Genomic DNA, 455,073 nt, shown 5'->3' with positions numbered 1-455,073 from the left:
GTTTTCAGGAACGGTGGTCTATCTTTGCGATCACAGCGAGCGCGGCGCGCTCGGCCTCGTCATCAATCGCCCGACCGACATTGATCTCGAGTCGCTGTTCAACCGCATCGATCTGAAGCTCGAGATCGAGCCGCTCCTGCACATCCCCGTTTACTTCGGCGGCCCGGTGCAGACCGAGCGCGGCTTCGTGTTGCACGAGCCCGTCGAGGGCAGTTCGTACAACTCGTCGATGACGGTCGAAGGCGGGCTCGAGATGACGACGTCGAAGGACGTGCTCGAGGCGGTCGCGACGGGCGCGGGCCCGAAGCGTTTCCTGCTGACGCTCGGCCATGCCGGCTGGGGCGCGGGGCAGCTCGAGGAAGAGATTTCGAAGAACGGCTGGCTCACGGTTGCCGCCGATCCGCGGATCGTGTTCGACACGCCCGCCGAAGAGCGCTTCGAAGCGGCGCTCGGGCTGCTCGGCGTGAGCTCGTCGATGCTATCGGGCGAGGCAGGGCACGCATGAGCGCAGCGCTTTCGCGCGACGCGACGCTCCTGGCGTTCGACTACGGCGAGAAGCGCATCGGCGTGGCCGTCGGCAATCTGCTGACCCGCACGGCCCGCGCGCTCGTCATCGTTCCCAATCTGAATCGCGAGCACCGCTTCAAGGCAGTCGGCGAGCTGATCGCCGAATGGAAGCCGGATGCGCTCGTCGTCGGCCTGCCGCTTCATCCGGACGGCGCGCCGCACGAAATGACGCAGCAGGCGAAGCGCTTCGGCAATCAGCTGAACGGCCGCTTCAACCTGCCGGTGAGCTGGGTCGACGAACGCTACTCGTCGGTCGAAGCACGCGCGGATCTGCGCGCGCACGGCAGCGGCGCGGATCGTGTCGATGCCGAAGCCGCCCGCATCATCCTTCAACAATACCTCGACGAACTGCCCGATCATCATGAGTTCAATTGACGCCGAGGCGCTTTACCGCGTCCTGCTCGACCAGATTCGCGGCGCCTATGGCGAAACCGCGTTCGCCGAATCCGGCGGCCCCGTGCTGGCCGGCATCCGCAGCGGCGGCGCATGGCTCGCCGAGCGCCTCGCGCGCGACCTGAACGCGCCGGACTTCGGCGTCGTCAACGTTGCGCTGCATCGCGACGATTACGCGAAGAAGGGGCTGCACAGCCAGGCGAGCCCGACGTCGCTGCCGTTCGAAGTCGAAGGGCGGCACATCGTCCTCGTCGACGACGTGCTGTACACCGGACGCACGGTGCGCGCAGCACTCAACGAGCTGTACGACTACGGGCGGCCCGCCGCCGTCGAGCTCGCGGTGCTCGCCGATCGAGGCGGGCGCGAGCTGCCAATCGCGGCGCGCTTCGTCGGCGGCGCGCTCGACGTCGACGCCGACGCGACGCTCGTGCTCGAGCGCACCGACGCGGGACAATTCACGCTTCGCACCGAGGCGCGCGCCGGCTGACGCGCGCGACGCATTCCGGCCGCCCGCGCGCATCGCGCTCCGGGCGCCGTTTGGCAACACGTTGGAATCACGCACATCATGACGACCGACACCTCCGGCCGCACCGGCAATCCCGCCGCGGCCGCGCCCGCCGAGCGCTTTCGCTACGGCTTCCTGAAGGGCAATCCGCAGCTCACGAAGAACGGCGAGCTCAAGCATCTGCTGTCGATCGAGGGCTTGCCCCGCGCGATCGTCAACCAGATTCTCGACACCGCCGAGCAGTTCGTCAGCGTGACCGACCGCGAAGTGAAGAAGGTGCCGCTTCTGCGCGGCAAGTCGGTGTTCAATCTGTTCTTCGAGAACTCGACGCGCACGCGCACGACGTTCGAGATCGCCGCGAAGCGGCTGTCCGCCGACGTGATCAACTTGAACATCAACGCATCGTCGACGAGCAAGGGCGAGTCGCTGCTCGACACGATCAACAACCTGTCGGCGATGCATGCCGACCTCTTCGTCGTGCGTCACGCGTCGAGCGGCGCGCCGTACCTGATCGCCGAGCACTGCGCGCCGCACGTGCACGTGATCAACGCGGGCGACGGCCGTCATGCGCACCCGACGCAGGGCCTCCTCGACATGTACACGATCCGCCACTACAAGCGCGACTTCACGAAGCTGCGCGTCGCGATCGTCGGCGACATCCTGCATTCGCGCGTCGCGCGTTCGGACATCCATGCGCTGACGACGCTCGGCGTGCCGGAAGTGCGCGCGATCGGCCCGCGCACGCTGCTGCCGGGCGGTCTCGAGCAGATGGGCGTGCGCGTGTTCCACAACCTCGACGAGGGCCTCAAGGACGTCGACGTGATCATCATGCTGCGTTTGCAGAACGAGCGGATGAGCGGCGCGCTCCTGCCGTCCGCGCAGGAATACTTCAAGAGCTGGGGCTTGACGCCCGAGCGCCTCGCGCTCGCCGCGCCCGACGCGATCGTGATGCATCCGGGGCCGATGAACCGCGGCGTCGAGATCGACTCGCAGGTGGCCGACGGCCCGCAATCGGTGATCCTGAACCAGGTGACGTTCGGCATCGCGGTGCGGATGGCCGTGATGGGGATCGTCGCCGGCACGAACGACTGACGTGCGCGGCGCCGCGGGACACCCGCGCGCGCATCGAACTCGACGAAATCAACGCATTCAACGCATCAACAGACAGCGCATGAAGATTCATATCAAAGGCGGCACGCTCATCGATCCGGCGGCCGGCACGGAACGGCAGGCCGACGTGTTTGTCGCCGCCGGCAAGGTGGCCGCGATCGGCGCGATGCCGGCCGATTTCAACGCGGCGAAGACGATCGACGCGACCGGAATGATCGTCGCACCGGGCTTCGTCGACTTGTCGGCGCGGCTGCGCGAGCCGGGCTACGAGCACAAGGCGACGCTCGAATCGGAAATGGCCGCGGCGGTCGCGGGCGGCGTGACGAGCCTCGTCTGCCCGCCCGACACCGATCCCGTGCTCGATGAGCCGGGCCTCGTCGAGATGCTGAAGTTCCGCGCGCACAATCTGCATCAGGCGCACGTGTATCCGCTCGGCGCGTTGACGGTCGGGCTGAAAGGGCAGATCATCACCGAGATGGTCGAGCTGACCGAGGCGGGCTGCATCGGCTTCACGCAGGCGGACGTACCTGTCTCCGACACGCAGGTGCTGCTGCGCGCGCTGCAGTACGCGAGCACCTACGGCTACACCGTGTGGCTTCGGCCCGTCGACGCGTTTCTCGCGAAGGGCGGCGTCGCGGCGAGCGGGCCCGTTGCGTCGCGGCTCGGCCTGTCGGGCGTGCCGGTCGCGGCCGAGACGATCGCGCTGCACACGCTCTTCGAGCTGATGCGCGTGACGGGCTCGCGCGTGCACATCGCGCGGCTGTCATCGGCGGCGGGCGTCGCGCTCGTGCGCGCGGCGAAGGCCGAGGGCCTGCCCGTGACCTGCGACGTCGGCGCGAACCACCTGCATCTGATCGACGTCGACATCGGCTACTTCGACGCGCAGTTCCGCCTCGATCCGCCGCTGCGCACCGAGCGCGACCGCGAAGCGATCCGCGCCGCGCTCGCCGACGGCACGATCGACGCGATCTGTTCGGATCACACGCCCGTCGACGACGACGAGAAGCTGCTGCCGTTCGCCGAGGCGACGCCGGGCTCGACGGGGCTCGAGCTGTTGCTGTCGCTGACCGTGAAGTGGGCGCAGGAGGCGGGCGTGCCGCTTGTGCGCGCACTCGCGAAAATCAGCTCGGCACCCGCAGGCGTGCTGAAGCTGCCCGCCGGCCGCGTCGACGAAGGCGCGCCGGCCGACCTGTGCGTGTTCGATCCGAATGCGCACTGGCGCGTCGAGCCGCGTGCGCTGAAAAGCCAGGGCCACAATACGCCGTTCCTCGGCTACGAGCTGCCCGCACAGGTAGGCGCGACGCTCGTCGCGGGCCAGGTCGCGTTCGAGCGCCGCTGACGCGAGCCACATCATGAGACCCCTACGCAAGGCGCGCCTCGTCCTGCATCTGCTGCGCGGGATGGCGATCATCGCGCTGCGATTCAAGCGCGCGACCCCGGAGCGCCGCCAGGAGATCACGCGGCGCTGGACCGTGAAGATGCTGCAGCTTTGCGGGATGCGGCTCGTCGTGCACAACGACGCGGCGCGACTCGATGCGAGCGTGCTTGTCGTCGGCAACCACGTGTCGTGGCTCGACATCTACGTGATCAACGCATGGCGTCCGACGCCGTTCGTGTCGAAGGCCGAGGTGCGTGCATGGCCCGTTGTCGGCTGGCTCGCCGAGCGCCTGGGAACCGTGTTCATCCAGCGCGAGAAGCGCAGCGAGGCGAAGCGGATCATGCACGAGCTGTCCGATCGCCTCGGCCAGGGCGAGCTGATGTGCGTGTTTCCGGAAGGCACGACATCGGATGGTCTCGGGCTGCTGCCGTTCCATTCGAACATGTTCCAGGCGGTGGTGTCGGCGGGCTGCGCGGTGCAGCCGATCTGCCTGATGTACGAGGACGCGCGCGGCCGCCAGTCGGTCGCGCCTGCGTACGTCGGCGATCTGTCGCTCGGCCAGTCGCTCGATAGGGTGTTGAACAGCGGGCCGCTCACCGCGCATCTATTTGTATGCGCGCCGATCGTTGCGACGGGCGACCGGCGCGAGATGGCCGCACTCGCGCGCGCCGCGGTCGCGGACGCGCTCGCGCAGATGCAGCGCGCCGTCGAGCGGCCGTTCGACGCGGATCTCGCGCGGCTCGCGGCGGCCGCGTACCCGGCGCCCGCCGAGCCGGCCGGCGAATCCGAAGGCATGGCCGACCCGGAGATCGGCGTCGACGCGGTGCCGCGCCGCGAAGGGTAAGCGCGGCGACCGCGGTCGCGCGGCGGCGCTGCCAGTCCGGCTATTCGTCCGCTGCGCCGCAGCGCTCGCACGCGACTTGCGTGACTTGGCGCGCGGCCGGGTCGTCGGCGAGCCGCACGGCCGACAGCCGATTGCCCCATACGCATCCCGAATCCAGCGCGACCAGGTTGTCGCGCAGCATCAGTCCCAATGCGGCCCAGTGGCCGAATACGATCGTGACGTCGGCGGTTTTTCGTCCCGGCACGTCGAACCACGGCAGATAGCCGGCGGGCGCGGACGCGGGACCGCCGTTCGCCCGAAACTCCATCGCGCCGTCGGGCGTGCAGAAGCGGATGCGCGTGAACGCATTGAAGGCGACCCGCAGCCGGTCCGCCTTCTTCAGATTCGGACTCCAGCAATTGGGGTCGTTGCCGTATAGATTGCGCAGCGTGTCGTGCCAGTTCGGCGCGCGCAGCGCGCGCTGCAGCTCGTCGGCGAGCTCGAGCGCGAGCGTCGCGTCCCATTGCGGCAGCACGCCTGCATGCACCATCAGCATGCCGCGCTCGAAGTGCGCGAACGGCCGGTGGCGCATCCATTCGACCAGGTCGTCGGCGTCGGGCGCGTCGAGGATCTCGCCGATCGTGTCGCTCGGCTTCAGCGTGCGGATGCCGGCCGCGACCGAAAGCAGGTGCAGATCGTGATTGCCGAGCACGGTGATCGCGCGTTCGCCGAGCGCGGCTACCTCGCGCAGCGTCGCGAGCGACGCTGGGCCTCGGTTGACGAGGTCGCCTGCAAACCAGAGTGGGGTGTCGGCCGCTGGAGAGAGCTTGTCGAAGAGCTGCCGGTAGGCGGCGTGGCAGCCTTGGAGGTCGCCGAAGGCGAGGGGCGGGCTGCTGGATAAATTTGTCATTCCTTTGCATTCGTGACGAAATCGGGTCCACGGTATCACAAGAAACCACATCGATCCGAGTCGATTGGCGACGGAGAAAATTCAAGCCGCCGGCGATCGCTGCGGTAGAAACGTTCTCGAAAATATTGCGTTGCGAGTAAACTTCCCGAGCTGTTTCAAGATGTTAGAGGGATGTTTTTTCACTTCCTTGCCCGTATAATTGCCGCCTTGTGGGGCAGCAGCTGTGCGCTGCCGACTTGGGCGCATGGTTCGATCGAGCCACGCGGCCACAACCGGCGGCGAGACTCGAGCGACCAACGGCATTCTCCCGAACATGCCGGCCATGCTGACATCACGCCGGTTGTTTGACCGACTCCCAATTTCAGCAAAGGAATCCCATGATTTTGGTAACGGGCGGCGCCGGTTTCATCGGCGCCAACTTCGTGCTTGACTGGCTGGCGCAATCCGGCGAGGCGGTGCTGAACGTCGACAAACTGACGTACGCGGGCAACCTCGGCACGCTGAAGTCGTTGCAGGGGAATCCGAAGCACGTGTTCGCGCGCGTCGACATCTGCGATCGCGCCGCAATCGACGCGCTGTTGGCGCAGCACAAGCCGCGCGCGATCCTGCACTTCGCAGCCGAAAGCCACGTCGATCGCTCGATTCACGGTCCGGCCGATTTCGTGCAGACGAACGTGGTCGGCACCTTCACGCTGCTCGAGGCCGCGCGCCAGTACTGGAGCGGGCTCGATGCCGACGCGAAGGCCGCGTTCCGCTTCCTGCACGTATCGACGGACGAAGTGTTCGGCTCGCTGTCGGCGACCGATCCGCAGTTCTCCGAGACGACGCCGTACGCGCCGAATAGCCCGTACTCGGCGACGAAGGCGGGCTCCGATCATCTCGTGCGCGCGTATCACCATACGTACGGCTTGCCGACGCTGACGACGAACTGTTCGAACAACTACGGTCCGTATCAATTTCCCGAGAAGCTGATTCCGCTGATGATCGCGAACGCGCTCGCCGGCAAGCCGCTGCCCGTCTACGGCGACGGCCAGAACGTACGCGACTGGTTGTATGTCGGCGATCACTGCAGCGCGATTCGCGAGGTGCTCGCGCGCGGCGCGCCGGGCGAGACGTACAACGTCGGCGGCTGGAACGAGAAGAAGAACCTGGACGTCGTGCATACGCTGTGCGATCTGCTCGACGAAGCGCGGCCGAAGGCGGCTGGCTCATATCGCGACCAGATCACCTATGTGAAGGATCGTCCCGGTCACGACCGCCGTTATGCGATCGACGCGCGCAAGCTCGAGCGCGAACTGGGCTGGAAGCCGGCGGAGACATTCGAAACGGGCCTTGCAAAGACGGTCAATTGGTATCTCGACAATCAGGTTTGGGCCGACGAAGTGGCGTCGGGCGAGTACCGCAATTGGGTCGAGACCAACTACACGCAGCGCGCTTGAGGATTGACGCGATGGCACGTAAAGGCATCATTCTCGCCGGTGGTTCCGGCACGCGGTTGTACCCGATCACGCACGTCGTGTCGAAGCAGCTTTTGCCCGTGTACGACAAGCCGATGATCTACTATCCGCTGTCGACGCTGATGGTGGCAGGTATCCGCGACGTCCTGATCATCTCAACCCCGCAGGACACGCCGCGCTTCGAAACGATGCTCGGTGACGGCAGCCAGTGGGGGATGAACATCCAGTATGCGGTGCAGCCGTCTCCAGACGGCCTCGCGCAGGCGTTCATCATCGGGAAGGAGTTCGTCGGCAACGATTCGTCGGCGCTGATTCTCGGCGACAACATCTTCTACGGCCATGATCTCGCCAAGCAGCTCGAACGGGCGCATGCGCAGGAGGCCGGTGCAACGGTGTTCGCTTATCACGTGCACGACCCGGAGCGTTACGGCGTCGTCGAGTTCGACAAGGGATTCCGCGCACTGTCGATCGAGGAGAAGCCTGCGAAGCCGCGTTCGAACTACGCAGTGACGGGCCTGTATTTCTACGACAACCGTGTGTGCGACATCGCGGCGGACATCAAGCCGTCGCCGCGCGGCGAGCTGGAAATTACCGACGTCAATTCGCGCTATCTCGACGAAGGTGCGCTCAACGTCGAAATCATGGGCCGCGGCTATGCATGGCTCGACACTGGCACGCACGATTCGCTTATCGAAGCCGCGAGTTTCATCGCGACGCTGCAGAAGCGGCAGGGGCTTGTGGTTGCCTGTCCCGAGGAAATTGCGTACCGCAAACACTGGATCGATGCCGAGCAAGTCCTCAAGCTGGCACAGCCGCTCGCGAAGAACGCCTACGGACAATACCTCAAGAACATTCTCACGGATCAAGTCGCATGGCCATCCAAGTAACGGCAACGGCGTTGCCCGAAGTCAAGCTCATCGAGCCGAAAGTATTCGGTGATGCACGCGGATTCTTCTACGAGAGCTTCAATGCGTGTGAATTCGCCGAGCAGGTGGAACCCGGTATCGAGTTCGTTCAGGACAACCATTCGCGCTCCTCGAAGGGTGTGCTGCGCGGGCTGCATTACCAAATTCAACATGCGCAGGGCAAGCTGGTTCGCGTCGTGGAAGGGGAGGTCTTCGACGTCGCGGTTGATATTCGCAAGAGTTCGCCGAATTTCGGCAAATGGGTCGGTGTCGTGCTTTCGAACGACAATCATCGTCAGCTGTGGGTGCCGCCGGGCTTCGCGCATGGATTCGTCGTGTTGTCGGATGCCGCGCAATTCCTCTACAAGACGACCGACTACTGGTTCCCGGAGCACGAGCGCAGCATCGTCTGGAACGATCCGGAAGTCGGGATCGAATGGCCGATCGACTTCGAGCCGCTGCTGGCCGCGAAGGATGCGGCGGGCAAGCGTCTCACCGAAGCGGAAGTCTTCGCATGAGCGGAGCACGCAACATGGGCGCTGGCCGCATTCCGCAACGCATCATGGTGACCGGCGTCAACGGCCAGGTCGGATTTGAACTCGTGCGTACACTTCAGGGGCTAGGTACGGTTTTCGCCGTCGATCGCAGCGCACTCGATCTTTCACTGCCTGATTCGATACGCGCTGTGATCCGTGAGATACGGCCGACCCTGATTGTCAATCCGGCTGCGTACACAGCCGTGGACAAGGCGGAGCAAGAACGCGATCTTGCGATGGCAATCAATGGCGTGGCGCCGGGTGTAATGGCCGAGGAAGCACGCAAATTGGGCGCGGCCTTGATTCACTACTCCACCGACTACGTATTCGACGGTACCAAGAACGGCGAGTACGTCGAGACTGATCCGGCTTGTCCGGCGAATGTCTACGGCGAGTCGAAACTCGCGGGCGAAGCGGCAATCGCTGCGTCCGGCGCGGCGCATCTGATTTTCCGCACGAGTTGGGTCTATGGCGCGCGCGGACGCAATTTCATGCTGACAATGCTTCGTCTCGGCACGGAGCGAAGCGAGCTGAAGGTGGTGTCCGACCAGATTGGCGCCCCGACCTGGAGCAACACGATCGCGACATTGACTTCGCACGTTGTCGCTCAGGCGAACTCGGCGCAAGACGTGACGCAATGGTGGAGCGAGCGATCCGGCGTTTATCACCTGAGTGCGAGCGGGGCAACGTCTTGGCACGGTTTTGCGTCGGCAATATTCGAACTGGCGGGCGGAGAAACGCGGCCGATCGTGCTGCCGATTTCGACGGCAGAGTATCCGGTGCCGGCGACGCGTCCGGCAAATTCGCGAATGTCCGGGGACAAGCTTCAAGAAGCGTTCGGCTTGCGTGCTCCCGATTGGAAAGAAGCGCTCGGTCTCTGCTTGGCAGGGCGCTGATTAGCGGCTGTCAGCGGGCGTTTGCGCGGCGGCGGTTATCGTATTTGCCGCCACGGCCGCGCAGTCCGTCGAGCATTCCCTTGATCATCATCCCGACATCGGCAGCTCGATGTCGGGAGAACAGGGCGAAGATCCAGAACTTGACGGAAAGCCGGGCAATCTCGTGAATCTTCCAGGCGATCGGGATGTACCGGCGGCGGCATAGCAACAGCGCGTTGCGATAATAGTAGTACCGACGAATCGGCTTGTGCATCGCAAGTCGAAGCGAGGCGAGCTTCAGGGCTTTTTCTCCGATTGCATGATGCATGCGAACGTCATACACGCCGTAGCTCTGGAAGCCGGCCGCCTTCGCGCGCAATCCCCATTCGATATCGACGTAGTCGATGAAGAGCGATTCGTCGAGCATGCCGACCTGATCAAAGGCCGGGAGCGGAACAAGCGCGCCGGACGTGATCAGATAATCGGCAGTGGTCCAGCGCACATCGTCATGCGCATGTTTGCGCCGCGGAATGCCATACACAAATTCGATAAATGGCAGGTAATGACCGCGGTTCTGTTCGAAAAAGTACGGACCTATCTGCGCAACCGGCCGATGTTGCCGTGCGAGCTCGTCATGGTGTTGCTCGAGCTGGTCAACCATTGTGTTGGATGGCGAGCTATCCTGATCGAATAGCACCGCGAATTCGGCCGTGCCGAACTCGCGTACCGTCCGGAACCCGGTGTTCAGGGCTGCGGCAATACCGGTGTTGACGCCTTGGTCGAGCACATGGATGTTGGTGGCCGGCAGAATGTGATGCCAGTCGTTCAGATTGGTCGAGCCGTTATCGACGATCACTATCCTGTTGACCTGCGGCGAGAGGGTCGAGATGAGGCTCGATAGCGCAGTGACATCGGGTTCGTAAGTAACGACGATTGCGTCGGAGCGAAGCGACAAGATCGAGTTGCCTGAGTGAGTGTGTTAGCGACGCGCGGAAATTCCGGAATGCGGCGTTTCCGCAGGTTGGCGATGTCGATTGATTATACAGCCGGGCTTTTCCGGCCAGACCGGTCGGGAACCGGGTCCGCTTGCACCCAGGCTACCTGGCGTTCGTATGTATCCGTATCGGCCTGCAGACGGCCCGAACGTTTTTGTGATCCTCCGGCAGGAGTCGTTCGGGGCACCGCGTTGCCGCTAAGGGCGCATCCTGCTCGATTTTCGCAACCGAGAGTGGATGGGGAATGCCGAGACGCAAGCGTGAAACGGCGAGCGCCGCGCCTGCCCTTCAGTCCAGCATACCGATTCGAGGCGGATCGGCGAAAGCGAACGGCGCATCGTGTCCGCTTAACGTCAGATTGGGGTTGTAGGCTGGATCAAGCTCGAGGTGAGCGCCCCAGCGTTTCTCCATCCATCTCACCTCGCCGACGAAACGCTGATACTTGTCCGGATCCATGTCGGAGCCACGTGTGGCCGACTCGTGATGATACAGCTCGGCATAGGGTGTCCAGACATTCCTATAGCCGGCTTCACGAACGCGCAAGCAAAAGTCGACATCGTTGAATGCGACCGAGAGTTCCTCGTCCAGTCCACCGACTTCCATATAGATGGATTTTCGAATGACCAGACATGCAGCGGTCACCGCTGACAGATTCTGGGTGGCGGCAGCGCGGCAGAAATAGCCGAAGCTGCCGCGCGGAAGCTTCGTGTGCATGTGGCCCGCCACGCCACCCAGTCCAATGACTACGCCACCGTGCTGTAGCGTGTCGTTCGGGTACCAAAGCGCGGCCCCAACGGCGCCGTTTCCAGGTTGAGACGCAATACCGACAAGCTCATTCAGCCACTCGGCCGATATGATCTCGATGTCGTTATTCAAGAGACAGAGATAGTCGCCTATCGTGATGGCCGCGGCTCTATTGTTCAGTGCCGAGTAATTGAATGGCGAGTCGTCGCGCATAACGCGGATGCGCGGTTCGGACTTCAGCGACTCAAAATACACCAGTGTTTCTGTTTTTACGCTGCCGTTATCGATGACGATGATTTCGTAATCGGGATAGATTGTTTTGGCGAGAATGCTGTCGATGCATTGCTTGATCAGCGATAGCCCGTCCCGGGTCGGAATGATGATTGAAATTTTCGGCGCGGGTTGAGGCAGTGCGTACCGAACCCGGAGTGTCGAATGCTGATCGCACGGGTGCTCGACAGTTGCTCGGGTATGGGTTCGCGCCAAGTGCTCCTCAAGCGCGCGAATTGCGGCGAGCAGCGCATAAGGCTTCTCGCTTCCGCTGTTCGCGGTACTGCCGGGGGCGACTCGCCAGTGGTAAAGCACGTGCGGAATGTGAACGACTCTGTCGTGCCCGGCCAATTCAACGCAGCGAAGTGCGAGATCGTAGTCCTGACTGCCTTCGAGGCCCTTTCTGAATCCGCCCGCCTCACGTACCAGCGCGGTTTCATATATGCCGAAATGAGAGAACATGTTCTGAGCGAGAAACAACTGCGGATTCCAGTCGCTCTTGAAGTACGGCGAGGAGCGCTTGCCGTCGACGGAGAGCTTGTCCTCGTCGCTATAGAACATCCGGGCTCGCGGGTATCTGTTCATGTATTTCACCGCCATGAACAAAGCGTGGGCCGGCAGGATGTCGTCGTGATCGAGCAGGGCGACAAACTCCCCGTTCGCGATTGCAAGGGCGCTATTGCTTGCTGCGGAAATGTGTCCGTTTTCGGTTCGATACACGACCTTGATTCGTTCGTCCTGGTCGCTCGCCGCCTCAAGGATCTGTTTCACCGATTCTGACGTGGAAGCGTCGTCGGCGATGCACAGTTCCCAGTGTGGATATAGCTGACATCGAACCGACTCGATCATCTCTTGCAGGAAACGCGCGTCGCTGTTGTAAGTCGGTACGACGATCGAGATCAGGGGAGCTCTTTGAAAGTGCTCCATTTCGGCGAGGGCCTGATTCCGTGTCTGCTCGGTAAGCGTATCGTATCGGTCAATCCATGCGTGATAGAGCTCGTCCAATGATGAGCTGTCCGCAAAACCGCTAATGCTGCTCAGTCGCGACAGGCGTGCGCGCAGGCCGTGGACGCCTTCGCGCCGAAAGGTCGCGAGACCGTGGCGGAAGACGTTCAGATAGCCGCCGCGCAACGCAACCTGACGGGAGGCGATCTGAAAGACGAGCTTGATCGAAAGCGCGATCCGGCCGATGCGTCGGAGGGGCGCGGTGACGCGCCACGACGTCGAGTTGCGTATCTTGTCGATATCGGTTCTTAATCTTGCGGCCTCTGCTCGTACGAGGGCGCCGTCCTTGACTTGAGCGTGCAACTGTTTCATCTGCTCGTTCAGAAGTTCGTTTCGCTTGACGGCGTCGGCAAGTTGACGTTCGAGGTCGCTGTCGGGAGTGTTCCCGGTGCCGGATTGCGTCGGCGGTTGGGGAGTGTCAATCATGGCAGGGGGTGTTAGGTCCGCGGCGTAGCAGCAACGTCGACAGACATCGAAATCTGCATCGGAATCCCGACCAGCCCGGTCGACGAGGACGGGGCTTCGGACTTGAAAATGTACGCATCGTGCCGATGCAGCAGAACCTGGTTGCCCGATAACGTCGCGTCTGCGACGATGATGTCGATAGCATATTCGCCGGGCGTCAGGATCGGCATGACGAACGTGAATTGCGCCCTGATCTGCTCATTCGTCAAGAGGTCGAGCGGTTGATCGAACGATGCCCAGTACGTATGATCGCCGAACAACTGGCGCCCAAGCTTGTCTTTGACGGTGAATCCGATGACTGCGGCGGATATGTGACACGCTGCGGATGCTTCGACGCACAGCGTCGCGATCTCTCCGCCGGTGGTCCACAACATCCGGCTGCCGTCTTCCCTGAGAAGCTCTACGGTGTGCAGGGTTGCCGCGCCATCGGGGGGCGAATCGGCTCCCGAAGGATCAAAGGTGAAATTGCGCACGGCAAGATCACGGAACGGGAACCGCGCGCGCTGGTCCAGCCGTGTTTCGGCATCGCTGTCGGGGCGTGCGATCAATGGTGCGGCGGCGATCCTGCTCCTGCCTTGCTGTGATTCGTAGAAGGCTTGAAGGTAGCGGTTGCTTACGTCTTTCGGGTCACCTTCGTCGACAATGGCTCCGCGATCGATCCAGACGGCGCGTGTGCACAGGCTTCGTATGGCCGACGTGTCGTGACTGACGAACAGGATCGTCCCGGTCTGCATGAACTTACGCAGGAAGCGCATGCATTTTTGCGTGAAGAATGCGTCTCCGACGGCAAGTGCCTCGTCGACCACGAGGATATCGGCGTCGACGTGCGCGATGACGGCGAAGGCCAGTCGCACAAACATCCCGCTCGAATAGGTCTTGACAGGCTGATCGATGAAATGACCGATATCCGCGAACGCTTCGATGGCCGCAAACCGCTCGTCAATCTGTTCCTTCGAAAGGCCATGCAGTTGTCCGTTCATGTAGACGTTTTCGCGCCCAGTGTATTCGGGATCGAAGCCAGATCCCAACTCGAGCAGCGCAGCGATTCGCCCCGTTGCATGAACAGCGCCGCCGGTCGGCGACAGTGTTCCGCAAATGATTTGCAGCAGCGTGCTCTTGCCGGACCCGTTTCTGCCGATGATGCCGACCGTTTCGCCGCGAGAGATGGTCAGGTCAATGTCGCGGAGGGCCCAAAAGGTCCGTCCGGCAGAATCGGCGCGGTGGCGTAACCATGTCCTGAGCGAGCGGACCGGCGACAGGCGGGCGGCGAAACCGTACAGCGACTGGCGCAGGCGATCCGAAGGCCGACTATACGTTTTGAAGCCTTTGCTCAGCGACGTAACCTGAATGACGTGTTCAGATGACATCCGCAAATCCTTTGCGCGTTTTCTGGAACCAGGCAAAACCGATCCACGACACGATCAGGCCGATCGCCAGATAGATGGCCCACATCGACCAATCGATGGGTTTCCCCCAGATCAGGACGTTCCGGCTTTGTTCAATCGGAAAGGTCAACGGATTCCAGTAAATGAACCGCTGAAAGTTCGCGGGGAGTGACGATGCAGGGAAAAATATCGGGGACAGGAACATCAACGCCGTGACGAAAATGCCGATCGTCTGCCCGATGTCGCGCAGATACACGCCAGTCGCGGACAGCAGCCAGGAGATTCCCAGTATCAGCAGGCAGAGCGGCACCAGCACCACGGGCAACAGTAGCGCCGTCGCAGGGATGTGCCCCTGTATCAGGAATTCTGCAACCAGGAGAATCGTCACGCTCACGAACGCATGAAAGAGTGCCGACAGCAGGGTGACGCAAGGCAGGATCTCGAGCGGGAAGATGATCTTTTTCACGAAGTTGGTATTCGCCAGCACGATGGACGGCGCACGATTCACGCATTCGGAAAATATATTGAACGTCAGCATGCCGGCGAACAGCACGATCGCGAACTCGCCGTGCGATCCCGGGGTCGACTGGTTGCCCCACCTCGACTTGAACACGCCGCTGAACACGAACGTGTAGACGCTCAACATCAGTAGTGGCGTCAGCAACGACCAGAAAATCCCGAGCGCCGATCCCTTGTATCGACCGACCGCGTCTCGTCGCGCGAGGTCAAACATGAGTCGGCGATTCTTTACCAGCGATGTCAGGAGGTACATCGGAGAGGTACTGGAGCTTTGCATGGTCTGCGAGCGGAAGCGGCGTAACACGGGGTAGGGACGAACTCCCGTTCGGGCAGGCGATGCGCGACAACGGTGGTTCGTTCTGCCTTCGGGAGGAAAACGAACGATTATCTCATAGCGTTTGGGGATGCATTTGCCGCATTCGGGACTCGAATGCGGCAAATGCATCACATGTAACCAAATGTTCGCATTGCTTCTCGTGCACTGTATTCGCAATGCTCGATCGTCTCGGGCGGGAGTTGGTTGCGCCACGCGCTGATGCGTTCGGGCAGGAACGGTCGCGCGAGGTTAAGGTGACTTGGGTTGGTGCGGAGTTCAGGGCCGCGCCTACTCGACTCCAGCATGGACGCGCGAAATGGAACGCCGAGAAGTCGCGTGATGTGCTCGACCGTTGTCGAGGGGGTCGTGATGAGATCCTCGTAGCGGACGAGCAGGTAATTGGGTCGATCCTTGAGTACGTGATACAGATGCAAGTTTGTGTAATTCCAGATGCGTGGAAAGTACTCTTCGATGCCTGTCGGCGCCCAGTCGACGTTCAACAGCGAGGCGACCGATCCCCGAACGTCGCGAACGATGTGGATGAATTTCATCTGGGAATTGAGCAGCCCCACCTCTTCGAGCTTTCGAATCGAAAGCAGGTCGTCCGGCGACTTGTCGCCGCACTCCCGCTTGCCCAGCTGCTTGGCCAATTCACCATAGAGGGACTGAAGCACGCCGGCGAGCGAGGGTTCCGCTGATCTGACGATGTCGTATATGTCGTTCTCGTTGAAGTATGGCCCGAAGACGACCGGGAAGTCGTCGGATGCGATCAGGGCTCGGGCAATGACGTCAGCCGCCTTGCTCCAGTTCGAGATGCTGCCCGCGAGGTGGGCGCTGGTGCTGATCAGGGTCGTCTGCATCGGGATGAACAGATCCGGGTGCAGGTTGAGCGTTTCCTTGAGCAGTGTGGTACCTGAGCGGGGTGAACCGAAGACGATGAACATATGTGTGACCTTTACTGATGCTTGATGTGCGGTGGACAGCCGTCAGGCTGGCGCCAATTATTGCAGAGTGGCAAGGGACTTCATGTTACGTATGGTTACGGTTTGCGCCAATGCCTGACGCCGTTTCGGGGTGCAATGGATACGCGGTGCCCGCGTCTGTCACGAGCGGGCGGGTTTGCTAAAATGATCAGTTACGTCCGGACCGAGCAGGCCGGTTACTTTTGCGGTCGCGCATGGATCGCGCTTTCCATGGAATGGCTTCAATGTCCAAGCAAATTGTCATTCGAGCATCCGGAGTGGCAAAAGGGTTTCGTTCGTATGACCATCCGGCAAACCATCTCAAGCAAGCCGCGTTCGGGCTCGCGAGCCGGGCGCTGACGAGCCGGAGATGGCGCGAATTCGCGCGGAAGAAATCGGAGTCGTACGCAGACGCGTTCTGGGCGTTGACCGACGTCAGCTTCGAGGTCGCAAAGGGTGAAACCATCGGCATCATCGGACGGAACGGTTCCGGAAAGAGCACGCTGCTGCAGATCGTCTGTCAGACGCTAAGCCCGACCCGAGGCACGGTGGAAACGGTAGGCAGGGTCGCCGCGCTGCTCGAACTGGGTTCCGGATTTGATCTCGAATACACCGGCCGCGAGAACATCTACCTGAACGCGCAACTGCACGGTCTTTCGCGCAGCCAGATCGACGAACGTCTCGACCGGATTGTCGAGTTTGCCGATATCTGCGAATTCATTGACCAGCCGGTCAAGTCGTACTCGAGCGGGATGTTCGTGCGGCTCGCGTTCGCGGTCATCGCTCACGTCGACGCCGACATATTGGTGGTGGACGAAGCGCTGGCGGTCGGTGACGCCTTCTTCAATCAGAAGTGCCTGCGGTTTATGGACCAGTTCAGGGAGAACGGCACGATTCTGTTCGTCAGCCACGATACGTCGACCGTGAAGAAGCTGTGCTCGCGCGTCATCTGGATCGATAAAGGCGAAGTCATGCGTGTCGGTGATCCCGAAGAAGTATGTGAAGCCTATCTCGAGGCGTACTTTGACTCCACGGCGAGTACCGTTGGCATAGATGAACGCCAGTCTCCCAAACCCAAGCGGATATCGGCGAGCGAGGCCGATACGCGGTTGTCGATCATCAATGCGACGCCTTATCGCAACGACATTGAGATAATGCAGTTTGATCCCCATGCGGCGTCGTTTGGCAGCGGGGCCGCGCGCATCTTGAATGTGGAATTTGTCGACGACTCGAATGTGCCGTTGGGATGGATCGTCGGAGGAGAGCGGGTGACGCTTCGCGTGACCGCATCCATTCATGACGATGTCCGCGCGCCCATCATCGGCTTTTTCTTTAACGACCATCTCGGTCAGCACCTGTTCGGAGAGAACACGTATCTGACGTGCAAAGGTCAGGATGCGACTTGTGGCGCCAGTGACACGCTGGCCGCCCATTTTTCGTTTGCGATGCCGCTACTGCCGGTGGGCGAGTACATGATCAACGTGGCGATTGCCGACGGCACCCAGCAAAACCATGTCCAGTTGCACTGGATTCACGATGCGTTGCCGGTTCGAGTGCATTCGTCAAGCGTCGCGAATCACCTTCTTGCCGTGCCGATGCTGCGTGTAGGGGTGACGGCATCGTCGGCCGCGTAGTAACAGAGCTTTTATGTCTAACGAATATTTGAAGATTACCGAGAGTACCTTGACCTCGTCCGAAGAGAATACTGCGACGACAAGCGATCAGGCCGACGATCTGGTTTGGGATGGTGAGCGCTACATTCCCGGGATGTCCGCCCAGATCGAGGTCGAGCACATGCACCGGTATCTCGTTGCACGCAAGCTGGCGAAGGGGCTGCGTGTGCTTGATATTGCCTGTGGTGAAGGCTACGGATCGTTCGCGCTTGCTCGCGAGGCTGCGACAGTTGTCGGCGTAGACATCAGCGAGGACGCGATTCGTCACGCACAAGCGGAGTACGGACAGCGTGCGGCCAATCTCGAGTACGTCGTCGGGTCCGCTGCGAATATTCCGCTTGGCGACGCGAGCGTCGATCTCGTCGTGAGTTTCGAAACGATCGAGCACCACGATCAGCACGAGGCGATGATACGGGAGATCAGGCGCGTGCTTCGCCCGGGCGGGCTCGTCATCATTTCCAGCCCGAACAAATACGAGTACTCGGATGTGACGGGCTATGCCAATCCGTGGCACGTCAAGGAGCTGTATCTCGACGAGTTCGAGGCGCTGTTGCGCATGCAATTTTCGCGCGTCGTGCTTTACGGCCAGCGCGTCATGACGGGGTCGGTGCTTGCGGCGCTTGACGCGAGAGATGCGCAGATGCGTACCTTGCTGCCGGAAAACGCCCAGAGCGACGATGAGCAAGTCAGCATTGCACGTCCGCTCTACTTTGTCGCACTGGCGTCGGACGGCGAACTGCCGAGTCTCGATGTGACGGTATACGAAGTATCCGCTGTTGCCGGAGAGGCGATCTCCAAGACGCAGGGTGGTCGGATCGAATGCAAGGTGTATTGGCAGACCGATGTGGACGACGCGTGGTCCGAGCGTCATGCGATGGGCTGTTACGTGCCGGGCGACGGGAGTGAACGTGTTGCGCGGCTTGAATTGCGCGAGCCTGCTACGGAACTCAAGGTGCGGAGGCTACGTGTCGATGTGATCGACCGTCCGGGCATTGTCGAATTGATCGACGTCGACCTTGTTGATGCTGATGGAAAGGTATTCTGGTCGTGGCGCACCGATTTCGTGGCGAAGCCGGAGGTGTTCGGCGCGTATGTGCTGGACGACGGCTGGCCGATCAAACTTGTTGTTCCCGGGGATGACCCATGGTTCGAGTTGCCGGTCCCCGGCCATATATTGGGCAAAATTACCAACGGTTGTGAGCTGTTGCTCCGCTTGTCCGCGCGTGCGGATGTCGGAGCGATCGCGGAATTTGCGATGCAGTTGGAAGGACAGCTCAAGCAACGGAAAGTGCAAGCGCTCGAGGCGGAGCGCAGGAGCGAGCCGGCTGACCATGCCGCGGTACGGGAACACGTTGAAGGCGTCGAGGTCCACGACGAACCTGCACTGCAGACGCCGATGAGTTTGAGGGAAATCGTCGAGCTCCAGCGGGCATTCCGGGAGCATCTTTCGAGGACGCTCGACGAGAAGAGCGATCGTCTGGCCGAGGTCAGCGAGCAGTTGGCGGAGGCGAACGTGCGCCTGGCGTTTCTGGACCGGCATTTCGCAGAGCAGACGCGGAGTCTTTCGGACGAGAACAAGTCTCTCATCGAGAAGGCGCAGGGCCTCGAGCGCGAACGTGAACGGATTGCGAACGACTACCATCGAACGGTCGCCGAGTTGGCCCGGCGAGACGGGCGCCATGCGGCGGAGATCGACCGGATGGCGTCGAGCGTCCAACGGCGCGACGAGCAGATCGGCACACTGTTGGCAAGTACATCATGGCGCATCACAAGACCATTGCGTTTTGCGAAACGGCTGATTCAAGGTGGCGAGACGCGAACCGTGGCGATTCATTCGGCGGGCAAGTTGCTGTACCGACGATTGCCGGTTCCCGGGCCGCTCAAGCGCAAGGTGAAGGGGCTTTTCTTCAGGCTTTTCCCAGGTTTGTTCGCGCATACGCGAGCCTACCAGGAGTGGATGATGTTCCGACGTCGCTTACATGCGGAAGCGCTAGGCGAACATGCTGCGAAGCGCCCGGTCGCCGAGCTTGTGCAAACCACTTCTGTCGATACACCCGAACCGAAGGCTGACGAGGTCAATCTCGCGTCGCAGCGCTTGCCGGTGTCGGCGGTTAACCCGTCGCTCGATTATCAATCGTTCCCGCCTGCGCCGCCGCGCGAAGTGCCGGTCAAGACCATTGCGTTCTATTTGCCGCAATTCCATCCGTTCCCGGAAAACGACGAATGGTGGGGCCGCGGGTTTACCGAATGGACGAATGTGACGCGCGCCGTGCCTCAGTTCGCGGGTCACTATCAACCGCATTTGCCTGGTGAACTGGGCTTCTATGACTTGCGGATCCCCGACGTGCAGCGCCGTCAGGTGGAACTTGCGAAGGCGGCGGGTCTCGGCGGATTCTGCTTCTACTTCTATTGGTTCGGCGGCAAGCGGCTGATGGAAACGCCGATCCGCCAGTATCTCGAGCACCGTGAGTTCGATTTGCCCTTCTGCCTGTGCTGGGCGAATGAAAACTGGACCCGACGCTGGGATGGCCTGGATCAGGAACTGCTGATTTCGCAACATCATTCGCCCGACGACGATCTGGCGTTCATCACCCATGTCGCTCAGTACATGCGGGATGAGCGCTATATTCGTATCGACGGCCGCCCGCTGCTGCTGGTCTATCGCCCGAATCTCCTTCCGGATGCGCGCGTGACCGCCGCGCGATGGCGTAAATGGGCTCGCGCCAACGGTCTCGGCGAGTTGTATCTTGCCTATACACAGTCGTTCGAAAAGGTGGATCCGCGCGAATACGGGTTCGATGCAGCCATTGAATTTCCGCCGAACAACAGCCATCCGCCGTCGAAAGCCGATAGCGTAACGCTGCTCAACACCGGATATTCCGGCCATATCCTTGATTGGACGCACTATCTGGAGCGCAGCCGTTCATATCAGGATGCCGAGTACCGTCTGTTCCGCGGTGTGACGCCCTCGTGGGACAACGAGGCGCGCAAGCCTGGGCGCGGTACCGTCTTCGTGGGGTCGACGCCGAAGCTGTATGAAGAGTGGCTGTTCAATGCCTCGGTCGATACTGTCCGCCGGATCGAGAATCCGGACGAACGTCTCGTCTTCATCAACGCGTGGAACGAATGGGCGGAAGGTGCGCATCTCGAGCCCGACCGTCGCTACGGATACGCATGGCTGCAAGCCACTAACGATGCGCTTTCGCGCGCCGCTGCGGCGGGTAGCGCGCGTCGAATTCTGGTCGTTTCGCATGATGCGTATGCGCATGGCGCGCAGTTCCTTGCACTCAACCTCGTCAAGACCCTGGCTACGGATTTCGGCATCGACGTCGCGACCGTATTGCTGGGCGAAGGGCCGCTCAAGGCAGAGTTCGAGCGCTGGGGCGCCGTCCACGATCTGTCAGGCTTCGATCACGTGGGTGAAGAAGCTCAGACACTCGTCAACAAGCTCGTTCAACAGGGCTTCGGCGCCGCGATTTGCAACACGACGGTGTCGGGCCTGTTTACCGGCACCTTGGCTCGGGCTGGCGTCAAATGCATCGCGCTGGTTCACGAACTGCAGGGCATGCTGACCAAATATGGCCTCGAGCGCCATGCGTCCGAGATTTCGGCTCACGCGAAGTCGGTCGTTTTCCCGGCTGAAATGGTGAGAAGCTCGTTCACGCAGTTCGCCGGGCTGAACGAGCAGCAGGTTCGCGTACGGCCCCAAGGGTTGTACAAGCGCAACCATATGCGTGGTGACGTCGAGCGTGCGCGTTCCGCGTTGCGCGAACGCCTGCATTTTCCGAGAGATGCGAAGATCGTGCTGGGCGTGGGCTACGCCGACTTTCGCAAGGGCGTCGATATGTTCGCGCAAGCCGCTGCCGAACTTGCCGATCGAGATGACGTGTATTTCGTCTGGGTAGGCCATTGGGAGAGCGAGGCCAAGGCGAAGGTCGACGCAATCGTCGCGCAACACGGCCTGCAGCGCAAAGTCTTGTTCACGGGTCTCGATGCCGATACGGATCTCTACTATGCAGGCGCCGATGTTCTTGCGTTGACGTCCCGAGAAGACCCGTTCCCGTCCGTCGTACTCGAGGCGCTGGAAGTCGGTGTGCCGGTCGTCGCTTTTGATGGCGCGACCGGCAGTTGCGAACTGCTGAAGCGGGGCGGTGGCATCGTGGTTCCTTTCGAGGACGTTGCGGCTTTCGCCGGCGCGTTGCGCGAAGTCGTCGAGCATTTCGGGCATGCGCAGGATCTGGGTGCCAAGGGTGCCCGGATCGTGGCCGAGGAATTTTCGTTCCGCCACTATGTATTCGATCTGCTCGACATGCTGGATTGCGGCTTCAAGCGCGTCTCCGTCGTGGTTCCCAACTACAACTACGAGCGCTTCGTCGAAGAGCGGCTGGGTTCGATTCTCAAGCAAACCTATCCGATCTACGAATTGATCGTGCTGGACGACAACTCGACGGATGGGAGCGTTCACGCCATTCGCGAACGGCTGGCGAATCAGGGAGTCGACAATCGTCTCGTCGTCAATAGCGCGAATTCAGGTTCGGTTTTCGCACAGTGGAAGCGCGGCGTCGAGCTGGCAAAGGGCGAATACGTCTGGATAGCTGAAGCGGACGATCTGTCGGATCCGGAATTCCTTGATGCCGTCATGCAGGGATTCGACGACGAAAGGACAGTCTTGAGCTACTGCGAATCGAAGCAGATGGCCGAAACAGGCGAGCTCATCTGCGAGCATTATCGCGACTACGTGGCCGATATCTCGGTCGACAAGTGGACGCAGTCCTATATCGCCGACGGCAAGCAGGAAATATCCGGCGCGCTTGCGGTCAAGAACACGATACCGAACGTCAGCGCGGTCGTGTTCAAGCGAGCGATTCTCGAGGATGTCCTGAAGCGTCACTTCGACGATATCCGGCAGTTTCGGGTCGCGGGCGACTGGATGGTCTACCTGCGGGTGGCCGATCGAGGCATGATCGCATTCGTTCCGAAGTCGCTCAATCGGCATCGCAGGCACGCAGCCAGCGTAACCATCGGCGGTGATGCCGAGGCATTGCTCAAGGAGATTCGCAGTGTTCAGCTATGGGTGCGTCGACATCATTCAGTCGACGCTTCCGTCATCGAGATTGCCGACCGATATGCGCGGCAGCTTTGCGTGCAGTTTGAGGTCGACTCGCGCGTGGTCGAGGCGGTGACGCAGTGATGCGCTGATACAAGGGGCGCTAGATTTCTCGCACCCCTTGTCCCGATTCCGGGGGGGGCGGACGATGCAATGTCACGACGCGGCGTCTGACATCGCCGGATCGAGAATTTCGCCGCGGAGCGGCGAATGGTCAGCGAAGCAGGGCGTTTAGGATCAAGTCACCAGGTTGCCGGCGCGCCGGCGCTGGATTGCTCTGATAGCAGCTTTGCCGAGGTTGTTGCCCGGCGTCTCGACGAATCGGTACGTGAGCCACGAGAGGAACGTGATTACCACCAACCCTGTCGAGACCGACAGGAAATAGGCGACCGTCACGTAGGCAGAACGTGAATAGATGACGGCGAACAGCTTCGACATCAGGAAGATGGTCGTCGCATGGCACAAATAGACGGAATAGCTGATCTTGCCGTAGAAGCGCGTCACGCGATTGACGAGGACGGCCGGCGCTTTGATCGCGAGACCGATCAACAGCGTTCCATAAATGGCTGCCTGGATCGTCAGCCCTTCGAACACATCGATCTGGACGAGCCCGTATGCCACTGCGAGCAGCGACGCGACTGCGGCGGTCGTCAGCAACTCACCAACGCCGTATCGCCTGGCTTGTTCAACATCGAGCAGTTTGTATGCGCGATAGGCGACGATGCCCAGGGCGAACGTGGGCAAATGATGCAAGAGGCTGAAGTTGTAATAGGTTGCCGCGACGGCCTGATCCGAAATCAGGTAAGTCACTGCGGCGTGCCACAGGGCCCGTATCATCAGTGTGATGAAGAAAAAGGCCAGGGCGCGACCGATATTGCTGGCACGCCGAAAAATCGCCGGAAAGAAAATATAAAACAGCATTTCGACCCCAAGCGTCCAGCTCGCCCACACAAAGCCCTGCTCATGGCCCGGAGATACATTCAATACGAAAAACACGCTTCGCGCGATTTCCGAAATGGAGTGGGTAGCGTCGAATACTGCTTTGTCTCGAATGCAGTACAGCACGATCCAGACGTAGAACAGCGGGGCAATACGGAAAAAACGGCGCAAGTAATAATTGAGAAGCGGCGTTGCCTCATCTTGCCTGCGCGCATCCATCGACAGGCAGAGCGTGAAAGCGCTGACCACGAAGAACAGGGTGACTCCTGAACCGCCGAGCCCGGTGAAAGGCGCCAACCAGCGAGGTGCGGCTGCCTGCGGTGTCGTGATCGGCGTGAAGTGATACAACAGGACGTACAGCGCGGCAAGGCCGCGTAAGGCGTCGATAAAGCCAAGCTTCGAGGGAGGCATTTTTCGGTTCAGTGTGCGGAGCAACGGAGGATCATAGCATCGCCGTTCCGTGGTCTCCAGCGCTGTCGTCAGTGGGGCGCTGCCGTGAAGAATGCGATGATGTAATGCTAGAATGCAGCTCGCAGGGTTTCGGGCGAGCAGGGGTTTCGCTCGTTCTGTATCGAATCTGTCCCTTGCATCAGAAACCGGCGTCGCCATAGGCGCCGATTGTATTTGTGCGAAAAATAAAGCGATCTTACGGGCGTATGAATTCTAAAGGTAAGGCAAACCTGCCATTCGCGATACATTATCTGATAATCGCAATATTTGTCGTGCTGTATGTTCGGCACAATTGGGGATACGCAGTTGACGATTCGTATATCACGTTCAGGTATGCGGATAACCTTCGTCAAGGGTATGGGTTGCGATTCAATATCGGCGAGCGGTTCTATGGAACGACGGCTGCCGGTTATGCACTGCTGGTGTATCTCGTTTCCTTTCTGGTTGAGCCGGTTCTCCGTTTCTTCGGAATGCCTCTGTTCATCGGTGTCGGACATGCCGGCATTCCAGTTTCCGGGACGGTGCTGTCGGCACTGTCGATCGGCGGGATAGCAGTCTTTCTCGTGAGAATTGTTCAACTGCGCGCTGCGAATGTCGTCGGATGGTTCTTCGCTTTTCTGTCCGTCGTCGCTCTTTTCACGTGCAGTGCGGCGAATGCGGTGTCGTCCCATGAGACCTACACATTCCTGTTTCTCGCGCTCGCATCCACCTATACGTATCTGATCGCGCGGCGGCCGATATTGGGTGCTGTCGTGATGGCGCTTGCGTGCACCGTTCGCCCCGATACGGTATTGCTGGCCGGCATGCTGCCTTTGGCAGGTGCCTATATCGCTAACTCGGATCGGACGCAGTCGCCGCTGAAGCGTATGGGCGATCCGCTGCGTTACGCGATTTGCCTGGGTGGTCTGCTGGTCTGCTGGCTGATTTTTGTGCGGTGGAATTTCGGTGCTTTTTTACCCGAAACTCTAATCGCAAAGAAAGCCCAGATGCTGTTGCGTGACTTCCCGGGTTTCAATCTCGTTAATTTGAAAACCCAAATGCTTGCGTATGGCGCGCAATACATATTGGGTGTGGGTTTGCTGGCCGGTGTCGCGGCAATCGTCGTGCTCGTGAAGAAGCGGTCGTTGGCATCGTTCTTGAAGAATAAGGACCTTCTTCTGCTGGCCTTGATATGGGTGGGCTATTCGGTAGGTGATACGGCGGCGTATCTCACATTTAATGTGAGTATTTGGGCGTGGTATGTGATCGCGATTTTGTTTGCCGGTGCATTTGCAATTTTTGCATTTGCGGTGGTGGTTATCGGCAACGGATGGGAACAGGAAGCGTTCGGTAAGAGAGCAGTGTTGGTAGTCGGCGCATGTGGCGCCGCCGTGATCTTGTTCAAGTCGCAACTGGGTATCGCTTCCGTGACGCAATGGCTCGCCGTGCGAAATGTCAACGAGCATATCGTTAGCTATGTTCCGGCTGCCGAGTTCATTCGCAAGGCGAATCCGAACGGTACGGTGATCATTACGTGCGAGCCGGGTGCTTTTGCTTTCCGACTGGGGCCGAAATACGAAGTGGTGGACGAACTCGGACTTGTCTCTCCGGGTGTCGCGCGCAAAATCGTCGAAGGCGACATGGACTATCCGTTCCGTCACTGGAACCCGAAGTACATCATTATTTCTTGGCACGGTTTGTACACGCCTGAAGATCGCCCTTGGCTGAATCGCGATTTCAAGCAAGTGCTGTCGTTCGGTGGCCCGTATTGGGACACTTTCAAAATAACCGTACGCGTGTTTGAGAACCTGAAGCCCACCGCGCAATGAGATCGAACTGCTGAATCGGGCTGTCGTTATATCGGTGTTGCTCGCATTGTGTTCACCGAGCCGCCTGATGGCTCGATGAATGTGGGACGCCAAGACGGTTGGGGCGAACATGGCTTCGCGCGGCGGCGCACACACGAAGGCCGTCGGGGTATCGATGCATCGCGGTTAGAAACTCAAACGCGACGCCGAATTGCGTTGCCCTCGATCCGAAACCGCGGCTTTCCTGATCGTCGGTATGCAATGACGCTTATCCGGTCTGGCCACACGCGGTCGCTCGTTCCTTGGCACCGGGTGCGGCTGACTTGACGAGGAGGTGATAGCCGGGGAAGTTAAAACGCGGTTCGGGAGCGTAGGCTCCGGCACTTGTCAGGCAAGTCGCGGTCGCCTCGAATGGCCACAGCGGATCATGTACCAGAATGTAATCGGGTGAATACTTGGTAAGCCAGGAGTGGACGTCCTTATTGGCGATGAAGTCGGCGTTGTACGGATTCGTCAGGCCAAGAATATCGATGATGTAGCGATTTCCATACCACCCGATCGTACCGATTTCGACTGCCGCGACGACGGCACTTTTCGGCGTGTTGTCGTTGATCCAGTTACCGATGCTCCTGTAAGGATCGAATGAGCCGCGCACTATGTCTGCGAGCTTCAGGTTGTGTGCACCGAACACGGCAGTGACGATCGTGACGGGGACGGCGGCGAGCAGATACGCCTTCCGTTTCTTGGCCAGCCCGATCGCCATGCTGATCAACTGGTAGGCGCCGATTGCGGAAAAGAGCACCAAGAAGTAGAAGAACGGCGCGTAATACCAGTGGTAATTGGGAATGTGCAGGAATACGTAGAACCCGCCCAGCAGCGCCAGGTACGCCACAGTCAGATACGCAGTGGCCGACGAGCGCCGGGCAAACAGACCAATCACCGCCGACGGGAACAGGAACCAGAGTAGGCGATAGTCACCGCCGAAGAACCAGTCCTTCATGTACATGACGTTCAGGAACGGATAGCGGGTTCCCCAGAAGCCGGAGCGGCCCTGACCTATCTTCGCGTTGCCCGTCGCTGGCAGCGGCGCGCCGTAATACAGGTAGTTGAACAGCAGATTGGCCAGAATGATCGCAGCCGCCACGACGAGGTACTTGAGCGGCGGGATGCGTTTTCTCGTGAAGATGTAGTGGCCGAAGATGACGGCGCCAAGAAAGACGCCTTCCGTGCGCGTGAGGATGAGAAAACCGATCGTGGCCCCGACCAGATACAAGCGGTCATTCCGGTAAAAATGAAGTGTCAGCGCTGTCAGGAACAGGAACAGCGTCGTCTCCATGCCGAACGTCGTGTAGAAATAGTTGAACGACACGACGAAGAAGCCGCAAAGCGCTTGCTCGAAGCGATTTTCCGACAGCGCGGCAGCACCGTAAATCGCAGCGGCACAAAGAAAGACGAACGACAGGAAGATCGTCGTGTATTGCAGGCTGTGCGTGACGCTGTTGGCTGCAATAAGCAGGTACGAGTAGAGCGGCGAGGTGAGGCCGTTGAAATGGTCGCCGGCGTTGTACGTCAGCCCGAGGCCGTCGAACAGGTTGCGAACATAGCGCAGGTAGATCAGCGAATCGTCCAACTGATAGTCCCGATTTTTCCAGGACAGCCAGGCAGCGACCGGTATGGTGGCGAGCAACAGCGCGATATTGCGGAATGGACGCGATTTCGCTTGAGTCATGACGTATTGCAATCAATTGAGCCGGCGGTGGCGTGGCGTGTGAGTTGGGCGGTTACGCGAACACGAATTGCTTGTCGAGGCGATACTTCACCACGTATCCGATGACCAGCCCGATCGCACCGCCGGTCAGCCGTGCGGCCTCGGTGCCGAAGATACGGTCCGCGCCGAATTCGAATCCCCAGAAGATCGCGGTTGTCGCGATGCCCATCGCCGAATACAGCAGGAAACTCTGGAGTCCGTGCGCGAGGTCTCGATGCTGGTATTTGAAGATCCAGACCTTGTCCAGCAAGAATTTGACAGCGAGGCCGGCGGCCGTGCCGGCGAGCACCGACAGTGCGATCCCAAATGGCGTTGGTCCGACAAGCAGGTAGATTTTCTGCGTGCCGATGTTCGTCGCGATCGAGATGGCGGCAAAGAGCGAATAGAGTGAGACGATTTTCGTGCGGCTCATGGGCATTCCGGGTACGACGCAATCAATTGCGTCAAAGCGACGTGCGCTTAAACAGGAAACGCGGAACCGACCGGATGATCTGCATGATCAGTGTCCAGAACCACGGCGTGTACAGCACGTTCTTGTGCCGCTCGATCGCCTTGACGATATCGTTCGCGACTTTGTCCGCCGTCGCGACGAGCGGCCCGGGCAACGGCAGCCCGGCGGTCATCGGAGTGGCGACGAACCCCGGCTTGATGGTCAGCACGTGGACACCGACCTTGAACAGGCGCGCGTTCAGGCCTTCGCAGAACGTGGTGAGGGCAGCTTTCGCGCTGCCGTACAGATAATTCGACGGCCGGCCGCGATCTCCGGCGACCGACGAAATGACCGCCAGCGTACCGTGCTTTTGCGATTCGAACTGGTTGGCGAGCGGCGTCAGCAGTGCGATCACCGAGACGGCATTCGTATTGAATTCCCGCACGGCAACCGCGGCATCCGTTTCGCATGCGCGCTGGTCGGGCAGGGTGCCGGGTGCCACGAGCGCAATATCGATCGATCCGAGGGTATCCGCGCAATGCCGCACCATGTCGGCATGGTTCTCGAGCTTGTCGACATCGAGTTGGTGGCAGGTGACGCGTTGTGCGCCGCGCGCTGTCAGATCTTGCGCGACTTGTTCGAGGCGCTCTCCGTTGCGCGCGACCAAAAAGAAGCGTGCGCCCTGTGTGGCCCATTTGCGCGCGCACGCGATGGCGATCGCCGAAGTCGCGCCGACGACGAGAATATTGTTCATGTACGAGTAGTCCGTTCCCAGAAGCGCGAGAGCAGCGCGGGGTCGCGCAGCGCCTCGACTTGTTGCCATTGAGGATAGGCCGCGCGGAAGTCGTCCCCCGACATGTGCGCGTCCTTCGCGGGATAGATGCGGCCGCCCGCTTCCCGCACGATCGCATCGAGCCGGGCGAACAGCCTTGAGTTCGACGGCTCGCGTTGCGGAAAGTCGAGCGCGAGGGATGTTCCCTCGAGCGGGAAAGACAAGAGGCCTGGAGAGCGCAGGTTGCCGCAGCGCTTCAACACGGCGAGGAACGATCCCGTTCCGCTCTGTGCGATTGCGGACAGAATGGCGGCGGTTGCGTTGCGCGCCGTATCGGGCGGGATGACGCACTGGTACTGCTGGAATCCGGCTCGCCCGTAAATGCGGTTCCATTCGAGCAGGCTGTCGAGCGGATAGAAGTAAGCGTCGTAGCTCACCGTCGAACGCACTTTCGTGCGTTGCTGGCGCTGATAGTACAGCTCGTTGAAGACGCGAAGCGTGAACCGGTTGAATACCGGTATCGGCAGCGTGAACGACACCGTACGCTTCTTGCGTGACGCGACTTCCAGCCGCCCGCTCGCCGTGTGACCGCCGACCATGAAGATACCACGGCCCAGCGACGATCCCCGGCTCTGACAGTCGACCCACGCGACACTGTATTCGTGCACGGGATCGAGCTGCTCCGAAAGCGCAAAGAACTCGTCGAGATTCGAGAAGCGGATGCTCGTCGTATCGATCATGCTCGAACGGATTGGCATCAGCTGGATTTCCGCCCAGAGGATGATGCCGGTGAGGCCCAGCCCGCCGATGGTCGCGGCGAAATAGTCTTCGTGGGCGTCGGGCGCACATTCCAGCAGAGCGCCGTCGCTGCGAGCCAACGCGAAGCGGCGTACATGGCGGCCGAACGTTCCGCGGACATGATGATTCTTGCCGTGAACGTCATTGGCGATCGCGCCTCCCAACGTGGCGTACTTGGTGCCGGGCGTGACGGGCAACATCCATCCGCGTGGAATCGCGACTTCGAGGATCTGTTCGAGCGTGACGCCGGATTCCGCGCGCAGGACGCCCGCTGTCCAGTCGGCCGCGATCAGCCGGTCGAGCGGTAGTGTCCTGACGACATGATCCGACGCCGCGAGGCAACTGTCCCCATAGCTCCTGCCATTGCCGAACGGTAGCGTCGTGCCGTGTTGCCGGGTCGTGTCGTCCCACACCCGTTGCACGGCATCGCGCCATGCGACGTGGTGGATCTCTTGCGGGGCAAGGGGATAGCGTCCCCACGACAGGATGGTGCTCATCGGTTAGATGGCCACCCAAAAAACCAGGCCGCACAATGCGACGGTGGCGAGGCTGACGCGGTCTCGTACGGCAAAGACAATCGGGTCGTCATGCATGAGGCCCCGATGCGCGATGATCCAGGTCCGGCTGATCCAGTACAGTAGCAACGGGCATGCGAGCCAGATCACTTGCGGATGACGGTACAGGATGGTCGTTCTCGCATCCTGAATATAGAGCGCGAGCACCAGCACGGCGAGATAGCCGGACACAGTGCCCAACGACGAGATTAACGACAGGTCGCTCGCCACGTAGCCGCGTCCACGCGTCTTCATGAGGCCGCGTGCCTTCATTGAGTGCAGTTCCGCATAGCGCTTGACGAGCGCCAGGCTGAGGAAGATGAACATCGAGAAGGCAAGCAGCCAGAATGTCAGGTGCGAGCCGATGGCGGTGCTGCCTGCGATGATGCGCGTCGTGTAGAGCATTGCCAGGACCACGACGTCGACCATGACCTGGCGCTTGAGGAAGATCGAATAGGCGAGCGTCAGCGCGTAGTAGCCGATCAGGACGGCACCGAAGCGCCAAGGTAACGAAGGCAAGGCGATCGCAAACGCACCGACCAGCAGCACCGGGAATAGGGCCAGCCCGACGGTGAGCGGCAACGCGCCGGAGGCAAGCGGCCGCTTGCGCTTGACGGGATGGTGACGATCGTCTTCCAGGTCGAGCAGGTCGTTCAGGAGATACACGCTCGATGCGCACAGGCCGAACGCGACGAATGCAAGCACGGCTGTCACGATCAATCCGGGCGAAGACAGTTGATGGCCCGCGAGCAGCGGCAGGAAGATCAGCAGGTTCTTCAACCACTGATGTAGCCGTAGCGCCTTCGAAAAAGTTTTCAGCAATGGCGAGCGCGACTCGATCACGCGCTCGACGTTGCCGAGCTTTCGCGCCGCCTTTTCCACACCGCTGGATGGATTGACCACATAGGCGCGATCGGCCGCCTCCCACACGGCAATGTCGTCGTGCGAGTTGCCGGCGTAGTCGAATCCCTTCTCCCCGAATTCCGCGACCAACGCCGCGCGCTTGTTGTGCGACGACAGATTGACGTCGCGGTCGGTCGCGAACGTGCGGTCGAACAGTCCGAGATGGTCGGAAATCGCCTGTGCGTATCGCAAGTGGCTTGCGGTTGCCAACACCAGCGATCGTCCGCCTTCGCGTTCCGACTCGAGCCATTTGACGACCGAGCCGTCGTAGGGCAGAACGGAAACATCCACGTCCGTCAAGTCCGCGAGCTTGGCTTTCAGTTCGGGCTTGCCGCCGCGCGCGAACCAAAGCAGCGGCCGATAAAAACGATGGGGCGCGGCCTTCAGATACGCAAACCCGGACTCGATCAGGATGTCCGAGCGAATGAGGGTGCCATCCAGATCGACGACGAGTGGTCTGCTTCGCATTGAATCGGCCCTGCGGGCGGTAGTTGTGTAGTGAACGCTGGGTACCACTTCCCCGATTCCTGCAAGCACGACGTTCGTGCCGACTGTCCTGCCGGTGCTCCGAATCGGGCGGCGCTACTTTACTATCGCTTGGTTTGTTACACAACCTTACGTCGGGATTGATGGCGATATGCCATAGTTTTTATTAGTAGATCGCGGATTTTGCAGTTGTGGTTCCTGTATTGATGCGCGGTTAACAATTGCAAAGCATGCTTGCCCGATCGGGCAAAACTGAGCAAACTTGCTGTTCTTCACGACAGGCAAATTACCGAATAACCGCGCCGCCGAGCACGCGCGCAGTCAAATCACGCATGAATGTCACCACCGCGTCTCCCGAGCAACTCAACAGCCTGTCGATATCTGTCGTCGTCTATCGTCCCGATCACGCAGCACTGGCGCAGACGCTGAGTAGCCTCGGCGCGGCGTGCGAGCGTTTGCGGACGGTCTGGCCCGGCATGTCGGCCGAATTGTTGATGGTTGACAATGGCGGCCTCGGAGACGTGCGTGCGGCGACGACCGAGCTCGAATCGTTTGGTATCACGTGCCGGGTGTTGACGGGTTACGGCAACGTCGGCTACGGCCGCGGTCATAATCTCGCGATCGGTCAGGCCACGAGCCGCTTTCATTTGATACTGAATCCCGATATCGATCTCGATTCCGCTGCGCTTGTCGGCGCGCGAGATTTCTTCGAAGCGAATCCGGAAGCCGGCTTGCTGACGCCGTGGATTGGCGACGATGCAGGCTGGCAGCAGTATCTGTGCCGGCGCTATCCGTCGGTGCTCGACCTGTTCGCACGAGGTTTCCTGTCCCCACGCTTGCGTCGATTTCTGGCGGAGCGCCTCGCCCGCTACGAAATGCGCGACGTCATCAATGACCGCGACATCGTCTGGAGCCCCCCCATCGTCAGCGGCTGCTTCATGCTGTTCCGCACCGACGTCCTGAAGAAGCTCGGCGGCTTCGATCCGCGCTATTTCCTCTATTTCGAGGACTACGATCTGAGCTTGCGCACGCATGAAATCGCTCGCATCGCCTACGTCCCGACGGTGCGCGTTATCCACCACGGCGGCGGCGCCTCCCGCAAGGGCTTGGCGCATATCTGCATGTTCGCCGCATCGGCATTCAAGTTTTTCAACCGCTTCGGCTGGAGGCTGTGGTGAGCTGCATTGTCGTCACCGGCGCGAACGGCTTCGTCGGCCGCGCGGTTTGTCGGCTCGCGCTCGCGGCGGGGCATACCGTCACCGCACTGGTGCGCCGGCCGGGCGGATGCATCCTCGGTGTGTGCGAATGGGTGCACGACGCCCCCGATTTCGATGGCCTCGAGGCGGCATGGCCCGCCGACCTCGCAGCGGATTGTGTCGTCCACCTGGCCGCGCGCGTGCACGTGACGCACGACGAGTCGCCCGATCCGGACGCCGAGTTCGACGCGACCAACGTCGCCGGCACGCTGCGCATCGCCGCGGCGGCGCGTGCGCACGGCGTGCGCCGTATTGTGTTCGCGAGCAGCATCAAGGCAGCCGGGGAGAGCGATACAGGCACGCCGCTCGCTGAGGATGTCGTGCCCGATCCGCAGGACGCCTACGGACGCTCGAAGCTGCGCGCCGAGTGGCAGCTCGCGCAATTCGGCAAGACGGCCGGCCTCGACGTCGTCATCGTCCGCCCCCCGCTTGTTTACGGCCCAGACGTTCGCGCAAACTTCCTGCGAATGATGGATGCCGTCTGGCGTGGGGTGCCATTGCCGCTCGGCGCTATTTCTGCGCGCCGCAGTCTCGTCTACACCGACAACCTCGCGGATGCGCTACTGCACTGCGCGACCGATCCGCGCGCCGCACGCGGCTGCTTCCACGTCGCAGACGACGACGCACCGTCCGTGACGGAATTGCTCCGCATGATCGGCACTGCGCTCGGCAAACCGGCACGCCTGTTTCCGGTTCCCCCAGGCGTGCTGCGCGCGATCGGCAATCTGTCCGGCCGCAGCGCGGCAATCGACCGTCTGACCGGCAGCCTGCAGCTCGATACTGGGCACATCAAGCGCGTTCTCGACTGGCGTCCTCCCTATACGACGCAACAAGGCCTTGTTGCGACGGCCGCGTGGTATCGTTCGCGCGATACCCAAAAATAGGCAATATGCATTTCACGATAACCACGTGGCTCGCCGCCGCCGCGATGGCCCTGGCCGCCGCCGTCGGCTCGACGGCGATCCTGCGGACGCTGCTTGCCACCGGATTGGCCTGGCGTCTCGCAACCGATATTCCGAACGATCGTTCGCTGCACACGCGTCCGACGCCGCGAGTTGGCGGCTGGGGCATCGTGCCGGTCTGCGTCGTCGCGATATTGTGGCTCGCACCTCGGATGTGGCTGACTGCCATCGCTGCCGCGGCGCTGGCGGCCTTGTCGCAACTCGACGACCGGCGTGGGCTGCCCGCTCGTGTCCGGTTCGCTGCGCACCTTGCGGCAGTCGTTGCGCTGATCGTGGCCTATCCGGCTGCGGCTCCGTGGTGGCTCCTCGCCGGTATGGGTTTCGTGATGGTCTGGTTGACCAATCTCTACAATTTCATGGACGGTGCGGACGGGCTCGCTGGCGGCATGGCGCTGTTCGGATTCGGCGCTTATGCGGTCGCCGGGCTTGCGGGCGCTCATCCGTCCCCGGATCTCGTCGCCAGCGGCGCTGCGATCGCGGGTGCCGCGCTCGGCTTTCTGCTGCTGAACTTCCACCCGGCGAAACTGTTTCTCGGCGACGCAGGCTCAATTCCACTCGGATTCATGGCGGGTGCGCTCGGCTACTGGGGCTGGCGCGATGCGATCTGGCCGATCTGGTTCCCGGCGATGGTGTTCTCGCCCTTTATTGCGGACGCATCTGTAACACTCCTGAGACGTTTGTTACGCGGAGAAAAGTTCTGGCAAGCGCACCGCGAGCACTATTATCAACGGATGGTGCGTTCCGGCATGAGTCACGGGCGCACCGCCATTTATTGGTACCTCATCATGCTCGCAGGCATAATTGTTGCGAGGTGGGCACTGGGCCGTCCCGCGCTGCAGCAATGGTTGACGTTTTTTGCGTGGCATGGCGTGCTGACGTGCATCGGCGTCGTGATCGACATGCGCTGGCGCCGGCTGCAGACGGCCATTGATAACAATTCGTGAGGTCTCCCGCCGATGTTGCGATCCAAAGCATCATGGCTGTCATTCAGTGCTTTTTTGTTCGACCTGCTGGCGGTAGTCGCCGCATGGTTGTTCGCCTATCTCGTCCGGTTCAACGGCAGCATTCCGCCTGATTTTCTGAACGGCGCGCTTGCCGCGCTCGCCTGGGTGCTCCCCGTCTACGCGCTGATGTTCCACGTATTCGGCCTGTATCGCGGCCTGTGGGTGTTCGCGAGCTTGCCCGACCTGATGCGAATCTCGAAGGCGCTCGCCTGCGGCGGCGTGATCGTGATGATCGGCGCGGTCATGTTCCAGCCGTCGCCGATCATTCCGCGATCCGTACTGCTGGTCTCCCCGTTAATGTTGTTCCTGATTATGGGCGGCGCACGCGCGCTGTACCGCGCGACGAAGGAGTTCTACCTGTACGGCGGTCTTGTAGGACAGGGCAAGCCGATGCTGGTGCTTGGTGCCGGTACGGCCGGCGCCAGTCTCGCGCGTGAACTGTCCCGCTCGGGCGAGTGGCGCCTCGTCGGCCTGCTCGACGACGATGTCACGAAGCAGGGCCGCGAGATCTACGGTTACAAGGTGCTGGGCTCGTTCAATGACCTCAAGCACTGGACCGAGATGCTGAAGGTCGAATACGCGATCATCGCGATTCCGTCCGCATCGGTGGAAACGCAGCGTCGCGTCGCCACGCTTTGCGTGCGCGCCGGCGTGAAAGCGATGGTGCTGCCGTCGCTGACCGCACTGATGCCGGGGCAAGGCTTCCTGTCTCAGGTGCGGAGCATCGACCTCGAAGACCTGCTCGGCCGCGACGCCGTAACCATCGACACTCCGCACGTCGAAGCCTTGCTGCGCGGCCGCGTCGTGATGGTGACGGGCGCGGGCGGCTCGATCGGTTCGGAGCTGTGCCGGCAGATCCTGCGCTTTGCGCCGGCGCAACTGGTCGCCTTCGACCTTTCCGAATACGCGATGTACCGCCTGACCGAGGAACTGCGCGAGCGCTTCCCCGACCAGCCGGTCGTGCCGATCATCGGCGATGCGAAGGATTCGCTGCTGCTCGACCAGGTGATGTCGCGCCACGTGCCACACATCGTGTTCCATGCGGCGGCCTACAAGCACGTGCCGCTGATGGAGGAGCTCAACGCGTGGCAGGCGCTGCGCAACAACGTGCTCGGCACCTACCGTGTCGCGCGGGCGGCGATCCGCCATGACGTCCGCCACTTCGTGCTGATCTCGACCGACAAGGCCGTCAACCCGACCAACGTGATGGGCGCGAGCAAGCGTCTCGCGGAGATGGCGTGCCAAGCGCTGCAGCAGACGAGCGAGCACACGCAATTCGAGACGGTGCGTTTCGGCAACGTGCTCGGCAGCGCGGGCAGCGTGATTCCGAAGTTCCAGCAGCAGATCGCGAAGGGCGGTCCGGTGACGGTCACGCACCCGGAGATCACGCGCTTCTTCATGACGATCCCGGAAGCGTCGCAGCTCGTGCTGCAGGCATCGAGCATGGGGCGCGGCGGCGAGATCTTCATTCTCGACATGGGCGAGCCGGTCAAGATCGTCGATCTCGCGCGCGACCTGATACGCCTGTACGGCTTCTCGGAAGGGCAGATCCGCATCGAATTCACCGGGCTGCGGCCGGGCGAGAAGCTCTACGAGGAACTGCTCGCCGACGACGAGACGACGACCCGCACGCCGCATCCGAAACTCCGGATCGCGCGGGCCCGCGAGGTGCCGGACAACCTGCTCGACGAGCTGCTGCCGTGGCTGATGCAGCATCGCGTGCTCAGCGACGACGAGGTGCGGCGCGACCTGCGGCGCTGGGTGCCCGAGTATCAGACAGTGGTGGCGCCGCTCCTGCAGAGTATGCCGATCAGGGCGTCGTCGAATCGGTGAACGACGGCTCGCCGCATGGCGAGCTAAAAAAGCTGCGCGAAGGCGGCAGATATAATTCAGCGCTCGAAATCCGACCGCTACGTCAAAGCCAATGCTTGCGCGAAAAATCCTTCCGTTTGGTCTACCCCTATTGGCGTTCCTCGCGCTCGCCTTCGCATTCTTTCCCGAGAGCATTGATGACGCGTATATCACTCTGCGCTACTCGCTCAACCTTGCCCTCGGACACGGTCCGATTTTCAACATCGGCGAGCGTGTAGAGGGGTACTCCAATCCGGTCTGGATGGCATTGCTCGCGCTTACTGGCAAGATCGGACTGTCGATGCCGTTGATGATGAAGGTCTACAGCGTCATCGCTGGCGCGGTAGCCATCCTTATTGTCGGGCAATACGCCGACCGGGTATTTGGCCGGATTGCCGCGCTGTCTGCAATGGCGCTTCTGGCGTGCTCGACGTTCTTCGCCCTGTGGGCTACTGACGGCCTGGAAACGATGTTTTATACGGCTCTCGTCACTGGCCTCTACATTCTTCTTTTATCGTCGGCAAACCCGGTTACGATCGGCATCGTGGCCTCCCTCGTCGCACTGACGCGCCCGGAAGGAGCGATCTTCGGACTAGTCGCATGCAGCTACCTGGCGTGGCGACGCGGGTACAAGCAGTCCCTCGCCGTGCTCGCGCTGCTCGCGATATTCGGCGGTGCTTACGAGCTGTTCCGGATTGAGTACTTCGGCGCGCTGGTGCCCAACACGGCACTCGCGAAAGTCCACACCACGGCGCAAACCGTTCTCCGCGGGGGCCAGTATCTATGGCGCTTCAATGCCGAAAGCGGGTATCTCGTGCTTCCGGCCGTCGTCGTGTCGATCTGGATCCACCGAAAGAATGACACTGTGCTACTGGGTGCCGCATTCATGGGCGCCCAGCTCGTATTCCTCGCTGTGTCCGGGGGGGACTTCATGTACGGCTACCGCTTCGTTGTGCCGGTCCTTCCGATAATCGCACTGCTTGCGTCGGGTTGCCTGAGCGGTGACCTATTAACTGACAGCAATGTCCGAGGCTGGATGGCGGTGCTTGGCGTCGCAGTTGTCGTGGCGTTCCAGTATGCGTCGCTGCCGCCAATGCGCGTGCGCGTGGACAACTTGGTTGCGCGACGGTCTACGCACTTCGATGTCGCGCGCTATCTCGTGAGCAGAACGACAGTCGCCGACACCGTTGTCCTGTCTGAGGCAGGAATTGTCCCATTCGGGATACGCGCGCGCGTGTACGACTATCTGGGGCTGACGTCACCATACCATTCGGTGTTCACAGCGGACGGGCACGTGAGCGCCGAAAATGCGCTTTTGGATCAACCGAAATTCGTGCTGCTTACGATGAAGGAAGGCCATGCCGGAGCGCTGGTGCCGCGGACGAACGTAGACGCTGATCTCTTCGACACTTTGCCGCTCTCGTCGCGATACAAAGCGGTGCGGCAGTTCTATATCGACCCGAACCTCAGCTATCTCGACAAGATTTACTACAAGTACGCTCCCGACGCGGTCCGCATTTACTTCGTCGTCTACGAACGGATTTGATTCGCGAACGACAGCGGCGGTGGCTCGAATGTTGACCCGTTCCACGTCCAAGCTGCCCCGACTGCTATGTCCGACCCAAGCGGTTCAGTAAAGCACCCCAAAGGTCGGATCGGTGTCCAACTTTAGGGGCGCAGGTCAATGCTGCGTCTCTTTGTTGCACGCGAATCCTGTGGCTCAGTGATTATGCCGCCGCGCCTTCCGCACCACCATCCACCTCGGCGCCCGAAACCGCACGATGCTCACATACAGCCACACATAGGTGAGCGCGAACAGCACGACGAACGTGAACAGGTGCACCGTATGCCGCCAGAACAGTGTCGCCGGAATCACCGCGACTAAGCACAGCAGCCACAGATAAGGCGACGTCAGCGAATTGCGCCGCGTCAGGTCGTGCGCGGTCTTCGTGCCGACCGCCCAGCGCATCAGGCGCTTGTAGACGAGCATGTGCAGGTGCACGCCGTCCGGGATCCCCGGCGACATCCCGCGCACGAACTTCTTCCGGTAGATCGAGAAGCAGGTCTCGAAGATCGGATACATGAAGAGCAGCACCGGATACCACGCGGACACTTCGCGATGCCGCATCACGAGCGAAATCGCGAGTTCGGCGAGCATGAAGCCGATGAAGTACGCGCCGCCGTCGCCGAGGAAGATGAGGCCCGCCGGGAAGTTCCAGATGAAGAAGCCCATGATCGCGCCCATCATCACGATCGAGCCGGACATCACGACGGGATCGCCGACCTGGAACGCGACGTACGCGAGCGACGCAAACATCATGAACGCGACCATCGACGCGAGGCCGTTGAAGCCGTCGATGATGTTGACCGCGTTCGCGAGCGCGGCGACGGCGAGCACCGTGACCGCGGCCGAGATCGCCGCGTAGCCGAGCAGGAAATCGAGGGGCGGCACGCTGATGCGCGTGATCGCGATGCCCATCAGCACGAACGCGAGCGCCGCCGCCGCCATCGTGCAGGCGAGCCGCACGGCGGGCGTGACCTTCTTCGTCAGGTCTTCGATCAGGCCGGATGCGAATGCAGGCAGCCCGCATGCGGCGAGTCCGAGGATGCCGCCCGCGATGGCGGGATATCTGCGCGACAGCAGCGCCGTCGCGGCCACGAGCCCGATCAGGATGCCGACGCCGCCCACACGGGGCACCGGCCGCGCATGGAATTTCTGCACGCCGGCAAGATCGTTGTCGATCGAGAATTTCTCGTGCAGGTGCGCATAGCGGACGATGAGCAGCGTGACGAGAAGCGAGACGATGAAGCCGACGGCGAAGCTGAGCATGGGATTGCCCGGAAATTGGACAGCGGATTATACAAAACCGCGCGGGTTGTTTTCCTGCCAGCGCCAGTGGTCCGCGCACATCCGATCAAGGTCGTATTCGGCTTTCCAGCCGATGATCTCGGCTGCGGCGGCGGGGTTTGCGTAGCACTCGGCGACGTCGCCCGGGCGCCGCGCGACGAGCTCGTACGGCACCGGCCGCCCGGACGCCTTCTCGAACGCGTGCACGACTTCGAGGACGCTGTAGCCGCGGCCCGTGCCGAGGTTGACGGTGAGGCTCGCGTCGCGCTGCTCGAGCGCGTCGAGGGCCGCGATGTGGCCGCGCGCGAGGTCGACGACGTGAATGTAGTCGCGCACGCCGGTGCCGTCGGGCGTCGGGTAGTCGCTGCCGAACACGCGCAGCTTCTCGAGCTTGCCGACCGCGACCTGCGCGACATACGGCATCAGGTTGTTCGGGATGCCGGCCGGATCCTCGCCGATGAGGCCGCTCTCGTGCGCGCCGACCGGGTTGAAGTAGCGTAGCGTCGCGATGCGCCAGGCCGGATCGGCGAGCTCGACGTCGCGCAGGATCTGCTCGGCCATGAGCTTCGTCTGGCCATACGGGTTGGTCGCCGACAGCGGGAACGTCTCGTCGATCGGCGAGCGCTCGGGCACGCCATACACGGTCGCCGACGAGCTGAACACGATCCGCTTCACGTTTCGGTCGCGCATCACGCGCAGCAGCGACAGCAGGCTGTCGAGGTTGTTGCGGTAATACTCGACGGGCTTCGCGACCGATTCGCCGACCGCCTTCAGCGCCGCGAAATGGATCGCGGCCGTGATCGGATGGGCGTCGAAGATCGGCGCGAGCGCGCGCGCGTCGCAGACGTCGACTTCATGGAACGCCGGCGTCTTGCCGGTGATCTTCTCGATCCGCGCGATTGCCTCGCGCTTGCTGTTGACGAGGTTGTCGGCGATCACGACGTCGTAGCCGTGCTCGAGCAGCTCGACGGCGGTGTGCGAACCGATATAGCCTGCGCCGCCGGTGACGAGGATCGTGCCCTTCGTGCTCATTGCTGATTGCTCCGTCAAAGTGTGACGCCCGTCAGGGCGGAAATGGTCTGATGATACCGTTCGACGACCTTCGCTTCGTCGAATTCCTCGGCGACCTTCTGCCTGCCGCGCTCGCCCATCGCGCGGCGCTCGGCCGCGCTCATGTCGAGCATCCGCGCGAGCCGCGCGGCGAGGCTCGCGCTGTCGCGCGCCGCGCACAGCAGGCCCGTGACGCCGTCGGCGACGACGTCGCGGCAGCCCGGCACGTCGGTCGCGACGATCGGGCGGCCCATCGCGGACGCCTCCATCAGCGTGCGCGGCACGCCTTCGCGATACGACGGCAGCACGACGCAGTCGGCGGCGGCGATGTGCGGCCGCACGTCGTGCGCTTCGCCGAGGTATTCGACGACGCCTTCGCGCACCCACGCGTCGACATCGTCGCGGCCGATCGCGCTCGGGTTGTCGACGCCGAGCGGGCCGAGCAGCTGGAAGCGCGCGCGCGGATGCTGCGCACGCACGACGCGCGCGGCCTCGACGTACTCGCGCACGCCCTTGTCCCACAGCAGGCGGCCGATCAGCACGAACGTGAACGTGTCGCGCTCGGGCAGCGGCGCGAGCGCGAACTGCTCGAGGTCGACGCCCTCGCCGTGCAGCAGGCGCGCGCGCTCCGGATGCGCGAGGAGCTGCTCGTGCGTGAACGTGTCGAGGTCGTCGCGGTTCAGGAACCAGACTTCGCGCGGGAAGCGGAACGCGAAGCGGTACAGCGTCTTCGCGACCTGCGCGGCGCGGCTCTTCTGGATGAACACGTAGCCGAGGCCCGTCGTCACCGCGATCGACGGCGCGCGCGCGAGCCACGCGGCGATCGAGCCGTAGATGTTCGGCTTGATCGTGTAATGGAACACGAGGTCGGGCTTGATCGCCCGATAGTGCCGATAGAGCGCGGCGAGCGTGCGCAGGTCTTCGCGCGGGCTCGTGCCCTTCGATGCGATGGGCAGCGCCGCGTAGCGGCAGCCCATCCGCACGAGCGGCTCGACCGTGCGGTCGCGCGGCGCGAGCACCGTCACCTGCGCGCCGCGCGCGATCAGCATGCGGATCAGGCCTTGCCGGTACGTATAGATCGCCCACGCAGTATTGCAGACGAGAACGATGCGCGGGGCGGAAGCGGAACTCATGTCGGGCTGAAAAAAATAATCGGACGCTCGGGCAAAAATGATGGGAAGCGGTGCGTCACGCCGCGCCGCGCGGCGCGAACAGCAGGCGCTTCGCGCGCTGCAGCGTCGAATAGGGCGTTACAAAATGAAGCAGATTTTTCGCGACGCCGAGCCAATCGTAAGGATTGAGCGGATTGAAGTAATGCAGCGCCAGCGCGAGCGTCGACGCGATCTGCCGGCGCCGCTTCGTCGCGCTGATGCCGCCCTCGTTCAATTCGTAATACAAACCGAGCTCCGGCAAATTCGCGCAATCGTAGCGTTCCATTAACCGTAAAAAAAGATCGAGGTCTTCCGCCGCGCGATATTTGATCCGGTAATTGCCGACCGCCTTGACCGCCGCGACGTCGAGCATCATCGACGGATGCACGAACGGCGAGCGCAAGAAGCGCGTGCGGCGCAGCGTCGCCGGATCGGCGGCGGGCGTCAGCATGAAGAGCGGGCGGCCGTCGCGCGACACGACCTGCGTCCACGTGCCGAGGCCCGCGACGCCCGGATGCGCATCGAAATACGCGCGCTGCTTCGCGAGCCGGCCGGGCGCGGCGAGGTCGCCCGCGTCGATGCGCGCCGCGTAGCGGAAGCCGCGCGCGGCGAGCGCGTCGATCCCGGCCGCGAGCGCGCGCTCGATTCCGCCGTTTCGCGGCATCCGCAGCACGTCGATCGCGAGGCCCGGCAGTTCGGGCGCGGCGATCGGCGGCGTGCTGCCGTCGTCGACGACGAGCACGCGCACGGGCGCGTCTTCGCGAAACGACTTCAGCGTGCGCAGCAGATCGTCGTGCGCGTTGTACGCGGGAATCAGCACCGCGACATCGACGAGCGAGCGGGCGGCGCCGGGCGTGGCGAAAGAGGGCGTCATGGGCGCAGCTTCAGGCGGATGTAATGGAAATTGACCGACGCGGCGGCGAGATAGCCGGCGGCGAGGCCCGCGAGCGCACCGTAGAGGCCGAGCGCGGGAATGGCGATCAGGTTGACGAGTGCGGCGAGCGCGAGCGCCACCGACCATTTCGCGAGCAGCACGAACTTCGCCTGATACTTGAGCACGACGAGATTGCCGATCGCCTCGATGCCGGCCGGCACCGACAGCCACACCGCCCAGCGGAACACGTCGACCGACGTCTCGAAGCCGGGGCCGAACACCTTGCGGATGATGAAGCCCGCGAGCAGGTCGAGCACGAGCGCGCCCGCGATCATCAGCGCGGCCGTCATGCCGATGAGGCGCCACACGTTGCGGCGCAACCGCGCGATGTCCTGCACGCGATAGACGAACGCGGGCGCGATCGTCTGCGCGAGCATCAGCGCGAGCGTGATCCAGTTTTCGTTCAACTGCTGCGCGGCCGCGTAGCGGCCGAGCTCGGCGAACGACACGTAGCGCTCGAGCATCAGCCGGTCGAGCTTCAGGAACAGGTACATGCAGACGAGGCCGAGCCAGAATACGGTGCCCATCGTCGCGAATTCGCGCACGAGCGGCCGCTCGACGTACCAGCCGAGCGCACCGCCGTTGCGGCTGCGGTAATACCAGACCAGCGCGGCCGCGATCGCTGCGGCTTCGAGCGCCCACAGCCAGCCGAAGCGCGCGGGCGCGGTGCCCGCGCGTACGAGCAGCCACACGAGCGCCATCTTCGCGAGCGCGGCCACGAGGCTCGCGAGCAACTGCGGCTTGCTGTACGTCATGCTCTGCAGCCACGCGTTGACGACGCCGACGAACGGCTCGCGCAGCGCGAGCGTGACCGCGAGCCCCGCCAGCATCGCGCCGACGAGCGGATCGAACGCGCCCAGGGCGATCGCCGCCCAGGTGAGCGCGAGCGCCGCGACCGACACGGCGAAGCGCAGCGCGAATGCGCTGCCGAGCACGGCGCCCAGTTGCGCGCCCGCGCGCTGGACGATCGTCGGCACGAGGATCTCCGCGCCGCAGACCCACGTGAGCGGCGCGAGGACGAGGAGGAGCGTGTTCGCGTATTGCCATTTGCCGAACGCTTCAGGGCCGAAGTAGCGGGCGAGGAGGCCGCTCACGACGATCGCGACGCCGATCTGCGTGACGCGTTCGACGCCGAGCCACGCGAGGTTCGCGACGGCCTTGGCGACGTCGGGATTCGAAAGCCTGGATTTCAGCATGGCGCGCAGCAGGAAAACGTGCGCGAGATGACCGGGCCGGCCGTCCGCGGGAGCGGTTTTGCTGCAATGAAGCAATCAGGCATTAAAATGGGCGCGATCGGCGTAGCTGAAACCAGCGATTATAAGTTGGATCGGATTCGCTTCAGGCATCGGCGTGCCATGCATTGCCCCGCGTCGGTCGGTTCGGGCGACAATTTTTTACGCATTCGCGTTGAGGCGGCCAAAATTTTTATGGACGACACAGAGAGTGAATCGATGATCTCCCAATCCATCTTCAAGGCATACGATATCCGGGGCGTGATCGGCAAGACGCTCGACGCCGACGTCGCGCGTGCGATCGGCCGCGCGTTCGGCAGCGAAGTGCGCGCGCAGGGCGGCGATGCGGTCGTCGTCGCGCGCGACGGTCGCCTGTCGGGCCCCGAGCTCGTCGGCGCGCTCGCAGAAGGGCTGCGCGCGTCGGGTGTCGATGTCGTCGACGTCGGCATGGTGCCGACGCCCGTCGGCTATTTCGCGGCGAGCGTGCCGCTCGCGCTCGCGAACGGCGAGCGCCGCGTCGACTCGTGCATCGTGGTCACGGGCAGCCACAATCCGCCGGATTACAACGGCTTCAAGATGGTGCTGCGCGGCGCCGCGATCTACGGCGACCAGATCCAGGCCCTCTACCAGCGCATCGTCGACGCGCGTTTCGAAACCGGCAGCGGTTCGTATGAGCAATACGACGTCGCCGATCAATACGTCGATCGCATCGTCGGCGACATCGAGCCCGCGCGGCCGCTGAAGCTCGTCGTCGACGCGGGCAACGGCGTTGCGGGCCCGCTCGCCGCGCGCCTGTTCAAGGCGCTCGGCTGCGAGCTCGTCGAGCTCTTCACCGACATCGACGGCAACTTCCCGAACCACCATCCGGACCCGGCGCACCCGGAGAACCTGCAGGACGTGATCGCGAAGCTGAAGGAAACCGATGCCGAGATCGGTTTCGCGTTCGACGGCGACGGCGATCGTCTCGGCGTCGTCACGAAGGACGGCCAGATCATCTATCCGGATCGCCAACTGATGCTGTTCGCCGAGGAAGTGCTGTCGCGCAACCCGGGCGCGCAGATCATCTACGACGTGAAGTGCACGCGCAATCTCGCGCACTGGGTGCGCGAGAAGGGCGGCGAGCCGCTGATGTGGAAGACGGGCCATTCGCTCGTGAAGGCGAAGCTGCGCGAAACGGGCGCGCCGCTCGCGGGCGAGATGAGCGGCCACGTGTTCTTCAAGGATCGCTGGTACGGCTTCGACGACGGTCTCTACACCGGCGCGCGCCTGCTCGAGATCCTCGCGCGCGTCGCGGATCCGAGCGCGCTGCTGAACGGCCTGCCGAACGCGGTGTCGACGCCCGAGCTGCAGCTGAAGCTCGAGGAAGGCGAGAACGTGAAGCTGATCGACAAGCTGCGCGCCGACGCGAAGTTCGACGGCGCCGATGAGGTCGTGACGATCGACGGCCTGCGCGTCGAGTATCCGGACGGCTTCGGCCTCGCGCGCTCGTCGAACACGACGCCCGTCGTCGTGCTGCGCTTCGAGGCGACGACCGAGGCGGCGCTCGCGCGGATCCAGGACGATTTCCGGCGCGCGCTGAAGGCGGCGAAGCCGGACGCGAACCTGCCGTTCTGAGCTTGACTTCGGCGCGTCGCGCCGCGCGGGCGGCATGGCCGGCCTTGCGCTGACGCAAGCCTTGTCGAAAAAGCGGCGAAGCATTCGTGCGTTCGCCGCTTTTTGTCTGTGTCGGCCGCCCGGCGCGATAAAATCCGTCCTTTCGGCCTGTGCCGGCGGCTGCCGGTCCTCTCTTTCAGCGTGCAAAAAATTCTGATCGTGCGCGTGTCGTCGCTCGGCGACGTCGTGCACAACATGCCGGTGATCGCCGACATCCGCCGGCGCCATCCCGATGCGCAGATCGACTGGCTCGTCGAGGAAGGCTTCGCCGACCTCGTGCGGCTCGTCGACGGCGTGCGCAACGTGCTGCCGTTCTCGCTGCGGCGCTGGCGCAAGCATCCCGGCTCGTCCGCGACGTGGCGCGAGATCCGCGCGTTCCGGCGGCGCCTCGCGGAAGAGCGTTACGACCTCGTGATCGACTGCCAGGGGCTCATCAAGACCGCGTGGGTCGCGAGCTGGGCGCGCGGGCCGCTCGTCGGCCTCGGCAACCGCACCGACGGCGCCGGCTACGAGTGGCCGGTGCGCTTCTTCTATGACAAGCGCGTGCCGATCGCGCCGCGCACGCACGTCGTCGAGCGTTCGCGGCAGCTCGTCGCGGCCGCGTTCGGCGATCCCGCGCCGACGCCGGACGATTCGATCGATTTCGGCCTCGACACGCGCGGCGCGTCGCGCGCGCTCGCGCCGCTCGATCTGAACCTGCCGGTGCCGTATGTCGTGTTCGTCCATGCGACGTCGCGCGCCGACAAGCAATGGCCCGACGAAGCCTGGATCGCCCTCGGCGAAGCGCTCGTGCGGCGCGGCGCGTCGCTCGTGCTGCCATGGGGCAGCGACGCCGAGCGCGCGACGAGCGAGCGCCTCGCGAAGGCGTTCGGCGCGGCGGCGATCGTGCCGCCGAAGCTGTCGCTGCCCGCGGTCGTCGGCCTCATTGACGGCGCGGCGGCGACGGTCGGCGTCGACACGGGACTCGTCCACATCGCGGCGGCGCTGAAGCGTCCGACGGTCGAACTGTACAATTTCGCGACGGCCTGGCGCACGGGCGGCTACTGGTCGCCCGACGTCGTCAACCTCGGCACCGCCGGCGCGCCGCCGTCCCTTTCGCAGGTGAAGGACGCACTCGCGTCGTTCGGCCTCTTGTAATCCCGATAGGCGATCATGAGCGAATCCCAGATCATCGAAATTGCGTCCGCCGACTGGAGCGGGCAACAACTGTCCGTGCCGCGCGAGCAACTGCTCGGCGGCCTCGAGGACGGCAAGGTGCTGTTCTTTCCGCATCTGCGCTTCGCGATCGAAGGCGGCGAGGAAGCGCTCCTCGATCCCGCGCTCGCCGATCCGAAACGTAAGAACATCAGTCTCGCGCCGAACGGCGGCGCGCTCGCCGGCGTGGTCGGCGATGCCGTCACCCAATCGGCCGTGCGCGCGCTGATCGCGCGCTTCCAGAAGCAGGCGGGCACGCTCGTCGACGGGCTCTTTCCCGAGTATCGCGGCAAGCTGCGCGTCGCGCCGACGAGCCTGCGCCTGATGCAGGTCGAGACGCGCCAGACGTCGTGGCGCAAGGACGACAGCCGCCTGCACGTCGACGCGTTTCCGTCGCGGCCGAACTACGGCGAGCGGATCCTGCGCGTGTTCACGAACGTGAATCCGGCGGGCGTGCCGCGCGTGTGGCGCGTCGGCGAGCCGTTCGAGGACGTCGCGAAGCGCTTCCTGCCGCACATCAAGCCGCAGTTGCCGGGTTCCGCGTGGCTGCTCGGATTGCTGCACGTGACGAAGACGCGTCGCAGTGCATACGATCACCTGATGCTGAACCTGCACGACGGCATGAAGGCCGATCTCGACTATCAGAAGAACAGCCCGCAGCAGACGATGCCGTTCCCGTCGGGCAGCGTGTGGGTCTGTTTCTCCGATCAGGCGTCGCACGCGGTGATGTCCGGCCAGTTCATGCTCGAGCAGACCTTCTTCCTGCCGGTCGGCGCGATGGTCCAACCGGCGCGCGCGCCGCTCGGCATTCTCGAACGCCTGCAGGGCAGGGCCCTCGTTTGAGCGCGCGCGACGTTTTCATCGCCGGAGCTGCCGCGCGATGCTGAGAGCGATCTATCGTGCGCTGTGGTGGCTGATCGCGCCGCTCGCGGTGCTGCGTCTCCTGTGGCGCTCGCGCAAGGAGCGCGGTTATCGCGAGCACATCGGCGAGCGCTTCGGCTTCGGACCGGGCCGCGCGGGCGCGCGCGGCGTCGACGAGCCGACGCCGATCGTCTGGGTGCATGCGGTGTCGGTCGGCGAGACGCGCGCCGCGCAGCCGCTCATCGACGCGTTGATGCGCGCGCGACCCGACGTGCACGTCCTGCTCACGCACATGACGCCGAGCGGCCGCGCGACGGGCGAGCAGATCTTCGGCGAGCGTGTGTCGCGCTGCTATCTGCCGTACGATCTGCCGCACGTCGTGCGGCGCTTCCTGCATGCATGGCGGCCGTCGCTCGGACTCGTGATGGAGACCGAAGTCTGGCCGACGCTCATCGACGAATGCCGTCGCGCCGACGTGCCGCTCGTGCTGACGAACGCGCGAATGTCGGCGCGCTCGTTCAGGCGCGCGGCGAAGTTCGGCTCGGCCGCGCGCGAAGTGTTCGGCGGTCTTTCGCGGGTGCTCGCGCAAAGTCCGGCCGACGCGGAGCGGTTGACGTCGCTCGGTGCACGCAACGTCGCGGTGCTCGGCAATCTGAAGTTCGACATGTCGACGCCGCCCGAGCTCGCCGCGCGAGCACGCGCGTGGCGCGCGGCGATCGGCGATCGGCCGGTGTGGGTCGCGGCGAGCACGCGCGACGGTGAAGAGGCGCTCGTGCTCGATGCGTTCGCCGCGCTGAAGACGCAGGACGCACTGCTGATTCTCGTGCCGCGCCATCCGCAGCGCTTTGCGGAAGTCGCGGCGCTCGTCGAGCGGCGCGGGCTGCGCCACGTGCGCCGCACCGAATGGGCGGCCGACGCGGCAGCGGCCGCGGCCGGCCGGCCGGCCGCTTCGGCGCTGCCGGCGGACGTCGCGGTGCTGCTCGGCGATTCGATGGGCGAACTGGGCGCGTACTACGCGGCCGCCGACGTCGCGTTCATCGGCGGCAGCCTGCTGCCGCTCGGCGGGCAGAACCTGATCGAGGCGTGCGCGGTCGGCGTGCCGGTGCTGATCGGGCCGCACGTGTTCAACTTCACGCAGGCCACGGCCGACGCGGTCGCGGCGGGTGCATGCGCGCAGGTGCGGGATCCGTTCGATCTCGCGCGCACACTCGACGCGCTGTTCGCCGATCACGCGCGCCGCATCGCGATGGGCGCGGCGGGCGCCGCGTTCGCCGCGCGGCATCGCGGTGCGACCGCGCGCACGGTCGACGTGCTGAATGCGCTGCTGCCGCCGCCGCGCGTCGTGTCGGCGGCAAGCGACGACGGCGCCGCGGGCGGGCTCGACGCGGGCGCGGCGATCGACTGAGCGCCGGGCGGGGCAGTGCGGGGCCGTGCGACGGCGGCGTTGCCGCTGTCGCGGCCATCGCATCGCGTCGCATCGCGCGACAGCGGCGTCTCGCGGCCTTGCGATCGCGCGACGCGGAACGCTCAGACCGTCAGCAATCCTTTCTTCTCGATGAACGCGATCACGTCGGCGACGCCGTCGAGCGCCTTCAGGTTGCACATCACGTACGGGCGCTCGCCGCGCATCTTCTTCGTGTCGGACGCCATCACGTCGAGGTTCGCGCCGACGAGCGGCGCGAGGTCCGTCTTGTTGATCACGAGCAGGTCCGATTTCGTGATCCCCGGGCCGCCCTTGCGCGGAATCTTCTCGCCGCCCGCGACGTCGATCACGTAGATCGTCAGGTCCGACAGCTCGGGACTGAACGTCGCGGCGAGATTGTCGCCGCCCGATTCGATGAAGACGATGTCCGCATCCGGGAAGCGCGAGAGCATCCGGTCGACCGCCTCGAGATTGATCGACGCGTCTTCGCGGATCGCCGTGTGCGGGCAGCCGCCTGTCTCGACGCCCATGATCCGTTCCTCGGGCAGCGCGCCCGCGATCGTCAGGAGGCGCTGGTCTTCCTTCGTATAGATGTCGTTCGTGATCGCGACGAGGTCGTAACGGTCGCGCATGCCCTTGCAGAGCATTTCGAGGAGCGTCGTCTTGCCGGAGCCGACGGGGCCGCCGATGCCGACGCGCAGCGGCGGGAGCTTCTTCGTGCGGCGGGCCGCCGCGGTGAGAGGTGCGTTCATTGCGATGTCCAGGAATGCTTGGGGATGCTTACGAGCGGAACAGACGCGAATACTGCGACTCGTGCCGCGCGGACAGGATGCCGAGCTGCGGTGCGAACGTGTTGATCGCGTCGGGCGGCGTCGCGAGCGCGCGGCGCACCGCCGCGCGAATCGGCTCGCGCAGCGCGACGATGATCTTCTGGCCGGCCAGCTGACCGAGCGGCACCGCCTTGATCGCGGCGGCCGTCTGGTTTTCGACCCAGCCGAACGCGTACGCGGCGAGCGTCGCGTCGGGCGTCGCGCCGTGTGCGGCGGCGGCGAACGCGAACGCGGTCGGCAGCGCGATCGGCGAGATCGATGCGAGCGTCGCGCGGCGCGCGGCGTCGCCCCATTCGAGCGACGCGCACAACTGCGCGAGCGACCAGCCCATCTGCTCGGTTTCGCGGCGCAGCTCGGACGATTCGCGGCTCGCGACGAATTCTTCGTTCGCGTCGGCGAGCGCGACCGCGTCGTGCGCATGCCAGCGCGCGAGCTGATGCGCGAGGAACGGCAGCTCGCCGTGTGCGAGCACGTCGGTCAGGCCGCTCGTGATCCAGTCGCGGGCGCCGTCGGCGTCGCGGATCAGCGGCGCGTCGAGCGCGGCTTCGAGTCCCTGCGAATAGCTGAACGCGCCGATCGGCAGCGCCGGCGACGCGAGGTGCAGCAGCGCGACGAGCTCAGCGGTGTCCATGGCGATGACCGTGCGAGCAGGACGGACCATGCTGATGATCGTGATCGTGATCGTGATCGTGATCGTGCGAGTGCGAGTGCGAGTGCGAGTGCGAGTGCGAGTGGCCGTGGTGCTCGTCGAACACTTGCTGCGCGAGTGCATAATCCTCGGCGAACGTCGCGTCGTGGCCGTGCCGATGTCCGCCGCCGTACGCGCCGGCCTCCGGATGGAACGGCGCGTTCGCGCGCTCGATCGCCGCGCCGAGCCGTGCCAGCATGTCGGCGAGCACGGGGTCGTATTCGAGCTTCAGGTAGTCCGAGCCGATCTCGACCGGCGTATGCCGGTTGCCGAGGTGATACGCGGCGCGCGTGAGCGTGAGCGCGTCGGGCGCGCGCACGAGCAGCACGGCTTCGGCAGCCGCGGCGACGCGAACGAGCGCGCCGTCGTCTGCGACGAGCACGTCGCCGTCGGCGAGCACCGTGCCGCGCGGCAGCACGAGCGCGACTTCCTCGCCCGTGTCGAGCGTCGCGGCGAGCCGGCTCTTGCAGCGTGCGTCGTAGGCGAGCGTGAGCGTCGGCGCGCGCGCGACGAGCGTCGCGGCGAGCTTTACGTGCGGGGCGATGCGTTTATCGATCGTGCGCATGATGATTCTTCAGGACTTCAGAACAGGAAATAGCGTTGCGCCATCGGCAGCACGGCCGCGGGCTCGCAAGTGAGCAGCGTGCCGTCGGCGACGACATCGTAGGTCTCGGGATCGACGCTGATTGCGGGACGCCATGCGTTGTGAACCATGTCGTGCTTCGTCACCGTGCGGCAGCCGCGCACCGGCACGAGCCGCTTCGCGAGCCCATAGCGTTCGCCGATGCCTGCGTCGAGCGCGCGTTGCGATACGAACGTGAGCGACGTGCGCGCGAGCGCGCCGCCGCGCGTCGCGAACATCTCACGGTAATGGACGGGCTGCGGCGTCGGAATCGACGCGTTCGGATCGCCCATCTGCGCGACCGCGATCATGCCGCCCTTGATGATCATCGCGGGTTTGATCCCGAAGAACGCGGGTTCCCACAGCACGAGGTCCGCCCACTTGCCCGGCTCGATCGACCCGACTTCGCGTGCGATGCCGTGCGTGAGCGCCGGGTTGATCGTGTATTTCGCGACGTAACGCTTCGCACGGAAGTTGTCGTTGCGCGCGCTGTCCTCGGCGAGCGCGCCGCGCTGCACCTTCATCTTGTGCGCGGTCTGCCACGTGCGGATGATCACTTCGCCGACGCGGCCCATCGCCTGCGAATCGGACGACAGCATCGACAGCGCGCCGAGATCGTGCAGGATGTCCTCGGCCGCGATCGTCTCGCGGCGGATCCGCGATTCGGCGAACGCAAGATCCTCGGCGATCGACGGATCGAGGTGATGGCACACCATCAGCATGTCGAGATGTTCGTCGAGCGTGTTGATCGTGTAAGGGCGCGTCGGATTCGTCGACGACGGCAGCACGTTCGGCTCGCCGCACACCTTCAGGATGTCGGGTGCGTGGCCGCCGCCCGCGCCTTCGGTGTGGTACGTATGGATCGTGCGGCCCTTGAACGCGGCCACCGTCGCTTCGACGAAACCGCCTTCGTTCAGCGTATCGGTGTGGATCGCGACCTGCGTGTCGGTGTCGTCCGCGACCGCGAGGCAGTTGTCGATCGCGGCGGGCGTCGTGCCCCAGTCTTCGTGCAGCTTGAGGCCGATCGCGCCGGCCTCGATCTGCTCGACGAGCGGCTGCGGCCGGCTCGCGTTGCCTTTGCCGAGAAAGCCGAGATTGATCGGCCAGCCGTCGGCCGCCTGCAGCATCCGCTCCATGTGCCACGGCCCCGGCGTGCAGGTCGTCGCGTTGGTGCCGGTCGCGGGGCCCGTGCCGCCGCCGAGCATCGTCGTCACGCCGGACGCGAGCGCCTCGTCGATCTGCTGCGGGCTGATGAAATGGATGTGCGTGTCGATGCCGCCCGCCGTCACGATCAAGCCTTCGCCCGCGATGATCTCGGTCGCCGCACCGATCGCGATCGTGACGCCCGGCTGGATGTCCGGATTGCCCGCCTTGCCGATCGCCGCGATGCGGCCGTGCTTGATCGCGATGTCCGCCTTCACGATCCCCCAGTGATCGAGGATCACCGCGTTCGTGATCACGGTGTCGGCGACGTCGGCCGCGGGCAGTTGCGACTGGCCCATGCCGTCGCGGATTACCTTGCCGCCGCCGAACTTCACTTCTTCTCCGTAGACCGTGCAGTCGCGCTCGACTTCGATCAGCAGCTCGGTATCCGCGAGCCGAATGCGGTCGCCCGTCGTCGGCCCGTACATTTCCGCGTACGCGCGGCGGCTCAAACGTAATGTCATATCGTCGAATCCTTCGAATGCCCGTGCGGGGGGGCGTATCAGCGAGTCGCGTCGGGGCGGGCGCTCAGAGCGGTCCCATCACCTTGCCCTGGAAGCCATAGACGACGCGCGCGCCTTCGAGCTCGACGAGCTCGACCGTGCGCGCCTGGCCCGGCTCGAAGCGCACCGCGGTGCCGGCCGCGACGTTCAGCCGAAAGCCGCGCGCGGCTGCGCGATCGAACGACAGCGCATCGTTGACTTCGTGGAAGTGATAGTGCGAGCCGACCTGCACCGGGCGATCGCCCGTGTTCGCGACGATGAGCTCGATCGTCTTGCGGCCGACGTTCAACGCGTGCTCGCCGTCGTCGGTCAGGAGTTCGCCGGGGATCATGCGCCCTCCCGGCAAAGCGTGCGAAGGGCGCGGCTTCCGTCGGCGGAATGCGGGAGGGAATGAACCAAGCAGTGAATCATGACGCGCCTTCATGGAATCGGGTGATGGACGGTGACGAGCTTCGTGCCGTCGGGAAACGTCGCTTCGACCTGGATGTCGGGAATCATCTCGGGTACGCCTTCCATCACGTCGTCGCGTGTCAGAAGCGTCGTGCCGTAGTGCATCACTTCGGCGACCGTCTTGCCGTCGCGCGCCGCTTCCATCAGCGCGGCCGTGATGAACGCCACCGTTTCTGGATAGTTGAGCTTGAGCCCGCGGGCTCGGCGGCGTTCGGCGAGTAGCGCCGCCGTGAAGATCAACAGTTTGTCTTTTTCTCGGGGAGTCAGTTTCATGAAAGAAACATTTTGGAAAACGTAATATTCGGGCGGCGCGCGTCGCGGCGGTCGCGAAGTCATCGTAGCACTGCGAACGTGCGCGCGCGGTGAAGCCTTCGGGAATGAGCCAGCAAGGCACGTGCCATGCGTTTTCTGCGCGCGTTCGTGCTGCGCGACGGTGCGTCGCGCACCGTGATGGCGCGTTTTTCTGAAAGGCGTGCGTCAGGAACGTGCGGTGTTCAGGTCTGCCAAAGGCGCAGCGGCATCGCATCGACGCCGTGGACGATCGGGCGCAGCGCGAGCCATTGCGAGATGAAGAGCCGCTGCAGCGCCTCCATCGAATGTGCAAGGGCGCGAATCAGCATCACGCCGGGCGCGACGCAGGTGACGCCTGCGCGCAGCGCATCGTCGAACGGCAGGGCGGGCGCGATCGATTCGGTGAGCGCGTCGGTGCATGCGGCGCCGAGCGCCCAGAGCGTGCCGTAGACGGGAAAGCCGCCGAGCCCCTGCGGCGCGGCGCGCAGCGTATCGGCCGCATCGAGGCGCGCGCGCTCGACCCACAGCGGCCGCCCCGACGGACCGACGATCTTCGAGAACGACGCGATGCTGCCCGTCGACCACGCTTCGCCCGCCGCCTGGCGGCCGAGCTGCGTCGCGTCCCAGCCAAGCACGCTCGCGCCGTCGCCGAGCTTCAGCACGAATTCGAGCGATGCCTGCGCGGCGTCGAAGAACAGATTGTTCTGCGGCAGCCAATCGAGCTTCGCGTGCGCGCCGACGCCGATGTCGATTCGCTGCCGCGCGTCGAGCCCGTTCGATTTGTACCACTTCGTCGCGCCAGGCGTCGTCAGCACCGCGTGCGTATCGGCGGCGAGCTTCACGTCGATCTCGAGCCGGTCGCCGCCCGCGACGCCGCCCGGCGGATGGACGATCACCGCGTGGCAGATCGCGTCGCCTTCCGGATAGAGCGCGCGCTGCACGCGCAGCGGCCCGACGTGCCGGCGATGGACGAGCGCGGTGCGTCCCGTCCGCTGCCGCTCGAAGCCGAGTTCGAGGCGGGCGTGCCACGCCTTGGCGGCGGGGCGGACGAGCGAAGCGTGGGGTTCGTGGGCGGACATCGGTCGAATCGGAAAAGCGGGCGCGCTAATGCTACAGGATACCGGCTCGCTTCTGCGAGCGGGGGACGGCGCGGGGGACGGCGCGCGAGTGGCCGGCTTCGACGCGCGCCGGCCGCTCGCGGAAATCGTTCGGCGCGTGCGGAATGTTCAGTACGTTTAGGGCATTCAGTACGTCGTCCGATACGAATCGTCTTGTTCAGACCGCGATCCGCTCGCGCACGCCATCCGCATCCATCTCGCTGCCCGCGCCGCCCGCGACGATCTCGCCGCGGCTCATCACCCAGTAGCGATCGGCGATCGAGCGCGCGAAATCGTAATACTGTTCGACGAGCAGCACCGTCATTCTCGTTTCGTCGACGAGCTGCCGCAGCGTGCGGCCGATGTCCTGGATGATCGACGGCTGGATGCCTTCCGTCGGCTCGTCGAGGATCAGAAGCTGCGGCTCGCTCATCAGCGCGCGGCCGATCGCGAGCTGCTGTTGCTGGCCGCCCGACAAGTCGCCGCCGCGTCGCGCGCGCATGTCCTTGAGCACCGGGAAGAGCGCGTAGATCCGGTCGGGCACTTTCGACGGCGCCTTGCGGCTCGCCGCCCCGATGAGCAGGTTCTCTTCGACCGTGAGTCGCGGAAAGACGTCGCGGCCCTGCGGCACGTACGCGAGGCCCGCGGCGACGCGCGCGTAGGGCGGCAGCGCGCCGAGCGGCTTGCCGCGCCAAGCGACGTTGCCGCTCTTCGTGGGCACGACGCCCATCAGGCAGCGCAACAGCGTTGTCTTGCCGACGCCGTTGCGTCCGAGCAGCACGGTCAGCTCGCCGTCGTCGGCGGCGAGGCTCACGTCGCGCAGGATGTGGCTGCCGCCGTAGTACTGGTTCAGCGATTCGATCGTCAGCATCGCATCATCGTCCGAGATAAGACTCGATCACCGCTTCGTCGCGCTTCACGTGATCGAGCGTGCCTTGCGCGAGCACCGCGCCTTCCGCCATCACGGTCACGCGGCCCGTGTCGCCCGCGAGCGCCGCGACGAACTCCATGTCGTGCTCGACGACCATCATCGAGCACGTGCCGCGCAGCGTGTTCAGCAGCGCCGCGAGCGCCATCGTCTCGTGGTCGGTCATGCCGGCCGCGGGCTCGTCGAGCAGCAGGAGCGCGGGGCGCTGCATCAGCAGCATGCCGATCTCGAGCCGCTGCTTCTGTCCGTGCGACAGCTCGCCCGCGAGCCGGTACGCGCTGTCTTCGAGCCGGATCAGCGCGAGCGTCTCTTCGATCCGCGCTTGCGCCGCGCGATCGAGCCGCGCGCGCAGCGACGCGAACCAGCGCTTGTCGGTCGCCATCGCGAGCTCGAGGTTCTCCCATACCGGATGCTGCTCGAACACGGTCGGCTTCTGGAACTTGCGGCCGATGCCCGTGCGTGCGATCTCGGGCTCGCTCATTCGCGAAAGGTCGAGCGTTTGCCCGAGGAACACCTTGCCCGAGTCGGGACGCGTCTTGCCGGTGATCACGTCCATCATCGTCGTCTTGCCGGCGCCGTTCGGACCGATCACGCAGCGCAGCTCGCCTGCGTCGATCGCGAGCGACAGCTTCTTCAGCGCACGAAAGCCGTCGAAGCTTACTTCGACATCCTCGAGATAGAGGATCGTGCCGTGCGAGGTATCGATCGCGCCGGGCGCGACGACGTGCGACATCTGAGCCGTGCCGCTGACCGCGCGCAGATCGACGCCGTCCGGCTGCGCGAGATCGGGAATCATCGCGTTCTCGTTCATCGTGGCGTTCCCTTGCGTATGACGGTTTCGACGAGGCCCATGATGCCGCGCGGCAGCACGAGCGGCACGAGCACGAAGATGAGGCCGAGGAAGAACAGCCAGTATTCGGCGAAGTACGCGGTGAACACGCTCTTCGCGCCGTTGACGGCGAATGCGCCGACGATCGGGCCGATCAGCGTGCCGCGGCCGCCCACCGCGACCCAGATCGCCATCTCGATCGAGTTGCCGGGCGACATCTCGCTCGGGTTGATGATGCCGACCTGCGGCACGTACAGCGCGCCCGCGATCCCGCACAGCACGGCCGACACGACCCACACGAACAGCTTGTACGCGAGCGGGCTGTAGCCGAGGAACATGATGCGCGTCTCGCCGTCGCGGATCGCGGTGACGACGCGGCCGAGCTTGCTCGTGACGATCGCGCGCGCGGCGACGAACGACGCGACGAGCGTCGCGAAGGTCATCAGGAACAGCACCGTGCGCGTGCCGGGCGACGTGATCGCGAAGCCGGCGATGCGCTTGAAGTCGGTGAAGCCGTTGTTGCCGCCGAAGCCCGTCTCGTTGCGATAGAAGAGCAGCATCGCGGCGAACGTCGCCGCCTGCGTGATGATCGACAGATACACGCCTTTCACGCGCGAGCGGAACGTGAAGAAGCCGAACACCCACGCGACGACAGCGGGCACGAGCACGACGAGCGCGAGCGCGTACGCGAGATGCCCGGTGCCGCTCCAGTACCACGGCAGCTGGTGCCAGTCGAGGAACACCATGAAGTCGGGCAGGTCGCTGCCGTACTTGCCGTCGCGGCCGATCGCGCGCATCAGGTACATGCCGATCGCATAGCCGCCGAGCGCGAAGAAGAGGCCGTGCCCGAGGCTCAGAATGCCGCAGTAGCCCCAGACGAGATCGAGCGCGAGCGCCGCGATCGCGTAGCACATCAGCTTGCCCGCGAGCGTCATTGCATAGGATGACAGATGAAATGCGCTCGATTCGGGGGCGACGAGCGCGGCGAGCGGCACGCCGACACCGACCGCGATGCACAGCGCGACGAGCGCGAGCCACGCGCGCCGCGACAGCAGCGCGGGGCGCGGCGGCATGCCGAGCGCGAAGCGCGACGCGGCGGGCGTTGCCGGCGCAGCCGAGGCGGCGACCTGTGCGACGGGAAGAGAGTGGATCGTCGAAGTCATGTCACGCCTCCGCGCTGCGGCCCTTCAGGGCGAACATCCCTTGTGGGCGTTTCTGGATGAACAGCACGATCATCACGAGCACCGCGATCTTCGCGAGCACGGCGCCCCAGAACGGCTCGATCGCCTTGCTGACGAGCCCGAGGCCGAAGCCGCCGAGCACCGTGCCCGCGATCTGCCCGACGCCGCCGAGCACGACCGCCATGAACGAATCGATGATGTAGCTCTGGCCGAGATCCGGGCCGACGTTGCCGATCTGCGACAGCGCGCAGCCGCCGAGCCCTGCAATGCCCGCGCCGAACGCGAACGCATACGAATCGACGCGCGCCGTTTTCACGCCGACGCACGCGGCCATCCGGCGGTTCTGCGTGACCGCGCGCACGAAGAGGCCGAGGCGCGTCTTCGTCAGCACCGCCCATGCGACGCCGACCACGGCGAGCGCGAACGCGAGAATCGCGAGGCGGTTGTACGGCAGGATCAGGTTCTGCATCACGGTCACGCCGCCGCTCATCCACGAAGGATTCACGACCTGCACGTTCTGCGCGCCGAAGATCATCCGCGTCGCCTGGATCAGGATGAGGCTCACGCCGAAGGTTGCGAGCAGCGTCTCGAGCGGACGGCCGTACAAGTGCTTGAGCACCGTGCGCTCGAGCACGATGCCGACTGCGGCCGCCGCGAGAAACGACGCGGGAATCGCGGCGAGCGGATACCAGTCGAACGCGCCCGGCGCGTAGCGCTGCACGAGCGTCTGCACGACGTAGGTCGCGTATGCGCCGATCATCAGGAATTCGCCGTGCGCCATGTTGATGACGCCGATGAGACCGTAGGTGATCGCGAGGCCGAGCGCGGCGAGCAACAGCACGCTGCCGAGCGACAGCCCCGCGAACAGCGTGCCCACGATCTCGCCGCGGCGCTGGATCGCGTGCAGCGCGTCGAGCCCTTGCAGCGCGGCGTCGCGCACGCGCGCATCGGGCTCCGCGTAGCTGCCGTCGGCGTTTTTCGCGACGAGCGGACGCAACTGCTCGATCATGTCGAGATCGTTGCGCGCGGCGACGAGCTGCACCGCTTCGAGGCGCTTCGCCGGATCGGCGTCGTGCAGCGCGGCGATCGCCCACAGCGCATCGAGGCGGCGCTTGAGCGTCGGGTCGGTTTCCTTCGCGCGCGCCGCGTCGATCATCGGCTTCAGCGATGCATCGGTGCGCTTCAGCAGCGCGTCGATCGCGTTGCGCCGCGTCGCGAGATCGGACGACGCGAGGTCGAGCCCGGACAGCGCGTTCGCGATCTTCGTGCGCAGCAGGTTGTTGAGCATCACGGGCTGCGCGTCGCCCGCCTGCGCCGGCGCGTTCGTCAGCGCGTCGTGCGCGGTGTCGCCGCTCTGGATCAGGATGCGTCCCGCGTCGGTCGCGAGCGCGTTGCCGTTTGCGAGCGCGTTCAAGAGCGCGGCGGCGGCGGCGTCGCGTTCGGCGGCGAGACGGTCGATCGCGGCGGTCTTCGCGTCGAAATCGTCGCCGGCGAGCGCGGCGGCGTCGGCGGCCGTGACCGCGAAGGCCGCGCGGGGCGCGCCGAGCGCGAATGCCGCGCAGACGGCGAGCGCCGCGAACGCACGGGCGGCGCGGCTCAAAGGCGTGGGCATCGGTATGTCCTCGCGAATGGAGAGAAAACGCGCGGCGCGGCCGCGCGCGACAGGGGCGCCGCGCGTTTGCGCGGCGCTTGCGGAGGCGTCAGGCGAGCGCCGCGCGGCGGCGGCGCAGGAACTCGGGAATCGAGCCGACCACATCGGGCTTGCCCTGGTTGCCCGCGATGAACGGACTCCACGGTTGCGCGCGGATCGCCGTCTTCGTCTTCCAGACGACGTTGAACTGGCCGTCGCCGCGGATCTCGCCGATCATTACCGGCTTGTGCAGGTGGTGGTTGCCGTCCATCGTCAGCGTGAAGCCCGACGGCGCCGCGACGCTCTGGCCGATCATCGCGACGCGCACCTTGTCGACGTCGGTGCTCTTCGCCTTCTCGACTGCCTGTTTCCACATGTGGATGCCGACGAAGGTCGCTTCCATCGGATCGTTGGTCACGCGCTTCGCGCCGCCTGGCAGGTTCTGCGACTTCACCCACGTGGCGAACTGCTCCTTGAACTTCGTGTTCGCCGGCCCCTTCACCGACATGAAGTAATTCCACGCGGCCAGATGCCCGACGAGCGGCTTCGTGTCGATCCCGCGTAGCTCTTCCTCGCCGACCGAGAACGCGACGACGGGCACGTCGGTCGCCTTGAGCCCCTGGTTGCCGAGCTCCTTGTAGAACGGCACGTTCGAATCGCCGTTGATCGTCGAAATCACCGCCGTCTTGCCGCCCTGCGCAAAGGTCTTGATATTCGCGACGATCGTTTGATAATCGCTGTGTCCGAACGGTGTGTAGACTTCCTGAATATCGGAGTCCTTCACGCCCTTCGATTTCAGGAACGCACGCAGGATCTTGTTCGTCGTGCGCGGATAGACGTAATCGGTGCCGAGCAGGAAGAAGCGCTTCGCGCCGCCGCCTTCCGCGCTCATCATGTATTCGACGGCCGGAATCGCCTGCTGGTTTGGCGCGGCGCCCGTGTAGAACACGTTGCGCGACATCTCTTCGCCTTCGTACTGCACCGGGTAGTAGAGGAGGCCGTTCAGCTCCTCGAACACGGGCAGCACCGATTTGCGCGACACCGACGTCCAGCAGCCGAACACGCACGCGACCTTGTCCTGCGTGAGCAGCTGGCGCGCCTTCTCGGCGAAGAGCGGCCAGTTCGATGCGGGGTCGACGACGACGGGCTGGATCTGCCGCCCGAGCACGCCGCCGCTCTTGTTGATGTCGGCGATCGTCATCAGCGCGGTGTCCTTGAGCGAAGTTTCGGAGATCGCCATCGTGCCCGACAGCGAATGCAGGATGCCGACCTTGATCGGGCCTTTGCCCGAATCCGCCGCGCGCGAGAGGGGGCTTTGCCCCGCGAGCGCCATGACGCCTGCCATCGATCCGAACTTCAAAAGACTGCGACGTTTCATCGAGTTCCCCTTGCCTGTTGGAGTGTGGGCGCGCACCGGAGCGGACACGCGGCGAACCCGAATACGCAAGGCATGTGCCAGATGCTGCGCCTTTCGGGTTCGCGCGCCCATCGGCGGGGCTTTCGACGATGCGGCGCGGTGCCTGCGACGCGCGCGATCGCGCATCGCGTGGTCCGTCGCGGTGCAGCACCGCGCACGCGCATGCTGCATGGTTGTGCATCGCGAGTCGCGTGCTTACACTCTCAATGCGATTTCCCTTCGATGCGGCGGCCGAGCGACGCGCTCGTCATCGCGCGTCGCGACGTATTCCAAACTTCGTTCGATCGATCTCCGAGGAGTTCTCCATGGCCGAGCACGTTTCGCAGACCCCCGACCTTTCCGCGTTCTGGATGCCGTTCACCGCGAACCGGCAATTCAAGGAGGCGCCGCGTCTTCTTGTTGCAGCGAAGGGGATGTACTACACGTCGCACGATGGCCGCCGCATCCTCGACGGTACGGCGGGCCTCTGGTGTGTGAACGCGGGACACGGGCGCGACGAGATCGTCGCGGCGGTGAAGGCGCAGGTGGAGGAGATGGATTTCGCGCCGACGTTCCAGATGGGCCACCCGAAGGCGTTCGAAGCGGCGACGCGCATCGCGCGCCATACGCCCGGCGATCTGAAGCACGTCTTCTTCACGAACTCCGGGTCGGAGGCGGTCGATACCGCGCTCAAGATCGCGCTCGCGTATCACCGCGCGCGCGGCGAAGGGCAGCGCACGCGCTTCATCGGACGCGAGCGCGGCTACCACGGCGTCGGCTTCGGCGGCATCTCGGTGGGCGGCATCGCACCGAACCGCAAGGCGTATTCGGGCGCGCTGCTGCCGTCCGTCGATCACCTGCCGCATACGCTCAACCTGAAGGAAGCGGCGTTCTCGAAGGGGCAGCCCGCATGGGGCGCGCATCTGGCCGACGAATTGGAGCGGCTCGTCGCGTTGCACGATGCGTCGACGATCGCCGCCGTGATCGTCGAGCCGGTCGCGGGCTCGACGGGCGTGCTGATTCCGCCGCAAGGTTATCTCGAACGGCTGCGCGAGTTGTGCGACAAGCACGGCATCCTGTTGATCTTCGACGAAGTGATCACCGGCTGGGGGCGGCTCGGCGCGGCGTTCGCGTCGCAGTTCTTCGGCGTGACGCCCGACCTGCTGACGATGGCGAAGGGCACGAACAACGCGGCCGTGCCGATGGGGGCGGTGGCCGCGAGCGGCGCGATCCACGACGCGATCGTGAACGGCGCGCCGGCCGGCATCGAGCTGTTCCACGGCTATACGTATTCGGGGCATCCGCTCGCGGCCGCGGCGGCGGTCGCGACGATCGATCTCTACGAGCGCGAAGGGCTCCTCACGCGCGCCACGCGGATCGGGCCGATCTTCGAGCGCGAGATCCACAAGCTGAAGGACGCGCGCCACGTGATCGACGTGCGCAATCTCGGCCTCGTCGGCGGCGTCGAGCTGAGGCCGCGCGACGGCCAGCCCGGCGCGCGCGCGTACGAGGTCTTCGTCAAGTGCTTCGAGAAAGGCGCGATGATCCGCTATACGGGCGACATCCTCGCGTTCTCGCCGCCCCTTATCGTCGAGGAGGCGCAGATCGTCGAGTTGTTCTCGATCGTTGCGGAAGCGCTGAAGGAAACGGAGTAGGCGGAGAGGGCGAAATGAGCGGGAAGATCACGCGAAGCGGCGCGCGCTGCGCGCGCCGCCGCGATGCGCGGTCAGTAGCGCGGCACCGACGGATCGACGTCGCGCGACCACGCGTCGATCCCGCCTTGCAGATTGTAGAGCTTCGTGAAGCCGCGCGATTCGAGGAACATCGCGACTTGCGCGCTGCGCATCCCGTGGTGGCACACGCAGACGATCTCCGCTTCGTCGTCGAGCTCCTCGCTGCGCGCGGGAATCTGCTGCATGGGGATCGACACGCTGCCGTCGATCTTCGCGGTCGCGATTTCCCAGGGCTCGCGCACATCGAGCACGACGGGCGCCGGGCGCGCCGGGTCGCGCAGCCATTCGGCGAGGGCGGACGCGGTCAGGATCTGCATCGGCATGTATCGACTCAGAACTTGAAGCGCGACGGCTCGATCGCGTTGACGAGGTGGTCGACGTAGGTTTCGAACACGTCGGCGACGCGGTATTGCTTCTCGTCGATGCGCGTGATGATCTGCGCCTTCATCACCGGCCGGCCGCCGACGAACCCGGCGAGGCGGCCGCCCACCTTCAGTTGCTCGAGCAGCTCTTGCGGAACGACGGGCAGGCCGCCCGACACGCAGATCACGTCGTACGGCGCCTTCGCAGGCCAGCCGCGCGAACCGTCGCCGAGCGCGACTTCGACGTTCGTCACGCCGTTCTTCTTCAGATTCTCTTCGGCGAACTTCGCGAGCGCCGGATCGATCTCGACCGTCGTCACGCGCTGGCCGCGCGCGGCAAGGAGCGCCGCCATGTAGCCGGAGCCTGCGCCGATCTCGAGCACGTTCTCGTGCTTCTTCACCGCGAGTTCCTGCAGGATGCGGGCCTCGACGCGCGGAAACAGCATCTTCTGGCCGCTCGGCAGCGGCAGCTCGATGTCGGCGAAGGCCAGGTCGCGGTACGCGGCCGGCACGAAGTTCTCACGCTTGACGACCGACAGCAGGCCCAGGACGTCCAGATCCAGTACATCCCAAGGACGGATCTGCTGTTCGATCATGTTGAAACGTGCTTTTTCGATATTCATGGTGTCATGCTGCCTGGACGGCAATCGGGCGGGGGACGAAAAACTCCCGAATTGTACCAAACGGGGCCGCGGTCTTGCCTTTGGAGCGACTGCAGCGCGAAACCGGCTAGCGCTTGCTGTTCTTGATCTGCTGCTCGAGTGCGGCGTCGAACTTGCTGACCTTGCGCGGCTTCTTCGGGCCGAGCTCGTCGACGAACGCGACGAACTCCTCGAGCGGCAGCGGCTTGGAGCGCTTTTCGGCCGCGCCGCTCGAGCGGTCGACGAGGTAGAAGAGGCCGCCCGGCATGCCGACCGCCGCATATTGCGCATTGCCGGTGCGGGTTTTCAGGCGTTCGACCGCGCGGGTCGCTTGCGTGGTGCGCATCGTGCGTGGAAACGGAGTGCGGTGAAACCGTCACTGTATCAACAACGCGGGCTGAGCGCGCGGTCAGACGGTCTTCGAATAGCGAGTTTCGGGCGCGTCCGACAGGTATGCGTCGAACACCATCGCGATGTTGCGCACATACAGGCGCCCCGCCGGGTGAAGCGTCAGACGATCGCGGCCGATCGACAGCAGGCCGTCGCGCTCGAAGCCGCGCAGCATGTCGAGCTCGCGCGCGAACTTGTTCGCGAAGCGGATGCCGTACGCCGCCTCGAAATGCGAGAACGGCAGTACGAGATTGCACATCAGGTGCGTGATTACGTCGCGCCGCAGCCGGTCGTCGGCGCGCAGCTTCACGCCTCGCACGATCGGCAGGCGCTGCTCGGCGAGCGCCGCACCGTAGCGCGGCAGCTCCTTTGCGTTTTGCGCGTAGACGTCGCCGACCTTGCCGATCGACGACGCGCCGATGCCGATCAGGTCGGCGTCCGCGCGCGTGCTGTAGCCCTGGAAGTTGCGCTGCAGCGTGCCGTTGCGCTGCGCGCGCACGAGTTCGTCGCCCGGCCGCGCAAAGTGGTCCATTCCGATGTACACGTAGCCCGCGCGGGTGAGCCGCTCGATCGCGAGACCGAGGAGCGCGATCCGTGTCGCGGGCGGCGGCAGCGCGGTGTCGTCGATCTGGCGCTGCATCTTGAACAGATGCGGCATATGCGCGTAGCCGAACACCGACAGCCGGTCGGGCTCGAGCTCGGCGATCGCGTCGAGCGTGCGCGCGAAGCTCGACACGGTCTGGTGCGGCAGTCCGTAGATGAGGTCGATGCTGATCGAGTGGTAGCCGGTCGCGCGGGCCGCGCGGACGAGGTCGGACGTCATCTTGAGCGGCTGCACGCGGTTGATCGCGCGCTGCACGTCGAGATCGAAATCCTGCACGCCAAGGCTCACGCGGTTGAAGCCGATCGTGCGCAGATGGACGAGCGTCGCGGGCGACGCAGTGCGCGGGTCGATCTCGATCGAGAACTCGCCAGCACGGTCTGACGCGAGCGTGAAGTATTCGCGAGTCGCCGCCATCAGCTCGGTGGTTTCGGCGTCCGACAGGAAGGTCGGCGTGCCGCCGCCCCAGTGGAGTTGCGTGACGGTGCGCTCGGGATCGAAGAGCGCCGCCTGCAGCGCGATCTCGTGCTTCAACTGGTCGAGATAGGGGCGCGCGCGCTTGCGGTTGCGGGTCGCGATCTTGTTGCAGCCGCAGTAGAAGCACGTGGTCGCGCAAAACGGGATATGAAAATAGAGCGACAGGTCGCTCGCCGACGCGCCCGGATCGGCGGCCGCGCGGATGTAGTCGGCGGGATCGAAATCTACGCTGAACTGCGGAGCGGTGGGGTAGGACGTATAACGAGGGCCGTTCGCCGTGTACTTGGCAAGCAGGTCAGGGCGAAACAGCGCTTCGGACGGGATCGGCTGCGTCATGCTGGAAGCTCGAATCGTGCTCTGTGATGCCGTTCAGTATATAAATCGGCGGTTTCATTGAATTGTGTAATAACGTCGCAGCGGCCGATGGCACAATACGGATTTCGCGCGTCGCCGGCCGGCTTGCCGTTCGGCGTTTGCGGCGGTTGTCGTGGCTTTTGGGGTATTTGATGTGATGATTGGCGAAGTTGTCGTGAGTTCGCGGAAGACGTCCGCGCACGCGTGTCGCGAAGGCTGCGGCGCGTGCTGCATCGCGCCGTCGATCTCGAGCCCGATTCCCGGCATGCCGAACGGCAAGCCGGCCGGCGTGCGCTGCGCGCAGCTCGTCGACGGCGAGCGCTGCGCGATTTTCGGCCGCCCGGGGCGGCCCGCGTGCTGCTCGGGCCTGCGGCCGAGCGACGAGATGTGCGGCGCGACGCGCGCCGACGCGCTCGCCTGGCTTGCACGGCTCGAAGCCGAGACGCGGCCTGCGGCGCCGCTCGCCCCAGCAGGAGAACAAGATGGCACGGACGATCTGGGCGGTGCTCGCCCATGACAGGCCGTACCGGAAGGACTACGTAAGCGTGAAGCCGGCTTGAACGGCTCACGCGAGGTAGAAGTTCAACGCTTAACACAGGGTGAACGTCGAAAGGTTGCGCAGTAATCGAGTGTGATGACAAGCCAGGTAGGACCGGGACTCGCTAAACCTGCATGCCGTGTAGAGCTTCGAGCTCGCCAGGAGAATGAGGTGCGAGTCAGCGTATTTCATAGGGGCCCGCAGCGGGCAGTATCGGCTGCAACAAGGCCGGGTATAGAGCTGCAGCCCATCCTGTCAAGTCTGACCACACGAAAACTGTTGCAAACGGGACGCGTTCATATAGATTCAGCATGACCCAGACGAGCGCGCCGGGCCGGCGCCGCTTCCTGATCGCCGTGTGTGCGGCCGCGGGCGTCACCGTGTCGCTTGCCGCGTGCGCGTCGACGTTCCCGTTCATCCCTGATCACTACACGTTCTCGCAAGGTGACGTGCAACGCGCGGTCGCTCGCAAGTTCCCGTATCGGAAGACGGTCGCGCAGGTAGTCGACGTCGCGCTCGCGAATCCGGCGGTCGGACTGCTGCCCGACCAGAACCGGGTCGCAGTGCGCCTCGACGCGCGCTTCGAGAGCCCGTTCCTGCGCGAGCCGGTCAACGGCAAGTTCACAGTGTCGGGCCAGCTCGCGTACGACGCGCCGAGCCGCTCGGTCGTGCTGAAGGCGCCCGCCGTCGACAGCGTGAACGTCGACGGCGACGCGCAGACGTATACGCAGCAGATCGGTGCGGCGGCGGGCCTCCTCGCGACTCAATTGCTGACCAATTATCCGATCTATACGTTCAAGCCGGAACAGCTGCAATTTGCCGGCGTGAATTACGAACCCGGTACAATCACAATTCTTACAAACGGCATACGCGTGGCGATCGTCGAAAAGTGACGTCGCGCCGCGCGCGGCCGGAGCGGCCGCGGCGGTTCCGTGGCCTCGGTTGACTCACTTCGGAAGCGGGCCACGGATGGATTGGATACTGATTTGCAAAGCGCTGGCGCTCGGCATCATTGAGGGGCTGACTGAATTCCTGCCGGTGTCGAGCACCGGCCATTTGATCGTCGCGGGCAGCTTCCTGCGTTTTCATTCCGAACAGGCGAAGACGTTCGACGTCGTGATCCAGTTCGGCGCGATTCTCGCCGTGTGCTGGGAATACCGCCGCAGGATCGTGGACGTCGTGACCGGCCTGCCCGCCCAGCGCGAAGCGCGGCGCTTCGTGATGAACGTCGTGATCGCGACGCTTCCGGCGATCTCGCTCGCGCTGCTGTTCGAGAAGACCATCAAATCGGTGCTGTTCGCGCCGGTGCCCGTCGCGGTTGCGCTTGTCGTCGGCGGCGTGGTGATCCTGTGGGTCGAGGGGCGGCGGCGCGAGCGGGGTGCGCCGGCGCGCGTGCAGTCGATCGATGCGCTGACGCCGCTCGACGCACTGAAGGTCGGCCTCGCGCAGTGCTTCGCATTGATTCCGGGGATGTCACGGTCCGGCTCGACGATCATCGGCGGGATACTGTTCGGCCTCGATCGGCGCGTCGCGACCGAATTCTCGTTCTTTCTCGCGATCCCGGTGATCTTCGGCGCGACGCTGTACGAGACAGCAAAGGATTGGCGCGCATTCGACGCCGATTCGATCGGCCTCTTCTCGATCGGCCTCGCCGCCGCCTTCGTCAGCGCGTTCGCGTGCGTGCGCTGGCTGCTGCGCTACGTCGCGTCGCACGATTTCACCGTGTTCGCGTGGTATCGGATCGCGTTCGGGCTGTTCGTGCTGCTCGTCGGCTATAGCGGCTGGATCGAGTGGACGTGAGGCCGCAGCCGCGGTTCTCGCACTGAACAAGCCGATATGCGGCGGCGGTGCGCTCGCCGCTGCAGACCTTCGTTCGACCGGATTCGCCGGTCGGTGCCGCGCGTCAGTCCGCGCGCTTCTTGAATACGAGATCCCACACGCCGTGCCCGAGCCGCAACCCGCGGCGCTCGAACTTCGTCACCGGACGATAGTCGGGGCGGGGCGCATAGCCTTTCGCGGTGTTCTCGAGCGTCGGATCGGCGCCGAGCACCTCGAGCATCTGTTCCGCATAGTTCTGCCAGTCGGTCGCGCAATGCAGGTACGCGCCCGGCTTGAGCCGCGTCGCGAGCTGCGCGACGAACGGCGGCTGGATCAGCCGGCGCTTGTGGTGGCGCGCCTTGTGCCACGGGTCCGGGAAGAAGATGTGGACGCCGTCGAGACCGTCCGGCGCGATCATGTGCTCGAGCACCTCGACCGCGTCGTGCTGGATGATCCGGATGTTCGTCAACTGCCGCTCGCCGATCAGCTTCAGCAGCGCGCCGACGCCTGGCTCGTGCACCTCGACGCCGATGAAGTCGTCGCCCGGGCGAAGCGCGGCGATTTCGGCCGTCGATGCGCCCATCCCGAAGCCGATCTCGAGCACGCGCGGCGCGCGGCGACCGAAGATCGCGTCCCAGTCCGGCCGTGCACGCTCGTACGGGACGACGAAGCGCGGGCCGAATTCGTCGAGCGCGCGGCGCTGGCCGGTCGACACGCGGCCGGCGCGCGTCACGAAGCTGCGGATACGGCGAAGATGGAGCGGGTTCGATTCGTCGTCGCCGGCTGCCGGAGTGGCGTCGGTCGCCGGTGCGGAGGCGGCGTCGTTGGCGTCGTCGTGCGGCACGCCGGGAGCGTTCGGATCGTCGTGAGTCATCGTGGCAATGAAAGGCGAGTGGCGGGCCGGGTGCCGCGGCGCGCAGGGCGGCGTCGCGATCGACGGGCCGCCCGGTACTGCGTACGAAATACGAAAAAGCCGCCTTCGACGAGGCGGCTTCGCGTGCTTCGGCTGCGGATGGCATCCACGGTCGGGAAAGTGGAGCGGGCGATGGGAATCGAACCCACGTCATCAGCTTGGGAAGCTGAGGTAATGGCCATTATACGACGCCCGCAGAATATGTAATTTTACAGGGGTTTGGGTGGGGAAGGCAAGCGGGGGAGTTTGGCTGGTGGCATCGAAACTGGCATGGCTGCATGGCGAAGCGGTGGCTTCGCTGGCATCGTCCGTTCGACGGGTGGCATCTGCCCGCGCAATGGTGTACTGTATAAATGTACAGTGCTTGTGCCGGTAGCTTTCCTCGGCCGGCAGGAATGTGTCACACTCGGCGCGCTCGTAATAACTACACGCTGAGGGACCATGCTGACGTTGGACTTGCTCGTCATAGAGCGACTGGTTGTTCATCACATCAATCAACGGGATGTGGACAGAAACGTCGTCGAGCCAAATTACGCTGACGACTTGCTGCACTTGCCGCCGGGAGCGATGGATATGTTTACGCGACGGATTGTGCAGGCACTCGGGCATCGGTCGCACGGCATCGAGGTCGATATAAGGGACGCGGGTCCGGGCAGCTTTTTTCAGAATGCTGCCGATGCTATGCACACCGACGATGGTCAATTCATGGAGATGAGTCGTCAGATGGCGCATGACTTGGCTGCTGCGCAAGTCATGCGGGATTTGCCGCCGAGCAAGCTGATTGTTGTTTCGGGTGTCGTGGGAAGAGTGCAACGCCGATTTATGGCGGTCATCAAAGCAGAAATGCAGGATGGACTAGGGGAGACGAGGCACGGGCAGCAGACACAGATTGACTACCTGACCAATATCTTTCTAACGGATAGTCAGCGCCTGTATAAGATAGGGTACGTGCAACAGATCGATGGGAATGCAGGGCGTGCTCAGCCATACCAGCGAGAGCATTTCGTGATGCATCTTTTCGACCACTTGATGACAGGCACGGAGACAAGAAGTGCTGCGCTGTATTTCTACAGCGGGTTCATGGGCGCTGACATCGCTGCTTCAGACAAGCGTCTGACACAGGACTTCTACGAACGTACTATCGAGTTCATCAACTCGCGCGGCTTCGAGCCAGAGGACCGTATGGATCTTGTCGATGCGTTGCGTTCAGAACTCCGGAGCAACAAACAGACCCTCAGCGTCGCTGACTTTGCGGACGAACACTTTGAGCGGGCTACACGTGACGAGTATTGCGATTTCATGGAGCGTGCCAACTTTCCGGTGCATGCGGTATCTAAGAACACGGAGTACATCAAAGCGAAGCTTAAACGGCGACAGCGAATGGTTTTTTCGGGGGACGTAGTGATTTCTACGCCACCTGACAAACTGAAGGAGCTTGTTTCTATCGATACGTCTGTTGATGGGGTAACTACGGTTACCATCAACGGCACACTTCAGTCACAGGAATGACCCGAGACGAAGTCGATCAGTGGCTTGGCAACCTATCTCCCGCACTTGAGGAGTGGGGGAAGTTTGTCGTCCAGCGAGTCACTGATCGAGTGCGAGGCGAGGTCGGAGAGCGTAGGTTTGAATCCTTCTTCAAGGTGGAGCCGACCTATCGGGTGAAGAGCGCCAAGTCCGCTTTCGAGAAAATCGACAGGAAAGGTTACACGGATCCAGGCAGGCAGATCACGGATCTAGTGGGGGCACGCTTCATCGTTTTAGTGCGCACGGACATCGACATACTAGAGGAGGCTTTGGCTCACTGCACTGACTGGACGCTTAGCAGGGAGCGTGACCCGTCATTCGAAATCAGCCAGGAGCCAATGGTCTTCGATTATCAGTCGGTCCACTATCTCGCAAGAAATAAGAGCAAGCTGGTACTCAACGATGTTGAAGTGCCAGCGGATCTTGCATGCGAAGTCCAAGTGCGAACGTTGTTGCAGCATGCATATGCGGAACTCGTGCATGACAACATTTACAAGCCAGCGGGCGTAGTACCTTCGTCCACGAGGCGACTGGTTGCTCGATGCATGGCGCTGATGGAAACCACGGACAGCATGTTCTGTGAGGCGCTTGAAGAGTTAAATCAGGTGAATACGGAGCGCGAAGAATGGCTTCGGTTCTTGCCTGATGTCTATGCCCAAGTCACGGGACATCGCGATGTGTCAACCAATGACGACGATACCATGACAGTGTTGAGCAAATATCGCGACTGGCTAACGCAAACGAATCGCGAAAAATTGCGCGAGCTCGTTACTCTGCCTGCTCTGGCGAAGAAGATCGCCGCCCGTGTTGGTAGCAACTCGTTGTTCGACCGACCGATGTGCCTGCTCGCATACTCGTTGATTGACGAACATGGCTCGGCTGCGTTTGAGTCATGGCCTATTGAGAGATATGCCAACGATGTACGAACAATCATGGCTGATCTGGGAAAGGCGAGCAAGGTGCTTTAAGTGTCGCGAGCATCGCAGAGGCGCGAGACCTGATGTTGTCGCGACTATTCGCCAGATACTCGCTGAACAACCTCGTTCATGGAGTAGTGCACAAACTGCTTACCAAGCTCCGTCAGCACGTATTGTTTGCTGCCCTCAAACGCCGATTCCATCGTAGCACTTGCTGGTAGAGATGGCTTTCGTGTTGGTTGTTTTCGCAGAAACTGCCCATCGGCGTTTGTGTCTCGCGTCTGGCGTATGACTCCGCCGCTACTGAGGTCACGGATCAATAGTTTGTACAGGTCGGCTTCTGCCGAATCCTCGCGGACGAGATTACCGTAGATCGACGTCCAGATGTCAAATCGCGTCGAGCCGGGGTTCTTGAAAATCTCGCGAATGACGGCGAGGTGCGATTCGTGGTAGTTGTCCAGCCAGTCGATGAAGAGCCGAATCACGTCGTCTGAGCAGAGTCTCGTCCCTGCGGCGTTCGTAACGAGATTCGCCACGTAGCGGCGCTTTTCTTCGGTGTCTGCTTTGTCCCACGCACGGAAAGCCTTGCGAACGATGTCGAGATATTCTTCGCTCGACAGACGTTCGTCGATTTCCTCGCCAATCGCCTCGAACCGACGGCCGATTTCCTGCATGGTTGCGCTCAATGTTTCCATCTTGGACTGATGTTGCTCCAGCCATTGAGTCTGAAGTGACGATGTTCGCAAACCGGATTCTTCGGTCTTGACGCTCGCCAGTGCGCTGATGAATCCGCCCACCCAAGGAATACTGCCGAGTGCTGCCAGAGCGAATTTCTCGAGGATTCGCCGCTTCGTGCTCGGATTCAGTTTTTCGAGTTCGGTTCGAATCCGCTCAACGGCCGAATCAGTTGGGCTTACGGCATTACCGGGATTGCCATCCGCATTCATCGCCGCCCCCGCGTGTTATTGACGTGGACCGATTGTACATCGGGAAGGGGCCTTGAATGATTTCGCCCAGTTGCCGCCGACCGCGAATAAGGAGATGGTCGCGGCATGAACGACATCCAACACCACAACGATTTCCCGCCGCTGACCACCGACCAGATTCAGGGGTTGGTGGAGTCTATTCAAGATGCGTTCGGCGGCAATTTCTCGCGCGCCGAGTTCACGAACCATCTGCTGACTCTGCTCGAAGACGTACCGGGATTCGAGGTCGGCGATGTCCCTGCGGCATTGATCGAATCGGCATGGGCCATCTACTCGGGCGGTCGCTCATGAGCCGACCACTATTCCAACTCGGCCAGGTCGTTGCGACGCGTGCCGTGGCTGCGCATCTTGAGCAACACCGCATTGCTGCGGCGTTCTATCTAGATCGGCATGTCCACGGCGATTGGGGGAGTGTACCTGCCGAGGACGCACGGGCCAATCACAGTGCTGTCGCGCATGGCGCACGCATCCTGTCGAGCTATGACGTTGCGGGCAAACGTGTCTGGATCATCACCGAAGCAGATCGGCGCATGACAACGCTGTTGTTTCCGAGCGAATATTGAGCATGAGAGGCAAGCATCCCATCGCGCCGGAGATGGCTAAGCCGAACTTGATCCGTCGTCCACTACGCGACTTGATCGCCGGGCTGGTGCAGCTTCCCACAACACTATCCGGCGACCCGGACTACGATGAGGCCGATCCAGACGTGCTGGTTGATCTCGCGGAATCGGCTGAACTGGTGCTTCAGCTCGTGCATGAGGGATTGGCCGCAATCGGGCTGATGTACGCGCACACGGCGAACCAGATCGCAGAAGGGCACATCAAGGCTGCTCATGCTGCCGCGGTTGGTCGGTTGCAGGTCGAGCTCGGAGAAGTGCATCCCTATATTCACCGGCTATCGTCGGAATGCCGACGCTATACGGCGGACTACGTGGGCGACTAGATCACTTGCGCCGCGTAGCCTTCACTGACTCGACCTCGAACGCCAGCATTTCGCCCGGTGCGACGCCCAAGGTTTCGGCCAACACGCAGATGTTGTAGAGCGCGATGTTCCTTTGCCCACGCTCGATCCCGCCAACATATGACCTCGCCAAGCCCGATTCGAGCGCGAGCTTCTCCTGCGACCAGCCTTTCGCCTTGCGCAGCTCCACCAGTCGTTTTCCGAACAGCTCTAGCGGGTCGTAATCCATCGTTGGGCGTCCACGAACACCCGACGAGGGTATGGATTTGACCTTTATGAAGCCACTCACTATAGTGACACGCACTATGAGTGACAATCGACGAGGGTGGCTGTCGTCGGCCCCTCGGTTGCCACGGGAAAATTTCAGAAGGCCAAACGGGGTGACGGGAATGATCAAGCTGGAGACCCGAGCAAGACCAGTCGTCGCAAGGAGAGTTTCAGGAATGTTGGTTGATTGCCCTCATTGCTATAAACCGATGCACGAAGAGGCAGATGTCTGCCCGCACTGCACCAGAGATGTCCCGAATGCGTCCGAACTTTCAAGTTCTGGCGTCGATTCTGGCGAAAATATAATCAGATTCTTGTCATTCGTAGTGGTGTTTTTCTTCGGAATGGGGATAGGGTTGGATTACCTCGGGTGGTGGCATGACTGGGAATTATTCCCATGCGCACTTGTATCGGTTGTATTGGCGTTAGTGCTCACGGCTCTAATTTCATAGCTCATAAAAAAATAATCATGGCCTTGATAAATTGGGCAAATATGGACGATGAGCTAAAGAAGATTTTCGTGGGTGCGGTGCGGCCTGAGACGACGGAGCGGATCGGAGTTATGTCAGTCGATTCGTTCCACAGGCAATGGGTGCCAGTTGTTGCTGAAGACGGCTATCTGGTTGCGAAAGCGAGGAACGGCAAAACTGCATTGCTCGGTCGAGTGTGTAAGCGCGACGACGGAAAGTTCTGCCTCGAAGTCATGGTGCGTGCCGAAATCGAAAACAACAAGCTTCGTCACTACGAGTTCTGGTATGTCGATCCAGCCGACGAACAACGTCATTCCCGGCGGCTTGATATGGTAATGCGCGACCACATCAGTATGTGAATTAATCGATTGTTTTGTGTGGATTGGTTGTAAATTTCTAGAGTGGTCGTTGAGAATTAAATCTCGGGGTATGCGTGTAATATGAAACAAAAAATTGTCAGATCTGGTATTTTTGTTTGTCTCGCTATTCTGGCCGTCTCAATCAGCGGTTGTCAGAAGAAGGTCGATTTCAATGAGGTGACCAACAAGCAGTTCGATTGCACGGCGATCCGAAATGGCGACAGCGATCCCACGCCCGGAACGATGATGGTCTGGGCAACAAACGGTCGGGCGAACCTCCGCTTCTACAACATGGATAGCGGATGGTTCGCTGGCGTCTATCGTGTGAACGGCACGCATTTCAGAATCGACTTCCGTGCCGAGGCATTCGAGAACGGCGCGATGATGCCCATTCCGGGCGGCATGCACTTCGAAGGCGATTTCATCGAGGCGACCAGCAACAAGATGAAGATCAAAGGGATCATGGGCGGCAATACTGATTCCCCGACAACCGTCGAGCTGGACTGCCGCGCACATGCCGGAAGTTAGTGCATCCTCTCCGGGGTTCGCGATGCAGTGAATCCCGGTTTTGTACGCCTTCAATAAGACATGGATAGTGCCCCGAATTCAGATGCGTGGGGGACGACAAACCCCACGATTCACGCAGGATTGAGCAGCAGGGAGTCGATGACTTTTACGGCCTTCCGGCTCGCGTCGTTCGGGCTGAGGTGCGCGTAGCGCTGCGTCATCTTCGGATCACTGTGGCCGAGCAAGACCGACACCTCATACAGACTGACGCCCGCCTTGACGAGCTTGCTCGCGAACGTGTGCCGGAGCGTGTGCAGGGTGGCGCGCCCACCGCGTTCCTTGACGAGAACGGGATCATTGAGTCCGGCCCGCTCGATTGCCTTCTTGATCGACTTCGTGCTGTAGCCGCGCTCGTTGCCGGAGCGATCCTCAAACACGTATCGCTGCCCCTGTCGGCGTTCCTCCCACCGACGACGAAGGATCGCTTCGAGTCGGGAGGTCATGTGCAGTACATCTTCATTCCGCACCTTGCTCCGATAGAGGCTGATCGTGCAGGCATCGATGTTGATCGCCGACCACGGAATGTTCGCGACCTCCGAGTAGCGACACCCCGTATCGAGCAGGAAAACTGTGATATCGTAGTTATCCTGCATATTTCGCGTCATCTCGGGTGTCTGCGGTTTAGACGCGTTTATACGCGCTCTAAGCCGTTCCGGATCAAGTTCGAGCAATAACGCCGACTCGTCGTTAGAATCCAGATATCGAAGCCTATACGAAGTCCTAAGCTCTGGAAAAACGATATCTCGACTGACTTTGAATCCAAGCTTCGCCATCTCGTTGATCGTCGCGCGAAGCAGTCCGATCTCATGCTTGATCGTCGCGGGCTTGTCACCCTCGGCCTTGCGCTTTGCGACGAGAAGATCGAAATCGCGCGTTGTCAGTTCATGCAGCAGCGTATCAGGCGACATGCCATAGCAGGGAAGCTTGGCTTTCGTTCTCGGATGAAGCTTATAGCCGAGCGATTTCCGAACGATCGAGCACATGTTCCGGTGATAGGACGTTTCGCTTCGCGCCTCGACATATTGTTCCAGGGCATCCTTGAGCGTGATGGGCTGTGCATCCCCGAGATACTGCTCGGCGTGCGCTCGATTGCGCATCTCGCGTTCGACCTGAGCGGCCTTCGTCTTGTTCGGCGTCCCGGTGGAACCGAAGAACTTCTTGCCCTGAATTTGGAATTGGTAATACCAGTTCTTGCTATTGTTTCGACGGATGAGTGTCATGGCGTTGCTCCTTGCAAAACGTAATCAATGAGCAACACCATCCGGGCTGATGAGAGGTATGACAACAGCTTTCGCCCATGCCAGTAGTAATATTTGCGACCGGCATCCACAGTGAATCGGTAACTTAAAGAATGAGATCTGATTTGCTCAGATCAATGCCAGTTGATTCGCTGGAATAATCGCATTGGCAACAAATTCCGTACAGACCAAGCGAGCCATGGCTGACTGGAACTCCACATTCCCTGCATGGAATTTCATGTTTGGATAGCGACCAATAACTAATGTCGCATTCCTTGCAATAGAATCCAAGCGAACTGGAATATTCGATATATGGGCGGCAGAAAATATTCTCGCCACCATGATTCGGGCATGTGAGCAGGATATGTTCGCTATAAAAGAACGCCATATCGTGCTCATTTCCATGTTCGTCTTTGAAAAACGCGTCGTCGGCGAAGTAGACTGAGCCAGGCATATCGATAGGCGCGTAAAGTTCCTTATCGATGCAGGCAAAAAGTTTGCGGTTAAGTGGAATCCGCTTTCCGCGGATATCGGGGTTGGTAGTCATCGAGATTTGTGAGAGATTGATTGTTGCAGGCGACAGTCCCGTCGCCGATCAAAAAAATAATAACGATCGTTTAATGGAAGATCAAGAAAAATGTGAGTGCATAGTAAACCGCGATCGCATGGATCTCGATGGGCAGATATGAGGAAATAACAAAGCCGACAAGTGACCGTATATTTCTTTTTGAAGTTGAAAAGATGCGCACTTGTCGGCTCAAGGTCAGTTCGGTACTGCGCGGGCAGTCGATTCGCGTCCCGCGCTGTCCGTCATCGGTCCCGTACCTTTATTCCTCGAAGGTGGGCTCGGTCAAATACACTTTCTCGCCGTCCGGGTTCAGCAGGTAGGGTGTCCCGATGTATGAATAAACGGAGGGGCGTGTCCGCGTCTTAAGCCGATATTTCGCGAAGCTGATCGTCCGTTCGAGCAGGTCCGAGTTGAGCCGGTAGAAGTGTGTGCGTTTGCCCCCAGCATCGCTTTTTCCGTCCGTCATGGTGTCGAGACCGATGAGGTCGAGGAATTCCTTGAACTGAGCCAACGGCTTTTCTTCGATGTCCCTGCGCAAAGCCATGTCGAACAAGTGGGCGATTTGCGCCCTGTAGCTCAGGCAGCAATCCACGAAGCTCCGCATGTTGTCCTTATGCATCCGGTGGGAGGTGTCGAACGACCGCTTTCCGTCGTAGATGCAGGACGCCATCAGCACCTCTTTCAAGGTCGCTTGCCGCCGAGCCGCCATATCTTTATCGAGCGCGTGGGCCTTTGCATTCGCATAGGTCCGGGCAAGCGCAACCGTCTCGGATTCCAGCAATTCGCACATGGCGGTGATCTGAGTGCGGTAGCGTCCGTGGTTGTCCATCAGCACCAGTTCTGGCGTGATCTCCTGCCCGTAGAATTTTTCGATGGCGTAACGGTCGCGGCGAAGCTACTCGTCGGAAGTCAGCATCATCGCGTCGTTCAGGGCCTGGTATTCTTCCTCAGTGAGCGGTTCAGCGTCACACACATCGGTCGCGCGCATTTCTTCGAGCCGTTCCGGTCGGCGTGGTGCGGGCAATGCACGGGGGTTCCGCTCGCGAGAATGGAGAGCGGAGCGTGTTTCCCGTCCCGGGTGCGCAACAATTGATCGTCAGCGACGTGCAGGGACGAGCGGACGAAGTTGTTCGCGTTCCGATTGCCGCCATCTTGCTCGTCATCATCTCCTTGGGTTGCACCGAGTTCCTTGAGGTATTCGATCTGCTCGACGGTCAATGTCTTGTCGATGAGATACGGATCGCACCCTTCGTTACCGTAATACATGCGGCAAGGATCGACACATGACTCATCCGCGCCAAACATGCGTACGAGGCCGCGGACGACCTTCCGCATTTCGTCGGCGTCGATGATCGTGTACGGACTGCGGAACATAGCCCGAAGACGAGGACGTTCGAGCGTGGAACTGTGGGTTTCGTAGATCAGGAGCCCGTGGTCTGCCACAAGTTCATGGGCCAGCAGCGAATCGAAGGTCCAGCCTTCATCGAGATCGACGCCGAGAACGTCGGTGCAGACGAAGTTCGCGGCCTTACGACGGTCAACGTGTTGTGCGCACCAGCTAAAGCCAGCAGCGATTGCGGCCGCGATTTCAGTCAGCGTGAGGGTGACGTTCTCGAATTCCGTCGCGAGAAGTTTGAAATCGTCCGTGCCGGGGCGAGCCTTGTTTTTGACCAGACGGTTGATGGCGATTTTCATGCCCACCTGACCGGCTGAGGCGGCAGTGATCGTATCGATTGTGGAGCTGTGCGTACGAGTATCCATGTCGTGCGGTTCCGATAAAGTCGGACCTGCGTACATGGGTTCGTTGCGTGCGTTGCAAGTCCGGCAGAGCGAAGCCCTGGTTCACCGGAGTTGCACGGGGTGGGTGCAGTAGATCAGTCAATCGACTCGCTCCGGCATGATCGAACCTCAGCGAGACGCTGATATTCGGCCATGTCCGGGCTATACAGTTGAGCGGATGTAGTACGTCTTGCGGACGCTCACTCAACCATATCACTCGCGTGTGCTGCTGCGAGCTTCTCTATCTCGGGGCCACACACGAGGTAGAGGTCGTTGCCTGTCTCCCACAAATGGACGGGGCGGATGATGACGTTTTCCACGCGGAGCGTCAAGGGAGGGGCAACCATTCCTGACGCGCAGGAACAACAACACAACATGTTCGTGTTCGACTTTTCGCCAGCCTGTTCTTGGCGACAAGCGGCAACTGTTTAGATTGTTTTTTGAAGTTGAAAAAGAGCGGACTTGTCGGATCGAACCATCAGTTGGGCCTACGGCAGAATCCTAGAAAGCTGATGATCTGATTCGGAAATCCCCGGCAGATCAAGGGGATAGGAGAGATGCGGACGAGGGTGACGTGAAAACTGTCACTGTTCCTCATCGGATTTCATGCTGGTAGCTGTCGTGTCGGCCGTGATTGCTCGTCGCCGTTGCCCCGAAGGTGGATCAGTCGGACCCTGGGCGCACTTTCAACGAACGGAGTGCGATCATGGTCGATCAGAAGCAAGGTACGACGGGCAAGGACGAGAAAGCTGGCAAGCCGGTTGTTGTTGATCAGAAGCAGGACGCGGCCTCGAACTCAACGGGGAACGATACCGCAGCGAGGGCGGCACGGGCGACGGCGGCCGCGCCGACGAAGATGGAACTGGCGACCGAAATCTACAAGCGGATGCGGACGGTCAAGGATGTGACCCGGAAGGACATCATCGAAAAGTTCGTCGCCGAGGTGAAACTGACGAAGGCCGGCGCGAGCACCTACTATCAAATGATCAAGGACAAGCACGAGCCGCAGGGTAAGAAGTGATGCCCTTCCGGCAGCGAAAAGAAGCGGGCTCCCGTGGGAGCCCGAATCGTTTCGTCGTTGATCAGTCGAAGTTGAAACTCAACTGACCGGGTGCGGACCGCCAGTGCGAGCACACATGTTCCAGATGGCCGAAGCGAATCCGGGTGTAGTTACGCACGAAGACGGTCTTTGCCTGCTCGCGAGCGAGGTTGGGCATAAACCCCTCAATGTAAGGAGGTTGAAAGCGATTCTTGCCCTCAGCTCCCTTGTCGCGTAGACTACAAGAGTTATCTGGACGATAACTGTGGGTGACAGGGGCACGCCTTAACGCGCTGTCTTCTGCTCGCCGGCGCCCCCAACGTTTCGATCTCCTGGCCGAGATCAAGGTGTTGGGGGCGTTGTTTTTTCCGGCCCGGCTACTGCGAGCTATGTAACCGGGGCCGAGTCATCTTCTTTTCATTCGCTCCCTTCAGGCGTGAAGCCCTTCCACCGCTTGATATATGCTGCGAGCATCGTTTGCAGCATCACCCAGTCGTCTGCATCGAGCCCTTTCGGAACAATGATCTTTGCGCCTTGCTGCTTTCCGGGAAGAGGGATTTCAAATCGCTCGACGTCTGGACCGTCGTCTTCCTGAGGCACTCTTCCCCCAGTGTCAATCGGTCGTTGTTCGTCTTCAGTGGTTTTAGGCGATTTCCTGCTGCCGTTGCTTTTGGGGGCTGCCGGCGCTTTGACGTGCGGCGATACCTCGATTCCACATTCTTTCGCGGCGGGGATGAAGAACGCGATGGTTTTCGTCAGCGTACTGCCGCTAATCCCCAATTCGCGAAACTTCTCGGTCATTTGGCCGGTACTTGCGTGGCTCAGGTCAAATTCAGAGTCGTTGAAGAGGAAGGCGTATGACTCGCGCAGGATGGGGCCGAGCGTAGATTTCCGGGCATCGTCATCAGAGAGGACAAACGGCTTGAAGTGATCCTTGGGCTTGCCGGTGTCATCGATGAAGCCCAGAAAGCGGAGCGCAGCGATGATTCCCGATTGCTGTGATCCCGAAGCTTTTGGCATCACCGTTTTGTCGATGCGTGCCGGCACCGTGCCTGCATCTCGAAGCTTGTTCAAGAACGCGATGAATGAACCGTAGGAGATGACGGGCGGTGTTGCGAGCTTCTCTTTGCTGCTAGCCATGTGATCTACCAAACCGGAGTGATCGATGGCGCTAAATCTACCATTGGTTTTTGGCGTTTGCAAACAAATTTCATCGCGGCGCGCCGCGATCTGTCCCGGGTGGTTTCCATCAAAGCATCCGTGATCAGACATATCATTTGGATGCATCAGATTTCATTCGTACGCAAGCCATTGATTATTAATGGATATTTGTATTTTTACGTTTTTGTGGGGACTTCAATGTGATCTTTCCTGTGGTTGTGAGACGCCGTGATGCGCTGTGAGGTGCCGTGAGATGTCGTGAGGTGTCGTGAGGTGTAGTGAGGTGTAATGAGGTGTTGCGGAAAGTACCAATACGCACCGACGTGTGCCGGTGCGCTCCGAGATGCGATGGGGGCGGGGACTCCTGGATGAGTGGGCGGGAAACTTCGAATGCTCGTGGACTAGTGCGCAAAGTAGCTTTGGCCGGCCGGCTTTAACTGGCTTTCGATGGCGTTTCGATCGACGCGCGCTACCCCGCGTGTACCAAGCTGGTGCAATCGGTCGCTGTCATGCTGGCGTCCGTGCCACCTATATCGTCAGCTTCTTGATGCCGGTGCTGGCGTGAAAACTGGCATCGCAGTGAATCCCGCATGAACAGCGGTTCTTCGTGGAGCCGGGAGAAATCGTGACGTGAGAACGCGCGTGAATAGCGGTTTGATTAACGCGCTGGGGCTTGGGAAGCTGAGGTAATGGCCATTATACGACGCCCGCGGAATGCGCGATTCTACTGGGGTTTGGGTGGGGAAGGCAAGCGGGGGATTCTGGGCGGCGGCATCGAAACTGGCATCGCTCGATGGGGGGGCGGTGGCATCGCTGATGGTGAACGAGTAGGAGGGCGGGATCGACCGCGAGCGCTGGCTTGCTGTCCGAGCTGCGATGCAGCTCGGGTTCACTGGGGGTGTCAGGATTTTCGTGTTCAAGGCGGGTGTACTCACACCTCGCGCCTTCAAAGAAGATGCAAGTCCTGAAAACGGACCATGCCTTGCTTATCTATCGAGTAAGTCACCAAGCGAAAATTAAGCTCATCCGCGGTGACATCAGTAATATGTTCCATCGGATGCTCAGACACAACGATAATCTGAGTTACTTGCTTTCCTGTAAATTGCCTCGTCGGAGAAACGTGAACCGAAAGCTGGCCAATGGCAGTATAGGTACTGTGAGTGTCAGTGCAGGTCTTTACCTCAAAAAGCAATGCGTGCTTCTTTTTCTCAGCTACCAAGTCGATCTCACGGGACTTGTAAATTTTGTCTTCGCCGATAAATTCTTTGCGCAGAGCTTCAACGATCTTGCCATGATTTGATTTGGCGTAGGCGCGCTTGGGTTTGGATGATTTCCGTCCTCCGGTGAATTCTCTGAAGTATTCCTCGAGCTTGTCAAAGCCAGTTTTATTGGACTGCCTTCCTTCGTCGGTGGACGATGAGTTGGAATCAGTGCTGGGTTCCCCGTTTGCCTCTCCACCACGCACCGAATCACGTAGCTCAATAGCAAATTCACCTATGTCTCGAAGCAGGCTCGTCGAATGAAGGTCGGTAATTAATAATAATTCAATCGACTTGCAGCCGGATTGCGCATCTGTAACGTATGATGTCATAGCCTCAAAAGCGATATCTTTGTAAATTCGGTTGATGACGGTGATAATGCCGCGGTGTGCAAGGGAAATTTACCAGTTTAAACATCTTCCAGAAATGCACCACCGAGACTCTTCTTAATCTTATCTAGGGCATAGTTAATTTGAGGATCAATGAAAAGCGTGTGCTTGGCGCTGTATTCGCCACGATCAAATTCAATAAGATGGAGTAGTCTGTTTGAATTCTACGGACTAGCGGAAAATTTATGAATAAGAGATTGGCGCGGCGAGAGAATTCACCGAGCCCATTTCGATCGCCGGAAAATGGGAATTATTGTCCATCGGGAAACGATGGGATGGTTTGACGGGTAGGGCCGGCCGATTGCCGGGCAGCCGGAAATCCGCATAAAGTTGAGCGTGCGCAGCCGGTTCGGGCGCGTCCGGCGTCCCGTTGCGCCGCGCCGGCACGTTGCGCCGCGCCGGCACGTTGCGCCGCCGCACGTCCGGGGCGGGTCCCGCGCCTGCCGCGCGGCGAGGACGTCGCACGGATCTTCTCTTCGTCAATCGTGAGGTGCGGCCTTGTTCTATTCGATCGTCGCGATCTTCGTCGGCGCCGGGCTCGGCGCGCTGCTGCGCTGGTTCCTGAGCCTCGGCCTCAATGCGCTCTTCCCCGAAGTGCCGCTCGGCACCCTCGCGTCGAACCTCATCGGCGGCTATCTGATCGGGATCGCGGTCGTCGCGTTTACCACGAGGGCGGGGCTGCCGCCTGAATGGCGACTCTTCGTGATCACGGGCTTCATGGGCGGGCTCACGACGTTCTCCACCTATTCGGTCGAAGTGATGACGCACGCGACTCAGGGCGAGTTCGGCTGGGCGCTCGCCGTGGCTGCCCTACACTTGATGGGTTCGTTCACATTGACGGGGCTCGGCATGTGGACCGCGCGGGCGTGGCTCGCGCCGGTCTGATCCGGCCTGGGCGGAGGCGGCTATGGACGGGGTCTTCCTGCGTTTTTACGTACACGAGAATCACCGGCTGCACTGGAAGCCGCTCTGGGAATGGCTGCTCGAGGAAGCGAACCGGATGGGCGTCTCGGGCGGTTCCGCATTTCGCGCGATGGCGGGGTTCGGCCAGCATCGGGTGCTGCACGAGGATCGCTTCTTCGAGTTGCAGGGCTCGCTTGCGATCGAGGTCGAATTCATCGTCACGGAAGACGAGGCGCGGCGGCTCATCGCGCGCGTGTCGCGCGAGAAAGTGCGCGCGTGCTACGCGACGATCCCCGCGCACTTCGGCGTGATCGACAATCTCGGCGACGGCGCGCCGGCCGCCGCCGCGCCGCCGAACGAATAGCGCGTCAGATCCCGAACAGCGTGAGCGACACCGCCGCGCGCGTCACGATCATGATCAGCACCTGGACGATCACGAACAGCAGGATCGGCGACAGGTCGATGCCGCCCAGGTGCGGGATCAGCCGGCGCAGCGGGTTCAGGAACGGCGCCGTGAGCTGATACAGGATCGCCATCGCGGGCGAGCGCGGGTTCAGCCACGACAGCAGCGCCATCAGGATCGTCAGCCACAGCACGAGGTTGAGCGCCCATTTCACGACGGTCAGCAGCGCGACGATGAGAATCGTCGGGATGATCGACAGCGCGTCGACGCCTGCCATCGTCACCATCAGCGCGACATAGACGAGCGACGTGACGAGTGCCGCGACGACGCTCGCCCAATCGACGCCGCGCACGCCCGGGACGATATGCCGCAGCGGCAGCACGAGCCAGTTGGTCGCCTGCAGCACGGCCTGCGTGACGGGATTGTAGGGCGGCACGCGCACGGCCTGCAGCCAGACGCGCAGGATCAGCGCTGCGCCGAACAGTGTGAAAACGGTATTGAGCAGAAAACGGGCGATCTCGCCGAACATCGTTTGAATCCTTTTCTTTATCCAGTCCAGTCGGTAGCGTGCCGTCGCCGCCTGCAGGCGGCGCGCATCGGGCGTCACCTTATCACGGCTCGTCGCGGGCGGGGCGTGCGAGGCCGAGCGAACGGGCGAGCGACGCGTCGACCGCGTGCTCGAGCGCGTCGAGAGACGGGGGCGGCGACGCGCGCTTGCGCGCGAGCGCGACCGCGCGGCGGGTATGGAGCGCGTAGAGCGCCGCGTGGTCGCCGCCGAGCGACTCGAGGAGCGCGAGCTGTCGCTCGACGATGCCGACGTCGCCGCGCGACACGGGCCCCGCGAGTGCGTTCGCGAGCCCCTTGTCGCGCGCGGTCTCGATCGTGCCGGCGAGCATCGGCAGAAGCGCGCGCAGCGCGTCGTCCTCGGCGAAGCCGAGCGAGTGCCACAGCTCGACGCATTCGGCGAGGTTGCCAAGCGCGAAGCTCGCCGCGTAGTTGGCGGCCGCGTGATAGAGCATCCGGCCGCCCGCCGGGATCGACAGCGGATGGCAGCCGAGCGCGGCGGCGAGCGCGACGAGCAGATCCTTCAGCGCGCCGTCGGCCTCGATCGTCACCGAGCAGCCGTCGATCCGCGCGAGATCGGCGTCGCCGCCGCCGAACAGGTAGAGCGGATGGAAGCCGCCCGTCGCCGCGCCTTGCGCACGCGCGGGGGCGAGCAGATCGACGCTCGATGCGCCGCTGCAATGCACGAGCGCCTGCTCGCCCGCGCGCGCCGGCGCAAAGCGCAACTCGGCGGCGATCCGGCCGAGTGCGTCGTCGGGCACGGTGACGAAGATCAGGTCGGCGGCGTCGACGACCGCCTGCGGCGAATCGACCGCTGGGCAGCGCGCGCCGTGCGCCGCGCTGCCGCTGTCGCGGTCGGAGCGTGCGGGGTCAGCGGCGTCGCGCGCGGCTCGGTCGGCGTCGATCTGCGCGGCAAGTGCGGCGGCCGATGCGGGCGAGCGGCTCGCGATCGCGGTGACGGCATAGCCGGCGCGCGCGAAGCGGCGGGCGACGCAGCCGGCAAGGCGGCCCGCGCCGATGAAGCCGATGCGGGGCGTGGCGGACAAGGCCATGGATGCGATCCTGGATCTGCGGCAAACCGTCAGTATCGCGTATTCGGCGGCAGCAGCGTTCGATCCAGCCCCGGAAGACCGCCGGATTTTGGGGGACGGAATGCGCGGCGAGATGCGTCCGTGTCGCGCGGGCCACATGCTGTCTCTAATTTGTAATCGTTCATTACCGGTCTCCGAACGGGCGGCGTGGCGCGGCGCACGGCGTCTCCCGCGATTCTTCGCAATCCGCCGAATTGCAGCCGGACCGCGTTCGCGCGTCCGTGTCCGGTCCTGCGCGCCGCCTTGCCACGGGGCTTTGCGCTATTGCAATTTGCAACAAATGGGCGTGGCTCGCGATGCCGGATTTCGCTACATTCGTCTCATACGGCAAACAAGCCGTCGCTGTCGATGCGGCGGGCGCTGACGCCCGCTGCCAGGAGAACCAAAGTGAAAAAGCTCATTCCGTTGATCGCCGTTGCCGCACTGGGCCTGGGCGCTGCGAGCGCTGCCCGGGCGCACGTGTCGATCGGTGTCGGCATCGGGGTGCCGATCGCGCCGGCGTATCCCGTTTATGCCGCGCCGCCGCCCGTTTATTACGCACCGCCTCCGCCGCCCGTCGTCTACGCGCCGGCGCCCGCGTACTACGCGCCGCCGGTCGTCGTCGGCGGCTACTACGGCTACGGACGCCCGTACTGGCGCCATCACGGCTACTACGGCCGTCCGCACTGGCGTTATTGATTGCTGACGTCGACGCGCCGCCTGGCCGGCGGCGCATCTGATGCTGCGGCGCAGCACGGCAATGGTTCGTGCCGCGCCGTTTTTCTTTTCGGGGCTGCTGCGCGAATCGAGCGAAGCTGGGACAATGGTCGTTCCCTTGTCCAACACGTTTTCCTGCTCGCCGCCATGCCTGTTCAATCCGCTTCCGGCCTCGCCATCCCGACCTTCGACGACGTGACCGACGCGGTCGCCCGGCTCGCCGGCGTCGCGCATCGCACGCCCGTCCTCACGTCCAGCACTGCCGACGCGCGCACCGGCGCGACGATCTTCTTCAAATGCGAGAACTTCCAGCGGATGGGCGCGTTCAAGTTTCGCGGCGCGTACAACGCGATCTCGCACTTCGACGCCGAGCAGCGTCGCGCGGGCGTGCTCACGTATTCGTCCGGCAACCATGCGCAGGCGATCGCGCTCGCCGCGCGCCTCGCGGGCATTCATGCGACGATCGTGATGCCGCACGACGCGCCCGCCGCAAAGGTCGCCGCGACGAAAGGCTACGGCGGCGAAGTCATCACCTACGATCGCTACACGGAAAGCCGTGAGGAAATCGGCGCGCGGCTCGCGCACGAGCGCGGGATGACGCTCGTGCCGCCGTACGACCATCCGCACGTGATCGCCGGGCAGGGGACGGCCGCGAAGGAAATGATCGACGAAGTCGGCGAACTCGACATGCTCGTCGTGCCGCTCGGCGGCGGCGGGCTGATTTCGGGCAGCGCGCTGTCGGCGGCGGCGCTCGCGGCCGGCTGCGCCGTGATCGGCGTCGAGCCGGAAGCGGGCAACGACGCGCAGCAGTCGCTTGCGCGCGGCGAGGTCGTGCATATCCCGGTGCCGCGGACGATCGCGGACGGCGCGGCGTCGACGCACGTCGGCGCGTACAATTTTCCGATCATCCAGAAGCTCGTCAAGCGGATCGTCACGGTTAGCGACGCGCAGTTGATCGAGACGATGCGCTTTTTCGCGGAGCGGATGAAGATAGTCGTCGAGCCGACCGGCTGCCTCGGCGCAGCGGCGGTGCTCGATGGCGTGCTGCCCGTCGCGGGCAAGCGCATCGGCGTGATCCTGAGCGGCGGCAACGTCGATCTCGCGCGCTACGGCGAGTTCCTGCGCGGATGAGTGAGGGCGGGCGGCTTGCGGCGTGTCGCGTCGGCAGGCCGGACGCGCGAGCGGCGGGGCGGTCGGTCCATCGAGGCGACCGGCCGGCCGGATGAGTCGGGCTGCGCATGCGGTTGCACGAGCGGCTCGAGCTCCTGACTCCGGCCGCGTCGTCTGAGCCGAGCCAGCGTCAAGCCGCCACGTTCAGAATCAGGTCGCGATAGCCGCCGACGATCACGCTGTACGAGAAATACGCAAAGAGCAGCGCCGACACGACGTGACACGCGCGCATCAGTCTCGCGCCCGCGTGCTTGCGGCCCTGGCTCGCGAGTGTGCAGAGAAAGAGCGTCCACGCGAGCCCGCCGAGGAAGAATCCCGACAAGAACACGGATGCCGTCGCGGGCGTCGTCGCGCCGGCCTTCGCGATCAGCGCGCCGCCGACCGCCGCGAACCACAGGATCGCCGACGGCGACGACATCGCGAGCAGCATTCCGCGCGCGAAATTGCGCCACGTGCTCGGCTGCACGAAAGCGGCGCACGTGTCGTCGTCCACGGCGTCGCGCGCCGGTTCGGGAAAGAGCGCCTCGCTCGCCATCTTCCACGTGAGGAACAGCAGCACCGCGCCGCCGCCGAGCCATACGACCCAGCGCACCGCTTCGAACTGCAGCAGCACGGCCATCCCGGCGAGCGCGAGCGCCGCATAGACGAGATCGCCGACGCACGAGCCGACGCCGAGCCAGAAGCCCGGCCGGAATCCGTGCGACAGTGTGAGCGACAGCATCGCGACATTCACGAGGCCGATGTCGAGACAAAGCGAAAGCGACAGGAAAAAGCCGTCGGACAGCATCGACGTAGGGGCGAAGCTCATGGTGCGTCGTCGTTATCGAAGATTGGAGAAGCGGAAGCTCACGACAAGCCGATGTCGGTCCATAGACGATCGACACGCGCCTTCACGGCGGCGTCCATCTCGATCGGCCGGCCCCATTCGCGCTGGGTTTCGCCTGGCCACTTGTTGGTCGCGTCGAGTCCCATCTTCGAGCCGAGGCCCGCGACGGGCGACGCGAAGTCGAGATAGTCGATCGGCGTGTTCTCGACGAGCACGGTGTCGCGCGCCGGATCGACGCGCGTCGTGATCGCCCAGATCACTTCCTTCCAGTCGCGCACGTTCACGTCCTCGTCGACGACGACGATGAACTTCGTATACATGAACTGCCGCAGGAAGCTCCAGACGCCGAACATCACGCGTTTCGCGTGGCCCGCGTAGCTCTTCTTCATCTGGACGATGGCCATCCGGTAGCTGCAGCCCTCAGGCGGCAGATAGAAGTCGGTGATCTCGGGGAACTGCTTTTGCAGGAGCGGCACGAACACCTCGTTCAGTGCGACGCCGAGCACGGCCGGCTCGTCGGGCGGCTTGCCGGTGTAGGTCGAGTGGTAGATCGCGTCGCGGCGCATCGTGATCCGCTCGACGGTGAAGACCGGAAACCATTCCTGCTCGTTGTAATAGCCCGTGTGATCGCCGTACGGGCCTTCGAGCGCGTGCTCGTAGCCGGCCGTGGCGCCCGCAGCCGGCCGCGGCGGTGCGCCTTCGGGGGCGGGCGCCGGCGTGCCTTGCTGCGGATGAATGAAGCCTTCGAGGACGATCTCCGCGCGCGCGGGCACCTGCAGCGTGTCGACGCCGGGCGTCAGGCATTTCGCGAGCTCGGTGCGCGCGCCGCGCAAGAGGCCGGCGAACTGGTATTCGGACAGCGTGTCGGGCACGGGCGTGACGGCGCCGAGCGTCGTTGCCGGATCGGCGCCGAGCACGACGGCGACCGGATACGGCTGGCCCGGGTTCTTCAGCGCGAATTCGCGGAAATCGAGCGCGCCGCCGCGATGCGCGAGCCAGCGCATGATCAGTTTGTTGCGTCCGATCAGTTGCTGCCGATAGATGCCGAGATTCTGGCGGGTCTTGTTTGGCCCGCGCGTGACCGTCAGGCCCCAGGTAATGAGCGGACCCGCGTCGCCCGGCCAGCAGGTCTGGATCGGCAGCTTGTGCAGATCGACATCGGCGCCTTCCCAGACGATTTCCTGGCACGGCGGCGCGGGCACCGTCTTCGGGCCCATGTCCCACACGGCCTTCGCGAGCGACAGCAGCTTGCCTGCGTCCTTCAGGCTCTTCGGCGGATCGGGCTCCTTGAGCGCGGACAGCAGCCGGCCGATGTCGCGCAGCGACGCGAGCGCCGCGTCGTCGTCGGCATCGACGCCCATTCCGAGCGCGACGCGCCGCGGCGTGCCGAACAGGTTGCCGAGCACCGGAAACCGGTAGCCGGTCGGCGCGTCGAACAGGAGCGCGGGCCCGCCCGCGCGCAGCACGCGGTCGCAGAGTTCGGTCATTTCGAGGACGGGCGACACGGGCTGCATGATGCGCCGCAACTCGCCGAGCTGTTCGAGGCTGCTGATGAAATCGCGTAAGTCTTTGTATTTCATGAAGGATATCCAGGCCGCGCGCGACAGGCGGCGGCGGTGGGGGCGGGCACGGCGTCCGCCCGGAAACGAGCGCCGATTTTACCCGGCCGGACGGCCAGGCGATGGAAACGTAAAAAAATGGCGGCGGATCCGAACGCCAGACGGCGCGCGGCTTCCGATTCCGACCCGTAACAAATCATTACTTTTTGTTATGAAAACGTATTTCTATAGTGTTGACGATCTATAAAACCCTGCTAGAATCCGCTCACATTGGTTGCAGGTCCCAGTGTTGAACCATCAATCCCCGGTCCTATAGACGCAACGCGTCGCCGTCCGCCGATACCTGCACGGCCTTCTGACGGTCTGTTTGTTGTCCTAGCCAGCGCCCAGTCGACGCTGGTTTTTTGCGTAGGAGCCTCGCGCGTCCGCCTGCCGCAAGTGCAGGCCCTGTTTCGACGTGGCTCCGAACGGTACTTATACCGTTTCTCCGATACCGATGCGGTCTGACCAAGACGCTCGGTGTCTTGATTCCGCGGCAGCGCGCCATGTCTCGCCTCGAGAACCGAGCGAGCCGCACGAATCATGCCCGTGGAGGATCTGAATGAACGCTTGGTTATCGTGGCGTCCCAGTGAGCGGCATGCGCAGATATTTCGCGCAGCGCTGCGTCGCGGGACGCGTGTCAGTCACCATCTATTGAGCGTGGTCGGTTGCTGTGCGGTTGCGATCGCGCTCGTGCTGTGGCTGCTGCCCAACGTGCGCGGCACGCTCGCAGCAAAAATGATGCCGTTCGTGTCGGCTGCGGTTCAGGCCGGTCCAGCGCGGCTCCTCAGCGGCCATCCGTTGCCGACCTTCGGCCCGGCGAACGCCGACGAAGGCGAATCGATCAATGCGGATGCGGCGCCTGCGGCAACGGCCACGCCCGCCGACGTCGGCGCGGCGCTCGACGCTGTGCGCAACGGCCCGTCGCCCGTGTCGCTCGCAAAACTCATCCCGACGCAGCGGGTCGCCGCCGACGCGCGCGACGACCGCGTGCTCGCGTCGAACCGCGAACAGGCGCTCGTCGCCACTTACCTCGCGCGCCGCTACCGCGTTGCGCAGGAGCCCGTCGGCCAGCTCGTGAAGACGGCGTTCCAGACGGGCCGCGACGTCGGGCTCGATCCGCTGCTGATCCTCGCCGTGATGGCGATCGAATCCGGCTTCAATCCCTACGCCGAAAGCGGCGTCGGCGCGCAGGGCCTGATGCAGGTGATGTCGAAGGTTCATTCGGACAAGTTCGAATATTTTGGCGGCACCGATGCGGCGCTGCAGCCGCTCGTCAACATCCAGGTGGGCGCGCTCGTGCTGAAGGACTGCATCGCGCGCGGCGGCTCGCTCTCGGGCGGGCTGCGTCTGTACGTCGGCGCGACGACGCCCGACGACGGCGGTTACGGCACGAAGGTGATCGGCGAGCGCGACCGGCTGCGCGATGTCGCGCGCGGTCGCAAGGTGTCGATCTATGCGTCGCAGCAGCCCGCGCAGGGTGCAGTGACGGTCACGACGGTGTCGACGTCGGGCGCGACGCAAAAGCGTGTGCATGTGACGCTCGACGGCACGCGCCCGCTGACGATCAAGGCTGCCGCCGCGCCGAAGGCGCCGCAGCAGGACGATGCGAGCGTCGACACGGCGGCGAAGCACGATACCGCGGCTTCGGAGCTCGGCACCTGACGGGTGGCGATTGCATGCGCCGGAGCGGCGCGCCGCGCCGATCGCGCGAAGATTGTGGAAGACAGGGAATCATCGAAAGGGCCGAGTCCGGTGTCAGACGGGACTCGGCCTTTTTCGTTTTGGCGGGCCGGAGCGGCGACGTGTCTCGGGCGCAACTAACTGCAGGCGGGGCGATCGCGTGTGATGGCCCCGCCGATTTGTTGCAAATCGTTGCGGTTGCGACAGGCCCGGCCCAAGACCTAGGCTGAAGTCCGAAGCGCAAATCGCCAAGCTCAGGTTCAAGGCGAGCGGCGTGGCGAAAAGCGCGAAACAGAAAGTGGAAGGCGAAAGAGGCGAGGAGCAGGATGGCGACGCGCGCGAAACTTGCCACGCGCGACCGTCGTGATCGGCAGCAACGACAGGTGTCGGTACGTGCATGCAGGGCCGCGCCCGTGCCGAGCCTCCTGCCGCCCTACCGCCCGAACAGCTTGCCGAGACGCTCGACCGCTTCTTCGAGCCGCGAGTACGCGGTCGCGTAGGACAGCCGGATATAGTCGTGCGGCGCATGAACGCCGAAATCCATCCCCGGCACGAGCACGACGCCCGCATCGTGCAGCATCGCGTTCACGAGCGCGGCGCTGTCACCTGCCGCAGGATGCGCGACGCCGCCGCATTGCGCGTATACATAGAACGCGCCGTCCGGCATTACCGGCACCTCGAAACCGAGCGATTCGATCGCCGGCACGATGAAATCGCGGCGGCGCTTGAATTCCGCGCGGCGCGCCTCGTAGATCGCGAGCGTGTCCGGTTCGAAGCATGCGAGCGCCGCGTGCTGCGCGAGCGCCGACGGGCAGATGAACAAGTTTTGCGCGAGCTTCTCGAACGTGCCGACGAGCGCCGGCGGCACGACGAGCCAGCCGAGCCGCCAGCCCGTCATGTTGAAGTACTTCGAGAAGCTGTTGACGGTGACGACGTCGTCGCCGAACGACAGCGCCGAGACGGGCGCGCCGTCGTAGCTCAGGCCCTGGTAGATTTCGTCGACGATCGTGAAGCCGCCGCGCGCACGCACGGCATCGATGATCCGGCCGAGCTCGGCGGGCTCGAGCGACGTGCCCGTCGGGTTCGACGGCGACGCGAGCAGCACGCCGCGCGTGCGCTCGCTCCAGCGCGCTTTCACGTCGTTCGCGGTCAGTTGGAAGCGGGCTTCGGGGCCGCTCGGCACGAGCACCGCGCGACCTTCGGCTGTCGCGACGAAGTGGCGGTTGCACGGATACGAAGGATCGGGCATCAGCACTTCGTCGTCACGGCCGACGAGCGCGAGACACGCGAGCAACAGCGCGGCCGACGCCCCCGCCGTCACGATGATCCGCTCCGGCGCGATCGGGAGACCGTACGCGCGCGCATAGTGCGCGGCGATCGCCTCGCGCAGCGGCGCGATGCCGAGCGCGCTCGTGTATTGCGTGACGCCGCGCCGCAGCGCCGCGGCCGCCGCCTCGATGACGGGTTCCGGCGCGGTGAAGTCCGGCTCGCCGATGCTCATGTGGATGATGTCGCGGCCGGCGCGCTCGAGCACGGCGGCTTCCTTGACGATCTCCATCACGTAGAACGGCTCGATCGCGTCGACGCGCGACGCGAGCCTCAGGAGCGAATCGGCAGCGGTGTTCATCGTCGAATCAAAACGTTGGAGAAAGCGGAAAGCGGGCGCGCGCCGCGCGCCCGCGAAGGGGTTACGCGTCGCGTCGCGCCTGCGTTTCGGCCGGGCGCAGCTTGACGGAAAGCTTGTCGAGCACGCCGTTCACGTACTTGTAGCCGTCCGAGCCGCCGAACGTCTTCGCGAGCTCGACGGCTTCGTTGATGATCACGCGATACGGCGTGTCGATCTGATGCGTGAGCTCGTACGTCGCGATCAGCAGCACCGCGCGCTCGACGGGCGACAACTGGTCGATCGGACGGTCGAGACTCGGCGAGATCGCTTCGGCAAGCGCCGCGTGCTCGCGGATCACGCCGTGCAGGACCGTGTCGAGCAGCGTCTTGTCGGCCTTGTCGTAACCCAGCGCGCCGCGCAATTGCGCGTCGATCTCGCCCGGCGCCGCGTTCGACAGCAGCCATTGATACAGGCCCTGCGTCGCCAGCTCACGCGATTGTCGGCGGGCGCTCTTCTTCATGCGCGCTCCTCTTCGTCTGCGTCGTCCTCGTCTTCGTCTTCGTCCTCTTCGTCGTCGCTCAATTGATCGAGCGTCATCGTGAGGTTCGCCATCTCGACGGCGACGCGTGCGGCATCACGACCCTTCTCGGTCATCCGGGCGATCGCCTGCTCGTCGGTTTCGGTCGTGAGTACGGCGTTCGCGATCGGCGTGTTGAAGTCGAGCGCGATGCGTGTGATGCCCGCGCCGCTCTCGTTCGACACGAGCTCGAAGTGATAGGTCTCGCCGCGGATCACCGCGCCGAGCGCGATCAGCGCGTCGAACTGATTGCTTTCCGCGAGCTTTTGCAGCGCGAGCGGGATTTCGAGCGCGCCCGGGACGGTCACGAGCAGCACGTCTTCGCCAGCGACGCCCAGGCGCTCCAGCTCTTCGACGCACGCGTCCGCGAGGCCGTTGCAGACGGGCTCGTTGAAGCGCGATTGAACGATGCCGATACGCAGGCCATCGCCTTCGAGGTTCGGTTGATATTGTCCGATTTCCATGTTCTTTCCGTGGTGTGGATGAGCGGTGATAGGGGCTGCAGCACAGGCTGACAACATTACGACACTACGACACGAGACCGTTATGCGGCGTCGGGCGTCGACGTCGCGCCGCCCGGCATCGGCGCGAAGCCGGTGACTTCGAGGCCGTAGCCGGACATGCTGCCGAGCTTGCGCGGATTCGACAGCACCTGCATCTTGCCGACGCCGACGTCGCGCAGGATCTGCGCGCCGATGCCGAACGTCTTGAAATCGACCGGCCGGCGCTTGAGCGCGGCCGCCTTCTCTTTTTCGTCGAACGCGAGGAACACGTCGACGAGATGCTCGTTCGTGTCGCCGCAGTTCAGGAGCACGATCACGCCGAGCTCGCGCGCGGCGATTTCCTTCATCGCGGCGTCGAGCGTCCACGAGTGGGTCGAAATGCCGGTCTCGAGCAGGTCGAGCACCGACAGCGGCTCGTGCACGCGCACAGGCGTTTCTTCGTGCGGCGCGGGCGTGCCGCGCACGAGCGCGATGTGCGGCGAGCCCGTCGGATGATCGCGGTACAGCACGGCTTTGAACGGGCCGTGCGCCGTCTGCATCGTGCGCTCGGCGACGCGCTCGACGATCGATTCGGTGCGGCTGCGATAGTGGATCAGGTCGGCGATCGTGCCGATCTTCAGGCCGTGCTCCTTGCCGAATTCGATCAGGTCCGGCAGGCGCGCCATCGTGCCGTCGTCCTTGATGATCTCGCAGATCACGGCGGCGGGCGTGAGACCCGCGAGCGCCGTCAGGTCGCAGCCCGCCTCGGTGTGGCCCGCGCGCACGAGCACGCCGCCCGGCTGCGCCATGATCGGGAACACGTGGCCCGGCTGCACGATGTGCTCGGCGCGCGCGTCGTGCGCGACCGCGGTCGCGATCGTGCGCGCGCGGTCCGCGGCCGAGATGCCCGTCGTCACGCCTTCGGCCGCCTCGATGCTGACCGTGAACGCGGTGCCGTACTGGGTGCCGTTGCGATACGTCATCAGTGGCAGGTGGAGCTGCTTGCAGCGCTCCTGCGTGAGCGTGAGGCAAATCAGCCCGCGGCCGTAGCGAGCCATGAAGTTGATCGCTTCCGGCGTGACGAACTCGGCGGCGAGCACGAGGTCGCCCTCGTTTTCGCGGTCTTCTTCGTCGACCAGGATCACCATCCGGCCGGCTTTGAGCTCGGCAATGATGTCGGGCGTGGAGGCGAGCGTCATAAAAGGATCGGGGAAGGGAAAGCGCATATTTTACGCCACGCGCGTCGGGTTTTAGCCGAACGCGGCGCGACAGCCGGCCGCGTCGGCCGAACGGCCGATGGCGGCGCGCGCGACGATGCGGCCGGAGCACCGCGCAGTGGACGTTCGGCGGGCGTCGGCGCGCGATATCCGGCGGGCGGCGCAGATGCGAAAAGGGCGCGATGGGTGCGTCGATCGTCCGATCGCGCGCACGCATCGCGCCCCGGGCGCGCCCGGCGGAACGCCGCGCGCCGCGCCGGTTCACGCTTACTTCGGCGCGTTCATCATCCGCTCGACATACCGCGCATCATGTTGAGTTCAGCCGGAGATGCTTGTCCCGCAAAGCGTACGATTCAGAGGTGCTTGCGTATACCGTCAGAAATATCGTCGTGACGCGATGTCTTCAGCAAGACGTAGATTGACGCGAATTCTGACACCTCACCGTTCGCCAAACAATCGGTCGAGCGCCGAAATGATTTCATCCTGTCGATGTACGGGCGAGCTAACCGGCTGGGTCAGCGCGCTGCGTGGAATTGCGGCGAGCGTTGGGGTATCGAGCATGCACTCAATACCCTCAATGATGACCACGGGGATCAGATCAGGCGGAAGCGGCACCGTGGCGATCCGGTCCAACCGGCGTAGCGGGATGACCACGCGAGTTGCCAGTCCGGACAGATGATTTCCTTGGACCTCGACGACATATGGCGCACCAGGGTGTCCACCGGGGTTGGAGAATACGTCGAAACGGGCCATCAGAACGTCCGGTACTGAGCAAGCGGCAGGCCGTCGCGCTCGACCATGTCGTTGTAAGCCTGGATAAAGTCCGTATATTTGATCGCCCACTGACGATCCTTCTCCACCTGTACTGCCTGCCGGATTGCCCGCTCGCACGTCTGCGAAAAGTTGATCCCGAGTTCCTTCGCGTCCTTGTAGACGTCCTCGGGCAGGCTGATGTTGGTAGCCCGGCGCGGGATGGTGTCGGTTGCCGTATGCTCGTTCCTTTGATGTTGGAATTTATGCGCACTATAGTCCACATAAATGTGCTCATCCGTGATGCTCATGTTTGTGGTCCCAAAAGTCGGCATCTGACGCCTATCGCCAGCCCTGACGATGATCTCCCGAGCGGCAACAAGCGATCCCTTCTCGAGTGGCCGACCATCTGCTAGGGTCTGTTCACATTCTCACCAGCGGCCCAAAGGCGCGGGCAAGCGAGGCGAAGGCGAAATTTCAGGGGAAGCTCAGTTCCTCGCTTTCATCAGCTTCGCGCTTATTGTCGATGGACTTGGATAGTGTGAACACGCCCTAATAGCGGAGGTGCGTCATCTATTTCGTGCAGCTACTTGCAAGAGGTGCGCAACGAATCGTGTCAGCAGTGGAGTTTCTGCCTGAAATTTTGGCAAGTAAACGCACGTTCGAAGCGTGATCCGCGGACGAAACGGTACGGTACGCAGGGAGGGAAAGATCTGCTCCGAAAGCGTTTCCGGGTTAATCAGCGCGACGCCGAGGCCCTGCTCGGCAAGGCAGCAGGCCGTCAAGCTGTTTCCGGCCGCCACAGCGATCCGCATTGGTACGTGAGCCTGATGGAACGTTGCTTCAACGAGTTGCGTGGTGGGGGACTGAGCACTGAGCGTGACGAGAGGTACGCCATTGAGATCGGCAGGGCGTATCAATCGGCGGGTGGCCAACTCATGATCTTTGTGCACCACTGCCACAAGTGCGACCTTTGAGATGTCCCGGGTCTCGCACAGCTGCAGGATTCGCGCGTCGACGTCGCGTACGGGTGGCGTCGTCACGCCCACGTCGATCTCGTGATTCGCCACCATGCTGAGGATGGTGGCAGTGCGGTTGGAATTGACCTCTGCCTGAATATCGGGGAATTCGCGGAGCGTGCGTCGCAACGCTTCAGGGACCAGATGCGCCAGGGCCGCTCCCCCCGAAGCGATCACGATACGCTGCGGACTCTGAATGGAAGGGCGGCGAAGCTCGTTGCGAGCGTATTCTAACTGGTTCAGCGCGCGTTGAATCGCAGGGAACACACGTTCAGCTTCCGCCGTCGGCTGCAGTCGCCCCCCCACCTTCGCGAAAAGTTTTACACCCGCTTCTCGCTCGATGACCGCTATTGCCTTGCTCACCGCCGCCATCGATATGGCAAGGCGCGCGGCTGCCTCTGCCATGCCGTTGCTCGTCATCATGGCTGCAAAAATTTCCATGTGTCTGGCACTAATTGAGGCGAGTTGCATGATCGAGGTGACGTTCGGCGTATCGAAGATGACTTGACCGTAGGTTAAGTGATTTTCCATTGTTTTCAAAAATGACCGTCCATAGAATTTTTCGCAACACAGCGCGGTGTGGGCAGCGAACTGCCCAGGGTTGCTCAGACAGGCCACCCCATCCCTCACGACACCACAGCGAACGGGACGAGACGAACATGGAATTCCAGAACGCGCAAGCAGAGATGCGGTCCTTCATTGGGAAGCACCATCACAAGACGTTCGACTGGGGCGCGTGTACATTCAATGAGGGGTATCCGCAGCTGGCTCGTGCGCAGATGCGCTATGTTGGCGCGGGCGGGTCGCCGAAGTCCGACGACCCAGATACGCTCAAAGCAAAGCATTTCACGGTGAGCCTCGTGAGCCAACCGGTCGGCAAATATGCGTCAAGCCATTCGCACGAAGTCGAAGAGTCGTTTCTCGTTTTGGGCGGTGTGCTCACGGCCGTATGGCTCTGGGGCGACGAGGCGATAGAGGCGCGGCTTGGCCGAAAGGACCTGTGTCTAAATCTGCGTAACCGTGTTCACGGCTTCAAGAACGAAGGTTTCGAGCCGGTGCTCGCTTCGATCAGCGTCGGCAGCGGCAAGCCGTTGCCGACGGCATTTGCGATACATCCGCGCGATGGCGATCCCGAACTTGCTGCCCGCTTCGGCGCCGCACTCGGAAAGACCTACGATTTTGATCCGGAGAGCGACGATCCGCGTCACCGTGAACTATCCAGGCATCTGGTGCGCCATAGCCAGCAGCCGGTGATTCGCATGCCAGGCTTTTCAAAGAAAGTACATGTGGGCGAGGGCGGCGCGCCGGCCGGCACCTATCGCATGGATCTCGTCCATCTTGCTCCCGGGGAAGGCATTCAATTTGATGAGCGGAATGTCGAGGATGCTTATCTCGTCATCGACGGTGTGGTGACGGTGGGCTGGGAGCTGGGGAGCCAAGTCGTCGAGCAGAGATTGGGTGTGCATGATCTGATCTTCAATCCGGCCGGACGGCCGCATTATTTCCGTAACGACGGTTGTGAGAACGCGCAGTTCATGATGACCATCGGCAGCGGAGCACTGGAAAGTGTCGACTTCCGTGCAGCGTGAGGCAGGCATGAGCGGGACCGTTCCGTTGTCGTTGAATACCGGACGAGTGCACCGAGAGTGGGAAGTATGCGCTGCGCAGAGCTCCCTGCAACCCGGAGCGTGTTGCTGGGCGATTTCTTTTGCGTGACGCAACGCGAGCGGCCGGAAGCTGTCGTGTCGTGTGTGTCGAACGGAGCGTCGAAATGATCGAACGTGTTGCTGTCCAGAGTCTGCGTGGTATTGCCGTTTGTGCGCCCAGCGCAACGATTTCCGCACCGTTTTTTCGTGATCAGTGGGGGCTTGCCAAAGTACCGGCGGCGCAACCGGAAACTGTCTATTTTCGCGGAACACTGGGCGAGCAGTGGATATATGCGCTGCGCGATGCTGCTTACCACGGCATCGACTATCTCCATTTCGCGCTGGTGGACGCGATGGCCGTCGACCGCTTCTACGAGCAATTGCAGGCCGATGGCGTTGTGGTTGGCACGCCTCCCGCACGACTTGCGACACCCGGCGGCGGCTATGGATTCGATGCGATCGATCCTGAGGGGCGCCGTCTGCGATTCTCTTCCGATGTTGCGTGTCATCCGGAGACGGAAGACCGTGTGGCCCAGCCGAGCAAGATCAGTCATGTCGTGCTCAATTCGCCCGATCTTGCCAGGATGGAGCGCTTCTATTGCGACGTGCTGGGTTTTCGCACGAGCGACTATTCGGGCGAAATGATGGTGTTCCTGCGTTGCACGTCTGAACATCATTCGATTGCCTTCAACAAGGGGCCGTATCCAAGCCTCAATCACGTCGCCTTCGGAATGCCGAGCCTCGACAGCTTCATGCGCGGTATTGGACGCATGAGAGCGCAGGGCCAGACACCTGCGTGGGGGCCGGGCCGTCACGGGCCAGGCGACAACACGTTTGCGTACTTTGTGTCTCCTTCGGGCTTCGTAATCGAGTACACGTCGGAAGTACAGCAGATCGACGAAGCCACCCATGTGCCGAAGATCTGGCCGCGTGACAAACCGGATGCCATGGACCAATGGATGACGGCCGGGCCGCCCCCGGCCGCCTTGCGCGCGGTTATGCAGGGTCGTGCCGAGGCGGCCTGGACACGGCAGCAACTCGCTCGAGGCGGGAAAGACTAGGGTCTGTTCACATTCTCACCAGCGGCCCAAAGGCACAGGCAAGCGAGGCGAAGGCGAAATAGTTGCCTGAAAGCTTGTCGTAGCGAGTGGCGACACGATGAAAATGTTTGATGCGATTGAAAAAGCGTTCGACGATGTTCCGGGTCCGATACAGCACGCGGCTATAGCGACGCTTGGTCTTTCGGTTCGAACGCGGCGGGATGACGGCCTTCGCACGTGTAGCGCGGATGCTCTCTACAAAGGCGTTCGAGTCGTAGCCCTTGTCGGCGATGACCGCCCCGGTGCGCAGAGGCTCAACCAGTTCATTCGCACACGAAATATCGGTGACTTGCCCCTCGGTGGCAATCAACCGCAGCGGGCGTCCGGCGTCATCGACGGCCAGGTGCAACTGGGTGGTCAGTCCGCCCCGCGAGCGGCCGAGCGTTGCGGACCGTTTTTTTCGAGCTCCGGACGAATGCTGGTGCGCACGCACGATGGTCGAATCGATCAACACATGCTTGATCTCGGTTTCGTCGGCCACGGCGTGGATCACGCGTTCCCACACACCCTTGCGACGCCATCTGGAGAAGCGCATGTACACCGTATGCCATCGTCCGAACGCCTTTGGCAAATCGCGCCACGGGCAGCCGGTTCGGCCAATCCAGAGAACCGCTTCGACAAACCAGCGATTGTCGGCCGCCGTTCTTCCTGGGTCGCCTTCCTTGCCCGGCAACACAGATTCGATTCGTGCCCATACCTCGTCGCTCAGTAACTTTCGAATCATCTTGGCCCGCTTGTGCAAAAAACAAGATGTAAACACATTTCATCGAATGTAAACAGACCCTACGCAATCCCTGCGTCATCGTCGCTCCGCATATTGCAGGCCGCTCGCCCGCGGCGCATCGGCAACTATGCGACATCCTGCTGGAGAACCTGCTCGCACACGCACACTCACAAAGTCGGGTGCTGCGCTATGTGGTTGCCCCACGATGAATATGTGTTGGAGACAATGTAAAGATCACGAACACGTTCGCAAGAATGGTGTGCGTCTCGACTTCTGCGATCGTTGAAGTTCTCGATTCACTATCTTTTCGAATTCTGAAGGTATTCCATGTTTATGTTTTCCGGAGTTGAGAAAGAAGCGCAAGCATTCGCGAATGGCGGCGAACGAGAGCAGGTCACGTATGCGATTGAGTTCCGGCACGTGACAAGGCGATTTCCGGCCAAGCACGGCAACACGTTGATGACGGCCGTGGACAATGTATCGATTGCCATGCGCCGTGGGGAAGTGGTCTCCCTCATCGGTCCGAGCGGTTGCGGCAAGAGCACCTTGCTGAATATGGGAGCCGGCCTGTACGCGCCGAGCGAGGGCGAGGTGTATGTGAACGGGCGGCGGGTGACCGGGCCATCGCTGGAGGTTGCCTTCATGTTGCAAAAAGATCTTCTCATGGCATGGCGCACCATCGAACAAAACGTACAGTTAGGCATGCAGATTCGCGGCGTGCCTGTTGCTCAACGGCGATCGCGCGCTATGGAGTTGCTTGAGCGCTGCCATCTCAAGGGTTTCGAGTCTCATTACCCGCATCAGTTGTCCGGCGGCATGCGCCAGCGCGCGGCGCTTGCTCGAACGCTTGCGGTGGAGCCGGGCGTGTTGCTCATGGATGAGCCGTTTTCCGCGCTCGATGCGCAGACCAAGATGGTCTTGCAACAAGACCTCGCACAGATGCTTGCGTCCGAACAGAAGACCGCATTACTGATTACCCACGATCTGGCTGAAGCGATTGCGTTATCCGATCGTGTGTATGTGATGAGCGAGCGCCCGGGAACGATTATCGAAGAGATCGTCATCGACCTTCCTCTTCGCGAAAATCCGCTTGAGCGCCGCAAGCTGCTCCACATGAATGACTACGTGGCGCGATTGATGGAGCTGCTCAAGGTAGGAAGGGAAGAGCACCTTGGCTAGTTTGCGGTAACGGATTCGCATCACAGTTCAATTTGCACGGGTATCGACTATGGCTATCAAATTGAAAATGACACTGGGCAGTCTGCTACTGCTCGTTTTCTTCCTTGCCGCCTGGCAATGGGGGCCTTCGGCTTTGGGTATTCCCGAGTTCGTTCTGCCGAAGCTGAGCGCAACCGTTGATGAGGCACTGCGCATGTTCGGTTCGGAAAATCTCATACAGCACACTGGGATCACGGCTCTCGAGGTAATTGCAGGTTTCGTACTGGGGTCCGCGCTTGGTGTCGCGATTGGCGTGACACTCGGCCTTTCTCCTACGACTGAAACCGTCCTTTCACCTTATATCCTCGCACTTCAGATTGCGCCCAAGGTGGCTTTCGCGCCTCTTTTCGTAATGTGGATGGGCTACACGGTATATCCGAAGATCGTCGTAGCGGTCTTGATCGTATTCTTCCCGGTGATGGTCAACGTGCTGCGTGCCGTGCGCACCGTGGATCCAGACATGGTGAACCTCGTGCGTGCGATGTGCGGCTCGCGCTGGCAGGTGTTTCAGTTCGTGGAGTTCCCATCTGCGATGCAGGCGTTGTTTTCCGGCCTGCGCATCGCGTCGACGCTCGCGGTGATCGGCGTCACCGTAGGTGAACTCGTTGGCGGCGACAAGGGGCTGGGCTATTTGCTGGTGTATGGCGAAGGACAAGGAAATACCGCGATGGTATTCGTCTCCATTGTGGGGCTGACCATCATCGGCGTGCTGGCCTATGCCGCTGTGGTGTGGCTTGAAAGAAGGGTGCTGCATTACCTGCCCCGTGCCAGCATGAAAACCGTGTGAACGCGGCTCATCCGCGGTCGATTCGTAGTCGGGAGAGTTGGAAATGAGTATGAAGAGTGAAAGCACGGGGTTTGCGGCGTCGCTGCCTTCGCTGCGTCGGCACATCGTGGTCGGCATGGGCGTGGCACTGATGTGCGCTTGGGGATGCGCGGTGCAGGCCGCGCCGAGTGCGATGCAGCAGGTGACCTATCTGCTGCCCGCGCCCCAAAGCGAGATTGCATTTGCGCCGCTGATGATCGCGCAGAAGAAGAACTACTACGCCGACGAGGGATTGTCGGTGCGCTTCGTATCGGTGCAGGGCGGCGCAGAAGTGGGAAAGCAACTCGCGGCGGGGAATGGTGATCTGGGCGGAGCGCTCGGCGACACGCCGATCGTACTTCGCCAGAACGGCATTCCCGTGAAGGCCGTCGCGCTGTTCGGCGGTCGCGCACTACATCAGTTTGTCACGCGCTCCGACGAAAACATAGCAATTCCCGCAGTGCTGAAGGGCAAGACCCTCACTGTTATGTCGTATCAGGACACGTCCTTTTATGCTGCGCTCGCCGTGCTCGCGAAGGGTGGGCTTACGCGATCAGACGTGTCGATCCAGGCGGCGGGACCGTCGGGCATCTGGCAACTCCTTGCCCAAGGACGCGCCGATGCAATGGTAGGCACGCCCGACTGGGCGGCAAGCGCCGAGGAAGCCGGAGCGAAGCTGGTATGGCAGTCGACCGATGCCTACTTTCCGGGGATGGCGCAAGCCACTCTTGCGTCGGACCGTATGATCGCCGCGCGCCCCGACATGGTGCACAAGTTCGTGCGTGCATCGATGAAGGCGCTAGCGGAAATCGAAAGAAATCCTGCCGCCGCGGCGAAAGACTATGTCGCTGCCGTGCCGTCATGGAAGGGGCGCGAGGCATTCGTGAGCAAAGTGCTGACGTATTACGCACAGCATGTCTATCCGGGACAGACGACGATTGGCGCGTTCGATCCAGCGCGCGTGGAACGGCTGCAGGACTTCTATTTTGCGCAGAAGATCATTCGAACCAGAGTCGACTTGAAAGATTTATTTACCAACCAATTCGTGGAGTGATATGAGCGATAAACCAGCGGGTGCGGCCGAAGGCGGCACCGACATGATGCTGCTGACGATTTTCCTGCGGCATGACCAGTCGAACAATCTCGATGCGTTCCAGTCTCGGCTGAAAGAGGCCGATTGGTGGGAGCGCTTCCCGCCGAAAGGCACGACGATCGTGTCGTGGACCGTGGCGATGGGGTTCGGCCAGATCGTCACACTCGCGTTGCCGCCGGCATTGCTGCCAGTGGTTAACGTTGAACTCGAGCGCTCGGCGTGGGGTGTTTTCCGCACTGAGTGCTATCCGACTTACGACTTTGTGCCCGTGCGCGAACGGATTCGCGAGCGGGTGCACCAGGGAGGACAATGATGGATCGTTATCTTGAACCGCATCAGGCACGCCGCCGCGAGCCGACCCAATACGAAAATCTGCTTGGAGACGCGATTGAGCGTGCGTTTGCGCAGGGCTTTCACGATCTGGCGTCGATCGTGCGCTATCTGAACGAGACTGGGCTGGGGCCGCAGGACGGTACGCTGTGGACGAAAGAAGGCTTCGTAAGCGAAATGGCACGGCTCGCGGCCGATTGAGTGGCGCGCGGTGTTGAACGGAAAGCAATCATCATGAGTATCCAACAGCAAAAGACGGTCGCGACCATTCTGCGTGATGGCTTGCACAATCTGTGGTTCCCGATTTGCCCGTCGGGCTTTGTCGATAGGAATCCGGTATCGCTGCGCAGGCTCGGCAAGAAGCTGGTGCTTTGGCGCGATGCCGATGGCAGTGCGCACGCCCTCGAGGATCATTGCCCACATCGTGGCGCGCCGCTTTCGAAGGGCATTGTGTTGGGCGACCGCATCGCGTGCGGCTATCACGGCGTACAGATTCGTGCGGACGGAGTGGTGACGAGCGTGCCTGGCAGTCCGGGTTGTAAGCTGGAAGGCATGCGCGCCGTGCAGTCGTTTCATCTGACCGAAGCAAATGGCGTGATCTGGCTATATAACGCGGACGGCACCGTCGATGAGGCACCGCCGCTACGCCTGCCTGAAGAGCTTGTATCGGACGAGTATTCGTCATTCCTCTGCTATACCGAATGGAAGGGCGATTATTGCTATGTGCTGGACAACGTGATGGACCCGATGCACGGCACGTACCTACATAAGCAGTCTCATTCGATGGCCGTTGGCGACCAGGCGGCCAGTTTCCGTGTGCGCGATACCGCGACCGGCTTCGTGTTCGAAAAGGAAGGCCAGCGCGACGTGAATTTCGACTGGACCGAATGGTCCGACACGGGCTTGCACTGGCTGCGCCTCGAAATTCCCTATCCTAAGACCGGCGGCCCTGGCGGAAATTTCGTCATCGTCGGCAGCTTCACTCCGATCACGCCCGAACTAGCGGCCGTGTTTCACTGGCGCTGCCGCAAGCTGCAGGGCTGGCAACGCGACGCGTGGCGCTTCCTCTATGAGAACCGGTTGGAGGCGCGTCACTGGGCCGTGCTCGAGCAGGATCGGGAGATGCTGGAAGCCATGGAGCCGGACGCCAATCAGCGTGAGCATCTGTATCAGCACGACATGGGTGTGGTCAAGCTGCGCCGGCACCTGAAGAACCTTGCGCAGGCCGAGATCGACAGGGGGGGGCAATGAGCGATACGTCCATTCAGGCGACGCGTATCGTGTCGCCCGCAGTACCGGATCTGCCGCACGCTAGCTGGACCAACGGCATCCGGATCGGCAATGAGCTGGTGCTGTCCGGTATGACCGCGCATCCGACACTGGACGATACCGGAGGGCCGCTCTCGACCCGCGAGCAGACCCTCGTGGTACTAGGTAAGATCCGGGCGTTGGTTGAGGAAGCGGGCGGGTCGATCGCGAACATCGTGAAGCTCACGGTCTACGTTACGGATATCGCTGACAAGGACGAGGTGGGGCGAGCCCGGCGCGAGTTCTTCGCGGGGCTGGGCGCGTACCCCGCGTCGACTCTTGTCGCAGTATCGGGGCTCGTATTTCCTGCGCTGAAGATTGAGATTGACGCGACCGTTCGGCTCGATTTCGATCTGACGCAGATTCAGGCGGCAAGGTAAGGCCAGACGGTTTTACAACCTGACGACGCGAGGCATGTCGAGTGCCTCGCGCATTTAATCATGAGCAATCCCGAACTCCTGAATGCCCGCATCCGGACGCTTCGCTACGAAGCGGAAGGTGTGGTTAGTGTCGAACTGGTGCCGGTCAGCGGCTCGAGCTTTCCTGCGTTCAGCGCGGGCGCGCACGTCGACCTGCATTTGCCGAATGGCCTCACGCGCAGCTATTCGCTGCTCAATTCACCGACCGAGTCGAATCGTTACGTGCTGGGCATTCTTTCGGATCGCCAGAGCCGGGGCGGTTCGCGATATGTGCACGAGAACTTTCGCTGCGGGATGACTCTGCCGGTCGGCAAACCACGCAACAATTTCGCGCTCGATGAGACGGCCGAATCGTCGGTGTTGGTCGCGGGGGGCATCGGCATTACGCCGATCCTATGTATGTACCGGCACCTGCGCGGCGAAGGCAAGATCGTGCGGCTCGTCTATTGTGCACGCAGTCGTGCGCAGGCCGCGTTTCTTGACGAGCTTGCTGCACTCGGAGGCAGTGTCGATCTTTATTTTGACGACGAGCACGGTGGAAAGCCATTCGATCTCGTGGCATTCCTTTTGACCCAACCGAAGCATGTGCACGCCTATTGTTGTGGCCCTTCGGTGATGCTGACGGCGTTCGAGGCAGCATGCGAAGGCGCTGGTATCGTGAATGTCCATATCGAGCGGTTTGCCGCAGAGACGAACGTAATCCAGGCGCCGAGCGCAAGCTATACCGTCGAGCTTGCGAAGAGCAGTAGGGCGTTGGAGGTGCCGGTCGACAAGAGCTTACTTGATACTTTGTTGGAGGCCGGCATCGACGTCGATTACAGTTGCCGGGAGGGCATTTGCGGTGCGTGCGAGACGCGCGTGCTGGAAGGATGCCCTGATCACCGCGACTCGGTACTGAGTACGGCTGAGAAGACGGGTAACAAGACGATGATGGTCTGTGTTTCTGGCGCGAAGTGCGGCAAGCTTATTCTCGACCTCTGAGTGCTCCACTGCGGATCGAATATTTGACACGGATTCTTTTCGTTCTTGCTCAATGTCGGAGCGCTTTCTTCCCGGACGGCCGGACAGAAGGCGCAGCTTTGGTAGGCTGGTTATTTTGATATTCTGCACGCCACTGAAAATGTCTACCTCTGACTCTTGCCTGTCCCGATTTTATCGTTCTCGCAATAGACGAGATCGGCTGCGGTGACAAAGAGCGAAGCCGGCATCGGACCCGGCAGTGTGTCTTGTTGGCCTTTACGCACTTTCCACGGTTCCGCCTGGTCCTCCTCGGTAATGAAGATAACGTCGAGAGGATGCGTACCGCCCGTAGCATCCGTGATGGCCTGCTAGACAGAGTCAGTCGCCATCGATTGGATCGAAGCCAGGTAAGCCCACTGGTCCGTGTAGGGTTGGAAAACCTCGTCGACGAAAACACTGCAATCTTGCTCGCGCGGCGTCTTTTGCAGAGGAAGTGCAATCAGATTGCCGAAGCCACCTTTCGGCATCGTGTCCTGGTTAGGGAAGGGGCGGTCGTAGGATGCCAACTTCAGTTGCCGAGTTCGCGCGCATGTATGGCTGATGATCGCGGTGCCCAGGCGTCGCGCATCCCGAGCAGGTACAGCCGACCGGAAGAAAATCCAGATGTGCGCGCCATTGCCGGATCGCGAGATTTCCAGCGCAGCCGGTACGCCTAATTCGGTGCATGACGACCTGAAAGCCTGAGCATCTTCCCGCCAGTCGGCATCATCGAAATCGACGGCAAGAAAATGACAGGTATCGTCAGCCAGCAAGGGGTAGACGCCAATCGTGTGCCTACCAGCAAGGTGGTCATAGATGATCTGGTCGGACAACGGTATCAGGAGGCGGGAGGCGGTGGCCGCAGTCGGAGCATTTGATTCGGGATTTCTCACACAAATACCGGGTCTCCACTCGTTGGCACAAGCGGGTGAGTAGCCTGATTTGCCAGCCTTGCTTTGCCATCTGACCGGATAAACATCGGTACGACCCTGAAACAGCCGGCGAAACAAAGCGACTTTCTCGTCCGTACTAAGCCGGCACACCTCGGACTGCTGCGGGGCTGCTGGCTCGGCCAACGACCGTTGGAAGTCGATGCCGTGCGCATCGAGCACGGCACGGAGCCGTGCATTTTCGGCGCGCAAACGCGCCAGTTCGCTAATCTCTGGCGTTGTGTCGGCGTCGTGAACGGGGTGGCCACCTTTCTGTCCCTGAACACGAACTGTTGGAGAGTCGTTCAATCCTTGTCCTTTGGGTAGGCAATTGCTATATAATGGTGATTATATAGCGAGGAGGGCGCCATGCTTACTTTCAAGGTCACAACTGTCGGGGCTTCTGCCGGTTTCATTCTTACCAAGGAGGCGATGGCACGGCTCAAGGTGCAGAAGGGCGATATCGTTTATCTGACCGAGGCCCCCGAAGGTGGTTATCGGATTACGCCGTACAACCCGGATTTTGAACGCCAGATGAAGTTGGCGGAAGAGATCATGCACGATGACCGCGATATTTTGCGGGCGCTAGCCAAATGACAGCATGGCGCTGGGTGCGTGCGGACCTGGCTTACGCAATCCATGATCGCCAGCTCGCAGAGCATGGCGGGCTCGATGGTGTGCGCGACAAGGGAGCGGTGGAGTCGGCACTGGCACGACCGCAGAATCTCGATGTTTATGCGAGTGCGGACGCGGCGGCGCTCGCCGCCGCATATGCCTATGGGTTAGCGCGGAATCATGGCTTTGCGGACGGCAACAAGAGAACCGCTTGGGTGGTTGCGCGCCTTTTCCTGGCAGACAACGGCTATCGGCTGAAGTTTGATCCGGCCGATGCCGTTAGGACCATGGAAATGGTTGCTGCTGGCGCGCTCGACGAAGCTGCGCTGGCGGAGTGGTTCCGGCAGCGGATCGCCGAGTAAGTCGGTGGACGATAAAACTCGAAACTCGCGCTGGTTTAACCAGTTACGGGCGTCCCTTGGGGGACGCCGATGACAGCATCCTTTCGGTGTACCGCGCGATCATGTCGATCTCCAGATTGACCTTCGCGCCGGCCTTCAGATGCCGCAGCGTCGTCACTTCGACCGTATGAGGAATCAGGTTGATCGAGAATGCACAGCCGTCGTCGCGGTCTTCGACCGAATTGACGGTGAGGCTCACGCCGTTGACGGTGATCGAGCCCTTGTACGCGAGATAGCGGCCGAGCTCGCGCGGCGCGAGTACGCGCAGTTCGTGCGATTCGCCGACGGGCGCAAAGTGCGTGACGGTGCCGAGGCCGTCGACGTGCCCGGACACGATGTGGCCGCCGAGGCGATCGTTCGCGCGCAGCGCTTTTTCGAGATTCACGTCGCCCGGCTCGGCGAGGCCGACCGTCTTGTTCAGGCTTTCGCGTGACACCTCGACGTCGAACGTGTCGGCCGTCTTCGCGACGACCGTCATGCACGCGCCCTGTATCGCAATGCTGTCGCCCAGTGCGACGTCGGTGAGGTCGAGCCCGCCCGCGCGCAACGCGAGACGTACGCCCGCGTCGGGCGAGGAGGCGATCGGCTCGATCGTTTCGATGCGGCCGACTGCCGCGACGATTCCGGTAAACATCGTGTCGGGTTCCGTTATGGGTGAGTAGGGGACGCGCTCGCGTGTGCGTTCGCGAAGCGCGCGAGGATGCGCAGGTCGTCGCCGACGCGCTCGACGCTATGAAACGCAAGCCGCGTGCGGTCGGCGAGCGACGCGGGCGCGGCGACTTCGAACATCGCGGCCGCGTCGGCGCCGAGCAGGCTCGGCGCGAGATAGACGAGCAACTCGTCGACGCAGCGCTCGCGCAGCAGCGAGCCGTTCAGCTTGTGACCCGCTTCGACGTGCAGTTCGTTGATTCCGCGTTCGCCGAGCACGGCGAGCATGGCGGGCAGATCGACCTTGCCGCGCGCGTTCGCGAGCGGCACGATTTCCGCGCCGCGCGCGCGCAGCGCTTCCGCGCGCGCTTCGCTCTGCGAGTCGAGTGCGCCACAGAAGATGAGGAGCGAGCCGCCTTCGAGCAGGCGCGCGGAGAGCGGAATGTCGAGGCGGCTGTCGATCAGCACGCGGCGCGGCTGACGCGGCGTGTCGACGCCGCGCACGTTGAGCTGCGGATCGTCTTCGCGCACGGTGCCGATGCCCGTCAGGATCGCGCAGGCGCGCGCCCGCCATTTGTGGCCGTCGTCGCGTGCGGCGTCGCCCGTGATCCATTTGCTTTCGCCGGACGCGAGCGCCGTGCGCCCGTCGAGCGATGCGGCCGTCTTCATCCGCACCCAAGGCCGGCCGCGCGTCATCCGCGACACGAAGCCGATGTTCAGTTCGTGCGCCTCGTGCGCGAGCAGGCCGCAGCGCACGTCGATGCCCGCGTCGCGCAGCATCGCGAGGCCGCGCCCGGACACCTGCGGGTTCGGGTCCTCCATCGCCGCGACGACTTTGCCGACGCGCGCGTCGATCAGCGCGTGCGCGCACGGCGGCGTGCGGCCGAAGTGGCTGCACGGCTCGAGCGTCACGTAGACGGTTGCGTCGCGCAGGTCGCTGCCGTGCGCACGCGCGTCCTTCAGCGCCTGCACTTCCGCGTGATCCTGGCCTGCCGGCTGCGTGAAGCCCTCGCCGATCACGGCGTCGTCCTTGACGATCACGCAGCCGACGCGCGGATTCGGCGTCGTCGTATACATCCCGCGCGCGGCGAGCGCGAGCGCGCGCTGCATGTGGGTGAAGTCGTTTTCCGAGAACATCGGTGGGTCCTGTCTGTCGTCCAGCCGTTCAGGGGCGCAGCGCCGCGAACGCGCGGCGCGCGGCGTCGAGCGTCGCGTCGAGCGTGTCGTCGTCGTGCGCGCTCGACACGAAACCCGCTTCGTACGCGGACGGCGCGAAGTACACGCCTTCGTCGAGCATCAGATGGAAGAAGCGGTTGAAGCGCTCGACATCGCTCTTCGTCACGTCGGCGAAGCTCGCCGGCACGCGCTCGGTGAAGTAGAGGCCGAACATCCCGCCGATCGCGTCGGCCGAGAACGGCACGCCGGCTGCGCGCGCTTCGGCCGCGAGGCCGTCGGCGAGCTGGCGCGTCTTCTGCGCGAGCGCGTCGTGGAAGCCGGGCGCCTGGATCAGCTTGAGCGTCGCCAGGCCCGCCGCGACCGCGATCGGATTGCCCGACAGCGTGCCCGCCTGATAGACGCCGCCGAGCGGCGCGAGGTGCGACATGATGTCGCTGCGACCGCCGAACGCGGCGGCCGGCATCCCGCCGCCGATCACCTTGCCGAGGCACGTGAGGTCCGGCTTGATCCCGTAGTGTTGCTGCGCGCCGCCGAGCGCGACGCGGAAGCCGCACATCACTTCGTCGAAGATCAGCACGGCGCCGTGCTTCGTGCAGAGCGCGCGCAGCGCGTTCAGGAATTCGGGCGTGCCGCGCACGAGGTTCATGTTGCCTGCGACGGGCTCGACGATCACCGCGGCGATCTCGTCGCCGAATGCGGCGAACGCTGCTTCGAGCGCGGCGGCGTTATTGTATTCGAGGACGGTCGTGTGTTTCGCGACGTCGGCCGGCACGCCCGCCGACGTCGGGTTGCCGAACGTGAGGAGCCCCGAGCCCGCCTTCACGAGCAGGCTGTCCGCGTGGCCGTGGTAGCAGCCTTCGAACTTGACGATCCGGCTGCGGCCGGTGAAGCCGCGCGCGAGGCGAAGCGCGCTCATCGTCGCCTCGGTGCCGCTCGACACCATCCGCACCTGCTCGATCGACGGCACGAGCTTGCAGATTTCCTCGGCGATTTCGATCTCGGCTTCGGTCGGCGCGCCGAACGAGAAGCCGTCGGCGAGCACGCGCTGCACGGCCGCCAGCACGTCCGGGTGCACGTGGCCGACGATCATCGGGCCCCACGAGCCGATGTAGTCGATGTAGCGCTTGTCGTCCGCGTCCCAGAAGTATGCGCCTTGCGCGCGCGCGACGAAGCGCGGCGTGCCGCCGACCGAGCGGAATGCCCGCACCGGCGAATTGACGCCGCCCGGGATGGTTCGCTGGGCGCGTTCGAAGAGAGTTTGATTGTTCGACATGAATTGGACCTGCGAGAGAGTGCGCGCGAGCGGCGAAGCGCCGCGGCTCGCGTCGGGCGTATCGATTCGACTGATTGTACCGGAGACGCGCGGCGCGGATCCGGCCGGGGCTGCGGCGGTTGGGCGCGCGAGCAGCGCTGGGGGCGGCGCTGCTCGCGCGATGGGCGGTGCGGTCCGAGTTTGCCGGGCGGGGGGCGGGCCGGATTCGTCCGATTCTTTTCGTGCCGGCTCGCTTCGCCGCATTTGCCGGATCGACGGCGAGCCGCCGCGACGAAGGGCGGCTGGCTCGCCGGCTACGCGCGCCGCAGCGGCTTGCGCTTGCCGGTGAGCTCGGCCCAGCGCTTCTCGAGCGCGCCTTCGGCGATGGGCTTGATCGAGATGCCGGACGTCTGCGCATCCCACGTTTGCACCGAGAACGGATGCGCGCGCAGCGCGTCGCGCGGGATCACGACTTCGCCATGGCCGTCGACGAGCCAGTCGTAGACGAAATCGATGCAAAGCCGGTAGCCGCGCTTCATCTCCGGATCGGGCACTTCGTACGGTCCGCGCGTCACGTAGCCGGAGCCGAACACGCCTTTCGGCTCCTTCGCGACGCGGTGCAGGAACACGCGATCGCCCGGCAGGATGCTGCGCGAGAAGCCGCAGCCCCAGACGTCCGCGACCGCTTCGCCCGACTTCACGCGCTCGGCCATCTCGGGCAGCTCGGGCCACGGCCATTTCTTGGGGCTCCAGATCAGCAGGAAGGCGGTCATGTCGGCGGCTCGGCGCGGAATCGTCCAATGGAAACGGCGAGCTTACCCGATGCGCGGGCGTCGCGCGACGGCGGTGCGGGGCGAAAGGACGGCCGGATCAAGAAAATTGCCGTGGCCGGTGGCGGGCGAGCGCTGGTGCGTCGGGGCGGCGAGACGCTCGCGCGGGGGCGGCCTTGAATGGAAGGCGATGCGGAAACAGCGAAGCTTGGTAATTCGAGGCGCTGAAGCATTGAAGTAGCGAGCGCCGAGCACCAAACCGCCGAAGCACCGGAGCGCCAAACTGCCGACGCACCGACCGCCGGCGCCCCGAAAGCGCAAACCGACGCCCAATCCGGGCCGCGTCAAGAGCGCCGACGATGGGTCGCGTACAATCGAAACCTCGCGTCGGCCCGACCGGCCGCCGTCCCCCCTGCCCGACCGTGCAGCGCGCTCATCGGCGCACGCCGGCCGCTTCCGTGGAATTCCAATGTCTCACGTCGCAAGACGCCGGCCTGACGGCCGGCTGATCCTGTTGCTCGGCGCGCTTGCCGCGTGCGGGCCGATCGCCACCGACATGTATCTGCCGAGCCTCCCCGCGATCGCGGACGGCTTCGGCGTGAGCGCCGCCGCCGCGCAGCGCACGCTGACGAGCTTCATGGCCGGCTTCTCGATCGGCATGCTGCTCTACGGCCCGCTGTCCGACACGTACGGCCGCCGTCCCGTGCTGCTCGGCGGCATCGCGCTCTTCACGCTCGCGAGCGTCGGCTGCTTCGTCGCCGCGTCGATCGACATGCTGATCGTCGTCCGCTTCCTGCAGGCGTTCGGCGCGGGCGCCGCGTCGGTGCTCGCGCGTGCGATCGCGCGCGACGCGCACGAGCCCGCCGACGCCGCGAAGGTGCTGTCGATGGTCGCGATCGTCACCGCGGTCGGGCCGCTTCTCGCCCCGCTCATCGGTGGGCAGGTGCTGCGCTTCTCCGGCTGGCGCGGCGTGTTCGTCGTCCTCACGCTGTTCGGCGCGGTATGCGCGGCGGCCGCGTTCCTGCGCGTGCCCGAGACCTGGCCGCGCGAGAAGCGCGCGAGCGCGGCCGTGCTGCACTCGTTCGCCGCGTACGGACGCATCGTCGCCGATCCGGTCGCATGGGGCCACATGCTGTGCGGCGGGATGGCGTTCGCGTCGATGTTCGCGTACATCACCGCGACGCCGTTCGTCTACATCGACTATTTCCACGTATCGCCGCAGCATTACGGGCTGCTGTTCGGGCTGAACGTCGTCGGCATCATGATCGGCAACTTCCTGAACACGCGTCTCGTCGGCCGCGTCGGCTCGCTGAAGATCATTGCCGCCGCGTCGCTGCTGAGCTGCGCGGCGTCGGTTGCGGTCGCGTTCTTCGCGCTCACGGGGCTGGGCGGCCTGTGGTCGATCGTCGCGAGCCTCTTTTTCGTCGTCGGCGTCGTCGGCATCCTGTCGGCGAACTGCACGACCGACCTGATGCACCGCTATCCGCACAACGCGGGCGCCGCGGCCGCCGTGTTCGGCGCGATGCAGCTCGCGCTCGGCGCGCTCGCGAGCGTCGCGATCGGCGCGCTCGCCAACGGCACGCCGTTCGCGATGGGCGTGACGATCGGCGTCACGGGCCTGTTGTGCTTCGGCGGGCGCATGCTCGTGCTGCGCTGGCACGGCAGGCCGGTGAAGGGCCGACTGCGCAACGTCGACGTCGCGTAAAAGAAGGCCGGCGGCTCGCAAGCGAACCGCCGGCCCCGTGGCTCGTCGCCGCGCGACGCGAAGGGCCGCGTCGCGCGCGCGATCACGACGCGTGCGCGACGCCGTACTGCGACGACAGATATCGCCGGATATCGTCGGGCGCGTTGATGAAGCGCGTGCCGTCGCGCTCCTGAACGGCGACCGACGCGTCGTTCGGCATCCGGCCGTTGCCGAGTACGATCACCGGCGCGGACTGATTGGTTTCGCCGATCAGCGCCACGATCGCGTTGCGCGGGCGCGGCGCATCGATGTACTCGACGTCGACCGCGTCGCGCAGTTGCGGGAAGAAGCTCAGCAAGCCTTCGACCGCCACCGAATCGCCGCAGTAGAACGGGCCTTCCGCGCCGCTGTAGAAGCCCGGACGAAGAATGAACAGTTTGTCTTTCATGGTTGTCTCGCAAAGGTTGGACTACGTGGGTTGGGGCAGGCGCCGGCGATACGCGTGGACACCGCGTGAGAGCGTCCCGCTGCCCGCGCGGCATCGCGGCGGGTCAGGCTTCGATCTGCGTCGGCGCGGCGGCGCGCAGCCGTGAGAATCCGGCTTCGAGGTCGGCGATCATGTCGTCCGGGTGTTCGAGGCCCGCGTGAATCCGCAGCAGCGGGCCTTCCCGCTTCCATTGCGTCGCCGTGCGACAGCATGCCGGGTTCGACCGGAGGATCAGGCTTTCGAAGCCACCCCAGCTGTAGCCCATGCCGAAGCACGTCATCCCGTCGAGCATCGCGCGCAGCGCTTCGTCCGATTGCGGGCGCAGCACGACGCCGAACAATCCGCTCGCGCCCGTGAAGTCGCGCCGCCAGAGCGCGTGTCCGGGCGAACCGGGCCGCGCCGGATACAGGATCTCGGCGACTTCGGGCTGCCCGGCGAGCCATTCCGTCAGCGCGTGTGCATTGCGCTGGTGCCGCTCGAGCCGCACCGACAGCGTGCGCAGCCCACGCAGCGCGAGATACGCGTCGTCGCCGCTCACGGTCATGCCGAGTTGCCGGTAGAAGCGGTTGATCTTCGGATAGAGCGCGTCGGTCGTCAGGATCGCGCCCATCAGCACGTCGGAGTGGCCCGAGATGTACTTCGTCGCCGCATGAATCGACACGTCGACGCCGTGCTCGAACGAACGGAAATAGAGCGGCGTCGCCCACGTGTTGTCCATCAGCACGATCGCGTCGTGCCGATGCGCGATCCGGCTGATCGCCGGAATGTCCTGCACTTCGAACGTCAGCGAGCCGGGCGACTCGACGAACACGGCGCGCGTATTCGGACGCATCAGCGCGGCGATGTCCGCGCCGATCGACGGATCGAAGTACGTCGTCTCGATGCCGAGGCGCGCGAGCGTTTCCGCGCAGAACGCTCGCGTCGGGTCGTAGACGGAGTCCGTCATCAGCAGATGGTCGCCAGGACCGAGCGTCGCGAGCAGCGACATCGTGATCGCGCTCAGCCCGCTCGGCGTGAGCATCGCGCGATGCGCGCCTTCGAGACGAGCGAGCGCGGCCTCGAGCGCGCGCGTGGTCGGGCTGCCGCCGCGCCCGTAGGCGCTCGGCGTGCCGCTCGCGTGCTTCAGCGCGTCGACGTTGTCGAAGAGCAGCGTCGATTGCCGGTAGACGGGCGGGTTTACGGGCGCGCCGAGCTGGCTGTGCGTGCGGCCCTCGTGGGCGAGGACGGTATCGGTCGAATGCGTGGCGTTCAAGGCGTGATCCTTTGGTCGTCTGTTCAATCGAGGTGAATCGAGCGGCGTCGCGTGTCGCGGCGTGGCAGTTCGTGAAGTCATGTTAATTGCGCGAGATCGGAAATTGTTTTTAAAGATTCGCGCACATCCGGATAAGATTGGAAAAATTTTCTAATCCGGAGGAGATATGGACAAACGCGATACTCAGATGCTCACGTTGCTGCAACAGGACGCGACGATCGGCCTGAACGACCTCGCGAAGGCGGTGAACCTGTCGCCGACGCCGTGCTGGCGCCGGCTGCAGAAACTGCGTGAAGACGGCGTGATCTGCCGGCAGGTCGTGCTCTGCGATCCGGCGAAGCTGAATCTCGGGCTCACCGCGTTCGTGACGGTGCGCTCGAACCAGCACGGCGACGCGTGGACGATGCGCTTCATCGAGGCCGTCCGCGCGATTCCGGAGATCATCGAAATCTATCGGATGAGCGGCGACGTCGATTACCTGTTGAAGGTCGTCGTGCCCGACATCGCCGGCTACGACAGCGTCTACAAGCGGCTCATCAAGAGCGTCGAGCTGATGGACGTGAGCTCCGCGTTCGCGATGGAGGTCATCAAGCGCACGACCGCGCTGCCGCTCGATTACGTCGCGACCGAGTGACGCGGGCGCGCGGCCTGCCGACGACGATCGCCGGCGGGCCGCGCAAGATTCGCGATCGCGACGTGCGCGCGAGTTTGCGAATCAATCCGTGCCGCACGCGTCGCGATACGCGAACAGCGCGGGCGCGCCGCCCGTGTGCAGGAACAGCACCGGGCCGTTTCGTTCGAAGCGGCCGCGCGCGATGCCGTCGAGCAGGCCCGCCATCGCCTTGCCCGTGTACACGGGATCGAGCAGCAGCCCCTCGGTCCGCGCGAGCAGCCGGACTGCTTCGATGCCCGCGCGATTGGGCTCGCCGTAGCGCGGCGCGAAGTAGTCGTCCCACAGATCGATGCGCGTGTCGGCCGGCGTCGAGATGCCGAGCAGCTCGCTCGTCCGGTCGAGCAGTTGCTGCACCTTCGGACGCTGCGCCGCATCGGTGCGCGACACGGTGACTCCGATCACGGGCAGCGACGGCAATGCGTGCGAGAGCGCGAACGCGAGGCCCGCATGCGTGCCCGCGCTGCCGGACGCGAGCACGACGGCCGAGAAGTCGAGTCCCCCCGCGCGGATCTGCTGCGTGAGCTCGAGACCCGCGCGCACGTAGCCGAGTGCGCCGAGCGCATTCGATCCTCCGATCGGAATCACGTACGGACGGCGTCCTTCGTCGCGCAGCTGCTGCGCGGCCGCTTCGAGCTGCCGGTCCGCGTCGTCGAGGCTGCCGACTTCGTGCGCGCGCACGCGGAACAGATCGAGCAGCAGCCGGTTGCCGCTCCGCAGATAATCGTCGCGTGCGGTGCCGATCGGGTTCTCGAGCAGCGCGACGCAATCGAGGCCGAGCTGTGCGGCGAGCGCCGCGGTCTGCCGGACGTGATTCGACTGGATCGCGCCCGCGGTCACGAGCACGTCCGCCTTCTCACGGATCGCGTCCGCGGCGAGAAACTCGAGCTTGCGCAGCTTGTTGCCGCCCATCGCGAGCGGCGTGAAATCGTCGCGCTTCACGTAGACGTCGCGGCCGACGTGCGCCGACAGGCGCGGCAGCCGTTGCAGCGGCGTCGCCGCGTCGATCAGGTTCAGGCGCGCAAAGGCGCTCAGTCGGGTTGAAAGAGGCGTCGTCGTGTTCATGCCGGGTCGAGGTGTCGGGTGGAGGATATCGAGTCGAAGTGTCGGGTCGACGTGTCGCGGCCGGCGGCGGCATGCGGCGCGGGTCAGTGCAGGATCTTGTCGAGGAAGTCGCGTGCGCGCTCGGAGCGCGGCGCATCGAAGAACGCGTCGCTCGCCGCGTCTTCGACGATCACGCCGCGATCCATGAACAGCACGCGATGCGCGACCTTGCGCGCAAAGCCCATCTCGTGCGTGACGCAGACCATCGTCATCCCTTCGCGAGCGAGCTCGACCATCACGTCGAGCACTTCGTTGATCATCTCCGGATCGAGCGCGGATGTCGGTTCGTCGAACAGCATCGCGACGGGATTCATCGACAGCGCACGCGCGATCGCGACGCGCTGCTGCTGGCCGCCCGACAATTGGCCGGGGAATTTCCGCGCATGCGCTTTCAGCCCGACGCGGTCGAGCAGGCGCAGCCCGGTGTCGTGCGCGTCGTCCCTCGCGCGGCGCAGAACCTTGATCTGCGCGAGCGTGAGGTTGTCGAGAACGGACAGGTGCGGGAACAGTTCGAAATGCTGGAACACCATGCCGACGCGCGCACGCAGTTGCGCGAGCTTGACCGACGGATCGTCGAGCCGCGCGCCGTCGACGGTGATGCTGCCTTTCTGGAACGGCTCGAGGCCGTTGATCGTCTTGATGAGTGTCGACTTGCCGGAGCCGGACGGGCCGCAGACGACGACCACTTCGCCTTTCGAGACCGCCGCGCTGCAATCGGTGAGGACCTGATGCTTGTCGTACCACTTCGATACGTTGTCGAGAGTAATCATGTCGGGGTGCTTCGTGAGTAGCGGGACGCGCGGCCGTCCGGGAGCCGGACGGCCGGCGCGCGGGGATCAGTGCGTCGACGGCAGCGCGCAGCGCGTTTCGATGCGGCCCTGCAGTCGCGCGAGCAGCGTGCTCAGCACCCAGTAGATCGCAGCGGCGGAGAGATACAGCGGCAGCGGCTGGAACGTTGACGCGATCACTTCCTGCGTCGAGCGCAGCAGCTCCGTGACGGTGATGACGGAGACGAGCGACGTGTCCTTGATGAGGCTGATCAGCGTGTTGCCGAGGCTCGGCACTGCGAGACGCAGCGCCTGCGGGCAGATCACATGGCGCAGTGTTTGCACGTGCGTGAAGCCGAGACTGTGCGATGCGGCCCACTGGCCGCGGCCGATGCCGAGGATCGCGCCGCGCATGCTTTCCGACAGGTACGCGCCCGCGTTGAGCGTGAGTGTGAGGATGCCAGCGGAGGTCGGATCGAGCGAGATGCCGATGCTGGGCAGTCCGTAGTAGACGACGAACATCTGCACGAGGAGCGGCGTGCCGCGCATCACGCTGACGTAACCCTGAGCGATCGCGGACAGGGGCTTGTTGTTGCCGATGCGCACGATCGCGACGAGAAGGCCGACGATCAAGCCCAGCATCATCGACGCGACCGCGAATTTGATCGTGAGCACCGCGCCTATCGCCAGGATGGGAAGGCTGTGAACGATCAGATTGAACGCTTCCATGAACTTGTCTCCAGATCGTTGCCGGGCGCCGGCGGCGCAATGCGGGCCGACGCGCGCACGGGCAGTTGCGGTCAACGTACGTTGGGGGTTGTCGTGTCGGAGCCGAACCACTGCATCGAGATCTTTTTCAGCGTGCCGTCCTGGCGCATCGCCGCGAGCGCGTCGTCGATCGCCTTCGCGAACTTCGGATTACCCTTGCGGAACGGAATGCCCATTTGCGTGTCGGCGCCGGGAATCATGTTGCCCGTGCGCAGCGGCAGGTGCGAGCGCTTGATCAGGTACGAAAGCATCAGGTGGTCATTCACGGCCGCGTCGATCCGGCCCGTTGCGAGATCGCTCAGCATCTCCGCATCGCCGGGATAGGTTCGCAGGCCGACCTCGGGCACCGTCTTCACGAGATCCGCATAGTTGCTGCCCAGCACGACACCCGCCTTGAGGCCCTTCAGGTCGTTCAGCGACTTGAACGCGCGCGAATCGTTTTCACGCTGCAGCAGCTGCACGCTCGAGTACACGTACGGCTGGCTGAAGTCGAGCGCCTGCTTGCGCGCCGGCGTGATCCCAACCTGGTTGACGATCACGTCGAACTTTCCCGCTTGCAGGCCGGCGAGGATCCCGCTCCATTCGGTCGTGATGAATTGAGGCTTCACGCCGAGCCGCGCGGCGACGGCCTTCGCCACGTCGACGTCGAATCCTTCGAGCTGGCCGTCGCTATTGCGGTAATCGAACGGCGGGTACGTGCCTTCGAGCGCGATCTTGAGCACGCCGGCTTGCTTGACGCTGTCGAGCAGGTCGGCCGCGTGCGCGGAGGCGGTCGCGATGCCCACGAGCGCGGCGGCGACTGCTGACGTGAACATCGGTTTGAATGCCTTCATCTTGATCTCCGTTGATAAAAACTGATCGGGTGATTTCGCGGCTGCGTCGTCGCTTCGGCGGCGATCCCGGCACCGCGCGGATTCATGCGGGATGTGCGGGGCGGGGCGTCGTCCGGCGGCTACGAAAGCAAGTCGATTGAAGGCAAGCTTAATTTTGTCAAAATGGAAAATGTTTCCAAAGAAGTGCGGACTTTGGCCGCCGCGTGGAAAGTTTTTCTAGTGCTTTGGAAGGTTGCGCAAACAATCTGCTGTGGGTGCAACCAGGTGCGACGGGTCGAAGGATTCGCCCGCGTGCCGGTCCCACGCAATGCGGCCGCACAAAAAAACCGGAGCCCCCAGGCTCCGGTTCACTGCGATTCGCGATTCGCGGCTCGCGGCTCGCGGCTCGCGTCAGTCTTTTGCCGCAGGCGCCGCGCCGTGGCTCAGCCAGTCGAGCACGTCGGCGGCTTCGTCGTCCGCACTCGTGCCCGCGCGCACCTTCGCGCGCGCCATCGCCTCCGCGAGTTCCGCGTTCGGCGCGGCGCGGCGGATCGCGACGCCGACCGCGAGGATGTCGATCATCACGAGATGCAGGATTCGCGAGATCATCGACAACTGCGACTCGCGCATCTCGATGTGATCGGTCTCGAGCGCGACCGTCGCGCGCTTCGCGAGCGGCGTGTTGCTCGACGTGATCGCGATCACCTTCGCGCCCGCCTGCATCGCGACGTCGAGTACGCGCAACAGCTCCGGCGCGCGGCCCGACTTCGACACCGCGACGATCACGTCGCCCTTGCCGAGGAGCGCCGCGGACGCCGCCTGCATGTACAGGTCACCGTACGCGATCGTCGGGATTCCGAAGCGGAAGAACTTGTAGTGCGCGTCCTGCGCGACGATGTTCGAATTGCCGAGCCCGTAGAACTCGATGCGCCGCGCGTTGTTGAGGATGTCGATCGCCTGCTCGACGTGCTCGAAGTTCAGATGCTCGCGCAACTGGAGAATCGCCGATACCGTGTTGTCGAGCACCTTCGCGCCGAAGTCGGTGGCGGTGTCGCCGAGATGCACCTGGCTGTGGCTCATCGGAATCGTGCCCGTCAGGCCTGTCGCGAGCTTCAGCTTGAAATCCGACAGCCCCTGGCAGCCGAGCGAGCGGCAGAAGCGGATGACGGTCGGCTGGCTCACGTCGGCCTTGCGCGCGATGTCGACGATCGGATCGTTGATGATCGAGCGCGGATGGTTGAGCGCGAGATCGGCGACGCGGCGCTCGGCGGGCGTCAGCGCATCGCGCATCTGCCGGATCCGCTCGAACACGGCCGACGACGCGCCGCCCGTGCGGTTCGACAACTGCTCGGCGAGGATCGCCGACACGCCGAGGAACGCCGGATACTCGGCGGTGATGAGGTAGGTCGGGATGTTCGCGAGATAGGTCTCGAAGCGGCCCTTCGCCTCGAAGCGCGCGCGAAACGGCGAGCGCATGAACAGCTCGCCCAGCTTCGGCACGACGCCGCCGCCGATGTAGATGCCGCCCAGCGCGCCGAGCGTCACCGCGAGGTTGCCCGCGAACGTGCCGAGAATTCCGCAGAAGCACTTGACCGCCTCGAGCGCGAGCGCATCGCCCGCGTGCGCGCGCTCGACGATGTCGGCCGTGTCGACGTTCGCGGCGGCCCGCTTCTTGTCGCGCGCGGCGAGCGCGCGATAGATGATCTCCATGCCCGGGCCCGCGCACACGCGCTCGAACGACACGTGCGGATACTTGCGGCGCGCGTACTGCAACACGAGATCCTCGCGTTCGTCCATCGGCGCGAACGTCGCGTGGCCGCCTTCGCTGCCGAGCGCGATCCAGCGGTCGTCGGCCGGGATGAGCCCCGACACGCCGAGCCCCGTGCCCGGTCCCATCAGGCCGATCACGCTGTTTTGCCGGCGCGCGCCGCCGCCGATCTGCACGCGCTGCGCGTCGGTGAGGCCCGGCAGCGCCATCGCGAGCGCGGTGAAATCGTTGACGACGAGGAGCGTGTCGAAGCCGAGCGCGCGGCGCGTCGCTTCGATCGAGAAGCTCCAGTTGTGATTCGTCATCCGGACCTGATCGCCGTCGACGGGATTCGCGATCGCGATCGCCGCGTGGTTCACGCGGCCGATCTTCACGTCCTTCAGATACTTGCGGATCGCGTCGGTGAGCGTCGGATAGTCGGCGCCCGGGTACACGCGGATCTGCGTGATCTCGCCCGGGCCCGTCTCGAGCGCGAAGCGCGCGTTCGTGCCGCCGACGTCGGCCAATAGGCGCGGCCCGTCGGCGTGCTGGCTCGCCGCGGCGACGTTAGTTTGCGCACCAGTAGACATCGAGCTTCGTCCCCTTGTCGTTGGCGAGTTGCGAAATCGCGTTCTTCTGCGGCGCGGCGGCGGCCGCCTCGAGCACCTCGCGCTTGCGGCTTCCCGCAATCAGCAGGAACAGGCGGTCGATGCGCTTCAGCGCGTCGAGCGACAGGCTCACGCGCGCATGCGGCGCGGCGCCCGGATGGACGGCGACGAAGCGCTCGGTCGTCGCGATCGCGTGATCCCATTCGGGCGCGTCCGCGAAGATCGATGCGGTGTGGCCGTCCTCGCCCATGCCGAGCACGGCGACGTCGGGCAGCGGATGCGCGGGGCTCTGATTGAGCGCGGCGACCTGCGTGTCGGGCGACTCGCGCAGGTCGACGAGCGGCGCGAAGCGCGCGTGCGCGGCCGCGTTTCGCAGCAGCGTTTCGTGTACGAGCTTCGCGTTGCTTGCGTTGTCGGTATCGGGGACCCAGCGGTCGTCGACGAGCGTCACGTCGATCCGCGGCCAGTCGAGCGCGGCGCTCGACAGCGTTTGCAGGAACGGCCGCGGGCTCGTGCCGCCCGACACTGCGAGCGTTGCGCGCGCGCGCTGCGCGAGCGCTGCCGCGAGCGCTTCGCCGACCGCTTGCGCGAGCGCTTCGGATTGCGCGCGCGGGCTTTCGAAAGCGTGAACCTCGATCACTTCTCCTCCAGACTGCCTTTATTGAATTGAATGAATTCAGTGGGAACCATCGAGCGGCGCGCATGCGAAACCGCACGCGCGCCGCTTTGCATCAGTTTTCTTCTTCGAGCCAGCAGGTGCCGTGCTGCGCGAGCATCGCGCTCGCGGCGGCGGGGCCCCAGGTGCCGGCCGCGTACGGCTTCGGCGGCTTCGCCGAGCGCGCCCATTCGTTCAGGATCGGCTCGACCCAGCGCCATGCGGCTTCCTGTTCGTCACGACGGACGAAGAGCGCGAGGCGGCCGTTGATCACGTCGAGCAGCAGGCGCTGATACGCCTCCATCTGGCCTTCCTTGAAGAACTGGTCGAACGCGAGGTCGAGGTGCACGCTCGCGAGATTCATCCCTTCGCCCGGCTGCTTCGCGAGGCAGTACAGACGAATCGACTCGTTCGGCTGCAGCCGGATCACGAGGCGGTTCGCGCCCGCGCGCAGCGCAGTGGGCCCGAGCGCCGAGTGCGGCACCGGACGGAAGTTGACGACGATCTCCGCGACGCGGTCGGCGAGCCGCTTGCCGGTGCGCAGGAAGAACGGCACGCCGGCCCAGCGCCAGTTCTCGATCTCGACCTTCAGCGCGACGAACGTCTCGGTCTGGCTGTCGGACTTCACGCCGGACTCGGTCGCGTAGGCGGGCACCTGCGCGCCCTTGATCACGCCCGCGTGGTACTGGCCGCGCACGGCGACCTTGCCGATGTCGCGCGGATCGACGGGCTTCAGCGCGCGCAACACGCGCAGCTTCTCGTCGCGGACCGAATCGGAATCCATCGAGTGCGGCGGCTCCATCGCGACGATCGACAGAAGCTGCAGCAAGTGGTTTTGCACCATGTCGCGCAGCGCGCCGGTATTGTCGTAGAAATCGCCGCGGGCTTCGACGCCGAGCTCCTCGGCGATCGTGATCTGGATGCTCTCGACCCATTCGCGGCGCCACAGCGGCTCGAAGAGCGCATTGCCGAAGCGCAGCGCGAGCAGGTTCTGCACCGGCTCCTTCCCGAGGTAGTGGTCGATCCGATAGATCTGATCTTCGGCGAAGATCTCGCCGACTGCGTCGTTGATCGCGTTCGACGAGCGCAGGTCGTAGCCAAGCGGCTTCTCGAGCACGATCCGCGCGCCTTCGTTGAGGCCCGCGGCGGCGAGCGCCTTGCAGATCGGCACGAAGAGCGACGGGCCCGTCGCCAGATAGAACACGCGGATGCCCGACAGCCGGCCGACCGCATCGCGCAGCAACGCGTAGTCCTCCGCGCGGCCGAGGTCGAGCTTCACGTACACGATGCGCTCGAGGAAGCCCTGCCAGACGGATTCGTCGAACGCGCCGCCCACCGCCTTCGCCGCGTGCGGCTTCACGTGCTCGTCGACCCATTGCAGGTAGCCGTCGCGGTCCGCCGCATGGCGGGCCACGGCGACGATCCTGCCGGCTTCCGACAGCATGTTCGCGCGGTGCGCCTCGAAGAGCGCGGGGAGAATCTTGCGCATCGACAGATCGCCGGTGCCGCCGAAGAGAACGAAGGTGAAGCTCGAATCGGTATGCATGTGTCTCCGCCGTTTGGGGATGCCCGCGACGCGGGCCGTAGTGCGATAAAAATATTTTTGACACTGAATTGTAGTTTAACTACAATCCGCCGCAAGGGGTAGCACCCGAACGAAGAAAAGAAGCGCACGGCATGAAGAGGCGCGATCTTCGGACGGGCCGTGCGGCGCGAGCGCCGCACGTGGAAATGTTATCGGACATTGATGAAGCGCATGTTCGCGCGCGTCGCTGCCCCGGGTTCGAGCCGCGCGGCGGCGGAACCGGATAGCCCAAAGAGGAGACAGTCGTTGAATCTCGAGTCACTCAGTTTCTAAGAGCCCGCGGCCGGCATCGGCCCGCACGCATCATGCGTCGTTCGCGGCTCGATTTCCCGTGTCGTTCCGTAGCAAAGCCGGCTTTCACGCATCCGCGCAGTCGAAAGCCTGACGAATCGATCCAAATCTGGAGGAGATAACTGATGAAAATTCGCGCGATCATGGGCGCGCTCGGCGCCGCAGGCCTGTTGTTCGGCGCCGCAGCGGCGCAAGCAGCCGAGAACGTCACGGTGCTGCACTGGTGGACGTCGGGCGGTGAATCGAAGGCGGTCGGCGCACTGAAGGACGACCTGCAGAAGCAGGGCTACGTCTGGAAGGACTACGCGGTCGCAGGCGGCGCGGGCGCTGCGGCGATGACCGCGCTGAAGACGAAGGTCATCAGCGGCGACGCGCCGTCGGCCGCGCAGATCAAGGGGCCGCTGATCCAGGAATGGGCGGACCAAGGCGTGCTCGTGAACATCGATTCCGCCGCGGGCGACTGGAAGCAGAACCTGCCGCCCGAGATCGACAAGATCATCAAATACAAGGGCAACACCGTCGCGGCGCCGTTCTCGGTGCACCGCGTCAACTGGCTCTACATCAACAAGGCCGCGCTCGACAAGATCGGCGCAAAGCCGCCCGCGACGTGGCCCGAATTCTTCCAGATCGCCGACAAGCTGAAGGCGGCGGGCATCCAGCCGGTCGCGATGGGCGGTCAGCCGTGGCAGGACCTGACGCTGTGGGAAGACGTCGTGCTGTCGCAAGGCGCCGACTTCTACAAGAAGGCGCTCGTCGATCTCGACCAGAAGACGCTCACGTCGGACAAGATGCTGGAAGTGTTCAACACGGTCCGCAAGATCCAGGGCTACTTCGACACCGGCCGCAACGGCCGCGACTGGAACCTTGCGACCGCGATGGTCATCAACGGCCGCGCCGGCATGCAGTTCATGGGCGACTGGGCGAAGGGCGAGTTCGAGGCGGCGGGCAAGAAGCCGGGCAAGGACTACATCTGCGCGGCGGTGCCGGGCACGGCGAATGCGTACACGTTCAACGTCGATTCGTTCGTGTTCTTCCAGCAGAAGGGCCAGAAGGCGGCGACGCCCGGCCAGATCGCGCTCGCGAAGACGATCATGACGCCCGCATTCCAGGAGCAGTTCAGCTTGCTGAAGGGCTCGATCCCAGTGCGTCTCGGCGTGAAGATGGACAAGTTCGACGATTGCGCGAAGAAGTCCTACGCTGATGAACAGACGGCGATCAAGTCGGGCGGCTACGTGCCGTCGCTCGCGCATGGGATGGCGCAGGGCGACGCGACGGCGGGCGCGATCACCGACGTCGTGACGAAGTTCATGAACTCGCAGCAGGACTCGAAGAGCGCGGTTGCCGCGCTCGCACGAGCCGCGAAGGTGAAGTAACGCACGGCGCGGGCGCCCGGTTTCACGCATCGTCGCGCCGGGTGCTTCGTGCTGCAACCGCAGCAAACGGGCCGCGTGCCGGCCCGCGCCGTACCCGCCGCCCGCGCCGGCTTCTTGCCGACGCGCAGGCGACCTCGTTCCAGGAGTCGAAACACGTGGCTGCCCCTCTTAGCGGAAACGGAACCAGCGCGGCTGCCGCGCACCGCACGTCGCCGCTGTCGGCGTTCGCCGACCGCTGGATTCCGAAACTGGTGCTCGCGCCCAGCATCGCGATCGCCTTGGTTTTCATCTATGGCTTCATCGCCGTCACCGGCTATCTGTCGCTGACGAATTCCCGGCTGTTGCCAAACTACGGCTTCGACGGCTTCGGCCGCTATTCGGATCTGTTCCAGAACGACGTCTGGTGGACGTCGGCCGCGAACCTCGGCTGGTTCGGCGTTCCGTTCATCGCGATCTGCGTCGTGCTCGGTCTCTTTCTCGCGATCCTGCTCGACCAGAAGATCCGCAACGAAGGCGCGCTGCGCGCGGTGTTCCTGTATCCGATGGCGCTGTCGTTCATCGTCACGGGCACCGCGTGGCAGTGGGTCCTGAACCCGGGCCTCGGCCTCGAGAAGGTGATGCACGACTGGGGCTGGACGAGTTTCTCGTTCGGCTGGCTCGACGATCCGGACAAGGCGATCTTCTGCGTCGTGATCGCGGCCGTCTGGCAGTCGACGGGCTTCGTGATGGCGCTCTTCCTCGCCGGCCTGCGCGGCGTCGACAGCGAGATCTTCAAGGCGGCGCAGGTCGACGGCGCGACGCTGCCCACGATCTACCGCAAGATCGTGATTCCGAGCATGCGCCCCGTGTTTTTCTCGGTGCTCCTGATCCTCTGCCACATCACGATCAAGACCTTCGACCTCGTCGTCGCGCTGACGGCGGGCGGGCCGGGCACGTCGTCGTCGCTGCCCGCGATGTTCATGTACACGTATTCGTTCAATCGGGGGCAACTCGGCGTCGGCGCGTCGTCGTCGGTGATGATGCTCGCGACGGTCGTCGCGGTGCTCGTGCCGCTGATGTATCTGGAATCGAGGAGCACCCGCAATGCAGCCTAAGATGACCATCAGCCGGGCAGTCATTTACGCGGCGCTGATCCTGTTCGCGTTGTACTTCCTGTTTCCGATCTACGTGATGCTGTCGACGTCGTTCAAGGACCTCGACCAGCTGCGCACCGGCAACCTGCTGACGCCGCCGTCGAACTGGACTTTCTCGCCGTGGGTGAAGGCGTGGAGCGAGGCGTGCACCGGCGTGCGCTGCGACGGGATGAAGCCGTTCTTCTTCAATTCGATCAAGATGGTGATTCCGGCCGTGCTGATCTCGTCGCTGATCGGCGCGTTCAACGGCTATGTGCTCACGCACTGGCGCTTCCGCGGCGCGGACGCGCTCTTCACGATGCTGCTCGTCGGCTGCTTCATCCCGTTCCAGGTGATCCTGCTGCCGATGGCGCGGCTGCAGGGCTTCTTCGGAATGGCCAACACGATTCCCGGCCTCGTGTTCGTGCACGTCGTGTACGGAATCGCGTTCACGACGATGTTCTTCCGCAACTTCTACGTGAGCGTGCCGGCCGAGCTCGTGAAGGCGGCGCGCATCGACGGCGCGGGCTTCTTCACGATCTTCACGAAGATCCTGCTGCCCGTGTCGCTGCCGATCTTCATGGTGTGCCTGATCTGGCAGTTCACGCAGATCTGGAACGACTTCCTGTTCGGGATCGTGTTCTCGGGCGTCGATTCGATGCCGATCACGGTCGCGCTGAACAACCTCGTCAACACGTCGACGGGCGTGAAGGAATACAACGTCGACATGGCGGGCGCGATCATCGCCGCGCTGCCGACGCTCCTCGTCTACGTGATCGCCGGCCGCTACTTCGTGCGCGGCCTGACGGCGGGCGCGGTCAAGGGGTGACGTCGGGACGCTCGACGCGAACATGCAGGCGCCGCGCGCGGCGCAACGATACGAGACACGACGCGGCGCACGCGCGCCGCACTGAGACAGAGGATTCACAGCATGGCAAGCCTTTCCATCCGTGACGTGTACAAGACCTACCCGAACGGGGTGCCCGTCCTCAAGGGCGTCGACATCGACATCGAGGACGGCCAGTTCCTGATTCTCGTCGGCGGTTCGGGCTGCGGGAAGTCGACGCTCCTCAACATGATCGCGGGCCTCGAGACCGTGACGAAGGGCGAGATCCGGATCGGCGACAAGGTCGTCAACGACCTGTCGCCGAAGGATCGCGACATCGCGATGGTGTTCCAGTCGTACGCGCTGTATCCGTCGATGACGGTGCGCGAGAACATCTCGTTCGGCCTCAACATCCGCAAGGTGGCGAAGAGCGAGCAGAAGCAGATCGTCGACCGCGTCGCCGCGATGCTGCAAATCGAGCACCTGCTCGACCGCAAGCCGGGCCAGCTGTCGGGCGGCCAGCGGCAGCGCGTCGCGATGGGCCGCGCGCTCGCGCGCGATCCGTCGCTGTTCCTGTTCGACGAGCCGCTGTCGAACCTCGACGCGAAGCTGCGCATCGAGATGCGCGCCGAGATCAAGCTGCTGCACCAGCGCCTCGGCACGACGATCGTCTACGTGACGCACGACCAGATCGAGGCGATGACGCTCGGTGACCGGATCGCCGTGATGAAGGACGGCGTGGTCCAGCAGTTCGGCGCGCCGCAGGAAATCTACGATTCGCCGTCGAACCTGTTCGTCGCGGGCTTCATCGGCGCGCCGCCGATGAACTTCATCAGCGGCAAGCTCGTCGAGCAGGGGAGCGGCGTCGGCATCGAGCTCGATACGGGCGCGATGCGTGGCGTGCTGAACCTGCCGTTCGACGTGAAGCGGATGAACGGCCACGTCGGCCGCGACGTGATCCTCGGGCTGCGGCCGGAGCGGATCACCGATGCGAGGAGCGCGCACAACGGCGAGACGTCGCGGCTGCAGCCGGTCGACGTGACGGTCGACGTGACCGAGCCGACCGGCCCGGACACGCACGTGTTCGCGCAGGTCAACGGCAAGCGGATCGTGAGCCGCGTGCACCCGGCCGCCGATCCGAAGCCGCAGCAGAAGCTGTCGCTGTTGTTCGACGTGTCGAAGGCGGTGCTGTTCGATCCGTCGACGGAAGCGCGGATCGCGTGATCCGGCGCGGGCGGCGCTCGGCGACGCGGCGCGGCTTGCGCGCAGCGTTCGTCGTGTGCCGTGCGTCGTGCGTCGTGCGTCGCTACGTCGATCGCAGGTGATTCGGGGGATCGCGGGGCGAAGTCAGGGAAGAGAAGGGCGGCCGTGCGTGCACGGGCCGCCCTTTTTGTTCCGTGCATCGTGCGCGGCTAGCGCCTGTTCGTGCTCCCGCCGAACGCGGTCGCGAGCGCGACGACGAACGTGCCGACCGAATCGAGCCAGTTCTTGCGCGCCTCGACGAAGCCCGAGATCGCGAACGGGAGGGGCGCGATCGCCTCCAGGGCCGCGATCGCGAGCGTGGGCCTGGGCGGCACGCGGCCTCCGGTCGCCGCTCTACGCCGGCTGCAGCAGCACGAGCACCGCGCCCGCGCCGCCGTCGTGGCCGCGCGCCTGGCAGAACGCGATCACCTCGTCCTTCTGCACGAGCCACGCGCGCACCTTGCCTTTCAGCACCGGCTCCTTGCCGGCTGAGCCGAGCCCCTTGCCATGGATCACGCGCAGGCAGCGCAGGCCTTTCTTGCCCGCTTCGCGGATGAATTCGGCGAGCGCATCGCGCGCCTCGTCGCGCCGCATTCCGTGCAGGTCGAGTTGCGCCTGGACGATCCACGCGCCGCTTCTCAGCTTGCGCACGACATCGCGGCTCACGCCGGGGCGGTGGTAGTAAAGCGTCTCGTCGGTGTCGAGCAGCGTCTCGGGATCGAATTCGTCGGACAAGGTCTCGGACAGCACCGCTTCCTCGTCTTGCTGCGTGTGCTTCGGCACGGGCGCGGGCGGCGGGCGGCCGCTCTCGGCGCGCGACGGCGCGGTGAGCGGCGTGATCTCGCCGATCTCGCGGCGGAACAGGTCGGCATCCGCGGCGTTCCGGCGGGCGGCCTGCTTCGCCTGCGCCGCTTCGCGCGTGCGGCGCTCGGATTCGCCCGCGAGCGTCCCACGCAGCGCGCCGAGCCCGGCCAGGCCCTGGCCGCGCAGCGCGGCGGGCGGCGGAGGCGGGCTCGCGGGCGCGGGAGTCGGTTCGACGGCCCGTGCGGCGGCTTGCCGCTTCGCGGGGTCGCTCGGATGAGGCTGGTTTTTCGCCATGATGAATCGGATGCGGATGGGCGGGCGCGCCGACGCTGCGGTTTCGCCCGACGGACATGAAAAAGCCGCTGCGCGATGCACAGCGGCTGCGGTGTTCCAGACCCGGCAGGCGGCGCGCGGCGATGCCATTGTAGCGCCGCGCGGCGCGCTTACTTGCGGTCGTGCAGGCTTTCGAGATAGCGCTGCGCGTCGAGCGCCGCCATGCAGCCCGTGCCCGCGCTCGTGATCGCCTGACGGTAGATGTGGTCCTGCACGTCGCCCGCCGCGAACACGCCCGGCACGCTCGTGCCCGTCGCGTTGCCCGACAGGCCGCTGTTCGTGATGATGTAGCCGTCCTTCATCTCGAGCTGGCCCTTGAAGATGTCGGTGTTCGGCTTGTGGCCGATCGCGATGAAGAGGCCCTGCACCGCGACGTCCTCGGTCGCGCCCGTCTTCGCGTGCTTGACGCGCACGCCCGTCACGCCGGAAGCGTCGCCCGTCACTTCGTCGAGCACGTGGTCCCATTTGATCTCGACGACGCCTTCCTTCTCCTTCTCGAGCAGACGGTCGACGAGGATCGGCTCCGCACGGAACTTGTCGCGGCGGTGGATCACCGTGACCTTCTTCGCGATGCCCGTCAGGTAGAGGGCTTCCTCGACGGCCGTATTGCCGCCGCCGACGACGGCGACGTTCTGGCCGCGGTAGAAGAAGCCGTCGCAGGTCGCGCAGGCCGATACGCCCTTGCCCATGAACGCTTCTTCCGACGACAGGCCGAGGTACTGCGCGGACGCGCCCGTCGCGATGACGAGCGCGTCGCACGTGTATTCGCCCGCGTCGCCGATGAGGCGGATCGGCTTTTCATGCAGCTTCGCGGTGTGGATGTGGTCGAACACGATTTCGGTGTTGAAGCGCTCCGCGTGCGCGAGGAAGCGCTGCATCAGCTCCGGGCCCTGCACGCCGTCCGGATCGGCCGGCCAGTTTTCGACGTCGGTCGTCGTCATCAGCTGGCCGCCTTGCGCGATGCCCGTGATCAGGAGGGGCGACAGGTTCGCGCGGGCCGCGTAGACGGCCGCCGTGTAGCCGGCGGGGCCGGAACCGAGAATCAGGACTTTCGCGTGTTTGGGCGTGGGCATGTGCAGGATCCGTAAAAATGCGGCCGGCCGGGCGGATGACGCTGCCGGGCGGCACGTTGCGAGCGGGATACCGTCGCAGATGGGTGCAAAGCTCGCATTATAAAGGCCTGCTTGCTGCGCCGCCGAATGGACTTTTTCAATCGGCGCGATAGCGTCGCGCCGCGACCGCCTGTGGTAGCGCGTGCACATTCCCGGCGGGAACCGGCCGGGCGTTACCGTCATTTACACTTGGCGCGGCGGCGCAGCGTTTACAATAGATCGGATCGAACGATCGGCGGCCCTGCCGCGCAGGCCGCCTCATCGCCCCTCTTGACGGATTCATGGCAAAAGCACCTTACACCGCTCAGGCCCAAGCGCTGCCGCATCGCATGTCGCGCCTACTGACCGAGATCCGCTGGATCCTCCAGGTCGCGCTGCTCGCGTTCCTGCTGATGGCGCTCCTGAGCTACAGCCGGCGCGACCCGAGCTGGACGCACGCCGCACAGGTCGACCACATCGCAAACTGGGCAGGGCGGGTCGGCGCGTGGACGGCCGACATCATGCTGCTGCTCTTCGGCCTCTCCACCTATTGGCTCATCGTGCTGCTCGGGCGGCGCGTCGCCGCGAGCTACCGCCGGATCACCCGGCACGACGCGCTGCCCGACGAGCCGGCGAAACCGGCGGGCTGGCTCGCCGAAGGCTTCGCGTTCGTCCTCGTGCTGCTCGCGAGCGACGGCATCGAGGCGCTCAGGATGTGGTCGCTGAAAGTGCAGCTGCCGCGCGCGCCGGGCGGCGTCGTCGGCGAGACGGTCGCGCGCGGCGTGTCGCACGCGTTCGGCTTCACGGGCGGCACGCTTGCGCTTCTGATCGTGCTCGCGATCGGGTTGTCGCTGTATTTCCGCTTTTCGTGGCTGTCGGTCGCCGAGCGCGTCGGCGACGCGATCATCAACGCGTTCACGCTCGCGAAGCTGCGCCGCGAGGCCGAGCGCGACCGCAAGCTCGGCGAGGCCGCGGCCGTCAAGCGCGAAGGCAAGGTCGAGGAGGAGCGCGTGCGGATCGAGGAGCACGAGCCCGTCACGATCGTGCCGCCCGTCGTCACGCCGGCGAAGTCCGAGCGCGCCGAGAAGGAGCGCCAGCAGCCGCTCTTCACCGATCTGCCGGGCGATTCGACGCTGCCCGCGATTTCGCTGCTCGATCCCGCGCCCGCGTCGCAGGAGTCGATCTCCGCCGATACGCTCGAGTTCACGTCGCGCCTCATCGAGAAGAAGCTGAAGGACTTCGGCGTCGAGGTGAGCGTCGTCGCCGCGTACCCGGGGCCCGTCGTCACCCGCTACGAGATCGAGCCCGCGACGGGCGTCAAGGGCAGCCAGATCGTCAATCTGTCGAAGGATCTCGCGCGCTCGCTGTCGCTCGTGTCGATCCGCGTCGTCGAGACGATCCCCGGCAAGAACTACATGGCGCTCGAACTGCCGAACCAGCGCCGCCAGACCGTGCGCCTGTCCGAGATCCTCGGCTCCGAGGTCTACGCGGACGCGCCGTCGATGCTCACGATCGGCCTCGGCAAGGACATCGGCGGCAAGCCCGTGTGCGCGGATCTCGCGAAGATGCCGCACCTGCTCGTCGCCGGCACGACGGGCTCGGGCAAGTCGGTCGGGATCAACGCGATGATCCTGTCGCTCCTCTACAAGGCGAGCGCCGAGCAGGTGCGCCTGATCCTGATCGATCCGAAGATGCTCGAAATGAGCGTCTACGAAGGGATTCCGCATCTGCTGTGTCCGGTCGTCACCGACATGCGCCAGGCGGGCCATGCGCTCAACTGGACGGTCGCCGAGATGGAGCGCCGCTACAAGCTGATGAGCAAGCTCGGCGTGCGCAACCTCGCCGGCTACAACAACAAAATCGAAGACGCGAAGAAGCGGGAAGAGAAGATCCCGAATCCGTTCAGCCTGACGCCGGACGATCCGGAGCCGCTCGGCCGCCTGCCGCACATCGTCGTCGTGATCGACGAGCTCGCGGACCTGATGATGGTCGTCGGCAAGAAGGTCGAAGAGCTGATCGCGCGGATCGCGCAGAAGGCGCGCGCGGCGGGCATCCATCTGATCCTCGCGACGCAGCGGCCGTCCGTCGACGTGATCACGGGCCTCATCAAGGCGAACGTGCCGACGCGGATCGCGTTCCAGGTGTCGTCGAAGATCGACTCGCGCACGATTCTCGACCAGATGGGCGCCGAATCGCTGCTCGGCCAGGGCGACATGCTGTACCTGCCGCCCGGCAGCGGGCTGCCCGTGCGCGTGCACGGCGCGTTCGTGTCGGACGACGAGGTGCACCGCGTCGTCGAGAAGCTGAAGGAGCACGGCGAGCCGAACTACGTCGAGGGCCTCCTCGAAGGCGGCACGGCCGACGGCGACGAAGGCTCGGGCGCGGGAACGGGCGACGCGAACGGCGAGTCTGATCCGCTGTACGACCAGGCGGTCGAGATCGTCGTCAAGAACCGGCGCGCGTCGATCTCGCTCGTGCAGCGCCATTTGCGGATCGGCTACAACCGCGCGGCGCGGCTGCTCGAGCAGATGGAGCAGTCCGGGCTCGTGTCGGCGATGTCGTCGAGCGGGAATCGTGAAATCCTCGTGCCCGCGCGCGACGCCGAATGAATTCGCGCCGGCGCCGTTGGTCTACGACGCGCCGGCCGTCCACGGAGAAAACCTCACATGCAGCATCAGTCGTTGGCAGTTCACACCGGTTCGGGTCTTGCACCGAAGCGCACGTTCGCGCGCACGTTGTGCGCCGCGCTCGCCGGCGCGGCGCTCGCGCTCGTCGCGTCGCACGCGTTCGCGAGCGGCACCGAGCAGTTGAAGGCGTTCGTGTCGAAGGTTCATGCGGCGAAGGGCGACTTCACGCAGCAGATCGTCAAGGCGCCGTCGAAGGCGGCGAGCGGCGCGGTGCCGACCGTCAAGCCGACCGACAACTCGAGCGGCAGCTTCGTGTTCTCGCGGCCCGGCAAATTCATCTGGACGTATCAGAAGCCGTACCAGCAGGTATTGCAGGCGGATGGCGACAAGCTCTACGTGTACGACAAGGACCTGAACCAGGTCACCGAGCGCAAGCTCGCGGGCGCGCTCGGCGCGAGCCCGGCCGCGATTCTGTTCGGCAGCAACGATCTGGAGAAGAACTACACGCTGCGCGACGCCGGCGAGAAGGGCGGGATCGATTGGCTCGAGATGGTGCCGAAGGCGCAGGACACGCAGTTCCAGCGGATCGGCATCGGCTTCAGGAACGGCGTGCTTGCCGCGATGGAACTACACGACGTGTTCGGCAACGTGACGCTCCTCACGTTCACCCATATCCAGACGAATCCGCCGCTCAAGGCCGACCAGTTCAAGTTCGTTGTGCCGAAGGGCGCGGACGTCGTGACCGGCTGAGCGCGGCCGGCCTCGCGCGTCATCGACCGACGACCGACGACCGGGCCCGCCAGCGATGGCGGGCCCGGTTCGCTTTGGGGCCGCCGCCGGGGGGGCGTGGCGTCGGGCCGCGCGGCTGTCATAATGTCCGGTCCGGCGGCGAATGCGTGCCGTCATCGTTTTTCGTGGGAGCCAAGGTCCATGTCCGACCTGTTTGCAGTCGAACCGCGCCGGCCGCTCGCCGAGGCGCTGCGCCCGAAGACGCTCGCCGACGTGATCGGCCAGACGCATCTTCTCGGCGAAGGCAAGCCGCTTCGGCTCGCGTTCGAATCGGGCAAGCCGCATTCGATGATCCTCTGGGGGCCGCCCGGCGTCGGCAAGACGACGCTCGCGCGCCTGACCGCGCTCGCGTTCGATTGCGAGTTCATCGCGCTGTCCGCGGTGCTGGGCGGCGTGAAGGACATCCGCGAGTCGATGGATCAGGCGCGCGACACGCTGAACCGCACCGGCCGCCACACGATCCTGTTCGTCGACGAAATCCACCGCTTCAACAAGGCGCAGCAGGACGCGCTGTTGCCGTTCGTCGAATCGGGGCTCGTCACGTTCATCGGCGCGACGACCGAGAATCCGAGCTTCGAGGTGAACTCGGCGCTCCTGTCGCGCGCGCAGGTGTACGTGCTGAAGTCGCTGACGGAAGACGAGCTGCGCCGGCTGCTCGCGCGCGCGCAGGACACGGCGCTCGCCGGGCTGGCCTTCGAAGACAAGGCGGTCGACGCGCTCGTCGGCTACGCGGACGGCGATGCGCGGCGCTTCCTGAACCTGCTCGAGCAGGCGCAGACGGCGGCGACGTCCGCGGGCGTGACGACGATCGACGCGGCGTTCGTCGAGAGCGCGATGACGATGAACGCGCGCCGTTTCGACAAGGGCGGCGACAACTTCTACGATCAGATCTCCGCGCTGCACAAGTCGGTGCGCGGCTCGAATCCGGACGGCGCGCTGTACTGGTTCTGCCGGATGCTCGACGGCGGCGCCGATCCGAAGTACCTCGCGCGGCGCGTCGTGCGGATGGCGTGGGAAGACATCGGCCTCGCCGACCCGCGCGCGATGCAGATCGCGAACGACGCGGCCGAGACGTACGAGCGGCTCGGTTCGCCGGAGGGCGAGCTCGCGCTCGCGCAGGCGGTGCTCTACTTGGCGTGCGCGGCGAAGAGCAACGCCGGCTACAACGCGTACAACGAGGCGATGGCGTTCGTGCGGCAGGACAAGTCGCGCGAGGTGCCGGTGCACCTGCGCAACGCGCCGACGAAGCTGATGAAGGAGCTTGGCTACGGCCACGCGTACCGCTACGCGCACGACGAGCCGAACGCGTACGCGGCGGGCGAGACTTATCTGCCGGACGGGATGCGCGAGCCGCGCTGGTACAAGCCGGCGCCGCGCGGGCTCGAGACGAAGATCGCCGACAAGCTCGCCTGGCTGCGCGAGCTCGACAAGGACGCCGGCAAGAAGGACTAGGGCGTCGGCCGGCGGGCGTCAGCGCTTGCGGCCCGGCTGCTTCTTCCAGTATTCGAACGGCGGTTCGTGACATTCGATGTCGAGCTCGGCGACGCGCGCTTGCAGGCGCTCCTGCGCATCGGCGATCGCGAGGTTGTAGATCGCGGGCGCGATCTCCTCGACGAAGAAATGAAGCAGCGCGCCGGCCTGGATGTTGCCGATCGGCTCGTCCATGTTCTCGGCGAAATAGCGTTGCAGCGATGCGACTGCTCGGTCGCGCACGTCCTTGTCCAGTTCAATGGCCATCGATTCTCCGGTGTCGACCAGAGTTGGCGCTTTAGCGCTTACTCTGGTCCCATGCATCGCGGTCGACCAGAGTTGGCGCTTTAGCGCTTACTCTGGTCCCATGCAACGCGGTCGACCAGAGTTGGCGCTCTGGCGCTGACTCTGGTCCCATGCAAAACGGTTTCCCGGCATGCGATGCGCAAGCCGGCAGCGCGATATTGCCACGGGCGGCGTCGTGTTTGCGCCGCCGCCCGTCGAGCGTGCGCCGTGGCGGGCGCGCGGTGCGTTAGAATTCGCGTCTTACACAACGATTTTCCTGTCCTCCCATGCTCGACATCCAGTTGCTGCGCAAAGACCTCGACGGCGTTGCGAAACGCCTCGCCGATCGCGGCTACACCCTCGACGTCGCTGCGTTCTCCTCGCTCGAAGCGGAACGCCGTGAGATCCAGACCCGCACCGAAGAACTGCAGGCGCGTCGCAACAGCCTCTCGAAGCAGATCGGCGCGATGAAGGGGCGCGGCGAGGACACGTCGGCGGTGATGGCCGAAGTGGGGGGGATCGGCGACGAGATGAAGGCGTCGGCGGTGAAGCTCGACGAGATCCAGGCGCGCCTGTCCGACCTGATGCTGCAGATGCCGAACCTGCCGCACGAGAGCGTGCCTGTCGGCAAGGACGAGACGGAGAACGTCGAGGTGCGCCGCTGGGGCACGCCGCGACAGTTCGATTTCGACGTGAAGGATCATGTCGATGTCGGCACGCCGCTCGGCCTCGATTTCGAAACGGGCGCGAAGCTGTCGGGCGCGCGCTTCACCGTGCTGCGCGGACCCGTCGCGCGCCTGCATCGCGCGCTCGCGCAGTTCATGCTCGACACGCACACGCAGCAGCACGGCTACAGCGAGACGTACACGCCGTACATCGTCAATCCGGACGTGCTGTACGGCACGGGCCAGTTGCCGAAGTTCGCGGACGACATGTTCCGAGTCGAGAAGGGCGGGGCGGAGAACACCGTCACGCAGTACCTGATCTCGACGTCCGAAATCTCGCTGACGAACACCGTGCGCGACACGATCGTCGACGCGGCCGCGCTGCCGATCAAGCTGACCGCGCATTCGCCGTGCTTCCGGTCGGAGGCGGGCTCGTACGGCCGCGACACGCGCGGAATGATCCGCCAGCACCAGTTCGACAAGGTCGAGATGGTGCAGATCGTCGCGCCGGAGGCGTCGTATGCGGCGCTCGACGAGATGGTCGGCCATGCGGAGACGATCCTGCAGAAGCTCGAGCTGCCGTACCGCGTGATCACGCTGTGCACGGGCGACATGAGCTTCGCCGCGACGAAGACGTTCGACCTCGAAGTGTGGCTGCCCGCGCAGAACACGTATCGCGAGATCTCGAGCTGCTCGAACACGGAATCGTTCCAGGCGCGCCGGATGCAGGCGCGGTTCCGCAACGCGCAGGGCAAGCCGGAACTCGTGCACACGCTGAACGGCTCGGGCCTCGCGGTCGGCCGCACGCTCGTGGCGGTACTGGAGAACTACCAGAACGCCGACGGCTCGGTGACGGTGCCTGTCGCGCTGCGGCCGTACATGAGCGGTATCGAGCGGATCGACGCGCCGTCGAGCGCGGCCTGAGTGGGCGTCCGGGTGGCCTCGAAAAATATTTGAAGAAAAACTTGGAAGTCTGCGAAGAGTTGTTCTATAATCTTCGCTTCGCCGAGATGACCTGACGGTGAACCAAAAAAGGAAAGGTGGCAGAGAGGTCGAATGCGCCGGACTCGAAATCCGGTATACGGTTATACCGTATCGTGGGTTCGAATCCCACCCTTTCCGCCAGGAAAGAGAACATCTCGAAATTGTTCGTAAGGAAACGCCGGATTCTGTGAAAGAGTCCGGCGTTTTTTTGCGCCATACGAGAATCGGTTACGCCAGAGTTTCCACACAAGAACAGGAAGCGCGTGCGCAGATCGACGCATTGCCGAAGTCCGGCGTCGACGCAATCCACGAAGAAAAACGGCAGTGGCAAACTTGCACCGATCAGTCCCAGACAAACTCCTCAGAAACCTTAAACGCGGCGATACGCTGGTCGTCTCCGCGTCGCTCAATCACTCGAGCACCTGCTCAGCAGCATCGATCGGCTGCAGGAGCGCGGGGCTGGTTTCGAAAGCCTTACAGAGCGTGTCGGCACAGAACTTCTCCCGCTGGCCGCCTGATGCTCCAAATGCTTGGGGCATTCGCTGGATTCGAACGAGAAATGATCCGCGAGCGGACGAAGAGCGGCGTGCAGACCGTCAAGAGGCGCGGTATCTGCCTAGGCCGGCCGCGAAGCCTCGAACGCGAGGGCGAGCGCCGCGTTGCGCGTCAATGACGCGCCGGGCGCTACACGCCACCGAGCTCGCCCATGAATACGGTGTTCATCTATCGGGCATCAAGCGCGCGGTTCGCCGCGCCGAACAACACGCGTAGCCGCCACTCATTCAGTAAAAGGCGGCTTTGCAGAGGGGGAGGGACGCATACGACACTGCCTACGCTCCTCCTCCCCGGAGATACCCGCTACTCGGTCCGGCGGGCTGCGCTGAGCCGCGCCAACAGTTGCAACTCCGTGTCCGAGTCGTCGCTCTATGTCACTACGGCAAGAGCCGGACACTCCTAACGCTGACGCTGATTTCAATCCACCTGTCAGTAGCACGAGTGGGGGCAAAGAAGTTCGATGCAGTGCGATGAAACAACTCCGAAGAGCATGCTACGCATGTGCGAAATTCGCTTACTCGGGTACGACGCAATAAAGCAACATCAGAAACGACACCGGTCCACTGATTCAAATGGAACGATATGGCATCACGCCTTTTCGGCAGCGGCAGAATGGGGGTAGCGATTGCTTGCAGGCCGGATGGGAATGCCGTGATCGGTGACCACGCCGTTGTCCCTGACATTGATGTCGCTGTCGAAAAGGACATAGAAGTTCTGCTCGCCGTCCTGTCGTTTCACCGCCAGCACGAAGCCGCGCTTGTCCGTGCGATCGAAAGAGGTGGACTTGTTGATGGCCAGCGAGACGTAGCTGTTGTCGGAAGCCCCCCACGAGTTGACCGCGACTTGCAGGCTTTCGGACGAGCTGTTGAGTACGTTAATCATGATTTGCCCTCTTTGTATTGAGGTGATTGATTTGATGGGAAACAATATTTAATTTCACGGCTGCTATCCCTGTGGTCATTGGGTCGGAGGGATGGCATTAATAATATGCCGATTAATTGATTTTTAAACTACTATTTGTGGTGGCCGATTGTTCGTATTTGTTGCGTGGTTTATATAAAAAATTCAGGTTAGAGCAGTGTGTGTCAAGAAAGTGATTTAATCTAATTTAAAAAATATGGTTATGAAACGGCGTTTGGGTGCGTTCCGTATCTTAAAAATAAGCGAATGTCTATTAACTTCTGTGCGCATGAAATCGATCTATCGGTATAACAACAAATAGCCTGTCAAAAATAAAGGTATGGCCCAAACTGGCGTTTGGGGGAGGGTGAGGCGAGCCAACCCGAGAGAACCAGCCATGCCAACCATCTGCACGTTCACCCTAAACGGGGCGTCACTATCTACCCTGCAATGTCCCGGCATTGGCGCCTTCGCCGCATTCTCTGGCATGCCGCAGGATCAAAATAGGCATGACGCGGTGTCTCACGTCGACGCCCGGCCGGTACTACGTCATTGACCGACAGTCGGGCGCAGCATGGGATGGTTCTACGATTTCGCGCGCGAATACGGCTATGGAACTAACCGCAGCCAATGGTTCGCGCTTTACCGTGACGACGGCAAGGTCGATGATGAAACGATCATCAACGCCGTACGTCGCAGCGCGTTTCGCTTGCATCCGATCGGCCCGCACGGACGTAGCGACGGCAGCATTACACTGGCGAGCATCGACAGGATTACCATGCGCCTGCCCTCACTCGAGTGTCCTTTCATCCAAGAGGGCAGAAACGACAGGCCCGAATCAATCCAGGTAGCCTTGTCCTGAGTCGGTCCACCGATGAGCAACGCGTCGCCATCCTTCACGCTGAACGGCGATTCGAATTTGCGCGTGTTCTTCGTCGGTGAATTGTTGACGCCGGTCGTCGCGTCGTGCGCACGAAATCGCTTGTCTCCTCAGTGACAGTCAAGTCGATCACGCTCGCCTTAACGGTCGGCTGAACTTGAAAGATCGCGCCTTCATCCCGATACTGCACACTCTGTACCGGTGCGTGCCGTCGCACTGGGATACGACACGGACCCCACGACCGGCACCGATTGCCCGACGTTCAAACGTGCTACCTGCCCCGGTCGCACGCGCAGATTCGGCGACGCCACAACCTTGAATCGCGAATCGCTATTCAATGCCGCAATCGCGGCCTCGAATCCACCTGCATGCAGCCGTATCACGTTCGAATCATCGCCAATGCTGTTCGCACCGACGAGGCCCAAGGCCCCGACGCGTTCGCCCAAGAGACTCGGCGCGAACTGGAGCGCGGAGTTGTTATCCGCCTGCTCGGTAACCTCGTACACTCGCGGCTTCCCGTCGTCGTAACCTCGCTCCTCGTCTCGGGCCTGTTCGCGCGGGCCGTGAGCCACCTCGTCGCGCGTCGACGCAGCGGCCAAGCTTTGCGCTGCGCGAGCGCTGCGAGATTTCGATGCAACCAACGGACGATGCAGGGGCGCCTTTCGATCTCCCTATCATTTTTGGTAGTTGCACCGCCAATTCAATTGCGAGCCCAATGAAAAGCGAGGGTGATGCGTCGGCGATGCGGCTGCCCGGCGTTTGTTACCCTTGCCAGAGATTCTAAATGTACGTGTACTCGGTAAAAGGAGAATCACATGAACATCAATGGAACTTATAAATCCCAGGACGGCGCTTTCACGTTGACGATCGCCAGCGCAAACGAAGGGAACGGGACATTCGGCGGAAGCTACGTTTCGAAATACACGCCGCAGGGGCAGCAGACCTTCAGCGTGCTCGCCGGAATCTGGAACTACGTAGGCAACGTGACCACGCCCAACAGCATCGCGTTCATCGCGAATATCCGGCCTGCCAACTGGCCCTATTGCATCCAGGATACATGGAGCGGCGTCATGACTCAGCAAGGGCAGATTTTGCTGAACGGCGTTCGCTCATATCTGAACGCAGACGGTACGTACGTGCTGTCTTCGTTGGGAACGATGCCCTTTAGCGCCCAATAGGACAAGAGCCGGACGCAACGCGAGGTGGAACTCGGCCCGAGCGTCGCAACCGATGGTTCCCGGCGGAAACTGGCTCGCCGCAAGTCGACTGCGCGCGCGGCCTCCCGGCGTTGCAAGTGGAAAGCCCGCGACATTGCGGGCTTTTTCATGTGCGCCCAGCATGGGCGCACTTATATGGACGCCTCCCGGTTTGCCAGGTGATATTCATGTTCGGCGGACAGGATCAGGCTGCAGACTTATATCCGGCCTACGGTGCGGATGTCGGTCCGCTGACCCTGATGGAATTTGCTGGGGAAGGCCTCAACTCCGGGAAGTCCTCGAAGGACCTACGCCCATTCAGGCTTGCTTGCCCACGGTCCGACCTGTTTTGCCATCACACGTACATCAACCTGCGCAACCTATTGGCGACCCATTCCCTATAGTGAGTTGAACAATTACGCAGCTCGCGCCGCGTCGCCGGGTTCGTACGTGCGATCGTGAGCAAGAAGCGCCCAGATCGTGCGCGCGATTTTGTTCGCCAGAGCGACGACCACCACGTTGAACGGTCGTCGCGCGAGCAGTCGTTGCAGCGCTTCGCTCAAATGCTTAGCGCGTGCGAGCACGGCGCGCGCACCGTGAATCAGCAAAGTACGCATGTAGATGTCGCCGCGCTGATGCCAAGCAGTTTTACTCGGCCACCCGTGCCGCTTTGTCGCGGCACCAGACCCAGGAATGCCGCAAATTCGCGCCCAGAGCGAAACATGCAGGCATCGCCGATTGTGGCCACGGCGGCGGTGGCGCTAAGCAGGGCGACGCCGGGGATGGCTGTGAGGCGCGTGGCCGCTTCGTTTTGTCGCTGCCAAACAGTCAATCTGCGTTCGATCTCGGCGATGTCCTTCGTGAGCATGCCGATGCGATGCAATTGCTCGCGCAGGGTATCGATCACCATCGCCGGCAGCGTGTCGGCCAGTTGCGTGAGCGCCTGTTCAGCTTCTCGGAGGCTATGTCGACCGGCCGACACGGCAACGCCGAATTCGTAGAGCAACCCATGGATTTGATTGACCTGCATGGTGCGCACTTTGACGAGCTGTTCGCGGACGCGATGCAGGGTCAACACGCTTTGCTGCGCTTCGCTTTTGACTGCCACGAATCGCATCTCGGGCCGCTGGGCGGCTTCCCAGATCGCGTGGGCATCAGCCACGTCAGTCTTGTTGCGCTTGACGAAAGGTCTGACGAAGTGCGCGGAGATCAGCCGCACCTCATGCCCCAGGCTGGCGAGTTGCCGGGCCCAGTAATGCGCGCTGCCGCAGGCTTCCATGGCAATGACCGCTGGCGCGCGATCGGTAGCGGCCCTCAGCCGTCGCTCGTGGCACAACAGCATGACCGGGCTGCATCACGTCCTGACGATTGCCTACTTTGATCGCCTGGGCAGGCCTCGCCTCACCTGACCTCAACTACTCGAACCGCCCGGTGCGGACCCGCATGCCGGGTGGTGTGGGCGGCGATCGGCTAGGTCACTGGCCGCCCCTATCCCGATACGCCACGGCTTTACGCCTTCCGGAACCACAGGATTTCCATGCCGCCGCCGCTCGATGTCCCTGCATCCCTGAAGGCAGGGCGCCCCAGGCCCGAAACCGATGCGCGTTGTCTCGTTCTGCGTCGGCCCGCCGATGAGCGCCGCGTCGCCCTCACTGATGTGGCCCGACGGTTCGGGCATTCGGCGCGGATGTGCGCGCGCGCATTTATCGTCCTCGTGTCGGCCGACCGGTTAAGCGATGTCCCGCCCGGGCGACGCGACATCTGACAAATCGTTTGTCGCATATTGCTGCGTCGCCGCATAAGCGCGAAACTGCGCATGATATCGCGCTTATCGACGACATTTCACAGTCATTCGAAAATTACGATTTGACTCATGCCCCGCTTTCGGTTGAAGCTAACGGCTTGCTGTCCGAAGGGGGCTGTGCCTGCATGAGTTCGACCTTGACTGTTCGTCGTATTGCCGCGGATCAGGGCGGCGTGTATCGCGAACTCCGCGCCGCCTCGCTGCGCGAGCCCTATGCGAGCGGCGAGACGCCGGAAGCCGAGCTGGCCGTCGACGCGGCGAGAGCGGCGGCGATCGCGCAGCAGCGCGCGACGTCCGACGAATCGACCACGTTCGTGCTGTACACCGAAGGCCATCCGGCCGGCATGATCGGCGCGTATTTCGACAGCACGCCCGCGCGGCGCGCGTTCGTCAGCGAGCTGTGGGTCGCGCACGCGGTCCGTCATCTGCGCGGCGGCGTGCTGCTCGTCGACACGGCGCGCGGGTGGCTTGCCGCGCGCGGCGCCGTCAAGATCTACGCGTGGATCGCCGATCAGAACCGCAGCGCGATCCGTTTCTACGAACATGTCGGCTTTGCCGATACCGGCGAACGCGCGCCGATTGCCCGCGTGCCGGGCGCAATGAAGTCGCTGTTCGTTTCGCGCGAGCACGCGTAAGCCGCGATGCGCGCCGATCCCGGACCCACCCTGCCGCGCCCGGATGGAGCGTTGCAGGCGGGCGGCCCGCGACGCGCGCTTCGGGCGCGCCCAAAAATGATGGCCCCGGGCGTGGACGCCTGTAAAATACGCAAAAATTTTTTGCAGAACGTCCATGTCGCTTAAAAAATCGCCATTCTTCGAACTGCGCAGCGGTTCGGTCGACACGTTGCTGTTCATCGTGAAAACCGCCGACCTCGATGCGTTGCGCGCCGAGTTGGTCAAGCGTTTCGAAGCGACTCCCGAGTTCTTTGCGGACGACGTCGTCGCGATCGACGTGCGTCGGCTCGCGGACGACGAGCGCGTCCCGCTCGACGACCTCCGTCGGATGCTGAACGACGTGCGGATGCGCGCGATCGGCGTCGTCGCGCAGCCGGGGCAACACACGTGGGCGGCGGGCGCCGGCCTGCCGCTTCTCGAGGCGCGGGATCGGCGCGCGCCGGCACCGAAGGCAGCGGGCGACGCACCCACGCAGCCGGAGGAGCAGGACACGCCGGCGGCCGGGCAGGCCGCGCTTTTTGCCGAAGCCGGTTCGTCCGGCGTCGATGCGGGCGCGCAGGCTTCGCCCGTCGCGCCCGTCGTCGCGCCACAATCGGCGACGCTCGTCATCGACAAGCCGCTGCGTTCAGGACAACAGATTTACGCGAAGGGAGATCTCGTGGTGCTCGGCCCGGTCAGCTACGGCGCCGAAGTCATCGCGGAAGGCAACATCCACATCTACGCGCCGTTGCGCGGCCGCGCTCTCGCGGGCGTGCACGGCAATCACGACGCGCGCATCTTCTGCACGTGTCTCGAACCGGAGCTGATCTCGATCGCGGGTATCTATCGGACCACCGAGAACCCGCTGCCGGCCGACGTGCTCGGCAAATCGGTGCAGATCCGGTTGGAACAGGAAAAACTGATGATCGAACCGCTGCGTCTCACCTGACACGCGTGGCGCACCAATCGGGTCGGTCGGTCCTCATTGACGAACACAGGGTAGGTAAATGGCAAAAATCATCGTGGTGACTTCGGGCAAGGGCGGCGTGGGCAAGACGACGACGAGCGCGAGCTTCGCTTCCGGTCTCGCGCTGCGCGGTCACAAGACGGCCGTGATCGACTTCGACGTCGGCCTGCGCAACCTCGACCTCATCATGGGCTGCGAGCGCCGCGTCGTGTACGACCTCGTCAACGTGATCCAGGGCGAAGCGAACCTGAACCAGGCGCTCATCAAGGACAAGAAGTGCGAGAACCTGCACATCCTGCCGGCGTCGCAGACGCGCGACAAGGATGCGCTCACGCGCGAGGGCGTCGAGAAGGTCATCAACGACCTGGTCGCGATGGACTTCGAGTTCATCGTCTGCGATTCGCCCGCCGGCATCGAGTCGGGCGCGCTGCACGCGATGTATTTCGCCGACGAGGCGCTCATCGTGACGAACCCGGAAGTGTCGTCGGTGCGCGACTCGGACCGCATCCTCGGCATCCTGTCGTCGAAGACGAAGCGCGCGACGGAAGGCAAGGAGCCGATCAAGGAACACCTGCTCATCACCCGCTACAACCCGAAGCGCGTGAACGAAGGCGAGATGCTGTCGCTCGACGATATCACCGAGATCCTGCGCATCAAGCTGATCGGCGTCGTGCCGGAGTCCGAAGCCGTGCTGCACGCGTCGAACCAGGGCCTGCCCGCCGTCCATATCGACGGTACGGACGTCGCGGAAGCCTATAAGGACATCGTTGCGCGCTTCCTCGGCGAGGACAAGCCGCTGCGGTTCACCGACTATCAGAAGCCGGGCCTGCTGCAACGCCTCTTCGGCACCAAGTAACGGAGGCGCGTCATGTCGATTCTGTCGTTTCTGCTCGGCGAGAAAAAGAAGTCCGCGGCTGTCGCGAAAGAGCGCTTGCAGCTCATCATCGCGCACGAGCGCGTGGGCGGCCGTCCGCCCGCCGATTACCTGCCCGCATTGCAAAAGGAGCTCGTCGCGGTCATTTCGAAATACGTGAAGATTTCGAACGATGACATCCGCGTGAGCCTCGAGCGCCAGGATGATCTGGAAGTGCTCGAAGTGAAGATCGAGATCCCGCAAGCCTGACGCGTTTTCTTCCGCATCGCGCGCGGCGCGTGGCCGCCGCGCGCGCTCTTACTTTTCGTTGCACTTTCGGGCCCGCGGTAACGCGGCGCCTGTCCGCCGTTACGCCCTCCTGAGCATTGAACGGATACGCTCTCGTCGCGTGTTCAACCGTTCTTGGAGGTCGTGATGTCTTTCTCTTTTCGTCGTGTCGTGCTGCCGTTCGTCGTCGCGGGGGCGGGCGTTGTCGCGGTCGCCGCGCCGCTTGCCGCGAGCGCGGACGAAATCCTCGTCGCGCAGGCGGCGCCCGGCGTCGTCGTCGAGCCGGCCGTGCGCGAGGTTGTCGTCGTTGCACCGACCGCGCCGCCGCCCGTGCGCTACGAGGTCGTGCCCGAACCGCGCGTCGGCTATGTATGGGATCGCGGTCACTGGCGCTGGGATCATGGCCGCTACGAGTGGATCACCGGGCATTGGGAAGTCGAGCGCGTCGGTATGCACTGGGAGCCGGGGCACTGGACGCAGCGCGGACCGAACTGGGTCTGGGTTCGCGGTCATTGGGCTTGAGGAGAACGAGCGATGAAACGAACCTTGTTCGCCCTCGTGCTCGTCGCGCTGACGCTGGCCGGCTGCGTCGTCGTGCCGGCGCGGCCGGTGTATTACCGGCCGGCGCCCGTCGTGATCTACTGAGCCGGGCGATGTGGCGGCTCGTGAGGCTGCGTGTCGTTCGGCTGCGGCGCGGCGCCGTCGGCGCGGGCCGCCGTCTCGCCGTCGGCGTCGCGCGTCGATGCGGCGCCCGCGTGCGCTGGCGGTTGCGCGGTCGTGCGTCCGGCGTCGGCCGCGTTTGCCGCATCGGCAGAGTGAGTCGCCGTGTCCGCGCCCGCGCGGCCCGCATTGGCCTCCCTATCGTTCGCGTTCGTCTCGGCTGCATTCGCGTCGTCGCGCAGTGTGTCGAGCGGATCAGCGGGCGCCGACTCGGCATCTTCGGGCATCTTGACTGCCGTGATGCCGGCATGCGCGGAAGCGGGGGCGGGGGCAGGGGCCGCCGTCGCGAGCTTCGGTTGTGGCGGCTTCAGATAGCGCTCGGCAAGCGTCTCGTACAGCGGCGGCACGAAGAAGCGCGACACGCGGCTCGCGATCAGCGCGGTCGCCATCAACGAGATCACGAGCGCGTGGCCGTTGATCATCTCCATCACGATCACGAACGACGTGATCGGCGACTGCGTGACGGCAGCGAGGTAGCCGACCATCGCGAGCGCGATCAGCATCGGCAGATGCATGCCGCTGAACACGAAGTGCAGCAGATTGCCGAAGCCCGCGCCGATCGACAGCGACGGCGCGAAGATCCCGCCCGGAATTCCCGGCAGATACGACGCGACCATCGAGATCATCTTCAGGAACGGATACAGGACCGACAACTGTTCGCGGCCGTCGAGGAGCCCGCGCGCCTCCGCGTAGCCGCTGCCGAACGTCGTGCCGCCCGATACGACGCCGACGGCTGCGATCGCGAAACCGCATGCCGCCGCAAACACGATCGGCCGTTCGCGGTAGAGCGTCAGCAGCCGCGCCGGCAGCCAGCGGCCGGTGTTCAGCAACAGCCAGCCGAACAGGCCGCCCGCGACGCCCGTGACGAGCGCCGTCAACAGCACGGCGGCGGCGAGCATCTTCGGAAAATGCTGGCCGATCTCGATCGTGCCGAAGTATGTGTAGTTGCCGTTCATGCCGAGCGCAATCACGCCGGCGATGATGATCGCGGTGATGAGCACGCCGCTCGCGCGCGCCGAGAAGCTGCGACTCAATTCCTCGATCGCGAACACGACGCCCGCGAGCGGCGTGTTGAACGCCGCGGACAGGCCCGCCGCCGCGCCCGCGAGCACGAGCTGCCGCTCGATCAGCGCGTTCGAGCGTGGATAGAAGCGGCGCAGGTTGAACATCAGCGACGCGCCGATCTGCACGGTCGGCCCTTCGCGGCCGATCGTGAAGCCGCCGACGATGCCGAACAACGAGATCAGGATCTTGCCGAACAGGATGCGCAGCGTCAGCAGTCGCGAGCCGAATGCACTCGGCTGCGCGTGCAGCGTCGCAATCACCTGCGGAATCCCGCTGCCTTCCGCGCCGCGAAAGAAGCGGCGCGTGAGCCACACGGACAGCGCGGCGACCGCCGGCGTCAGCAGGAACGGCAGCCATGGGCGGCCGTGCTGAAGCGTCCGGAACACATCGTAGCCCCAGTCGATGAGCCGCGCGTACATCACTGCTATCAGGCCCACCGCGATCGCACCGAGCCAGAACACGCCGTATTGGCGCCAGATCCGCTGGGTGCGGCGCGTGAGAGAGGGAAGCAGACGAGGGCGTTGCATGGGACGTGACGCAGGTAAAGCGGCGATTATAAGTAGCTATGAGGGCGGTCGTGCGGCCGTCGAGCTATTTGTAATATGGTTGTAAATTTTGTCTTCCGCGTTTCTATGTAATTAGAATGCCAAACTAACAAGCTGGAGACATCCACATACAAATGAAACGTATTCTCATTGTGAAGGTGACATCGCTCGGCGACGTCGTGCAGACACTGCCCGTCGTGGCGGACATCCATCGCGCATTTCCGGGCGTGCAGGTGGATTGGGCCGTCGACGAGTCCTGCGCGGACATCGTGCGCTGGAGCACCGGCGTGAGCCGCGTGGTGTGCGCGCCGCTGCGTCGCTTCAAGAAGGCGCGCAACTGGGGCGATCTGAAGGCGATAGCGACGTCGATCGGCGAGTTGCGCGCGCACCGCTACGATGCGGTGATCGATCTTCACGGAGTCTACAAAAGCGCGATCATTTCGTTTCTCGCGCGGGCGCAGCGGCGCTATGGCTATCGGAACCAGGATCTCGGCGAGTTCGGCGCGATGTTCGCGTATAACGGCCGCTTCGGCCCGCGCCCTCTTTGCGACGCCTGGCACGGCATGCGCGTGAGCGCCGGCGAAGCGCTCGGCTACGAGCCGCAGGGCCGCGCCGATTACCTGCTGGAGGTGCCGCCGGAGCCGTGGGAGCCGCATGCGGCGCCGCTCGCGGCGCACGCGGAACCGGACGGGCCGTATGTATTGTTCTTTCACGCGACGTCGAACGACGACAAGCGCTGGCCGACCGATCATTGGGGGGCGCTTGCTCGCGAGATGCTCGCCCGCGGACTGCACGTGCTGCTGCCGTGGGGTGGCGAGCATGAGCGCGAAGAGGCGCAGCGGATCGCGGCGCGCGCGCCGGGCGCAGTCGTGCTGCCCAAGCTGACGCTCACGGATCTCGCGCGCAAGATCTATCGCGCGACACTCGTGATCGGCGTCGATACCGGCTTCGTCCACATGTCACATGCGCTCGAGAAGCCGACCGTGATGATCTTTCGCGCGACGTCGCGCCAGCATCTGGGCGTGAACGGCGCGCCGCAGTCGGTGTCGATCGGCGACGACGGCTCGACGCCGAGCGTCGACGACGTGCTCGGCGCGATCGAGCACGTCTCTCCGGAACATGCGGTAGAGGAGCCGCGACGCGTCGCCGCGATGTAGGCGGGCACGGCGGGTGGCGGTCGCCTGCCGCGCGCCGGCTCGCTCAAGACAGCAGTAATTCGAACGCGATCACGGCCGCGATGGCCGCGAGGTTCGCGGCAAGCGCTTCGAGCGCGATGCCGAGCCAGCTCTTCGGCCTGAAGCGCGCCGCGAGCAGCAGCGCGCCGCCGAGCGACAGCGCGACGAACAAGACGAGGTCGGCGTTCTGCAGGTGGATGACGTCCATCGCGACGGCTCCTGTCGGCTGATACGGGAAGCGGCGCGCCCGTCGCCGCGCGGCAGGCGCCCGTTCATCGAGTATAGACAGGACAATTCGCGACGAAAGCGCGCACGGCGGCCGCCATCCGAGGCGACCGGGGGCTTGATCCGGCGCGCGCTGCCCGCTCGCCCCGCTCTCGTTCAGGTCAGCTTCGCATCGCGCGTTTCGCGCATCGACAGCACGCCGACGAGACTGATCGCCGCCGCGACCGACACGTATCCGCCGACCCACGTGAGTCCGCCGCGCGCCGCGAGCAACTGCGCGATGTACGGCGCGATCGACGCGCCGAGAATGCCCCCCAGGTTGTACGCGACGCCCGCGCCCGTGTAGCGCACGTGGGTCGGGAACAGCTCGGGCAGCAGCGCGCCCATCGGCGCGAACGTCACGCCCATCAGGAACAGCTCGATCGTCAGGAACAGCGCGACGAGCGGCGTCGAGCCGCTGCCGAGGAGGGGCGCCATCGTGAAGCCCGACAGCAGCGCGACGACCGAGCCCGCGATCAGCACCGGCTTGCGGCCGAAGCGGTCGGCGGCCGCAGCCGACAGCGGCGTCGCGAGCGCCATGAACAGCACGGCGAAGCACAGCAGGCCGAGGAAGCTCTGGCGCGAGAAATGCAGTGTCGACACGCCATACGACAGCGAGAACACCGTCGAGATGTAAAAGAGCGTGTAGCAGACGACCATCGCGAGCGCGCCGAGCAGCGTCGGCCGCCAGTGGTGCGAGACGAGCGTCGCGATCGGCACGCGCACGCGCTCGTGCCGGTCGAGCGTGGCCTGGAACGCGGGCGTCTCGGCGATCTTCAGGCGCACGTACAGGCCGACCGCGACGAGCGCCGCGCTCACGAGAAACGGAATGCGCCAGCCCCACGCGCGGAACTGCTCGTCGGACAGCGTGAGCGCGAGCGCGAAGAAGAGGCCGTTCGACGCGAGAAAGCCGATCGACGGACCGAGCTGCGGGAACATCCCGAACCAGCCGCGCTTGCCGGCGGGCGCGTGCTCGGTCGCGAGGAGCGCGGCGCCGCCCCATTCGCCGCCGAGGCCGATGCCCTGGCCGAAACGCAGTACGCAGAGCAGCGCCGGCGCGAGCGCACCGATCATGTCGTAGCCGGGCACGAGGCCGATCGCCGTCGTCGAGACGCCCATCACGAGCAGCGAAGCGACGAGCGTCGATTTACGGCCGATCCGGTCGCCGAAGTGGCCGAACAGGAACGAGCCGATCGGACGGGCGATGAACGCGATGCCGAACGTGACGAATGCGGACAGCGCCTGGGCGGCCGCCGAGCCGTGCGGGAAGAACACGGGGCCGATCACGAGCGCGGCGGCCGTCGCGTACACGTAGAAGTCATAGAACTCGATCGCCGTGCCGATGAAGCTCGCGAATACGATGCGCCGATGGCTCGTCGTGTCGGTAGCGCGCGGCGCGGCGGCGGAAGCGGAAAGACGGGTATCCGACATGTGGGTCTCCGGTTGTGGCGGCTTAACGTTCGGCCGAGCGCGTATCGCGCGCGATCGGCGGCTGTTGCACCTTTGTTCGAATCGAGAGTGGGCGCGACGTGCGGCGGGCGACGCATGCCGGCGGTTCGCGCGCGGCCGTGCGAGAGCGTACGCAATGCCTGTGCGGGCCGTCGCGCGCCCGCGAGCCGGCCGCGCGCATGACGCGGCCGCGTGCCGTCGATGCGTTGCGCGGCTGACCGGATAGGCGCCCCGCGCAAGCTGGCCTTGCGGCCGAATGTGGATGCGGGAAATTATAGCGGCGTGGCTGCGAGCCGTCGCGCGCCGCGTGCAGCGGCGTGGCGGTTCGCGGACGCGGACGCGTTCAGTTGAGCGTCTGCGCCTGCGGCGCGGCTTTCGTGCGCAGCTGGAACTGACCGTTATCGTTGAAGAGCCAGCTTTCCATCAGCTCGACTTGACCGCGCCCGTCGAGCATTTTCGTGGGGGGCGGCGGCAATGGCGCGGCACGGCGCAGCGACGCGAGTGCGATCCCTTCCGCTTCGTCGTCGCCGTTGCTGCGATAGACGGCCGATTTCACGAGCTGCCCGTTGCGATCGACGGTGAACGCGACGACGACGAGCGAGCGCAGCATCGCCTGCGGCGTGCCGTGCAGGATGCGGTCCGAATTGCGATCGGCGATGCATTGCGCGACGGCCGCGCGATATTCGGTGGCGCTCATCGAGGGCACGCTCGGCACGACGATCGCGCCGTGCGGCGGCGGCAGCGTGATCGTGCATGCGGCGAGCGCGGCCACGCACGCGGACGTGACGGCACCGCGCAATGCGGCTCGGGTTCGAATGAAGTCGGAGCGAGTCGTCGTCATGATCGCCTCCCGGACGAACGGAGAAGTGCCGATTTCATGATAGGAGCGCTCGGGCCGACGTGCATTGGGACAAACGATCGCCATGATCCGAAGAATCGGTTTGCCACCTCGGGCGACCGTTCTGTATCCGTTCGAGGTGCGCAACGATGAGCGGTGTGGCGATGGCGATTGTTTCGGCGATGTCACGGAAACGGCGATGATGCGTCGCGTCGTTGCCGCTCGAGCGGCTTCTTGCTCGCGTGCGTTCGCCCCGACCAAAAAATCCCGCCAGGCGGTATTCGGCGCGGGCGGGATGTTTGTCCTGGCGGAAGCAATGTCTGGCAATTCAATGCCCTTATGGGTGGAGGCAGCCGCGCCTGCAATCTGGCCGCTATCCATACGCTGCAAATCGACCGGTTGCTCGTCGTTCCAGGCAAACCGCTGACGGCGCCGCACACGGTATTCATGATCGAACTGGAAGGGGCGGTGCTGGACGTGGGTGACGGATTGGAAAACACCGGACGCTCGCTTGCCGATCCGATGGTCCTGCGGATCGATGCGATTACCGACACGCTCTGGTCAAGCGGCGACGACAACCTCGACAGCGATTCCGCGGCGCTGTTTGCGTAAGGGGCGCGCGAGAAGACGAAGTGCCGGCCCAAGCGCGGCATGACGATAGCGCAATCTTCGTGCCGGGAACGATTCCGTGCCTGGGCGTTGACAAGAGCATCGCAGGAAGGTCGCCGCTTGACCCGCCAACCGAGAGTCCGACGGCGGCCCGACGTCGAACTCCCATCTGCGCCGCCTTCGTCCACGCCTATTCACAACGTTTCATCTTTAGGACGCGCGAAACCTGACCAATCGTGAACCCGCTGTTACGAACATATGGCGTGTAATCGAGCGGTGCGGTCAAGGATTCGTTAACGGCAAACAGGCCGACAAAACGAAACACGTCCGTCTCCATCTTGATGAACACGGGGATCGCACCGCCCTGACCGGCAAGCATCCTGCCGGCTGCTCTCGCTGAAGCGCTGCCATTGCATATGATGATGTTCGGCGCTTGCGGGTTGAGATCCGTCCGCAGGCAAGCGGCAACGACTTTCCCGTTCTTCGTAGGTAGAAAGGCTTGCTTGCTGCCGCCACAGGCCGTGTGGATGAATTCACGCGTGTAATTCTTGTTGATTTCAAACATGTCGAAACTCCAGGATCGTTAATGCAATGCATGCATGCAGGCGGGTATGCCAGTAAACCAAGTTGTTCGAGCCGTCCGAAGCGCATTGCGGTTATGCGCGATGGAGCACCTCGCGTGTTCGGCGAGGTGCTGTCGAAGTCAGGCTCGATAGGTAGGCGAAACGGCGTCTTCCCGTGTGATCAGCTCGCTCAGGATCCGCAACATGACCTTCCCCTTTCGCGTGATGGAGAATTTGGGCTTACCCTTCTCTCGATCAATGAGTTCCGCAAGTCCCGCGTCGCGAAGCATGGTCATGTCGAGCGTTCCCCGCTCGACTTCGACCGGCGCGTGTTCGAGTAGCATCAGTGCCGCCATTTCGTGCGCGCTCAGTCGCGGCATGTCCGATGGAGCCGAGGTTCTATGGAGCTCATTCATAAATAGTCCTTTTTTCACCAGGCACGCGGCGTGTGCCGATCGTGTCTTTCGCTACACGCGAAGGATGCGAGGTCTGAAAGGGTGGGCGAAAAGCAAGTGACCGCAATGTGCCGGCGATTGGCAAATCTCGGCTTGCCGGTTTCGGCTATAGACTTCGGTGTCGGGCGGACGCCAGAGCCCGATATCCGTTCAACGATGCCATGTTGGTCACGCATCGGGATGCGTAAACAGCACAAGCTCCGTAGTGCACGAACAAATTCAGTCCGCCTGGCACACTGCTGCCTGAACTGCTGCAGCCTGGGCATCGATGCGTGTAAAGGGAGTTCGGGAAAACCGGCTACCGGTGCGCACCACTCGCCTTTCGGCAAGACGATGGCTCAAGGAAGAGAGCAGGCGTCCCGCCTGTCAGGTAGCGAAGCGACTTGGGGGACGAGGACATCGGATGGTCATGTCACCAACTCTCGATTGGATTACAGTTGATATTTTATTGAGCGGCAATCGAGTTACAAGTAAAAAGGTCGTAAAGGAGAGTTGGTTGAAGCGCGCTATTCAGCCCGTGCCCCAAGCGCAGCGCAGGGGGCGGTCGGTTGTTTTTGGGCTCGATACTTGGGCGCGTTCGCTCCGCAGGCACTCCGACACCATCCTGAGAACGCATCCGGTACGGTTGCATCGACGCGCGGAGCCGATTCCGGAACACGTCGCATCGCAACCGAATCGCGGCCTGCATGCGGCCGCAACGTTGCCAGTGGTTTCCGCTCACGCTTGAGGAGTGGTCACAGTACGTTCACACGAGTCCGCTCCACGAACCCGGCGGGCGGGCATCTTCCCATTGCCCGTGAACAGACGCGAGAGATTCCGCATGATCATGTTCACCATGTGCGCGCGAGAGCCTCTGCACCGGGGGGTGTAGGTGGCGAGGATCGCGAGCCCGCGCATTCACTCAATGGTCGAATCTCGAACCAAGAACGGCGGTGCACTGTGAGAGCCGTGAATTTTCAATATTGAGCGATACTGAACTTTGAGGCGGCTTCATTAGTACATCTGCAAAAGTTCCTGATTTCGAGAAAAAGCGGAATGAAGTCAAGCGGCATTTAACGTGTCGATCTGCAAATTCGAAGCCGATTGGCGAGTTGATCCACGTCAATTTTCTGGATAAACGCGACACTAAGCCGTGCCAGTGCGTCGGTGGCCAACGCAGGAGTGCTGCGCCGCAGTGATTAGATGTTCTTTTCATCATGTCTTGTACCGCCTGGAGCGCACGCGTGCCAACGCGCCGTGGCTTTCGCGTAACAGCCGTGCCGGCCGTTTCTGTTTACGCAATTTTTATATTCCTACGCTCCGGTTTGTCGGGAAGTTTACTGTGGCTCTCATACGCTGGGTTTAGCGGAAATCCGCTTGGAGGCGCGACCATGGATCTCCTTTATCTCATCGCCATCGGCGTGTTCACCGGCTTGATCGCCGCGATGATATTCGGCTGCGACAAACTGCGCCGCACATCGGGGGGGCGGTCATGAGCGCCTGGATGATGTGGCTTGCGGGTGCCGCGACGGCCATCTTGTTCGCCTATCTCCTCTATGCGCTTTTGCGCGCGGAGGAACTCGAATGAACCTGAACAATTCGATCCAGACCGTCCTTTATATCGTCTTACTGATCGCGCTGGCGATTCCGCTCGGTCAGTATATGGCGAACGTGCTCGACGGCACGTCGGCGATCGTGCGTCGCGTAGGGCGACCGATCGAAACTGTGTTGTACAAACTAGCCGGCGTCGACCCCACTGTGGAGATGTCGTGGCGGCAGTACGCGTTGGCCGTGGTTGCGTTCAATGCGCTCGGGATCGTCGTCGTGTACGGCGTGCTTCGCATCCAGCAATGGCTGCCGGGCAATCCGCAGGCTTTCGGCCCGATGACGCCGGACGCTGCATTCAACACCGCGGTGAGCTTCGTCACGAACACCAATTGGCAGGACTACACGCCTGAGCAGACGGTCAGCTATTTGACCCAGATGGCCGCACTGACCGTGCAGAACTTCTTCTCGGCCGCAACAGGCATTGCAGTCGTAATCGCACTGATTCGCGGTTTCGCACGCCATACGTCGAAGACGATCGGCAACTTCTGGGTCGACTTCACGCGCATTACGTTGTACATCCTGACGCCTGCCGCGCTTGTCGTCGCCCTGGTGCTCGTGAGTCAGGGCGCAATCCAGAACTTTTCGTCGTATGTCGATGTTCCGACCTTGCAGGTCACGCACTACCAGGCGCCCAAGACGGATGCGCAAGGCAACCCGGTCAAGGACGCGAAAGGCAATCCGGTGATGGCGGACTTCAAGGCCGAAAAGCAGACGATTGCGATGGGGCCGGTCGCATCGCAGGAAGCGATCAAGATGCTCGGCACGAATGGCGGCGGATTCTTCAATGCAAACTCCGCGCATCCTTATGAGAACCCGACGCCGTTCGCCAACTTCACGCAGATGATCGCGATACTGGTCATTCCCGCCGCGCTGTGCGTCGTCTTCGGCCGCATGGTCGGCGACCGTCGGCAGGGCCATGCGATTCTCGCAACGATGACGATTGCATTCGCACTTGCATGTTGGGGCGAAATATCCGCCGAGCAGGCCGGCAATCCCGTGTTCACGATGCTGAACGTCGATCAGCGCGCGTCGCCCGTTCAGGACGGCGGCAACATGGAAGGCAAGGAAACCCGTTTCGGCATCGCGCAGTCGGGCATCTTCACCGTCGCCACCACGGCGGCGTCGTGTGGCGCGACGAACAACACGCACGATTCGTTGACGCCGTTGGGCGGATTCGTTCCGCTGATGCTGATCCAACTCGGCGAAGTGATCTTTGGCGGCGTGGGCTCTGGCCTTTACGGCATGCTCGTTTTCGCATTGCTGGCGGTGTTCGTCGCCGGGCTGATGATCGGACGAACGCCGGAATACGTCGGCAAGAAGATCGAATCGTATGAAATGAAGATGGTGTCGATTGCCGTCTTGCTGACGCCGCTCCTCGTGCTGGTCGGCGCATCGGTTGCCGTGCTGTCGGCGGCCGGCGTGGCGGGCGTCGACAATCCGGGGCCGCACGGCTTCTCGGAGATTCTATACGCGTACAGCTCGGCCGCGAACAACAACGGCAGCGCGTTCGCGGGCCTGTCGGTCAATACGCCGTTCTACAACGTGACGCTCGCGATTGCGATGTGGTTCGGCCGCCTTGGCTCGATTGTCCCGGTGCTGGCGATTGCAGGCTCGCTCGCGGACAAGAAGCGCATTGCGGTCACGGCCGGCACGCTTCCGACGCATGGCCCGCTTTTCGTGGTGCTGCTCCTCGGCACCGTCGTGTTGGTCGGCGCGTTGACCTACGTGCCGGCGCTCGCGCTCGGCCCGGTCGTCGAGCATCTGATGATGATTGCCGGTCATTGACGTCGCTCATGACGAGGTACGTATGACTTCCGATACCCAACAATCGCAGCATCGCCCCGACAACCTCGGGCACGCGCGTCTTGCGGCGCGCTCGATGTTCGATCTGGCCATCGTCCGGCCGGCGTTGGTCGATTCGTTCAAGAAACTCAAGCCGCGTACGCAGTTGCGCAACCCGGTGATGTTCTGCGCGTACATCGGCAGCATTCTGACGACGATCCTGTGGATCGCCGCACTGCGTGGCGAGGCCGAGGCGCCCGCAGGTTTCATTCTCGCGGTCACGCTGTGGCTGTGGTTCACCGTGCTGTTCGCGAACTTCGCCGAGGCGCTCGCCGAAGGGCGCTCGAAAGCGCAGGCGGCATCGTTGCGCGCCGCCCGGCACGACGTGATGGCGAAAAAGCTCGAGACGCCGCATCCGAAATCGCCGATCCGCATCATGACCGCAAGCGATTTGCGCCGCGGCGACGTCGTGCTCGTCGAGGCGGGCGACACGATTCCCGCCGACGGCGAGGTGATCGAAGGCGTCGCGTCGGTCGACGAATCGGCGATCACCGGCGAATCGGCGCCCGTGATCCGCGAATCGGGCGGCGACTTCTCGTCGGTGACGGGCGGCACGCGCGTCTTGTCCGACTGGATCGTCGTCCAGGTGACGGCGAACCCGGGCGAGGCGTTTCTCGACCGGATGATCGCGATGGTCGAAGGCGCGAAGCGCAAGAAGACGCCGAACGAGATTGCGCTCACGATCCTGCTCGTCGCGCTGACGATCGTGCTGCTGCTTGCCACGGCGACGCTGCTGCCGTTCTCGATCTTCTCGGTTGCGGCCGTCAAGGCGGGACATCCTGTCACCATTACCGCGCTCGTCGCGCTGCTCGTGTGCCTGATCCCGACGACGATCGGCGGCTTGCTGTCGGCGATCGGCGTCGCGGGAATGAGCAGGATGATGCAGGCGAACGTGATCGCGACGTCGGGCCGTGCAGTGGAGGCAGCGGGCGACGTCGACGTGCTGCTGCTCGACAAGACGGGCACGATCACGCTCGGCAACCGCCAGGCTTCGGCGTTCTATCCGGTATCGACCGTGACCGAGGAAGCATTCGCCGATGCCGCGCAGTTGGCTTCGCTGTCGGACGAGACGCCGGAAGGCCGCAGCATCGTCGTCCTGGCAAAGCAGCGCTTCAACATTCGCCAGCGCGACATGGCCGCGCTGCATGCGGTGTTCCTGTCGTTCTCCGCGCAGACGCGGATGAGCGGCGTCGATCTGCCGGGCCGCGAAATCCGCAAGGGCGCAGCCGACGCGATCAAGCGCTATATGGAGGCGCGCAATGGCAGCGTGCCCGCTGAAGTCGACAGCATCGTCAACGAAATCGCACGCCGTGGCAGCACGCCGCTCGTCGTCGCCGAGTTGCGCGACGGCATCTCGCGCGTGCTCGGCACGATCGAGCTGAAAGACATCGTGAAGGGCGCCATTAAGGAGCGTTTCGCCGAGCTGCGCAAGATGGGCATCAAGACCATCATGGTGACGGGCGACAACCGGCTGACGGCTGCGGCGATCGCTGCGGAAGCCGGTGTCGACGATTTCCTGTCCGAAGCGACGCCGGAAACGAAGCTGACGACGATCCGTGCGCATCAGGCGGAAGGGCGGCTCGTCGCGATGACGGGCGACGGTACGAACGACGCGCCGGCGCTCGCGCAGGCCGACGTCGCGGTCGCGATGAACACGGGCACACAGGCCGCGAAGGAAGCCGGCAATATGGTCGATCTCGATTCGAATCCGACGAAGCTCATTGAAGTCGTCGAGATCGGCAAGCAGATGCTGATGACGCGCGGGTCGCTGACGACGTTCTCGATCGCGAACGACGTCGCGAAATACTTCGCGATCATCCCAGCCGCGTTCGCGACCACGTATCCGCAACTGAGGGTGCTCGACGTCATGCGCTTGACGTCGCCGTCGTCGGCGATTCTGTCTGCAGTGATCTTCAATGCGCTCATCATCGTCGCGCTGATACCGCTCGCGCTCAAGGGGGTGAAGTATCGTCCGCTTGGCGCATCGGCACTGCTGCGTCGCAATCTGCTGATTTACGGACTCGGAGGCATTCTCCTGCCGTTTCCGTTCATCAAGCTGATCGACGTCATCCTGAGCGCGCTCGGTTGGGCATAACGGGAGACCGATATCGTGAGGACGCTGATTCGACAGGTGCTCGTACTATTCGCCGCTCTGACGGTGATCACGGGTGGTTTGTATCCGCTCGTCGTGACCGGAATCGGGCAAGTCGTGTTTCCGTGGCAGGCGAACGGGAGTCTGCTAAAGCGAGACGGAAAGGCGGTCGGCTCCGCCGTCATCGGTCAGCAATTCGACGCGCCGCAGTATTTCTGGGGACGTCTGTCGGCGACCACGCCGAATCCGTACAACGCGCAGAGCTCGAGCGGTTCGAACCTGGGGCCGACGAATCCGGCGCTTGCCGACGAGGTGAAAGGTCGGATCGATGCGCTCAAGGCCGCAGGAACGGACGTGTCGAAGCCTATACCCGTGGATCTCGTCACGTCGTCGGGCAGCGGGCTCGATCCGGACATCACGCCAGCCGCAGCGGCCTATCAGGCGGAGCGGGTGGCGAAGGCGCGAGGCTTGTCGGTCGATCACGTCAGTCGCCTGATTGCCGACAACACGAGCGGACGCCAACTTGGCGTACTGGGCGAGCCACGCGTCAACGTGCTGAGGCTGAACCTGGCACTCGACGCAGTGAAGCCGATGCGCTGACGACCGATTGGGGCCGCCGAGAACGATTCGGCGGATGCCAATGGAGAGGTACCGCGATTGCGTGATTGTCCTGTGATCTGTCTCCCGGTGAGCGGCGCGTTTCGGAATCCGGTTCATTGTAGGTCGGCGGCGGCTATGTGAGCCGAAGTCGGCGGTGGCTGGCTCGACAAAACGGCGTTTGCCGAGCGTGAGCCGAGGGAGGAGGCAACGAGATGGCATTTTCGTCTGCTGCAAGGCACGGACGATCGATTCGAACCCATCGGCAAGGTCGGCCATGATCGAACCGGCCGTTACTGTCGTGCTGATCGATGACGAGACGTGCATTCGACATTTTGTAAGCACGGCGCTCGCGCGAGAGGGCTTGGCTGTCTTCGATGCCGGCACGGACGCGCGGGGATTGGATGAGATTGCGCGGCGACATCCGGATCTCCTCATCGTCGACATCAATTTGCCGGACATCGATGGCGTGGATCTGATCAGGGAGATCCGCCGCTCGTCGAGTGTACCGTTGATCGTTTTGTCGTCGCGGGATCGGGAATCCGACAAGGTCGCCGCGCTGAATGCAGGAGCGGACGATTATCTGACGAAACCGTTCGGGTTACCAGAATTGGTCGCACGAATCCAGGCGCGCCTGAGGCGGCTGGCTAGCAATCCGCGCCATTGGGAGGGTATCGTGCGTTTCGGATGCGTCACGATCGATCTCGGCGAGCGGAGAGTGATGCGCGAGGGCGGAACTGTCCATTTGAGCCGTACGGAATATCGACTGATCGCATTGCTCGCGCAACATGCCGGACGACTGTTGACGTATGACCAGTTGCTGACGGAGATATGGGGACCGTCGCATACGCAAGGCCAGCATTATCTGCGCGTTTATGTCGGGCATTTACGTCAGAAGCTGGAGCGTGACCCAGGGCAACCGGAGCACATCTTGACGGAAGCTGGCGAGGGATACCGGTTGGTCGGGGTGCAGTAGCTGCGCGTTGTGGATGATGGGCGGCTTCTGGGGGGCGGTGCATCCCGATCGTTTCTTGTCGTGCAGGCTCTTGAGGGTGGCTTCTCGCCGTCGCGCAGGCCACGCATTTTGCCCAATCCAGTACGTTCTCGATTCGGCTGCGCAGGCGCGATGCGGTCTCGTTTTTCGTTAGCCAGATCGGCCTCAAGCACTCGACGCACGAGGTCCGTGTGGATGTCGGCCGGGCGCAATGCGCCGATGATGGAATAGGCGTAGGTCGCGAGGGTGTTCCGTCCACTGTTGCATGTGCTTCGGATTCACCCATCCGCACTGCGTGCCTCGATAAACGCCGTGGCGTACTGCTTGAAGCGCGCGGGCTGCGTCGATCTTGCGGCGGGCCTTCTCCTGCTTGCGCAGCATCGCAGGATCGTTGCCGCCCTGCACGGCCGCGCGATGCTCGTTCCGTGCCGCTCCGCTCTTGCGGCCTCTAGCGTGACGCGTGGGTACGGGCCGATCTGTATCAAGCCTTCGCGGCCGTCCGGCTTCATGTACCGGAACTGCCAGTACTTCAATCCGTTGGGCTTGACGAGCAATGCGAGACCGCCGCCATCGCTAAGGCGATAGACGCGTTCGCGCGGCTTGGCCGCGCGGCATTGCAGATGACGTAAGAGGCTCTCAGGCATTGTCGTTATAGGTCCAAAAAGTACCCGGAAAAGTACCCGGCAAAATTTGGAATTTTACGACTTTTCTTGGACGCTCACGAAAGCTTGGATGGCCAGCAAACCCTTGTCCGGCTTGGCTTTGCGGCATTTCTTGAGAGGCGGGGAAAGCGTGTCCTGGCGGAAGCGGTGAGATTCGAACTCACGGACGGTTGCCCGTCGCTGGTTTTCAAGACCAGTGCCTTAAACCACTCGGCCACGCTTCCAAGGCCGTGCATTGTAACCGAAATGACGCGCGAATCGATCGCGGCAACCCGGCCGATTCGCGCCGCCGCTCGCTCGTCGGTTATCCGCCGATCATTCGTCGCGCAAGAAGAGCGCCTGGAGATCGTTGAGGAAGCGTTGGCCGAGCGGCGTCGGCGCGATGCGCGTGTGATCGTGCACGATGAGGCCGCGCCGCTCGGCTTCCGCGAGCGCGGGTCCGATCGCGGCGAGCGACAGGCCGGTGCGCTCCGCGAAGCTGTGCGTGGGCACGCCTTCGACGAGCCGCAGCGCGTTCAGCATGAACTCGAACGGCAGATCGCGCGGCCCGACCTCGCGCTCCTCCTGCACGGCCGTGCCCGCTTTTGCCTGCTCGATGAACGTCGCAGGATGCTTGTGGCGCGCCTGGCGGAGGATCCGGTTCGGAAACGACAGTTTCGTGTGCGCGCCCGCGCCGATCCCGAGATAGTCGCCGAAGCGCCAGTAGTTCAGGTTGTGCTTGCACTGCCGATGCGGCTTCGCATAGGCGGACACCTCATAGCGCTCGTAGCCCGCCTGCGCGGTGCGCTCGTGCAGCCAGTCCTGCATGTCGGCCGATGCATCGTCGTCCGGCACGACGGGCGGGAATTTCGCGAAGTACGTGTTCGGCTCGAGCGTCAGGTGATAGAGCGACAGATGCGGCGGCGCGAACGACAGCGCGGTCTCGAGATCCGTGCGGCATTCGTCGAGCGTCTGGTTCGGCAGCGCGAACATCAGGTCGAGATTGAAGTTGTCGAACGTGCGTGCGGCGATTTCGACCGCGGCGCGCGCCTGCGCGGCGTCGTGGATCCGGCCGAGCGCCTTCAGATGAGCCTCGTTGAAGCTCTGGATGCCGATCGACAGGCGGTTTACGCCGCTCGCGCGGAATTGCGCGAACTTCGCCGCCTCGAACGTGCCGGGATTCGCTTCGAGCGTGATCTCGGCGTCCGCATCGAGCGGCAGGAGCGCGCGCACGTCGGACAGCAGCCGGTCGAGGCCCGCCGCCGACAGCAGGCTCGGCGTACCGCCGCCGATGAACACCGTATGCACCTGGCGCCCCCAGACGAGCGGCAGCGCCTGCTCGAGGTCGGCGCGCAGCGCGTCGAGATAGCCGTGCTCGGGCAGCGCGCCGCCGTCCTTCCATTCGTGCGAGTTGAAGTCGCAATACGGGCACTTGCGCACGCACCACGGGAAGTGCACATACAGCGCGAGCGGCGGCAGCGACGCGAGCCGGATCTTGCCGGGCGCGGCGAACGTCGCGACGACGCGCGCGCCGTTGGCGGCGTCGCTCATCGAATCTCTCCCAGCCGCGCGACGAGCGACTTCAGCGCGAGCGCGCGATGGCTCACCGCGTTCTTCGCGGCCGGATCGAGCTCGGCTGCGGTCGCGCCGAGCGCCGACACGAGGAAGTGCGGATCGTAGCCGAAGCCGTGCGCACCGCGCGGCGCGTCGACGATCTCGCCCGCCCAGCGGCCTTCGGCGATGATCGGCTCCGGATCGTCCGCGTGGCGCACGAGCGCGAGCACGCAGCAGTAGTACGCGCGCCGGTCTGCGACGTCGCGCAATTGTTCGACGAGATACGCATTGTTCGCCGCGTCGCTCTTTTCGCGGCCGGCGCGCTGCGCGTAGCGCGCCGAATAGACGCCCGGCGCGCCGCGCAGCGCGGCCACGCACAGGCCCGAATCGTCGGCGACGGCGGGCAGACCCGTCGCGCGCGACGCATGGCGCGCCTTCGCGAGCGCGTTCTCGACGAACGTCACGTGCGGCTCGTCCGCTTCGGGCACGCCGAGTTCGCCCTGCGGCACGACGTCGATGCCGGCCGTCGAGAAGAGGGCGGCGAACTCGCGCAGCTTGCCCGGATTGTTCGAGGCGAGGACGATACGCGAGCGCGCGGCGTCGGTCGATGCATGCGACATCTCAGGCCTCCAGCGCCGCGCGCTGCAGACGCACGAGCTCGCCGATGCCGGCTTGCGCGAGGTCGAGGAGCGCGTTCATCTCGGCGCGCGAGAACGGCACGCCTTCCGCGGTGCCCTGTACCTCGACGAAACCGCCCGAGCCCGTCATCACGACGTTCATGTCGGTGTCGCAAGCGGAGTCTTCGTCGTAGTCGAGATCGAGCACCGGCGCTCCGCCGAACACGCCGACCGAGATCGCCGCGACGTAGTCGGTGATCGGCGAGCGCGCGATCTTGCCTGCCGCGACGAGCTTCGTCACGGCATCGTGCGCGGCGACGAACGCGCCCGTGATGCTCGCCGTGCGCGTGCCGCCGTCGGCCTGGATCACGTCGCAGTCGAGGTGCAGCGTGCGCGGGCCGAGCGCGTCGAGATCGAATACCGCACGCAGCGCGCGGCCGATCAGTCGCTGAATTTCCTGCGTGCGGCCCGTCTGCTTGCCGCGCGCCGCCTCGCGGTCGCTGCGCGTGTGCGTTGCGCGCGGCAGCATCCCGTATTCGGCGGTGAGCCAGCCCTGGCCGCGGTCGCGCAGGAACTCGGGCACGCGCTCGGCGACGCTCGCCGTGCAGATCACCTTCGTGTCGCCGAATTCGACGAGCACCGAGCCTTCGGCATGCTTCGTGTAGCGGCGCGTGATGCGCACGTCGCGCAGTTGGTCGGCGCGCCGACCGCTCGGGCGTGGGGAGGAATTCGTCATCGGGAGCAATGTGCTTGAGGGGAAATCAGGATTTTACCGCGCGCACGGCGCGTCGGTCCGGCGGGTCCGGCCCGCAAAAATGGGATAATGACCGTTTCGCGCCCCGCGCCTCGTAAGCGCCGGGCGTCTCGAATCCTCCTGGCCCGCTGGGCCATCAAACGACGGGACGAACGATGATCTACAGCATGACGGGCTATGCGAGCGCGACGCGCGATCTCGCGACGGCCTCCGGCAACGGCGGCACGAGCGTATCGGTCGAATTGCGGACCGTGAATTCGCGGTTCCTGGACCTGAATTTCCGGATGCCGGACGACGTGCGCGCGTGCGAGCCGGCGCTGCGCGAGATGCTGATGAACAAGCTGTCGCGCGGCAAGGTCGACGTGCGCATCAACCTGCAGCGCGGCGACCAGAACGTGAACGCGGGCGCGCTGAACCAGGCGGCGCTCAGCCAGCTTGCCGAGCTCGAGCGCGCCGTGCTCGACGCGTTTCCAGGCGTCGGCCGCATGCGTGCGGGCGAGATCCTCCGCTGGCCCGGCGTGCTCGCCGAGAGCGGCGTGTCGGCCGACGCGCTGCGCGACGCGGTGCTCGCGTGCGGCAAGGAAGCGATCGGCGAGCTCGTCGTCGTGCGCTCGCGCGAGGGCGCGCAGCTCGCGACGATGCTGCTCGCGAACGTCGCCGAGATGGAGGCGATCGTCGCGCGCATCATGCCGCTCGTGCCGGAGCTGATCGAGAAACATCAGCAGAAGATCGTCGAGCGGCTGCAGGAAGCGCTCGGCATCGCCGCGCCGGAAGGCAGCGCGCCCATCGCATCGCGCGAGGAGGCGGCCGAGCGAATCCGTCAGGAAGTGACGATGTACGGCATCCGCATCGACATCGCCGAGGAGCTGTCGCGCCTTACCGCGCATCTGAACGAGACGCGCCACGTGATCGAGAAGGGCGGCCGCGTCGGCAAGCGTCTCGACTTCATGATGCAGGAGCTGAACCGTGAGGCGAACACGCTCGGCTCGAAGGCGGCGGCGAAGGAGCTCGCCGACGCGTCGATGGCGCTCAAGCTGCTGATCGAGCAGATGCGCGAGCAAGTGCAAAATCTGGAGTAGCGCAACATGACTGATTCGAACCGCGACGGCGCGGCAGCGCACACGCTGCACGCCGGCGTCTATCCGGGCAATCTCTTCATGGTCGTCGCGCCGTCGGGGGCGGGCAAGTCGACGCTCGTCAACGCGCTCTTGTCGAAAGATTCGGAGATCTGCTTATCCATTTCGTACACGACGCGCAAGCCGCGTCCGGGCGAGCAGGACGGCGAGCACTATCACTTCACGACGGTCGACGATTTCCGCGAGCGTCACGCGCGTCACGAGTTTCTCGAGAGCGCCGAAGTGCACGGCAACTACTACGGCACGTCCCGCGTCTGGATCGAAGAGCAGATGAAGAACGGCCACGACGTGCTGCTCGAAATCGACTGGCAGGGCGCGCAGCAGGTGAAAAAGCAGTTCCGCAACGCGGTCGGCATCTTTATCCTGCCGCCGTCGCTCGTCGCGCTCGAGGAGCGCCTGAAGAAGCGCGGAAAGGACGAGCCGAACGTGATCACGCGGCGCCTGCTCGCCGCGGGCAGCGAGATCGCGCATGCGGCGGAAGCGGAGTACGTCGTCATCAACGAAACCTTCGAGCATGCGCTCGCCGAGCTCGAATGCATCGTCGCCGCAACGCGCCTGCGCTTCACGTCGCAATATGCGCGGCACGCCGAACTTTTCATCGAGCTCGGCATTCATCTGCCGCATGCCGAGTGACGGCGGCGCACGAAGCACATAAGGTAGAATAAGCAACATATTCAGAAGGAACGACCCAACATGGCTCGCATTACCGTTGAAGACTGCCTGAAGCAGATTCCGAACCGCTTCGAACTGGCGCTCGCCGCCACTTATCGCGCGCGGCAGCTCGCGCAAGGCCATACGCCGAAGATCGAAAGCCGCGACAAGCCGACGGTCGTCGCGCTGCGCGAGATCGCGGCCGGCCAGGTCGGTGTCGAAATGCTGAAGAAAGTGCCGGTTTAAGGCACACTCGGATTTCTTCAGCCATGTAGTCCCCGCGCAACCGACGTGCGAACCAAGGAGGCGAAAATGAGCACCACACCATCGTCCGCCTCCTCGGAGGCCGGCCACGCCGAGGCCACCGCACCGTCGCCCGCGCGTCAATACATCGACGCGGTCCTCGAACAGTCGTTTCGCCATCTGTTCGGGCCGACCGCAACGCCGGAACAGCCGCGCAAGCACGGCGTCGTCTCCATCGCGAAACTGACCGCCGCGCTTGCCGACTACCTCAGTCCCGAGGAAATCAAGGAGGTCAAGGCGGCGTTCCACTTCGGCGACGAAGCTCACCTCGGTCAATATCGCCAGAGCGGCGAACCTTACATCACCCATCCCGTCGCCGTCGCGGAAATCTGCGCCGGTTGGAAGCTCGACGCCCAGGCGATCATGGCGGCGCTTTTGCACGACGTGATGGAAGACCAGGGCGTGACGAAGAGCGAGCTCGCCGAGCGCTTCGGCCCGAAGGTCGCCGAGCTCGTCGACGGTCTGTCGAAGCTCGACAAGATGGAGTTCAGGAGCCGCGAGGAAGCGCAGGCGGAGAACTTCCGCAAGATGCTGCTCGCGATGGCGCGCGACGTGCGCGTGATCCTCGTGAAGCTTGCCGACCGCCTGCACAACATGCGCACGCTAGGCGCGGTGCCGGTGGAAAAGCGCCGCCGCGTCGCGCGCGAGACGCTCGACATCTATGCGCCGATCGCGCACCGCCTCGGGCTGAACAATACGTATCGCGAGCTGCAGGACATGAGTTTCGCGAACTTCAATCCGAATCGTTACGCGACGCTCGAGAAGGCGGTGAAGGCCGCGCGCGGCAACCGTCGGGAAGTGATCGGCAAGATCCTCGAGTCGGTGCAGCGCGCGATGGCGGATGCGAAGATCGGCGCCGAGATCACCGGCCGCGAGAAGACGATCTACAGCATCTACAAGAAGATGCGCGACAAGCAGTTGTCGTTCTCTCAGGTGCTCGACGTGTACGGTTTCCGGATCGTCGTCGAGCATCCGCTCGACTGCTACACGTGCATCGGCGTGCTGCACGCGCTCTACAAGCCCGTGCCGGGCAAATTCAAGGATTACATCGCGATCCCGAAGGTCAACGGCTATCAGTCGCTGCACACGACGCTCGTCGGCCCGTTCGGCGCGCCGATCGAGTTCCAGGTGCGCACGCGCAAGATGCACGAGATCGCGGAAGCCGGCGTCGCCGCGCACTGGCTCTACAAGAACGGCGGCGCGGATCTGAATGATGTGCAGAAGCGCGCGCACCAGTGGCTGAAGTCGCTGCTCGACATCCAGAGCGAGGCGGGCGATTCGAGCGAATTCCTCGAGCACGTGAAGATCGATCTGTTTCCGGATGCGGTCTACGTGTTCACGCCGAAGTCGAAGATCATGGCGCTGCCGCGCGGCGCCACCGCGCTCGACTTCGCGTATTCGATCCACAGCGATCTCGGCAACCAGTGCGTTGCCGTGAAGATCAACAACGAGCTGCTGCCGCTGCGCACCGAGCTGAAGAGCGGCGACATCGTCGAGGTGATCACTGCGCCGTACTCGAAGCCGAATCCCGCGTGGCTCGGTTTCGTGCGCACCGGCAAGGCGCGCTCGGCGATCCGGCATTACCTGAAGACGATGCGCCTGAACGAATCGGTGCAACTGGGCGAGCGGCTCGTCGACCAGAGCCTCAAGGGCTACGGGCTCGCGCTTGCCGACGTCACGCCCGAGGCATGGGAAAAGCTCGTCCAGTGGACGGGCAACAAGAGCCGTCAGGAAATCTTCGCGGACATCGGCCTCGGTCGCCGCGTGGCCGCCGTGATGGCGAAGCGCATCGAAGTGCTGATGAGCGGGCGCGACGCCGACGACGATCTGCCGCGCGCCGAACGTCATGCGGCGAACCATGCGCCGCCCGTCGTCATCACCGGCACGGAAGGAATGTCGGTGCAGCTGTCGGCGTGCTGCCGGCCGATTCCGGGCGACGACATCATGGGCTACATCGGCATCGGGCTCGGGATGGCGATCCATACGACCGCGTGCCGTGTCGCGCAGCGGATCCACCGGCGCGATCCGGGCCGCTGGATCGACGTCGCGTGGGCGCCGCAGCCGGGACGTCTGTTCGACGTCGCGGTGAAGGCGCTCGTGAAGAACGCGAAGGGGATCTTCGCGCGCGTCGCGGCCGACATCACGTCGGCCGACGCGAACATCGTCCATATCGCGATGGACGAGGATCTGACGCACGAATCGACGGTGCTGCGCTTCGTGATCCAGGTGAGCGACCGCGTGCACCTCGCGAACGTGATGCGCCGCGTGCGCACGAATCCGGACGTGATGCGGATCATGCGTGAGCGTTCGAACGACGACGTCGTGCATGCGCGGCACGACGGCGGAATGCGGATCGATCGCGAACGGCAGGACTACTAGCGCGAACCGTGCCCGAGAGGCGAGTGCGGCGTGTCGTCGACGGCGGCCTTGGGCCGCCATTTTCATTGTGCGCCCAGCATGGGCGCAATCTTGTGGGTGCAAGTCCCACCATGAGTTGACCACAGCGAATGAAGCGAAGCGCAACTGCGTGCGGGTGACCAAGCGTGGAGCGAAACCGCGAGCCGATGGACAAGAACCGGATAGAAGGCGGTGCCGATCAGGGCGAGCAGGCAATGAACTGTAAAGCGCTCGTGGTCAAGGGTCGGCGGCGTAAATCCGGCGGTTGTGAGGAGATCCGACGTTCACAGCTACGGCTTCCGCCCGGGACGCCGGGCGCGTGACGCGGTGCTGATGGCACAGCGGCACGTGCGGCGGCTAGCGGGTGGTGGTTGATGTGGATCTGGAGAAGTTCTTTGATCGGGTCAATCACGACATTCTGATGGAAAGGCTGTCGAGTCGGATCGACGACAAGGCCGTGTTACGGCTTGTTCGTCACTACCTTGTAGCCAGGATCATGGATGGCGGGGTGGTCATGGAGCGTCACGAAGGTACGCCGCAAGGCGGGCCACTGTCGCCGCTGCTGGCCAATGTGCTGTTGGACGAGGTGGACCGGGAACTGGAGAAGCGAGGCCGCCGCTTCGTGCGCTACGCCGACGACTGCAATGTGTATGTGCGTAGTCGCAGCGCGGGCGAACGGGTGCTGGACGGTTTGCGCAGGCTCTACGACCGACTCCACCTGCGGGTCAATGAGGCCAAGACGGCGGTTGCTCAGGCGACCGGTCGTAAGTTCCTGGGCTACGAACTGTGGCGCAGTGCGGACGACCGGATCAAGTGCGCGGTTGGGGGGGGGTGAGCGGGCGGCATATGCCGGCTCCGTAGCGGGCTGGTGACGCGGCAGCGCACCGCGCGCGTACAAAAACAAAAGGCCTTCCCGGAGGAAGGCCCTTCATAAATGGTGCGGCTGGCAGGATTTGAACCCACGACCCCTTGGTTCGTAGCCAAGTACTCTATCCAACTGAGCTACAGCCGCACGCAAAGCGGTACAACTTTGAACTGCAAAAGACTCTCTCGGGAGAAAGCCCTCGAAAAAGTGGCGCGGCTGGCAGGATTTGAACCCACGACCCCTTGGTTCGTAGCCAAGTACTCTATCCAACTGAGCTACAGCCGCACGCAGAAGAAAGATTATAGCAAACAAATTTAAAAAGGGAAGTCTTTCGCGGCGATTTATCGGATGAAGCTGTTCGTGTAACCTTACAGCATCCGATAGCCGTTGAAATTGCATCATGAACAAAGCGTTTGTGAAGGAGTCGGACGGAGACGACGACCTCGAACACGCGCAGGCAGCCATCCCGCCTGGCGCGAAGAACTACATCACGCCGGCGGGCCACAAGCGCCTGCGCGACGAGCTGCTGCACCTGATCGACGAGGAGCGCCCGGAGGTGGTGAAGCTCGTGTCGTGGGCGGCGTCGAACGGCGACCGCTCGGAGAACGGCGATTACATCTACGGCAAGCGGCGTCTGCGCGAAATCGACCGCCGCATTCGCTTTCTGACGAAGCGGCTCGATCTTGCCGAAGTTGTCGATGCGAGCCGCCAGGAGAACGCGGACCAGGTGTTCTTCGGCGCGACCGTCGATTACGCGACGCAGGATGGCGCTGAGCATACGGTGACGATTGTCGGCGTCGACGAGGTCGATCTGGATCGCGGACACGTAAGCTGGATCTCGCCCGTTGCGCGCGCGCTGCTGAAGGCGCGCGTCGGCGATACGGTCACGCTGCTGACGCCGGTCGGTCCGGAGCCGATCGACGTGCTCGACGTCCGCTATCCGGCGCCGGGCGCGGCATAAGCGTAGTCGAGGGAGGGCGCTTCGCTTCTCGTGCGTCTGCGGCGAATGCGGATCGGCCGATGCGCTGTTCGCGAGCGGGGGCGGCGGAGGTTGTGCCGACAGCGTGACCGCGGCTGCGTAGCGCGTCTGCTCTACGCGACAGAGCATGAAAAAAGCGCCCCATTCGAGGCGCTTTTGATTGGTGCTGAACCGCGATCGATTAGAAGCGGTGACGCAGGCCGGCCGTGACAGCGACCTGCTTTTCGCTCGACGACATGCCGCCGATGCCGTTGATGTAAGCACCGAGGCCCGTGCCGTCGCTGTTGACCTTCTGATACACGCCTTGCAGGTACACGTCCGTGCGCTTCGACAGCGCGTAGGCCGTTTGCAGGTTGAACTGGTTCCAACCCGGGTGTTGGTTCTCGATGAAGCCCGCAGTGTACGTGTACGAGCCCGAGACCGTCCAGGCCGGCGTGATCGCGTAGCGTCCGTTCACTTCATAGTTGTTGAAGCGCATGAACGTGCCGTCGAGCGCGATGCCATCCGCAACGCCCGATGCGCCCGCGCTGATCGCCGTCGCGCGGTTGACTCGCGATTGCGTGAACACGAAGCCGGCCGTCGCCGGGCCGTACGTGTAGTTCAGGCCGCCGCCGAACACGCGCTGGCGCTTGCCGACGAACGTGTTGTCGAGTGCGACGGCGCCCGACGCGTTGGAAACCGCCGGACCGAAGTTGTTGTTCAGTTGCAGGTAGCCGGCGCCGATGTTGAAGCCGGCGTAGCTGTACGACACGCCGGCGCTATACGCCCGGTTGTTCGTAAACTGGTCGCTGTTCGAGAAGCCGTACAACGCGCCGAACTTCAGGCCGGCCCAGTTCACACTTGTATATTTGACCGCGTTGTTGATCCGGAACGAATTGTTCAGGTTGTCGTTGTCGAACGGATGGGCGAACTGCGTACCGCCGAATTGCGTGCCTGTCAGCGACAGCGGCCCGATGTAGTCGACGACGCTGTCGTATTGACGGCCGAGCGTCAGCGTGCCGTATTGGTCGTGCGACAGGCCGACGAACGCCTGGCGGCCGAATTCGCGACCATTCTGCTTCAGCGTGCCGTTATTGATGCCGAAGCCGTTTTCCAAGACGAAGATCGCCTTCAGGCCGCCGCCGAGATCTTCGGCGCCGCGCAGGCCCCAGCGGCTGCCGTTGACCGAGCCGGTGGATTGCGACCACGCGCTGTGGCCGCCTTGGTTGTTCGTGTAGGTGATGCCGGCGTCGATCAGGCCGTACAGCGTCACGCTGCTTTGCGCGTGGGCGGCCGTCGCGAAGACGCCAGAGAGAGCGGCAACGATGAGGGTCTTTTTCATTGGGTTTATCTCCGTCCGAAACAGGGTGGATGACGATATCTGACCTGTTCTTCGATGTTCCCGGCCGCTGCTGCGAGAAATGGAGCCGGGGCATGTGTTGGGCGCGCACCGACGCCCGTCATCAAGCTATCCGCAGTGTAAAAGAGCGTTGCCGAAAGTCGAGGAATTCAGTTTAAGAAATAATGTATTTTCTTTTCGGAAATAATAGGGGCATCGGCGAAAACCCTTATGAGGCAAGGCTTCGAGCCTCATCGGGGGAATATTTTTCCGCCCCCGAACCTGCGATAGCGTTGCGCGACAGCGACAATGTGTGGGGAGACGACCGGGTGTGCGTCGCGTAAGAATGTGATTGTTGACGCTTCGACAATAGAGGTTTGTGGGGAGTACGACTAATGAAAGGGAGTCAACTCGTTATACTGCAGCTTCTGCTTACCTAAGCAGACTTTTTCGTTGACGGAAAAGATCTCCAAACCTTTGTCGGCGCGACTTTCCGGTCGCGCTTTTTTTTCGCCTGTCTATTGTTCGTACCAACGCCTGCGGCGCTTGGGCGACTGCGTGTCGGCTTGTTCCTCTCGCACCGGCATGGTGGGTTGCGCCCAGTCTTCCATTACATAGTGACGCGCATCGAGCGGTGACGCGAGCAGGTTTTGCCAGTGATCGCCGTGCCATGTCGCATCGAATTCGCTGGCGAATGTTGTGGACGCCGCTGGTGTGCGGCCCGCCGAATTGCTGCGGCGCGCAATGCCGAGCCGATGTGCGAAACGTTTGATGCCGTTCAGCATGACAGTCTCCCGCGCCCTTAGAGGCGACGGTCAGCATTGCAAAGGTTTTTGCTCGCCGCAACCCGGACAAATACCGAGCCAAGGCCGATTCGCTTGATCGCGGTAGATTTTTCTTTTGCGGAATTAAATGGCGAACTGCCCCGGTAATAATGACAGGTGTTGTTGCGGTTAATTAATTTCTCGCTTCGAGTGTACCGATTCCAGTTGTATTTGTATCAAATCGCATAAGAGGTCATCAAAAATTTTCTTGACTGAATTGGATTCCCCCATTTATAAAAGCACCACCAAGCTTGCGATGCTTCCCGTACGTCGAATGAGGGGGTTGAGGAAGTGCCGGGGCTTTGTGTGACGATATAAGGGCGTAGCCCGTGTTTATTTTTATTTAGTGGGGAACTAGGAATATGGATACCGGTATCGTGAAATGGTTTAACGATGCTAAGGGCTTCGGCTTTATTACGTCGGACAATGGCGGCGAGGATTTGTTTGCCCATTTCTCCGAAATCAAGATGGACGGCTTCAAGACCCTTAAAGAGAATCAGCGTGTTTCGTTCGAAGTGAAAACCGGTCCGAAAGGCAAGCAAGCCGCGAATATTCAGGCGCTTTGAACGCCTGAAACGCACCGAGGGCCGTGCAAACCCCCGCCTATGCGGGGGTTTTGGTTTTTCGGGTGGGTAGAATAGGGATTGCTAGCGCCGCGGGCTGTCCCCCCGCGTCCATCCGACAAAACACGAAGCACCGTCTGCCCGCCATCCATGTCCGCCTCGCCGCTGCTCCACCCTGCAATCGACGCGCCGCTCGCGTTCGTCGATCTTGAAACCACCGGCGGCTCGGCCGTCGAGCATCGCATCACCGAAATCGGTGTCGTCGTCGTGAGCGCGGATCACGTGTCGACCTGGGCGACGCTTGTCAATCCACTGCAGGCAATCCCGCCGTTCATCCAGCAACTGACGGGCATCACGGACGACATGGTGCGCGACGCGCCGACGTTTGCCGACATCGCGTCCGCATTATTCGAGCGACTCGACGGCAAGCTCTTCGTGGCGCACAACGCGAGCTTCGACCGCGGTTTTCTGCGCGCGGAATTCGAGCGGGCGGGCTTTGCGTTCAATCCCGACGTGCTCTGCACGGTGCGGCTGTCGCGTGTGCTCTTTCCGCGCGAGTCGCGCCACGGGCTCGACGCGCTGATCGAGCGCCACGCGCTCACGCCATCGGCGCGCCACCGGGCGCTCGCCGACGCGGATCTCATCTGGCAGTTCTGGCAGAAATTGCACGACGCGATACCGGGCGAGCGGCTGCGCGAGCAAATCGAGCGCACGACGCGCCGTTTCAGGCTTGCGGGCGAGTTGACGGAAGCGCACCTGGAGCGCGCGCCCGCCGGTTGCGGCGTCTACGCACTGTTTGGCGACGACGATGTGCCGCTCTACGTGGGCCGCAGCGTCCGGGTCCGGCAGCGGCTGCGCGCGCTGCTGACGGGCGAGCGGCGCTCGTCGAAGGAAATGCGGCTGGCGCAGCTGGTTCGGCGAGTCGAGTGGCGCGAGACGGGCGGCGAGCTCGGCGCGTTGCTGGTCGAGGCGGATTGGATCGCCTCGCTCACGCCGTCGTTCAACCGGCGGCCCGACCGAAGCGCGGCGCGCCCGGTTCGCGACGCGAACTGGCCGTTCGACGGGCCGGTCGCGTTCGAGGAGCGCGGTGCATCGAGCATCTTCCACGTGGTCGACCGCTGGCGCTATGTCGGCGCCGCTTTTTCCATCGAGCAGGCTGCGGCGGTCGCGGCTCAAGCGCGCGAAGCGAGCGAACGCGGAGCGGACGCCACACCGGCAGTGCGCCGCATTCTGCAAACGCATCTCGCGCGCGGGCTGCAGCTGATTCTGCTTGCGGGCACGGCGCCCGCCGACGCTCAGCCGACGGCGCTTGCGCCGCCCGCCGTGCAGACCTGCGACAGCGCGGTGCCGAGCGCGTCCTTCTGGCCGGAATCGTAGCGCGTCAGTGTTTTCCAGTTCGCGACGCTGCGTGCGAGACGCGACGGACAATCCGGCGCGTCGCGCAGCGGCGCGACGCGAACGAGCGCGGCGATCAGCGATTGCGTCAGCCGATCGAGCTGTGGCCGCGTGCTCGTCGCGAGATCGGGCGTGGGGCGTTCAGGACCGTGCGTCGCGCGCCAGGTCGCAAAGAGCGCGTTCTGCACCTGCTTGCTCGCCGTGATTTGGTCGTCGAAAAAGGCGCGGGCGTAGGCGGGATCCACGCCGTTCGCCGCCGCGCGTCGCTCGACGTCGGCAAGGAGCGCCGCTTCGCGTGGTGGATCCGAGATCGGCTTCTTGTTGATCCACTTCCAGTGAGCGACGGGCTCGGCGAGCGCGAGGCGCTGCGACGCGAGTGCGACGAGGTTCGTGAGCGCGGTGTCGTCGCCGTCGGCGGCGGCGATGCGAGGTCCGGTCAGCACGGCGAGGCCGAGCGCGGCGGCGGCCAAGCTTGCGCGAAGCGACAGTTTCATGGCGAAAAATGACAATGCCGGCTTGCAGGAGCCGGGCGATGAAAAAACAGAAGAATAAGCGAAGACGTTGCGCGGCGACGCGGCGCAAGCAGGAGATCAGCCGACGCAACAACTCCGACCCGGCTGGCCGATGCGGCCCGGGTTCAGCGCGGCTTGCCGAGACGAGGAAGCGGTGGAGCGCACGGAAGCGTTCGCGAGCACGCGACGGTTCACCGGCCCGAGCGCGCCGTCAGCGAACGCACGGTCACTTCGGCGTGCACAGCTTGTGCTGTTCGTCGAAGAACGCGCGCACATGCTCGGGCAGCTCGGCGAGAAACTCGACGGCCACGGGCTCTGGGTCCGGGCTCATCACTTTCTCGGGCGGCGGGATGCGGGTTGGCCTTTCGTCCATAATCTCTCTCCTTGGGTAGGATGATTATCGATCGCAAGCTTTGCTTTGTGCCAGCGTTCAATCGTTAGATTTTGTCTATGTTGCTTAAACGGCACATGCGTTTGCGTTGATCGGCAGCAATGCGCGATCCCGCACGGATGCGCATCCTACGCAGCGCAATCGCGAACTGCCTTGTTATACTGCGCGCCTCTTTTTATCGAGCTGCGATGAAACGTTCGACGCGATGGATGAGCCTCGTATGGCTGGCGCTGGTACTCAACGTACTGTCGCCCGTCATCGGCTACGCGCGCGCCGCCGCGAACGCGTCCGACGCGCCGTTCGCGCTCGATTTGTGCAGCGCAGCGGGCGCAAAGCGCATCGTCGTCGACGGCGGGACGCGCCAGGACAACGGCTCGCTCGCGCACGGCGCGCATTGCGTCTACTGTCCCGGCTTCGCTGCCAACGTCGCGCTCAGCTCGAGCGCGCCCGCGTTGCCGGGCTTCGTCCGCGCATTCGCGTATGCGAGCCGCGTCGAGCGGCCCGCCGTCTTCTTCCGCCGCGGCGTGCGCATCGCGCAGCCGCGCGCCCCGCCTGAAACCGTCCCGGTCTGATCCCTGCAATTCGCTCGCGCGTCACCACGCGTGAGCGCCGTCGCGCGCGCGGTACCCCCGCGCCATGTCCGCACTTCTTCTTCGCGAAGACCGGCATGGCGCGCGTTCGCGTTCGCGGCGATTCGTCGACCCCGTTTTCAGGATTTGCTTGTCCATGTCCAATGCTCTTGCCGCGTACGTCGCGCGCCGGCGGCTTGCGGCCGCCTGCCTCGCGTCATTCGCCTGGCCCGTCGCCCATGCGGCGCCGACGGGCACCGCGCCTACCGATTCAACGTCCGACGCCGCCGCGGCGACGACGACATCCGGGAAAACCTTGGATGTCGTCACCGTCACCGCGCAGCGTTCCGCATTCGCGCCCGACACGCCTGGCGTCGTCGAGGCGCTCACACGCGAGCAGATCGACTCGCACGTCAACGTGACGACCGAAGACGCGCTCAAGTACGCGCCGAACCTGATGGTGCGCCGGCGCTACATCGGCGATCGCAACTCCGTGTTCGCAGGCCGCGACTTCAACGAGTTGCAGAGCGCGCGCGGGCTCGTCTACGCGGACGGCCTGCTGCTATCCAATCTGCTCGGCTCGAGCTATTCGTACCCGCCGCGCTGGTCGCTGATCCAGCCAGACGACATTGCACGCGTCGACGTGCTGTACGGCCCGTTCTCCGCGCTCTACCCGGGCAACGCGATCGGCTCGACCGTGCAGATCACGACGCGCAAGCCGGAGCGGCTCGAGGCGTCGGTGTCGACGCAGTTCTTCACGCAGCGCTACCGCGACGGCTACGGCTTCGCCGACAGCTTCGGCGGCAACCACCAGACCGCGCGGATCGCCGACCGGATCGGGCGCTTCTGGTACGCGCTGTCGCTCGACCGGCTCGAAAACGACGGTCAGCCGATGCAGTACGCGAGCCCGAACGGCGCGTACGACTCGAGGCTCGGCGCGCCGGTGCCGGTGACGGGCGCGGTTTCCGACGTTGGCCCGAACGGCCGGCCGCGGACGATCGTCGGTGCGCAGACGATCGAGCGCACCGAGCAGCTCAACGAGACGCTGCGCTTCGGCTATGCGTTCACCGATCATATCGACGCGACGGTCACGCTGGGACATTGGGAGAATCACTACAGCCAGCACGGCGACACGTTCTTGCGCGACGCGGCGGGCAACCCCGTATATGGCGGAAACGTGTCGTTCGGCGGGCGCAATTACACGGTGTCGCCGACCGCGTTCGCGCCGCAGAACGGTGACCAGGAGAACTGGCTGTACGGACTCGGGCTCGACGCGCGGCTCGCGTCGGGCTGGAAGCTGTCGGCGAGCGCGTCCGCGTACGATGTGTCGCGAGACGTGCTGCGCGCGGCGTCGAGTGCGCCCCCCGCCGCGTGGGACGGCGGCGCGGGCACGGTGTTCCGCGGCGACGGCACCGGCTGGCGCACCGTCGATCTGCGCGCGGAATCGCCCGACGTGCGCGGGCATCGCTTCTCGTTCGGCTATCACTTCGACACTTATTTCCTGCGCAACGCGACCTACAATACGGCGAACTGGTTGAACGCGGTGCCGACGACGCTCGCGAGCAGCTATGGCGGCAACACACGCACGCAGGCGCTGTACGCGCAGGACGCGTGGCGCTTCGCGCCCGGCTGGCTCGCGACGCTCGGCCTGCGCTATGAGCGCTGGGACGCATACGGCGGCGAGCTCGGCAACGCGAACGCGACGCTCGGCTATGCGGATCGCGGCGCGACTGCGCTGTCGCCGAAGCTCGCGCTCGAATGGCAGCCCGCGCACGCGTGGCGCTTCCGGTTGTCGTTCGCGACGGGCACGCGCTTTCCGACCGTCTCCGAGCTGTTTCAGGGAACGATCTCGAACAACGCGATCGTCAACAACAACCCGAACCTGCAGCCGGAAAAGGCGATCGACTGGGACTTCACGGCCGAGCGCGACGTCGGTTTCGGCGTCGTGCGCGCGAGCGTGTTCCAGAGCGATCTGCGCAACTCGATCTACAGCCAGACGACGGTCGTCGGCGCATCGACGTACACGAACATCTCGAACGTCGACCGCGTGCGCGTGCGAGGCGTCGAGCTCGCGTTTTCGGGGCAGGACGTCGGGATCAAGGGACTCGACGTCGACGCGAACGTGTCCGCGACAAATGCGCAGACGCTTGCCGACACGGCGAATCCGAACTATGTCGGCGCGCGCTGGCCGCGAATCCCGCGAATGCGCGCGAACCTGCTCGCGTCGTACCGCTTCGACGAGCACTGGATGACGAGCGTCGGTGTTCGCTATTCGGGGCGCCAGTACAACACGCTCGATAACAGCGACGTGAACCCGAACGTGTACGGCGGCACCAGCTCGTTTACGGTCGTCGACCTGAAGGCGCGCTATCGGTTCGATCGCCACTGGCTCGCGTCGTTCGGCATCGACAACGTCACCGACCGCCGCTACTACGTGTTCCACCCGTATCCGGGCCGGACGTTCTATGGAGAGTTGAAATGGTCGCTGTGAAGCATTTTCTCTCGGGCGGCGCGCTGTTCGCGTTCGCATGCGGTGCGCTCGCGCACGATGTGCAGCCGGCGGCGGGCGCGTCCGTGCCGCATGCCGCGCACATGGCGATGGACTCCATGACAGCGGGCTCGACGCAAAAGGCGCCGCTCGCGACCGGGGCCGCATTCGATGCGCGTCATCGGCTGTGGATCACATGGGTCGAAGGGCAGCACGTCGTCGCCGCGCATTCGGACGACGCCGGGCGCACGCTGTCCGCGCCCGTGACGGTCAACGCGCTGCCCGAACCGGTCTACACGAGCGCCGAGAATCGGCCGAAGGTCGCCGCGAGCCCGGACGGACGCGCGATCTACGTCACGTGGTCGATGCCGCTCGACGCGCCGTATACCGGAATGGTGCGCTTCTCGCGCTCACTCGACGGCGGCGCGACGTGGTCGGTGCCGATCACCGTGCATCGCGACCGGCAGGCGATCACGCATCGCTTCGACATGCTGACGGTCGATCCGCAAGGCCGAATCTTCGTTGCGTGGATCGACAAGCGCGATCTCGTCGCCGCGCAGCGGGCAGGGCGCTCTTACGACGGCGCGGCGATCTACTACGCGGTGTCGACCGACGGCGGCGCGACGTTCGAGCCGGAGCGCAAGGTGACGGATCACACGTGCGAATGCTGCCGGATCGCGATGGCGATCGATCCCGGCGGCCGCGTGCAGGCCGCGTGGCGCAACGTGTTTCCGGGGCAGATCCGCGACCATGCGCTCGCGATGCTGCCCGCATCGGCGGATCGCGCGATCGAGCCCGTGCGCGCGACGTTCTCGAACTGGCACGTCGAAGCGTGTCCCGATCACGGGCCCGCGCTTGCGATCACGACGGACGGCGTGCGCCATCTCGCGTGGTTCGGCGTGGTCGACGGCAAGGCCGACGTGTTCTATTCGAGGCTCAACGCGAACGGTGTGCCGCTCGGCACGCCGTTCGCGTTCGGCGACGATCCGGCGACGCCGAACGAGCAGGCGTCGCACGCGGCGCTCGTCGCGCAACGCGACACGCTGTGGCTCGCGTGGAAGGCGTTCGACGGCGACGCGATGCGCATCAGGCTGCGCCGCTCCGACGACGGCGGCGCGCATTGGGGCGCGCCGCGCACGCTCGCGGAAACGTCGGGCGCGAGCGACAACCCGCAATTGCTACTCGACCGCGGACGCGTCTATCTGTCGTGGCGCACGCGCAACGACGGCTATCGTTTGATCGATGTGGAGGAAAAGCGATGATGCGCATCGTCTTCTTGTTCGCGGCGCTCGTCGTCACGGCGTCGAGCGCCGCAGCCGAGCCGCAGCCGCTGCGCGCGGCGGACGTCGCGCCGCTTTATGCGAGCGGGCGCGGCGCGCCGCTCGTCGTCGAAGTCTGGTCGCTCGACTGCGGCTATTGCCGCGAGAACGTCGCGCATCTCGTCGAATGGCAGCGGCGACATCCGCAGGTGCGAATCGCGCTCGTCTCGCTCGATTCGCTCGACGAGCATGCACGGCAGCTCGTCGACGCGCTCGCGCAGATGAAGTTGCCCGAGAGCGTCGCGCAATACGCGAACGCCGAGCCGATGCCGGAGCGGTTGCGTGCGGCGCTCGATCCAGGCTGGCGCGGCGAGCTGCCGCGTACGCTATGGATCGGTGCGGACGGCGCGCGGCGTGCGAAGAGCGGGCTGCTCGCGCCGGGCGTGCTCGATGCGTGGCTGCAACGTCGGGATAACTGAAGATCGGCGTGCTGAAAGCGCTGTCGTCGGCATGCCGGAATCATTTCGGCTTGCCGACAGTTTACACGGCGGCGCGTGGCGTCTTGCGCGTGAATGCGCGATCGCGTACGAAGGCTTTTCGAGCAAGGGGGCGATCGAAAGATCGGTGCGCGTGGAGGAAGAAGACGCGGCGCGGCCGCGGAGATGGAGGGAAGGCGGGGAAAGCGCCCGGCGGCCATGCGGCGCGCCGGGCGACGTACACGTCAGGCTCGCTTGAATAGCCGGATCACGAACAGCAGGATGACGGCGCCGATGACGGCGACGATGATCGAGCTGATGAACCCGCCGCCGATGTGAATGCCGAGAATGCCGGCGAGCCAGCCGCCGATGACTGCGCCGACGATGCCGACGATGATGTCCACGAGCAGCCCGAAGCCGCCGCCCTTCACGAGCAAACCGGCAAGCCAGCCGGCAATTGCGCCGATGATGAGCCACATAATCAAGCCATGAGCCATGGTGGTCCTCTCCTTTGTTAACTTCCACGAATTAACCGACGTCGGGCGCTGCCTGTGACGTGACGCGGATCACACGCCGATCCCGGAGCGTCGCACACGCAATTTACTGCAATAGACGGGTCAGGATCGTTAAGTAATGTTACGCACCTCGTCCGGATTGACCAACTATTTTTTTGCGAGCCGGATTTTGGTGAGCGGATTGAAATAAAAACGTAAGGAAAACTTGCGATCGATTCTCTTGCAGACATTCGATCGCATCAGCGAACGATACGCATGCGGCATCGCAGCGAGCTGCCGAATCGTTCGCGCTGCAAAGCGTTCCAACGGTAGCGGGTGCGGGACGGGCGCACCGTGCGGTGCGTCACTGTTCATGGGGCGAACGAATCGCGGGCGCGATCCTTTAGATCGAGACGCTTTGATGCGGAGCCGTTTGATGCTGTGCTGAACGTGCCGCTTTCAAACGGATGGGATCGCGGCGAAGGGCGGCATATCCGGGACGGCGCTGAAGATGCGGGAAGGGGACGGACGAGCGACTTCGCCGACGATCTTCGGCCGTCTCGGACGAATACGTTTTGTCGATTCATGAAGATCCTCGCTCGCGTTGAGTTGTGCTCGAGCGCCCGACAAGAAAAAGCGAAGTTGTGGAACTCCGTCTTTCCTTGTCCTTTGGCGATCTTCGCGTATTGGCCGGATGTCGGGGGGCGCAGATCTATCGTCGTCGCGGAGATATTGGTCTTGGGATCGCTCGTCCGAGGATGCGCGCGACCGGCGCGTCGCTTCTTCGTGACGCGATGCCGTAGGTGCAAGGCGTATCCGGAAGCCGGCATCGAAGTCGTTCGCTCATCTTCGCCGGAGGTCGTCGTGCTCGAAACCCGTCGCTCGCCGGATGTCGTATCGATCGCGGTCACGCTGGTTCTATGCCTTTGCTGGGGCTCGCAGCAGGTCGTCATCAAGATGACCGCACTGTGCGGCGATCCGTTGATGCAACTGTCGATCCGCCATGCCACTGCTGCGCTTGTGCTTGGCGGCTTTTCTATGCTGACGTGACGGGTGTCGAGCGTGGCGAGACGGTGCGATCGGCGCGGGCGTCAAGGTCGGCTTGCTCGTCGCGATCGAATCGATTGTGATTGCACTGGGGCTTCGATACACGTCGTCGAGCCATGCGGCCGTGTTGCTCTATTCGGGGCTATTGTTCGCAAGCTTCGGCATGCACTTCGCGAACGAAGACGAGTGAATGTCCACATCGCAGTGGCTGTTGATGTTCGTCGCATTCTCCGGGATCGCCGTCGGTTTTCTCGGCGACAACGGTGCTTTCCACGGTGACTCGCTGCTCGGCGATTCATTCGGACTGCTGCCCGGAATGGTTTGGGGCGCGACGACCGTTGTCGCGAGGAGAACGCGGCTGTCGAATGCGCCTCCACGAAGACGCTGTTCTATCAGGTTACGCTGTCGACCGTCGTCGTCTTGCCGCTGACGCTTCTGACGGGACGTGCAACGATTGCGATGGATGCTGCGATCGCGGTGAATCTTGCCTTCCGGACATTCGTGCTCGTGCTCGGTACCTTTCTCGCTTGGTATCGGCTGCTGACGAAGTGTCTCGGGCCGCGACTGCCGATCACCCAGTTCGTCACGCCGATCGTCGGCGTTGCGCTGGGTCAGCTTTTACTCGATGACGAATTGAGTGTCGGGTTCATGTGCGGCGCTGCGATGGTCGTGCCGGGCGTCGTCGGGATAGGCGTTGTCGAGGTGCTCGGGAAAGGCAAACGCGCGCGGCGCACAGTCGGAGCGGGCGATGCGGCGCATCGGTCGCAGCGGTGCGTTGCCGTGTGCGGCGCCGCGCTGCGACGGAATGGGACAGGACTGATGTTGCTCCACGCAATTCGCTCGGCCGCATCGACAGTGCGAGAGCGGCAACATCGGAACGCGGCCGCGCCTGCGATCTCGAGCGAAGTCGACGGCTGTACATGGACGGCGCGGACTGCTCCTGAATGAGGTTGTTCGATGGCGCGTTGCGCGGGAAGTGCGTGGGCGAGTCATGATCACCGTGTCGAGCAGGCATCGCAAACGAACGTCGCGTGTGATTTGCTGGCCGCGCGGCTCAGTGCTCGAACTCGAGCGCGTGGCCGGCGAACGCGAGGATCGCGTCGATCAATTGCCTGACTTCGGGTGAGTTCGTCGCGGACGGCGCCCAGACGAGCCGGTACTCGTACGGCGACACGATTCGATATCGGTCGTCGAACACGGTCACGAGCCGGCCGTCGGCGAGATCGTCGGCGATGATCGCCGAGCTGCCGATGATGACGCCGCCGTTCGCGAGGATCTCGTCGACCGGGTAGCCGACGCCCGTAACCGACAGTACGGGCCAAGCCTTCGACTCGCGCCGCCGGCGATCGCGAACCAGTCGTCCCAGCTCGAGTTCTCGTGATGGTTGTTGAGGAACCACAGCGCATGGATGAGGCGCGCGCGCAGCAGGTCGTCGGCCGTCGAGACGTCGCCGAGCTCCCGCAGGTACTGCGGCGGGCACACGGGCAGGAAATGCTCGGCAAACAGTGGGCGCGCGTTCAGGCGCGGTAGCGACGTCAGGCAGTAGCGGATCGCGAAATCGGCTTCGCCCGCTTCGAGATCGCGGACGTCCGCCGACGGATCGATCGACGGCGCGATCCCGTTGTCGGCGTCGGCGGTGAGCTTGGCGATGCGCTGTTGAGGCAGTGGCTGGTGATTGACGGCGTGCAGGTCAGCCGGATCCCGGTCTTGTACTGGTGGCGCGCGCGGTTCGTCGCGGCGAGGATCATCGCGAACGCGCGCGACAGGTCGCGTACGAGCTGCCGGTCGGTTTCGTTCAGGCTCAGGCTGTTCGCCTTGCGGTCGAACAGCTTCACGCCGAGTTCGTCCTCCAGCATCTTGATCTGGCGGCTCACGGCGCCGACCGTGGCGTGCGGGTGATGCGCGGCTTCGGTCAGGCTGTAGCCGCGCGCGGACACTTCGAATGTACGCAGCGCCGACAGGGAAGGGAGCGTCGACGCGTCTGGCGGATCGGGTCGCATGGGCAGGCTCAATCTGATGGGCGCGGAAACGGGGCGGGCGCGCGCCGCAATGCGTGGGAATTCACTTTATCACGGTCGTGCGCGCGGTCCGGCGACGGGTGATGGGCGATGTGCACGCGCGCTCGACCGGGGCGTGCGTCGGGCGGGATGCGCGCTTGTCAATGGCGTCGCTGCGGCGAACGCGATGCACGCACGGCTACGGGAAAGCGGACGCACAAATCGAAAAGGGCCGCGACGCTTTCGCGTCGCGGCCCTTGAATCTGTTGGTGCCGGAGATAGGAGTCGAACCTACGACCTTCGCATTACGAATGCGCTGCTCTACCAACTGAGCTACACCGGCAACAAAGAAGTGAAATTATAGGGAGCTAGCGGCGGGCTGGCAAGAGGGTTTGGCAAAAAAATCGGTATTTTTTGTCGATGCCGGTAACTGCCTGATTCGACGGGCATGCGGGCGATCGATTCAGGCCGGTTTGCCGGCATTCGACTGGCTCGCATCGATCAAAACGCGTGCTCCCGCTGCGAAGGGCATCGTGCGAGCGACGCCTTGTTCACGCGTCACCCGGCCGAGCGGGCCCCGCATGCCGCACAGATCGCATGCGAAAGAGCGGGGCGGCGCCCGACCGGCGCGATTCCGCGTTACGGCTGGGCGTCTTCGTGGTAGCGCGTGACGCGCTCGACTTCGTTCTTCGAGCCGAGGATCACCGGCACGCGCTGGTGCAGGCCCGTCGGCTGCACGTCGAGGATGCGCTGCAGGCCCGTCGTCGCCGCGCCGCCCGCCTGCTCGACGATGAACGACATCGGGTTCGCTTCGTACATCAGGCGCAGCTTGCCCGGGCGGTCCGGCGTGCGCTTGTCGGCCGGATACATGAAGATGCCGCCGCGGTTCAGGATCCGGTGCACGTCGGCGACCATCGACGCGATCCAGCGCATGTTGAAGTTCTCGCCGCGCGGGCCGTCGGCGCCTGCGTTCAGCTCGTCGACGTAGCGTTTCACCGGGTCGTACCAGTGGCGCGCGTTCGACGCGTTGATCGCGTATTCGCGCGTGTCTTCCGGAATGCGCAGGTTGCTCTGCGTGAGCACCCACGAGCCGACTTCGCGGTCGAGCGTGAAGCAGTTCACGCCGTTGCCCGTCGTCAGCACGAACACGGTCTGCGGGCCGTACACCGCGTAGCCCGCGGCGACCTGCTCGGTGCCCGGCTGAAGGAACGATTGCTCGGTCGCCTGATGGCCGTCCGGACAGCGCAGCACCGAGAAGATCGTGCCGATCGACACGTTCACGTCGATGTTCGACGAGCCGTCGAGCGGATCGAACACGAGCAGGTATTCGCCGCGCGGGTAGTTCGACGGGATCGGGAAGAACGTCTCCATTTCCTCCGACGCCATCGCGGCGAGGTTGCCGCCCCATTCGTTCGCGTCGAGCAGGATTTCGTTCGACAGGATGTCGAGCTTCTTCTGCACTTCGCCCTGGACGTTCTCGCTGCCGGCCGTGCCGAGCGCTTCGCCCAGCGCGCCCTTGCTCACGTTGTAGCTGATCGCCTTGCACGCGCGCGCGACCACTTCGATCAGAAGGCGTAGGTCGGCGGGGAGGTTGTTGGTCTCACGCTGCTGCTCGATCAGATACTTGGACAGCGTGGTGCGTCGGGTAATGGACATGGGGACTCCGAGAGGCTGACGAATGCGTTCGATGTTGGGATAGGAATAGGCTCGATTTTACCCGCCGTGCGCGGCGGCCGACGGTTTTTCGGCGAAAGCGGGTCGGAACGGCGCGCCGCGCGCCGCCTACAGCAGCTCGATCTCGGGCAGCGACGCCGCGCTCGTCTCGCGCATCGTCGCGACGAAATCGGCCGCGTACGGGCGCGGCGAGAACGCGGGCAGCGTCGCCGCGTAGAGCTCGCCCGACAGCGTCGAGCCGTTTGCGCGCAGCACCGGGCGCGCGCTCACGTAGCGCTTGTCCAGGTAGGTCGCGACCGCCCACAGCGGCAGCGCCGCGACGCCTCGCCGGCTCGCGACGAGCTGCAGGATCGCGACCGTCAGCTCCGACGTGCGCCGCTTCGGCTCGATGCCGGCGGGCTTCAGCACCTGCCTTACGATGTCGAGCATCTCGTCGGGCACCGGATACGTGATGAGCGTCTCGTCGCGGAAGTCGTCCGCGGCGAGCGACGCGCGCTGCGCGAGCGCGTGGTCGTTGGCGACGAGCCCGACGATCTGGAAGCGAAAGAGCGGGTGATAGTCGACCGCCTCGCCGGCGTCGGCCTCGGCGACGATCGCGAGATCCGCGCGGTCCTGATGCAGGAGGCCGATCGGGTCCGCGTGAAAGCCCGACACGATGTCGAGCTCGACTTCCGGCCAGCGCTGCCGGAACGCGTCCATCGCGGGCATCAGCCAGTCGAAGCACGTGTGGCATTCGACCGCGATCCGCAGCGCGCCACCGGTGCCGAGCGCGAGACGCGCGATGTCTCGCTCGGCCTCCTCGATCGCGGGCACGACCTGCTCGGCGAGTGCGAGGAGGCGCTTGCCCGCCGCGGTGAACGTGAGCGGCGCGGACTTGCGAACGAAGAGCGGCAGCCCGAAGTGCGTTTCGAGCGCCTTCAACTGATGCGACAGCGCCGACTGCGTCAAGCACAGATACTGGGCGGCGCGCGACAGGTTGCCGGTGTCGCGCAGCGCGACGAGCGTCTGCAGATGCCGGAATTCGAGCGGGGAACGGATCATTGCGGAAAACTTGGCCGGTGACGGTGTTGAAAAATATTCATGTTGTTCGGCAAAAACTTTCGTTTGAGTAATGATAGGGCAAATCCGATACTGCCGGTCACTTCTGGAGGATCGAGATGAGCACTGCACACATCCTGGGTTTTCCGCGCATCGGCGCGCAACGCGAATTGAAGTTCGCCCTCGAGCGCTATTGGCGCGACGGCGCCTCGGCCGACGCCGAACGCGCGCTTGCCGACACCGGCCGAGCGTTGCGCGCCGCGCACTGGCGGGCGCAGCGCGACGCCGGGCTCGATTGCGTGACGGTCGGCGACTTCGCCTGGTACGACCACGTGCTGACGACGCTCGCGCACGTCGGCGGCCTGCCGCCGCGGTTCGGCTTCGACGCCCGCGCGCTCACGCTTGCCGACTACTTCGCGGCCGCGCGCGGCAACGCCGCGCAGCCGGCGATGGAAATGACGAAGTGGTTCGATACGAATTACCACTACCTCGTGCCCGAGTATTCGCCGGCGACGTCGTTCGGGCCGGGCGTCGAGTGGCTGTTCGACGAGGTGCGGGAGGCACGCGCGCTCGGCCATTCGGCGAAAGCGGCGCTCGTCGGCCCACTCACGCTGCTGTGGCTCGGCAAGGCGCGCGACGGGCTCGCCGATCGCCTCGAGCTGCTGCCGCGCCTGCTGCCCGCGTACCGTTCGCTGCTCGCGCGGCTGAAGGAAGAGGGCGTCGACTGGGTGCAGATCGACGAGCCGATTTTCGCGCTCGATCTACCCGCCGCGTGGCGCGACGCGGCGCAGCCGACCTACGAAGCGCTCGTGCCGGACGCGCCGAAGCTGCTCGTCGCGACGTACTTCGACGATGCGAGCGAGCATGCGGCGCGCTTGAAGGCGCTGCCCGTCGCGGGCCTGCACATCGACCTCGTGCGCGGCGACGCGCAGCTCGACGCGTTCGTCGCCGATTATCCGGCCGACAAGGTGCTGTCGTGCGGGATCGTCGACGGCCGCAACGTGTGGCGCACCGACCTCGACCGTTCGCTCGCGCGGCTCGCGCCGGTGCGCGACGTGCTCGGCGAGCGGCTGTGGGTCGCGACGAGCTGCTCGCTGCTGCACGTGCCCGTCGATCTCGCACACGAGCCGAAGCTCGACGATGAGCTGAAGTCGTGGCTCGCGTTCGCGGTGCAGAAGACGCGCGAGGTCGCGGCGCTGCGCGACGCGCTTGTGAAGGGGCGCGCGGCGGTCGCGGCGGAATTCGACGACGCGGCGGCGGCCGCCGCCGCGCGGCGCACGTCGGCGCGCATCCACAACCCGCTCGTGAAGCGCCGCGTCGAGGCATTGACCGGCGCCGACGCGCGCCGCGCGAGCGCGTATCCGGCGCGCGCGGCCGCGCAGCGAGCGCGCTTCGACCTGCCGCCGTTGCCGACGACGACGATCGGCTCGTTCCCGCAGACGCAGGAGATTCGCCGTGCGCGCGCGGCGTTCAAGCAGGGCGTGCTCGATCATCTCGGCTATCTGGAAGCGATGCGCGAGCAGGTGCGCATCGCGATCGACAAGCAGCTCGCGTACGGACTCGACGTGCTCGTGCACGGCGAGGCGGAGCGCAACGACATGGTCGAGTACTTCGGCGAGCTGCTGTGGGGCTTCGCGATCACGAGCAACGGCTGGGTCCAGAGCTACGGCTCGCGCTGCGTGAAGCCGCCGCTCGTCTACGGCGATGTCTATTTGCCGGAGTCGATGACGGTCGGCTGGGCGACCTATGCGCAGAACCTGACGACGAAGCCGGTGAAGGGGATGCTGACGGGGCCCGTGACGATGCTGCAATGGTCGTTCGTGCGCGACGACCAGCCGCGCGCGACGACCGCGCTGCAGATCGCGCTCGCGCTGCGGCAGGAGACGCTCGATCTCGAGAAGGCCGGCATCGGGATGATCCAGATCGACGAGCCGGCGCTGCGCGAGGGGCTGCCGCTGAAGCTGCGCGAGCGCGCCGCGTATCTCGACTGGGCGGTGCGCGCGTTCAAGGTCGCGTCGTCGGGCGTCGCCGACGCGACGCAGGTCCACACGCACATGTGCTATTCGGAGTTCGGCGACATCCTGCCGTCGATCGCCGCACTCGACGCCGACGTGATCTCGATCGAGACGACCCGCTCGAACATGGAACTGCTCGACGCGTTCGAGACGTTCGAGTATCCGAACGAGATCGGGCCGGGCGTCTACGACATCCATTCGCCGCGCGTGCCCGGCGCGGACGAGATCGAGCGGCTCATCCTGCTCGCGCTCGAGCGGATTCCGGCGGAGCGCTTGTGGGTGAATCCGGACTGCGGATTGAAGACGCGCGAATGGCAGCAGGTCGACGCGGCGCTCGCCGCGATGGTCGAAGCGGCGAAGCGCGTGCGCGAGACGGTCGCGCAAACGGCGCTCGTGTGATTCGACGCGGCAGCGCGTAGCGATGGGCGCGCGGCGCATGTGCGCGCCGCGCGTCGACGCGTTCATGCCGCGTGGACGTTGCGCGATTCGTATCGATTCGAATCGATTCGCCGGTTCGACGAAAAGGCCGGCATCGCATGACGCGATACCGGCCTTTTCGTTTTCGTCTACCGCTGGAAAATACGGCGCGCCGTCAGGCGAGCGCCTTCTCGACGATCTCCCGCACGTCGCGCGACTGCGCGTTCGCGGCGACGCGTTCGAGCGCGTCGCGCATCTTGTCGCGCAGCGCCGGCGTGAAGCGCCGCCACATCTCGAGCGCGCGCGCGAGCCGCGCGGCGACCTGCGGATTGAGCGCGTCGAGCGCGAGCACCTGGTCGGCCCAGAACGCGTAGCCCGAGCCGTCGGCCGCATGGAACTGCGCGGGGTTCGCCGAGCAGAAGCCGAAGATCAGCGAGCGCGCGCGGTTCGGATTCTTCAGGTTGAATGCCGGATGCGCAAGGAGCCTGCGCACGACGTCGAGCGTCGGATGCTCGGGCGTTCCGCGCCGCGTCGCCTGCATCGAGAACCACTTGTCGATCACGAGCGCTTCCTTCTCGAAGCGGCGATAGAAGTCGTCGAGCGCGCGATCCGCCGACTGCGCGGCGTCGGCCGAGCCCGCGGCCGACGACAGCAGCGCGACGAGCGCGGACGCGCGGTCGGTCATGTTGTTCGCGGCATCGTATTGGGCGTTCGCGAGACGGATCGCATCGGCCGGCTCGTCGAGTTCGGCGAGGTACGCGAGCGCGAGGTTCTTCAGCGCGCGGTGGCCCGCGTCGTCGGGCGTCGGCGCATACGCGCCCGGCGTCTGGTGGCGTTCGTGGACCGCGAGCCAGTCGCCGCGCAGCGCCGTGGCGAGCCGGCGGCGCACGAACTGGCGTGCGCGATGGACGGCGGCCGGATCGGCTTCGGTCATCTGATCGGCGAGGTAAGCCTCCGACGGCAGCGTGAGCGCGAGCTCGCGGAACGCGGGCGACAGCGTGTCGTCGGTCAGCACGCGCCTGAACGCGGTGATGAACGCATCGTCGAGTGTGAGCGGCTGTTGCGCGGCCGCGCGCGCGGCGAGCGTCAGCAGCGTGCGCGTCGCGAGGCGCTGGCCGGCTTCCCAGCGGTTGAACGGATCGCTGTCGTGCGCGAGCAGGAACGCCAGTTCTTCGTCGCGGTAGTCGTACTCGACGATCACGGGCGCGGAGAAGTTGCGCAGCAGGGACGGCAGCGGCGCCTCGTCGACGTCGACGAACGTGAACGTCGTCTCGGATTCGGTCAGCTCGAGCACGCGCGTCGTGCCGGACGCGGCCGCCTCGCCTTCGACGCGCAGCGGCAGATCGCGGCCGTCGGCGCCGATCAGACCGATCGCGAACGGGATCAGGAGCGGCCCGTTCTGCGTTTCGCGCGCCGCGGGCGCGGCGTCGCCGTAGCCTTGCCGCAGCGTCACCGAGTAGCGCTTCGCGGCGGCGTCGTACGCAGTCCGGACCGTCACGCGCGGCGTGCCCGCCTGGCTGTACCAGCGCTCGAACTGCGCGAGGTCGCGGCCGTTCGCGTCGGCCATCGCGTGACGGAAGTCGTCGCACGTGACCGCCTGCCCGTCGTGACGCCGGAAGTACAGATCCATCCCCTTGCGGAAGCCATCGCGGCCGAACAGCGTCTGGTACATCCGCACGACTTCCGAACCCTTCTCGTAGACAGTCATCGTGTAGAAGTTGTTGATCTCGACGTAGCTCTCTGGCCGCACCGGGTGCGCCATCGGGCCCGCGTCCTCGGCGAACTGAAGCTGGCGCAGCACGCGCACGTCCTCGATCCGCTTGACCGCGCGCGCGGCCGCGTTCTCGCCGCCGCCCGCCGACATGTCGGCCGAGAATTCCTGATCGCGAAACACGGTCAGGCCTTCCTTCAGGCTCAACTGGAACCAGTCGCGGCAGGTCACGCGGTTGCCGGTCCAGTTGTGGAAATACTCGTGGCCGACGACCGATTCGATGTTCGCGAAGTCGACGTCGGTCGCCGTCTCCGGATTCGCGAGCACGTACTTCGTGTTGAAGATGTTGAGCCCCTTGTTCTCCATCGCGCCCATGTTGAAATCGCCGACGGCGACGATCATGAAGCGGTCGAGATCGAGCTCGAGGCCGAAGCGCTTCTCGTCCCAGCGGATCGAGTGGATCAGCGAATCCATCGCGTGGCGGGTCTTGTCGAGATCCTGCGGCTCGACCCATACCTGCAGCAGTTTTTCCTTGCCGCTGCCCGACGTGATCTTTTCCTCGAGCCTGACGAGCTTGCCCGCGACGAGCGCGAACAGGTAGCTCGGCTTCTTGAACGGGTCTTCCCATTTCGCGAAGTGGCGGCCGCCCGGCAGTTCGCCGGAATCGACGAGGTTGCCGTTCGACAGCAGCACCGGGTACGCGGCCTTGTCCGCGCGCAGCGTGACCGTGTACGACGCCATCACGTCGGGGCGGTCGACGAAGTAGGTGATGCGCCGGAAGCCTTCCGCCTCGCACTGCGTGAAGAAGTTGCCGCTCGACACGTAGAGGCCGGACAGCGTCGTGTTCGATTCGGGCGCGCATGCGTTCTCGATCGTCAGCTCGAACACGTCGGGCACGTTCTCGATGGTCAGGCCGTGCTCGTGCGCGCGCACGGCGTCGTACGGCTCGCCGTCGACGCGCGCGCCGACGAACTCGAGCGCTTCGCCCATCAGCTCGAAGTGCGGCGCGGGCGCGGCGTCCGGGTTGCGGCGCACGCGCATCGTGTTCTTGACGATCGTGCGCGCGGGCTCGAGATCGAATTCGAGCGCGACGGCGTCGATCAGGAACGCAGGCGGCGTGTAGTCGCTACGGCGGATCACGGCGGAGGGGGCGGCGGTATCGGACATGTCGATCGTGGGCGTAAGAAAGAGAGGGGGCGCGCCGATCGGGCGGCGCGGCAACAAAAGCCCATTGTACAAAGCCTTTGCACGCGGTGCGCGGGACGAACTTTTCGGCGGCGCGAACGGTCTTTGTATTATCGGCGCGGCGCTCGCGCGACGGCGTATGATCCGGTCATCGCGACGTCCGGCCAGCCCGCGCGGTGCCACCGACTAAGAGGACGAACATGAAACGCAATCCCATCATCCGCGGCGCGGCGCTCGTCGCGGGTGCCCTGATCGTGCTGCTGTCCGGCTGCACGTCCTATGTCGCGACGCAGGTCACGGCGTTCTCGAACTGGAGCGGCAGCGACGCGACGCGCAGCTACGCGTTCGTCCGGACCGCCGAGCAGCAGAACAGCCTCGAGCAGTCGACTTACGAGCAGATCGTCGGCAACGAGCTGTCGACCTACGCGTTCACCCGCGTGCCGACGAAGGACGCGCGCTACCTCGTCGGCCTCGCGTACGGCATCAAGAGCGACTGGGTGTCGGTGCCGCAGCCCGTCTACTACGACCCGTGGTTCGGCCCCGGCCCGTACTGGCGCGGCGGCCCCTGGGGGCCGTTCGGTCCGTGGGGACCGTTTCCGGCGGGCTACGTGAACCAGAGCTACCAGATCTTCCAGCGCTCGCTCGAGATCCGGATCACCGAGCGCGCGACGGGCAAGGAGGTCTACAACGTCGCGGCGCGCAACGCGGGCGACGGTTCGTCGCTGCTGCAGGCGATGCCGTATCTTGCCCGTGCGGCGCTCACCGACTTCCCACTCGGCAACGGCACCGTGCGTACGGTGCGGCTGCCTGTCGACAAGAACGGCGCGCCCGCGCCGATGCCTTCGAACGAGCGCGCGGCGCCGGCCGCGCCCGCATCCGGCGCCGCTACGGTGCCGGCGCGTTGAACGGACGACCTGGCGAGGCGGAAAGCCGATGAAGCGGCAAGTCACGATGCGGCACATCGGCAGCGGGCGCTGCGCCGGGCCGGCAGACAACGGGCCGCAGCCTCCGCTGTGAGCCGCTGCAGTGCGCCGTGGGGCTGCGCCAGCGAATGTTCCGCCGGCCTGATGCGGCTTTCGTGCCGTCAAGCGCCGCCGTGGACGAACGCGAGCGCGCCGAGCACGATGAACAGGACGGCCGCGATGCCGTGGACGAGCTTCGTCGGCAGCCGGTGCGCGAAACGGTCGCCGAGCAGGATTGCCGGCACGTTCGCGAGCATCATTCCGAACGTCGTGCCGGCGACGACGCCGATGTAATCCTGGAAGCGCGCGGCGAGCGCGACGGTCGCGATCTGCGTCTTGTCGCCCATTTCCGCGAGGAAGAATGCGACGAACGTCGCGCCGAACACGCCGAGCCGCGAGCGGTTCGCGTTCGCCTCGTCGGCGTCGAGCTTGTCCGGCACGAGAATCCACAAGCCCATCCCGATGAACGAGATCGCGAGCGCCCAGCGCATCACCGACGGCGTCAGATACACGCCGAGCCACTCGCCGAGCGCGCCGGCGAAGCCGTGGTTGATCAGGGTTGCGGCGAAGACGCCGACGATGATCGGCAACGGCTTGCGGTAGCGGGCGGCGAGGACGAGGGAGAGCAGCTGGGTCTTGTCGCCGATTTCGGCGAGGGCGACAGCGCCTGTCGAGATCAGGAAGGCTTGAGTCACGGAACGGATATCCCTGGGCCTGGTTGAACGCGAGCGACGATTCGCCGCGCGCCGGGCCCATCTACGGCGTGCGGTGAACCATCGGTCTCGCCAGGCCTTGCGGGCTGCGTCCGCCATGGCCGCGACGGCCAAGTCTGTTGACGGACGCCTCCGTCACGAGCGCGCCGGGCGGCGTCGGCTCGGGCGGAGCGGCTACTCCCCAATGAGGAGCGGATTCTAGCACGCCTTTTTTGCATGAAGGGATGCATTGTTGCGGTTCGTCGCCTCGGGCGGAGCAACGCGTGCAATCGATGCGGTGGGGGATGTCGCAGGCGCAAGCGTGTGTCGACGGACGCGGGCGGCATGGGCGAAAGCGGAGCAAACGTGGGCGACGCGCGGTCGTGAAAGAAATGCAGGGACGCGCCGGTCACGTTCGATTCGAATTCGAGGGCATGGACGCGTGCGGGCGCGAGGCGGTCCGGCGAGGCCGCGAGCGGGAGCCGCGTTCGTCGGCGTTTCGATGCGTGCCCGCGCGTGTCGGTCTCTGCGCTGTCGCGGCTGCTGCACCGCAGCGTCGTGCGGGATCGCCATTAGAACGTCAATCGAACGTCAGTCGATGCGCGCCGATGCAGCCGGACCGCCGCCGTGTTTCCTCGCCGAACGGCCCGTCTTCTACACGCGCATTCAGCGCGCGTCCGCGCCGTCGCGCCGATGCACGCAGCGGCCCGCCGCGTACGTGCGGTAGACCGCGCGATCGTCGCCGAGCAATGCGAGCGCGAACAGCAGCTCTTCGAGCGATTCCGCGCGCGCCGTGCGGCGCGCGAGAAGCGGCGTCGCGGCCGGATCGATCACGACGAAGTCGGCTTCCGTGCGCGGCGCGAGCGTGCCGATCGTGTCCGCGAGATCGAGCGCGTGCGCGGCGCCTGCCGTCGCGAGCCAGAACATCCGCGTCGCGCTCAGATGATGGCCCGTCATCCGTGCGATCTTGTGCGCCTCGTTCATCGTTTGCAGCATCGAGAACGACGTGCCGCCGCCGATGTCGGTCGCGAGCGTAACAGCCATCCGCTGCGCGTTCGCGCGATCGAAATCGAACAGGCCGCTGCCGAGGAACAGGTTCGACGTCGGGCAGTGCGCGGCGATCGCCCCCGTTTCCGCGAAGCGACGGCGATCGGCGTCGTCGAGATGGATGCAGTGGCCGTACACCGCGCGGCGGCGCAGCAGGCCGTAGTGATCGTAGACGTCGAGATAGCTGCGGCGCTCGGGGAACAGCGCGGCCGCCCAGCGGATCTCGTCGAGGTTTTCCGCGACGTGGCTCTGGATGAACACGTCCGGATTGCGCTTCGCGAGCGCGCCGCACGCTTCGAGTTGCTCGTGCGTCGACGTCGGCGCGAAGCGCGGCGTCAGCGCATACAGTTGCCGGCCGTGGCCGTGCCAGCGGCCGATCAGCTCGGCGCTGTCGTCGTAGCCCGACTGCGCGGTATCGCGCAGGAATTCGGGGCAGTTGCGGTCCATCAGCACCTTGCCCGCCACCATCCGCAGGCTGCGCGCGTCGCTCGCCTCGAAGAACGCGTCGGCCGACTGTTTGTGCACCGTGCAGTAGACGAGCGCCGTCGTCGTGCCGCACGCAAGCAGCGTATCGAGGAAGAACGCGGAGACCTCGCGCGCATGCGCGGGATCGGCGAAGCGCCGCTCGGTCGGGAACGTGTAGCGGTCGAGCCACGGCAGGAGGCCCGGCGCGGGCGACGCGATCATTTCGGTCTGCGGATAATGGACGTGCGTGTCGATAAAGCCGGGCACGATCAGCTTGTCGCGCATCTCGACGAGCGTCGCGCCGGGTGCGAGACACGGCGCGAGCGCCGCGTGCGCGCCGGCCGCGACGACGCGTCCGTCGTCGACGATCAGCAGACCGTCTTCGTCGTACGCGGCCATGTCGGCCGACTGCGCGGGATCGCCGTTGAACGTGAGGAGGCGCGCGCGGAAAGCGGTTTGAGTCATCGTAGGGAATCCGTATCGATTGAAGTCAGAGCCGCGCGACGAGAAGAACCGACAGCGCAGCGACGACCCACATCGCCGGCTTCACGTCGTGGCGGCGGCCCGTGAAGAGCTTCAGCACGACGAACGCGAGGAAGCCGTAGGCGATGCCTTCGGTGATCGAGTACGTGAGTGGAATCAGGATCATCGCGAGGAAAGCGGGGATCGCCTCGTCGAAGCGATGCCATTCGATCTTCGTGATCGATTCCATCATGAACACGCCGACGAGCACGAGCGCGGGCGCCGTCGCGATCGCGGGCACGAGCGAGAGCAGCGGCGACAGGAACAGGAACGGCACGAAGCATAAGCCCGCGACCACCGCGACGAGGCCCGTGCGGCCGCCCGCCGAGATGCCCGCCGCCGATTCGATGTACGCGTTCGCGGGGCTCGTGCCGAGCGGCGCCGACACGACGGCCGAGAACGCGTCGACGATCATCGATTGGCGGATGTTGCGCGGATTGCCGTCGCGATCGCGCAGGTTGCCGGCTTCCGAGATCGCCATGAACGTCGACAGCGCGTCGAAGAACGCGGTGAACAGCATCACGAAGATGAACGGCCAGTATGCGAACTTCAGCGAGCCGAGCAGATCGAGCTGGCCGATCGCCGAGAAGTCCGGCGCAGAGACGAAGCCATTCCAGTTGACGAGGGTCTTCGTCGCGACCGCGGCGGGCCAGTAGGCGCTGCCGTCGCCCCACAGGCGGCCGATCGGAATCGCGAGCAGCGTCGTCGCGACGATGCCGAGCATGAGCGCGCCCGTCACGCGGCGCACGACGAGCACGGTCGTGATCGCGAGGCCGACCAGGAACGTGACGATCACCGGATTGAGCGATGTCGCATGGACGATCGTCACCGGATCGCCGACGATGAACTTCGCGTTCACGAGCCCGATCAGGCTGATGAAAAGGCCGATCCCGCACGACACGGCGTGCCGCAGGTTGGCCGGAATCGCGTCGACGACGAGCTTGCGCGCGTTGAACGCGGCGAGCGTCGCAAACAGCACGCCTGCCCAGAATACGCAGCCAAGCGCGGTCTGCCACGGCATCTTGCCGCCGTGGACCATCACGAACGTGAAGAGCGCGTTCATGCCCATGCCCGGCGCGACGAGCACCGGATTGCGTGCGTAGAGACCCATCGCGCAGCTGCCGAGGAAGCTGACGATCACGGTCGCCGTCAGCGCGGCCGGAAACGGCACGCCCGCCTGTGACAGGATGCCGGGATTGACGACGATGATGTACATCGCGGTCAGGAACGTCGTCGCGCCGGCGACGATCTCGGTGCGCAGCCGCGAGCCGGACTCGCGGATGCCGAAATGGCGCTCGAGCGCCGAGCGTTTCGCGGGCGCGGCCGTGCCTTGATAGAGGTCCATCGTCAAGCTTTCCCCAGTGTCTCGTGTCGAGCGCATCGCGTCGCAACGCGCGCGCGTTGTGCGGTCGTCAGGCCGCGTGCCAGTGCGCGTCGAGCTTCGCGATCAGCGCCGCGCGGTCGCCGGCGTTCACGAACGACGCTTCGAAGCCGTTCCTGATCACCGTGTAGACGTCTTCGTCGCCAAGCTTCAGCGCGTCGACGGTCGCGAAGTAGTTTTCATTGACGTAGCCGCCGAAATACGCGGGATCGTCGGAGTTGATCGTCACCGCGACGCCGCGATCGAGCAGGTCCTTCAGCGTGTGCTTCGTCAGGTCGTCGAACACGCGGAGCTTCAGGTTCGACAACGGGCAGACGGTGAGCGCGATCTTCGCGCTCGCGAGGCGCGCGACGAGCGCCGCGTCTTCCGAGCTGCGCACGCCGTGATCGACGCGATCCACTTTCAGCACGTCGAGCGCTTCCGTCACGTATTCGGGCGGGCCTTCCTCGCCCGCGTGCGCGACGAGCTTGAGGCCCCGCTCGCGCGCCTTGTCGAACACGCGCGCGAACTTCGACGGCGGATTGCCGCGCTCGGACGAGTCGAGGCCGACGCCGATCAGGCGATGCGCATAGCGGTCGAAGAGGGGCAGCGCCGCTTCGAACGTCGCGAGCGCATCTTCCTCCGAAAGGTGGCGCAGGAAGCACAGGATCAGTTTGCTCGAGAAGCCGCGCGGCTCGGCGTCGGCGAGCGCGCGATCGATGCCCGCGACGACCGTCTCGATCGGCACGCCGCGCTCGGTGTGCGTCTGCGGATCGAAGAAGATCTCCGCGTGCGCGACGTGATCGGCGAGCGCGCGCTCGACGTACGCGGCCGTCATGTCGTAGAAGTCCTGCTCGGTGAGGAGCACGCTCGCGCCCGCGTAGTAGATGTCGAGGAACGACTGCAGATCCGCGAATGCGTACGCGGCGCGCAGCGTGTCGATCGAATCGTACGCGAGCTTCACGTCGTTGCGCTGCGCGAGCTTGAAGATCAGCTCGGGCTCGAGCGAGCCTTCGATGTGGATGTGCAGCTCCGCCTTCGGCGCGCGGGCGATCTTGTCTTTGAGTGTCGGGGTCATTGTGGTATCGGTTGTCGCATCTTGGTTTGAATGACGGCGATTCAGTACGCGCCGGTGCCGGATGGCGAAGGCGACGCGGCCGGATGCTCGTGCGCGCGCCGTGCATCGACGGTCTGCAGGATCTGTGCGGCGACCGCGATCGCGATGGCCTCGGGCGCCTTGTCGACGATGCCGGGCACGCCGATCGGGCATTGCATCCGCGCGATCTGCAGCGGATCGATCCCGCGCGCGGCGAGCCGATGCTCGAACTGCATCCGCTTCGTGCGCGAGCCGATCATCCCGAAGTACGCGTAGTCGCCGCGCATGAGGATCCGGTGCGCGAGCTCGAGATCGCGGGCGTGATTGTGCGTCATCACGACGAAGTACGCACCGGGCTCCGCTTCGTCAACCGCTTCGTCGGGGGCATCGTTCGCGTCGAGCGCGAGGTTGCGGATGCCCGCGAGCGAGTCGGGCGGCGGGAACTGCGCGTCGCGCTCGTCGACCCAGCGCACGTGACATGGCAGCGTCGCGAGCACGCGCACGAGCGCCGCGCCGACATGCCCGGCGCCGAACAGCACGACCGAGAACGCGCGTGGCGCGATCGTCTCGGTCAACAGCGCCGCGCCGCCCGTGTCCCACAGCAGGCAGTCGGGGCGCGCGGCGCCTGGCTCGGGCTCGCTCAGCATCACCGCGTCGGGGTCGGGGCCGAACGATACGCTGCGCACAGTCGGCGCGCCCGCCGCCGTGCGCTTCGCGAGCGACGTGACCCAGCCGAGGTCGGCGATGTCGAGCCGCTCGAATGCGAGCATGACCGCGCCGCCGCAGCATTGGCCGAGGCTCGGGCCGAGCGCGAGCCGCTCGAGCCGGCGCGCGTGCGGCGCGCGCGCGCCTTCCTTGAGCAATTGTCGTGCGATCTCGATCGCCTTCCATTCGAGATGGCCGCCGCCGATCGTATGGCGCGCGGCGTCACGCGTGACGAGCATCTTCGTGCCCGCGTCGCGCGGCGCGGAGCCGTCGACGCGTGCGACCGTCACGAGGACGGCCGCGTCGCCGCGGGCGAGCAGATGCTGCAGGTCGGTGAGCCAGGTTTCCATCCGGCGCTTCTCCAGAATCAGACCGTGACGGCCGGGCGGGCGGCGGTTGCCGCGTGGATGACGCGTCGCGCTCGTGTGGCGCGGGCGGTGTCGAGATTCGTCGCGTGCGGCGTCAGTCGAGGGGCGGCTGCGGCGATAACGCAGCGGCGCTTCGTGCCGCGGTGCAGCGATCGCGGAATCGCAGCGGAAGGCCGCGGCACGCGGAACGGGAAGCTGATGCCGTTAGCCCGGTCGCCAAAGTCGATGCGGCACGCGCCGAAAACCCGGCAAAGGCGAGTGGTGTCGCGCGTCGCATGCGCGACGCATCGGCTGACGTCGAACGTTCGGATTCGCGGCGAACGGGCGCGATGCGCGTCGTCGGCAGGCCGGACGCCTCGCGTGTCGTCGCGCGGGGCGGCGCGGACGAGGCCGCGGCGGGAAATGCGGATGGTTTGCGTTGTCATGGCGAATCCACGGGACATTGCGGATCAGGCGCGCGTTACGCTGGGTCGAGAGGCTCCCGCCACGCGCACGTAGATCGCCATCCGGAAACGAAGATAGCACCGCAAAAATGCGGCGGTATGGCGTGGCGATGATGCGGGCTATTCGGCGGCGATCATGATGCACATAGGATTCGCGCGCCGGGCCGAAGTTGCCGGGCGGCGGGAAACCGTCGCGCTGCGCGGTTTGCGGCCGATTGGGGAAGCCGACGCGGCGCCCGCACGAGCCCGCTGCGTCGGCGCGGCGGGCGAAGCGGCCTGAAACGTGCGCGACGGCGGCGGCGGGGCGGGATCGCCCGCCGCTTCGCGGCCGCGCAGCGGACGTCAGCGCAGCCGGCCGCGGTGGCGCAGCAGGCTCACCGCGACGGGTACGACGATCAGCACGAACGCGATCAGCGCCCAGCCGGGCAGCAGAATGCCGAAGATCGGCGGATAGACGGTCTCGCACAGCCCGGCGACCTTGAACACGCCCGGCAGCCAGTGCGCGGGCGGCAGACTGTCGACGATCGGCTGCAGCGCATCGAAGCCGCAGCTGAAGCCCGGGTTCATCTGCACGTACAGGTGGCGCGCGGCGGTGCCGACGCCCGCGGCGGCCGACAGCACGATGAGCGCTTCGAACATCGCGATGCCGGCGCCGCTCGTCATGCCCGCGCCGAGAAACGCGAATATCGCGATCAGCAGGAAGAAATAGCGCTGGATGATGCAAAGCGGGCACGGATCCTCGTTCTTCACATATTGCAGGTACAGCGCGCCGGCCAGGAGCGCGAGGCATACGAGGCCGAGCAGCACGAGCAGTCGTCGTTCGCGGCGCAGCGAGAGCGTCAGGTTGTTCATCGAAACGGCATTCCTTCGAGCGGTCGGGAAAATGAATCGTCGGATTTTAACGCGAACGCCGCGTCGTATTCCGACGGCGCGGCGTCGAGCGCTCGGGCGGCGTCAGCGGATCGTCGCGAGCACGGCCTCGGCCGCCTGGCCGATCGCGAGGAGCGCGTCGTCGTGGTGCGGCGCGGCGGCGAGCATCAGGCCGACGGGCGCCGTATCGCGCGGATGGCACGGCAGCGACAGCGCGCACGCGTCGAGGAAGTTGAACGCGCTCGGGTTGCGCAGCACGAGTGCGTTCGTGCGCGTGAACGCGTCGTCGTCGCGCTCGAGCTCGTCGATGCGCGGCGGCGCGACGGGAACCGTCGGCGCGACGAGCGCGTCGAAGCGCTGCCATACGGTGCGCGCCGCTTCGTCGATGAGCGCTGCGCGCGCGGCGACGAGATCGAGATAATCGGCGGCGCTCGCCGGCTCGCCCTTCAGTATCCGCGCGAGCACGCGCGGGTCGTACGCGTCGCGATGGCGCGCGATGAGCGGGCGATGCCACGCGTACGCCTCGATTGACGAAAAGCCGAAGCGGTTGATGTCGGGCAGCCGCTCGAGCGGCGCGAAGCGCGCTTCCGACACGATCGCGCCCGCCGCTTCCAGGTGCTTGAGCGCCGCGTCGAGCGACGCCGCGACGTGTGCGTCGACGCCGTCCGTCACATAGTTCGTCAGCACGCCGAGCCGCACGCCTTCGAGCGGACGCGCGGCGGGCACGTGCGGCTCGAGGCCGGCGAGGATCCGGTCGACGAGCGCGCAGCATGCGACCGACACGCCGATCGGGCCGAAGGAATCGAGCGTCGTCGACAGCGGCACGCCGCCTTGCTTCGGAATCCGGCTCGCGGTCGGCTTAAAGCCCGTCAGCCCGCAGAGCGCGGCGGGGATCCGGATCGAGCCGCCCGTGTCGGACGCGAGCGCGACGGCCGCCATTCCGTCCGCGACGGATGCGGCCGCGCCCGACGACGAGCCGCCCGCGATCCGCTCGTCGCCCGGTACGCCGCGCCGGTACGGCGAGCGCGGGGTGCCGAAGTGCGGATTCAGGCCGAGGCCCGAGAACGCGAACTCGCTCATGTTCGTGCGGCCGACGGGCACGGCGCCCGCGCGCTTCAGGCGGGCGACGGCGATCGCGTCGACGTTCGCGGGCGGCGCGTCGTCGAGCACGCGCGAGCCGGCGCGCGTCACCTGGCCCTCGATGTCGAACAGGTCCTTCACCGACACCGGAATGCCCGCGAGCGGCGACAACACGGTGCCTGCCGCGCGCAGCCGGTCGTGCGCGTCGGCGGCCGCGCGCGCGCTTTGTGCATCGACCTCGGTGAACGCGATCGCGCCCTGGCCTGCCGGATCGGCGATCCGTTCCAGCGCGGCTTCGACGAGCGCGCGGCTCGTCGTCGCTCCGGCGGCGAGATCGGCGGCGAGCCGGGCGAGCGGCGGGAAGGGGGCGAACGTGGTCATGGCGGTATCGGGTTCGATTGGGTTGGCGACGTGCCGCGCGAAGCGGCTCGGCACGGTGCGTGGCGCAGCCGCGAACGTCAGGACGCGGCGGCCGGGTTCGGGCATTGTAGAACAGCGTTGCGGCGCGAGGGCGAGGGGGCGGCGTGCGTCGGCTCGTTGCGTGGAATGCGCGGATCGCCGCGCGCCGAAGCGGCGGGATGCCGGATCGGGCGCGGTCGGAAACGGCGTCGGACGCTGATTCGTGAGCGGAATCGTTGGGATACGCCAACGACGCTCGTGCACGATTGCTCATGCTTGTCGCCGGCCGTCGATATCACGTTTGAGCTGAGCACGGGGCCGAAGCGCCCGAACGGTGCTCGTCCTGCCGCGCCGACGCGCCTGTCATGCGGCCGCGCGCCGCTTCGTACGCCGAAAAATGCACGATGTCGCGCGATGGCAACGGGCATCGACACGCATTCGACACAGCATTGCAACAATACTGACGAAATTCTGTCGGTTTGCCGCCGATCGTGTACTGAAGGATAATGAATTCTTGTTGATTCTCCGCGTGACCGACGCGCCAGACCTCCGTCATGAGCGAAAACACGTCCGCAAGAGCCGATCAGTCCGGTTCTGCTTCCCCTTCCGTCGCGACGTCTTCCGGCCACGCCGGCTCGGACTCTTCGCCGTCCACCGTTTCCGACAAGCCATCAGCGGGCGCGACCGTCCACGTCGACGCGTTCGCCGCGCAGATCGCGGCTGCGCAGGACGTCGGCGATCCCGGCGCCGCGCCGACCGACACGATCGCCGAGCCGGGTGCGCCCGGCGTCGCTGCGGGCGGTGGGGCCGCGCAGCCGGCCGCAGCCGCGGCGGCGTCCGGTTCGGCCGCAGCCGGCGCCGTATCCTCCGGCGCGACTGGAGCCGGCGCATCGATGTCCGGCACCACGGCGGCCACGGCCAAGAACGGCTCGCCGCCGCCCGGCTTCGGCGCGCAACCCGATTTCGAGACGCCGCGTCCGCCGCCCGCGAGCGCCGCTTCGCCCGCGCCGCCCGCCTACCTGAAACAAAGCGACACGCCGTGGTCGGTGTTCGGCCGGATCGTTGCCGCGCGTGCGCGCCGGCTGTTCGACCGCGCGGGCCAGCGGATCACGCAGCGCACGCTGCGCATCGGCGTGTCGGCGCGCATCTTCCATCCGGAGCCGGGTGCGCCCGGGCTGCGTGGCAAGACGCTGCAGTATCTGGAGGAATCGATCGCGCATTGGGTGATGTCGCGCAACGTGCTCGTGTTCATGATTCCGACTGTCGGCCATCAGGGGATGCTGCATCCGAGCAACATCCGGCTGCGCGACTACGCGAAGCATCTCGACGGCCTCTTGCTGCAAGGCGGCGCCGACGTGTCGCCGCAGACCTACGCGGCCGCCGACGCGCGCCCCGAGTGGCCCGGCGATCGCGTGCGCGACATGTACGAGCTCGAGCTGCTGCACGAGTTCATCGAGTCGGGCAAGCCGGTGCTCGGCGTGTGCCGCGGCTGCCAGCTCATCAACGTCGCGTTCGGCGGCTCGCTCTATCAAGACATCGCGAGCGACGTGCCGACGGCGGGCGTGCACGTGAGCGAACACTACGACCAGCATCGGCACGCGATCCGCTTTCCGGACGGCTCGACGCTCGCGAACATGTTCCCCGGCCGCCGCGAGGCGATCGTCAACTCGATCCACCATCAGGCGATCCGCGATATCGGCCGCGATCTGAACATCGAAGCGGTATCGGCGGAAGACGGGATCATCGAAGGGATCCGCTATCGCCGCGCGCCGTTCGTCGTCGGCGTCCAGTGGCACCCGGAGTTCCATCGTGCGGGCGGCCCCGAGCTGCTCGACTGCACGCCGCTTCTCGACACGTTCCTGAGAGCGGCGCGCGAGACGCGGCTGTAACCGGCGCGCGACACGAAATCGGCGCAGGAAGAATGGCGGGCCGCACCGAGGTGCGGCCCGTCGTTCGTTTGGCGTCCGGAGCGTCGGCATCCTGTCGCGCGATCTCGCAACGGCGCAATGCGACGGCGCATCGTCCGCACGAACTGGCGGAAAAGCCCCGGGATATCCACTGGTTTTCAGATTCCTTTCGGATGACTTCGCAAGCGACGCTTTGACGCATCCCGTCGTCGTTCGCAGTAAGATGGCGAGCGCTGTGCAGCGCATCATCGATCTGCACCGCCCCTGGCGCGCCGGGGCAAGAAACACGATGTGATACGCGCCGCGGCCGCCTGGGTGGCCGCGGCGCAGCCTTATCGAGAGAGACATGTCTACAGCGTCCCCCGCAGTTCAGCAGGAATCCAAGGCCAAGACCGTGTTCCGCGTCGTCAGCGGCAACTTCCTGGAGATGTACGACTTCATGGTCTACGGCTACTACGCATCCGCGATCGCCAAGACCTACTTTCCGAACGGCAACGCGTTCGCGTCGCTGATGCTGTCGCTGTCGGTGTTCGGCGCGGGCTTCCTGATGCGTCCCGTCGGCGCGATCGTGCTCGGTGCGTACATCGACCATCACGGCCGCCGCAAGGGCCTGATCCTGACGCTCGCGTTGATGGCGCTCGGCACGCTGACCGTCGCGACGATTCCGGGCTACGCGACGATCGGCGTCCTCGCCCCGATCCTCGTGCTGCTCGGACGGCTGCTGCAGGGCTTCTCGGCGGGCGTCGAGCTGGGCGGCGTGTCGGTGTATCTGTCGGAGATCGCGACGAAGGGCAACAAGGGCTTCTACACGTCGTGGCAGTCCGGCAGCCAGCAGGTGGCCGTCGTGTTTGCCGCGTTCGTCGGCGTGCTGCTGAACCGCGCGCTGCCCGTCGAGCAGATGACGTCGTGGGGCTGGCGCATTCCGTTCCTGATCGGCTGCTTGATCGTCCCGTTTCTGTTCCTGATCCGCCGCTCGCTGAAGGAAACCGACGAGTTCCTCGCGAAGCGCCACCGTCCGGGCATGGGCGAGATCATGAAGTCGATGCTCGAAAACTGGGGCATCGTGCTGGCGGGCATGGGGATGGTCATCATGACGACGGTGTCGTTCTACATGATCACCGCGTACACGCCGACGTTCGGCAAGGAGGTGCTGCATCTGTCGGCGATCGACGCGCTCGTCGTGACCGTCTGCGTCGGGCTGTCGAACCTGGTCTGGCTGCCGCTGTCGGGCGCGCTGTCCGACCGGATCGGCCGCCGTCCGGTGCTGATCGCGTTCACGGCGCTCACGATCCTGACCGCGTATCCGGCGATGCAGTGGCTCGTCGCATCGCCGTCGTTCCTGCGGCTGCTGTCGGTCGAGCTGTGGCTGTCGTTCCTTTACGGCTCGTACAACGGCGCGATGGTCGTCGCGCTGACCGAAGCGATGCCGGTCGACGTGCGCACAGCGGGCTTCTCGCTCGCGTACAGCCTCGCGACGACGATCGGCGGCTTCACGCCGGCGATCTCGACGCTGTTGATCCACGAGACCGGCAACAAGGCGGCGCCGGGCCTCTGGCTGGGCCTCGCGGCGATCTGCGGGCTGATCGCGACGCTCGTGCTGTACCGGTCGCCGGAAGCGCGCGGTCAGTACAAGACGACTTGAGCGGACGAGCAGCTCGGCACAAGCGGGCTGCGGCGGACGAAGCGAAAAAACGGGGCGTTCGGCGCTCCGTTTTTTGTTTTGGCGAGGCGGTGCGCCGTGGTGACGGGGCGGTGCGGCGTCGCCGGAACATGTGGTGGCAGGGCGTGCCGGCGTGAAGGTGCGACATCGATGACGTTGCGGTTTGAAGGCTCGATGCGCTGATGGCTCGGCGGCTCAGAGGCTCAGGGGCTCAGGGGCGAGAAGGCGAGAAGGCGAGAAGGCGAGAAGGCGAGAAGGCGAGAAGGCGAGAAGGCGAGAACGTTCGACAGCACCGCACCGTGGCCGTGCGACGATTCGCCGACACGAAGCCCGGACGAACAGCGCACGCACGAACGCGCGACCGCCCTCCGTCAGCCGCGCGCGATTTCGCCCGCGACCGTCGCGACCACGTCTTCCCAACGCCCCGGCTCCGACTGCCTGACGAGCCGCGCGTGCGGATACCACGGGCTGTCGTCGCCCGTGCTCCAGCGCCAGTCGGCGGCGACGGGCAGCATCAGCCACAGCGGCTTGCCGAGCGCGCCCGCGAGGTGCGCGACCGCCGTGTCGATCGATACGATGCCGTCGAGCCGATCGACGAGCGCGGCCGTCGCCGCGAAATCGGTGAGGCCGTCGAACCGATGGATGCGCGCCGCATGCGGATGCGCATCGAGCGCCGCACGCTCGGCGTCCGACAGCGCCGGCTGCAGCGCGATCCAGTCGACGTCGGCGAGCGCGAAGAGCGGCGCGAGCGCATCGAGCGGCAACGCGCGGTTTTCCTGCACTTGCGCGCTGCCGGACCACGCGATCCCAAACTTGCGCTTCGCCTGTCCGCCGAGCGAGCCGCGAAAGCGGCGCCGCGCCGCGTCGGGCACGTCGAGATACGGCGTGGGCGACGGGATCGCGTCGTATTCGAGGCCGAGCGCGAACGGCAGGCTGAGGAGTGGGCAGACGAGGTCGGCGGCTGGCGTTCTCGCCGCGTCGGTGGATATGACGTTCACGCGCCAGCGCGCGGCCATCGGCTCGACGAGCGGCAGCAGCGCCGGCTGGACCTGCAGGATCAAGCGTGCGCAACGCTCGCGCACGAGCGGGACGAGCCGCACGAACTGCAGCGTATCGCCGAAACCCTGCTCGGCGCGCACGAGCAGCGTGCGGTCGCCGATCGGCTCGCCTTGCCAGCGCGGCAGCGGCCCGAGCGGCGCGGCGCCCGGCAACGCATGCCGCGCTTCGTACGCGGGCAGGCCACGCGCGAAGTCGCGCAGCGTGAGCAGCGTGACCGCGCGGTGCATTTGCGCGAGCGAGTGCGCGGGATCGAGCCGCAGTGCCTGATCGAACGCGCGCAGCGCCATCTCGTGCGCGCCGAGCGCATGGTGCGCGGTGCCCAGGTTGAGCCACGCGAGCGCGAACGACGGATCGAGTCCGACCGCGCGCTCGTAATGCGGCAGCGCGTCGCGATGACGGCCGAGCGCCGCGAGCGCGTTCGCGAAACTGAACAGCGCGAGCGGAAAGCGCGGCTGCAGCGCGAGCGCGGATTCGAACGCGGGCAGCGCCTCCGCATGCCGGCCGACCGCGTCGAGTGCGTTGCCGAGATTGAAATGCGCGGCGACGAAGCGCGGCTCGGCGGCGAGCGCCGCGCGAAAATGCGCGACCGCTTCGTCGGTCTTCCCGAGCGCGGCGAGCGCCATCCCGAGGTTGTTGTGCGCGCCCGCGTGGCCGGGACGCAACTCGAGCGCGCGGCGGAACGCCGCAAGCGCGTCGTCATGCCGGCCGAGCGCGTTGAGCGCGTTGCCGAGGTTGTTGTGGATCGACGCGTCGCCGGGCGCGAGCGCGAGCGCGCGCTCGAACGCGTCGACGGCGTCGTCGTGGCGCTCCTGCGCCGCGTAAGCGTTGCCGAGGTTGTAGTGCGCGAGCGGGAACGCCGGCGCGAGCGTGAGCGCGTTGCGAAAGCGCTCGATCGCGTCGTCGAGCCGGCCGAGCGCCTTGAGCGCGTTGCCGAGATTCAGCTGCAGCGCGGCGTCGTTCGGGCGCAACTCGACAGCGCGGCCGACGAGATCGGCCGCTTCTTCGTGCCGGCCCTGCTGATGGCGCAGCACGCCGAACAGGTGCAGCGCATCGGCGTCGTTGGGGTTGGCCGCGAGCGCTGCCCGATAGCCGTGTTCGGCATCGTCGAGCCGGCCTGCGCGGTGTGCGGCAAATGCGCGGTCGAAAGCGGATTCCATGACGCGAGTCAAGCGAGAAACTTCGCATTTTCCCATACCTCGGACGGCGGCGGCCGTTTCGGCCGCGCTATGGATGCGGCGGGGCGGCGGGCGTAGACTGCGGATGTTGCGTATCGACGAGGTCTTTATGGCAGTCGTTCCGCTCGCCACTCCTCCCGTCCTGATCGTCGGCGCGGGTCCGACCGGGCTCGCCGCCGCGCTCTGCCTCGCGCGCGCCCGCGTGCCGGTGCGGATCGTCGACAAGGCGGCGCAGCCCGCGCGCTATTCGCGCGCGATCGGCATCCAGGCCAGAACGCTCGAGCTCTTCGAGCAGCAGCGCGTCGTCGAGCGGTTCGTCGAGCTCGGGCATCGCGCGCGCGTCGCGATCCTGTATTCGGGCGGGCAGCGCATCGCCGAGCTCGACTTCGATCCGTTGCAAACGCGCTATCCGTATCTGCTGTTTCTCGATCAGACCGTCACCGAGCGGCTGTTGACCGAGCATCTCGCGACGTTCGGCGTCGACGTCGAGCGCGGCGTGACGCTCACGCGCTGCACCGATCCGGAAGGCGCGCTCGACGTCCGGCTGCGCCACGACGAAGGCTGGGAGGAGAGCATGCAGCCGTCGTATGTCGTCGCGGCGGACGGCGCGCACAGCACAGTCCGGCATCTGCTCGACGTCGATTTCGTCGGACATGCGCTCGAGCAGACGTTCATGCTTGCCGATCTCGACGTCGGCGCCGACTGGCCGGACGATGAGATTCATTTGTTCGCGACGGGCGACGGCCTTGCCGGATTGTTTCCGATGGGTAGCGGCCGCTACCGGCTCGTCGCGGACCGCCCGCCGCGCAACGGCGCGCTCGATGACGAGCACGGGCCGTCGCTCGAGCTGTGCCGCGACGTCGTGCGTGCGCGCGTGACGCCCGAACTGAAGATCGGCGATCTCGCGTGGTCGTCGTACTTTCATCTGCACAGCCGGATGGTCGCGAAGCTGCGTCACGGGCGCGTGTTCTTCGCGGGCGATGCGGCGCACGTGCACAGCCCGGCGGGCGCGCAAGGGATGAACACGGGCATCCAGGAGGCGTTCAATCTCGGCTGGAAGCTCGCGCGGGTGCTTGCCGGCAATGCGCCCGAGCGTCTGCTCGACACCTACCATGCCGAGCGCCATCCGATCGAACGCGACGTGCTGCGGCAGACGAACTTCGCGACGCAGGTCGTCGAGGCGGACCGCGGGCCGCTCAAGCTGTTGCGCGAGCATGTCGTGCCGATTCTCGCGTCGTTCGGGCCGCTGCGGGACGCGGCGCGCCGCACGGTCAGCGAGCTCGCGATCCAGTATCGGAAGAGTCCGCTTACGCTCGAGCGCGCGTTCGACGGCGGGCCGCGCGCGGGCGAGCGTGCGCCGGACGCGCTCGTGCACGTGCTCGACGGGCCGCTCGGCAAGGCGCCCGGCGTCGCGCGCCTCTTCGACTTGCACGATCCCGCGCATTTCACGCTGCTCGTGCTCGAACCGCGCGCGGACATCGACGACACATTGCCGTCGGATCCGGGGGAAGACGGCCGCGCGCTCGCGGACGCGCTCGAGCGGATCATGCCGGGCGCGGTGCGCTGCTGGCGCGTGACGGATGCGGAAGGTGAAGGCGCGCCGCTCATGAGCGACGCGTATGGGCGCACGCGGCCGGTGTTCTATCTGCTGCGGCCGGACGGCTACGTCGCCGCGCGCGGCCGCCCGGCGGCCGACACGGACGCGTTGCTGCGCCATTGCGAGACATGGTTCTCGGGGATGCGGCTCGAGACTTGACGAAGACGGCGCGCGCGATGTGCGCGGCGCCGACACAGACATGGAGGCGTGCGACGATCGGCGCCGCCGCCGCGTCGTCGTCTGCTCCTGATGCGAGCGATCATTGCGCCGTCGTCGCGTCGCATCCGCATACGCCCGCCGCGATGCCGCGTCCTACGCCGCGCGCGGCGGCGCGGGTGCGGGCTCGAGCGACGCGCGGTGCTTGTCGATCGCCTCGCGAACGATCGGCGCGACGCTTCGCGCGGCCTCGTCGTGCGGATCGTCGAGCGCCGCGAGGAGCGCGCGCCGCATCCGCGGCTCCCAGAAGCGCCGGATGTGGTCGGCGACGCCCGCGACGGCCTCGTCGTGATCGGGCATCGACGCGAAGAACGCGCCGATCTGGTTCGCCATGTCGATCAAGTGTCGGCTTTCCATTTCGACCTCACTTGCCCGTTACCGGCGCGGGCGCCGCGGTGCGCCGCTCGAGCAGCGCGAGCTGCTCCGCGCTGAAGCGCGTGTACGCGCGCTGCCATTCGGACGGTTGCGCGACGGGCGCGACCTGCACCGCCGTCACCTTGTACTCGGGGCAGTTGGTCGCCCAGTCCGAGCTGTCGGTCGTGATCACGTTCGCGCCGGATTCGGGGAAATGGAACGTCGTGTAGACGACGCCAGGCTGCATCCGCTCGGTGACGAGCGCGCGCAGCACCGTCTGCCCCGCGCGCGATTCGACGCCGACCCAGTCGCCCGTCCTGATTCCGCGATCGTTCGCGTCGTGCGGATGGATCTCGAGTCGGTCCTCGTCGTGCCAGCGGACATTGTCGGTGCGGCGCGTCTGCGCGCCGACGTTGTATTGCGACAGGATCCGGCCGGTCGTCAGGATGAGCGGATAGCGCGGCGTGATTTTCTCCGGCGACGCGATGTACTGCGTGATCATGAACTTGCCCTTGCCGCGCACGAACTGGCCGACGTGCATCGTCGGCGTGCCTTCCGGCGTGGCGTCGTTGCACGGCCACTGGACGCTGCCGAGTTCGTCGAGCAGCGCGTACGACACGCCCGCGAACGTCGGCGTGAGGCGTGCGATCTCGTCCATGATCTCGGACGGATGCGCGTAGTGCATCTCGTAGCCGAGCGCGCGCGACAGCATCAGCGTCACTTCCCAGTCCGCAAAGCCGGACAGCGGCTTCATCGCGCGGCGCACGCGCGAGATGCGGCGCTCGGCGTTCGTGAACGTGCCGTCCTTTTCGAGGAAGGTCGCGCCTGGCAGGAACACGTGCGCGTACTTCGCGGTCTCGTTGAGGAAGATGTCCTGCACGACTAGGCATTCGAGCGACGACAGCGCGGCCGCGACATGTTGCGTGTTCGGATCGGACTGGACGATGTCCTCGCCCTGGCAGTAGAGGCCCTTGAAGCTGCCGTCGAGCGCCGCGTCGAACATGTTCGGGATGCGCAGGCCGGGCTCCGGCTGCAGCGTCGTCGACCAGGCTTCGTCGAAGAGCGCGCGCACCGCGGCGTCGCCGATGTGCCGATAGCCGGGCAGCTCGTGCGGGAACGAGCCCATGTCGCACGAGCCCTGTACGTTGTTCTGTCCGCGCAGCGGGTTCACGCCCGCGCCCTCGATGCCGAGGTTGCCCGTCGCCATCGCGAGGTTCGCGATGCCCATCACCATCGTCGAGCCTTGCGCATGCTCGGTCACGCCGAGCCCGTAGAAGATCGCGGCGCGTCCGCCCGTCGCGTAGAGGCGCGCGGCGGCGCGCACGGCGTCGGCCGGCACGCCCGTGACGTCCGCCGTCGCCTCCGGCGAATTCTCCGGCCGCGCGGCGAACTCACGCCACGCGTCGAATGCGTGCGGCTCACAGCGCTCGGCGACGAACGCATCGTCGACGAGCCCTTCGGTGACGATCACGTGCGCGAACGCGTTGATCAGCGCGACGTTCGTGCCGGGCCGCAGTTGCAGGTGATGGACGGCCTTCACGTGCGGGCCGTCGACGAGATCGATCCTGCGCGGATCGACGACGATCAGCTTCGCGCCTTCGCGCACGCGGCGCTTCAGGCGCGAGCCGAACACCGGATGGCCGTCGGTCGGATTCGCGCCGATCACGACGATCACGTCGGCCGAGCCGACCGACGCGAACGTCTGCGTGCCCGCCGATTCGCCGAGCGTGGCCTTGAGTCCGTAGCCCGTCGGCGAATGGCAGACGCGTGCGCAGGTGTCGACGTTGTTGTTGCCGAACGCCGCGCGCACGAGCTTCTGCACGAGGTACGTCTCTTCGTTCGTGCAGCGCGACGACGTGATGCCGCCGATCGAATCGCGGCCATGCTCGTCTTGGATGCGGCGGAACTGCGCGGCCGCGTAGCCGATCGCCTCGTCCCAGCTTACTTCGCGCCACGGATCGGTGATCTTCTCGCGGATCATCGGCGTCGTGATGCGGTCCTTGTGCGTCGCGTAGCCCCACGCGAAGCGGCCTTTCACGCACGCGTGGCCTTCGTTCGCGAGGCCGTTCTTGTGAGGCGTCATCCGCACGACCTGGCCGCCTTTCATTTCCGCCTTCAGCGAGCAGCCGACGCCGCAGTACGCGCAGGTCGTGACGACCGCATGCTCGGGCTGGCCGAGCCGCGTGACGCTCTTCTCGACGAGCGTCGCGGTCGGGCACGCGGCGACGCACGCGCCGCACGATACGCACTCCGAATCCATGAACGCATCGCCCGCGCTCGCCGCGACGCGCGATTCGAAGCCGCGCGCGGCGATCGTCAGCGCGAACGTGCCCTGCGTTTCCTCGCATGCGCGCACGCAGCGATTGCAGACGATGCACTTCGACGGGTCGTAGCTGAAATACGGATTCGACTCGTCCTTCGCGTCGCTCAGATGGTTCTTGCCGTCGAAGCCGTAGCGCACCTCGCGCAGCCCGACGACGCCCGCCATGTCCTGCAACTCGCAATCGCCGTTCGCCGCGCAGGTGAGGCAGTCGAGCGGATGATCGGAGATGTAGAGCTCCATCACGTTGCGGCGCAGGTCCTGCAGGCGGTCGCTTTGTGTGCGCACCTTCATGCCGGCCTCGACGGGCGTCGTGCACGACGCCGGATAGCCGCGCCTACCTTCGATTTCGACGAGGCATAGGCGGCACGAGCCGAACGGCTCCAGCGAATCGGTTGCGCACAGCTTCGGCACGTTGACGCCGGCCTCGATCGCCGCGCGCATCACCGACGTGCCGGCCGGCACCGTGACCGGGCGGCCGTCGATGTCGAGCGTGACGTCGGTGTCGGTGTGGCGCCGCGGCGTGCCGTAGTCGGTGTCGTCGAACGGATCGGCGCGACGCGCAGGCGCTGCGCGCTTGCACGCGCACTGGCCCGAGCCGCAGCCTTGCCGGGACGAATCGAATGCGGAGGAAGTCATCGGGTTTCCTTCTGTCAGGCCGCGGCCGGCGCGGCGCTTGGCGCGTGCGCGGCGAGGCCGAAATCTTCGGGGAAGTGATCGAGTGCGGACAGCACCGGGTACGGCGTCATGCCGCCCATCGCGCAGAGCGAACCCGCGGTCATCGTGTCGCACAGGTCGCGCAGCAGGCGCACCTGCTTTTCCGACGTGTCGCCCGCGCGGATCTTCGCGATCGTCTCGACGCCGCGCGTCGAGCCGATCCGGCACGGCGTGCACTTGCCGCACGATTCGAGCGCGCAGAAATGCATCGCGTACTCGGCGAGCTCGGCGAGGTTCGACGTGTCGTCGTGCAGCACGATGCCGCCGTGCCCGACGACGGCGCCCACCTCCGCATACGCTTCGTAATCGAGCGGAATGTCCCACTGGCTGTCGGGCAGGTACGTGCCGAGCGGGCCGCCGACTTGCGCGGCGCGCGCGGGGCGGCCGCTCGCGGTGCCGCCGCCGAAGTCGAACAGCAGCTCGCGCAGCGTGACGCCGAACGCGAGCTCGACGAGTCCGCCGCGCTTCACGTTGCCCGCCAGCTGGAACGGCAGGGTGCCGCGCGAGCGGCCCATTCCGTAGTCGCGGTAGAACGCCGCGCCGCGCGCGAAGATGATCGGCGCGGTCGCGAGCGTGATCACGTTGTTGATGACGGTCGGTTGTCCGAAGAGTCCCGCGAGCGCGGGCAGCGGCGGCTTCGCGCGTACGACGCCGCGCTTGCCTTCGAGCGATTCGAGGAGCGCCGTTTCCTCGCCGCAGACATAGGCGCCCGCGCCTTTCGCGACGTGCAGCTCGAACGCGTGCGCCGTGCCGAGCACGCTCTCGCCGAGCCAGCCGGCGTCGCGCGCGCGGGCGATCGCGTCGTCGAGCGTCGCGATCGCATGCGGATATTCGCTGCGCACGTAGATGTGGCCGATCGTCGCACCCGTCGCGACGCCCGCGATGATCATCCCTTCGATCAGACAGTACGGATCGCTCTCCATGATGAGGCGATCGGAGAAGGTGCCGGAATCGCCTTCGTCCGCGTTGCAGACGACGTACTTCTGCGCGGCCGCGGCCTGGCGCACGGTCCGCCACTTGATGCCCGCCGGAAATGCTGCGCCGCCGCGTCCGCGCAGGCCCGATTCGATGAGCGTCTCGCATACGGCCGCGCCGTCTAGCGCGAGCGCGTTCTTCAGACCTTCGAGGCCGCCGTGCGCGACGTAGTCGTCGAGCGACAGCGGATCGGTGATGCCGATCCGTGCGAACGTGAGCCGTTGCTGGCGCTTCAGATAAGGGATCTCGTCGACGATCCCGACGCGCGCCGGGTGTGCGCCGCCGTCGAGCCAGCCGGCATCGAAGAGCGCGGGGACGTCGGCCGCCGTGAGGTTCGCGTAGCCGACGCGGCCCGCCGCGGTGCCGATTTCGACGAGCGGTTCGAGCCATAGCAACCCGCGTGAGCCGTTGCGCACGAGCTCGATTGTGACGCCGCGCCGGGCCGCCTCGGCCTCGATCGCGCGCGCGAGCGCGTCGGCGCCGACCGCGAGCGCGGCGGAATCGCGCGGCACGTGGATGCGCGTGCTCATGCGGGCTCCTTTGCGTGCACGGCCGCGTCGACGAGCGCGTCGAAGCGCTCGGCGGTCATCTTCGCGTGCAGTTCGTCGTTGATCGTGAGCGACGGCGACTGCGCGCAGAGGCCCAGGCAATAGACCGATTCGAGCGCGATTTCTTCGCCGTGCTCGCCGTCGATCCGGCAGCGGGCGCGCGCCTGCGCGTGCGCGACGAGCGCCTCGCCGCCCATGCTGCGGCACGCTTCCGCGCGGCAGAGCCGGACCGTCACGCGCGCGGGCGGTGCGGTGCGGAAGTGGTGGTAGTAGGTCAGCACGCCGTGGACTTCGGCGCGCGACAGATTGAGCGCCTTCGCGAGCGGCTCGACGCACGCGGGCGGCACGTAGCCCGCATCGTCCTGGATCGCATGCAGGATCGCGACGAGCGATTTGCCGGGTAGCGCGTGCGCGCGCACGAGCGCGTCGGGCGCGGCGGTATTGGGGGACATCCAGTTGCCTCCTCCGAAGTCATATATGCGCTTTGTGTTCATATGAGGCGCAAATAGGCTTTGAGATATTGATGTGGGTCAACGATAAATCGATAGAATGATGGTCGCAATAGGAAATGGAATTACATAAATGATTCGAGTCGAATGCGACGCGCATTTGATCGTGCGCGACAACGACGGCCGCACGGCGAGCCTGACCGACGTCGCACCGCTCCTCGAGCTCGTCGCGGCGACGGGCAGCATCGCGCAGGCGGCCGAGGCAAAAGGGCTGTCGTACCGGCACGCTTGGGGGTTGCTGCGCGCGCTGGAGGCGTGCGTCGGCGGCGCGCTGATCGAGACCGTGCGCGGCAAGGGTTCGTCGCTGTCGGAGCTCGGGCAGGCGGTCGTCGACGCACAGCGGCTGGCCGGCGAGCGCCTCGACGGCAACCTGCGCGCGCTTGCGGCAGAGGTCGCGAGCGTTCTCAACCGGCGGCTCGCGCGACATGCAGGCGCGCTGCGGATCCAAGCGTCGCACGGCTATGCGGTCGCGGCGCTCGTGTCCGCGCTCGTCGACGCGAACTCGCCCGTCGACATCAAGTACCGCGAGAGCGTCGAGGCGGTGCATTCGCTCGCGGGCGGCGAATGCGATCTCGCGGGCTTTCATCTGCCGCGCGGCGCGTTTCGCACGCACTGTGCGCAGATCTACCGGCCATGGCTCGACGACGCCGATCACGTGCTGATTCACCTGACGCGCCGCAAGCAGGGCCTCTTCGTGCCGCGCGGCAACCCGAAGGGAGTCGTGGGGCTTGCCGATCTCGCGCGCAGCGATATCCGCTTCGTCAACCGGCAGCCGGGCTCCGGCACGCGGATGCTGCTCGATCTCGCGCTGCGCGAGATCGGCGTCGATCCGGAGCGGATCAACGGCTACGCGTCGGCGGAGCTGACGCATTCGGCGATCGCCGCATTCGTCGCGAGCGGGATGGCCGATCTCGGCTTCGGCGTCGAGCCCGCGGCGCGCCACTTCGGGCTCGACTTCATTCCGGTCGTCGACGAGGACTATTACTTCGCGTGCGAGCGTTCGCGGCTCGGCGACGCGCCGCTCGCTGCTGCGCTCGCGCTGCTGCGCGACGACGGCTATCGCGCTGCCGTCGCACGGCTCGACGGCTACGATCCGAGCGCGTGCGGCACGCTCGTCGACGTACCGGCGGGCCTCGCGGGCACGGCGGGCGAAGCGCGCGCGGACGGTCATCAACGGTAACGAAGCGGGCATGCGGGTGGCGCGGCAAGGCGTGTGCATTTGCGTTACGCTAGCTGCTTCCTTTCGTATGAGCCAAAGCGCCGCACCGGCGTTCGACATCGATGAAGCTCCTGACCCATCTCGCCGTCGCGTCCGCAGTCGCGGGCGCGCTCGCCGCGGCCGCGACGACGGTCGCGTTCGCGCAGAACTCCCCCGGCGTGCCGGGCGGCATCCTGAACGAGCAGTTCCGGCTGAACGAGCATCCGCAGATGCAGTTCGCCGCGTCGGCGCCGTCGAAGAAATATCAGACCGGCAAGAAGTCGGACTTGCGCAGGAAGGGCGACATTGGGGACCCGAACGGCTGCAACTTGAAGTGTCCGATGGATTGACGGCGTTCTGGCGCAGCGCCGCATGATGCGGCCGCGCGAGAGGCGAGCGAGGCGGCGACCGGCTGCGCAATGCGTCCGGCAGCTTCGCGCACGATGCGGCGCATGAGCTCGCCGGTCGAACAACACGAGCGAACACGAACGCGGCAAGCTGCTGCGGCTGATATGTTGCCGGCACGTCGCCGGCATGGCGTCACGCGGCCGCCGAAGGCGGTCGCGCACCCGGCCATGCATGGCCGATCGACGACGGGGAACCCGAGAAGTCCGCGCAGCGCTGCAGCCGATAGACGGCCGCGGGCGGCACGTTTGCCCACGCGATACCGATGCGCTCCGCGCGAATGCCGATCGCCGCGAGCCGGCTGGCGGGAATCGGGCAGCGGGGCAGATAGGTGAACTGATAGAACGCGCCGCCCGGGCCGAGATGCATCGCGAACGCGCCATGCACGATCGCCACCGCCTGCTCGACGGGCATCGCGACGAGCGGCAATCCGCTGACGATGGCGCTTGCGCGCGCATTGCCGAACAGGCCGCGCGTGATGCCGAGCTCGGCCGCATCCATGTTCATGATCCGCAGGTCGGGAAAGCGGCGACGCAGCGTCGCGGCGAACGCCGGATCGGCTTCGACGAGCACGAGCCGATCGGCGGCGACGCCGCGCGACAGCAACTCGCGCGTAAAGACGCCCGTGCCTGCGCCGAGCTCGATCACGAGCGCGCTTTCGCTGGGAATCTGGGCGGTCATCAGCGTGGCGAGCGCGGGGCCGGACGGCGCGAGTGCGCCGACCTGGCGGGGATTGCGCAGCCATGCTCGCAGAAAGAGCGCGAGCTCGGGGATTCGCATGGATCCGTTCCTGGCAATAATTGAGCGGCAAGCGGGGCGCGGCGACCGTCCGGCGAAATCGGATTCGGCTCAGCGACCGGCAAGCTAGCCTGCCACGATAAAAAACGAAGGCCATCATGTATTACCCGCTGTGTTGCGCTCGCGCATGTGGCAATGCCGGGACGAAGCGGAGGCGGTGCGGGGCAGCGCGCACACGATGCGCCGCTTGCGTCGGATATTGAAAGCACGGCGTGAAATTGCCGTGACCAAAAGAAAAGCCCTCGAATAACAAGGGCTTTGTGGGGTATTCGTGGGGCGGATCGCCATATCAATCAGCGCCATGCGCGTTCCTTTGCTGGCTGAGGATGAATGGGGTTTGGGGGGGTGCCCCTATGTTGTTCGTCAAGCGTTAGGGGCTGACTTGGGTTGGTAAATGGTGCCGTCGCGCAGCATGGCGAACAGGACGTCGCAGCGTCGCCGAGCCAGTGCGATGAGCGCTTGGTTGTGGCGCTTGCCTTGCTGGATCTTGCGCGAGTAATAGGCCCGTGAGACTGGGTCTCGTAAGGCAGCGAAGGCGGAGAGGAACAAGGCGCGCTTGAGCACCTTGTTGCCCCGTCTGGATGGGTGCTCGCCACGGATCGACGAGCCTGAGCGCCGGGTGACCGGGGCAAGGCCAGCGTAGGCCGCCAGATGAGCAGCCGAAGCGAAGGCTTTATGGGCGACTTCGGTCAGGAGTCTGGCGGCGGTCCTGACGCCGACTCCCGGCATGCTGGTCAGGACCGGCCAAAGAGGGTGAGCGAGCACCAGCCGCTCAACTTCGGCGGCGATTTCGTCACGCTGCGTGCGCAAGGCGGCGAGTTGCTGGGCCAAGCGGGGCATGACGATGGTGGCGGCTTGCGTGCCGGGCACGATCACGGCTTGTTCGCTCAGAGCCTGAACGATCTCAGTCGCCAAGCTTTTACCCATACGGGGCGCGAGCTTGGTCAGACGGTTGGCGAGCGTCTTCTCGCTGGTGGCGGCAAGCGCGGCGGGCGACGGGTAGCGCTCAAGGAGATCGAGCACCGCTGGATGGTCGAGGCGCGGTCCGAGAACGCGCTCGAGCGCCGGATGGATCTGGGTGAGCAGGCCGCGAATGCGGTTGCTGGTTTGAGTGACCTGGGCGGCAAGATCATCGTCGAAGCCGCACAACATGGTGAGCTCGGCGAGCTGCTCGTCGGCCAATCGAAGCGAGCGCAGCGTGTGCGGCATCGAGCGAGCAGCTTCGGCAATGATCGCGGCATCTCGGGCATCTGTCTTGGCTTCACCAGCATGCAGGTCGGCGATGCGGCGCATGGCCAGTCCCGGCAGATAGGCGACGAGTACGCCTTCAGCGCGGGCGACGGCTACAGGAAGTGCACCGATGGTGGACGGTTGGTCGACGACGAATAGAAGTCGGCCGTGCGTCTTGAGTTCGGCGATGAGGGCGCGCAGCTTTGCCTCGTCGTTGGGCAGCGCCTTGTTGTACAGGCGCTTGCCGTTCCGATCGAGTGCAACGGCGTGATGCTGGCCTTTACCGACATCGACGCCGACGAAGACATCGACGGCATCACGTTGTTGTGTGTCTTGCATCGCAGTTTGTGCAGAGTGAACGGGTTGGTTTGCAACAACGGTGGCAAGTCTCGGCATCCACGTTACGGACGGCGTCGGGATATCCCGGCCAAACCCCTATCAGCGATCACCAGCCACCCACCAGGCCCGGTGACAACACCCCCCGGATCATGACTGCGACTGGGGGCGGGAATCATGCCGGGCCTGGCTGGCCAAAACCCCAATTATCGGGGTGTGAAGATAGTAACGGGGGCGGCTGGTGGAGGGCTGGAGAGCCCCCAGAAAAACCCCCGGTTTGGGGTCGTTTCTACCGGACAACGTTGGGTGTGGTTTGCAATAAAAAACCCCGCGAAGCCAAGCTGGGCGGGGTTTTCTGGGTAAAGACGGGTAACGCTAGGCAGGAAAATGGTGGAGGCGGCGGGAATCGAACCCGCGTCCAGAAGCGGTCCACGACCAGTTCTACATGTTTAGTTCTGTCATTTGATTTAACCGTAACGTCGCGGACGAACACGCTCCGTTACGGCGATTCACTAGGTTTTCGACCCGGCCGTCGTGACGCCGGCAAGGCTTAACTGACGTATATGACCTCTGTCGGTATTGCTACCGGTCTTGCGACACTAGCCCGTCAGTGAACTAGGCAGAGGACGGCGGCCCTTAGGCTGCCAGTGCGAACGTATCGTCGTTTGCAGTTACGTTTTTCCCATTGATTAACGAGGTGACGGGTCCTCGACATGCCCTAGCCGCTTCACAACCCCTGTCGAAACCAGGTCGCCCCCAGCGGATCCATCATTATAGCGCAACGCGCGCAACAGTCGCAGCAGCTCGCCGGTCGTCCCGACGAGATGATGCGCCTGCCAGTCGACGGGCGCGGCGCCATCGCCGCAATAGCCGTACGCGGCCGCCACGGTCGGCATGCCGGCTGCGCTGCCCGCCTGGATGTCGCGCAGATCGTCACCGACGTAAACGATCCGCGCGGGCGTGAGCGACAGCCGCTCTGCCGCATACAGGAGCGGCGCTGGATGGGGCTTCGGATGCGACGCCGTGTCGCCGCTGACGACGCATGCGGCGCGTCCTGCAAGGCCGAGCAGCGCGACGAGCGGATCGGTGAACCGCGCGGCCTTGTTGGTCACGATGCCCCAGCGCACGCCGCGCGCGTCGAGGTCGTCGAGAAGCGCGCCGATGCCCGGGAAGAGCGTCGTATGCACGCATAGATCGACCGCGTAGTTCGCGAGGAATTCGTCGCGCAGCGCATCGTATTCCGCGTCCGCTGGCACGATGCCGAAGGCGCTGCCGATCAGGCCGCGGGCGCCCGCCGACGCGAGCGGGCGCAGCGCGTCGAGCGGCGTTTCGGCGACGCCGCGCGTGCGCTGCATCTTGTTGACCGCGGCCGCGAGGTCGGGGGCGGTGTCGGCGAGCGTGCCGTCGAGATCGAACAGCACGGCCTCGCACGCATCGAGACGCAACGCGTCGGACAGCGGGGCGGCGAAGGAGGGCGAAGAAAAGCTCATGGGCGCGATCGGAACGGGTGACGGGTCAGGCGCTGCGGCGGCACGCGACGAGGTAGTTGACGTCGGTGTCGTTCGACAGCGTGAAGCGCTTCGCGAGCGGATGGTAGGTGATGCCCTTGATCTCGACGATCTGCAGATCGGTCGCGCGCACGAAGCGGGCGAGTTCGGACGGTCGGATGAAGCGCGCGTAGTCGTGCGTGCCTTTCGGCAGCATCTGCGCGATGTACTCGGCGCCGATCACGGCGAGCAGGTACGACTTCAGGTTGCGGTTTAGCGTCGAGAAGAACACCCAGCCGCCCGGCTTCACGAGTGTCGAGCACGCGGCGACGACATTCGCGGGCGACGGCACATGCTCGAGCATCTCCATGCACGTGACGACGTCGTACGTGCCCGGCTCGCGTGCGGCGAGCGCTTCGGCCGCGATCGCCTCGTAGTCGACGGTGACGCCGCTTTCGAGGCTGTGCAGATCGGCGACGCCGAGCGCTTCCGTCGCGAGGTCGATGCCCTTGACCTGCGCGCCGAGCGACGCCATCGATTCCGACAGGATGCCGCCGCCGCAGCCGATGTCGACGACACGCTTGCCGGGCAGATGCGCGTGCGCGTCGATCCAGTTCAGGCGCACCGGATTGAGGTCGTGCAAAGGCTTGAATTCAGCGTTCGGATCCCACCATTTGTGAGCGAGGTCGCTGAATTTCTGGAGTTCGTGCGGATCGGCGTTCGTCATGTCGGCAAGCGGATGCGGGTAGGAGGGCGGCGGCGCGCCCGTCAAGCCACGAGTATATAAGCGGGCGGGCGAGGTCGCCAGGAACGCGCTCGCGCGATGGGCGGGCCGTGTCAATGAAAAAGCCCCGCTGAAGCGGGGCTTTGGAAGCAGGTGCGATCGATGCGCGGCTTACTGCGCCGGAACGGTCGTCTTCTGCACTTCCTGCGTACCGACCACTTCGACTTCCACGCGGCGGTCCGGTGCGAGGCAGGCGATGAGTTGCTTGCGGTTCTTCTGCTTGCAGGTGTTGCCCGTGACCGGATTGCGCTTGCCCTTGCCTTCCGTGTAGACCTTGTTCGCCGGGACGCCCTTGCTGACCAGGTACGACTTGACGGCTTGCGCACGGCGCAGCGACAGACGGTCGTTGTACTTGTCCGAACCGATGCGGTCGGTGTAGCCCGTGGCCACGACTACTTCGACGTTCATGCCCTGGATCTTCGCAGCCAGTTCGTCAAGCTTCTGCTTGCCGGCCGGCTTCAGGATGGCCTTGTCGAAGTCGAACAGCGTATCGGCTTGGTACGTAATCTTCTGGCTCGTGATGGCCGGAGCAGCCGGTGCGACCGGGGCCGGTGCCGGTGCCTGGGCGACCAGTGCGCCATCGCACTTCGCGTTGGCGGTGGCCGGCGTCCAGAACGCATCGCGCCAGCAGAGCTCGTTCGTGCCGTTCATCCACACCCATTCGCCCGTGCCATTCACCCAGTTGTCATTCACGGCTTGTCGCGACGCCGGCACCGACTGTGCCGAAGCGGATGCAGCCATAACTGCGGTAGCTGCAATGAACGCGAGCTTTGAAAGTTTATTCATATTTCTCCTCTCGAAATTGAGATTACCGCAGGTTTACTGCGAGCCTGTTGACGATGACAAGTCATACATTGCTCGAAGTATAACATTGGTGCGGCACAAAAAACGCGGCACCGCTCTGTGTAGACTTCGAGCAGCGTCTAACTTTCAGTGCGTTTGCATTTTGCCATATCGTTCCCTTCCCACGAAAAAAAATCCTCCCCACCCTAAGATCAGTCTATCGATTGTGGTGCGAGTGCAACACCGAGTGCCGCATGTTTCGGAAATTGTCAAGTCCGTTGGCGGGAAATCGCAGATTCTTTGGGCTGCAAACCATTCGTTATCTGTTTTGTATTTTTTTGTGTGCGCGATGTTCGAGCGATGCGAGGTGGGAGGCGAAGCGGTCGCGCGGTTTTGCCATTCTTATATAGAGGGGTCCGCGTTGGGGCGGGTTGGGCCGCATGTTAGAATCGCACGTTGCGTCGCGCGAGCGGCGCCCACGCGAAAGGCGGCCCCGTCTTCGCTCCGAAAAGATACGGATACATGGATCAATTCGCCAAAGAGACCCTGCCCACCTCCCTCGAGGAGGAAATGCGCAAGTCGTATCTCGATTACGCCATGAGCGTGATCGTCGGACGTGCCCTTCCGGATGTCCGCGATGGCTTGAAGCCCGTGCACCGGCGCGTGCTGTTCGCGATGCACGAACTGAACAACGACTGGAACCGGCCGTACAAGAAGTCCGCGCGTATCGTCGGCGACGTGATCGGTAAGTACCACCCGCACGGCGACACGGCGGTCTACGACACGATCGTCCGGATGGCCCAGGACTTCTCGCTGCGCTACATGCTCGTCGACGGTCAGGGCAACTTCGGCTCTGTCGACGGCGACAATGCCGCCGCGATGCGCTACACCGAAATCCGGATGGCCAAGATCGGCCACGAGCTGCTCGCGGACATCGACAAGGAAACCGTCGACTTCGGCCCGAACTACGACGGCAGCGAAATGCAGCCGCTCATCCTGCCGTCGCGGATTCCGAACCTCCTCATCAACGGTTCGTCGGGGATCGCGGTCGGCATGGCGACCAACATTCCGCCGCACAACCTGAACGAGGTCGTCGACGCGTGCCTGTACCTGCTGAGCAATTCGCAGGCGAGCGTCGACGAACTGATCGAGATCATTCCCGCGCCCGATTTCCCGACGGCCGGCATCATCTATGGCGTCGCGGGCGTGCGCGACGGCTATCGCACCGGCCGCGGCCGTGTCGTGATGCGCGCGACGACGCACTTCGAAGAGATCGACCGCGGCCAGCGGATGGCGATCATCGTCGACGAGCTGCCGTACCAGGTCAACAAGCGCTCGCTGCTCGAGCGGATCGCGGAGCTCGTCAACGAGAAGAAGCTCGAGGGCATCTCCGACATCCGCGACGAGTCCGACAAGAGCGGCATGCGCGTCGTGATCGAGCTCAAGCGCGGCGAGGTGCCCGAGGTCGTGCTGAACAACCTGTACAAGGCGACCCAGCTGCAGGACACGTTCGGCATGAACATGGTCGCGCTCGTCGACAACCAGCCGAAGCTCCTCAATCTGAAGGAGATCCTGCAGTGCTTCCTGTCGCATCGGCGCGAAGTGCTGACGCGGCGCACGGTCTACGAGCTGCGCAAGGCGCGCGAACGCGGCCACGTGCTCGAAGGCTTGGCCGTCGCGCTCGCGAACATCGACGACTTCATCGCGATCATCAAGGCCGCGCCGACGCCGCCGATCGCGAAGCAGGAGCTGATGGCGAAGTCGTGGGATTCGTCGCTCGTGCGCGAGATGCTGACGCGCGCCGAGACCGAGAACGCGGCGGCGGGCGGGCGCGAAGCATACCGCCCGGAAGGTCTGAGTCCGGCGTTCGGCATGCAGGGCGACGGTCTGTACCGGCTGTCCGACACGCAGGCGCAGGAAATTCTCCAGATGCGTCTGCAGCGCCTGACGGGTCTCGAGCAGGACAAGATCATCGGCGAATACCGCGACGTGATGGCGCAGATCGCCGATCTGCTCGACATCCTCGCACGGCCGGAGCGGATCACCGTGATGATCGGCGAGGAACTGAACGCCGTGAAGGCCGAGTTCGGCGACGCGCGCCGCTCGAAGATCGAGCTGAATGCGACCGAGCTGAACACGGAAGACCTGATCACGCCGCAGGACATGGTGGTCACGATGTCGCATGCGGGCTACGTGAAGTCGCAGCCGCTGTCCGAGTATCGCGCGCAGAAGCGCGGCGGCCGCGGCAAGCAGGCGACGCAGATGAAGGAAGACGACTGGATCGAGACGCTCTTCATCGCGAACACGCACGACTACATCCTGTGCTTCTCGAACCGCGGCCGCGTGTACTGGGTCAAGGTCTACGAGGTGCCGCAGGGCTCGCGCAACTCGCGCGGCCGTCCGATCGTCAACATGTTCCCGCTGCAGGACGGCGAGAAGATCAACGTCGTGCTGCCCGTCCGGGAATTTTCGGCCGACAAGTACGTGTTCATGACGACGGCCTTGGGCACCGTCAAGAAGACGCCGCTCGAAGCGTTCAGCCGGCCGATGAAGAAGGGCATCATTGCGGTCGGCCTCGACGAGGGCGACTACTTGATCGGCGCGGCGATCACCGATGGCGCGCACGACGTGATGCTGTTCTCCGATGCCGGCAAGGCGGTCCGCTTCGACGAGAACGACGTGCGTCCGATGGGCCGCGAGGCGCGCGGCGTGCGCGGGATGCAGCTCGACGAAGGGCAGCAGGTGATCGCGATGCTCGTCGCGGGCAGCGAGGAGCAATCGGTGCTGACCGCGACCGAGAACGGTTTCGGCAAGCGCACGCCGATCACCGAGTACACGCGCCACGGCCGCGGCACGAAGGGGATGATCGCGATCCAGACGTCCGAGCGCAACGGCCGCGTGGTCGCCGCGACGCTCGTCGACGCCGAGGATCAGATCATGCTGATCACGACGGCGGGCGTTCTGATCCGCACGCGCGTGTCGGAGATCCGCGAGATGGGGCGGGCGACGCAAGGTGTTACACTCATCAGTCTCGATGAAGGCACCAAGCTTTCGGGTCTGCAGCAGATCGCCGAGGCGGACGCTGAGCCCGACGACGATGCGTCGGAGGGCGGCGACGCCTGAGCCAGGTTGTGACCGTCGAGCCGCCGCCCGGCTCGCACGCAAAAATGCGGCGTGACGGGTGCGGCGTATAAACTGTGCATATTTCCATGAGGGAGTGATGATGCAAAAACGATTCAAGCAACTGGTCCTGCTGGCAGCGATGGTTCCGGCGTTCGCGATGGCTCAGTCGCTGTCGAACCAGACTTCGGCTCCGGCGGCCGCTGCTCCGATCGACGCCGACAAGAAGGCAGCCATCAAGGATCTGCTCGACGCGATCGACGCGCCGAAGCTCGTGTCGGCAATCGCGAACAGCGCCGAAATGCAATCGAAGCAGCTCGTGCCGGCGATCCTGTCGGACGCGCTGTCGGAGAACAAGACGCTGAACGACAAGCAAAAGCAAGCTGCCGTGCCGACGCTCCAGAAGAACGCGGTGCCGAAGCTCGTTGACGGCGCGGGCAAGGTGTTCGGCACGCAGCAGTTCTCGAGCGACGCGATGCAGGCTCAGTACGACGCGTACGCGAAGTACTACAGCACGTCGGAGATCAAGGATCTGACGACGTTCTACAAGAGCCCGACGGGCCGCAAGTTCATCCAGGTGCAAGATCAGGTCGGCCGCGACGTCGTGAACGGCCTGATGCAGAAGTACATGCCGCAGGCAATCAAGGCGACGCGCGACCAGGCCGACAAGGAAGTCGCGGGCGTCAAGCCGGGCAAGTAAGCCGCGTCCCGCCGGGGCCCGCCGGCCGGGGCGTTCGCCGCTCGGGTTTGGCGGGTTCGTCGGGACAGTGCGATAATGGTCGTTTGCGCGAGAGCGCAAGCGGCCATTTCCTTTTTTCGCACGGCTTTCGGCCGGTTCGAAGCGGCTGCGTCCCTTCCGAGGTTTTCACGATGCGCGTCTTTAATTTCTCCGCCGGTCCCGCGGCGATGCCCGAGGAAGTGCTGCGCCAGGCGGCCGCCGAAATGCTCGACTGGAACGGCAGCGGCATGAGCGTGATGGAAATGAGCCATCGCGGCAAGGAGTTCATGTCGATCCACGAGGCGGCGCTTGCTGACCTGCGCGAGCTGCTCGACGTGCCCGTGAACTACCGGATTCTATTCCTGCAGGGCGGGGGGATCGCCGAGAACGCGATCGTGCCGATGAACCTGCTCGGCTCGCGCACGACGGCCGATTTCGTCGTCACGGGCTCCTGGTCGCAGAAGTCGTTCAACGAGGCGAAGAAATACTGCACGCCGCATCTCGCTGCGACGGGCAAGACCGAGCGGGGTTACACGCGCGTGCCGGCATTCTCCGAATGGCGGATGTCCGACGATCCGGCATACGTGCACCTGTGCACGAACGAGACGATCGACGGCGTCGAAACGTTCGACATCCCCGATCTCGGCAACGTGCCGCTCGTCGCCGACGTGTCGTCGCACATCCTGTCGCGTCCGCTCGAAATCGCGAAGTATGGTGCGATCTTCGGCGGCGCGCAGAAGAACATCGGGATGGCTGGCGTGACGCTCGTGATCGTCCGAGAGGACCTGCTCGACCGCGCGCTGTCGATCTGCCCGTCGGCGTTCGAATGGAGGACGGTCGCGCTCAACAACTCGCTCTACAACACGCCGCCCACCTACGCGATCTACGTCGCGGGCCTCGTGTTCAAGTGGCTGAAGGCACAAGGCGGCCTGGCCGTGATCGAGCAGCGCAACATCGAAAAATCGAAGCTGCTGTACGACGCGATCGACGCGAGCAGCTTCTATTTGAACAAGGTCGAGAAATCGGCGCGTTCGCGGATGAACGTGCCGTTCTTTCTCGCGGACGAATCGCGCAACGAAGACTTCCTTGCCGGCGCAAAAGAGCGCGGGTTGCTGCAACTGAAGGGCCACAAGTCCGTCGGCGGCATGCGGGCGTCGATCTACAACGCGGTGCCGCTCGCGGGCGTGCAGGCGCTCGTCGAGTACATGAGGGATTTCGAGCGGCAATGCGCGTGATGCGCACCGCTCTTCAGCACGCTTGTTAATTCATGGACGACGAACTCAATACCCGCCTGAAGCCTCTGCGCGAACGCATCGACGCGATCGACGCGCAGTTGATCTCGCTTCTGAACCAGCGCGCGGCAGTCGCGCTCGAGGTCGGCGAGGTCAAGAAGCACTTCAACGCGCCCGTGTTCCGGCCGGAGCGCGAGCAGCAGGTGATCGCGCGCTTGCAGGACATGAGCGCCGGGCCGCTCGCGAGCGAGCACATCAGCGCGATCTGGCGCGAGATCATGGCGGCGAGCCGCTCGCTCGAGCAGACGATTCACGTTGCGTTCCTGGGGCCTGTCGGCACCTACAGCGAACAGGCGATGTTCGACTACTTCGGCCAGTCGATCGAAGGGCTGCCGTGCCCGTCGATCGACGAGGTGTTCCGCTCGGTCGAGGCGGGCGCCGCGGCGTTCGGGGTCGTGCCGGTCGAAAACTCGTCGGAAGGCGCGGTGTCGCGCACGCTCGATCTGCTGCTGCATACGCAGCTTCTGATCGGCGGCGAGCTGTCGCTGCCGATTCATCACAACCTGCTCACGCAGACGGGCAAGCTCGACGGCGTGAAGCGCGTATGTGCGCATGCGCAGGCGCTCGCGCAGTGCCAGCAGTGGCTCGCGGCGAACGCGCCGCATCTCGAGCGGCAGGCGGTCTCGAGCAACGCGGAAGCCGCGCGGCTGGCGGCCGACGACGCGGCGGTCGCCGCGATCGCGGGCGACCGTGCGGCGACGCATTACGGGCTGCAGATCGCATATGCGCTGATTCAGGACGATCCGCACAACCGCACGCGCTTCGCCGTGATCGGCAAGGAGCCGGCAGGACCGAGCGGGCATGACCAGACGTCGCTCATCGTGTCGGTGAAGAACGAGCCGGGCGCTGTGTTCAAGCTGCTCGAGCCGCTCGCGCGGCACGGCGTATCGATGACGCGCTTCGAGTCACGTCCCGCCCGGGTCGGCACGTGGGAGTATTACTTCTACATCGACGTCGAAGGACATCGCGACGACGACGCAGTCAAGGCTGCGCTCGCGGAGCTCGGCAAGAAGGCGGCATTCCTGAAGATTCTCGGTTCGTATCCGCGCGCGCGGTGACGCGCGTCGCGTTGCGCCGCGCCGGCATGCGTGGCCGCGTCGCCCGTAATGGCGCGCGGCAGCGGATGGCGGCGCGTGGCGGCAGGGCTCGCGGCTGGAGCGGCTTGCCGCAGGTAGACGACGCACGGCCCATCGCGCAAGCGGATGCGCGGCGCCTCGGGCAGGCGGCCGTTCGATATTGACCCTCGCGCGCCCGGCTCGGGCGCGTGTTACTTGGCTTTCGTCGTGTCAGGCTTTTCGTTCAACAAACTGGTGATTTTCGGCGTCGGGCTGATCGGCGGCTCGCTTGCGCTCGCATTGCGCGCGGGTGCGTCGGGCGGCGCGCGCGAGGTGGTCGGCGTCGGCCGTTCGACCGCGTCGATCAAGCGTGCGCTCGCGCTGCGCGTGATCGACCGCGCGGCAGCGCTCGACGACGACGCGCAGTTGCGTGACGCGCTCGCGGGCGCCGACATCGTGCTGCTCGCCGCGCCCGTCGCGCAGACGGGACCGCTTCTTGCGCGGATCGCGCCGTTTCTCGACGCATCGACGATCGTCACCGACGCGGGCAGCACGAAGTCGGACGTCGTCGCGGCCGCGCGCGCGGCGCTCGGCGCGCGGATCGGCCAGTTCGTGCCGGGCCACCCGATCGCCGGACGCGAATCGAGCGGCGTCGACGCGGCGCTCGACGATCTGTACGTCGGCCGCAACGTCGTGCTGTGCGCATTGCCGGAGAACGCACCCGATGCCGTCGCGCGCATCGAATCGATGTGGCGCGCGGCGCGCGCCGACGTGCGAGCGATGAGCGCCGAGCAGCACGACCGCGTGTTCGCGGCGGTGAGCCATCTGCCGCACGTGCTGTCGTTCGCGCTCGTCGAGCAGATTCTCGGCGAATCCGACGCCGAGCTGAAATTCTCGTATGCGGCGGGCGGGTTCCGCGACTTCACGCGCATCGCCGCGTCGAGCCCGGAAATGTGGCGCGACGTCTGCCTCGCGAACCGCACGGCGCTCCTCGACGAGCTCGACGCGTACACCCGCGTGCTAGCGCGGCTGCGCGCGGCGGTCGACGCGGGCGACGGCGCCGCGCTCGAAGCCGTGTTCGCGCGCTCGCGCGCCGCGCGCTCGGCGTGGCGCGAGCGCGGCGCGAAGGCCGCGCTCGTCGTCCATTCAGCTCTTCCTGGAACAGGATCTCACATGGAACATCTCGATCTCGGCCCGTTCTCCCATGCGCAAGGCACGGTGCGTCTGCCCGGCTCGAAGAGCATCTCGAACCGCGTGCTGCTGCTTGCGGCGCTTGCGGAAGGCGAGACGACCGTCACGAACCTGCTCGATTCCGACGACACGCGCGTGATGCTCGACGCGTTGGCCAAGCTCGGCGTGAAGCTGTCGCGCGACGGCGATACCTGCGTCGTCGGCGGCACGCGCGGCGCGTTCACCGCGATATCGGCGGATCTCTTCCTCGGCAACGCGGGCACCGCAGTGCGGCCGCTGACGGCGGCGCTCGCGGTCAACGGCGGCGACTACCGGATCCACGGCGTGCCGCGGATGCACGAGCGTCCGATCGGCGATCTCGTCGACGGGCTGCGCCAGATCGGCGCGCAGATCGACTACGAAGGCAACGAAGGCTTCCCGCCGCTCCGGATCCGGCCCGCGGCGATTTCGGTCGAGGCGCCGATCCGCGTGCGCGGCGACGTGTCGAGCCAGTTCCTGACCGCGCTTCTGATGACGCTGCCGCTCGTGAAGGCGAAGGACGGCGCGAGCGTCGTCGAGGTCGACGGCGAACTGATCTCGAAGCCTTACATCGAGATCACGATCAAGCTGATGGCGCGCTTCGGCGTGACGGTCGAGCGCGACGGCTGGCAGCGCTTCACGGTGCCGGCGGGCGTACGGTACCGGTCGCCCGGCACGATCATGGTCGAGGGCGACGCCTCGTCGGCGTCGTACTTCCTCGCGGCGGGCGCGCTGGGCGGCGGGCCGCTGCGCGTCGAGGGTGTCGGCCACGCGAGCATCCAGGGCGACGTCGGCTTCGCGAACGCGCTGATGCGGATGGGCGCGAACGTGACGATGGGCGACGACTGGATCGAGGTGCGCGGCATCGGCCACGACCACGGCAAGCTCGCACCGATCGACATGGACTTCAACCTGATTCCGGACGCGGCGATGACGATCGCGGTCGCCGCGCTGTTTGCCGATGGCTCGAGCACGCTGCGTAACATCGGCAGCTGGCGTGTGAAGGAGACCGACCGGATCGCCGCGATGGCGACCGAGCTGCGCAAGGTCGGCGCGACGGTCGAAGAGGGTGCCGATTATCTTGTCGTGACGCCGCCTGCGCACCTCGTGCCGAACGCGTCGATCGACACCTATGACGACCACCGGATGGCGATGTGCTTCTCGCTCGTGAGCCTGGGCGGCGTGCCCGTGCGCATCAACGATCCGAAGTGCGTCGGCAAGACGTTTCCCGACTATTTCGACCGTTTCCTGGCGCTCGCGAAGGCTTGACGCCCGTATTGACCCGATGAAATCGACTCGACCTTTTCACCCGACCCCAGTTATCACGATCGACGGCCCGACCGCATCCGGCAAGGGCACGGTCGCGGCGCTCGTCGCCGCGCACCTCGGTTTTCACCTGCTCGACAGCGGCGCGCTGTACCGGCTCGCCGCGCTCGCGAGCATCCGCTACCAAGTCGAGCCCGACGACGCCGACGCGCTCGCCAAGCTCGTCGACGGCCTCCACATCACGTTCCGCGAGGGCTGCGCGCAGCTCGACGGCGTCGACGTGTCCGACGAGATCCGTGCGGAAGCGGTCGGCAACCGGGCGTCGGCGATCGCCGTCCATGCGAGCGTGCGCGCGGCGCTCGTCGCGCGGCAGCGCGCGTTCCGCAAGACGCCGGGGCTCGTCGCGGACGGCCGCGACATGGGGACCGTGATCTTCCCGGACGCGGTGCTGAAGGTGTTCCTGACGGCGAGCGTCGAGGCGCGCGCCGCGCGCCGGCATAAGCAATTGATGCAAAAAGGTTTTTCTGCTAATATTGATAACTTGCTTCAGGATTTGCGCGAACGCGACGCACGCGACAGCAATCGCGCAGCCGCGCCGCTCAAGCCCGCAGCAGACGCCAGGCCCCTCGACACGTCGGCCCTCACGATCGAGCAATCGGTCGAACAGGTCCTCGCGTGGTTCCGGGAGCTCGGCCAGCCCGCTTGAAATAGAGGCAAAAGCGTAGTAGGTGCTTCGCGCGTTGCGCGAAGCGTGTGTTAAACCCTAACCCCGTGTGGATTCGCGGGCGCGTCGCCAGCCATGACGGCCGGTGCGGGCGGTAGAGCGAAACCACGCACAATCCGATTTTTATGTCCGACCTGCAAACCTCCACCCCGAATACCGAATCCTTCGCGGCTCTGTTCGAAGAGTCGCTGACCCGCCAAGACATGCGCGCCGGCGAAGTGATCTCCGCCGAAGTCGTGCGTGTCGACCACAACTTCGTGGTCGTCAATGCAGGCCTCAAGTCCGAGGCTTACATTCCGATCGAGGAATTCCTGAACGATCAGGGCGAGGTTGAGGTGCAGTCGGGCGATTTCGTGTCCGTCGCGATCGACGCACTCGAAAACGGCTACGGCGACACGATCCTGTCGCGCGACAAGGCGAAGCGCCTTGCATCGTGGCTGTCGCTGGAAAAGGCGCTCGACAACAACGAACTCGTCACCGGCACGATCACCGGCAAGGTGAAGGGCGGCATGACCGTGATGGTCAACGGCATCCGCGCGTTCCTGCCGGGTTCGCTCGTCGACACGCGTCCCGTCAAGGACACGACGCCGTACGAAGGCAAGACGCTCGAGTTCCGCGTCATCAAGCTCGATCGCAAGCGTAACAACGTCGTGCTGTCGCGCCGCGCGGTGATCGAAGCGACCCAAGGCGAAGAGCGCGCGAAGCTGCTCGAGACGCTGAAGGAAGGCGCGATCGTCAACGGCGTGGTCAAGAACATCACCGACTACGGCGCGTTCGTGGATCTGGGCGGCATCGACGGCCTGCTGCACATCACCGACATCGCATGGCGCCGCGTGCGTCACCCGAGCGAAGTCCTGTCGGTCGGCCAGGAAGTCACCGCGAAGATCCTCAAGTTCGACCAAGAGAAGAACCGCGTGTCGCTCGGCATCAAGCAACTGGGCGACGATCCGTGGGAAGGCATCTCGCGCCGTTACCCGTCGGGCACGCGCCTGTTCGGCAAGGTCACGAACATCACCGACTACGGCGCGTTCGTCGAAGTGGAATCGGGCATCGAAGGCCTCGTCCACGTGTCGGAAATGGACTGGACGAACAAGAACGTCGCTCCGTCGAAGGTCGTTCAGCTCGGCGACGAAGTCGAAGTCATGGTCCTCGAGATCGACGAAGACCGTCGTCGTATCAGCCTCGGCATGAAGCAGTGCAAGCCGAATCCGTGGGACGACTTCAGCCGCAACTTCAAGAAGGGCGACAAGATCACGGGCGCGATCAAGTCGATCACCGACTTCGGCGTGTTCATCGGTCTGCCGGGCGGCATCGACGGCCTCGTCCACCTGTCGGACCTGTCGTGGAGCGAAGCTGGCGAAGAAGCGGTTCGCAAGTACAAGAAGGGCGACGAAGTCGAGGCAATCGTGCTCGGCATCGACGTCGAGAAGGAACGCATCTCGCTCGGCATCAAGCAGCTCGAAGGCGATCCGTTCAGCAACTACGTTGCAATGAACGACAAGGGCTCGATCGTCGACGGCGTCGTGAAGTCGGTCGACGCGAAGGGCGCGGTCATCACGCTGACGCCGGACGTCGAAGGCTATCTGCGCGCGTCGGAAATCTCGCAGGATCGCGTCGAAGACGCACGCAACGTGCTAAAGGAAGGCGACAAGGTCAACGCGATGGTGATCAACATCGATCGCAAGTCGCGCGGCATCAACCTGTCGATCAAGGCGAAGGATTCGGCCGAGCAGCAGGAAGCGATGCGCGGCCTGCAAGCCGATTCGAGCGCCGCTGCGACTGGTACGACCAACCTCGGCGCGCTGCTGAAGGCGAAGCTCGACGGCCAGAACCAGTAAGCCTCGCGAGGTCTGCTGAAGTATGACCAAATCCGAGTTGGTCGCCCAGTTGGCATCGCGATTTCCGCAACTCGTGTTGAAGGATGCGGATTTCGCGGTGAAAACGATGCTCGATGCGATGTCCGACGCACTGTCGAAAGGGCATCGCATCGAAATTCGCGGCTTCGGCAGCTTCGGTTTGAACCGCCGCCCGGCGCGTGTCGGGCGCAATCCGAAGTCGGGGGAGAAAGTGCAGGTGCCCGAGAAGTACGTACCGCACTTCAAGCCCGGCAAGGAATTGCGTGAGCGCGTCGACGGCCGCGCCGGCGAGCCGTTGAAGAACGACGAACCGGAAGATAGCCAGTGACGGTTCAGCCGCAAGCCGATGCCGAACCAGTTTGGCCGAAAGAAAGCGCCCCTTGCGGGCGCTTTTTCTTTGGGCGCACGCAGCGCGGGTTTCGCGAAGCGCGTCAAGCGCCGGCAGAACCGATTCGCGAAGCGCTAAAGGCATCCTTTACAATACGGGGCGCCTGACGCGCTGCGAAGGGGAGTCGCGCGCGCTGCCGAACAATCTCAGTCAAAGAGAGGGAGTCATGAAGTTCATCGTCTGGTTGATCCGTGTGCTGGTGTTCGTGCTGCTGCTCGTGCTTGCGTTGGCCAATACGCAAAGCGCCACGCTGAATTTCCTCGCCGGTTACAACTGGCAGGCTCCGTTGATCCTGATCGGTCTCGCGTTCTTCGGCGTCGGCCTGATCGCCGGTCTGTTGTCGGCGCTGCCCGCGATCTTCCGGATGCGAATGGAGAACGGCCGCCTGAAGCGCGACTTGCGCGCGGCGCGCGAGAACCCGGCCGTCATCGACCAGCCGCCGATGCCGCCCGTCATTTAACGATGCCGACGCCGCGCACCGTGCGCGGCCAAGGTTTTTTTCGACACGTCGCATGGATCTCGATTTCTGGTGGCTGCTCGCCATTCCCGTCGCGTTCGCGCTCGGCTGGATGGCGTCGCGCTACGACCTCAACAAACTGCTGTCCGAGAGCGCGAATCTGCCGCGCTCCTATTTCCGCGGCCTGAACTTCCTGCTGAACGAACAGCCGGACAAAGCCATCGACGCGTTCATCGAAGTCGCGAAGCTCGATCCCGAAACGGTCGAGCTGCACTTCGCGCTCGGCAACCTGTTTCGTCGGCGCGGCGAGACGGACCGCGCGATCCGCGTTCATCAGAACCTGCTGAGCCGCAACGATCTGCCCGTGAACGAGCGCGACCACGCGCTCTTCGAGCTCGGGCAGGACTTCCTGAAGGCGGGCCTGCTCGACCGCGCGGAAGAGGCGTTCCACAAGCTCTCCGAAGGCGACTACGCGCTCGACGCGCAGCGCGCGCTCCTCACGATCTACGAGATCGAGAAGGACTGGAACAAGTCGATCGACACCGCGGCGCGGATCGAGTCGATGGGCGCGCCGCGTCTCGCGACCGAGATCTCGCAGTTCCATTGCGAACTCGCGCAGGACGCGCTGCTGCGCAAGAATGCCGCGCTCGCGACCGAGCATTTGCGCGAGGCGCTCACGGTGAATCCGCAGAACGCGCGCGCAACGATCCTGTCGGGCGACGCGGCCGCCGCGGCGGGCGACCATCGCGCGGCGATCGAACACTGGCGCCGTATCGAGATGCAGAATCCCGCGTATCTGCCGCTCGTCGCCGACAAGCTGATGAAGTCCTACACTGCGCTCGATCAGGCGGCCGACGGCGCCGAGCTGCTGACGGGCTATGCGGAACGCTATCCGTCGAACGATCTGCTCGACGTCGTCTATCAGTACGTCGCGCAGATGCGCGGCAACGACGTCGCGCACGCGCTCGCGCGCACGCAGATGGAGAAGGCGCCGAACCTGTCCGGCATGCTGCATTTGCTCGACGCGCAGATCGCGACGGCCGGCGAGCCGCGCCGCGCGGAGCTCGAAATGATGCGCTTGCTCGTCAAGCAGCGCACCAAGAATTTGCCACGATATACATGCCAGAATTGCGGTTTCCGGGCGCGCCTCTTCTACTGGCAGTGCCCTGGATGCAGCGGATGGGAAACCTACGCGCCGCGGCGCGTCGAACCTGCCGTTGCGTAATGGGGGCAGGCCGCGCGGGATGGCGTGAGATCGCCGCCGCGGGCCTGAACCGGGCGGACGTCGTCCGCTCGAGCGAATCATCGGAATACTTATGAAGATCACCATCATCGGCACGGGCTATGTGGGCCTCGTCACCGGCGCGTGTCTCGCCGAGATCGGCCACGACGTGTTCTGTCTCGACGTCGATCCTCGCAAGATCGACATCCTGAACGACGGCGGCATGCCGATTCACGAGCCCGGGCTGCAGGAAATCATCGCGCGCACCCGCGCGGCGGGGCGCATCACGTTCTCGACCGATGTCGAGGCGAGCGTCGCGCACGGCGAGATCCAGTTCATCGCGGTCGGTACGCCGCCCGACGAGGACGGTTCCGCCGATCTGCAGTACGTGCTCGAGGCCGCGCGCAACATCGGCCGCTACATGACGGGCTACAAAGTGATCGTCGACAAGTCGACGGTGCCCGTCGGCACCGCGCAGCGCGTGCGCGGCGTGGTCGAAGAGGCGCTCTCCGCGCGCGGGCTCGCCGGCAGCGCCGAGCATCGCTTTTCGGTCGTGTCGAATCCCGAATTCCTGAAGGAAGGCGCGGCCGTCGACGATTTCATGCGTCCTGACCGGATCATCATCGGCGTCGACGACGACGCAGCGGGCGCAATCGCCCGCGAGAAGATGAAGAAGCTCTACGCGCCGTTCAACCGCAACCACGAGCGAACGATCTACATGGACGTGCGCTCGGCCGAATTCTCGAAGTACGCGGCGAACGCAATGCTTGCGACGCGCATCTCGTTCATGAACGAGATGTCGAATCTCGCGGATCGCGTCGGCGCCGACATCGAAGCGGTGCGGCGCGGGATCGGCTCCGATCCGCGGATCGGCTATCACTTTCTGTATGCAGGCGTCGGCTACGGCGGCTCGTGCTTTCCGAAGGACGTGCAGGCGCTCATCCGCACTGCGAGCGAGAACGGCCAGCCGCTCAAGATTCTCGAGGCGGTCGAGGACGTGAATCACGCACAGAAGAACGTGCTGCTCGACAAGATCGAGAAGCGCTACGGCGCCGACCTGACGGGCCGCACGTTCGCCGTCTGGGGGCTTGCGTTCAAGCCGAACACCGACGACATGCGCGAAGCGCCGAGCCGGCGTCTGATCGCGTCGCTGCTCGCGCGCGGCGCGACGGTGCGCGCATACGATCCCGTCGCGGTCGACGAAGCGCGGCGCGTGTTCGCGCTCGATCTGCGCGATGCGCCCGACGCGCTCGCGCAGCTCGCGTTCGTCGACTCGGCCGACGATGCGCTCGCGGGCGCGGACGCGCTCGTGATCGTCACCGAATGGAAGGAATTCAAGAGCCCGGATTTCACGCATCTGAAGTCGGTGCTGAAGGCGCCCGTGATCTTCGACGGCCGCAACCTGTACGAACCCGATGCGATGGCCGAGCTCGGCATCGATTACCACGCGATTGGACGCCCCTATGTCGAGCCCATCTCTTCCGAGCGCGCATAAGCATGCGGCGTTGCCCGCCACGGCGCGCGTCGTGGCGCGCGAGCAGATCGCGAAATCGCGCGTGCTCGTCGTCGGCGACGTGATGCTCGATCGCTACTGGTTCGGCAACGTCAACCGGATCTCGCCCGAAGCGCCCGTGCCCGTCGTGCACGTGCAGCGGCAGGAGGAGCGGCTGGGCGGCGCGGCGAACGTCGCGCGCAACGCGGTGACGCTCGGCGGCCAGGCGGGCCTTCTGTGCGTCGTCGGTGGCGACGAGCCGGGCGAGCGGATCGTCGAACTGCTCGGCGCGAGTGGCGTGACGCCGTATCTCGAGCGCGATCCGTCGCTGCCGACGACGATCAAGCTGCGCGTGCTTGCGCACCAGCAGCAATTGCTGCGCGTCGATTTCGAGGCCGCGCCGACGCACGAAGTGCTGCTCGCGGGGCTCGCGCGCTTCGATGCGCTGCTGCCGTCGTACGACGTCGTGCTGATGTCGGATTACGCGAAGGGCGGGCTCACGCACGTGACGACGATGATCGCGAAGGCGCGTGCGGCGGGCAAGCCCGTGCTCGTCGATCCGAAGGGCGCCGACTGGGCGCGCTATCGCGGCGCGTCGCTGATCACGCCGAACCGCACGGAGCTGCGCGAGGTCGTCGGGCAGTGGACGTCCGAGGACGATCTGCGCGCGCGCGTGACGAAGCTGCGCGGCGAACTCGCGCTCGACGCGCTCTTGCTCACGCGTTCGGAAGAGGGGATGACGCTCTTTTCGAACGATGGCGAGCTGCACGTCAGCGCGCTCGCGCGCGAAGTGTACGACGTGTCGGGCGCGGGCGACACGGTGATCGCAACCGTTGCGACGATGCTCGGCGCGGGGCTGCCGCTCGTCGAAGCGGTCGTGCTCGCGAATCGCGCGGCGGGCATCGTGGTCGGCAAGCTCGGCACCGCGACTGTCGAGTACGACGAACTGTTTCATTGAACGGCGCACGGCGCGCGCTGCCGCGCGCCGTGCGCACACTCTTATCGGTAGGACGATCATGACTCTCATCGTTACCGGCGCGGCCGGCTTCATCGGCGCGAACATCGTCAACGCGCTGAACGAGCGTGGCGAGACGCGCATCATCGCGGTCGACAACCTGACGCGCGCGGACAAATTCAAGAACCTCGTCGATTGCGAGATCGACGACTACCTCGACAAGACCGAGTTCGTCGAGCGCTTCACGCGCGGCGATTTCGGCAAGGTGCGCGCGGTGTTTCACGAAGGCGCCTGTTCGGACACGATGGAAACCGACGGTCGCTACATGATGGACAACAATTTCCGCTACAGCCGTGCGGTGCTCGACGCGTGTCTCGCGCAGGGCGCGCAGTTCCTGTACGCGTCGTCGGCCGCAATCTACGGCGGGTCGAGCCGCTTCGTCGAAGAGCGCGAGGTCGAAGCGCCGCTCAACGTCTACGGCTATTCGAAGTTCCTGTTCGACCAGGTGATCCGCCGCGTGATGCCGGGCGCGAAGAGCCAGATCGCGGGCTTCCGCTACTTCAACGTGTACGGTCCGCGCGAGTCGCACAAGGGCCGGATGGCGTCGGTCGCGTTCCACAACTTCAACCAGTTCCGCGCCGAAGGCAAGGTCAAACTGTTCGGCGAATACAACGGCTATGGTCCGGGCGAGCAGACGCGCGATTTCGTGTCGGCCGAGGACGTCGCGAAGGTGAACCTGTATTTCTTCGATCATCCGGAGAAGTCGGGCATCTTCAATCTTGGCACCGGCCGCGCGCAGCCGTTCAACGACATCGCGACGACGGTCGTCAACACGCTGCGCGCGCTCGAAGGCAAGCCGTCGCTCACGCTCGCCGAGCAGGTCGAGCAGGGCCTCGTCGAATACGTGCCGTTCCCGGACGCGCTGCGCGGCAAGTACCAGTGCTTCACGCAGGCCGACCAGACGAAGTTGCGCGCGGCCGGCTACGATGCGCCGTTCCTGACGGTGCAAGAGGGCGTCGATCGCTACGTGCGTTGGCTGTTCGGCCAACTGTAAGCAACGCGCCCGCGTCCTTAGACTGGATCTCACGGTCGGCAGCCGCCGGCCGTTTTTTACGGAGATCCAGATGCTGAAGAAACTTCTCGCGGCGGTCGCGCTGTGCGCCGCGGCCGCACACGGATGGGCTGCCGTCGACGTCAACGTCGCGAACGACGATGCGCTGCGCGGCATCAAGGGTATCGGTCCGGCGAAGGCCAGGGCGATCGTCGACGAGCGGACCGCGCACGGCCCGTACAAGGATGCGGCCGACCTCGCGCGGCGCGTGAAGGGCATGGGCGGCAAGACGGTCGAGCGCTTGCAGGCCGAAGGCCTCGCGATCGGCGCGGCGCGTGCGCCTGCCGCCTCCACGGCCCCGCAGAAAGCGGCCGCTGCCGGCAAGAAATAATCCGGTCTGCTGACGATGCCGGCGCCGGCGGTCCAGCGGCCGGCGGTTGGGTGATGCCTCCTTCAGGCGCCGCTTCGGCGGCGAATTCCCGCGGCGCACGCCGCGGGCTTTTTGCATTGCCCGAGCGCCCGCGCGAAGGCCGCACGTCCATGGGCGCAGCCGCCTTGACGGCCATCGTGCGCGCACGTTTCTCCGCTGGTTTACAATCGATTCATTCATCGGCATCGGATAAACGTGACGTTCATGGCTTACAAAACTATCGAAGACACGATCGGCAATACTCCGCTCGTGCAACTCGTCCGCCTGCCGGACGACGAGATTCGCGCCCGCAACAACGTGATTCTCGCGAAGCTGGAAGGCAACAATCCAGCGGGTTCGGTAAAGGACCGTCCCGCGCTGTCGATGATCCGCAAGGCGGAAGAGCGCGGCACGATCAAGCCGGGCGACACGCTGATCGAGGCGACGAGCGGCAATACGGGGATCGCGCTCGCGATGGCGGCGGCGATCCGCGGCTACAAGATGGTGTTGATTATGCCGGAGGATCTGTCCGTCGAGCGCCGCCAGAGCATGGCCGCATACGGCGCCGAAATCGTGCTGACGCCGGTGAAGGGCGGGATGGAATTCGCGCGCGATCTTGCCGAGCAGATGCAGCGCGAGGGCAAGGGCGTGATCCTCGACCAGTTCGCGAATGCCGATAATCCGCTTGCGCATTACGAAGGCACCGGCCCGGAAATCTGGCGCGAGACCGACGGCCGCATCACGCACTTCGTATCCGCGATGGGCACGACGGGCACGATCATGGGCACGTCGCAGTATCTGAAGGAAAGGAATCCGAACATCGAGATCGTTGGCGCGCAGCCGGAAGAAGGCTCGCGCATTCCGGGCATCCGCAAGTGGCCGGAAGCGTATCTGCCGAAGATTTTCGATCGCAGTCGCGTCGACCGCGTCGAGAACGTGAGTCAGGCCGCGTCCGAGGCGATGGCGCGCAAGCTCGCGGCCGTCGAGGGCATCTTCTGCGGAATCTCGTCGGGCGGCGCGTGCGAAGTCGCGCTGCGCATCGCGCGGCAGATCGAGAACGCGACGATCGTGTTCATCGTTTGCGACCGTGGCGATCGTTATCTGTCGACGGGCGTATTCCCTGCGTAACGCGCGTCGTCGTCCAGCCGGACCGCAAAAGAAAAAGCGCCGCTTTCGGCGCTTTTTTTCATTCGGGCGACCGCGCGCCGTTTCATTCCGACGATGGCTGTGTGGCGGGCGCGGTATTGTCCGGCGGCGACGTCAGCGCGCCGCTCGCTTCCATTTGTTCCTTCACGCGCTCGCCCAACTGATACACGGCGAGCGCATAGAAGAAGCTGCGGTTGTAGCGGGTCAGCACGTAGAAATTCTGCAGCCCGAGCTTGTACTCGGTCGCGCGGCCGGGCGTCGGCAGGTCGATCACCGTGACGGGCGTGCTCGCCTCCGACGCGATGTTGACGGACGGCTCGTCGAGCACGAGGCCCGCGCGCAGCAATTGCGACAACACCCAATGCGGCTCGGGCCGGCCATCGGCCGCCGCTTGCGCGACGCCTTGGCTGCCCGTGTCGGGCGCGATGCTCCATATCACCGGCCGGCCGGTTTCCCAGCCGTGCTGCTTCAGATAGTTCGCGACGCTGCCGATCGCGTCGGCCTGGCTCGCGCGCAGGTCGATGTGGCCGTTGCCATCGTAATCGATCGCGTATTCGCGGATGCTGCTCGGCAGGAACTGTGGAATGCCGACCGCGCCCGTATACGAGCCGAGCACGCTCGTCGGATCGAGCTGGCTGTCGCGGGTCCACACGAGGAAGTCTTCGAGGTTCTTGCGGAACGTCGCCTGGCGCGTGTCGCGATTCGGCGTGCTCGGATAGTCGAACGCGAGCGTCGTCAGCGCGTCGAGCGTACGGAAGTTGCCCATGTAGCGACCGTAGATCGTCTCGACGCCGATGATGCCGACGATCACTTCGGGCGGCACGCCAAATTCCGCCGACGCGCGTTGCAGCGTCCCCTGGTTCGCGCGCCAGAACTTCACGCCCGCGTTCACGCGCACTGCGTCGAGAAAGCGCGATTGATAGACTCGCCAGTTCTTGACCGTGGGCGACGGCGCGGGCATCACAAGCTTCGCGGCGGTCGCCGAGTAGCTGACGCGTGCGAAGAGCGCATGCAGCGCGTTCGCGTCGAAGTCGTGGCGCGCGACCATGTCGGAGATGAACGCGTCGATCTTCGGATTGTTTGCGTAGCGCTGCGGGACGATTTCTTCTTCGAACGTCTGTCCTTGCGGCACGCTCGATTGCGGCTGCGCTTGCGCGACGACGGCTGCGGCGGGCTGCGTTTGTGCGACGGCGGTGGACGCGAAGAGCGTCGCGGCAAGCGACAGCGCGGCGAACGGGAAGCGAAGACGGAGCGCGAGCGGGGCGGGTGCGGCAGGCTGGTTGAAAGTCATGTCGAGGCGAGGCGGACGAGGCGGATGATTTCGGGGCAGTATAACCGACACGTCCTCCGCGCCGGCCCGGCGCTGGGCGCGATGTGGTAAGTTAGCGGCGAAGTTCGCACCAGACGATATCGCGGACATCCTTGACGGAGACCTGCGGCGCGCACTGGCCGCGTCGCGGAACGAGCATATGCCAACGGCTTTTTACACCCACCCCGACTGCCTGCTGCACGAGATGGGGGAGTGGCATCCCGAGTCGCCGGCACGGCTGTCGGCGATCCAGGATCAACTGATCGCGAGCCGCCTCGACGACCTGATCGTCCACGAGGCGGCGCCGTTCGCGAGCGAGACGGCGCTTGCCCGCGTGCATACGCAGGCGCATATCGACTACATCCGCAGCCGGATTCCGAAGGAAGGCTACGTCGAGATCGATCCCGACACGTCGATGAACCGCCATACGTGGCGCGCCGCGCTGCGCGCGGCGGGCGCGGCCGTCGAGGCGACCGACGCGGTGCTCGAGGGCCGCTACGACAACGCGTTCTGCAGCGTGCGTCCGCCCGGCCATCATGCGGAGCCCGCGCGCGCGATGGGCTTCTGCTTCTTCAACAATGTCGCGATCGCCGCGCGCCATGCGCTCGAGATTCACGGACTGGAGCGCGTCGCGATCATCGATTTCGACGTTCATCACGGCAACGGCACCGAGGCTGCATTCGCGAACGACGAGCGCGTGCTGATGTGCAGCTTCTTCCAGCATCCGCTGTATCCGTTCTCGGGCGCCGATCATCAGGCGCCGAACATGGTCAATCTGCCGATGCCTGCGCGCGCGAACGGAATGGCGGTGCGCGAGGCGGTCGATCTAATGTGGCTGCCGCGGCTCGACGAGTTCAAGCCTCAGATGGTGTTCGTGTCGGCAGGCTTCGATGCGCATCGCGAGGACGACATCGGCGGGATGGGTCTCGTCGAGGCCGACTACGAGTGGCTCACGACGCAGATCTGCGAAGTTGCGCGGCGGCATGCGCAAGGCCGGATCGTGAGCTGCCTCGAAGGCGGCTACAACCTGTCCGCGCTCGGGCGCAGCGTGGTCGCGCATTTGCGCGTGCTTGCCGGGGTGTGAGCGCGCGTCGATTGTCGCGCAGGCGCGCGGCGGTGCTTCGGGGCGTTGGGGCATGTGTGGTGACGAGCTGACGCGCGCGCGTGCTCCACCGGGTTTGTACGACGAAGATGCTGATCCGCGCAGCCGCTCGCCGGCATCTGGCCGCGAAGCCGCGTAGCGGACGCGATCGTTCGATATCCCTACCATCTGCGGATACGCGGGCTCGGCCGCCGCGCTTTCGCATCCGATCCGGGAGTTTCAGTTTCGCTCGGGCACATGCGCCAGGATCCATTCGATCAACGCGCCGATCACGCGCTCACGTTCCAGATCGTTCATCGTCTCGTGATAGCAGCCTTCGTATAGCGTGAGCGTGCGGTCGGGCGAGCCGACGTGCGCGCCGAAATCGCGGCTGCCGTCGGGTTCGGTCAGCTTGTCGGCGGTGCCGTGATAGGCGAGAACGGGCACGCGCAGCGCAGCGCGGCCGCGCTCGATCCGCTGCATTGCATCGAGAATTTCGGCGCCGGTGCGCGCCGGTACCGAGCCGTGGTGGACGAGCGGGTCGGCGCGATTTGCGGCGACCACGGCCGGATCGCGCGACAACAGCGCGGCGTCGATCTTGATCGCCGGAAAGCGGGGCCACGCGCGGCTGATGAAGCGGCTCATCGCGAGCATCCACTTCGGCACGTCGCGCCCGGGCGCGAGCGCGGGGCTCGACAGGATGAGGCCCGCGAGTCCGGAGCGGCGCGCGGCCCCGCGTTCGATCATGTAGAGCGCGGCGACCGCGCCGCCCATGCTGTGCCCCATCAGGAAGAGTGGGGTGTCGTCGCGCGCCGCGCTCGAGACGAGCGCATCCGCGTCCTGCAGATACTGATCGAAGCGCTCGACCCATGCGCGTGCGCCGGGCGAATGTCCGTGTCCGCGCAGATCGGCCGCGACGACTTCGATGCCCGCCGCAGTCAGGCGCTCTGCGAGCGCCTGGTAGCGTCCCGCGTGCTCGGCGAGCCCGTGCACGAGCGCGACGGTCGCGCGCGGCACGGCGAACGACGCCGCGGCGGGCCACCGGTATGACGCGAGTTCGAGCCCGTCGCCGGTGCGTAGGCGTTCGCGCTGCGGGGCCACGCCGGCATTGGCAGGGGCGGCGAAGCGAGGCGAAATCGAAGCGGCAGCGTCCATGGCGGAAGTCTCCGGAGCATGTTGTTATGAAGGATGCGCTCGATCATAGACGCCGTCCGTGACGGCCCGTGCGGGCGCATTCCTCTAATCGCGTTTGGTTATGAAAAGGTGGAAATCGATTATTAAGGGAAATGTGGCGGATGCGGTAAACTCGCGGGCCATTCCCTAGATGCGGCGGCGGTCGACAGCGAAGCCCGGCATACCCGGCTGCGCCGTTCCGCCGTTTTGTTTACATGATCGAAATTCGCAACCTTTCGCAGCGTTTCGAGGGGCCTCGCGGCTGGATCGAAGCGTTGCACAACGTCAATCTGACGATTCCGCAGGGCGAGGTCTTCGGCATCATCGGCCGCAGCGGCGCGGGCAAGAGCACCCTCGTGCGCACGATCAACCTGATCACGCGGCCGTCGGAAGGCCGCGTGATCGTCGACGGCCGCGACCTGACGCAACTGTCCGCGAGCGAGCTGCGCAACGCCCGGCGCGACATCGGGATGATCTTCCAGCACTTCAACCTATTGTCGTCCCGCACCGTGTTCGACAACGTCGCGCTGCCGCTCGAGCTCGCGGGCGTGAAGCGTGCGGAGATCGAGACGACCGTGCTGCCGCTGCTCGACCTCGTCGGCCTCACCGCGCAGAAGGACCGCTATCCGGCGCAGATCAGCGGCGGGCAGAAGCAGCGCGTCGGCATCGCGCGCGCGCTCGCGAGCAAGCCGAAGGTGCTGCTGTCCGACGAAGCGACGTCCGCGCTCGATCCCGAGACGACGCGCGCGATCCTCGACCTGCTTCGGCGCATCAACCGAGAGCTCGGCCTCACGATCGTCCTCATCACGCACCAGATGGAAGTGATCAAGGACGTGTGCGATCGCGTCGCGGTGCTCGACGCGGGGCGCGTCGTCGAAGAGGGCAACGTGATCGACGTGTTCATGCGGCCGCATCACGAGGTCACGCGCGCGCTGATTGGCGACGTGATCGCGCAGGAGCTGCCGCCCGCGATGAAGGCGCGCGTCGCCGAGCGCCTGAAGACGGGCTCGGGCCATCTGCTGCGCCTCGCGTTCACGGGCTCGGGCGTCGATCAGCCGATCCTGTCGGAGACGATCCGGCGCTACGAGCTGGACTTCAACATCCTGCACGGCCAGATCGACGAGATCCAGGGCCGCGCGTTCGGTTCGCTCGCGGTGCTCGCGACGGGCGAGCCGGGCAAGGTGGGGCAGGCGTTCGCGTATCTGCGCGAGCAGGGCGTCGTCGTCGAGGAGCTTTCGTATGTTGAGTGAAATGTTCGATATGTTCGTGCAGTCGTTCTGGGAGACGCTGATCATGGTCGGCATTTCCGGGGCGGTCGGCGCGCTCGTCGGCCTGCCGCTCGGCGTGCTGCTCTATCTGACCGATCGCCAGGGCGTGCTGCAGAACCTCGCCGTGAACCGCGTGCTGGGCGGCATCGTCAACGCGGTCCGCTCGACGCCGTTCATCATCCTGCTCGTCGCGGTGATTCCGTTTACACGCCTTGCCGTCGGCTCGTCGATCGGCACCGCGGCGGCCGTCGTGCCGCTCACGATCGCGGCGGCGCCGTTCATCGCGCGGCTCGTCGAGACGGCGCTGCGCGAAGTCGATCGCGGCCTCATCGAAGCCGCGCAGGCGATGGGCGCGACGACGGGCCAGATCGTGTTCAAGGTGCTGCTGCCCGAATCGCTGCCGGGCATCGTCGCGGGACTCACGATCACGTTCGTGTCGCTCGTCGGCTATTCGGCGATGGCGGGCGCGATCGGCGGCGGCGGGCTGGGCGACCTCGGCATCCGCTACGGCTATCAGCGCTATCTGCCGGAAGTGATGTGGACGGTCGTTGCGATCCTGATCGTGTTCGTGCAGATCGTGCAGTCGTTCGGCGATTGGCTCGTGCGGCGCCTGAGTCACAAGTAAAACAACGATTGCGAGCGAGCGCCGCGCGTCGTGACCGACGGCGGCGCCGCAACCGCAGAGGAGATCCGAAGATGCAACGAAGAACGATGCTCAAACTCGCCGCCGCGTTCGGCGCGGCCGCATGCGTCGCGAGCGCGCGTGCGCAGGTGCAGGCGCAGCCGATCAAGGTCGGCGTGACGGGCGGCCCGCACGCGCAGGTGATGGAGGAAGTGAAGAAGGTCGCCGCGAAGGGCGGGCTCGACATCAAGATCGTCGAGTTTTCGGATTACGTGCAGCCGAATGCGGCGCTCGCGGCAGGCGACATCGACGCGAACAGCTATCAGCATTATCCATATCTCGAAGCGCAGGTGAAGGATCGCGGCTACAAGATCGTCAAGGTCGCTGACACCGTCACGTTCCCGATGGGGATCTATTCGAAGCGCGTGAAGTCGCTCGCGGAGCTGCGCCCGGGCGCGCGGATTGCGATCCCGAACGATCCGACGAACGGCGGCCGCGCGCTATTGCTGCTGCAGAAGCAGGGCCTGCTGAAGCTGCGCGACGGCGCGGGCCTGAAGGCGACGCGCTTCGACGTCGTCGACAATCCGAAGCAACTGAAGATCGTCGAGCTCGACGCCGCGCAGATTCCGCGCTCGCTCGCCGACGTCGACGCGGCCGCGATCAACACGAACTACGCGATGGAGGCCGGACTCAAGCCGAAACAGGACGCGATCGCGATCGAGGGGCCGAACGGTCCGTACGCGAACATTCTCGCGGTGCGCGCCGAAGACAAGGACAAGCCGTGGGTCGCGAAGCTCGTCGCCGCGTACCGGTCGCCCGACGTGAAGCGCTTCATCGAACGCCAATTCGGCGGCGCGGTGATCACCGCATGGTGAGCGGAACGCGGGGCGCCGCCGATTAGAGGCGGAGGTCGAAAACCCGGGCTTGGCGTCCGGGTTTTTTCTCTTTTAAAATAGAACGACCGTTCGCTATTGTCGGCATGCCGCAAGGGGGCGCTATCCTCGGTAGCCGCAAATTGAATGACCGGTGTTGCCGCCGCGTGGGCGAGCCTCGCTATAAAATGGCCGCTGGTCGTATTCGTAACTTTGGAGCGTGTGCATGAAAATCCTGGTGCCAGTGAAGAGAGTGGTCGATTACAACGTGAAGGTCCGGGTGAAGACGGACGGCACGGGGGTCGATATCGCGAACGTGAAGATGTCGATGAATCCGTTCGACGAGATCGCGGTCGAGGAAGCGGTGCGCCTGAAGGAAGCGGGCGTGGCGACGGAAGTGATCGCGGTGTCGGTGGGCGTCGCGCAGGCTCAGGAAACGCTTCGCACGGCGCTCGCGATCGGCGCGGACCGTGCGATTCTCGTCGAATCGAACGACGAAGTGCAGCCGCTCGGCGTCGCGAAGATCCTGAAGGCGCTGGTCGACAAGGAGCAGCCGCAGCTCGTGATTCTCGGCAAGCAGGCGATCGACGACGATTCGAACCAGACGGGGCAGATGCTGGCGGCGCTCGCGAACCTGCCGCAGGCGACGTTCGCGTCGAAGGTGACGATCGCCGACGGCAAGGCCACGGTCGCGCGTGAAGTGGACGGCGGCGCGGAGACCCTGTCGCTGACGCTGCCGGCGGTGGTGACGACCGATCTGCGCCTGAACGAGCCGCGCTACGTGACGCTGCCGAACATCATGAAGGCGAAGAAGAAGCCGCTGGAGACCGTGAAGCCGGAAGACCTGGGCGTGGACGTTGCGCCGCGTCTGAAGACGCTGAAGGTGGTGGAGCCGGCGAAGCGCGCGGCGGGCGTGAAGGTGCCGGACGTGAAGACGCTGGTCGAGAAGCTGAAGACCGAAGCCAAGGTGCTGTAAGGGGAGCGGAAAGAGATGACGATTCTGGTAATTGCCGAACATGACAATGGGTCGATCAAGGCGTCGACGCTGAACACGGTGGCTGCCGCCGCCGCAGTTGGCAAATTCGTCGGCGGCGACATTCACGTGCTGGTCGCGGGCCACAACGCGCAGGGCGCGGCGGACGCGGCGGCGAAGATCGCGGGCGTCGCGAAGGTGCTCCTGGCCGACGCGCCGCAACTCGAAGCGGGTCTCGCGGAGAACGTCGAGGCGACCGTGCTGAACATCGCGAAGGACTACTCGCACATCCTCGCGCCCGCGACGGCGTACGGCAAGAACATTGCGCCGCGGATCGCGGCGAAGCTGGACGTCGCGCAGATCAGCGACATCACGGCGGTCGACTCGGCCGATACGTTCGAGCGCCCGATCTACGCGGGCAACGCGATCGCGACGGTGCAGTCGAGCGATCCGATCAAGGTGATCACGGTGCGCGCGACGGGCTTCGACCCGGTTGCGGCGGAAGGCGGCAGCGCGTCGGTCGAGAAGATCGAGGCGGCGGCGGATGCGGGTGCGTCGCAGTTCGTGAGCCGCGAGGTGACGAAGCTGGACCGTCCGGAGCTGACGTCGGCGAGCATCATCGTGTCGGGCGGCCGGGGCTTGGGCAGCGGCGAGAACTACACGAAGGTGCTGGAACCGCTGGCGGACAAGCTCAGCGCGGCGCTCGGCGCATCGCGCGCGGCGGTCGACGCGGGCTACGTGCCGAACGACTACCAAGTGGGCCAGACGGGCAAGATCGTCGCGCCGCAGCTGTACATCGCGGTGGGCATTTCGGGCGCGATCCAGCATCTGGCGGGGATGAAGGATTCGAAGGTGATCGTCGCGATCAACAAGGACCCCGAAGCGCCGATCTTCAGCGTGGCCGACTACGGCCTCGTCGGCGATCTGTTTACGCTCGTGCCGGAACTCGTGAACGAGCTCGGCTGACGCGCAGCGCGCGTCGCGTTCAGCGCACGGAGCAAGTCGAACATGAACAAAGGGGCGCGGCGAGCGCCCCTTTTCACACCATAAACGGACCAGGAGAGGAGCACCATGAGCTATACCGCACCCGTCAAGGACATGCTGTTCGTGATGAAGGAGCTGGCCGGCATCGACGAGGTCGCGAAGCTGCCCGGCTACGAGGACGCTGGCTTCGATACGGCTGCCGCCGTGCTCGACGAATCGGCGAAATTCTGCGGCGAGGTGCTCGCGCCGCTCAACGTCGAAGGCGACAAGAATCCGAGCAGTTGGAAGGACGGCGCCGTCACCGCGACGCCCGGTTTCAAGGAGGCGTTCCGCCAGTTCGTCGAAGGCGGCTGGCAGGGGCTGCAGCATCCGACCGAATACGACGGCCAGGGTCTGCCGAAGCTGATCGCGACGCCGTGCATCGAGATGCTGAACGCGTCGAACCTGTCGTTCGCGCTGTGCCCGCTCCTGACCGACGGCGCGATCGAGGCGCTCCTCACGGCCGGCACCGACGAACAGAAGTCCCGCTACGTGCCGAAGCTCATCTCCGGCGAGTGGACGGGCACGATGAACCTGACCGAGCCGCAGGCAGGCTCGGACCTCGCGCTCGTGCGCTCGCGCGCGGAGCCGCAAGGCGACGGCTCGTACAAGGTGTTCGGCACGAAGATCTTCATCACGTGGGGCGAGCACGACATGGCCGACAACATCGTCCACCTCGTGCTCGCGCGCACGCCGAACGCGCCCGAGGGCGTGAAGGGCATCTCGCTCTTCATCGTGCCGAAGTTCTTCGTCAACGACGACGGCAGCCTCGGCGCGCGCAACGACGTGCACTGCGTGTCGATCGAGCACAAGCTCGGCATCAAGGCGAGCCCGACCGCGGTGCTGCAGTACGGCGACCACGGCGGTGCGATCGGCTATCTCGTCGGTGAAGAGAATCGCGGCCTCGAGTACATGTTCATCATGATGAACGCGGCGCGCTTCGGCGTCGGCATGCAGGGGATCGGCGTCGCCGACCGCGCGTACCAGAAGGCCGCCGAGTTCGCGAAGGAGCGTGTGCAGAGCCGCCCTGTCGATGGCTCCGCGAAGCAGTCGGTAACGATCATCCATCATCCGGACGTGCGCCGGATGCTCGCGACGATGCGCGCGCTGACGGAAGGCGCGCGTGCGCTGTCGTACGTCGCCGCCGCGCATAGCGATCACGCGCATCGCGCCGCCGACGAAGGCGTGCGCGCGAAGCATCAGGCGATCTACGAGTACCTGGTGCCGGTCGTGAAGGGCTGGAGCACCGAGATGGTCAACGAGGTCGCGAGCCTCGGGATTCAGGTGCACGGCGGGATGGGCTTCATCGAGGAGACGGGCGCTGCGCAGTATTATCGCGACGCGCGGATTCTCGCGATCTACGAAGGCACGACCGCGATCCAGGCAAATGACCTCGTCGGCCGGAAGACGGCGCGTGACGGCGGCGCGGTTGCGAAGGCGATCGTCGGCGAGATCCGGCGGACGGTCGAAGCGCTCGGCGCGCACGACGGCCCGGCATTCGCCGCGATGAAGACGCAACTGGCGCACGGTGCGCGCGCGCTGTCGGACGTCGTCGATTTCGTCGTCGCAAACGTGAAGGGTGATCCGAACGCCGTGTTCGCCGGCAGCGTGCCGTATCTGAAGCTCGCGGGCGTCGTGCTGTGCGGCTGGCAAATGGCGCGCGCGCTTCTCGTCGCACAGCGGAAGCGCGCCGACGATCCGAAGTTCTACGACGCGAAGATCGCGATCGCGCAGTTCTACGCGGAGCACATCCTCGTGCAGGCAAGCGCGTTCGAAGCGTCGATCGTCGGCGCGAAGGGCGGCCAGAGCGTGTTCGCGCTGACGGAAGACCAGTTCTGATCGTCCGGTTCGGTCAGTAGACGTGGAAACGAAGAACGGCGCCCCTGAGGGCGCCGTTCTTTTTGGGAAGCGCGGCCGCACGCACATGCGGCTGCGCCGGTCGCGCATCAGCGCGTCATGCGTATGCCGGGCGGTGCTCGCCGTCCGTTTCGGTCAGATAGCGATGCACCGACAGGTCGTCCGCGCGGATCGCGGGCTTCTTGCCGGACATCAGGTCCGCGAGCAACTGGCCCGAGCCGCACGACATCGTCCAACCGAGCGTGCCGTGGCCCGTATTGAGGAACAGATTCGGCACGGGCGTGCGGCCGACGATCGGCGTGCCGTCCGGCGTCATCGGGCGCAGGCCGGTCCAGAACGACGCATTCGCCGTATCGCCGCCGCCCGGGAACAAGTCGTTGACGCACATTTCGAGCGTTTCGCGGCGTGCTTGGCGCAGCCGCTTGTCGAAGCCGACGATCTCCGCCATTCCGCCGACGCGGATGCGGTCGTCGAAACGGGTGATCGCGATCTTGTAGGTCTCGTCGAGCACGGTCGACACGGGCGCCTTCGCGGCATCGACGATCGGCGCGGTGATCGAATAGCCCTTCAGCGGATACACCGGAATCTTCACGAGATTCGCGACGAGGTTCGTCGAGTACGAGCCGAGCGCGACCACGTACGCGTCGGCGCGCACCATCTCGCCGCCGCACTGGACGCCGGCGATCTTGCCGCCCGCAATCGCGAGCGCATCAATGCTCGTATTGAAGCGAAACTTCACGCCGAGCTGCTCGGCGAGCGCGGCCAGGCGCGTCGTGAAGAGCTGGCAGTCGCCCGTTTCGTCGCCCGGCAGCCGCAGCCCGCCCGTCAGCTTGTGCGAAACCGCGGCGAGCGCCGGTTCGGCCTTCTTTAGTTCGTCGCGCGACAGCAGTTCGAACGGCACGTTCGCGTCGCGCAGCACAGCAATATCCTTCGCGGCGCCGTCGAGTTGCTGCTGCGTGCGGAACACCTGCAGCGTGCCGCCCGTGCGGCCTTCGTACTGGATGCACGTCTCGGCTCGCAGCGCCTGCAGGCAATCGCGGCTATATTCGGCGAGGCGCACCATGCGGCCCTTGTTCAGCGCATAGCGCTCGGTCGTGCAGTTGCGCAGCATCTGCCACATCCATTGCAGCTGGAAGCGCGTGCCGTCGAGACGGATCGCGAGCGGCGCATGCTTTTCGAACATCCACTTGACCGCCTTCAGCGGCACGCCGGGCGCAGCCCACGGCGCCGCGTAGCCGGGCGAGATCTGGCCCGCGTTCGCAAAGCTCGTGTCGAGGGCGGGGCCGGCCTCGCGGTCGATCACCGTGACTTCGTGGCCCGCGCGCGCCAGATAATAGGCGCTCGCCACGCCGACCACGCCGCTGCCCAAAATAACCACACGCATAGCTGCTCCGGATAGAAAACGCCGGATGGCGCGCGGCGCAACCGATGCGCTCTGCGATCTACATCCGACCTAGTTTTTTTCGCTATGGTATTGTTGAGTTACTAGGTTTTGTTATTGTATTTTTTCAATTTTCAGTAAAAAGCGATGAGAACTCAACGTCAGCCAGTGCGCGCGCTCGACAAGCTGGACCGGCGCATTCTGAAGCTGCTGCAAGAGGACGGCCGCATGGCGATGAAGGACCTCGCCGAGCGCGTCGGACTGACGGTCACGCCTTGCATCGAGCGGGTGCGGCGGATGGAGCGCGACGGCGTGATCACCGGCTACCACGCGCGCGTCGATCCTGGGCAGCTCGGCGCGGCGCTCCTCGTGTTCGTCGAGATCACGCTCGATCACAAGAACGGCAACATGTTCGAGCAGTTCCGCCGTGAGGTGATGAAGATCGACGAAGTGCTCGAATGCCACCTCGTGTCGGGCGATTTCGACTATCTGATCAAGGCGCGGATCGGCGAGATGGCCGACTACCGGAAGCTGCTCGGCGACATCCTGCTGCAACTGCCGGGCGCCGTGCAGTCGAAGAGCTACGTCGTGATGGAGGAAATCAAGGAGACGCTGATGATCGCGGTCGACGAGTGATCGCGAGAGCGCACATCCGAAGCGCTTGGCACGTGCTGCCAATTACTGTATAAATATACAGTAATTGGCAGCATTGTCATTGGCGGCTTCGGCCGCTTACCAGAGGCGTGATGAGCGATCGATCCGACGTCGAATATCCGGTGGCGCCGCCCGTGCCCCGCAAGGGGCGCGGCGCGGTGGACAACCTGCAGGGGCGCTACGAGACCGTCGCGCGCGAGGTGATCGACGACGGCTGGGCGCGCGACGACGAACGCGAGCCGCCTGTCCCGTTGCGCACACAGGTGTTCGAGGAGCGCGCGAGAACGATTCTCACGCGCAACGCATCGCCGGACATCCCGTTCAACGTGTCGCTGAATCCGTACCGCGGCTGCGAGCACGGCTGCATCTACTGCTTCGCGCGGCCGACGCACAGCTATCTTGGACTGTCGCCGGGGCTCGATTTCGAGAGCCGGATCTACGCGAAGGTGAACGCGGCGGAATTGCTCGAGCGCGAGCTCGCGAAGCCGCGTTACGTGCCGGAGCCGATCGCGCTCGGCGTGAATACCGACGCGTATCAGCCAGTCGAGCGCGAACTGCGGATCACGCGGCAGGTGATCCAGGTGATGCACGATAACGGGCAACCGTTCGCCGCGATCACCAAGTCGTCGTTGATCGAGCGGGATCTCGACCTGCTCGCGCGGATGGCCGAGCGTCAGCAGGTGATGGCGGCCGTCACGATCACGACGCTCGATCCCGAACTCGCGCGCGCGCTCGAGCCGCGCGCCGCGACGCCTGCGCGCCGGCTGCGGACGATCCGTGCGCTGCGCGACGCGGGTGTTCCGGTCGGCGTGAGCGTCGCGCCGATGATCCCGTTCGTCACCGAGCCCGATCTCGAGCGCGTGCTGGAGGCGTGCGCGGACGCGGGCGCGACGCATGCAAGCTATATCGTGCTGCGGCTGCCGTGGGAGGTCGCGCCGCTTTTCGCAGAATGGCTTGCCGCGCATTTCCCGGATCGCGCGGAGCGGGTGATGGCACGTGTGCGGGACATGCGCGGCGGCAAGGACTACGACTCCGATTTCAGCTGGCGGATGAAGGGCGAAGGGATATGGGCGGATCTGCTCAGGCAGCGCTTCCGGATGGCGGCCAAGCGCTGCGGACTGAACGAGCGCACGCATGGCATTCTCGATTTTTCGCAGTTTCGCGCGCCGCAGCGGCTGAAGCCGCCGAAGCCGCTCGCGCTGCCAAGCTCAGCGCGGAAGGCTGACGACGGTTCGCAGCTCAGCCTGTTTTGAGTCGCACGTGGTGCGTCGACAGAGCGCGCGGATGCGTCATTGCGAGATCTGCTTCGCGGCCTCGACCTGTGATTCGAAATAGGTCTGGAACGCGAGCGCGAGCCCCGTCATCAACAGGAACGCCCCGATCAGCAACGAAAAGATCACGACGAACACGACGCCCCAGCCGGAGCGGCTGTGGCGGCCCGTGGCGGCGTTGAATTGTGTGTCCCATTTGTCATCGGCGCGCAGCCCGTAGACGAGCGCGGCGAGGAACGCGGCGAGCAGCGATATCGCGCCCGGCACGGCGAGCCACCAGCCGAGCGCGGCCGTGCGTCCCGACGCCGCGAGCAGCAGGAACCCGGGGATGCCGATGCTCGTCGCGAGCAAATGCGCCCAGCCGGCGAGGTCCGTCCAGCCGTACAGATAGAAACGGTGTGCGCCGAGCGAACCGAACAGGAGTGCGAGCAGTGCGGTGAGCGTCTTCGAGCGAAAGCGGGGCGGCGTGGACGTGCTGCTGGACATGTCGGGGCAGGATATTGGGTGTCTTATTCATAGACGCCCCGGCGAGACAGGGGCGCGGCGGTCGGCTCGCATTCTACGATGCGGGGCGCCGCAAGGTCACGCAGCGGTTGCGTCAATGCGTCGCATCATAGGTGATCCGGTAGATCGCGCCCGCATGGTCGTCGCTGATGAGAAGCGATCCGTCCGGCAGTGGCAGCACGTCCGCCGGGCGGCCCCAGACGCTTTCGTCGGGTCTCAACCATCCCTGGACGAACGCTTCCTGGTGCGCGGACCGGCCGTCCGGCGAGGCGATCACGCGCATGACCCGGTAGCCGACCTTGCGGCTGCGATTCCACGAGCCATGCTCGGCGATGAAGATGTTGTTGCGGTATTCGGGCGGGAACATGTCGCCCGTGTAGAAGCGCATGCCGAGCGCGGCGACGTGCGCGCCCAGCTTGAGCACGGGCGGCACGTAGCTTGCGCACGTGTGGCCGTGCCCGAACTGCGGATCGAGCACGTCGCCGCCATGGCAGAACGGATAGCCGAAGTCGAGGCCCGCGCGCGGCGCGCGGTTCAGCTTGTCGTCGGGGCGATCGTCGCCCATCAGGTCGCGGCCGTTGTCGGTGAACCAGAGCTCGCCCGTCGCCGGATGCCATGCGAAGCCGACCGTGTTGCGCACGCCGCGCGCGTAGACCTCGTAGCCGCTGCCGTCGGGGTTCATCCGGCCGATCATCGCGTAGCGGTCGCGGTCGGCGACACAGATGTTGCACGGCGCGCCCGTCGGCACGTAGAGCTTGCCGTCAGGGCCGAACGCGATGAATTTCCAGCCATGATGACGCTCGGTCGGCAGCGCGTTCGTGACGACGACGGGCTTTGGCGGCGCGGCGAGCCGTTCGTCGATCCGATCGAGGCGCAGAATTCGCGACACGGCCGATACGTACAGCGCGCCATCGCGATACGCGACGCCGACCGGCATCTCGAGTCCCGACGCGATCACATGGTGCGTCCGCACATGGCCGTCGCGCACGACGAGCGCATGCACGTGGCCCTCCATGCTGCCGACGTACAGAATTCCGCGCGGCGACCACGCCATTTCACGCGCGGCGGGCACGTCGTCGGCGAGCACCTGGACGCGAAAGCCGGGCGGCACGCTCAACTCGTCGATCGGCAGTGCGGCGGATGCGGCGGTTGTGGCGAGAACGAGACAGGCGGCCGCAGCGGTGCGTAGCAGCGTCGGCAGGTCTGAGGAAACGATGCGCGACAGGGGGATGAGCGGACGCATGGCGGACGGAGGCGGGCGAGCGCGAAGCGCACGATGGCGGAATTGTAAGCCTTCGGAGAGCGCCTCCGGGATTTTTGTCAGGTAAGTGTTTGTTGTGCCTTCGGTTTCCGGCTATAATCGCACGTTTCAGTAGTTTTCGAACCCGGTTTCCCGAAGGAATTCATATGGTCATCATCCGTCTGGCTCGCGGCGGCTCGAAGAAGCGCCCGTTCTACAACATCGTCGCTACCGATTCGCGCAACCGTCGCGACGGCCGCTTCATCGAGCGCGTCGGCTTCTACAACCCGGTCGCGACGAAGGGCGAAGCACTGCGCATCGCTCAAGACCGTCTGACGTACTGGCAAGGCGTCGGCGCGCAACTGTCGCCGACCGTCGAGCGTCTCGTCAAGCAAGCGCAAAAGGCGCAGCCGGCTGCCTAATATGGCGCGGCGTGCCGGAAGTGCCGGCTGTGAGGTTCGTTGATGGCTGGTCACGACTCCGGTAGCGTAAAGCGCGGGCGGTCGCCGTCGTTCGGCGTATTCGTCCGCAAGCCCGTCGAGCGCGCGCCCACGAAAGAGGCGGGCGGCGGCGCGGCTGATTCGGAAGCAATTCGCATCGACACGGCGCAGTCGTGGCCGGACGATGCGGTCGAGGTTGGCGCGGTCGTCGATGCGTACGGCCTCAAAGGCTGGGTCAAGCTCGCGGCCCACGCCGGTGCGGGGCGAGGCGGCGATGCGCTCCTCGAGGCCCGCGATTGGTGGCTGCAAAAAGGCGCGGAGCGTAAATTCGCGCGCATCACGCAAGCGAAGTTGCATGGCGACGCCATCGTCGCGCATCCGGCCGGCTCCGCCGATCGCGATGCGGCACTCGCGTTGCGCGGTTTCCGCGTGTTCGTGCGTCGCGACGATTTCCCCGCGCTCGCCGACGGCGAGTTCTACTGGGTCGACCTGATCGGCCTCGACGTCGTCAACGAGGCGGGCGTCGCGCTCGGCAAGATCGCCGACATGATCGACAACGGCGTGCATTCGATCATGCGCGTCGAATATCCGACGACCGGCAAGGACGGCCGGCCGGTGGTCGGCGAGCGGCTGATTCCGTTCGTCGGCGTGTACGTGAAAGCGGTCGAGCAGGCGGCGGGGCGCATCGTCGTCGACTGGGAAGCCGATTACTGAAATGGACGAAGCCACGCAGAGCGCGATCCAGTTCGACGTCGTCACACTCTTTCCGGAGATGTTTCGCGCGTTGACCGACTGGGGCATTACGAGCCGCGCGGTGAAGCAGGGGCGGTTTGGCTTGCGTACGTGGAATCCGCGCGATTTCACGGCCGACAACTACCGCACCGTCGACGATCGTCCGTACGGCGGTGGTCCCGGCATGGTGATGCTCGCGAAGCCGCTCGAGGCGGCGATCGGCGCGGCGAAGGCCGCGCAGGCGGCGCAAGGTGCTGCGACGTCGCGCGTCGTGATGATGTCGCCGCAAGGCGCGCCGCTCACGCACGACCGCGTGATGCGGATGGTCGCGGAGCCGGGTGTCGTGCTGCTGTGCGGTCGCTACGAGGCGATCGACCAGCGCCTGATCGATCGTTGCGTCGACGAGGAACTGAGCCTCGGCGACTTCGTGCTGTCGGGCGGCGAATTGCCGGCGATGGCGCTGATGGACGCCGTCGTGCGCCAGCTTCCGGGCGTGTTGAACGATGCTCAGTCGGCGGTGCAGGACAGCTTTGCCGACGGGCTGCTCGATTGCCCGCACTACACGCGCCCCGAGGAATACGAGGGCGTGCGCGTGCCGGACGTGCTGCTCGGTGGGCACCATGCCGAGATCGAGCGCTGGCGTCGGCAGGAAGCGTTGAGAAATACTCTGGCGAAGCGCCCTGATCTGATTGCGCGGGCGCGTCGCGAAAAGTTGCTGAGCCGGGCCGACGAGGCGTGGCTTGCAAGTCTCGCGAAAGAAGCGAAGCAGGCCTTCTGAGGCGGCGCTCCGTTCGCGAATATGGCGGCGTCATGCATGCGTGCGCGGCGCCTGATGTGAATCCATCCTCTATCGGGGCCGAGCCGGGCGACCGGCAGGTGCGAACGCCGACAAGATGGCTTTAGGAGTCAGTGATGAATCTGATTGAAAAACTTGAGCAGGAAGAGATCGAGCGCGCGCTCGCAGGCAAGACGATCCCCGAATTCGCCCCGGGCGACACGGTGATCGTGAACGTGAACGTGGTGGAAGGTAGCCGCAAGCGCGTTCAGGCTTACGAAGGCGTCGTGATCGCGAAGCGCAACCGTGGTCTGAACTCGTCGTTCATCGTCCGCAAGATTTCGTCGGGCGAAGGCGTCGAGCGTACGTTCCAGACGTACTCGCCGCTCTTGGCGAGCATCGTCGTGAAGCGTCGCGGCGACGTGCGTCGCGCGAAGCTGTACTACCTGCGCGAGCGTTCGGGCAAGTCGGCTCGGATCAAGGAAAAGCTGGTGTCGAAGGATCGCGCCGCTGCTGCGAAACAGTAAGCGCAGTCGGGAACGCGTGCCGGATCCAATTCGGTGTGCGTTCCGCCAGGCGTGGAAAGGCGCCGTGCGGATGCTTCCGCACGGCGTTTTTTTCGGCAGCCTGTCGAAAGCCGCGGCGGCGCCGCGGCTTTTTTGTATCCGCTGAATCCTCGTGTATCCGAGCGATCGCGGGTGCCTCGACGCACTGCGCGTGTGATGCCGGAAGCCGGCCGGCATTCCGGCGGCCCCGGATTTCGATCGCCGGTCCGAAAGCGCGCCGCATCCGCTCATAGAAACTGGCCGAGCGGCAGATCGAGATCGATCGTCGCGTGGCTCAGTTCCGCTGCGGCTGCCTGAGCCTTCGCCGAAAACAGTCGCATCAGGACGATCTTGTTCAGCGCGTCGCTGCGCAGTGCGCCGTCCGCATGGCTGCCGATCAGCGTGACACGCGAGGCGATCGGCCAGCGGCCGGCTCGCGCATAGAAGCTCGCGAGCGGCGGATCGCACGTGAACACGCCGATGTCGATGCCGCTCGCTTCCATCCACTGCGTCGCCGCCGCGACCGTGCGCGTTCCGAGCCCCGCGCGCCGGTGGGCGGGATCGGTCGCGACCCAACTGAGGCCGCCGATCGAAAAGCGTTCGCCCGCGTGCGAAATCGTCTTGCGCACGATCGCTGCGTAGCTGACGATGTCGATGCTCTTCGGCGCCGACACATAGAACGACATCGCGTCGAGGCGCGGGTCGTGGATCACGGGCGCCGTGTCGCCGGGTTCGCATGCGTCGTCGGGATCGACGCGTTGGTGCAGCAGGGCGAACTGGCGCCGAAGCGCTTCGGGCGCGTCGTTATAGCGAATCGAGCAGAGTGCGTAGGCGGTCGTCATGGCGTGTAGTCGTCGTGATGTCGGAAGGGCCCGGCGTGGCGCCGATCGCGGTTCATGTGGATCCGTCAATCGTCCGCCCGCCGGTTGTCGAATCGTGTTGCCGGAAGCGCGGCCGCGCTCGTGCAGGTTTCAGCCTTCCGGTATTCGCAGGTTGCGAGGTCGAATCGATCGGGTTCGTATCGATCCGTACGCGTTGGAAATTGGATCGAGCGACTCGATTCTCGGGCGGAGCAGCCGTGTCGAATGCGGTCACACTCAGGTTTCCCGCATCCGCGAGACGCGCGGACAGGGGCGCTGATGCGTGTCGCTTCCCGTTCGATTGCAATGGGCGTCGGGCGTCTCGTGAATGCCGAACGCATTGCGCAAATCGATCGGCAAGCAGGTCCACCCCGAACGAAATGTCGCCGCATTCGGAACGTGTGGCTTCCTCGGGCTCGATCGTCACGAGGCGACTTCGGGCGCGAAACCGGAAAGCACACGTGCGCCGCACCGACTATTTCCTGCTCATTTTGCGCGCCGGAAGGCCAGGCGGCCGGGATCCGTTCGGTTCACCGGAAAATACGCGCAAACGCTGTCACTCGCGCAGCGCCGTCGGCGATCGCGCTGGAAACTCGCTCGGCCTGACGGCAAATCGCTACCGCCGAATTCGTGCCGAACAGCTGGGGTTTGCGACTCGTATCCGTCCGCCGCCACGGCTCGAGCCGCCGCAGCCGCAGCCGCAGCCGCAGCCGCAGCCAGTCTAAACAGACTGCCTGGCGTATATTGTGGCGTTGCGTACTTTTTTGCGATCCAGCCGTCTTCAAGACGGCGTTTTGATATTTTTGCTCGTATTTCATCGGCGCCCGGCGTCCTCGGGCAACCCGAAGTCGAACTGTGGCGCTGAATCCGCTCGCCGGATCGAGACGTTTGAAAGAGCGAATGGGCGGCGCAAGCGCCACGCGACGGTATGACGAATTCGGCCGATACGGCGCGAGTCGACGCTCGCCGCATGCCGCTTGCCGTGAATCCGCCGCTGCAGCCAATCTTCGCGCACCGTTTCCGAGCCGAATATCCCGATGCACGTCGCTTCGAGCTTGGATTTGCCGAGTCCGGGCCCATCGACATTTCGCACGGTATTTTCCGCTGCTTTTTGCGTGCATTCGGCGGGCGAACTGCGGACGGCGCTATTCCGGCACCATATAATGAGCCGAGAATCGACAAAGAACGTCGGCCGAATCCGCAGCGGTTTTTTCTGTCGCCGATGACGGTGTCGTTCGACGATCCGCCGCGCCGAGCGCTTTTTTCTTTCCGGCGCGACAATATGATCGTATTCATTCCAAGAAGAGCGTCCCCCTTGATCCGTCGCCCCATCATCGACCCCGAAGTGCTGCCGATCGAGACGACCGGCGCCGGCCTGCCGGCCGTCCCGCCGCCGTTGCTGACGCCGGAGGGCCTGCGCGACCGTTTCGCGCGACCGCTCGAATGGATGCAGGAACCTGCCGAGGCGCAACTCGTCGAAGGCGTCGATCCGCGCAGCGCGGCCGTACTCGTGCCGATCGTCATGCGCGAGCGCGGCTTGACCGTGCTGCTCACGCAGCGCGCCGACCACCTGAACGACCACGCCGGCCAGATCAGCTTTCCGGGCGGGCGCCGCGAGCCCGACGATCTCGATGCGAACGCGACCGCGCTGCGCGAGGCGCACGAGGAGATCGCACTCGCGCGCGAGCGCGTCGAATTGCTGGGTGCGCTGCCCGACTATCTGACGGGTACTGGCTTTTGCGTGACGCCCGTCGTCGCGCTCGTGCATCCGCCTTTCACGGTGCAGGCGGACACGCTCGAAGTGGCCGAGATCTTCGAAGTGCCGCTCGATTTTCTGATGAATCCCGCGCATCATCAGGTGCGGGTGTTTCGCTGGGAGGGCGGCGAGCGCCGTTTCTTCGCGATGCCGTATCCGCGCGGCCCGGTCGGCGGCCAGTACTTCATCTGGGGGGCGACGGCCGGCATGCTGCGCAACCTGTACCGCTTCCTCGCGGCCTAGCGGCGGGCGCCACAGTCGACGCACGCCGCGGGCCATCCGGCGCGTCCGCTGTGCTATCGTTACGCGAAAAATCAATCATCCCAGAACGGCACGGCCCTTCGCATGACTTTCTTCTCGGTTCTCCTTGCCCTCATCATCGAACAGGTCCGCGCGCTGTCGCCGAGCAATCCGGTCTTCGCGCTGTTTCAGTCTCATGCGGAATCGGCTGCGCACGGCTTCGACGCCGGCAAGCGGAAGCATGGCGTGCTCGCGTGGCTCGTCGTCGTGCTGCCCTGGGTGCTTGCCGCCGGGCTCGTTTATTTCCTGCTGTACAAGGTGAGCTTCGTGCTCGCGTTTCTCTGGAATGTCGTCGTCGTGTACTTTACGCTCGGCTTCCGGCAGTTCAGCCATTACTTCACCGACATCCACCTCGCGCTCAACAACGACGATGTGCCGCGCGCGCGCGACATCCTGCGCGAATGGACGGGCATCGACACGGTCGACATGCCGGTCAGCGAGATCGTCCGCCATACGCTGATCCATGCGGTCGTCGCGTCGCACCGCCACGTGTTCGGCGTGTTCTTCTGGTTCGTGTTGCCGATCGGCCCCGCGGGCGCGGTGCTGTACCGGATCGCCGAATATCTGGCGCGTAGCTGGTCGGTGCAGGCGGACGACCGCACCGCGGCGTTCTCGACGTTCGCGCAGCGTGCGTTCTTCGTGATCGACTGGGTGCCGGCGCGCCTGACCGCGCTCGGCTTCGCGATCGTCGGCAACTTCGAGGATGCGATCTACGCGTGGCGCAATCACACGCGACAGTGGCCCGACCCGAACGACGGCGTGCTGCTCGCGGCCGGCAGCGGCGCGCTTGGCGCGCGGCTCGCAGGCCCGCTCGCGGAGCCGTCGAGCGTCGATGCGCTGGCGGCCGGCGACAGCGGCCCGATGACCGTCGGCGACGACTGCACGCCGCGCACGCTGCAGTCGGCCGTCGGCCTCGTGTGGCGCGCGGTGATCCTGTGGATGCTGCTCCTGCTGATGCTGACGATCGCCGTCTGGGTGTCGTGACGCGAAGGCGGGGCGTAGTGCGTTCTTCGTCCGGACCGGCGACGATCGCCGGAGAAAAAGCCGGCTTCGAGCCGTAATGCAGTTCAGTTAAGCATGGTTCGCCGCGGCCTTGCCGAACCAAGGAAAAGGGCCGCTCCGGTATCAATCGGAGCGGCCTTTTTGATCTCAACCGAACGGCATTAGGCTTCGAGCCGGCTTTTTTTGCATGTTCTGCGCTTGCTGCGGGTCGCGGACGCCCGAATGGGCGTCAAATACGCGTAAAGCGGGGCGAAGCGCTGCGTCAGCCGTCGCGCGGTTCGCGGTTCGCGCCGCAATGCCAGCACGCGGTGAACTGCGCGTCGAGCGTCTCGCCGCAGCGCGCGCAGCGCCACGGCGTCGCGCCGGCGGGCGGCCCGGCCGACGCCGCCTCGATCAGCCGCCGCGCGAGCGCCTCGTCGCGCTCGTCGTCGAGCCAGATTTCCGGCAGGCACGCGTCGATCGGCAGGCCGCCGAGCGCGCCGCCCGCGAAGCGGTTGTGCAGCTCGCAGCCGACGCCCGCCACGTCGAGTACGTTCGCCCAGTGCTGGGCGGTCGCGAGATCGGGGGCCCTGAAGCGCATCGCGGCGTCTCCTCTGTGCACGACGAATGGGCGAGCGGGCGGCTCGCGGCCGCCGAGGCGCCCGGCTAGCGGACGATCTGGCTCGCCTCGTGCACGAGCTGTGCGTACAGCGTGTGGCGCGAGGGCGCGATCTTGCCGTCGGCGACGGCTTCCAGGATCGCACAGCCAGGCTCGTGCAGATGATGACAATTATAGAAACGGCAGTGCGGCAACAGCGGCCGGAACTCCGGGAACGCGCGCTCGAGGCGGCCTTCCGTCAGATGATAGAGCCCGAACTCCTGGAAGCCGGGCGAATCGATCAGCGCGCCGCCGTCGGCGAGCGGATAGAGGCGCGTGAACGTCGTCGTGTGGCGGCCGCTGTTGAGCGCTGCGGAGATCTCGCGCGTCGCCGCCTCGGCGTCGGGCACGAGCAGGTTCACGAGCGTCGATTTGCCCATCCCCGACTGGCCGAGCAGGATCGTCGAATGGCCGGCGAGGCGCGGCGCGAGCTGCGCGCGTGCGTCGTCGGGCGCGCCCTTGATCGATAGCTCGAGCACGTCGTAGCCGAGCGCGCGGTACGCCGCCAAACGCTCGCGCGCAACCGGCAGCGCGGCTTCGACATCGATCTTGTTCAGCAAGACGATCGGCTTCAGCTCGTTCGCCTCGGCGGCGATCAGCGCGCGGCCGAGCAGGTCTTCGCTGAAGTACGGCTCGGTCGCGAGCACGATCAGCAACTGATCGAGATTCGCGGCGAAGAGTTTCGACTTGAACTGGTCGGAGCGGTAGAGCAGGTTGCGCCGCTCACCGATCTCGACGATCACGCCCTGGTCGGCCGACGTCCGTTCGTAGACGACGCGGTCGCCGACCGCGACGTCGCTCTTCTTGCCGCGCGGAAAGCACTGCAGCATCGGGCCGCCGTCGGCGGGCGCGACGACGTAGTGGCGGCCGTGCGCGGCGATCACGCGTCCTTCGACGCGCTCGCCGCCGCGCGCGGCGGCCTTGGCCGGCTGCTTCGTCGGCGCGCGCTTCATGAGAGCTGGAGCAGCCGGTCGATCCGTTGCGACGCGGGCGGGTGCGAGTAGTAGAACGCGGTGTAGACGGGGTCGGGCGTGAGCGTCGACGCGTTGTCTTCGTAGAGCTTCACGAGCGCGTTGACGAGGTCGCGCGCGTCGGTCTGGCTCGCGGCGAACGCGTCGGCTTCGAACTCGTGCTTGCGCGAACTCAGGCTGCCGAGCGGCGTGACGAAAAACAGGAACACCGGCATCGACAGGAAGAACAGCACGAGCGCGACGCCCGCGTTGCTGCCTGCGAGCGACGGCATCACACCGAGGCCCGTGTAGAACCACGTGCGCTGCGCGAGCCAGCCGAGGAGCGCAAGGAGCGCGAGGCTCAGCGCGAACGTCCAGAGCATCCGCTTCATCACGTGGCGGCGTTTGAAATGGCCGAGCTCGTGCGCGAGCACGGCTTCGATCTCGTTGCCCGTCAGGCGGGCGAGCAGCGTATCGAAGAACACGATCCGCTTCGCGGCACCGAATCCCGTGAAATACGCATTGCCGTGCGCGGAGCGGCGGCTGCCGTCCATCACGAAGAGGCCCTTCGCCGCGAAGCCGCAGCGTTTCATCAGCCCCTCGATCCGCGTGCGCAGCGCGTCGTCGGACAGCGGCTCGAACTTGTTGAAGAGCGGCGCGATGAAGGTCGGATAGAGCACGAGGACGAGCAACTGGAAGCCGACCCACACGGCCCACGTCCACAGCCACCAGAGCGCTCCTGCCTGGTTCATCAGCCACAGCACGACGAACAGGAGCGGCAGCCCGAGCGCCGCGCCGAGGAGCGCGTTCTTTGCGAGATCGGCGAAGAACAGGCGCTTCGTCATCCGGTTGAAGCCGAAGCGCTCTTCGATGCCGAACTGGCGGTAGTACTCGAACGGCAGGTCGACGGCGCTCGAGATCACGAGCACCGCGGCGACGAGCGCGACCTGCTGGCCGTAGCCGTGGCCGAGCCAGCCGGTGAGGAGCGAATCGAGCGCGCCGACGCCGCCGAGGAGCGTGAGCCCGACGAGCACGGCCGAGCCGACGACGATCTCGAACATCGTGAGCCGGGTGCGTTCGACCGTGTAGTCGGCGGCGCGCTGGTGCGCGGTAAGCGGGATCGTTTCGCGGAACTGCGCGGGCACGCGGCCGCGATGTGCGGCGACGAAGCGGATCTGCCGCGACGCGAGCCACAGCTTGGTGCCCGTCATCGCGACGAGCGCGACGGCGAAGAGCAGGGTGAAGGTATAGGCGGACATCGAGGGCGCTAGTGGTATCTATGCGAGAATTATATGTTCTTGCGGACCCGGCCCGCTTGTCGCTTGCCGGTCCGCGTGGCGGCGCGCGCGCCGCCCGTCCATTTCCCAGGATTGCTCATGACCGATATCTCTGCCGTGGCCGGCCAGCCCGCGCTCGTTCGCAACGAACTGAACCTCGTCTGGCTCGACATGGAAATGACAGGCCTGAACCCGGACAGCGACCGTATCATCGAGATCGCCGTCGTCGTCACCAATTCGACCCTCGACATCGCGGTCGAAGGCCCCGTGTTCGCGATCCATCAGAGCGACGAGACGCTCGCGAAGATGGACGACTGGAACAAGAACACGCACGGCCGTTCCGGCCTCATCGACCGCGTGCGCGCGTCGACCGTCACCGAGGCGGACGCCGCCGCGCAGATCGAGGCGTTCCTCGGCCAGCACGTGCCCCCTGGCAAGTCGCCGATGTGCGGCAACTCGATCTGCCAGGACCGCCGCTTCATGGCGCGCTGGATGCCGGAACTCGAGCGCTTCTTCCATTACCGCAACCTCGACGTCAGCACGCTCAAGGAGCTGTGCCGGCGCTGGCAGCCTGCGATCTACAAGGGCTTCCAGAAGCGCGCGATGCATACGGCGCTTGCCGACATCCACGAGTCGATCGACGAGCTCAGGTACTACCGCGAGCACTTCCTGATTCCGGCCGCGCCGGCAGGCGAAACCGCTTGAGCGGCGGTCCGCGCGTCGTGGCGCCGGGCCGGGGAGGCGGGCGGGCGTCGCTGCGCCGCGGCGATCATTTCGGCGCGCGCACCGCGCTCTTCGGCCGGAACGCCGCGCATACGGCCGGATTCGTCTCCGCGTAAGGGCCGCCGATCAGGTCGATGCAATACGGCACCGCAGCGAAAATGCCCGGCACCTCGACCTTGCCGCCGTCGCCGCGCAGCCCTTCGAGCGTTTCCTTGATCGATTTCGGCTGGCCGGGCAGGTTCACGATCAGCGCCGCGTGATCCGCGGCCTCGCGGATCACCGCGACCTGCCGAGACAGGATCGCGGTCGGCACGAAATTCAGGCTGATCTGCCGCATCTGCTCGCCGAAGCCCGGCATCTCCTTCGTCGCGACCGCGAGCGTCGCCTCGGGCGTCACGTCTCGGCGCGCGGGGCCCGTGCCGCCCGTCGTCAGCACGAGGTCGCAGCCGGCCGCGTCGACGAGCTCGACGAGCGTCGCCGAGATCGTCGGCGCGTCGTCCTGGATGAGTCGCGTCTCGGCCCGCCACGGCGACGCAAGCGCCGACGCGAGCCACTCCTTCAGCGCGGGAATGCCTTTGTCCTCGTAGACGCCGCTGCTGGCGCGGTCGCTGATCGACACGAGGCCGATCACGAGTTCGTCGGGATGGTTACGCTTCGTCGTCGTCATTGTCGGAAGAAGAGGCGTGATCGGGCGAATCGTCCGCGTCGCCTGCCGCGCCGCTCGCCGTCTTGATCCATTGGAACAGCTCGCGGAAGTAGCGGGGCGGCTTCCCCTGCTGCGCTTCCCTGCGCGCGTTGCGGATCAGCATGCGGCCTTCCTGCACGTCGGCGGCCGGATGCTCGTGGATGAACGCGGTCAGCGCGTCGTCGCTCGCGAGCAGTCGCTCGCGGGTGCGCTCGATCCAGTGCAGGCGTGCGGTCTCGGCCTTGTTGACGCCGCGCTGCGTGTCGAGCGCCAGCCGCAGCGCGGCTGTTTCGTCGGCGGAGAGCGAGCGCATCACGCGGCCGACGTACTGGATCTGGCGGCGCTTGCCCTCATGATCGGTAATGCGGCGCGCCTCGCGCACGGCTTCGGCGAGATCTTCCGGCATCGGCATGCGCTTGAACGCATCCTTCGGCAACTCGACGAGGGCGACGCCCAGCTCCTGCAGCGCGTGCATGTCGCGCTTCAGTTGGGACTTGCTGGGGCGATCGTAACCGTGGCTGGCGTCTTCGGCGGCGGGCTCGATCGGTTGGATACGGGTTTTGCGTGTCATGGGCGGCATTGTATCGCGCCGCGCACCGCACGCCGCGCACCGCGTTCGCCGACCCGCGTCGCCCGCGCCGGACCTTGCTATGATCGCGGGATACGCACATTTTGAAACACGCGGGCGAACCGCCCGCCACCGGATACCACGACGATGGCTGCAAACCTCGACGCCCAGGCGCACTATTTCCCGCACACGCAGAACGAACTGAAAGAAATCGCGACGGATATCCTCCGGCACGCGAAGGCGCTCGGCGCGACCGACGCCGCGACCGAAATCTCCGAGGGCGACGGCCTGTCGGTGTCGGTGCGGCGCGGCGAGGTCGAGACGATCGAGCACAACCGCGACAAGACGGTCGGCGTGACCGTCTTCATCGGCAAGAAGCGCGGCAACGCGAGCACGTCGGATTTCTCGCCCGCCGCGCTGAAGGACACGGTCGCGGCCGCGTACAACATCGCGCGCTTCACGGCCGAGGATGACGCGGCGGGGCTCGCCGAAGCCGAGCTGCTCGAAACCGATCCGCGCGATCTCGATCTCTATCATCCGTGGCGCATCTCGGCCGACGAAGCGGTCGACATCGCGCGCCGCTCGGAGGACGCCGCGTTTGCGGTCAGCCCGCAGATCCGCAATTCTGAGGGCGCGAGCGTGTCCGCGCAGCACTCGCAGTTCGTGCTCGCGACGTCGCGCGGCTTTCTTGCCGGCTATCCGTACTCGCGCCACTACATCGCGTGCGCGCCGATCGCGGGCAGCGGCCGCCACATGCAGCGTGACGACTGGTACACGTCGAAGCGCCGCGCGGACGAGCTCGCTTCGCCCGAGTCGGTCGGCCGTTATGCGGCCGAGCGTGCGCTCGCGCGGATCGGCGCGCGCCGCCTCGATACGCGCAAGGTGCCGGTGCTGTTCGAGGCGCCGCTCGCGGCAGGCTTGCTCGGCGCGTTCGTGCAGGCGGTGAGCGGCGGCGCACTGTATCGCAAGACGTCGTTCCTCGTCGACAGCCTCGGCAAAGAGGTGTTCGCGCCGCACGTGCAGATCGTCGAGGACCCGCACGTGCCGCGCGCGATGGGCAGCGCGCCGTTCGACGAGGAAGGCGTTCGCACGCGCGCGCGCAGCGTCGTGAAGGACGGCGTCGTCGAGGGCTATTTCCTGTCGACGTACTCGGCGCGCAAGCTCGGCACGCAGACGACCGGCAACGCGGGCGGCTCGCACAACATCGCGCTGAAGAGCGCGCTCACGCGGCCGACCGACGACTTCGACGCGATGCTGAAGAAGCTCGGCACGGGTCTTTTGCTGACGGAACTGATGGGGCAGGGCGTCAACTACGTGACGGGCGACTATTCGCGCGGCGCGGCGGGCTTCTGGGTCGAGAACGGCGAGATTCAGTATCCGGTCGAGGAGATCACCGTCGCGAGCACGCTGCAGGAGATGTTCCGCCACATCGTCGCGATCGGCGCGGATTCGATCGTGCGCGGGACGAAGGCGACGGGCTCGGTGCTGATCGAGCAGATGACGATCGCGGGGCAGTGAGCGTCGCGATCGGTTCGATCGTGTAAAAGCAAAAAGCGCCACGGCAAGCGGCGCTTTAGAATGCTGACGAACCCCTCGTTTTTCGGAACGAGGGGTTTTGTCTTTTTGGGCGTCTTTGCCGCAGCGGCGCGTGGACGCGCGCCGCCGCCCGCGTCAGCCGGCGCGCTTGCGCCGGTAGACGACGAAAGCGTACGTGAAATCGTTCGGCTCCGCCGCGCGATGTGCGTCGCGCGACACCTCTTCCCATTGCGCGGGATCGGGCGCGGGAAACGACGCGTCTCCTTCGAAGTCCTTGTCGATCTCGGTGACGACCAGCTTGTCCGCGTGCCGCAGGCCCTCCGCGTAGAGCTGCGCGCCGCCGATCAGAAACGCCTCGGCCGCGCCGTCGCGCGCAGCGAGGGCGAGTGCGTCGTCGAGCGACGAAACCGTGTCGCAGCCGTCGAAGCGCCGCGCGGCGTCGCGCGTGACGACGATGTTGCGGCGACCGGGCAGCGGCCGGCCGATCGATTCATGCGTCTTGCGGCCCATGACGATCGGTGCGCCCATCGTCGTGCGCTTGAAGAACGCGAGATCCTCGGGGAGTTTCCACGGAAGTTGGTTGTCGCGGCCGATTACGCCGTTGCGGGCGCGTGCGACGATCAGGGTCAGCGTCGTCATGACGGAAAGAAAAGATGCCGAAGGGCACGATTTTACCGGATCGCGCATCGCGCGCCGTGCCGGCCTCGTTCGGCGCGGCGGGATGGGCGGCGTTTGCATCGCGTCGGTCCGAATGCCGCTTCGCGCGCGGCACGCGCGGCGACGGACGCCTCGCTCGCCGCGCCTTATACGTCATGCACCGTGCCGCATGCGCGGAACGCGCGCATCACGTGCGCTCGGCTTCGTCGTCGGCGTTGCCCGCGCCCGGCCGATGCGCGGCGCCCCATGACAGCTCGCGCAGCCCGTGCGACACCATCAGCCGATACAGCGTCGCGCGCGACACGCCGAGCTCGGCTGCCGCTTCCGTCAGGCGGTGGCGATGCCGCAGCAGCGACGCTTCGATCGTCCGGCGCTCGGCACGCTCGCGCGCTTCGGCGAGCGTCGTCGCCTGGCGCGTCGCGTACGGCGCGAGATCGAGATCGGCGGCCGATAGTTGGCGGCCGTCGGACATCACGATCGCGCGCCGGATCCGGTTGATCAGCTCGCGCACGTTGCCGGGCCACTGATAGTTGTACATCGCTTCGATCGCGCACGATGTGAAGCCGCGAATCCGGCGCGCGCCGTCGCTCCTGAACCGATGCAGGATGTGATGCGCGAGGATTTCGATGTCCTTGCCGCGCGCGCGCAGCGGTGGCTCTTCGAGCTTCAGCACGCACAGCCGGTGAAACAGGTCCTCGCGGAAGCGGCCTTCGCGCATCGCCGTTTCGAGATTGACATGCGTCGCGGAGATGATCCGCACGTCTACCGCAATCGACTCGTGTCCGCCGAGGCGCTCGATCTTGCCTTCCTGCAGGAAGCGCAGCATGCTCGCCTGGCTTTCGAGCGGCATGTCGCCGATCTCGTCGAGGAACAGCGCGCCGCCGTCGGCCGCTTCGACACGGCCGATCTTGCGCTGGCTCGCGCCCGTGAACGCGCCGCGCTCATAGCCGAATAGTTCGGACTGCAGCAGATGATTCGGAATCGCGCCGCAGTTGATCGCGACGAACGGCGCCTTGCGGCGCTCCGAGCGCTCGTGGATCGCGAGCGCGGTCAGCTCTTTGCCGGTGCCGGATTCGCCGGAGATGAACACGGTCGCGTCGGTTGCGGCCACCTTGCGGATCATCCGGAACAACTGCTGCATCGCGTCGCATGCGCCGACCATCTCGTCGCCCGTCGTCTGGGCGATGCCCGCTGCGAAATCCAGATCGTACAGCGAGACCATCCCGTATGCGTGGCCGACGAGATAATCGATCGTCTCGTGCGGCGGCGGGCCTTGCGTGTAGTCGAAGCAGTACTGGCGAATCAGCCGGCGCACGTCGGGATCGTTGATGCGCGTGTCGCCCGCGAGTGCGATCCAGCCGACCTGCTGCTGCCGCAGCACCAATTCAAGCGTCGACAGCTCGCGCGGCGCGAAACCGTCGAGATCCGCGATCCCCGCCTGTGGCTGGTTCGGCTTCACGCGGCGCGCCGCTTCGTTCGCCGAGCGCGCGACGTGCACGTTCCAGCGCCGCGCGCGCAGATGTTCGACGAGCGTCGTGTCGGGCGTGCGCGACAGGTAGACGAGCGGGCGTATGGCCTGCTCGTCCGCGCTCGGGTTGGTCGATGCGGACGAGGAATGCGTGGCGTGACCGGGCGGCGTGCAATCGGGGTAGGGACGGAAGTCGTGCACGATGCACCTCTGCAGATATTGTTCGGAACGTGTCGGGGATGCGCGCGTCGATAGTGGCTCGCGGCGCGTCGTATGCGTTGTCGGGCGCGATCGTCGGCGTATGCGTATCGAAGGTGTGATCGAAGGCGTAATCGAAGCGGGCGCGCGGCGCGGGGATCGACGCCGGTCGGCTTGCGCTCGGCTCGCGCACCGATGCGGCGTAGGCGCATTCGGTCGGGATGGGCTGGTGGCGTCGAGCGCGATGTGCGTCGCGCGGTGCGCGGAAAACGTAAGCGCGCCGGCAGCGTCGTGTCGGCTGACGCAGCCGTGTTGTGTGGTCGTCGACCATGCCCGGCCGATCGCCGACCAGACGATCGAGGACACACGCGCACGACGCGCGGCGCGCGAATGCGGCTGGCCGAGCGGGCGTCGGCGCGATTTCCCCGGACATGTCGGTCCCCCCGTGGCGTGTCGCGTTGCGATCGTCGCGGCGCGATGCGCATTCCTCGGTAAGTCGTCGTCGGCTGCGTTTCAGCGCGGCGACCGCGAGTGATTGTCCTCCCAGTTGCCGGCATCGCCGGCGGTCTTCGTTTCGATGCTGCCGATTGCGCTCGTCGCGGCGAGTACGTTCGCTCGCCGCGCCGGGAAAACGTGCGCGACGATGCGACGTGTCGCCACGTCGTCGGCGTCGCGCATGCGTGGCGAATGTCTCGGCGTGTTCGCCGGCGCCGACATATTCGCATTCGTCGAGACGTATACCGCGCGATCCCGATCGCTTGGCTGAACGACGCACTTCGATGCGACGAATGAGCGGCCGTCATGCATCGAAGGCGTGTGCTGCGGATCGCCGAGACCCGAGTCGGTCGCGCGATTCGATGTCGATGTCGATTCGTGCGCGTCGTGCGGCGGATCGCCCGAACGATTGGACGACAAATCGACAAGCGGCGATCGATACGCAGCGAGCGATGCGCGGTTCCGATCGGCGATGCGCGAGCGCAGTCGCGCATCGCCGGCGATATTGCGCGCGGATCGTGTGCGATGCGAGTCGCAGCGACGGTGCATGCCGCACGAGGCGCTCGACACCGGCGCGATTGGCCGATCGTCGGCGGCCGTCGCGGCGAGGCCGTCGCGCGCTGCATCGACGCGATCGGCGCGCGCCAACCAGCGGGACAGGTCCGCGCGCGGCGTGAGGCCGGTTGTGCCGTGTGGAGCGGGGGGGAGCGGCGAAGCGAACGCGAAACCGATTGCCGACGCAAGCATCATCGCCGATGCAACGAAGAGGCGTTTCATCAGACACTCCGACATGTATGGATTCTGCTGCCAAAAAGAGTGCCCGCCGGGGGACGGAGCACCAAAACGTTCGCCGTTGCATGAACGGCTCCGGCTATCTGGATGACCTGGACGATTCCGATGAGATGCGCGAGCGCGTCGCCGTGGCGCAATGCCCGCTGCATTTCATGCCCCCCCGCCGGCTGTCCCAGACTTCCGTGTTTAGGGACCGCCTCGGATAGTTCGCTATCCGAGGCGGTTTCCGCTTTCGCGCTCAGCGTGCGGGTTGCGACGCTGTCGCGCTGAAGACCTGCTGTGCCCGCATGCCGATGCGCGGGCGACGGACCTCGCGGATTCGGCAATGCGATGCATCCGGCGCTCGTCGTCGCATGCGATGCGCCGTTCCGAGCGAGACGGATGGAGATGCGCGAGTGCTTCGGACTGGGGCGAGATGCGGCGGCCGTGTTCCGCGCATCGGTCGCGCTCGTGTGGCGCGGCTGCTCGCGCGAAACCGCGACGTCGTGATGATCGTGATCATCGCGAATGCGCAGCGCCTGTCGACGCGCGCCGCGCGATGCGATCGCATGCGTGCAGATCGCGCTGCCTGGAACCGTGCCCATCGGCTCAACGCGCACGATTGCGGCGGCGGAACCGGTCCGCAAAGCGTGCAACGCGCGGCGCGACGACGGCTGCGAGGCGTCGGGCAGTACAGTCATCTCGTCTCCTCTTCGTCTTGCGTGGTTTTGTCGCGGTGGGCCTGGCCCTTTACATGCGAGTCCGTCATCGCCTCGTATAGCTCGTGCCGTCGCCTCGAACCGTGCGCTGCGCATCGGACGGCACGGGCAGCGGTGTCGGCGGCCCAATCTCGTCCCACAGCGTCACGGCCGCGCTGCGGTCGGAGAGCGGCGTCGCGACGGGAACAGAGGCCGCCACACGCTCCCGCTGTCGCGCGAATACGCCGGCATCGACATGCACGAAACGCTCGGTCCATTCGGCAGCGGTGACATGCACGGGCTGCTTGTCGACGTTCCGGTATGTATCGTTTTCGTGCGCGATTGCGACGAAAGGCGACAACGCCGCAAACAATACCGTGAGCACTGTGACGATGAGATGTGGTCGATAGGCAAGACAAGCGGCGATGCGCATGACGTCTCTCCGGTTTGCCGGTGATCGAGCGAAATACATGCCACCGCGCGCCATCCGTTGACTGGACGAGCTGCCCGAATGCGCGGACGAATCGGGGTACGGCCAAACACGTGCAAAACGTTTCAGCTTTGAAACGGCCGATCGGGAATACCGCTGATTCAAAAATCGACGGATTAATCTAATCTTCCATTCAAGCGCACGACGAATTAAGCGAATCGTTAGATACAGTCTTTCGGAATATCAGCAGAGGAATGCAATTGATTTGATGCAGCCGATGCTGAAAAAAGATGATTTAATTCATTTGCTTTGTCGTGCGCTTGTCAGTAGGCTGAAACAACACAGATCCGAAAAATGGGGGCGGCCGTGACCACCGCCTCTGATTTTCGAGCCAAGCGTCGATCTACGGGGAACGCAGTTCCAGTGGAAGTGAAAAATGACGAGCCGAGTCCTTTTCGTAGATCCCGGCTCGGTTCCGTCGCGCACCTGTGCCAGGCCGCGCGACGCAAATCGATTGACTGGGTGGCGTCATGGATGTTGCGGCAAGGCATCTCATTTACTATTCCCATCGTCCGAATGCGGATCTGCAGCGCTGTTTCGACCAGCATGGATGGCAGGCCGACGTTGTCGATTCGCCGCGCGAGATGCGGCGTTCCGCCGCGCGAGGCGTGATTGCCGGCGGGTTGCTCGATTTTTCGTGCGGAGTCGGGGCCGCCGAATTGCGCGAGCTCGAAGCGAGTCTGAAGACGCCGAACGTCGGCTGGATCGCGATGACGCGACGAGGGCAGATGGAAGAAGAGGCGGTGCGCCGGCTCGTGCGCGATTACTGCTTCGATTACGTGACGGTGCCTTACGAGCGCGAGCGCATCGTCGAGTCGGTCGGCCACGCGTATGGGATGGTCACGCTGTCGGAAGGGCTCGCGCCCGCCGCCGCGACCGTGCGCAACGAAGGCGAGATGGTCGGCACCTGCGATGCGATGCTCGCGCTCTTCAAGATGATCCGCAAGGTCGCCGCGACCGACGCGCCTGTGTTCATCTCCGGCGAATCGGGGACCGGCAAGGAGCTGACGGCGGTCGCGATTCACGAGCGCTCGGCGCGCGCGAACGCGCCTTTCGTCGCGATCAACTGCGGCGCGATTCCGCCAACGCTCCTGCAAGCCGAGCTGTTCGGCTACGAGCGCGGCGCGTTCACCGGCGCGAACCAGCGCAAGATCGGCCGCATCGAAGCCGCGAACGGCGGCACGCTGTTCCTCGACGAGATCGGCGATCTGCCGTTCGAGAGCCAGGCGAGCCTGTTGCGCTTCCTGCAGGAGCACAAGGTCGAGCGCGTCGGCGGACATGCGTCGATTTCGGTCGACGTGCGGATCATCTCCGCGACGCATGTCGACATGCAGGTCGCGCTGCGCAACGGGCGCTTCCGCGAAGACTTGTATCACCGGCTGTGCGTGCTGAAGCTCGAGGAGCCGCCGTTGCGCGAGCGCGGCAAGGACATCGAGATCCTCGCGAAGCACATGCTCGAGCGCTTCAAGGGCGATGCGCACCGGCGGCTGCGCGGCTTCACGCCCGACGCGATCGCGGCGCTTCACAACTACGCGTGGCCGGGCAACGTGCGCGAGTTGATCAACCGGGTCCGGCGCGCGATCGTGATGTCGGAAGGGCGCATGATCAGCGCGGCCGATCTCGAGCTGTCGAACTACGCGGAGGTCGCGCCGATGTCGCTCGAGGAGGCGCGCGAGAGCGCCGAGCGGCATGCGATCGAAGTCGCGCTGCTGCGGCATCGCGGCCGGCTCGCGGACGCCGCGCGCGAGCTCGGCGTGTCGCGCGTGACGCTCTATCGGCTGCTTTGCGCGTACGGGATGCGCGACGACGGCAGCGCGCGCGGGAAGCGCGACGAGGACCTGCGTCGGGCCTGCTAGCGCGGGCCTTGCTAAAATGGCGGGCACGGCCGCTTCCCGTGGCCGGAGGAACCCGCATGAAACAGTATCTCGACCTCGTTCGCACCATTCTCGACGCCGGCGCCTGGCAAAACAACCGTACGGGCATACGCACGATCAGCATGCCCGGCGCGATGCTGCGCTTCGATCTGCAGCAGGGCTTTCCCGCCGTGACGACGAAGAAGCTCGCGTTCAAGTCGGCGATCGGCGAGCTCGTCGGTTTCCTGCGCGCAAAGCGCAGCGCGGCCGACTTCCGCGCGCTCGGCTGCAAGGTCTGGGACGCGAATGCGAATGAGAACGCGCAGTGGCTCGCGAATCCGTATCGCCGCGGCGACGACGATCTCGGCGATGTGTACGGCGTTCAGTGGCGACGCTGGCCGGGCTACAAGGTGCTCGACGCGCACGCCGACGCGCAGATCGCCGATGCGACGTCGCGCGGCTTTCGCGTCGTCGCTCGATTCGGAGAGGACGGCGCGCGCAAGGTGCTGCTCCACAAGGCGATCGATCAATTGCGCGACTGCCTCGACACGATCGAGCGCGATCCGTCGAGCCGCCGCATTTTGTTTCACGGCTGGAACCCCGCGGTGCTCGACGAGATCGCGCTGCCCGCGTGTCATCTGCTGTACCAGTTCCTGCCGAACGTCGAGCGACGCGAGATCTCGCTGTGCCTGTACATCCGCAGCAACGACGTCGGGCTCGGCACGCCGTTCAACCTCGCGGAAGGCGCGGCGCTCCTGGCGCTCGTCGGCCGGCTGACCGGCTACGCGCCGCGCTGGTTCACGTACTTCATCGGTGATGCGCACATCTACGAGAATCAGCTCGACATGCTGAAGCAGCAGCTCGAGCGCGAGCCGTTCGAGAGCCCGCGGCTCGAAATCGCCGAGCGTGTGCCCGATTACGCGAAGACGGGCGAGTACGAGCCGGAGTGGCTCGAGCGCGTCGAGCCGTCGGATTTCTCGCTCGTCGGCTATCGTCATCACGAGCCGCTGACTGCGCCGATGGCCGTCTGAGCGATCGAGCGGCGGGGGTGACGCGTGGTTCGTTCGTCATCCGACCCACAAAAAACCCACGAATTTCGTGGGTTTTTTTGTCGATGCAGGCCGGCCCGTTCATGCGTGCCGGCGCTCATCGCGGTGTGCATCGAAGCCATGCTGCTGATCCGGACGCACCTGACGCGGAGGCTCCTGACGCGGCGCGGGCGGCGGATTGTGCGGCACGGCTTGCGGCGGCGGCGCGGGGCGCGGCTCCATCCTCGGCGTTCCCATGCGCGGAGCCGGCATCCGCGGCGCCTCCATCCGCGGCGCTTCCATTTGCGGACGCGGCGCAGCGGCGGGCGCGCGATAGTCGTTGCGCGGCGCGGTCGGCGCGACTTCCTGGCGCGGCATTTCGCGCGGTGCGGCGCGCGGCGCTTCGGCAGCGCGCATTTCGTTGCGCGGCGCAGGCGAGCCCGGCTGCGGCTGTGCGCGCTCGGCGGGCTGCGGCGCGGCGTGCGTCGGCGTTGGCGTCGAACGGATCGGCGGCACTGCGTTCTGCGTCGGCGACCGGTAATTGAGCGGCGGATTCGGCGTGCCGCTCTCACGCGACTGGCCGCCGTTCGCGCGTTGCTGCCCGATCGGCGGATGCGGTTGTGTCCACGACGGCTGCGGGCGCTGCGCTTCGCCCGGCGCGCGTGCTTCATTGCGCGCGCCCGGGTTGTTGCCGGCCGCGGGCGGCCGCGGCACGCCGTTGTTGATCGACGGCGCGGCATTCGGCCGCATCGCGTTTTGCGGCCCGGCGGTCGCGCCCGGAACGGCAGGCGCGTGCGGCGCGTTAAGCTGCGCGCCGCCCGGCTGCGGGATACCGGGACGTGCGATGTTCGGCTGCGCGGTATTCGGTTGGGCTGCATTCGGCTGCGGCATGTTCGGCGGCTGCGGTCGCTCGCCCGCGCGCGCGGCTGGATTGCCGACGCCGCCCTGCGGTCCGCGTCCCGGCTGCGCGACGGGCACGTGCGTGTCGACGAGCTGCACGTTGCGCATCGCCCAGCGGTTCGGCGCGCCCGTGTTTTCGGGCGAACGCATGGGCCGCATCGCATAGTTCGGCGGCACTGCGGTCTTCACGACGGGCGCGCCCGCGCCCGGCACCCGCGCGCCGCTTTGCGCGAGATGCGCGGCGAGCTGGTCGCGATACGCGGCCGGCACGACGGGGTTGCGCGTCGCGACGATCGAGCGCTGCTCGGCGGCCGCGGGCGGCCGGTACGCGGCGCTGCGCAGCGCGCCGTTGAAGCTCTGCCGCACCGGCGCGACACCGGGCGCGCCCGAGCCGATATGCGCGTTGCGCCATTGCTGCGGATCGACCTTGTGCGCGAAGCGCGACACCGGCTGCCCACGGACGAACGCGGTCGCGGGCACGGCCGTCACCGCGTTCGGCGCACGGAAGTTCACGTACGTGTTGTGGATGTTCGTCACGTTCACCGTCTTGTTGACGTTGATGTTGTTGACGTTGTTCACGATCACCGTCTGGTTCACGTGCTGGTAGTAGCGTGGGCTCCAGCCGCCCCAGCTCGGCCGCCACGGGTCGTGCGGGCCGAGCGGGAACCATGCGACGCCCGCCGCCGCGATTCCGCCGACCGCGAGGCCCACGCTCCAGTCGAAGCCGCCGCCGCCTCCGCCGACGAACGCGACGAGCGCAGGCGCGTAGCACGGCGGCGCACTGACGACGAGCGGGCCCGGCACCCATGCCCACGAGTCGTCGACGTACGCCCAGCGGCCGTAGTGGTACGGTGCGAAGCCCCACGGCTCGTCGTCGACCCAGGTCCAGCCCCACGGCGCCTGCCAGATCCAGTGGCCGGTGTGGTACGGCGCCCAGCCGGCGGGCACTGCGCTCGGCACCCACACTTCGCCGTAATCGGGGTCGTCGCGCCACGTCCCGTTTGCGTCGAGATCCTGGTAGCCCGGGATTTCGCGCGACACGTAGCGGGCCGTCACCGAGCGTTCCTCGGCGGCGTCGCGGCTCGCGGCCCAGTCGTCGAGACCGTCGGGCGGCGGCACGGCGCCCGTGTCCGCGACCTGCAGCCCGGTGCCCGTGAAGACGACCCGCTGTCCGGCCGATACCGGCATCTGCGTGCCGTCGCCGTAGACGGTTGCGCTGCCGCGCCGCACGCTGACGGTCGTGCTCGATCCGTCGGATGCGACGTCGACGCGGTAGTCGCCGGGGGCGCCGACGGCGAGCGCGAGGTTCGGCGTGTCGATCTCGTACGACGCGCCGGGCGGCAGCTCGCGCACGTGCGTCGACAGCGTGCCGAGCGGCACCTTGAGCTGCGTGTTCGTGTCGTCGAGATTGAGGATCGACAGGCTCGTCGACTGCCCGAGGCGCACCGCGGTCGAGCCGATGTGCAGCTCGGAGCGCGCGCCCGAGTCGTTCCACAACTGGTCGCCCGTCGTAAGCGGGCGGTTGACCGCCGCGTACGACCAGTCGCTCGCGCCCGCGGGCTCGGTCGTCACGGCGCCCGACAAGTAGTTGAGGCGCGCGACGCGGCTCGGCGGATCGCCGCCCGTTTGCCGGGCGATGCCGGCGGGCGGCGCGTCGACGGTCTGAGCGATGGCCGGCGGCAGCGCGGCGAGCGCGGCGACGGCGATGAGCGTGTGACGGGCGATGCGCGAAAGCGCAAGCGGATTACGAGCGGCAAGCATGGTCATCATTGTCTCTGTTATGTCCGGCGTGGCACGCGCCGTATGAGTTCACTCTATCCGCTCGGCATGTTTCAGGGACGGTCGTTTTGTAATGTGATTTGACGTGCGTGTAACAAGACTTGTCGATGCACGGGAATTCGTCAGAACGATGAAAGCGCGCGTCATTCGCCGGTAAGCAGCGCGTCGAATTCGCGCTGGCCGGCGGGCGTCACGCGCAGTACGCGCGGCTTGCCCGCGTGCTCGATCCAGCCGTGCCGGCAGAAGCTGTCGAGGAGCGCCGCGCCGAGCGCGCCGCCCAGGTGCGGACGGCGCTCGCTCCAGTCCGGGCACGTGCATGCGAAGCGGCGGCGCTTCGCGCGCTGGCCGCCGACGTCGATGCCCCATTGCGCGAATTGCGCGGCGCCCGCGGCGGTCGCGTCGAGCGCGCCGTCCGCCGTCGCAAGCCAGCCGCGCGACATCAGCCGCTCGAACACCTGCACTGCGAGCTCGCCCGCCATGTGGTCGTAGCAGGTGCGCGCGTAGCGCATGTCGGGCGGCACCGTGCGTGCCGGCTGCGGGGTCGGGCGCTGTGGCGCGGCCGCCTGCGCGACGTTTGCGAGCGCCTCGATCGCCGCGGCGATGTCGGGCGACGCGATCCGGTAGTAGCGATGGCGGCCGCGCACGTCGAGCGCGAGCAGGCCGCCGTCCGCGAGTCGCGCGAGATGCGCGCTCGCCGCCGACGGCGACAGCCCGGCGATCATCGTCAGCTCGCCCGCGGGGCGCGCGCTGCCGTCCATCAGCGCCCAGAGCATCGCGGCGCGTCCGGGGTCGGCGAGCAGCGCAGCGAGGCGGCTCAGGCCGGGAAAGTGGTGGTGGCGATCGGAAACGGACATCGTCGGACCTCGGAGGGGAGACGGCTTCGAGTGTAGGCGCGGATCGCATTTGATGTTTCAGTTCGGGGCGAAATATCGAATGCGCTTCGCCGTGTGCGTGGCTGCGTCGCGCGCTTTAGCCCTGACTTTCGTTTCGTCTTTCGCGCCCGCGACGGCGGCACGCGTAAAATGCGACGTCCGATGATTCGCCGGCGCGCCGTCGCGGCACACCGGCCGCTCGATGATGCTTCTTTCGATGAAAACGCTTGTTGCAACCCTCATTGCCGCCATCCTCTGTGCGGGCTGCGTGTCCGGCGGCGCTGGCACATCCGGCGCCGGCACCGGCCGCATCGAGATGTACGGCACGATCGATCAGGGCGTGACGATCCGCAACTGACGGCGCGATGCCGAAAGCGGTGCGCGGGCACGCGCCGCTCCCGCGCCGCGCGTCGCCCGCCCGCCCGCCCGCCCGCCCGCCCGCACGCACGCACGCACGCACGCACGCCCGCCCGCCCGCACGCACGCACGCACGCACGCACGGCGGGCGCGGCGCTATGTCGCAGTGCAACGTATAATCGTCTCCTTTCCCGCCACACCGCAGAACTGGAGCCAGCCGAGATGCCCGCCACGCCCCCCGCGCCGCTTGATCGCACCGAAACCGTTTTCCGCTTCCTCGCCGAGCCGACGTCCGTGAACTTCGGCGGCAAGGTGCACGGCGGCGCGCTGATGAAATGGATCGACGAGACCGCGTACGCGTGCGCGGCGATCTGGTCGAGCCGCTATTGCGTGACGGTGAGCGTCGGCAACATCCGCTTCCAGCGGCCGATCCTCGTCGGCAATCTCGTCGAGCTGAAGGCGCGCGTCGTCGCGACGGGCCGCACGAGCATGCACATCCACGTGTCGGTGCACGCGGGCGACCCGAAGGGCGGCGTGCTGCGCCAGACGACCGATTGCCTCGTCGTGTTCGTCGCGGTCGACGAGAACGGCAACCCGGTGCCGGTGCCGCCGTTCGTGCCCGTCACCGACGAGCAGAAGCGGCTCGCGCAATATGCGATGGAAGTGCGGACCGCGCTCGACAAGATCGTCGAGCTCAAGCCCGAGGAAGTCGCGAAAGGGGAAGTGTGAACGCGTATCGGCGTTCGTCGCGCGTCCGAACGGGCGCGTGAACGCGGGACGCTACGCGCATCGATGCAAAGACGCCGCGATCGCTCGCGGCGTTTTTCATGGTGCGCCCAGTATGGGCGCACTCTCCTGCGGGAGAAAGTCCCGCCCATAAGCTGGTCACGGCGAATGAAGCGAAGCGCAACTGCATGAGGGCGACCGAGTGTGGGAGGGAAGCGTGGACGGGCCGCCAGTTTCTGGGCGACGCGCTATGGCGTGGCGCAGGCGGCCGGATCAAATGCGCGGTGTCGTGGAAGGCGCAGGAGACCTTCAAGCAACGCATCCGGGAGATGACACGCCGCTCGGGCGGGCGAAGCCTGCCGGCGGTGGCGGAGCGACTGAAAGCGTATATGCCGGGCTGGAAAGCGTACTTCCAGCTCGCGCAGACGCCGAAGGTGTTCCCTGAACTCGACGAGTGGATCAGGCACCGGCTGCGAGCAGTGCAGCTCAAGCATTGGAGACGAGGTGCGACGATGTACCGGGGGATGTTGGCGCTGGGCGCTTCGAAAGAGGATGCTCGCCGGGTGGCCGCGAACGGTCGGCGATGGTGGCGCAACAGCCGCCTGCTGATGAACCGTGGCGAGGCTACTTTGGGTTCTGCGAGACGCCGGGCGCTCTTCAGAAACTGGATGCGTGGATTCGGCGATGTTTCCGCTGCTTCCTCTGGAAGCAGCGGAAACAGACGCCTACCCGATTCCAGGAACTGACTGTACGCGGCGTCAATCGCAACCTTGCCGCCCAGACCGTGGGTTCATCCCACGGTGTCTGGCGGCTGAGCTGTAGCTCAGCGCTGAGCATCGCCCCGCCGAACCGGTATCTCGCCTTTCTGGGTCTGCCGTCGTTGCAAACCAAACCGATTAACTGATCCGAACCGCCGTGTCCGGACCCGTACGTCCATGTATGTCGAAGGGGGCGGGCCGCGAGGCCTGCCCCTATCCAAATTTTGCGCGAACGCATCGTCGCGCGCCGCGTCACGGCTCGACCGACAGCCGCTCGTCGAGCGCGTAGCGCTGCATCGCGCGCTCGAAGCCTTCGAGGAACGCGTGCTCGGCCGCGTTCATCTTTCGCTCGCGATGCCACAGCAAGAAGATGTCGATGTCGACGAGGCCTTCTTCCGGCGGGAGCCGCCAGAGCCGCTGGCGCACGAGATCGTCGCGGACGATGTGCTCGGGCAGGCAGCCGATCCCGTAGCCCGCGAAGATGAGACGCCGCACTTCGTCGAGGCTCGGCGACGCCGCGACGATGCGTCCCGTGAACCCCTTCTGGTCGCGGAACACTGTGAGCGGCGACAGGCTGTCGCCGATCTGGTCGCTCGTAAACGACACGAAGTTCTCCGCGAGCAGATCGTTCGTCGTCAGTTGCGTTTGGCCGTAGAGGCGATGGTGGCGGCCGCAGAAGATCGCGTAGCGCTGCCGCAGGAACGGCGTGCGTGCGAGTTTGTCGACCGGGTTGCGGCAGAGGCTCAGGCCCGCCGTCGCGGTTTTCTGCAGCAGCGACGAGATGATGTCGGACGAGCGCATCACTTCGATCTGCAGATCGACGCGCGGATATTGCCGGTGGAAGTCGGCAAGGAAGGAGTCGTAGACGCCCGATTCGATGCGGCTCACCGACAGCAGCCGGATCGAGCCCGTCAGGTCGGCCGCGGCGTCGTCGAGCTCGGTGTCGAGCTGCGAGATCGTGCCGTAGATCTCGCTCGCGATCCGGTATACCTCGGCGCCCGCGTGGGTCGGCTCGAAGTGCGGGCCGCGGCGCTGGATCAGCGTGTGGCCGAGTGTGTCCTCGAGCCGCTTGAGCGCCTGGCTCATGGCCGGCTGCGTGACGTGCAGCCGCGCGGCGGCGCGGCTCACGCTGCGCTCCTGCATGATGACGAGGAACGTGCGCAGCAGGTTCCAGTCGAGGCGGTCGTTCAGGAAACGGACGGCGGCGGGGCGCATGGCGGCGAGTCTCCGGCGACTGACATTAGTAAAAATAATGCCGTAGATAATAAGCCGAAATTTGACTAATAGTTAATGGATGGCGATAAACGTGCTGCGCGCAGCCGCTTGCGCGTGGCGCGGGCGCAAAGCGACGGGCCCGCAGCATGTCGAGCGCGCACCCGCCGAATCGCCGGGCGCCGCGCGTGAGCAGAGAGGAGATTCCGCGATGACTGCCCCCCAACCGTCCGTGCGCCAGCCGGTGCGCGCCGCTGGCGCCGCGTTCGTCGGCACGATGATCGAGTGGTACGACTTCTACATCTATGCGACTGCCGCCGCGCTCGTGTTCGGCGAGCTATATTTTCCGTCCGGCGACCCGTTCGTCAGCACGATGGCGTCGTTCGGCACGTTCGCGGTCGGCTTTTTCGCGCGGCCGCTCGGCGGCATCGTGTTCGGCCATCTCGGCGACCGGATCGGCCGCAAGAAGGCGCTGATGACGACGCTCGCGATGATGGGCGTCGCGACCGTCTGCATCGGCCTCTTGCCGAGCTACGAGCGCGTCGGCACGCTCGCGCCCGTGCTGCTCGTGCTGCTGCGGATCGTGCAGGGCGTCGCGGTCGGCGGCGAGTGGGGCGGCGCGGTGCTGATGGCGGGCGAGCACGCGCCGCCCGGGCGGCGCACGTTCTTCGCGTCGTTCGCGCAGCTCGGCAGCCCGGCGGGGCTCATCCTGTCGCTCGTCGCGTTTCGCGCGGTCACGTCGCTCGACAAGGCCGATTTCCTCGCGTGGGGCTGGCGTCTGCCGTTTCTCGCGAGCGCGGTGCTTTTGATCGTCGGGATCGTGATCCGGCTCGGCGTCAACGAATCGCCCGAGTTCGAGGCGGTCAAGCGGACGCGCGCGACCGCGAAGCTGCCGATCGCCGACGTGTTCCGCTCGGCGTCGGGCCTCGTGCTGCTGTGCATCGGCGCGAACACGATCGGCATCGCCGGCGTGTACTTCACGAACACGTTCATGATCGCGTACACGACGCAGCAGCTCGGCATTTCGCGCTCGACGATCCTCGATTGCCTGTTCGCGGTCGCGATCATCCAGTTCGTCGCGCAGCCCATCGCCGCGTGGCTCGCCGAGAAGCTCGGCGGCGCGCGCTTCCTGAAGCTCGCGGCCGTCGCGGCGATGGCGTCGCCGTATCCGATGTTCATGCTCGTGACGAGCGGGCGGCCCGGCGCGATCGTCGTCGGCATCGCGCTCGCGGTCGTCTGCATGGCGGGCTTCTATTCAGTGATCGCGGGCTTCGTGTCCGGCGTGTTCCCGGCGCGCATCCGCTATTCGGCGATCTCGCTGTCCTACCAGGTGTGCGGCGCGCTCGCGGGCGGGCTCACGCCGCTCGTCGGCACGTGGCTCGCGCATCGCCACGCGGGCGCGTGGCTGCCGCTCGCGCTGTTCTATACGTGTCTTGCGGGGCTGTCGCTCGTGAGCATCGTCGCGCTGGATGCGCGCCGCTCGGCCCGCGGTGCTTCGGGTAACGAAGTATTGGAGGCGCGCTGACATGACGTCCGCATTCGATCGGCGATCGCCCGCCGTGAACGGCGAGCGACTGTGGCGTTCGCTCGCCGAGATGGCCCGGATCGGCGGGACCGCGAACGGCGGCGTGCGGCGGCTCGCCGCGACCGACGACGACAGGCGCGGCCGCGATCTGTTCGCGCGTTGGTGTCGCGACGCAGGGCTCGCGGTCGGCGTCGACGAGATCGGCAATCTGTTCGCACGCCGCGCGGGCGCGAACGCCGGGGCGCCGCCCGTCCTGATCGGCAGCCATCTCGACACGCAGCCGGAAGGCGGGCGCTTCGACGGCGCCTACGGCGTGCTCGCCGCGCTCGAGGTCGTGCGCAGCTTGAACGATGCGGCGATCGTCACGCGCAAGCCGATCGAGATCGTGTCGTGGACCAACGAGGAGGGCGCGCGCTTTGCGCCTGCGATGCTCGGTTCGGCGGTGGCCGCGGGCGTGATGCCGCTAGCCGATGCACTCGCCGTGCGCGACGCCGCGCAGGCGACGCTTGCCGACGCGCTCGATCGGATCGGTTATCGCGGCGCGCGGCAGGCGGCGCGGCCGGCGATCGATGCGTACTTCGAAGCGCATATCGAGCAGGGGCCGGTGCTCGAGGCGAACGGCGCCGAGATCGGCGTCGTGACGGGCGGGCAGGCAATCCGCTGGCTCGACGTGACGATCGCGGGCCAGCCCGCGCATGCGGGAACGACGCCGATCGCGCATCGTCGCGACGCGCTGTTCGGCTTCGCGCAGATCGCGGACGGAATCGAACGGATGCTCGCGGACTTCGCGCCACACGGGCTCGCGACGATCGGCTGCGTCGGGATTCCGAATGCGTCGCGCAACACGATCGCGGGCGCGGTCGTGTTCACGCTCGACTTGCGCCATCCGGACGACGCGACACTCGACGAGATGGCGCGCGCGGCGGCCGATGTCTGCGCGCGCATCGCTGCGCAGCGCGGCTTGCGCATCGACGCGTCGACGCACTGGACAAGCCCCGCGACGCCGTTCGATGCGGCTTGCGTCGCGAGCGTCGAGGCCGCGGCCGAGCGCTTCGGCTATCGGCACGAACGGATCGCGAGCGGCGCCGGGCACGACGCGATCCATCTCGCGAAGCACTGCCCGAGCGCGATGGTGTTCATTCCGTGCGTCGGCGGGTTGTCGCACAACGAAGCCGAGGATGTGCTGCCCGACGACGCGACGCGCGGCGCGAACGTGCTGCTCGGCGCGGTGCTCGATCGCGCGGGCGTGGCGGATCGATGAGCGCTGGATCGTCGAGCGACGAAGCGCGAGACGTCGAACGGGCGCACATCGAAACGATCGTCGGCTGTCGATGGACATCGATTCGATCGATGCCGATTCGACGATTGCCGAATCGAAGCGCATTCGGACATTGAACGCCGAACGCCGAACGAGCACTACCGCCCCTGCAATCCGATAACCGATAACGGGCGCCGCACTGCCCGCCCGACCAAACCGAGGAACGCAAGATGCTCACTTACTTCCACCCCGACCAATCGCTGCATCATCCGCGCACGTACTATTCGCGCGGCCGGATGCGCACGCCGCAGGAGGTGCCCGATCGCGCGGTGCGGCTCGCCGCGGCGGCCCTTGCGATGGGCTTCGCGGTGCGCGAGCCGGTCGACTTCGGCATCGCGCCGATCGCGGCCGTGCACGACGTGGGCTACCTGCGCTTTCTCGAAACCGCGCATCGCGAATGGAAGAAGATGCCCGAGGATTGGGGCGACGAAGTGATGTCGAACATCTTCGTGCGCGAGCCGAACGCGCTGCGCGGCGTGCTCGCGCAGGCGGGCCGCTATCTCGCGGACGGTAGCTGCCCGGTCGGCGCCGACACGTGGCGCGCCGCGTACTGGTCCGCGCAGAGCGCGCTCGCGGCGGCGGCGGCGGTGCGGGACGGCGCGCGCGAAGCGTACGCGCTGTGCCGGCCGCCCGGCCACCATGCGCGCGTCGACGCGGCGGGCGGCTTCTGCTACCTGAACAACGCGGCGATCGCCGCGCAGGCGTTGCGCGCACGCCATGCGCGCGTCGCGATCCTCGACACCGACATGCACCACGGCCAGGGCATCCAGGAGATCTTCTACGCGCGGCGCGACGTGCTCTACGTGTCGATCCACGGCGATCCGACGAACTACTATCCGGCCGTCGCGGGCTTCGACGACGAGCGCGGCGCGGGCGACGGCTACGGCTACAACGTGAATCTGCCGATGCCGCACGGATCGAGCGAAGCGGTGTTCTTCGAGCGCGTCGACGACGCGCTGCGCGAGTTGCGGCGCTTCGCGCCGGATGCGCTCGTGCTGTCGCTCGGCTTCGACATCTATCGCGACGATCCGCAGTCGCAGGTCGCGGTGACGACGGAGGGTTTCGGCAAGTTAGGAAACCTGATCGGCGGGATGCGGCTGCCGACCGTCATCGTGCAGGAGGGCGGCTATCACATCGAGAGTCTCGAAGCGAATGCGCAGGCGTTCTTCGGCGGATTCGGCGCGGCGCGCGGCTGACGCGGCGGTGTGGATACGCGCGGCAAGCGGTACGCGCGGGGCAGCGCGAAAAGTAACGAAGCAATGGAATGAGCTGCGAGGGAACGGCGAGCGGAGAGCGGAGAGCGGGGCGAGATGCAACAACGAAATGCAACAACGAAACGATACAACCTAGCGCAGACGGCGCTCACCCATGCGCGGCTAGGATCAACCAGCCGCCGCATGCCGCCGCGACCGCGCCGTATATCGCATAGACGGGCACCTTGAATCGCGCGAGGCACAGCCACGCGATCACGCCTGTTGCCCAGTACACCGGCTCGACGGGCGTCTTCGCGACGAGGCGCACGGCTGCGATCGCGAGGAACGCGGTGGTCGCCGCGCGCAGCACGCGCATGCCGCCCGCGAAGCGCGGATGGAGCTTCAGACGCTCGACGTGCCGCCGCGCGAATATGACGAGGCAGCCGGACGGCACGAACAGCGCAACGGTCGACAGCAGCGCGCCGCGCCAGCCGTCCTCGAGATAGCCGAGAAACGGCACGACGTTCAGGAGCGGCCCGGGCGATACGGGCGACAGCGTGAACGCGAGCATGAAGTCCTGCTCGGTGATGCCCGTCGCGCGCGTGACGAATAGCGACTTCAGCACGGGCAGCGCGGAGAAGCCACCGCCGAAAAGCGTCATGCCGGCGCCCGCGAGGCGCGGCCAGAGCAGTGGCGATTCGTATTCGATCGGCAGAGGCAGCGCGAACAGCGTGATCGGGATCGCCAACGATACGAGCAGCCGCCATTCCCGCGCGGGCAGCGTGAGCCGCAGCGCTTCGTTGCGCCGTCGCCCGCTCGAAAGCCAGCCGGCCGCGAACGCGGCGAAGAGGATCGCGACGAACGCAGCCGGGCTGTGCGCGAGCGCGAGCAGCACCGTCGCGAGCGCGGCGACCGCGCGTTCCAGCGGCGCGTGCACGAGCGCGCGAACTTGCCTGAACCATGTGAGCCCGATCAGCGCGGCGAGCACCATCCCGAAATGATGCAGCAGCACGGGCGACGCGAGCGAGCGTACGAGCGGCGTCTGATAAAAGATCGCGAAGAGCGTCATCGCGCCGAAGAACGGCAGCACGCTCGCCGTGCCGGCGATCCATGCGCCGGTGCGGCCGCGCAGCGCGTGGCCGACCTGAACCGCGACGTTGCAGCCGACGGGGCCGGGCATCATCCACGCGAGCGCGATGAGATCGGCGAACGACAGCGGATCGATGCGCCGCTCGTGGTCGACGTAATGCCGCTCGAGTTGCGCCATCATCGCAAGACCGCCCCACGACACGGCGGATATGCCTGCCACGGTCTTGAACAACGCCCACAGCGATTCTCGTTCGCCGCAAAACGCGGCATCCACGCTTGTGATTGTCATGATGGTGTCCAGGTGCGGTCTTGGACGCACCGCGGCCACATGTGCGTCGCACGTTTCATTGTGCACCCGCCGACGCATTTCTTGTATGAGCAAAAACGAGTACGCACCGCGTGACTGCCGCCGGAGGCCGCGGCGCGGACGGGGGTGCGCTGTTTAGTCGCTGTCGAACGATTGTTTAGTCGTACTGGCGGTGTCGCGGCGGGCCGCGTGCGCGCCGTCGCCGCCGCAGACGCCGAAGCGCGCGAGAAGGGCCGGAATGCCGTCGGCGGGCACGGGCCGCGAGAACAGGAAGCCTTGCGCCTCGATCCGGCCGAGCGCGGTGAGCCACGCGATCTGCTCTTCTGTCTCCGTTCCTTCGACGACGACCGTGAGCCCGAGCGAACGCGCGAGGTGCACGATCGACGACACCATCACGCAGACGCTGCGGTCGGCCGGGATCGCCTGGATGAACGAGCGGTCGACCTTCAGCGTGTCGACCGAGAAGCGGTGCAGGTACGACAGCGATGAATAGCCGGTGCCGAAATCGTCGAGCGCGACGCGGATGCCGAGCTTCTTCAGCGAGACGATCTTTTCCGACACGAGCTCAGGGTATTCCATCATCGCGGTCTCGGTGATCTCGAGCTCGAGGCGGCGCGCCTCGATCCCGGTCTCGACGAGCGCGCGCGAGATCGTGTCGATCAGGTCGCCGCGCCAGAACTGCACGGGCGAAATGTTGACGGCGAGCGTGAGCTTGTCGTGGCCTTCGCTGCGCCAGCGCGCGAGCTGCTCGCACGCGGTGCGGATCACGAAGTCGCCGATCGGAACGATGAGTCCCGTCGATTCGGCAATCGAAATGAATTCGTTCGCGGAGATCACGCCGTGCTCCGGATGATCCCAGCGCACGAGCGCCTCGAAGCCGGTGATGCAGCGGTACGTGAGGTCGATCTTCGGCTGGTAGGCGAGGAAGAGTTGCCCGTCCGACAGCGCGACGCGCAATTGCTGCTCCCAGCGCATCAGATGATCCGCGCGATGCGACAGGTGCGGCGCGTAGAACTGATAGCAGTTCTTGCCGGCGTCCTTCGCGCTGTACATCGCGAGGTCGGCCTTCTTCAGGAGGTCGATCTCGCTTTCGTTCTCGACCGAATGCAGTGCGATGCCGATGCTCGCGTGGAGCACGAACGAGCTGCCGCGCACGTCGAACGGCTCGGCGAACATCCGGACGATCGCCTCCGCGAGGCGCTCGGCGTGCCGCTCGACATCGTCGCCCTTCACCACGACGACGAACTCGTCGCCGCCGATCCGCGCCAGCGCGCCTTCGTTTATCACCGCGTCGGACAGGCGCGCGGCCGTCATCTGCAGCACGATGTCGCCCGCGTTGTGGCCGAGCGTGTCGTTGACGGTCTTGAAGTTGTCGAGATCAATGAAGAGGATCGCGAGCCGCGACAGGTTCGACGGCAGCGCGACGTCGTTGCGCAGGCTGCGCAGCGTCGCGTAGCGGTTCGCGAGGCCCGTCAGCAGGTCGTATTCGGCGAGCTGCGTCATCTCGCGCTCGCGGCCGAGCAGCTTGCCGATCAGGCCCGTCGCGACGCCGAAGAACGCGAGCATCGCGAGCGTGATGAAGCTCGTCATCAGCAGGTAGACGTTGCGCGTGTGGTGGTAGTCGGCGAGCTCGTCCGCCTGCGACAGGCCGATCATCACGCCGAGCGGATAGCCGTCGAGATGGCGGTACGACACGATGCGCACGATGCCGTCGATCGGATCGACGTAGGTGCCCGATGCGCGCTCCGATACCGGATACACGCCCGATGCCGAGAACGCGCCGGGCGTTTTCTGCGCGGAGCCGGTGCTGCGCGCGAGCACGGCGCCCGTGTCCGAGATCACGGCGATCACGCCGTCCTTGCCGAGCGTCGCGTTGTTGTAGAAGTCGTTCGTGAAGTAGGTCGGATCCTCGGACACGACGACGACCCCGGCGAACGAGCCGTCCGGATGGTTCAGGCGTCGCGTCATCTGCAGCGTCCAGTGGCGGGACACGCGGCCGAGCACCGGCTTGCTGATGTAGAGCTCGTCGCCGTTGTGCTGCAAGTGCACTTTGAAGTGCTCGCGGTCGGACAGGTCGATCGGCTTCGGATGCGGGTCGGCCGTGTTCGCGAAGAGGCGGCCGCGCGAGTCGAGGAGCGACACCTGGATCAGCGTGTCGCTCGGCACGACGCCTTTTTCGACGGTGCTCGCGAGGTTGAAATGCGCGGGCGACTTCTCGAACTCGTACTTGACGAAGCGGGTGATCTGGTCGACCTGGTGGATCGCCTTGACCGTGTGCTGCTCGAGCGCCGTCGACAGGATCGCGGCCGACGCGACGGCCTCGCGGTACGCGCTGTCCTTCTCGACGGACAGGCGCGCGATGATCGCCACCCAAAGCAGCGCGAGCGCGAGCGTGCCGAGGAGCGGAATCGCGAACAGCGCGCGGCGGCGGCGCGACCTGCGTGTCGCGCGTACCGACCGCGCGGCGCGGGCGGCATGTGACCGAGACGAACTCATCGGACGAAAAGTGTCCTTGCGCGCATGGGCGATCCAACAGGATAACCGAGTAAACGGGCCGATAAAGAAGACAATAGACGAGGCCCGATATTACTGAATGGTCAGTCTTTAATTTAGCGTGATCAGGATATCGCTAACCGGGCAAGGAGGGGACCGGTCCCGCGCGCGGCCCGCGCGGCCGGGCGAAAACGCGGCTCAGCGCAGCCGGATGCTGCCGTCGACGAGCGTGACGGCGCCGCCGCCGATCCAGATCTTGCCGGCGGCGTCGTCGTAATCGACCGCGACGCGGCCGTCGCGGCCGAGCGCCGTGCCCTGGCGCGCGGTGTAGCTGCGCCCCGGGCGGCGCCCGGCTTGCGCGAGGAGGCCCGCGATTGCCGCGTTCGCGCTGCCGGTCACGGGGTCTTCGCCCACGCCGAACGCGTCGCCCGTCATCAGGCAGCGTACTTCGAACGTCGCCGGGCCGCCCGCCGGGTGCGGCGCGTAGGCGGCGAGGCCGTCCGCGCCGAGCGCGACGACGATCGGCGCGAGCGCCGCATGGTCCGGCGCGAGCGCGAGGCAGTCGGCGGCCGACGCGAGCCGCACGACGAGCCACGGCGCGCCGTTGTCGACCGCTTGCGGCGGCATGTCGAAATCGATCGCGCCGGTGCGTAGCGCGGCCGCGAGCGCCGGCCAGTCGCGCTCGGGCAGCGGCGTCACGCGCGCGGGCGGCGCGGCGAATGCCCAGCCGCCGCCGTGCTTGGCGAGCTCGACGAGCCCCGCGCCGCATTGCTGGACGAGCCGCCCGGGCGTCTTCGGCTGCGCGCCCGCGTCGAGAAACGCGTGCGCGGCGCCGAGCGTCGGGTGGCCCGCGAACGGCAGTTCGCCGCCCGGCGTGAAGATTCGCACGCGGTAGTCCGCGGCGGGATCGGTCGGCGCGACGAGAAACGCGGTCTCGGACAGGTTGGTCCAGCGCGCGATCATGCGCATGTCGGCGTCGCAGAGCGCATCCGCATCGAATACGACGGCGAGCGGATTGCCCTTGAACGGCACCGACGTGAACACGTCGACCTGCTTGAAGCGTACCGTTTCCACGGCGCCCGGAGCGGCCGGCATCGCGTTACGCGACTTCGGCGATCAGTTCGATCTCGACGCACGCGCCGAGCGGGATCTGCGCGACGCCGAACGCCGAGCGCGCGTGCTTGCCCGCATCGCCGAACACGGCGGCGATCAGTTCCGACGCGCCGTTCGTCACGATGTGCTGCTCGGTGAACTCGAGCGTCGAGTTGACGAGGCTCATCACCTTGACGATGCGCTCGATCTTGTTCAGGTCGCCCGTGTGCGCATGCAGCGTCGCGAGCAGGTCGATCGCAACCGCGCGCGCCGCCGCCTTGCCTTCTTCGGTCGTGACGTCGTGGCCGAGCTTGCCGGCCCACACCTTGCCGTCCTTCTTCGCGATGTGGCCCGACAGATAGACGGTGTTGCCGCTTTGCGCGCTCATCACGTAGGCGGCGGCGGGCGCACCCGCGACCGGCAGGTCGATGCCGAGATCCTTCAGTTTGTCGTAGACGTTTGCCATCTGATTCTCTCCTCGTGAGTCAATCGTGAATGGGTGAACGAGCGTAAAGCGTCACAGACGCTCGCGCAACAGCTTGCCGAGCCGCGCGACGCCTTCTTCGATCTTTTCCGGCGGCACCGTGACGAACGACAGCCGCAGCGTGTTCTTCCGCGGGTCGTTCGCGAAGAACGGCGCGCCCGGCACGAACGCGACGTTGTTCGCGACGGCCGCGTCGAGGAGCTGCATGCTGTCGATCTGCTCGGGCAGCTTCACCCAGATGAACATCCCGCCTTCCGGGCGGTTCCAGCTCACGCCTTCCGGCATGTGCCGCGCAAGCGACGCGAGCATCGCTTCGCACTGCGCGCTGTAGAGCCGGCGGATCGTCGGGATGTGCTCGTCGAGAAAGCCGTCCTGGATCACTTCGTATGCGATGTGCTGCGTGAGCGACGGCGTGTGCAGGTCCGTCGCCTGCTTCGCCTGCACGAGCTTGAAGTGCAGTTCCTCGGGCGCAATGATATAGCCGATCCGCAGGCCGGGCGCGAGCACTTTCGAGAACGTGCCGAGATGGACGACGTGATCGGGCGCCATCGACAGCATCGTCGGCAGCGGCTCGCCCGCGTAGTTGAGCGCGCCGTACGGATCGTCCTCGAGCACCGGGAACGGGCTCGTCTGCGCGAACGCGGCGAGCGCGCGGCGGCGCTCGACGGGCAGGCGGCGGCCCGTCGGATTCTGGAAATTCGGTTGCGCGTACAACAGGCGCGCGTCCTTCGTCAGCTCGGGCGTGAGCGCGTCGGGCATGAGGCCGGCGTCGTCGGTCGGCACCTGCACGTAGGTCGGCTCGAAGAGCGAGAACGACTGCAGCGCGCCGAGGTAGGTCGGCGTCTCGACGAGCACGCGGCTTGCCGGATCGATCAGCACCTTGCCGAGGAGATCGAGCGCCTGCTGCGAGCCCGTCGTGACGAGCACCTGGGTCGTGCGCACGCGATAGCGCTCGGCGATCCACTCGCGCAGCGGCAGAAAGCCTTCCGTCGCGCTGTATTGCAGCGCGGCGGCGGGCGAGTCGCGCAGCACGCGGTCGGCGGCCTCGCGTATCCGCCCGGCTGGGAACGTCGCGGGCGACGGCAGGCCGCCTGCGAACGAGATGACCCCGGGGCGCTCGGTCACTTTCAGGATCTCGCGGATCGCCGAGCTCGTGAGCTTGCGTGCGCGTTCGGACAGGGCCCAGTGGGGCGGCTTGAGATCGCTCGGATTCATGGTCTCCTCGGTCGGTATCGTCGGTCGTTCGGATGAAAGGGGCGATTATCGCTCGTCAAATCAGGCGGCGCGAGCCGGTTGCGGCGCGGTGCTCACGGCGGCGCGCCGGCCGAGCACGACGGTCGCGATCACGGCGGCGGCGAAGATCCACGTCGACGGCGAGACAGTCTCGCCGAAGAAGAGCGCCGAAAACGCGATCGTGAAGAAGATCTGCAGCAGCTGCACCTGGCCGACGCGCGCTGTGCCGCCCATCGCGAGGCCCGCGTACCAAGCGAAGAAGCCGATGAACTGCGAGAACAGCGTCACGTAGCCGAACGCGAGCCACACGCGCAGCGACACCGGGCCCGGGTGCGCCGCGTGGTGCGCCCAGGCGAGCCAGCCGACGGGCAGCACGAGGAGCGGCGCGGATACGACGAGCGCCCAGCAGATCACCTGCCAGCCGCCGATCTCGCGCGCGAGGCGCGCGCCTTCCGCGTAGCCGAGCGCGCCGATGCCGACCGCGACGAGCATCAGCAGGTCGCCCGGCTGCAGCGCGCCGCCGCCGTCGCGCAACGCGAACGCGACGACGAGCGCGCTGCCCGTCACGGCGCTTGCCCAGAACGCCTTCGACGGCCGCTCGCGCGACAGCCACGCCGCATACAGCGCGACGAGGAGCGACTGCAGCCCGTTGACGACCGCGCCGTGCGCGGCGGGCACGGTCTTCATCGCCCACGCGGAGAACACCGGAAACGCGACGATCACGCCCGCCGACACGACAGCGAGGCTCTTCAATTGAGCGCGGGTCGGCACGCGCTCGCGGCGCAGCCACAGCAGCAGCCCGGCCGGCGCCGCGGCGGCGAGCGCGCGTCCGAGCCCGTTCAGCAGCGGATGGAATTCGGTGACGACGATGCGCGTCATCGGCAGCGTCAGGCTGAAGATCATCACGCCGATCAAGCCGAGCAGCATGCCGCGGGTTTCGCGCGAATCCATGAGGTGTCTCCGTCGATATCGGTTGTCGGACATCGGAATGAGGGAGCGGGCCGCCGCGCGGCTAGCGCAGCGTGCGCACGCCCGCGGGCGTGTCGAATTCGGCGGCGAGCGCGGGCGTCTCGCCCGCGTCGAGGTCGATCAGGTGCGCCGCGTTCAGCCAGACGAGTTGCTCGCGCACGGCGTCTGCCTGCGGGTGCGCGCCCTTGAGCGCCCTCAGCGCGACGCCGCCGTGCGGCAGCGTGTCGGCCGGGTGGCGCGCGTCGTTCCACTGGATCAGCGACGGCAGCACGCCGTCGCCCGCGTGCCGCCACGCGGGCAGCGAGCCGTCGCCGGGCACCGTCAGCCGCCAGCCGAAGTCGCCGCGCGTCATCGGCACGACGCGGGCAATCCGCGCCGGGTACTGGCGCTGCCACAGGTCGAGCTGGCGCGGACGATCGACGCGCGCGACCCAGTGCGCGAGGTACGGGCCTTGTTCGAGGCGCGCCCGCGTCGCTGGATCGTCGAGGCCGAAGAGGCGCGGCCGCGCCTCGCCGTCGGCGGGCGGGGGGGCGTCGGGATCGGGCGCGATCACTTCGAGATACGCGCCGCCCCACAGGCCGAACAGGCGATTGTGCGTGCGCATCGACGGATGCGCGCCGCCGCCCGCGGGCGCCAGACCGAGCGTGTCCGCGACGTACGCGACGCCTTCTTCGAGCGTGCGCGCGGCGACGACGAGATGATCGAGTTTCAGTGAATGCGCTGCCATCGAACGAAAAGCGAGGAATCGGGACTGGTTTCCCGGCGGACGTGCGCCATTGCGCCGCATCGCCGTCGAAAAACTGTAATCGCGGCGACCGGCACAGTAACGGTACAATCGCTGCGATACTCTTCGGTACAGTTGGAGGCCTGCGATGTCCACCGTTCCGCTTGCGCAGATTCCCGCGCCGCACGATACCGCGACGCTCACGCTCGTCGACCAGCTCGTGCAGTGGGCGCGCCGCCGGATCGACGAGCGCGTGTTCCGGCCCGGCATGCGGATGCCGTCGATCCGCAAGCTCGCGGTCGACAAGAGCGTGTCGCGCTTCACGGTCGTCGAGGCGTACGAGCGGCTTGTCGCGCAAGGCTATCTCGATTCGCGGCGCGGGTCGGGCTTCTACGTGCGCGAGCGCGCGCCGGGGGTGCAGCCCGTCGCCGGGCCTGACGGCGGACAGGCGCAGCCGGTGCACAACACGATCGACGTCGTCTGGCTGCTGCGCAACATGCTGCACACGGTCAGCCCGGAAAAGGGGCCGGGACTCGGCTATCTGCCGAGCCGCTGGCTCGACGGCGAGCTGATCACGAGCGCGTTGCGCGCGCTCGGCCGGCAGGCGGGCGCGCAGATGCTCGGCTTCGGCAGCGCGCAGGGCTTCCTGCCGCTGCGCCAGCAGCTACAGACGCGCCTGGCCGAAATCGAGATCGGCGCGACGCCTGACCAGCTCGTGCTCGTGTCCGGCATCACGCAGGCGATCGACCTGATCTCGCGCCTCTGCGTGCGGCCGGGCGACGCGGTGATCGTCGGCGATCCGGCCTGGTTCCAGATGTTCGGCCGCTTCGCGTCGCAGGGCGCGCAGCTCGTCGGGATGCCGTACACGCCCGACGGCCCCGATCTCGACGCGCTCGAGAACCTCGTGCAGATGTGGCGTCCGAAGATGCTCGTGATCAACTCGGTGCTGCACAATCCGACGGGCACGTCGCTGTCGGCCGCGCGGGCGTTCCGGATCCTGAAGCTCGCCGAGGCGTACGATTTTCTCGTCGTCGAAGACGACGTCTACGGCGACCTGTGCCCGCCGAGCTATCCGGCGACGCGCCTCGCGAGCCTCGACCAGCTGAAGCGCGTGATCTTCCTCGGCAGCTATTCGAAGACGCTCGCGGCGAACCTGCGGGTCGGCTACATCGCGTGCGCGCCGGAGCTCGCGAAGGCGCTGACGGACCAGAAGATGCTCGCCGGGATGACGACGCCCGAGCTCAACGAGCGCGTGCTGTACAAGGTGCTGACGGAAGGGCACTACCGGCGCCACGTCGAGCGGCTGCGCGCGCGGCTCGACGGCGTGCGCGACAAGACCGCGCGGATGCTCGAGCGCACCGGGATGCGGCTCTTCACGATGCCGGCGGCCGGGATGTTCCTGTGGGCCGACACGGGCGTCGATTCGGACGCGCTCGCCGCGGCCGCGCACGAGGAGGGCTTCCTGCTCACGCCGGGCAGCCTGTTTTCACCGCAGCAGTCGCCGTCGACCTGGACCCGTTTCAACGTCGCGAACTGCGGCGATCCCGCGCTGCAGGCGTTCCTTGGCCGCTATCTCGACAGCGTGAATCGCCGCGCCTCTTGAAATTCCCGCAAGCGCCCCAACTTGGGGCGCGGTCGAGCGTTGCGGGATGCCGCGCGCCGACTCCTGTGGGGTCGTGAATCGAAAATGTCTGTCGTATTGACGCAATCAATGGGTAAATCAAGATGACTCAGCAAACCATGAGCTTTCAGGCAGAGGTCAAGCAACTCCTCCACCTGATGATTCATTCGCTTTACAGCAACAAGGAGATCTTCCTGCGCGAACTCGTGTCGAACGCGTCCGACGCCGCTGACAAGCTCCGTTTCGAGGCTCTGGAAAACAACGCGCTCTACGAGAGCGATCCGAATCTGCGCATCCGCCTGTCGTTCGACAAGGCCGCGCGCACGATCACGATCGACGACAACGGAATCGGCATGAGCCGCGACGAGGCGATTGCGAACCTCGGCACGATCGCGCGCTCGGGCACGAAGGAATTCTTCTCGAAGCTCTCCGGCGACCAGCAGAAGGACGCGGCCTTGATCGGCCAGTTCGGCGTTGGCTTTTACTCGGGTTTCATCGTCGCGGACAGGATCACGGTCGAGACGCGCCGCGCGGGCCTGCCCGCGTCCGAAGGCGTGCACTGGGAAAGCGCGGGCGAGGGCGATTTCTCGGTCGGCGCGGTCGAGCGCGCCGCGCGCGGCACGACGATCACGCTGCATCTGCGCGAAGGCGAGGACGAGCTCCTGTCGTCGTACCGTCTGAAGTCGATCGTCCAGAAGTATTCGGACCACGTCGCGTTGCCGATCCTGATGAAGAAGGAAGAGTGGGATCAGGAAAAGGGCGAGATGGTCGAGAAGGACGAGGACGAAACCGTCAACCAGGCGAGCGCGCTCTGGACCCGTTCGAAGAGCGACATCGCCGAAGACCAGTACAAGCAGTTCTACCAGCACCTCGCGCATGATCATCAAGATCCGCTCGCGTGGACGCACAACCGCGTCGAAGGCCGCAGCGAGTACACGCAGCTCCTGTACGTGCCGTCGCACGCGCCGTTCGACCTGTGGAACCGCGACTATCGCGGCGGCCTCAAGCTGTACGTGAAGCGCGTGTTCATCATGGACGACGCCGAGCAACTGCTGCCGCAGTACCTGCGCTTCGTGAAGGGCGTCGTCGACTCGTCGGATCTGCCGCTCAACGTGTCGCGCGAGATCCTGCAGGAAAGCCGCGACGTGAAGGCGATCCGCGAAGGCGTGACGAAGCGCGCGCTGTCGATGCTCGAAGAGCTGGCGAACGCGGAAGACGATGCCGGCCGCGAGAAGTACAAGACGTTCTGGCGCGCGTTCGGCCAGGTGCTGAAGGAAGGCGTCGGCGAGGATCACGCGAACCGCGAGCGCGTCGCGAAGCTCCTGCGCTTCGCGTCGACGCACGGCGACACCGACGAGCAGGACGTGGCGCTCGCCGACTACGTCGCGCGGATGAAGCCCGAGCAGTCGAAGATCTACTACGTGACGGCCGACACGTGGCAGGCCGCGAAGAACAGCCCGCATCTCGAAGTGTTCCGCAAGAAGGGCGTCGAAGTGCTGCTGCTCACCGACCGCGTCGACGAATGGATGCTGTCTTTCCTGCATGAGTTCGACGGCAAGGGGCTCGCGAGCGTCGCGCGCGGCGATCTCGATCTCGGCTCGCTGAACGACGAAGAGAAGAAGGCGCAGGAAGAGACGGGCGAGGCGATGAAGCCCGTCGTCGACAAGATGAAGGAAACGCTCGGCGACAAGGTGAAGGACGTGCGCGTCACGTTCCGGCTGACCGATTCGCCGTCGTGCCTCGTCGCCGACGACAACGACATGAGCGGCTACCTGCAGCGGATGCTGAAGGCGGCGGGCCAGAATGCGCCGGCGTTCCAGCCGATCCTCGAGATCAATCCGGACCATCCGCTCGTCAAGGCGCTGAAGGCCGACGGCGCGGACTTCGACAACTGGTGCCACCTGCTGTTCGATCAGGCGCTCCTCGCCGAAGGCGGTGCGCTCGAGGATCCGGCGAGCTTCGTCAAGCGGACCAACGCGCTGTTGCTGTCGCGCGCGGTGTGATGGCGCGGATGCGTTTCGACGCGGCCGATGCGTGCTGGCGCGAGACGCCGCGCCCCGGCGCGTCGAGCGCGCAGAAGGACTGGCTCACGCGCGGCGGCTCGCTGACCGCGCATCTCGCACGGCTCGGCGGCGTGACGGTGCGCGTGACGCGCGAGGCCGTCGCGACGCCGTGGGCCGACGAGCATGCGGCGCTCGCGTGCGTGACGCGCACGCCTGTCTGGGTGCGCGAGGTCGTGCTCGCAGTCGACGGCACGCCGTTCGTCGCCGCGCACAGCATCGCGCCGCTCGCGGCGAGCAAGGGCGTGTGGCAGGCGATGCGGCGGCTGCGCACGCGGCCGCTCGCGGAGCTGCTGTACAGCGATCCCGAAGTGACGCGCTCGGCGCTCGTGAGCCGGCGCGTGATCGCGGGGCATCCGCTCTTCGCGCTGGCGTCACACGCGCTCAACCGCGCGCATGCGGTGCAGCACGCGTTTGCCGCGCGCCGCTCGGTGTTCGAGCGACACGGCGCGCCGCTGATGGTGACCGAATGCATGCTGCCCGCGCTGTGGCGGCATCTCGATGCGCACGGCGAGCGCCGCGCGCGTGACAGCGAGGCGGCGTGATGTTGCGCGGTTTCCCACCCGTCGTGTCGCCCGGCACGCATACGCTGATACTCGGCAGCTTTCCCGGCGAGGCGTCGCTCGCGGCCGCGCAGTACTACGCGCATCCGCGCAATCAGTTCTGGCGCTTGCTGGGCGTCGTGCTCGGCGAGCCGGATCTGCACGCGCTGCCGTACGAGCAGCGTCTGACGCGCGTGCTCGCGCACGGCTTCGGCATCTGGGACGTGCTCGCCGCATGCCATCGCGAAGGCAGCCTCGATGCGGCGATCCGCAACGCGCGGCCGAACGATTTCGCGCCCCTGTGGGAAGTCGCGCCGAAGTTGAGGAAGGTGTGCTTCAACGGCAAGACGGCGGGGCGCTTCGAGCCGGCGATTCGCGCGGCGGGGTTCGACACGTTCGTGCTGCCTTCTTCCAGTCCGGCGAATGCGATGCTGTCGTTCGAGCAGAAGCTGACTTTCTGGAAGGGCATCATCGCTTGAGATGCCTTGCACGCGGCGCGGCGGTCGACCGCGTGTTTCCTGTTCGCCTGCTTCTTCTTCCGCGCGTCGCCGCACGCAATGACGCAAGCGAGCGGTTCGCCTATGCGCGCTGCCGCGAATGCTATCCTCTCGTTCGCCCAAACAGCCACATCCGTACGAGATTCATCCATGACCCGATTGATCAAGCGCGCGTCCGCCGAGGCGCGCGCGTCCCGGCGCGGCAAGCCGTCTTCCTATAATGGCTCCGACAAGCTCGAACCGATGCGCACAAAGCGCAGCCGCGCCGAGTTCGGCGACGAAGTCGACGGCGTCGCCGTCCTCGACGCGCCGCGCAAGCCGCGCTTCGCCCCCGTCACGTTTTCCGAAGAGCGCGGCGTGCGCTATCTGCATTTCGGCACCGAGTGGGTGCAAGGCGCGATGCGCCTGTCGAAGCCTTATCACATCGAGCTCGAGTACGCGCAGCAGATGATGGCGTGGCTGCTCTTCCTCGAAACGCCGAAACGCATCGTCCAGCTGGGCCTCGGCACTGGCGCACTGACGAAGTTCGCGCATCGCTACCTGCCGCGCGCGCACGTCGAGGCGGTCGAACTGAATCCGGCCGTGATCGTCGCTGCGCGCTCGATGTTCGAGCTGCCGTCCGACGACGCGCGTCTGGCCGTCCACGAAGCGGACGCGTGGGATTTCGTCAATGATCCGAAGAATCGCGGCACGATCGGCGCGCTCCAGATCGACCTGTATGACGCGACCGCGCGCGGCCCGGTGCTCGACAGCGTCGCGTTCTATCGCGCGGTGCGCGGATGTCTCGCCGACGCGGGCATCGCGACGATCAATCTGTTCGGCGACCATCCGAGCTTCGTGCGCAACATGAAGCACCTGAACGCCGCATTCGACCAGCGCGTGATCGCGCTGCCCGAAGTGCACGACGGCAACCGGATCGCGCTCGCGTTCTCCGGTCCGCCGCTGTCGACGTCGTTCGCACAGCTGACCGAGCGCGCGAAGCTGATCGAAGCCGAGCTGCGTCTGCCCGCGCGCTCGTGGGTGAAAGGATTGAAAGCATCGGTCGGCGAGCGCGCCGGCGTCTTCACGATCTGACGTCGAAGCGGCCGCTCGCGCCGCCGCCGGATGGACGAGCGGCGGTGCGCGCGGGCTTCGGGTTCGCCCTCGTATGACCGGGTATTTCCGACTTTTATACTGACTGACGCCAGGGGAGGCGCAGCTTAACCGTCGTGTCGTTCCTCTCGCACTGCCGTACCCGTTCAGAACATATCAATAACCGGGATGTGAAGAGGAGACGTCATGGCTCACGATGCCGACGCCAGCCGGGCCGCGAAACGCTGGCTCTGGCTGCTGGTCCTGCCGCTCGTTGCGATGGTCTGGGTGCCGTCGTACAACAAGATTGAACCGCAATGGTTCGGATTCCCGTTTTTCTACTGGTACCAGCTGCTGTGGGTGTTCTTTAGCGCCGTGATCACGGCGTTCGTCTACTTCAAGACGAAGAATTGCTGGAAGGGCGTCCCGCGGGGAGACGGCAAATGAACCTGACCGCGACCTTCGTCTTCGTACTGTTCTTCGTCGGCGTGACGATCATGGGCTTTCTCGCCGCGAACTGGCGGCGCGGCAATCTCGCCCATCTCGACGAATGGGGCCTCGGCGGCCGGCGCTTCGGCACGATCGTCACGTGGTTCCTGCTGGGCGGCGACCTCTATACCGCCTACACGTTCGTCGCCGTGCCGGCGCTCGTGTTCGGCGCGGGCGCGATGGGCTTCTTCGCGCTGCCGTATACGATCCTCATCTATCCGTTCGCGTTCGTCGTGTTCCCGAAACTCTGGAGCATCGCGAAGCGCCACGGCTACGTGACGGCCGCCGACTTCGTCAGCGCCCGCTACGGCAGCCGCTCGCTCGCGCTCGCCGTCGCGGTGACGGGCATCGTCGCGACGATGCCGTACATCGCACTGCAACTCGTCGGCATCGAGGTCGTGATCGGCGGGCTCGGCTTCGACACGAAGGGCTTCGTCGGCGACCTGCCGCTCATCATCGCGTTCGCGATCCTCGCCGCATACACGTACACGTCGGGCCTGCGCGCGCCCGCGATGATCGCGATCGTCAAGGACATCCTGATCTACATCACGATCGCCGCGGCCGTGATCGTGATTCCGGCGAAGCTCGGCGGCTTCGGGCACATCTTCGGCGCGGTGCCGCCCGCGAAGCTGTTGCTGAAGGCGCCCGACGTATCGAGCCTGAACGGCTTCAGCGCGTACACGACGCTCGCGATCGGCTCGGCGCTTGCGCTGTTCCTCTATCCGCATTCGGTGACGGCGATCCTGTCGTCGTCGTCGGGCAACACGATCCGGCGCAACATGGCGATGCTGCCCGCGTATTCGTTCGTGCTCGGCCTGCTCGCGCTGCTCGGCTACATGGCGCTCGCGTCGGGCGTGAAGGACATGCCGGAATACGCGCCGTACTTCAAGGCGTTCGGGCCGAACTTCGCGGTGCCGGCATTGTTCCTGCACTTCTTCCCGTCGTGGTTCGTCGGCGTCGCGTTCGCCGCGATCGGGATCGGCGCGCTCGTGCCGGCCGCGATCATGTCGATCGCGGCCGCGAACCTCTACACGCGCAACATCCATCGCGAATTCGTCAATCGCAACATGACGCACGACCAGGAGACGAACGTCGCGAAGCTCGTTTCGCTGATCGTGAAAGTCGGCGCGGTCGCGTTCATTCTCGGGCTGCCGCTCACGTACGCAATCCAGTTGCAGTTGCTCGGCGGGATCTGGATCATCCAGACGCTGCCCGCGATCGTGCTCGGCCTCTACACGCGCGTGCTCGACTATCGCGGGCTGCTGCTCGGCTGGGTGGCCGGGCTCGTCTGCGGCACGTGGATGGCGATTTCGCTGAAGCTCGCGAGCTCGATCTTCACGATCCATCTGTTCGGCCATGCGATTCCGGGCTACGCGGCCGTCTGGTCGCTGCTCGTGAATCTCGCCGTGTCGATCGTCGTCAGTGTGCTCGTTCGCGCGTTCGGGATGACGCATGCGGAAGACCGCACGCGACCGGAGGATTATTTCGACGTCGTCGAGAGTTGACGCGCGGTTTCACATCGACCGGAAGCGAACGCCAAAACGCCCGCGGCGCGTCTTGCGCCGCGGGCGTCGTCCATTTGTCGACCGCGAGAAGCTTCGGCTTCCGAAGCGCTCACTTCTTCATGTTTGGATCTTCGACGTTGATCATCCAGTGCACGCCGAATTTATCGCGCAGCATGCCGAAGCCGAGCGCCCAGAACGTCTTCTCGAACGGCATCGTCACTGCGCCGCCGCCTGCGAGCAGCGCGTCGAAGATCTTCTTGGCCTCGTCGAGGGTCTTCGGATCGATCGACAGCGAGTAGCCGTCGTGCACCTGCTGCGTGCCTGCCTTGCAATCGCCGTCCGAGCACATCAGCACTGAGTCGCCGATCTGGAAATTCGCGTGCATCACCTTGTCGGCCATCTCGGGCGGCATCGGCCGCTCGGGATTCGGCGGCGCTTCGTTGTAGCGCACGAGGAAATTCACCTTCGCGCCGAGCGCGTCGCCGTAGAACTTCAGTGCCTCGTCGCAGCGGCCGCCGAAAAACAGACACGGTTGTACTTGCATCGTCGTCTCCTTGATCTTGGGCTGGGATCGGGCGCAGCCGCGCCCGTGCGGACGATTGTAGTGCGTCCGGGTGACAGTAACGGGAAGATTGAAAGGGGCCGCAACGAGCGGGCCGGGAAGGCGTGGGGGAGAAGGGCGGCGATCGAACCGCCCCCCAGAAATCGGCGCCGGCAGCGGGCAATGGGTGGGTAATCGGTGGACAATTGGCGGGCAATCGGGCAATCGGGCAATCGGGCAATCGGGCAATCGGGCAATCGGGCAATCGGGCAATCGATGCCGCGCGGCAACGCCCGGACGCCGCTTCGCAGCGCGGTGCCCGCCGATTCAGGCATCCGAAAAAAAGATGCCGGTGCCGAACCGCGCGGCGGGCGCACGTCGACGACGCCCGCTCGCCGCGAATCGTCGCCCGCTTGCGTCAGCGCAGCGCCTCGATCATCTTCTCGAGCTTCACCGCGTCGGCCGAGAACAGGCGAATGCCTTCGGCGAGCTTTTCGGTCGCCATCGCGTCGTCGTTCAACTGGAAGCGGAACGACGACTCGTCGATTGCGACGCGCTCGAGCCGCGCGTCGTTCGCCGTGTCCGGCGACAGCTTGCGCGCGACCGTCTCGGTGCTGTCCTGCAGCTTTTGCAGCAGGTCGGGACTGATCGTCAGCAGGTCGCAGCCGGCGAGCTCGGTGATCTGGCTCGTCGTGCGGAAGCTCGCGCCCATCACTTCGGTTTCGTAGCCGAAGTGCTTGTAGTACGTGTAGATGCCGCGCACCGACTCGACGCCCGGATCGTTCGCGCCGCCGTTCTTCGCCTCGTCCCATTCGGCGCCCGCCTGCTTCTTGTACCAGTCGTAGATCCGGCCGACGAACGGCGAGATCAACTGTGCGCCCGCTTCCGCGCACGCGGCCGCCTGCACGAGCGAGAACAGCAGCGTCATGTTGCAGCGGATGCCTTCGCGTTGCAGCACTTCGGCCGCGCGAATGCCTTCCCACGTCGACGCGAGCTTGATCAGCACGCGCTCGCGGCCGATGCCCGCTGCTTCGTAAAGCTTGATGATCTCGCGGCCCTTGTCGATCGAGCGCTGCGTGTCGAACGACAGGCGCGCGTCGACTTCGGTCGATACGCGGCCCGGGATCAGCTTCAGGATCTCGGTGCCGAACGCGATCAGCAGACGGTCGATGACGAAGCCGACGGATTCGCCCGCGTGATCGCGGACCGTTTTCTCGAGGATCGGCCGATAGGCGTCCTTCTGGACGGCCTTCAGGATCAGCGACGGGTTCGTCGTCGCGTCCTGCGGCTTGTATTGCGCGAGTTGCTGGAAGTCGCCCGTGTCGGCGACGACGGTCGTGTACTGCTTGAGCTGGTCGAGTGCGGTAGTCATGACGAGTCGAGAGCAAGGCGCGGCGCGCCGGTTCGGTGAAGACGACCGCGCGGCGGGGCGCGGGGCGATGCAGGGCGGCGCGCGCTGCGCGCGGCCGCCGGACCCTCCATTTTAGGCCGGATCCGGGAACCGGTGCCGAACGACGGGATCGACGCGCGTCAGGCGGCGCGGCGCGCATTCAGGATCGCCTGCGTGAGCACGCCCGCAACGAGGCCCCAGAACGCCGAGCCGATCGACAGCAGCGTGAGGCCCGACGCTGTCACCATGAACGTGACGAGCGCCGCCTCGCGCTGGCGGGCGTCCTGCATTGCGTTGGTCAGGCCGCTCATGATCGAGCCGAACAGCGCGAGCGCGGCGACCGACACGACGAGCGCCTTCGGCAGCGCGCCGAACAGCGCGGCGATCGTCGCGCCGAACACGCCCGCGACGAGGTAGAACGCGCCGCACCAGACGGCCGCCGTGTAGCGCTTCGCGCGATCGTCGTGCGCTTCGGGGCCGGTGCAGATCGCGGCCGTGATCGCCGCGAGGTTGACCCCGTGCGAGCCGAACGGCGCGAGCACGAGCGATGCGATGCCCGTCGTCGCGATGAGCGGCGACGACGGCGTCCGATAGCCGTCCGCGCGCAGCACCGCGATGCCGGGCACGTTCTGCGACGCCATCGCGACGACGAAGAGCGGAACGCCGATGCTCACGATCGCCGACAGCGAGAACGACGGCATCGTGAACACGGGCCGCGCGAGCGCGACATGGAAGCGGCTGAAGTCGAGCAAGCCGAGCGCGCCCGCGACTGCGGCGCCGATCGCGAGCGTCGCGACGATCGCATAGCGCGGCGCCGCGCGCTTCACGATCAGGTACGTGAAGAACATCGCGAGCACGAGCGCAGTCTGGAACTGCGCGGCGCGGAAGATCTCGATGCCGATCTCGAACAGGATGCCGGCGAGCAGCGCGGCGGCGATGCCGGACGGGATCTTGCGCATCAGCGTGTCGAACAGGCCGCTCGCACCGACCGCGGCGAGCAGCAGCGCGCAGACGACGAACGCGCCGATCGCGTCCGCGTACGCGACGCCCGGCAGCGACGCGACGAGGAGCGCCGCGCCGGGCGTCGACCACGCGACGACGATCGGCGCGCGATATCGCATCGACAGCCCGATCGTCGTCACGGCCATTCCGATCGACAGCGCCCAGATCCACGACGAGATTTGCGCATCGGTCAGATGCGCGGCGCGGCCCGCCTGGAACATCAGCACGAGCGAGCTCGTATAGCCCGTCATCATCGCGACGAAGCCCGCGACGAGCGCGGACGCCGACGTGTCGGTGAAAAAACTCGGCCGCGCGACGGCGGGCGACAGATTGGAGGCGGGCGGCTGACTGCTCATCGGTGGAACGTCGGGTTGGAAGCGCTGGAAGCGTCGGAGGTGTCGAAAGGTACGGGGGACGGCGGGCGCGTCATTTGCTGAGCGCGCGCATCGCGGATTCGAGGCCCGCGAGCGTGAGCGAATACATCCGGTCGCCGAGCACGTCGCGGATGATCGAGATCGACTGCCGGTATTCCCACAGGCGCTCGGGCTCGGGGTTGAGCCACGCGTGGTGCGGGAACTGATCGGCGAGACGGCGCAACCACACGGCGCCCGCCTCGGGATTGCTGTATTCGACCGAGCCGCCCGGCTGCAGCACCTCGTACGGGCTCATCGTCGCGTCGCCGACGAAGATCAGCTTGTAGTCGGGCGTGAACTTGTGCAGCACGTCCCAGGTCGGCGTGCGCTCCGAGTGGCGACGGCGGTTGTTCTTCCACAGATGGTCGTACACGCAGTTGTGGAAGTAGTAGAACTCGAGGTGCTTGAATTCGGCCTTCGCGGCGGAGAACAGCTCTTCGGTGCGCTTGATGTGGTCGTCCATCGAGCCGCCGACGTCGAGCAGCATCAGCACCTTCACGTTGTTGTGGCGCTCGGGCACCATCCTGATGTCGAGCCAGCCGGCGTTCGCGGCGGTGCTGCGGATCGTGTCGGGCAGATCGAGCTCCTCGGCCGCGCCTTCGCGCGCGAAGCGCCGCAGCCGCCGCAATGCGACCTTGATGTTGCGCGTGCCGATCTCGACCGAGTCGTCGTAGTCGCGATACGCGCGCGCCTCCCACACCTTGACCGCGGTGCGGTTGCCGTTCGACGGCCCGCCGATCCGGATGCCTTCCGGGTTGTAGCCGCCGTGCCCGAACGGCGACGAGCCGCCCGTGCCGATCCACTTGTTGCCGCCTTCGTGGCGCGCCTTCTGCTCGTCGAGCAGTTGCTTCAGGCGCTCCGTCAGCTTGTCGATGCCGCCGAGCGACTGGATCTGCGCTTTCTCGTCGGGCGTGAGCTCGCGCTGCAGGCGTTTTTCGAGCCAGTCGAGCGGGATGTCGAACGCGTCCGCGGGCAGCGCAGACACGCCGTGGAAGTACGCGCCGAACGCCTTGTCGAACTTGTCGAAGTACTGCTCGTCTTTCACGAGCGTCATCCGCGCGAGATAGTAGAACGCGTCGAGCGACGGCTCGATCACCTGCGCCTTCAACGCCTCCAGCAGCGTCAGGTATTCCTTGACCGACACCGGCAGCTTCGCGGCGCGCAGCGAATAGAAGAAATCGATCAGCATGGGCGGGCCCTCGCGCAATCGTGGCGAGCCGGGCGGCGGTCGAACGTCGCGTGCGCGATCGCGGGCGTGACGGATGGGGGCCGGCGGCTCATCTCGCGTGTCTCCTCGCAGCTCCGGCGCGCCTAGCGGTTGTGGCGGTTCATGTAGACGAGCCGCTCGAACAGGCTCACGTCCTGCTCGTTCTTGAGCAGCGCGCCCGCGAGCGGCGGCACGATCTGCTTCTGGTCCTTCGAGCGCAGCGCGTCGGGCGGGATGTCTTCGGCGAGAAGGAGCTTCAGCCAGTCGAGCAGCTCGGACGTCGACGGCTTCTTCTTCAGCCCCGACACGCCTCTCAGCTCGAAGAAGCTCTCGAGCGCCGCGCGCAGCAGGTCCTGCTTGATGCCGGGGTAGTGGACCTCGACGATCTTCTGCATCGTCGACGGATCGGGGAACTGGATGTAATGGAAGAAGCAGCGGCGCAGGAACGCGTCGGGCAGCTCCTTCTCGTTGTTCGACGTGATGATGACGAGGGGGCGGTGCTGCGCCCGCACGGTCTCGCGCGTCTCGTACACGTGGAACTCCATTCGGTCGAGCTCGCGCAGCAGGTCGTTCGGGAACTCGATGTCGGCCTTGTCGATCTCGTCGATCAGCAGCACGCTCGGCCGCTCGGCGTCGAACGCCTGCCACAGCACGCCCTTCACGATGTAGTTTGCGATGTCCTTCACGCGCTCGTCGCCGAGCTGCGAATCGCGCAGGCGCGACACCGCGTCGTATTCGTAGAGGCCTTGCTGCGCCTTTGTCGTCGACTTGACGTGCCATTGCAGGAGCGGCATGTCGAGCGCCGCCGCGACTTCCTCGGCGAGCATGGTCTTGCCCGTGCCGGGCTCGCCCTTGATGAGGAGCGGGCGCTGCAGCGTGAGGGCCGCGTTGACGGCGAGCTTCAGATCGTCTGTCGCGACGTATTGCGAGGAACCTTCGAAACGCATGGCGGCGAGCTTCCGGCAAAAAATCCCAGTATAAGTCAGAAGCGCCGACGGCCTTGCGCGGCCGGTGTATCGTGCGGGGCGCATTCGGCGGGGCCGCATGGTGGACGCATTCCCCGACGACGCGGTACAATCTGGCCGTTTTTTTGGCCTGCGTGGCGGCCTCACAAGTATAACGGCGGCATGACGGCGCCGGCCGTTGCCTTTGCGGGCGCCAGTTTCCCCTCAAGCTAGGTTACAAGAGCTATGAACAAATTCGTCGGCAAACATGTCGCTGCCACAGTGCTTGCGGCGCTCGCGGCGCTATCCGCCAGTGCGCAGGCGGCCGGTGTGGTCGGCAACCCGAAGGACGGGGCGAGCAAGGCTGCGATGTGCATCGGCTGTCACGGCATCGAAGGCTACCGCGTCGCCTACCCGGAGGTCTACCGGGTTCCGCTCCTCGGCGGCCAGAACCAGGTTTATCTCGAGAACGCGCTTAGGGCCTACCGGAAGAAGGATCGCCATTTCCCGTCGATGAACGCGATCGCCGAATCGCTGACGGATCAGGACGTCGCCGATCTCGCGGCCTACTACGCCGCGCAAAAGCCCGATTCGAAGAACAATCCCTACAAGTAAGCTCGCGCTTGCTGATCTCAGCACCGGGATAGGAGCATCCATGAAGAAGCCTCAGACGGCACTCAAGACGGCGGCGGCGCTCGCGCTCGCAGCCGGCTTCGCGATCGGCACCGCGCATGCGGCGGACGTCGCGAAGGGCAAGGAACTCGTCGAGTCGCACAACTGCGCGGCCTGCCACGGCGCAAAGCTCGACAATCCGATCAACGCCGAATATCCGCGCCTCGCGGGCCAGCACGCCGACTACCTGGTCTGGGCGATGCGCCAGTACCAGATGGGCCTGACGAATCCGCTCCTCGGTCGCAACAACGCGATCATGCAGGCACAGGTGCAGAGCTTGTCGGTCGCCGACATGAAGGACATCGCCGCGTACCTCGAATCGCTGCAAGGCAGTCTCGTGTTCAAGAAGTAACGGACACGTCCGGCATCGCGTGCGCCCGCTTGTGCGGCGCGCGCCGAAAGTACCCCGCCTCGCGCCGGGGTATTTTTTTGTCCGGCGCGGGCGTGCGTTCGGTGGCGGCGCGTAACGGCGCGGCTCGTGGGGCGCGGCCTTCGCCGCGCCGATGGGTGGACAGATGCGGGGCGCACGGACGGCGGATTCATGCGCTCCGGCGAGTCGTGCGTCGCGGCCCGTCGCTGGTCGTCGGTCGGGGCCGACCTTTGCATCTATGGCAGGCGTGCCGCGCGTGCTCGCTCGTCGCTTCGACTATCGCAGCGATGCGACGACGAGACGACGTAGCGACGCGACGACGCCGGGCCGCGCGGCTTCAGCCACGCGAAGCGCGCTGCAGGATCCGTTGCAGATAGGCGTCGGAATCGGGCGGCGTATTCGTGCGCTGCGCTTCCCAGATCGTCTCGCCGAGACATTCCATGATCGCGTGCTGCGCGTCGTGCGCGGAGTCGAAGCGGGTGGCGAGCTTCTCGTGCGCGGCCCGGATGCCGGGCGGCTGATCGATCGACAACTGCTCGCTGATCGCGAGATGCATCGACAGATGCAGGAACGGATTCGCGCGTCCCTCGTCGGGCGTGTAATCGTGCGCGGTCGAACGCTCTGCGTCCTCGAGTTCTGCATGGTATTCGGGATGCTCGACGATCCAGTCGGCCGCGATCGCTTCGAGCGGCGTGAGGATCTCGCCCGAACGCTGCTTGCGCCAGGTGTCGATGAAGAAGCGACGCACGTCGTCGCGGCTCGGATTGAACATGATGTAGTGCGGGGTAGCGTGTGGCGGGCCGTCGCGGCCGCGCGAATGCGCATTTTACGCCGCCTGCGGCGGGACTGCCGAAAGCGCGTCGGGCACGCGCGCGGCGAGCGACAGGGCCAACGCCGGAAACGGAAGAGCCGCGGCGCGGCTCGCCTGCGCGTGTTGCCGCGCGCCCGAAGCAGCACGGCGGCTGGCGGATGCCGGCGTGCTGCGATGCGTTTCCTGTTCGACCGTCGTTCCAGGCGGGATGCTTGCCGCGGTGTGCGTCGCGAGCGGCGCAAGCGTCGGCATAAACACCGCTTATGCGGTCACCCGGAGCTCGTTAGAATCGAGCGCTTTCACTATTCCTTTTCCGTCATGACCTCCGCCGCCGGAGCACCATCCGCCGTGTTGCGCGGCGCGCTGTACGTCGCATTGTCCGCCGCCGCGTTCGGCGCGATGGCGATCTTCGGCCGTTACGCGTACGCGGGCGGCGCCGACGTGCTCGGCCTTTTGATCGTCCGCTTCTCGATCGCGGGCGCGCTGCTCGCCGTCGTCGCGCGGCGGCGGCGCGTCAACTGGCCGCGCGGCCGCGCGCTTGGCGCGATCGTCGGCATGGGCGCGCTCGGCTACGTCGGCCAGTCGCTGTGCTATTTCAGCGCGCTGCAGCACGCGCAGGCGAGCCTCGTCGCGCTGCTGCTCTATCTGTATCCAGCGTTCGTCACGCTGCTCGCCGCATGGTGGCTCGGCGAGCGGCTCACGCGCGCGAAGGCGGTCGCGCTCGCGCTGTGCGTCGCCGGCTCGGCGCTGATGGTGGGCGGCGGCCGCGGCGAGCCGCTCGGCATCGCGCTCGCGCTCGGCGCGGCGGTCGTCTATTCGCTGTACATCGTCGTCGGCGCGAAGGCGGCGCGCGGTGTCGATCCGCTCGCGACCGTCGCGATCATCTGCTGCGCCGCGGCCGCGATGCTCGTCATGCTCGCGCTCGTGCGCACAGTCGCGTTCGACGCGCCGCCGCATTGGCCGCGCGCGACGTCCGGCTGGGCGGCGCTCGTCGCGATCGCGCTCGTGTCGACCGTCGCCGCGATGCTCGCGTTCTTCGCCGGTCTCGAACGGCTCGGCGCCGCGCGGACGTCGATGCTGTCGACGCTCGAGCCCGTCGTGACGGTCGCGCTGGCCGCGTCGCTGTTCGGCGAGACGCTGACGCCGTTGCAAGGGGCGGGCGGCGTCGCGATCCTCGCGGCGGTGCTGTGGCTCGTGCGCGCGGGCAATGCGGCCAACGAAGCGGAGCCGAAGGCGATCGCGGGCGCGTAACGCGTGTGGCTCGCTGGGCGGGCGTTCGGCGGGTGTCCATTGTCGATTGGACGGGGCGGCGGCTCGATCTGGGGGAAGAAGAGCTGGCGTCGCATATCGAAGACGCGTGTGCGATGGTGATTCTGCCGAGCGGGTCGAGCGGGTCGAGCGGGTCGAGCGGGTCGAGCGGGTCGAGCAAGTCGAGCAAGTCGAGCAAGTCGAGCGGGGCGACGCAGCGATCAGGACGGCGCGATACGCGCGGCCGCGAGGCTGGGATTCGTCGCCCGTTGATTGGACTGCGCGAAGGTCGGAGCAGGTGGCGGAAAGTCGACGCAGCACGCTGTCGTTTTCGATGCGGCTGCAATTGTGCGGACGTCGTCGAGCCGGCGACGAACGGACGCGCAACAAGCACGCGGTCGCGCGGCGAGCGTCCTGCGTGTCCGCTCGAACGGCTCGGAACGGATGACCGGGTGAACAACCGAAGGGACGGTCGCCTCGCATACGGACGGCTCCAACGCGATGCCGCGCGGCTGGCACAGCCGCCGCGTCTCACGACGCCCACACGCGTACGAAGCGATTCGCACAGCCGCGCGCAGCTTCACACGCGGCCCACGTCCGTTACTGCACCGGCGCCGGCGTCTTCGGCTTGTATTCGCAAAGCGGCTCGATCGCGCAATGCCAGCACTCGGGCCGCCGCGCCTTGCATACATAGCGTCCGTGCAGGATCAGCCAGTGATGCGCGTCGTGCAGGAATTCCTCCGGCGTGAACTTCTCGAGCGCGGCTTCGACCGCGCGCACGTCCTTGCCGGGCGCGAGCCCCGTGCGGTTCGCAACGCGGAAGATGTGCGTATCGACGGCGATCGTCGGCTGGCCGAACGCGGTGTTGAGCACGACGTTCGCGGTCTTGCGGCCGACGCCTGGCAGGCTCTCGAGCGCTTCGCGGTCAGCGGGCACTTCGCCGTCGTAGCGCTCGAGCAGGATCCGACATGCCGCGACGACGTTCTTCGCCTTCGTCCGATAGAGGCCGATCGTCTTGATGTAGTCGGCGACGCCTTCCTCGCCGAGCGCGACGATCTTCTTCGGCGTGTTCGCGACCGGGAACATCTTGCGCATCGCCTTGTTGACCGATACGTCGGTCGCCTGCGCCGACAGCATCACTGCGATCAGCAGTTCGAACGGCGTCGTGTATTCGAGCTCGGTCGTCGGATGCGGGTTGAGGCTTTGCAGCGTTTCGAAGATCGCGCGTCGTTTGTTGGCGTTCATGCGGTTATGGCTTCGGTTTCGAGGTCGGCGATGCGTCGCCCGCGGCATCCGAAGCGTCGGCGTCGTCCGGCTTGTCGCTCGTGTCGCGCGGGTCGGCGAGACGGCGACGGCGTGCTTCGGCCGCTTCGATCTGCGCCTGCACCGCGGCGCTCACGCCTTCGGTGTTCTTCGGGCCCGCGCCCTGCGCGGCGAGCTCTTCCTTCTTCTTGCGGGCGCGCTCGAGCGCCGCCGCGATGATCGCGCGTTTCTTCGCTTCCGGATCGTCGGCGGCGGCCGTGGCAGGCGCGGGGACCGCGGGGGCGGCTGCCGCAGCGCTCGCCGCTCGCCGCGCCGCCGCGCGCGCTTCGGCCGCTTCGCGCTCGCGCGTCTGGCGCGCGAGGCGTGCGTCGTGCCGCGTGCGCGCGGCGTCCGCCTGCTGCTGCGACCACGCGTCCCAGCCGGTCGTCTCGCCCGTGACGGGTATCATCGCGATGCAGTCGACGGGACAGGGCGGCACGCACAGGTCGCAGCCGGTGCAGAGCTCGGCGACGATCGTATGCATTTGTTTCGGTGCCCCGACGATAGCATCGACGGGGCACGCCTGCATGCACAGCGTGCAGCCGATGCACAGCTGCTCGTCGATGAACGCGACGGGGCGCGGGCGCTCGACGCCGTGCTCCGGATTGAGCGGAATCACGGGCTTGCCGAGCAGCTTCGCGAGGCGCGCGACGCCTTCGACGCCGCCCGGCGGGCACTGGTCGTAGCCGGCGGTGCCGGCCGCGATCGCCTCCGCGTACGGACGGCAGCCTTCGTAGCCGCACTTCGTGCATTGCGTTTGAGGCAGCAGATCTTCGATGCGATCCGCGAGGGTCTTGGAATCAGTCACGGTGACTACGTGGGGAGGCGCGCGGGCGCGGCACGGCGGCCGGGCGTTCGAATGCGGCCAGGATCTTTCTCGAAACGACAATTATCGCCGATTTTTCGCATTGCGCTTAACAACGCATGTGCCATAATCAAAACGCTTTTCCGCGTGACTATAGCAGGGTGTCCCTTAACGACGGCGCGCCCGTTCATGCTGCTGGCGATCGACGCAGGGCCGGCGGCGCGAGCCGGACTACGCGGCTCACATAGCAAAACGCCACTATGAATCAGCCAAAAATCAAAAGAGACCCAGAGGGAACCCGGCGCCGGATCCTGCTCGCGGCAGCCGACGAATTCGCGACAGGGGGGCTGTTCGGTGCGCGAGTCGACCAGATCGCACGCCGTGCCGAGACCAACGAGCGCATGCTCTATTACTACTTCGGCAGCAAGGAGCAGTTGTTCACTGCGGTGCTCGAATACGCGTTCTCCGCGCTGACGGAGGCCGAGCGGGCGGTCGATCTCGAGGGCGTCGCGCCCGTCGAGGCGATCACGCGGCTCGCGCATTTCGTGTGGGACTATTACCGCGATCATCCCGATCTGCTACGTCTTCTCAACAACGAGAACCTGCATGAGGCGCGCTATCTGCAGAAGTCGACGCGCATCCGCGAGATGATCTCGCCGATCGTCGCGACGCTCGACGGCGTGCTCGAACGCGGCCAGAAGGCGGGGCTCTTTCGCACGGACATCGATCCGCTGCGCTTCTACGTGACGCTGTCGGGGCTCGGCTACTACATGGTGTCGAACCGCTTCACGCTCGCGGCGACGTTCGGCCGCGATTTCAGCACGCCCGGCGAGCGAACCGAGATGGTCAAGATGAACACCGAGCTGCTGCTCGCGTATCTGCTCAGGCGTTGAACCGGGCAGGGCGCCCGGCTGGTTTCGGATTTTCGCCACGCTCGTTCGGCGATAAGCGGCGGACCGGCGTCAGGCAGCCTTGCGCGAACGCGGCACGCGCGTTGCCGCGACCTTCGCTGCGGTGCGCTTCGCGGCGGCCGGTTTTGCCGCGCGCGCTTTCGCCGCCGGGCGCTTCGCGTCCGCCAGCCGGAGCGTCGCCGCCGCCGCCGCCGGCGCGGTGCTCGCCGTCTCGCTGCCCGACGTCGATTCGCTCGGCGTGGTCGGCGAAGTCGGCGGGCGCGTGGTCTGCGGCGTCGGCTTCTTCGGCTGCGACGCGTGCTCGCGGATGAAGTCGCGCAGCTGCGGATAGATGATCGTGCGCCAGCGGCGGCCCGAGAAGATACCGTAGTGGCCGCATTTCTCGGCGGTGAGGCTGCGGCGGTGCGCCTGCGGAATGCCCGTGCACAGCTCGTGCGCGACGTGCGTCTGGCCGCTGCCCGAGATGTCGTCGAGCTCGCCTTCGATCGTCATCAGCGCGGTCGAATGGATGTCGGCCGGCTTCACGCGTTCGCCATGGATGTCCCACGTGCCTTCGGCGAGACGGAATTCCTGGAACACGATGCGGATCGTGTCCAGGTAATATTCGGCCGCCATGTCGAGCACCGCGTTGTATTCGTCGTAGAAGCGGCGGTGCGCTTCGGCGTCTTCCTCGTCGCCGCGCAACAGGCTCTGGTAGAAGTCCCAGTGCGATTGCGCGTGGCGCTCTGGATTCATCGCGACGAAGCCCGTGTGCTGCAGGAAGCCCGGATAGACCTTGCGGCCTTCGCCCGGATAGTTCGCGGGCACCGTGTGGATCACGTTGTTCTCGAACCACGAATGCGAGCGGTTCGTCGCAAGCGAATTCACCGACGTCGGGCTCTTCCGCGCGTCGATCGGACCGCCCATCATCGTCATCGTGAGCGGCGTGTCCTCGCCGCGGCTCGCCATCAGCGAGATCGCCGCGAGCACGGGCACGGTCGGCTGGCATACCGAGATCACGTGCAGGTTGCGCGCGCCGATATGTCGGATGAATGCCTGGATGTAGTCGACGTAGTCGTCGAGGTGGAACGGGCCGACTTCGACGGGCACCATCCGCGCGTCGATCCAGTCGGTGATGTACACCTTGTGATCCTGCAGCAGCGTGCGGACCGTATCGCGCAGCAGCGTCGAGTGGTGGCCGGACAGCGGCGCGCACACGAGCACGACGGGTTCGTCCTTCAGTTGCCCGACGGCGTCCGAGTCGTCCGCGTAGCGCTTGAAGCGCAGCAGGCGGCAGAACGGCATCTCGACGATCGTCTGCTCGACGATCGGAATGTTGTGCCCGTCCTTGACGATCTGGTGAATCGCGAATTCCGGCTTCTCGTAATCCTTGCCGAGCCGGAACAGCAATTCGTAGCCTGCCGCGAGGCGCGTCGCGCCCGGCACGAGCGACAGCGGGCTCAACGGATTCGCGAACGATTTCGAGGCGGCCTGTGCCCAGGCGGTCAGCGGGCTCAGCATCGCCCGCTGGAATTCGTGAAATTGGTAAAGCATGCGAGCTCCCGATGGGAGAACGGTGCGCGAAGGCGGCGCGGAGCGTCGCGGCGTGCCGTGTCAGTCAGCAATCGGACCGATTCGCTCATGAGATCGAATCAGTCGCGACCGATCATATCGGACAATCAGGGGTGTCGCAACGCAGCATACCCGCATTTTCGAGGGATGCCTCGACATCTGACGATGTCTTACGTTTGTCGTGCAAACGTGAATCGGCATCATTGTCCGGCGACGGCATCGGCGGGCGTTGGCTGGCCGGCCGCACGCAGCATTTCCTCTTCGTGATGCATCAGGTTGAACGCCGTGTGCACGAGCCCGACGTGCGAGAACGCCTGCGGGAAATTCCCTACCTGACGCCGCGTGACTGGATCGTATTCCTCGGCGAGAAGGCCGAGGTCGTTCGTCAGCGACAGCAGGCGCCGAAAGAGCGCGTGCGCGTCGTCGATGCGCCCGAGTAGCGCGAGATTGTCGACGAGCCAGAAGCTGCACGCGAGAAACGTGCCTTCGCCGGGCGGCAGGCCGTCGTCGTATTCGGTCGTGTGGTAGCGCAGCACGAGGCCGTCGTGCATCAGGCCGCGCTCGATCGCGGCGACCGTGTCCGCCACGCGCGAATCGGACGGCGGCAGGAAGCCGACGAGCGGCAGCATCAGCACGCTCGCATCGAGCGCGTCGCTGCCGTAGCTTTGCGTGAATGCGCGCACGCGCGCATTCCAGCCGTGCGCGCAGACGTCCGCGTGGATCTCGTCGCGCACCGCGCGCCAGCGGTCGAGCGGCGCGGGCAGGCGGAACATCTCGGCCGACTTGATCGCGCGGTCGAACGCGACCCACGCCATCACCTTCGAGAACGTGAAGTGCCGGCGGCCGCCGCGCGTCTCCCAGATGCCTTCGTCCGGCTCGCGCCAGATCTTCTCGAGGTGCGCGAGCAATGTCGTCTGGACGGACCAGACCGTGTCGTCCGCCTGCAGGCCGCCGACGCGCGCGATGTGCAGCGCGGCCATCACTTCGCCGAACACGTCGAGCTGCAACTGGTTCGCCGCGTTGTTGCCGATCCGCACCGGCCGCGAGTCGTGATAGCCCGGCAGCCAGTCGAGCTCCATTTCGGGCAGGCGCCGTTCGCCCGCGATCCCGTACATGATCTGGATCTGCTCGGGCGAGCCCGCCATCACGCGGCCGAGCCACGCCCGCCATGCGCGCGCTTCGTCGTAGTAGCCGCCGCGCATCAGCGCGAGCAGCGTGATTGTCGCGTCGCGCAGCCAGCAGTAGCGGTAGTCCCAGTTGCGCGAACCGCCCAGTTGTTCGGGCAGCGACGTCGTCGGCGCGGCGACGATGCCGCCCGTCGGCTCGTACGCGAGCGCCTTCAGCGTGATCAGCGAGCGGCGCACAGCCGCGGCGTAGCGGCCGCGCAACGGACAGCGCGTCGACCATTCGAGCCAGTAGTTCTCGGTGCGCGCGAGCATCGACAGCGGCTCGCGGGCGGGCGGCAGCCGCAGGTGCGACGCCGCGTAGCTGAGCGAGAACGGCACGCGCTCGTCGGCCTTCACGGTGAATTCGGCGACCGTATGCAGGTTCTGGCCCGACAGCGGCACCGGCGTGCGCAGCACGACCGTGTCCGGACCCGCGATCGCCTTCACGCCGGCTTCGCGCGGCAGCCGCGTGACCCACGGAACCGAGAAGCCGTAGTCGAAACGCAACACGAGCTGCATCTGCATCTTCATCTCGCCGCGCCGGCCGACGACGATCCGCACGAGCTCCGACCAGCCGCTGTCGGGTGGCATGAAGTCGATCACGGTGACGGCGCCTTCGTCGCTCTCGTAGTCGGTTTCGAGGATCAGCGTGTCGCCGCGGTAGCGGCGCGACGTCGAGCTCACGCGGACGTCGGCGGCGGGCGCGACGAGCCAGCGGCCGTGCTCCGGCGTGCCGACGAGCGCGGCGAAGCATGCGCCGGAATCGAAACGGGGCCAGCACAGCCAGTCGACCGAGCCGTCCCGGGAGATCAGCGCGGCCGTGTGGCCGTCGCCGACGAGGGCATAGTCTTCGATGAGGGCGGGCATGGGCGACGATCCTCCAACTCCAACAATCTTGTCGTTCATGATCTGGGCACGCCCGCGCCGCGCTGTACGGCGGCAAGCGGGGACCCGTATACTCCGGCGGACGACGCCGCGCGGGGAGTCCGGACGGCCCGCGCTTCGCAACATCACATCACTTGAGACGGATCGATGCAAGGAGGTTCCGATGACCCAACGCGCTCACGCGCCTTCGTCTTTCACTTTCCCGCTTAGGCTGAGCCACTGGATGAAAGGTTTCGCGCTCGCGCTGCCGCTCCTGAGCGCCCATGCGTTCGCACAAGATGCGAGCGCCGGCCCTGCGGGCGGCGTCTACAACCTGCTCGTCGGCACCTACGCGGGCCCGGGCAGCGATGGCATCCATGTGTATCGCTTCGACACCGATTCGGGGCGCGTGACGCCCGTGTCGTCGGCGAAGGCCGAGAACTCGTCGTACCTCGTCGCAAGCCGCGACGGCCGCCACGTGTACGCGGTCAACGAGCTGCCCGGCGACGCCGGTCCGGCGAGCGTGCGCGGCGGGGTCAGCGCATTCGACTTCGACGCGAAGACGGGCGCGCTCGCATTCGTCAACCGCGTGTCGTCGGAAGGCAACGATCCGTGCTACCTGAGCCTGTCGCCGGACGGCAAGTATCTCGTCGCGGCGAACTATTCGGTCGCGTCCGATCCGGGCGGCAGCTTCTCGGTATTTCCGGTCGAGGCGACGGGCGCGCTCGGCGCTGCCGTGCTGAACGTGCATCACGAGGGCACGGGCCCCGTGAAGGGGCGCCAGGACGGCGCGCACGTCCATTCGACCGTGTTCTCGCCGGACGGCAAGTATCTGTTCGTGCAGGACCTCGGCGCGGACAAGATCTATTCGTACCGCTACACGCCGGACGGCAGCCGCGGGCTCGTCGGCCCGACCGGTGCGCGCTACGCGCTCGTGAAGCCGGGCTCGGGCCCGCGCCATCTCGTGTTTGGCGCGAACGGGCGGTTCGCTTACGTGACCAACGAGCTGAACGCGTCGGTCGACGTGTATCGCTACGACGATGGCCGGCTCGCGCACGTCGAGACCGTTTCGATGACTGCGCCGGGTTTCGCCGGCAAGGTTGGCGGGGGCGCGCTGCACCTGTCGCCGGACGGGCGCTTCCTGTACGCGAGCAACCGCGGCGACGCGAACGACATCGTGATCTATGCGGTGAACCCGGCCGACGGCAAGCTGAAGCTCGCCGGCCGTCAATCGAGCCTCGGCAGGACGCCGCGCGAGTTCGCGATCGATCCGAGCGGCAAGTGGCTCATCGTCGGCAACCAGGACAGCGACAGCGTGTTCGTGTTCCGGCGCGACGTCGCGAGCGGCCGGCTCGAGCCGAATCCGGCGAAGATCGAGGTCGGCAAGCCGGTCGACTTCGAGTTCGTGCCGGTGCAGTAGCGGCGAGCGGCGCGCAGCGCGCGCGAACGCCGCAGCGGCTGGTCGGATCAGTCAGGGACGAGGCGGGAGCCGGACGCCGGGCGCCGAGTGCGTTCCGGTGGTTCGTTCGAGTTCGAGAATGAAAAACCCCCTCGCGTGTCGCGAGGGGGCTTTTGCTGCATTGCGTCGTGCCGCGCGGTGTCGAAGCCGTGCCGCGCGGCGGCACATGCACCGCGCGCTTATTCGGGCAGCGGCGGCGCGAGCACCTCGCGGCTGCCGTTGATGCCCATCGGCGACACGAGGCCCGCCGCCTCCATCTGCTCGACGAGCCGCGCCGCGCGGTTGTAGCCGATGCGCAACTGCCGCTGCACCGACGAGATCGACGCGCGCCGCGTGCGCACGACGAACGCGACGGCCTCGTCGTAGAGCGGATCGGCTTCCGCGTCCGGCGCCTCGCCGAACAGATCCTGCGACCCGCCTTCGGAGCCCGGCCCGTCGAGAATCCCTTCCTCGTACTGCGGTTCGCCGAACTGCTTCAGATACTCGACGATCCGGTGCACTTCCTCGTCCGCGACGAACGCGCCGTGTACGCGCTGCGGGTAGCCGGTGCCGGGCGGCAGGAACAGCATGTCGCCCTGGCCGAGCAGCGATTCGGCGCCCATCTGATCGAGGATCGTGCGCGAATCGATCTTCGACGACACCTGGAATGCGACGCGCGTCGGAATGTTCGCCTTGATGAGGCCCGTGATCACGTCGACGGACGGCCGCTGCGTCGCGAGGATCAGATGGATGCCCGCCGCGCGCGCCTTCTGCGCGAGCCGCGCGATCAACTCCTCGATCTTCTTGCCGGCGACCATCATCAGGTCCGCGAGCTCGTCGATCACGACGACGATGAGCGGCAGCGGCGACAGCGGCTCCGGATCGTCGGGCGTGAGCGAGAACGGGTTGCCGATCTTCTTTTCCTTCGCGGCGGCGTCGCGGATCTTCTGGTTGAAGCTCGCGAGATTGCGCACGCCGACGGCCGACATCAGCCGATAGCGCTTTTCCATCTCGCCGACGCACCAGTTGAGCGCGTTCGCGGCGAGCTTCATGTCGGTGACGACGGGCGCGAGCAGATGCGGGATGCCTTCGTAGACCGACAGCTCGAGCATCTTTGGATCGATCATGATGAGCCGCACGTCCTCGGGCGTCGCCTTGTAGAGGAGCGACACGATCATCGCGTTGATCGCGACCGACTTGCCCGAGCCGGTCGTGCCGGCGACGAGCATGTGCGGCGCCTTCGCAAGATCGGTGACGACGGGATTGCCGGTGATGTCCTTGCCCATCGCGAGCGTGAGCTGCGACGCCGAGTGCTGGTACTGGCGCGACGCGAGGATTTCGGACAGGCGGATCACTTGCCGCTTCGCGTTCGGCAGCTCGAGGCCCATGCAGGTCTTGCCGGGGATCGTCTCGACGACGCGGATCGACGTGAGGCCGAGGCCGCGCGACAGGTCCTTCATCAGGCCGACGATCTGGCTGCCGCGCACGCCGAGCGCGGGCTCGATCTCGAAGCGCGTGATCACGGGGCCGGCCGACGCGCCGACGACCGTCACCGGCACCTTGAACTCCTGCAGACGCTGCTCGATGATCTGACCGGTTTGCGCGAGATGCTCGTCGGAGATCGCCTCGATGGTGTCGGCCGCGGGTTCGAGCAGATCGAGCGTCGGCAGTTCGACGTTCGACGCGGCGGGCGCGTGGAATTCGAACGCGTTCGGGCCCGGCTGGAGCATCGGGCGGGGGCGCTCGGCGGGGGCGGCGCTTGACGGCGCGGCGGCGACAGCATCCGATGTGGGTGGCATGGTTGGCGTGCCCGGCGCTTGCGGCGCCCCAGGTGCGGCGGTGTGCGGCGACGGCGACGCGCCCGGCACGGTTGCGTTCGGCACGCTCGACACGTGGCCGGTCGGCGCCGGCGCGTACGATACGGTGACGTTCGGCGGCGTCATGCTCGGCGCGACGATCGGCGAGGCGACTGCACCGGGAGCGGCGACGCCTGTCGTTGCGGCCGTCGGCGCGCTCACGCTCGGCATGACGGACGGTGCGCCGGCGGGCGACGTGATTGCGGGCGCGGCGACTGCGTTCGAGGTGACTGCGGGCGCGGCGGCGAAGTTCGGCGCGGCGATGCCCGCCGCGCCGGCGGGCGGCACGCCGCCGCTCGGCGCGACTGCGCTTGGCCCGGCTGCGGCTGGCGGGATATTCGACGCACCGATGGGCGGCATGGCCGGGCGCGATGTGGGGACGGCCGTCGCGATCGCGACGGGCACGCTGGAGAACGTCGCGGCCGCGCGAGGCGCGGCGAAGTTCGACGTCTCCCCAGGCGCGACGGTGCGTGACGCCACGGCCTTCGTGACTGTGTCCGACGCGACGGGAGCGGGCATCGTCGTATCCGGCGTGGCGACCGATGCAGCGCCGGATGGTGCGGCGGCGCTCGATCCGCTCGGCGATTGCGTCGCTGGCGCGGGTGACGTCGCAGCGGACGTCGATCCGGCGGAGCCGGCGGTGGTGGCGGTGGCGGCGAAAGGCGTGTTCGGAACGGCTGTCGTCGATGCAGGCGACGGCATGGCGGCGGACGCCGCTCGATTGATCGCGGGCGTGCTGGCGGGCGTCGTCGGGGCGCTTGCCGGGGCGGCGGTCCCCGAGACGGTCTGGGCGGTCGCTGCCGCCGCACGGGCGGCGCCCTGCATGCCGAAGGCCGCGCCGGCCATGCCGACTGCGCCGGCTGCATTGCCCGTCGAGGTCTGTGTCGTCGAAGGCGGTGGAACGAGCGAGGCGGCCGAGATGGCCGGAGCGGTCAAGGCAGTCGGAGCAGTCGAGGCAGACGGCGACGTATCCATGGCCGGCATTGTCTGAGCCTTCGATTCGTTCGATACGACCGCGGCCTTCTCCAGCATCGGCGCAGTCGCGTTTTTGGTCGCGGCCAATGCGTCGCTGTTCCGGGCGCTCGTCGCGGGGCGTGCCGCGTCGCCCGTCCGGGGCAGGGCGGTTGCAGCACTCGCCGACGATTCGGCGGGCGCCGGTTGCGAGGCGGCCGCACTGATCGTGGCCGCAGCTCGTGTCGATTGCGGTTGCGCGTGCGATTCGGTTTGCATCGTCGCGGAAGGCGCAGCCGGGACGCCGGCGTCCACCGCGTCTTCCCATGGCGCGATCGCGCGCCGCGTGTCGACGGCTTGCGAAGCGCTCGCCATCGTGCGCGAGCCGAAAGCGACAGCCGGTTGCGGCACGGCTTGTGTGCTGTTGCCGCTGGCCGGCGCGATCGGCTTGCGGTCCACGGCGCCGCCGTTCGACGTGGCGGTCAGCGCGGCGCCTGCCGCGATCGGGGCGGCGGTTTGCGACGCGGGAGCGACGCTCGGTGCGGCTACGGATCGCTGCTCGCTTGCGACGACGGCGGTCGCCGGTTCCTGGCTTGGCGATGGCGTGTCGGCAATGCCGAATGCCGGCTCGTGCGGCGCAGCGTCGTCTCGCGGCTTCATATCGGGCGCGCCGGTCGGATCTTTTGCGTCGGCTGCTTCGGACGTTGCAACCGATGCAGGTTTCGTCACGGCGGCCGACCGGACCGCCTCGGCGACGATCGGCGCGTCGGCCGTCGCAATAGGCGCAGCGGCGGCGACGACGTCGCTCGCCGATACCGTGACGGATGCGGCGTTCTGCTCTGCCGGATTGCCGGCAGGCGCGCCGACATCGGCGACGGGCGGGGCGTCTTCGACGGCCGCATTGGCGGCTGCAGCGGGCATGACGGACGCGTCAATCCGGTGAGTCGTCTCGGCAGCCGGCGACAGGGACGTTCCGGCCGCGCCGACTTCGGGGGCATGCGCGACGGGCGTGCCGACGTCGATGCCGCGAGCGGCATCGACCGATGCAGCCGCGGCTTCGACGGACGTGATCTTGCCCATGACGTCGACGGCCGGGGCGTCGGATGCTGCTACCGCCGATTCAGCGGCGGGCGCGTCGGCTTCGGCAGGGGCGGCGGCATCGGCGTCGACCGTTGACCAGGCTACTTCGGCCGCCGGTGCGACAGCCTCGACGACAGGAGAAACCGCAGCCGCAGTCACTTCCTCTGCCGCTGGAATGCTCGATGCAACCGCCGCCGCCTCGATGGCCGACGGCACGGACGGCGCGCGCGCCGCTTCCGGCACCGAGGCGACACTCGTCGCGCCGGCGATCGTCGTCCATTGCGCGGCGTTGGCCTCGATCGAGCGCAGCGTCTCGTGCACGCTTGCTGCGGGCGCGATGCGTTCCGCGGGTTTTTCCGTCCACGCGTAGAGCGGCGCGCGCGCCGGGCCGGCCGGCCGCTTGCGTGCGGATTCTGCGATGGGTGCCGTGATCGGCGCGCGGGCGGGCTGTGGCAGCGTCGCGGCAAGATTGCGGCGCGGCGCGCTGGCCGCCGCCTGCCGCGACGGCGTGAACGTCATCGGCCGATTGCGAGCAGCCGATACGGCGGCCTGCGTCGCCGGGCGGCGCAGCACGAAGCGCTCGTCGGGCGTGGCGGGATGCGGTCCCGACCGCTTGCCGATCGCCGCGACGGCCGCGGTCGAGCCGATCGGCTTGGCGATGCCGGCCGCAGCCGGTGCGAACGGTGCGTGGGGCGTGCCGGACGAAACGTGCGTGCCGAGCGGGGCGGCCGCTCCGCCTGCCGACGCGGCGCCGCTTGCCGGCTTCGCGAGGCCGCCCGCCGGCATCGTTCCGGCAGCCCTTGCCGGGCCGGCCGCGGGTGCGGTCGAGACTGGATGCGGCGCTTTCGCCGCAATGCTTCCTTGCGTCGCCGGGCTCGCAGCTTTCGATACGCCGCTCGCCGACATCGCCGGCGTCGTCGGGTTGGCCGCTTGGGACGTGCTGCTCACGGGCCTGGCGGCGCCGGCCGTTTTCGCCGGCTCGCCCGTCGTCATGGCGCTGCCCGCCGTCTTCGAGAGTCCGCTCGCGGGTGCTGCGACCGCGGCCGCCTTCGCGACGCCGCTCGCCGCCGCTCCCGCCACCGCGGCTGCCGACGCCGTGCCGCGCGCGGACGCCCCCGGCTTGAGCCATCCGGAGGGCGCGGTCGGTTCCACCGCGGGTCGCGCCGCGGCGTTGCGTCGATCGCCGCGCTGCGCGTCGTTCGGCTTCCACAGCGTCGGCCGTGAAAAGCGGCCATTCTGCCGAGGCGCCATCGAGTTGACCGTGTGCGCGGTCGTCGGCTGCACGTCGGCTGCGCGGCGCACGCGCCGGTCGTCGTCGCGATGCAGCGCGGCGCGCGGCAGGTCCGCGACGCCGCGCGATTCGCCGCCGCGCTCGCGCGCGAAGCGGATACCGAACGACGCGTCGAGCCACGCGTTCACCTGCTGCCAGCGAACGCCGACGAGCCACGGCAGCCCGACGAAGAACAGCACGACCATCGCGAGCGGCGTGCCGACGTGCCCGAACACCCGTTCGAAGCCGCCCGCGAGCGTGTGGCCGAGCGCGTTCGTCGTCGCGTCGCCCGGCAGCGCGGTCGCGAGCGTGCAGCTCGCGACGAGCACGCAGAAGAAGCCGAGCCATAGCCGGATCGAGCCGTGGCCCGCGAGGCCGCCGCCGCCCGGCAACATCGCCTTGACGAGCCGCCAGAAAAGAGGAATGAACCAGACGGCCGAGAGGCCGAACCAGCCGAGAACTACCGTTTGCATGCTCAGAAACTGGAGGAGGACGGGGCGCGACGCGCGACCCCGTCGAGTTTAACCGGTCGACGAAGTTGGTTTCGGGAACGGCGCGCGTCGTCGCGCCGTCGTCGTGCGCGCGCAACCCGGCGGGCAGCGCCCGCCGTCCGCTTCGCCGGCGGGGCCGTCCGACGCGCGTCGCTGCTTACTTGCTGTCGCGGCGCGCGAACGTCAGCGTCGCGCCGTCGTCGGTGATGAGGATCAACTGTTGAGGATCGCGCATCTGCACGCCGGCCTTCGCGATGTGGTCGAGCGCGGCGAGATAGTCTCGCTCGAGCGCGGCGCGCGCCGGCGCGATGCACGCCATCCGCGTGCCGACAAGCGGGCCGAAGCTCAGTACGCCGTTCTTCACGTCGTAGGCGCCCGCATAGCGGTTGCAGCCCGAGAAGCCGGCCGCGCGCCGCACGCCGGACTGCGTCGACAGCGCGAGCTTGATCGGCTCGCCGTTGTCGCCGTGCGGGACGTCGCGTTGCGAGCCGTCGGCATTGCGCCAGTTGACGAGCGCCCAGCTCGTGTCGTCGATCAGCTGGACCGTCGCGGGATTGAACGGATCGGGGGCGGGGGCGCTCGAGTCGGGATGCGTCGGCATCGTGCAGGCGGCGAGAAGCGCGGCGACGGTCAGCGCACCGAGCGGCGCGCGCAGCGAGCGGACAACGCGAAAGCGCATGTGCGCGGCTGCGGATGAATTGAACATGGCCTCGTTCCTCTTCGAATTTCAATGTTGCTGGCGAAGCCGTAAGGGTAACGCACTAGCGTCGTCGGACGCGAGCGGACAGTCGCCGCACGCGTTCGTTCGTGCGTCTTGCGGCAATGACGCGGGGCGTTTCTTGCGCGATTCGCCGGCAATGCGGTGCGTTGCCGAGGATTGCATCGGATCGTCGCGATGGTCGCGATGGCTTTGCGCGCGACGCATATGCGAGGCGAGACGTCGTTGTGAGCGTCGTTGGCGCGCGGGGATCGCGGATGGCGCGACGATGCCGGGCTTCCGAGGCGCGTCGAAGTCGCCGATCATTTTGTGGATGTGGACGACGCGACGGCGGGAGCGTCGCGAAGGCTGTGGAAGTCGCGAAGGTCGCAAGGGCTGCGATGTTCGTCGAACGCATGAATGAACGTGGCGGCTGCAAAGCCTCGCCGTCGCGACGTCCTGGCGCCCGCGAGCCGCTGCGCCGCGCTTGCCGCCGCGCGGCGCCCAACGGCCGCGACCCGCCAAATCGACGGGCGGCGCACAGTCCCTGCGTGTTAACATCGCAAGTCGTTTTCGCCATCCATCATCCAGCGGGAAATCTCATGCAGATCGGTCAGCGGCTCGGCACGCCGCTTTCGCCGTCCGCCACGCGCGTCATGCTGCTCGGCGCGGGCGAGTTGGGCAAGGAAGTCATTATCGCGTTGCAGCGGCTCGGCGTCGAAGTGATCGCCGTCGACCGCTATCCGAACGCGCCCGGACATCAGGTCGCGCATCGCGCGCACGTGATCGACATGACGGATCCGGACGCGCTGCGCGCACTCGTCGATGCGGAGCGCCCGCATCTCGTCGTGCCCGAAATCGAGGCGATCGCGACCGACGCGCTCGCCGCGATCGAAGCGGCCGGCGTCGCCGAAGTGATTCCGACCGCGCGTGCGACGCAGCTCACGATGAACCGCGAGGGCATCCGCCGGCTCGCGGCCGAGGAACTCGGGCTGCCGACGTCGCCGTACGCATTCGCGCAGTCGTTCGACGAATTCAAGGCGGCCGTCGCGCAGATCGGTTTCCCGTGCGTCGTGAAGCCCGTGATGTCGTCGTCGGGCAAGGGGCAGTCGGTCGTCAGGCGCGACGCCGACGTCGAGCCCGCGTGGCAGTACGCGATGGCAGGCGGCCGCGTGAATCACGGCCGCGTGATCGTCGAGGGCTTCATCCAGTTCGATTACGAGATCACGCAGCTCACGGTGCGCGCGATCGATCCGGCGAGCCTCGAGACGCGCACCTATTTCTGCGAGCCGATCGGGCACGTGCAGGTCGCGGGCGACTACGTCGAGTCGTGGCAGCCGCAGCCGATGAGCGCGAAGGCGCTCGAGCGCTCGCGCGACATCGCGCATCGCGTGACGGCCGCGCTCGGCGGCCGCGGGATCTTCGGCGTCGAGCTGTTCGTGCGCGGCGACGACGTCTGGTTCTCCGAAGTGAGCCCGCGTCCGCACGACACGGGGCTCGTCACGCTCGCGTCACAGCGCCAGTCGGAGTTCGAGCTGCACGCGCGCGCGATTCTCGGCTTGCCGGTCGAGCCCGCGCTCACGACGCCCGCCGCGTCGGCCGTGATCTACGGCGGGCTCGACGAAGCGGGCATCGCGTTCGAAGGCGTGCGCGACGCGCTCGCGGTGCCGGGCGCGGACCTGCGTCTGTTCGGCAAGCCGGAGAGCTTCGTCAAGCGCCGGATGGGCGTCGCGCTCGCGACGGGCGCGAACGTCGACGAAGCGCGCGAGCGCGCGAAGCGGGCGGCCGCCGCGGTGCGGCCGGTGTCCGCGCGCTGACGATGCGCGTTGCGCGCATCGGCGGATGTAGCGGATGTAGCGGATGTAGCGGATGTAGCGGATGTAGCGGATGTAGCGGATACGGCGGGGGGCTGCGATCGGTTCGTGTCGGTCGCGATGCCGCGTCGGTCCGCAAGCGGCAAGTCGAGGTTTCCGGGCCGCCGCGCGCGAGCATCGACGCGAAGGGGGCGCAGCGGGCCGGGAGAGGAGGTGGCGATGAAGTGGATGTTGATCCTTGCATTGTGTCTGTCGACGGCGGGCTGCGGGCTTGCCGCCGCGCCGTGCCGGATCGCGTCGACGGGGCTCAAGATCGTGCCCGTCGTCGGCCATGTCGCGGCGGCGCCGACCGACGCGTGCGCGGGCGTCATCGATCCGGATTGACGAAGCAACGGCCTGGATGCGCGGCGCGCGTCCATTGCTCGACGAGGAAAGGAATGAACATGAAAACGCTGGCTGTGCTCGGCGTCGCCGGTCTGTGCGTGGCCGCGAGCGCGGCGCATGCGGCGCGGCTGACCATCGAGGAGATCGACACCGATGCGCGCGAAACGGTCGTCTATCGGTGTGCGAACGAGCCGAAGCCGGTGCGGGTGTCGTACTGGCGCGCGGACAACGGGCAGAGCTTCGCGCTCGTGCCCGTCAACGAATCGCGGCTGCTGTTCGTCGATACCGTGTCGGCGTCGGGCGTCCGCTATCAGGCGGGCCGCTACATCTGGTGGACGAAGGGTCGCGACGCGAATTTGTACGACGAAATCGCGGGCGAGAAAGCGTCGCCCGTGCTCGGCGATTGCAGCGAGATCCAGAAGAAGCGCAAGAAGGGCTGAGCGGGGGGACGCGGCCGAGCTACACTGAGCGTCGCGCGGGCCGCGCCGACGAAGCCGTTTCACAATGGATGCTACAATACTGCCCTTTCTGCCGGCACTCCTGCCGGACGAAGCTTCGCGCGCGGCCTGGACGGCCTCAAGCGCCGGCGGTGCCCTGCGGCGCGCCGCAGCTTCGTCTTCATTCCGAAGTGGTTTGCGCAGCCTGTCTCGCGAGCGAGCATGCCGCGCGCTAGATGTCCCGCCGCGCCTTTTGAGCGAAACGCCACCATGTCCGATTCTGTTGCCACGCCTGTCGACGCGACGTTCGATCAATTCGGCCTTGCCGCCGAGATCCTGAAAGCGATTGCCGACCAGGGCTATACGACGCCGACGCCGATCCAGGCGAAGGCGATTCCGGTCGTGCTGTCCGGCCGCGACGTGATGGGCGCCGCGCAGACGGGCACCGGCAAGACCGCGAGCTTCTCGCTACCGATCATCCAGCGCCTGCTGCCGCAGGCGAACACGAGCGCGTCGCCCGCCCGCCACCCGGTGCGCGCGCTGATCCTCACGCCGACCCGCGAGCTCGCCGACCAGGTCGCCGCGAACGTGCACGCGTACGCGAAGCTCACGCCGCTGCGGAGCGCGGTCGTGTTCGGCGGTGTCGACATGAATCCGCAGATGGCCGAGCTGCGCCGCGGCGTCGAAATCCTGATCGCGACGCCGGGCCGCCTGCTCGATCACGTCCAGCAAAAGACCGCGAATCTCGGCCAGGTGCAGATCCTCGTGCTCGACGAAGCGGACCGGATGCTCGACATGGGCTTCCTGCCCGATCTGCAGCGCATCCTGAACCTGCTGCCGAAAGAGCGTCAGACGCTGCTGTTCTCGGCGACGTTCTCGCCTGAAATCAAGAAGCTCGCGTCGACCTATCTGCGCAACCCGCAGACGATCGAAGTCGCGCGCAGCAACGCGACCGCGACGAACGTTACACAGGTCGTCTACGACGTCGCCGAGGGCGACAAGCAGGCGGCCGTCGTCAAGCTGATCCGCGACCGCGCGCTCAAGCAGGTGATCGTGTTCTGCAACAGCAAGATCGGCGCGAGCCGCCTGGCGCGCCAGATCGAGCGCGACGGGATCGTCGCGTCGGCGATCCACGGCGACCGTTCGCAAAGCGAGCGGATGCAGGCGCTCGACGCGTTCAAGCGCGGCGAGATCGAAGCGCTCGTCGCGACCGACGTCGCTGCGCGCGGTCTCGACATCGTCGAGCTGCCGGCCGTCATCAACTTCGATCTGCCGTTCAGCGCGGAAGACTACGTGCACCGGATCGGCCGCACGGGGCGCGCGGGCGCGTCAGGCGACGCGCTGTCGCTATGCAGCCCGAACGAGCGCAAGCAGCTTGCCGACATCGAGAAGCTGATCAAGCGCGTGCTGCCGCTCGAGGCGCTCGAGCTCGACCTGCCGCGTCACCGCCACGACGACCGCGGCGGCCGCCGCGAGCGCGACCGTGACGAGCGCCGCGGCCCATCCGTCGGCCGCCGTTCGGCGGGCGGCGAGCGCCCGCATCATGCGCGCCGCGAAGCGCCGATCGACGATTTCTTCCTGAAGCCGTACGAGCCGTCGACGCCGGCGCGCAGTTCGGAAGAGGCGAAGCCCGTGCAGCCGGAGAAGAAGGCGCCGAAGCAGCCGCTCGCCGCGCTGCTCGGCGGGTTCGGGATGCCGCGCAAGACGTCGTCGTGATGCGGGGTTGAGCGTCGATGGGCGCCGGGAATGGCGCTGCGGTACATGAGAAGCGGGCGGGTGCGTGAGCACCCGCCCGCTTTGTTTTGCGCGCGGGGCGCGCGGGGCGTCGGTCGAGCTTGGGGCGAACGGGCGGCGTTGTCGCGGCCGGACTGCACATGAACCGGTCGGCAGGAGGACGGCCGAGAAGAAGATGTCGCGACGGATGCGCGGCGATGCCGACGATTGCGGCAGGAAATGGTGCAGCCAGGCGATGGGTCAAGCGACGGGGCGAAGCAATGCGAATGCAGCCACGCGCCGCGCAGACGTCACCGACGCGCGTTCGGTCCGAAACGCCAATCCCACGCAGCGATTGCAGCCGGATAGAACGCGTGGAGCGACGCGCACGCCCCGGCGTCGAGCGACAGCCCGAGATGCCGCGCGGCGGCGGCGAGCGCGGGCAGCGGCGCGGCGGGGTCGAGCGCGGTCGCGCCCGTCTGCTTGCTGAGCTTTTCGCCGTTCGCATCGACGACGACGGGCACGTGGAGATAGCTCGGCGTCGGCAGCCCGAGGCAGCGCTGCAAGTGGATCTGACGCGCGGTCGAGTCGAGCAGATCCGCGCCGCGTACGACGTGCGTGATGCCCGCGTCGCCGTCGTCGACGACGACCGCGAGCTGGTACGCCCATTGCCCGTCCGCGCGCTTCAGTACGAAATCGCCGACTTCCGTCGCGAGATTCTGCGTCTGCGTGTGCTGCCACCGATCGTCGAAACTGACGACGGCTGCCGCGCCGTCCGGCACGCGCAGCCGCCACGCGCGTGCGGGCTTGCCGCGCAGGCCGTCGCGGCAGGTGCCGGGATAAGCGAGCGTCGTATGCCGCTCGTGCGCGGCGCGCAGCGAATCGGCGATCTCCTTGCGCGAACAGCCGCACGGATAGACGAGCCCCGCGGCCGTGAGCTGTTCGAGCGCCGCCGTGTAGTGTGCGACGCGCATGCTTTGCCGGACGGGCGGCTCGTCGGGGACGAATCCGAAGCGGGTCAGCGTCGCGAGGATGTCCTCGGCCGCGCCGGGCACCGTGCGCTGACCGTCGATGTCCTCGATCCGCACGAGCCACGCGCCGCCCCATGCGCGCGCGTCGAGCCAGCTCGCGAGCGCGCCGACGAGCGAGCCGAAATGCAGCGGGCCGGTGGGCGACGGCGCGAAGCGCCCGCGATAGCCTGTCATTCGATGTGGCGCGTGACGAAGCGCAGAAGCGGACGCGCGGCGTCAGGCGGCGTGCGCCGGCTCGGCAGGACGGCTCGCACGCTCGCCGGAATGGCACGCGGGACAAGACTTGCCGGGCACGTAGAGCGGCGATTGCTGCGCTTCGGCCGGCACGACCGCGCGGCACGCGAAGCACGTGACGTCGGGCGTCGGCTCGAGGCTCGGATTGAGCGCGGTGCGGTAATCGAACACGAAGCAGTCGCCGTGATAATGCGCGCCGCCCACTTCCTCGAAGTACTTGAGGATGCCGCCTTCGAGCTGATAGACGTGGTCGATGCCGACGTCCTTCATGTGGATCGCCGCCTTCTCGCAGCGAATGCCGCCCGTGCAGAACGACACGATGGTCTTGCCGTCGAGGTCCGCGCGGTTCGCCTCGATCACTGCGGGGAACTGGCTGAACTTGTCGATCCGGTAGTCGAGCGCGTTGTCGAACGTGCCGACGTCGACCTCGAACGCGTTGCGCGTATCGAGCATCACGACGGGGCGGCCCGCGTCGTCGTGCCCCCGGTCGAGCCAGGTCTTCAACGTCTGCGCGTCGACGGACGGCGCGCGGCCGAGCTCCGGCTTGATCGCCGGCTTCTTCATCGTGATGATCTCGCGCTTCAGGCGCACGAGCATGCGGCGGAACGGCTGCGAATCGGACAGGCTCTCCTTGAACTGCAGGTCCGCGAGCTTGTCTTCGAACAGCGGATCGTGGCGGAGATAGTCGACGAAGGCGTCGGTCGCTTCGCGGGAGCCCGCGATGAACAGATTGATGCCCTCGGGGGCGAGCAGGATCGTGCCGCGCAGCCCGAGCGCATCGCAGCGCGCGGTGATGAGCGGCCGCCATTGCTCGATCGAGTCGAGCGAGACGAAGCGGTAGGCGGCGAGGTTGACGGTAGTCATGTCGGTCGGTAAGGCGGCTGCGGCCCGACGGCGCTGCAGCGCGAAAAAGGGCGCGGCGGGGCGGGCGGGCAGGAGCGGACGAAAACGGAAAGCCGTATTATCCCGCAAACTGCGCGGCTTTCCGCAGTCGGCCGAACGGACGATGTGCGACGGCGGGACGCGGCACCGTCGCAGAAGGCAAATCGGCTCGGCCGCTTGGGCGGGGTGCCGTCGATTCTCAGCGCTGCCGGATCGTCGAATCGCCGGGTTGATGGGTTGATGGGTTGATGGGTTGACGGGGGGACGCCGGACCGCCGCATTGCTGGTCCGTCGATCCACCGGATATCGGGCCGTCCCATATCGGACAGGGCCTGAGCAACCGCGAATCGCCTCCCGCGCGGTCTCGCACGACCAAGCCGCCCGCCGACCCGCGCCGGCACTCGGCCGAACGGCCAACGCCGCATTTTTTGGCCGGCCCGAACGGTGGCCGACCCCGGGGCCAGCTACAATAGCGCCCATGTCAGATCCCCGTTTCGTTCATCTTCGCGTTCACTCCGAATTCTCGATTGCCGACGGCATCGTGCGTCTCGACGATATCGTCAAGGCGGCGGCCGCCGACGGTCAGGGCGCGCTCGCCCTGACCGACCTCGGCAACGCGTTCGGTCTCGTCCGTTTCTACAAGGAAGCCCGCGACGCGGGCATCAAGCCGATCGCCGGCTGCGACGTCTGGATCACCAATCACGACGATCGCGACAAGCCGTCGCGGCTGCTGCTGCTCGTCAAGGACAAGCGCGGCTACCTGAATCTCTGCGAGCTGCTGTCGAAGGCGTGGCTCACGAATCAATACCGCGGCCGCGCGGAACTCGACGCGAGCTGGCTCGAAGGCGAGCTCGCCGAAGGGTTGCTCGCGCTGTCGGGCGCGCAGCAGGGCGACATCGGCCTCGCGCTCGCGGCCGGCAACGAAGCGGCCGCGCGCCGTCACGCGGAGCGCTGGGCGAAGACGTTCCCCGGCGGTTTCTACATCGAATTGCAGCGCTACGGCCAGCCGGGCGCGGAAGCGTACGTCCAGCAGGCGGCGACGATCGCCGCCGAGCTGAAGCTGCCCGTCGTCGCGACACATCCGCTGCAGTTCATGACCTCCGACGACTTCACCGCGCACGAGGCGCGCGTGTGCATTTCGGAAGGCGACATCCTCGCGAATCCGCGCCGCCAGAAGCGCTTCACGACCGATCAGTTCTTCCGCACACAGGGCGACATGGCCGCGCTGTTCGCCGACCTGCCGTCGGCGCTCGCGAACACGGTCGAGATCGCGAAGCGCTGCAACCTGACGCTCGAGCTCGGCAAGCCGAAGCTGCCGCTCTTCCCGACGCCCGACGGCATGTCGCTCGACGACTATCTCGTGCAACTGTCGAAGGAAGGGCTCGAGAAGCGTCTCGTGCAGCTCTATCCGGACGAGGCCGAGCGCGAAGCGCAGCGCGACACGTACTACCAGCGCCTCGATTTCGAATGCGGCACGATCAAGAAGATGGGCTTTCCGGGCTACTTCCTGATCGTCGCGGACTTCATCAACTGGGCGAAGAACAACGGCGTGCCGGTCGGCCCGGGCCGGGGCTCGGGCGCGGGGTCGCTCGTCGCATACTCGCTCGGCATCACGGATCTCGATCCGCTGCGCTATAACCTGCTGTTCGAGCGCTTCCTGAATCCGGAGCGCGTGTCGATGCCCGACTTCGACATCGACTTCTGCCAGCACGGGCGCGATCGCGTGATCCAGTACGTGAAGGAGAAGTACGGCGCGGACGCGGTGTCGCAGATCGCGACGTTCGGCACGATGGCCGCGAAGGCGGCTGTGCGCGACATCGGCCGCGTGCTCGATCTCGGCTACATGTTCACCGACGGCGTCGCGAAGCTGATCCCGTTCAAGCCGGGCAAGCACGTGACGATCGCCGACGCGATGAAGGAAGAGCCGCTCCTGCAGGAGCGCTACGACAACGAGGACGAAGTTCATCAGCTCCTCGATCTCGCGCAGCGCGTCGAGGGCCTCACGCGCAACGTCGGGATGCACGCGGGCGGCGTGCTGATCGCGCCCGGCAAGCTCACCGATTTCTGCCCGCTCTACACGCAGGGCGACGACGGCGGCGTCGTCAGCCAGTACGACAAGGACGACGTCGAAGCCGTCGGCCTCGTGAAGTTCGATTTTCTGGGTCTGACGACGCTCACGATCCTCGACTGGGCCGAGCGCTACATCCGCCGTCTCGATCCGAGCAAGGAGAACTGGTCGCTCGCGCAAGTGCCGCTCGACGATCCCGCGTCGTTCCAGATGCTCAAGAAGGCGAACACCGTCGCCGTGTTCCAGCTGGAAAGCCGCGGGATGCAGGGGATGCTGAAGGATGCGCAGCCCGACCGCTTCGAGGACATCATCGCGCTCGTGTCGTTGTACCGTCCGGGCCCGATGGACCTGATCCCGAGCTTCTGCGCGCGCAAGCACGGGCGCGAGAAGGTCGAGTATCCGGATCCGCGCGTCGAACCCGTCCTGAAAGAGACCTACGGCATCATGGTCTATCAGGAGCAGGTGATGCAGATGGCGCAGATCATCGGCGGCTACTCGCTCGGCGGCGCGGACTTGCTGCGTCGCGCGATGGGCAAGAAGAAGCCCGAGGAGATGGCCAAGCATCGCGAGATTTTCGCCGAGGGGGCCGCGAAAAACGGTCTCTCGCGCGAAAAGTCAGACGAGATCTTCGACCTGATGGAGAAGTTCGCGGGCTACGGCTTCAACAAGTCGCATGCGGCCGCGTACGCGCTGCTTGCGTACTACACCGCTTGGCTGAAGGCGCACCATCCGGCCGAATTCATGGCGGCCAACATGACGCTCGCGATGGACGACACCGACAAGGTGAAGATCCTGTTCGACGACTGCGTCGTCAATGGGCTCGCCGTGCTGTCGCCCGACATCAATCAATCGCATTACCGCTTCGAGCCGGTCGCGGAAGCCGACGGCAAGCGCTCGCGCACGATCCGCTACGGCCTCGGCGCGATCAAGGGCAGCGGCCAGAACGCGATCGAAGAGATTCTGCGCGCGCGCGAAGAGAAGCCGTTCACTGATCTGTTCGATTTCTGCGAGCGGATCGACCGGCGCGTCGTGAACCGCCGGACGATCGAGGCGCTGATTCGCGCGGGCGCGCTCGATTCGCTGCACGCGAATCGCGCGCAACTGCTCGCGTCGGTGCCGCTCGCGATGGAGGCTGCCGAGCAGGCGGCCGCGAACGCGCTGCAGGCAGGACTCTTCGACATCGGCGGCGAGCCCGCGCACCAGCACGCGCTCGTCGACGAGCCCGCTTGGGACGACAAGCGCCGCTTGCAGGAAGAGAAGGGTGCGCTCGGCTTCTATCTGTCCGGCCACCTGTTCGACGCGTATCGCGACGAGGTGCGACGCTTCGTGCGCCAGAAGCTCGGCGAGCTGAAGGAAGGGCGCGACAAGGTGGTTGCGGGCGTGATCGCGTCGCTGCGCACGCAGATGACCCAGCGCGGCAAGATGGTGATCGCGCTGCTCGACGACGGCACCGGCCAGTGCGAAGTCACCGTGTTCAACGAGCAGTTCGACGTGAACCGTGCGCTTTTCAAGGAAGACGAGTTGCTGATCGTCCAGGGGCAGGCGCGCAACGACGCGTTCACGGGCGGGATCCGCTTCACCGCCGATTCGGTGATGGATATCGAGCGCGCACGCAGCCGCTACGCGCAGGCGGTGCGGATGACGATGAACGGCAATGCGGACGCAGCGGCGCTGCGCCGCGTGCTCGAAGCGCACGTCGCGAAGCCCGACGAGACGCCGGCCGTCGAAGCCCCGGCGCCGCGCGGCGGCCGCGACGGCGGGCGCCGCGCGGCGCCCGTGATACCGAACGGCCTCGCCGTGCGGATCGCGTACAGCAACGCGCGCGCGCAAGGCGAGATGCGCCTGGGCGACGCCTGGCGCGTAAAGCCGAGCGATGCGCTGCTCGCGGATCTGCGCGCGGCGTTCGGCGGCAGCGTCGTCGAGATCGTCTACTGACCCCAAGCACGTTTTTCGGATTTTTTTGAGGGCATTTTGAGCGTCAAGCCTACCCTAAGCAAACCGATCGGCGGTCAGGACGCGTCGTCGCCTGCCGTCGTGATGCGCCGCCTCTGGCCGCATGTGAAACCGCTCGTATGGGTGCTCGTCGCCGGCGTGCTCGCGATGGCCGGGGTCGCCGCGACGGAAGCTGGGATTCCGATGCTGCTGAAGCCGCTTCTCGATCACGGCTTCGGCTCGAAGGGCGACATGACGACGAAGCTGTACGTGCCTGTCGCCGTCGTCGGCCTCGCGCTCGTGCGCGCGATCGCGCAATACACGTCTGGTTATCTGCTGCAGTACGTATCGAACCGCATCCTGCTCGATCTGCGCATCCAGATGTTCGACCGGATGATTCACACGGGCGTGTCGTTCTTTCAGCGCGAGACGGCGAGCACGGTGATCAACGCGATCGTGTTCGAAGTGAATCAGGTGCTCAGTGTGCTGATGAGCGTCACGATCACGCTCGTGCGCGATTCGCTCACGGTCCTATTCCTGCTCGGCTACCTGTTCTATCTGAACTGGCGCCTGACGCTCATCGTCGCGGTCCTGTTGCCCTGCATCGGCTGGCTCGTCGGCAAGATCAACCGGCGGCTGCGGCGCCTGAATCGCGAGCACCAGACGCTCACGAACCAGCTCGCGTACATCGTCGAGGAGACTGTCGGCGGCTACAAGGTCGTCAAGGTCCACAACGGCGAGCCGTACGAGATCGGACGCTTCAACGAACTGAGCCGCAAGCTGCGCGGCTATTCGATGCGAATGACGGTGTCGGGCGGGCTCGCGCAGCCACTCACGCAGTTCCTCGCGTCGATCGCGCTCGCCGTCGTGCTGACGATCGCGGTCGTCCAGTCCTCGAACGATCAGACGACGGTCGGCGGCTTCGTCGCGTTCGTGACGGCGATGCTGCTCATCATCTCGCCGCTCAAGCACCTGATGGACGTGAACCAGCCGCTGCAGCGCGGGATGACGGCGGCCGAGCTGATCTTCGGGCTGATCGACGAGCCGCGCGAGCCCGAGGGCGGCGGCAAGCCGCTCGCGCGCGCGTCGGGCGCGATCGAGTTCAGCCACGTGTCGTTCTCGTACGGCGCGTCGCGCGACGGGAGGCATACGCTCGACGACGTGTCGTTCACCGTCGCGCCGGGAGAGATGGTCGCACTCGCGGGGCCGTCGGGCAGCGGCAAGACGACACTCGTCAATCTGCTGCCGCGCTTCTTCGATCCATCGTCGGGTGCGGTGCGCGTCGACGGCGTCGCGCTGCCCGAATACAGCCTGCATGACCTGCGCAACCAGATCGCGATGGTGAGCCAGGACGTCGTGCTGTTCAACGACACGATCGCGGCAAACGTCGCGTACGGCCAGACGGCGGAGCGCGATCGCGTCGAGGCGGCGCTGCGCGCGGCGAATCTGTGGGATACCGTCACTGCGATGCCCGACGGCATCGATACGCTCGTCGGCGACAACGGGATGCGCCTGTCGGGCGGCCAGCGCCAGCGGCTCGCGATCGCCCGCGCGATCTACAAGGATGCGCCGATCCTGATTCTCGACGAGGCGACGTCCGCGCTCGATTCCGAATCCGAACGGCACGTGCAGGCTGCGCTCGAGACGCTGATGAAGGGCCGCACGACGCTCGTGATCGCGCACCGCCTGTCGACGATCGAACGGGCGGACCGGATCCTCGTGCTCGAGGCGGGCAGGATCGTCGAGAGCGGCAGCCATCGCGAGCTGCTGGAGCAAGGCGGGTTGTACGCGCATCTGCATCGCATTCAGTTCCAGCAGGACGCAGGGTGAGCGGCGGGCATTCGGGCGGACGGCGCCCCGGCGAGCAGGATCGCCGCGTGATGAAAATCGGCCTGTCCTGCAACGCGTTCAAGTATGGCGGGGGGCTCGAGCGCTACGCGATCGACCTCGCGCGCGGTCTCGACGGTTTCGGCATCCGGCCCGCAGTTTTTGCGCGATCGTTCGATCCGTCGATGCCGGAATACGGTTGTGTCGAGCCACACCGGATCGACGTATCGTTTCTGCCCGGCAAGTGCCGCGACGCCTGGTTCTCGTGGCGGCTGCGCGCCGCCCGCCGCGCGTCGCCCGTCGACGTGCTGATCGGCTGCAACCGGGTCGATTCGTCGGAGATCGCGATCTGCGGCGGCACCCATCTCGGTTTTCTCGACGCGATCGGCCGTGCGCCGACATTCTTCGATCGCAGGCAGATCGCGCTCGAGCGCCGTCAATACGAGCGCGCGCGCTTCGTCGTCGCGCACTCGATGCTGATGCGCGATGAGCTGCGCCGCTTCTACGGGCTCGGCGACGACAAGATTCGCGTGCTGTTCCCGCCCGTCGACGCCGCGCGCTTCACGCCTGTCGATGCGGCGCGGCGCGCCGAACTGCGCAGGCGTTTCGGCTTCGCCGACGACGAGGTCGTGCTGCTGTTTCCGTCGAGCAGCCACGAGCGCAAGGGGCTGCCGCTCATCGAAGCGGTGCTGCGCGACGGCGGGCCGCCCGTCGTCGTCGCGGTCGCGGGCCGGCCGCCCGAGCGGACGTCCGAGCGGCTGCGCTATGTCGGCTACGTGAAGGACATCGAGGACGGCTATCGCGCCGCCGATTTCACGATCCTCGCGTCGAGATACGAGCCGTTCGGGCTCGTCGGCATCGAGTCGGTGATGTGCGGAACGCCCGTCATCCTGTCGTCGAATGTCGGCTGCTGCGACGCGATCGCGCCGTCGGCGAAGCGCGTGTTCGCGCCGGGGGATACGGCCGGGCTGCGCGCCACGCTCGACGATGCAGTGCGCCAGGTGCGCGCGTGCGCGGCCCGGGTCGAATCGACCGCGGCCGCGCACGCGGCGATCGAGTACGATCCGAGCGTCGCGCGCCATGTCGCGCAACTGCTCGATCTGGCCGCCGAGGCGGCCGGCCGCGGGCGCGTCGCCCGGGCATGACGCGCGTTCGCGCGTCGCTTACAGTCATTCTTTCATCAGGATATTGGCTCAGGAAGCGCTTGGGCCGAATGGTATACTCCGCGAGTTCGGCTCAGCCCGCGACGCGCGGTAAAGCGCGTCGCGGGCTGAGCTGCATGCCCAGACCCGGAAGCGAGGAAAGCGCGTCGATTTCGCGCAGGTCCTGCGCGGGTTTCCAGGCGTTCTGATCTGTCCTCCGCAATACGAATCGTGGAAATTCTGCATGACGAAACGGCTTTTGGCCGGCCTCCGGCGCATTGCATCCCAGGTGGCGGAATCGACCAGCCGTTGATCTAATCGAATGAGCAGACTTCACGGCCGGATCCACATCTTCGCGCGAGCGCTGCCGAAGCTCGCCCTCAAGCGGTTGCGGCGCAGGCCTGCGCAGTTGCGGCGCATCCTGATCGCGCATCATCTGCTGCTCGGCGACACGCTGCTCCTGACGGCGCTCGTCGCAAAGCTGCGCGACCAGCATCCGGATGCGCAGATCGTGCTGGCTTGCCCAAAGTCGATTGCGCCGCTGTATGCGAAGCGGCCGTTTGGCGTCGACGCGTTCGCGTTCGATCCGCGCGACGGCGCGTCGGTCAGGCGTCTCCTCGCGTCGGGGCCATACGACCTCGGCATCGTCGCGGGCGATAACCGGCATAGCTGGCTTGCGCTCGGCGCGGGCTGCCACTGGATCGTCGCGCATGCGGGCGACGCGCCCGCGTGGAAGAACTGGCCGGTCGACGAATTGATCCCGTATCCGGACGCGCCTGCCGCGTGGGCCGATTTCGCCGCCGAGCTGGTCGGCGGGCCTGCGCCGCGGCCGTACCGTCCGGCCGACTGGCCTGCGCCGCAGGCGAGCGCGCCGCTGCCTGCCGAATTGCGCGAGCGGCCCTACGTGGTGCTGCATCCGGGCGCGAGCACTGCGGTCAAGCGCTGGCCGGCCACGCGCTGGCGCGAGCTCGCGGAGCGCGTGGAGGCGGCAGGCTATCTGCCCGTCTGGAGCGGCGGGCCGAGCGAAGTCGGACTCGTCGCCGAGATCGGTCCCGATCCCGCGCAACCGAATCTCGCGGGACGGCTCGGCCTCGCCGACCTGTGGCATCTGTTGAGCAGTGCGCGGGCGGTGGTGTGCCCCGATACCGGTATCGCGCATCTCGCGCGTCTCGTCGGCGCGCCGACCGTTGCGCTGTTCGGCCCTGGCAACGCCGGCATTCACGGCGCGGGCCGTTATTGGCAAGATGCGCCGTTCGTCGCGCTGACGATTGCGGACATGCCGTGCCGCGACCAGCCGTCGATTTTCCGGCGCCATGTCGCGTGGGTGCGGCGCTGCGACCGCAATGCGACAACGTGCGTCGCCTGGCGCGGCGACCATGCGGACTGCATGGGCCGTCTTTCAGTGGATGCGGTGCATCGTGCGCTGCAAAACGTTTTGGCGCTTGCGCCGTCAAGTTCAAGTCGATGACGATAACAACATCGCGCGTCGAGCGCGTGCTCTGGATTGCTTGTCCTACGTTGATGTTCGCCGTGATGTTCGGTCACATGAACGGGGTCGTCAACACGACGCTCGCGTTGATCGGCGTCGGCACGCTCGCCGGCATCCTGTCCGCGAGCAGGCCGCCGCTCCGGCAATGGCCGCTCGTTCTGCCGATTGTCGCGTGGGCCGCTTGGAGCCTCGCGTCGGTCGGCTGGTCGCTGTACCGGCACGTCAGCATGCGCGCCTGGCTCGACGAGGTGCTGTATCCGCTCGTCACGTTCTGGGGCTTCTGGCTTTTCGGCTCGCGCGTGAAGCGTCCGGAATGGCCGGTGCTCGTCGTGGCGGGGGCATGCGTGCTGCTTGCGCTCTTGAGCGCGTTCTACTGGGGGCGCTTGCAGCCGCCGACGCCGACGAACTTTCCGATCCGTTTCTACAACCGCGTTGGCCATACGAGCACGCTCGTCGTCTTCGCGATGCCGCTCTTCGCGGCGTTGCTGCTGCGCGCCCGCTGGCGCGTGATCGGCGCGATCGGGCTTCTCGCGTGCGGCTTCGTCGGGCTCGCGAGCCTGAACCGCTTCTTCTGGCCGGCCGCGGGCGCGACGCTCGTCGTCGCGTTCTTCCCGGTCTATCGGCGCCGGCTCGGCGTGAGCGTCGTCGCGATCGCGATCCTCGGCGCCGCCGCGCTCGGAATGCTCGAATACAGCGCGCGCGAGCGCGACCCGTCGGCGTCCACGGCGGCGGCATCAGCGTCGTCGGCCGCGCGCGACATCAAGGTCGCGGGCCAGCGAGTCTACGTGCCGGGCGAGCTGAACGCGCTCGGCGATACGCTGTCGTCCGACACGCGGCCGAAGCTCTGGGCGTTCTACGCCAAGGAGGGCAAGCACCACGCGTGGCTCGGCGTCGGTTTCGGCAAGCCGCTGCCGGGGCATGCATACGCGGCCGATGCACCGCCGCTGCTGCTGCAGATCGAGCCGCAGGCGCTGACTCACGCGCACAACCTGTTTCTCAATACGTGGCTGCAGACGGGCTACATCGGCGTCGCGCTGGAGGCGATGCTGTTCCTGAGCCTCGCGGGCGCGTTCTGGCGGCTGCGACGCGACGTGCCGGCGATGTCCGCGGCCGGGCTTGCGCTCGTCGTCGGAATGATCGCAAAGAACACCGTCGACGACTTCATGTGGCAGACGACGATGCTCGCGTTCTGGTCGTTCGCGGGCTTTCTGCTCGGCCACGGCGAACGCGAGGCGGGCGTTTCGCGCGCGTTGCAGACCGGGGGCGCGCGATGACGACGCCTGCCGCTCCCGCGACCGCCGCCGCACCGGCGGCGGACGTGGTTCACACGAGTGCGCGGCGCGTGCGCATCCTGTTCCACATCGACGACTTCGGCAAGGGCGGCACCGAGACTGCGCTGCTCGCGTGGCTCAATGCGCTCGATCGCCGTGCGTTCGAGATCGGGCTGTCGGTCGCGTACCCGACGCAGGACCTGGCGACCTGGTGCGCGAGGGCGATTCCGTCCGATGTCGCGGTGCACGTGCTCGCGCCGGAGCGCTGGATGCATGCGCTGCATCAGCGCGAGCGCGTGCGCAAGCTGCGCGGCGGCGAGAAGGTGCTGCACAAGGCGTCGACGCATGCGTTGATCCGGCCGCTCGTTGCGCGTCGCTTTCTGCGGCTCGCGCGCGGCTACGATGTCGTCTGCGATTTCGATTTCTCGTTGCGTCGCATCGCGGGGCAGGGCGGCGTGCGATGGATCGGCGTCAGTCACTACAGCTTCGCCGCGCGGTTCGGCGGCAAGAGCGCGTCGTACATGGCGCGGCGCATCGGCCAGTACGAGCGCTACGCGGCATTGGCGGTGCTTACGCCCGACATGCGGCGCGAAGCGGAGCGGCTCTTCGCGAATACTCGCGTCGCCGTCACCGAGCTGCCGAATGTGATCGATCCGGTCGCGCTGCGCGCGCGGGCGGCCGATCCGGCCGGATTGCCGGCCGGGCGCTTCATCGTGTCGGTCGCGCGGCTCGACGAAGGGCAGAAGGATCACCGCACCTTGCTGCGCGCATATGCGAAGGTGCGCGCGCGCCGCGCCGATGCGCCGCGTCTCGTGCTGGTGGGCGAAGGTCCGGATCGCCGAGTGCTCGAGCAGCTTGCGGACGAACTCGGGTTGCGCGACGCGGTGCAGTTCGCCGGCTTTTGTGCGAATCCGTTTCCATACGTGCGCGCGGCCGACATGCTGATCCTGAGCAGCCGCTACGAAGGCTTCGGGATGGTGCTCGGCGAGGCGATGGCGCTCGGCAAGCCGGTGATCTCGACGGATTGTCCGACGGGGCCGCGCGACCTGCTCGACGGCGGCCGCGGCGGGCTCCTCGTGTCGCCAGGCGACGCCGACGCGCTTGCCGACGCGATCGAGCGGATGCTTGCCGACGACGCGTTGCGCGCTGCGCTCGTCGCGCATGCGTCGCACAAGATCGAATCGTTCGGGCCGCGCGCGGCGAACGCGCGCATGCAGGCGCTCGTCGCGAAGCTGCTCGAATCGGCGTGAGCTCGCCCGCGCCGCACAGGTGCGCGGCGCGAATTCGCTAAAATGTCCAGTCGCCCGTTCTTCCTGCCTTCATCGTGACTGCTCAGTTGACGCTTCTCCGGCCGCCGCGCACCATCCTCGTGTCCTGTACGCGCCGCCTCGGCGACGTGTTGCTGACGACGCCGCTCGTCCGGTCGCTGAAAGCGCGTTGGCCCGATGCGCAGATCGACATGATCGTGTTCCGCGGTACCGAAGGCGTGCTCGAGCACAATCCGGACATCCGCCGCGTGATCACGGTCGCGCCGCGCGCGCGGCCGAAGGCGCGCATCGCCGACGCGCTGCGCATCTGGCGCAAGTACGACCTCGCATGCGCGGCGATCAGCTCCGATCGCGCGCGCTTCTACGCGTTCTTCGCGGGCCGCAAGCGGGTCGGGCTCGTCGATCCCGAGCGGGTGACGCGGCTCACGCGCTTCATCCTGAACGGCATCGCGCTCGACCAGCATCGCGACGTGCATACGGTCACGAGCAACCTCGCACTCGCCGACGTGCTCGGCGTGACGCCGCACGCCGACGTCGTCGCGCCCGGCATCGGCGACGATCCCGCCGCGCGCGCGCGTTTCGACGCAAAGCTGTACGCGACGCCCGCGCTGTCGCGCGGCGAGCCGTACGTCGTGCTGCATCCGTATCCGATGTTTCGCTACAAGCAGTGGCGCGAGGACGGATGGATCGACCTCGTGCGCTGGGCGCGCAGCCAGGGCTTCGCGGTCGCGCTGAGCGGCGGTCCCGCGCAGGCCGAGCGCGACTACGCCGCGCGGATCGCGCAGGCGTCGGGCGAGCCGGTGCTGAACATGGCGGGTGAGCTGTCGTTCGGCGAGAGCGCCGAAATGTTCCGGCGCGCGCGGCTCTTCATCGGCCCGGACACCGGCGCGACGCATGTCGCAGCCGCATCCGGCGTCCCGACGATCGCGCTGTTCGGGCCGTCGAATCCGACTCGCTGGGGCCCGTGGCCCGTGCATTGGCCTGCCGGCAACGAGCCGTGGCCGCTGCGCGGCTCGGGGCGGCGCGGCAACGTCTATCTGCTGCAGGGCGAGGGCGATTGCGTGCCGTGCAAGCTCGAAGGCTGCGATCGGCATCTGGACAGTTGGAGCCGATGTTTGACGGAAATGTCGTCGGCACGCGTGATCGGCATCGCGACCGAGATGCTCGGTCTCGATGCATCGAATACGCAGACCGATATTGCGGTGCCGGTCGGCATCAGCAAGCTCGGCGCACGGAAGTAGGGGGGCGTCGATCTTGGCGAGCCGGTGTGCTGGCGGTTCTGTCGCGGACGCGCTCGCTCGGGCGTGTGTGGGCGGGAGACGCAAGACGCGCTTGCGGGACGCGTGTTGTGCGACCGAGCCGGCGCGGTTCCTGTGAGCGGCGCGCCCGCGCTGCGCAGGCGGCCGCCTCGCGCGAACACGCGCTTCGCCGACGGCGCGATCGCGTCGCAGCAGCCGATATTCGACGACAGGATGGCGGGCGTTCCGCACATCACCGACTCGATGCCGACGAGCCCGAACGGCTCGTATCTCGACGCGAGGATCGTGAAATCGGCGGCGCGATAGCCGTCCTCGATGTCCTTCACGTTGCCGGCGCCGCCCCGCAGCGCATCAGTCGCGTGTTTGTTCCGGCCGCGAATACCCGAGTTTCAGGAAGCGGTAATAGACCGTCTCCGCATTGAACACGGCGATCATGAAGCCCGCCCGTCCATCCAGGAAACCCCGCCGCAGCAGATAGGTTCGCACGAACGCCCACGCACCGCGGCCGAGCGCCTTCGCGAATCCGCCTCGCTTGCCTGCCGCGCGCCGTTGCGCAGCGCCCGCGCTCGAATACGCGTCGAGCTTGCGCAGCACGGTCTCGAAGTCTTCGTACGAATAGTGGAGCAGCTTGCCGTCGAGCTTCGCGGCCGGCCCGTCGAACACGAGCCGCTCGTGGACGAGGTCGTCGGAAAAGCGCGCCGCGCCGCGCTTGAAAAGCCGAGGCACCCAGTCCGGATACCAGCCGCCGTGCCGCACCCAGCGGCCGCAGAAGCTCGACAGCCTGTCGAGCGCGTAGACCTGCGCGTGCGGCGCGCGCATCGCCGTCTGGATCGATGCGGCGAGCTCGGGCGTGACGACCTCGTCGGTATCGATCGACAGGATCCAGTCGGTGTCGAGCGCGGCGACCGCGCGATTCTTCTGCGGTCCGAATCCGGGCCAGTCGGCCGCGACGATCACGCGCGTGCCGTGCGCTTTCGCGATCTCGACGGTCGCGTCGGTGCTGCCGACGTCGACGACGACGACGTCGTCGGCGAACGACAGCGCGTCGAGGCATTCGGCCAGCCGGGCCGCGGCGTTGTGGGCGATAAGGGCGACGCCGAGAGTGGGTTCTGCCATGAAAGCGGTGTCTGAATACGAGGTGGGCGTTGGGCGGTGAGCGCGAGTATACCCGCGCGTCGCGCGGCGGCTGGCGAGATCGCGCAACCGGGGCGGGATGGCGCGCTTGCGGCGAGCGCCGGGGACGGCGGCTGTGGCCCGTCTACGGTCTTCAGGCGGGGTTGGGCGGAATGGAGGGGCTCGGCCGGGCGGGGACGCCGATGGATCGGAGGGTCCGACGAATCGAGGGCGGGAAGGCGGAACGGCAGGAGGACGGCGGCGGGAAGGAGGAACGCGCAAGCGCGGCCGATGCGTCGTCGATTTGCGTCTCCTCACGCTTTTTCATCTCGACCCGTAATTCCGGGCGGATCTGGTGCAATGTGCTACCTTTTTCTATGTCTATGCGCGCCGGCGCTGACAGCCGGTTGCGCCTTTTCACGGAGAGACTCGATGAAAGCACATCGTTTGCTGTGGGTTTCGATGGTCGCTGCCGGCGCGCTCGTGTCGTCGCTTGCAATCGCTCAACCGTCGCATGGTCCGGGCGGACCGGGCGACGAACGCTACGGGCAGCCTCCCGGCACGCATGACGAACGCGATCACGGTGATCACGGCGGCCCGCGTCCGGGCGAGCATCGCGGCGGCGAAAATGCCGCATGGCGTCGCGGCGACCGCCTGCCTGACGAATACCGCGACCGCCAGTACGTGATCGACGACTGGCGCGGGTACCACCTGTCGCCGCCGCCGCGCGGCTATCACTGGGTCGGGATCGGCGGCGATTACCTGCTCGTGCGCATCTCGACGGGCGTCATTCTGCAGATCGGGCCGTAAGCCGGTCGACGCGCGGCACGCTGCCCGCTGTCTGCCGTCCGCTCCACGATGGCATGGGGCGGAGCGGGTGCCGGCTATCCGTTTCCGGGCGATTCGGGGCGGGCGCTGCGGCCTCGGCCCGTGGCGGCGCGGGGCGTCCGCCCATCGGTCCGGACGCGATGGATGCGTCGCCGCCCGTCGCCGTTCCTCCATTTCCGCGCTCCGCCGCCTGCTGTCCTGCTCCTGCAGCGACGTCAGCCCTTGGCAAACCAGCGCCGCTCGATCTGCGACATCGTCCAGCCGACCGCCATCGCGCACGCGGTGCCGAGCGTCACCTCGCCGAGCCGCACGAGCGGGATGTCCCACAGCGGCCCTTCGCCCGGAAACAGCAGCACGATCGTCGCGGTGATCGCGCCGAGCCGCGCCGCGCTGCCGACGTTCAGGCACCAGCAGCAGATGATCGCGATCACGATCGTGACCGCGTACGTGACGACGTGGCCGGAGCCCGTCGCCGCGGCCGCGAAGCCGATCAGGCCGCCCACCATCGCGCCGATGAACTGGTCGCGCGACAGATTGATCGTGTCCGCGTAGTTGTGCTGCGTGACCGCGATCGCTGTGATCGCTGCCCATACGGCCTGCTCGGTGTGCAGCGCGCGGCCGATGCCGTACGCGAGACACGCGCCGCCTGCGGCCTGCACGGCCATCAGCACGCCCTGCATCAGGCGCTCCTTGAGCGACAGGCCCTTGAACAGGTCGAGCACCGACTGCTGGATTTGCCGACGTGCGTCGTTGAAAGCTTTGATCGTTTCCATCTCGTTCAGGCGAGGATCGGGAAATAGAAGGGGGGATGCCGGGCAGACAAAAGGCGAAGGAGGCGGTGCGTAGCGCCCATCGCTTCCCGCCGTCTGCGTTTCGAGACGGTGCCGGTGCACCGACGGCGGCGAACGGAGACCGCGGCGGGCGGCTGCGCGCATCGCCGCCGCATCAACCGTGACCGTGCCGTGTGCCGTTGCGCGCCAGTCACCGCGCCGGCTCGGCGCTCGAACGCTGCGCGTCTTCGACGAGCGCCGCGTCGCGCGTCTCGGGCATCGCGAACCAGACGAGCAGCGTCGCGAGCGCGCCCGCGGTGGCAAGCCCGAAGAAGCTCGTGGCGTTGCCGAAGTGATCGGCGGCGAAGCCCGCGACCGCGGTGCTGAGCGTCGCGCCGATGCCCGCCGCGAGCCCGAAGAGCCCGATGCACAGGTTGTAGCGGCCCTTGCCGCCCGCGACGTCGGCGGCGATGAGCGGCAGCATCACGCCGAACACGGCGGCGCTGATGCCGTCGAGCATCTGCACCGGCACGAGCAGGTAAGGGCTCGACACGCCGGCGAACAAGAGCGCGCGCAGCGGCAGCGCGGCGAAGCCGAGCAGCAGGATCGGCCGGCGTCCCCAGCGCTGCGCGGAGCGGCCGACCCACGGCGACAGCATCGCGACGATCGCTTGCGGGACGATGATGCACGCGGCGATCACGAGCTGGACGTTCTCGCCCATGCCCGCCGTGACTTCGCCCGCCGCGAGGTTGAGCATTGCCGCGTTCGACAGGTGGAACAGCACGACGCACGCGGCGAAGATCAGCATCCGCCGGTCGCGCAGCAGCTCGCGCAGTGTCTCGCGCTCTTCGTCTTCGTCTTCGTCGGCGTCGTCGCGCGCGGCGGGTGCGCGCGGCGTCGCGTGATGGTGGTGGTGGGTCGGCTCGATCATCGCGAGCGCGACGAGCGCGGGCAGCGCGAGCGCGGCCGTCAGCCAGAACACCGCGCGCGCGGAGAAGTACTCGCCCGTGAGCCCCATCAGACCCGCCGCGACTGCGCTGCCGAGCGACGCCCAGCGCGCGTTGCGGCCGAGCCGGCCGCCGAGGCTCTCGCGGCCGACGAGCGCGAACGAGATCGCCGCCATTGCCGGCACGAGCATGCAGCTCGCGAAGCCGTGGAACACCTCGGCCGCGATCACCGGCACGATGGTCGGGCTCGCGGCGAGCAGCACCGCGGACAGGATGATCGCGGCGATCGCCCATGCGGCCGCGCCTTTCTTGTTCCTCAGCGCGTCGACGGCCGCGCCGCCCGGCACCTGGCTCACCATCGCGCTGATCGTGCCGATCGACAGCACCATGCCGATCTCGCCCTGCGTCCATTTGTGCGACGCCAGATACGACGCGATGAACGGACCGAAGCCCGTTTGCACGTTTGCGACGAAGAAGTTGAGCCAGTCGAGGGCGCGCAGGCTACGCGCGCTGACCGCATGCCGGACCGTCATCGTTTCGCACCTGCCTGAGCGGCGGCCGGCGCGGCTGCGGGCGCGGCGGGCGAGACGGCGAGGATCGGCTTGTCGCCCGCATAGGGCGGCGACGCCTTCAACTGCGCTTCGTTCAGATCGAGGAGCGCGCGCAGCGACTTGTCCTTCGGCGCGAAGCGCAGCGCCGACCAGTTCGCGGCGATCGTGTGCCGGTCCGGATCGACGAGGCCGCCGACGTCGAGCACGACCGCCTGCGGCTGCGCGTCGCGGCCGATCAGCACGTCGACGACGCGGCCGACCTTCGCGCCGTTCGGGCGCTCGACGTCGGCATCGATGATCCGCATCTGGCCGGGAGCGGCGCCCGCGTGCGTCGATCCCGTCAGCGGCACCGCCTTCGGACGGTCGGCGGGCGGCAGTTGCGTGGCGGCCGGCATGTCGAGGACGATCGGCTCCTGCCTGCCGCCCGGCATGAAGCGGAACAGCTTCCACGGGAAGCTGACCTTGCGGTCGCCGACGCCCATGAAGCCTTGCAGGTTCACGAGCATTTCTCGCGGCGCGCCGCTCGCGTCGGCCGTCATGTCGACCGCGCGGCCGATCACCTTGCCGCTGCGCCGCACTTCGCTGTCGAGGAGTGCATGCACTTGGCTGCGCTCGATCGCGCGCGTCGTGACGAGCGGCGCGGGCGCAGGCGCGGGAGGCGGCAGTGGCGGCGCGGCGCGCGCGGGCTTGCGCGGCGGCGCGGCCTCGCGGCGCGGCTTCGGCGGCGCCGCAGCTTCGGCGGGCTCGGGCGCGCTCGCCGGCTTGGGCGCCGCGACGGGCTCGCTCGCCGGCTCGACGGGCACGGCGACCGCTTCGACGACGGGCGCGGGCGCTTGCGGCGCGCGGAACAGCGCACAGCCGGACAGTGCGAGCGTGGCGAGGACGACGGGAGCCGCAGTGGCGACGGGACGGGGGAGACGGAAGGCAGGATGCGGGAATCCGCCGCTCATCAAGAAATACTCCATGGACTGGGGCAGGCCGCATGGGCGGCATGGCTGTCGATGATGGCTGACGCCCGGAGGGCATCGCGGGAGGACAGAGTTTAACCTGTGAGGAATACGTGCCGGGAAAACGGCGACGGCGGCGCGCGGCGGATGCCGATGCGGGACGTCTGAACGGAATGGTACGCCCGTGCGGGCGGCGGCGGGGCAGGTAGCGGATGGGGCGGGAACGGTCGATGGCGAATGGCGAACGATTCAGCCGTTCCCCGACGCGCGTCGGGCGATTTCCTTGCGTCCGCGAGGCGCGAACCGGCCGCCCGCCCGCACGACGCGACGGCCGGGATGCCCGGCGGTCGGCGACGCTGGAGCGCCGTGCGTTGGCTCTCGGCCAAACGAGCGCCGGGCGCGACGCCCGGCCGCCCGACGTTCCCTTACACCGTTTCCGGAATCGGATTCCTGAAGCTGACGTTGAGCAGGTTCCACGCATTGATGGTCGCGATCGCGAAGCCGAGTTCCGCGATTTCGGCGTCGGAGAAGTGCGCCTGCAGTTCCGCGAACGCCGCGTCGCTCGGGTCCGTGTGCGGAATCCGCGCGACGCTTTCCGCCCATTGCAGCGCGGCGCGCTCGCGCGCGTCGAAGAATGGCGCTTCGCGCCAGCCGGCGACGGCGTTCAGGTGCCGCTGGTCGACGCCGAGCCGCACGAGATCGCGCCAGTGCATGTCGATGCAGTACGCGCAGCCGTTGATCTGCGACACGCGCAGGAACACGAGATCGACGAGCCGCTTGTCGAGCGCGCCGCTCCACACGGTTTCGGACAGATGGAGTAGCGCGTTGAACGACTTCGATGCGAGCTTGGGGTACGGGAGGCGGGGGGCGTGTGCCATGATCGGTTTCCTCGTGAAGGCGGGGCCGCTCGATGCGGCCCTCGCCTACAAGACGCGGCACGTCGCGCGTTTGTGACAGATTTTTGCAAGGAGGCGTCGCGGGGCAGTGTGGTGCGACGCGGTCGGCATCGATGGCCGTTCGGACGATGGGATGGGCTTCGGGCTGTGCCATACCATATCCAGTACCAGACGAACCGAGCTGAATCGAGCTGAGGAGAGCTGGGCTGAGCCGGGGCAGCCCTGTCCGGTCTTGGCGGGGCGGGCGTCACGCGAGACATCGCGCCAGCGCGATTGCGCCGCGCGCCATCGCCGCGTTCACTTGTCGCCGGTCGGAATGTGCGCGAGCTTGTCCGGATTGCGCACCGCGTAGATCGCGATGATCCGCGCGCCGTCGGTGACGAACGCCTGCGCGGATTCGATCTGCCCGTCGATGAAGCGCAGCAGGCCCGGCTCGCCGTTGATCTGCGCGAGCCGATACGCGACCCGCCCGACGTTGCGCCTGCCGACGGCCCAATACAGATTCGCGATCCGGAGCGCGCCGCGCAGCACCTTGAAAAACGACGGCACCTTGCCGCCGCCGTCGCCGACGAGCTCGACGTCGTCGGCGAGGAGCGCCTGGATCGCGCCGCGCTCGCCGCTCGCGGCGGCCCGCGCGAAGCGCTCGACGAGCTGCCGGTGCCGGTCGCGCGACACGTCGAAGCGCCGGTGCGCCTGCTGGACGCGCGTCGACGCGCGATGGACGAGTTGCCGGCACGCGGCCTCGCTCTTGTCGAGCAACTGCGCGATCTCTGCGTAGTCGCGTTCGAACGCCTGACGCAGCAGGAACGCCGCGCGCTCCTCGGGCGACAGCCGCTCGAGCACCCAAAGCAGCGCAACCGACAGGTCGTCGGCAAACTCGGCGGCGGTCTCGGGCGTGCGCTCGTCGGCGTCGACGAGCGGCTCGGGCAGCCACCAGCCTACGTACGCGTCGCGCTGCGCCTTCGCGGCGCGCAGCCTGTCGATCGACAGCCGGGTGACAACGGTGACGAGCCACGCCTCGGCCGAATCGAGCGCGTCGTGATCGGCCAGGTGCCAGCGCAGCCAAGCGTCCTGCAGCACGTCCTCGACGTCGGCGCGCGTGCCGAGCATCCGGTACGCGATCGAGAAGAGCCGCGGGCGCAGCGCGGTGAACGGTTCGTCGGATGGCTTCGGTCGGGATGTTTCGGTCATGTTCGTGTGATGGCTTGAATGGCTGACGGTTGGAATCAACAAGACGCGGCAGGCCGGGCTTTTGTGACAGTGGGGAACGGGGCGATGTGCGGATGTTCGGCGCTCCGTCGCTCGCCCGGCGTCGGCGCATCCATCGACTGACGCGCTACGCTCGAGGCCCCGCCGCCCGCGCGTCGTCCCCCGGCTGGGACTCCGGCTGCGGTCCCGGCTCGTCCGCGCGCCGCCGGACGACGGCGAACAGCGCGTCGCGCAGCCAGCGATGCGCGGGACCGGCCTGAAGCCGCGGATGACATGCGGCCGCGAGCGTGAAGCCGCCGACTGCGACGGGCAGCGGCAGCAGATCGAGCCGGTCGGCGAAGCACATGAAGAAGCGCTCGGGCAGCGCACACACGCAGCCGGTTGCTTCGAGCACGGGTGGCGCGAGATGGTACTGCTGCACGGACACCGCGATGAACCGCGTGCGCCCCAGCGCGCGCAGGCGGTCGTCCATGAAGCCGTGAAAGCCGCCGCCGTCGCCCGACACGATTACATGCCGGAGCGCGCAGTACGCGTCGAGGTCGGGCGGCGCGAGCCCGCGCGGATGCCCTTTGCGCTGCGTTGTCAACGTGGAGAGAATCAGGCGGAACTGCGGCAAGTGTGGCGATCGTTCAGAAACCTGTCGACGGACTTCGGGCGAGTTCGGTGAATTCGCGCCGGGCCACAAACCTTGCTGCGAGCGGTTTGCGATAGTGTGAAGCGCGCGGCAGATGCCGCTCGAGGGCAAAGTGCTGTCGGATCGGACCGAAGCAGCCGAGGAATGCCGGTGTGCGTTTCGGGTTGCGAAAATCCCGCATGCGCCAGTCGCGTTCGCGCGTCGGCTGGCGGCTGTTCTCAGCCCGGTTGTATAGCCGGGCCGCCGCTTTGACGAACACATGCTTCACGCTCGCCGGTTCAGGAATTTCCGCGCTTGCCGCCGGATAGCTGCGCAACTGATCGGTAACGATCTTGCGTGGCGCGGGACTTGAGCGCAGAACGCGCCTGAAGAAGCGTTTGGCGGCAACCTTGTCGCGCCGCAAGATGTCCAGCTCGGCACCGCGCTCGTCGACCGCCCGCCACAGCACGTATGGCTCGCCGCGCTGCGTCACGAACATCTCGCCGAGGTGCCATGTGCTGCCCGGCTTGCGGCGCGCCGCTCTGACCAGGTGTGCGAAGTCCGCGCCGAATTTATCGCACCAGCATCGGATCGTCTCGTACGTCACGATCACGCCGCGCTCGAAGAGCAATCCCTCGATGTCACGCAAGCTCGACTGGAAGCGAAAATGCCCGCGCACCGCGCAACTGACAGCGCTGGTCGGGAAACGATGACCGTGATAAAAGCGATTTCGATTTCTTCATCACCACATCCTACGCGCTCGACCCTACAACCTGACAATACCCCGGCACGTAATGCCTGCAACGTCTTGGCGAGACATGAACCTCTTTGAGTCCGAGACAGATGGCTTTCGCGCCGGGTTCGCAATTTGGCGGCAGCGCGGCTACCGCGCGAACCGACTGAGAGAGCATGCGGTCCGGGAGGGGGAGAGGGCTTGCGGCCGTGCCTGGGCGAAGCCGTCCCGGCAACCATTACGCCGCGGCTCGCTGGCTCAGGTTTAACAACACCACGCCGGCCACAATAAAGGCCATCCCCGAAAGCTTCGCAAGCGACGTACCTTCATCGAATACGATCACGCCGACCAAAGCAGTGATTGCTGTGCCGGCACCGGCCCAGATCGCATAAGTAATTCCAATTTCAAGCTGTTTTGTAACAATGCCCATCAGCCATATTGCGCCAACGTAGCACACCCCCATCGCGACTGTATACGAGGGGCGACTTAAGCCATCCGAGCACTTCAGAAATACTGTTCCGACTACTTCGGAAAGAATTGACAGTGAAAGTAATATCCACGGACTCATGATTATCGACTCACAAATATTGGCCGATCTGGGATCGATAGAGCGCATGGAAATGACGCATGCCATCTTCGAGAGGGCTTTGGTACGGCCCCACCTCACAGCCGCCACGTTCCCAAAGTGCGCGCCGGCCTTCGTGCATCCTCTCGCCGATCAGGTTGTCCTCAATTGCAGTCTCAATATATGCTTCGGCGGCAATCCGGGCGCTCGTGATCGAATCTGTGTCAAACAGAATAATTTCTTCCGGATGGAAGAATTCGACATTATTGACGCTGTGTCCGGCGCCGTTGGGGAAGACCGTTGATATCACAAGCACGAGAGGATACCACTCGATCATGACATTCGGGTAAATGTAGAGCCATATTGCTCCATAGTTCGGGAGATCCGATCCATAGTAATCCAGTACTGCGCGATGCCACTTTCGATAGATCTCGCTGTTTCCCGGCCTCCGCAGTGTGTCTTTGATGCCGACCATCTGCACGCTATACCACTCGCCAAATTTCCACTGGATATTGTCGCAAGTCACGAAATTGCCGAGGCCAGGATGAAATGGCGCGACATGGTAGTCTTCCAGGTAAAACTCGAGGAACGTTTTCCAGTTGTAATTCACGCGATAGCTTTCCGATTTGTCCGGTACATATCGAGTGAAATCAATGATCTCGGCGATCTCTGATGGCAAAGACGCCATCGCGCTCGCAACGTTATGCGGAGCCGCCTCGTATATGATCCCGTTCCATTTTTGTGTCGCGAAATTTTCCAGGTTCAGGCAGGGATTCTCGGGGAAATGCGGCGCTCCGAGCAGGGTTCCGTTGGGGGCGTACGTCCATTGATGCAATGGGCACGTTATGTAAGAAGCGGTCCCACGCCCCTGCAGTATGGTGGCCTGACGATGTCGACAAACGTTCGACAGTAAATTGATGCCATTTTCGGCATGAACCATGATCCGTCCGTTGTTTTCATGAGAGAGCACTAAATAATCCCCGACGTGCGGGATCCACTGCTCATGTCCGAGGTACTGCGGAAAGACTTCGAAGATCAGATCGCGCTCGAGTTTTAAAACGTCTTCGTCAAAATAGGATTTGACTGGAAGCTGAGCAAAACGATTATCTGGCATAATGCAGCTCTCTATATCGATCACTTGGACGGCTCTCTCTCTCGGTGATATTTCCAATTTTGTGCGAGCGAATTAGAAGTCGATCCGCCGTGTTCTCGACTTGCCTTGCAGATGGGCAGGCCTGTGCCTTACAGATAGACGGGCCTGCATACTCTACGGATGGAGTCCCTCGTCTGCAACAACTTTTTTCGCTACTGTCGTGGCACCAAATAAAGCATCGATTCAACTCTATGCGAAGCCACGCCGCGCATCGGTCAGCGCATGGACGCGCGACAGCCATGGAATGGTCACTTAATTTCCATCTTCCTGTAATAAGTTGTCGGGCGAGAGACGGGACATTCTGGAGAGAGGAGCCCACTTTTTTACCCAGCGCGGCTACTGCGTCGTTCGTGATTTCGTGAAGGAAAAATGCACCCGATCTCGCGATTTTGTACGGTGTTAGATTGATATCCGGAGTGCTTGACAAGCAATAATGTAATTATTTGACGCAGAAACAACTGCACGGGATTGGTGATGCCAGTATATGAATTAGAAATATTCCATCATTAAAATGGTGCACTTGGTCGTATGCAAATCTGTTTGTTTTCTCTTTCCCGCGTTCTGAACGATCGATGGACTGCGAATTACCAAGGTTATGCCACGCGGACGCCCGTTCCATTCGACGGCGCATGCCGGTAAATGAGGCGGGCGACGGTCAGGTTCTGCAAAGGGCGCTGTCAACGTGGAGAGAATCAGGCGGAACTGCGGCAAGTGTGGCGATCGTTCAGAAACCTGTCGACGGACTTCGGGCGAGTTCGGTGAATTCGCGCCGGGCCACAAACCTTGCTGCGAGCGGTTTGCGATAGTGTGAAGCGCGCGGCAGATGCCGCTCGAGGGCAAAGTGCTGTCGGATCGGACCGAAGCAGCCGAGGAATGCCGGTGTGCGTTTCGGGTTGCGAAAATCCCGCATGCGCCAGTCGCGTTCGCGCGTCGGCTGGCGGCTGTTCTCAGCCCGGTTGTATAGCCGGGCCGCCGCTTTGACGAACACATGCTTCACGCTCGCCGGTTCAGGAATTTCCGCGCTTGCCGCCGGATAGCTGCGCAACTGATCGGTAACGATCTTGCGTGGCACGGGACTGATCGCCGCGGCATCGGCGGATCGGGGTGAGCCCGCGCATGCGCGAGCACGGCGGTCGACGGGCGATGCGCTACTTCGGCGGCAGCGAACGGACGCATTCGAGCGCCGCGTCGAGCAGCCGGCGACGGAGCGCATCGTTGCCGTACGCCTCCGGCGCGACGCGCACCCAGCCTTGCATCGGCCTGCCGCGCGAGATCATCCGTACGATGCCTGACCGCTGCAACGCCCAGCCGTCGTTGTCCTTGCCGAGCCTGACGAGCATTCCGTCGTCGCGGGCGCAGCAGAGCAGGTTGCCGTCGAGCAGCCATGCCCAGCCGCCGAACATCGCCTTCGCGGTGAGGTTGCGCTCGAACTTCAGTTCGTCGTCGACGAGCGCTTCGAGGTCGGGATCGCGAGCCATGCGACGTTTTCCGTTGATGGGCGGCGCAGCGTGCGCTGTGCGCTGGTGAGCGTGCCGACCGCGCCGGCATCTTTCATCGTAGCGCGTGTGCGGCGCGGCGCAAATGCGCATGCCGGCGCTCGGGGTCGCCATTTTTCGAAGAGCGTCCTGGATGCGCGTGAGCGAGGCGCACCGTGCGCTGGGCGGGGCGATGCCAATGCCAATGTCGACGTCCGACGTCCGGTAGACGGTGGACGGCGAATTGCGAATGGCCAATGATCGATGGCGAACGGCGAACGGCGAACGGCGAACGGCGAACGGCGAACGGCGAACGGCGAACGGCGAACGGCGAACGGCGAACGGCGAACGGCGAACGGCGAACGGCGAACGGCGCGCATGCCACTTGCATTTCGTCGTTCGTCGGGATGTCGCAGGTAGCAGCCGGCGCCGCCTGCCGCGCGGTCAATAGCCGTGCGTGACGAGCGACAGCACCGACAGATCCGGATGCGTGCCGTCGACGATGCTGCAGCCGATCGACACCGCTTCGTGGAACGCCTCGTCGGCGGTGCGAAAGCTCTCTTCGCCGTCCGCGTGAAACGGCACGGTGTGGCCGGGCAGCTTTGGATCGGCGCCCGGATGGCACACGTAGCCCGTGTACGTGTAGCGGTTCGCGTCGGCTTGCGTCGGGGTCGGCGACACGTGAATCTCGAAGCCTTCGTAATCGACTTGTCGAGACGGAATCGGCGATTCGGACATGGCTGTCTCCTGGGTCGCGCCCGGCGCCCGGCGCCGATCGCGCGGTCGTTTTTCGTTGTCGTCCTTTGAAGAAAATTCTAGGCGATCGAATCCCGAATAGCTCGTTGTCTCCCGCCGGGAACGGATTGCCATCGATCGATTGACTTTTTTTCGATCGATCGATCGATCGACCGGCCCGGCCCGGCCCGGCCCGGCCCGGCCCGGCTCGGCTCGGCTCGGCTCGGCTCGGCTCAGCTCGACTGGCGGCGTTGGGTGAATCCGCGGCGCGCCGCTTGCTGCGCGACGGACTCGTTTACTGCAGGAGGCACCATACGACCCGAATTTTCTCGAAGCATATGGCGAGCGGTCGCCGTCGGCGTGACGGCGGCGGGATTGGCGGTAGCGATGTCCTCGTGCTCGAAGCAGGGCGGCAGCGCCGCATCCGCCGGCGGGTGAGGACGGACCGCGCCGACCGGGCGCGCGGCGCGCATCGGACGTGCCGCGCGCCGGCGCTCGATCGGGAGAGGGCGTCGGCTGGAGCCGCACGCTGATTCCCGCCGGCGAGCCATGCGAACCATACGAGCCGCCCGGCGGCAATTCGGCGGAAAGGCCGCAGCAACCGTTCGCTCGGTCCGGGCGAATTCGCCGGGCAGCGGCGGCGTCGCGGGCGCGAACGAGCGTCCGTTCGACGTCGATACCGACCGCGACGTTCGTGCGTTCGAAACGAGCGCCGCCGAACTCGACAGCAATACGGATCGCACGGAGAGGCCGAGCGCCCGTTGGCGGACGGCGGCTCGACGCTCGACGAACACGCGGATTTCGAGCCGGTCTGCACCGAGCGAGCGCCCAAGTCGACGCGCAAGGGCTGAGCGGGGCGCGGCGTTTTTTTACAATGCGAGCGCAAATCGCGGCGGCGCCAGCCGAGTCGCGTCGGCAGCGAATCGAACTGCAGGGTGCTGCGTCTCTTGCGCCGCATGAGTGCCCGGCAAACGGCCCGATCGATTCGAGCAGCGTCGACCGAGCGGCTGTTTGCACGACGTAGCGAATTTTCCCGTTTTGTGTCGCGCGACGGGTCCTCGGCCGAATCAGTCATCGGCGCTGCATCGTCCGCATCAGTCGGGCAACGGCCATCGTCGACCGCCGCCGCCTCGCTGCCGTTCGCCACGCACCGTGGCGTGTCAATCGGGAGCGCGAGGATCGACTCATTCAGCCCGGCGGAGCTTGCCGCATGCAGGCCGCCGCGCCCGTACCGCCGGCGTCTTCAGACGGGCCGGCGCGTCTGAAGACGCAGATCGGCGCGATCAGTCGAAAGCCAGGACGGAATGGTATAGATGCAGCAGATCGTCGGTGGTCGCGAATCCGTCGATTCGAAGCCATGACTTGCCCGGCGCCGCGCGCAGCAGGAAGACCGGGTTGTGATCCATCTTGTCCTGCCGGTACACGTTGAAGGCTTTCTGCGCGGCGATGCTCGCCGCCGCCGTTCCCGTGTAGTGCTGCCACTCCGGTCCCGCACCGAACTTCGCTGCGTACTCGCGCAGGCGCGCAGGCGTGTCGTTTTCCGGATCGATCGAAATCGACACGATGTGGACTTTGTCGCGGTCCGCGCCGAGCTCGTGCTGGAGTTGCGACAGGGTCTGACTGATCACCGGGCAGATCGATGTGCAGGTGGTGTAGATGAACGTCAGCACGACCGGACGTCCGTCGTCGAGCTCGTCTTTCAGCGCGACGGTCTTGCCGTCGTCGCGCACGAGCGTCACGGCCGGTACGGTATAGGCCACCGTCGATGTCTTCATGCTCGACATCATCATGTGGTGATGCGCATGCATGTCTTCTTGAGCCGATGCCGGATGTCCGATAAGCGTGAGCGCGCCGGCCGCGATCAGCGTGTTGGCGAATGTGGAAAGCTTCCCGATCATGTTCATTTCAGTCTCCCTGAGTGGTGAGCCGCGTTGCTCGTCGTCGGCTTGGGCGACGCGCTTGCAGCGTGGCGAATCATCGTCCTGCGAATCGGACAGGGCGATGTCGGCGTCTACGGAACGGTCCACGCTCCGTCGGCCACGATGCGCGTGCCGCTCGTGTCCGCGAAGTGAACCATGTAGCCGCCTTTCGATGCGAGGCGCTGTCCCGGCGCAAGCGTCAGGCGCGGATAGTAGCCGGTGATCACACGCTGTTCGAGCGTGTCTTCGATGCGCTCGACGAGATAGTCGCGAACGTAGGTTCCGGTCACGTGGCCGAGCGCTTCTTCGAGCAACACGCACGCGAGGAAGGTGTCCGCTTGAACCTGTTGATCGACGATCGGGACGTGTCTGGTGGCCGCCCAGTCGAGCATGTAGTCGACGCGTCGGCGCACGCGATCGGGCATGTCGAACGGATACGCGATGTGCGTGACCGCACGCCAGCCGCCAGGCAGCGGCGCATGATCGAGGCCGCCCATCATGCCGGACATATAGACCATCCGCGTCGGCGCGGCTTGGCCCAACGTCGCGATATCGGCGGGGCGCAGCCACAGCACGAGCGCGTCGTTTTTCGAGATGCCGTTCAACGCTTTCACGGCGCGATCGGCCGGCATCAGCGCGTGGCGAGACACGTCGAATCCCCGTGCACGCAAGGCGGTGGCGAGCGCTTGCGCACCCGCTTCGCCGCTGTCGCCGACCCGATACACTTCGTGGACCGTTTGTGGCGCGACGTCGTGGCCGCCTCGGGCGATTGCCGACGCGATCAGTCCGGCCTCCAGCAGCACGCCGTTCGAGAAGTAGATCGAATAGAAGTCGTCGTTGTGGGCGTCCGGCACCTCGACATTCGGAAACAGGCATGGAAGACGGGCGCGCTCGCAGAACGCGCGAACGGGCGCCCAGTTTCGCCCGCCCAGCCCCGAGATCACCGCGAACACCGGCTCGGCGGCGAGATGCCGGGCGAGCTGCGCTTCCCACGTCGATGCCGCGCCGCTCAGTTCCCAGACGTGCAGTTGCCAGCGGCGCGAAGCCGAGGCCGGCGCGTCGCTCGACATCGACAGATGCGGCGGGGCTGCGCTCGTCGGAAACGCGTCCTTGTCGGCGAAGTAGCGCCGCAGCACGTCGAGCGTTGCGCGGCGCTTCGCGGGATCGGCGTCCGGCGTCGTGATCGTCGCGAAATGCAGGACAGTGTCGGTGACGCCCGGCGCGGGCCGCGGATCGAGGCGTTTCAGATAGCGGAGCAACGCCGCCATGTCGTCGTCGTTCAACGCGAAACGCGGCATCAGGTAGCCTAGGCGTTGGCCTTGCGCATCGATTCCGCCGCGGATCGCACGGGCGAGCGTCACGTCGGTATAGGCGGCGCGGTCGCTGCGCATGCTCTCCACGTACGGCATGCCGGGACGCTCGCCGCTCAGCGTGCTTGGATGGAACAGATACGTTCCGGCGATCGGCGGGACCGTCGTGAATCCCGATCTGGCTCCGAGGCCGCTGCGCCGATGGCAGTTGACACAGGCGACCGCGGGTCCTTCCATGTGTAAGCCGCCTTCGCGCAGCGCCTGAAGCGGCGCGCCGGAACTCAGCGTGCCGTTGCGATAGATCGCCTCGCCGGGATCGTTCGTCGGCGGTCCGTCCGCCCGCGCTGTCACGGTGGCGGACAGCGCGAGCGTCAGGGTGAACAGCGGCGCGAGCCGCGTCGGCACAAGCGCCGGCACAGCGGACGGATGCGCGGCGGCCGATGCGGCGGCCCCGGCTGTCCGACGCCATCCGCCATGCGAGCGGGCGTGGTCCGGCATCGGCGGTTTCGAATCTCCGCCGTGTTCTGGCAGCGCCCGTTCGGGCAGATCCTCGTCACGGCGCATCGATCAGCGCTTGCACCAGATTGCCGGCGATCGGACGTCCGAGTCCGGTGACGTAGTCGTAGCCGGGCATCGCGTCGCACAACGCGCCGCATGCGCCGTTCGCGCCGCTCGTGACGTCGTAGAAAGTCGTTCGGTACGAAGCGGACGCGATGCCGTACAGCACCGCTTCGACGGCGCTGACCGCATTCAGCGTGGATTTGCCGCGCTCGACCCGCACGCCGTTCGCGATCGCGAGCAGGCCCGACCATTGAGGCGCGCCCGCGCTCGTTCCGCCGACCACGAACCAGCCGCGCTGCCCGCCGTATCCGTACGAGTCGTATATCGCGAAACCCGGCGCCGGGTCTCCGGCGTAGGAGACGTCGGGCACGCCTCGCACGCCGGGCGTGTCGAACGGAATCCCATAGCGTGTCTGATACGGCGGCTCGGATTCGATTGCGCTCTGGCCGCCGCCGCTTCCGGGCCACGCCGTTTCGCCGACATAACGGCCGCTTGCGTCGGTGACGATCGTCGTCGCACCGACCCCGAGCACGTATGGCGACGCGGCGGGGTAGTCGACGGCGTTCCCGCCGTCGCCGGACGCGGCGACGAACGACACGCCGTTCGCGCTCATGAACTGGCCGTCAAATTGCGTTTCCGACAGAAACTCGCTGCCGCCCCAGCTCATCGACACGACTTTCGCGCCGGCGCCTTCGGGCGGCGCCGCGACGGCCGCGGCCACCGCGCTCATCATGTCGGTGAAGGTGTCGGATGCCGCTTCGATCAGCACGATCTTCGCGTCGGGCGCGATCGCATGCGCCCACTGGACGTCGAGCGAACTTTCCAGCGCCCAGCCGGCATCCGCGGGCGGACGGCTTCGATCGGCAGTGGCGTAGATCTTGGCGAAGCATCGATTGGCCGCATTGCAGGGCGGCAGGCCGAAGCTGCGGCTGAACGCGTCGAGATCCGCCTCGGCGTTGGGGTTGTCGTATGCGTCGACGATCGCGATGACTTGTCTGCTGCCGCGATAATTGCGCGGCAACTGATCGAATCCGTAGAAATTCCGGATCTGCGCCGGAGACAGGCCGCCCGGGCTCTCGGCCGTATGCCCGCGCAGATGGAACGGCGGGCGCGTGAAGCCGCGAGGCGGCCGATTCGGTTGCTGCGCAAACGGCGCGGCCGTCGAGAGCGCAAGCGTGGCCGTTGCGGCGAGCTTGCCGAGCGCATGCCGTAGCGAGTGTCGCTTCATGTCGTTTCTCTGCTGTGAGCGATCCGGACGGCGCCGGCGATCCTTCGATCGAGGGATCGTCGGCGAACGCACTGCGCAGCGCTATTGCACTTTGGCGCTCGTGAACGTCAACGCCGTTCCCGCGCCGGCGATTACGAGCCAGTTGGTCGGATCGGTGGTCACGACCGTGGCCGATCCCCCGGTCACGGCCGGCAGTTGATAAGCGTTCTTCGGCAGCAGCCACGTCATGTCCTGCAGGCTCGTCGGCTGCGACGCGCTGAACGACCAACCGCTGCCCGTATCGGTCGCTGTCCACGTGACGAGCAGGCGCCGCCTGTCGAACTGCGTCAACTGGTCCATCGTGTACCACTTGTACTGGCCCGATGCGATCAACGTGTTCGCATAGCTGAAGATGGTCGTGAGTATGTTCGGGTACCACGACGCGCCGAGCGGGTGCATGTAGATGAGGCGGGTCGTGCGATTGGCGACGACGAAGTTCATCAGCGATTCGTACCAGTTCGTGACGTCCGTCGTCGATACGCCGAACTCCTGGAACTCCTCGAACGTCGCGTACTTGCCGAACGGCATGACCGGGAACGCCCAGATGCCGGGATTCAGCAGCGCGCCGTTGCGGTACGCGCGGGTCTGCGCCATGCCGGTGTGGCCTGTGAAGTAGTAGCCCGAATAGCCGTTGCTCTCGAGCCAGGTCACGGCCCACGTCGGCGTGTTGCCTTCCGGCGCCGCCCATTCGACGTCGGGCTTGCCGGTGACCGACTGCACCGCCTGATGATTCAGCGTGAGGTACTGCTGGAACGTGCTCTGATCGGTCTCGCTCGCATTGGCGCCCCAGTAGTCGTGATCCCACCCGCCGTGACTGCCGATGTTGTGTCCTCGGCCGAGCAGATACTGCATCAGCTGCTTCGCCTGCGTGTTGTTGGTCAGATTGATGCCGAGGCCGTCGCCTATCGCCGCGTCGTCCGGGCCGGCCGTCACGACGATCGAGAACGGGCCGTTGTTCCAGATGCCGAGCGATTTCAGGTACAGCGCCGGCTGGATCATCTCTTCCGCGCAGAAGTGCCAGTTGAGCACCATTCCCGCCTGCGCCTTCGGCTCGAGCGACAGGTGCGGCATCGACAGCACGTTCGTCGTGAAGTAGTGCAGGAAGCCATGGAGCGGCATGCCGTCGGTTTGCCCTTCGAGGTAGCTGAGCGGCATGTTCACGAACAGCACGCCGCCGCTGCCGTACGGGTTGTAGCCGGCAACAAGGCCGAAGTTCGGCGAAGTCAGCAAGGTCGTGCCGCTGTACGTGCCCTGCGTGACGAAGCTCGGATACGTGAGAAAGCCGTACACGTAGCCCGAGATGCCTTCGAGCACGTCCGTCGTCGCGGCGGTCGTCGCGGCGGTCGTCGTCGTGACGAGCGCGGACGTTCCGGTGGAAGTCGTCGACGTCGACGCAGTCTTGCTGTTGGTCGACATCGGGGTATAGGCGCCGGACTTGACCTTCGAGCCTTTGAACACGCGACCGAGATTCAGGCTGATGTTGGTCGCAAGGCCGTTCTCGGTCTTGTAGTTGAAGTACGCGTTGTGGTTGTAGCCGGACAGGCCGCCCGGGTTGGTCGGGCTAGGCTGCAGATAGAGCACCTGGCTGGGCGACGCCGCGACCGATACGGACGCGGACGTCTTGACGGCAGTCGTAGTCGAGCCGGTGGTCGAGCTGGTAGTCGGCCAGGTCATCGACTTCCCGGGCGGGATCTGGAGCGTGCGCAAGGTGCTCCCCATGCCGGTCACGGGCCCGAGTCCGATCATGTTGCCGCCCAGCGAATCGTAGAGCACATAGCTGACGCCCGCCATCGCGCTGAATCTCGACTGCGGAATCGGATAGAAGCCGGTCGACGTGAGGACGCCGAAATCGTAGACCAGCATCACGTGCCCGCCGTTGAGCGCGTAGTTCTGAATCGCCGTCACGAGCGCATCGGCCGCGACGGTATGAACCTGATCGGGGAGGATGAGGCCTTGATACTGCTGAAGCGACGCGCCTGCCTGTTCGAACTGGCTGTCGTAGATGATCGAGATTTGCAGGCCTTCTTCCGATGCCGCGTCGAGCCAAGCGGATACGCGCGGATCGGGGAGCGTGAAGTTGTCCGGCAGCAGCAGCAGCAACTGGTTCGACACCGCGTTTGCTCGTCCGGGGACGATGGTCAGACATAGAGAAAACAGGATCAGGCATGTCCTGAGGAACCGAATCGACTTGACCAGCATGGTGCTCTCCCGTCGGGATGGACGACACGTGATATCCAACACTCCTGGCGTGCACCTCGTCCGGATCCGCTCGGCGGCGACGCGTAGGGAACGACGTCGGCGGGCGAATTGAAGATGGATGGGCGACAGGCACGTTGCGAACCCGTGGCGTATTTTCGAGCGGGAAACAATCTGGCGCGGCATGGCTTCCATCAGGAAGTGCCGGATAACCAGTCATCCTCGAACGCGCATCGAGTCCGCCATTGGCAGCGCATTGAAAGAAGCTAGCAACGTGCCAAGTCGGCCGCTTGCCGGATGCATGGGGAAGCCGGGCGTACGCGGATGCCGCCGCGCTTTGGAATCGGCGAAAAATGTCGCAGCGTTGATACGTGACGCGCGGGGAGGGCGCGTTTCCATCGCCGCTAAGACATGACGGGCTTGGGCGCGACGAGGCGGCGACGTCGCTTCGCGAAATGAGACGACGCCGGCGTGCCGTCGGTACAGCGGATGGCGACGCCGCCGACATCGTGTGACGAATGCGCACGCGCTAGGCGAGGTATTGAACGGCTACGCGCGAGCGACGCGAAACGCGGCGAACGGGGCAAAAATGATGCTGGTATGCAACATCGGCCTTCGTCATTTCACCTTGAACGCGTAGTCGCCCTGAGTCCGATGCCCGTCGGAGGCCACGGCCACCCAGTGCACGGTGTACTTGCCGGGCGCCAAGGGGGGTAACGGGACGCTGATCGTCTTCGCGTCGTTCGGTGCGACGGTTGCCTTGGCGGTGTTCACGGGCTTGCCCGCCGCATCGCTGACCGTGAGGGCGCTGAAGGCAGGCTCGAGCGGACCGTTGAAGACGATCGTCACGTTCGCGGGCGGCGATACCTCGGCGCCCGCCGACGGCGCTTGCGTTTGCGGGAAGACATGCGCGAAAGCTGCCGAAGGGATCGCGCAGCAGGCGATCGTCGCCACTGCGGCGCAAGCGCCGCGAAGCAGGCCGAATAGGATCATGTTCATTCTCCCTTGCCGAAGAGGGGTTTGCCGAGCGAGTTGGGTAAGACGTCGTCCAGATAGAGATGCGCCTGAAGCAGGATGCCGACGCCTTTGCCGCTCGCATGATTGACGGGAATCTGCGCCTCGACGCCGAATTGCCCCCAGCGATTGAGCCACAGCAGGCCGGGGTTGACGGTCCCGGTGGTATGCCCCGAGCATGGGCCGCCGGTGCAAGTGTTCATCGGGAACTCGACAACCGGAATCAGATTGCTGAAAGGCGCCTTGAGCCCGACGTCCTGCACGTAGTTCTGCAGATAGGGCAGGCTGTATTGCAAGGTGACGCCCCAGTTCAGCGAATCCGGATCGGCGCTGCTGGTTGTCAGGCGCGGCCCGACGGTGCCCGTGATCGCCAATGGACGCAGATATTTCAGGCCGTCGGGTAGATCGCCGAAACCCTTGCCGAAGTAAAGCGTCGGCGTGAGCGCAGAGTGCGGGTCGGCGATCGCCTTCGAACCGGTTCCGCCGAGCTCGGCCACCACGCCGGCCGACGCCATGAATTCGTGTGCGGCGTTCACGTAGAAGCGATACTTGGCGCCGACCGCGAAGTTGTCGAATCCTCGTGCCGAGCCGCCGTTCGGAGCGTTCACGTTCACGTAGGTTCCCGTCACCGACAACGCGAAACTCGGCGTGATCAGCTTGTCCCATTCGAGCGTCGTCGTGTTGGTGTTCTGGGTGTCGCCGTCGTCCGTCTGCGACTTGAGGTGCCCGAATTCCAGATTGAGCTCGTCGCCGACGCCGGGGTCGTCGACCGCCATCGTCGCCGGGAATACGCGATTGCCCGCGATGGCGTGGGCGGCGGCAAGAGAAGGCGCGAAAAGCGTGGCGGCGACGGCAGCCGGAATGACGAGCGTCGCGAGTGCCGGCATGCTGCTGCGAGGTGCGATGGTGCGCATGATTTCTCCTTTTTGAATGGTCGCATGTGTGCGGTCGCGCATCCGTCGACGGATGCGCGACTCCGCGGCGACGCAATGGCACGCGCGTCGCCGCAAGACTGCTTCAATCAGGATAGGACGGGTGGGGCGCGTGGCTGCGCAGCAATGAACGGGAAGACGCGACGAGGCGGCGAAATCGGTGCGGCGGCAGTCGCCTGAACTGTCCAACTCGTCGGCGCGAATTCGGCGGTCGTGCTCGGTACCACCGGCGTGTGCGCGAGCAGTCCGCAATACGCGCATGCCTGCCAATGAGCCGCTTTTTCGGACGACGGCGACGAGCCGGATGACGTCGCGTCGTTGTTGTCCTGCGCGGAGCAGAAAGCGCTCGACAGCTCGCCGAAATGATGGCTGTTCGAAAGCGTGTGCGAAACCGTCGGCGCGAGCGCCGCCATCAGGATTGCAAGCAATCCGAGAATGCTGCCGATCTTGCGATGGAGAAGGCTGCGCATGGCCTTGACGGAATGACGAACGGGCTCGTGAGCTGCGGCGGATTATGTCATGAGTCGCCGGTATTTCCGATCAGGGTGTCCCCGACGGAAGCTTGATCGGGATCATCGTGCGCCGTGTTGCGCTGACGTTTCCGCGGTCATGTCGCGGTTCGCCGCCGGGCGACGTCGGCGGCGGCCGATTCCGGGCGGTCGACGATTCGATTCAGGTGCGAAAACGATTTCAGCTTTCGTGGCGTTTGAGGGCGCACCGGATTGATCGCATTCGCCTGCCGGTACAGGCGCGGCCCAAGACTCGAGGCCGGCCCAGGATCGTCGCGGCGCGAAAGACCGCTTGGAGCGGCTTACGGCTTGCTTGCCGCGCGCGACGCATGTCCGTGACCGAATCGAGGAGGCTCGATGCGAGCACGGCGGGCGAGTGGATATCGAGACTTCGGCCGACAGGTTTTTCTACAGAGGGCGTGCCGTTCAGGATTCCCAACATTGATTCGTCATCTTCTCGGTGAATCGACATTGAAACGCGCCCGTCGGCGGCCGGGCTCTTTGGGGGCGTACGCCGTCGGCGCCGATGCGATGCCGATCGACTTGCCGGTCGACACGGCCTCCGGTGCTTCCTGCATGGAGGCGTGGGCCGGTTTCGCGCCTCCATGCCGCCGTGCGTCTTGGCGCTCGGCGCGGCTTGCGGCGGCGGTGACGCCGGCGATTGCTACATCAGCACGATGTCGTACTGCTCCTGACTCAGATTCGACTCGACCTGCAACGACACCGGCTTGCCGATGAAGTCGATCAGCATCGCGAGATGCTGCGATTCCTCATCGAGAAAGAGATCGATCACCTGCTGCGACGCGATCACGCGGAATTCGCGCGGATTGAACTGCCGCGACTCGCGCAGGATTTCGCGCAGGACGTCGTAGCAGACGGTGCGCGACGTCTTCACCTGGCCCTTGCCTTGGCAGGTCGGGCACGGCTCGCACAGCACGTGCGCGAGCGATTCGCGTGTGCGCTTGCGCGTCATCTCGACGAGCCCCAACTGCGAGAAGCCGTTTACCGTCACGCGCGTGCGGTCGCGCGCGAGCGCCTTCTTCAGCTCGGCGAGCACCGCGTCGCGATGCTCGGCGTTCTCCATGTCGATGAAGTCGATGATGATGATCCCGCCGAGGTTGCGCAGCCGCAACTGCCGCGCGATCGTGTGCGCGGCCTCGAGATTCGTCTTGAAGATCGTGTCGTCGAAGTTGCGCGCGCCGACGTAGCCGCCCGTGTTTACGTCGATCGTCGTCATCGCTTCCGTCTGGTCGATCATCAGGTAGCCGCCCGATTTCAGATCGACGCGCCGCGACAGCGCCCGCTGGATCTCGGTTTCGATGTTGTACAGGTCGAAGAGCGGCCGCTCGCCGGTGTAGTGGTGCAGCTTCGGGCTCACGGCCGGCGTGAACTCGCCCGCGAAGTCGACGAGCCGCTGGTACGTCTCTCGCGAATCGACCTGGATGCGCGTCGTGTCGTCGTTCGCGAAATCGCGCAGCACGCGCTGCGCGAGATCGAGATCCTGATACAGCAGGCTCGTCGCGGGCAGGCGCTGGCCTTGCGCCACGATCGTCGCCCAGGTCTTGCGCAGGTACGCGACGTCGGCGGCGAGCTCGTCGCCCGTCGCGTCCTCGGCGATCGTGCGCACGATGTAGCCGCCTTTCTCGTCGGCGGGAATCACGGCGGTCAGCCGCGCGCGCACGGCCTCGCGCTCGGTCTCGCTCTCGATCTTCTGCGAGATGCCGATGTGCGGCTCCTGCGGCAGGTAGACGAGCGTGCGGCCCGCGATGCTGATCTGCGTCGACAGCCGCGCGCCCTTCGTGCCGATCGGGTCCTTGATCACCTGAACCATCAGCGTCTGCCCCTCGAACACGATCTTCTCGATCGGCTGGTGCACGACGGCGGGCGCGTCGCCCGCGCGCGGCTGCCAGATGTCGGCGACGTGCAGGAACGCCGCGCGCTCGAGTCCGATGTCGATGAACGCCGACTGCATGCCGGGCAGCACGCGCACGACCTTGCCGAGATAGATGTTGCCGACGCGCCCGCGCGACAGCGTGCGCTCGACGTGAAGCTCCTGCACCGCGCCTTGTTGGACGAGCGCGACCCGCGTTTCCTGCGGCGTGATGTTGATCAGGATTTCTTCGTTCATGGTGTGATTCAGAAGGAGACGTGCGCCGCGCGAAGCAGCGCCGCGGTCTCAAAAAGGGGCAGACCCATGATACCCGAATGGGAACCGTCGATTCGTTCGACGAATTCCGCCGCGCGCCCCTGGATCGCATAGGCGCCCGCCTTGCCGAACGGTTCGCCGCTCTCGACATAGCGCGCGAGCGCGGCGGGCGCCGCCGCCGCGAAACGGACCTCGGAGCGCGATAGCGCGGGCGGCATCAGCTCGCCCGTCGCGTCGATCACGGCGAGCGCCGTCAGTACTTCGTGCGTGCGGCCGGCGAGGCGCGTGAGCATCGCGAGCGCGCCGGCGGCGTCGGCGGGCTTGCCGAGGATCGCGCCGTCGATCGTCACGGTCGTATCGGCGACGAGCACGGGCGCGGCCGGCTTGCCGTTCGCGACGAGCCGCGCGCGCGCCGCTTCGGCTTTCGCGACGCACACGCGCAGCACGTAATGGTCGGGCGCCTCGTCCGGCAACTCGGCTTCGAGCGCTTCGGCGTCCTCATGGGGCGCGGGCGTCAGCAGTTCGTAGCGCACGCCGAGCTGATCGAGCAGTTCCCGGCGGCGGGGGCTTTGCGAGGCGAGGTAAATGAACGGGTAGGACGGGGCAGCAGCGCTGTCGGGCATCGTCTTGTCTCGATGGGCGCGTGCGCGGCGCGTCGGGCGACGGCCGCTACGCGCGATGATAGGGGTGATTCTGCGTGATGCTCCACGCGCGGTAAAGCTGCTCGGCGAGCAGCACGCGAACCATGCCGTGAGGCAGCGTGAGGCTCGACACGCGCAGCAGCAGTTCGGCGCGCGACTTGAGCGCCGGATCGAGCCCGTCGGCGCCGCCGATCACGAACGCGACGTCGCGGCCGTCCTGCTGCCACGCGGGCAGCGCCTGCGCGAGCTGCATCGTGGTCCAGTCGCGGCCGCGCTCGTCGAGCGCGATGACGCGCGCGTGCTTCGGCAACGCGGCCTCGATCCGCTGCTTCTCCGCGGCCATCACGCTCTCGGCCGTGCGCGAGCCCGAGCGCAGCTCGGGCTTCACCTCGCGCAGCTCGATTCGCAGCTCGGGGGGCATCCGCTTCGTATATTCGTCGAAGCCGGTCGTGATCCAGCCGGGCATCTTGTGGCCGACCGCGACGATGTGCAGTTTCATGGCGGCGAAAGCAATGAAGGCGGCGAGGCGGCGCGTCAGCGGCGGCGCGCGGCCGTCGTCTTGCGGGCCGGGCGCGCGACGGGGGCCTCGTCGTCCACGTCGTCGTCTTCATCGGCGCCGTCGGCGGCGCGCGCGCCGCGCGCATTCGGCGACGCCGGGCCGCCCAGCTTCATCCGCACGGGCTTGTCGCCCCAGATTTCCTCGAGGTTGTAGTACTGGCGCAGCGCAGGCTGCAGGATGTGGACGACCGCGTCGCCGCAGTCGACGAGCACCCATTCGCCCGTGTCCTCGCCCTCGGAGCTGACGACGTCGCCGCCTGCTTCCTTGACCTTGTCGCGCACGTTGGACGCGAGCGCCTTGGTCTGCCGGTTCGACGTGCCGGACGCGACGATCACGCGGTCGAACAGCTCGGTCAGATGGCTCGTGTTGAACACTTTGATGTCTTGTGCCTTGATGTCTTCGAGAGCGTCGACGATCACGCGCTGGAGTTTGCGGATATCCATGGAATCAGGGATGGTAGAGACGGTGTTGGAGAATATAGGCCCAGACGGCGCCGGGCACGTGCTCGGCGGATGCGTCGGGCACCTGCGCGCGTCGCGCGATGCATGCGCGCAGGTGCGCGCGGATGTCGGTCGCGGCGACGTCGAGCGAGAGCGTCGTGTCGATCAGCAGGCGCCCGGCGGGCGTCGCCTGCAGCACGTCCGCGCTCGCCTGCCGGCTCGCGATCTCGGCCGCGACGGCGGGCGACGCCGCCGCGAAGTCGAAGCCCGGCCGCGTCGCCGCGCACACGTGCGCGAAGTCGAAGAGCCTGCGCCAGTCGCGCCACGTGTCGAGGCGCACGAGCTGGTCGGCGCCGATCAGCAGCGACAGCGACGCGTCGGGGCCGATCCGCTTGCGCCAGCGCTCGAGCGTCTCGACGGTGTAGGTCGGGCCGGCGTGCTCGATCTCGTCGGTCGCGACGCTGACGGCGACGCCCGGCAGCACGAGCGAGCCCGCCGCCGCGCGGGTCATCGCGAGCCGGTGCTCGGCCGACGAGACGTCCTGCTTCTGATACGGCTGGCCGGCCGGCATCAGCACGAGCTCGGTCAGGCGCAGCACGCCGGCGAAGCGGCGCGCGAGCGCGAGATGGCCGTCGTGGATCGGATCGAACGTGCCGCCGAGCATGCCGATGCGGCGCGGCAGCGGGGGCTGGCCGGCGTTGTCGGGATGCAGAACGGGTCCTTTCGCGGGATCGGCTCGGCGGGCGGCGGAGCGGCTCATGCCCAGTCGCGCGGCGCGAGGAAGTCGCTGTAAAGGCGCGCCTCCGGCGTGCCCGGTTCCGGGCGCCAGTCGTAGCGCCAGCTCGCCGTCGGCGGCATCGACAGCAGAATCGACTCGGTGCGCCCGCCGCTTTGCAGGCCGAACAGCGTGCCGCGGTCGAACACGAGATTGAACTCGACGTAGCGGCCGCGCCGGTACGCCTGGAACGCGCGCTCGCGCTCGCCGTACGGCGTGTCGCGGCGCCGCTCGACGATCGGCAGGTACGATGGCAGGAACGCATCGCCGACGCTTCGCAGCATTTCAAACGAGCGTTCGAAGCCGAGCTCCGAGAAGTCGTCGAAGAAGATCCCGCCGACGCCGCGCGCCTCGTTGCGGTGCTTCAGGAAGAAATAGTCGTCGCACCACTTCTTGAAGCGCGGGTACAGATCGGCGCCGAACGGGTCGAGCGACGCGCGGCACGTGCGATGGAAATGCTGCGCGTCTTCGTCGAAGCCGTAAATCGGCGTCAGATCCATGCCGCCGCCGAACCAGAACACGGGCGCTTCGCCCGGCTTCGTCGCGATCAGCATCCGGACGTTCATGTGGACGGTCGGGCAGTACGGATTGCGCGGGTGCAGCACGAGCGACACGCCGAGCGCCTCGAAGCCGCGTCCGGCAAGCTGCGGACGCGCGGCGCTCGCGGACGGCGGCAGCGCGTCGCCCGCGACGTCGGAAAAGCCGACGCCCGCGCGCTCGAAGAAGCCGCCTTCCTCGAGGATGCGCGTGCAGCCGCCGCCGCGCAGCCGCTCGCCGGGGCCGCGCTGCCACGCGTCGGAGGCGAGCGGGGTGCCGTCGAAGGCGCCGAGCGCATCGGCGATGCGCGTCTGCAGCCCTTGCAGATACGCGCGTACTCGGTTGACGTCGTAAGTCGAATCGGTCATCGATGTGGGGCGGCGTCCGCCTGACGGACGCCGTCAAAAAATGCTTCTGCCGGGCATTCTAGCGAACCCCGGCAGAGGAGAGGGCGCGCCGGCCGCGAAGCCGGCGGGCGAGTGGCGGCGGCGCGGCGGGTCAGACCGTCTTGCGGCTGAGCGCGCGGTAGCCGATGTCGCGGCGGTACTGCATGCCCTCGAAGTTGATCTGGTTGACCGTTTCGTATGCGGCCTGCTGCGCGCCGCGCACCGAATCCGCGAGGCCGACGACGCACAGCACGCGCCCGCCCGACGTGATGAGCTTGTCGCCGTCGAACGTCGTGCCCGCGTGGAACGTCACAGAATGCGCAGTTTCCGCCGGAACCCCGTTGATCCGGTCGCCCTTCCTCGGTGAATCGGGGTAGCCGTGCGCGGCGAGCACGACGCCGAGCGCGGTGCGGCGGTCCCAGTCGAGCTCGACCGTGTCGAGCGTGCCCGCGATCGCCTGCTCGACGACCTTCGAGAAATCGCTCTTCAGGCGCGCCATGATCGGCTGCGTCTCCGGGTCGCCCATCCGGCAGTTGAATTCGAGCGTGCGCGGGTTGCCGTCCTTGTCGATCATCAGGCCCGCGTACAGGAAGCCAGTGAAGCGGATGCCGTCCTTCTCCATCCCGCGCACGGTCGGCATGATGATCTCGCGCATCACGCGCGCGTGCATCTGCGGCGTGACGATCGGCGCGGGCGAGTACGCGCCCATGCCGCCCGTGTTCGGGCCGCGGTCGCCGTCGAGGAGGCGCTTGTGATCCTGGCTCGACGCGAGCGCGAGCGCGTTCTTGCCGTCGACCATCACGATGAAGCTCGCTTCCTCGCCGTCGAGGAATGCCTCGATCACGACGCGCGCGCCGGCGTCGCCGAGCTTGTTGCCGGACAGCATCATGTCGACGGCCTCGTGCGCCTCTTCCAGCGTCGTCGCGACGACGACGCCCTTGCCGGCCGCGAGGCCGTCGGCCTTCACGACGATCGGCGCGCCCTTCGAATCGATGTACGCGTGCGCGGCGGCCGCGTCGGTGAAGGTTTCGTAGTCGGCGGTCGGAATGCCGTGGCGCTTCATGAACGCTTTCGCGAAATCCTTCGAGCTCTCGAGCTGCGCAGCTTCCTTCGTCGGGCCGAAGATTTTCAGGCCGCGCGCGCGGAAATGGTTGACGATGCCCACCGCGAGCGGCGCTTCCGGGCCGACGAGCGTGAACGCGACGCCTTCGGACTCGGCGAAATCGGCGAGATCGTCGAGCGAGCTCAGATCGACGTTCTTCAGGCGCTCGTCCTGCGCGGTGCCGCCGTTGCCGGGCGCAACGTAGACGAGCTGGACGCGCGGCGACTGGGCGAGCTTCCAGGCGAGCGCATGTTCGCGGCCGCCGGAGCCGACGACGAGTAGTTTCATGGGATTCCCCGCAGACTAGAAAATAGGACGGCCGGCGCGCACGAAGCGGGCCGGCCGCGAGATTCGGCTGCGGCCGCCTTTCGCCGGAAAGTGCGGCCGCTCAACGTTCATTCCTCGACGACGACGGCGTTCGTGTACACCTCCTGCACGTCGTCGAGATTTTCGAGCGCGTCCAGGAGCTTTTGCATCTTCGCCGCGTCTTCGCCGGTGAACTCGACCTCGTTCTGCGGCTTCATCGTGACTTCGGCGAGTTCGGCCTTGAAGCCTGCCGCTTCGAGCGCGTCCTTCACCTTCGAGAATTCCTGCCAGTCGCACAGCACTTCGATCGAGCCGTCGTCGTTCGTGTTCACGTCGTTCGCGCCCGCTTCGAGCGCCGCGTCCATCAGCGCGTCTTCCGACGTGCCCGGCGCGAACAGGAACTGGCCGACGTGATCGAACATGAACGCGACCGAGCCGTCGGTGCCCATGTTGCCGCCGAACTTCGAGAACGCGTGGCGCACTTCGGCGACGGTGCGGGTGCGGTTGTCGGTCAGCGTGTCGACGATGATCGCCGCGCCGCCGATGCCGTAGCCTTCGTAGCGGATCTCTTCGTAGTTCGCGCCGTCCGCGCCGCCGGCGCCGCGGTCGATCGCGCGCTTCACGTTGTCCTTCGGCATGTTCGCGTCGGCCGCCTTGTCGACCGCGAGACGCAGGCGCGGGTTCGAGTTCGGATCGCCGCCGCCGAGACGCGCGGCCACCTGGATTTCCTTGATGAGGCGTGTCCAGATCTTGCCGCGCTTCGCGTCGGCTGCCGCTTTCTTATGCTTGATGTTGGCCCATTTCGAGTGACCAGCCATACTTTTCTCCGTCCGCCCGCGCGCATGCCGCGCCGGCGTTTAGCAATGTGTCTGTCGTTGAGTCCGGCGGCCGCGTGAGCGGGCGAGCGCCGCTTGGGCCGCGCGTTGTCGAGTGGAATGAGATTTTATCACGCGACGGTGCGCCGTTTGACGGCCGGGCGATGGCCGAACCGCCGCCGAACCGCGCGCGAGCCGCGGCGCGCCGAGGGATGGCCGCGCGAGAGCGGGCGGCGGGGCAGGGCCCGCGCCAGCACGAATCGCCGTTTTTTCCCGTCAGTTTTTCGTGCCGAACAGGCGGTCGCCCGCGTCGCCCAGGCCCGGGACGATGTATGCGTGGTCGTCGAGGTGCGAGTCGAGCGACGCGACGTAGAGCTTCACGTCCGGATGCGCGTCCTGGAACACCTGCACGCCTTCCGGCGCTGCGACGAGCGCGAGGAACATGATCCGGTTGCCCGGCACGCCGCGGCGCTTGAGCACGTCGATCGCGTGGGCGGCCGAATAGCCCGTCGCGACCATCGGATCGCACAGGATGAAGATCCGGTCTTCGAGATCGGGCAGGCGCACCAGGTATTCGACCGGGCGGTGGTCGTCGGCGCGGTACACGCCGATGTGGCCGACGCGCGCCGACGGAATCAGCTCGAGCAGGCCGTCCGACATCCCGACGCCCGCGCGCAGCACGGGCACGATCGCGAGCTTCTTGCCGGCGATCACGGGCGCGTCGATCTCGACGAGCGGCGTTTCGACCCGCTTCGTCGTGATCGGCAGGTTGCGGGTGATCTCGTAGCCCATCAGCAGCGTGATCTCGCGCAAGAGCTCGCGGAACGTGCGCGTCGACGTGTCCTTGTCGCGCATGTGCGTGAGTTTGTGCTGGATCAGCGGATGGTCGAGGATGAAGAGGTTCGGAAAACGGCTGTCCTGTTTCATGGGGCGGCGGCTCAAGGGATTCGGGGACGGCGGGCGGGCCGGGTCGGCAGTCCGCGCGCGGAACAGCCGCAAGTTTACCGAAGATGAACGCTCGCGATCCGGATATTATCGTCGTTTCGACGCGCGTTCGGTCGCAGGCGGCGGGAAACGCGCGGGCGTCGCGTCCGGCGGCCCCGCCGGCGAGGGATTTCGTCAGGCAGACATCGGCAAGGAACACGTTCAATGGATCTGGGAATCGCAGGACGGACCGCGCTCGTGTGCGCGGCCAGCAAGGGGCTCGGGCGCGGCTGCGCGCAAGCGCTCGCGGCCGAGGGCGCGAAGCTCGTGATCGTCGCGCGCACGCGGGAGACGCTCGATGCCGCCGCGGCCGACATCCGTGCGAAGACGGGCGCCGACGTGACGGCTGTCGCGTGCGACATCACGACGCCCGAAGGCCGCGCGGCCGCGCTCGCCGCGTGCCCGCAGCCCGACATCCTCGTGACGAACGCGGGCGGCCCGCCGCCCGGCGATTTTCGCGATTTCTCTCACGACGACTGGATTCGCGCGCTCGAGGCGAACATGCTGACGCCGATCGAGCTGATCCGCGCGACCGTCGACGGAATGATCGCGCGCCGCTTCGGCCGCATCGTCAACATCACGAGCTCGGCCGTGAAGGCGCCGATCGACGTGCTCGCGCTGTCGAACGGCGCGCGGTCGGGCCTCACGGGTTTCGTCGCGGGGCTCGCGCGCAAGGTCGCCGAGCACAACGTGACGATCAACAACCTGCTGCCGGGCCTCTTCGACACCGACCGGATCGCGACGACGCTCGCCGCCGCGGCGAAGGCGCAAGGCGCGATGGTCGACGAACTGCGCGCGCGGCGCACGAACGAGATTCCGGCGAAGCGCCTCGGCACGCCCGACGAGTTCGGCGCGGCGTGCGCGTTCCTGTGCAGCGTCCACGCGGGCTACATCACCGGGCAGAACTGGCTGCTCGACGGCGGCGCGTATCCCGGCACGTTTTGAACCTGTCGTCCCGGGCTCGCAGCCCGTAAAGTAGCGGTGCGGCGCGTGGGCGCCGGCCGCGGTCGCACGCGGCGCGCGGGCTCGACCCGCATCGATAGGTCAGCAGAAAAGGATTCGCAGATGAGCACACCCCGCATTGCGCTGATCGCGCACGACGCGAAGAAGGATGAAATCGTCGCGCTCGCGAGCGCATACCGGCCGACGCTCGCGCAATGCCGGCTCGTCGCGACGGGCACGACGGGCGGACGGATCGCGCAGGCGCTCGGGCTCGAGGTCGAGCGCAAGCTGTCGGGGCCGCTCGGCGGCGACTTGCAGATCGGCGCGGAGCTTGCGGACGGACGCGTCGACGTCGTGATCTTCCTGCGCGATCCGATGACCGCGCAGCCGCACGATCCGGACATCACCGCGCTCGTGCGCGCGTGCGACGTGCACGACGTGCCGGTCGCGACCAACGTCGCGACGGCGCGGATGCTGCTCGACGACCTGACGCGCCGGCTCGCGGCGAAGGCGTGAGCGGCGCGGCGCGCCGCGAGCGGACGATCCGGCGCGGCCGGGATCGGGCTTGGGCGGGCGCGCCGGCGCCAGCGGGAGCGGCGGCCGCCGAGCGCACGCGGCGGACGGCATCGGCAGGGCTGCCCGCCGCTCGTTGCTTCACGGGGGGCATCGCGGCCATATCGCATCGCTGCATTCCCCCCCTCGGGCGCGCCGCCGTCTTTCGACATCGTTGACATGGCTTTCCGGGCGCGCCGCCGCTGTCAGGCGGCGTCGCCGTCGCGGTTCGGCTGCGCCGCCGCTCGCTGAAAGCGTGACGGCGCGCTTATCGTGGCTGCCGCACCGCACCGCATCGCGCGGCGCTTGTGCCGTCCGCCGGCGCGGGCCGGCCGTTTTCCAATTCGATGACGCATCGATTCCGCGTCGAAGCCAAGTTCTGCAAGCGTTCTCACAACGCGCGACAATCTTGCGGCGCGACGCGAGCGTGCGCCGGCGGCGGCAACGTCGTCGGGCGTGCGTCTCGTTTCGCCCGCTCGTCGCGGACGGCGCGCTCGTCTACGCATTCCGCGCGCCCGCGCATCGACCGGGCGCGCCAGCCGATTCCGAACTCAACGCTCAACGCAACCAGGAGAGCCAGCATGCCGAAGGCAATTCGTTACGACCATCCGGGCGGCCCGGAAGTCATGAAGTGGGTCGACGTCGATGTCGGCGCGCCGCAGCCGGGCGAAGTCCGCATCAGGCAGCACGCGGTCGGCCTCAACTACATCGACGTCTATTTCCGCACCGGCCTCTACCCGCAGCCGCTGCCGGGCGGCCTCGGCATGGAGGCGGCGGGCGAGGTCACGGAAATCGGCGTCGGCGTGACGACGCTCGAGCCGGGCGACCGCGTCGCCTACGTCGCGCAGCCGCCGGGCGCCTACGCGCAGGAGCGCGTGCTGTCCGCCGCGAAGCTCGTCAAGCTGCCGGACGGCATCGGCTACGACGACGCGGCGTCGGCGATGCTGCAGGGTCTGACCGCGCAGTATCTGCTGCGCCGCACGTACCCGGTCAAGCCGGGCGACACGATCCTGATTCACGCGGCGGCGGGCGGCGTCGGCCTCCTCGTCTGCCAGTGGGCGAAGGCGCTCGGCGCGACGGTGATCGGCACGGTCGGCTCCGACGAGAAGGCCGCGCTCGCGAAGTCGCACGGCTGCGACTATCCGATCGTCTACACGCGCGAGAACTTCACCGAACGCGTGAAGGAAATCACGAACGGCGCGGGCGTGCCGGTCGTCTACGACTCGATCGGCAAGGATACATATGTTGGCTCGCTCGACTGCCTCGCGCCGCTCGGGCTTTTCGTCAGCTTCGGCAACGCGTCCGGGCCGCTGCCGCCGATCGACTCGAAGGAGTTCTCGTCGCGCGGCTCGCTGTTCTTCACGCGGCCGACGCTGTTCTCGTACATCGCGAAGCGCGAGGATCTCGATCGCAACGCGGCCGAGCTGTTCGACGTGCTCATGTCGGGACGCGTGAAGACGAGCATCCAGCAGCGCTATCCGCTCGAGAACGTTGCACAGGCGCACCGCGATCTCGAGGCGCGGCGCACGACGGGATCGACGATCCTGGTGCCTTGACCGCGCGGGCGCGCGTTCCCCGAGGCGGATGCGCCGAGGTCGGCGCGCGCCGACCCGCACATGTATGCGAGCCCGCGCGCTGATGCGCCTTTTCGCCTCGGAAACGGGGATGACGGTCGGGCGCCGGCGAGCACACTTGCGCGTCGTGAGTGCGGTCGACGAGCTCGCGCGCGGCCTGTCGATCACGCCGATCACGCAAACGACGCTTGAACCCGGCTGCGGGCACGAGCAACGTCACGATGCTGTTCACGCGGCTTCTGCACTCGGCCGCCGCGCACCTCCATGCAGCAGCGCCATGCACAGGACGGTCGCTGACCGGAGGGCGCGCCGCGCCGCCCGACGCCGGATGGCACGCAACGCGCCGGCTGCGCGCCCGTCGACGGTTTACGCGTTTTTTACGCCCTCCTTCGAACCTTTGACCTGCCCTTTACACGCGATCCTCTAACGTTTCACCGGTTCGATTTGGAACACGGAGAAACAAAAATGGATGCGGTTTACATAGGCGGTCTGGCGCTTTTCACGGGGTTGATGCTCGCGCTGATCGCCGGTTGCGAGAAACTCGCGCAATACGGTCGCGGGGGGCGTTCATGAGCTGGATGTTGTGGTTGGCGGGGGCGTCGACGTTCCTGCTGTTCGCGTATCTCGTCTATGCGCTGCTGCGCGCGGAGGACATCGAATGAACGCGAACAATCTGTTGCAGACGGCGCTTTTCATCGTCGTCCTGATCGCGGCGGCGGTGCCGGTCTCGCGCTATCTGACGCGCGTGATGGACGGCTCGTCAGCCGTCGTGCGCGTGTTCGGTCCGCTCGAGCGCGTGCTCTACCGGATCGCGGGCGTCGATCCGCACACCGAGATGAGCTGGAAGCAGTACGCGTTCGCGACGATCGCGTTCAACGCGCTCGGCGCGCTGTTCCTCTATGCGCTGTTGCGCGTGCAGGGGCTGCTGCCCGGCAATCCGCAAAGCTTCGGCCCGATGACGGTCGACAGCGCGTTCAACACCGCCGTGTCGTTCGTCACGAACACGAACTGGCAGGACTACACGCCCGAGCAGACCGTCAGCTATCTGACGCAGATGCTCGGCCTGACCGTGCAGAACTTCCTGTCGGCGGCGACGGGCATCGTCGTTGTGATCGCGTTGATCCGCGGCTTCGCCCGCCATACCGCGCAGACGATCGGCAACTTCTGGGTGGACGTGACGCGCGTGACGCTCTACGTGCTCGTGCCGATGGCCGCGATCATCGCCGCGCTCCTGATGAGTCAGGGCGTGATCCAGAACCTGAAGGCGTACCAGGACGTGCCGACGCTGCAGACGACCACCTACGCGGCGCCGAAGCTCGACGCGCAGGGCAATCCCGTCAAGGACGCGAAAGGCAACCCGGTGACGGTGCAAACGCCCGTGAAGTCGCAGACGCTCGCGATGGGGCCCGTCGCGTCGCAGGAAGCGATCAAGATGCTCGGCACGAACGGCGGCGGCTTCTTCAACGGCAACTCCTCGCATCCGTACGAGAACCCGACGCCGTTCTCGAACTTCCTGGAGATCTTCTCGATCCTGATCATTCCGGCCGCGCTTTGCCTCGTGTTCGGCAGCGTGATCGGCGATCGCCGGCAGGGCGTCGCGGTGCTCGCCGCGATGACGGTCGCGCTCGCGGTTGCGATCGGCGTCGAGACGAGCGCGGAGCAGGGCGGCACGCCCGTGCTCGCGGCGCTGAACGTCGACCAGGCGCCGAGCGCGCTGCAGGCGGGCGGCAACATGGAAGGCAAGGAAACGCGCTTCGGCATTGCGCAGACGGGCATTTTCGTCGTCGCGACGACGGCCGCGTCGTGTGGCGCGGTCGATGCGATGCACGATTCGCTGACGCCCGTCGGCGGCCTCGTGCCGATGCTCCTGATGCAGCTCGGCGAGGTGATCTTCGGCGGGGTCGGCTCGGGGCTTTACGGGATGCTCGTGTTCGCGCTCCTCGCGGTGTTCGTCGCGGGCCTGATGATCGGCCGCACGCCCGAGTACGTCGGCAAGAAGATCGAGTCGTATGAGATGAAGATGGTGTCGATCGTCGTGCTGCTGACGCCGCTTCTCGTGCTCGTCGGCACGTCGATCGCCGTGCTCGCCGACGCGGGCAAGGCAGGCATCGCCAACCCGGGACCGCACGGCTTCTCGGAGATCCTGTACGCGTTCAGCTCGGCCGCGAACAACAACGGCAGCGCGTTCGGCGGTCTGTCTGTCAACACGCCGTTCTACAACTGGATGACGGCGATCGCGATGTGGTTCGGCCGCTTCGGCACGATCGTGCCGGTGCTCGCGATCGCGGGCTCGCTCGCCACGAAGAAGCGCATCGCCGCGACGAGCGGCACGCTGCCGACGCACGGGCCGCTGTTCGTCGTGTTGCTGCTCGGCACGGTGCTGCTCGTCGGCGCGCTTACGTACGTGCCGGCGCTCGCGCTCGGCCCGGGCGTCGAACACCTGATGCTGTTCGTCGGCGCGCATTGAGCACGCATACGACACGAGAGGACTCGCGCAAAGCCAGACGACTGGCGATGCGCATCTGAGGATTGCAATGACTCAACATTCCGCTACGCGATCGATGTTCGACCCGGCGCTCGTGCGCCCGGCGATCGTCGATTCGTTCAAGAAACTCACGCCGCGCACGCAGTTCCGCAACCCGGTGATGTTCTGCGTGTACGTCGGCAGCATCCTGACGACGATCCTGTGGATCGCCGCGCTGATGGGGCAGGCCGAGGCGCCCGCGGGCTTCATTCTCGCGGTCACGCTGTGGCTGTGGTTCACCGTGCTGTTCGCGAACTTCGCCGAGGCGCTCGCCGAAGGCCGCTCGAAGGCGCAGGCCGCGTCGCTTCGCAGCGCGAAGAAGGACGTGATGGCGAAGAAGCTCAACGAGCCGCATCCGAAGTCGCCCGTGCGTATCACGACGGCGTCGGATCTGCGCCGCGGCGACGTCGTGCTCGTCGAGGCGGGCGATACGATTCCCGCCGACGGCGAGGTGATCGAAGGCGTCGCGTCGGTCGACGAATCGGCGATCACCGGCGAATCGGCGCCCGTGATCCGCGAATCGGGCGGCGACTTCTCGTCGGTGACGGGCGGCACGCGCGTCTTGTCCGACTGGATCGTCGTCCAGGTGACGGCGAACCCGGGCGAGGCGTTCCTCGACCGGATGATCGCGATGGTCGAAGGCGCGAAGCGCAAGAAGACGCCGAACGAGATCGCGCTCACGATCCTGCTCGTCGCGCTGACGATCGTGATGCTGCTCGCGACCGCGACGCTGCTGCCGTTCTCGATGTTCTCCGTCGAAGCGATGAAGGCGGGCCACGTCGTGACGATCACCGCGCTCGTCGCGCTGCTCGTGTGCCTGATCCCGACGACGATCGGCGGCCTCTTGTCCGCGATCGGCGTCGCCGGAATGAGCCGGATGATGCAGGCGAATGTGATCGCGACGTCGGGCCGTGCAGTGGAGGCAGCGGGCGACGTCGACGTGCTGCTGCTCGACAAGACGGGCACGATCACGCTCGGCAACCGCCAGGCGTCGACGTTCCTGCCGGCGCCGGACGTGACCGAAGTGATGCTCGCCGACGCCGCGCAATTATCGTCGCTCGCCGACGAGACGCCGGAAGGCCGCAGCATCGTCGTGCTCGCGAAGGAGCGCTTCAACATCCGCCAGCGCGACATGGCCGCGCTGCATGCGGTGTTCCTGTCGTTCTCCGCGCAGACGCGGATGAGCGGCGTCGATCTGTCCCCCCATGGGACTTCCTCCGGGGCGCCGAGCCGAGAGATTCGCAAGGGCGCGGCCGAGGCGGTGAAGAAATACGTCGAGGCGAACGGCGGCCGCTTCCCGGCCGACGTGGCGAACGCGGTGACGGACGTCGCGCGCCGCGGCAGCACGCCGCTCGTCGTCGCGGAGAAGCATGCCGATGCGGCCGGTCGGGGTGTCGCGCGCGTGCTCGGTGTGATCGAGCTGAAGGACATCGTGAAGGGCGGCATCAAGGAGCGTTTCGCCGAGCTGCGCAAGATGGGCATCAAGACCGTGATGGTGACGGGCGACAACCGGCTGACGGCCGCGGCGATCGCGGCGGAAGCCGGCGTCGACGACTTCCTCGCGGAAGCGACGCCCGAGGCGAAGCTGTCGACGATCCGCGAGCATCAGGCGGCGGGCCGGCTCGTCGCGATGACGGGCGACGGCACGAACGACGCGCCGGCGCTCGCGCAGGCCGACGTCGCGGTCGCGATGAACTCGGGCACGCAGGCGGCGAAGGAAGCGGGCAACATGGTCGACCTCGACTCGAATCCGACCAAGCTGATCGAGATCGTCGAGATCGGCAAGCAGATGCTGATGACGCGCGGCTCGCTCACGACGTTCTCGATCGCCAACGACATCGCGAAGTACTTCGCGATCATCCCGGCCGCGTTCGCGACGACCTATCCGCAACTGAACGCGCTGAACGTGATGCATCTCGCGACGCCCGCGTCGGCGATCATGTCGGCCGTGATCTTCAACGCGCTCATCATCGTGCTCTTGATTCCGCTCGCGCTGAAGGGCGTGCGCTACCGCGCGCTCGGCGCCGCGTCGCTGCTGCGCCGCAATCTGTTCATCTATGGCCTGGGCGGGATTCTCGTGCCGTTCGTCGGCATCAAGCTGATCGACGTCGTGCTCGCCGCCCTCGGCTGGGTTTAAAGGAACATCGCCATGAAATCACTGTTTCGTCCGCTCATCGTCGTGTTCGTCGTGCTGGTCGCCGTGACGGGGCTCGCGTATCCGGCCGTGATGACGGTCTTCGGCCAGGCCGTGTTCCCGTCGCAGGCGAACGGCAGCCTCATCGAGAAGGACGGCTTGGTCGTCGGCTCCGCGCTGATCGGCCAGCAGTTCGATGCGCCGCAGTACTTTTGGGGCCGCCTGTCCGCGACGAGCCCGATGCCGTACAACGCGACCAACTCGGGCGGTTCGAATCTCGGGCCGCTCAATCCGTCGCTCAAGGACCAGGTGAAAGGACGGCTCGACGCGCTGAAGGCGGCGGGCACCGATCTGTCGAAGCCCGTGCCCGTCGATCTCGTGACGGCGTCGGCGAGCGGCCTCGATCCGGAAATCAGCCCGGCCGCGGCCGACTACCAGGTCGCACGCGTCGCGCAAGCGCGCAAGATGGCGGAAGACGCGGTGCGGCGGCTCGTCGCGGACAATACGGCAGGCCGGCAGTTCGGCGTGCTCGGCGAGCCGCGCGTGAACGTGCTGAAGCTGAACCTCGCGCTCGATGCCGCGCAGGCCGCGCATTGACGCGCATTGACGCGAGACGCCGGGGAGCGCCGCGCCGTCCGCCAGGCCGCGCGGGCGCGTTCGCGGCGATCGTGGCGAACGCGGCGGCGTGAGCGCGCCGCCGCCCTTGTCGCCACGACATCCGGACGACGCCGCCTCGGCGTCGTCCTTTCCTTTTGGGGCGGTTTCGAACGACAATGAATTTCAGCCGCCAACCGGAGACTTCGGCCTCGCATGAACCGTCCCGATCCTGACCAGCTTCTCGACAAGATTCAACGGGAAGAGGAAAAGCAGCAGCGCGGCAAGCTGAAGGTTTTCTTCGGCGCGTCGGCGGGCGTCGGCAAGACCTACGCGATGCTGCTGGCTGCGCGCGCGCGCAAGCAGGAAGGCGTCGACGTCGTCGTCGGCATCGTCGAGACGCACGGCCGCAGCGAAACGGCGTCGCTCCTCGACGGGCTCGACGTGCTGCCGCTCGCGCAGATCGAATACCGTGGCCGCACGCTCGGCGAGTTCAATCTCGACGCGGCGCTCGCGCGCCGCCCGCAGCTCGTCCTCGTCGACGAGCTCGCGCACTCGAACGTGCCGGGCGCGCGGCACCTGAAGCGCTGGCAGGACGTGTACGAGCTGCTCGACGCGGGCATCGACGTCTACACGACCGTCAACGTCCAGCATCTCGAGAGCCTGAACGACGTGGTCGGCGCGATCACGGGCATCCGCGTGTGGGAAACCGTGCCCGATCGCGTGTTCGACGTCGCCGACGAAGTCACGCTCGTCGACCTGCCGGCCGAGGAGCTGCTGAGCCGGCTGCGCGAAGGCAAGGTCTATTTGGCGCAGCAGGCCGAGCGGGCGGTGCGCAACTTCTTCCGCAAGGGCAACCTGATCGCGTTGCGCGAGCTCGCGCTGCGCCGCACGGCCGACCGCGTCGACGCGCAGATGCGCGAGTATCGCGCGGACCGCTCGATCCAGCGGATCTGGCAGGCGCGCGAACGCCTGCTCGTGTGCGTCGGCCCCGGCCCCGAGGCGCCGACGCTCGTGCGGGCGGCCGCGCGCCTCGCCGCGAGCCTGAAGGCCGACTGGCTCGCCGTGTACGTCGAGACGCCGCGGCTCGCGCGGCTGCCGGGCGCGGTCAGGCAGCGCACGCTCAACGCATTGAAGCTCGCGGCCGAGCTCGGCGCCGAGACGGCGACGCTGACGGGCGCGGACGCGGTCGCCGCGCTGATCGGCTATGCACAGGTGCGCAACGTGTCGAAGATCGTCGCGGGCGGCTCGTCGAAGAGCGGCTTCCTGCGCCGCTTCTCGCGGCCGTTCGGCGAGCAGCTCGCGGAGCGCTCGGGCGACGTCGACCTGATGCTGATCCGCGCGTCGGCGAGCGAAGACGCGCGCACGCCGCTCGATCCGGGCGCGCGCGCGTGGCGCGACGCGTTCTCGAGCGTCGTCGACGGCCGCTCGCCGCCGCGCAACTACGGCTATGCGGCGGCGATCTGCGCGCTCATCACGGTCGTCGCGAACCTGCTGCACAGCCAGCTCGACCTGACCAACCTCGTGATGCTGTACCTGCTCGGCGTCGTGTTCTCGGCGGTGCGCCTCGGGCGCGGGCCGGGCGTCGTGCAGTCGTTCCTGTCGGTCGCCGCGTTCGATTTCTTCTTCGTGCCGCCACGGATGTCGTTCTCCGTGTCGGATACGCAGTATCTGCTGACTTTTTTCGGAATGCTGCTCACGTCGCTCGTGATCAGCCATCTGACGTCGAGCCTCACGCGCGGCGCGTATATCGCGCGCCGCCGCGAGCGGCGCACGAGCGCGATGTACGCAATGGCGCGCGAGCTCGCGGCGGCGCTGACGGCCGAGCAGATCGTCGAGATCGGCAGCCGGCACGTGTCCGAGGTGTTCCGCGCGCGCGTCGCGATCCTCTTGCCCGACAGCGGCGACAAGGTCCAGCAGAAGATCGAGAATCCCGACGAGACGGTGACGATCACGGGCGCGGCGCTCGACATCGACGTCGGCCAATGGGTGTACGACCAGCAGAAGCCGGCGGGCCACGGCACCGATACGCTGCCCGCCGCCGCCGCGCTCTATCTGCCGCTGAAGGCGCCGATGCGCACGCGCGGCGTGCTCGCCGTCGTCACGAAGGATTCGCGCGAGCTCGAAGTGCCCGAGCAGCAGCGGATGCTCGACGCGTTCGCCGCGCAGATCGCGCTCGCGCTCGAGCGCGTCCATTACGTCGACATCGCGCGCGACGCGCTCGTCAACATGGAGTCCGAGCGGCTGCGCAACTCGCTGCTGTCGGCGATCTCGCACGATCTGCGCACGCCGCTCACGGCGATCGTCGGGCTGTCGTCGATGCTCGCGAACGCGCGCGGCGCGATGCGCAACGATGGCGGCGACGGCCCGCCCGCGCGCGAGGACGAGCTCGTCGAGGCGATTCACGACGAGGCGCTGCGGATGACGGGAATCGTCACGAACCTGCTCGACATGGCGCGGCTGCAGGCGGGCAGCCTGCAGCTCAAGCGCCAGTGGTCGCTGCTCGAGGAGACGGTCGGCGCGGCGCTCGCCGCGTGCAAGCGCGTGCTCGCGCGCCATCCGGCGCGGGTGCGGCTGCCCGCCGACCTGCCGCTGCTGCAGATGGACGCGGTGCTGATGGAGCGGCTCTTCGCGAACCTGTTCGAGAACGCGGCGAAGTACACGCCGCTCGATACGCCGATCGAGATCGGCGCGGAGCGGATCATCGACGACAGCCGGCCGTTCGTGCGCGTGTTCGTCGACGATCACGGCCCGGGGCTGCCGGCCGGTATGGAGACGCGGATCTTCGAGAAATTCACGCGCGGCGAGAAGGAATCGGCGACGCCCGGCATCGGCCTCGGGCTGGCGATCTGTCGCGCGATCGTCGACGCGCACGGCGGTAAAATCGGCGCGCTCAACCGGGTCGGGTCCGGCGGCAAGGTCGAGGGTGCGCGCTTCTGGTTCACGCTGCCGGTCGAGACGCCGCCGCCCGAGCCCGGCGTCGTCGACGAGGAAGCGGACGCCGAAGCGAATGAAGGCGCTGGCGCAGGCAACGCCGCGCTCGGCGGCGCGATTGGCGAATCCGCCGCCGGGCCGCGCGCGCCGGGCGGTTTCGCGGCCGACGAGCGCGTCGCCGATGAACGCGGACGCGGCGGCGAACGCGCTGCCGGAACGCCTGCCTCCGCTCCCGCCGGCGAGCGCGCCCGATCCGCTTCGGCGGCGCCCGCGCCACAACGTGACGACGGCGCGTCGGCGCCCGTATCCAACGAACATCCGCCTGCCCATGAGTGAACCGACCGTCACCGTCGTCCTGATCGAAGACGAAAAACAAATCCGCCGTTTCGTGCGCAGCGCGCTCGAGGAAGAGGGGATCGCCGTGTTCGACGCCGAAACGGGCCGCCAGGGCCTGATCGAAGCCGCGACGCGCAAGCCCGATCTCGCGATCGTCGATCTCGGCCTGCCGGACGGCGACGGCCTCGACGTGATCCGCGAGCTGCGCGGCTGGTCCGAGATGCCGGTGATCGTGCTGTCGGCGCGCACGCACGAGGAAGAGAAGGTGGCCGCGCTCGACGCGGGCGCCGACGACTACCTGACGAAGCCGTTCGGCGTGTCCGAGCTGCTCGCGCGGATTCGCGCGCATCTGCGGCGGCGCAATCAGGGCGGCGTGGCCGAGTCGCCGCTCGTGAAGTTCGGCGACGTGTCCGTCGACCTCGCGCTGCGGCGCGTGTGGCGCGGCGGCGAGGTCGTCCATCTGACGCCGCTCGAGTATCGGCTGCTCGCGACGCTCGTGCGGCACGCGGGCCGCGTGCTCACGCACCGGCAGTTGCTGCGCGACGTCTGGGGGCCGACGCACGTCGAGAGCCACCACTACCTGCGGATCTACATGGCGCACCTGCGGCAGAAGCTCGAGGCCGATCCCGCGCAGCCGCAGCACATCGTCACCGAGACGGGCGTCGGGTACCGGCTCGTCGGCGCGGGTTGACGCGGAGGGCGTCGCGGGCGCGCGCCGCCGAGCCGTATTGCTCGTCGCGGCGCCGCGTCGTGCCTCACCGCGCTTCGCCCCGTCTCGCCCTGTGTCGCCGCGTCTCGCTGCGTCTCGCCGCGCCGGCTGCGCAGGCCGTACCCGCCAGCCGGTCGCGACGCCCGAACCGAGTCCGGAGCGTCGGCTGCGCCTGACGCCGCCGCGCGCGTTTTTCTCTTATGCTGAGCGCTCGACAATCACAACGAGGAACTCAACCATGCTCGTCCGTCTACTGTGCGGTTGTGCATTGGGCATCGGCGCTGCGGCGGCGCTTGCGCAGCCGCTGCCGCCGAATCGGTCGGCCGCGCTCGCCAATCCGGCGTCGGTGAATTGCGAAAAGCTCGGCGGCAAGGTGGTGATCCACGACGGCCCGCGCGGTCAGTTCGGGATCTGCGTGTTCAAGGACGGGCGCGAATGCGACGAATGGGCGCTCTACCGCGACGACCGCTGCGTGCAGCTCGACGCGCACGGCTGGCCGATCGCGCAGCACGGCCGGAAGCCCGAGTCGAAGTGATGGCCGGCACGCCGCGCGGCGCGATTCGCGCCGGGCGCACGGCGGGCTTCTCGGCGCGAAGGCCCGGCCAGCGCGGTTGTAAGCCCCTTGTTATACTTTCGCCGCCCGGGGACGACCCTGGGCCGTCGATGTACAACGGGGACGACCCCATTTGACTCATGGAGAGTCTCCGCATGCCTTGGCTGTGGCTTCTCGTCGCCGGTCTGCTCGAAGTTGCGTGGGCGGCCGGTCTCAAATCGTCCGCGGGCTTCACGCGTCTCGGTCCCTCCATTTTCACGATCGTCACCGCGCTCGGCAGCTTCGGGCTCCTCGCCGTCGCGATGCGCGAGCTGCCGCTCGGCACCGCGTACGCGGTCTGGACGGGCATCGGCGCGGTCGGCGCGTTCATTTTCGGAATCGTGATGCTCGGCGAGGCGCTGACGCTCGCACGCATCGCGAGCGCGTCGCTGATCGTCGCCGGGCTCGTCGGCCTGAAACTGTCGTCGGCCGGCTGAGCTGCAAGGTTTGCCCAGGTCGGCGCGTCGCGGCTGTGCGCGACGCGCGTCTATAATGAAGCGGAATCCATCTGACAACGTCCCGCCGCCGCGCACGAATCGGCGGGGCCGGCGGGTCGATGGGCCGCTTCGCCCGGCGTCGGGCGCAGTCCGCCCGCGAACCGCGCGCATTGCGCAAGGAGGCGGCACATGGTCGAAGCCATTTCGCTCGGCGCGGGGCTCGCGTGGGCGAGCGGCCTGCGCCTCTATCTCACCGTGCTGATCGCGGGCGTGTTCGCGCGCCTCGGTCTCATTCATCTGCCCGATACGCTCGCGGTGCTGACGTCGCCATGGGTGATCGGCGCGGCCGCCGCGCTCGCCGTCGCCGAATTTCTCGCCGACAAGATCCCCGCGTTCGACTCGCTGTGGGACGCGGTCCACACGTTCATCCGGATTCCCGCGGGCGCCGTGCTCGCGGCGGGCGCGCTCGGCCACGCCGATCCGACGCTCCTCGCGATCGCGGGCCTCGCGGGCGGCACGCTCGCCGGCTCCGCGCACATCGCGAAGGCGGGCACGCGCGCGCTCATCAACCTGTCGCCGGAACCGATCTCGAACTGGATCGCGTCGACGACCGAAGACGGGCTCGCGGTCGGCGGGCTCGCGCTCGCATTCTTCGTGCCGCTCGTGTTCATCGCGCTGATGATCGGCTTTCTCGCGTTTTCCGCGTGGGCGCTGCCGCGGCTGTGGCGCGGCGTGTCGGGCGGCTTTCGCGGGATGGCGAACCACATGGTGTCGAGGCTGAATTCGATCGGGAGCAAGCGCGATTGACTGCGGCGGGTAAAACGATGCCGGCCGGCCGCCGCTTCGGCCTCGTCGACCTGCTGCGCCAGGCGGGCCGGATGACGCTGCGCGATTGGCGTGCGGGCGAGCTGACGCTCGTCGCGCTCGCGCTCGTGCTCGCCGTCGCGGCGCTCACTAGCGTCGGTTTTCTTGCCGACAGGCTGCGCCAGGGGCTCGAGCGCGACGCGCGCCGCATGCTCGGCGCGGACTTCGTGGTGCGGGCCGATCATCCGGTCGATCCGGCGTTCGCCCTCGAAGCGCGCGCGCTCGGCCTGTCGAGCGCGACGACCGCGATCTTCCCGAGCATGGTCGGCGCGCCGAACCCGCCCGCCGCGGAATCCGGCGCGAACGGAATGCCGCCCGTGCGGCTCGCGGCCGTGAAGGCCGTATCGGCCGGCTATCCGCTGCGCGGCGCGGTCGAGATCGCGCCCGATGCGAACGCGCGCGGCCGTCCTGCCGGTTCGATTCCGGTCCCCGGCACCGTGTGGGTCGACCCGTCGCTCCTCGACGCGCTGCATCTGAAAGTCGGCGACGCGCTGCGCGTCGGCGGCCGCACGTTCACGGTCGGCGCGGCGATCACCCGCGAGCTCGATCGCGGCTTCTCATTCGTCAATTTCTCGCCGCGTGTGATGCTGCGTGCGGACGAGCTCGAGTCGACGGGGCTCACCGGCTACGGCAGCCGCGTCACGTACCGCCTCCTCGTCGCGGGCGACGACGCGGCCGTCGAGCGCTTCGCGAGCTACGCGCACGCGCGCGTCGACGGCGGCAAGCTGCGCGGCGTCGCGCTCGAATCGCTGCAGGAGGGGCAGCCGCAGGTGCGGCAGACGCTCGACCGCGCCCGCCATTTCCTCACGCTCGTCGCGCTCCTGACGGCGCTGCTCGCGGCCGTTGCAATCGCGATGTCCGCGCAGCGCTACATGCGCCGCCATCTCGACGGCTGCGCGGCGATGCGCTGCCTCGGCGCGAGCCACCGCACGCTGACGGCGCTGTTCGCGATCGAATTCGTGCTGCTCGGCGTCGTTGGCGGCGTCGCGGGCGCGGCGCTCGGCTACGTCGGCCATCTCGTGCTGCTGCGTGCGCTCGGCAGCCTGATCGACGTCGTGCTGCCGCCGCCTTCCGTGTGGCCGGCGGCGATCGGCGTCGCGACAGGGCTCGTGCTGCTGCTCGGCTTCGCGCTGCCGCCGCTCGCGCCGTTGACGCGCGTGCCGCCCGTGCGCGTGCTGCGCCGCGAGTGGGGCGACGCGGGCCGCGTCGCGTGGGTGGGCTATGCAGCGGGCGTCGCGCTCTTCGCGGCGCTGCTCATTGCCGCGGCGGGCAACCCGGCGCTCGGCCTCATCGTCGCGGGCGGCTTCGCGGGCAGCCTCGTGCTGTTCGCGCTCGTCGCGCGGCTCGCACTCTTCGCGGCTGCGCGGCTCGTGCGCGACGGCCGCGTCGCGGCAGGGCTCGGCTGGCGCTACGCGCTCGCATCGCTCGACCGGCGCGGCGCCGCGAGCGCGCTGCAGATCACCGCGCTCGCGCTCGGCCTGATGTGCCTGCTCCTCATCGCGATCACCCGCAACGATCTCGTCGCCGGCTGGCGGCAGTCGACGCCGCCCGACGCGCCGAACCAGTTCCTGATCGACATCCAGCCCGACCAGCGCGACGACGTCGTCCGCTATCTCGCGGCGAACGGCATCGCGAATCCGGCGCTGTCGCCGATGGTGCGCGGGCGGCTGCTGTCGGTGAACGGCAAGCCGGTGAATCCGGACGACTACAAGAGCGACGATGCGCGTCGCCTTGTCGATCGCGAATTCAACCTGTCGTACACGACGCAGTTGCCGGGCGACAACCGGGTCGTCGCGGGCGACTGGTTCGGCGCGGCCGACGCGCCGCAGATCTCGATCGAGGCGGGGCTCGCGAAGACGCTCGGCGTGAAGCTCGGCGACACGCTGCGCTTCGACGTGACGGGCCTGACCGTCGATGCGCCCGTGACGAGCGTGCGCAAGCTCGATTGGGGCACGTTCCGTGTGAACTTCTTCGTGCTGATGCCGCCCCCTGCGCTGCGCGATTTTCCGGCGACCTACATCACGAGCTTCCATTTGCCTTTCGCCCGGCAGCGCGTGCTTGACGGCCTGATCGCGCAGTATCCGAACCTGACGGCGATCGACGTCGCGCCGATCCTCGCACAGCTCGAACGCGTGCTGCTGCAGGTGATCGGCGCGGTGCAGTTCCTGTTCGGGTTCACGCTCGCGGCGGGCGTCCTCGTGCTGTACACGGCGCTCGCGGGCTCGCGCGACGAGCGCGTGCGCGAGGCCGCGCTGATGCGCGCGCTCGGCGCGTCGCGCGCGCAGGTGATCGCTGTGCAGCGCGCGGAGTTCATCGTCGTCGGCGTGCTCGCGGGCGCGATGGCGGCGGCGGGCGCGCTCGCGGTCGGCGCGGTGCTCGCGTCGCGCGTGTTCGATTTCCAGCTCGCGCCCGACCCGTGGCTCGTGCCGGCCGGCATCGCGGCGGGCGTCGCATGCGCGGGCGCGGCGGGGTGGCTCGGCCTGCGCGGCGTGCTGCGCCGCCCGGTGCTGCAATCGCTGCGCGATGCATGAATCGCGCGCACGCGCTATCTTCGCGCGGGCAGCTTCTCGTTCTCCCTGTTCGTTTTTTCCTTGTTCGTTTCATTTGACCGATGTCCGTATGACCGATGTAACCGATGACGCGCCGTCGCAGCCGACGGCATTCGAACGCGTGGGCGGCGAGGCGCGCGTGCGCGAGCTCGTCGACCGTTTCTACGACCTGATGGATCTCGAGCCCGAATTCGCCGGGATTCGCGCGCTGCATCCGCCGACGCTCGACGGCTCGCGCGACAAGCTGTTCTGGTTCCTGTGCGGCTGGCTCGGCGGCCCCGATCACTACATCGAGCGCTTCGGCCATCCGCGGCTGCGCGCGCGGCATCTGCCGTTTCCGATCGCGTCGTCCGAGCGCGACCAGTGGCTGCGCTGCATCGCGTGGGCGATGGAGGACGCAGGGCTCGACGAGCCGCTGCGCGAGCGGCTGATGCACTCGTTCTACGACACGGCCGACTGGATGGTCAACCGACGTTAGTTAGTAAAAAATTTGTTTTAAATCAGCGGGGCAACTTCAGTTGGGGCTGGTCGCGAGACGCGGTCATTAGTTGCTTTCGGAAGCATAGCCTGCCGGCCGCCAAACTTCGATAGGTGGCGGCCGGCAGGCTAGAGCGCACAAAGCTTGGGGTGAGACGGAGCCCCTTAGCTGTCCATCCAGGCCATCGGGTACTTACTCAAGGGCGCGAAGGACAGATCGTCGAGTACGCACACCACGCGCAATGTTCGCCTGGCTTCAAATTCTGATCGCCGGCGTGTAGCTTGACGGTCACCGCGTAGGGCGTCGTCATGTTGACGTTTCCGCTGGGCGCTGCTACCTCCTCCGTGCCCTCAATCAAGTTGTGCACGACGACGCAACCCGCTCGCTTCGGTTTTAGCCCGTTCATGAGCGGCCGCATAAACCTCACGCGCTTCGATAGGCTCGCGCCGACCACATTGATAACGTGCACTGATCTAGGCTTTGGAACGTCCGACAGGAGCGCCGCGCTGAGTTCAATCTCTACGCCGTTCAAGTCTGTAACGGGCGCACAGAAATCACCTCCCACTTCCGTGAGCAAGTCGATGCCACTCTGAAGTGCGGCGCAAGCGTGCCTGAATAGCTGCGGGTCATCCTCCGGCGTGGGCAATTCAAGCTCCTCCCGCGCGGCGACCAAGTGTTCAGCCGCAGCGGGTGCGATGTCCCGAGGCCAGGTGCGCAATGCCTGTGAAATTGCCATTTGTGCGCGCACCGACACGTCCTTGACAACGGCCGTCGGGAGCCCTAATTCATATCGGTAAAGATGCTGGAGGGGGCACTTTGCGTAAGTATCGAACTCGCTGAGTGTCATCGAACTGCCCGACGTGCTGCCTGCCGTAGATACCGGACTTACGCTCGATGTCGCGGCCGTTAGCGACTGCGTGCCGTGGGCACCGAGCATCGTAGTAGCTGGGCGACCTGCTTCCACTCGTACCTCAGCTCGGCACGGAAGTAGAAGGCATCTCGTTCCTGTCTTGGCAGGTTCATCAAAGCCTTAACGGCCGCAGCGCTGAGCTGCTTTTTCTCCAGCGCTTCTTCGGGCGACTCTCCATCCGGATCCTCAAGCCCTTCGAGAATCGCGGCGCCTTCGTGAGCCTCCTGCATGCCATCCACCGAGTCCATACTATTCATTTCGGTGCGCAGGTGGCGCAAAAAATCGTCCAATCGGTCTCGCACGAATACGCCGAAGCGGACTTCCGCGTTCGACAGAGGCGCTTTGTCCTCGAAGAACTTGAGCCAAATGTAGTCAATAGCATCAGTGAACGCTTGACCGCCCCGGCGCTCAACCTCCGGCCGATCCTTCGCTCCCTGCCAGCGCTTGCCAACGATCAGCTGGATCCGCCGATTGAGCATCGCCACCGCAGCCGCGATCACCCCCGCCGCCCGTCCGAAGTGCGTGCGCACGATGGTGGCGAGCACCTCGGACGGGACATGCCCGACCTCGGTGTGGTCCAGCTGGATGCGGCGTAGCAGTTGCTCTTCCGGGAGAGCCGCAATCTGTTTCAGTTCGGCCTCATGGGCCGAGTCGCGAGTTCGCATATGGTTTCCTACATAGCTGTGTGCATCGACCCCTTTCATCTATCAAACCGAGGCGAGAGCCGGAAAAAGCAAGAAGCCATGCCCGCGATATGGTTATTCGTGGCGCGGCCCAATAGTAGTGGTGTGGGGACTTTCTCGTTCATCGTGGGTTGAGTATTAGCCGGCCGTTTTTGTTCGACCATCTTTTCCCGGCGCCAAGACGGTCAACATGCTTCTGAAGGTCTCGCGCCCATGAAAAATCGGCCTCCAGTCCGAGGTCGCGCACGAGCCTTACGACCTTCACCCGTTTGCAGTGGCTCAAAAACTCGTCCAGCACGTCGGGGCGCAGATTGCGCAAGCGAACCATCAGGTTGCTCGCTTCCTCCATCGATTGTCCCTTCCCGATGTCGCTGGCGAGCTCCAGGATGGCTCGCTCGGGCACGGAAACCAGTACCCCCGGGTCGCCGGCCGGAAGCGGTTTCAGGCCCTTCCCGTAAGGAAAATCGCCGTCGAAGAGGGGGTAGTCTGATACAAGTAGCTCAGGTGTTTCGCCACCCATGGAGGGATGCGGTACGATTTCTGTCCCCATAAGGCGACTTTTTCCCGGAAGGCGATGTTGTGGCATACGCCCTGCCAGGAAAGGGCCGTTTTGCCACCGACGTGAAGGCCGGGTATGCGTCGGCCCAGATAGGCGATCGAGCCGTCTATTGATGGCGTGTCGCCGGTCAAAAGGTAGACCCCTGCGAGAGACACTGCAGCCAGCCGGATTTGACCATATGCGCCGCGAGCGCGGCACTCACCCCCATGTCCCTGAGCATGCCGGAATCAATCGGGTAGCCGCGCCGGCTTTCTTGCAGGAGTCGCTGGACTGTCTTGTTCCTCATCTGGGCGAGGGCGTTTGCGTTGTCTGGATGCAATATATGCGAGATTGTTTGATTATTTGCAATTTATTAACGCGCCACGATTGCTGCCGTGGCAGTGACTTTGCGACGGGCGCTATCTTTGGGGGGCAGATGTCGCGCTTGCCTCGGCCGAAGGGAATTTGAGGACGATCTGACCAGCTTACCCGCCAGTTTTGACGTTCCGCTGTCCCGGAAATCTCGCTTGTTTTCGCATGAGATTTCTCCAAAAAGAGGAGTCACATGAGGAACGCTTGAATCCACACTTTGTACGGCATATCATATAGTTACATTCGGGGCTTGATTGCATGTCAAAGTAAATGATGACGACAAGTCAAAGTAAACGATCCAGGCAAGTCAAAGTAAAATCTAGGCTTATCCCAAAGTAAATTTCGCGGCAACACCACACCACAGCGTCACCCATGGCTTCCTCTTCCCAGACAAAACCGCCCGCCAAGCTCGCCGCGGCGCTCAGAACACTCAAGCGGCTGCAGGACAAGCATCAGGGTGTCGTCGAGCACACCGATTTGACGGACGAGCAGCGCATACTCCTCGTCGACACCGGTTTTTTGCGTCCAGCCATGAAGGGCTGGTATTTCTGCAGCAACCCCGCGGAGGCGGACGGCGAGTCGACGATCTGGTACGCCACGTACTGGGCGTTCATCGCGCGTTATCTCGGCAAGCGGTTCAACAAACGTTACTGCCTAAATCCCGAAGCGTCGTTGCTGCTGCACACCGGCAATACCACCATTCCGGGGCAGGTGTACGCCGTCGCCAAGGAAGGCGGCTCGACAGTCCTTACTTTGCCGTCCAACACGTCGCTGGCGGTCTACGCGGACGAAAAGCGGGTTCCCAATTCGCGCGTCGAGGCCCGAGGCCTGCAGGTGTGGCCGATAGCCGAGGCGTTGTGCATGGTCGGCCCACAGTTCTTCGTGAACAATGCGGCCGATGCCGAGATCGCCCTCTCGCTGGTGCGTGGCGCGAGCGAGGTCCTCACCACGCTTCTCGCGGACGGTGGCAAGAAGGCGGCGGCAGAGCGGCTGGCGGGCGCGTTCGAGTTCATGAAGCGGCCCAACGAGGCTAAGCGCATCGTCGACAGCTTCGCTGCGGCGGGCACACCCATCAAGCCGCTCAACCCGTTCGAGCGCGAGGAGCCGTCGCTCCTGCCAAACCGCGAGCGGTCCCCGTACGTCCTCAGGTTGCAGTCTATGTGGGCGAGATGGCGCACGGCCGTGATCGAGGAGTTTCCCGCGCCGCCCGGCGTCGCGCAGGATGCGGGGGCCTATCTGGCAGACGTCGACGAGCGTTATGTCTCTGACGCCTACAACTCCCTCTCCATCGAAGGCTACCAGGTCACGGACGAGCTGATCGAGCGGGTCGCGCGGGGCGACTGGGACCCTGACGGCGATCCCGAGCATCTCAAAACCAAGAACGCGCTGGCGGCACGCGGTTACTACCAGACGTTCCAAGCGGTCAAGACGAGTATCGGGCAACTCTTTGCCGGCGAAAACGTGGGCGATGTCGTGGAGCGCGACCACCACACCTGGTACGCGGAACTCTTTGGACCATCGGTGAAGGCGGGCATACTCGCGACGCACCAGCTGGCTGGCTATCGCACGGGCCCGATCTTCATCCGCAACTCGATGCACACCCCGGTACCGCGCGATGCGATCCTCGACAGCCTCGAAGTGTTGTTTGAACTGATCAGGGCAGAGACGCATCCCGCCGTGCGCGCAGTACTCGGACATCACCTCTTTGTGTTCATCCACCCGTACTTTGACGGGAACGGACGCATCGGCCGGTTCCTGATGAACGTGCTCCTCGCCTCCGGCGGGTATCCGTGGACGGTGGTTCGAGTGAGCCGGCGTGCCGAATACATGAAATCCCTTGAGCAAGCGAGCGTACACGGGGAAATCCGCCCGCTGGCAAAGTTCCTTGCGGAAGAGATGGCGCAGTGGTCAGTGGAGCGCGCATGAAGTGCGATCACGCCCCCGCACACATGTGAGTAGGGTGCTTCGCACCGGCAATACTGGCATCGGTCTGACCGACTGAGCCTGCCGGCAGACGTGGTGTAAGCGCCTGGCGATGGCACGGGAGCAAGCTGGCTAGCGGCGATCAGGCAACGGCGGGTGCCAAGCGATGCGGTAGTAACCGAGCGATGTCGTCGGCTCGCGACCGCTTACATATGATCTCCCCCTGCACCCCCTCTAACTTCGCCGTAGATATGTAACCTCACGATAGACAAAGCCAAGACACCTAGCGGACAAATGTGCCAGCAAGGGTTTGTTAGTTTAATAAAATCGTTAAAATACAGTAGCTTAGGTCATGCTAACAGTAAGTGGTATTCAGAACAGCAGGATGCGAAACCGTCCCGGTTGAAATTCCGGTACGCTTCCGTGCGCGCCGCGCGCAATTGCGCCTGTCGCGGCGCGCGTGGCGCACCGCATACTGATCGCTTCCGATCACCCATAACGACATCCGAGACGCCCCATGGCCACCCAAGCCCTCTTTCGCGAAGACGCTTATCTGACGCACTGCGACGCGGTCGTCACCGCCGTCGACGAAGCCGGCATCCACCTCGATCGAACCGTGTTCTATCCGCTCGGCGGCGGCCAGGCGGGCGACAGCGGCACGCTGACGCTGCCGGGCGGCGCGACGCTCGCCGTCGCCGACACGCGCAAGGCGAAGTTCGAAGGCGCGACGCCCGACGACGCGGTGCACGTGCTCGCGCCGGGGCAGGAGGCGCTCGCGGCGAACGTGAAGCCGGGCGACGCGGTCGTCGCCGAAATCGACTGGACGCTGCGGCACCGCCGGATGCGGCTGCACACGGCGAGCCATCTGCTGTGCGCGGTGCTGCCGTATCCGGTCGACGGCTGCAGCGTGACCGCCGACTACGCGCGGATCGATTTCGCGACGGTCGAGCCGATCGACCGCGCGTTCGTCGACGCGCGCCTGGCCGAGCTCGTCGGCGGCTCGCATCCGGTGACGACCGAGTGGATCACCGACGACGAGATGGCGGCGCGTCCGGACCTCGTGCGGACGATGAGCGTGAAGCCACCGATGGGACTCGGGCGCGTGCGGCTGCTGCGGATCGGCGGCATCGACCTGCAGCCGTGCGGTGGCACGCACGTGCGCAGCACGGCGGAGATCGGCGGGCTGCGCGTCGCGAAGCTCGAGAAGAAGAGCGCGCGCACGCGCCGCCTCGTGCTGGAGCTCGCATGACGGCGCTGCACGCGCGAGGCGGCGCGCACGACGCCGCCGCTCACGACGACGCGGCGCTCGACCCGCGCGCGCGCGACGTGCTCGGCTTCTGGTTCGGCGCGCCCGGCGATCCGGCGTTCGGCACGGCGCGCAAGATATGGTTCAGCGGCGGTCCGGCGCTCGACGCGCAATTGCGCGAGCGGTTCGGCGCGCTCGTCGACGCGGCGACGGCGGGCGAGCTCGACGCATGGACGCGCACGCCGCTCGGCGCGCTTGCGCTCATCGTCGTGCTCGACCAGTTCTCGCGCAACATCCACCGTGGCACGCCGCTCGCGTTCGCGGCCGATCGCGCAGCGCTCGCGCACGCGAAAGCGCTCGTCGCGTCGGGCGGCGACCGCGCGCTGCCGACGGGCCATCACCGTGCGTTCGCGTATCTGCCGTTCGAGCACGACGAGTCGCCCGACAGCCAGCGCGAAGCGGTGCGCCTCTGCGCACGGATCAAGGACGAGGCGGGTTGCGCCGGCTACCACGATTACGCGCTGCGCCACGCGGTCGTGATCGAGCGCTTCGGGCGCTTTCCGCATCGGAACGCGATCCTCGGCCGGTCGTCCACCGACGAGGAAATCGCATTCCTGAAGGAGCCCGGCTCGTCGTTCTAAGCAGGTTCGGCCGTGCCAGCGCGGCCGCTCCGGATGTGCGCTCGGCGCGCTGGCACGGCGTCTTCGCGCATGCGGCGGGCCGCCGCGAGTGCTCGAAAGATGTGTGCGTCGTCCGATATCAATCGCGCTATCCGTCGCCGTTTTTTGTGTTGCTATCGTGAGTTCCACCGACGAGGGGCGACCGCCGAAGCCGGCGTGGCCGCCCGTCTCCAACCTTGCGAGGCCGAATCCATGTCCGAGCTGCTCGACCTGACCGCCTGCTCGCTTGCCGAACTGTTCAAGACCCGCAGCGTGACGCCCGCCGATTACGCGGACGCGCTGCTCGACCACATTGCGCGCTGGGAGCCGCATCTGAACGCGCTGTGCCGCTTCGATCCGGAGCGCGTGCGCGCGCAGGCGCTCGCGTCGACGCGCCGCTGGGCGGCGGGCGCGCCGTTGAGCGAGATCGACGGCGTGCCAGTGACGATCAAGGAACTGATCGCGACGCAGGGCGATCCGGTCGCGCAAGGCTCGGCCGCGGCCGCCGACGCGCCGCCCGCAACCGTCGACGCGCCCGCCGCGATGCGGCTGCGCGAGGCGGGCGCGGTCGTGATCGGCAAGACGGCGGTGCCCGATTACGCGATGCTGTCGTCGGGGCTGTCGAGCCTGTACGGCATCACGCGCAACCCGTGGCGGCTCGATCTCAATCCGGGCGGATCGAGCAGCGGGGCGGCCGCGGCCGCGGCCGCGGGCTACGGGCCGCTGCACGTCGGCACCGACATCGGCGGGTCGATCCGGCTGCCGGCCGGCTGGTGCGGGATCGTCGGCTTCAAGCCGTCGAACGGACGGATTCCGATCGATCCGTACTACACGGGCCGCTGCGCGGGGCCGATGACGCGCACGCTCGATGACACCGCGCTGCTGATGCGCTTCCTGTCGCGCCCGGACTGGCGCGACGCGACGAGTCTGCCGCCCGAGACGATCGACTGGTCGATCGCACCCGCCGACGTGAAGGGCATGCGGATCGGCCTGATGCTCGACGCCGGCTGCGGGATCGCGCCGGAACCGGAGATCGTCGCGGCGGTCGAGACGGCGGCCGAGTGCTTCGCCGCGCACGGCGCGCGGATCGTCGCGGCGCCGCCGGTCGTGTCGCGCGGGATGCTCGACGGACTCGACCGTTTCTGGCGTGCGCGGCTATGGGCCGACCTCGAACGCCTGCCCGACGCGGCGCGCGAGCGCATCCTGCCGTACATCCTCGCATGGGCGGGGCAGGGCGCGTCGGTGTCCGGCGTCGACGCGGTGCGCGGCTTCGGCGCGACGTTCGAGATGCGCGCGGCCGCCGCGCGGCTGTTCCAGTCGGTCGACGCGGTGCTGTCGCCGACCAACGTCGTCGCCGGCTTCCCGGCCGAATGGGCGGGGCCGACTCAAGACCCGACGCGGCCGTTCGAGCACATCGCGTTCACGGTTCCGTGGAACATGGGCGAGCAACCGGCGCTGTCGATCAACTGCGGCTTTGCGCGCAACGGGATGCCGATCGGCCTGCAGATCGTCGGACCGCGCTTTGCCGACCGCCTCGTGCTGCAGCTCGGCAAGGCGTACGAGAACTGGCGCGGCGCGATGCCGCGCTGGCCCGCGCCGCCTCACTAACGCAGTTGCGCACGCGCGTTTGCGCGCTCTGCGCGTTCCGTCGATTTTTCGCCTATCACCCTGACACTGCATCCAGCCCGGTGGCGGACATCGCTTGCGTCGCGCCGGCGGCCGGTATCGTCGTCGCTTCGATCGAGGACTCGCCATGGAAGATCTACTGGAACCCGCCTATCGGCCGATGCCTGCCGAGACCGGCCCGGCCGCGACGCAAGCCGACGCACGCCGCAACGTCGCGGCGGTCGCGCTCGGCAACGCGGTCGAGTTCTTCGACTTCGGCACCTATGCGACTTTCGCGGTGATGATCGGCCACACGTTCTTCCCGTCGAAGAGCGCGTTCACGAGCCTTTTGCTGTCGGTGTCCGTGTTCGGGCTCGGCTTCGTCGTGCGGCCGTTCGGCGCGCTCGTGATCGGCGCGTACGCGGACCGGGCGGGCCGCAAGCCCGCGATGATGCTGACGCTCGTGATGATGGCGGCCGGCACGGGCGCGATCGCGGTGCTGCCGGGATACGAGACGATCGGCGTGGCCGCGCCGATCCTGCTCGTCGTCACGCGGCTGATCCAGGGGCTCGCGTGGGGCGGCGAAGCCGGGCCCGCGACGACCTACATTCTCGAGGCGGCGCCGCCGGACAGGCGCGGCGCATATGCGTGCTGGCAGGTCGCGACGCAGGGCTTCGCAGCGGTCGCGGCGGGGCTCGCGGGCTACGTGCTGACGGTTTCGCTGTCAGAGGCCGATCTGTATGCATGGGGCTGGCGCGTGCCGTTCGTGTTCGGCCTGCTGGCGCTGCCGATCGGCATCTACATCCGCCGCCGGCTGTCCGACACGATCGATGCGCACGGCGCGTATGGCTCGACGCGCGAGATCCTGCGCGAACTGAACGCGCGGCATCGGCGGCCGATCGCGATCGGCCTGATGATCCTGCTCGGCAGCACGATCACGCAGTACTTCCTCAACTACATGACGACGTTCGCGTTGACCGAGCTGCATCTGCCGGGCGGCGTCGCGATGCTCGCAACGCTCGCGACGGGCGCGGCGCTCGCGGTGTGCTCGCTCGCCGGCGGCAGTCTATCGGATCGCTTCGGACGCCGCGCGGTCCTGATCTGGCCGCGCGTGCTGCTGTTGCTGCTGATTTTCCCGGCGCTGCAACTGATCGTGTCGCACCCGACGCCCGCCGTTTTCCTCGTCACGCTGACCGTGCTGTCCGGCCTGCACGGCATGAGCGGCGCGGCGCTCATCGTGCTGATCGCCGAGAGCTTCCCGCGGCGGGTGCGCTCGACCGGATTCTCGATCGTCTACGCGGTCGCGGTGTCGCTGTTCGGCGGCACCGCGCAAAGCATCGTCACCTGGCTCATCGGCAGCACCGGCAATCTTGTGGCGCCGACGGGCTACCTGCTCGTCGCGAATGCGATCTGCATCGCGGCAGGCTGGTTCGCCGTCGAGACCTGGCCGGCCCGGCGCGCCGCGCGTTAGCGCGCAATCCATCGTGTTCCGCTCTTGATCGCTTCCAGTCACATCGGAATCCAAATGAAATACCGACGACTCGATGGACTCGCGCGCGCCGGGCGCTACGCGGCGCTTTGTGTCGGATGTGTCGACGACACAAGCGCGCGCTGCCACACATCGACAGTTTCGAATTTCTCGACGCCCGCCCGATGCGGTGGACAGAAGCCGACGTCGAGGTTCGCGCGGCCCTGGCAGAGCGTGTCGAGCGTGTGCCGTGCGCTCGCGACGGCGATGTCGAAGCGGATGCGCGAGCGCTGCGTGAAGTCGGCGAGAACGGGCGTGAGCAGTCCAGACACGATCTCCTCCGACGCATAGACCGAAACCGATCCCGTTTCGAGATTGCGCCGCTCCGAGATCATCGTCTTCACTTCGCCGATCTCGCGCAGCACCGTGCCGATGCGCTCGGCGACGAATTCGCCTTCGGCGGTCAAGCGAATGCCGCGCGGTCCGCGTTCGAGCAAAGGTGCGCCAAAATGGTGTTCCAGTTGCTCGATCTGCCGGTTGATCGCGGTCGGCGCGACGTGCGGCTGCTCGGGCGCTTTGCGCAGCGACGCGCAGTGCGCGAATTCCTGAAAGTAGCGGAATGTGCGAAGTTGCGTGGGGCCGTCCGGTTGGGTAAGCGCAAGAAAGAGCCGACCAATGGGCGGAGCCATTCCCGTACCGGACCGGCAGACGCGGGCACGAACGGGTGCGACGCACGGACGGCGCGAACCGGAGCAGCATAGGACGCGGCGGGCGCCGCGCAAATGGAGGAGAGACGGTGCGCGGCGAAGGCGTCGCGCACACGCGGGCATTACGGACGGAGGCGGGTCGCGGCGGGCGGCGTCGGCGTGCGAACGTAGACGCGCAGCATTTCCTGCTCGTCGCCCGGACGCGCGCCGGACCAGAACGGCTTCCATTCGCCGTCGAGCGCGGGCGGGTTCGCGCGCGTGCCTTGCACGATGAGCCACGTGCAAGCGCTTGCGTTCGGTTGCGCGACGGGCTGGTGCCGGATGCCCGAGAAGTAGTAGAGCATCGGCGCTTCCGACTCGCCGAGATCGACGCTCGCCATGCAGTCGCCGTCGTTCCATTCGAGCGCAAGCTGGCGGTTCAGATCTTCGAACACCGAACGATAACTCTTCGCGACGTCGAGCCAAGGCAGCAGCAGTGTGTAGATGAGCCCCCACGCGACGAGCGCGCCCATCGCCCACGACAGCGCACCGCGCCATTTGCCCGCGAGCCGCAGCGACGGCAGCAGGCCGACCCAGCCGATCGTGATCGCGAGCGCCGACAGCACGAGCGCGGGCTCGATCGGCATCGTCCAGTCGAGCGGCAGCCAGCGGCCGAGCCATTGCAGGGCGGCGCGCGGGCCGTTGTGATCGGACATCAGCGACCAGACGACCCATGCGAGCGCCGCGACTGCGCCGAACAGCAGCCGGCTCGCATAGTCCCACGCGGTGTGCAGCCGCTGGGGCAGGCGCGGAATCGCCTGTGCGGCGACGAGCGCGAGCGGCGCGATGAACGGCAGGACGTACAGTTGCCGCGACGTCGCGGAAATGTGCAGCACGGCCATCCCGATTCCCGCGAACGCGAGTGGTAGCGCGACGCCCGGCGCGCGCCACTCGCGCCAGAGGCCGCGCGTGAGCGCGACGAGTGCGAGCGGGGCGACCGGGAAGCCGACCGTCAGCAGCGCGCGCCAGATGAAGAGCGGTTTGTCGTTTTCGGCGCCGAGCGTTGGCACCGAGAAGCCGAAGAAGCGGCCGACGTTGTTTTCCCAGAACCAGACGAGGAACAGCGATTCCGAGCGCAAGAACAGCGCGGTCGGCCAGATCAGCGCGAACGGCGCGCACACGAGCGCGGCGACGGCGAGCGAGCGGAAGAACGCGCGGCTGCGGCAGGCCGGATAGAGGACGAGCGTCGCGACGACGGTCGCGCCGAACACGAGCGGCACGAACAGCCCCTTCGACATCAATGCGACGCCGACGCCCAAGCCGAAGAGCGGCGCCGCGAAGCGGTTCGCGGGCGCGCGGTGCATGGCGTTGGCGCCGTTCGCGCTGCCGGCGTGCCGGATCACGAGTTCGAGCAGTCCGCAAAATCCCATCGCCGTGCCCGCCATCAACGCGACGTCGGTCATCAGATCGTGCGAATGCTTGATGACGATGAGCGAGCCCGCGTACAGCGCGACGGTGCCGATCACCGGCAGTTCGAGCCAGCGCGTCGCGCTGGTCGCGATGCGGGCGGCGCGCGCGGCGAAGCCGAACGCGAGCGCGGCGAAGAGGGCGCTCGCGAGCCGCGCTGCGTCGTGTAGCGGCAGGTAGCGGGAAAAGAGCCACGCGAGGCCAGTGGCGACCCAGTCGTACAACGGCGGCTTTTCGAGGAACGGCTGCCCCGCGTTGGTCGGCACGACGAAGTCGCCGCTTTCGAGCATGTGCTGGATGATGCCGAACGTGTAGGTCTCGTCCTGCTTCCACGGATCGTGGCCGAGGACGCCCGGCAGCAGATATGCGCACAGCACGGCCGCGGCGACGAGCCATGCGCGCAGCCCGGCGAGCGGCGCGCGGGCGACGGACGACGTTCCGCGCGCATCCGCGGCACGGCCGCCTGCTGCGCCCGCAGCGCTCGGTGCACGGACGGCGAGCGCCGCGGCGGACGGCGTCGGCGAATTGGCTTCCGATGGGCGGACGTGATGCGCCGAGCCGGGCGCGTGCCGGCCGCCGGGCGTTGCATTTCCCTGCATCTGGTTGATCTCTTCGTATGTGCGGGCCAAGCTGCGTGGGTTCGGCCGATTTCGTGACCGCGAGGGGGCGGATGACGGGCGTGCGACGGCATACGTCGCAATGGGCGTTAGTAGACCACGAGATTATTACGAACGTTTACGAAAATTGTTATGAAACGCTAAATATTTCGGAGAATTGTGAAGTTTTGTGTGGCCGATACGGCGGGCTTTCGTGTCGCAGATCGTGTCAGGCCCGCATTGTGCGGCGGTCGATGTGAAAAAACGACGATTGGCGGCCCGAGCGCACAGGCGAGCGCGTGAAATCGTTCGAAGCCCGAATGAATGGAGATGGCCTTGCCGCTCGTCGCTCGGCGAGCGAAGGTGCAGCGTGCGCGGGCGTCAGCGCCCGCCGCCGACGTCGAGCAGTGCGCCCGTCACGTACGACGCCGCGTCGCTCAGCAGCCAGACGATCGCTTCGGCTACCTCGTCGGCTTCGCCCGCGCGACCGAGCGGTGTCTGTGCGCCCAGCCGCTCGGCGCGGCCGGGCTGGCCGCCGCTCGCATGGATCTCGGTCGCGATGAGGCCCGGGCGCACCGCGTTCACGCGCACGCCGTGCGAGCCGAGTTCCTTCGCGAGACCGAGCGTCAGCGTGTCGACCGCGCTCTTCGAGCCCGCATAATCGACGTATTCGTTCGGCGAGCCGAGCCGCGCGGCGATCGACGACACGTTGACGATTGCGCCGCCCGCGCCGCCGCGATCGGTCGACAGCCGCCGCGCGGCCTCGCGCGCGCACAGATACGCGCCGAGCACGTTGGTGTCGAACACGCGTGTCAGGCGCGCGACGTCCATGTCGGCGAGCGGCAGCGACGGCGCGACGATTCCCGCGTTGTTGACGAGCGCGTCGAGTCGGCCGAACGCGGACCGCACCGCGTCGAACATGCCGATCACGTCGGCTTCGTTCGCGACGTCGCCGCGCACGACGCACGCTTGCCCGCCCGCGGCGCGCACCGCGTCGGCGGTCGCTTCGGCGGCGTTCGCGTCGTGCGCGTAATTGACGCCGACTGACCAGCCGCGCGCAGCGACGAGCAGCGCGGTCGCGCGGCCGATGCCGCGGCTCGCGCCGGTGATGAGGACGACCTTGGGCGGCGTGTTCGTCATTGCTTGAACCTCGGCCCGGGCGGAATGCGCGTTCGGGCGAAAAAGAGGAACGGCGGGAAAGCGGAGACTGCGCGGCAACTGCGCGACGCCGCCGGTCGACGCGGAAGACGAGACCGGCGCGCGAAGCGCGGCGCGTGCATCAGGAGAAGCGGTGCGAGGCAGCATGCCGGATCGCGGCGCGCGTCCGCGATCCATCGCGGCGGCTCAGGATTCCTGTTCGGACAGGAACGTCCATTTGTCGCGCGCGGGCGGACGATACTGGACGAGCTGATCGATGAGCGCGCCGGGGACCGCGTCGATGCACAGCGCATCGAAGTACGTACGCTGCATGAAGCCTTCGTCGACCGTGTGCTTGAGGAGCGTGATGAGCGGCTCGTAGAACGCGTCGACGTTGTAGAGCGCGACGGGCTTGCGATGATAGCCGAGCTGCGCCCACGTGTAGACCTCGAAAAACTCTTCGAGCGTGCCCGCGCCGCCCGGCATCGCGACGAACGCGTCGGCGAGCTCGGCCATCATCTTCTTGCGATGATGCATGTCGGGCACGACGTGCAGCTCGGTCAAGCCGGTGTGGCCGACTTCCTTGTCGACGAGCAGCTCCGTGATGACGCCGATCGCCCGCCCGCCGGCGGTGATCACCTCATCGGCGATCACGCCCATCAGGCCGACGCGCCCGCCGCCGTAGACGAGCGTGAGGCCGGATTGCGCGAGCACGCGGCCGAACGCGCGCGCCGCTTCCGTATAGACGGGCTTGACGCCGTTGGCCGAGCCGCAATAGACGCAGACGGCCTTCATTGCTTCGTATCCTTGCGCGGCGAACCGTCGCGCGGCGGCAGGAAGTCGTGGAACTCGCGCTTCGGCAGCTTGCCGGACACGAGATCGTCGAAGATCTGCCGCGAGCGGCCGCGCAGATACGGCGCGATCACCGAGATCACGTGCATGCTGACCTGGTGCAGCTCCTCGCGGATCGCGTCCTGGTCGTTGTACTTGCGCGGGTGCATCACGTATTGATACGACAGCCAGTAGGTGGCGATCACGGCCATGTTGGTCGCGATCACCTCGATCTCGGCAGGCGTCGCGACGAGCTCGCCGTCGGCCGCGAGCAGCTCGCACATCTCGCGCGCGAAGCGCACCTTGTGGCTGATGATCTGCTTGAAGTGCGTCTCGAGCGTGCGGTTGCGCGCGAGCAGATCGTTCAGGTCGCGATAGAGGAAACGGTAGGTCCACATGAAGTCGGCCATGTACTGCAGGTACGACCACGTTTCGTCGATCGTCGGCCGATGATCTTCGGGAAAACGCAGGCGCCGTTCGATCTGCTGTTCGAACTGCGCGAAGATGCTGTTGATGATGTCGTCCTTGTTGCGGAAATGGTAGTACAGGTTGCCTGGGCTGATTTCCATTTCCTCGGCGATCGTCGTTGTCGTGACGTTCGGCTCGCCGATCTCGTTGAAGAGTTTCAACGACAACTCAAGAATCCGTTCGCGCGTGCGGCGGGGGGGTTTCGCTTCCATGTCGTCCGGCCCTGTGTTTGCCGGACTGGCGGGCGCTGCCAATGTTGCTTGCTGCGTGAATCGTAGTCCGGCTCGGGTTGCTGTGTTGAAGGCTGTCGGCCGATTATAAACCGCTACCTTGCGCGTCCGGCGTATTTCGTCATCGGGGCATACCCGGCGGTGTTGCGTCGCACACAAGAGGCGGGTCAAGCGGCGCGAGTCGCGGCGGGGGCCGGCCGGACGTCGGCTGCCGCGATGCGCCTAGCCGGCGAGCCGGTGCCAGACGAGCGGGCCGAGTATGAGGCCCCAGGTCGTCAGGCACGCGCAGAGTGCGACCGTGACGGCCGCGCTGCCGAGATCCTTCGCGCGCTTCGACAGCTCGTGGCGTTCGAGCGAGATCCGGTCGATCGCCGTCTCGACGCTCGAGTTCAGCAGCTCGACGATCAACACGAGGAGCACGGTGCCGATGAGGAGCGCGCGCGACGCCGGCTCGACCGGCACGAACGCCGCGATCGGCAGCATGATTGCCGCGAGCGTGAGCTCCTGACGGAACGCGCTTTCTTCGCGGATCGCGACGCGAAAGCCGTTGTACGAGTTCTTGAGCGCATGCCACGCGCGCATCAGGCCGCGATTGCCCTTGTACGGATTGTGCGGCAGCGCGAGCGGATCGTCCGGGCCGAGCGGCTCGTGCGGCTCGTGCGTTTCAGACGAAGGGAACGGAACGTGGACAGGGTGCGCGGCGGCCGCACGTGCGGCCGGCCTCCGCGGCGAATGGGTCGGGGGCGCTTTCGCGCGCATGGCTGGTTTCAAACGGCTGCGCCTTCGGTGTGTGGACAGGCGGTTTTCGGCAGAGGCTTCAGGTGCGATGCGAACTGCTCGGACGCCGCGAGCCACGAGTAGCGCTCGGCCCAGGCGCGCGCATGCCGCCGGTCGATCTTCAGCGCCTCGAGGCACGCTTCGCGCAGGTCGTCGTTCATCGCACCCGCGCCGCCGTCGGCGAGCACGTCGACGGGCCCCGTGACCGGGTACGCGGCGACGGGCGTGCCGCACGCGAGCGCCTCGAGCAGGACGAGCCCGAAGGTGTCGGTGCGGCTCGGGAACACGAACACGTCGGCGGCGGCGTATACCTTGGCGAGCTCCGCCTGAGTCAGCACGCCGAGGTAATTGGCCTCAGGATAACGTGATTTGAGCTCGGCGAGCGCGGGCCCTTCGCCCGCGACCCACTTCGAGCCGGGCAGGTCGAGCTTCAGGAACGCCTCGACGTTCTTCTCGATCGCGACGCGGCCGACATACAGGAAGATCGGCCGCGCGGTGTTGAGCACCTTCGACTCCATCGGCTGGAAGACGTCGAGATCGACGCCGCGCGTCCACAGCACGACGTTGTCGAATCCGTATTGCTCGAGGTCGCTCTTGACGACGGGCGTGGGCGCCATCACCGCGAGCGACGCGCCGTGGAACCAGCGCAGGAAACGGTAGGTCGCCGACAGCGGAACGCCGAAGCGCGCCTGCACGTATTCCGGAAAGCGCGTGTGGTACGCGGTCGTGAACGGCAGCTTGCGGGCGCGCGCGTAGCGGCGCGCGGCGAGGCCGAGCGGGCCTTCCGTCGCGATGTGCAGCGCGTCCGGCTCGAACGCGTTCAGGCGCTCGCGCAGCCGCCTGTACGGCAGGATCGACAGGCGGATTTCGGGATAGGTCGGGCACGGCACCGTGCGGAACTCGAGCGGCGTGACGAGCTCGACGCGGTGGCCGAGCGCGATGAGCTCGCGCGCGGTGCTCTTCAGCGTGCGCACGACGCCGTTGACTTGCGGCTCCCACGCATCGGTGACGATCATGATTTTCATCGCAGGCAATCCTTTCGGAGGTCAGGCGGTGGCGGCTTTCGTCTTGCGCGATTGCGCGGCGGGCGGCGTGTGCAGCACGGTCCAGTAGACGACCCTCAGTTCGCCCTCCATCGTCTCGACGAGCGCGGACAGGCTCTCGACCCAGTCGCCGTCGTTGCAATAGAGCACGCCGTCGATGTCGCGGATCTCGGCCTTGTGGATGTGGCCGCAGACGACGCCGTCGCAGCCGCGGCGACGCGCTTCGTCGGTCATCACCGCTTCGAACGACGAAATGAAGTTCACGGCGTTCTTCACCTGGTGCTTCAGGTATTGCGACAGCGACCAGTACTGAAAGCCGAAGCGGCTGCGGATCCGGTTGAACCAGCGGTTCAGCACGAGGATCAGCGTGTACAGCGTGTCGCCGAGATAGGCGAGCCACTTCGCGTGCTGGATCACGCCGTCGAACAGGTCGCCATGGACGACCCACAAACGTTTGCCCGACAGCGTCGTATGGAACGCCTCGCCGCGCACGTGGATCTCGCCGAACGCGAGATCGCAGAACTGGCGCGCGGCTTCGTCGTGGTTGCCGGGGATGTACACGACCTGCGTGCCTTTGCGCGCCTTGCGCAGGATCTTCTGAACGACGTCGTTGTGCGCTTGCGGCCAGTACCAGCCCTTTCTGAGCTGCCAGCCATCGATGATGTCGCCGACGAGGTACAGGTATTCCGATTCGTTGTGCTTGAGAAAGTCGAGCAGATACCCGGCCTGGCAGCCGCTCGTGCCGAGGTGGATGTCCGACAGCCAGATCGTCCGGTAGTGGTGCGTGGCGGGCTCGTGGTCGTCGTGCCGCGTGGCGCTCGCGGCGGGAGGACGGGCCGGCGCGAGCACTTCGCTCGCTGCGGAGCCGGACAGGAAGGCGCTGGCGGCGTGCAGGCCAGCAGGATCACGAAAGAAGGAGGTCGCGGACTTTTTCTGGCCCATGCATGACTCGCGCCGATTGAGGTTATCGGCATTGCGCCATGCGGGCGTGACGGTGCCGTGACAGTCACGAGACGTTCTTATTACGGGGAATCAGCCGTGGCGGGGCGCGGCGACGATGCGGGTGCCGGCGAGGCGATCGTGCGGGAACTGGCGCGTCGGGTGCAGTCGCGCGGCTAGCGACCACAGCGCGAACCAGGCGGTCGCGGCCGCGAGCGTGCGCGGCACGGAGAAGCCCGCGAGCGGGTGCAGCGCGAGGGGCGGCAGGAACCACAGCCAGCCGAGCGCGTAGCGGACGATCGCCCGGCCGACCGACAGCGGCGCGCCGCGCGCGGTTTCGATGCGCAGCCGCCAGGTCTTCATCGGCAGCGTCTGGCCGCCGTGCGTCCAGAACCAGACGAAATAAACGCCGACGACGGCCGCGATCCACGCGGCGAGCAGATTGTGATGGTCGAGGCCGTTGCGCTGGTGGAGCGTTACGCCGAACGCGAGGCCGGCAAAGAACACGACGCCGAACAGCAGCAGGCTTTCGTAGACGAGCGCGGCGAGCCGGCGGCGCACACTCGGCGGCGGCTCGGACGGAATCGCGGGCGCCGTCACGGCCGTTTACGAACCGTTGAAGAGCGACGGCGCCTCGGACGGCGAGACGGGCGTGGGCACGGCCGGCGTGACGGCGCCCGTCGTCGTCGATGCCGGAGCGGGCGCCGCGGCGGGCGCGCTGGCGGCGGGCGGCGCGATGCTCGCGGCGGCCGCGCTCGCCGGATGACGGTCGTGCGCGTTGACGAGCCGGTTGACGTCGCGGTCGGTCTTGCCGGTGGGCGGCGCGCTGACGACGGTCGGCCGGCGCCGGCGCTCGGCCGCCGCGAGCTTCTCCTTCTGCTCGGGCGACAGCTCTTGGTAAGCCTTCCAGGCTTTCTCGCGAGCCTGCGCGGACAGATCCTTCGACACCAGGTAGTTCTCGCGTGCGACGCGGCGCTGCTCGGGCGTCATGCGGACCCACTCGGTCATCCGTTCCTGCAGGCGCTTTTGCGCTTCAGACGACATCTTCGGGAAGCGCGCCGCGATCTTCAGCCATTTGCGCTTGCGCTCGTCGCTGAACGAATCCCATTGATTCGCGAACGGCGCGAGCGCGACGCGCTGCGGCGGCGTGAGGCGCGCCCAGGACAGCGGGCTCGACGGCGGCAGCGCCGGGAAGTCGGTCGTGAGGGCGATCGCGGCCGACGCGATCGCCGGTGCGCTCGCCGCCGCCACCGCGGCCGGTTGTGGGTGAAAGCGCGGGTAGGTGGCGGCGTACGCGACGATGAGCGCGATCACGCAACCGAAAAAGACAGCCAATCCCCGTTTTTGACTCACCCGTGCGTTCCTCTTCTTGATGCGTTGGCGTTAGTGAGTGTGCGACAGATACGCGTTGAACCCGTGGTCGAGATACGCGGTGAGAGGCAGGTTGTCGCTCAGCATCGCCGCGTCGATGTCCGCGAGCTCGGCCGTGCGCTGCATGTCTTCCCAGTACGCGATGCCGACGAGCCCCGCGAGCAGCAGCGCGAGCGGCCACGCGCGGATCAGCCGGCGCGCGAGCGACTTGCGGCGCGGTTCGGCAGACGGGCGCAGCTCGAGCGTGCCGGCGTTGCCGGCGAGCGCCGGCACGAGCACGATCGCGGCGTCGGGCTTCTTGCGGGCGAGCGCGGCGCGACGCGCGGCGGCGAGCCGCTCCGTCGTCGCGGCGGGCAGCGCGGTCGCGCGCTCGTCGAGCGCGCGACGCACCTTGAAGGCGAAATCGGTTTCTTCTTTCGTTGCGGGAGCGGAGCTCATAGCGTGATTCCTTTGGCCTTGAGCGCGGCCGCCAGTGCGTGAGTGGCTCGGGAGCAGTGCGTCTTGACGCTGCCTTCTGAGCACCCCATGGCGGCGGCTGTCTCGGCGACATCCATATCCTCCCAATAACGCATCAGGAAGGCTTCCCGTTGACGCGCCGGGAGCTTCTGGATTTCATGGTCGATGAGGGCGAGCACCTGCTCGCGCTCGAGCCGCGTCTCGCTGCTCTCGACACCGCCGCCGTCCGCCGATTCGAGCGTCTCCAGCGGGTCGAAATCTTCGTCGTCGGTATTGTTCAGCGACGAGAACAGGCTGACCCAGGTGTTGCGCACCTTTTGTCTGCGGAAATGGTCGTGGATCGCGTTCTGAAGGATCCGCTGAAAAAGCAGCGGCAGCTCGGCGGCCGCGCGGTCGCCGTACTTCTCCGCGAGCCGGATCATCGCATCCTGCACGATGTCGAGCGACGCGTCGTCGTCGCGCACCGCGTAAGCAGCCTGCTTGAACGCGCGCCTTTCGACGCCCGCCAGAAAGTCCGCGAGTTCCTTGTCTGATGCCATTCCGTGAAGGTCTGCGCTGCGTTCTTGCGGCGTGAAAAGATCGGAAAAATTTCGTAAAACCCGCGGATGCTAACAAATTTCGCCGTCGACGGCATCCTGATCGGGCTGTCAGGCCGCAGAAACGGGCGCGCGTGGCGGTTCGCCGCGGGCCTCGGCGGGACGTTCGCGTTCGCTTCGGCAGGAGGATTGATGCGCCGCGGGATTTTCCGCTTGACCGCCTGTCGGGGACCCGCTATCGTTGCCAGTTCGCAACATAAGTGATGGTCACATTTGAGGCTGGCCCATGAAGCCCGCCTTTCAACTGGACGCGCCGCTTGAACCTGAGCCACAAGCCCAGCAGAGAGCACCCGATCAATTTTTTGCCGAAAATTCGAAAGGTTATCGATGAACATGCCCAGCGCGGAATTCTCCACGTCGGAATCCCTTTCCCCTCAGAAAACCGGCTCCATCGGCGCCACCGTGCTCATGAAGGCACTGGCCGACGAGAACGTCGAATTCATCTGGGGCTACCCTGGCGGCTCGGTCCTCTACATCTACGACGAGCTATACAAGCAAGACAAGATTCAACACGTGCTCGTGCGCCACGAGCAGGCCGCCGTGCACGCCGCGGACGCGTACTCGCGCTCGACGGGCAAGGTCGGCGTGTGTCTCGTCACGTCCGGCCCGGGCGTGACGAACGCGGTGACGGGCATCGCCACTGCCTACATGGATTCGATCCCGCTCGTCGTGATCAGCGGCCAGGTGCCGACCGCGGCGATCGGCCAGGACGCGTTCCAGGAGTGCGACACTGTCGGCATCACGCGGCCGTGCGTGAAGCACAACTTCCTCGTGAAGGACGTGCGCGAGCTCGCGGAAACCGTCAAGAAGGCGTTCTACATCGCGCGCACCGGCCGGCCCGGTCCCGTCCTGATCGACATCCCGAAGGACGTGTCGAAGACGCCGTGCGAGTACGAGCCCGTCAAGAGCGTGTCGCTGCGCTCGTACAACCCGGTCACGAAAGGCCACTCAGGGCAGATCCGCAAGGCGGTCGCGCTGCTCCTGTCCGCGAAGCGGCCGTACATCTATACGGGCGGCGGCATCATCCTCGCCGACGCGTCGCGCGAGCTGAACCAGTTCGCCGACCTGCTCGGCTATCCTGTCACGAACACGCTGATGGGCCTCGGCGGCTACCGCGCATCAGACAAGAAGTTCCTCGGCATGCTCGGCATGCACGGCACGTACGAAGCCAACATGGCGATGCAGCACTGCGACGTGCTGATCGCGATCGGCGCGCGCTTCGACGACCGCGTGATCGGCGATCCGGGCCACTTCGCGTCGCGTCCCCGCAAGATCATCCACATCGACATCGATCCGTCGTCGATCAGCAAGCGCGTGAAGGTCGACATCCCGATCGTCGGCGACGTGAAGGAAGTGCTGAAGGATCTGATCGAGCAGCTGCAGACGGCCGAGCATGGCCCGGACACCGAAGCGCTCGCGCAATGGTGGAAGGACATCGAAAGCTGGCGCGCGAAGGACTGCCTGAAATACGACCGCGAAAGCGAGATCATCAAGCCGCAGTACGTGGTCGAGAAGGCATGGGAACTGACGGACGGCAACGCGTTCGTCTGCTCGGACGTCGGCCAGCACCAGATGTGGGCCGCGCAGTTCTACCGCTTCAACAAGCCGCGCCGCTGGATCAATTCGGGCGGCCTCGGCACGATGGGCTTCGGCTTGCCGGCGGCGATGGGCGTCAAGATGGCGCATCCCGACGACGACGTGCTTTGCATCACGGGCGAAGGCTCGATCCAGATGTGCATCCAGGAGCTGTCGACCTGCAAGCAGTACGACACCCCGGTGAAGATCATTTCGCTGAACAACCGCTACCTCGGCATGGTCCGTCAGTGGCAGCAGATCGAATACAGCAAGCGCTATTCGCATTCGTACATGGATGCGCTGCCGGATTTCGTGAAGCTCGCCGAGGCGTACGGCCATGTCGGCATGCGCATCGAAAAATCCGCGGACGTCGAGCCGGCGCTGAAGGAAGCGCTACGCCTGAAGGACCGCACCGTGTTTCTCGACTTCCAGACCGACCCGACCGAGAACGTCTGGCCGATGGTCCAGGCCGGCAAGGGCATCACCGAGATGCTGCTCGGATCGGAAGATCTGTAAAGGCGCGATGCGCGCCCGAGCCCGCGGGCGGCCGCCTTCACGAAGGGCGGTGTGGCACGCGGCGGTGCGCTGCGATACGCAATCGACACGGGATAATTCTGGAAGAAGCGAACATGAGACACATCATTTCCGTCCTGCTGGAAAACGAACCGGGCGCGTTGTCGCGCGTCGTCGGTCTGTTCTCGGCACGCGGCTACAACATCGAAACCTTGACGGTGGCGCCGACCGAAGACCAGTCGCTGTCGCGCCTGACCATCGTTTCCATCGGCTCCGACGACGTGATCGAACAGATCACGAAGCATCTGAACCGCCTGATCGAGGTGGTGAAAGTGGTGGACCTGACCGACGGTGCACACATCGAGCGGGAGCTGATGCTCATCAAGGTGAGGGCAGTGGGCAAGGAGCGCGAAGAAATGAAGCGGATGGCGGACATTTTCCGCGGCCGTATCATCGACGTGACCGAGAAGACCTACACGATCGAATTGACGGGTGCGAGCGACAAGCTCGACGCATTCATTCAGGCGCTGGACGCGGGCTCGATTCTCGAGACCGTGCGCACCGGCAGCTCGGGCATCGGTCGAGGCGAGCGCATTCTGAAGGTTTGACGCCGCCGCGCCGAACGAGCCGGGTGCGCCGTCAGGGCCCGGTCTCACTAACGAATTTCACTGAATCAGCGAAGGAACAATCATGAAAGTTTTCTACGACAAGGACGCCGACCTCTCCCTCATCAAGGGCAAGCAAGTCACGATCATCGGTTACGGCTCGCAAGGCCATGCGCACGCACTGAACCTGAAGGACAGCGGCGTGAACGTGACGGTCGGCCTGCGCAAGGGCGGCGCGTCGTGGAGCAAGGCCGAGAACGCCGGCCTCGCGGTCAAGGAAGTGGCCGAAGCCGTCAAGGGCGCGGACGTCGTGATGATGCTGCTGCCCGACGAGCAGATCGCCGCCGTCTACGCGCAGGAAGTGCACGCGAACATCAAGCAGGGCGCGACGCTCGCGTTCGCGCACGGCTTCAACGTCCATTACGGCCAGGTGATCCCGCGCGCGGATCTGGACGTCATCATGATCGCGCCGAAGGCGCCGGGCCACACGGTGCGCGGCACGTACGCGCAGGGCGGCGGCGTGCCGCACCTGATCGCGGTCGCGCAGGACAAGTCGGGCGCGGCGCGCGACATCGCGCTGTCGTACGCGGCGGCGAACGGCGGCGGCCGTGCCGGCATCATCGAGACGAACTTCCGTGAGGAGACGGAGACCGATCTGTTCGGTGAGCAGGCCGTGCTGTGCGGCGGCACCGTCGAGCTGATCAAGGCCGGTTTCGAGACGCTGGTCGAAGCGGGCTACGCGCCGGAAATGGCGTATTTCGAGTGCCTGCATGAGCTGAAGCTGATCGTCGACCTGATCTACGAAGGCGGCATCGCGAACATGAACTACTCGATCTCGAACAACGCCGAGTACGGCGAGTACGTGACGGGCCCGCGCGTCGTCACCGAAGAGACGAAGAAGGCGATGAAGCAGTGCCTGACCGACATCCAGACCGGCGAATACGCGAAGAGCTTCATTCTCGAGAACAAGGCCGGCGCACCGACGCTGCAATCGCGCCGCCGCCTGACGGCCGAGCACCAGATCGAGCAGGTCGGCGCGAAGCTGCGCGCGATGATGCCGTGGATCGCGAAGAACAAGCTCGTCGACCAGTCGAAGAACTAAGCTGCGCGTCCCATCCGGCCCCCGAATCGAGGGTCGGCATCAAAAAGCCGCCCGAAGGCACCGGAGCCGAGGGCGGCTTTTGCTATCCTACGGGCTTTGCAATTCAACGAAGAACGAACCATGAACTATCCTCATCCGATCATCGCGCGCGAAGGCTGGCCGTTCATCGCGATCGCGGCCGTCGTCGCGCTGTTGATCCATGCCATCGGCGGGTTCGGCCTCGCATGGCCGTTCTGGCTGCTGCTCGTCTTCGTGGTCCAGTTCTTCCGCGATCCGCCGCGCGCGATCCCGACGCAGGCGAACGCAGTGCTGTGCCCGGCCGACGGCCGTATCGTCGCGGTCGAAATGGCGCACGATCCGTATGCGAATCGCGAAGCGCTGAAGATCAGCGTGTTCATGAACGTGTTCAATGTCCACTCGCAGCGCTCGCCCGTCGACGGCGCGGTGCAGAAGGTCGAGTATTTCCCGGGCGCGTTCCTGAACGCCGCGCTCGACAAGGCGTCAGCCGAGAACGAGCGCAACGCGGTCGTGATCCAGACGGCGGCCGGCCAGACCGTGACGGCCGTGCAGATCGCGGGCCTCGTCGCCCGCCGGATCCTCTGCTACGTGCGCGCGGGCGAGCCCGTGTCGCGCGGCCAACGCTACGGTTTCATCCGCTTCGGATCGCGCGTCGACGTGTATCTGCCGAAGGGCAGCCGCGCGCGCGTGTCGATCGGCGAGAAGGTGTCCGCATCGTCGACGATCCTCGCCGAACTGCCCGAACAACAGTAATCGGGAACACGTATCGATGGCCGCATTCAAACCGCGCCGGCCGCGCAACGGCAATGCTCCGTGGCCGCGGTCGTTTCGTCACAACAAATCGGTCGCGCAGGACGTCGCGCCCGTCGAGAGCCGGCGCGCCGCGCGTCAGCGGTTCCTGAGGACGCGCGGCATCTACCTGCTGCCGAACGCGTTCACGACGGCCGCGCTCTTCTGCGGCTTCTTCGCGGTCGTGCAGGCGATGAACGTGCGCTTCGAAACCGCGGCGATCGCGATCTTCGCCGCGATGGTGCTTGACGGGATGGATGGACGCGTCGCGCGGATGACGCACACGCAAAGCGCGTTCGGCGAGCAGTTCGACAGTCTGTCGGACATGGTGTCGTTCGGCGTCGCGCCCGCGCTCGTGATGTACGAATGGGTGCTGAAGGATCTGGGGCGCTGGGGCTGGCTCGCCGCGTTCGTCTATTGCTCGGGCGCCGCGCTGCGTCTCGCGCGCTTCAACACGAACATCGGCGTCGTCGACAAGCGCTTCTTCCAGGGCCTGCCGAGCCCGGCCGCCGCGGCGCTGATCGCGGGCTTCGTATGGCTCGCGACCGACAACCGCGTGCCGATGAAGCTCGGCTGGCTGCCGTGGGTCGCGTTCGCGTTCACGGTCTACGCGGGCGTGACGATGGTGTCGAACGCGCCGTTCTACAGCGGCAAGGCGCTCGACGTCCGGCATCGGGTGCCGTTCGCGGCGATCCTGCTCGTCGTCGTCGCGTTCGTGCTCGTGTCGTCCGATCCGCCGCTGATGCTGTTTGGCCTCTTCGTGCTGTACGGGCTGTCCGGCTACGTGTTCTGGGCCTATATGGCCGTGCGCGGCCGGGCCAATCCGGCGCGCTCGTCGCAGCGGGAGCACTGACGGGCTCTTCCTGGCCTGGCGTGACGTCGAATCGAGTCCGGCTCGCGCCGGGCGCACCGAGGACGGCGGCTCGCGTAGCCGCCGTTTTTCTCGTCCGGATGCCGCGCGGCGCGGCGTTCGGGCTCCCGAGAAAGCTGCCGATTGCGCGCGGCCGGGAATGCCGCTATATTCGTCGGCATGACCGCATTTTCCCGCCTCTCCCTTCTTCTAGCCGGTGCGCCGCTACGCGCGCTAGCGCTAGCGCGCCTGCCGCGCTGATCGTTTTCGCCCTCCGTCGAGCTTCGTCTGTTGTCTAGCGTCGCCTGCGGTGGCGCGAGCTTCATCACGTGTGTTTCCCCATTCGACACCTGGAGTCCCCATGACAGACAAGCTGATCATTTTCGACACGACGTTGCGCGACGGCGAGCAATCGCCGGGCGCGTCGATGACGAAGGAAGAGAAAATCCGCATCGCGAAGCAGCTCGAGCGCATGAAGGTCGACGTGATCGAAGCCGGCTTCGCGGCCAGCTCGAACGGCGACTTCGACGCGATCCACACAATCGCGTCGCAAGTGAAGGACAGCACGATCTGCTCGCTCGCCCGCGCGAACGACAAGGACATCCAGCGCGCGGCCGATGCGCTGAAGCCCGCGAACAGCTTTCGGATCCATACGTTCATCGCGACGTCGCCGCTGCACATGGAAAAGAAGCTGCGGATGACGCCGGATCAGGTGTTCGAGCAGGCGCGCCTCGCGGTGCGCTTCGCGCGCAAATTCACCGACAACATCGAATTCTCGCCGGAAGACGGCAGCCGCTCGGACATGGACTTCCTCTGCCGCGTGCTGGAGGCCGTGATCGCCGAGGGCGCGACGACGATCAACATCGCGGATACGGTCGGCTATGGCGTGCCGGAGCTGTACGGCAACCTCGTGAAGACGTTGCGCGAGCGCATCCCGAACTCGGACAAGGCGGTCTTCTCGGTGCATTGCCACAACGATCTGGGGATGGCGGTCGCGAACTCGCTCGCGGGCGTGAAGATCGGCGGCGCGCGCCAGGTCGAATGCACGATCAACGGCCTCGGCGAGCGCGCGGGCAACACGTCGCTCGAGGAGATCGTGATGGCCGTGAAGACCCGCAAGGACTACTTCGGCCTGGATCTCGGCATCGACACGACGCAGATCGTGCCGGCGTCGAAGCTCGTGTCGCAGATCACCGGCTTCGTCGTGCAGCCGAACAAGGCGGTCGTCGGCGCGAACGCGTTCGCGCACGCGTCGGGCATCCACCAGGACGGCGTATTGAAGGCGCGCGATACGTACGAGATCATGCGTGCGGAAGACGTGGGCTGGACCGCGAACAAGATCGTGCTCGGCAAGCTGTCGGGCCGCAACGCGTTCAAGCAGCGCCTGCAGGAGCTCGGCATCGCGCTCGACAGCGAAGCCGACCTGAACGCCGCGTTCGCGCGCTTCAAGGATCTCGCCGACCGCAAGGCCGAGATCTTCGACGAAGACATCATCGCGATCGTCACCGAAGAGGAATCGGCGCTCGCGCACGAGCATGAGCACTACAAGTTCGTGTCGCTGTCGCAGCGCTCGGAGACGGGCGAGCGGCCGCAGGCGAAGGTCGTGTTCGCGGTCGACGGCGGCGAAGTGGCGGGCGAGGCGAGCGGCAACGGCCCCGTCGACGCGACGTTCAATGCGATCGAGACCGAAGTGGGCAGCGGCGCCGAGTTGCTGCTGTATTCGGTCAACGCGATCACGACGGGCACGCAGGCGCAGGGCGAAGTGACGGTGCGTCTGGCGAGGAGCGGACGGATCGTCAACGGCGTCGGCACCGATCCGGACATCGTCGCCGCGTCGGCGAAGGCGTATATCGCCGCGCTGAACAAGCTGTACTCGAACGCCGACAAGCTGAATCCGCAGCGCGCGTAGCACACGCCATGCGTGCGCGGCGGCATCGCCGCCGCGTTCCGAATGAACGACGCCCCGTGGGCCAATGGCCTCGCGGGGCGTTGTTTTTTCTACCGCATGGTGAGCCGGCATGCGCCGGCTCGAGCGCTCACTGCGCGCTCGGACTGCGGAAGAACCAGCGGATGCCGCGGCCGCGCGCGTGCTGGACCTGGCGCCGGTAGTCGACCGTGATCTCGCGCAGCGGCGCCTCCGCGACGAACGCATCGAGCATCTCGCGCACGTCGTGGTCGATGTAGTCGGCGCGGGTCGCGTCGATGATGACGACCGCGCGATCCGGGATCTGCGCGAGATGGTGCTTGATCTGCACCTTGCCGAGGAACGACACGTCCTTGCGGAACGACAGCAGGTAGTGGTCGTCGTGCTGCGCGAGCGTTGCCGGACTGCGCAGGTTTGCGCACGCGACGGCCAGCACGCAGCAGGCGAGGCCGAGCGCGATGCCGGCGAGGAGGTCGATCGCGAGCACGCCCGCGATCGTCACCGCGAACGGCAGGAACGCGCCGGGGCCTTGCTTCGCGACCGACGTGAAGAGCGCCGGCTTCGCGAGCTTGAAGCCCGTGTGGATCAGGATCGCCGCGAGGCTCGCGAGCGGGATCAGGTTGAGGAGCCCGGTGAGCGCGAATACGCTGACGACGAGCATCACGCCGTGCACGATCGCCGACATCCGGCTCTGTGCGCCCGCGTTCACGTTCACCGAGCTGCGCACGATCACTGACGTGATCGGCAGCCCCCCGATCGCGCCCGCGACGAGATTGCCGACGCCTTGCGCCTTCAGCTCGCGGTTCGGCTGGCTCGGGCGGCGCTTCGGATCGATTTGCTCGACCGCTTCGAGGCTCAGCAGCGTCTCGAGGCTCGCGACGACGGCGATCGTGATCGCGATGCGCCACACGTCGGGGTTCAGCAGGTGCGCGAAATTCGGGCCGAGGTCGACGGTCTTCAGCGCATTGCCGAGCGCGGCGAACGACGCGAGCTCGGGCAATGCGACCCGGTGCTCGGCGGGCGGCGCGAAGTGGGGGGCGAGGAAGCCGAGCGCGACCGTGGCGCCGATGCCGAGCAGCACGACGGCGAGCGGCGCGGGCACGAGGCGCACGAACGCGAAGCGGCGTATCGCGCGGGTTTCCCAGACGGCGAGGAGCGCGAGCGACGCGAACGCGATTACGCTCGATGCGAGCACCGCGTGGCCCGGCGCGTCGCCGTCGCCGCCGAGGCCGAGCGCGAACGGCATCTGCTTGACGATGAGCAGAATCCCGATCGCGGCGAGCATCCCTTTGATCACGGGCGACGGCACGTACGCGGCGAACCGGCCCGCCTTCAGGAGACCGAAGCCGAACTGGATGACGCCCGACAACAACACCGCGAGCAGGAACGCCTGGAAGCTGCCGAGCTGGGCGATGCCGTCGACGACGATCACGACGAGGCCCGCGGCGGGGCCGCTGACGGACAGCGGCGAACCGCTCAGTACGGCGACGATGAGACCGCCGACGATGCCGGACACGAGGCCGGCGAATGGTTCGACGCCGGATGCGCTGGCGATTCCGAGGCAGAGTGGCAGCGCGACGAGGAACACGACGGTACCGGCCACGAAGTCGCGCGGAAACGTGGAGAAGGAAGCGTGTAGATTCTTCATAGTGAACGGAAAAAACGGGTTGAGGCGGAATGCGGCGCGGCGGCGCCGGCCGGTCAGGCGGCCGTGGCTTCTGCGCGTTCGGCTTGCGGCTGCGGTTCGGCGGCCGCGTATCCGGACGCGAGTTCCTTGAGCCGTCCGTCGGCGAGCGAGAAGATCCAGCCGTGCACGAGTGGTGCGGGATCGGCGTCGCGGATGATCGGAGAGCTGCGCAGCAGGCGGACCTGCTCGAGCACGTTGAGCTCGGCGAGCCGGTCGGTGGCCTGGTCGGGCGAAACGCTGTCGAGTTCCGCGCGATGGTGGCCGGCGAGCGCGCAAAGCGGCGCAATTCTGCGGCTCACGTGCGGCAACTCGGGCGACGGGGGCAGCAGCGACGCGCGCACGCCGCCGCAGCCGTAGTGCCCGCAGACGATCACGTGATCGACCTTCAACACCCGCACCGCGTATTCGAGCACGCTTGCACAGTTGTCGTCGTCGGGCTGGAAGATGTTCGCAATGTTTCGGTGAACGAATAGTTCGCCGGGCGCACTCTGCGTGATGGTTTCCGCCGGCACGCGGCTGTCGGCGCAGCCGATCCACAGCACGCGCGGGTTCTGTCCGCGCGACAGCGCGTCGAAGAAGTCGGGCGAACGCTCGGACGTCTCGCTGGCCCAGGCGATATTGGCGACGAGCATGCTTTTTGGGAGATTCATTGAGGATTCCTTCTTATACGTGCGGTATCGGCGACGCAAACATGCATCGGCACGGAACCAATTGCTTTCTAAATTGAAAGGTTGTTGTGTGTGATATTAGGGGAACCTCGGAATCCGAAGTTCAATTTGAAATATTCTGTTGCAATTTATTTTCGGGGTTAGGACGATCGCACCAACTGTGAATATTGAATGGCTGCAAAGGGTGCATATCGCACCGAAATGGGCGTGAGATGCCCGTCCCGTGGGGGCAAGGGGAATCAGGCGGGTGTTTTGTTTTTGATTTCGCCGATGCGGCAACCGGGATATTGCTGCGTCATGAAAGATGACAAGAATTTTAAAAAGCTAATGAGAAAAATGATAAAAAAGTCATTTAAGAAGCCGAGCGCACTAAATGACTTTGGAAGGGATGCGCCGGTCGAACGGCCGGCGGCGGGAAGTATCAGAATAGCGAGCGGCGATCGGGATCGTGCAGCGGGTCGGGCGTCTTCTGCGTGAGGCGCAGGACGCCGGCATCGTCGAAGTAGAAGCTGTAGAGCATGTACCAGACGTTGTCCTCGAGGTAGCGATAGGTCCACACTTCGCGCTTCATCAGCGGGAAGTAGGACGTTTCGACCGGACGGCCGAAGTTCACGAGCACGTCGGTCCGGGTCCACTTGCCGATCTCGGCGCGATAGAACTCGAGCGGCTGCAGCACCTGCCGCACGTTGACGATCCTGCCGCGGGCGTCGACGTCGGCGGCCGTCGTGACCTCGCCCATCGGCTGGGTCGGCCACATCAGGCGCTTGCCGCCGTTCGGCAGGTCGTAGATTTCGCGCGGCGGACCCATCCGGGCGACGATCGCCGACGAATCCTCTCCGGCGTGAAACTGCTGCCACGGCTGGGCGCAGCCGGCGAGGAGCACCGCCGCGCAAGCTAACAGAACCGGGAGACGAGCGAACATACGTTTCTCCATGAGGCGGGAATGTCGAAGTTTTATCACGGCGAATGAATGCGCGCGCGTACCGGCGCGGAAAAGTTTGCGCTGCGCGGCATCCTCGGCATCTTCGACATCCGCGGTAAGGCGGGGGGCGCCGCCGCCATTCCGAACCGGCATCGGGAGGGCGGACGAATGGGGCTGGCGTCGACCGGGTTATTCAATCGACCGACCGATCGTCCGTCCGGTCGATGCGCCCGATCCGGCGATCATCGCTCGACGCTCGCCACCCGTCCGCGCGGCCGTCCTGCTTGCCTGTCCGCCGCGCGCTCGCCTATGATCCTGCGCTCGACGAACGGACTGCGCAGGAAACCACGCGATGTCTTTCCATTGGATGCGTTTTGCCGCCGCTGCCTCGGCAGCGCTCTCATTGACGATGCTGTCACCCGCGCAGGCCGGCGCGGCGGGCGAGCCGATCCGGATCGCGCTCGTCGAGGGGATGTCGGGACCGTTCGCGAATGCGGGCGCGGCGGTCGAGCGCAATTTGCGCTTCGGCGTCGAGCGCGTCAATGCGCAGGGCGGCGTGCGGCTGCGCGACGGCGCCCATCCGCTCGAGCTCGTCGTGCTCGACAGCAAGGGCGGCGTCGAGGAGGCGCTCGTCCAGTTGCGCGCCGCGACCGACAAGGGGATCGGCTTTGTCGCACAGGGCAACGGCTCGGCCGTCGCCGCGGCGCTCGTCGCCGCGCTCGACAAGCAGAACGCGCGCGATCCCGAGCATCGCGCGCTGTTCCTCAACTATTCGGCCGACGATCCCGCGCTGACGGACCGCGGCTGCAGCTTCTGGCACTTCCGCTTCGACGCGCACGCAGGCATGCGGATGGACGCGCTCGCCGACGTGCTCGCGCGCGATCGCGCAGTCAGGAAGGTCTATCTGCTGAACCAGGACTACAGCTTCGGGCACGACGTCAGCACGCTCGCTCGCGCCGCGTTGACGGCGCGGCGGCCGGACATCGCGATCGTGGGCGACGAATTCCATCCGATCGGACGCGTGAAAGATTTCTCGCCGTACGTCGCGAAGATTCGCGCGAGCGGCGCGGATGCGGTCGTGACGGGCAACTGGGGCAACGATCTGACGCTGCTCGTGCGTGCGGCGCGCGAGCAGGGGCTCGCGACGAAGTTCTACACGTTCTACGGCAACAGCCTGGACGCGCCTGCCGCGCTCGGCGACGCGGGCGTGAAGCGTGTGCTCGCGGTCGCCGACTGGCATCCGAATGCGGGCGGCGCGCAGTCCGACGCGTTCTACCGCGCATTCCGCGCGCGCTTCCCGACGCCGCAGGACGACTATCCGGTGCGACGGATGAGTCTGATGATCGAGATGCTGGCCGCGGCGATGGCGCGCGCGGGCTCGGCCGATCCAGTCGCGGTCGCGAAGGCGCTCGAGGGGATGCGCTACGACGACGGCTTCCACCAGGCGCAGATGCGCGCGGCCGACCACCAATTGATCCAACCCCTTTACGTGATCGAGATGGATCGCGTGGGCGCGCGTGGCGTGCGCTTCGACAACGCGGGGTCGGGTTACGGCTTCCGGACGGTGCTCGAGCTGCCGCCCGCGCAGGGCGCGGCTTCCGCTGAATGCCGTATGAAACGCCCGTGAAAGGCGGGGTTCGCCGGCAGGGTGACTTGTGCTACAATGCGCGCCGGTTGTAAATCACGGCACGGCCGTTCTTCCGTGTCCGCCTGTTCAGTCGAAAGGAAATCAAATGTCTGTTGCTGATATCAAGAAGTCGGAAGTTGTTGCTCAGTTCGCGCGCGGCGCCAACGACACGGGCTCGCCCGAAGTGCAGGTCGCGCTGCTGACGGCGCGCATCACGGAACTGACGGGTCACTTCAAGACCCACGCGAAGGATCACCACAGCCGCCGCGGCCTGCTGCGCATGGTGAGCCGCCGCCGCAAGCTGCTCGACTACCTCAAGGGCAAGGATGCCGACCGTTACCGCGCGCTGATCGAGAAGCTGGGTCTGCGTAAGTAAGCGGGGCGTTGCTCGCCTCCAGCAAGATGCCTGTGTCAGTCTGCTGATACAGGCATTTTGTTTTTTCGCGGCACGCACGATGCATGCCGTCGGGCTGTCGAAGCCCACAACCGGCCAGGCGCACAAGGGTTGAGCTTTGTGTCATTCCAGCGCGCTGTTCGCGTCCCGCTCGACGCCGAGCGGCGAGCACGGCGCTGGAATGGCATAAAAAACACACCTCTTCCCATGTGGCCCGGTCGCGCCGCCGCCATGCCGGCTTCGTCCGCGCACGGCGATCCAGTCATAGAACGAAAGGAGCGACCATGTCTCTGTTCAACAAAGTCGTGAAGGAATTCCAGTGGGGCCAGCACAAGGTGCGCCTCGAAACCGGCGAGATCGCGCGCCAGGCTAGCGGCGCCGTGCTCGTCGACATCGAGGACACCGTCGTCCTCGCGACGGTCGTCGGCGCGAAGTCGGCGAAGCCGGGCCAGGACTTTTTCCCGCTCACCGTCGACTACATCGAAAAGACCTACTCGGCCGGCAAGATTCCGGGCGGCTTCTTCCGCCGCGAAGGCCGTCCGTCGGAGCACGAGACGCTGACGTCGCGTCTCATCGACCGTCCGCTGCGCCCGCTCTTCCCGGAAGGTTTTTATAACGAAGTGCAGGTCGTGATCCACGTGCTGTCGGTGAACCCGGAAGTCCCGGCCGATATCCCGGCGCTCATCGGCGCGTCGGCTGCGCTCGCCGTGTCGGGGCTGCCGTTCAACGGCCCGGTCGGCGCCGCGCGCGTCGCGTACATCGACAACGAATACGTGCTGAACCCGACGCGCGAGCAGATCAAGGCGTCGCGCCTCGACCTCGTCGTCGCGGGCACGGAGCGTGCCGTGCTGATGGTCGAGTCGGAAGCCGAGCAACTGCCGGAAGACGTGATGCTGGGCGCCGTGGTGTTCGGCCACGAGCAGATGCAAAAGGCGATCGACGCGATTCACGAACTCGTGCGCGAAGGCGGCAAGCCCGAGTGGGACTGGCAGCCGGCTGCCAAGAACGAAGCGCTGATCGCGCGCGTGACCGAGCTCGCGCAAGCCGACCTGCAGGCAGCCTACCAGATCCGCGAAAAGCAGTCGCGCTCGACGAAGCTGAAGGCAGTCTACGCAGCCGCTACCGCGAAGCTCGCGGAAGAATCGGCGGCGTCGAACGCCGAAGCCGCCGATTCGGCGACGGTCGGCAATATCCTGTTCGATCTCGAAGCGAAGATCGTTCGCTCGCAGATCCTGAACGGCGAGCCGCGCATCGACGGCCGCGACACGCGCACCGTGCGCCCGATCGAGATCCGCACGGGCGTGCTGCCGCGCACGCACGGCTCGGCGCTCTTCACGCGCGGCGAGACGCAGGCGCTCGTCGTCGCGACGCTCGGCACCAAGGGTGACGAGCAGATCATCGACGCGCTCGAAGGCGAATACCGCGAACGCTTCATGCTCCACTACAACATGCCTCCGTTCGCGACCGGCGAAACGGGCCGCGTCGGTTCGCCGAAGCGCCGCGAAATCGGCCACGGCCGCCTCGCGAAGCGCGCGCTCGTCGCGTGCCTGCCGAGCGCAGACGAATTCGGCTACTCGATCCGCGTCGTGTCGGAAATCACCGAGTCGAACGGTTCGTCGTCGATGGCGTCGGTGTGCGGCGGCTGCCTCGCGCTGATGGACGCAGGCGTGCCGATGAAGGCGCACGTCGCGGGCATCGCGATGGGCCTGATTCTCGAAGGCAACAAGTTCGCGGTGCTGACCGACATCCTCGGCGACGAAGATCACCTCGGCGACATGGACTTCAAGGTGGCCGGTACGGCAGATGGCGTGACGGCGCTGCAGATGGACATCAAGATCCAGGGCATCACGAAGGAAATCATGCAGGTTGCGCTCGCGCAGGCGAAGGAAGGCCGCATGCACATCCTCGGCAAGATGAAGGAAGCGGTCGCAGGTGCGAACACGCAACTGTCCGAATTCGCGCCGCGCATGATTACGATCAAGATCAACCCGGAAAAGATCCGCGACGTGATCGGCAAGGGCGGCTCGGTGATCCGCGCGCTGACCGAGGAAACCGGCACGACGATCGACATCTCGGACGACGGCGTCGTGACGATCGCGAGCACGAACAGCGAAGGCATGGCCGAAGCGAAGAAGCGCATCGAGAACATCACGGCCGAGATCGAAGTCGGCCAGGTGTATGAGGGCACGGTGCTGAAGCTGCTCGATTTCGGTGCAATCGTGAACCTGCTGCCAGGCAAGGACGGCCTGCTGCACATCTCGGAAATCGTCAACGAGCGGGTGAAGGACATCAACGACTACCTGAAGGAAGGTCAGCAGGTGAAGGTCAAGGTGATCCAGACGGACGAGAAGGGACGCGTGCGTCTGTCGGCGAAGGCGCTGCTGAACGAAGCGGCGGGTCAGTCGGATACGCCGCCGCAGCAGTAAGCGGCGATGAAACGGCCGGCAGCGCGAATGCGCGCCGGCCGTTTTTTCATAGGATGGACCGGTTTGCGGGGCGCGCATCGCGCGCGCAAACCCGTCACGCTCTGGGAGCGACGTGCATGAAAGCGATCGAAATCACCGAATTCGGCGCGCCCGACGTGCTGAAGCTGACGGAGCGCCCGCAGCCGGAACCGAAGCGCGGCGAGGTGCTGATCAAGGTGGCGGCGTCCGGCGTCAACCGTCCGGACGTGTTCCAGAGAAAGGGCGCTTATGCGCCGCCGCCCGGCGCGTCGGATCTGCCGGGCCTCGAGGTCGCCGGCGAGATCGTCGGCGGCGACCTTTCCGACCTCGCGACGAACCCGTTCGGCCTGAAGCTCGGCGACCGCGTCTGCGCGCTGCTCGCGGGCGGCGGCTATGCCGAGTACGTGGCCGCGCCGCTCGCGCAGTGCCTGCCGGCGCCGAAGGGGCTGACCGACGTCGAGGCCGCATCGCTGCCCGAGACGTTCTTCACGGTATGGAGCAATGTGTTCGATCGCGCGCAACTGGGGGCGGGCGAGGGCGGTGCGCAGGAAACGTTTCTAGTGCAGGGCGGCTCGAGCGGCATTGGCGTGACGGCGATCCAGATCGCGCATGCGCTCGGCTTTCGCGTGTTCGCGACGGCGGGCACCGACGACAAGTGCCGCGCATGCGAGCAGCTCGGCGCGGAGCGCGCGATCAACTACAAGACTGAGGATTTCGTCGAAGTCGTGAAATCGCTGACGCACGACCGCGGCGTCGACGTGATTCTCGACATGGTCGCGGGCGCGTACGTGCCTCGCGAGTTGACGGCGCTCGCCGACGGCGGCCGGCTCGTCGTGATCGCGCTTCTCGGCGGTGCGAAATCGGAGATCAATCTGGGCGAGATCCTGCGCCGTCGTCTGACGGTCACGGGCTCGACGCTGCGGCCGCGTCCCGTCGAGTTCAAGGCGCGCATCGCCGCGCAGCTGAAGGAGCACGTGTGGCCGCTCATCGAGGACGGACGCGTGAAGCCCGTCATATACCGCGTGCTGCCGGCCGCGCAGGCGTCGGACGCGCATGCGCTGATGGAAAGCAGCGAGCACGTCGGCAAGATCATGCTCGATTGGGGTGCGAACGCTTGACACCCGTGGTTTGACCGGTTCTAGAGCGCCGCAGTAAAATCGCGGGTTCGCTTCGCCAGATGAACACGACGCCCGGCTTCGGCGCGTCAACGACGAGACAAACGATGTCGAAACAAAGAATCAAGCGGGTGATCGGCAACTGGAAGATGCACGGTCGCTTGAGTGGCAACCAGGCATTGCTGAACGAAGTCGCGCAAGGCGCGCAGGCGGTGCACGACAATGTCGGCATCGGCGTGTGCGTGCCGTTCCCGTATCTCGCGCAGGCGCAGGCGCAGCTCCAGGGCGGTCGCGTCGCGTGGGGCTCGCAGGACGTATCCGCGCATGAGCAGGGCGCTTACACGGGTGAAGTCGCGGCCGGCATGGTGGCGGAGTTCGGTGCGGCTTACGCGATCGTCGGGCACTCGGAGCGCCGTGCGTATCACGGCGAATCGAACGAGGCCGTCGCGACGAAGGCGCAGCGTGCGCTCGCCGCGGGCCTGACGCCCGTCGTCTGCGTTGGCGAGACGCTCGCCGAGCGCGAAGCGGGGGCGACCGAGCAGGTCGTCGGCGCGCAGCTCGACGCAGTGCTTGCGGTGTTGTCGGCGGACGACGCGGCGCGCATTGTCGTCGCGTACGAGCCGGTCTGGGCGATCGGCACGGGCAAGAGCGCGACGGCCGAGCAGGCGCAGCAGGTACACGCGTTCCTGCGCGCACGGCTTGCCGCGAAAGGGGCGGAGCACGTGTCGCTGCTGTACGGCGGCAGCGTGAAGGCCGACAATGCGGCCGAGCTGTTCGGTCAGCCGGACATCGACGGCGGCCTGATCGGCGGCGCGTCGTTGAAGAGCGGGGATTTTCTGGCGATCTGCCGGGCAGCGCAGTAGGCGTTCGCACAACGCGAGCGCGCGAAGGATATCGGGGCAGCCGGCAGGTGCGCCGGTTGCTTAAACCAAACAGGTGAATGTATGCCGTATTTTAAAGTCTTGATCATTGTGGTCCAACTGCTGTCCGCACTCGGCGTGATCGGCCTCGTGTTGCTGCAGCATGGCAAGGGTGCCGACATGGGCGCGGCGTTCGGCAGCGGTGCGTCGGGCAGTCTCTTCGGCGCGACTGGCTCGGCAAATTTCCTGTCACGCACGACAGCGGTCCTGGCGACGATCTTCTTCGTCGCGACGCTCGCGTTGACGTATCTCGGTTCGTACAAGTCGGCACCGTCGGTCGGCCTGCTCGGCGCGGCTCCCGCGCCTGCGTCGTCGGTTGCTGCGCCGCAAGCGCCTGCGGCGTCCGCGCCGGCTGCCGTGTCGGCCGCGTCTGCGCCCGGTCAGGATGTGCCGAAATAAATTTTCAAAAATTTCGCGTTTGTGCGTTGAACAATTTGAAGAGCCGGGTTAGAATTTAATTCTTGAAGCGATTCGCGGGATGCAAAGTTCTTCCCGGGTTGCATGCAGTGCCGACGTGGTGAAATTGGTAGACACGCTATCTTGAGGGGGTAGTGGCGAAAGCTGTGCGAGTTCGAGTCTCGCCGTCGGCACCAAAGTTACTCAATGCCAGCCGCTTCATGTGGCTGGCATTTTTCATTTCTGGGCTACCCTTGCGCTCAGCTTGGGTTCTACGGTAGTCCGAAATGATCCTTTCCCCGGATCGGTGTTATTCTCCGGAACGCTTGGAACCAACCAATAGAGGATTGCCTTGAACCTCGCAGCCTATTACCCCGTCTTGTTGTTCCTCCTGGTGGGCACTGGTTTAGGTATAGCGCTGGTCAGCATCGGCAAGATCCTCGGTCCCAACAAGCCCGACAGCGACAAGAACGCGCCATACGAGTGCGGCTTCGAGGCGTTCGAGGACGCGCGCATGAAGTTCGACGTGCGCTACTACCTCGTTGCGATTCTGTTCATCATCTTCGATCTCGAGACCGCATTCCTGTTTCCGTGGGGCGTCGCCCTGCGCGAGATCGGCTGGCCCGGTTTCATCGCAATGATGATTTTCCTGCTCGAATTCCTGCTGGGCTTTGCCTATATCTGGAAGAAGGGCGGCCTCGACTGGGAGTGACGGGCTAATCGCCGGTTTGCATGGGCGGCCACGCGTCGCCGCCTGTCTGGAGTGGAAAGCAAATGAGTATCGAAGGGGTCTTGAAGGAAGGGTTTGTCACCACGACGGCTGACAAGCTGATCAACTGGACGCGTACCGGCTCGTTGTGGCCGATGACGTTTGGGCTCGCGTGCTGCGCTGTGGAAATGATGCATGCGGGAGCCGCCCGCTACGACCTCGACCGGTTCGGCGTCGTGTTCCGTCCCAGCCCGCGTCAATCCGATGTGATGATCGTCGCGGGTACGCTCTGCAACAAGATGGCGCCCGCGCTGCGCCGCGTCTACGATCAGATGGCCGAGCCGCGCTGGGTGATCTCGATGGGGTCGTGCGCGAACGGCGGCGGCTACTACCATTACTCGTATTCGGTGGTGCGCGGCTGCGATCGGATCGTGCCCGTCGACGTCTACGTGCCGGGCTGTCCGCCGACTGCCGAGGCGCTCGTCTACGGCGTGATCCAGCTGCAGGCGAAGATCCGTCGCACGAGCACCATCGCCCGTCAATAAAGCATCGAGCACCCCACAACATGGCAAGCAAAATCGAGACCCTCAAGGCGAACCTCGAAGCCGCGCTCGGCGCGCGCGCGGTGAGCCTCGTAGAAGCGGTTGGCGAGCTCACGCTCGTCGTGAAGGCGAGCGATTATCTCGAAGTCGCGAAAGCGTTGCGCGACGATCGCACGCTCGGCTTCGAGCAGTTGATCGACCTCTGCGGTGTCGACTATCAAACCTACGGCGACGGTGCTTACGACGGCCCGCGCTTTGCCGCTGTCCTGCACCTGCTGTCGATCGCGAACAACTGGCGTCTGCGCGTGCGCGTGTTCGCGCCGGACGACGATCTGCCGATCGTGCCGTCGGTCGTCGACATCTGGAACTCGGCGAACTGGTACGAGCGCGAAGCATTCGACCTCTACGGCATCGTGTTCGAAGGCCACCCCGACCTGCGACGCATCCTCACCGACTACGGCTTCATCGGCCATCCGTTCCGCAAGGACTTCCCGGTTTCGGGCTATGTCGAAATGCGTTACGACCCGGAAGAGAAGCGCGTCGTATACCAGCCGGTGACGATCGAGCCGCGCGAAATCACGCCGCGCGTGATCCGCGAGGACCGCTATGGCGGTCTGAAACATTGAGAGGGCGTCATGGCTGAAATCAAGAACTACACGCTCAACTTCGGTCCGCAGCACCCGGCCGCGCACGGCGTGCTGCGCCTCGTGCTCGAACTCGACGGCGAAGTGATCCAGCGCGCCGATCCGCACATCGGCCTTCTGCATCGCGCGACCGAGAAGCTCGCCGAGAACAAGACGTTCATCCAGTCGGTGCCGTACATGGACCGTCTCGACTACGTGTCGATGATGGTGAACGAACACGGCTACGTGCTCGCGATCGAGAAGCTGCTCGGCATCGACGTGCCGGAGCGTGCGCAATACATCCGCGTGCTGTTCGACGAGATCACGCGCGTGCTGAACCACCTGATGTGGATCGGCGCGCACGCGCTCGACGTTGGCGCGATGGCGGTGTTCCTCTATGCGTTCCGCGAGCGCGAAGACCTGATGGACGTGTACGAGGCGGTGTCCGGCGCGCGCATGCACGCGGCGTATTATCGTCCGGGCGGCGTCTATCGCGATCTGCCGGATGCGATGCCGCAGTACAAGGCGTCGAAGATCCGCAACGAGAAGGCGCTCGCGAGGATGAACGAAGCGCGCCAGGGCTCGGTGCTTGACTTCATCGACGATTTCTTCACGCGCTTCCCGAAGTGCGTCGACGAATACGAAACGCTCCTGACCGACAACCGGATCTGGAAGCAGCGTCTCGTCGGCATCGGCGTCGTGACGCCGGAACGTGCGCTGCAGCTCGGCCTGACGGGGCCGATGATCCGCGGCTCCGGCATTGCATGGGACCTGCGCAAGAAGCAGCCGTACGAGGTGTACGACCGCCTCGACTTCGATATCCCGGTCGGCGTGAACGGCGATTGCTACGACCGTTATCTCGTGCGTGTCGAGGAGATGCGCCAGTCGACGCGTATTGCGAAACAGTGTATTGAGTGGCTTCGCAAGAATCCTGGTCCCGTGATCACCGACAATCACAAGATCGCGGCGCCGTCGCGTGTCGGCATGAAGACGAACATGGAGGATCTGATCCACCATTTCAAGCTCTTCACGGAAGGTTTTCACGTGCCCGAAGGCGAGACGTATGCAGCCGTCGAGCACCCGAAGGGCGAGTTCGGCATCTATCTCGTGTCGGACGGCGCAAACAAGCCGTATCGCCTCAAGATCCGTGCACCGGGCTACGCCCATCTGTCTGCGCTCGACGAAATGGCGCGCGGGCACATGATCGCCGACGCCGTCACGATCATCGGTACGCAGGACATCGTGTTCGGCGAAGTCGACCGCTGACGGTCGCGCCGCTCGCCTGCCCGGCCGGGCCGCGCGCGGCGAGTCACACGCGGCGCGCGCCTCGGGCGCGCCGTCGCAACAAGCTGTCAACAGTGAGCGCCAGGTCTGCCGCATCGGTCATGCGGCAGGTTGTTCGTGCGGTAGGAATTGAAAGAGTCGTGTCTGAAAATGATCTCAGCTGAAGGCCTGAAAGAAATCGATCGAGCGATCGCGAAGTATCCCGCCGATCAGAAACAGTCCGCTGTGATGTCGGCGTTGGCCGTCGCTCAGGAAGAGCATGGCTGGCTGTCGCCCGAACTGATGCAGTTCGTCGCGGATTATCTCGGCATGCCGGCCATCGCCGTGCAGGAAGTCGCGACGTTCTACACGATGTACGAGCTCGCGCCCGTCGGCACGCACAAGATCACGCTCTGCACGAACCTGCCGTGCCAGCTCGGGCCGCACGGCGGCGCTGAAGCGACGGCCGACTATCTGAAGCAGAAGCTCGGCATCGACTTCGGCGAAACGACGCCGGACGGCAAGTTCACGCTGAAGGAAGGCGAGTGCTTCGGCGCGTGCGGCGATGCGCCGGTGCTGCTGCTCAACAATCACAAAATGTGCAGCTTCATGAGCCGCGAGAAGATCGACCAGCTGCTTGAGGAGCTCTCGAAATGACGTCCCTCCACGATCGTCACATCAAACCGCTGATCCTCGCCGGCCTCACCGGCGAGAACTGGCATCTCGAAGACTACGTCGCGCGCGGCGGCTACGCGCAGCTGCGCCGCATCCTCGAAGAAAAGATTCCGCCCGAGCAGGTGATCGCCGACGTGAAGGCGTCGGGCTTGCGCGGCCGCGGCGGCGCGGGCTTTCCGACCGGCCTGAAGTGGAGCTTCATGCCGCGTCAGTTCCCGGGCCAGAAGTATCTCGTCTGCAACTCGGACGAAGGCGAGCCGGGCACATTCAAGGATCGCGACATCCTGCGCTGGAACCCGCACGCGCTGATCGAAGGCATGGCCATCGGCGCGTACGCGATGGGCATCACCGTCGGCTACAACTACATCCACGGCGAAATCTTCGAAGTGTATCGACGCTTCGAGGACGCGCTCGAGGAAGCGCGCCGCGCCGGCTTCCTCGGCGACGACATCATGGGGTCGGGATTCTCGTTCCAGCTGCACGCGCATCACGGCTACGGCGCGTACATCTGCGGCGAGGAAACAGCGCTGCTCGAATCGCTCGAAGGCAAGAAGGGCCAGCCGCGCTTCAAGCCGCCGTTCCCGGCGAGCTTCGGCGTCTACGGCAAGCCGACCACGATCAACAACACCGAGACATTCGCCGCGGTGCCGTTCCTGCTCGCAGTCGGCCCGCAGAATTATCTCGAAATGGGCAAGCCGAACAACGGCGGCACGAAGATCTTCTCGGTGTCGGGCGACGTCGAGCGTCCTGGCAACTATGAAGTGCCGCTCGGCACGCCGTTCGCGACGCTGATGGAACTCGCCGGCGGCATGCGCGGCGGCAAGAAGATCAAGGCGGTGATCCCGGGCGGCTCGTCGGCGCCGGTGATCCCGGGCGACATCATGATGCAGACCGATCTGGACTACGACTCGATCGCGAAGGCGGGCTCGATGCTCGGTTCCGGCGCGGTGATCGTGATGGACGAGACGCGCTGCATGGTGCGCTCGCTCCTGCGCCTGTCGTACTTCTATTACGAAGAGTCGTGCGGCCAGTGCACGCCGTGCCGCGAAGGCACGGGCTGGTTGTACCGCGTCGTGAACCGCATCGAGCACGGCGAAGGTCGCCAGGAAGACCTGGATCTGCTGAACTCGGTCGCGGAGAACATCATGGGCCGCACAATCTGCGCGCTCGGCGACGCGGCGGCGATGCCGGTGCGCGGCATGCTCAAGCACTACTGGGACGAATTCGCGTACCACGTCGAGCACAAGCACTGCATGGTCGGCGGCCACGCGCATGCGGCCGCGGCCTGACGGCGCAACCCGATTGCAGAATTCGAGCGCCCGGTCGAGCGGACGCGGGCGAGCGGTAATAGGTTAAGGACCATTCACCATCATGGTTGAACTTGAAATAGACGGCAAGAAGGTCGAGGTGCCCGAAGGCAGCATGGTGATCCAGGCTGCGCACAAGGCGGACACGTACATTCCTCACTTCTGCTATCACAAGAAGCTGTCGGTTGCGGCCAACTGCCGGATGTGTCTCGTCGAAGTCGAGAAGATGCCGAAGGCGGTGCCCGCGTGCGCGACGCCCGTGTCGGCCGGCATGATCGTCCACACCAACTCTGACAAGGCCGTGAAGGCGCAGCAGTCGGTGATGGAGTTCCTGCTCATCAACCATCCGCTCGACTGCCCGATCTGCGATCAGGGCGGCGAATGCCAGCTGCAGGATCTCGCGGTCGGCTACGGCAAGTCGTCGTCGCGCTACGCGGAAGAGAAGCGCGTCGTGTTCCACAAGGAAGTCGGCCCGCTCATCTCGATGGAAGAGATGTCGCGCTGCATCCACTGCACGCGCTGCGTGCGCTTCGGCCAGGAAATCGCCGGCGTGATGGAGTTCGGCATGCTGGGGCGCGGCGAGCATTCCGAAATCACGACGTTCGTCGGCAAGACGGTCGATTCCGAACTGTCGGGCAACATGATCGATCTGTGCCCGGTCGGCGCGCTGACGAGCAAGCCGTTCCGCTACAGCGCCCGCACGTGGGAACTGTCGCGCCGCAAATCGGTGAGCCCGCACGATTCCGTCGGCGCGAACCTCGTCGTGCAGGTGAAGAACAACCGCGTGATGCGCGTGCTGCCGTTCGAGAACGAAGCCGTCAACGAGTGCTGGATCTCGGACAAGGACCGCTTCTCGTACGAAGGCCTGAATAGCGAAGATCGCCTGACGAAGCCGATGATCAAGCAGGGCGGCGAGTGGCGCGAAGTCGACTGGCAGACTGCGCTCGAATACGTCGCGCGCGGCCTGAAGGGCATCAGCGACGAGCACGGCGCGTCCGCGCTCGCCACGCTCGCCAGCGCGCACAGCACAGTCGAGGAACTGTTCCTGCTCAAGCAGCTCGCGCACGAGCTGAAGACGCCGAACCTCGATTTCCGTCTGCGTCAAACCGATTTCTCGGTGGCCGCCCAGGGCGCGCCGTGGCTCGGGATGCCGATCGCCGATCTGTCGGGCGTCGACGCCGCGTTCGTCGTCGGCTCGTTCCTGCGCCGCGATCATCCGCTCTTCGCAGCGCGTCTGCGCCAGGCGGCGAAGAGCGGCGCGAAGCTGCATTTCCTGCATGCGACGGGCGACGATTCGCTGATCCCGACCGCGCAACGCATCGTCGCCGCGCCGTCGGCATGGCTCGACGAGCTCGCGGGCATCGCGGCCGCTGTCGCACAGGCGCGCGGCGTCGCGTTGCCGGATGCGCTCGCGGGCGTCGAGGCGTCGAGCGCCGCGCGAGCGGTCGCGCAGTCGCTCGTGAACGGCGAGCGCCGCGTCGTGCTGCTCGGCAACAGCGCGGTCCGGCATCCGCAATTCGCGCAGATCCATGCAACCGCGCAATGGATTGCCGATGCCGCGGGCGCGACGCTCGGCTTCCTGACGGAAGCGGCGAACACGGTCGGCGCGCACCTCGTCGGCGCGCTGCCGGGCGCGAACGGCCTGAACGCGCGCGACGCGTTCGCGCAGCCGCGCAAGGGCTATGTGCTCCTCAACGTCGAACCCGAATTCGATACCGCCGATCCGGCGCAGGCGCTCGCCGCGCTGACGCAGGCGGAGACGGTCGTCGTGCTGTCGCCGTTCAAGTACGGCCTCGACTACGCGGACGTGCTGCTGCCGATCGCGCCGTTTACCGAGACGGCCGGCACGTACGTGAACGCGGAAGGGCGCGCGCAGTCGTTCAACGGCGTCGTGCGTCCGCTCGGCGACACGCGTCCCGCGTGGAAGGTGCTGCGCGTGCTCGGCAGCCTGCTCGGCCTGCCGAATTTCGAATACGAGACGTCGGAAGAAGTGCGCGCCGCCGCGCTCGGCGACGAGGACATCGCGCCGCGCCTGTCGAACAAGACTTCGGCAGCGCCCGCACGCGCCGCCGCGAAGGCGGCCGACGGCGGCCTCGAGCGCCTCGCCGACGTGCCGATCTACCACGCCGACGCGCTGTCGCGCCGCGCGGGCGCGTTGCACCTGACGGCCGCGTCGAAGGTCGCACACAAGGTGGGCCTGCCTGCCGGGCTGTTCGACAAGCTCGGCCTGAAGAACGGCGACGCGGTGCGCGTGCGTCAAGGCGATCGCACGGTGCAGTTGCCGGCCGTGCGCGACGAGAACCTTGCGGAGACGGTCGTTCGCGTGTCGGCGGCCACGCCTGCCGGCGCAGCGCTCGGCAGCCTGTCCGGTGAACTGGTGGTGGAGAAGGCGTAAATGAGCTTGTTCGATACGATCAACTCGGGCGGAGCCCAGCTTCTCGGCGTCGCATGGCCGACGGTGTGGGCGCTCGTGCGCATCATCGTCGTCGCCGTCGTGATCCTGCTGAGCGTCGCGTACCTGATTCTGTGGGAGCGCAAGCTGATCGGCTGGATGCACGTGCGTCTCGGTCCGAACCGCGTCGGCCCCGCCGGTTTGCTGCAGCCGATCGCCGACGTGCTGAAGCTGCTGCTGAAGGAAGTGATTCATCCGACGGCGGCGAGCCGCTGGCTGTATCTGATCGCGCCGGTGATGACGGTCGTGCCGGCGTTCGCCGTGTGGGCGGTGATTCCGTTCCAGGCGGGCGCGGTGCTCGCGAACGTCAACGCGGGTCTGCTGTACGCGATGGCGATCTCGTCGGTCGGCGTCTACGCGGTGATTCTCGCCGGCTGGGCGTCGAACTCGAAGTATGCATTCCTCGGCGCGATGCGCGCGGCCGCTCAGATGGTGTCGTACGAAATCTCGATGGGCTTCGCCCTCGTGCTCGTGCTGATGACGGCGGGCAGCCTGAACCTGTCGGAGATCGTCGGCTCGCAGCAGCACGGCTTCTTCGCGGGCCACGGCGTCAACTTCCTGTCGTGGAACTGGCTGCCGCTCCTGCCCGTGTTCGTCATCTACTTCATCTCCGGCATCGCCGAAACGAACCGCCACCCGTTCGACGTGGTGGAAGGGGAGTCGGAGATCGTCGCGGGTCACATGATCGATTACTCGGGCATGGCGTTTGCGCTGTTCTTCCTCGCCGAGTACATCAACATGATCGTGATCTCGGCGATGGCGGCGACGCTGTTCCTCGGCGGCTGGGATGCGCCGTTCGGATTCCTGTCGTTCATTCCGGGCATCTTCTGGCTGGTGCTGAAAGTCTTCGCGCTGCTGTCGGTGTTCATTTGGGCCCGTGCGACGTTCCCGCGTTTCCGCTACGACCAGATCATGCGCCTCGGCTGGAAGATATTCCTGCCGGTGTGCGTGATCTGGGTGGTCGTGGTCGGTTTCTGGATGATGTCGCCGCTGAATATCTGGCAATAAGGGGCGGACGAAATCATGACGGCAATCCAACAATTCTTTAAGACCTTCTTCCTGACCGAGCTGCTGAAGGGGCTTGCGCTGACGGGACGTTACACGTTCAAGCGCAAGTTCACCGTGCAGTTCCCCGAAGAGAAGACGCCGATCTCGCCGCGTTTTCGCGGGCTGCACGCGCTGCGCCGCTACGAGAACGGCGAAGAGCGGTGTATCGCGTGCAAGCTGTGCGAGGCGGTGTGCCCGGCCTTGGCGATCACGATCGAGTCGGAGACGCGTGCGGACAACACCCGCCGCACGACGCGCTACGACATCGACCTGACGAAGTGCATCTTCTGCGGCTTCTGCGAAGAGAGCTGCCCGGTCGATTCGATCGTCGAGACGCAGATCCTCGAGTACCACGGCGAGAAGCGCGGCGATCTGTACTTCACGAAGGAAATGCTGCTCGCGGTGGGCGATCGCTACGAGAAGGAGATCGCGGCCGCAAAGGCCGCCGATGCGCGGTATCGGTGATTGACGTGCGCCGGCCCGGAAGACGGGTCGGCCCAAGCCGCGGCGATGCCGCGGCACGCCCGGCGGTGCCAGCCAACCGCGCCTGACAATGGCCTAATGATGAACCGGTAATCATGGACTTCACGACCGTACTCTTCTACATCTTCTCGCTGCTCCTCGTGGTGTCGGGGCTGAAGGTGATCACTTCGCGCAACCCGGTGGCGTCTGCGCTCTTCCTCGTGCTCGCGTTCTTCAATGCGGCCGCGATCTGGATGCTGCTCGAGGCCGAGTTCCTCGCGATCCTGCTGGTGCTCGTCTACGTGGGCGCGGTGATGGTGCTCTTCCTGTTCGTCGTGATGATGCTCGACATCAACGTCGACGTGCTGCGCCGAGACTTCAAGCGCTTCGTGCCGATGGCGACCGCGGTCGGCGCGATCATCATCGTCGAGACGGCCCTGATCCTGTGGCGCGGCTACGGCGCGACGGCCTCGCCCGTGCGCGACATCGCCGCGGGCGCGCTCGCCGGCATGCCGAACACGAAGCTGATCGGCAAGGTCATCTATACCGATTACATCTTCGCATTCGAAATCGCAGGCCTCGTGCTGCTCGTCGCGATCATCGCCGCAGTCGCGCTGACCGCGCAGAAGGGCAAGGACAGCAAGCGCCAGCGCGTGTCCGAGCAGGTGAAGGTGCGCCGCGAAGACCGCGTGCGCCTCGTGAAGATGCAAGCCGACAAGCCGCAGCCGGAAACCGCCGCGAGCGACGCCGCGTCGGGCGGGAACAACGGCTAAGCGGAGGAGAAGAATCTATGTTGACCTTGGCTCATTACCTCGTGCTGGGCGCGATCCTGTTCGCGATCAGCATCGTCGGGATCTTCCTGAACCGCCGCAACATCATCGTGATCCTGATGGCGATCGAACTGATGCTGCTCGCGGTGAACACCAATTTCGTCGCGTTCTCGCATTACCTGGGCGACGTGCACGGCCAGATCTTCGTGTTCTTCGTGTTGACGGTCGCGGCGGCGGAAGCCGCAATCGGCCTCGCGATTCTGGTGACTCTGTTCCGTAAGCTCGACACGATCAATGTCGAGGATCTCGATCAGCTCAAAGGTTAATTTCAGGCAACGCTGTTATGTCAACGACACTCAATGAAAACCTGCTGCTGGCGATTCCGCTCGCTCCGCTGGCCGGCTCGCTGATTGCGGGGCTGTTCGGCAACGCAGTGGGGCGCAAGGGCGCACACCGGATCACGATTCTCGGCGTCGCGATCTCGTTCATTCTTTCCGCGATCGTCTTCTTCGACGTGATGGGCGGCGCGAGCTTCAACGCGACCGTCTACGAATGGATGAACGTCGGCTCGCTGAAGCTCGAAATCGGCTTCCTCGTCGACACGCTGACCGCGATGATGATGGTCGTCGTCACGTTCGTGTCGCTGATGGTGCACATCTACACGATCGGCTACATGTCGGAAGAGGACGGCTACCAGCGCTTCTTCTCGTACATCTCGCTCTTCACGTTCTCGATGCTGATGCTCGTGATGAGCAACAACTTCCTGCAGCTGTTCTTCGGCTGGGAAGCGGTGGGTCTCGTGTCGTACCTGCTGATCGGCTTCTACTTCACACGTGAGAGCGCGATCTACGCGAACATGAAGGCGTTCCTCGTGAACCGCGTCGGCGATTTCGGGTTCCTGCTCGGCATCGGCCTCATCCTCGCGTACGCCGGCTCGATGAACTACGGCGAAGTGTTCGCGAAGCGCGCAGAGCTCGCGTCGCTGCATTTCCCGGGCACCGAATGGGGCCTGCTGACCGTCGCGTGCATCTGCCTCTTCATCGGCGCGATGGGTAAGTCCGCGCAATTCCCGCTGCACGTGTGGCTGCCGGACTCGATGGAAGGCCCGACGCCGATTTCCGCGCTGATTCACGCGGCGACGATGGTGACGGCCGGCATCTTCATGGTCACGCGGATGTCGCCGCTGTTCGAACTGTCGGACGCCGCGTTGTCGTTCATCACGGTGATCGGCGCGATCACGGCGCTCTTCATGGGCTTCCTCGGCATCGTCCAGAACGACATCAAGCGCGTCGTCGCTTACTCGACGCTGTCGCAGCTCGGCTACATGACGGTCGCGCTCGGCGTGTCCGCGTACCCGGTCGCCGTGTTTCACCTGATGACGCACGCGTTCTTCAAGGCGCTGCTGTTCCTCGGCGCGGGGTCGGTGATCATCGGCATGCACCACGATCAGGACATGCGCAACATGGGCGGCCTGCGCAAGTACATGCCGATCACGTGGATCACGTCGCTCGTCGGCTCGCTCGCGCTGATCGGCACGCCGTTCTTCTCGGGCTTCTACTCGAAGGACTCGATCATCGACGCGGTGAAGCTGTCGCATCTGCCGGGCTCGGGCTTCGCTTACTTCGCGGTGGTCGCGAGCGTGTTCGTCACCGCGCTGTACTCGTTCCGGATGTACTTCCTCGTCTTCCACGGCGAAGAACGCTTCCGTCATCCGAAGGAATTCGGCAACAACCACGGCGCCGAGTCGGCTGCGCATCACGGCCATGACGACGACCACGGCCACGCGCACGAGCCGCACGAAACGCCTTGGGTCGTCTGGGTGCCGCTCGTGCTGCTCGCGATTCCGTCGGTCGTCATCGGTGCGATCGCGATCGGCCCGATGCTGTACGGCGATTTCTTCCAGCACGGCGTCGCGTTCGACAAGGTGATCTTCATCGGCCAGAACCACCCGGCGCTTGCCGAGATGGCGGAGGAATTCCACGGCTGGGCGGCGCTCGGCCTGCACTCGATCTCGTCGCTGCCGCTCTGGCTCGCGCTCGCCGGCGTCGTGACCGCGTGGTTCCTGTACCTGAAGCGCCCGGGTCTGCCGACCGTGATCCGTCGCGCGTTCGGCCCGATCTACACGCTGCTCGACAACAAGTACTACATGGACAAGATCAACGAGGTCGTGTTCGCGAAGGGCTCGATCGCGATCGGCCGCGGTCTGTGGAAGGAGGGCGACGTCGTGGTGATCGACGGCCTCGTCAACGGCAGCGCGCGCTTCATCGGCTGGTTCGCCGGCGTGATCCGCTTCCTCCAATCCGGTTACATCTATCACTACGCGTTCGCCATGATCATCGGCATGCTGGGGCTCCTGACCCTGTTTGTAACGCTCGGCGGCAAATAAGGCGGGGACGACTAATGCACTCTTTTCCGATTCTCAGTACCGCGATCTGGTTGCCGATCGTCTTCGGCCTCATCGTGCTCGCGGTCGGCTCCGACAAGAATCCGGGCGCGGCGCGCTGGATCGCGCTGATCGGCTCGCTGGCGGGCCTGGCCGTCACGATCCCGCTGATCACGGGCTTCGACTCGAGCACCGCTGCGCTGCAGTTCGTCGAGCAAACGACCTGGATCGAACGCTTCAACATCACGTATCACCTGGGCGTCGACGGCATCTCGATGTGGTTCGTCGTGCTGACCGCGCTCATCACGGTGATCGTCGTGATCGCCGGCTGGGAGGTGATCACCGAGCACGTGTCGCAGTACCTCGCCGCGTTCCTGATTCTCTCGGGGATCATGATCGGCGTGTTCTCCTCGGCCGACGGCCTCTTGTTCTACGTGTTCTTCGAGGCGACGCTGATCCCGATGTACATCATCATCGGCGTCTGGGGCGGCCCGAACCGCGTGTACGCGGCGTTCAAGTTCTTCCTGTACACGCTCGCCGGCTCGCTCTTGATGCTGGTCGCGCTGATCTACCTGTACACGCAGACGCATTCGTTCGACCTCGCCACGTGGCAGAACGCGAAGATCGCGATGACGCCGCAGGTGCTGCTCTTCATCGCATTCTTCCTCGCGTTCGCGGTGAAGGTGCCGATGTGGCCCGTCCACACCTGGTTGCCTGACGCGCACGTCGAAGCGCCGACGGGCGGCTCGGTCGTGCTGGCCGCGATCATGCTGAAGCTCGGCGCATACGGTTTCCTGCGCTTCTCGCTGCCGATCACGCCGGACGCGAGCCACTTCTTCGCGCCCGTCGTGATCGCGCTGTCGCTGATCGCCGTGATCTACATCGGCCTCGTCGCGATGGTGCAGGCGGACATGAAGAAGCTCGTCGCGTATTCGTCGATCGCGCACATGGGCTTCGTCACGCTCGGCTTCTTCATCTTCAACCAGCTCGGCGTCGAAGGCGCGATCGTCCAGATGATCTCGCACGGCTTCGTGTCGGGCGCGATGTTCCTCTGCATCGGCGTGCTGTACGATCGCCTGCACTCGCGTCAGATCGCCGACTACGGCGGCGTCGTCAACGTGATGCCGAAGTTCGCCGCGTTCGCGATGCTGTTCTCGATGGCCAACTGCGGTCTGCCGGGCACGTCGGGTTTCGTCGGCGAGTTCATGGTGATTCTCGCCGCCGTCCAGTTCAATTTCTGGATCGCGTTCGGCGCGGCGTTCACGCTGATTCTCGGTGCGGCGTACACGCTGTGGATGTACAAGCGCGTGTACTTCGGCGCGGTGGCGAACGATCACGTTGCGAAGCTGAAGGACATCAGCCGCCGCGAGTTCGTGATGCTCGCCGTGCTCGCCGCGTTCACGATGCTGATGGGCCTCTATCCGAAGCCTTTCACCGACGTGATGCACGTTTCCGTGGAAAACCTCCTCTCCCATGTCGCGCAGTCGAAACTGCCGCTGGCCCAGTAAGCGCGAGCGGAGGATACAAAGATCATGCAAAACGCACCTATGAATGTCCTGTTGCCTGATGCGCTGGTGATGGTCGCCATCATCGTCGCGTGGCTGAACGACACCTTCGTCGGCGCGGCCGGCCGCCGCCTCACGTACCTGATCGCGGTCGTCGCATCGGCCGCGGCCGGCGTGTGGTTCGCGCTGCAAGCCCTCGATCCCCAGCAGTACTACTTCTTCTCGCGGATGGTCGTCGTCGATTCGTTCGCGAGCGTGATGAAGGCGGTGGTGTCGCTCGGCTTCGCCGTGACGCTCGTCTACTCGCGCAAGTACCTCGAAGATCGCGATCTGTTCCGCGGCGACGTGTTCCTGCTCGGCATGTTCTCGCTGCTCGGCCAGCTCGTGATGATCTCGGGCAACAACTTCCTGACGCTGTACCTCGGCCTCGAGCTGATGTCGCTGTCGCTGTATGCGGTGATCGCGCTGCGTCGCGACGCGGCGCAGTCGAGCGAAGCGGCGATGAAGTACTACGTGCTCGGCGCGCTCGCTTCGGGCTTCGTGCTGTACGGGATCTCGATGCTGTATGGCGCGACGGGCTCGCTCGAGCTCAACGAAGTGCTGAAGGCGGTCGCATCGGGTCGCATCAACGACGCGGTGCTGCTGTTTGGCGTGATCTTCGTCGTCGCGGGCGTTGCGTTCAAGCTCGGCGCCGTGCCGTTCCACATGTGGGTGCCGGACGTCTACCAGGGCGCGCCGACCGCGATGACGCTCTTCGTCGGCGGCGGCCCGAAGGTCGCGGCGTTCGCGTGGGGCCTGCGCTTCCTCGTGATGGGTCTGCTGCCGCTCGCGGTCGACTGGCAGGAAATGCTCGTGATCCTCGCGGCGCTGTCGCTGATCGTCGGCAACATCACGGGTATCGTCCAACGCAACGTGAAGCGGATGCTCGCGTACTCGGCGATCTCGAACATGGGCTTCGTGCTGCTCGGACTGCTCGCGGGCGTCGTCAACGGCAACCCGTCGTCGGCGGCGAGCGCGTACAGCTCGGCGATGTTCTACACGATCGTCTACCTCGTGACGACGCTCGGCTCGTTCGGCGTCGTGATGCTGCTCGCACGCCGCGACTTCGAAGCCGAAACGCTCGACGACTTCAAGGGGCTCAACAAACGCAGCCCGGTGTTCGCATTCGTGATGATGGTGATGATGTTCTCGCTCGCCGGCATTCCGCCGACGGTCGGCTTCTATGCGAAGCTCGCGGTCCTCGAGGCGACGGTCAACGCCGGCCTCACGTGGCTCGCGGTGCTCGCCGTCATCACGTCGCTGTTCGGTGCGTTCTACTATCTGCGCATCGTCAAGCTGATGTACTTCGACGCGCCGCAGGACACGACCCCGATCGCGGGCGGCGCGTGCAAGCGTACGGTGCTCGTGCTGAACGGCCTCGCAGTCGTCGTGCTCGGCATCGTGCCGGGCCCGCTGATGACGATCTGCCTGCAGGCGATCAGTCACACGCTGCCGCTGTAATGTCGGCAGCCGGTTGGTTCATCGTGCTGTTGGCGCTCACGGGCGCCAACCTGCCGTTCCTGAACCAGCGCCTGTTCGCCGTCGTGCCGCTCAAGAGCGGGGCGACGGCGAAAAAGAGCGCGTGGATCCGGATCGGCGAATTGATCGTGCTGTATTTCGTCGTCGGCGCATTGGGCTTCTGGCTCGAATCGCGCGCCGGCAATCGCTTCGAACAGGGCTGGCAGTTTTACGCGATCACCTTCAGTCTTTTTGTGGTGTTTGCGTTTCCCGGCTTCACGTTCCAGTATCTCGTCAAACGGCGCTGACGGCGTAGGCCGTCGCGCCCCACTGCGGAGCCGCCGATGGCCGACTTGCCGAATCACGACGCCACCCTCACCGAAACTTGCATCGAAAGCGAGCCCGTGTATGACGGCTCGTTCCTGAAGGTCAAGCGCGACACGGTTCGCCTGCCCGACGGCAAGCATGCGACGCGCGAATACGTGACACATCCGGGCGCCGTGATGGTCATTCCGCTCTTCGACGACGGCCGCGTGTTGATGGAGAGCCAATATCGCTATCCGATCGGCAAGGTGATGGCCGAATTTCCGGCGGGCAAGCTCGATCCGGACGAAGGCGCGCTCGCATGCGCGATCCGCGAGCTGCGCGAGGAAACCGGCTACACCGCGCGCGAGTACGTATTTCTCACGCGGATTCATCCGATCATTTCGTATTCGACCGAATTCATCGACATCTATCTCGCGCGCGGCCTGACGGCGGGCGAGCGCAAGCTCGACGATGGCGAGTTCCTCGAGACGTTCACGGCGACGCTGCCGGATCTGCTCGAATGGGTGCGCGCCGGCCAGATCAGCGACGTCAAGACGATCATCGGCACGATGTGGCTCGAGAAGGCGATGTCGGGCGCGTGGCCGCTCGGCGATGCGATTCGGCCGTAAGCCGGGCCGAGCGGGAGACTTTGCGAAGGGATACAATCGGTGCCGTCGGTTCGTTCGATCGCGTCCTTTTTCAGACTTGATTTAGCACGACCGTTCACAAAATTTCTTTTTGCGATACACTGGCAGCACGCCCTGATTCAGCATGAAGGTCCTCGATTTGCAATGCCCGGATGGCCATCGGTTCGAAGGCTGGTTTGCTTCGGCCGATGAGTTCGAAGCGCAGTTGTCCCGCAAGCTGGTCGAATGCCCGGTTTGCGGTGCGACCGAGGTCAGCCGCATGCCGTCCGCGCCGCGCCTGAATCTGTCGGGCGCGACGCAGGCGCAGCCGGCCGATCCGCGCGAACTGCAGGCGCAGGCAATGCGTGCGCTGCGCGAGGTGCTCGCGAAGACCGAGAACGTGGGCGAGCGCTTCGCCGAGGAAGCGCGGCGCATTCACTACAACGAAGCGCCCGCGCGCAGCATTCGCGGCGTAACCACGCCCGAAGACGCGCAAGCCTTGGCCGAAGAAGGCATCGACGTGATGCCGCTGCCGGTTCCGGCCGCGCTGAAAGAGCCTTTGCAGTGATCGATCGCTGATCGCTGCGCGGCCGTCGGCGGCCGCCGGCGCGGTCAGAGGAGACACTGCGCATGGATTTCGATTATTCCCCCGCCGACGACGCGTTCCGCGCCGAAGTCCGCGCATGGCTCGAGGCGAATCTGCCTCGCACGCTGCGCGCCAAGGTTCTCGATCACAAGCGTCTGAATCGCGACGACTTCGCGAGCTGGCATCGGCTGCTCGGCGCGCGAGGCTGGTCCGCGCCCGCGTGGCCCGTCGAGTACGGCGGTCCCGGTTGGAACGCGACGCAGCGCCACGTCTGGGAAGAGGAGTGCGCGCGGATCGGCGCGCCGCCCGTGCTGCCGTTCGGCGTATCGATGGTCGCGCCGGTGCTGATGAAGTACGGCAGCGAAGCGCAGAAGCGGCATTATCTGCCACGGATTCTCGATGGCACCGACTGGTGGTGCCAGGGCTACTCGGAGCCCGGCTCGGGTTCGGATCTCGCGTCGCTGCGCACGCGCGCCGAGCGACACGGCGATCATTACGTCGTCAACGGCCAGAAGACCTGGACGACGCTCGGCCAGTACGCGAACATGATGTTCTGCCTCGTGCGCACCGATCCCGCGGCGAAGAAGCAGGAGGGCATCTCGTTCCTGCTGATCGACATGAAGTCGCCCGGCATCACCGTTCGCCCGATCATCACGCTCGACGAGGATCACGAAGTCAACGAAGTGTTCTTCGAGGACGTGAAGGTGCCCGTCGAGAATCTCGTCGGCGAAGAAAACCGCGGCTGGACCTACGCGAAATATCTGCTCGGACACGAGCGCACCGGCATCGCGCGCGTCGGCGCGTCGAAGCGCGAACTCGATTTCCTGAAGCGCATCGCGTCGCGCGAGCGCAAGAACGGCAAGCCGCTCATCGCCGATCCCGTTTTCGCCGCGAAGATCGCCGCGCTCGAGATCGAGCTGATGGCGCTCGAAGTCACGGTGCTGCGCGTCGTCAGCAGCGAGGCGAGCGGGCGCGGGCCGGGGCCGGAGGCGTCGATGCTGAAGATCAAGGGCACCGAGATCCAGCAGGCGCTGACCGAGCTGATGATCGACGCGATCGGGCCGCTCGCCGCGCCGTTCGACGCACCGTTCCTCGAAGGCGAGCGCGAGCACAGCGTCGCGGGCGACGATGACGCGGCGCCGCTCGCCGCGTATTACTTCAACTACCGCAAGACGTCGATCTACGGCGGTTCGAACGAAATCCAAAAGAACATCATCGCGCAGATGATTCTCGGACTGTGAGGAGCGGCGCCATGAACTTCACTTTCAGCGAAGAACAACAGCAATTCGCCGACGCGCTGCGCCGCTATCTCGACGAGCGCTACGGCTTCGACGCGCGGCGCGCGATCGTCCATTCGGATGCCGGCGTGTCGGCCGACCAGTGGCGCGCGTTCGCCGAGCTCGGCCTTACCGCGCTGCCCGTGCCGGAAGCGCACGGCGGTTTCGGCGGCGGCGCCGTCGACATGCTCGTCGCGATGCAGGAACTCGGGCGAGCGCTCGTCGTCGAGCCCTATTGGGCGACCGCGGCCGGGATCGAGGCGGTGCGCGTCGCGGGCTCGGGCAGCGGCGAAGACGCCGCGCTCCTCGAGCGCGTGGCGCAGGGCGACGCGAAGCTCGCGGTCGCGTTCCACGAACCGCACGCGCGCTACGACCTGTTCGCGATCGAGACGACCGCGCGGCCCGACGGCGATGCATTCGCGCTGAACGGCGTCAAATCGATCGTCCAGCACGGCGCGCAGGCGGATGTCCTGATCGCGCCCGCACGGCTGCCGAACGGCGCGCTCGGCCTGTTCGCGGTGGCGCGCGGTGCAGCGGGCGCGGACGTCGTCGACTATCGGACGATCGACGGCCAGCGCGCGGCGACGATCCGCCTGTCGAACACGCCGGCGCGCGCGCTTGCGGGCGGTGAGCGCGACGCGGCCGCGCTCGAGAAGATCTCCGACTACGGGATCGTGCTGCTGTGCGCGGAGGCGATCGGCGCGCTCGACGCGCTCAATCGCGCGACGCTCGACTATACGAAGACGCGCCAGCAGTTCGGCATGCCGATCGCACGCTTCCAGGCGCTGCAACACCGAATGGTCGACATGCTGATCCATGTCGAGCAGGCGCGCTCGCTCGCGTATCTCGCCGCGGTGCGCTATGCGAGCGACGATGCGAACACGCGTCGCAAGGCGGTGTCGGCGGCGAAGGTCCGCATCGGCCAGGCAGCGCGCTTCGTCGGCCAGCAGGCGGTGCAGTTGCACGGCGGGATGGGCGTCACCGACGAGGTCGCGGCCGCGCATCTGTTCAAGCGTCTGTCGATCATCGAAACGACGCTCGGCGATGTCGATCATCATCTCGCACGCTTTGCGTCGCTGCCGGATTTCGCGGCATTGCAGGATGCCTGAGCGGGCGCGCCCGCCCGACTCATTTCACGGAGAAGCTTGATGGGTATCAGTTACGAAGACCTGGAAGTCGGCGGTAAAACCGAAGTCGGCAAGCATCGATTCACGTCCGACGAGATCGTCACGTTCGCGCAGGCGTACGACCCGCAGCCTTTTCATGTCGACGAGGAAGCGGCGAAGTCGTCGATGTTCGGCGGGCTCGTCGCGAGCGGCTGGCATACGTGCTCGGTGTTCATGGGCATGCTCGTGCGCAACGTGCTGCAAGGCTCGACGAGCCTGGGCTCGCCCGGCATCGAGGAGATCCGCTGGATCAAGCCGGTGCGCTCGGGCGACACGATCACGATGTATACCAAGGTCCTCGACAAGCGGCTGTCCGCGAGCCGGCCCGATCGCGGGATCGTGACGACCGAATGGGAAGGCGTCAACGAGCAGGGCGAGACGGTCATCACCGTGCGCTCGAAGGTGCTGTTCGGGCTGCGGGAGCCGAAGGAGCGCACGTGACAAACGTGACGGACGACACGCAAGCGGCGCCGCCGACGATCGCGTCGGCGCAGGCGCTGCGCGAACTCGTCGGCGGGGAGCCGTTCGTGAGCGGCTGGATTACCGTCGACCAGCCGCGCGTCGACCGCTTCGCGGAAGCGACCGACGATCGTCAATGGATCCACGTCGATCCCGAGCGCGCGCGACGCGAATCGCCGTTCGGCGGGCCGATCGCGCACGGTTTTCTGACGCTGTCGCTGATTCCCGCGCTGATGGTCGACGCGGTCCGCTTTGAGGAGCGGATGAGCGTGAACTACGGGCTCAATCGTGTGCGCTTCCTGCGGCCGGTGCCGGTCGGCGCGCGCGTGCGGGCGCGCTTCGCGGTGAAGGACGTGAGCGAAGGCGCGCAGGGCGGCATGCGCGCGACGTGGTCGGTGTCTGTCGAGATCGAGCATCCTGAAAAGCAGGCGCTCGCATGCGCGGCGGAGTTCGTCACGCTCCATTTCTTCTGAGCGCTCGCGCGGCATTTCGCTGCTTCGCGTCGCGGTCGCGGCGACGCAGCGCGCGGCGAAGGAGGCGACAATAGAAAGGGACGCGGTTCGATCCGCGTCCCTTTTTCATTTCGGGCGACATGGCCCGCATTCGTCGCCGCGCAGGCGCGCGGCCGGCCGCGCGTCGCGCGTCAGTGGCGCGAGTACTGCGTCGCGCCGAACAGCATCTCGCGTGCGCGATCGTCGTCCTGCAACGGCTTGCGCAGCGACGCCAGCACCTCGACGCCGCGCTGCACCGCCGGCCGCGCGGCGATTGCTTCGTGCCAGCGCTTCACGTTCGGGAAGTCGTCGAGCTCGATGCCCTGGTTCTTCCATGAGCGAGTCCACGGGAACGTCGCGATGTCGGCGATCGTGTAATCGTCGCTCGCGAGGTACGCGGATTGGCCGAGGCGCTTGTCCATCACGCCGTATAGCCGCTTCGCCTCGTTCGTGTAGCGGTTGATCGCGTACTCGATCTGCTGGGGCGCGTAGAGGCGGAAGTGGTGCGCCTGTCCGAGCATCGGGCCGACGCCGCCCATCTGGAACATCAGCCATTCCAGCGTCGCGTAGCGCGCGGCAGGCGCGGACGGCAGGAGCTTGCCAGTCTTCTCGGCGAGATAGATCAGGATCGCGCCCGATTCGAACAGCGAGATCGGTTTGCCGTCGGGACCGTCGTGATCGACGATCGCCGGGATCTTGTTGTTCGGGCTGATCTTCAGGAATGCCGGCTTGAACTGGTCGCCCGCGCCGATATCGATCGGATGCACGCGATAGTCGAGGCCGGTCTCCTCGAGCATGATGTGGATTTTGTGGCCGTTCGGGGTTGCCCAACTGTAGACGTCGATCATCGTCGTTCCTTTGTGATGGTTCGTCGATGCGGCGCCGTTACGGCGCCGCGGCACGCGGGAAATTAGAGCATAGATCCGCCAGCGCTGCAGACGGCTGCGCGGGCGGAGGAAACGATGCCGGCGCGTGGTGCGTCGCTGCGCTTCGATGCGCGCCGCGCGGCCTCGGCTCGTCGGCTAGACGACTCGTCGGTCGTCGATTTGTCGGTTCGTCGGAGCGAACTCGCAACGTCTGTCACCCGGGCGGCCGAGCGCAAGGCGGCGATCGCATCGGCGCGCGTCGCCGCTGCCTGTCGCCGATCGCCGTCGAGTTAGCTGCCTCGTGCCGGCGCGCTCGCATGGCGCGCGAGTTCGAGCTTCGCGATCGCGTTGCGATGCACTTCGTCGGGGCCGTCCGCGAAGCGCAGCGTTCGCGCGCTCGCATACGCGTACGCCAGCGGGAAATCGTCGCTGACGCCGCCGCCGCCGTGCGCCTGGATCGCCCAGTCGATCACCTCGCACGCCATGTTCGGCGCGACCACCTTGATCATCGCGATCTCGCCGCGCGCGCCCTTGTTGCCGACGGTATCCATCATGTACGCGGTCTTCAGCGTGAGCAGTCGCGCCTGCTCGATCATGCAGCGCGCCTCGGCGATCCGCTCCTGCGTGACCGTCTGCGCGGCGATCGGCTTGCCGAACGCGATGCGCTCGGACGCGCGCCGGCACATCAGTTCGAGTGCGCGCTCCGCGAGCCCGACGAGCCGCATGCAGTGATGGATGCGGCCGGGCCCGAGCCGGCCCTGCGCGATCTCGAAGCCGCGTCCTTCTCCGAGCAGCAGGTTCGACGCGGGCACGCGCACGTTCTCGAGCGTGATCTCCATATGGCCGTGCGGCGCGTCGTCGTAGCCGAACACGTTGAGCGGCCGGTGCACGGTGACGCCGGGCGCATCGGACGGCACGAGGATCATCGATTGCTGCGCGTGGCGGGGCGCGTCGGGGTCCGTCTTGCCCATCACGATGTAGAGCTTGCAGCGCGGATCGCCCGCGCCGGACGACCACCACTTGTGGCCGTTGATTACGTAGTCGCCGCCGTCGCGCTCGATGCGGGTCCGGATGTTCGTCGCGTCCGACGACGCGACCTCGGGCTCCGTCATCAGGAACGCCGAACGGATCGTGCCGTCGAGCAGCGGTTCGAGCCACGTCGCTTTGTGCGCGTCGGCGCCGTAGCGCTCGAGCGTTTCCATGTTGCCGGTGTCGGGCGCGTTGCAGTTGAAGACCTCGGGCGCCCACGGCACGCGGCCCATGATTTCGCAAAGCGGCGCGTATTCGAGGTTCGTGAGGCCGGCGCCGCGCGTCGAGTCGGGCAGGAACAGGTTCCACAGGCCCGCGGCGCGCGCTTTCGGCTTTAGCGTCTCGATCAGCTCGACCGGCTGCCATGCGTCGCCGGCGCGCCGGTTGCGTGCGATCTCTTCGTAGAACGCGCGCTCGTTCGGATAGATGTGTTCGTCGAAGAACGCGTTGAGCCGCGCGCGCAACGCTTCGACTTTCGGGGTGTAATCGAAATGCACGGCTGCCTCGCCTGTCGGTCGGTTCGGTGGAAGAATGGGGCGCACGCTAGCGTGCGCGCTGTGCGTAGCGCCACGCGAGCTCGGCCATCGGCCGCGCGTGCTGGCCGGCGTCGAGCGCCTGGACGCTCGACGCGGTGCCGTCGACGACGCGCTTCATGATGCCCTGCAGGATCGCCGCGATCCGGAACATGTTGTATGCGAGATAGAAGTTCCAGTTGTCGGGGATCGTCAGGCCGGTGCGCTCGCAGTAGCGGGAGACGTAATGCGCTTCGTCGGGAATCCCGAGCGCCGGCAGATTGAGCCCGGCGATGCCACGAAAGCGCTCGGGCGTAACGTGCCACGCCATGCAGTGGTACGCGAAATCGGCGATCGGGTCGCCGAGCGTCGACAGCTCCCAGTCGAGCACTGCGAGCACGCGCGGCGCGTGCGGATCGAAGATCAGGTTGTCGAGCCGATAGTCGCCGTGCACGATCGACACGCGCGCGTCGTCTTCGGTCTCGGGCGGCAGATGTTGCGGCAACCAGTCGATCAGCCGGTGCATCGCGTCGATCGGCTCCGTCTCCGAAGCCAGATACTGCTTGCTCCAGCGGGCGATCTGACGCGCGAGATAGTTGCCCGCCTTGCCGTAATCGGCGAGCCCGACCGTCTGCGGATCGATCGAGTGCAGCGCAGCGATCACGCGGTTCATCTCGTCGTAATGGCGGCCGCGCTCGGCGGGCGTCATGCCGGGCAGCGACGGATCCCACAGCACGCGGCCGTCGACGAACGCCATCACGTAAAACGCGCGGCCGATCACGCTTTCGTCGCCGCAGCGCGCGAGCATCGGCGCGACGGGCACGTGGGTGTCCGCGAGCGCGGCCATCACCCGATACTCGCGCTCGATCGCGTGCGCGGACGGCAGCAGCTTCGCCGCGGGCGCGGGCTTCGCGCGCAATACGTAGCTGCGCGCGGGCGTGGCGAGCTTGAACGTCGGATTCGACTGGCCGCCCTTGAACTGCTCGACGGACAGCGGGCCGGCGAAACCGTCGACGTGCTGCACGAGCCATGCGCTCAGCGCGTCCACGTCGAAGCGCTGCGCGTCGCCGACGGGGCGCGTGCCTTCGAATGCGGCGTAATCGGTCGGCTTGGACTTCGGATCGTTCTCGGCTGCCATCGTCTCCTCCGGATCCGTGCGACGCACCTATTCGCGCGTGCTTTGCAAAAACTGGTGATACAGCACTTCCATCGTCGTGTTGCGGGTGTCGCGGTGCAGCGCTTCGGGCGGCGAGTAGTTGACGAGCCGCACGACCCAGTCGTCGCGCTCGCCGACGTCGAGCGCGTTGATGCAGCCCGCCGACTGCGACAGCGTGCCGATGAAGAGCCGATGTCCGGGCACCGTCGCGTGCGACAAGAGCGCGCAATTCACGCCGCCGTGCAGCACGAGCAGCACCGTGTCCCACGACGGGTCCGCGCGCAGCGCGGCGAGCGGCGGCAGCACGCGGTCGATCAGTTCGCCGATCGTCTCGCCGCCGAGAAAGCGCGTGTGCTCGGCGACGATGCCGTCGAGCACACGCAGGAACGCGGCTTCCTGCTCTTCGGGCGGGATGTCGGCGAGGAAGCCGCCGCGAATTTCGCGCCATGCGGGCTCGATGTCGATGTCGAGCGGTTGATCGATCTCCGCGAGCACGCGCCGCGCGGTTTCGATCGTGCGCGGCAGGCCGCTCGTGATCACGCGGTCGAAACGCACGTGCTGCTCGGCGAACACGCGTCCCGCGGCGCTCGCCTGCATCCGTCCGCGCTCGTTGAGTGGCACGGCGTCCTGGTCGAA

General features: G+C 65.7%; 415 protein-coding genes, 7 tRNA genes, 1 other RNA gene, 12 pseudogenes and 1 riboswitch (2 of these 436 cut by a window edge). Of the genes and pseudogenes, 219 read left to right on the top strand and 216 right to left on the bottom strand.

Annotated features, from left to right (window positions below):
• The 6 genes from WS70_RS14895 to WS70_RS14870 form a co-directional block, all read left to right on the top strand.
• A protein-coding gene (locus WS70_RS14895; RefSeq protein WP_059470381.1) for a YqgE/AlgH family protein crosses the window boundary here: on the top strand, window positions 1-505 show its 3' portion. The gene continues 74 nt to the left of window position 1, outside the view; 505 of the gene's 579 nt are visible here — the last part of the coding sequence; the start codon falls outside the window, past its left edge; the stop codon is at window positions 503-505.
• On the top strand, window positions 502-942 hold the full coding sequence (gene ruvX, locus WS70_RS14890; RefSeq protein ID WP_059470380.1) for a Holliday junction resolvase RuvX: 441 nt from the start codon (window positions 502-504) through the stop codon (window positions 940-942). Before WS70_RS14895 ends, ruvX begins: the two co-directional genes overlap by 4 nt.
• A complete protein-coding gene (gene pyrR, locus WS70_RS14885; RefSeq protein ID WP_059597621.1) occupies window positions 929-1,447 on the top strand; it encodes a bifunctional pyr operon transcriptional regulator/uracil phosphoribosyltransferase PyrR in 519 nt (172 codons plus the stop codon). Before ruvX ends, pyrR begins: the two co-directional genes overlap by 14 nt.
• Before the next feature lie 78 nt (window positions 1,448-1,525).
• Window positions 1,526-2,557 (top strand): aspartate carbamoyltransferase catalytic subunit, encoded by a 1,032-nt coding sequence (locus WS70_RS14880; RefSeq protein ID WP_010105896.1) that lies wholly within the window; start codon window positions 1,526-1,528, stop codon window positions 2,555-2,557.
• A 79-nt stretch (window positions 2,558-2,636) separates the two neighbouring features.
• Entirely contained in the window at window positions 2,637-3,914 is a 1,278-nt protein-coding gene (locus WS70_RS14875) for a dihydroorotase (protein ID WP_059470378.1), read from the top strand.
• Window positions 3,915-3,927: 13 nt separating this feature from the next.
• The gene (locus WS70_RS14870; RefSeq protein WP_059470377.1) at window positions 3,928-4,797 is read left to right on the top strand and encodes a lysophospholipid acyltransferase family protein; all 870 of its coding nucleotides are present in this window, start codon (window positions 3,928-3,930) and stop codon (window positions 4,795-4,797) included.
• A gap of 40 nt (window positions 4,798-4,837) precedes the next feature.
• Here WS70_RS14870 and WS70_RS14865 read toward each other — a convergent pair whose 3' ends face one another.
• Window positions 4,838-5,686, bottom strand: coding sequence for a symmetrical bis(5'-nucleosyl)-tetraphosphatase (locus WS70_RS14865; RefSeq protein WP_059470376.1), 849 nt, complete (start codon window positions 5,684-5,686; stop codon window positions 4,838-4,840).
• A 377-nt stretch (window positions 5,687-6,063) separates the two neighbouring features.
• Here WS70_RS14865 and rfbB point away from each other — a divergent pair, with 377 nt between their 5' ends.
• Genes rfbB through rfbD form a run of 4 tightly spaced genes read left to right on the top strand, consistent with a single transcriptional unit; the run spans window position 6,064 to window position 9,480 of the window.
• On the top strand, window positions 6,064-7,125 hold the full coding sequence (gene rfbB / locus WS70_RS14860; protein WP_059470375.1) for a dTDP-glucose 4,6-dehydratase: 1,062 nt from the start codon (window positions 6,064-6,066) through the stop codon (window positions 7,123-7,125).
• A gap of 11 nt (window positions 7,126-7,136) precedes the next feature.
• Complete coding sequence (gene rfbA / locus WS70_RS14855) at window positions 7,137-8,030, top strand: glucose-1-phosphate thymidylyltransferase RfbA (RefSeq protein ID WP_059470374.1); 894 nt, start codon at window positions 7,137-7,139, stop codon at window positions 8,028-8,030.
• On the top strand, window positions 8,015-8,566 hold the full coding sequence (gene rfbC, locus WS70_RS14850) for a dTDP-4-dehydrorhamnose 3,5-epimerase (protein ID WP_059470373.1): 552 nt from the start codon (window positions 8,015-8,017) through the stop codon (window positions 8,564-8,566). The genes rfbA and rfbC overlap by 16 nt, the downstream gene beginning before the upstream one ends.
• The gene (gene rfbD / locus WS70_RS14845; protein WP_226382772.1) at window positions 8,563-9,480 is read left to right on the top strand and encodes a dTDP-4-dehydrorhamnose reductase; all 918 of its coding nucleotides are present in this window, start codon (window positions 8,563-8,565) and stop codon (window positions 9,478-9,480) included. The genes rfbC and rfbD overlap by 4 nt, the downstream gene beginning before the upstream one ends.
• Window positions 9,481-9,490: 10 nt before the next feature.
• On the opposite strand, the gene WS70_RS14840 is transcribed toward rfbD, so the two are convergent.
• From WS70_RS14840 to WS70_RS14820, 5 genes are all read right to left on the bottom strand, one after another.
• Window positions 9,491-10,414, bottom strand: a complete 924-nt coding sequence (locus tag WS70_RS14840) for a glycosyltransferase family 2 protein (protein WP_082716050.1) — start codon at window positions 10,412-10,414, stop codon at window positions 9,491-9,493.
• A gap of 328 nt (window positions 10,415-10,742) precedes the next feature.
• On the bottom strand, window positions 10,743-12,899 hold the full coding sequence (locus WS70_RS14835; protein WP_203235987.1) for a glycosyltransferase family 2 protein: 2,157 nt from the start codon (window positions 12,897-12,899) through the stop codon (window positions 10,743-10,745).
• 11 nt (window positions 12,900-12,910) lie between these two features.
• Window positions 12,911-14,305 carry an ABC transporter ATP-binding protein gene (locus tag WS70_RS14830; RefSeq protein WP_059597620.1) on the bottom strand — a complete coding sequence of 465 codons (1,395 nt, stop codon included), beginning with the start codon at window positions 14,303-14,305 and terminating at the stop codon, window positions 12,911-12,913.
• On the bottom strand, window positions 14,295-15,119 hold the full coding sequence (locus tag WS70_RS14825) for an ABC transporter permease (RefSeq protein WP_059470453.1): 825 nt from the start codon (window positions 15,117-15,119) through the stop codon (window positions 14,295-14,297). Before WS70_RS14825 ends, WS70_RS14830 begins: the two co-directional genes overlap by 11 nt.
• Window positions 15,120-15,286: 167 nt before the next feature.
• Window positions 15,287-16,102 carry a sulfotransferase family protein gene (locus tag WS70_RS14820; RefSeq protein WP_059597619.1) on the bottom strand — a complete coding sequence of 272 codons (816 nt, stop codon included), beginning with the start codon at window positions 16,100-16,102 and terminating at the stop codon, window positions 15,287-15,289.
• Between the two features lie 263 nt (window positions 16,103-16,365).
• Here WS70_RS14820 and WS70_RS14815 point away from each other — a divergent pair, with 263 nt between their 5' ends.
• A complete protein-coding gene (locus WS70_RS14815; protein ID WP_059470368.1) occupies window positions 16,366-17,754 on the top strand; it encodes an ABC transporter ATP-binding protein in 1,389 nt (462 codons plus the stop codon).
• Window positions 17,755-17,767: 13 nt separating this feature from the next.
• Window positions 17,768-22,984: a glycoside hydrolase family 99-like domain-containing protein gene (locus tag WS70_RS14810; RefSeq protein ID WP_418230138.1), complete on the top strand. Its 5,217-nt coding sequence runs from the start codon at window positions 17,768-17,770 to the stop codon at window positions 22,982-22,984.
• Window positions 22,985-23,137: 153 nt separating this feature from the next.
• Here the strand turns inward: WS70_RS14810 and WS70_RS14805 are convergent, their stop codons facing one another.
• On the bottom strand, window positions 23,138-24,250 hold the full coding sequence (locus WS70_RS14805) for an acyltransferase family protein (RefSeq protein ID WP_059597618.1): 1,113 nt from the start codon (window positions 24,248-24,250) through the stop codon (window positions 23,138-23,140).
• Between the two features lie 401 nt (window positions 24,251-24,651).
• Here WS70_RS14805 and WS70_RS14800 point away from each other — a divergent pair, with 401 nt between their 5' ends.
• A complete protein-coding gene (locus WS70_RS14800; RefSeq protein ID WP_226382770.1) occupies window positions 24,652-26,097 on the top strand; it encodes a hypothetical protein in 1,446 nt (481 codons plus the stop codon).
• Between the two features lie 247 nt (window positions 26,098-26,344).
• Here WS70_RS14800 and WS70_RS14795 read toward each other — a convergent pair whose 3' ends face one another.
• The 5 genes from WS70_RS14795 to WS70_RS14775 are packed head-to-tail and all read right to left on the bottom strand — an operon-like array spanning window position 26,345 to window position 31,769.
• Window positions 26,345-27,805, bottom strand: a complete 1,461-nt coding sequence (locus WS70_RS14795) for a hypothetical protein (RefSeq protein WP_059597617.1) — start codon at window positions 27,803-27,805, stop codon at window positions 26,345-26,347.
• A 52-nt stretch (window positions 27,806-27,857) separates the two neighbouring features.
• Window positions 27,858-28,256: a GtrA family protein gene (locus tag WS70_RS14790; protein ID WP_059597616.1), complete on the bottom strand. Its 399-nt coding sequence runs from the start codon at window positions 28,254-28,256 to the stop codon at window positions 27,858-27,860.
• A 31-nt stretch (window positions 28,257-28,287) separates the two neighbouring features.
• On the bottom strand, window positions 28,288-29,028 hold the full coding sequence (locus WS70_RS14785; RefSeq protein ID WP_059597615.1) for an SDR family oxidoreductase: 741 nt from the start codon (window positions 29,026-29,028) through the stop codon (window positions 28,288-28,290).
• Window positions 29,025-30,341 (bottom strand): FAD-binding oxidoreductase, encoded by a 1,317-nt coding sequence (locus tag WS70_RS14780; RefSeq protein WP_059597614.1) that lies wholly within the window; start codon window positions 30,339-30,341, stop codon window positions 29,025-29,027. The genes WS70_RS14785 and WS70_RS14780 overlap by 4 nt, the downstream gene beginning before the upstream one ends.
• A gap of 3 nt (window positions 30,342-30,344) precedes the next feature.
• On the bottom strand, window positions 30,345-31,769 hold the full coding sequence (locus WS70_RS14775) for a UbiA family prenyltransferase (protein ID WP_059597613.1): 1,425 nt from the start codon (window positions 31,767-31,769) through the stop codon (window positions 30,345-30,347).
• A 350-nt stretch (window positions 31,770-32,119) separates the two neighbouring features.
• On the opposite strand from WS70_RS14775, the gene WS70_RS14770 reads away from it, so the two are divergent.
• The 5 genes from WS70_RS14770 to WS70_RS14750 all read left to right on the top strand — a co-directional run bounded on the left by WS70_RS14770 (window position 32,120) and on the right by WS70_RS14750 (window position 38,406).
• Window positions 32,120-32,965, top strand: coding sequence for a glycosyltransferase family 2 protein (locus WS70_RS14770; protein WP_059597612.1), 846 nt, complete (start codon window positions 32,120-32,122; stop codon window positions 32,963-32,965).
• Entirely contained in the window at window positions 32,962-33,927 is a 966-nt protein-coding gene (locus WS70_RS14765) for a UDP-glucose 4-epimerase family protein (protein ID WP_059597639.1), read from the top strand. Before WS70_RS14770 ends, WS70_RS14765 begins: the two co-directional genes overlap by 4 nt.
• 5 nt (window positions 33,928-33,932) lie before the next feature.
• Window positions 33,933-34,949 carry an MraY family glycosyltransferase gene (locus WS70_RS14760; RefSeq protein WP_203235986.1) on the top strand — a complete coding sequence of 339 codons (1,017 nt, stop codon included), beginning with the start codon at window positions 33,933-33,935 and terminating at the stop codon, window positions 34,947-34,949.
• A 12-nt stretch (window positions 34,950-34,961) separates the two neighbouring features.
• Complete coding sequence (locus tag WS70_RS14755) at window positions 34,962-36,842, top strand: polysaccharide biosynthesis protein (protein ID WP_059470357.1); 1,881 nt, start codon at window positions 34,962-34,964, stop codon at window positions 36,840-36,842.
• Window positions 36,843-36,933: 91 nt separating this feature from the next.
• Window positions 36,934-38,406 carry a hypothetical protein gene (locus WS70_RS14750; RefSeq protein ID WP_059470356.1) on the top strand — a complete coding sequence of 491 codons (1,473 nt, stop codon included), beginning with the start codon at window positions 36,934-36,936 and terminating at the stop codon, window positions 38,404-38,406.
• A 174-nt stretch (window positions 38,407-38,580) separates the two neighbouring features.
• Here the strand turns inward: WS70_RS14750 and WS70_RS14745 are convergent, their stop codons facing one another.
• From WS70_RS14745 to WS70_RS14725, 5 genes are read right to left on the bottom strand one after another with little or no spacing between them, the layout of a single operon-like run.
• Complete coding sequence (locus tag WS70_RS14745) at window positions 38,581-39,690, bottom strand: MraY family glycosyltransferase (RefSeq protein WP_059470355.1); 1,110 nt, start codon at window positions 39,688-39,690, stop codon at window positions 38,581-38,583.
• A 27-nt stretch (window positions 39,691-39,717) separates the two neighbouring features.
• A complete protein-coding gene (gene galE / locus WS70_RS14740) occupies window positions 39,718-40,740 on the bottom strand; it encodes a UDP-glucose 4-epimerase GalE (RefSeq protein ID WP_059597610.1) in 1,023 nt (340 codons plus the stop codon).
• A 14-nt stretch (window positions 40,741-40,754) separates the two neighbouring features.
• Window positions 40,755-41,891, bottom strand: coding sequence for a glycosyltransferase family 4 protein (locus tag WS70_RS14735; RefSeq protein WP_059597609.1), 1,137 nt, complete (start codon window positions 41,889-41,891; stop codon window positions 40,755-40,757).
• 55 nt (window positions 41,892-41,946) lie between these two features.
• The gene (locus tag WS70_RS14730) at window positions 41,947-42,783 is read right to left on the bottom strand and encodes a glycosyltransferase (RefSeq protein WP_059597608.1); all 837 of its coding nucleotides are present in this window, start codon (window positions 42,781-42,783) and stop codon (window positions 41,947-41,949) included.
• A complete protein-coding gene (locus tag WS70_RS14725) occupies window positions 42,780-44,114 on the bottom strand; it encodes an oligosaccharide flippase family protein (RefSeq protein ID WP_203235985.1) in 1,335 nt (444 codons plus the stop codon). Before WS70_RS14725 ends, WS70_RS14730 begins: the two co-directional genes overlap by 4 nt.
• A 156-nt stretch (window positions 44,115-44,270) precedes the next feature.
• On the opposite strand from WS70_RS14725, the gene WS70_RS14715 reads away from it, so the two are divergent.
• The 4 genes from WS70_RS14715 (at window position 44,271) to waaA (ending at window position 49,188) form a co-directional block, all read left to right on the top strand.
• Window positions 44,271-45,689, top strand: a complete 1,419-nt coding sequence (locus WS70_RS14715; protein ID WP_082716049.1) for a phosphomannomutase/phosphoglucomutase — start codon at window positions 44,271-44,273, stop codon at window positions 45,687-45,689.
• A 108-nt stretch (window positions 45,690-45,797) separates the two neighbouring features.
• Window positions 45,798-46,865 carry a lipopolysaccharide heptosyltransferase I gene (gene waaC / locus WS70_RS14710; protein ID WP_059597607.1) on the top strand — a complete coding sequence of 356 codons (1,068 nt, stop codon included), beginning with the start codon at window positions 45,798-45,800 and terminating at the stop codon, window positions 46,863-46,865.
• A 15-nt stretch (window positions 46,866-46,880) separates the two neighbouring features.
• On the top strand, window positions 46,881-47,765 hold the full coding sequence (locus tag WS70_RS14705) for a Kdo hydroxylase family protein (RefSeq protein ID WP_059470350.1): 885 nt from the start codon (window positions 46,881-46,883) through the stop codon (window positions 47,763-47,765).
• Between the two features lie 37 nt (window positions 47,766-47,802).
• A complete protein-coding gene (gene waaA, locus WS70_RS14700; RefSeq protein WP_059597606.1) occupies window positions 47,803-49,188 on the top strand; it encodes a lipid IV(A) 3-deoxy-D-manno-octulosonic acid transferase in 1,386 nt (461 codons plus the stop codon).
• Between the two features lie 122 nt (window positions 49,189-49,310).
• On the opposite strand, the gene ureG is transcribed toward waaA, so the two are convergent.
• The 12 genes from ureG to urtA all read right to left on the bottom strand — a co-directional run bounded on the left by ureG (window position 49,311) and on the right by urtA (window position 60,836).
• A complete protein-coding gene (ureG, locus tag WS70_RS14695) occupies window positions 49,311-49,958 on the bottom strand; it encodes an urease accessory protein UreG (protein ID WP_010105841.1) in 648 nt (215 codons plus the stop codon).
• A 28-nt stretch (window positions 49,959-49,986) separates the two neighbouring features.
• On the bottom strand, window positions 49,987-50,667 hold the full coding sequence (locus WS70_RS14690) for an urease accessory protein UreF (RefSeq protein WP_059470348.1): 681 nt from the start codon (window positions 50,665-50,667) through the stop codon (window positions 49,987-49,989).
• Window positions 50,654-51,289, bottom strand: coding sequence for an urease accessory protein UreE (gene ureE / locus WS70_RS14685; protein ID WP_059597605.1), 636 nt, complete (start codon window positions 51,287-51,289; stop codon window positions 50,654-50,656). Before ureE ends, WS70_RS14690 begins: the two co-directional genes overlap by 14 nt.
• Window positions 51,290-51,306: 17 nt before the next feature.
• The gene (ureC, locus tag WS70_RS14680; RefSeq protein ID WP_059470346.1) at window positions 51,307-53,013 is read right to left on the bottom strand and encodes an urease subunit alpha; all 1,707 of its coding nucleotides are present in this window, start codon (window positions 53,011-53,013) and stop codon (window positions 51,307-51,309) included.
• Window positions 53,014-53,077: 64 nt separating this feature from the next.
• Window positions 53,078-53,383 carry an urease subunit beta gene (locus WS70_RS14675; RefSeq protein WP_059470345.1) on the bottom strand — a complete coding sequence of 102 codons (306 nt, stop codon included), beginning with the start codon at window positions 53,381-53,383 and terminating at the stop codon, window positions 53,078-53,080.
• 89 nt (window positions 53,384-53,472) lie between these two features.
• Window positions 53,473-53,775 (bottom strand): urease subunit gamma, encoded by a 303-nt coding sequence (ureA, locus tag WS70_RS14670; protein ID WP_059470344.1) that lies wholly within the window; start codon window positions 53,773-53,775, stop codon window positions 53,473-53,475.
• Between the two features lie 221 nt (window positions 53,776-53,996).
• A complete protein-coding gene (locus WS70_RS14665) occupies window positions 53,997-54,872 on the bottom strand; it encodes an urease accessory protein UreD (RefSeq protein WP_059597604.1) in 876 nt (291 codons plus the stop codon).
• Window positions 54,873-55,068: 196 nt separating this feature from the next.
• A complete protein-coding gene (gene urtE, locus WS70_RS14660) occupies window positions 55,069-55,761 on the bottom strand; it encodes an urea ABC transporter ATP-binding subunit UrtE (RefSeq protein WP_059597603.1) in 693 nt (230 codons plus the stop codon).
• A gap of 4 nt (window positions 55,762-55,765) precedes the next feature.
• The gene (urtD, locus tag WS70_RS14655) at window positions 55,766-56,629 is read right to left on the bottom strand and encodes an urea ABC transporter ATP-binding protein UrtD (RefSeq protein ID WP_059597602.1); all 864 of its coding nucleotides are present in this window, start codon (window positions 56,627-56,629) and stop codon (window positions 55,766-55,768) included.
• Window positions 56,626-57,810, bottom strand: a complete 1,185-nt coding sequence (gene urtC / locus WS70_RS14650) for an urea ABC transporter permease subunit UrtC (protein ID WP_059597601.1) — start codon at window positions 57,808-57,810, stop codon at window positions 56,626-56,628. The genes urtD and urtC overlap by 4 nt, the downstream gene beginning before the upstream one ends.
• A gap of 1 nt (window position 57,811) precedes the next feature.
• Window positions 57,812-59,440: an urea ABC transporter permease subunit UrtB gene (gene urtB, locus WS70_RS14645; RefSeq protein WP_059597600.1), complete on the bottom strand. Its 1,629-nt coding sequence runs from the start codon at window positions 59,438-59,440 to the stop codon at window positions 57,812-57,814.
• Between the two features lie 88 nt (window positions 59,441-59,528).
• Complete coding sequence (gene urtA / locus WS70_RS14640; protein WP_059597599.1) at window positions 59,529-60,836, bottom strand: urea ABC transporter substrate-binding protein; 1,308 nt, start codon at window positions 60,834-60,836, stop codon at window positions 59,529-59,531.
• Between the two features lie 344 nt (window positions 60,837-61,180).
• Between urtA and aptA the strand changes: the two genes are divergently transcribed.
• Window positions 61,181-62,509 carry an omega-aminotransferase AptA gene (gene aptA, locus WS70_RS14630; protein ID WP_059597598.1) on the top strand — a complete coding sequence of 443 codons (1,329 nt, stop codon included), beginning with the start codon at window positions 61,181-61,183 and terminating at the stop codon, window positions 62,507-62,509.
• A 71-nt stretch (window positions 62,510-62,580) separates the two neighbouring features.
• Here aptA and WS70_RS14625 read toward each other — a convergent pair whose 3' ends face one another.
• From WS70_RS14625 to hemN, 4 genes are all read right to left on the bottom strand, one after another.
• A complete protein-coding gene (locus WS70_RS14625; protein ID WP_059470448.1) occupies window positions 62,581-62,904 on the bottom strand; it encodes a rhodanese-like domain-containing protein in 324 nt (107 codons plus the stop codon).
• 14 nt (window positions 62,905-62,918) lie between these two features.
• Complete coding sequence (locus WS70_RS14620; RefSeq protein WP_059597597.1) at window positions 62,919-63,572, bottom strand: protein-L-isoaspartate O-methyltransferase family protein; 654 nt, start codon at window positions 63,570-63,572, stop codon at window positions 62,919-62,921.
• 106 nt (window positions 63,573-63,678) lie between these two features.
• The gene (locus tag WS70_RS14615; RefSeq protein WP_059470335.1) at window positions 63,679-63,936 is read right to left on the bottom strand and encodes a hypothetical protein; all 258 of its coding nucleotides are present in this window, start codon (window positions 63,934-63,936) and stop codon (window positions 63,679-63,681) included.
• A 63-nt stretch (window positions 63,937-63,999) separates the two neighbouring features.
• Window positions 64,000-65,394 (bottom strand): oxygen-independent coproporphyrinogen III oxidase, encoded by a 1,395-nt coding sequence (gene hemN / locus WS70_RS14610; RefSeq protein WP_059597596.1) that lies wholly within the window; start codon window positions 65,392-65,394, stop codon window positions 64,000-64,002.
• Window positions 65,395-65,438: 44 nt separating this feature from the next.
• Between hemN and WS70_RS32930 the strand changes: the two are divergent.
• The 4 genes and pseudogenes from WS70_RS32930 to WS70_RS14595 all read left to right on the top strand — a co-directional run.
• Window positions 65,439-65,510 (top strand): annotated as a pseudogene (locus WS70_RS32930) (coproporphyrinogen III oxidase); the annotation flags it as partial.
• A gap of 59 nt (window positions 65,511-65,569) precedes the next feature.
• Window positions 65,570-65,890: pseudogene (locus WS70_RS14605) on the top strand (YkgJ family cysteine cluster protein); the annotation flags it as partial.
• 371 nt (window positions 65,891-66,261) lie between these two features.
• The gene (locus WS70_RS14600) at window positions 66,262-66,843 is read left to right on the top strand and encodes a DUF1439 domain-containing protein (protein WP_059470332.1); all 582 of its coding nucleotides are present in this window, start codon (window positions 66,262-66,264) and stop codon (window positions 66,841-66,843) included.
• 76 nt (window positions 66,844-66,919) lie between these two features.
• Window positions 66,920-67,750, top strand: coding sequence for an undecaprenyl-diphosphate phosphatase (locus WS70_RS14595; protein WP_059470331.1), 831 nt, complete (start codon window positions 66,920-66,922; stop codon window positions 67,748-67,750).
• Window positions 67,751-67,853: 103 nt separating this feature from the next.
• Here the strand turns inward: WS70_RS14595 and trmB are convergent, their stop codons facing one another.
• Entirely contained in the window at window positions 67,854-68,642 is a 789-nt protein-coding gene (gene trmB, locus WS70_RS14590; protein ID WP_059470330.1) for a tRNA (guanosine(46)-N7)-methyltransferase TrmB, read from the bottom strand.
• A gap of 160 nt (window positions 68,643-68,802) precedes the next feature.
• Window positions 68,803-68,877, bottom strand: a tRNA-Gly gene (locus WS70_RS14585).
• 245 nt (window positions 68,878-69,122) lie between these two features.
• Between WS70_RS14585 and WS70_RS14580 the strand changes: the two genes are divergently transcribed.
• Both WS70_RS14580 and WS70_RS14575 read left to right on the top strand, forming a co-directional pair.
• Window positions 69,123-70,190, top strand: coding sequence for a nucleoid-associated protein (locus WS70_RS14580; RefSeq protein ID WP_059597595.1), 1,068 nt, complete (start codon window positions 69,123-69,125; stop codon window positions 70,188-70,190).
• Window positions 70,187-71,176 carry a GTP pyrophosphokinase gene (locus WS70_RS14575; protein WP_059597594.1) on the top strand — a complete coding sequence of 330 codons (990 nt, stop codon included), beginning with the start codon at window positions 70,187-70,189 and terminating at the stop codon, window positions 71,174-71,176. Before WS70_RS14580 ends, WS70_RS14575 begins: the two co-directional genes overlap by 4 nt.
• Before the next feature lie 44 nt (window positions 71,177-71,220).
• Here WS70_RS14575 and WS70_RS14570 read toward each other — a convergent pair whose 3' ends face one another.
• Complete coding sequence (locus WS70_RS14570; protein WP_059597593.1) at window positions 71,221-72,072, bottom strand: hypothetical protein; 852 nt, start codon at window positions 72,070-72,072, stop codon at window positions 71,221-71,223.
• A 105-nt stretch (window positions 72,073-72,177) separates the two neighbouring features.
• Here WS70_RS14570 and WS70_RS14565 point away from each other — a divergent pair, with 105 nt between their 5' ends.
• Genes WS70_RS14565 through WS70_RS14555 form a run of 3 tightly spaced genes read left to right on the top strand, consistent with a single transcriptional unit; the run spans window position 72,178 to window position 73,054 of the window.
• The gene (locus WS70_RS14565) at window positions 72,178-72,402 is read left to right on the top strand and encodes a hypothetical protein (protein WP_059597592.1); all 225 of its coding nucleotides are present in this window, start codon (window positions 72,178-72,180) and stop codon (window positions 72,400-72,402) included.
• Window positions 72,372-72,674 carry a hypothetical protein gene (locus WS70_RS14560; RefSeq protein ID WP_226382769.1) on the top strand — a complete coding sequence of 101 codons (303 nt, stop codon included), beginning with the start codon at window positions 72,372-72,374 and terminating at the stop codon, window positions 72,672-72,674. Before WS70_RS14565 ends, WS70_RS14560 begins: the two co-directional genes overlap by 31 nt.
• Before the next feature lie 2 nt (window positions 72,675-72,676).
• On the top strand, window positions 72,677-73,054 hold the full coding sequence (locus WS70_RS14555) for a hypothetical protein (protein ID WP_059597590.1): 378 nt from the start codon (window positions 72,677-72,679) through the stop codon (window positions 73,052-73,054).
• Between the two features lies 1 nt (window position 73,055).
• Here WS70_RS14555 and WS70_RS14550 read toward each other — a convergent pair whose 3' ends face one another.
• On the bottom strand, window positions 73,056-73,301 hold the full coding sequence (locus WS70_RS14550; protein WP_059597589.1) for a helix-turn-helix domain-containing protein: 246 nt from the start codon (window positions 73,299-73,301) through the stop codon (window positions 73,056-73,058).
• A 435-nt stretch (window positions 73,302-73,736) separates the two neighbouring features.
• Here WS70_RS14550 and WS70_RS14540 point away from each other — a divergent pair, with 435 nt between their 5' ends.
• Both WS70_RS14540 and WS70_RS14535 read left to right on the top strand, forming a co-directional pair.
• Complete coding sequence (locus tag WS70_RS14540) at window positions 73,737-74,168, top strand: hypothetical protein (RefSeq protein ID WP_226382768.1); 432 nt, start codon at window positions 73,737-73,739, stop codon at window positions 74,166-74,168.
• 81 nt (window positions 74,169-74,249) lie between these two features.
• Window positions 74,250-74,696, top strand: coding sequence for a hypothetical protein (locus WS70_RS14535; RefSeq protein ID WP_159082905.1), 447 nt, complete (start codon window positions 74,250-74,252; stop codon window positions 74,694-74,696).
• A gap of 110 nt (window positions 74,697-74,806) precedes the next feature.
• On the opposite strand, the gene WS70_RS14530 is transcribed toward WS70_RS14535, so the two are convergent.
• From WS70_RS14530 to WS70_RS14520, 4 genes are all read right to left on the bottom strand, one after another.
• Entirely contained in the window at window positions 74,807-75,955 is a 1,149-nt protein-coding gene (locus WS70_RS14530) for a site-specific integrase (RefSeq protein ID WP_059597586.1), read from the bottom strand.
• 124 nt (window positions 75,956-76,079) lie between these two features.
• Entirely contained in the window at window positions 76,080-76,520 is a 441-nt protein-coding gene (locus WS70_RS31575; RefSeq protein WP_159082904.1) for a hypothetical protein, read from the bottom strand.
• 280 nt (window positions 76,521-76,800) lie between these two features.
• Window positions 76,801-77,370, bottom strand: a complete 570-nt coding sequence (locus WS70_RS14525) for a hypothetical protein (RefSeq protein ID WP_226382767.1) — start codon at window positions 77,368-77,370, stop codon at window positions 76,801-76,803.
• A 98-nt stretch (window positions 77,371-77,468) separates the two neighbouring features.
• Window positions 77,469-78,302: a hypothetical protein gene (locus WS70_RS14520; protein ID WP_226382766.1), complete on the bottom strand. Its 834-nt coding sequence runs from the start codon at window positions 78,300-78,302 to the stop codon at window positions 77,469-77,471.
• Window positions 78,303-79,026: 724 nt separating this feature from the next.
• On the opposite strand from WS70_RS14520, the gene WS70_RS14515 reads away from it, so the two are divergent.
• On the top strand, window positions 79,027-79,341 hold the full coding sequence (locus WS70_RS14515; RefSeq protein WP_059597637.1) for a hypothetical protein: 315 nt from the start codon (window positions 79,027-79,029) through the stop codon (window positions 79,339-79,341).
• 61 nt (window positions 79,342-79,402) lie between these two features.
• Here WS70_RS14515 and WS70_RS33445 read toward each other — a convergent pair whose 3' ends face one another.
• The 3 genes from WS70_RS33445 to WS70_RS31570 form a co-directional block, all read right to left on the bottom strand.
• Window positions 79,403-79,537, bottom strand: a complete 135-nt coding sequence (locus WS70_RS33445; protein WP_257791888.1) for a hypothetical protein — start codon at window positions 79,535-79,537, stop codon at window positions 79,403-79,405.
• 239 nt (window positions 79,538-79,776) lie between these two features.
• A complete protein-coding gene (locus WS70_RS14505; protein WP_226382765.1) occupies window positions 79,777-80,646 on the bottom strand; it encodes a DUF5343 domain-containing protein in 870 nt (289 codons plus the stop codon).
• 820 nt (window positions 80,647-81,466) lie between these two features.
• Complete coding sequence (locus tag WS70_RS31570) at window positions 81,467-82,111, bottom strand: hypothetical protein (protein ID WP_159082903.1); 645 nt, start codon at window positions 82,109-82,111, stop codon at window positions 81,467-81,469.
• Window positions 82,112-82,666: 555 nt separating this feature from the next.
• On the opposite strand from WS70_RS31570, the gene crcB reads away from it, so the two are divergent.
• Both crcB and WS70_RS14490 read left to right on the top strand, forming a co-directional pair.
• Complete coding sequence (gene crcB / locus WS70_RS14495) at window positions 82,667-83,053, top strand: fluoride efflux transporter CrcB (protein ID WP_059470328.1); 387 nt, start codon at window positions 82,667-82,669, stop codon at window positions 83,051-83,053.
• Window positions 83,054-83,075: 22 nt separating this feature from the next.
• Window positions 83,076-83,435, top strand: a complete 360-nt coding sequence (locus tag WS70_RS14490; RefSeq protein ID WP_059470327.1) for a DUF190 domain-containing protein — start codon at window positions 83,076-83,078, stop codon at window positions 83,433-83,435.
• A 4-nt stretch (window positions 83,436-83,439) separates the two neighbouring features.
• Here the strand turns inward: WS70_RS14490 and WS70_RS14485 are convergent, their stop codons facing one another.
• Window positions 83,440-84,003 (bottom strand): YggT family protein, encoded by a 564-nt coding sequence (locus WS70_RS14485; RefSeq protein ID WP_059470326.1) that lies wholly within the window; start codon window positions 84,001-84,003, stop codon window positions 83,440-83,442.
• Window positions 84,004-84,085: 82 nt separating this feature from the next.
• Entirely contained in the window at window positions 84,086-85,090 is a 1,005-nt protein-coding gene (locus tag WS70_RS14480) for a Rossmann-like and DUF2520 domain-containing protein (protein ID WP_059470325.1), read from the bottom strand.
• Between the two features lie 426 nt (window positions 85,091-85,516).
• Between WS70_RS14480 and WS70_RS14470 the strand changes: the two genes are divergently transcribed.
• Together WS70_RS14470 and WS70_RS14465 are read left to right on the top strand one after the other, a co-directional pair.
• The gene (locus WS70_RS14470) at window positions 85,517-85,807 is read left to right on the top strand and encodes a hypothetical protein (RefSeq protein ID WP_059470447.1); all 291 of its coding nucleotides are present in this window, start codon (window positions 85,517-85,519) and stop codon (window positions 85,805-85,807) included.
• A gap of 165 nt (window positions 85,808-85,972) precedes the next feature.
• Entirely contained in the window at window positions 85,973-86,956 is a 984-nt protein-coding gene (locus WS70_RS14465) for a threo-3-hydroxy-L-aspartate ammonia-lyase (RefSeq protein WP_059597582.1), read from the top strand.
• 169 nt (window positions 86,957-87,125) lie between these two features.
• Here WS70_RS14465 and WS70_RS14460 read toward each other — a convergent pair whose 3' ends face one another.
• Together WS70_RS14460 and WS70_RS14455 are read right to left on the bottom strand one after the other, a co-directional pair.
• Window positions 87,126-87,803: a LysE family translocator gene (locus tag WS70_RS14460; protein WP_059597581.1), complete on the bottom strand. Its 678-nt coding sequence runs from the start codon at window positions 87,801-87,803 to the stop codon at window positions 87,126-87,128.
• A gap of 38 nt (window positions 87,804-87,841) precedes the next feature.
• Window positions 87,842-89,401 carry a UbiD family decarboxylase gene (locus WS70_RS14455; RefSeq protein ID WP_059470322.1) on the bottom strand — a complete coding sequence of 520 codons (1,560 nt, stop codon included), beginning with the start codon at window positions 89,399-89,401 and terminating at the stop codon, window positions 87,842-87,844.
• 580 nt (window positions 89,402-89,981) lie between these two features.
• Between WS70_RS14455 and WS70_RS14445 the strand changes: the two genes are divergently transcribed.
• Complete coding sequence (locus WS70_RS14445) at window positions 89,982-91,085, top strand: lytic transglycosylase domain-containing protein (RefSeq protein WP_059597580.1); 1,104 nt, start codon at window positions 89,982-89,984, stop codon at window positions 91,083-91,085.
• 451 nt (window positions 91,086-91,536) lie between these two features.
• Here the strand turns inward: WS70_RS14445 and WS70_RS14440 are convergent, their stop codons facing one another.
• The 7 genes from WS70_RS14440 to WS70_RS14405 all read right to left on the bottom strand — a co-directional run bounded on the left by WS70_RS14440 (window position 91,537) and on the right by WS70_RS14405 (window position 97,285).
• Window positions 91,537-92,730 carry a pyridoxal phosphate-dependent aminotransferase gene (locus WS70_RS14440; RefSeq protein WP_059597579.1) on the bottom strand — a complete coding sequence of 398 codons (1,194 nt, stop codon included), beginning with the start codon at window positions 92,728-92,730 and terminating at the stop codon, window positions 91,537-91,539.
• 61 nt (window positions 92,731-92,791) lie between these two features.
• Entirely contained in the window at window positions 92,792-93,229 is a 438-nt protein-coding gene (gene nusB / locus WS70_RS14435) for a transcription antitermination factor NusB (RefSeq protein WP_059470319.1), read from the bottom strand.
• On the bottom strand, window positions 93,226-93,750 hold the full coding sequence (gene ribH, locus WS70_RS14430; RefSeq protein WP_059470318.1) for a 6,7-dimethyl-8-ribityllumazine synthase: 525 nt from the start codon (window positions 93,748-93,750) through the stop codon (window positions 93,226-93,228). The genes nusB and ribH overlap by 4 nt, the downstream gene beginning before the upstream one ends.
• Window positions 93,751-93,830: 80 nt before the next feature.
• The gene (gene ribBA, locus WS70_RS14425; RefSeq protein ID WP_059470317.1) at window positions 93,831-94,967 is read right to left on the bottom strand and encodes a bifunctional 3,4-dihydroxy-2-butanone-4-phosphate synthase/GTP cyclohydrolase II; all 1,137 of its coding nucleotides are present in this window, start codon (window positions 94,965-94,967) and stop codon (window positions 93,831-93,833) included.
• A gap of 456 nt (window positions 94,968-95,423) precedes the next feature.
• The gene (locus WS70_RS14415; RefSeq protein WP_059470315.1) at window positions 95,424-95,738 is read right to left on the bottom strand and encodes a CcdB family protein; all 315 of its coding nucleotides are present in this window, start codon (window positions 95,736-95,738) and stop codon (window positions 95,424-95,426) included.
• Window positions 95,738-96,046, bottom strand: coding sequence for a type II toxin-antitoxin system CcdA family antitoxin (locus WS70_RS14410; protein ID WP_226382764.1), 309 nt, complete (start codon window positions 96,044-96,046; stop codon window positions 95,738-95,740). The genes WS70_RS14415 and WS70_RS14410 overlap by 1 nt, the downstream gene beginning before the upstream one ends.
• Window positions 96,047-96,304: 258 nt before the next feature.
• The gene (locus WS70_RS14405; RefSeq protein WP_059597577.1) at window positions 96,305-97,285 is read right to left on the bottom strand and encodes a LysR family transcriptional regulator; all 981 of its coding nucleotides are present in this window, start codon (window positions 97,283-97,285) and stop codon (window positions 96,305-96,307) included.
• Window positions 97,286-97,413: 128 nt separating this feature from the next.
• On the opposite strand from WS70_RS14405, the gene WS70_RS14400 reads away from it, so the two are divergent.
• Window positions 97,414-98,343, top strand: a complete 930-nt coding sequence (locus WS70_RS14400) for a cupin domain-containing protein (RefSeq protein ID WP_059470313.1) — start codon at window positions 97,414-97,416, stop codon at window positions 98,341-98,343.
• A gap of 182 nt (window positions 98,344-98,525) precedes the next feature.
• On the top strand, window positions 98,526-99,461 hold the full coding sequence (locus WS70_RS14395; protein WP_059597576.1) for a VOC family protein: 936 nt from the start codon (window positions 98,526-98,528) through the stop codon (window positions 99,459-99,461).
• 7 nt (window positions 99,462-99,468) lie between these two features.
• Here WS70_RS14395 and WS70_RS14390 read toward each other — a convergent pair whose 3' ends face one another.
• Window positions 99,469-100,224 (bottom strand): IS5 family transposase, encoded by a 756-nt coding sequence (locus tag WS70_RS14390; RefSeq protein ID WP_059597245.1) that lies wholly within the window; start codon window positions 100,222-100,224, stop codon window positions 99,469-99,471.
• Between the two features lie 327 nt (window positions 100,225-100,551).
• Between WS70_RS14390 and WS70_RS14385 the strand changes: the two genes are divergently transcribed.
• The 8 genes from WS70_RS14385 to WS70_RS14350 are packed head-to-tail and all read left to right on the top strand — an operon-like array spanning window position 100,552 to window position 106,378.
• Window positions 100,552-101,403, top strand: coding sequence for an ABC transporter ATP-binding protein (locus WS70_RS14385; protein ID WP_226382763.1), 852 nt, complete (start codon window positions 100,552-100,554; stop codon window positions 101,401-101,403).
• A 49-nt stretch (window positions 101,404-101,452) separates the two neighbouring features.
• Window positions 101,453-102,229 (top strand): ABC transporter permease, encoded by a 777-nt coding sequence (locus tag WS70_RS14380; RefSeq protein ID WP_059471025.1) that lies wholly within the window; start codon window positions 101,453-101,455, stop codon window positions 102,227-102,229.
• A gap of 49 nt (window positions 102,230-102,278) precedes the next feature.
• On the top strand, window positions 102,279-103,301 hold the full coding sequence (locus WS70_RS14375; protein ID WP_226382762.1) for an ABC transporter substrate-binding protein: 1,023 nt from the start codon (window positions 102,279-102,281) through the stop codon (window positions 103,299-103,301).
• Window position 103,302: 1 nt separating this feature from the next.
• Complete coding sequence (locus WS70_RS14370) at window positions 103,303-103,653, top strand: hypothetical protein (RefSeq protein ID WP_059597494.1); 351 nt, start codon at window positions 103,303-103,305, stop codon at window positions 103,651-103,653.
• On the top strand, window positions 103,653-103,871 hold the full coding sequence (locus tag WS70_RS14365) for a recombinase-like helix-turn-helix domain-containing protein (protein ID WP_197419245.1): 219 nt from the start codon (window positions 103,653-103,655) through the stop codon (window positions 103,869-103,871). Before WS70_RS14370 ends, WS70_RS14365 begins: the two co-directional genes overlap by 1 nt.
• Window positions 103,872-103,904: 33 nt before the next feature.
• Complete coding sequence (locus WS70_RS14360) at window positions 103,905-104,921, top strand: aromatic ring-hydroxylating oxygenase subunit alpha (RefSeq protein WP_059471033.1); 1,017 nt, start codon at window positions 103,905-103,907, stop codon at window positions 104,919-104,921.
• Entirely contained in the window at window positions 104,918-105,358 is a 441-nt protein-coding gene (locus WS70_RS14355; RefSeq protein ID WP_059471028.1) for a RidA family protein, read from the top strand. Before WS70_RS14360 ends, WS70_RS14355 begins: the two co-directional genes overlap by 4 nt.
• A 60-nt stretch (window positions 105,359-105,418) precedes the next feature.
• Window positions 105,419-106,378, top strand: coding sequence for a PDR/VanB family oxidoreductase (locus tag WS70_RS14350; protein ID WP_059597493.1), 960 nt, complete (start codon window positions 105,419-105,421; stop codon window positions 106,376-106,378).
• A 347-nt stretch (window positions 106,379-106,725) separates the two neighbouring features.
• On the opposite strand, the gene WS70_RS31565 is transcribed toward WS70_RS14350, so the two are convergent.
• A complete protein-coding gene (locus WS70_RS31565; protein ID WP_159082901.1) occupies window positions 106,726-107,634 on the bottom strand; it encodes a TOTE conflict system archaeo-eukaryotic primase domain-containing protein in 909 nt (302 codons plus the stop codon).
• A gap of 60 nt (window positions 107,635-107,694) precedes the next feature.
• Here WS70_RS31565 and WS70_RS14340 point away from each other — a divergent pair, with 60 nt between their 5' ends.
• Both WS70_RS14340 and WS70_RS14335 read left to right on the top strand, forming a co-directional pair.
• Window positions 107,695-107,922: an AbrB/MazE/SpoVT family DNA-binding domain-containing protein gene (locus WS70_RS14340; protein ID WP_059471221.1), complete on the top strand. Its 228-nt coding sequence runs from the start codon at window positions 107,695-107,697 to the stop codon at window positions 107,920-107,922.
• The gene (locus WS70_RS14335) at window positions 107,919-108,302 is read left to right on the top strand and encodes a type II toxin-antitoxin system death-on-curing family toxin (RefSeq protein WP_059471220.1); all 384 of its coding nucleotides are present in this window, start codon (window positions 107,919-107,921) and stop codon (window positions 108,300-108,302) included. The genes WS70_RS14340 and WS70_RS14335 overlap by 4 nt, the downstream gene beginning before the upstream one ends.
• A gap of 43 nt (window positions 108,303-108,345) precedes the next feature.
• Here the strand turns inward: WS70_RS14335 and WS70_RS14330 are convergent, their stop codons facing one another.
• The 4 genes from WS70_RS14330 to WS70_RS14315 all read right to left on the bottom strand — a co-directional run bounded on the left by WS70_RS14330 (window position 108,346) and on the right by WS70_RS14315 (window position 112,190).
• The gene (locus WS70_RS14330; protein WP_059471219.1) at window positions 108,346-108,975 is read right to left on the bottom strand and encodes a riboflavin synthase; all 630 of its coding nucleotides are present in this window, start codon (window positions 108,973-108,975) and stop codon (window positions 108,346-108,348) included.
• Between the two features lie 14 nt (window positions 108,976-108,989).
• The gene (ribD, locus tag WS70_RS14325) at window positions 108,990-110,126 is read right to left on the bottom strand and encodes a bifunctional diaminohydroxyphosphoribosylaminopyrimidine deaminase/5-amino-6-(5-phosphoribosylamino)uracil reductase RibD (RefSeq protein ID WP_059471218.1); all 1,137 of its coding nucleotides are present in this window, start codon (window positions 110,124-110,126) and stop codon (window positions 108,990-108,992) included.
• Window positions 110,127-110,154: 28 nt separating this feature from the next.
• Window positions 110,155-111,600 carry a glutamate-1-semialdehyde 2,1-aminomutase gene (gene hemL / locus WS70_RS14320; protein WP_418230158.1) on the bottom strand — a complete coding sequence of 482 codons (1,446 nt, stop codon included), beginning with the start codon at window positions 111,598-111,600 and terminating at the stop codon, window positions 110,155-110,157.
• Between the two features lie 131 nt (window positions 111,601-111,731).
• Entirely contained in the window at window positions 111,732-112,190 is a 459-nt protein-coding gene (locus WS70_RS14315; protein WP_059471216.1) for a hypothetical protein, read from the bottom strand.
• A 466-nt stretch (window positions 112,191-112,656) separates the two neighbouring features.
• Between WS70_RS14315 and WS70_RS14310 the strand changes: the two genes are divergently transcribed.
• Window positions 112,657-113,892: a Bcr/CflA family multidrug efflux MFS transporter gene (locus WS70_RS14310; protein WP_059597490.1), complete on the top strand. Its 1,236-nt coding sequence runs from the start codon at window positions 112,657-112,659 to the stop codon at window positions 113,890-113,892.
• A gap of 82 nt (window positions 113,893-113,974) precedes the next feature.
• Here the strand turns inward: WS70_RS14310 and WS70_RS14305 are convergent, their stop codons facing one another.
• Together WS70_RS14305 and metC are read right to left on the bottom strand one after the other, a co-directional pair.
• Window positions 113,975-114,319: a DUF3088 domain-containing protein gene (locus tag WS70_RS14305; RefSeq protein ID WP_059471214.1), complete on the bottom strand. Its 345-nt coding sequence runs from the start codon at window positions 114,317-114,319 to the stop codon at window positions 113,975-113,977.
• A gap of 103 nt (window positions 114,320-114,422) precedes the next feature.
• Window positions 114,423-115,610 carry a cystathionine beta-lyase gene (gene metC / locus WS70_RS14300; protein ID WP_059597488.1) on the bottom strand — a complete coding sequence of 396 codons (1,188 nt, stop codon included), beginning with the start codon at window positions 115,608-115,610 and terminating at the stop codon, window positions 114,423-114,425.
• 166 nt (window positions 115,611-115,776) lie between these two features.
• Here metC and WS70_RS14295 point away from each other — a divergent pair, with 166 nt between their 5' ends.
• Window positions 115,777-116,244: an Lrp/AsnC family transcriptional regulator gene (locus WS70_RS14295; protein WP_059471212.1), complete on the top strand. Its 468-nt coding sequence runs from the start codon at window positions 115,777-115,779 to the stop codon at window positions 116,242-116,244.
• A gap of 81 nt (window positions 116,245-116,325) precedes the next feature.
• Here the strand turns inward: WS70_RS14295 and WS70_RS14290 are convergent, their stop codons facing one another.
• The 7 genes from WS70_RS14290 to zwf all read right to left on the bottom strand — a co-directional run bounded on the left by WS70_RS14290 (window position 116,326) and on the right by zwf (window position 124,287).
• Entirely contained in the window at window positions 116,326-117,345 is a 1,020-nt protein-coding gene (locus WS70_RS14290) for a D-cysteine desulfhydrase (protein WP_059597486.1), read from the bottom strand.
• A gap of 83 nt (window positions 117,346-117,428) precedes the next feature.
• Entirely contained in the window at window positions 117,429-118,154 is a 726-nt protein-coding gene (locus WS70_RS14285; RefSeq protein ID WP_059471210.1) for an amino acid ABC transporter ATP-binding protein, read from the bottom strand.
• Window positions 118,155-118,220: 66 nt separating this feature from the next.
• Window positions 118,221-118,880 carry an amino acid ABC transporter permease gene (locus WS70_RS14280; protein WP_059597485.1) on the bottom strand — a complete coding sequence of 220 codons (660 nt, stop codon included), beginning with the start codon at window positions 118,878-118,880 and terminating at the stop codon, window positions 118,221-118,223.
• Between the two features lie 71 nt (window positions 118,881-118,951).
• Complete coding sequence (locus WS70_RS14275; RefSeq protein WP_059471208.1) at window positions 118,952-119,752, bottom strand: transporter substrate-binding domain-containing protein; 801 nt, start codon at window positions 119,750-119,752, stop codon at window positions 118,952-118,954.
• A gap of 390 nt (window positions 119,753-120,142) precedes the next feature.
• Window positions 120,143-122,068: a bifunctional transcriptional regulator/glucokinase gene (locus WS70_RS14270; RefSeq protein ID WP_059471207.1), complete on the bottom strand. Its 1,926-nt coding sequence runs from the start codon at window positions 122,066-122,068 to the stop codon at window positions 120,143-120,145.
• Window positions 122,046-122,726 (bottom strand): 6-phosphogluconolactonase, encoded by a 681-nt coding sequence (gene pgl, locus WS70_RS14265; RefSeq protein WP_059471206.1) that lies wholly within the window; start codon window positions 122,724-122,726, stop codon window positions 122,046-122,048. Before pgl ends, WS70_RS14270 begins: the two co-directional genes overlap by 23 nt.
• Window positions 122,727-122,817: 91 nt before the next feature.
• Window positions 122,818-124,287: a glucose-6-phosphate dehydrogenase gene (gene zwf, locus WS70_RS14260; protein WP_059471205.1), complete on the bottom strand. Its 1,470-nt coding sequence runs from the start codon at window positions 124,285-124,287 to the stop codon at window positions 122,818-122,820.
• Between the two features lie 455 nt (window positions 124,288-124,742).
• Between zwf and WS70_RS14255 the strand changes: the two genes are divergently transcribed.
• The 4 genes from WS70_RS14255 to WS70_RS14240 all read left to right on the top strand — a co-directional run bounded on the left by WS70_RS14255 (window position 124,743) and on the right by WS70_RS14240 (window position 129,152).
• Entirely contained in the window at window positions 124,743-125,990 is a 1,248-nt protein-coding gene (locus WS70_RS14255) for an ABC transporter substrate-binding protein (protein ID WP_059471204.1), read from the top strand.
• Between the two features lie 155 nt (window positions 125,991-126,145).
• Window positions 126,146-127,084: a carbohydrate ABC transporter permease gene (locus WS70_RS14250; protein ID WP_059597483.1), complete on the top strand. Its 939-nt coding sequence runs from the start codon at window positions 126,146-126,148 to the stop codon at window positions 127,082-127,084.
• Window positions 127,074-127,931, top strand: coding sequence for a carbohydrate ABC transporter permease (locus WS70_RS14245; RefSeq protein ID WP_059471202.1), 858 nt, complete (start codon window positions 127,074-127,076; stop codon window positions 127,929-127,931). The genes WS70_RS14250 and WS70_RS14245 overlap by 11 nt, the downstream gene beginning before the upstream one ends.
• Before the next feature lie 102 nt (window positions 127,932-128,033).
• Window positions 128,034-129,152, top strand: coding sequence for an ABC transporter ATP-binding protein (locus WS70_RS14240; RefSeq protein ID WP_059597481.1), 1,119 nt, complete (start codon window positions 128,034-128,036; stop codon window positions 129,150-129,152).
• Between the two features lie 194 nt (window positions 129,153-129,346).
• Here the strand turns inward: WS70_RS14240 and WS70_RS14235 are convergent.
• From WS70_RS14235 to trxB, 3 genes and pseudogenes are all read right to left on the bottom strand, one after another.
• Window positions 129,347-129,505, bottom strand: a pseudogene (locus tag WS70_RS14235) (TRIC cation channel family protein); the annotation flags it as partial.
• A 19-nt stretch (window positions 129,506-129,524) separates the two neighbouring features.
• The gene (locus WS70_RS14230; RefSeq protein ID WP_059597479.1) at window positions 129,525-130,268 is read right to left on the bottom strand and encodes a Smr/MutS family protein; all 744 of its coding nucleotides are present in this window, start codon (window positions 130,266-130,268) and stop codon (window positions 129,525-129,527) included.
• A gap of 149 nt (window positions 130,269-130,417) precedes the next feature.
• Entirely contained in the window at window positions 130,418-131,380 is a 963-nt protein-coding gene (gene trxB / locus WS70_RS14225; RefSeq protein WP_059597477.1) for a thioredoxin-disulfide reductase, read from the bottom strand.
• Between the two features lie 320 nt (window positions 131,381-131,700).
• Here trxB and WS70_RS14220 point away from each other — a divergent pair, with 320 nt between their 5' ends.
• The 3 genes from WS70_RS14220 (at window position 131,701) to WS70_RS14210 (ending at window position 136,266) form a co-directional block, all read left to right on the top strand.
• Window positions 131,701-134,007 (top strand): DNA translocase FtsK, encoded by a 2,307-nt coding sequence (locus WS70_RS14220; RefSeq protein WP_059597475.1) that lies wholly within the window; start codon window positions 131,701-131,703, stop codon window positions 134,005-134,007.
• A gap of 57 nt (window positions 134,008-134,064) precedes the next feature.
• Window positions 134,065-134,775, top strand: a complete 711-nt coding sequence (lolA, locus tag WS70_RS14215) for an outer membrane lipoprotein chaperone LolA (RefSeq protein ID WP_059471197.1) — start codon at window positions 134,065-134,067, stop codon at window positions 134,773-134,775.
• 180 nt (window positions 134,776-134,955) lie between these two features.
• The gene (locus tag WS70_RS14210) at window positions 134,956-136,266 is read left to right on the top strand and encodes a replication-associated recombination protein A (protein WP_059471196.1); all 1,311 of its coding nucleotides are present in this window, start codon (window positions 134,956-134,958) and stop codon (window positions 136,264-136,266) included.
• Between the two features lie 18 nt (window positions 136,267-136,284).
• On the opposite strand, the gene WS70_RS14205 is transcribed toward WS70_RS14210, so the two are convergent.
• Window positions 136,285-136,551 (bottom strand): DUF2164 domain-containing protein, encoded by a 267-nt coding sequence (locus WS70_RS14205; protein WP_059471195.1) that lies wholly within the window; start codon window positions 136,549-136,551, stop codon window positions 136,285-136,287.
• Window positions 136,552-136,856: 305 nt separating this feature from the next.
• Between WS70_RS14205 and serS the strand changes: the two genes are divergently transcribed.
• The 3 genes from serS to WS70_RS33835 all read left to right on the top strand — a co-directional run bounded on the left by serS (window position 136,857) and on the right by WS70_RS33835 (window position 138,891).
• On the top strand, window positions 136,857-138,158 hold the full coding sequence (gene serS / locus WS70_RS14195; protein ID WP_059597473.1) for a serine--tRNA ligase: 1,302 nt from the start codon (window positions 136,857-136,859) through the stop codon (window positions 138,156-138,158).
• Between the two features lie 110 nt (window positions 138,159-138,268).
• A tRNA-Ser gene (locus WS70_RS14190) sits at window positions 138,269-138,359 on the top strand.
• A gap of 376 nt (window positions 138,360-138,735) precedes the next feature.
• Window positions 138,736-138,891 carry a recombinase family protein gene (locus tag WS70_RS33835; RefSeq protein WP_418230157.1) on the top strand — a complete coding sequence of 52 codons (156 nt, stop codon included), beginning with the start codon at window positions 138,736-138,738 and terminating at the stop codon, window positions 138,889-138,891.
• 470 nt (window positions 138,892-139,361) lie between these two features.
• Here WS70_RS33835 and WS70_RS14180 read toward each other — a convergent pair whose 3' ends face one another.
• Complete coding sequence (locus WS70_RS14180; RefSeq protein ID WP_059471193.1) at window positions 139,362-139,655, bottom strand: hypothetical protein; 294 nt, start codon at window positions 139,653-139,655, stop codon at window positions 139,362-139,364.
• 592 nt (window positions 139,656-140,247) lie between these two features.
• Between WS70_RS14180 and WS70_RS14175 the strand changes: the two genes are divergently transcribed.
• Window positions 140,248-140,535 carry a tlde1 domain-containing protein gene (locus tag WS70_RS14175; RefSeq protein WP_082716174.1) on the top strand — a complete coding sequence of 96 codons (288 nt, stop codon included), beginning with the start codon at window positions 140,248-140,250 and terminating at the stop codon, window positions 140,533-140,535.
• A gap of 833 nt (window positions 140,536-141,368) precedes the next feature.
• Window positions 141,369-141,731, top strand: a complete 363-nt coding sequence (locus tag WS70_RS14165) for a hypothetical protein (RefSeq protein WP_059471192.1) — start codon at window positions 141,369-141,371, stop codon at window positions 141,729-141,731.
• A gap of 434 nt (window positions 141,732-142,165) precedes the next feature.
• Here the strand turns inward: WS70_RS14165 and WS70_RS14155 are convergent.
• Window positions 142,166-143,052: pseudogene (locus tag WS70_RS14155) on the bottom strand (IS110 family RNA-guided transposase); the annotation flags it as partial.
• A 518-nt stretch (window positions 143,053-143,570) separates the two neighbouring features.
• Here WS70_RS14155 and WS70_RS14150 point away from each other — a divergent pair.
• From WS70_RS14150 to WS70_RS14130, 5 genes are all read left to right on the top strand, one after another.
• Window positions 143,571-144,188, top strand: a complete 618-nt coding sequence (locus WS70_RS14150) for a GNAT family N-acetyltransferase (protein WP_418230156.1) — start codon at window positions 143,571-143,573, stop codon at window positions 144,186-144,188.
• Window positions 144,189-144,342: 154 nt separating this feature from the next.
• Window positions 144,343-145,155, top strand: coding sequence for a septum site-determining protein MinC (gene minC, locus WS70_RS14145; RefSeq protein WP_059471190.1), 813 nt, complete (start codon window positions 144,343-144,345; stop codon window positions 145,153-145,155).
• Window positions 145,156-145,213: 58 nt separating this feature from the next.
• Window positions 145,214-146,029: a septum site-determining protein MinD gene (minD, locus tag WS70_RS14140; RefSeq protein ID WP_059471189.1), complete on the top strand. Its 816-nt coding sequence runs from the start codon at window positions 145,214-145,216 to the stop codon at window positions 146,027-146,029.
• A 12-nt stretch (window positions 146,030-146,041) separates the two neighbouring features.
• The gene (minE, locus tag WS70_RS14135) at window positions 146,042-146,296 is read left to right on the top strand and encodes a cell division topological specificity factor MinE (protein WP_004186076.1); all 255 of its coding nucleotides are present in this window, start codon (window positions 146,042-146,044) and stop codon (window positions 146,294-146,296) included.
• A gap of 165 nt (window positions 146,297-146,461) precedes the next feature.
• Window positions 146,462-146,836: a YXWGXW repeat-containing protein gene (locus WS70_RS14130; protein WP_059598219.1), complete on the top strand. Its 375-nt coding sequence runs from the start codon at window positions 146,462-146,464 to the stop codon at window positions 146,834-146,836.
• Window positions 146,837-146,952: 116 nt separating this feature from the next.
• On the opposite strand, the gene WS70_RS14125 is transcribed toward WS70_RS14130, so the two are convergent.
• The gene (locus WS70_RS14125) at window positions 146,953-148,626 is read right to left on the bottom strand and encodes a chloride channel protein (RefSeq protein WP_059598194.1); all 1,674 of its coding nucleotides are present in this window, start codon (window positions 148,624-148,626) and stop codon (window positions 146,953-146,955) included.
• A gap of 152 nt (window positions 148,627-148,778) precedes the next feature.
• Between WS70_RS14125 and waaC (WS70_RS14120) the strand changes: the two genes are divergently transcribed.
• Window positions 148,779-149,801 (top strand): lipopolysaccharide heptosyltransferase I, encoded by a 1,023-nt coding sequence (waaC, locus tag WS70_RS14120; RefSeq protein WP_059598195.1) that lies wholly within the window; start codon window positions 148,779-148,781, stop codon window positions 149,799-149,801.
• A 43-nt stretch (window positions 149,802-149,844) separates the two neighbouring features.
• Here waaC (WS70_RS14120) and WS70_RS14115 read toward each other — a convergent pair whose 3' ends face one another.
• From WS70_RS14115 to WS70_RS14105, 3 genes are all read right to left on the bottom strand, one after another.
• Window positions 149,845-150,027, bottom strand: a complete 183-nt coding sequence (locus tag WS70_RS14115) for a hypothetical protein (protein WP_059471186.1) — start codon at window positions 150,025-150,027, stop codon at window positions 149,845-149,847.
• 173 nt (window positions 150,028-150,200) lie between these two features.
• A complete protein-coding gene (locus WS70_RS14110; RefSeq protein WP_059471185.1) occupies window positions 150,201-151,514 on the bottom strand; it encodes an MFS transporter in 1,314 nt (437 codons plus the stop codon).
• Window positions 151,515-151,875: 361 nt separating this feature from the next.
• Complete coding sequence (locus WS70_RS14105) at window positions 151,876-152,373, bottom strand: TonB family protein (protein WP_059598196.1); 498 nt, start codon at window positions 152,371-152,373, stop codon at window positions 151,876-151,878.
• 444 nt (window positions 152,374-152,817) lie between these two features.
• Between WS70_RS14105 and WS70_RS14100 the strand changes: the two genes are divergently transcribed.
• On the top strand, window positions 152,818-152,982 hold the full coding sequence (locus WS70_RS14100) for a hypothetical protein (protein ID WP_156438109.1): 165 nt from the start codon (window positions 152,818-152,820) through the stop codon (window positions 152,980-152,982).
• Between the two features lie 187 nt (window positions 152,983-153,169).
• Here WS70_RS14100 and WS70_RS14095 read toward each other — a convergent pair whose 3' ends face one another.
• Both WS70_RS14095 and WS70_RS14090 read right to left on the bottom strand, forming a co-directional pair.
• Entirely contained in the window at window positions 153,170-153,544 is a 375-nt protein-coding gene (locus WS70_RS14095; protein WP_059598197.1) for a hypothetical protein, read from the bottom strand.
• Window positions 153,545-153,682: 138 nt separating this feature from the next.
• Window positions 153,683-153,958, bottom strand: a complete 276-nt coding sequence (locus tag WS70_RS14090) for a hypothetical protein (protein ID WP_059471222.1) — start codon at window positions 153,956-153,958, stop codon at window positions 153,683-153,685.
• A 1,409-nt stretch (window positions 153,959-155,367) separates the two neighbouring features.
• Here WS70_RS14090 and WS70_RS32405 point away from each other — a divergent pair.
• The 6 genes from WS70_RS32405 (at window position 155,368) to WS70_RS14065 (ending at window position 161,091) form a co-directional block, all read left to right on the top strand.
• Entirely contained in the window at window positions 155,368-155,472 is a 105-nt protein-coding gene (locus WS70_RS32405; RefSeq protein ID WP_197419251.1) for a potassium ABC transporter ATPase, read from the top strand.
• Window positions 155,469-155,564: a K(+)-transporting ATPase subunit F gene (gene kdpF, locus WS70_RS14085; protein ID WP_059471181.1), complete on the top strand. Its 96-nt coding sequence runs from the start codon at window positions 155,469-155,471 to the stop codon at window positions 155,562-155,564. Before WS70_RS32405 ends, kdpF (WS70_RS14085) begins: the two co-directional genes overlap by 4 nt.
• Window positions 155,561-157,369, top strand: coding sequence for a potassium-transporting ATPase subunit KdpA (gene kdpA / locus WS70_RS14080; protein WP_059598198.1), 1,809 nt, complete (start codon window positions 155,561-155,563; stop codon window positions 157,367-157,369). Before kdpF (WS70_RS14085) ends, kdpA (WS70_RS14080) begins: the two co-directional genes overlap by 4 nt.
• A 94-nt stretch (window positions 157,370-157,463) precedes the next feature.
• Window positions 157,464-159,521, top strand: a complete 2,058-nt coding sequence (gene kdpB, locus WS70_RS14075) for a potassium-transporting ATPase subunit KdpB (protein WP_059598220.1) — start codon at window positions 157,464-157,466, stop codon at window positions 159,519-159,521.
• Between the two features lie 15 nt (window positions 159,522-159,536).
• Complete coding sequence (gene kdpC, locus WS70_RS14070) at window positions 159,537-160,118, top strand: potassium-transporting ATPase subunit KdpC (RefSeq protein ID WP_059598199.1); 582 nt, start codon at window positions 159,537-159,539, stop codon at window positions 160,116-160,118.
• Between the two features lie 274 nt (window positions 160,119-160,392).
• Window positions 160,393-161,091 carry a response regulator gene (locus WS70_RS14065; RefSeq protein ID WP_059598200.1) on the top strand — a complete coding sequence of 233 codons (699 nt, stop codon included), beginning with the start codon at window positions 160,393-160,395 and terminating at the stop codon, window positions 161,089-161,091.
• Window positions 161,092-161,224: 133 nt separating this feature from the next.
• Here WS70_RS14065 and WS70_RS33830 read toward each other — a convergent pair.
• The 6 genes and pseudogenes from WS70_RS33830 to rph form a co-directional block, all read right to left on the bottom strand.
• A pseudogene (locus WS70_RS33830) lies at window positions 161,225-161,376 on the bottom strand (phage integrase central domain-containing protein); the annotation flags it as partial.
• An 11-nt stretch (window positions 161,377-161,387) separates the two neighbouring features.
• The gene (locus WS70_RS32925; protein WP_226382759.1) at window positions 161,388-161,753 is read right to left on the bottom strand and encodes an Arm DNA-binding domain-containing protein; all 366 of its coding nucleotides are present in this window, start codon (window positions 161,751-161,753) and stop codon (window positions 161,388-161,390) included.
• A gap of 154 nt (window positions 161,754-161,907) precedes the next feature.
• Window positions 161,908-161,995 (bottom strand) — tRNA-Ser (locus WS70_RS14055).
• Between the two features lie 91 nt (window positions 161,996-162,086).
• Window positions 162,087-163,301, bottom strand: coding sequence for a radical SAM family heme chaperone HemW (gene hemW / locus WS70_RS14050; protein ID WP_059598201.1), 1,215 nt, complete (start codon window positions 163,299-163,301; stop codon window positions 162,087-162,089).
• Window positions 163,298-163,924, bottom strand: coding sequence for an RdgB/HAM1 family non-canonical purine NTP pyrophosphatase (rdgB, locus tag WS70_RS14045; RefSeq protein WP_059470210.1), 627 nt, complete (start codon window positions 163,922-163,924; stop codon window positions 163,298-163,300). Before rdgB ends, hemW begins: the two co-directional genes overlap by 4 nt.
• A gap of 1 nt (window position 163,925) precedes the next feature.
• A complete protein-coding gene (gene rph, locus WS70_RS14040) occupies window positions 163,926-164,657 on the bottom strand; it encodes a ribonuclease PH (RefSeq protein WP_059470211.1) in 732 nt (243 codons plus the stop codon).
• A gap of 173 nt (window positions 164,658-164,830) precedes the next feature.
• Here rph and WS70_RS14035 point away from each other — a divergent pair, with 173 nt between their 5' ends.
• The 5 genes and pseudogenes from WS70_RS14035 to WS70_RS14015 form a co-directional block, all read left to right on the top strand.
• Window positions 164,831-165,754, top strand: a complete 924-nt coding sequence (locus WS70_RS14035) for a YicC/YloC family endoribonuclease (protein ID WP_059598202.1) — start codon at window positions 164,831-164,833, stop codon at window positions 165,752-165,754.
• A gap of 6 nt (window positions 165,755-165,760) precedes the next feature.
• A complete protein-coding gene (gene gmk / locus WS70_RS14030) occupies window positions 165,761-166,444 on the top strand; it encodes a guanylate kinase (protein ID WP_059470213.1) in 684 nt (227 codons plus the stop codon).
• A 60-nt stretch (window positions 166,445-166,504) separates the two neighbouring features.
• A complete protein-coding gene (gene rpoZ, locus WS70_RS14025; RefSeq protein ID WP_006025620.1) occupies window positions 166,505-166,708 on the top strand; it encodes a DNA-directed RNA polymerase subunit omega in 204 nt (67 codons plus the stop codon).
• Between the two features lie 66 nt (window positions 166,709-166,774).
• Window positions 166,775-169,144, top strand: a complete 2,370-nt coding sequence (locus WS70_RS14020) for a RelA/SpoT family protein (protein ID WP_059470214.1) — start codon at window positions 166,775-166,777, stop codon at window positions 169,142-169,144.
• A gap of 303 nt (window positions 169,145-169,447) precedes the next feature.
• Window positions 169,448-169,976 (top strand): annotated as a pseudogene (locus WS70_RS14015) (reverse transcriptase domain-containing protein); the annotation flags it as partial.
• Between the two features lie 121 nt (window positions 169,977-170,097).
• Here WS70_RS14015 and WS70_RS14010 read toward each other — a convergent pair.
• Window positions 170,098-170,174: transfer RNA gene (locus tag WS70_RS14010), tRNA-Arg, on the bottom strand.
• A 61-nt stretch (window positions 170,175-170,235) separates the two neighbouring features.
• Window positions 170,236-170,312: transfer RNA gene (locus tag WS70_RS14005), tRNA-Arg, on the bottom strand.
• Window positions 170,313-170,427: 115 nt separating this feature from the next.
• Here WS70_RS14005 and greB point away from each other — a divergent pair.
• Window positions 170,428-170,988 (top strand): transcription elongation factor GreB, encoded by a 561-nt coding sequence (gene greB, locus WS70_RS14000; RefSeq protein WP_059598203.1) that lies wholly within the window; start codon window positions 170,428-170,430, stop codon window positions 170,986-170,988.
• Between the two features lie 199 nt (window positions 170,989-171,187).
• Here the strand turns inward: greB and WS70_RS13995 are convergent, their stop codons facing one another.
• Together WS70_RS13995 and WS70_RS13990 are read right to left on the bottom strand one after the other, a co-directional pair.
• Window positions 171,188-172,327, bottom strand: a complete 1,140-nt coding sequence (locus WS70_RS13995; protein WP_059470216.1) for a porin — start codon at window positions 172,325-172,327, stop codon at window positions 171,188-171,190.
• 515 nt (window positions 172,328-172,842) lie between these two features.
• Complete coding sequence (locus WS70_RS13990; protein ID WP_082716034.1) at window positions 172,843-173,109, bottom strand: hypothetical protein; 267 nt, start codon at window positions 173,107-173,109, stop codon at window positions 172,843-172,845.
• Window positions 173,110-173,510: 401 nt separating this feature from the next.
• Between WS70_RS13990 and WS70_RS13985 the strand changes: the two genes are divergently transcribed.
• Window positions 173,511-173,714, top strand: a complete 204-nt coding sequence (locus tag WS70_RS13985) for a cold-shock protein (RefSeq protein ID WP_010105623.1) — start codon at window positions 173,511-173,513, stop codon at window positions 173,712-173,714.
• 147 nt (window positions 173,715-173,861) lie between these two features.
• Window positions 173,862-175,088, top strand: coding sequence for an exonuclease domain-containing protein (locus WS70_RS13980; protein WP_059598204.1), 1,227 nt, complete (start codon window positions 173,862-173,864; stop codon window positions 175,086-175,088).
• Here the strand turns inward: WS70_RS13980 and WS70_RS13975 are convergent.
• Both WS70_RS13975 and WS70_RS32400 read right to left on the bottom strand, forming a co-directional pair.
• The gene (locus WS70_RS13975; protein ID WP_059598205.1) at window positions 175,007-175,600 is read right to left on the bottom strand and encodes a chorismate mutase; all 594 of its coding nucleotides are present in this window, start codon (window positions 175,598-175,600) and stop codon (window positions 175,007-175,009) included. The genes WS70_RS13980 and WS70_RS13975 overlap by 82 nt on opposite strands.
• 244 nt (window positions 175,601-175,844) lie before the next feature.
• Window positions 175,845-175,991 (bottom strand): hypothetical protein, encoded by a 147-nt coding sequence (locus tag WS70_RS32400; RefSeq protein ID WP_038750945.1) that lies wholly within the window; start codon window positions 175,989-175,991, stop codon window positions 175,845-175,847.
• Window positions 175,992-176,197: 206 nt separating this feature from the next.
• Between WS70_RS32400 and WS70_RS13970 the strand changes: the two genes are divergently transcribed.
• From WS70_RS13970 to WS70_RS13955, 4 genes are all read left to right on the top strand, one after another.
• Window positions 176,198-176,581 carry a DUF2946 domain-containing protein gene (locus tag WS70_RS13970; protein WP_059470219.1) on the top strand — a complete coding sequence of 128 codons (384 nt, stop codon included), beginning with the start codon at window positions 176,198-176,200 and terminating at the stop codon, window positions 176,579-176,581.
• 154 nt (window positions 176,582-176,735) lie between these two features.
• Window positions 176,736-179,069 (top strand): TonB-dependent receptor, encoded by a 2,334-nt coding sequence (locus tag WS70_RS13965; protein ID WP_059470220.1) that lies wholly within the window; start codon window positions 176,736-176,738, stop codon window positions 179,067-179,069.
• Window positions 179,057-180,328: a sialidase family protein gene (locus WS70_RS13960; protein WP_059598206.1), complete on the top strand. Its 1,272-nt coding sequence runs from the start codon at window positions 179,057-179,059 to the stop codon at window positions 180,326-180,328. Before WS70_RS13965 ends, WS70_RS13960 begins: the two co-directional genes overlap by 13 nt.
• Entirely contained in the window at window positions 180,325-180,804 is a 480-nt protein-coding gene (locus WS70_RS13955; RefSeq protein WP_059470222.1) for a TlpA family protein disulfide reductase, read from the top strand. The genes WS70_RS13960 and WS70_RS13955 overlap by 4 nt, the downstream gene beginning before the upstream one ends.
• Window positions 180,805-181,046: 242 nt before the next feature.
• On the opposite strand, the gene WS70_RS13950 is transcribed toward WS70_RS13955, so the two are convergent.
• Window positions 181,047-181,298: a GlsB/YeaQ/YmgE family stress response membrane protein gene (locus tag WS70_RS13950; protein WP_025990481.1), complete on the bottom strand. Its 252-nt coding sequence runs from the start codon at window positions 181,296-181,298 to the stop codon at window positions 181,047-181,049.
• Between the two features lie 438 nt (window positions 181,299-181,736).
• Here WS70_RS13950 and WS70_RS31560 point away from each other — a divergent pair, with 438 nt between their 5' ends.
• Both WS70_RS31560 and WS70_RS13940 read left to right on the top strand, forming a co-directional pair.
• The gene (locus WS70_RS31560) at window positions 181,737-182,345 is read left to right on the top strand and encodes a hypothetical protein (protein ID WP_159082899.1); all 609 of its coding nucleotides are present in this window, start codon (window positions 181,737-181,739) and stop codon (window positions 182,343-182,345) included.
• Between the two features lie 318 nt (window positions 182,346-182,663).
• A complete protein-coding gene (locus WS70_RS13940) occupies window positions 182,664-183,290 on the top strand; it encodes a hypothetical protein (protein WP_108033949.1) in 627 nt (208 codons plus the stop codon).
• Between the two features lie 106 nt (window positions 183,291-183,396).
• On the opposite strand, the gene WS70_RS33615 is transcribed toward WS70_RS13940, so the two are convergent.
• The 6 genes and pseudogenes from WS70_RS33615 to WS70_RS13920 all read right to left on the bottom strand — a co-directional run bounded on the left by WS70_RS33615 (window position 183,397) and on the right by WS70_RS13920 (window position 187,054).
• Window positions 183,397-183,741 carry a type 2 periplasmic-binding domain-containing protein gene (locus WS70_RS33615; protein WP_335639748.1) on the bottom strand — a complete coding sequence of 115 codons (345 nt, stop codon included), beginning with the start codon at window positions 183,739-183,741 and terminating at the stop codon, window positions 183,397-183,399.
• Between the two features lie 8 nt (window positions 183,742-183,749).
• Window positions 183,750-183,893 (bottom strand): annotated as a pseudogene (locus tag WS70_RS33610) (LysR substrate-binding domain-containing protein); the annotation flags it as partial.
• Window positions 183,878-184,342 (bottom strand): LysR family transcriptional regulator, encoded by a 465-nt coding sequence (locus WS70_RS32915; RefSeq protein ID WP_059598207.1) that lies wholly within the window; start codon window positions 184,340-184,342, stop codon window positions 183,878-183,880. The gene WS70_RS32915 and the pseudogene WS70_RS33610, both read right to left, overlap by 16 nt.
• A 264-nt stretch (window positions 184,343-184,606) precedes the next feature.
• A tRNA-Thr gene (locus WS70_RS13930) sits at window positions 184,607-184,682 on the bottom strand.
• A 296-nt stretch (window positions 184,683-184,978) separates the two neighbouring features.
• Window positions 184,979-185,995: a class 1 fructose-bisphosphatase gene (locus WS70_RS13925; RefSeq protein ID WP_059470225.1), complete on the bottom strand. Its 1,017-nt coding sequence runs from the start codon at window positions 185,993-185,995 to the stop codon at window positions 184,979-184,981.
• A gap of 126 nt (window positions 185,996-186,121) precedes the next feature.
• A complete protein-coding gene (locus WS70_RS13920) occupies window positions 186,122-187,054 on the bottom strand; it encodes a LysR family transcriptional regulator (protein WP_059598208.1) in 933 nt (310 codons plus the stop codon).
• Between the two features lie 116 nt (window positions 187,055-187,170).
• Between WS70_RS13920 and metE the strand changes: the two genes are divergently transcribed.
• On the top strand, window positions 187,171-189,465 hold the full coding sequence (gene metE, locus WS70_RS13915) for a 5-methyltetrahydropteroyltriglutamate--homocysteine S-methyltransferase (protein ID WP_059598209.1): 2,295 nt from the start codon (window positions 187,171-187,173) through the stop codon (window positions 189,463-189,465).
• Window positions 189,466-189,658: 193 nt separating this feature from the next.
• Here metE and pepN read toward each other — a convergent pair whose 3' ends face one another.
• The gene (gene pepN / locus WS70_RS13910; RefSeq protein WP_059598210.1) at window positions 189,659-192,361 is read right to left on the bottom strand and encodes an aminopeptidase N; all 2,703 of its coding nucleotides are present in this window, start codon (window positions 192,359-192,361) and stop codon (window positions 189,659-189,661) included.
• Between the two features lie 218 nt (window positions 192,362-192,579).
• Here pepN and WS70_RS13900 point away from each other — a divergent pair, with 218 nt between their 5' ends.
• Entirely contained in the window at window positions 192,580-193,284 is a 705-nt protein-coding gene (locus tag WS70_RS13900; protein WP_059598211.1) for a DUF4136 domain-containing protein, read from the top strand.
• Window positions 193,285-193,463: 179 nt separating this feature from the next.
• Here WS70_RS13900 and WS70_RS13895 read toward each other — a convergent pair whose 3' ends face one another.
• The 8 genes from WS70_RS13895 to WS70_RS13860 form a co-directional block, all read right to left on the bottom strand.
• Entirely contained in the window at window positions 193,464-194,036 is a 573-nt protein-coding gene (locus tag WS70_RS13895) for a TMEM165/GDT1 family protein (RefSeq protein WP_059470230.1), read from the bottom strand.
• A gap of 76 nt (window positions 194,037-194,112) precedes the next feature.
• Window positions 194,113-194,249: riboswitch (yybP-ykoY riboswitch) on the bottom strand.
• Window positions 194,250-194,699: 450 nt separating this feature from the next.
• The gene (gene guaD / locus WS70_RS13885; RefSeq protein WP_059470231.1) at window positions 194,700-196,010 is read right to left on the bottom strand and encodes a guanine deaminase; all 1,311 of its coding nucleotides are present in this window, start codon (window positions 196,008-196,010) and stop codon (window positions 194,700-194,702) included.
• A 25-nt stretch (window positions 196,011-196,035) separates the two neighbouring features.
• On the bottom strand, window positions 196,036-197,412 hold the full coding sequence (locus WS70_RS13880; RefSeq protein ID WP_059598212.1) for an NCS2 family permease: 1,377 nt from the start codon (window positions 197,410-197,412) through the stop codon (window positions 196,036-196,038).
• Window positions 197,413-197,479: 67 nt separating this feature from the next.
• The gene (locus WS70_RS13875) at window positions 197,480-198,505 is read right to left on the bottom strand and encodes an adenosine deaminase (RefSeq protein ID WP_059598213.1); all 1,026 of its coding nucleotides are present in this window, start codon (window positions 198,503-198,505) and stop codon (window positions 197,480-197,482) included.
• A gap of 41 nt (window positions 198,506-198,546) precedes the next feature.
• Window positions 198,547-199,578 carry a xanthine dehydrogenase accessory protein XdhC gene (gene xdhC, locus WS70_RS13870; protein WP_059470234.1) on the bottom strand — a complete coding sequence of 344 codons (1,032 nt, stop codon included), beginning with the start codon at window positions 199,576-199,578 and terminating at the stop codon, window positions 198,547-198,549.
• Window positions 199,579-199,595: 17 nt separating this feature from the next.
• On the bottom strand, window positions 199,596-200,021 hold the full coding sequence (locus tag WS70_RS31555; RefSeq protein WP_059470235.1) for a hypothetical protein: 426 nt from the start codon (window positions 200,019-200,021) through the stop codon (window positions 199,596-199,598).
• A gap of 360 nt (window positions 200,022-200,381) precedes the next feature.
• Window positions 200,382-200,891: a disulfide bond formation protein B gene (locus WS70_RS13865; RefSeq protein WP_010105562.1), complete on the bottom strand. Its 510-nt coding sequence runs from the start codon at window positions 200,889-200,891 to the stop codon at window positions 200,382-200,384.
• Between the two features lie 102 nt (window positions 200,892-200,993).
• Window positions 200,994-202,370 carry an amidase gene (locus WS70_RS13860; RefSeq protein ID WP_059470246.1) on the bottom strand — a complete coding sequence of 459 codons (1,377 nt, stop codon included), beginning with the start codon at window positions 202,368-202,370 and terminating at the stop codon, window positions 200,994-200,996.
• Window positions 202,371-202,942: 572 nt separating this feature from the next.
• Here WS70_RS13860 and WS70_RS13850 point away from each other — a divergent pair.
• Window positions 202,943-204,277, top strand: a complete 1,335-nt coding sequence (locus tag WS70_RS13850; protein ID WP_059598214.1) for a gamma-glutamyl-gamma-aminobutyrate hydrolase family protein — start codon at window positions 202,943-202,945, stop codon at window positions 204,275-204,277.
• Between the two features lie 364 nt (window positions 204,278-204,641).
• On the top strand, window positions 204,642-205,937 hold the full coding sequence (gene tcuC / locus WS70_RS13845) for an MFS transporter (RefSeq protein ID WP_059598215.1): 1,296 nt from the start codon (window positions 204,642-204,644) through the stop codon (window positions 205,935-205,937).
• Between the two features lie 389 nt (window positions 205,938-206,326).
• On the opposite strand, the gene WS70_RS13840 is transcribed toward tcuC, so the two are convergent.
• The gene (locus tag WS70_RS13840) at window positions 206,327-208,171 is read right to left on the bottom strand and encodes a tetratricopeptide repeat protein (RefSeq protein ID WP_059598216.1); all 1,845 of its coding nucleotides are present in this window, start codon (window positions 208,169-208,171) and stop codon (window positions 206,327-206,329) included.
• A gap of 127 nt (window positions 208,172-208,298) precedes the next feature.
• On the opposite strand from WS70_RS13840, the gene WS70_RS13835 reads away from it, so the two are divergent.
• Window positions 208,299-209,945, top strand: a complete 1,647-nt coding sequence (locus WS70_RS13835; protein WP_059598217.1) for an FAD-dependent monooxygenase — start codon at window positions 208,299-208,301, stop codon at window positions 209,943-209,945.
• 153 nt (window positions 209,946-210,098) lie between these two features.
• Here WS70_RS13835 and WS70_RS13830 read toward each other — a convergent pair whose 3' ends face one another.
• From WS70_RS13830 to WS70_RS13815, 4 genes are read right to left on the bottom strand one after another with little or no spacing between them, the layout of a single operon-like run.
• On the bottom strand, window positions 210,099-210,359 hold the full coding sequence (locus tag WS70_RS13830) for a formate dehydrogenase subunit delta (RefSeq protein WP_010116492.1): 261 nt from the start codon (window positions 210,357-210,359) through the stop codon (window positions 210,099-210,101).
• 7 nt (window positions 210,360-210,366) lie between these two features.
• Window positions 210,367-213,315, bottom strand: a complete 2,949-nt coding sequence (gene fdhF, locus WS70_RS13825; protein WP_059470240.1) for a formate dehydrogenase subunit alpha — start codon at window positions 213,313-213,315, stop codon at window positions 210,367-210,369.
• A 14-nt stretch (window positions 213,316-213,329) separates the two neighbouring features.
• Window positions 213,330-214,898 (bottom strand): formate dehydrogenase beta subunit, encoded by a 1,569-nt coding sequence (locus tag WS70_RS13820; RefSeq protein ID WP_059598218.1) that lies wholly within the window; start codon window positions 214,896-214,898, stop codon window positions 213,330-213,332.
• Window positions 214,895-215,368, bottom strand: coding sequence for an NAD(P)H-dependent oxidoreductase subunit E (locus WS70_RS13815; protein ID WP_059470247.1), 474 nt, complete (start codon window positions 215,366-215,368; stop codon window positions 214,895-214,897). Before WS70_RS13815 ends, WS70_RS13820 begins: the two co-directional genes overlap by 4 nt.
• Window positions 215,369-215,498: 130 nt before the next feature.
• On the opposite strand from WS70_RS13815, the gene WS70_RS13810 reads away from it, so the two are divergent.
• On the top strand, window positions 215,499-216,605 hold the full coding sequence (locus WS70_RS13810; RefSeq protein WP_059470242.1) for a substrate-binding domain-containing protein: 1,107 nt from the start codon (window positions 215,499-215,501) through the stop codon (window positions 216,603-216,605).
• Window positions 216,606-216,706: 101 nt separating this feature from the next.
• Window positions 216,707-216,973, top strand: coding sequence for a hypothetical protein (locus tag WS70_RS13805; protein ID WP_059470243.1), 267 nt, complete (start codon window positions 216,707-216,709; stop codon window positions 216,971-216,973).
• Window positions 216,974-217,163: 190 nt separating this feature from the next.
• Here the strand turns inward: WS70_RS13805 and WS70_RS13800 are convergent, their stop codons facing one another.
• From WS70_RS13800 to ompA, 7 genes and pseudogenes are all read right to left on the bottom strand, one after another.
• A complete protein-coding gene (locus tag WS70_RS13800; RefSeq protein WP_059470244.1) occupies window positions 217,164-217,808 on the bottom strand; it encodes a class I SAM-dependent methyltransferase in 645 nt (214 codons plus the stop codon).
• Between the two features lie 114 nt (window positions 217,809-217,922).
• A complete protein-coding gene (locus WS70_RS31550; RefSeq protein WP_156437997.1) occupies window positions 217,923-218,129 on the bottom strand; it encodes a hypothetical protein in 207 nt (68 codons plus the stop codon).
• A 60-nt stretch (window positions 218,130-218,189) separates the two neighbouring features.
• A complete protein-coding gene (locus tag WS70_RS13795; protein ID WP_059598524.1) occupies window positions 218,190-219,395 on the bottom strand; it encodes an IS110 family RNA-guided transposase in 1,206 nt (401 codons plus the stop codon).
• A 385-nt stretch (window positions 219,396-219,780) separates the two neighbouring features.
• Window positions 219,781-220,150, bottom strand: a transfer-messenger RNA (tmRNA) gene (gene ssrA / locus WS70_RS13790).
• Window positions 220,151-220,162: 12 nt separating this feature from the next.
• A pseudogene (gene gph / locus WS70_RS13785) lies at window positions 220,163-220,882 on the bottom strand (phosphoglycolate phosphatase); the annotation flags it as partial.
• Window positions 220,883-220,907: 25 nt separating this feature from the next.
• Window positions 220,908-221,606 (bottom strand): bifunctional 2-polyprenyl-6-hydroxyphenol methylase/3-demethylubiquinol 3-O-methyltransferase UbiG, encoded by a 699-nt coding sequence (gene ubiG, locus WS70_RS13780; RefSeq protein WP_059470248.1) that lies wholly within the window; start codon window positions 221,604-221,606, stop codon window positions 220,908-220,910.
• A 168-nt stretch (window positions 221,607-221,774) separates the two neighbouring features.
• Window positions 221,775-222,449: an outer membrane protein OmpA gene (gene ompA / locus WS70_RS13775; RefSeq protein WP_059470245.1), complete on the bottom strand. Its 675-nt coding sequence runs from the start codon at window positions 222,447-222,449 to the stop codon at window positions 221,775-221,777.
• 519 nt (window positions 222,450-222,968) lie between these two features.
• Here ompA and gyrA point away from each other — a divergent pair.
• The 16 genes and pseudogenes from gyrA to cysM all read left to right on the top strand — a co-directional run bounded on the left by gyrA (window position 222,969) and on the right by cysM (window position 240,788).
• Entirely contained in the window at window positions 222,969-225,569 is a 2,601-nt protein-coding gene (gyrA, locus tag WS70_RS13765) for a DNA gyrase subunit A (RefSeq protein ID WP_059469385.1), read from the top strand.
• A gap of 100 nt (window positions 225,570-225,669) precedes the next feature.
• Window positions 225,670-226,266, top strand: a complete 597-nt coding sequence (locus tag WS70_RS13760; protein WP_059469505.1) for a DUF2059 domain-containing protein — start codon at window positions 225,670-225,672, stop codon at window positions 226,264-226,266.
• A gap of 170 nt (window positions 226,267-226,436) precedes the next feature.
• The gene (gene serC / locus WS70_RS13755; protein ID WP_059597299.1) at window positions 226,437-227,519 is read left to right on the top strand and encodes a 3-phosphoserine/phosphohydroxythreonine transaminase; all 1,083 of its coding nucleotides are present in this window, start codon (window positions 226,437-226,439) and stop codon (window positions 227,517-227,519) included.
• 32 nt (window positions 227,520-227,551) lie between these two features.
• A complete protein-coding gene (gene pheA, locus WS70_RS13750) occupies window positions 227,552-228,634 on the top strand; it encodes a prephenate dehydratase (protein ID WP_059469387.1) in 1,083 nt (360 codons plus the stop codon).
• 144 nt (window positions 228,635-228,778) lie between these two features.
• Window positions 228,779-229,651: pseudogene (locus WS70_RS33605) on the top strand (prephenate dehydrogenase/arogenate dehydrogenase family protein); the annotation flags it as partial.
• A 153-nt stretch (window positions 229,652-229,804) separates the two neighbouring features.
• Complete coding sequence (gene aroA, locus WS70_RS33600) at window positions 229,805-231,109, top strand: 3-phosphoshikimate 1-carboxyvinyltransferase (protein WP_059469506.1); 1,305 nt, start codon at window positions 229,805-229,807, stop codon at window positions 231,107-231,109.
• A gap of 16 nt (window positions 231,110-231,125) precedes the next feature.
• Window positions 231,126-231,812: a cytidylate kinase CmK gene (gene cmK, locus WS70_RS13740; RefSeq protein WP_059469388.1), complete on the top strand. Its 687-nt coding sequence runs from the start codon at window positions 231,126-231,128 to the stop codon at window positions 231,810-231,812.
• Between the two features lie 143 nt (window positions 231,813-231,955).
• Window positions 231,956-233,668: a 30S ribosomal protein S1 gene (gene rpsA / locus WS70_RS13735; protein ID WP_059469389.1), complete on the top strand. Its 1,713-nt coding sequence runs from the start codon at window positions 231,956-231,958 to the stop codon at window positions 233,666-233,668.
• Window positions 233,669-233,690: 22 nt separating this feature from the next.
• Window positions 233,691-234,014 carry an integration host factor subunit beta gene (locus tag WS70_RS13730; RefSeq protein WP_059469390.1) on the top strand — a complete coding sequence of 108 codons (324 nt, stop codon included), beginning with the start codon at window positions 233,691-233,693 and terminating at the stop codon, window positions 234,012-234,014.
• A gap of 226 nt (window positions 234,015-234,240) precedes the next feature.
• Complete coding sequence (locus WS70_RS13725) at window positions 234,241-234,534, top strand: LapA family protein (RefSeq protein ID WP_059469391.1); 294 nt, start codon at window positions 234,241-234,243, stop codon at window positions 234,532-234,534.
• Window positions 234,535-234,586: 52 nt separating this feature from the next.
• A complete protein-coding gene (gene lapB / locus WS70_RS13720) occupies window positions 234,587-235,756 on the top strand; it encodes a lipopolysaccharide assembly protein LapB (RefSeq protein ID WP_059469392.1) in 1,170 nt (389 codons plus the stop codon).
• 91 nt (window positions 235,757-235,847) lie between these two features.
• Window positions 235,848-237,248, top strand: coding sequence for a UDP-glucose dehydrogenase family protein (locus tag WS70_RS13715; RefSeq protein WP_059469393.1), 1,401 nt, complete (start codon window positions 235,848-235,850; stop codon window positions 237,246-237,248).
• A complete protein-coding gene (gene rfaE1 / locus WS70_RS13710) occupies window positions 237,217-238,203 on the top strand; it encodes a D-glycero-beta-D-manno-heptose-7-phosphate kinase (RefSeq protein ID WP_059597298.1) in 987 nt (328 codons plus the stop codon). The genes WS70_RS13715 and rfaE1 overlap by 32 nt, the downstream gene beginning before the upstream one ends.
• A 58-nt stretch (window positions 238,204-238,261) precedes the next feature.
• Complete coding sequence (rfaD, locus tag WS70_RS13705; RefSeq protein WP_059597297.1) at window positions 238,262-239,254, top strand: ADP-glyceromanno-heptose 6-epimerase; 993 nt, start codon at window positions 238,262-238,264, stop codon at window positions 239,252-239,254.
• Window positions 239,255-239,324: 70 nt separating this feature from the next.
• Window positions 239,325-239,642, top strand: coding sequence for a ComEA family DNA-binding protein (locus WS70_RS13700; protein ID WP_059597296.1), 318 nt, complete (start codon window positions 239,325-239,327; stop codon window positions 239,640-239,642).
• Window positions 239,643-239,885: 243 nt separating this feature from the next.
• Entirely contained in the window at window positions 239,886-240,788 is a 903-nt protein-coding gene (cysM, locus tag WS70_RS13690; RefSeq protein WP_059469397.1) for a cysteine synthase CysM, read from the top strand.
• Between the two features lie 82 nt (window positions 240,789-240,870).
• Here the strand turns inward: cysM and mltB are convergent, their stop codons facing one another.
• Window positions 240,871-242,097: a lytic murein transglycosylase B gene (mltB, locus tag WS70_RS13685; RefSeq protein ID WP_059469398.1), complete on the bottom strand. Its 1,227-nt coding sequence runs from the start codon at window positions 242,095-242,097 to the stop codon at window positions 240,871-240,873.
• A 178-nt stretch (window positions 242,098-242,275) separates the two neighbouring features.
• Between mltB and WS70_RS13680 the strand changes: the two genes are divergently transcribed.
• On the top strand, window positions 242,276-243,199 hold the full coding sequence (locus WS70_RS13680; RefSeq protein ID WP_059469399.1) for a histone deacetylase family protein: 924 nt from the start codon (window positions 242,276-242,278) through the stop codon (window positions 243,197-243,199).
• Between the two features lie 237 nt (window positions 243,200-243,436).
• Here the strand turns inward: WS70_RS13680 and WS70_RS13675 are convergent, their stop codons facing one another.
• On the bottom strand, window positions 243,437-244,351 hold the full coding sequence (locus tag WS70_RS13675; RefSeq protein ID WP_059597295.1) for an alpha/beta hydrolase: 915 nt from the start codon (window positions 244,349-244,351) through the stop codon (window positions 243,437-243,439).
• Window positions 244,352-244,584: 233 nt separating this feature from the next.
• Between WS70_RS13675 and WS70_RS13670 the strand changes: the two genes are divergently transcribed.
• From WS70_RS13670 to WS70_RS13645, 6 genes are all read left to right on the top strand, one after another.
• Window positions 244,585-245,619 carry a methionine ABC transporter ATP-binding protein gene (locus WS70_RS13670; RefSeq protein ID WP_059597294.1) on the top strand — a complete coding sequence of 345 codons (1,035 nt, stop codon included), beginning with the start codon at window positions 244,585-244,587 and terminating at the stop codon, window positions 245,617-245,619.
• The gene (locus WS70_RS13665) at window positions 245,609-246,262 is read left to right on the top strand and encodes a methionine ABC transporter permease (RefSeq protein ID WP_006025728.1); all 654 of its coding nucleotides are present in this window, start codon (window positions 245,609-245,611) and stop codon (window positions 246,260-246,262) included. Before WS70_RS13670 ends, WS70_RS13665 begins: the two co-directional genes overlap by 11 nt.
• Before the next feature lie 71 nt (window positions 246,263-246,333).
• The gene (locus WS70_RS13660) at window positions 246,334-247,134 is read left to right on the top strand and encodes a MetQ/NlpA family ABC transporter substrate-binding protein (RefSeq protein ID WP_082715907.1); all 801 of its coding nucleotides are present in this window, start codon (window positions 246,334-246,336) and stop codon (window positions 247,132-247,134) included.
• A 223-nt stretch (window positions 247,135-247,357) separates the two neighbouring features.
• Window positions 247,358-248,107 (top strand): electron transfer flavoprotein subunit beta/FixA family protein, encoded by a 750-nt coding sequence (locus WS70_RS13655; protein ID WP_059469403.1) that lies wholly within the window; start codon window positions 247,358-247,360, stop codon window positions 248,105-248,107.
• A gap of 15 nt (window positions 248,108-248,122) precedes the next feature.
• Window positions 248,123-249,070: an electron transfer flavoprotein subunit alpha/FixB family protein gene (locus WS70_RS13650; protein ID WP_059469404.1), complete on the top strand. Its 948-nt coding sequence runs from the start codon at window positions 248,123-248,125 to the stop codon at window positions 249,068-249,070.
• A 105-nt stretch (window positions 249,071-249,175) separates the two neighbouring features.
• Window positions 249,176-250,966 (top strand): acyl-CoA dehydrogenase, encoded by a 1,791-nt coding sequence (locus WS70_RS13645; RefSeq protein WP_059469405.1) that lies wholly within the window; start codon window positions 249,176-249,178, stop codon window positions 250,964-250,966.
• 115 nt (window positions 250,967-251,081) lie between these two features.
• Here the strand turns inward: WS70_RS13645 and WS70_RS13640 are convergent, their stop codons facing one another.
• Window positions 251,082-252,368 carry a D-amino acid dehydrogenase gene (locus WS70_RS13640; RefSeq protein WP_059596695.1) on the bottom strand — a complete coding sequence of 429 codons (1,287 nt, stop codon included), beginning with the start codon at window positions 252,366-252,368 and terminating at the stop codon, window positions 251,082-251,084.
• Between the two features lie 144 nt (window positions 252,369-252,512).
• Here WS70_RS13640 and WS70_RS13635 point away from each other — a divergent pair, with 144 nt between their 5' ends.
• Both WS70_RS13635 and WS70_RS13630 read left to right on the top strand, forming a co-directional pair.
• On the top strand, window positions 252,513-253,001 hold the full coding sequence (locus tag WS70_RS13635) for an Lrp/AsnC ligand binding domain-containing protein (protein ID WP_059469407.1): 489 nt from the start codon (window positions 252,513-252,515) through the stop codon (window positions 252,999-253,001).
• Between the two features lie 110 nt (window positions 253,002-253,111).
• Window positions 253,112-254,272: a PA0069 family radical SAM protein gene (locus WS70_RS13630; RefSeq protein ID WP_059596694.1), complete on the top strand. Its 1,161-nt coding sequence runs from the start codon at window positions 253,112-253,114 to the stop codon at window positions 254,270-254,272.
• A gap of 36 nt (window positions 254,273-254,308) precedes the next feature.
• Here the strand turns inward: WS70_RS13630 and WS70_RS13625 are convergent, their stop codons facing one another.
• Window positions 254,309-254,776, bottom strand: coding sequence for an NINE protein (locus WS70_RS13625; protein WP_059469409.1), 468 nt, complete (start codon window positions 254,774-254,776; stop codon window positions 254,309-254,311).
• 112 nt (window positions 254,777-254,888) lie between these two features.
• The gene (locus WS70_RS13620; RefSeq protein ID WP_059469410.1) at window positions 254,889-256,037 is read right to left on the bottom strand and encodes a PQQ-dependent sugar dehydrogenase; all 1,149 of its coding nucleotides are present in this window, start codon (window positions 256,035-256,037) and stop codon (window positions 254,889-254,891) included.
• Between the two features lie 164 nt (window positions 256,038-256,201).
• Here WS70_RS13620 and rpsP point away from each other — a divergent pair, with 164 nt between their 5' ends.
• The 4 genes from rpsP (at window position 256,202) to rplS (ending at window position 258,508) form a co-directional block, all read left to right on the top strand.
• Window positions 256,202-256,456: a 30S ribosomal protein S16 gene (gene rpsP, locus WS70_RS13615; RefSeq protein ID WP_004189402.1), complete on the top strand. Its 255-nt coding sequence runs from the start codon at window positions 256,202-256,204 to the stop codon at window positions 256,454-256,456.
• A 42-nt stretch (window positions 256,457-256,498) separates the two neighbouring features.
• Entirely contained in the window at window positions 256,499-257,188 is a 690-nt protein-coding gene (rimM, locus tag WS70_RS13610; RefSeq protein WP_059469411.1) for a ribosome maturation factor RimM, read from the top strand.
• A gap of 1 nt (window position 257,189) precedes the next feature.
• Window positions 257,190-257,984, top strand: coding sequence for a tRNA (guanosine(37)-N1)-methyltransferase TrmD (gene trmD, locus WS70_RS13605; RefSeq protein ID WP_059596693.1), 795 nt, complete (start codon window positions 257,190-257,192; stop codon window positions 257,982-257,984).
• A gap of 134 nt (window positions 257,985-258,118) precedes the next feature.
• The gene (gene rplS, locus WS70_RS13600) at window positions 258,119-258,508 is read left to right on the top strand and encodes a 50S ribosomal protein L19 (protein ID WP_059469413.1); all 390 of its coding nucleotides are present in this window, start codon (window positions 258,119-258,121) and stop codon (window positions 258,506-258,508) included.
• A gap of 266 nt (window positions 258,509-258,774) precedes the next feature.
• Here the strand turns inward: rplS and WS70_RS13595 are convergent, their stop codons facing one another.
• The 3 genes from WS70_RS13595 to WS70_RS31540 form a co-directional block, all read right to left on the bottom strand.
• On the bottom strand, window positions 258,775-259,368 hold the full coding sequence (locus WS70_RS13595; protein ID WP_059469414.1) for a GNAT family N-acetyltransferase: 594 nt from the start codon (window positions 259,366-259,368) through the stop codon (window positions 258,775-258,777).
• Between the two features lie 548 nt (window positions 259,369-259,916).
• The gene (locus WS70_RS31545; protein ID WP_159082898.1) at window positions 259,917-260,204 is read right to left on the bottom strand and encodes a hypothetical protein; all 288 of its coding nucleotides are present in this window, start codon (window positions 260,202-260,204) and stop codon (window positions 259,917-259,919) included.
• Window positions 260,201-260,479 carry a hypothetical protein gene (locus tag WS70_RS31540; protein ID WP_159082897.1) on the bottom strand — a complete coding sequence of 93 codons (279 nt, stop codon included), beginning with the start codon at window positions 260,477-260,479 and terminating at the stop codon, window positions 260,201-260,203. The genes WS70_RS31545 and WS70_RS31540 overlap by 4 nt, the downstream gene beginning before the upstream one ends.
• Window positions 260,480-260,701: 222 nt before the next feature.
• On the opposite strand from WS70_RS31540, the gene WS70_RS13590 reads away from it, so the two are divergent.
• Together WS70_RS13590 and WS70_RS13585 are read left to right on the top strand one after the other, a co-directional pair.
• Window positions 260,702-261,385: a CoA pyrophosphatase gene (locus WS70_RS13590; protein ID WP_059469415.1), complete on the top strand. Its 684-nt coding sequence runs from the start codon at window positions 260,702-260,704 to the stop codon at window positions 261,383-261,385.
• Between the two features lie 102 nt (window positions 261,386-261,487).
• The gene (locus WS70_RS13585) at window positions 261,488-262,426 is read left to right on the top strand and encodes a CobD/CbiB family protein (protein ID WP_059469416.1); all 939 of its coding nucleotides are present in this window, start codon (window positions 261,488-261,490) and stop codon (window positions 262,424-262,426) included.
• Between the two features lie 280 nt (window positions 262,427-262,706).
• Here the strand turns inward: WS70_RS13585 and WS70_RS13580 are convergent, their stop codons facing one another.
• The 3 genes from WS70_RS13580 to WS70_RS13570 form a co-directional block, all read right to left on the bottom strand.
• A complete protein-coding gene (locus tag WS70_RS13580; protein WP_059469417.1) occupies window positions 262,707-263,024 on the bottom strand; it encodes a putative signal transducing protein in 318 nt (105 codons plus the stop codon).
• A 65-nt stretch (window positions 263,025-263,089) separates the two neighbouring features.
• Window positions 263,090-264,034, bottom strand: coding sequence for a ribosome small subunit-dependent GTPase A (gene rsgA, locus WS70_RS13575; protein ID WP_059469418.1), 945 nt, complete (start codon window positions 264,032-264,034; stop codon window positions 263,090-263,092).
• The gene (locus tag WS70_RS13570; protein ID WP_059596692.1) at window positions 264,031-265,290 is read right to left on the bottom strand and encodes a M48 family metallopeptidase; all 1,260 of its coding nucleotides are present in this window, start codon (window positions 265,288-265,290) and stop codon (window positions 264,031-264,033) included. The genes rsgA and WS70_RS13570 overlap by 4 nt, the downstream gene beginning before the upstream one ends.
• Window positions 265,291-265,407: 117 nt before the next feature.
• On the opposite strand from WS70_RS13570, the gene orn reads away from it, so the two are divergent.
• Window positions 265,408-266,013 carry an oligoribonuclease gene (orn, locus tag WS70_RS13565; RefSeq protein WP_059596691.1) on the top strand — a complete coding sequence of 202 codons (606 nt, stop codon included), beginning with the start codon at window positions 265,408-265,410 and terminating at the stop codon, window positions 266,011-266,013.
• Window positions 266,014-266,077: 64 nt separating this feature from the next.
• Here the strand turns inward: orn and mog are convergent, their stop codons facing one another.
• Together mog and yjgA are read right to left on the bottom strand one after the other, a co-directional pair.
• Entirely contained in the window at window positions 266,078-266,698 is a 621-nt protein-coding gene (gene mog, locus WS70_RS13560; RefSeq protein ID WP_082715908.1) for a molybdopterin adenylyltransferase, read from the bottom strand.
• Window positions 266,679-267,287 carry a ribosome biogenesis factor YjgA gene (gene yjgA, locus WS70_RS13555; protein WP_059596690.1) on the bottom strand — a complete coding sequence of 203 codons (609 nt, stop codon included), beginning with the start codon at window positions 267,285-267,287 and terminating at the stop codon, window positions 266,679-266,681. Before yjgA ends, mog begins: the two co-directional genes overlap by 20 nt.
• A 144-nt stretch (window positions 267,288-267,431) precedes the next feature.
• Here yjgA and pmbA point away from each other — a divergent pair, with 144 nt between their 5' ends.
• Window positions 267,432-268,802 (top strand): metalloprotease PmbA, encoded by a 1,371-nt coding sequence (gene pmbA / locus WS70_RS13545; protein WP_059469420.1) that lies wholly within the window; start codon window positions 267,432-267,434, stop codon window positions 268,800-268,802.
• Window positions 268,803-268,955: 153 nt separating this feature from the next.
• On the opposite strand, the gene WS70_RS13540 is transcribed toward pmbA, so the two are convergent.
• The 5 genes from WS70_RS13540 to WS70_RS13520 all read right to left on the bottom strand — a co-directional run bounded on the left by WS70_RS13540 (window position 268,956) and on the right by WS70_RS13520 (window position 273,540).
• Window positions 268,956-269,459 (bottom strand): dihydrofolate reductase, encoded by a 504-nt coding sequence (locus WS70_RS13540; protein ID WP_059469421.1) that lies wholly within the window; start codon window positions 269,457-269,459, stop codon window positions 268,956-268,958.
• 205 nt (window positions 269,460-269,664) lie between these two features.
• Window positions 269,665-271,146: a sigma-54 dependent transcriptional regulator gene (locus WS70_RS13535; RefSeq protein WP_059596689.1), complete on the bottom strand. Its 1,482-nt coding sequence runs from the start codon at window positions 271,144-271,146 to the stop codon at window positions 269,665-269,667.
• A 510-nt stretch (window positions 271,147-271,656) separates the two neighbouring features.
• Entirely contained in the window at window positions 271,657-271,821 is a 165-nt protein-coding gene (locus WS70_RS31535; protein ID WP_156437919.1) for a hypothetical protein, read from the bottom strand.
• A gap of 593 nt (window positions 271,822-272,414) precedes the next feature.
• Window positions 272,415-273,110: a hypothetical protein gene (locus tag WS70_RS31530; protein WP_159082896.1), complete on the bottom strand. Its 696-nt coding sequence runs from the start codon at window positions 273,108-273,110 to the stop codon at window positions 272,415-272,417.
• Between the two features lie 64 nt (window positions 273,111-273,174).
• Window positions 273,175-273,540 (bottom strand): hypothetical protein, encoded by a 366-nt coding sequence (locus WS70_RS13520; protein WP_059596687.1) that lies wholly within the window; start codon window positions 273,538-273,540, stop codon window positions 273,175-273,177.
• Between the two features lie 527 nt (window positions 273,541-274,067).
• Here WS70_RS13520 and WS70_RS13510 point away from each other — a divergent pair.
• Complete coding sequence (locus WS70_RS13510; protein ID WP_059469427.1) at window positions 274,068-275,453, top strand: sigma-54 dependent transcriptional regulator; 1,386 nt, start codon at window positions 274,068-274,070, stop codon at window positions 275,451-275,453.
• 56 nt (window positions 275,454-275,509) lie between these two features.
• Entirely contained in the window at window positions 275,510-276,481 is a 972-nt protein-coding gene (locus WS70_RS13505; protein WP_059596686.1) for a thymidylate synthase, read from the top strand.
• A gap of 99 nt (window positions 276,482-276,580) precedes the next feature.
• On the opposite strand, the gene WS70_RS13500 is transcribed toward WS70_RS13505, so the two are convergent.
• Both WS70_RS13500 and WS70_RS13495 read right to left on the bottom strand, forming a co-directional pair.
• The gene (locus WS70_RS13500; RefSeq protein ID WP_059596703.1) at window positions 276,581-279,139 is read right to left on the bottom strand and encodes a DUF6600 domain-containing protein; all 2,559 of its coding nucleotides are present in this window, start codon (window positions 279,137-279,139) and stop codon (window positions 276,581-276,583) included.
• Between the two features lie 161 nt (window positions 279,140-279,300).
• A complete protein-coding gene (locus WS70_RS13495) occupies window positions 279,301-280,011 on the bottom strand; it encodes an ArsR/SmtB family transcription factor (RefSeq protein WP_059469429.1) in 711 nt (236 codons plus the stop codon).
• A 220-nt stretch (window positions 280,012-280,231) separates the two neighbouring features.
• On the opposite strand from WS70_RS13495, the gene WS70_RS32395 reads away from it, so the two are divergent.
• The 4 genes from WS70_RS32395 (at window position 280,232) to WS70_RS33595 (ending at window position 282,016) form a co-directional block, all read left to right on the top strand.
• A complete protein-coding gene (locus tag WS70_RS32395) occupies window positions 280,232-280,387 on the top strand; it encodes a hypothetical protein (RefSeq protein ID WP_082715911.1) in 156 nt (51 codons plus the stop codon).
• A 221-nt stretch (window positions 280,388-280,608) separates the two neighbouring features.
• Window positions 280,609-281,115 (top strand): acyl-CoA thioesterase, encoded by a 507-nt coding sequence (locus WS70_RS13490; RefSeq protein WP_059469430.1) that lies wholly within the window; start codon window positions 280,609-280,611, stop codon window positions 281,113-281,115.
• 185 nt (window positions 281,116-281,300) lie between these two features.
• Window positions 281,301-281,858: a group II intron maturase-specific domain-containing protein gene (locus tag WS70_RS13485; RefSeq protein WP_472297999.1), complete on the top strand. Its 558-nt coding sequence runs from the start codon at window positions 281,301-281,303 to the stop codon at window positions 281,856-281,858.
• Window positions 281,777-282,016: a hypothetical protein gene (locus tag WS70_RS33595; protein WP_472297998.1), complete on the top strand. Its 240-nt coding sequence runs from the start codon at window positions 281,777-281,779 to the stop codon at window positions 282,014-282,016. Before WS70_RS13485 ends, WS70_RS33595 begins: the two co-directional genes overlap by 82 nt.
• 106 nt (window positions 282,017-282,122) lie before the next feature.
• On the opposite strand, the gene WS70_RS13475 is transcribed toward WS70_RS33595, so the two are convergent.
• Entirely contained in the window at window positions 282,123-283,085 is a 963-nt protein-coding gene (locus WS70_RS13475; RefSeq protein ID WP_059469431.1) for a LysR family transcriptional regulator, read from the bottom strand.
• Window positions 283,086-283,293: 208 nt separating this feature from the next.
• On the opposite strand from WS70_RS13475, the gene WS70_RS13465 reads away from it, so the two are divergent.
• The 3 genes from WS70_RS13465 (at window position 283,294) to WS70_RS13455 (ending at window position 287,121) form a co-directional block, all read left to right on the top strand.
• Window positions 283,294-284,607 carry an MFS transporter gene (locus tag WS70_RS13465; RefSeq protein WP_059596702.1) on the top strand — a complete coding sequence of 438 codons (1,314 nt, stop codon included), beginning with the start codon at window positions 283,294-283,296 and terminating at the stop codon, window positions 284,605-284,607.
• 1 nt (window position 284,608) lies between these two features.
• Window positions 284,609-285,868, top strand: a complete 1,260-nt coding sequence (locus WS70_RS13460) for a Zn-dependent hydrolase (RefSeq protein WP_059596685.1) — start codon at window positions 284,609-284,611, stop codon at window positions 285,866-285,868.
• Between the two features lie 227 nt (window positions 285,869-286,095).
• Window positions 286,096-287,121 (top strand): histone deacetylase family protein, encoded by a 1,026-nt coding sequence (locus WS70_RS13455; protein WP_059596684.1) that lies wholly within the window; start codon window positions 286,096-286,098, stop codon window positions 287,119-287,121.
• 166 nt (window positions 287,122-287,287) lie between these two features.
• Here WS70_RS13455 and WS70_RS13450 read toward each other — a convergent pair whose 3' ends face one another.
• The 7 genes from WS70_RS13450 to WS70_RS13420 all read right to left on the bottom strand — a co-directional run bounded on the left by WS70_RS13450 (window position 287,288) and on the right by WS70_RS13420 (window position 295,512).
• Window positions 287,288-288,481 (bottom strand): chromate transporter, encoded by a 1,194-nt coding sequence (locus WS70_RS13450; protein ID WP_162498980.1) that lies wholly within the window; start codon window positions 288,479-288,481, stop codon window positions 287,288-287,290.
• 168 nt (window positions 288,482-288,649) lie between these two features.
• Window positions 288,650-291,010: a bifunctional diguanylate cyclase/phosphodiesterase gene (locus WS70_RS13445; RefSeq protein ID WP_059469435.1), complete on the bottom strand. Its 2,361-nt coding sequence runs from the start codon at window positions 291,008-291,010 to the stop codon at window positions 288,650-288,652.
• 195 nt (window positions 291,011-291,205) lie between these two features.
• Window positions 291,206-292,102 (bottom strand): PhzF family phenazine biosynthesis protein, encoded by an 897-nt coding sequence (locus WS70_RS13440; protein WP_059596682.1) that lies wholly within the window; start codon window positions 292,100-292,102, stop codon window positions 291,206-291,208.
• Window positions 292,103-292,106: 4 nt separating this feature from the next.
• Window positions 292,107-292,565, bottom strand: a complete 459-nt coding sequence (locus tag WS70_RS13435) for a RidA family protein (RefSeq protein WP_059469437.1) — start codon at window positions 292,563-292,565, stop codon at window positions 292,107-292,109.
• 51 nt (window positions 292,566-292,616) lie between these two features.
• Window positions 292,617-293,798, bottom strand: a complete 1,182-nt coding sequence (locus tag WS70_RS13430; RefSeq protein WP_059596681.1) for an aminotransferase-like domain-containing protein — start codon at window positions 293,796-293,798, stop codon at window positions 292,617-292,619.
• Window positions 293,799-293,858: 60 nt separating this feature from the next.
• Window positions 293,859-294,767 (bottom strand): DMT family transporter, encoded by a 909-nt coding sequence (locus WS70_RS13425; protein WP_059596680.1) that lies wholly within the window; start codon window positions 294,765-294,767, stop codon window positions 293,859-293,861.
• Between the two features lie 61 nt (window positions 294,768-294,828).
• A complete protein-coding gene (locus WS70_RS13420; protein ID WP_059596679.1) occupies window positions 294,829-295,512 on the bottom strand; it encodes a VOC family protein in 684 nt (227 codons plus the stop codon).
• A 145-nt stretch (window positions 295,513-295,657) separates the two neighbouring features.
• Here WS70_RS13420 and WS70_RS13415 point away from each other — a divergent pair, with 145 nt between their 5' ends.
• The 7 genes from WS70_RS13415 (at window position 295,658) to mctP (ending at window position 303,294) form a co-directional block, all read left to right on the top strand.
• Window positions 295,658-297,112, top strand: coding sequence for an aminotransferase-like domain-containing protein (locus WS70_RS13415; RefSeq protein WP_059596678.1), 1,455 nt, complete (start codon window positions 295,658-295,660; stop codon window positions 297,110-297,112).
• 122 nt (window positions 297,113-297,234) lie between these two features.
• Window positions 297,235-299,133, top strand: coding sequence for a molecular chaperone HtpG (htpG, locus tag WS70_RS13405; protein WP_059469442.1), 1,899 nt, complete (start codon window positions 297,235-297,237; stop codon window positions 299,131-299,133).
• Window positions 299,133-299,735 (top strand): chorismate--pyruvate lyase family protein, encoded by a 603-nt coding sequence (locus WS70_RS13400; RefSeq protein WP_197419198.1) that lies wholly within the window; start codon window positions 299,133-299,135, stop codon window positions 299,733-299,735. The genes htpG and WS70_RS13400 overlap by 1 nt, the downstream gene beginning before the upstream one ends.
• Entirely contained in the window at window positions 299,735-300,211 is a 477-nt protein-coding gene (locus WS70_RS13395; RefSeq protein WP_059596677.1) for a DNA-deoxyinosine glycosylase, read from the top strand. The genes WS70_RS13400 and WS70_RS13395 overlap by 1 nt, the downstream gene beginning before the upstream one ends.
• Window positions 300,212-300,379: 168 nt before the next feature.
• Window positions 300,380-301,303: a class I SAM-dependent methyltransferase gene (locus tag WS70_RS13390; protein WP_059469444.1), complete on the top strand. Its 924-nt coding sequence runs from the start codon at window positions 300,380-300,382 to the stop codon at window positions 301,301-301,303.
• A 204-nt stretch (window positions 301,304-301,507) separates the two neighbouring features.
• Window positions 301,508-301,747, top strand: coding sequence for a DUF3311 domain-containing protein (locus WS70_RS13385; RefSeq protein WP_059469445.1), 240 nt, complete (start codon window positions 301,508-301,510; stop codon window positions 301,745-301,747).
• Entirely contained in the window at window positions 301,744-303,294 is a 1,551-nt protein-coding gene (gene mctP / locus WS70_RS13380; RefSeq protein WP_059469446.1) for a monocarboxylate uptake permease MctP, read from the top strand. The genes WS70_RS13385 and mctP overlap by 4 nt, the downstream gene beginning before the upstream one ends.
• A gap of 109 nt (window positions 303,295-303,403) precedes the next feature.
• Here the strand turns inward: mctP and WS70_RS13375 are convergent, their stop codons facing one another.
• The 5 genes from WS70_RS13375 to WS70_RS13355 form a co-directional block, all read right to left on the bottom strand.
• Window positions 303,404-303,838 (bottom strand): VOC family protein, encoded by a 435-nt coding sequence (locus WS70_RS13375; protein WP_059596676.1) that lies wholly within the window; start codon window positions 303,836-303,838, stop codon window positions 303,404-303,406.
• 415 nt (window positions 303,839-304,253) lie between these two features.
• Entirely contained in the window at window positions 304,254-305,207 is a 954-nt protein-coding gene (tal, locus tag WS70_RS13370; RefSeq protein ID WP_059596675.1) for a transaldolase, read from the bottom strand.
• Window positions 305,208-305,365: 158 nt separating this feature from the next.
• The gene (locus WS70_RS13365; RefSeq protein ID WP_059596674.1) at window positions 305,366-306,583 is read right to left on the bottom strand and encodes a benzoate/H(+) symporter BenE family transporter; all 1,218 of its coding nucleotides are present in this window, start codon (window positions 306,581-306,583) and stop codon (window positions 305,366-305,368) included.
• A 70-nt stretch (window positions 306,584-306,653) separates the two neighbouring features.
• The gene (locus WS70_RS13360; RefSeq protein ID WP_059596701.1) at window positions 306,654-307,829 is read right to left on the bottom strand and encodes a vWA domain-containing protein; all 1,176 of its coding nucleotides are present in this window, start codon (window positions 307,827-307,829) and stop codon (window positions 306,654-306,656) included.
• A 122-nt stretch (window positions 307,830-307,951) separates the two neighbouring features.
• The gene (locus WS70_RS13355; protein ID WP_059469450.1) at window positions 307,952-308,794 is read right to left on the bottom strand and encodes an AAA family ATPase; all 843 of its coding nucleotides are present in this window, start codon (window positions 308,792-308,794) and stop codon (window positions 307,952-307,954) included.
• 243 nt (window positions 308,795-309,037) lie between these two features.
• Between WS70_RS13355 and WS70_RS13350 the strand changes: the two genes are divergently transcribed.
• Both WS70_RS13350 and WS70_RS13345 read left to right on the top strand, forming a co-directional pair.
• Window positions 309,038-309,406, top strand: a complete 369-nt coding sequence (locus WS70_RS13350; protein WP_059469451.1) for a c-type cytochrome — start codon at window positions 309,038-309,040, stop codon at window positions 309,404-309,406.
• 40 nt (window positions 309,407-309,446) lie between these two features.
• Window positions 309,447-309,815 (top strand): c-type cytochrome, encoded by a 369-nt coding sequence (locus WS70_RS13345; protein WP_009892353.1) that lies wholly within the window; start codon window positions 309,447-309,449, stop codon window positions 309,813-309,815.
• Window positions 309,816-310,170: 355 nt separating this feature from the next.
• Here WS70_RS13345 and WS70_RS13340 read toward each other — a convergent pair whose 3' ends face one another.
• On the bottom strand, window positions 310,171-310,605 hold the full coding sequence (locus tag WS70_RS13340) for a DUF1841 family protein (RefSeq protein WP_059469452.1): 435 nt from the start codon (window positions 310,603-310,605) through the stop codon (window positions 310,171-310,173).
• Between the two features lie 357 nt (window positions 310,606-310,962).
• On the opposite strand from WS70_RS13340, the gene WS70_RS13330 reads away from it, so the two are divergent.
• Window positions 310,963-311,895, top strand: coding sequence for a DMT family transporter (locus WS70_RS13330; RefSeq protein WP_059469453.1), 933 nt, complete (start codon window positions 310,963-310,965; stop codon window positions 311,893-311,895).
• Between the two features lie 597 nt (window positions 311,896-312,492).
• Here the strand turns inward: WS70_RS13330 and nth are convergent.
• Window positions 312,493-313,137, bottom strand: a complete 645-nt coding sequence (nth, locus tag WS70_RS13325) for an endonuclease III (RefSeq protein WP_059469454.1) — start codon at window positions 313,135-313,137, stop codon at window positions 312,493-312,495.
• Between the two features lie 4 nt (window positions 313,138-313,141).
• Complete coding sequence (rsxB, locus tag WS70_RS13320) at window positions 313,142-314,002, bottom strand: electron transport complex subunit RsxB (RefSeq protein WP_059469455.1); 861 nt, start codon at window positions 314,000-314,002, stop codon at window positions 313,142-313,144.
• Window positions 314,003-314,259: 257 nt separating this feature from the next.
• Between rsxB and bspR the strand changes: the two genes are divergently transcribed.
• The gene (bspR, locus tag WS70_RS13315) at window positions 314,260-314,892 is read left to right on the top strand and encodes a T3SS transcriptional regulator BspR (RefSeq protein WP_059469456.1); all 633 of its coding nucleotides are present in this window, start codon (window positions 314,260-314,262) and stop codon (window positions 314,890-314,892) included.
• A 69-nt stretch (window positions 314,893-314,961) separates the two neighbouring features.
• On the opposite strand, the gene WS70_RS13310 is transcribed toward bspR, so the two are convergent.
• Both WS70_RS13310 and WS70_RS13305 read right to left on the bottom strand, forming a co-directional pair.
• The gene (locus WS70_RS13310; RefSeq protein ID WP_059596672.1) at window positions 314,962-316,443 is read right to left on the bottom strand and encodes a polyhydroxyalkanoate depolymerase; all 1,482 of its coding nucleotides are present in this window, start codon (window positions 316,441-316,443) and stop codon (window positions 314,962-314,964) included.
• A 218-nt stretch (window positions 316,444-316,661) separates the two neighbouring features.
• On the bottom strand, window positions 316,662-318,494 hold the full coding sequence (locus WS70_RS13305) for a glycoside hydrolase family 15 protein (protein WP_059469458.1): 1,833 nt from the start codon (window positions 318,492-318,494) through the stop codon (window positions 316,662-316,664).
• Window positions 318,495-318,735: 241 nt separating this feature from the next.
• Between WS70_RS13305 and WS70_RS13295 the strand changes: the two genes are divergently transcribed.
• The gene (locus tag WS70_RS13295) at window positions 318,736-319,911 is read left to right on the top strand and encodes a lactonase family protein (RefSeq protein WP_226382842.1); all 1,176 of its coding nucleotides are present in this window, start codon (window positions 318,736-318,738) and stop codon (window positions 319,909-319,911) included.
• A 218-nt stretch (window positions 319,912-320,129) separates the two neighbouring features.
• Here the strand turns inward: WS70_RS13295 and WS70_RS13290 are convergent, their stop codons facing one another.
• Both WS70_RS13290 and WS70_RS13285 read right to left on the bottom strand, forming a co-directional pair.
• The gene (locus WS70_RS13290) at window positions 320,130-325,559 is read right to left on the bottom strand and encodes a DNA translocase FtsK (RefSeq protein ID WP_059596670.1); all 5,430 of its coding nucleotides are present in this window, start codon (window positions 325,557-325,559) and stop codon (window positions 320,130-320,132) included.
• Between the two features lie 175 nt (window positions 325,560-325,734).
• Window positions 325,735-326,283 carry an META domain-containing protein gene (locus tag WS70_RS13285; protein WP_059469461.1) on the bottom strand — a complete coding sequence of 183 codons (549 nt, stop codon included), beginning with the start codon at window positions 326,281-326,283 and terminating at the stop codon, window positions 325,735-325,737.
• 593 nt (window positions 326,284-326,876) lie between these two features.
• Here WS70_RS13285 and purT point away from each other — a divergent pair.
• The 4 genes from purT (at window position 326,877) to WS70_RS13260 (ending at window position 330,625) form a co-directional block, all read left to right on the top strand.
• Window positions 326,877-328,091, top strand: a complete 1,215-nt coding sequence (gene purT / locus WS70_RS13275; RefSeq protein WP_059469462.1) for a formate-dependent phosphoribosylglycinamide formyltransferase — start codon at window positions 326,877-326,879, stop codon at window positions 328,089-328,091.
• Between the two features lie 216 nt (window positions 328,092-328,307).
• Window positions 328,308-328,472: a DUF6726 family protein gene (locus WS70_RS32390; protein WP_059469513.1), complete on the top strand. Its 165-nt coding sequence runs from the start codon at window positions 328,308-328,310 to the stop codon at window positions 328,470-328,472.
• A 53-nt stretch (window positions 328,473-328,525) separates the two neighbouring features.
• The gene (locus WS70_RS13265; protein WP_059469463.1) at window positions 328,526-328,912 is read left to right on the top strand and encodes an MliC family protein; all 387 of its coding nucleotides are present in this window, start codon (window positions 328,526-328,528) and stop codon (window positions 328,910-328,912) included.
• Window positions 328,913-329,179: 267 nt separating this feature from the next.
• Window positions 329,180-330,625 (top strand): DEAD/DEAH box helicase, encoded by a 1,446-nt coding sequence (locus WS70_RS13260; RefSeq protein WP_059469464.1) that lies wholly within the window; start codon window positions 329,180-329,182, stop codon window positions 330,623-330,625.
• A 308-nt stretch (window positions 330,626-330,933) separates the two neighbouring features.
• Here the strand turns inward: WS70_RS13260 and gluQRS are convergent, their stop codons facing one another.
• Window positions 330,934-331,827 carry a tRNA glutamyl-Q(34) synthetase GluQRS gene (gene gluQRS / locus WS70_RS13255; RefSeq protein WP_059469465.1) on the bottom strand — a complete coding sequence of 298 codons (894 nt, stop codon included), beginning with the start codon at window positions 331,825-331,827 and terminating at the stop codon, window positions 330,934-330,936.
• Between the two features lie 42 nt (window positions 331,828-331,869).
• On the bottom strand, window positions 331,870-332,751 hold the full coding sequence (locus WS70_RS13250) for a sulfurtransferase (RefSeq protein WP_059469466.1): 882 nt from the start codon (window positions 332,749-332,751) through the stop codon (window positions 331,870-331,872).
• Between the two features lie 496 nt (window positions 332,752-333,247).
• Between WS70_RS13250 and dnaE the strand changes: the two genes are divergently transcribed.
• The 7 genes from dnaE to WS70_RS13215 all read left to right on the top strand — a co-directional run bounded on the left by dnaE (window position 333,248) and on the right by WS70_RS13215 (window position 345,007).
• On the top strand, window positions 333,248-336,772 hold the full coding sequence (gene dnaE, locus WS70_RS13245; RefSeq protein ID WP_059469467.1) for a DNA polymerase III subunit alpha: 3,525 nt from the start codon (window positions 333,248-333,250) through the stop codon (window positions 336,770-336,772).
• A 36-nt stretch (window positions 336,773-336,808) separates the two neighbouring features.
• A complete protein-coding gene (gene msbA, locus WS70_RS13240; RefSeq protein WP_059596669.1) occupies window positions 336,809-338,599 on the top strand; it encodes a lipid A export permease/ATP-binding protein MsbA in 1,791 nt (596 codons plus the stop codon).
• 50 nt (window positions 338,600-338,649) lie between these two features.
• Window positions 338,650-339,741: a glycosyltransferase family 4 protein gene (locus WS70_RS13235; protein WP_059469514.1), complete on the top strand. Its 1,092-nt coding sequence runs from the start codon at window positions 338,650-338,652 to the stop codon at window positions 339,739-339,741.
• 319 nt (window positions 339,742-340,060) lie between these two features.
• Complete coding sequence (locus tag WS70_RS13230; RefSeq protein WP_059596668.1) at window positions 340,061-341,206, top strand: glycosyltransferase family 9 protein; 1,146 nt, start codon at window positions 340,061-340,063, stop codon at window positions 341,204-341,206.
• Window positions 341,203-342,501, top strand: coding sequence for an O-antigen ligase family protein (locus tag WS70_RS13225; RefSeq protein ID WP_059596667.1), 1,299 nt, complete (start codon window positions 341,203-341,205; stop codon window positions 342,499-342,501). Before WS70_RS13230 ends, WS70_RS13225 begins: the two co-directional genes overlap by 4 nt.
• Window positions 342,498-343,748: a glycosyltransferase gene (locus WS70_RS13220; RefSeq protein ID WP_059596666.1), complete on the top strand. Its 1,251-nt coding sequence runs from the start codon at window positions 342,498-342,500 to the stop codon at window positions 343,746-343,748. The genes WS70_RS13225 and WS70_RS13220 overlap by 4 nt, the downstream gene beginning before the upstream one ends.
• 86 nt (window positions 343,749-343,834) lie before the next feature.
• The gene (locus tag WS70_RS13215) at window positions 343,835-345,007 is read left to right on the top strand and encodes a glycosyltransferase family 9 protein (protein WP_059469472.1); all 1,173 of its coding nucleotides are present in this window, start codon (window positions 343,835-343,837) and stop codon (window positions 345,005-345,007) included.
• 164 nt (window positions 345,008-345,171) lie between these two features.
• On the opposite strand, the pseudogene WS70_RS13210 reads toward WS70_RS13215, so the two are convergent.
• Window positions 345,172-345,357: pseudogene (locus WS70_RS13210) on the bottom strand (glycosyltransferase); the annotation flags it as partial.
• Window positions 345,358-345,376: 19 nt separating this feature from the next.
• Window positions 345,377-346,141 carry a glycosyltransferase family 2 protein gene (locus WS70_RS13205; protein WP_059469474.1) on the bottom strand — a complete coding sequence of 255 codons (765 nt, stop codon included), beginning with the start codon at window positions 346,139-346,141 and terminating at the stop codon, window positions 345,377-345,379.
• A gap of 429 nt (window positions 346,142-346,570) precedes the next feature.
• On the opposite strand from WS70_RS13205, the gene WS70_RS13200 reads away from it, so the two are divergent.
• Entirely contained in the window at window positions 346,571-346,948 is a 378-nt protein-coding gene (locus tag WS70_RS13200; RefSeq protein ID WP_059596664.1) for an RcnB family protein, read from the top strand.
• A gap of 233 nt (window positions 346,949-347,181) precedes the next feature.
• Here WS70_RS13200 and WS70_RS13195 read toward each other — a convergent pair whose 3' ends face one another.
• From WS70_RS13195 to upp, 28 genes and pseudogenes are all read right to left on the bottom strand, one after another.
• Window positions 347,182-347,739 (bottom strand): FUSC family protein, encoded by a 558-nt coding sequence (locus WS70_RS13195; RefSeq protein WP_059596663.1) that lies wholly within the window; start codon window positions 347,737-347,739, stop codon window positions 347,182-347,184.
• A 208-nt stretch (window positions 347,740-347,947) separates the two neighbouring features.
• Window positions 347,948-349,216 carry an MFS transporter gene (locus tag WS70_RS13190; RefSeq protein ID WP_059596662.1) on the bottom strand — a complete coding sequence of 423 codons (1,269 nt, stop codon included), beginning with the start codon at window positions 349,214-349,216 and terminating at the stop codon, window positions 347,948-347,950.
• The gene (locus WS70_RS13185; protein ID WP_059596700.1) at window positions 349,213-350,184 is read right to left on the bottom strand and encodes a hypothetical protein; all 972 of its coding nucleotides are present in this window, start codon (window positions 350,182-350,184) and stop codon (window positions 349,213-349,215) included. The genes WS70_RS13190 and WS70_RS13185 overlap by 4 nt, the downstream gene beginning before the upstream one ends.
• A gap of 422 nt (window positions 350,185-350,606) precedes the next feature.
• A complete protein-coding gene (locus WS70_RS13180; protein ID WP_059596661.1) occupies window positions 350,607-351,059 on the bottom strand; it encodes a carboxymuconolactone decarboxylase family protein in 453 nt (150 codons plus the stop codon).
• A gap of 315 nt (window positions 351,060-351,374) precedes the next feature.
• On the bottom strand, window positions 351,375-352,268 hold the full coding sequence (locus WS70_RS13175) for an RNA polymerase sigma-70 factor (RefSeq protein ID WP_059596660.1): 894 nt from the start codon (window positions 352,266-352,268) through the stop codon (window positions 351,375-351,377).
• 145 nt (window positions 352,269-352,413) lie between these two features.
• Entirely contained in the window at window positions 352,414-352,902 is a 489-nt protein-coding gene (locus tag WS70_RS13170; protein WP_226382758.1) for a LysR substrate-binding domain-containing protein, read from the bottom strand.
• A gap of 13 nt (window positions 352,903-352,915) precedes the next feature.
• Window positions 352,916-353,578 carry a DDE-type integrase/transposase/recombinase gene (locus WS70_RS13165; protein ID WP_059469480.1) on the bottom strand — a complete coding sequence of 221 codons (663 nt, stop codon included), beginning with the start codon at window positions 353,576-353,578 and terminating at the stop codon, window positions 352,916-352,918.
• Between the two features lie 292 nt (window positions 353,579-353,870).
• Window positions 353,871-354,200, bottom strand: a complete 330-nt coding sequence (locus tag WS70_RS13160; protein ID WP_082715915.1) for a DMT family transporter — start codon at window positions 354,198-354,200, stop codon at window positions 353,871-353,873.
• A gap of 10 nt (window positions 354,201-354,210) precedes the next feature.
• Window positions 354,211-355,335, bottom strand: coding sequence for an aromatic ring-hydroxylating oxygenase subunit alpha (locus WS70_RS13155; protein ID WP_059596659.1), 1,125 nt, complete (start codon window positions 355,333-355,335; stop codon window positions 354,211-354,213).
• A gap of 739 nt (window positions 355,336-356,074) precedes the next feature.
• Window positions 356,075-356,428 (bottom strand): annotated as a pseudogene (locus WS70_RS13150) (IS6 family transposase); the annotation flags it as partial.
• A gap of 70 nt (window positions 356,429-356,498) precedes the next feature.
• Window positions 356,499-356,828, bottom strand: a complete 330-nt coding sequence (locus tag WS70_RS33590) for a TfoX/Sxy family protein (RefSeq protein WP_059596658.1) — start codon at window positions 356,826-356,828, stop codon at window positions 356,499-356,501.
• 441 nt (window positions 356,829-357,269) lie between these two features.
• Window positions 357,270-357,563, bottom strand: a complete 294-nt coding sequence (locus WS70_RS13135; RefSeq protein ID WP_059596657.1) for a hypothetical protein — start codon at window positions 357,561-357,563, stop codon at window positions 357,270-357,272.
• 1,280 nt (window positions 357,564-358,843) lie between these two features.
• Window positions 358,844-359,464 (bottom strand): SCO family protein, encoded by a 621-nt coding sequence (locus WS70_RS13125; RefSeq protein ID WP_059469486.1) that lies wholly within the window; start codon window positions 359,462-359,464, stop codon window positions 358,844-358,846.
• 107 nt (window positions 359,465-359,571) lie between these two features.
• A complete protein-coding gene (locus tag WS70_RS13120) occupies window positions 359,572-361,287 on the bottom strand; it encodes a c-type cytochrome (RefSeq protein WP_226382756.1) in 1,716 nt (571 codons plus the stop codon).
• A gap of 55 nt (window positions 361,288-361,342) precedes the next feature.
• Window positions 361,343-362,578, bottom strand: a complete 1,236-nt coding sequence (locus WS70_RS13115) for a S53 family peptidase (protein ID WP_059469487.1) — start codon at window positions 362,576-362,578, stop codon at window positions 361,343-361,345.
• Between the two features lie 81 nt (window positions 362,579-362,659).
• Window positions 362,660-364,816, bottom strand: coding sequence for a polysaccharide deacetylase family protein (locus WS70_RS13110; protein ID WP_059596656.1), 2,157 nt, complete (start codon window positions 364,814-364,816; stop codon window positions 362,660-362,662).
• A 615-nt stretch (window positions 364,817-365,431) separates the two neighbouring features.
• Window positions 365,432-365,812: a copper resistance protein CopC gene (locus WS70_RS13105; RefSeq protein ID WP_059596655.1), complete on the bottom strand. Its 381-nt coding sequence runs from the start codon at window positions 365,810-365,812 to the stop codon at window positions 365,432-365,434.
• Window positions 365,809-366,741 carry a hypothetical protein gene (locus WS70_RS13100; RefSeq protein WP_203235983.1) on the bottom strand — a complete coding sequence of 311 codons (933 nt, stop codon included), beginning with the start codon at window positions 366,739-366,741 and terminating at the stop codon, window positions 365,809-365,811. Before WS70_RS13100 ends, WS70_RS13105 begins: the two co-directional genes overlap by 4 nt.
• Before the next feature lie 107 nt (window positions 366,742-366,848).
• Window positions 366,849-367,172 carry a DUF2946 domain-containing protein gene (locus WS70_RS13095; RefSeq protein WP_231747065.1) on the bottom strand — a complete coding sequence of 108 codons (324 nt, stop codon included), beginning with the start codon at window positions 367,170-367,172 and terminating at the stop codon, window positions 366,849-366,851.
• 760 nt (window positions 367,173-367,932) lie between these two features.
• On the bottom strand, window positions 367,933-369,396 hold the full coding sequence (gene rng / locus WS70_RS13090; protein WP_059596653.1) for a ribonuclease G: 1,464 nt from the start codon (window positions 369,394-369,396) through the stop codon (window positions 367,933-367,935).
• 8 nt (window positions 369,397-369,404) lie between these two features.
• A complete protein-coding gene (locus WS70_RS13085; RefSeq protein ID WP_059469493.1) occupies window positions 369,405-370,037 on the bottom strand; it encodes a Maf family protein in 633 nt (210 codons plus the stop codon).
• A gap of 46 nt (window positions 370,038-370,083) precedes the next feature.
• The gene (rlmH, locus tag WS70_RS13080) at window positions 370,084-370,554 is read right to left on the bottom strand and encodes a 23S rRNA (pseudouridine(1915)-N(3))-methyltransferase RlmH (RefSeq protein WP_059596652.1); all 471 of its coding nucleotides are present in this window, start codon (window positions 370,552-370,554) and stop codon (window positions 370,084-370,086) included.
• 35 nt (window positions 370,555-370,589) lie between these two features.
• Window positions 370,590-371,057, bottom strand: coding sequence for a ribosome silencing factor (rsfS, locus tag WS70_RS13075; RefSeq protein WP_059596651.1), 468 nt, complete (start codon window positions 371,055-371,057; stop codon window positions 370,590-370,592).
• 4 nt (window positions 371,058-371,061) lie between these two features.
• A complete protein-coding gene (locus tag WS70_RS13070; protein ID WP_059596650.1) occupies window positions 371,062-371,814 on the bottom strand; it encodes a nicotinate-nucleotide adenylyltransferase in 753 nt (250 codons plus the stop codon).
• Window positions 371,811-372,734: an oxygen-dependent coproporphyrinogen oxidase gene (gene hemF, locus WS70_RS13065; RefSeq protein WP_059596649.1), complete on the bottom strand. Its 924-nt coding sequence runs from the start codon at window positions 372,732-372,734 to the stop codon at window positions 371,811-371,813. Before hemF ends, WS70_RS13070 begins: the two co-directional genes overlap by 4 nt.
• Window positions 372,735-372,864: 130 nt before the next feature.
• Window positions 372,865-374,142, bottom strand: coding sequence for a phosphoribosylamine--glycine ligase (gene purD, locus WS70_RS13060; protein WP_059596648.1), 1,278 nt, complete (start codon window positions 374,140-374,142; stop codon window positions 372,865-372,867).
• A 107-nt stretch (window positions 374,143-374,249) separates the two neighbouring features.
• On the bottom strand, window positions 374,250-374,978 hold the full coding sequence (locus tag WS70_RS13055; protein ID WP_059596647.1) for a YebC/PmpR family DNA-binding transcriptional regulator: 729 nt from the start codon (window positions 374,976-374,978) through the stop codon (window positions 374,250-374,252).
• Between the two features lie 273 nt (window positions 374,979-375,251).
• The gene (gene upp / locus WS70_RS13050; RefSeq protein WP_059469500.1) at window positions 375,252-375,902 is read right to left on the bottom strand and encodes a uracil phosphoribosyltransferase; all 651 of its coding nucleotides are present in this window, start codon (window positions 375,900-375,902) and stop codon (window positions 375,252-375,254) included.
• 222 nt (window positions 375,903-376,124) lie between these two features.
• On the opposite strand from upp, the gene WS70_RS13045 reads away from it, so the two are divergent.
• The 14 genes from WS70_RS13045 to WS70_RS12975 all read left to right on the top strand — a co-directional run bounded on the left by WS70_RS13045 (window position 376,125) and on the right by WS70_RS12975 (window position 393,178).
• Window positions 376,125-376,904, top strand: a complete 780-nt coding sequence (locus tag WS70_RS13045; RefSeq protein WP_059596646.1) for an SDR family oxidoreductase — start codon at window positions 376,125-376,127, stop codon at window positions 376,902-376,904.
• Window positions 376,905-377,024: 120 nt separating this feature from the next.
• Entirely contained in the window at window positions 377,025-377,417 is a 393-nt protein-coding gene (locus WS70_RS13040) for a methylglyoxal synthase (RefSeq protein WP_059469502.1), read from the top strand.
• A 617-nt stretch (window positions 377,418-378,034) separates the two neighbouring features.
• On the top strand, window positions 378,035-379,009 hold the full coding sequence (locus tag WS70_RS13035; protein ID WP_059596698.1) for a quinone oxidoreductase family protein: 975 nt from the start codon (window positions 378,035-378,037) through the stop codon (window positions 379,007-379,009).
• 587 nt (window positions 379,010-379,596) lie between these two features.
• Entirely contained in the window at window positions 379,597-379,689 is a 93-nt protein-coding gene (gene kdpF / locus WS70_RS13025; protein WP_004550719.1) for a K(+)-transporting ATPase subunit F, read from the top strand.
• Complete coding sequence (gene kdpA / locus WS70_RS13020) at window positions 379,686-381,494, top strand: potassium-transporting ATPase subunit KdpA (RefSeq protein ID WP_059596645.1); 1,809 nt, start codon at window positions 379,686-379,688, stop codon at window positions 381,492-381,494. Before kdpF (WS70_RS13025) ends, kdpA (WS70_RS13020) begins: the two co-directional genes overlap by 4 nt.
• Before the next feature lie 67 nt (window positions 381,495-381,561).
• Entirely contained in the window at window positions 381,562-383,688 is a 2,127-nt protein-coding gene (gene kdpB, locus WS70_RS13015; RefSeq protein ID WP_082722160.1) for a potassium-transporting ATPase subunit KdpB, read from the top strand.
• Window positions 383,689-383,700: 12 nt separating this feature from the next.
• Window positions 383,701-384,282, top strand: a complete 582-nt coding sequence (gene kdpC, locus WS70_RS13010) for a potassium-transporting ATPase subunit KdpC (protein ID WP_059471581.1) — start codon at window positions 383,701-383,703, stop codon at window positions 384,280-384,282.
• A 213-nt stretch (window positions 384,283-384,495) separates the two neighbouring features.
• Window positions 384,496-387,549, top strand: a complete 3,054-nt coding sequence (locus tag WS70_RS13005) for a DUF4118 domain-containing protein (protein WP_059596643.1) — start codon at window positions 384,496-384,498, stop codon at window positions 387,547-387,549.
• Window positions 387,542-388,240 (top strand): two-component system response regulator KdpE, encoded by a 699-nt coding sequence (gene kdpE, locus WS70_RS13000; protein WP_059471583.1) that lies wholly within the window; start codon window positions 387,542-387,544, stop codon window positions 388,238-388,240. The genes WS70_RS13005 and kdpE overlap by 8 nt, the downstream gene beginning before the upstream one ends.
• Window positions 388,241-388,496: 256 nt before the next feature.
• Entirely contained in the window at window positions 388,497-388,793 is a 297-nt protein-coding gene (locus WS70_RS12995) for a putative hemolysin (protein WP_059471579.1), read from the top strand.
• Between the two features lie 173 nt (window positions 388,794-388,966).
• Window positions 388,967-389,287 carry a quaternary ammonium compound efflux SMR transporter SugE gene (gene sugE, locus WS70_RS12990; protein ID WP_059596697.1) on the top strand — a complete coding sequence of 107 codons (321 nt, stop codon included), beginning with the start codon at window positions 388,967-388,969 and terminating at the stop codon, window positions 389,285-389,287.
• A 189-nt stretch (window positions 389,288-389,476) separates the two neighbouring features.
• The gene (locus tag WS70_RS12985) at window positions 389,477-390,094 is read left to right on the top strand and encodes a DUF4126 domain-containing protein (RefSeq protein ID WP_059471578.1); all 618 of its coding nucleotides are present in this window, start codon (window positions 389,477-389,479) and stop codon (window positions 390,092-390,094) included.
• Window positions 390,091-392,682 (top strand): ABC transporter permease, encoded by a 2,592-nt coding sequence (locus WS70_RS12980; RefSeq protein WP_059596642.1) that lies wholly within the window; start codon window positions 390,091-390,093, stop codon window positions 392,680-392,682. Before WS70_RS12985 ends, WS70_RS12980 begins: the two co-directional genes overlap by 4 nt.
• Window positions 392,683-392,770: 88 nt before the next feature.
• Window positions 392,771-393,178: a group II truncated hemoglobin gene (locus WS70_RS12975; protein ID WP_059596641.1), complete on the top strand. Its 408-nt coding sequence runs from the start codon at window positions 392,771-392,773 to the stop codon at window positions 393,176-393,178.
• A gap of 196 nt (window positions 393,179-393,374) precedes the next feature.
• On the opposite strand, the gene WS70_RS12970 is transcribed toward WS70_RS12975, so the two are convergent.
• The 3 genes and pseudogenes from WS70_RS12970 to WS70_RS12960 form a co-directional block, all read right to left on the bottom strand.
• Window positions 393,375-394,025, bottom strand: a complete 651-nt coding sequence (locus WS70_RS12970) for a PD-(D/E)XK nuclease family protein (RefSeq protein WP_059596640.1) — start codon at window positions 394,023-394,025, stop codon at window positions 393,375-393,377.
• A gap of 59 nt (window positions 394,026-394,084) precedes the next feature.
• On the bottom strand, window positions 394,085-394,792 hold the full coding sequence (locus WS70_RS12965; protein WP_156438054.1) for an RNA polymerase sigma factor: 708 nt from the start codon (window positions 394,790-394,792) through the stop codon (window positions 394,085-394,087).
• A gap of 100 nt (window positions 394,793-394,892) precedes the next feature.
• Window positions 394,893-395,616: pseudogene (locus WS70_RS12960) on the bottom strand (type IV toxin-antitoxin system AbiEi family antitoxin domain-containing protein).
• A gap of 437 nt (window positions 395,617-396,053) precedes the next feature.
• On the opposite strand from WS70_RS12960, the gene WS70_RS12955 reads away from it, so the two are divergent.
• The 5 genes from WS70_RS12955 to WS70_RS12935 all read left to right on the top strand — a co-directional run bounded on the left by WS70_RS12955 (window position 396,054) and on the right by WS70_RS12935 (window position 402,585).
• The gene (locus WS70_RS12955; RefSeq protein ID WP_059596639.1) at window positions 396,054-397,607 is read left to right on the top strand and encodes a Fic family protein; all 1,554 of its coding nucleotides are present in this window, start codon (window positions 396,054-396,056) and stop codon (window positions 397,605-397,607) included.
• 514 nt (window positions 397,608-398,121) lie between these two features.
• Window positions 398,122-398,853 (top strand): alanyl-tRNA editing protein, encoded by a 732-nt coding sequence (locus WS70_RS12950; RefSeq protein WP_059470573.1) that lies wholly within the window; start codon window positions 398,122-398,124, stop codon window positions 398,851-398,853.
• On the top strand, window positions 398,850-399,491 hold the full coding sequence (locus WS70_RS12945; protein WP_059470574.1) for a DUF924 family protein: 642 nt from the start codon (window positions 398,850-398,852) through the stop codon (window positions 399,489-399,491). Before WS70_RS12950 ends, WS70_RS12945 begins: the two co-directional genes overlap by 4 nt.
• A gap of 231 nt (window positions 399,492-399,722) precedes the next feature.
• Window positions 399,723-401,117 (top strand): amidase, encoded by a 1,395-nt coding sequence (locus tag WS70_RS12940; protein WP_059470575.1) that lies wholly within the window; start codon window positions 399,723-399,725, stop codon window positions 401,115-401,117.
• A 145-nt stretch (window positions 401,118-401,262) separates the two neighbouring features.
• Complete coding sequence (locus tag WS70_RS12935) at window positions 401,263-402,585, top strand: MFS transporter (RefSeq protein ID WP_059596638.1); 1,323 nt, start codon at window positions 401,263-401,265, stop codon at window positions 402,583-402,585.
• 95 nt (window positions 402,586-402,680) lie between these two features.
• Here the strand turns inward: WS70_RS12935 and WS70_RS12930 are convergent, their stop codons facing one another.
• The 12 genes from WS70_RS12930 to WS70_RS12875 all read right to left on the bottom strand — a co-directional run bounded on the left by WS70_RS12930 (window position 402,681) and on the right by WS70_RS12875 (window position 413,122).
• Complete coding sequence (locus WS70_RS12930; protein ID WP_226382755.1) at window positions 402,681-403,271, bottom strand: LysR family transcriptional regulator; 591 nt, start codon at window positions 403,269-403,271, stop codon at window positions 402,681-402,683.
• Window positions 403,272-403,411: 140 nt separating this feature from the next.
• The gene (locus WS70_RS12925; protein WP_059470626.1) at window positions 403,412-405,334 is read right to left on the bottom strand and encodes an ArnT family glycosyltransferase; all 1,923 of its coding nucleotides are present in this window, start codon (window positions 405,332-405,334) and stop codon (window positions 403,412-403,414) included.
• A gap of 378 nt (window positions 405,335-405,712) precedes the next feature.
• Window positions 405,713-406,471, bottom strand: a complete 759-nt coding sequence (locus WS70_RS12920; protein WP_059470577.1) for an SDR family oxidoreductase — start codon at window positions 406,469-406,471, stop codon at window positions 405,713-405,715.
• 204 nt (window positions 406,472-406,675) lie between these two features.
• Window positions 406,676-407,263 (bottom strand): LOG family protein, encoded by a 588-nt coding sequence (locus tag WS70_RS12915; RefSeq protein ID WP_059596637.1) that lies wholly within the window; start codon window positions 407,261-407,263, stop codon window positions 406,676-406,678.
• A complete protein-coding gene (locus tag WS70_RS12910) occupies window positions 407,260-407,979 on the bottom strand; it encodes a TetR/AcrR family transcriptional regulator (RefSeq protein ID WP_059470579.1) in 720 nt (239 codons plus the stop codon). Before WS70_RS12910 ends, WS70_RS12915 begins: the two co-directional genes overlap by 4 nt.
• A 240-nt stretch (window positions 407,980-408,219) precedes the next feature.
• Window positions 408,220-408,756 (bottom strand): diacylglycerol kinase, encoded by a 537-nt coding sequence (locus tag WS70_RS12905; protein WP_059470580.1) that lies wholly within the window; start codon window positions 408,754-408,756, stop codon window positions 408,220-408,222.
• Window positions 408,757-408,764: 8 nt separating this feature from the next.
• Complete coding sequence (locus tag WS70_RS12900) at window positions 408,765-409,799, bottom strand: glycosyltransferase family 4 protein (RefSeq protein ID WP_059596636.1); 1,035 nt, start codon at window positions 409,797-409,799, stop codon at window positions 408,765-408,767.
• A gap of 21 nt (window positions 409,800-409,820) precedes the next feature.
• Window positions 409,821-410,759 carry a UDP-2,3-diacylglucosamine diphosphatase gene (locus tag WS70_RS12895; protein ID WP_059470582.1) on the bottom strand — a complete coding sequence of 313 codons (939 nt, stop codon included), beginning with the start codon at window positions 410,757-410,759 and terminating at the stop codon, window positions 409,821-409,823.
• Window positions 410,760-410,849: 90 nt separating this feature from the next.
• Entirely contained in the window at window positions 410,850-411,356 is a 507-nt protein-coding gene (locus WS70_RS12890) for an RDD family protein (RefSeq protein ID WP_059470583.1), read from the bottom strand.
• Between the two features lie 6 nt (window positions 411,357-411,362).
• Window positions 411,363-412,109, bottom strand: a complete 747-nt coding sequence (locus tag WS70_RS12885) for a DUF3106 domain-containing protein (protein WP_059470584.1) — start codon at window positions 412,107-412,109, stop codon at window positions 411,363-411,365.
• Between the two features lie 30 nt (window positions 412,110-412,139).
• Complete coding sequence (locus WS70_RS12880; RefSeq protein WP_059470585.1) at window positions 412,140-412,565, bottom strand: DUF3619 family protein; 426 nt, start codon at window positions 412,563-412,565, stop codon at window positions 412,140-412,142.
• Window positions 412,562-413,122 (bottom strand): RNA polymerase sigma factor, encoded by a 561-nt coding sequence (locus tag WS70_RS12875; protein WP_059470586.1) that lies wholly within the window; start codon window positions 413,120-413,122, stop codon window positions 412,562-412,564. The genes WS70_RS12880 and WS70_RS12875 overlap by 4 nt, the downstream gene beginning before the upstream one ends.
• Window positions 413,123-413,506: 384 nt before the next feature.
• Here WS70_RS12875 and WS70_RS12870 point away from each other — a divergent pair, with 384 nt between their 5' ends.
• The 6 genes from WS70_RS12870 to WS70_RS12845 all read left to right on the top strand — a co-directional run bounded on the left by WS70_RS12870 (window position 413,507) and on the right by WS70_RS12845 (window position 420,540).
• Window positions 413,507-415,270, top strand: a complete 1,764-nt coding sequence (locus WS70_RS12870; protein ID WP_059470587.1) for an acetolactate synthase 3 catalytic subunit — start codon at window positions 413,507-413,509, stop codon at window positions 415,268-415,270.
• A gap of 113 nt (window positions 415,271-415,383) precedes the next feature.
• Window positions 415,384-415,875, top strand: a complete 492-nt coding sequence (ilvN, locus tag WS70_RS12865; protein WP_004186134.1) for an acetolactate synthase small subunit — start codon at window positions 415,384-415,386, stop codon at window positions 415,873-415,875.
• 82 nt (window positions 415,876-415,957) lie between these two features.
• Complete coding sequence (gene ilvC / locus WS70_RS12860; RefSeq protein ID WP_059470588.1) at window positions 415,958-416,974, top strand: ketol-acid reductoisomerase; 1,017 nt, start codon at window positions 415,958-415,960, stop codon at window positions 416,972-416,974.
• Window positions 416,975-417,094: 120 nt separating this feature from the next.
• Window positions 417,095-417,745, top strand: a complete 651-nt coding sequence (locus WS70_RS12855; protein WP_059470589.1) for a phosphatidylserine decarboxylase — start codon at window positions 417,095-417,097, stop codon at window positions 417,743-417,745.
• A gap of 16 nt (window positions 417,746-417,761) precedes the next feature.
• Window positions 417,762-418,634: a CDP-diacylglycerol--serine O-phosphatidyltransferase gene (pssA, locus tag WS70_RS12850; RefSeq protein WP_059470590.1), complete on the top strand. Its 873-nt coding sequence runs from the start codon at window positions 417,762-417,764 to the stop codon at window positions 418,632-418,634.
• Between the two features lie 358 nt (window positions 418,635-418,992).
• Window positions 418,993-420,540: a 2-isopropylmalate synthase gene (locus WS70_RS12845; protein WP_059470591.1), complete on the top strand. Its 1,548-nt coding sequence runs from the start codon at window positions 418,993-418,995 to the stop codon at window positions 420,538-420,540.
• A gap of 127 nt (window positions 420,541-420,667) precedes the next feature.
• Here the strand turns inward: WS70_RS12845 and WS70_RS12840 are convergent, their stop codons facing one another.
• The 3 genes from WS70_RS12840 to WS70_RS12830 all read right to left on the bottom strand — a co-directional run bounded on the left by WS70_RS12840 (window position 420,668) and on the right by WS70_RS12830 (window position 423,844).
• Window positions 420,668-422,203, bottom strand: coding sequence for a SulP family inorganic anion transporter (locus WS70_RS12840; protein WP_059470592.1), 1,536 nt, complete (start codon window positions 422,201-422,203; stop codon window positions 420,668-420,670).
• A 53-nt stretch (window positions 422,204-422,256) separates the two neighbouring features.
• Window positions 422,257-422,892, bottom strand: a complete 636-nt coding sequence (locus WS70_RS12835) for a carbonic anhydrase (RefSeq protein ID WP_059470593.1) — start codon at window positions 422,890-422,892, stop codon at window positions 422,257-422,259.
• Window positions 422,893-423,331: 439 nt separating this feature from the next.
• Entirely contained in the window at window positions 423,332-423,844 is a 513-nt protein-coding gene (locus WS70_RS12830) for a hypothetical protein (RefSeq protein ID WP_059470594.1), read from the bottom strand.
• A 340-nt stretch (window positions 423,845-424,184) separates the two neighbouring features.
• On the opposite strand from WS70_RS12830, the gene WS70_RS12820 reads away from it, so the two are divergent.
• From WS70_RS12820 to WS70_RS12680, 28 genes are all read left to right on the top strand, one after another.
• On the top strand, window positions 424,185-425,459 hold the full coding sequence (locus WS70_RS12820) for a branched-chain amino acid ABC transporter substrate-binding protein (protein WP_059596635.1): 1,275 nt from the start codon (window positions 424,185-424,187) through the stop codon (window positions 425,457-425,459).
• A gap of 106 nt (window positions 425,460-425,565) precedes the next feature.
• The gene (rpsO, locus tag WS70_RS12815) at window positions 425,566-425,835 is read left to right on the top strand and encodes a 30S ribosomal protein S15 (protein WP_004185828.1); all 270 of its coding nucleotides are present in this window, start codon (window positions 425,566-425,568) and stop codon (window positions 425,833-425,835) included.
• A gap of 302 nt (window positions 425,836-426,137) precedes the next feature.
• Window positions 426,138-428,279, top strand: a complete 2,142-nt coding sequence (gene pnp, locus WS70_RS12805) for a polyribonucleotide nucleotidyltransferase (protein ID WP_059470596.1) — start codon at window positions 426,138-426,140, stop codon at window positions 428,277-428,279.
• 116 nt (window positions 428,280-428,395) lie between these two features.
• Window positions 428,396-429,415, top strand: a complete 1,020-nt coding sequence (locus WS70_RS12800; RefSeq protein WP_059596634.1) for an NAD(P)H-quinone oxidoreductase — start codon at window positions 428,396-428,398, stop codon at window positions 429,413-429,415.
• A gap of 59 nt (window positions 429,416-429,474) precedes the next feature.
• Window positions 429,475-430,275, top strand: coding sequence for a triose-phosphate isomerase (tpiA, locus tag WS70_RS12795; protein ID WP_203235982.1), 801 nt, complete (start codon window positions 429,475-429,477; stop codon window positions 430,273-430,275).
• A gap of 81 nt (window positions 430,276-430,356) precedes the next feature.
• The gene (gene secG, locus WS70_RS12790) at window positions 430,357-430,731 is read left to right on the top strand and encodes a preprotein translocase subunit SecG (RefSeq protein WP_059470598.1); all 375 of its coding nucleotides are present in this window, start codon (window positions 430,357-430,359) and stop codon (window positions 430,729-430,731) included.
• A 109-nt stretch (window positions 430,732-430,840) separates the two neighbouring features.
• Window positions 430,841-430,925, top strand: a tRNA-Leu gene (locus tag WS70_RS12785).
• Window positions 430,926-431,080: 155 nt separating this feature from the next.
• Window positions 431,081-431,440 carry an NADH-quinone oxidoreductase subunit A gene (locus WS70_RS12780; RefSeq protein ID WP_010102516.1) on the top strand — a complete coding sequence of 120 codons (360 nt, stop codon included), beginning with the start codon at window positions 431,081-431,083 and terminating at the stop codon, window positions 431,438-431,440.
• Window positions 431,441-431,502: 62 nt separating this feature from the next.
• Window positions 431,503-431,982, top strand: a complete 480-nt coding sequence (locus WS70_RS12775) for a NuoB/complex I 20 kDa subunit family protein (RefSeq protein WP_004186402.1) — start codon at window positions 431,503-431,505, stop codon at window positions 431,980-431,982.
• Window positions 431,983-432,002: 20 nt separating this feature from the next.
• Window positions 432,003-432,605, top strand: a complete 603-nt coding sequence (locus tag WS70_RS12770; RefSeq protein ID WP_059470599.1) for an NADH-quinone oxidoreductase subunit C — start codon at window positions 432,003-432,005, stop codon at window positions 432,603-432,605.
• A 9-nt stretch (window positions 432,606-432,614) separates the two neighbouring features.
• On the top strand, window positions 432,615-433,868 hold the full coding sequence (locus tag WS70_RS12765; protein WP_059470600.1) for an NADH-quinone oxidoreductase subunit D: 1,254 nt from the start codon (window positions 432,615-432,617) through the stop codon (window positions 433,866-433,868).
• Between the two features lie 168 nt (window positions 433,869-434,036).
• Window positions 434,037-434,522 carry an NADH-quinone oxidoreductase subunit NuoE gene (gene nuoE, locus WS70_RS12760; RefSeq protein ID WP_059596633.1) on the top strand — a complete coding sequence of 162 codons (486 nt, stop codon included), beginning with the start codon at window positions 434,037-434,039 and terminating at the stop codon, window positions 434,520-434,522.
• Window positions 434,519-435,829 (top strand): NADH-quinone oxidoreductase subunit NuoF, encoded by a 1,311-nt coding sequence (gene nuoF / locus WS70_RS12755; protein WP_059470601.1) that lies wholly within the window; start codon window positions 434,519-434,521, stop codon window positions 435,827-435,829. The genes nuoE and nuoF overlap by 4 nt, the downstream gene beginning before the upstream one ends.
• An 82-nt stretch (window positions 435,830-435,911) precedes the next feature.
• Window positions 435,912-438,242, top strand: coding sequence for an NADH-quinone oxidoreductase subunit NuoG (gene nuoG / locus WS70_RS12750; protein ID WP_059596632.1), 2,331 nt, complete (start codon window positions 435,912-435,914; stop codon window positions 438,240-438,242).
• On the top strand, window positions 438,243-439,307 hold the full coding sequence (gene nuoH / locus WS70_RS12745) for an NADH-quinone oxidoreductase subunit NuoH (protein WP_059470603.1): 1,065 nt from the start codon (window positions 438,243-438,245) through the stop codon (window positions 439,305-439,307). It abuts the gene before it with no gap.
• A gap of 15 nt (window positions 439,308-439,322) precedes the next feature.
• On the top strand, window positions 439,323-439,811 hold the full coding sequence (nuoI, locus tag WS70_RS12740; RefSeq protein WP_010102524.1) for an NADH-quinone oxidoreductase subunit NuoI: 489 nt from the start codon (window positions 439,323-439,325) through the stop codon (window positions 439,809-439,811).
• A 113-nt stretch (window positions 439,812-439,924) separates the two neighbouring features.
• A complete protein-coding gene (locus WS70_RS12735; protein ID WP_059470604.1) occupies window positions 439,925-440,581 on the top strand; it encodes an NADH-quinone oxidoreductase subunit J in 657 nt (218 codons plus the stop codon).
• Window positions 440,582-440,598: 17 nt separating this feature from the next.
• Window positions 440,599-440,904, top strand: coding sequence for an NADH-quinone oxidoreductase subunit NuoK (gene nuoK / locus WS70_RS12730; RefSeq protein ID WP_010102528.1), 306 nt, complete (start codon window positions 440,599-440,601; stop codon window positions 440,902-440,904).
• A 17-nt stretch (window positions 440,905-440,921) separates the two neighbouring features.
• The gene (gene nuoL, locus WS70_RS12725) at window positions 440,922-442,964 is read left to right on the top strand and encodes an NADH-quinone oxidoreductase subunit L (protein ID WP_059470605.1); all 2,043 of its coding nucleotides are present in this window, start codon (window positions 440,922-440,924) and stop codon (window positions 442,962-442,964) included.
• Between the two features lie 14 nt (window positions 442,965-442,978).
• Window positions 442,979-444,469 (top strand): NADH-quinone oxidoreductase subunit M, encoded by a 1,491-nt coding sequence (locus WS70_RS12720; RefSeq protein ID WP_059596631.1) that lies wholly within the window; start codon window positions 442,979-442,981, stop codon window positions 444,467-444,469.
• Between the two features lie 39 nt (window positions 444,470-444,508).
• Window positions 444,509-445,966, top strand: a complete 1,458-nt coding sequence (gene nuoN / locus WS70_RS12715) for an NADH-quinone oxidoreductase subunit NuoN (protein WP_059596630.1) — start codon at window positions 444,509-444,511, stop codon at window positions 445,964-445,966.
• Window positions 445,966-446,271 (top strand): DUF2818 family protein, encoded by a 306-nt coding sequence (locus WS70_RS12710; RefSeq protein ID WP_059470608.1) that lies wholly within the window; start codon window positions 445,966-445,968, stop codon window positions 446,269-446,271. The genes nuoN and WS70_RS12710 overlap by 1 nt, the downstream gene beginning before the upstream one ends.
• A gap of 36 nt (window positions 446,272-446,307) precedes the next feature.
• Window positions 446,308-446,898 carry an NUDIX domain-containing protein gene (locus WS70_RS12705; RefSeq protein WP_059470609.1) on the top strand — a complete coding sequence of 197 codons (591 nt, stop codon included), beginning with the start codon at window positions 446,308-446,310 and terminating at the stop codon, window positions 446,896-446,898.
• 142 nt (window positions 446,899-447,040) lie between these two features.
• Window positions 447,041-447,463, top strand: coding sequence for a DUF1178 family protein (locus tag WS70_RS12700; protein WP_059470610.1), 423 nt, complete (start codon window positions 447,041-447,043; stop codon window positions 447,461-447,463).
• A gap of 62 nt (window positions 447,464-447,525) precedes the next feature.
• Complete coding sequence (locus WS70_RS12695) at window positions 447,526-448,722, top strand: acyl-CoA dehydrogenase family protein (RefSeq protein ID WP_059470611.1); 1,197 nt, start codon at window positions 447,526-447,528, stop codon at window positions 448,720-448,722.
• Window positions 448,723-448,733: 11 nt separating this feature from the next.
• On the top strand, window positions 448,734-449,867 hold the full coding sequence (locus WS70_RS12690; protein ID WP_059596629.1) for an acyl-CoA dehydrogenase family protein: 1,134 nt from the start codon (window positions 448,734-448,736) through the stop codon (window positions 449,865-449,867).
• Window positions 449,868-449,906: 39 nt separating this feature from the next.
• On the top strand, window positions 449,907-450,365 hold the full coding sequence (locus WS70_RS12685) for a MaoC family dehydratase (RefSeq protein ID WP_059596628.1): 459 nt from the start codon (window positions 449,907-449,909) through the stop codon (window positions 450,363-450,365).
• Window positions 450,362-450,856 carry a MaoC family dehydratase gene (locus WS70_RS12680; protein ID WP_059596627.1) on the top strand — a complete coding sequence of 165 codons (495 nt, stop codon included), beginning with the start codon at window positions 450,362-450,364 and terminating at the stop codon, window positions 450,854-450,856. The genes WS70_RS12685 and WS70_RS12680 overlap by 4 nt, the downstream gene beginning before the upstream one ends.
• 170 nt (window positions 450,857-451,026) lie before the next feature.
• Here WS70_RS12680 and WS70_RS12675 read toward each other — a convergent pair whose 3' ends face one another.
• From WS70_RS12675 to WS70_RS12660, 4 genes are all read right to left on the bottom strand, one after another.
• Complete coding sequence (locus WS70_RS12675; protein ID WP_059596626.1) at window positions 451,027-451,722, bottom strand: glutathione binding-like protein; 696 nt, start codon at window positions 451,720-451,722, stop codon at window positions 451,027-451,029.
• 308 nt (window positions 451,723-452,030) lie between these two features.
• Complete coding sequence (locus WS70_RS12670; protein WP_059470615.1) at window positions 452,031-453,266, bottom strand: acyl-CoA dehydrogenase family protein; 1,236 nt, start codon at window positions 453,264-453,266, stop codon at window positions 452,031-452,033.
• Between the two features lie 46 nt (window positions 453,267-453,312).
• The gene (locus WS70_RS12665) at window positions 453,313-454,419 is read right to left on the bottom strand and encodes a phosphotransferase (protein ID WP_059470629.1); all 1,107 of its coding nucleotides are present in this window, start codon (window positions 454,417-454,419) and stop codon (window positions 453,313-453,315) included.
• Between the two features lie 27 nt (window positions 454,420-454,446).
• Window positions 454,447-455,073, bottom strand: the 3' portion of a protein-coding gene (locus WS70_RS12660; RefSeq protein ID WP_059470616.1) for a histidine phosphatase family protein. Its footprint extends 84 nt past the window's final position; the window shows 627 of its 711 coding nt (coding positions 85-711); the start codon falls outside the window, past its right edge; the stop codon is at window positions 454,447-454,449.

Origin of the sequence: Burkholderia mayonis, from assembly GCF_001523745.2 — a bacterium.
Lineage (GTDB): Bacteria > Pseudomonadota > Gammaproteobacteria > Burkholderiales > Burkholderiaceae > Burkholderia > Burkholderia mayonis.
The sequence above is the reverse complement of the archived record's forward strand: the minus strand, read 5'-3'. Positions and strand labels throughout refer to the sequence as shown.

Coding starts and splice junctions, on each gene's coding strand:
- WS70_RS14175 (WP_082716174.1), top strand. CDS start 140,248: ATGGGATGGTTCTACGATTTCGCGCGCGAATACGGCTATGGAACTAAC.
- yjgA (WP_059596690.1), bottom strand. CDS start 267,287: ATGACACGCAAAACCCGTATCCAACCGATCGAGCCCGCCGCCGAAGAC.
- mctP (WP_059469446.1), top strand. CDS start 301,744: ATGAACCTGACCGCGACCTTCGTCTTCGTACTGTTCTTCGTCGGCGTG.
- hemW (WP_059598201.1), bottom strand. CDS start 163,301: ATGAGCGACGCCGCCAACGGCGCGCGCGTCGTCGCGACGTTCGCCGCG.
- sugE (WP_059596697.1), top strand. CDS start 388,967: ATGCCTTGGCTGTGGCTTCTCGTCGCCGGTCTGCTCGAAGTTGCGTGG.
- WS70_RS12955 (WP_059596639.1), top strand. CDS start 396,054: ATGGCTTCCTCTTCCCAGACAAAACCGCCCGCCAAGCTCGCCGCGGCG.
- WS70_RS13490 (WP_059469430.1), top strand. CDS start 280,609: ATGCCCGCCACGCCCCCCGCGCCGCTTGATCGCACCGAAACCGTTTTC.
- ubiG (WP_059470248.1), bottom strand. CDS start 221,606: ATGACGAACGCCGATCCGCACGAACTCCAGAAATTCAGCGACCTCGCT.
- WS70_RS13310 (WP_059596672.1), bottom strand. CDS start 316,443: ATGCTTTACCAATTTCACGAATTCCAGCGGGCGATGCTGAGCCCGCTG.
- WS70_RS12695 (WP_059470611.1), top strand. CDS start 447,526: ATGGATTTCGATTATTCCCCCGCCGACGACGCGTTCCGCGCCGAAGTC.
- rimM (WP_059469411.1), top strand. CDS start 256,499: ATGGCTGGTCACGACTCCGGTAGCGTAAAGCGCGGGCGGTCGCCGTCG.
- WS70_RS12800 (WP_059596634.1), top strand. CDS start 428,396: ATGAAAGCGATCGAAATCACCGAATTCGGCGCGCCCGACGTGCTGAAG.
- WS70_RS13045 (WP_059596646.1), top strand. CDS start 376,125: ATGGATCTGGGAATCGCAGGACGGACCGCGCTCGTGTGCGCGGCCAGC.
- WS70_RS13200 (WP_059596664.1), top strand. CDS start 346,571: ATGAAAGCACATCGTTTGCTGTGGGTTTCGATGGTCGCTGCCGGCGCG.
- WS70_RS13085 (WP_059469493.1), bottom strand. CDS start 370,037: ATGCCCGACAGCGCTGCTGCCCCGTCCTACCCGTTCATTTACCTCGCC.
- WS70_RS12905 (WP_059470580.1), bottom strand. CDS start 408,756: ATGCGCGCGAAAGCGCCCCCGACCCATTCGCCGCGGAGGCCGGCCGCA.
- WS70_RS13135 (WP_059596657.1), bottom strand. CDS start 357,563: ATGTCCGAATCGCCGATTCCGTCTCGACAAGTCGATTACGAAGGCTTC.
- rfbB (WP_059470375.1), top strand. CDS start 6,064: ATGATTTTGGTAACGGGCGGCGCCGGTTTCATCGGCGCCAACTTCGTG.
- WS70_RS13415 (WP_059596678.1), top strand. CDS start 295,658: ATGTCCACCGTTCCGCTTGCGCAGATTCCCGCGCCGCACGATACCGCG.
- WS70_RS14090 (WP_059471222.1), bottom strand. CDS start 153,958: ATGAATGAGCTCCATAGAACCTCGGCTCCATCGGACATGCCGCGACTG.
- WS70_RS14460 (WP_059597581.1), bottom strand. CDS start 87,803: ATGAGCTTCGCCCCTACGTCGATGCTGTCCGACGGCTTTTTCCTGTCG.
- WS70_RS14220 (WP_059597475.1), top strand. CDS start 131,701: ATGGCAAAAGCACCTTACACCGCTCAGGCCCAAGCGCTGCCGCATCGC.
- WS70_RS12995 (WP_059471579.1), top strand. CDS start 388,497: ATGCTCGTCCGTCTACTGTGCGGTTGTGCATTGGGCATCGGCGCTGCG.
- ilvN (WP_004186134.1), top strand. CDS start 415,384: ATGAGACACATCATTTCCGTCCTGCTGGAAAACGAACCGGGCGCGTTG.
- guaD (WP_059470231.1), bottom strand. CDS start 196,010: ATGACTCAAACCGCTTTCCGCGCGCGCCTCCTCACGTTCAACGGCGAT.
- hemF (WP_059596649.1), bottom strand. CDS start 372,734: ATGACCGATTCGACTTACGACGTCAACCGAGTACGCGCGTATCTGCAA.
- WS70_RS14520 (WP_226382766.1), bottom strand. CDS start 78,302: ATGGATACTCGTACGCACAGCTCCACAATCGATACGATCACTGCCGCC.
- WS70_RS14385 (WP_226382763.1), top strand. CDS start 100,552: ATGTTTATGTTTTCCGGAGTTGAGAAAGAAGCGCAAGCATTCGCGAAT.
- WS70_RS12770 (WP_059470599.1), top strand. CDS start 432,003: ATGGCAAGCAAAATCGAGACCCTCAAGGCGAACCTCGAAGCCGCGCTC.
- ompA (WP_059470245.1), bottom strand. CDS start 222,449: ATGAATAAACTTTCAAAGCTCGCGTTCATTGCAGCTACCGCAGTTATG.
- WS70_RS13980 (WP_059598204.1), top strand. CDS start 173,862: ATGTCCGCCTCGCCGCTGCTCCACCCTGCAATCGACGCGCCGCTCGCG.
- WS70_RS13640 (WP_059596695.1), bottom strand. CDS start 252,368: ATGCGTGTGGTTATTTTGGGCAGCGGCGTGGTCGGCGTGGCGAGCGCC.
- kdpB (WP_059598220.1), top strand. CDS start 157,464: ATGTTCGATCTGGCCATCGTCCGGCCGGCGTTGGTCGATTCGTTCAAG.
- WS70_RS13385 (WP_059469445.1), top strand. CDS start 301,508: ATGGCTCACGATGCCGACGCCAGCCGGGCCGCGAAACGCTGGCTCTGG.
- WS70_RS14395 (WP_059597576.1), top strand. CDS start 98,526: ATGATCGAACGTGTTGCTGTCCAGAGTCTGCGTGGTATTGCCGTTTGT.
- WS70_RS13110 (WP_059596656.1), bottom strand. CDS start 364,816: ATGCTGGTCAAGTCGATTCGGTTCCTCAGGACATGCCTGATCCTGTTT.
- WS70_RS12870 (WP_059470587.1), top strand. CDS start 413,507: ATGAACATGCCCAGCGCGGAATTCTCCACGTCGGAATCCCTTTCCCCT.
- WS70_RS32925 (WP_226382759.1), bottom strand. CDS start 161,753: ATGCCTGAGAGCCTCTTACGTCATCTGCAATGCCGCGCGGCCAAGCCG.
- nuoI (WP_010102524.1), top strand. CDS start 439,323: ATGACGGCAATCCAACAATTCTTTAAGACCTTCTTCCTGACCGAGCTG.
- WS70_RS12705 (WP_059470609.1), top strand. CDS start 446,308: ATGGCCGACTTGCCGAATCACGACGCCACCCTCACCGAAACTTGCATC.
- WS70_RS14245 (WP_059471202.1), top strand. CDS start 127,074: ATGCAGCCTAAGATGACCATCAGCCGGGCAGTCATTTACGCGGCGCTG.
- WS70_RS13585 (WP_059469416.1), top strand. CDS start 261,488: ATGACTTTCTTCTCGGTTCTCCTTGCCCTCATCATCGAACAGGTCCGC.
- WS70_RS12820 (WP_059596635.1), top strand. CDS start 424,185: ATGTCTTTCCATTGGATGCGTTTTGCCGCCGCTGCCTCGGCAGCGCTC.
- WS70_RS13465 (WP_059596702.1), top strand. CDS start 283,294: ATGACTGCCCCCCAACCGTCCGTGCGCCAGCCGGTGCGCGCCGCTGGC.
- WS70_RS13630 (WP_059596694.1), top strand. CDS start 253,112: ATGAGCGATCGATCCGACGTCGAATATCCGGTGGCGCCGCCCGTGCCC.
- WS70_RS14555 (WP_059597590.1), top strand. CDS start 72,677: ATGAGAGGCAAGCATCCCATCGCGCCGGAGATGGCTAAGCCGAACTTG.
- waaC (WP_059598195.1), top strand. CDS start 148,779: ATGAAACGTATTCTCATTGTGAAGGTGACATCGCTCGGCGACGTCGTG.
- WS70_RS13115 (WP_059469487.1), bottom strand. CDS start 362,578: ATGAAGCGACACTCGCTACGGCATGCGCTCGGCAAGCTCGCCGCAACG.
- WS70_RS14410 (WP_226382764.1), bottom strand. CDS start 96,046: ATGAGCATCACGGATGAGCACATTTATGTGGACTATAGTGCGCATAAA.
- rng (WP_059596653.1), bottom strand. CDS start 369,396: ATGAACGAAGAAATCCTGATCAACATCACGCCGCAGGAAACGCGGGTC.
- nuoE (WP_059596633.1), top strand. CDS start 434,037: ATGATCTCAGCTGAAGGCCTGAAAGAAATCGATCGAGCGATCGCGAAG.
- waaA (WP_059597606.1), top strand. CDS start 47,803: ATGCTGAGAGCGATCTATCGTGCGCTGTGGTGGCTGATCGCGCCGCTC.
- rfaD (WP_059597297.1), top strand. CDS start 238,262: ATGACTCTCATCGTTACCGGCGCGGCCGGCTTCATCGGCGCGAACATC.
- kdpE (WP_059471583.1), top strand. CDS start 387,542: ATGAGTGAACCGACCGTCACCGTCGTCCTGATCGAAGACGAAAAACAA.
- WS70_RS14335 (WP_059471220.1), top strand. CDS start 107,919: ATGACAGCATGGCGCTGGGTGCGTGCGGACCTGGCTTACGCAATCCAT.
- WS70_RS13495 (WP_059469429.1), bottom strand. CDS start 280,011: ATGTCCGTTTCCGATCGCCACCACCACTTTCCCGGCCTGAGCCGCCTC.
- WS70_RS14535 (WP_159082905.1), top strand. CDS start 74,250: ATGAAACAAAAAATTGTCAGATCTGGTATTTTTGTTTGTCTCGCTATT.
- WS70_RS14675 (WP_059470345.1), bottom strand. CDS start 53,383: ATGATCCCCGGCGAACTCCTGACCGACGACGGCGAGCACGCGTTGAAC.
- WS70_RS13805 (WP_059470243.1), top strand. CDS start 216,707: ATGAAGCTCCTGACCCATCTCGCCGTCGCGTCCGCAGTCGCGGGCGCG.
- purT (WP_059469462.1), top strand. CDS start 326,877: ATGCAGATCGGTCAGCGGCTCGGCACGCCGCTTTCGCCGTCCGCCACG.
- WS70_RS13375 (WP_059596676.1), bottom strand. CDS start 303,838: ATGCAAGTACAACCGTGTCTGTTTTTCGGCGGCCGCTGCGACGAGGCA.
- WS70_RS12665 (WP_059470629.1), bottom strand. CDS start 454,419: ATGGCAGCCGAGAACGATCCGAAGTCCAAGCCGACCGATTACGCCGCA.
- WS70_RS14400 (WP_059470313.1), top strand. CDS start 97,414: ATGGAATTCCAGAACGCGCAAGCAGAGATGCGGTCCTTCATTGGGAAG.
- WS70_RS13670 (WP_059597294.1), top strand. CDS start 244,585: ATGATCGAAATTCGCAACCTTTCGCAGCGTTTCGAGGGGCCTCGCGGC.
- WS70_RS13965 (WP_059470220.1), top strand. CDS start 176,736: ATGTCCAATGCTCTTGCCGCGTACGTCGCGCGCCGGCGGCTTGCGGCC.
- WS70_RS13520 (WP_059596687.1), bottom strand. CDS start 273,540: ATGCGCATCGCCGCTTGTCTTGCCTATCGACCACATCTCATCGTCACA.
- WS70_RS13725 (WP_059469391.1), top strand. CDS start 234,241: ATGAAGTTCATCGTCTGGTTGATCCGTGTGCTGGTGTTCGTGCTGCTG.
- WS70_RS14625 (WP_059470448.1), bottom strand. CDS start 62,904: ATGCAGATCCTGACCGCGTCCGCCCTCGCCGAATGGCTGCGCGACCCG.
- WS70_RS31570 (WP_159082903.1), bottom strand. CDS start 82,111: ATGACATCATACGTTACAGATGCGCAATCCGGCTGCAAGTCGATTGAA.
- aptA (WP_059597598.1), top strand. CDS start 61,181: ATGGCCGAGCACGTTTCGCAGACCCCCGACCTTTCCGCGTTCTGGATG.
- WS70_RS14790 (WP_059597616.1), bottom strand. CDS start 28,256: ATGAGCCGCACGAAAATCGTCTCACTCTATTCGCTCTTTGCCGCCATC.
- WS70_RS13510 (WP_059469427.1), top strand. CDS start 274,068: ATGGATGTTGCGGCAAGGCATCTCATTTACTATTCCCATCGTCCGAAT.
- WS70_RS14505 (WP_226382765.1), bottom strand. CDS start 80,646: ATGCATCCAAATGATATGTCTGATCACGGATGCTTTGATGGAAACCAC.
- rsgA (WP_059469418.1), bottom strand. CDS start 264,034: ATGAAGCGCGCGCCGACGAAGCAGCCGGCCAAGGCCGCCGCGCGCGGC.
- WS70_RS33835 (WP_418230157.1), top strand. CDS start 138,736: ATGCTCCAAATGCTTGGGGCATTCGCTGGATTCGAACGAGAAATGATC.
- WS70_RS14550 (WP_059597589.1), bottom strand. CDS start 73,301: ATGGATTACGACCCGCTAGAGCTGTTCGGAAAACGACTGGTGGAGCTG.
- rsfS (WP_059596651.1), bottom strand. CDS start 371,057: ATGGATATCCGCAAACTCCAGCGCGTGATCGTCGACGCTCTCGAAGAC.
- WS70_RS13850 (WP_059598214.1), top strand. CDS start 202,943: ATGAGCGAAAACACGTCCGCAAGAGCCGATCAGTCCGGTTCTGCTTCC.
- WS70_RS31555 (WP_059470235.1), bottom strand. CDS start 200,021: ATGACAACGCAAACCATCCGCATTTCCCGCCGCGGCCTCGTCCGCGCC.
- WS70_RS13810 (WP_059470242.1), top strand. CDS start 215,499: ATGATTCGAGTCGAATGCGACGCGCATTTGATCGTGCGCGACAACGAC.
- WS70_RS14240 (WP_059597481.1), top strand. CDS start 128,034: ATGGCAAGCCTTTCCATCCGTGACGTGTACAAGACCTACCCGAACGGG.
- WS70_RS13675 (WP_059597295.1), bottom strand. CDS start 244,351: ATGGACGCTGCCGCTTCGATTTCGCCTCGCTTCGCCGCCCCTGCCAAT.
- WS70_RS12940 (WP_059470575.1), top strand. CDS start 399,723: ATGTCCGAGCTGCTCGACCTGACCGCCTGCTCGCTTGCCGAACTGTTC.
- WS70_RS13225 (WP_059596667.1), top strand. CDS start 341,203: ATGACGATAACAACATCGCGCGTCGAGCGCGTGCTCTGGATTGCTTGT.
- WS70_RS13620 (WP_059469410.1), bottom strand. CDS start 256,037: ATGCGTCCGCTCATCCCCCTGTCGCGCATCGTTTCCTCAGACCTGCCG.
- WS70_RS13500 (WP_059596703.1), bottom strand. CDS start 279,139: ATGCTTGCCGCTCGTAATCCGCTTGCGCTTTCGCGCATCGCCCGTCAC.
- WS70_RS12950 (WP_059470573.1), top strand. CDS start 398,122: ATGGCCACCCAAGCCCTCTTTCGCGAAGACGCTTATCTGACGCACTGC.
- WS70_RS13455 (WP_059596684.1), top strand. CDS start 286,096: ATGCTCACTTACTTCCACCCCGACCAATCGCTGCATCATCCGCGCACG.
- trmD (WP_059596693.1), top strand. CDS start 257,190: ATGGACGAAGCCACGCAGAGCGCGATCCAGTTCGACGTCGTCACACTC.
- WS70_RS13715 (WP_059469393.1), top strand. CDS start 235,848: ATGAAGATCACCATCATCGGCACGGGCTATGTGGGCCTCGTCACCGGC.
- WS70_RS13355 (WP_059469450.1), bottom strand. CDS start 308,794: ATGCGTTTCGAAGGTTCCTCGCAATACGTCGCGACAGACGATCTGAAG.
- WS70_RS13820 (WP_059598218.1), bottom strand. CDS start 214,898: ATGAGCACGCGCATCCACGTGCCGCGCGATTCCGCCGCGCTCGCGGTC.
- WS70_RS13460 (WP_059596685.1), top strand. CDS start 284,609: ATGACGTCCGCATTCGATCGGCGATCGCCCGCCGTGAACGGCGAGCGA.
- WS70_RS14295 (WP_059471212.1), top strand. CDS start 115,777: ATGGACAAACGCGATACTCAGATGCTCACGTTGCTGCAACAGGACGCG.
- WS70_RS14105 (WP_059598196.1), bottom strand. CDS start 152,373: ATGACGACGACTCGCTCCGACTTCATTCGAACCCGAGCCGCATTGCGC.
- htpG (WP_059469442.1), top strand. CDS start 297,235: ATGACTCAGCAAACCATGAGCTTTCAGGCAGAGGTCAAGCAACTCCTC.
- WS70_RS14600 (WP_059470332.1), top strand. CDS start 66,262: ATGACCCAGACGAGCGCGCCGGGCCGGCGCCGCTTCCTGATCGCCGTG.
- WS70_RS12720 (WP_059596631.1), top strand. CDS start 442,979: ATGCACTCTTTTCCGATTCTCAGTACCGCGATCTGGTTGCCGATCGTC.
- WS70_RS14795 (WP_059597617.1), bottom strand. CDS start 27,805: ATGACTCAAGCGAAATCGCGTCCATTCCGCAATATCGCGCTGTTGCTC.
- WS70_RS13595 (WP_059469414.1), bottom strand. CDS start 259,368: ATGACGACCGCCTACGCACTCTGCTCGATTCGCTATAACGACGCGCCC.
- WS70_RS14110 (WP_059471185.1), bottom strand. CDS start 151,514: ATGTCGGATACCCGTCTTTCCGCTTCCGCCGCCGCGCCGCGCGCTACC.
- rdgB (WP_059470210.1), bottom strand. CDS start 163,924: ATGTCGCATGCATCGACCGACGCCGCGCGCTCGCGTATCGTCCTCGCC.
- WS70_RS12920 (WP_059470577.1), bottom strand. CDS start 406,471: ATGACGAACACGCCGCCCAAGGTCGTCCTCATCACCGGCGCGAGCCGC.
- WS70_RS14665 (WP_059597604.1), bottom strand. CDS start 54,872: ATGTCCGCCCACGAACCCCACGCTTCGCTCGTCCGCCCCGCCGCCAAG.
- galE (WP_059597610.1), bottom strand. CDS start 40,740: ATGAGCACGAAGGGCACGATCCTCGTCACCGGCGGCGCAGGCTATATC.
- greB (WP_059598203.1), top strand. CDS start 170,428: ATGAACAAAGCGTTTGTGAAGGAGTCGGACGGAGACGACGACCTCGAA.
- rph (WP_059470211.1), bottom strand. CDS start 164,657: ATGACGAATTCCTCCCCACGCCCGAGCGGTCGGCGCGCCGACCAACTG.
- WS70_RS13125 (WP_059469486.1), bottom strand. CDS start 359,464: ATGAACATGATCGGGAAGCTTTCCACATTCGCCAACACGCTGATCGCG.
- WS70_RS13650 (WP_059469404.1), top strand. CDS start 248,123: ATGACGATTCTGGTAATTGCCGAACATGACAATGGGTCGATCAAGGCG.
- ruvX (WP_059470380.1), top strand. CDS start 502: ATGAGCGCAGCGCTTTCGCGCGACGCGACGCTCCTGGCGTTCGACTAC.
- WS70_RS13400 (WP_197419198.1), top strand. CDS start 299,133: ATGGCGCGGATGCGTTTCGACGCGGCCGATGCGTGCTGGCGCGAGACG.
- WS70_RS13990 (WP_082716034.1), bottom strand. CDS start 173,109: ATGCTGAACGGCATCAAACGTTTCGCACATCGGCTCGGCATTGCGCGC.
- metE (WP_059598209.1), top strand. CDS start 187,171: ATGAGCACTGCACACATCCTGGGTTTTCCGCGCATCGGCGCGCAACGC.
- WS70_RS13445 (WP_059469435.1), bottom strand. CDS start 291,010: ATGAGTTCGTCTCGGTCACATGCCGCCCGCGCCGCGCGGTCGGTACGC.
- WS70_RS13435 (WP_059469437.1), bottom strand. CDS start 292,565: ATGGCAAACGTCTACGACAAACTGAAGGATCTCGGCATCGACCTGCCG.
- ureG (WP_010105841.1), bottom strand. CDS start 49,958: ATGAACGCACCTCTCACCGCGGCGGCCCGCCGCACGAAGAAGCTCCCG.
- pheA (WP_059469387.1), top strand. CDS start 227,552: ATGGACGACGAACTCAATACCCGCCTGAAGCCTCTGCGCGAACGCATC.
- WS70_RS13235 (WP_059469514.1), top strand. CDS start 338,650: ATGAAAATCGGCCTGTCCTGCAACGCGTTCAAGTATGGCGGGGGGCTC.
- WS70_RS12835 (WP_059470593.1), bottom strand. CDS start 422,892: ATGAATCTCCCAAAAAGCATGCTCGTCGCCAATATCGCCTGGGCCAGC.
- WS70_RS14880 (WP_010105896.1), top strand. CDS start 1,526: ATGACGACCGACACCTCCGGCCGCACCGGCAATCCCGCCGCGGCCGCG.
- nuoF (WP_059470601.1), top strand. CDS start 434,519: ATGACGTCCCTCCACGATCGTCACATCAAACCGCTGATCCTCGCCGGC.
- WS70_RS14570 (WP_059597593.1), bottom strand. CDS start 72,072: ATGAATGCGGATGGCAATCCCGGTAATGCCGTAAGCCCAACTGATTCG.
- WS70_RS13900 (WP_059598211.1), top strand. CDS start 192,580: ATGAAACGCAATCCCATCATCCGCGGCGCGGCGCTCGTCGCGGGTGCC.
- WS70_RS13330 (WP_059469453.1), top strand. CDS start 310,963: ATGACCTCCGCCGCCGGAGCACCATCCGCCGTGTTGCGCGGCGCGCTG.
- WS70_RS14835 (WP_203235987.1), bottom strand. CDS start 12,899: ATGATTGACACTCCCCAACCGCCGACGCAATCCGGCACCGGGAACACT.
- WS70_RS14130 (WP_059598219.1), top strand. CDS start 146,462: ATGTCTTTCTCTTTTCGTCGTGTCGTGCTGCCGTTCGTCGTCGCGGGG.
- WS70_RS14770 (WP_059597612.1), top strand. CDS start 32,120: ATGAATGTCACCACCGCGTCTCCCGAGCAACTCAACAGCCTGTCGATA.
- WS70_RS13880 (WP_059598212.1), bottom strand. CDS start 197,412: ATGGACCTCTATCAAGGCACGGCCGCGCCCGCGAAACGCTCGGCGCTC.
- WS70_RS13290 (WP_059596670.1), bottom strand. CDS start 325,559: ATGCAAACGGTAGTTCTCGGCTGGTTCGGCCTCTCGGCCGTCTGGTTC.
- WS70_RS14560 (WP_226382769.1), top strand. CDS start 72,372: ATGGGCCATCTACTCGGGCGGTCGCTCATGAGCCGACCACTATTCCAA.
- WS70_RS31550 (WP_156437997.1), bottom strand. CDS start 218,129: ATGGCGCTGATTGATATGGCGATCCGCCCCACGAATACCCCACAAAGC.
- WS70_RS14280 (WP_059597485.1), bottom strand. CDS start 118,880: ATGGAAGCGTTCAATCTGATCGTTCACAGCCTTCCCATCCTGGCGATA.
- WS70_RS31545 (WP_159082898.1), bottom strand. CDS start 260,204: ATGAAATACGAGCAAAAATATCAAAACGCCGTCTTGAAGACGGCTGGA.
- WS70_RS13265 (WP_059469463.1), top strand. CDS start 328,526: ATGAACATGAAAACGCTGGCTGTGCTCGGCGTCGCCGGTCTGTGCGTG.
- WS70_RS12675 (WP_059596626.1), bottom strand. CDS start 451,722: ATGATCGACGTCTACAGTTGGGCAACCCCGAACGGCCACAAAATCCAC.
- urtE (WP_059597603.1), bottom strand. CDS start 55,761: ATGCTGACGATCGAATCGCTGAACCAGTACTACGGCGGCAGCCACATC.
- WS70_RS13260 (WP_059469464.1), top strand. CDS start 329,180: ATGTCCGATTCTGTTGCCACGCCTGTCGACGCGACGTTCGATCAATTC.
- WS70_RS12895 (WP_059470582.1), bottom strand. CDS start 410,759: ATGGGCCAGAAAAAGTCCGCGACCTCCTTCTTTCGTGATCCTGCTGGC.
- WS70_RS14525 (WP_226382767.1), bottom strand. CDS start 77,370: ATGGACAACCACGGACGCTACCGCACTCAGATCACCGCCATGTGCGAA.
- WS70_RS32405 (WP_197419251.1), top strand. CDS start 155,368: ATGGATCTCCTTTATCTCATCGCCATCGGCGTGTTCACCGGCTTGATC.
- mltB (WP_059469398.1), bottom strand. CDS start 242,097: ATGACTTTCAACCAGCCTGCCGCACCCGCCCCGCTCGCGCTCCGTCTT.
- WS70_RS13295 (WP_226382842.1), top strand. CDS start 318,736: ATGAAAGGTTTCGCGCTCGCGCTGCCGCTCCTGAGCGCCCATGCGTTC.
- WS70_RS14830 (WP_059597620.1), bottom strand. CDS start 14,305: ATGTCATCTGAACACGTCATTCAGGTTACGTCGCTGAGCAAAGGCTTC.
- dnaE (WP_059469467.1), top strand. CDS start 333,248: ATGTCAGATCCCCGTTTCGTTCATCTTCGCGTTCACTCCGAATTCTCG.
- purD (WP_059596648.1), bottom strand. CDS start 374,142: ATGAAACTACTCGTCGTCGGCTCCGGCGGCCGCGAACATGCGCTCGCC.
- cysM (WP_059469397.1), top strand. CDS start 239,886: ATGGCTTACAAAACTATCGAAGACACGATCGGCAATACTCCGCTCGTG.
- WS70_RS13220 (WP_059596666.1), top strand. CDS start 342,498: ATGACGACGCCTGCCGCTCCCGCGACCGCCGCCGCACCGGCGGCGGAC.
- WS70_RS13175 (WP_059596660.1), bottom strand. CDS start 352,268: ATGACCGAAACATCCCGACCGAAGCCATCCGACGAACCGTTCACCGCG.
- WS70_RS14595 (WP_059470331.1), top strand. CDS start 66,920: ATGGATTGGATACTGATTTGCAAAGCGCTGGCGCTCGGCATCATTGAG.
- WS70_RS12915 (WP_059596637.1), bottom strand. CDS start 407,263: ATGAAGGCCGTCTGCGTCTATTGCGGCTCGGCCAACGGCGTCAAGCCC.
- WS70_RS31535 (WP_156437919.1), bottom strand. CDS start 271,821: ATGCGCGACGCCGACGACGTGGCGACACGTCGCATCGTCGCGCACGTT.
- ribD (WP_059471218.1), bottom strand. CDS start 110,126: ATGTTCTCGGAAAACGACTTCACCCACATGCAGCGCGCGCTCGCGCTC.
- WS70_RS14360 (WP_059471033.1), top strand. CDS start 103,905: ATGAGTATCCAACAGCAAAAGACGGTCGCGACCATTCTGCGTGATGGC.
- WS70_RS14485 (WP_059470326.1), bottom strand. CDS start 84,003: ATGTTCGGCGAGATCGCCCGTTTTCTGCTCAATACCGTTTTCACACTG.
- WS70_RS13875 (WP_059598213.1), bottom strand. CDS start 198,505: ATGACCCCGACACTCAAAGACAAGATCGCCCGCGCGCCGAAGGCGGAG.
- WS70_RS13190 (WP_059596662.1), bottom strand. CDS start 349,216: ATGACGGTCCGGCATGCGGTCAGCGCGCGTAGCCTGCGCGCCCTCGAC.
- WS70_RS13250 (WP_059469466.1), bottom strand. CDS start 332,751: ATGACTACCGTCAACCTCGCCGCCTACCGCTTCGTCTCGCTCGACTCG.
- WS70_RS33445 (WP_257791888.1), bottom strand. CDS start 79,537: ATGCCCAACCTCGCTCGCGAGCAGGCAAAGACCGTCTTCGTGCGTAAC.
- WS70_RS14690 (WP_059470348.1), bottom strand. CDS start 50,667: ATGGACACCGCTGAGCTCGTCGCGCTGCTGCACCTCGCGTCGCCGGCG.
- nuoK (WP_010102528.1), top strand. CDS start 440,599: ATGTTGACCTTGGCTCATTACCTCGTGCTGGGCGCGATCCTGTTCGCG.
- WS70_RS13865 (WP_010105562.1), bottom strand. CDS start 200,891: ATGAACAACCTGACGCTCTCGCTGCGCCGCGAACGACGACTGCTCGTG.
- WS70_RS32915 (WP_059598207.1), bottom strand. CDS start 184,342: ATGCGACCCGATCCGCCAGACGCGTCGACGCTCCCTTCCCTGTCGGCG.
- WS70_RS13925 (WP_059470225.1), bottom strand. CDS start 185,995: ATGTCCATTACCCGACGCACCACGCTGTCCAAGTATCTGATCGAGCAG.
- WS70_RS14305 (WP_059471214.1), bottom strand. CDS start 114,319: ATGAAAGACAAACTGTTCATTCTTCGTCCGGGCTTCTACAGCGGCGCG.
- nuoL (WP_059470605.1), top strand. CDS start 440,922: ATGTCAACGACACTCAATGAAAACCTGCTGCTGGCGATTCCGCTCGCT.
- WS70_RS14735 (WP_059597609.1), bottom strand. CDS start 41,891: ATGAGTTCCGCTTCCGCCCCGCGCATCGTTCTCGTCTGCAATACTGCG.
- WS70_RS12880 (WP_059470585.1), bottom strand. CDS start 412,565: ATGAGCTCCGCTCCCGCAACGAAAGAAGAAACCGATTTCGCCTTCAAG.
- WS70_RS13360 (WP_059596701.1), bottom strand. CDS start 307,829: ATGCTGATCGATTTCTTCTATTCGCTGCGCGCCGCGAAGCTGCCGGTG.
- WS70_RS12875 (WP_059470586.1), bottom strand. CDS start 413,122: ATGGCATCAGACAAGGAACTCGCGGACTTTCTGGCGGGCGTCGAAAGG.
- WS70_RS13540 (WP_059469421.1), bottom strand. CDS start 269,459: ATGACGACGCTGACCCTGATCGTCGCACGCGCCCGCAACGGCGTAATC.
- pepN (WP_059598210.1), bottom strand. CDS start 192,361: ATGTCCGATACCGCCGCCCCCTCCGCCGTGATCCGCCGTAGCGACTAC.
- WS70_RS14825 (WP_059470453.1), bottom strand. CDS start 15,119: ATGCAAAGCTCCAGTACCTCTCCGATGTACCTCCTGACATCGCTGGTA.
- trmB (WP_059470330.1), bottom strand. CDS start 68,642: ATGACTCACGACGATCCGAACGCTCCCGGCGTGCCGCACGACGACGCC.
- xdhC (WP_059470234.1), bottom strand. CDS start 199,578: ATGGAAACCTGGCTCACCGACCTGCAGCATCTGCTCGCCCGCGGCGAC.
- kdpB (WP_082722160.1), top strand. CDS start 381,562: ATGACTCAACATTCCGCTACGCGATCGATGTTCGACCCGGCGCTCGTG.
- WS70_RS13420 (WP_059596679.1), bottom strand. CDS start 295,512: ATGGCAGCGCATTCACTGAAACTCGATCATCTCGTCGTCGCCGCGCGC.
- WS70_RS13285 (WP_059469461.1), bottom strand. CDS start 326,283: ATGTTCAATTCATCCGCAGCCGCGCACATGCGCTTTCGCGTTGTCCGC.
- ureE (WP_059597605.1), bottom strand. CDS start 51,289: ATGCGCACGATCGATAAACGCATCGCCCCGCACGTAAAGCTCGCCGCG.
- WS70_RS13860 (WP_059470246.1), bottom strand. CDS start 202,370: ATGACCACGTTCGCCCCCTTCCCGCCGCTCGCCCGGCTCGCCGCCGAT.
- WS70_RS12685 (WP_059596628.1), top strand. CDS start 449,907: ATGGGTATCAGTTACGAAGACCTGGAAGTCGGCGGTAAAACCGAAGTC.
- WS70_RS14290 (WP_059597486.1), bottom strand. CDS start 117,345: ATGAACACGACGACGCCTCTTTCAACCCGACTGAGCGCCTTTGCGCGC.
- rpsP (WP_004189402.1), top strand. CDS start 256,202: ATGGTCATCATCCGTCTGGCTCGCGGCGGCTCGAAGAAGCGCCCGTTC.
- rfbC (WP_059470373.1), top strand. CDS start 8,015: ATGGCCATCCAAGTAACGGCAACGGCGTTGCCCGAAGTCAAGCTCATC.
- kdpF (WP_059471181.1), top strand. CDS start 155,469: ATGAGCGCCTGGATGATGTGGCTTGCGGGTGCCGCGACGGCCATCTTG.
- rpsA (WP_059469389.1), top strand. CDS start 231,956: ATGTCCGACCTGCAAACCTCCACCCCGAATACCGAATCCTTCGCGGCT.
- WS70_RS13040 (WP_059469502.1), top strand. CDS start 377,025: ATGAGCACACCCCGCATTGCGCTGATCGCGCACGACGCGAAGAAGGAT.
- WS70_RS13955 (WP_059470222.1), top strand. CDS start 180,325: ATGATGCGCATCGTCTTCTTGTTCGCGGCGCTCGTCGTCACGGCGTCG.
- ribBA (WP_059470317.1), bottom strand. CDS start 94,967: ATGACGCTCGCCTCCACGCCCGACATCATTGCCGAGCTCAAAGCCGGC.
- WS70_RS14380 (WP_059471025.1), top strand. CDS start 101,453: ATGGCTATCAAATTGAAAATGACACTGGGCAGTCTGCTACTGCTCGTT.
- hemN (WP_059597596.1), bottom strand. CDS start 65,394: ATGACGCAGCCGATCCCGTCCGAAGCGCTGTTTCGCCCTGACCTGCTT.
- tpiA (WP_203235982.1), top strand. CDS start 429,475: ATGAACACGACGCCCGGCTTCGGCGCGTCAACGACGAGACAAACGATG.
- WS70_RS32395 (WP_082715911.1), top strand. CDS start 280,232: ATGATGCTTCTTTCGATGAAAACGCTTGTTGCAACCCTCATTGCCGCC.
- WS70_RS12930 (WP_226382755.1), bottom strand. CDS start 403,271: ATGGCTCCGCCCATTGGTCGGCTCTTTCTTGCGCTTACCCAACCGGAC.
- WS70_RS12690 (WP_059596629.1), top strand. CDS start 448,734: ATGAACTTCACTTTCAGCGAAGAACAACAGCAATTCGCCGACGCGCTG.
- WS70_RS12775 (WP_004186402.1), top strand. CDS start 431,503: ATGAGTATCGAAGGGGTCTTGAAGGAAGGGTTTGTCACCACGACGGCT.
- WS70_RS14285 (WP_059471210.1), bottom strand. CDS start 118,154: ATGATTACTCTCGACAACGTATCGAAGTGGTACGACAAGCATCAGGTC.
- kdpA (WP_059596645.1), top strand. CDS start 379,686: ATGAACGCGAACAATCTGTTGCAGACGGCGCTTTTCATCGTCGTCCTG.
- WS70_RS12925 (WP_059470626.1), bottom strand. CDS start 405,334: ATGCAGGGAAATGCAACGCCCGGCGGCCGGCACGCGCCCGGCTCGGCG.
- WS70_RS12975 (WP_059596641.1), top strand. CDS start 392,771: ATGACCGATGTAACCGATGACGCGCCGTCGCAGCCGACGGCATTCGAA.
- WS70_RS13475 (WP_059469431.1), bottom strand. CDS start 283,085: ATGCGCCCCGCCGCCGTCCGTTTCCTGAACGACCGCCTCGACTGGAAC.
- WS70_RS13800 (WP_059470244.1), bottom strand. CDS start 217,808: ATGCGAATCCCCGAGCTCGCGCTCTTTCTGCGAGCATGGCTGCGCAAT.
- nuoH (WP_059470603.1), top strand. CDS start 438,243: ATGAGCTTGTTCGATACGATCAACTCGGGCGGAGCCCAGCTTCTCGGC.
- WS70_RS14455 (WP_059470322.1), bottom strand. CDS start 89,401: ATGAAATACAAAGACTTACGCGATTTCATCAGCAGCCTCGAACAGCTC.
- rfaE1 (WP_059597298.1), top strand. CDS start 237,217: ATGTCGAGCCCATCTCTTCCGAGCGCGCATAAGCATGCGGCGTTGCCC.
- WS70_RS14350 (WP_059597493.1), top strand. CDS start 105,419: ATGAGCAATCCCGAACTCCTGAATGCCCGCATCCGGACGCTTCGCTAC.
- WS70_RS14480 (WP_059470325.1), bottom strand. CDS start 85,090: ATGGCCTTGTCCGCCACGCCCCGCATCGGCTTCATCGGCGCGGGCCGC.
- WS70_RS13195 (WP_059596663.1), bottom strand. CDS start 347,739: ATGGAAACGATCAAAGCTTTCAACGACGCACGTCGGCAAATCCAGCAG.
- WS70_RS13350 (WP_059469451.1), top strand. CDS start 309,038: ATGAACAAATTCGTCGGCAAACATGTCGCTGCCACAGTGCTTGCGGCG.
- WS70_RS14375 (WP_226382762.1), top strand. CDS start 102,279: ATGAAGAGTGAAAGCACGGGGTTTGCGGCGTCGCTGCCTTCGCTGCGT.
- WS70_RS14405 (WP_059597577.1), bottom strand. CDS start 97,285: ATGGAAAATCACTTAACCTACGGTCAAGTCATCTTCGATACGCCGAAC.
- WS70_RS14785 (WP_059597615.1), bottom strand. CDS start 29,028: ATGAACAATATTCTCGTCGTCGGCGCGACTTCGGCGATCGCCATCGCG.
- WS70_RS14340 (WP_059471221.1), top strand. CDS start 107,695: ATGCTTACTTTCAAGGTCACAACTGTCGGGGCTTCTGCCGGTTTCATT.
- WS70_RS14035 (WP_059598202.1), top strand. CDS start 164,831: ATGATCTACAGCATGACGGGCTATGCGAGCGCGACGCGCGATCTCGCG.
- trxB (WP_059597477.1), bottom strand. CDS start 131,380: ATGCCCACGCCCAAACACGCGAAAGTCCTGATTCTCGGTTCCGGCCCC.
- rfbA (WP_059470374.1), top strand. CDS start 7,137: ATGGCACGTAAAGGCATCATTCTCGCCGGTGGTTCCGGCACGCGGTTG.
- WS70_RS13835 (WP_059598217.1), top strand. CDS start 208,299: ATGGCAGTCGTTCCGCTCGCCACTCCTCCCGTCCTGATCGTCGGCGCG.
- WS70_RS14100 (WP_156438109.1), top strand. CDS start 152,818: ATGATCGAACTGGAAGGGGCGGTGCTGGACGTGGGTGACGGATTGGAA.
- WS70_RS12900 (WP_059596636.1), bottom strand. CDS start 409,799: ATGAAAATCATGATCGTCACCGATGCGTGGGAGCCGCAAGTCAACGGC.
- WS70_RS14750 (WP_059470356.1), top strand. CDS start 36,934: ATGCTTGCGCGAAAAATCCTTCCGTTTGGTCTACCCCTATTGGCGTTC.
- WS70_RS13365 (WP_059596674.1), bottom strand. CDS start 306,583: ATGAGCAGTCAGCCGCCCGCCTCCAATCTGTCGCCCGCCGTCGCGCGG.
- WS70_RS13055 (WP_059596647.1), bottom strand. CDS start 374,978: ATGGCTGGTCACTCGAAATGGGCCAACATCAAGCATAAGAAAGCGGCA.
- minD (WP_059471189.1), top strand. CDS start 145,214: ATGGCAAAAATCATCGTGGTGACTTCGGGCAAGGGCGGCGTGGGCAAG.
- WS70_RS14180 (WP_059471193.1), bottom strand. CDS start 139,655: ATGATTAACGTACTCAACAGCTCGTCCGAAAGCCTGCAAGTCGCGGTC.
- WS70_RS12840 (WP_059470592.1), bottom strand. CDS start 422,203: ATGAAGAATCTACACGCTTCCTTCTCCACGTTTCCGCGCGACTTCGTG.
- WS70_RS14870 (WP_059470377.1), top strand. CDS start 3,928: ATGAGACCCCTACGCAAGGCGCGCCTCGTCCTGCATCTGCTGCGCGGG.
- WS70_RS14705 (WP_059470350.1), top strand. CDS start 46,881: ATGAGCGAATCCCAGATCATCGAAATTGCGTCCGCCGACTGGAGCGGG.
- WS70_RS13920 (WP_059598208.1), bottom strand. CDS start 187,054: ATGATCCGTTCCCCGCTCGAATTCCGGCATCTGCAGACGCTCGTCGCG.
- WS70_RS12765 (WP_059470600.1), top strand. CDS start 432,615: ATGGCTGAAATCAAGAACTACACGCTCAACTTCGGTCCGCAGCACCCG.
- WS70_RS13795 (WP_059598524.1), bottom strand. CDS start 219,395: ATGCAAGACACACAACAACGTGATGCCGTCGATGTCTTCGTCGGCGTC.
- WS70_RS13180 (WP_059596661.1), bottom strand. CDS start 351,059: ATGGCACACGCCCCCCGCCTCCCGTACCCCAAGCTCGCATCGAAGTCG.
- WS70_RS14745 (WP_059470355.1), bottom strand. CDS start 39,690: ATGCTCAGCTTCGCCGTCGGCTTCATCGTCTCGCTTCTCGTCACGCTG.
- WS70_RS13625 (WP_059469409.1), bottom strand. CDS start 254,776: ATGTCCAGCAGCACGTCCACGCCGCCCCGCTTTCGCTCGAAGACGCTC.
- ribH (WP_059470318.1), bottom strand. CDS start 93,750: ATGGAAATCGGACAATATCAACCGAACCTCGAAGGCGATGGCCTGCGT.
- WS70_RS14210 (WP_059471196.1), top strand. CDS start 134,956: ATGTCCGACCTGTTTGCAGTCGAACCGCGCCGGCCGCTCGCCGAGGCG.
- nusB (WP_059470319.1), bottom strand. CDS start 93,229: ATGAAGAAGAGCGCCCGCCGACAATCGCGTGAGCTGGCGACGCAGGGC.
- gmk (WP_059470213.1), top strand. CDS start 165,761: ATGACTGATTCGAACCGCGACGGCGCGGCAGCGCACACGCTGCACGCC.
- WS70_RS14465 (WP_059597582.1), top strand. CDS start 85,973: ATGCCTGTTCAATCCGCTTCCGGCCTCGCCATCCCGACCTTCGACGAC.
- bspR (WP_059469456.1), top strand. CDS start 314,260: ATGAATCAGCCAAAAATCAAAAGAGACCCAGAGGGAACCCGGCGCCGG.
- WS70_RS14875 (WP_059470378.1), top strand. CDS start 2,637: ATGAAGATTCATATCAAAGGCGGCACGCTCATCGATCCGGCGGCCGGC.
- WS70_RS13100 (WP_203235983.1), bottom strand. CDS start 366,741: ATGCGCACCATCGCACCTCGCAGCAGCATGCCGGCACTCGCGACGCTC.
- lapB (WP_059469392.1), top strand. CDS start 234,587: ATGGATCTCGATTTCTGGTGGCTGCTCGCCATTCCCGTCGCGTTCGCG.
- WS70_RS14780 (WP_059597614.1), bottom strand. CDS start 30,341: ATGAGCACCATCCTGTCGTGGGGACGCTATCCCCTTGCCCCGCAAGAG.
- WS70_RS14580 (WP_059597595.1), top strand. CDS start 69,123: ATGCTGACGTTGGACTTGCTCGTCATAGAGCGACTGGTTGTTCATCAC.
- WS70_RS14315 (WP_059471216.1), bottom strand. CDS start 112,190: ATGACCGCCTTCCTGCTGATCTGGAGCCCCAAGAAATGGCCGTGGCCC.
- WS70_RS14615 (WP_059470335.1), bottom strand. CDS start 63,936: ATGCGCACCACGCAAGCGACCCGCGCGGTCGAACGCCTGAAAACCCGC.
- serS (WP_059597473.1), top strand. CDS start 136,857: ATGCTCGACATCCAGTTGCTGCGCAAAGACCTCGACGGCGTTGCGAAA.
- WS70_RS13815 (WP_059470247.1), bottom strand. CDS start 215,368: ATGTCCCCCAATACCGCCGCGCCCGACGCGCTCGTGCGCGCGCACGCG.
- WS70_RS13700 (WP_059597296.1), top strand. CDS start 239,325: ATGCTGAAGAAACTTCTCGCGGCGGTCGCGCTGTGCGCCGCGGCCGCA.
- WS70_RS13970 (WP_059470219.1), top strand. CDS start 176,198: ATGAAACGTTCGACGCGATGGATGAGCCTCGTATGGCTGGCGCTGGTA.
- WS70_RS14715 (WP_082716049.1), top strand. CDS start 44,271: ATGGACGACACAGAGAGTGAATCGATGATCTCCCAATCCATCTTCAAG.
- WS70_RS13730 (WP_059469390.1), top strand. CDS start 233,691: ATGACCAAATCCGAGTTGGTCGCCCAGTTGGCATCGCGATTTCCGCAA.
- lolA (WP_059471197.1), top strand. CDS start 134,065: ATGCAGCATCAGTCGTTGGCAGTTCACACCGGTTCGGGTCTTGCACCG.
- WS70_RS13395 (WP_059596677.1), top strand. CDS start 299,735: ATGTTGCGCGGTTTCCCACCCGTCGTGTCGCCCGGCACGCATACGCTG.
- rpoZ (WP_006025620.1), top strand. CDS start 166,505: ATGGCTCGCATTACCGTTGAAGACTGCCTGAAGCAGATTCCGAACCGC.
- WS70_RS14730 (WP_059597608.1), bottom strand. CDS start 42,783: ATGACGCCCTCTTTCGCCACGCCCGGCGCCGCCCGCTCGCTCGTCGAT.
- gluQRS (WP_059469465.1), bottom strand. CDS start 331,827: ATGACAGGCTATCGCGGGCGCTTCGCGCCGTCGCCCACCGGCCCGCTG.
- kdpA (WP_059598198.1), top strand. CDS start 155,561: ATGAACCTGAACAATTCGATCCAGACCGTCCTTTATATCGTCTTACTG.
- WS70_RS12700 (WP_059470610.1), top strand. CDS start 447,041: ATGAAGGTCCTCGATTTGCAATGCCCGGATGGCCATCGGTTCGAAGGC.
- WS70_RS14255 (WP_059471204.1), top strand. CDS start 124,743: ATGAAAATTCGCGCGATCATGGGCGCGCTCGGCGCCGCAGGCCTGTTG.
- WS70_RS14530 (WP_059597586.1), bottom strand. CDS start 75,955: ATGACACTCATCCGTCGAAACAATAGCAAGAACTGGTATTACCAATTC.
- tcuC (WP_059598215.1), top strand. CDS start 204,642: ATGTCTACAGCGTCCCCCGCAGTTCAGCAGGAATCCAAGGCCAAGACC.
- WS70_RS13570 (WP_059596692.1), bottom strand. CDS start 265,290: ATGTCCGCCTATACCTTCACCCTGCTCTTCGCCGTCGCGCTCGTCGCG.
- WS70_RS32390 (WP_059469513.1), top strand. CDS start 328,308: ATGAAGTGGATGTTGATCCTTGCATTGTGTCTGTCGACGGCGGGCTGC.
- nuoG (WP_059596632.1), top strand. CDS start 435,912: ATGGTTGAACTTGAAATAGACGGCAAGAAGGTCGAGGTGCCCGAAGGC.
- urtB (WP_059597600.1), bottom strand. CDS start 59,440: ATGCCCACGCCTTTGAGCCGCGCCGCCCGTGCGTTCGCGGCGCTCGCC.
- WS70_RS13975 (WP_059598205.1), bottom strand. CDS start 175,600: ATGAAACTGTCGCTTCGCGCAAGCTTGGCCGCCGCCGCGCTCGGCCTC.
- WS70_RS13160 (WP_082715915.1), bottom strand. CDS start 354,200: ATGAGTCCGTGGATATTACTTTCACTGTCAATTCTTTCCGAAGTAGTC.
- WS70_RS14365 (WP_197419245.1), top strand. CDS start 103,653: ATGGATCGTTATCTTGAACCGCATCAGGCACGCCGCCGCGAGCCGACC.
- secG (WP_059470598.1), top strand. CDS start 430,357: ATGCCGTATTTTAAAGTCTTGATCATTGTGGTCCAACTGCTGTCCGCA.
- WS70_RS14810 (WP_418230138.1), top strand. CDS start 17,768: ATGTCTAACGAATATTTGAAGATTACCGAGAGTACCTTGACCTCGTCC.
- WS70_RS12965 (WP_156438054.1), bottom strand. CDS start 394,792: ATGAAAGGGGTCGATGCACACAGCTATGTAGGAAACCATATGCGAACT.
- WS70_RS13205 (WP_059469474.1), bottom strand. CDS start 346,141: ATGGCAGAACCCACTCTCGGCGTCGCCCTTATCGCCCACAACGCCGCG.
- WS70_RS12945 (WP_059470574.1), top strand. CDS start 398,850: ATGACGGCGCTGCACGCGCGAGGCGGCGCGCACGACGCCGCCGCTCAC.
- WS70_RS14490 (WP_059470327.1), top strand. CDS start 83,076: ATGGACGGGGTCTTCCTGCGTTTTTACGTACACGAGAATCACCGGCTG.
- rlmH (WP_059596652.1), bottom strand. CDS start 370,554: ATGAAACTGCACATCGTCGCGGTCGGCCACAAGATGCCCGGCTGGATC.
- WS70_RS14760 (WP_203235986.1), top strand. CDS start 33,933: ATGCATTTCACGATAACCACGTGGCTCGCCGCCGCCGCGATGGCCCTG.
- WS70_RS14065 (WP_059598200.1), top strand. CDS start 160,393: ATGATCGAACCGGCCGTTACTGTCGTGCTGATCGATGACGAGACGTGC.
- WS70_RS13840 (WP_059598216.1), bottom strand. CDS start 208,171: ATGGAATCCGCTTTCGACCGCGCATTTGCCGCACACCGCGCAGGCCGG.
- WS70_RS14270 (WP_059471207.1), bottom strand. CDS start 122,068: ATGTCTACTGGTGCGCAAACTAACGTCGCCGCGGCGAGCCAGCACGCC.
- tal (WP_059596675.1), bottom strand. CDS start 305,207: ATGACTACCGCACTCGACCAGCTCAAGCAGTACACGACCGTCGTCGCC.
- urtD (WP_059597602.1), bottom strand. CDS start 56,629: ATGAACGAGAACGCGATGATTCCCGATCTCGCGCAGCCGGACGGCGTC.
- WS70_RS13680 (WP_059469399.1), top strand. CDS start 242,276: ATGCCAACGGCTTTTTACACCCACCCCGACTGCCTGCTGCACGAGATG.
- WS70_RS14540 (WP_226382768.1), top strand. CDS start 73,737: ATGCGCACTTGTATCGGTTGTATTGGCGTTAGTGCTCACGGCTCTAAT.
- WS70_RS12910 (WP_059470579.1), bottom strand. CDS start 407,979: ATGGAAGCGAAACCCCCCCGCCGCACGCGCGAACGGATTCTTGAGTTG.
- WS70_RS14415 (WP_059470315.1), bottom strand. CDS start 95,738: ATGGCCCGTTTCGACGTATTCTCCAACCCCGGTGGACACCCTGGTGCG.
- upp (WP_059469500.1), bottom strand. CDS start 375,902: ATGAAACAGGACAGCCGTTTTCCGAACCTCTTCATCCTCGACCATCCG.
- WS70_RS12845 (WP_059470591.1), top strand. CDS start 418,993: ATGACAGACAAGCTGATCATTTTCGACACGACGTTGCGCGACGGCGAG.
- WS70_RS13580 (WP_059469417.1), bottom strand. CDS start 263,024: ATGCGCTTCAGGGCCCCCGATCTCGCGACCGCCCAGCACTGGGCGAAC.
- WS70_RS14865 (WP_059470376.1), bottom strand. CDS start 5,686: ATGACAAATTTATCCAGCAGCCCGCCCCTCGCCTTCGGCGACCTCCAA.
- WS70_RS14820 (WP_059597619.1), bottom strand. CDS start 16,102: ATGTTCATCGTCTTCGGTTCACCCCGCTCAGGTACCACACTGCTCAAG.
- WS70_RS14125 (WP_059598194.1), bottom strand. CDS start 148,626: ATGCAACGCCCTCGTCTGCTTCCCTCTCTCACGCGCCGCACCCAGCGG.
- pmbA (WP_059469420.1), top strand. CDS start 267,432: ATGGCTGCAAACCTCGACGCCCAGGCGCACTATTTCCCGCACACGCAG.
- WS70_RS13830 (WP_010116492.1), bottom strand. CDS start 210,359: ATGGAAAGCCGACACTTGATCGACATGGCGAACCAGATCGGCGCGTTC.
- WS70_RS14095 (WP_059598197.1), bottom strand. CDS start 153,544: ATGTTTGAAATCAACAAGAATTACACGCGTGAATTCATCCACACGGCC.
- WS70_RS12855 (WP_059470589.1), top strand. CDS start 417,095: ATGAACTATCCTCATCCGATCATCGCGCGCGAAGGCTGGCCGTTCATC.
- gyrA (WP_059469385.1), top strand. CDS start 222,969: ATGGATCAATTCGCCAAAGAGACCCTGCCCACCTCCCTCGAGGAGGAA.
- WS70_RS14310 (WP_059597490.1), top strand. CDS start 112,657: ATGTCTCACGTCGCAAGACGCCGGCCTGACGGCCGGCTGATCCTGTTG.
- WS70_RS13645 (WP_059469405.1), top strand. CDS start 249,176: ATGAGCTATACCGCACCCGTCAAGGACATGCTGTTCGTGATGAAGGAG.
- minE (WP_004186076.1), top strand. CDS start 146,042: ATGTCGATTCTGTCGTTTCTGCTCGGCGAGAAAAAGAAGTCCGCGGCT.
- WS70_RS14115 (WP_059471186.1), bottom strand. CDS start 150,027: ATGGACGTCATCCACCTGCAGAACGCCGACCTCGTCTTGTTCGTCGCG.
- WS70_RS13345 (WP_009892353.1), top strand. CDS start 309,447: ATGAAGAAGCCTCAGACGGCACTCAAGACGGCGGCGGCGCTCGCGCTC.
- WS70_RS13655 (WP_059469403.1), top strand. CDS start 247,358: ATGAAAATCCTGGTGCCAGTGAAGAGAGTGGTCGATTACAACGTGAAG.
- WS70_RS14565 (WP_059597592.1), top strand. CDS start 72,178: ATGAACGACATCCAACACCACAACGATTTCCCGCCGCTGACCACCGAC.
- WS70_RS14370 (WP_059597494.1), top strand. CDS start 103,303: ATGAGCGATAAACCAGCGGGTGCGGCCGAAGGCGGCACCGACATGATG.
- WS70_RS14445 (WP_059597580.1), top strand. CDS start 89,982: ATGAACGCTTGGTTATCGTGGCGTCCCAGTGAGCGGCATGCGCAGATA.
- nth (WP_059469454.1), bottom strand. CDS start 313,137: ATGAACGCCAACAAACGACGCGCGATCTTCGAAACGCTGCAAAGCCTC.
- minC (WP_059471190.1), top strand. CDS start 144,343: ATGTCGCTTAAAAAATCGCCATTCTTCGAACTGCGCAGCGGTTCGGTC.
- WS70_RS13095 (WP_231747065.1), bottom strand. CDS start 367,172: ATGGCGGCGCTCGCGCCGACGGTTTCGCACACGCTTTCGAACAGCCAT.
- rfbD (WP_226382772.1), top strand. CDS start 8,563: ATGAGCGGAGCACGCAACATGGGCGCTGGCCGCATTCCGCAACGCATC.
- orn (WP_059596691.1), top strand. CDS start 265,408: ATGACCGATATCTCTGCCGTGGCCGGCCAGCCCGCGCTCGTTCGCAAC.
- WS70_RS13760 (WP_059469505.1), top strand. CDS start 225,670: ATGCAAAAACGATTCAAGCAACTGGTCCTGCTGGCAGCGATGGTTCCG.
- nuoN (WP_059596630.1), top strand. CDS start 444,509: ATGAATGTCCTGTTGCCTGATGCGCTGGTGATGGTCGCCATCATCGTC.
- WS70_RS13120 (WP_226382756.1), bottom strand. CDS start 361,287: ATGCCGGACCACGCCCGCTCGCATGGCGGATGGCGTCGGACAGCCGGG.
- WS70_RS14355 (WP_059471028.1), top strand. CDS start 104,918: ATGAGCGATACGTCCATTCAGGCGACGCGTATCGTGTCGCCCGCAGTA.
- ilvC (WP_059470588.1), top strand. CDS start 415,958: ATGAAAGTTTTCTACGACAAGGACGCCGACCTCTCCCTCATCAAGGGC.
- WS70_RS14165 (WP_059471192.1), top strand. CDS start 141,369: ATGAACATCAATGGAACTTATAAATCCCAGGACGGCGCTTTCACGTTG.
- WS70_RS13105 (WP_059596655.1), bottom strand. CDS start 365,812: ATGAACATGATCCTATTCGGCCTGCTTCGCGGCGCTTGCGCCGCAGTG.
- pssA (WP_059470590.1), top strand. CDS start 417,762: ATGGCCGCATTCAAACCGCGCCGGCCGCGCAACGGCAATGCTCCGTGG.
- WS70_RS13635 (WP_059469407.1), top strand. CDS start 252,513: ATGAGAACTCAACGTCAGCCAGTGCGCGCGCTCGACAAGCTGGACCGG.
- WS70_RS31530 (WP_159082896.1), bottom strand. CDS start 273,110: ATGACTGTACTGCCCGACGCCTCGCAGCCGTCGTCGCGCCGCGCGTTG.
- ureC (WP_059470346.1), bottom strand. CDS start 53,013: ATGACATTACGTTTGAGCCGCCGCGCGTACGCGGAAATGTACGGGCCG.
- WS70_RS13005 (WP_059596643.1), top strand. CDS start 384,496: ATGAACCGTCCCGATCCTGACCAGCTTCTCGACAAGATTCAACGGGAA.
- WS70_RS12735 (WP_059470604.1), top strand. CDS start 439,925: ATGGACTTCACGACCGTACTCTTCTACATCTTCTCGCTGCTCCTCGTG.
- WS70_RS14205 (WP_059471195.1), bottom strand. CDS start 136,551: ATGGCCATTGAACTGGACAAGGACGTGCGCGACCGAGCAGTCGCATCG.
- WS70_RS14815 (WP_059470368.1), top strand. CDS start 16,366: ATGTCCAAGCAAATTGTCATTCGAGCATCCGGAGTGGCAAAAGGGTTT.
- WS70_RS32400 (WP_038750945.1), bottom strand. CDS start 175,991: ATGGACGAAAGGCCAACCCGCATCCCGCCGCCCGAGAAAGTGATGAGC.
- WS70_RS13665 (WP_006025728.1), top strand. CDS start 245,609: ATGTTGAGTGAAATGTTCGATATGTTCGTGCAGTCGTTCTGGGAGACG.
- WS70_RS13425 (WP_059596680.1), bottom strand. CDS start 294,767: ATGGATTCGCGCGAAACCCGCGGCATGCTGCTCGGCTTGATCGGCGTG.
- WS70_RS13070 (WP_059596650.1), bottom strand. CDS start 371,814: ATGAGCCGCTCCGCCGCCCGCCGAGCCGATCCCGCGAAAGGACCCGTT.
- ureA (WP_059470344.1), bottom strand. CDS start 53,775: ATGAAACTGACTCCCCGAGAAAAAGACAAACTGTTGATCTTCACGGCG.
- WS70_RS12710 (WP_059470608.1), top strand. CDS start 445,966: ATGTCGGCAGCCGGTTGGTTCATCGTGCTGTTGGCGCTCACGGGCGCC.
- WS70_RS14275 (WP_059471208.1), bottom strand. CDS start 119,752: ATGAAGGCATTCAAACCGATGTTCACGTCAGCAGTCGCCGCCGCGCTC.
- urtC (WP_059597601.1), bottom strand. CDS start 57,810: ATGACTTCGACGATCCACTCTCTTCCCGTCGCACAGGTCGCCGCCTCG.
- WS70_RS14755 (WP_059470357.1), top strand. CDS start 34,962: ATGTTGCGATCCAAAGCATCATGGCTGTCATTCAGTGCTTTTTTGTTC.
- WS70_RS13390 (WP_059469444.1), top strand. CDS start 300,380: ATGACCCGATTGATCAAGCGCGCGTCCGCCGAGGCGCGCGCGTCCCGG.
- mog (WP_082715908.1), bottom strand. CDS start 266,698: ATGACGACGACGAAGCGTAACCATCCCGACGAACTCGTGATCGGCCTC.
- WS70_RS13960 (WP_059598206.1), top strand. CDS start 179,057: ATGGTCGCTGTGAAGCATTTTCTCTCGGGCGGCGCGCTGTTCGCGTTC.
- WS70_RS12970 (WP_059596640.1), bottom strand. CDS start 394,025: ATGACACTCAGCGAGTTCGATACTTACGCAAAGTGCCCCCTCCAGCAT.
- WS70_RS14620 (WP_059597597.1), bottom strand. CDS start 63,572: ATGAATATCGAAAAAGCACGTTTCAACATGATCGAACAGCAGATCCGT.
- WS70_RS13440 (WP_059596682.1), bottom strand. CDS start 292,102: ATGCCGGCCGCTCCGGGCGCCGTGGAAACGGTACGCTTCAAGCAGGTC.
- rpsO (WP_004185828.1), top strand. CDS start 425,566: ATGTCTGTTGCTGATATCAAGAAGTCGGAAGTTGTTGCTCAGTTCGCG.
- WS70_RS13305 (WP_059469458.1), bottom strand. CDS start 318,494: ATGCCCGCCCTCATCGAAGACTATGCCCTCGTCGGCGACGGCCACACG.
- aroA (WP_059469506.1), top strand. CDS start 229,805: ATGGAACATCTCGATCTCGGCCCGTTCTCCCATGCGCAAGGCACGGTG.
- kdpF (WP_004550719.1), top strand. CDS start 379,597: ATGAGCTGGATGTTGTGGTTGGCGGGGGCGTCGACGTTCCTGCTGTTC.
- WS70_RS14805 (WP_059597618.1), bottom strand. CDS start 24,250: ATGCCTCCCTCGAAGCTTGGCTTTATCGACGCCTTACGCGGCCTTGCC.
- WS70_RS14440 (WP_059597579.1), bottom strand. CDS start 92,730: ATGAACACCGCTGCCGATTCGCTCCTGAGGCTCGCGTCGCGCGTCGAC.
- WS70_RS12985 (WP_059471578.1), top strand. CDS start 389,477: ATGGTCGAAGCCATTTCGCTCGGCGCGGGGCTCGCGTGGGCGAGCGGC.
- WS70_RS31575 (WP_159082904.1), bottom strand. CDS start 76,520: ATGACTACCAACCCCGATATCCGCGGAAAGCGGATTCCACTTAACCGC.
- WS70_RS13950 (WP_025990481.1), bottom strand. CDS start 181,298: ATGGCTCATGGCTTGATTATGTGGCTCATCATCGGCGCAATTGCCGGC.
- kdpC (WP_059471581.1), top strand. CDS start 383,701: ATGAAATCACTGTTTCGTCCGCTCATCGTCGTGTTCGTCGTGCTGGTC.
- WS70_RS13430 (WP_059596681.1), bottom strand. CDS start 293,798: ATGAATCCGAGCGATCTCAAGCCGCCCCACTGGGCCCTGTCCGAACGC.
- WS70_RS14230 (WP_059597479.1), bottom strand. CDS start 130,268: ATGGCGAAAAACCAGCCTCATCCGAGCGACCCCGCGAAGCGGCAAGCC.
- WS70_RS14330 (WP_059471219.1), bottom strand. CDS start 108,975: ATGTTTACCGGAATCGTCGCGGCAGTCGGCCGCATCGAAACGATCGAG.
- WS70_RS13340 (WP_059469452.1), bottom strand. CDS start 310,605: ATGTTCAATCCGAGCCGCGACGACGTGCGTCGCTTCTTCATCGACACC.
- WS70_RS13995 (WP_059470216.1), bottom strand. CDS start 172,327: ATGAAAAAGACCCTCATCGTTGCCGCTCTCTCTGGCGTCTTCGCGACG.
- WS70_RS14575 (WP_059597594.1), top strand. CDS start 70,187: ATGACCCGAGACGAAGTCGATCAGTGGCTTGGCAACCTATCTCCCGCA.
- WS70_RS13185 (WP_059596700.1), bottom strand. CDS start 350,184: ATGAGCGGCGGATTCCCGCATCCTGCCTTCCGTCTCCCCCGTCCCGTC.
- WS70_RS12830 (WP_059470594.1), bottom strand. CDS start 423,844: ATGGAGAAACGTATGTTCGCTCGTCTCCCGGTTCTGTTAGCTTGCGCG.
- WS70_RS13035 (WP_059596698.1), top strand. CDS start 378,035: ATGCCGAAGGCAATTCGTTACGACCATCCGGGCGGCCCGGAAGTCATG.
- rplS (WP_059469413.1), top strand. CDS start 258,119: ATGAATCTGATTGAAAAACTTGAGCAGGAAGAGATCGAGCGCGCGCTC.
- WS70_RS13505 (WP_059596686.1), top strand. CDS start 275,510: ATGAAACAGTATCTCGACCTCGTTCGCACCATTCTCGACGCCGGCGCC.
- serC (WP_059597299.1), top strand. CDS start 226,437: ATGCGCGTCTTTAATTTCTCCGCCGGTCCCGCGGCGATGCCCGAGGAA.
- WS70_RS13230 (WP_059596668.1), top strand. CDS start 340,061: ATGAGCAGACTTCACGGCCGGATCCACATCTTCGCGCGAGCGCTGCCG.
- WS70_RS13660 (WP_082715907.1), top strand. CDS start 246,334: ATGCAACGAAGAACGATGCTCAAACTCGCCGCCGCGTTCGGCGCGGCC.
- pnp (WP_059470596.1), top strand. CDS start 426,138: ATGTCTCTGTTCAACAAAGTCGTGAAGGAATTCCAGTGGGGCCAGCAC.
- WS70_RS13985 (WP_010105623.1), top strand. CDS start 173,511: ATGGATACCGGTATCGTGAAATGGTTTAACGATGCTAAGGGCTTCGGC.
- fdhF (WP_059470240.1), bottom strand. CDS start 213,315: ATGACTTCCTCCGCATTCGATTCGTCCCGGCAAGGCTGCGGCTCGGGC.
- WS70_RS14020 (WP_059470214.1), top strand. CDS start 166,775: ATGAGCACCACACCATCGTCCGCCTCCTCGGAGGCCGGCCACGCCGAG.
- urtA (WP_059597599.1), bottom strand. CDS start 60,836: ATGAAACGTCGCAGTCTTTTGAAGTTCGGATCGATGGCAGGCGTCATG.
- cmK (WP_059469388.1), top strand. CDS start 231,126: ATGAAATCGACTCGACCTTTTCACCCGACCCCAGTTATCACGATCGAC.
- WS70_RS14515 (WP_059597637.1), top strand. CDS start 79,027: ATGGTCGATCAGAAGCAAGGTACGACGGGCAAGGACGAGAAAGCTGGC.
- WS70_RS14390 (WP_059597245.1), bottom strand. CDS start 100,224: ATGATTCGAAAGTTACTGAGCGACGAGGTATGGGCACGAATCGAATCT.
- zwf (WP_059471205.1), bottom strand. CDS start 124,287: ATGCATACCGATTCGAGCTTCACCTTCGTTCTCTTCGGCGGCACCGGC.
- WS70_RS12935 (WP_059596638.1), top strand. CDS start 401,263: ATGGAAGATCTACTGGAACCCGCCTATCGGCCGATGCCTGCCGAGACC.
- WS70_RS14775 (WP_059597613.1), bottom strand. CDS start 31,769: ATGCGAAGCAGACCACTCGTCGTCGATCTGGATGGCACCCTCATTCGC.
- WS70_RS33590 (WP_059596658.1), bottom strand. CDS start 356,828: ATGGCTCGCGATCCCGACCTCGAAGCGCTCGTCGACGACGAACTGAAG.
- pyrR (WP_059597621.1), top strand. CDS start 929: ATGAGTTCAATTGACGCCGAGGCGCTTTACCGCGTCCTGCTCGACCAG.
- WS70_RS13485 (WP_472297999.1), top strand. CDS start 281,301: ATGAGGGCGACCGAGTGTGGGAGGGAAGCGTGGACGGGCCGCCAGTTT.